Source organism: Bacteroides sp. AN502(2024), from assembly GCF_041227145.1.
Taxonomy (GTDB): Bacteria; Bacteroidota; Bacteroidia; order Bacteroidales; family Bacteroidaceae; genus Bacteroides.
In genome coordinates, this window is the sequence record NZ_JBGFSP010000003.1 from 288356 (window position 1) to 749728 (window position 461373).

The 461373-nt window shown below is 44.2% G+C and carries 333 protein-coding genes, 5 tRNA genes, 3 rRNA genes, 14 pseudogenes and 4 riboswitches (2 of these 359 only partly in view); of the genes and pseudogenes, 147 read left to right on the top strand and 208 right to left on the bottom strand.

The window, feature by feature from the left end:
- From AB9N12_RS01205 to AB9N12_RS01230, 6 genes and pseudogenes are all read right to left on the bottom strand, one after another.
- Positions 1–830 carry the 5' portion of a RagB/SusD family nutrient uptake outer membrane protein gene (locus AB9N12_RS01205; protein WP_369889115.1) on the bottom strand. It extends 562 nt beyond the left edge of the window, so the window shows 830 of its 1392 coding nt (coding positions 1–830); its start codon is at positions 828–830; its stop codon lies off the left edge, out of view.
- 22 nt (positions 831–852) lie between these two features.
- A pseudogene (locus AB9N12_RS01210) lies at positions 853–4297 on the bottom strand (TonB-dependent receptor).
- A gap of 209 nt (positions 4298–4506) precedes the next feature.
- Positions 4507–5496 carry a FecR family protein gene (locus tag AB9N12_RS01215; protein WP_369889116.1) on the bottom strand — a complete coding sequence of 330 codons (990 nt, stop codon included), beginning with the start codon at positions 5494–5496 and terminating at the stop codon, positions 4507–4509.
- 86 nt (positions 5497–5582) lie between these two features.
- A complete protein-coding gene (locus AB9N12_RS01220) occupies positions 5583–6185 on the bottom strand; it encodes an RNA polymerase sigma-70 factor (protein ID WP_369889117.1) in 603 nt (200 codons plus the stop codon).
- A 151-nt stretch (positions 6186–6336) separates the two neighbouring features.
- Positions 6337–8394 carry a cytochrome c biogenesis protein CcdA gene (locus tag AB9N12_RS01225; RefSeq protein ID WP_369889118.1) on the bottom strand — a complete coding sequence of 686 codons (2058 nt, stop codon included), beginning with the start codon at positions 8392–8394 and terminating at the stop codon, positions 6337–6339.
- A 15-nt stretch (positions 8395–8409) separates the two neighbouring features.
- On the bottom strand, positions 8410–8709 hold the full coding sequence (locus AB9N12_RS01230) for a Dabb family protein (protein ID WP_369889119.1): 300 nt from the start codon (positions 8707–8709) through the stop codon (positions 8410–8412).
- A gap of 113 nt (positions 8710–8822) precedes the next feature.
- Here AB9N12_RS01230 and udk point away from each other — a divergent pair, with 113 nt between their 5' ends.
- The 3 genes from udk to AB9N12_RS01245 all read left to right on the top strand — a co-directional run bounded on the left by udk (position 8823) and on the right by AB9N12_RS01245 (position 12395).
- A complete protein-coding gene (udk, locus tag AB9N12_RS01235) occupies positions 8823–9434 on the top strand; it encodes a uridine kinase (RefSeq protein ID WP_369889120.1) in 612 nt (203 codons plus the stop codon).
- 23 nt (positions 9435–9457) lie between these two features.
- On the top strand, positions 9458–10849 hold the full coding sequence (locus AB9N12_RS01240) for a transporter substrate-binding domain-containing protein (RefSeq protein ID WP_369889121.1): 1392 nt from the start codon (positions 9458–9460) through the stop codon (positions 10847–10849).
- A 187-nt stretch (positions 10850–11036) separates the two neighbouring features.
- Positions 11037–12395: a transposase gene (locus AB9N12_RS01245; protein WP_369889122.1), complete on the top strand. Its 1359-nt coding sequence runs from the start codon at positions 11037–11039 to the stop codon at positions 12393–12395.
- Between the two features lie 117 nt (positions 12396–12512).
- Here AB9N12_RS01245 and AB9N12_RS01250 read toward each other — a convergent pair whose 3' ends face one another.
- Positions 12513–13496 carry a transposase gene (locus AB9N12_RS01250; RefSeq protein WP_369889123.1) on the bottom strand — a complete coding sequence of 328 codons (984 nt, stop codon included), beginning with the start codon at positions 13494–13496 and terminating at the stop codon, positions 12513–12515.
- Complete coding sequence (locus AB9N12_RS01255; RefSeq protein WP_369888972.1) at positions 13462–13848, bottom strand: hypothetical protein; 387 nt, start codon at positions 13846–13848, stop codon at positions 13462–13464. Before AB9N12_RS01255 ends, AB9N12_RS01250 begins: the two co-directional genes overlap by 35 nt.
- 645 nt (positions 13849–14493) lie before the next feature.
- On the opposite strand from AB9N12_RS01255, the gene AB9N12_RS01260 reads away from it, so the two are divergent.
- The 10 genes and pseudogenes from AB9N12_RS01260 to AB9N12_RS01305 all read left to right on the top strand — a co-directional run bounded on the left by AB9N12_RS01260 (position 14494) and on the right by AB9N12_RS01305 (position 32376).
- Complete coding sequence (locus tag AB9N12_RS01260; RefSeq protein WP_369888970.1) at positions 14494–15645, top strand: IS4 family transposase; 1152 nt, start codon at positions 14494–14496, stop codon at positions 15643–15645.
- 544 nt (positions 15646–16189) lie between these two features.
- Positions 16190–17231, top strand: a pseudogene (locus tag AB9N12_RS01265) (ISAs1 family transposase).
- Positions 17232–17834: 603 nt separating this feature from the next.
- Positions 17835–19322, top strand: a complete 1488-nt coding sequence (locus AB9N12_RS01270; protein ID WP_369889124.1) for a hypothetical protein — start codon at positions 17835–17837, stop codon at positions 19320–19322.
- 19 nt (positions 19323–19341) lie between these two features.
- A complete protein-coding gene (locus AB9N12_RS01275) occupies positions 19342–22431 on the top strand; it encodes a SusC/RagA family TonB-linked outer membrane protein (RefSeq protein ID WP_369889125.1) in 3090 nt (1029 codons plus the stop codon).
- 18 nt (positions 22432–22449) lie between these two features.
- Positions 22450–24501, top strand: coding sequence for a RagB/SusD family nutrient uptake outer membrane protein (locus AB9N12_RS01280; RefSeq protein ID WP_369889126.1), 2052 nt, complete (start codon positions 22450–22452; stop codon positions 24499–24501).
- Between the two features lie 27 nt (positions 24502–24528).
- A complete protein-coding gene (locus AB9N12_RS01285; RefSeq protein WP_369889127.1) occupies positions 24529–25548 on the top strand; it encodes a BT_3044 domain-containing protein in 1020 nt (339 codons plus the stop codon).
- Between the two features lie 9 nt (positions 25549–25557).
- Positions 25558–27402, top strand: coding sequence for a BACON domain-containing protein (locus AB9N12_RS01290; protein WP_369889128.1), 1845 nt, complete (start codon positions 25558–25560; stop codon positions 27400–27402).
- Positions 27403–27512: 110 nt separating this feature from the next.
- Entirely contained in the window at positions 27513–28211 is a 699-nt protein-coding gene (locus AB9N12_RS01295; protein ID WP_369889129.1) for a tetratricopeptide repeat protein, read from the top strand.
- Positions 28208–31222 (top strand): M60 family metallopeptidase, encoded by a 3015-nt coding sequence (locus tag AB9N12_RS01300; RefSeq protein WP_369889130.1) that lies wholly within the window; start codon positions 28208–28210, stop codon positions 31220–31222. The genes AB9N12_RS01295 and AB9N12_RS01300 overlap by 4 nt, the downstream gene beginning before the upstream one ends.
- A gap of 596 nt (positions 31223–31818) precedes the next feature.
- Complete coding sequence (locus tag AB9N12_RS01305) at positions 31819–32376, top strand: ATP-binding cassette domain-containing protein (RefSeq protein ID WP_369889131.1); 558 nt, start codon at positions 31819–31821, stop codon at positions 32374–32376.
- 424 nt (positions 32377–32800) lie between these two features.
- Here the strand turns inward: AB9N12_RS01305 and AB9N12_RS01310 are convergent, their stop codons facing one another.
- Entirely contained in the window at positions 32801–33100 is a 300-nt protein-coding gene (locus tag AB9N12_RS01310) for a DUF4858 domain-containing protein (RefSeq protein WP_369889132.1), read from the bottom strand.
- Positions 33101–33528: 428 nt separating this feature from the next.
- Positions 33529–34521 carry a FecR family protein gene (locus AB9N12_RS01315; RefSeq protein ID WP_369889133.1) on the bottom strand — a complete coding sequence of 331 codons (993 nt, stop codon included), beginning with the start codon at positions 34519–34521 and terminating at the stop codon, positions 33529–33531.
- A 158-nt stretch (positions 34522–34679) separates the two neighbouring features.
- Between AB9N12_RS01315 and AB9N12_RS01320 the strand changes: the two genes are divergently transcribed.
- Genes AB9N12_RS01320 through AB9N12_RS01330 form a run of 3 tightly spaced genes read left to right on the top strand, consistent with a single transcriptional unit; the run spans position 34680 to position 41411 of the window.
- Positions 34680–35288 carry an RNA polymerase sigma-70 factor gene (locus AB9N12_RS01320; RefSeq protein WP_369889134.1) on the top strand — a complete coding sequence of 203 codons (609 nt, stop codon included), beginning with the start codon at positions 34680–34682 and terminating at the stop codon, positions 35286–35288.
- Positions 35289–35310: 22 nt separating this feature from the next.
- Positions 35311–38481: a UvrD-helicase domain-containing protein gene (locus tag AB9N12_RS01325; RefSeq protein ID WP_369889135.1), complete on the top strand. Its 3171-nt coding sequence runs from the start codon at positions 35311–35313 to the stop codon at positions 38479–38481.
- Between the two features lie 50 nt (positions 38482–38531).
- Positions 38532–41411 (top strand): PD-(D/E)XK nuclease family protein, encoded by a 2880-nt coding sequence (locus AB9N12_RS01330; RefSeq protein WP_369889136.1) that lies wholly within the window; start codon positions 38532–38534, stop codon positions 41409–41411.
- Between the two features lie 48 nt (positions 41412–41459).
- Here AB9N12_RS01330 and AB9N12_RS01335 read toward each other — a convergent pair whose 3' ends face one another.
- The 26 genes from AB9N12_RS01335 to AB9N12_RS01460 all read right to left on the bottom strand — a co-directional run bounded on the left by AB9N12_RS01335 (position 41460) and on the right by AB9N12_RS01460 (position 74457).
- Positions 41460–42002 (bottom strand): IbrB-like domain-containing protein, encoded by a 543-nt coding sequence (locus AB9N12_RS01335; protein ID WP_369889137.1) that lies wholly within the window; start codon positions 42000–42002, stop codon positions 41460–41462.
- The gene (locus AB9N12_RS01340; RefSeq protein WP_369889138.1) at positions 41999–43303 is read right to left on the bottom strand and encodes a DUF3440 domain-containing protein; all 1305 of its coding nucleotides are present in this window, start codon (positions 43301–43303) and stop codon (positions 41999–42001) included. The genes AB9N12_RS01335 and AB9N12_RS01340 overlap by 4 nt, the downstream gene beginning before the upstream one ends.
- Positions 43304–43306: 3 nt before the next feature.
- Positions 43307–43714, bottom strand: a complete 408-nt coding sequence (locus AB9N12_RS01345; protein WP_369889139.1) for a hypothetical protein — start codon at positions 43712–43714, stop codon at positions 43307–43309.
- Between the two features lie 714 nt (positions 43715–44428).
- The gene (locus AB9N12_RS01350) at positions 44429–44806 is read right to left on the bottom strand and encodes a hypothetical protein (RefSeq protein ID WP_369889140.1); all 378 of its coding nucleotides are present in this window, start codon (positions 44804–44806) and stop codon (positions 44429–44431) included.
- A gap of 4 nt (positions 44807–44810) precedes the next feature.
- Positions 44811–45305 carry a hypothetical protein gene (locus tag AB9N12_RS01355; RefSeq protein ID WP_369889141.1) on the bottom strand — a complete coding sequence of 165 codons (495 nt, stop codon included), beginning with the start codon at positions 45303–45305 and terminating at the stop codon, positions 44811–44813.
- Positions 45306–45310: 5 nt separating this feature from the next.
- Positions 45311–45757 carry a hypothetical protein gene (locus AB9N12_RS01360; RefSeq protein WP_369889142.1) on the bottom strand — a complete coding sequence of 149 codons (447 nt, stop codon included), beginning with the start codon at positions 45755–45757 and terminating at the stop codon, positions 45311–45313.
- Positions 45684–46112 (bottom strand): hypothetical protein, encoded by a 429-nt coding sequence (locus AB9N12_RS01365; protein ID WP_369889143.1) that lies wholly within the window; start codon positions 46110–46112, stop codon positions 45684–45686. The genes AB9N12_RS01360 and AB9N12_RS01365 overlap by 74 nt, the downstream gene beginning before the upstream one ends.
- Positions 46113–46120: 8 nt before the next feature.
- Positions 46121–46840 (bottom strand): hypothetical protein, encoded by a 720-nt coding sequence (locus tag AB9N12_RS01370; protein ID WP_369889144.1) that lies wholly within the window; start codon positions 46838–46840, stop codon positions 46121–46123.
- A 170-nt stretch (positions 46841–47010) separates the two neighbouring features.
- Positions 47011–48471, bottom strand: a complete 1461-nt coding sequence (locus AB9N12_RS01375) for a hypothetical protein (RefSeq protein ID WP_369889145.1) — start codon at positions 48469–48471, stop codon at positions 47011–47013.
- Positions 48468–49199 (bottom strand): abortive infection system antitoxin AbiGi family protein, encoded by a 732-nt coding sequence (locus AB9N12_RS01380; protein WP_369889147.1) that lies wholly within the window; start codon positions 49197–49199, stop codon positions 48468–48470. Before AB9N12_RS01380 ends, AB9N12_RS01375 begins: the two co-directional genes overlap by 4 nt.
- Before the next feature lie 6 nt (positions 49200–49205).
- The gene (locus AB9N12_RS01385) at positions 49206–51032 is read right to left on the bottom strand and encodes a caspase family protein (RefSeq protein ID WP_369889148.1); all 1827 of its coding nucleotides are present in this window, start codon (positions 51030–51032) and stop codon (positions 49206–49208) included.
- 13 nt (positions 51033–51045) lie between these two features.
- Positions 51046–52728: a caspase family protein gene (locus AB9N12_RS01390; protein WP_369889149.1), complete on the bottom strand. Its 1683-nt coding sequence runs from the start codon at positions 52726–52728 to the stop codon at positions 51046–51048.
- A 3-nt stretch (positions 52729–52731) separates the two neighbouring features.
- Positions 52732–53535 carry a tetratricopeptide repeat protein gene (locus tag AB9N12_RS01395; protein ID WP_369889150.1) on the bottom strand — a complete coding sequence of 268 codons (804 nt, stop codon included), beginning with the start codon at positions 53533–53535 and terminating at the stop codon, positions 52732–52734.
- Between the two features lie 327 nt (positions 53536–53862).
- A complete protein-coding gene (locus tag AB9N12_RS01400; RefSeq protein ID WP_369889151.1) occupies positions 53863–60792 on the bottom strand; it encodes a hypothetical protein in 6930 nt (2309 codons plus the stop codon).
- A 3-nt stretch (positions 60793–60795) separates the two neighbouring features.
- On the bottom strand, positions 60796–61086 hold the full coding sequence (locus AB9N12_RS01405; protein ID WP_369889152.1) for a hypothetical protein: 291 nt from the start codon (positions 61084–61086) through the stop codon (positions 60796–60798).
- Between the two features lie 11 nt (positions 61087–61097).
- Entirely contained in the window at positions 61098–65057 is a 3960-nt protein-coding gene (locus AB9N12_RS01410) for a hypothetical protein (protein ID WP_369889153.1), read from the bottom strand.
- A gap of 23 nt (positions 65058–65080) precedes the next feature.
- The gene (locus AB9N12_RS01415; protein ID WP_369889154.1) at positions 65081–65545 is read right to left on the bottom strand and encodes a hypothetical protein; all 465 of its coding nucleotides are present in this window, start codon (positions 65543–65545) and stop codon (positions 65081–65083) included.
- 1 nt (position 65546) lies between these two features.
- Positions 65547–69944, bottom strand: a complete 4398-nt coding sequence (locus AB9N12_RS01420; protein ID WP_369889155.1) for a tape measure protein — start codon at positions 69942–69944, stop codon at positions 65547–65549.
- 10 nt (positions 69945–69954) lie between these two features.
- The gene (locus AB9N12_RS01425; RefSeq protein WP_369889157.1) at positions 69955–70134 is read right to left on the bottom strand and encodes a hypothetical protein; all 180 of its coding nucleotides are present in this window, start codon (positions 70132–70134) and stop codon (positions 69955–69957) included.
- Positions 70135–70172: 38 nt separating this feature from the next.
- Positions 70173–70664: a hypothetical protein gene (locus tag AB9N12_RS01430; protein WP_369889158.1), complete on the bottom strand. Its 492-nt coding sequence runs from the start codon at positions 70662–70664 to the stop codon at positions 70173–70175.
- A gap of 3 nt (positions 70665–70667) precedes the next feature.
- Positions 70668–71168: a hypothetical protein gene (locus tag AB9N12_RS01435; protein WP_369889159.1), complete on the bottom strand. Its 501-nt coding sequence runs from the start codon at positions 71166–71168 to the stop codon at positions 70668–70670.
- A complete protein-coding gene (locus AB9N12_RS01440) occupies positions 71155–71499 on the bottom strand; it encodes a hypothetical protein (RefSeq protein ID WP_369892903.1) in 345 nt (114 codons plus the stop codon). The genes AB9N12_RS01435 and AB9N12_RS01440 overlap by 14 nt, the downstream gene beginning before the upstream one ends.
- Positions 71456–71941: a hypothetical protein gene (locus AB9N12_RS01445; RefSeq protein WP_369889160.1), complete on the bottom strand. Its 486-nt coding sequence runs from the start codon at positions 71939–71941 to the stop codon at positions 71456–71458. Before AB9N12_RS01445 ends, AB9N12_RS01440 begins: the two co-directional genes overlap by 44 nt.
- Before the next feature lie 13 nt (positions 71942–71954).
- The gene (locus AB9N12_RS01450; protein ID WP_369889161.1) at positions 71955–72425 is read right to left on the bottom strand and encodes an N-acetylmuramoyl-L-alanine amidase; all 471 of its coding nucleotides are present in this window, start codon (positions 72423–72425) and stop codon (positions 71955–71957) included.
- A 3-nt stretch (positions 72426–72428) separates the two neighbouring features.
- Positions 72429–73472, bottom strand: coding sequence for a hypothetical protein (locus tag AB9N12_RS01455; RefSeq protein WP_369892780.1), 1044 nt, complete (start codon positions 73470–73472; stop codon positions 72429–72431).
- A 40-nt stretch (positions 73473–73512) separates the two neighbouring features.
- Positions 73513–74457: an HK97 family phage prohead protease gene (locus AB9N12_RS01460; RefSeq protein ID WP_369889163.1), complete on the bottom strand. Its 945-nt coding sequence runs from the start codon at positions 74455–74457 to the stop codon at positions 73513–73515.
- Between the two features lie 204 nt (positions 74458–74661).
- Between AB9N12_RS01460 and AB9N12_RS01465 the strand changes: the two genes are divergently transcribed.
- The 12 genes from AB9N12_RS01465 (at position 74662) to AB9N12_RS01520 (ending at position 84515) form a co-directional block, all read left to right on the top strand.
- Entirely contained in the window at positions 74662–75126 is a 465-nt protein-coding gene (locus AB9N12_RS01465; RefSeq protein WP_369889164.1) for a terminase, read from the top strand.
- Between the two features lies 1 nt (position 75127).
- The gene (locus tag AB9N12_RS01470) at positions 75128–76687 is read left to right on the top strand and encodes a hypothetical protein (RefSeq protein ID WP_369889165.1); all 1560 of its coding nucleotides are present in this window, start codon (positions 75128–75130) and stop codon (positions 76685–76687) included.
- A 2-nt stretch (positions 76688–76689) separates the two neighbouring features.
- Positions 76690–76941, top strand: coding sequence for a hypothetical protein (locus AB9N12_RS01475; RefSeq protein ID WP_369889166.1), 252 nt, complete (start codon positions 76690–76692; stop codon positions 76939–76941).
- Entirely contained in the window at positions 76932–77351 is a 420-nt protein-coding gene (locus tag AB9N12_RS01480) for a phage protein Gp36 family protein (RefSeq protein WP_369889167.1), read from the top strand. The genes AB9N12_RS01475 and AB9N12_RS01480 overlap by 10 nt, the downstream gene beginning before the upstream one ends.
- A 4-nt stretch (positions 77352–77355) precedes the next feature.
- The gene (locus AB9N12_RS01485; protein ID WP_369889168.1) at positions 77356–78681 is read left to right on the top strand and encodes a DUF935 family protein; all 1326 of its coding nucleotides are present in this window, start codon (positions 77356–77358) and stop codon (positions 78679–78681) included.
- 128 nt (positions 78682–78809) lie between these two features.
- Positions 78810–79994 carry a phage minor head protein gene (locus AB9N12_RS01490; protein ID WP_369892781.1) on the top strand — a complete coding sequence of 395 codons (1185 nt, stop codon included), beginning with the start codon at positions 78810–78812 and terminating at the stop codon, positions 79992–79994.
- A gap of 105 nt (positions 79995–80099) precedes the next feature.
- The gene (locus AB9N12_RS01495) at positions 80100–80333 is read left to right on the top strand and encodes a hypothetical protein (protein WP_369889169.1); all 234 of its coding nucleotides are present in this window, start codon (positions 80100–80102) and stop codon (positions 80331–80333) included.
- A gap of 406 nt (positions 80334–80739) precedes the next feature.
- A complete protein-coding gene (locus tag AB9N12_RS01500) occupies positions 80740–82041 on the top strand; it encodes a reverse transcriptase domain-containing protein (protein WP_369889170.1) in 1302 nt (433 codons plus the stop codon).
- Positions 82038–82523 carry a hypothetical protein gene (locus tag AB9N12_RS01505; RefSeq protein ID WP_369889171.1) on the top strand — a complete coding sequence of 162 codons (486 nt, stop codon included), beginning with the start codon at positions 82038–82040 and terminating at the stop codon, positions 82521–82523. Before AB9N12_RS01500 ends, AB9N12_RS01505 begins: the two co-directional genes overlap by 4 nt.
- Before the next feature lie 201 nt (positions 82524–82724).
- Positions 82725–82967 (top strand): hypothetical protein, encoded by a 243-nt coding sequence (locus AB9N12_RS01510; RefSeq protein ID WP_369889172.1) that lies wholly within the window; start codon positions 82725–82727, stop codon positions 82965–82967.
- Between the two features lie 70 nt (positions 82968–83037).
- Positions 83038–83676 carry a thymidylate synthase gene (locus AB9N12_RS01515; RefSeq protein ID WP_369889173.1) on the top strand — a complete coding sequence of 213 codons (639 nt, stop codon included), beginning with the start codon at positions 83038–83040 and terminating at the stop codon, positions 83674–83676.
- Positions 83673–84515: a DNA adenine methylase gene (locus tag AB9N12_RS01520; protein ID WP_369889174.1), complete on the top strand. Its 843-nt coding sequence runs from the start codon at positions 83673–83675 to the stop codon at positions 84513–84515. The genes AB9N12_RS01515 and AB9N12_RS01520 overlap by 4 nt, the downstream gene beginning before the upstream one ends.
- Before the next feature lie 84 nt (positions 84516–84599).
- On the opposite strand, the gene AB9N12_RS01525 is transcribed toward AB9N12_RS01520, so the two are convergent.
- The 17 genes from AB9N12_RS01525 to AB9N12_RS01605 all read right to left on the bottom strand — a co-directional run bounded on the left by AB9N12_RS01525 (position 84600) and on the right by AB9N12_RS01605 (position 93102).
- Positions 84600–85040, bottom strand: coding sequence for a hypothetical protein (locus tag AB9N12_RS01525; RefSeq protein ID WP_369889175.1), 441 nt, complete (start codon positions 85038–85040; stop codon positions 84600–84602).
- The gene (locus AB9N12_RS01530) at positions 85037–85594 is read right to left on the bottom strand and encodes a phage virion morphogenesis protein (RefSeq protein WP_369889176.1); all 558 of its coding nucleotides are present in this window, start codon (positions 85592–85594) and stop codon (positions 85037–85039) included. The genes AB9N12_RS01525 and AB9N12_RS01530 overlap by 4 nt, the downstream gene beginning before the upstream one ends.
- Positions 85587–85832: a hypothetical protein gene (locus AB9N12_RS01535; RefSeq protein ID WP_369889177.1), complete on the bottom strand. Its 246-nt coding sequence runs from the start codon at positions 85830–85832 to the stop codon at positions 85587–85589. The genes AB9N12_RS01530 and AB9N12_RS01535 overlap by 8 nt, the downstream gene beginning before the upstream one ends.
- A 3-nt stretch (positions 85833–85835) precedes the next feature.
- The gene (locus tag AB9N12_RS01540) at positions 85836–86063 is read right to left on the bottom strand and encodes a molecular chaperone DnaJ (protein WP_369889178.1); all 228 of its coding nucleotides are present in this window, start codon (positions 86061–86063) and stop codon (positions 85836–85838) included.
- Positions 86060–86578, bottom strand: a complete 519-nt coding sequence (locus AB9N12_RS01545; RefSeq protein WP_369889179.1) for a host-nuclease inhibitor Gam family protein — start codon at positions 86576–86578, stop codon at positions 86060–86062. Before AB9N12_RS01545 ends, AB9N12_RS01540 begins: the two co-directional genes overlap by 4 nt.
- A gap of 35 nt (positions 86579–86613) precedes the next feature.
- Positions 86614–86748 (bottom strand): hypothetical protein, encoded by a 135-nt coding sequence (locus AB9N12_RS01550; protein WP_369889180.1) that lies wholly within the window; start codon positions 86746–86748, stop codon positions 86614–86616.
- A gap of 20 nt (positions 86749–86768) precedes the next feature.
- Positions 86769–87263 carry a hypothetical protein gene (locus AB9N12_RS01555; RefSeq protein WP_369889181.1) on the bottom strand — a complete coding sequence of 165 codons (495 nt, stop codon included), beginning with the start codon at positions 87261–87263 and terminating at the stop codon, positions 86769–86771.
- Between the two features lie 17 nt (positions 87264–87280).
- Positions 87281–87577, bottom strand: coding sequence for a DUF4406 domain-containing protein (locus tag AB9N12_RS01560; protein ID WP_369889182.1), 297 nt, complete (start codon positions 87575–87577; stop codon positions 87281–87283).
- Positions 87577–87750: a hypothetical protein gene (locus AB9N12_RS01565; RefSeq protein WP_369889183.1), complete on the bottom strand. Its 174-nt coding sequence runs from the start codon at positions 87748–87750 to the stop codon at positions 87577–87579. The genes AB9N12_RS01560 and AB9N12_RS01565 overlap by 1 nt, the downstream gene beginning before the upstream one ends.
- Positions 87751–87754: 4 nt before the next feature.
- Positions 87755–87934, bottom strand: a complete 180-nt coding sequence (locus AB9N12_RS01570; RefSeq protein ID WP_369889184.1) for a hypothetical protein — start codon at positions 87932–87934, stop codon at positions 87755–87757.
- Between the two features lies 1 nt (position 87935).
- Entirely contained in the window at positions 87936–88559 is a 624-nt protein-coding gene (locus tag AB9N12_RS01575; RefSeq protein WP_369889185.1) for an AAA family ATPase, read from the bottom strand.
- On the bottom strand, positions 88556–88804 hold the full coding sequence (locus AB9N12_RS01580; protein WP_369889186.1) for a hypothetical protein: 249 nt from the start codon (positions 88802–88804) through the stop codon (positions 88556–88558). The genes AB9N12_RS01575 and AB9N12_RS01580 overlap by 4 nt, the downstream gene beginning before the upstream one ends.
- The gene (locus tag AB9N12_RS01585; protein WP_369889187.1) at positions 88801–89679 is read right to left on the bottom strand and encodes an AAA family ATPase; all 879 of its coding nucleotides are present in this window, start codon (positions 89677–89679) and stop codon (positions 88801–88803) included. Before AB9N12_RS01585 ends, AB9N12_RS01580 begins: the two co-directional genes overlap by 4 nt.
- 38 nt (positions 89680–89717) lie before the next feature.
- Positions 89718–91733: a hypothetical protein gene (locus tag AB9N12_RS01590; RefSeq protein WP_369889188.1), complete on the bottom strand. Its 2016-nt coding sequence runs from the start codon at positions 91731–91733 to the stop codon at positions 89718–89720.
- Between the two features lie 8 nt (positions 91734–91741).
- Entirely contained in the window at positions 91742–92113 is a 372-nt protein-coding gene (locus tag AB9N12_RS01595) for a hypothetical protein (RefSeq protein ID WP_369889189.1), read from the bottom strand.
- A gap of 90 nt (positions 92114–92203) precedes the next feature.
- Positions 92204–92671, bottom strand: a complete 468-nt coding sequence (locus AB9N12_RS01600) for a hypothetical protein (RefSeq protein WP_369889190.1) — start codon at positions 92669–92671, stop codon at positions 92204–92206.
- 227 nt (positions 92672–92898) lie between these two features.
- The gene (locus AB9N12_RS01605) at positions 92899–93102 is read right to left on the bottom strand and encodes a hypothetical protein (protein ID WP_369889191.1); all 204 of its coding nucleotides are present in this window, start codon (positions 93100–93102) and stop codon (positions 92899–92901) included.
- A 133-nt stretch (positions 93103–93235) separates the two neighbouring features.
- Between AB9N12_RS01605 and AB9N12_RS01610 the strand changes: the two genes are divergently transcribed.
- A complete protein-coding gene (locus AB9N12_RS01610; RefSeq protein ID WP_369889192.1) occupies positions 93236–93925 on the top strand; it encodes a S24 family peptidase in 690 nt (229 codons plus the stop codon).
- A gap of 396 nt (positions 93926–94321) precedes the next feature.
- Here the strand turns inward: AB9N12_RS01610 and AB9N12_RS01615 are convergent, their stop codons facing one another.
- The 4 genes from AB9N12_RS01615 to AB9N12_RS01630 all read right to left on the bottom strand — a co-directional run bounded on the left by AB9N12_RS01615 (position 94322) and on the right by AB9N12_RS01630 (position 97592).
- The gene (locus AB9N12_RS01615) at positions 94322–94561 is read right to left on the bottom strand and encodes a hypothetical protein (protein ID WP_369889193.1); all 240 of its coding nucleotides are present in this window, start codon (positions 94559–94561) and stop codon (positions 94322–94324) included.
- Positions 94562–94929: 368 nt separating this feature from the next.
- The gene (locus tag AB9N12_RS01620; RefSeq protein WP_369889194.1) at positions 94930–96033 is read right to left on the bottom strand and encodes a hypothetical protein; all 1104 of its coding nucleotides are present in this window, start codon (positions 96031–96033) and stop codon (positions 94930–94932) included.
- Positions 96034–96041: 8 nt separating this feature from the next.
- Complete coding sequence (locus AB9N12_RS01625) at positions 96042–96917, bottom strand: DUF4384 domain-containing protein (protein WP_369889195.1); 876 nt, start codon at positions 96915–96917, stop codon at positions 96042–96044.
- A 3-nt stretch (positions 96918–96920) separates the two neighbouring features.
- The gene (locus tag AB9N12_RS01630) at positions 96921–97592 is read right to left on the bottom strand and encodes a hypothetical protein (protein ID WP_369889196.1); all 672 of its coding nucleotides are present in this window, start codon (positions 97590–97592) and stop codon (positions 96921–96923) included.
- A 719-nt stretch (positions 97593–98311) separates the two neighbouring features.
- On the opposite strand from AB9N12_RS01630, the gene AB9N12_RS01635 reads away from it, so the two are divergent.
- The 8 genes from AB9N12_RS01635 to AB9N12_RS01670 all read left to right on the top strand — a co-directional run bounded on the left by AB9N12_RS01635 (position 98312) and on the right by AB9N12_RS01670 (position 106943).
- Positions 98312–98689 carry a hypothetical protein gene (locus AB9N12_RS01635; RefSeq protein ID WP_369889012.1) on the top strand — a complete coding sequence of 126 codons (378 nt, stop codon included), beginning with the start codon at positions 98312–98314 and terminating at the stop codon, positions 98687–98689.
- A 35-nt stretch (positions 98690–98724) separates the two neighbouring features.
- A complete protein-coding gene (locus tag AB9N12_RS01640; RefSeq protein WP_369889013.1) occupies positions 98725–99567 on the top strand; it encodes an IS3 family transposase in 843 nt (280 codons plus the stop codon).
- Between the two features lie 396 nt (positions 99568–99963).
- Complete coding sequence (locus AB9N12_RS01645) at positions 99964–101511, top strand: hypothetical protein (RefSeq protein ID WP_369889197.1); 1548 nt, start codon at positions 99964–99966, stop codon at positions 101509–101511.
- Positions 101512–101532: 21 nt separating this feature from the next.
- Positions 101533–102042, top strand: a complete 510-nt coding sequence (locus AB9N12_RS01650; protein WP_369889199.1) for a calycin-like domain-containing protein — start codon at positions 101533–101535, stop codon at positions 102040–102042.
- Between the two features lie 76 nt (positions 102043–102118).
- A complete protein-coding gene (locus AB9N12_RS01655) occupies positions 102119–102754 on the top strand; it encodes a DUF4903 family protein (protein WP_369889200.1) in 636 nt (211 codons plus the stop codon).
- A 41-nt stretch (positions 102755–102795) separates the two neighbouring features.
- Positions 102796–105132 (top strand): TonB-dependent receptor domain-containing protein, encoded by a 2337-nt coding sequence (locus AB9N12_RS01660; RefSeq protein ID WP_369892782.1) that lies wholly within the window; start codon positions 102796–102798, stop codon positions 105130–105132.
- The gene (locus tag AB9N12_RS01665; protein WP_369889201.1) at positions 105129–105842 is read left to right on the top strand and encodes an HmuY family protein; all 714 of its coding nucleotides are present in this window, start codon (positions 105129–105131) and stop codon (positions 105840–105842) included. Before AB9N12_RS01660 ends, AB9N12_RS01665 begins: the two co-directional genes overlap by 4 nt.
- A 141-nt stretch (positions 105843–105983) precedes the next feature.
- Positions 105984–106943, top strand: a complete 960-nt coding sequence (locus AB9N12_RS01670) for a hypothetical protein (protein WP_369889202.1) — start codon at positions 105984–105986, stop codon at positions 106941–106943.
- 4 nt (positions 106944–106947) lie between these two features.
- On the opposite strand, the gene AB9N12_RS01675 is transcribed toward AB9N12_RS01670, so the two are convergent.
- The 4 genes and pseudogenes from AB9N12_RS01675 to AB9N12_RS01690 form a co-directional block, all read right to left on the bottom strand.
- Positions 106948–107796 (bottom strand): histidinol-phosphatase, encoded by an 849-nt coding sequence (locus tag AB9N12_RS01675; RefSeq protein WP_369889203.1) that lies wholly within the window; start codon positions 107794–107796, stop codon positions 106948–106950.
- 154 nt (positions 107797–107950) lie between these two features.
- Positions 107951–109819 (bottom strand): ABC-F family ATP-binding cassette domain-containing protein, encoded by a 1869-nt coding sequence (locus tag AB9N12_RS01680; protein WP_369889204.1) that lies wholly within the window; start codon positions 109817–109819, stop codon positions 107951–107953.
- 1 nt (position 109820) lies between these two features.
- Positions 109821–110620 (bottom strand): annotated as a pseudogene (locus AB9N12_RS01685) (DUF3805 domain-containing protein).
- Between the two features lie 50 nt (positions 110621–110670).
- A complete protein-coding gene (locus tag AB9N12_RS01690; protein WP_369889205.1) occupies positions 110671–111861 on the bottom strand; it encodes a hypothetical protein in 1191 nt (396 codons plus the stop codon).
- Positions 111862–112103: 242 nt separating this feature from the next.
- Between AB9N12_RS01690 and AB9N12_RS01695 the strand changes: the two genes are divergently transcribed.
- From AB9N12_RS01695 to AB9N12_RS01720, 6 genes are all read left to right on the top strand, one after another.
- The gene (locus AB9N12_RS01695; protein ID WP_369889206.1) at positions 112104–112793 is read left to right on the top strand and encodes a response regulator transcription factor; all 690 of its coding nucleotides are present in this window, start codon (positions 112104–112106) and stop codon (positions 112791–112793) included.
- Positions 112794–112820: 27 nt separating this feature from the next.
- Entirely contained in the window at positions 112821–114602 is a 1782-nt protein-coding gene (locus AB9N12_RS01700; RefSeq protein WP_369889207.1) for a sensor histidine kinase, read from the top strand.
- A 776-nt stretch (positions 114603–115378) separates the two neighbouring features.
- The gene (locus AB9N12_RS01705; protein ID WP_369889208.1) at positions 115379–116323 is read left to right on the top strand and encodes a DUF5106 domain-containing protein; all 945 of its coding nucleotides are present in this window, start codon (positions 115379–115381) and stop codon (positions 116321–116323) included.
- A gap of 82 nt (positions 116324–116405) precedes the next feature.
- Positions 116406–116606, top strand: a riboswitch (cobalamin riboswitch).
- 181 nt (positions 116607–116787) lie between these two features.
- Positions 116788–118830: a TonB-dependent receptor plug domain-containing protein gene (locus tag AB9N12_RS01710; RefSeq protein WP_369889209.1), complete on the top strand. Its 2043-nt coding sequence runs from the start codon at positions 116788–116790 to the stop codon at positions 118828–118830.
- A 17-nt stretch (positions 118831–118847) separates the two neighbouring features.
- Complete coding sequence (locus AB9N12_RS01715) at positions 118848–120827, top strand: YncE family protein (protein ID WP_369889210.1); 1980 nt, start codon at positions 118848–118850, stop codon at positions 120825–120827.
- Positions 120828–120861: 34 nt separating this feature from the next.
- Positions 120862–121647, top strand: a complete 786-nt coding sequence (locus AB9N12_RS01720; protein ID WP_369889211.1) for a DUF4465 domain-containing protein — start codon at positions 120862–120864, stop codon at positions 121645–121647.
- Between the two features lie 308 nt (positions 121648–121955).
- Here AB9N12_RS01720 and AB9N12_RS01725 read toward each other — a convergent pair whose 3' ends face one another.
- From AB9N12_RS01725 to mutY, 4 genes are all read right to left on the bottom strand, one after another.
- Positions 121956–122588, bottom strand: coding sequence for a 4'-phosphopantetheinyl transferase superfamily protein (locus AB9N12_RS01725; RefSeq protein ID WP_369889212.1), 633 nt, complete (start codon positions 122586–122588; stop codon positions 121956–121958).
- Positions 122566–123921, bottom strand: coding sequence for a gliding motility-associated protein GldE (locus tag AB9N12_RS01730; protein WP_369889213.1), 1356 nt, complete (start codon positions 123919–123921; stop codon positions 122566–122568). Before AB9N12_RS01730 ends, AB9N12_RS01725 begins: the two co-directional genes overlap by 23 nt.
- A gap of 75 nt (positions 123922–123996) precedes the next feature.
- Positions 123997–124473 (bottom strand): single-stranded DNA-binding protein, encoded by a 477-nt coding sequence (locus AB9N12_RS01735; protein ID WP_369889214.1) that lies wholly within the window; start codon positions 124471–124473, stop codon positions 123997–123999.
- Positions 124474–124565: 92 nt separating this feature from the next.
- Positions 124566–125615: an A/G-specific adenine glycosylase gene (gene mutY, locus AB9N12_RS01740; RefSeq protein ID WP_369889215.1), complete on the bottom strand. Its 1050-nt coding sequence runs from the start codon at positions 125613–125615 to the stop codon at positions 124566–124568.
- Positions 125616–125816: 201 nt separating this feature from the next.
- On the opposite strand from mutY, the gene AB9N12_RS01745 reads away from it, so the two are divergent.
- Together AB9N12_RS01745 and AB9N12_RS01750 are read left to right on the top strand one after the other, a co-directional pair.
- Complete coding sequence (locus AB9N12_RS01745; RefSeq protein WP_369889216.1) at positions 125817–126092, top strand: HU family DNA-binding protein; 276 nt, start codon at positions 125817–125819, stop codon at positions 126090–126092.
- Between the two features lie 284 nt (positions 126093–126376).
- Positions 126377–127951: a ribonuclease E/G gene (locus AB9N12_RS01750; protein ID WP_369889217.1), complete on the top strand. Its 1575-nt coding sequence runs from the start codon at positions 126377–126379 to the stop codon at positions 127949–127951.
- A 50-nt stretch (positions 127952–128001) separates the two neighbouring features.
- Here the strand turns inward: AB9N12_RS01750 and AB9N12_RS01755 are convergent, their stop codons facing one another.
- The 12 genes and pseudogenes from AB9N12_RS01755 to AB9N12_RS01810 form a co-directional block, all read right to left on the bottom strand.
- Complete coding sequence (locus tag AB9N12_RS01755; RefSeq protein ID WP_369889218.1) at positions 128002–128973, bottom strand: fimbrillin family protein; 972 nt, start codon at positions 128971–128973, stop codon at positions 128002–128004.
- Between the two features lie 52 nt (positions 128974–129025).
- The gene (locus AB9N12_RS01760; protein ID WP_369889219.1) at positions 129026–130666 is read right to left on the bottom strand and encodes a PKD-like family lipoprotein; all 1641 of its coding nucleotides are present in this window, start codon (positions 130664–130666) and stop codon (positions 129026–129028) included.
- 9 nt (positions 130667–130675) lie between these two features.
- Positions 130676–131401 carry a DUF4843 domain-containing protein gene (locus tag AB9N12_RS01765; RefSeq protein ID WP_369889220.1) on the bottom strand — a complete coding sequence of 242 codons (726 nt, stop codon included), beginning with the start codon at positions 131399–131401 and terminating at the stop codon, positions 130676–130678.
- A gap of 12 nt (positions 131402–131413) precedes the next feature.
- Positions 131414–132973 carry a RagB/SusD family nutrient uptake outer membrane protein gene (locus tag AB9N12_RS01770; protein ID WP_369889221.1) on the bottom strand — a complete coding sequence of 520 codons (1560 nt, stop codon included), beginning with the start codon at positions 132971–132973 and terminating at the stop codon, positions 131414–131416.
- An 8-nt stretch (positions 132974–132981) separates the two neighbouring features.
- Positions 132982–136119 (bottom strand): annotated as a pseudogene (locus tag AB9N12_RS01775) (SusC/RagA family TonB-linked outer membrane protein).
- A 280-nt stretch (positions 136120–136399) separates the two neighbouring features.
- On the bottom strand, positions 136400–137572 hold the full coding sequence (locus tag AB9N12_RS01780) for an iron-containing alcohol dehydrogenase (protein WP_369889222.1): 1173 nt from the start codon (positions 137570–137572) through the stop codon (positions 136400–136402).
- Positions 137573–138711: 1139 nt separating this feature from the next.
- The gene (locus tag AB9N12_RS01785; RefSeq protein ID WP_369889223.1) at positions 138712–139629 is read right to left on the bottom strand and encodes a phosphatase PAP2 family protein; all 918 of its coding nucleotides are present in this window, start codon (positions 139627–139629) and stop codon (positions 138712–138714) included.
- A gap of 55 nt (positions 139630–139684) precedes the next feature.
- Positions 139685–140335: a CDP-alcohol phosphatidyltransferase family protein gene (locus AB9N12_RS01790; protein ID WP_369889224.1), complete on the bottom strand. Its 651-nt coding sequence runs from the start codon at positions 140333–140335 to the stop codon at positions 139685–139687.
- Between the two features lie 212 nt (positions 140336–140547).
- Positions 140548–141015, bottom strand: coding sequence for a GtrA family protein (locus AB9N12_RS01795; RefSeq protein ID WP_369889225.1), 468 nt, complete (start codon positions 141013–141015; stop codon positions 140548–140550).
- A 14-nt stretch (positions 141016–141029) separates the two neighbouring features.
- Positions 141030–141509 (bottom strand): phosphatidylglycerophosphatase A, encoded by a 480-nt coding sequence (locus AB9N12_RS01800; RefSeq protein ID WP_369889227.1) that lies wholly within the window; start codon positions 141507–141509, stop codon positions 141030–141032.
- Positions 141510–141751: 242 nt separating this feature from the next.
- Positions 141752–143041, bottom strand: a complete 1290-nt coding sequence (locus tag AB9N12_RS01805) for an inositol-3-phosphate synthase (RefSeq protein ID WP_369889228.1) — start codon at positions 143039–143041, stop codon at positions 141752–141754.
- A gap of 258 nt (positions 143042–143299) precedes the next feature.
- Complete coding sequence (locus AB9N12_RS01810; protein WP_369889229.1) at positions 143300–144205, bottom strand: glucosaminidase domain-containing protein; 906 nt, start codon at positions 144203–144205, stop codon at positions 143300–143302.
- Between the two features lie 110 nt (positions 144206–144315).
- Between AB9N12_RS01810 and cdd the strand changes: the two genes are divergently transcribed.
- Positions 144316–144798 carry a cytidine deaminase gene (cdd, locus tag AB9N12_RS01815; protein ID WP_369889230.1) on the top strand — a complete coding sequence of 161 codons (483 nt, stop codon included), beginning with the start codon at positions 144316–144318 and terminating at the stop codon, positions 144796–144798.
- A 272-nt stretch (positions 144799–145070) separates the two neighbouring features.
- Here cdd and AB9N12_RS01820 read toward each other — a convergent pair whose 3' ends face one another.
- The 3 genes from AB9N12_RS01820 to AB9N12_RS01830 all read right to left on the bottom strand — a co-directional run bounded on the left by AB9N12_RS01820 (position 145071) and on the right by AB9N12_RS01830 (position 150229).
- Complete coding sequence (locus tag AB9N12_RS01820; RefSeq protein ID WP_369889231.1) at positions 145071–146816, bottom strand: phospho-sugar mutase; 1746 nt, start codon at positions 146814–146816, stop codon at positions 145071–145073.
- 97 nt (positions 146817–146913) lie between these two features.
- Complete coding sequence (locus tag AB9N12_RS01825) at positions 146914–148551, bottom strand: C69 family dipeptidase (protein ID WP_369889232.1); 1638 nt, start codon at positions 148549–148551, stop codon at positions 146914–146916.
- A 25-nt stretch (positions 148552–148576) separates the two neighbouring features.
- Positions 148577–150229, bottom strand: coding sequence for a M23 family metallopeptidase (locus AB9N12_RS01830; protein WP_369892783.1), 1653 nt, complete (start codon positions 150227–150229; stop codon positions 148577–148579).
- Between the two features lie 198 nt (positions 150230–150427).
- Between AB9N12_RS01830 and AB9N12_RS01835 the strand changes: the two genes are divergently transcribed.
- From AB9N12_RS01835 to AB9N12_RS01850, 4 genes are all read left to right on the top strand, one after another.
- Positions 150428–153061 carry a zinc-dependent metalloprotease gene (locus AB9N12_RS01835; protein WP_369889233.1) on the top strand — a complete coding sequence of 878 codons (2634 nt, stop codon included), beginning with the start codon at positions 150428–150430 and terminating at the stop codon, positions 153059–153061.
- A gap of 34 nt (positions 153062–153095) precedes the next feature.
- Entirely contained in the window at positions 153096–156449 is a 3354-nt protein-coding gene (locus AB9N12_RS01840; RefSeq protein WP_369889234.1) for a SusC/RagA family TonB-linked outer membrane protein, read from the top strand.
- A 14-nt stretch (positions 156450–156463) separates the two neighbouring features.
- Entirely contained in the window at positions 156464–157798 is a 1335-nt protein-coding gene (locus tag AB9N12_RS01845; RefSeq protein ID WP_369889235.1) for a RagB/SusD family nutrient uptake outer membrane protein, read from the top strand.
- Between the two features lie 191 nt (positions 157799–157989).
- Positions 157990–158616, top strand: a complete 627-nt coding sequence (locus tag AB9N12_RS01850; RefSeq protein WP_369889236.1) for an HAD family hydrolase — start codon at positions 157990–157992, stop codon at positions 158614–158616.
- A gap of 445 nt (positions 158617–159061) precedes the next feature.
- On the opposite strand, the gene AB9N12_RS01855 is transcribed toward AB9N12_RS01850, so the two are convergent.
- From AB9N12_RS01855 to AB9N12_RS01865, 3 genes are read right to left on the bottom strand one after another with little or no spacing between them, the layout of a single operon-like run.
- Complete coding sequence (locus tag AB9N12_RS01855) at positions 159062–159790, bottom strand: DUF6064 family protein (RefSeq protein WP_369889238.1); 729 nt, start codon at positions 159788–159790, stop codon at positions 159062–159064.
- A gap of 10 nt (positions 159791–159800) precedes the next feature.
- On the bottom strand, positions 159801–160286 hold the full coding sequence (locus AB9N12_RS01860) for a threonine/serine exporter family protein (protein WP_369889239.1): 486 nt from the start codon (positions 160284–160286) through the stop codon (positions 159801–159803).
- Between the two features lies 1 nt (position 160287).
- Entirely contained in the window at positions 160288–161055 is a 768-nt protein-coding gene (locus tag AB9N12_RS01865) for a threonine/serine exporter family protein (protein ID WP_369889240.1), read from the bottom strand.
- 107 nt (positions 161056–161162) lie between these two features.
- Positions 161163–161367, top strand: a riboswitch (cobalamin riboswitch).
- Positions 161368–161428: 61 nt separating this feature from the next.
- Here AB9N12_RS01865 and AB9N12_RS01870 point away from each other — a divergent pair.
- The 3 genes from AB9N12_RS01870 (at position 161429) to AB9N12_RS01880 (ending at position 166778) form a co-directional block, all read left to right on the top strand.
- Positions 161429–163948: a ribonucleoside-diphosphate reductase subunit alpha gene (locus tag AB9N12_RS01870; RefSeq protein WP_369889241.1), complete on the top strand. Its 2520-nt coding sequence runs from the start codon at positions 161429–161431 to the stop codon at positions 163946–163948.
- Positions 163949–163971: 23 nt separating this feature from the next.
- On the top strand, positions 163972–165021 hold the full coding sequence (locus AB9N12_RS01875; RefSeq protein ID WP_369889242.1) for a ribonucleotide-diphosphate reductase subunit beta: 1050 nt from the start codon (positions 163972–163974) through the stop codon (positions 165019–165021).
- A gap of 227 nt (positions 165022–165248) precedes the next feature.
- Positions 165249–166778 carry a redoxin domain-containing protein gene (locus AB9N12_RS01880; RefSeq protein WP_369889243.1) on the top strand — a complete coding sequence of 510 codons (1530 nt, stop codon included), beginning with the start codon at positions 165249–165251 and terminating at the stop codon, positions 166776–166778.
- Between the two features lie 164 nt (positions 166779–166942).
- Here AB9N12_RS01880 and AB9N12_RS01885 read toward each other — a convergent pair whose 3' ends face one another.
- From AB9N12_RS01885 to AB9N12_RS01915, 7 genes are all read right to left on the bottom strand, one after another.
- Positions 166943–167881 carry an NAD(P)H-dependent flavin oxidoreductase gene (locus AB9N12_RS01885; protein WP_369889244.1) on the bottom strand — a complete coding sequence of 313 codons (939 nt, stop codon included), beginning with the start codon at positions 167879–167881 and terminating at the stop codon, positions 166943–166945.
- 77 nt (positions 167882–167958) lie between these two features.
- Entirely contained in the window at positions 167959–168684 is a 726-nt protein-coding gene (locus AB9N12_RS01890) for a DUF4858 domain-containing protein (RefSeq protein ID WP_369889245.1), read from the bottom strand.
- 200 nt (positions 168685–168884) lie between these two features.
- Positions 168885–169409, bottom strand: a complete 525-nt coding sequence (locus tag AB9N12_RS01895) for a DUF4943 family protein (RefSeq protein WP_369889246.1) — start codon at positions 169407–169409, stop codon at positions 168885–168887.
- A gap of 11 nt (positions 169410–169420) precedes the next feature.
- Positions 169421–170470 carry a porin family protein gene (locus tag AB9N12_RS01900; protein ID WP_369889247.1) on the bottom strand — a complete coding sequence of 350 codons (1050 nt, stop codon included), beginning with the start codon at positions 170468–170470 and terminating at the stop codon, positions 169421–169423.
- Positions 170454–171005 carry an RNA polymerase sigma factor gene (locus AB9N12_RS01905; RefSeq protein ID WP_369889248.1) on the bottom strand — a complete coding sequence of 184 codons (552 nt, stop codon included), beginning with the start codon at positions 171003–171005 and terminating at the stop codon, positions 170454–170456. Before AB9N12_RS01905 ends, AB9N12_RS01900 begins: the two co-directional genes overlap by 17 nt.
- A gap of 215 nt (positions 171006–171220) precedes the next feature.
- Positions 171221–172069: a carboxylating nicotinate-nucleotide diphosphorylase gene (gene nadC / locus AB9N12_RS01910; protein WP_369889249.1), complete on the bottom strand. Its 849-nt coding sequence runs from the start codon at positions 172067–172069 to the stop codon at positions 171221–171223.
- Positions 172062–172454, bottom strand: a complete 393-nt coding sequence (locus AB9N12_RS01915) for a DUF4783 domain-containing protein (RefSeq protein ID WP_369889250.1) — start codon at positions 172452–172454, stop codon at positions 172062–172064. The genes nadC and AB9N12_RS01915 overlap by 8 nt, the downstream gene beginning before the upstream one ends.
- A gap of 127 nt (positions 172455–172581) precedes the next feature.
- On the opposite strand from AB9N12_RS01915, the gene rlmH reads away from it, so the two are divergent.
- A complete protein-coding gene (gene rlmH / locus AB9N12_RS01920) occupies positions 172582–173055 on the top strand; it encodes a 23S rRNA (pseudouridine(1915)-N(3))-methyltransferase RlmH (RefSeq protein WP_004314516.1) in 474 nt (157 codons plus the stop codon).
- A 398-nt stretch (positions 173056–173453) separates the two neighbouring features.
- Here the strand turns inward: rlmH and AB9N12_RS01925 are convergent.
- From AB9N12_RS01925 to feoB, 6 genes and pseudogenes are all read right to left on the bottom strand, one after another.
- A pseudogene (locus AB9N12_RS01925) lies at positions 173454–173615 on the bottom strand (IS982 family transposase); the annotation flags it as partial.
- 43 nt (positions 173616–173658) lie between these two features.
- A complete protein-coding gene (locus AB9N12_RS01930) occupies positions 173659–173874 on the bottom strand; it encodes a hypothetical protein (RefSeq protein ID WP_369889251.1) in 216 nt (71 codons plus the stop codon).
- Positions 173875–173982: 108 nt separating this feature from the next.
- Positions 173983–174507: pseudogene (locus AB9N12_RS01935) on the bottom strand (transposase); the annotation flags it as partial.
- A 123-nt stretch (positions 174508–174630) separates the two neighbouring features.
- Positions 174631–174705: transfer RNA gene (locus AB9N12_RS01940), tRNA-Cys, on the bottom strand.
- A 51-nt stretch (positions 174706–174756) separates the two neighbouring features.
- Positions 174757–174972 (bottom strand): hypothetical protein, encoded by a 216-nt coding sequence (locus AB9N12_RS01945; RefSeq protein ID WP_369889252.1) that lies wholly within the window; start codon positions 174970–174972, stop codon positions 174757–174759.
- Positions 174969–177455, bottom strand: coding sequence for a ferrous iron transport protein B (feoB, locus tag AB9N12_RS01950; protein ID WP_369889253.1), 2487 nt, complete (start codon positions 177453–177455; stop codon positions 174969–174971). Before feoB ends, AB9N12_RS01945 begins: the two co-directional genes overlap by 4 nt.
- A gap of 144 nt (positions 177456–177599) precedes the next feature.
- On the opposite strand from feoB, the gene tilS reads away from it, so the two are divergent.
- The gene (gene tilS / locus AB9N12_RS01955; protein WP_369889254.1) at positions 177600–178880 is read left to right on the top strand and encodes a tRNA lysidine(34) synthetase TilS; all 1281 of its coding nucleotides are present in this window, start codon (positions 177600–177602) and stop codon (positions 178878–178880) included.
- Here tilS and AB9N12_RS01960 read toward each other — a convergent pair.
- On the bottom strand, positions 178865–179701 hold the full coding sequence (locus tag AB9N12_RS01960; RefSeq protein WP_369889255.1) for a 4Fe-4S binding protein: 837 nt from the start codon (positions 179699–179701) through the stop codon (positions 178865–178867). The genes tilS and AB9N12_RS01960 overlap by 16 nt on opposite strands.
- A gap of 235 nt (positions 179702–179936) precedes the next feature.
- Between AB9N12_RS01960 and rho the strand changes: the two genes are divergently transcribed.
- The 7 genes from rho to AB9N12_RS01995 all read left to right on the top strand — a co-directional run bounded on the left by rho (position 179937) and on the right by AB9N12_RS01995 (position 188777).
- Complete coding sequence (gene rho, locus AB9N12_RS01965) at positions 179937–182141, top strand: transcription termination factor Rho (RefSeq protein ID WP_369889256.1); 2205 nt, start codon at positions 179937–179939, stop codon at positions 182139–182141.
- 336 nt (positions 182142–182477) lie between these two features.
- The gene (locus AB9N12_RS01970; RefSeq protein WP_369889257.1) at positions 182478–183800 is read left to right on the top strand and encodes an MATE family efflux transporter; all 1323 of its coding nucleotides are present in this window, start codon (positions 182478–182480) and stop codon (positions 183798–183800) included.
- Between the two features lie 104 nt (positions 183801–183904).
- Entirely contained in the window at positions 183905–185227 is a 1323-nt protein-coding gene (gene ffh / locus AB9N12_RS01975) for a signal recognition particle protein (protein WP_369889258.1), read from the top strand.
- A 32-nt stretch (positions 185228–185259) separates the two neighbouring features.
- Positions 185260–186141 carry a bifunctional methylenetetrahydrofolate dehydrogenase/methenyltetrahydrofolate cyclohydrolase FolD gene (folD, locus tag AB9N12_RS01980; protein ID WP_369889259.1) on the top strand — a complete coding sequence of 294 codons (882 nt, stop codon included), beginning with the start codon at positions 185260–185262 and terminating at the stop codon, positions 186139–186141.
- Positions 186138–187298 carry a CapA family protein gene (locus tag AB9N12_RS01985; RefSeq protein WP_369889260.1) on the top strand — a complete coding sequence of 387 codons (1161 nt, stop codon included), beginning with the start codon at positions 186138–186140 and terminating at the stop codon, positions 187296–187298. The genes folD and AB9N12_RS01985 overlap by 4 nt, the downstream gene beginning before the upstream one ends.
- Before the next feature lie 81 nt (positions 187299–187379).
- Positions 187380–188531, top strand: coding sequence for an IS4 family transposase (locus tag AB9N12_RS01990; RefSeq protein WP_369888970.1), 1152 nt, complete (start codon positions 187380–187382; stop codon positions 188529–188531).
- A 170-nt stretch (positions 188532–188701) separates the two neighbouring features.
- Positions 188702–188777 (top strand) — tRNA-His (locus AB9N12_RS01995).
- 109 nt (positions 188778–188886) lie between these two features.
- On the opposite strand, the gene AB9N12_RS02000 is transcribed toward AB9N12_RS01995, so the two are convergent.
- Positions 188887–190752: a DNA polymerase III subunit gamma/tau gene (locus tag AB9N12_RS02000; RefSeq protein ID WP_369889261.1), complete on the bottom strand. Its 1866-nt coding sequence runs from the start codon at positions 190750–190752 to the stop codon at positions 188887–188889.
- A gap of 231 nt (positions 190753–190983) precedes the next feature.
- Between AB9N12_RS02000 and AB9N12_RS02005 the strand changes: the two genes are divergently transcribed.
- Both AB9N12_RS02005 and AB9N12_RS02010 read left to right on the top strand, forming a co-directional pair.
- On the top strand, positions 190984–191280 hold the full coding sequence (locus tag AB9N12_RS02005; RefSeq protein ID WP_369889262.1) for a septum formation initiator family protein: 297 nt from the start codon (positions 190984–190986) through the stop codon (positions 191278–191280).
- 3 nt (positions 191281–191283) lie between these two features.
- A complete protein-coding gene (locus AB9N12_RS02010; protein WP_369889263.1) occupies positions 191284–191625 on the top strand; it encodes a hypothetical protein in 342 nt (113 codons plus the stop codon).
- Between the two features lie 239 nt (positions 191626–191864).
- On the opposite strand, the gene AB9N12_RS02015 is transcribed toward AB9N12_RS02010, so the two are convergent.
- Positions 191865–192467: an OmpH family outer membrane protein gene (locus tag AB9N12_RS02015; protein ID WP_369889264.1), complete on the bottom strand. Its 603-nt coding sequence runs from the start codon at positions 192465–192467 to the stop codon at positions 191865–191867.
- A 27-nt stretch (positions 192468–192494) separates the two neighbouring features.
- Positions 192495–192728 carry a hypothetical protein gene (locus AB9N12_RS02020; RefSeq protein WP_369889265.1) on the bottom strand — a complete coding sequence of 78 codons (234 nt, stop codon included), beginning with the start codon at positions 192726–192728 and terminating at the stop codon, positions 192495–192497.
- 133 nt (positions 192729–192861) lie between these two features.
- On the opposite strand from AB9N12_RS02020, the gene AB9N12_RS02025 reads away from it, so the two are divergent.
- Positions 192862–194322, top strand: a complete 1461-nt coding sequence (locus AB9N12_RS02025; RefSeq protein WP_369889266.1) for an aminoacyl-histidine dipeptidase — start codon at positions 192862–192864, stop codon at positions 194320–194322.
- The gene (locus tag AB9N12_RS02030) at positions 194303–195508 is read left to right on the top strand and encodes an endonuclease/exonuclease/phosphatase family protein (protein WP_369889268.1); all 1206 of its coding nucleotides are present in this window, start codon (positions 194303–194305) and stop codon (positions 195506–195508) included. Before AB9N12_RS02025 ends, AB9N12_RS02030 begins: the two co-directional genes overlap by 20 nt.
- 20 nt (positions 195509–195528) lie before the next feature.
- On the opposite strand, the gene AB9N12_RS02035 is transcribed toward AB9N12_RS02030, so the two are convergent.
- The 10 genes from AB9N12_RS02035 to AB9N12_RS02080 all read right to left on the bottom strand — a co-directional run bounded on the left by AB9N12_RS02035 (position 195529) and on the right by AB9N12_RS02080 (position 216635).
- The gene (locus tag AB9N12_RS02035) at positions 195529–197346 is read right to left on the bottom strand and encodes an alpha-L-fucosidase (protein ID WP_369889270.1); all 1818 of its coding nucleotides are present in this window, start codon (positions 197344–197346) and stop codon (positions 195529–195531) included.
- Between the two features lie 404 nt (positions 197347–197750).
- Positions 197751–200825 (bottom strand): glycoside hydrolase family 2 TIM barrel-domain containing protein, encoded by a 3075-nt coding sequence (locus AB9N12_RS02040; protein WP_369889271.1) that lies wholly within the window; start codon positions 200823–200825, stop codon positions 197751–197753.
- 81 nt (positions 200826–200906) lie between these two features.
- Complete coding sequence (locus tag AB9N12_RS02045) at positions 200907–203231, bottom strand: family 20 glycosylhydrolase (RefSeq protein ID WP_369889272.1); 2325 nt, start codon at positions 203229–203231, stop codon at positions 200907–200909.
- 15 nt (positions 203232–203246) lie between these two features.
- Positions 203247–204830, bottom strand: coding sequence for a sulfatase (locus AB9N12_RS02050; protein WP_369889273.1), 1584 nt, complete (start codon positions 204828–204830; stop codon positions 203247–203249).
- 242 nt (positions 204831–205072) lie between these two features.
- Positions 205073–206425, bottom strand: coding sequence for a PL29 family lyase N-terminal domain-containing protein (locus AB9N12_RS02055; RefSeq protein ID WP_369889274.1), 1353 nt, complete (start codon positions 206423–206425; stop codon positions 205073–205075).
- A 38-nt stretch (positions 206426–206463) separates the two neighbouring features.
- On the bottom strand, positions 206464–208392 hold the full coding sequence (locus AB9N12_RS02060) for a DUF5006 domain-containing protein (RefSeq protein WP_369889275.1): 1929 nt from the start codon (positions 208390–208392) through the stop codon (positions 206464–206466).
- A gap of 33 nt (positions 208393–208425) precedes the next feature.
- On the bottom strand, positions 208426–210231 hold the full coding sequence (locus tag AB9N12_RS02065) for a RagB/SusD family nutrient uptake outer membrane protein (protein ID WP_369889276.1): 1806 nt from the start codon (positions 210229–210231) through the stop codon (positions 208426–208428).
- A 17-nt stretch (positions 210232–210248) separates the two neighbouring features.
- Positions 210249–213581, bottom strand: coding sequence for a SusC/RagA family TonB-linked outer membrane protein (locus AB9N12_RS02070; protein WP_369889277.1), 3333 nt, complete (start codon positions 213579–213581; stop codon positions 210249–210251).
- A gap of 832 nt (positions 213582–214413) precedes the next feature.
- Entirely contained in the window at positions 214414–215163 is a 750-nt protein-coding gene (locus tag AB9N12_RS02075; protein WP_369889278.1) for a nucleotidyltransferase family protein, read from the bottom strand.
- A gap of 41 nt (positions 215164–215204) precedes the next feature.
- Positions 215205–216635: an RNase adapter RapZ gene (locus tag AB9N12_RS02080; protein WP_369889279.1), complete on the bottom strand. Its 1431-nt coding sequence runs from the start codon at positions 216633–216635 to the stop codon at positions 215205–215207.
- A gap of 160 nt (positions 216636–216795) precedes the next feature.
- On the opposite strand from AB9N12_RS02080, the gene AB9N12_RS02085 reads away from it, so the two are divergent.
- The gene (locus tag AB9N12_RS02085) at positions 216796–220746 is read left to right on the top strand and encodes a two-component regulator propeller domain-containing protein (protein WP_369889280.1); all 3951 of its coding nucleotides are present in this window, start codon (positions 216796–216798) and stop codon (positions 220744–220746) included.
- A 107-nt stretch (positions 220747–220853) separates the two neighbouring features.
- Here AB9N12_RS02085 and fsa read toward each other — a convergent pair whose 3' ends face one another.
- The 10 genes from fsa to AB9N12_RS02135 form a co-directional block, all read right to left on the bottom strand.
- Positions 220854–221510, bottom strand: a complete 657-nt coding sequence (gene fsa, locus AB9N12_RS02090; protein ID WP_369889281.1) for a fructose-6-phosphate aldolase — start codon at positions 221508–221510, stop codon at positions 220854–220856.
- Positions 221511–222052: 542 nt separating this feature from the next.
- On the bottom strand, positions 222053–224542 hold the full coding sequence (locus tag AB9N12_RS02095) for a zinc-dependent metalloprotease (protein ID WP_369889282.1): 2490 nt from the start codon (positions 224540–224542) through the stop codon (positions 222053–222055).
- A gap of 39 nt (positions 224543–224581) precedes the next feature.
- Positions 224582–226009, bottom strand: a complete 1428-nt coding sequence (locus tag AB9N12_RS02100) for a RagB/SusD family nutrient uptake outer membrane protein (RefSeq protein WP_369889283.1) — start codon at positions 226007–226009, stop codon at positions 224582–224584.
- 21 nt (positions 226010–226030) lie between these two features.
- The gene (locus AB9N12_RS02105) at positions 226031–229627 is read right to left on the bottom strand and encodes a SusC/RagA family TonB-linked outer membrane protein (protein ID WP_369889284.1); all 3597 of its coding nucleotides are present in this window, start codon (positions 229625–229627) and stop codon (positions 226031–226033) included.
- A 19-nt stretch (positions 229628–229646) separates the two neighbouring features.
- Entirely contained in the window at positions 229647–230714 is a 1068-nt protein-coding gene (locus tag AB9N12_RS02110; RefSeq protein ID WP_369889285.1) for a FecR family protein, read from the bottom strand.
- 67 nt (positions 230715–230781) lie between these two features.
- Positions 230782–231285, bottom strand: a complete 504-nt coding sequence (locus AB9N12_RS02115; RefSeq protein WP_369889286.1) for an RNA polymerase sigma factor — start codon at positions 231283–231285, stop codon at positions 230782–230784.
- A 99-nt stretch (positions 231286–231384) separates the two neighbouring features.
- The gene (locus AB9N12_RS02120) at positions 231385–232851 is read right to left on the bottom strand and encodes an ATP-binding cassette domain-containing protein (protein ID WP_369889288.1); all 1467 of its coding nucleotides are present in this window, start codon (positions 232849–232851) and stop codon (positions 231385–231387) included.
- Between the two features lie 248 nt (positions 232852–233099).
- Entirely contained in the window at positions 233100–235106 is a 2007-nt protein-coding gene (gene pulA, locus AB9N12_RS02125) for a type I pullulanase (protein ID WP_369889292.1), read from the bottom strand.
- A gap of 47 nt (positions 235107–235153) precedes the next feature.
- Positions 235154–235720, bottom strand: coding sequence for a crossover junction endodeoxyribonuclease RuvC (gene ruvC, locus AB9N12_RS02130; protein WP_369889294.1), 567 nt, complete (start codon positions 235718–235720; stop codon positions 235154–235156).
- On the bottom strand, positions 235717–236019 hold the full coding sequence (locus AB9N12_RS02135; protein WP_369889296.1) for a DUF4286 family protein: 303 nt from the start codon (positions 236017–236019) through the stop codon (positions 235717–235719). The genes ruvC and AB9N12_RS02135 overlap by 4 nt, the downstream gene beginning before the upstream one ends.
- Before the next feature lie 117 nt (positions 236020–236136).
- Between AB9N12_RS02135 and AB9N12_RS02140 the strand changes: the two genes are divergently transcribed.
- The 8 genes and pseudogenes from AB9N12_RS02140 (at position 236137) to AB9N12_RS02175 (ending at position 244196) form a co-directional block, all read left to right on the top strand.
- A tRNA-Ala gene (locus AB9N12_RS02140) sits at positions 236137–236210 on the top strand.
- Positions 236211–236561: 351 nt separating this feature from the next.
- Positions 236562–236906 (top strand): hypothetical protein, encoded by a 345-nt coding sequence (locus AB9N12_RS02145; protein ID WP_369889297.1) that lies wholly within the window; start codon positions 236562–236564, stop codon positions 236904–236906.
- Between the two features lie 392 nt (positions 236907–237298).
- Positions 237299–238318, top strand: coding sequence for a phenylalanine--tRNA ligase subunit alpha (pheS, locus tag AB9N12_RS02150; protein WP_369889299.1), 1020 nt, complete (start codon positions 237299–237301; stop codon positions 238316–238318).
- A gap of 148 nt (positions 238319–238466) precedes the next feature.
- On the top strand, positions 238467–239666 hold the full coding sequence (locus tag AB9N12_RS02155; protein ID WP_369889301.1) for an MFS transporter: 1200 nt from the start codon (positions 238467–238469) through the stop codon (positions 239664–239666).
- A complete protein-coding gene (gene nth / locus AB9N12_RS02160; protein WP_369889303.1) occupies positions 239663–240331 on the top strand; it encodes an endonuclease III in 669 nt (222 codons plus the stop codon). Before AB9N12_RS02155 ends, nth begins: the two co-directional genes overlap by 4 nt.
- A gap of 101 nt (positions 240332–240432) precedes the next feature.
- A complete protein-coding gene (gene pgk, locus AB9N12_RS02165; RefSeq protein WP_369889305.1) occupies positions 240433–241692 on the top strand; it encodes a phosphoglycerate kinase in 1260 nt (419 codons plus the stop codon).
- A gap of 158 nt (positions 241693–241850) precedes the next feature.
- A pseudogene (locus AB9N12_RS02170) lies at positions 241851–241989 on the top strand (DUF418 domain-containing protein); the annotation flags it as partial.
- On the top strand, positions 241989–244196 hold the full coding sequence (locus AB9N12_RS02175; protein WP_369889307.1) for a tetratricopeptide repeat protein: 2208 nt from the start codon (positions 241989–241991) through the stop codon (positions 244194–244196). The pseudogene AB9N12_RS02170 and the gene AB9N12_RS02175, both read left to right, overlap by 1 nt.
- Positions 244197–244296: 100 nt before the next feature.
- Here AB9N12_RS02175 and AB9N12_RS02180 read toward each other — a convergent pair whose 3' ends face one another.
- The 6 genes from AB9N12_RS02180 to AB9N12_RS02205 all read right to left on the bottom strand — a co-directional run bounded on the left by AB9N12_RS02180 (position 244297) and on the right by AB9N12_RS02205 (position 248631).
- Positions 244297–244881, bottom strand: a complete 585-nt coding sequence (locus AB9N12_RS02180) for a Maf-like protein (RefSeq protein ID WP_369889308.1) — start codon at positions 244879–244881, stop codon at positions 244297–244299.
- A 40-nt stretch (positions 244882–244921) separates the two neighbouring features.
- Positions 244922–245443 carry a KdsC family phosphatase gene (locus AB9N12_RS02185; protein WP_369889310.1) on the bottom strand — a complete coding sequence of 174 codons (522 nt, stop codon included), beginning with the start codon at positions 245441–245443 and terminating at the stop codon, positions 244922–244924.
- A complete protein-coding gene (locus tag AB9N12_RS02190) occupies positions 245424–246218 on the bottom strand; it encodes a Rossmann-like and DUF2520 domain-containing protein (protein WP_369889312.1) in 795 nt (264 codons plus the stop codon). The genes AB9N12_RS02185 and AB9N12_RS02190 overlap by 20 nt, the downstream gene beginning before the upstream one ends.
- A 7-nt stretch (positions 246219–246225) precedes the next feature.
- Entirely contained in the window at positions 246226–246561 is a 336-nt protein-coding gene (locus tag AB9N12_RS02195) for a hypothetical protein (protein ID WP_369889314.1), read from the bottom strand.
- A gap of 2 nt (positions 246562–246563) precedes the next feature.
- The gene (locus AB9N12_RS02200; RefSeq protein WP_369889315.1) at positions 246564–247100 is read right to left on the bottom strand and encodes a nitroreductase family protein; all 537 of its coding nucleotides are present in this window, start codon (positions 247098–247100) and stop codon (positions 246564–246566) included.
- Between the two features lie 379 nt (positions 247101–247479).
- Positions 247480–248631: an IS4 family transposase gene (locus AB9N12_RS02205; protein ID WP_369888970.1), complete on the bottom strand. Its 1152-nt coding sequence runs from the start codon at positions 248629–248631 to the stop codon at positions 247480–247482.
- 235 nt (positions 248632–248866) lie between these two features.
- On the opposite strand from AB9N12_RS02205, the gene AB9N12_RS02210 reads away from it, so the two are divergent.
- From AB9N12_RS02210 to AB9N12_RS02260, 11 genes and pseudogenes are all read left to right on the top strand, one after another.
- On the top strand, positions 248867–252052 hold the full coding sequence (locus tag AB9N12_RS02210) for a SusC/RagA family TonB-linked outer membrane protein (protein WP_369889317.1): 3186 nt from the start codon (positions 248867–248869) through the stop codon (positions 252050–252052).
- A 12-nt stretch (positions 252053–252064) separates the two neighbouring features.
- Complete coding sequence (locus AB9N12_RS02215) at positions 252065–253513, top strand: RagB/SusD family nutrient uptake outer membrane protein (RefSeq protein WP_369889319.1); 1449 nt, start codon at positions 252065–252067, stop codon at positions 253511–253513.
- 17 nt (positions 253514–253530) lie between these two features.
- Positions 253531–254343: a hypothetical protein gene (locus AB9N12_RS02220; RefSeq protein ID WP_369889322.1), complete on the top strand. Its 813-nt coding sequence runs from the start codon at positions 253531–253533 to the stop codon at positions 254341–254343.
- Positions 254344–254363: 20 nt separating this feature from the next.
- Positions 254364–256019, top strand: coding sequence for a PKD-like family lipoprotein (locus tag AB9N12_RS02225; RefSeq protein ID WP_369889324.1), 1656 nt, complete (start codon positions 254364–254366; stop codon positions 256017–256019).
- Positions 256020–256085: 66 nt separating this feature from the next.
- A complete protein-coding gene (locus AB9N12_RS02230) occupies positions 256086–257450 on the top strand; it encodes a TlpA family protein disulfide reductase (RefSeq protein ID WP_369889326.1) in 1365 nt (454 codons plus the stop codon).
- A 765-nt stretch (positions 257451–258215) separates the two neighbouring features.
- A pseudogene (locus AB9N12_RS02235) lies at positions 258216–259215 on the top strand (GNAT family N-acetyltransferase).
- A gap of 173 nt (positions 259216–259388) precedes the next feature.
- Positions 259389–259793, top strand: coding sequence for a methylmalonyl-CoA epimerase (mce, locus tag AB9N12_RS02240; RefSeq protein ID WP_369889327.1), 405 nt, complete (start codon positions 259389–259391; stop codon positions 259791–259793).
- Between the two features lie 28 nt (positions 259794–259821).
- Positions 259822–261375 carry an acyl-CoA carboxylase subunit beta gene (locus AB9N12_RS02245; protein ID WP_369889329.1) on the top strand — a complete coding sequence of 518 codons (1554 nt, stop codon included), beginning with the start codon at positions 259822–259824 and terminating at the stop codon, positions 261373–261375.
- A 31-nt stretch (positions 261376–261406) separates the two neighbouring features.
- Positions 261407–262324 carry an OadG family transporter subunit gene (locus AB9N12_RS02250; RefSeq protein ID WP_369889331.1) on the top strand — a complete coding sequence of 306 codons (918 nt, stop codon included), beginning with the start codon at positions 261407–261409 and terminating at the stop codon, positions 262322–262324.
- 23 nt (positions 262325–262347) lie between these two features.
- Positions 262348–262779 carry an acetyl-CoA carboxylase biotin carboxyl carrier protein subunit gene (locus AB9N12_RS02255; RefSeq protein WP_369889333.1) on the top strand — a complete coding sequence of 144 codons (432 nt, stop codon included), beginning with the start codon at positions 262348–262350 and terminating at the stop codon, positions 262777–262779.
- A 1-nt stretch (position 262780) separates the two neighbouring features.
- A complete protein-coding gene (locus AB9N12_RS02260; RefSeq protein ID WP_369889335.1) occupies positions 262781–263941 on the top strand; it encodes a sodium ion-translocating decarboxylase subunit beta in 1161 nt (386 codons plus the stop codon).
- Positions 263942–264353: 412 nt separating this feature from the next.
- Here AB9N12_RS02260 and AB9N12_RS02265 read toward each other — a convergent pair whose 3' ends face one another.
- Together AB9N12_RS02265 and AB9N12_RS02270 are read right to left on the bottom strand one after the other, a co-directional pair.
- Positions 264354–265358 carry a class II fructose-bisphosphate aldolase gene (locus tag AB9N12_RS02265; RefSeq protein ID WP_369889336.1) on the bottom strand — a complete coding sequence of 335 codons (1005 nt, stop codon included), beginning with the start codon at positions 265356–265358 and terminating at the stop codon, positions 264354–264356.
- 804 nt (positions 265359–266162) lie between these two features.
- Complete coding sequence (locus AB9N12_RS02270) at positions 266163–267314, bottom strand: IS4 family transposase (protein WP_369889338.1); 1152 nt, start codon at positions 267312–267314, stop codon at positions 266163–266165.
- Positions 267315–267545: 231 nt separating this feature from the next.
- Here AB9N12_RS02270 and AB9N12_RS02275 point away from each other — a divergent pair, with 231 nt between their 5' ends.
- The gene (locus tag AB9N12_RS02275) at positions 267546–267800 is read left to right on the top strand and encodes a type B 50S ribosomal protein L31 (protein ID WP_005678397.1); all 255 of its coding nucleotides are present in this window, start codon (positions 267546–267548) and stop codon (positions 267798–267800) included.
- 97 nt (positions 267801–267897) lie between these two features.
- Here the strand turns inward: AB9N12_RS02275 and AB9N12_RS02280 are convergent, their stop codons facing one another.
- The 8 genes from AB9N12_RS02280 to AB9N12_RS02315 form a co-directional block, all read right to left on the bottom strand.
- Complete coding sequence (locus tag AB9N12_RS02280; protein ID WP_369889341.1) at positions 267898–269553, bottom strand: IS1182 family transposase; 1656 nt, start codon at positions 269551–269553, stop codon at positions 267898–267900.
- Between the two features lie 346 nt (positions 269554–269899).
- Complete coding sequence (locus AB9N12_RS02285) at positions 269900–271135, bottom strand: sodium ion-translocating decarboxylase subunit beta (protein ID WP_369889343.1); 1236 nt, start codon at positions 271133–271135, stop codon at positions 269900–269902.
- On the bottom strand, positions 271135–272964 hold the full coding sequence (locus tag AB9N12_RS02290; protein WP_369889344.1) for a biotin/lipoyl-containing protein: 1830 nt from the start codon (positions 272962–272964) through the stop codon (positions 271135–271137). The genes AB9N12_RS02285 and AB9N12_RS02290 overlap by 1 nt, the downstream gene beginning before the upstream one ends.
- A gap of 25 nt (positions 272965–272989) precedes the next feature.
- Entirely contained in the window at positions 272990–273250 is a 261-nt protein-coding gene (locus AB9N12_RS02295) for an OadG family protein (RefSeq protein WP_369889346.1), read from the bottom strand.
- Between the two features lie 258 nt (positions 273251–273508).
- Positions 273509–275083 carry a peptide chain release factor 3 gene (locus tag AB9N12_RS02300; RefSeq protein ID WP_369889347.1) on the bottom strand — a complete coding sequence of 525 codons (1575 nt, stop codon included), beginning with the start codon at positions 275081–275083 and terminating at the stop codon, positions 273509–273511.
- A 5-nt stretch (positions 275084–275088) separates the two neighbouring features.
- A complete protein-coding gene (gene rfbD, locus AB9N12_RS02305; protein ID WP_369889348.1) occupies positions 275089–275937 on the bottom strand; it encodes a dTDP-4-dehydrorhamnose reductase in 849 nt (282 codons plus the stop codon).
- Positions 275938–276483, bottom strand: coding sequence for a DUF4924 family protein (locus tag AB9N12_RS02310; protein ID WP_369889349.1), 546 nt, complete (start codon positions 276481–276483; stop codon positions 275938–275940).
- A gap of 11 nt (positions 276484–276494) precedes the next feature.
- A complete protein-coding gene (locus AB9N12_RS02315) occupies positions 276495–277148 on the bottom strand; it encodes a LysE family translocator (RefSeq protein ID WP_369889350.1) in 654 nt (217 codons plus the stop codon).
- A 258-nt stretch (positions 277149–277406) separates the two neighbouring features.
- Here AB9N12_RS02315 and purL point away from each other — a divergent pair, with 258 nt between their 5' ends.
- The 4 genes from purL (at position 277407) to AB9N12_RS02335 (ending at position 286496) form a co-directional block, all read left to right on the top strand.
- Entirely contained in the window at positions 277407–281111 is a 3705-nt protein-coding gene (gene purL, locus AB9N12_RS02320) for a phosphoribosylformylglycinamidine synthase (RefSeq protein WP_369889352.1), read from the top strand.
- Between the two features lie 267 nt (positions 281112–281378).
- Complete coding sequence (locus AB9N12_RS02325) at positions 281379–285383, top strand: two-component regulator propeller domain-containing protein (protein WP_369889354.1); 4005 nt, start codon at positions 281379–281381, stop codon at positions 285381–285383.
- Entirely contained in the window at positions 285380–285925 is a 546-nt protein-coding gene (locus AB9N12_RS02330) for a chromate transporter (RefSeq protein ID WP_369889356.1), read from the top strand. The genes AB9N12_RS02325 and AB9N12_RS02330 overlap by 4 nt, the downstream gene beginning before the upstream one ends.
- Before the next feature lie 22 nt (positions 285926–285947).
- Positions 285948–286496, top strand: coding sequence for a chromate transporter (locus AB9N12_RS02335; protein ID WP_369889358.1), 549 nt, complete (start codon positions 285948–285950; stop codon positions 286494–286496).
- Positions 286497–286596: 100 nt separating this feature from the next.
- On the opposite strand, the gene AB9N12_RS02340 is transcribed toward AB9N12_RS02335, so the two are convergent.
- Positions 286597–288183, bottom strand: a complete 1587-nt coding sequence (locus AB9N12_RS02340; RefSeq protein ID WP_369889360.1) for a glycoside hydrolase family 10 protein — start codon at positions 288181–288183, stop codon at positions 286597–286599.
- A 17-nt stretch (positions 288184–288200) separates the two neighbouring features.
- On the opposite strand from AB9N12_RS02340, the gene uvrA reads away from it, so the two are divergent.
- The 4 genes and pseudogenes from uvrA (at position 288201) to AB9N12_RS02360 (ending at position 293890) form a co-directional block, all read left to right on the top strand.
- Positions 288201–290972 (top strand): excinuclease ABC subunit UvrA, encoded by a 2772-nt coding sequence (uvrA, locus tag AB9N12_RS02345; RefSeq protein ID WP_369889362.1) that lies wholly within the window; start codon positions 288201–288203, stop codon positions 290970–290972.
- A 249-nt stretch (positions 290973–291221) separates the two neighbouring features.
- Positions 291222–291362, top strand: a pseudogene (locus tag AB9N12_RS02350) (transposase); the annotation flags it as partial.
- A 148-nt stretch (positions 291363–291510) separates the two neighbouring features.
- A complete protein-coding gene (locus AB9N12_RS02355; protein WP_369889364.1) occupies positions 291511–293022 on the top strand; it encodes a sigma-70 family RNA polymerase sigma factor in 1512 nt (503 codons plus the stop codon).
- A gap of 85 nt (positions 293023–293107) precedes the next feature.
- Complete coding sequence (locus AB9N12_RS02360; RefSeq protein WP_369889366.1) at positions 293108–293890, top strand: class I SAM-dependent methyltransferase; 783 nt, start codon at positions 293108–293110, stop codon at positions 293888–293890.
- Positions 293891–293968: 78 nt separating this feature from the next.
- On the opposite strand, the gene AB9N12_RS02365 is transcribed toward AB9N12_RS02360, so the two are convergent.
- From AB9N12_RS02365 to AB9N12_RS02375, 3 genes are read right to left on the bottom strand one after another with little or no spacing between them, the layout of a single operon-like run.
- Positions 293969–294454: an outer membrane beta-barrel protein gene (locus AB9N12_RS02365; protein ID WP_369889368.1), complete on the bottom strand. Its 486-nt coding sequence runs from the start codon at positions 294452–294454 to the stop codon at positions 293969–293971.
- 12 nt (positions 294455–294466) lie between these two features.
- Complete coding sequence (locus AB9N12_RS02370) at positions 294467–294688, bottom strand: hypothetical protein (RefSeq protein WP_369889370.1); 222 nt, start codon at positions 294686–294688, stop codon at positions 294467–294469.
- Positions 294685–296115: a carbon starvation protein A gene (locus tag AB9N12_RS02375; RefSeq protein WP_369889372.1), complete on the bottom strand. Its 1431-nt coding sequence runs from the start codon at positions 296113–296115 to the stop codon at positions 294685–294687. Before AB9N12_RS02375 ends, AB9N12_RS02370 begins: the two co-directional genes overlap by 4 nt.
- 108 nt (positions 296116–296223) lie before the next feature.
- Between AB9N12_RS02375 and AB9N12_RS02380 the strand changes: the two genes are divergently transcribed.
- On the top strand, positions 296224–297690 hold the full coding sequence (locus tag AB9N12_RS02380) for a glycoside hydrolase family 10 protein (protein WP_369889374.1): 1467 nt from the start codon (positions 296224–296226) through the stop codon (positions 297688–297690).
- Between the two features lie 91 nt (positions 297691–297781).
- On the opposite strand, the gene AB9N12_RS02385 is transcribed toward AB9N12_RS02380, so the two are convergent.
- A complete protein-coding gene (locus tag AB9N12_RS02385) occupies positions 297782–297985 on the bottom strand; it encodes a hypothetical protein (RefSeq protein WP_369889376.1) in 204 nt (67 codons plus the stop codon).
- Between the two features lie 250 nt (positions 297986–298235).
- Positions 298236–299438, bottom strand: coding sequence for a hypothetical protein (locus AB9N12_RS02390; RefSeq protein WP_369889378.1), 1203 nt, complete (start codon positions 299436–299438; stop codon positions 298236–298238).
- A gap of 162 nt (positions 299439–299600) precedes the next feature.
- Between AB9N12_RS02390 and AB9N12_RS02395 the strand changes: the two genes are divergently transcribed.
- Both AB9N12_RS02395 and nifJ read left to right on the top strand, forming a co-directional pair.
- Positions 299601–300779, top strand: a complete 1179-nt coding sequence (locus AB9N12_RS02395) for an ATP-binding protein (protein WP_369889379.1) — start codon at positions 299601–299603, stop codon at positions 300777–300779.
- A gap of 32 nt (positions 300780–300811) precedes the next feature.
- Positions 300812–304360, top strand: coding sequence for a pyruvate:ferredoxin (flavodoxin) oxidoreductase (gene nifJ, locus AB9N12_RS02400; protein WP_369889381.1), 3549 nt, complete (start codon positions 300812–300814; stop codon positions 304358–304360).
- A 136-nt stretch (positions 304361–304496) separates the two neighbouring features.
- Here the strand turns inward: nifJ and AB9N12_RS02405 are convergent, their stop codons facing one another.
- The 7 genes from AB9N12_RS02405 to AB9N12_RS02435 form a co-directional block, all read right to left on the bottom strand.
- Entirely contained in the window at positions 304497–305372 is an 876-nt protein-coding gene (locus AB9N12_RS02405; protein WP_369889383.1) for a glycine betaine ABC transporter substrate-binding protein, read from the bottom strand.
- An 18-nt stretch (positions 305373–305390) separates the two neighbouring features.
- The gene (locus tag AB9N12_RS02410) at positions 305391–306218 is read right to left on the bottom strand and encodes an ABC transporter permease (protein ID WP_369889384.1); all 828 of its coding nucleotides are present in this window, start codon (positions 306216–306218) and stop codon (positions 305391–305393) included.
- Positions 306215–307441 (bottom strand): glycine betaine/L-proline ABC transporter ATP-binding protein, encoded by a 1227-nt coding sequence (locus AB9N12_RS02415; protein ID WP_369889386.1) that lies wholly within the window; start codon positions 307439–307441, stop codon positions 306215–306217. Before AB9N12_RS02415 ends, AB9N12_RS02410 begins: the two co-directional genes overlap by 4 nt.
- Positions 307442–307737: 296 nt before the next feature.
- Positions 307738–308076, bottom strand: a complete 339-nt coding sequence (locus tag AB9N12_RS02420) for an MGMT family protein (RefSeq protein ID WP_369889388.1) — start codon at positions 308074–308076, stop codon at positions 307738–307740.
- A gap of 79 nt (positions 308077–308155) precedes the next feature.
- Complete coding sequence (locus AB9N12_RS02425) at positions 308156–310984, bottom strand: substrate-binding domain-containing protein (protein WP_369892784.1); 2829 nt, start codon at positions 310982–310984, stop codon at positions 308156–308158.
- A 203-nt stretch (positions 310985–311187) separates the two neighbouring features.
- On the bottom strand, positions 311188–311748 hold the full coding sequence (locus tag AB9N12_RS02430) for a hypothetical protein (RefSeq protein WP_369889390.1): 561 nt from the start codon (positions 311746–311748) through the stop codon (positions 311188–311190).
- A gap of 100 nt (positions 311749–311848) precedes the next feature.
- Positions 311849–312172, bottom strand: a complete 324-nt coding sequence (locus tag AB9N12_RS02435) for a hypothetical protein (protein ID WP_369889392.1) — start codon at positions 312170–312172, stop codon at positions 311849–311851.
- Positions 312173–312910: 738 nt separating this feature from the next.
- Between AB9N12_RS02435 and AB9N12_RS02440 the strand changes: the two are divergent.
- Positions 312911–313070, top strand: a pseudogene (locus AB9N12_RS02440) (IS982 family transposase); the annotation flags it as partial.
- A 441-nt stretch (positions 313071–313511) separates the two neighbouring features.
- Here the strand turns inward: AB9N12_RS02440 and AB9N12_RS02445 are convergent.
- From AB9N12_RS02445 to AB9N12_RS02475, 7 genes and pseudogenes are all read right to left on the bottom strand, one after another.
- Entirely contained in the window at positions 313512–314399 is an 888-nt protein-coding gene (locus tag AB9N12_RS02445) for a carbohydrate kinase (RefSeq protein ID WP_369889393.1), read from the bottom strand.
- Between the two features lie 35 nt (positions 314400–314434).
- Positions 314435–315604 (bottom strand): MFS transporter, encoded by a 1170-nt coding sequence (locus AB9N12_RS02450; protein WP_369889394.1) that lies wholly within the window; start codon positions 315602–315604, stop codon positions 314435–314437.
- Positions 315605–315665: 61 nt separating this feature from the next.
- On the bottom strand, positions 315666–317501 hold the full coding sequence (locus AB9N12_RS02455) for a DUF4980 domain-containing protein (protein WP_369889395.1): 1836 nt from the start codon (positions 317499–317501) through the stop codon (positions 315666–315668).
- A 33-nt stretch (positions 317502–317534) separates the two neighbouring features.
- Positions 317535–319106: a glycoside hydrolase domain-containing protein gene (locus AB9N12_RS02460; RefSeq protein ID WP_369889396.1), complete on the bottom strand. Its 1572-nt coding sequence runs from the start codon at positions 319104–319106 to the stop codon at positions 317535–317537.
- A 17-nt stretch (positions 319107–319123) separates the two neighbouring features.
- The gene (locus AB9N12_RS02465; protein WP_369889398.1) at positions 319124–320509 is read right to left on the bottom strand and encodes a DUF4960 domain-containing protein; all 1386 of its coding nucleotides are present in this window, start codon (positions 320507–320509) and stop codon (positions 319124–319126) included.
- Between the two features lie 26 nt (positions 320510–320535).
- Positions 320536–322248: a RagB/SusD family nutrient uptake outer membrane protein gene (locus tag AB9N12_RS02470; protein WP_369889400.1), complete on the bottom strand. Its 1713-nt coding sequence runs from the start codon at positions 322246–322248 to the stop codon at positions 320536–320538.
- Between the two features lie 27 nt (positions 322249–322275).
- Positions 322276–325390: pseudogene (locus AB9N12_RS02475) on the bottom strand (SusC/RagA family TonB-linked outer membrane protein).
- Positions 325391–325651: 261 nt separating this feature from the next.
- Here AB9N12_RS02475 and AB9N12_RS02480 point away from each other — a divergent pair.
- A pseudogene (locus tag AB9N12_RS02480) lies at positions 325652–325882 on the top strand (hypothetical protein); the annotation flags it as partial.
- 115 nt (positions 325883–325997) lie between these two features.
- Here the strand turns inward: AB9N12_RS02480 and AB9N12_RS02485 are convergent.
- Positions 325998–327203, bottom strand: a complete 1206-nt coding sequence (locus AB9N12_RS02485; protein ID WP_369889401.1) for a hypothetical protein — start codon at positions 327201–327203, stop codon at positions 325998–326000.
- Positions 327200–328534, bottom strand: coding sequence for a DUF4270 family protein (locus AB9N12_RS02490; protein ID WP_369889403.1), 1335 nt, complete (start codon positions 328532–328534; stop codon positions 327200–327202). Before AB9N12_RS02490 ends, AB9N12_RS02485 begins: the two co-directional genes overlap by 4 nt.
- A 197-nt stretch (positions 328535–328731) precedes the next feature.
- Between AB9N12_RS02490 and AB9N12_RS02495 the strand changes: the two genes are divergently transcribed.
- The 3 genes from AB9N12_RS02495 to AB9N12_RS02505 all read left to right on the top strand — a co-directional run bounded on the left by AB9N12_RS02495 (position 328732) and on the right by AB9N12_RS02505 (position 331445).
- A complete protein-coding gene (locus tag AB9N12_RS02495) occupies positions 328732–329820 on the top strand; it encodes a Kelch repeat-containing protein (protein ID WP_369889405.1) in 1089 nt (362 codons plus the stop codon).
- A complete protein-coding gene (locus AB9N12_RS02500; RefSeq protein ID WP_369889407.1) occupies positions 329813–330139 on the top strand; it encodes a DUF4907 domain-containing protein in 327 nt (108 codons plus the stop codon). The genes AB9N12_RS02495 and AB9N12_RS02500 overlap by 8 nt, the downstream gene beginning before the upstream one ends.
- 121 nt (positions 330140–330260) lie before the next feature.
- Positions 330261–331445 carry an aminopeptidase C gene (locus AB9N12_RS02505; RefSeq protein ID WP_369889409.1) on the top strand — a complete coding sequence of 395 codons (1185 nt, stop codon included), beginning with the start codon at positions 330261–330263 and terminating at the stop codon, positions 331443–331445.
- A 31-nt stretch (positions 331446–331476) separates the two neighbouring features.
- Here the strand turns inward: AB9N12_RS02505 and AB9N12_RS02510 are convergent, their stop codons facing one another.
- From AB9N12_RS02510 to AB9N12_RS02520, 3 genes are all read right to left on the bottom strand, one after another.
- Positions 331477–332208 carry a LytR/AlgR family response regulator transcription factor gene (locus AB9N12_RS02510; RefSeq protein ID WP_369889411.1) on the bottom strand — a complete coding sequence of 244 codons (732 nt, stop codon included), beginning with the start codon at positions 332206–332208 and terminating at the stop codon, positions 331477–331479.
- Entirely contained in the window at positions 332208–333422 is a 1215-nt protein-coding gene (locus AB9N12_RS02515; RefSeq protein ID WP_369889413.1) for a sensor histidine kinase, read from the bottom strand. The genes AB9N12_RS02510 and AB9N12_RS02515 overlap by 1 nt, the downstream gene beginning before the upstream one ends.
- 303 nt (positions 333423–333725) lie before the next feature.
- Complete coding sequence (locus AB9N12_RS02520; protein WP_369889415.1) at positions 333726–333884, bottom strand: hypothetical protein; 159 nt, start codon at positions 333882–333884, stop codon at positions 333726–333728.
- 587 nt (positions 333885–334471) lie between these two features.
- On the opposite strand from AB9N12_RS02520, the pseudogene AB9N12_RS02525 reads away from it, so the two are divergent.
- Positions 334472–334768, top strand: a pseudogene (locus AB9N12_RS02525) (hypothetical protein); the annotation flags it as partial.
- Positions 334769–334889: 121 nt separating this feature from the next.
- Complete coding sequence (locus AB9N12_RS02530) at positions 334890–336764, top strand: alpha-L-fucosidase (protein ID WP_369889417.1); 1875 nt, start codon at positions 334890–334892, stop codon at positions 336762–336764.
- Between the two features lie 16 nt (positions 336765–336780).
- Here the strand turns inward: AB9N12_RS02530 and AB9N12_RS02535 are convergent.
- Positions 336781–337064: pseudogene (locus AB9N12_RS02535) on the bottom strand (transposase); the annotation flags it as partial.
- Between the two features lie 769 nt (positions 337065–337833).
- On the opposite strand from AB9N12_RS02535, the gene AB9N12_RS02540 reads away from it, so the two are divergent.
- From AB9N12_RS02540 to AB9N12_RS02625, 18 genes are all read left to right on the top strand, one after another.
- The gene (locus AB9N12_RS02540) at positions 337834–337956 is read left to right on the top strand and encodes a hypothetical protein (protein ID WP_369889419.1); all 123 of its coding nucleotides are present in this window, start codon (positions 337834–337836) and stop codon (positions 337954–337956) included.
- 23 nt (positions 337957–337979) lie between these two features.
- Complete coding sequence (locus tag AB9N12_RS02545; protein WP_369889421.1) at positions 337980–339104, top strand: glycoside hydrolase family 105 protein; 1125 nt, start codon at positions 337980–337982, stop codon at positions 339102–339104.
- 18 nt (positions 339105–339122) lie between these two features.
- Positions 339123–341066, top strand: a complete 1944-nt coding sequence (locus AB9N12_RS02550; protein WP_369889423.1) for a glycoside hydrolase family 97 protein — start codon at positions 339123–339125, stop codon at positions 341064–341066.
- A 17-nt stretch (positions 341067–341083) separates the two neighbouring features.
- On the top strand, positions 341084–341236 hold the full coding sequence (locus tag AB9N12_RS02555) for a hypothetical protein (RefSeq protein WP_369889425.1): 153 nt from the start codon (positions 341084–341086) through the stop codon (positions 341234–341236).
- 306 nt (positions 341237–341542) lie between these two features.
- A complete protein-coding gene (locus AB9N12_RS02560; protein WP_369889427.1) occupies positions 341543–343486 on the top strand; it encodes a hypothetical protein in 1944 nt (647 codons plus the stop codon).
- 116 nt (positions 343487–343602) lie between these two features.
- Entirely contained in the window at positions 343603–343815 is a 213-nt protein-coding gene (locus AB9N12_RS02565) for a hypothetical protein (protein ID WP_369889428.1), read from the top strand.
- 292 nt (positions 343816–344107) lie between these two features.
- The gene (locus AB9N12_RS02570; RefSeq protein WP_369889430.1) at positions 344108–348076 is read left to right on the top strand and encodes a response regulator; all 3969 of its coding nucleotides are present in this window, start codon (positions 344108–344110) and stop codon (positions 348074–348076) included.
- 400 nt (positions 348077–348476) lie between these two features.
- Positions 348477–351551 carry a SusC/RagA family TonB-linked outer membrane protein gene (locus AB9N12_RS02575; protein ID WP_369889431.1) on the top strand — a complete coding sequence of 1025 codons (3075 nt, stop codon included), beginning with the start codon at positions 348477–348479 and terminating at the stop codon, positions 351549–351551.
- 32 nt (positions 351552–351583) lie between these two features.
- Complete coding sequence (locus AB9N12_RS02580) at positions 351584–353446, top strand: RagB/SusD family nutrient uptake outer membrane protein (protein ID WP_369889433.1); 1863 nt, start codon at positions 351584–351586, stop codon at positions 353444–353446.
- A gap of 792 nt (positions 353447–354238) precedes the next feature.
- Positions 354239–355111 carry an electron transfer flavoprotein beta subunit/FixA family protein gene (locus AB9N12_RS02585; protein WP_369889434.1) on the top strand — a complete coding sequence of 291 codons (873 nt, stop codon included), beginning with the start codon at positions 354239–354241 and terminating at the stop codon, positions 355109–355111.
- Positions 355112–355113: 2 nt separating this feature from the next.
- Entirely contained in the window at positions 355114–356133 is a 1020-nt protein-coding gene (locus AB9N12_RS02590; RefSeq protein WP_369889436.1) for an electron transfer flavoprotein subunit alpha/FixB family protein, read from the top strand.
- 6 nt (positions 356134–356139) lie between these two features.
- Complete coding sequence (locus tag AB9N12_RS02595; RefSeq protein ID WP_369889438.1) at positions 356140–357846, top strand: acyl-CoA dehydrogenase family protein; 1707 nt, start codon at positions 356140–356142, stop codon at positions 357844–357846.
- Between the two features lie 186 nt (positions 357847–358032).
- On the top strand, positions 358033–358452 hold the full coding sequence (locus AB9N12_RS02600; protein WP_369889440.1) for a hypothetical protein: 420 nt from the start codon (positions 358033–358035) through the stop codon (positions 358450–358452).
- Between the two features lie 38 nt (positions 358453–358490).
- Complete coding sequence (locus AB9N12_RS02605; protein ID WP_369889442.1) at positions 358491–363551, top strand: DUF4132 domain-containing protein; 5061 nt, start codon at positions 358491–358493, stop codon at positions 363549–363551.
- Positions 363552–363558: 7 nt separating this feature from the next.
- Positions 363559–364029 carry a GAF domain-containing protein gene (locus tag AB9N12_RS02610; RefSeq protein WP_369889444.1) on the top strand — a complete coding sequence of 157 codons (471 nt, stop codon included), beginning with the start codon at positions 363559–363561 and terminating at the stop codon, positions 364027–364029.
- 576 nt (positions 364030–364605) lie between these two features.
- Entirely contained in the window at positions 364606–365517 is a 912-nt protein-coding gene (locus AB9N12_RS02615; protein ID WP_369889446.1) for a DUF2157 domain-containing protein, read from the top strand.
- The gene (locus AB9N12_RS02620; RefSeq protein ID WP_369889448.1) at positions 365501–366475 is read left to right on the top strand and encodes a DUF4401 domain-containing protein; all 975 of its coding nucleotides are present in this window, start codon (positions 365501–365503) and stop codon (positions 366473–366475) included. Before AB9N12_RS02615 ends, AB9N12_RS02620 begins: the two co-directional genes overlap by 17 nt.
- Positions 366462–366959: a GDYXXLXY domain-containing protein gene (locus AB9N12_RS02625; protein ID WP_369889450.1), complete on the top strand. Its 498-nt coding sequence runs from the start codon at positions 366462–366464 to the stop codon at positions 366957–366959. The genes AB9N12_RS02620 and AB9N12_RS02625 overlap by 14 nt, the downstream gene beginning before the upstream one ends.
- A 356-nt stretch (positions 366960–367315) precedes the next feature.
- Here the strand turns inward: AB9N12_RS02625 and AB9N12_RS02630 are convergent, their stop codons facing one another.
- Together AB9N12_RS02630 and AB9N12_RS02635 are read right to left on the bottom strand one after the other, a co-directional pair.
- Complete coding sequence (locus AB9N12_RS02630; protein WP_369889452.1) at positions 367316–370216, bottom strand: MepB protein; 2901 nt, start codon at positions 370214–370216, stop codon at positions 367316–367318.
- Positions 370217–370590: 374 nt separating this feature from the next.
- Positions 370591–371529 carry a tyrosine-type recombinase/integrase gene (locus tag AB9N12_RS02635; RefSeq protein WP_369889454.1) on the bottom strand — a complete coding sequence of 313 codons (939 nt, stop codon included), beginning with the start codon at positions 371527–371529 and terminating at the stop codon, positions 370591–370593.
- Between the two features lie 781 nt (positions 371530–372310).
- On the opposite strand from AB9N12_RS02635, the gene AB9N12_RS02640 reads away from it, so the two are divergent.
- Positions 372311–373249 (top strand): hypothetical protein, encoded by a 939-nt coding sequence (locus AB9N12_RS02640; protein ID WP_369889455.1) that lies wholly within the window; start codon positions 372311–372313, stop codon positions 373247–373249.
- Positions 373250–373773: 524 nt separating this feature from the next.
- Here the strand turns inward: AB9N12_RS02640 and AB9N12_RS02645 are convergent.
- The 4 genes from AB9N12_RS02645 to AB9N12_RS02660 all read right to left on the bottom strand — a co-directional run bounded on the left by AB9N12_RS02645 (position 373774) and on the right by AB9N12_RS02660 (position 379870).
- Positions 373774–376446: a collagen-like protein gene (locus AB9N12_RS02645; protein ID WP_369889457.1), complete on the bottom strand. Its 2673-nt coding sequence runs from the start codon at positions 376444–376446 to the stop codon at positions 373774–373776.
- Positions 376447–376819: 373 nt separating this feature from the next.
- Positions 376820–377758 (bottom strand): tyrosine-type recombinase/integrase, encoded by a 939-nt coding sequence (locus AB9N12_RS02650; RefSeq protein WP_369889459.1) that lies wholly within the window; start codon positions 377756–377758, stop codon positions 376820–376822.
- A gap of 161 nt (positions 377759–377919) precedes the next feature.
- Positions 377920–379557 (bottom strand): chaperonin GroEL, encoded by a 1638-nt coding sequence (gene groL, locus AB9N12_RS02655; protein ID WP_369889461.1) that lies wholly within the window; start codon positions 379555–379557, stop codon positions 377920–377922.
- Positions 379558–379597: 40 nt separating this feature from the next.
- On the bottom strand, positions 379598–379870 hold the full coding sequence (locus AB9N12_RS02660) for a co-chaperone GroES (RefSeq protein ID WP_004314007.1): 273 nt from the start codon (positions 379868–379870) through the stop codon (positions 379598–379600).
- Positions 379871–380179: 309 nt separating this feature from the next.
- On the opposite strand from AB9N12_RS02660, the gene AB9N12_RS02665 reads away from it, so the two are divergent.
- Complete coding sequence (locus AB9N12_RS02665) at positions 380180–382708, top strand: prolyl oligopeptidase family serine peptidase (protein WP_369892785.1); 2529 nt, start codon at positions 380180–380182, stop codon at positions 382706–382708.
- Positions 382709–382852: 144 nt separating this feature from the next.
- Here the strand turns inward: AB9N12_RS02665 and hisS are convergent, their stop codons facing one another.
- The 8 genes from hisS to AB9N12_RS02705 all read right to left on the bottom strand — a co-directional run bounded on the left by hisS (position 382853) and on the right by AB9N12_RS02705 (position 391622).
- Positions 382853–384217: a histidine--tRNA ligase gene (gene hisS, locus AB9N12_RS02670; protein ID WP_369892786.1), complete on the bottom strand. Its 1365-nt coding sequence runs from the start codon at positions 384215–384217 to the stop codon at positions 382853–382855.
- A gap of 75 nt (positions 384218–384292) precedes the next feature.
- Entirely contained in the window at positions 384293–384973 is a 681-nt protein-coding gene (locus tag AB9N12_RS02675; protein WP_369889463.1) for a zinc metallopeptidase, read from the bottom strand.
- Positions 384974–385092: 119 nt separating this feature from the next.
- Positions 385093–386400 (bottom strand): alpha-L-fucosidase, encoded by a 1308-nt coding sequence (locus AB9N12_RS02680; protein ID WP_369889465.1) that lies wholly within the window; start codon positions 386398–386400, stop codon positions 385093–385095.
- 109 nt (positions 386401–386509) lie between these two features.
- Positions 386510–387778, bottom strand: a complete 1269-nt coding sequence (locus AB9N12_RS02685) for an adenylosuccinate synthase (RefSeq protein WP_369889467.1) — start codon at positions 387776–387778, stop codon at positions 386510–386512.
- Positions 387775–388263, bottom strand: coding sequence for a Fur family transcriptional regulator (locus AB9N12_RS02690; RefSeq protein WP_369892787.1), 489 nt, complete (start codon positions 388261–388263; stop codon positions 387775–387777). Before AB9N12_RS02690 ends, AB9N12_RS02685 begins: the two co-directional genes overlap by 4 nt.
- 81 nt (positions 388264–388344) lie before the next feature.
- On the bottom strand, positions 388345–389007 hold the full coding sequence (locus AB9N12_RS02695) for a DNA alkylation repair protein (RefSeq protein WP_369889470.1): 663 nt from the start codon (positions 389005–389007) through the stop codon (positions 388345–388347).
- A 6-nt stretch (positions 389008–389013) separates the two neighbouring features.
- The gene (locus AB9N12_RS02700; protein WP_369889472.1) at positions 389014–391062 is read right to left on the bottom strand and encodes a dihydrofolate reductase; all 2049 of its coding nucleotides are present in this window, start codon (positions 391060–391062) and stop codon (positions 389014–389016) included.
- 95 nt (positions 391063–391157) lie between these two features.
- The gene (locus AB9N12_RS02705) at positions 391158–391622 is read right to left on the bottom strand and encodes a helix-turn-helix domain-containing protein (RefSeq protein WP_369889474.1); all 465 of its coding nucleotides are present in this window, start codon (positions 391620–391622) and stop codon (positions 391158–391160) included.
- A gap of 251 nt (positions 391623–391873) precedes the next feature.
- On the opposite strand from AB9N12_RS02705, the gene recQ reads away from it, so the two are divergent.
- Positions 391874–393700, top strand: a complete 1827-nt coding sequence (recQ, locus tag AB9N12_RS02710) for a DNA helicase RecQ (protein WP_369889476.1) — start codon at positions 391874–391876, stop codon at positions 393698–393700.
- Between the two features lie 206 nt (positions 393701–393906).
- Here recQ and AB9N12_RS02715 read toward each other — a convergent pair whose 3' ends face one another.
- Positions 393907–394725, bottom strand: a complete 819-nt coding sequence (locus tag AB9N12_RS02715; RefSeq protein WP_369889478.1) for a tetratricopeptide repeat protein — start codon at positions 394723–394725, stop codon at positions 393907–393909.
- 148 nt (positions 394726–394873) lie between these two features.
- Between AB9N12_RS02715 and AB9N12_RS02720 the strand changes: the two genes are divergently transcribed.
- Together AB9N12_RS02720 and AB9N12_RS02725 are read left to right on the top strand one after the other, a co-directional pair.
- Positions 394874–396709, top strand: a complete 1836-nt coding sequence (locus tag AB9N12_RS02720; RefSeq protein ID WP_369889480.1) for an LTA synthase family protein — start codon at positions 394874–394876, stop codon at positions 396707–396709.
- Between the two features lie 51 nt (positions 396710–396760).
- Entirely contained in the window at positions 396761–397450 is a 690-nt protein-coding gene (locus AB9N12_RS02725; RefSeq protein ID WP_369889482.1) for a phosphatase PAP2 family protein, read from the top strand.
- Positions 397451–397531: 81 nt separating this feature from the next.
- Here AB9N12_RS02725 and leuB read toward each other — a convergent pair whose 3' ends face one another.
- The 18 genes from leuB to AB9N12_RS02815 all read right to left on the bottom strand — a co-directional run bounded on the left by leuB (position 397532) and on the right by AB9N12_RS02815 (position 421254).
- On the bottom strand, positions 397532–398593 hold the full coding sequence (gene leuB, locus AB9N12_RS02730; protein WP_369889484.1) for a 3-isopropylmalate dehydrogenase: 1062 nt from the start codon (positions 398591–398593) through the stop codon (positions 397532–397534).
- Positions 398594–398652: 59 nt separating this feature from the next.
- The gene (locus AB9N12_RS02735) at positions 398653–400200 is read right to left on the bottom strand and encodes an alpha-isopropylmalate synthase regulatory domain-containing protein (protein ID WP_369889486.1); all 1548 of its coding nucleotides are present in this window, start codon (positions 400198–400200) and stop codon (positions 398653–398655) included.
- Complete coding sequence (gene leuD / locus AB9N12_RS02740; RefSeq protein ID WP_369889488.1) at positions 400182–400778, bottom strand: 3-isopropylmalate dehydratase small subunit; 597 nt, start codon at positions 400776–400778, stop codon at positions 400182–400184. Before leuD ends, AB9N12_RS02735 begins: the two co-directional genes overlap by 19 nt.
- Positions 400779–400818: 40 nt before the next feature.
- Positions 400819–402213, bottom strand: coding sequence for a 3-isopropylmalate dehydratase large subunit (gene leuC / locus AB9N12_RS02745; RefSeq protein WP_369889490.1), 1395 nt, complete (start codon positions 402211–402213; stop codon positions 400819–400821).
- Positions 402214–402295: 82 nt separating this feature from the next.
- Entirely contained in the window at positions 402296–403792 is a 1497-nt protein-coding gene (locus AB9N12_RS02750; protein WP_369889492.1) for a 2-isopropylmalate synthase, read from the bottom strand.
- A 403-nt stretch (positions 403793–404195) separates the two neighbouring features.
- Positions 404196–404429 (bottom strand): hypothetical protein, encoded by a 234-nt coding sequence (locus AB9N12_RS02755; protein WP_369889494.1) that lies wholly within the window; start codon positions 404427–404429, stop codon positions 404196–404198.
- Between the two features lie 124 nt (positions 404430–404553).
- Positions 404554–404664, bottom strand: a 5S ribosomal RNA gene (rrf, locus tag AB9N12_RS02760).
- Between the two features lie 76 nt (positions 404665–404740).
- Positions 404741–407631: ribosomal RNA gene (locus AB9N12_RS02765) — 23S ribosomal RNA — on the bottom strand.
- Between the two features lie 159 nt (positions 407632–407790).
- Positions 407791–407864 (bottom strand) — tRNA-Ala (locus AB9N12_RS02770).
- Between the two features lie 56 nt (positions 407865–407920).
- Positions 407921–407997 (bottom strand) — tRNA-Ile (locus tag AB9N12_RS02775).
- A 221-nt stretch (positions 407998–408218) separates the two neighbouring features.
- Positions 408219–409747: ribosomal RNA gene (locus tag AB9N12_RS02780) — 16S ribosomal RNA — on the bottom strand.
- Together the 16S, 23S and 5S rRNA genes with 2 tRNA genes alongside form the textbook arrangement of a ribosomal RNA operon.
- 1110 nt (positions 409748–410857) lie before the next feature.
- Positions 410858–414451, bottom strand: coding sequence for an InlB B-repeat-containing protein (locus tag AB9N12_RS02785; protein ID WP_369892788.1), 3594 nt, complete (start codon positions 414449–414451; stop codon positions 410858–410860).
- A gap of 13 nt (positions 414452–414464) precedes the next feature.
- On the bottom strand, positions 414465–415439 hold the full coding sequence (locus AB9N12_RS02790; RefSeq protein ID WP_369889496.1) for a hypothetical protein: 975 nt from the start codon (positions 415437–415439) through the stop codon (positions 414465–414467).
- 11 nt (positions 415440–415450) lie between these two features.
- On the bottom strand, positions 415451–416569 hold the full coding sequence (locus tag AB9N12_RS02795) for a fimbrillin family protein (RefSeq protein WP_369889498.1): 1119 nt from the start codon (positions 416567–416569) through the stop codon (positions 415451–415453).
- Between the two features lies 1 nt (position 416570).
- The gene (locus AB9N12_RS02800) at positions 416571–417683 is read right to left on the bottom strand and encodes a fimbrillin family protein (protein WP_369889500.1); all 1113 of its coding nucleotides are present in this window, start codon (positions 417681–417683) and stop codon (positions 416571–416573) included.
- Between the two features lie 26 nt (positions 417684–417709).
- Entirely contained in the window at positions 417710–418924 is a 1215-nt protein-coding gene (locus AB9N12_RS02805) for a fimbrillin family protein (protein ID WP_369889501.1), read from the bottom strand.
- Positions 418925–418978: 54 nt separating this feature from the next.
- The gene (locus tag AB9N12_RS02810) at positions 418979–419980 is read right to left on the bottom strand and encodes a DUF5119 domain-containing protein (RefSeq protein WP_369889503.1); all 1002 of its coding nucleotides are present in this window, start codon (positions 419978–419980) and stop codon (positions 418979–418981) included.
- Positions 419977–421254: a DUF3575 domain-containing protein gene (locus tag AB9N12_RS02815; protein ID WP_369889504.1), complete on the bottom strand. Its 1278-nt coding sequence runs from the start codon at positions 421252–421254 to the stop codon at positions 419977–419979. Before AB9N12_RS02815 ends, AB9N12_RS02810 begins: the two co-directional genes overlap by 4 nt.
- 514 nt (positions 421255–421768) lie before the next feature.
- Positions 421769–421973, top strand: a riboswitch (cobalamin riboswitch).
- A gap of 130 nt (positions 421974–422103) precedes the next feature.
- Between AB9N12_RS02815 and accC the strand changes: the two genes are divergently transcribed.
- From accC to AB9N12_RS02830, 3 genes are read left to right on the top strand one after another with little or no spacing between them, the layout of a single operon-like run.
- Positions 422104–423618, top strand: a complete 1515-nt coding sequence (gene accC / locus AB9N12_RS02820) for an acetyl-CoA carboxylase biotin carboxylase subunit (RefSeq protein WP_369889505.1) — start codon at positions 422104–422106, stop codon at positions 423616–423618.
- 22 nt (positions 423619–423640) lie between these two features.
- Complete coding sequence (locus AB9N12_RS02825) at positions 423641–424153, top strand: acetyl-CoA carboxylase biotin carboxyl carrier protein subunit (protein WP_369889507.1); 513 nt, start codon at positions 423641–423643, stop codon at positions 424151–424153.
- Between the two features lie 17 nt (positions 424154–424170).
- Positions 424171–425706, top strand: coding sequence for an acyl-CoA carboxylase subunit beta (locus AB9N12_RS02830; RefSeq protein ID WP_369889509.1), 1536 nt, complete (start codon positions 424171–424173; stop codon positions 425704–425706).
- Between the two features lie 331 nt (positions 425707–426037).
- On the opposite strand, the gene AB9N12_RS02835 is transcribed toward AB9N12_RS02830, so the two are convergent.
- Complete coding sequence (locus AB9N12_RS02835) at positions 426038–427033, bottom strand: N-acetylmuramoyl-L-alanine amidase (protein WP_369889511.1); 996 nt, start codon at positions 427031–427033, stop codon at positions 426038–426040.
- A gap of 129 nt (positions 427034–427162) precedes the next feature.
- Between AB9N12_RS02835 and AB9N12_RS02840 the strand changes: the two genes are divergently transcribed.
- Positions 427163–428443 (top strand): O-acetylhomoserine aminocarboxypropyltransferase/cysteine synthase family protein, encoded by a 1281-nt coding sequence (locus AB9N12_RS02840; RefSeq protein WP_369889513.1) that lies wholly within the window; start codon positions 427163–427165, stop codon positions 428441–428443.
- A 48-nt stretch (positions 428444–428491) separates the two neighbouring features.
- Here the strand turns inward: AB9N12_RS02840 and AB9N12_RS02845 are convergent, their stop codons facing one another.
- Both AB9N12_RS02845 and AB9N12_RS02850 read right to left on the bottom strand, forming a co-directional pair.
- The gene (locus tag AB9N12_RS02845; RefSeq protein WP_369889515.1) at positions 428492–430741 is read right to left on the bottom strand and encodes an anion permease; all 2250 of its coding nucleotides are present in this window, start codon (positions 430739–430741) and stop codon (positions 428492–428494) included.
- Between the two features lie 99 nt (positions 430742–430840).
- On the bottom strand, positions 430841–432919 hold the full coding sequence (locus tag AB9N12_RS02850) for an RNA degradosome polyphosphate kinase (RefSeq protein ID WP_369889517.1): 2079 nt from the start codon (positions 432917–432919) through the stop codon (positions 430841–430843).
- Between the two features lie 55 nt (positions 432920–432974).
- Here AB9N12_RS02850 and AB9N12_RS02855 point away from each other — a divergent pair, with 55 nt between their 5' ends.
- From AB9N12_RS02855 to rfbB, 3 genes are all read left to right on the top strand, one after another.
- Positions 432975–433469 carry a metallophosphoesterase gene (locus tag AB9N12_RS02855; RefSeq protein ID WP_369889519.1) on the top strand — a complete coding sequence of 165 codons (495 nt, stop codon included), beginning with the start codon at positions 432975–432977 and terminating at the stop codon, positions 433467–433469.
- 99 nt (positions 433470–433568) lie between these two features.
- Positions 433569–434438, top strand: coding sequence for a glucose-1-phosphate thymidylyltransferase RfbA (gene rfbA / locus AB9N12_RS02860; RefSeq protein WP_369889521.1), 870 nt, complete (start codon positions 433569–433571; stop codon positions 434436–434438).
- Positions 434439–434459: 21 nt separating this feature from the next.
- Positions 434460–435596 (top strand): dTDP-glucose 4,6-dehydratase, encoded by a 1137-nt coding sequence (gene rfbB, locus AB9N12_RS02865; RefSeq protein WP_369889523.1) that lies wholly within the window; start codon positions 434460–434462, stop codon positions 435594–435596.
- Between the two features lie 3 nt (positions 435597–435599).
- Here rfbB and AB9N12_RS02870 read toward each other — a convergent pair whose 3' ends face one another.
- On the bottom strand, positions 435600–436493 hold the full coding sequence (locus tag AB9N12_RS02870; protein WP_369889525.1) for a 1,4-dihydroxy-2-naphthoate polyprenyltransferase: 894 nt from the start codon (positions 436491–436493) through the stop codon (positions 435600–435602).
- A gap of 88 nt (positions 436494–436581) precedes the next feature.
- Here AB9N12_RS02870 and AB9N12_RS02875 point away from each other — a divergent pair, with 88 nt between their 5' ends.
- Complete coding sequence (locus tag AB9N12_RS02875) at positions 436582–437673, top strand: metallophosphoesterase (protein WP_369889526.1); 1092 nt, start codon at positions 436582–436584, stop codon at positions 437671–437673.
- A 43-nt stretch (positions 437674–437716) separates the two neighbouring features.
- Here AB9N12_RS02875 and nadD read toward each other — a convergent pair whose 3' ends face one another.
- From nadD to AB9N12_RS02910, 7 genes are all read right to left on the bottom strand, one after another.
- Positions 437717–438307 carry a nicotinate (nicotinamide) nucleotide adenylyltransferase gene (gene nadD / locus AB9N12_RS02880; RefSeq protein ID WP_369889527.1) on the bottom strand — a complete coding sequence of 197 codons (591 nt, stop codon included), beginning with the start codon at positions 438305–438307 and terminating at the stop codon, positions 437717–437719.
- A 12-nt stretch (positions 438308–438319) separates the two neighbouring features.
- Positions 438320–438886: a guanylate kinase gene (gmk, locus tag AB9N12_RS02885; RefSeq protein ID WP_369889528.1), complete on the bottom strand. Its 567-nt coding sequence runs from the start codon at positions 438884–438886 to the stop codon at positions 438320–438322.
- Positions 438887–438937: 51 nt separating this feature from the next.
- On the bottom strand, positions 438938–439816 hold the full coding sequence (locus AB9N12_RS02890) for a YicC/YloC family endoribonuclease (protein ID WP_369889530.1): 879 nt from the start codon (positions 439814–439816) through the stop codon (positions 438938–438940).
- A gap of 448 nt (positions 439817–440264) precedes the next feature.
- On the bottom strand, positions 440265–441371 hold the full coding sequence (locus tag AB9N12_RS02895) for an OmpA family protein (protein ID WP_369889532.1): 1107 nt from the start codon (positions 441369–441371) through the stop codon (positions 440265–440267).
- Positions 441372–441570: 199 nt separating this feature from the next.
- Positions 441571–444624 carry a hypothetical protein gene (locus AB9N12_RS02900; RefSeq protein WP_369889533.1) on the bottom strand — a complete coding sequence of 1018 codons (3054 nt, stop codon included), beginning with the start codon at positions 444622–444624 and terminating at the stop codon, positions 441571–441573.
- A 503-nt stretch (positions 444625–445127) separates the two neighbouring features.
- A complete protein-coding gene (locus AB9N12_RS02905) occupies positions 445128–446063 on the bottom strand; it encodes a tyrosine-type recombinase/integrase (RefSeq protein ID WP_369889535.1) in 936 nt (311 codons plus the stop codon).
- Between the two features lie 350 nt (positions 446064–446413).
- Positions 446414–448069, bottom strand: a complete 1656-nt coding sequence (locus AB9N12_RS02910) for an IS1182 family transposase (RefSeq protein ID WP_369889019.1) — start codon at positions 448067–448069, stop codon at positions 446414–446416.
- A gap of 225 nt (positions 448070–448294) precedes the next feature.
- Between AB9N12_RS02910 and AB9N12_RS02915 the strand changes: the two genes are divergently transcribed.
- The 9 genes from AB9N12_RS02915 (at position 448295) to rseP (ending at position 457068) form a co-directional block, all read left to right on the top strand.
- On the top strand, positions 448295–448672 hold the full coding sequence (locus tag AB9N12_RS02915; RefSeq protein ID WP_369889012.1) for a hypothetical protein: 378 nt from the start codon (positions 448295–448297) through the stop codon (positions 448670–448672).
- Positions 448673–448707: 35 nt separating this feature from the next.
- Positions 448708–449550, top strand: coding sequence for an IS3 family transposase (locus AB9N12_RS02920; protein WP_369889013.1), 843 nt, complete (start codon positions 448708–448710; stop codon positions 449548–449550).
- Between the two features lie 764 nt (positions 449551–450314).
- On the top strand, positions 450315–451004 hold the full coding sequence (tsaB, locus tag AB9N12_RS02925; RefSeq protein WP_369889537.1) for a tRNA (adenosine(37)-N6)-threonylcarbamoyltransferase complex dimerization subunit type 1 TsaB: 690 nt from the start codon (positions 450315–450317) through the stop codon (positions 451002–451004).
- Positions 451005–451029: 25 nt separating this feature from the next.
- Entirely contained in the window at positions 451030–451641 is a 612-nt protein-coding gene (locus tag AB9N12_RS02930; RefSeq protein WP_369889539.1) for a DUF4290 domain-containing protein, read from the top strand.
- A 28-nt stretch (positions 451642–451669) separates the two neighbouring features.
- On the top strand, positions 451670–452974 hold the full coding sequence (murA, locus tag AB9N12_RS02935; RefSeq protein ID WP_369889541.1) for a UDP-N-acetylglucosamine 1-carboxyvinyltransferase: 1305 nt from the start codon (positions 451670–451672) through the stop codon (positions 452972–452974).
- Positions 452971–453513 carry a ribosome maturation factor RimM gene (gene rimM, locus AB9N12_RS02940; RefSeq protein WP_369889543.1) on the top strand — a complete coding sequence of 181 codons (543 nt, stop codon included), beginning with the start codon at positions 452971–452973 and terminating at the stop codon, positions 453511–453513. The genes murA and rimM overlap by 4 nt, the downstream gene beginning before the upstream one ends.
- A 36-nt stretch (positions 453514–453549) precedes the next feature.
- Positions 453550–454410 (top strand): M23 family metallopeptidase, encoded by an 861-nt coding sequence (locus AB9N12_RS02945; protein ID WP_369889544.1) that lies wholly within the window; start codon positions 453550–453552, stop codon positions 454408–454410.
- Between the two features lie 14 nt (positions 454411–454424).
- Positions 454425–455615, top strand: coding sequence for a 1-deoxy-D-xylulose-5-phosphate reductoisomerase (locus AB9N12_RS02950; RefSeq protein WP_369889546.1), 1191 nt, complete (start codon positions 454425–454427; stop codon positions 455613–455615).
- A 97-nt stretch (positions 455616–455712) separates the two neighbouring features.
- Complete coding sequence (gene rseP / locus AB9N12_RS02955; protein WP_369889547.1) at positions 455713–457068, top strand: RIP metalloprotease RseP; 1356 nt, start codon at positions 455713–455715, stop codon at positions 457066–457068.
- A gap of 213 nt (positions 457069–457281) precedes the next feature.
- Here the strand turns inward: rseP and nrdG are convergent, their stop codons facing one another.
- Both nrdG and AB9N12_RS02965 read right to left on the bottom strand, forming a co-directional pair.
- On the bottom strand, positions 457282–457740 hold the full coding sequence (gene nrdG / locus AB9N12_RS02960; protein WP_369889548.1) for an anaerobic ribonucleoside-triphosphate reductase activating protein: 459 nt from the start codon (positions 457738–457740) through the stop codon (positions 457282–457284).
- A gap of 2 nt (positions 457741–457742) precedes the next feature.
- Positions 457743–460136, bottom strand: a complete 2394-nt coding sequence (locus AB9N12_RS02965; protein ID WP_369889549.1) for an anaerobic ribonucleoside triphosphate reductase — start codon at positions 460134–460136, stop codon at positions 457743–457745.
- Between the two features lie 39 nt (positions 460137–460175).
- A riboswitch (cobalamin riboswitch) is annotated at positions 460176–460364 on the bottom strand.
- A gap of 85 nt (positions 460365–460449) precedes the next feature.
- Between AB9N12_RS02965 and AB9N12_RS02970 the strand changes: the two genes are divergently transcribed.
- On the top strand, positions 460450–460641 hold the full coding sequence (locus AB9N12_RS02970) for a hypothetical protein (RefSeq protein WP_369889551.1): 192 nt from the start codon (positions 460450–460452) through the stop codon (positions 460639–460641).
- 255 nt (positions 460642–460896) lie between these two features.
- On the top strand, positions 460897–461373 hold the 5' end (the start) of the coding sequence (locus AB9N12_RS02975; protein WP_369889552.1) for a TolC family protein. 843 nt of this gene lie beyond the right edge of the window; 477 of the gene's 1320 nt are visible here — the first part of the coding sequence; it begins with the start codon at positions 460897–460899; its stop codon lies off the right edge, out of view.

Below are 461373 nucleotides of genomic sequence, written 5' to 3' on the forward strand. Positions count from 1 at the left end.
CCATGTCCTTCCCCTTCGACATCTTTATTAAAACGAACGGCAAAAATAATCTCGTCATTCATTTTATTGTTCACATCGAAAACCTGTTCGGGAGTAGTCATCAAAGAATATCGACCCACTAGTTGGGATAGCACATTACGGGCTTCCGTCCATTTGTGGAAAGTCAGGTAAATCTTGCCGAGCAATGCCATTGCAGCACCGGAAGTCACACGTCTCATATCGGCACTTGCATAAGAAGACGGCAACATATTTTCATTAATAATCCGATTCAAATCACCGACAAGAAAATCATAAACCTGTTGATCTGAACTACGCCCGATATTAAGAGCTTCAGCCACTGTCACTACCTTATAAGTCATCGGTATTCCTCCCCACAAACGATACATATTAAAATAGGTAAGGGCACGGATAAAAAGAGCTTCGCCTTTATATTGTTTTTTAAGGGTCGCGTCGAAGTTGGCTTCATCAATCCTATCTAATACAAGATTACAACGATAGACTCCATTATTAAAGTTTGCCCAAGCACTTTCGAGAATTCCATTAGAGGCTTTATCTGCAAACTGATCGATATCATAACGATCTTGTGTTCCGGCGGTCGGCGCGCTCAATGTCAGATTATCACTCCGATATTCACAACACTCTATAAAATAGGATACCTGTGTCTGCAATTTGGAATAACATCCCATCACGGCTACATTAAAATCTTCCGCTGTCTTATATACTTTGTCGGTAGGCACACTGCTACTCGGCTCCAAATCAAAGAAACTATCTGTACAGGCAACTGATAAAAAAGCTGTTGACAAGAATAGTATTAGTTTATATTTTTTCATATAACATGTATTTAAAAGATGATTAAAGTGTTATATTCAGCCCAAACAAAAATGTTTTAGCCAATGGATACGTTCCATAGTCCTCACCCGGTGAAAGAGAATTACTCGGACGTGCATTTACTTCCGGATTATATCCGCTATAGTCAGTCGAAGTCCACAAGTTTTGCCCAGAAACGTAAACTCTCAGTTTTTCCACGAAAAAGCGTTGAGTCAGATTCTTCGGCAAGGTATATCCTAACGTTACATTTTGCAATCGCAGATAAGAACCATCTTCCAGATGCCAGGTTGAAGTGCGTCCATTATACCCCTTAGATTTACGATTGGCGCGGTTCACCTGCCCGTTTCCCGTATCTTCCGGACTTCTCCAACGGTTCAAGGCTATAGTGGTGCCGTTGACATTACCTTCCAAGCTATCAATGTAACGACGATTCAGATTCAGAATCTCATTACCACATACTCCTTGAAAATTAAAATCAAGGTCTAATCCCTTAAACCAGACTTTACCACCAAACCCATAGGTAAAATCGGGCATATAGTTACCTACGATCGTACGGTCTTTATCCAAGTCCATCATTCCATCCCCGTCTACATCCACAAAGCGGAAATCTCCCGGATGAGTATTGCTAAAATGAGGATACTTCTTTAATTCCTCTTTATTGGAGAAAATTCCATCCTGCACCAACAGATAATAACATCCGATAGGTTCACCGACTTTTGTTATGTAATAAGCATGAGCTACGCTACCGGTAGATATGATAGGAGCATTACCCGGACCGAGTGCTTTCACTTCGTTCGTATTAGTGGCATAATTGGCATTGAACGAATAACCGAAATCTTTAGTAATATTCTTCTGTGAGGTCAATGCAACTTCCCATCCTCTATTATTTACCTTACCGATATTCATCAATGCGGTGCTATATCCGGTCAAGTGGGGAACCGGTACATTCAACAACATATTAGAAGTGTTGGTATTATAATAATCCACAGTCACTCCCAGCAATCCTTTGAACATCTGCAAATCAACACCCACATTCACCATTGCATTCTTTTCCCAACTCAAATCTGCATTCTTTATGGTACTTGGCTTGTAACCATTCACCAGTTGTCCGTTTCCTGTACCAAGCACATAATTATCCAAAGCCATCAGAGACAAATGATCATAATTGCCAATCTGAAAGTTACCGGTCACTCCATAACTCGCTCTCAACTTCAAATCATCAACAAACGACAGGCTCTTGGTCTTCATAAAGAAGTCTTCTCCGCTTATTCTCCAAGCCAAAGAAGCTGAAGGGAAATATCCCCACCGATTGTTCTTTCCAAAACGGGAAGAACCGTCTGCACGAATCGCTGCCGAAGCCATATATTTACCTTTATAGCTGTACTGCATACGTGCCAGATAAGAAGCAATCGTCCATTGGGTTTTATCAGATGCACCTTTCGTCACCGTACCTCCGGAAATTGTTTGTATATAGTCGTTCGGGAAATCGGTCGCCATCACATTATTCTCCTTTATATGTCTCCTTTTGAGCAGATTGCACTAAGACCACATTGATAGAATGAGCATCTTTAATCGTTGTGTTATAATTGATTTTATTCTCCACCAGCCAATTGAAATAAAAACCTGATGAACTGTAGGCTGTCGGATTTGACTTTACATCATAATACTTCTGCCCCAATAAAGGAAGTTCCGAAGAACGATATTGGTCATTATGAGCACCGTAATAATCGCCACCAAAAGAAATGTTATAGGTAAGCCCTTTATACAATTCCAATTCAGCAAAGACTTTTCCAACAATCGCCATACGGTCTACGACATCCGATTGTAAGTTTGCCATCGCTACCGGATTCAATATGGCATTATGCTGATAGTCATTTCCAATTCTCCAATATCCGTTTCCCTGATAATTATAGCTACCATCTGCATTATACACCGGCCATACCGGAGGCATCATCAATGCCGATTGCACAATACCATTAGCTCCGGAAGCATCTACCCGATTGGAAGTAGAATAGGAAGGCGAGAAATTCAGACCGAATTTCAGTCTTTTATATTTCCCGTCCAAATTCATACGCATACTATATTTCTTAAAGTCGGAATTAATAATAATACCTTCTTTATCATAATAGTTGGCTGAAATGAAATAACCGACTGTTTTTCCTCTGCCGGAAATAGAAACATTGTGACTGGTAGTAGAAGCTGTACGAAAAATAGCATCTTGCCAGTCCGTATCAGTCAATCCCTTATCACCATTCAAATAAGGAAATAGTTCAGTAGGAATGCGCTCCCATGAGTTCGGGCGCATTCCGTTCGGGTCATCCGGTGACCCTCCGGGATTAGCATCCAGATAAGCATTGTCATGACCATCCTTTGCAAATTCTGCAAACTGATATGCATTCATCATTGAAAGTTTCTTCGAAAGACTTTGGATACCATAATATCCATCATACTGCACTTTCATCTTCTCTGATTGTCCCTGCTTGGTCGTAATAATAATGACACCGTTGGAACCGCGACTGCCATAAATAGCTGCCGACGAAGCATCTTTCAAAACTTCCACAGATTCGACATCATTATTATTCAAATTGGCAAATCCACGTTCTACCGGCACACCATCAATAATATAAAGAGGATCACTACCGGCATTAACCGTACTAATACCACGAACACGGATACTTACACTTCCCTCCGGATCACCACTTGGCTGTGTAACCTGTACCCCCGGCATCTTACCCGCCAACGCCTGACGAAAGTCTGAAGCAGAAACGTCCGCAATTTGTTCAGCTTTCACGGAGGAAATAGAAGTAGAAACGTCTCTTTTTCTCTGAACTCCATATCCCACCACTACTACCTCGTCAATCATCTTACTATCTTCTACCAATGTGATTTTCGCTGTATTTTTATCCTTTGCAGAGATATTTACCGTTTTATATCCAATATAAGAGATGGTCAATGTAGCAGACTCCGGTACATTCATGATTGAATAACGTCCGTCAATATCGGTAATCGTACCATTACCTTCTCCCTTAATCTGCACACTGGCACCAATCAACGGTTCTCCTTTATCATCTGCAACAATACCTTGTATAGTACGTGTACGTTGAGCTGTTTCCTCTTTTTTAAGAGGCTGTTTGCTGACAGCAATTGTATGATCGGTCCTATTGAAATAAAGCTGGGTCTGAACCGTAATTTCTTCCAGGATCTGTTTTAATGAAGCATTTTTAATGTCGAAAGAAACTCTCGGAGCCTTGTCCACCGTCTCCTGATCATAGAGAAACTTAAAATTAGTCTGTTTGCTGATTTGATTGAAAACTCTTTCTACCGGCTCGTTTTGCACACGAAGCGTAATATCATGCTCTTTCAATGTCTGAGCAGTAGTCGGAGATATTAAAATGAAGGTGAATAGTAAAAAAGCTAAAAACGGATAGCTATTTTTACTTATCCCTTTACAAATAAGAAGATTATTCATAAATTTGTGCGTTTTAGTAATTGACTAAAGTTATTAAAAACAAGCAATGCGCGATACGTTATTCATTTGGGTCGAAGCTTATGAATATCCGTCCGGATTGCGGATAGAGGCATTCCTTTGGAGTGCTTCTATCATTTTGGGGAGGTTCATGAAGGAGCAAATTTCATCTATTATTTTTTTTAAAGGTTAAACATTATCTATTATCCATCTCATTCTTTATAAAGAAGCACATTGATGCCTTCTTTCCTGTATTTGATATCACCACTGATAAATTCAATGGATTTTAGTACCGCTTCCAAACTCTTGTTATCATGTTCACCGGTAATCAAGTTGTTGAAATCCTGACCGGGAGCAAAAGTAATCCGACAATTATATATCCGTTCGAGTTCTTTTGCCACATCGCGGATAGGTGTGCTGTAAAAACGTAACCCGCCTTTCATCCAGGCAGCTACTTCTCTATCCTCAGTTTTCTTACTATATTCTCCGGAAACGGTATTGATACGTACCTGTTCTTTAGCAGTCAACCTCATCATCGCTTCCGGCAAATCAACCTGTACCTTACCACTTTCCACACTCACAGACACAATTTCATCTGTTGAATAGGATTTTACATCAAACCGGGTACCTAACACCTGAACATCCAGACGCTTCGTCCTTACAACAAATGGCATCTTCTCATTGCGGGCAACACGGAAATATCCCTCACCTTCAAGTTCCACTTCACGGAGATCTCCAACAAAACGATCCGGATAACGCACTTGCGAACAAGAATTCAGAACCAGAAGAGTCCCATCCGGCAAAATCACTTGCCTTTTCTCACCAAAGGAAGTGGTGATTTCAGCCAGTGTAACCTCTTGTCGATTCATATACCGGAAAAAGTTGGCACTCCCTATGATAATGGCTATTACAGCTGCTATACTGACGGCTGCCGCAGATGCCCGGTGGAGCCATGTACGTTTTTTGTGTTCAATACGCTTCAGCAATTGGCGTGCCTCTCTCTTATATTTCTCTCGCTCCAAATCATTACCAAGTTTCAGATTCCCGGATTCTTCCCAAATCTCTGCTGCCAGTTCATCCAAGATATCTTGGTATTCTGAATCCTTAATACTTTGCAGCAACTGCGAAGCATCTTCTCGGGTATAAAAATCATCCAAGTAGCGATGCAATTTATCTTTTTCTGTCTTAGTATCTTTCATCATCTATTCAAAATAGGGATATTAATTTCCTTCCCTTTGTATAAGTAATACACAAAAGTAAAAAAGATCTAGGGTGTAGTTAACATTTATTATAAATTCAAGCACACTAGAATCAAAAGTACATCGGCTGATGTACTTGAATATTTAGTCAAGTAGGAACGAATCACTTTTAGAGAAAGAGAAATATGTTCTTGCACAGTATGAACAGAAACACCCAATGCTTCGGCTATTTCTTTATGCGACATCTGAAGCTCACGGCTCATTTTGAATACCTCACGCTGGCGGGGCGTTAATTGCTCCAATGCACGGGCAATAATCTCTTTCAAATCATTGAGCAGAACATAATTATTCGTTTCGTTTGTTGAATCAATCGCTTGAGAAAGAATCTGTTCTTTCAGATGATCTTCATTGGCCATGTCCCGCAATTGATTCAAAATACGATTGCGCACAATAGTATAAAGATAGGAAGAAAAAGAGACTTCGGGATTGATGAAACGCCGAGTTTGCCAGACTACTGTAAATGCATCCTGGAAAATGTCTTCCGCAAATTCACGGGACTTGACGAATTTCAGGGCGAAGTAAAGCAAACGATTTTTATAAGCGGCATAAAGTTCGCAAAAGGCCTCTTCATCTCCGTCTATCAGGCGAAGAACTAATTCCCGATCATTTATAAGAGTGTCTGTTGCGTACATATTTTCTTTATTTTGGGTACAAAGGTATTGTTATGATGTTACAAACGTATGTATTTTTTCTGAAATAAAAAAATAAAAGCGATCTCACACTTTCGATGAGACCGCTTTTATTTTATCCATTATTCAAAACCGGACATTATCAGAGCAATCGTTATTTCCCTTTTTTATAATTCTCCAACCCCGTCTGTAAGAAATCGATATACTTGGAGATGTCCTCGTCATAAGCGTATGACTTGTTCAGCGGTTTGGCTTCATTGTCCAACAATACGTAGAAGGGTTGGGCATTGGCACCAAACTTCACACGTTGCAAATAACTCCACTTATCACCAATGGTACGCAGTTTGCGTTCGGTACCGTTTTCAACGACCGTGATAGGCTCAGGCAATGCTGTTTTCTCGTCTACATAAAGTGTAATCAATACGTAATCGTTATTAATCAAATCACTCACTTTCGGGTCTGTCCATACCGCTGCTTCCATCTTACGGCAGTTTACGCAACCATATCCGGTAAAATCGAGCATAACCGGTTTTCCATTCAGACGGGCATATTCCATTCCTAAATCATAGTCATCGAATTTCGCGTGTACATCATTCTTATACAAATTGAAGTCTTGTGTCTGCATAGGCGGAGCAAATGCAGATACGGCTTTCAATGGTGCTCCCCACAAACCGGGAACCATATATACGGCAAATGCTAAAGAGATTAATGCCATAAAGAAGCGGGTTACTCCCACCTTATTATCATCGTCATCGTGCGGGAACTTGATCTTGCCCAACAAGTAGAATCCAAGCATGGCAAAGATGACAATCCATAAAGCCAAGAATGTTTCGCGGTCAAGCAATCTCCAACCATAAGCCAAATCAGCCACTGACAAGAATTTAAGCGCAAATGCCAATTCAAGGAAACCTAATGTAACCTTAATAACATTCATCCATCCACCAGACTTCGGCATCGATTTAAGCCAAGACGGGAACAAGGCGAAAAGCGTGAATGGCAACGCCAAAGCAATGGCAAATCCCAACATACCAATTGCCGGGGCAACTACACTTCCTGTTGTAGACACTTGTACCAGCAGGAACCCGATAATCGGACCCGTACAAGAGAAAGATACCAATGAAAGTGTGAAAGCCATCAGGAAGATACTTAACAGTCCAGTCGTAGACTCAGCTTTGCTATCTACTGCATTCCCCCACTTCGACGGCAATCTGATTTCAAACGCTCCAAAGAATGAAGCAGCAAAGATCACCAGCATCAGGAAGAAGAGAATGTTGAAAATAGCATTAGTAGATAAAGCGTTTAATGCACTGGCACCGAAAATCAAGGTAATAGCCAAGCCCAATGCTACATAAATCACTACGATAGATGCACCGTATGTCCATGCATCACGAATTCCTTTCTTTTTATCTTTGCTCCGTTTCAAGAAGAAACTGACTGTCATCGGAATAATCGGCCAAACACAAGGAGTAAACAAAGCCAACAATCCGCCTAGGAAACCTGTAATGAATATATATATCCAAGACATATCTTTCTGACCATGATCTTCTCCCAAGGCTTGTAAATCGCTGATCACCGGTTTCCAAAGATCACCGGATGCAACAGTCGGCTGAATGTCCGTAGCAGTTTCCGTTGTAGTTGCAGGAACCTGTTCCACCAACACAGAAGAATCTTTCGCAGCAACAGGAACAGGCTCTTCTTTTGGCTTATCCACTACCTTCTGCTCCGGTTGCCCAGTTTTCGTTGCAGTAGCATTGCCGGCTTTCACCTCTCCTGAAAACTTGAAAGGCACTTGGGTAGGAGGCAGACAACTCTCGTCATTACAAGCTCCATATTCCAGATAACCCTCAATTAGGTAAGCTCCACCCGTGAATTTTACTTTCTGCACAAACTTCGCCGTGTTCTCGAAATAACGTACCTTCATTTCAAATAATTTATCGAAAGTAGATACTTCGTTGCCTACAGGCTTCAGTTTTCCAACAAGCTCGACACCGGATTTATTATCAACATTAAATGTTGCGGAAATAGGACCTCCATCTCCCAAATCGGTAGAATAAACATGCCAACCCTTATCAATGGTAGCTGTAAACACCACCTCTGCCTCCGTATCGGAGAGAGGCGTCAACTCTGTTTTAAACTTTACAGGATCTTTGATCTGCGCTTGCAAAGCATATACAACAAAGCTTAAAAGCAGGAATAAAATTGTCTTTCTCATCTTTATTATCGGATTTTATAATTCATAGTCTACACATGCACGTTTTTCTTTCGTTTCAGCTAAAATCTTGCCGGCAGCGACATGGTCAGGATGTGTTGCGTAAAATTTCACATCTTCCAATGTATCAAATTCACTGTAAAGAGCAATATTCCATGCTTCGCCGGGATTGATATTCAATCCGACTTCTACCTTGCGAATGACAGGAATTTTGGCAGGAAGAGCTTCGATCGCTTCCTTGAATTTAGTCATGACTATCCGTTTCTCTTCAGCAGGAACTTCGTCTTTTAACTTAAATAATACAATGTGTTTTACCATTACGTTGTTATTTTAATGAATTGTTTCTATATTTGTCTGGCTAAAGACTTTAGCACATTAGATTAATAATTATGCAAAATTACTTCATTTAATTCAAATATACATTTAAAGAAATGTTAATTATAGGAATAGCAGGTGGAACGGGATCCGGAAAAACCACCGTTGTACGGAAAATTATAGAAAGCCTCCCAGCAGGGGAAGTTGTACTCTTGCCACAAGATTCATACTACAAGGACAGTAGCCATGTGCCGGTTGAAGAACGCCAGAATATCAATTTTGACCATCCGGACGCTTTTGAATGGAGTCTGCTTTCCAAGCATATTATGACGCTAAAAGAAGGAAAGAGCATCGAACAGCCTACCTATTCTTATCTCACATGTACCCGTCAGCCCGAAACGATTCACATCGAACCTCGTGAAGTGGTTATCATTGAAGGGATCCTTGCCTTATGTGACAAAAAGTTACGCAATATGATGGACCTCAAAATATTTGTTGATGCCGATCCTGACGAACGTCTGATACGTGTTATCCAAAGAGATGTTATCGAACGGGGACGTACTGCCGAAGCTGTCATGGAACGCTATACGCGGATTTTAAAGCCTATGCACCTGCAATTTATCGAACCTTGCAAACGATATGCCGACCTTATTATACCGGAAGGAGGCAATAATAAGATAGCTATTGACATACTGACCATGTACATCAAGAAGCACCTTAAACATTAAAATTATAAATTAAAAATCAAAGAATGAGTGTCAAAACACTGAGTATTCCTTTATTCTTTATTTTATTTTGTTGTATGCTCGGATGCCGGAATAAGTATCACAACAAGATGAACGAAACTGCGTATGATCTTCCACAAATAAAAGATAGTGGTGAACTCGTTGTATTGACATTATATAGCTCCACTTCCTATTTCATTTATCGGGGACAAGAAATGGGATTCCAGTATGAACTTAGTGAACAGTTCGCCAAAAGTTTAGGACTGAAGCTTAGATTTGAAGTAGCCAATAACGTTGATGAACTGATCCAAAAATTACTGGCAGGCGAAGGGGACATGATTGCCTACAATCTGCCCGTCACTAAAAAATGGAAAGACAGTCTTCTTTATTGTGGTGAAGATATCATCACTCATCAGGTAATCGTTCAACAAGGAAGAGGGAAACAGAAGCCTTTAAAAGATGTAACCGAACTGATCGGAAAAGATATATACGTAAAACCTGGAAAATATTACGACCGCCTTGTCAATCTGAACAGCGAATTAGGAGAAGGTATCCGGATTCATGAAGTCACCAACGACAGTATCACCATTGAGGACTTGATTACACAAGTGGCGCAAGGAAAAATTTCATATACGGTGGCCGACAATAATTTGGCAAAACTGAATAAGACTTATTATCCCAGTTTAAATATCGACCTGTCCATCAGCTTCGACCAACGATCTTCGTGGGCGGTACGAAAAAGTAGTCCCGAACTGGCAGCCGCAGCTACTAAATGGCATCAAGAAAACATGACTTCTCCTGCCTATACAGCCAGTATGAAACGCTATTTCGAAAATAGTAAAATGATGCACCACTCTCCTATTCTTTCATTGAAAGAGGGAAAAATATCTCATTATGATGATTTATTCAGAAAGTATGCCGAAAATATCGGATGGGATTGGCGTATGCTAGCATCACTGGCTTATACTGAATCTAATTTCGACACCACAGCTGTATCTTGGGCAGGTGCCAAAGGGCTCATGCAGTTAATGCCTGCCACCGCCCGGGCAATGGGAGTACCACCCGGCAAGGAACAGAATCCGGAGGAAAGTGTGAAAGCGGCTATTAAATATATCGCTGCCACCGACCGCAGTTTCAGCATGATTCCTGACAAACAGGAACGACTAAACTTCATTTTGGCATCTTATAATGCCGGTTTAGGGCATATATATGATGCAATGGCTCTAGCTGAAAAATATGGGAAAAACAAACTGGTTTGGAAAGATAATGTAGAAAACTTCATCTTGCTCAAAAGTAATGAAGAATACTTCACCGATCCCGTCTGTAAAAACGGATATTTCCGTGGTATCGAGACTTGCAAATTCGTTCGTGATATTATGTCTCGCTACGAATCCTACAAAAGGAAAATCAAAGCATGAGATAAATCAGACTGTTTCTATTCCTTTATCAAATAAGCACACACAGGGACATTCATTAAATATTATAAAATGAGCCAACTAATTCATACACAAATTATTGCGAATTAGTTGGCTTTTTAGTATCTTTAGGTATTCCCCCGAAAACAAGGTTTGACGGCCCAAACGGGGGAAATTCCCCAACTAAGATATGGCTAAGATACAAAAAATTTCAGAAATCCACCCAACTTTGGGCTTTACAGAATTTGATATTCTGGAAAAATACCGCAAGAGTTTTCATGAGAGTGAGCTTGGCAGGCTTCATTCGGTCTTTCCATTTGATCGTATGGCAAAAGCCGCAGGCCTGTCTGAACAACGTTTGGGCCGCAGGAACATATTCAGTCCTTCCGCAAAGATCGCCCTTATGGTCCTGAAGGCATACACCGGATTCTCCGACAGGAAACTGGTGGAACATCTGAACGGGAACATACACTACCAGATGTTCTGTGGCATCATGATCCCCCCGTCCCTTCCCATAACCAACTTCAAGATAGTCAGTGCCATCCGTAATGAGATAGCATCCCGCCTTGACATTGATTCCTTCCAGGAGATCCTGGCTTCACACTGGAAACCTTATCTTGATAACCTTCACGTCTGCATGACCGATGCCACATGCTATGAGAGCCACATGCGTTTTCCTACGGACATGAAACTCCTTTGGGAAAGCATCGAATGGCTCTACAGTCATATATGCCGGCATTGCAGGGATCTGGGCATAAGGCGTCCGCGCAACAAATACAGGAATGTGGCGGAATCCTATCTGTCCTACTGCAAGAAAAGAAAGAGGAGAGCTTCAAGGACAAGAATGCTTAAGCGCCGTATGATCAAGCTTCTTGAAAAGCTCCTCAGTCAAAGGGATGGGCTCCATAGCGAGTACGGTGCTTTACTCCGATATACACAGGATTACCATAAGCGTCTTTCCATCATCAGAAAGGTGCTTGTACAGGAAAAGGAAATGTTTGAAGGGCGAAAAGTCAGTGACCGCATCATCAGCATCGACCGTCATTATGTACGTCCCATCGTCAGAGGCAAGGAAACCAAGTCCGTCGAGTTCGGTGCAAAGGTCAATAATATACAGATAGACGGCATATCGTTCATCGAACACCTCTCGTTCAAGGCTTTCAATGAGGGGATACGCTTGAAGGACTGTATCCGTATGCAGCAGAAGCTGATGAATGTAAGGGTAAGATGTGTGGCTGCCGATTCCATATATGCCAATAATGCCAACAGAAAGTTCTGTACTAAATATGGGATATCCACATCCTTTGTGCGCAAGGGAAGGGAGGGCAAAGATGAGCCTTTGAGGAAGCTGCTTAGAAGCGAACTCTCAAAAGAAAGGGCCACACGGCTTGAAGGAAGCTTCGGCACTCAAAAGCAACATTACTCGCTCGCAAGGATAAAGGCAAGGAACAAGAAGACGGAAATCCTGTGGATTTTCTTCGGAATACATACAGCAAATGCCATACTGGTGATTGACAAGATCAGGAACAGAACGGGGAAAGCTGCATGATATGAGTTTACTGAAAGAATCAGAAGAGGTCAGAAGACTTCTTCCGGAACTTCATGTATTGTCAGATAAGGGGTCACCGGTAAAGTCTTGTGGGGTCATCGATAAAATCCTGTGGTTTTATGCATAAATTTTAGTTAGTCTATACAAGAAAAAGGGTATGTCTATAACCCCTCTAAGTTGTGCTCTGAACTGTTTAACTTTCGCATTAAATGATTCTGCAGCAGCATTTGATGCCCTATTAATATAGAAGTTTAGTATCTGCTCACTTCTGTCATATAATGTAGCAGCTATTGTGTTAAACGAGTCAAATCCAGATTGTTCTACTTCTTGATACCACTTCGCTAAATTGGTTCTTGCTCCTGCCTTTATCGATCGTTTATTAAAAATCATTCTTAAAGAATGACTAAGTGAATATGCCCGTTTAATATCCGGATATTCTCTGAATAAGACTGTAGCTCTGAGCTTCTGTGCTTCAGTCCATTTTTCAGCAGATTTGAAAAGCAGATACCGGCTCCTTGCCAATAATTCCTTGCGTGTATCACCATTCTCAAAGGTAAAAGGGGTATATTTCTTTTTCAGACCTTTAGCTTCCTGCCTGACATCAGTCTCTTCTTGTATAGCTTCCCAACGGTGTCCGATTCTAATTTCCTGTACAGCATCACACGCCAGCTTTTGAATATGGAAGCGATCTATCACACGGATAGCCGAGGTGAAACATCTGCGAACGATCTTGCGCATACTTTCTGACAAATCAAGAGTGACCTCCCGCACCATCCGAAGTGCTTCTTCAGGGATTTGTTCTAGCACAGCTATGACATCGTCAGCCTTGGTACCCTTGACAATAGCCACGATAGCACCTTTACCACCGTGTGCCTCTCTGTTGATGATTATAGTATATAACTCACCATTAGAAAGGGAAGTTTCATCAATACTCAAGTACGGTCCCAGGTTCTCGGAAAACAGCAGCCAGTTTGCGGCATGGGACAGTTGATCCCACATGCGGTAGTCACTTAGATACTCTTTATATTGCCGCTCAAACTGATCACCGTCAATATGATAATAACGTTCAAGAGAGCGGGCCGTAATCGGGTATTTCTCCAAGCAATCCTTTTAAAAAAGACGCGAATTCTTTTGAATGTCGCGTTCCCTGAGCGGTAAGCTCAAAAGTGTTACAGATGATAGAACCAGTTTCCTTGTCGAGCCATTTACGACGCCGTACACATAAGCTTACCTTACGGTCACGGATAGGAAAATCACGAATATAAACCGGAGGAAGAAAACCTTTGGACTCTAAAGAGTGAACCCTAGAGGACAAGGGAGGAAGATTTTGCTCATCTAAATGAATGGTTAACATTTCAGCGGTGTTCTCTATTTTAACAATATCAAAACACTCCAACAGGTCAGCTGGGAGTATGAAGCGAGCAAGAACTAAAAGAGTATCGTAACTAGTCATAAGAGTTTTTTGAAGGCAAAGATAAGAATTGGAGAGAAGAAGACCACATGATTTTACCGGTGAACCCCAATAGGTCTCAAATTCATAAAATCACCCTCATTACAATAAACTGCATTCCAAAAGATTGAACACAAAACTTAAGGAGTGCAGTTCATTCATGTAGTGAGGATGATCTCCCGTTTTAAAGAATTCCTGAAAATATTTATTTTCTCAGTATTAGATAGACTATTTGGGTAGAACAATCTAATATATATAAGCCAGAAAAAACTCAAAAGAAAAATCCTCTAATTAGTTTCAAAGGAAAAATCGACCTAATTATTTAAATTATTAGCATTACTTTTCCATCCTGAAGAGTAATAGAACCCTTATGCCTAATTGAATAATTTTGAAGAAGTCGTAATAGGACTTGGTATTTTTATACCCAAAAGTATATTTTCTACTGTTCCCATAGGTTATTCAAAGGCTATTAAGTATATATTTTATTGCATGTGCGATGCAAAGTTATGAATAAAATTGAAATATACAAGATCTTTTTTATTTTAATTCAATATTGTCCTAAATAAATTGGGGGGAACAAATAAAAAGGAAGTAGAACTAAGGTAAAATGACTACCTTAGTAGCGAGCTACCAACTCATCTACTTCCTATGGCAAATATAACACTTTTCGCACAGGTAATATCACATCTCCCGAAAGAAAATATCAGGAAAATCATAAAATCTTCGGGGTCAGACAAGCATTGCAAGGGCTACAATACATGGAGTCAGTTTGTTAGCATGATTTTCAGCCAATTCTCAGGATGTGATTCAGTCAGAGATATCTCAAACGGGCTGAAATCAGCCACCGGCAACCTCAATCATTTGGGAATCAACCGTGCACCATCCAAGTCAACGGTAGCATATCAGAACGCCAACCGAGACAGTTCGGTTTTTCGCGGCATATTCTACTCGTTGTTTCAGTATTTCGGACAGCAAGCCCTATGGCAACGAAGAAAGTTCCGTTTCAAGATGCCGATAAAACTGCTCGACTCCACATTGGTGTCATTGACTCTGTCAATATATGACTGGGCACATTACACTACCACCAAGGGGGCGGTCAAGATGCACACGCTATTGGACTATGACAGTCTTTTGCCGGAGTTCGTGAATATCACCGATGGCAAAACCACCGACAACAAAGCTGCTTTTGATATTGAGTTACATCCGTATAGTATTGTAGTAGCCGACCGAGGCTACTGTGACTACTCATTGCTGAATAATTGGGACAGCAGCAACGTGTTCTTTGTAGTGCGTCATAAAGACAATATCCGGTACAAAGCCATAGAGGAGTTGCCTTTGCCTGAAAAACACGCTCAGAATGTACTTATTGACGAAATAATCGAGTTCGAACTCTCGGCGGCCAAATCCAAATATCCCAAACGTTTACGTCGCATCGCAGTATGGAACGATGAACACGGTTTTGAAATTGAGTTACTCACAAACAACTTCACATTGGCAGCATCAAGCATAGCGGCTCTGTACAAGGCTCGGTGGAACATAGAAATCTTCTTTCGCAACCTCAAGCAACTGCTACGCATCAAGAGCTTTATCGGCACATCCCGCAATGCCGTAGAGACCCAAATATGGACTGCTATGACTACAATGCTGATTCTGACATGGCTAAAGCACATCGCAAGATACAAATGGGCATTGGCTAACCTTGTGGTCACGCTCCGGCTGAACACATTTACCAAAATCGACCTCCAAAAATGGCTTGATCAACCATTTACACCACCTCCCGAAACCATCGAAAACGATTAGGGGGGATTGATTTTGAACTCTCGAGGCTATACTTAACAGTATAGTCAGTTAGCTCATGCTCAAAATTTATTTAGGACAATATTGATTTTAATTATCAACAAATACACGACTCTTTCCATTTAAAACTGTTTTGTTCTCTCAAAAATGGTCTTATTTTTTATAGGCCGAGCATCTAAGGATATCGGTTGACACTGATTTACCATAATCTGTTGGTGAAATCCGTATTTTATGGTAAAAAATGCCTAAATTTGCGTACAGCGATGCCGAAGCACCACTTTCGATGTTTCTTTTTCATCGAATATTATTTTTAAGAGGCGTAAAAGGGTTGTTTTTTTTGCTTTCTGCCTCGATTTTTGCTACGCAAAATAATCATTATTCTCCTGATTTACAAATAGTTCAACTTAATGACAATAAAAAGAAACACCGTTTTTGCCCTCAGGGCAGCATCATGGAGAGACTGATGGATTTTGCCTCGTCAGTCCCGAATTTCCGCAGGTTAGGCAAGGGAAATATACGCCATAAGCTCAATGACTTCCTCATCCTGATGATTCTCGCCCGGACCTCGAAATGCATCGGACGAGCTGAGATAATAGAATTCGGTGGGCGTAATCTCAAAAGGTTCCGTTCAATGGGAATGCTTAAGAACGGCGTGTCCTCAGAACCGACGCTATGCCGGATTGAAAAAGGCATTGATGACCTCAGTCCGGCTGATAAAATGCAGAAACTTGCTGAGGCATTCCATGGGGAGTTGCTAAAATCCGAATGCAGCAGGGAGATAATCTGTATGGACGGCAAGGCAGAGCGCGGCACCATACAGGAGAACGGCCGCAACCCGGACATCGTGTCGGCATATTCGTACGACACTGGCATCACATTGGCCACCGAGGCCTGTCAGGAAAAGAGCAATGAGATAAAGGCCGTCCCCCTGTTGATTGGCAAAATCGACATATCCGGCAAGACAGTCACAGCCAATGCCATGTTGATGGAGAAAGACATCATAGACCTGATCAGAAGGAAGGGAGGCGATTTCCTTATCAAACTCAAGGCAAACCAGCGGACCCTGCGCTACGGTATCGAGGACAAACTTAAAAGAGTGTCAACCGCAGCACGCATACACCGAGGGACCTGAATTGGAGCACGGCAGGATTGAGACGCGGACATACCGTATATATGACGGTCTTGATATCATCGCTGACAAGCAGAAATGGGGAGAAAGTCTTACGATTATTGAAATTGAAGCTGACACGGTCAAGAAATCAACCGGAGCACATACTTCAGAAAGACGGATCTATGTATCCGGCCTGCCCATGGACACGCCCCGGTTAGGTTCCCTCATACGCAAACATTGGTCAATAGAGAGCATGCATTGGAGTTTGGATTTCAACCTACTGCAAGACTGGGTAAAGCGAAAGTCCACGAAAGCAGCCTGGAATCTCGACACTATCCAAAGGATTGTTCACTCACTGTTCTCTATTTGGAAAGGACGCTGCAAAAAACGGTCTGATAAAAGAAAAGGAATGACTGAGTTCATGAGGGGATTCTCCATGAGTTTTACCAAGCTGCTGAGATTCTCAGCCCCAAAATAAAAAAAACGATTTTCGATAAAAAGATAATTGACTGAAATACAAACTTCAACAATTTACCCGGATCGTATTGAACCGAGTAAGGGGGAGTATGGCCATATTTTTATCTTAAATGGAAAGAGCCGTGTCAACAAACACTATTTTTATAATCTCAATTATTATAATTTGTCATCTTAAACATGTATCCTCCCAATAATCCATTTTACATAAGGTATTTATATAAAATTATACCAAGTCCTATTACAACTTAGCCTAATTAATCAATATGATCATAATCTTAAATTAACATTTATGAAAACTCCTACTAACAGACCTCCACCTTTCAAAAACAGAGAAATTACTCTCATTTTCTATTTTTCTTTCAGCACAGATCAGAATAGTTTTGAAATGTATTCTGAATCCATTATCAACTTCAATACCAACAATCTAAGAAGATGAATAATAGCAGTTAAACACACCTATATATTATCAAACTTACTCATAACAAAACAAACGTATACCTCTTGTATGTATACCCTAGTTGTACCTACATTGTAGATACACAAGAGTAGTTCTCCCTTTCTCTTTTTTACCAATCTAATTATTAACCTCTTATCACAGAAAACAATGCGAAAAAGAAGAGTTTATTGGATGCTGTTCATTACAGCTTTCGCATGGTTAGCTTCCTGTTCAGATGACGACATCAATGGAAGCAGCGGGTTCAACCCAAACCAGCCTATTGAAATTACAGAATTTTATCCTGATTCCGGAGGTATAGCCACTCCGATGATCATTGAAGGCCACAACTTCGGCACAGATACCACTGGCATGAAAGTCTATTTTGAAGATATAGACGAGATCAGGCATCCTGCCGGATTAGTCAGCAGTAACGGTAACAGAATCTATGTATTTGTTCCCAAAGGACTCACCTTCAAAAGAGAGATGAATATTCTTGTAGAAAGAAAAACACCCGACGGTCAGGAATACATAGGCAAAGCACCAGACCAATTCCTATACAAGACACAAACCAGTGTTAGTACGGTAGCAGGACTTGCGTCTCCCAATAGTAACACCAATACCGTTGGTGGTGACCTTGCCACATGTACTTTCTCTTGTCCGACCTATCTCTGTATAGACAGTGAAGATAATATATTCGTATCAGAGCGTTCACTGCATAGTGGAAAAGCCAAGCAACCAAACATAAGCTGCCGTAATGAAAAAGGTGGGGTTGTAAACGGAAACATTATGATGATTTCCATCGCCAACAATTCTTCCATTGCATTAAAATATGGAGTGGGATTAATTAATGCACCGGCTTATTCTGATGAAAAAGATGCTGAAGCAGTTTATATCCCGGATGATGCCGGCATGAAGTATTATGATATGCAAAAACTTCTAAACTATATTCCCAGATATAGAACAGTGTTGAAATCAGAGGAACTCAGGACCGTAGACGAAAACAACTGGAAACATTGCTTTGTAGTCAACAAGCTGGATCACATGATTTATACGGTCATGTGGAAAGGGCAATTGGTTCGAATCAATCCTAAAAACCGTACAGCAGAAATTCTGTTAAAGAAAATATCTAACGTGGCAATAGGCGATGGCGGCGGAGCAGGAAGTGACTCCTATATCGCATTCAGCCCTATTAAAGGAGAGGAAAACGTACTCTATGTATCTCTTGCTGACTTTCACCAGATTTGGAGAGTGGACGTATCCAAGATCACTCCAGAAGATAAAGACACGTACAACGGAGAGTCATACGCAGGAAAAGCAATCTACGAAGGAGTTATGAACGGAAAAGGTTGGGAAGACGGATTGCTGAAGAATGCTAAATTCAGGCATCCGCGCCAGATCTGTTTCACCGATGACGGAAAAATGTACATCGCTGATAGTGGCAACTCCTGTATCCGTTTGATAGATACTACTATACCGAAAGAAAGAGCAGTCGTAACCACCCCCATCGGTCTGCCGGGAGCGGAGGGTTATAAGGATGGAGGTCCGGAAATTGCCAAATTCCACTTCCCTTGCGGAGTAGCAGTCAATAGTGATGGAACTATTGTATATGTAGCCGACACACAGAACAAAGTGATTCGTAAATTATCCATTGAATAATCTTATACAAAATACAATAATGAGAAATAATTTTCTACTGATTGTACTAATCATGGCGCTTATACCGCTGACGAGTTACAGTCAAGACAATAAGAAAAAACAGTTTACTGTAGCGGGGATCGTAATAGACAAAACCGGTGAACCGCTACCGGGTACCACTATCTATGTCAAGAATGCACCGGGAGTAGGAACCTCAACAGATATGGATGGTAAGTTCAGTATCAAAGTAGGTGTCAACCAAATATTAGTCATTCAGGCTGTCGGAATGAAATCTATCGAGAAACTGGTGACTAAAGATGAAATAAAACTCAAAGTTACATTGGAAGAAGATAACACCAAGCTTGACGAAGTTGTAGTCACTGGTATGACTTCACAAAAAAAGATATCAGTAGTAGGTGCAATCAGCACTATTGATGTAGCCCAGCTCAGTACTCCCGGTACTTCCCTCAATAACATGATCGGCGGACGATTGGCTGGTGTTATCACCATGCAGAGTTCGGGCGAACCGGGAAAAAACATATCTAATTTCTGGATTCGTGGCATCAGTACTTTCGGAGCCAGCTCCGGCGCATTAGTGCTGATTGACGGTATCGAAGGGCGCCTTCAAGACATTGATCCTGATGATGTAAAATCGTTCAGTATCCTGAAAGACGCCTCCGCCTCCGCAGTGTATGGTACCCGAGGTGCCAATGGTGTGGTCCTAGTTACCACTAAACGTGGAGAAACAGGTAAACTTACCATCACAGGACGAGCAACATTAAAGGTGTCTCACATCAAACGTCTGCCCGAATACCTGGGAGCTTATGAGTACGCTCTCCTTGCCAATGAAGCACGTGCCATGTCGGGTGAAGACGACCTGTACTCCCGTCTGGAACTGGATCTAATAAAATACAATTTAGATAAAGATCTCTACCCGAATGTTAACTGGATAGATGAAATAATGAAACGCACATCTATACAGCAGAACTATTACATCAATGCACAAGGAGGAGGCGACATAGCCAGATATTATCTTTCAGTAGGATATCAGGATGAAGGAGCAGCCTACCAGCAGGAAGACAACCTGTTCAAAAAGCCCTTGTCATATAAAAAAATAACATACCGTGCCAATATTGACATGAATCTGACCACAACAACTAAAGTTTATTTTGGTCTGGACGGATATATTTCCAACTATACCAGTCCGGGTGGACAAAACACGAATACGGTATGGTCAGCAGTCCGTCAGCTAACTCCATTAATGTTTCCTAAGACCTATTCAGACGACACTTTCCCTTCTTATGGAAAACATGACCTTGCTTCTCCGTATGTCATGCTAAATAACACCGGATACACTCAAGACGAAACTCAGCGTAATATGCTTACACTCAAACTTGAACAAAAATTCGGAGGATTCCTGAAAGGAATGACAGCGTCGGTGCAAGCAATGAGCGAAAATATCAATTATTTCAATGAAGGACGTTATATATGGCCTGACCTCTATCGCGCTACAGGAAGAAGTTCACAAGGCATACTCATCAAAACACTGCGTACTGCCAAAGAGAACATGAAATATACACAAAAAAACAACAGATACAGAAAATACTACATGGAAGCCAAAGCCAACTGGGACCGTACATTTGGTTTGCATTCACTAGGAGCATTGGCTTTATATTACATGGAAGATGTTCATAATACCCGATGGAACTATGACGCAATGGGTATTAACGCCATTCCTCAACGCCGCCAAAACTTATCAGGACGGGTTTCCTATGGCTATAACAATAGCTATTTCATTGATGCAAACTTCGGTTACACAGGTTCTGCGCAATTCGAAAAAGGAAAAAGATTCGGTTTCTTCCCGTCCATTGCTATAGGCTGGGTACCGACATCCTATAACTGGGTCAATGAGTCCATTCCCTGGTTAAGCTTCCTCAAATTCCGAGGCTCCTACGGTCAGGTCGGTAATGATCAGATCAGCAATGATCGGTTCCCTTATCTGACATTAATCAATGACAATGCCGCTTCTTACTGGGGATATCGTGAACGGGGTATTACAGAAACTGTGAAAGGAGCCGACAACCTTCAATGGGAAGTAGCAAAGAAGCTCAACTTTGGTATCGATGCCAAGTTCTTCCACGATAAGTTCTCTGTCACTGTTGACTTTTTTCGCGACATACGTGATCATATCTTCCAGGATCGTGTGACGCTACCTAAATTTGTAGGTATGGTTACCGTCCCGAAATCAAATGTAGGAAAAATGCATAGCTATGGTTCGGACGGAAATTTCGAATTCTTCCACCAGATCAATAAAGATATGAGCTTCACTGTACGCGGCAATTACACTTTCTCTCAGAATATTATTGATTACTATGAAGAAAACAAGTTACCTTATGATTATCTGAGTGTAACCGGAAAGCCCTTTAACATCCTTCGCGGATATATTGCAGAAGGACTCTTCTCCAGTAAAGAAGAAATTAACACAAGTGCTGACCAAAGCGGATTCGGCCGCATTCGTCCGGGAGATATCAAATATCGTGACGTAAACGGAGACGGTATTATCAATGCCGATGACAAAGTACCTTTGTCCTATTCCAACCAACTCCCTCGGGTGATGTATGGATTCGGAGCCGATTTTCATTGGAAAGACTTAACCCTCAGCTTTCTTTTCAAAGGTTCGGCAAAAGTAGACTACTATCGTTCGGGACTCGGTAATGACGCAGGATGGATTCCCTTCTATAACGGAGAACTCGGCAACATTATCAAGCTGGCCAACAATCCTAAGAACAGATGGACGCCCGCATGGTATTCAGGCACTACCGATACGGAAAATCCACATGCGGAATTTCCACGTCTCTCCTACGGAGGCAATACGAACAACTCCCAGCTTTCATCTTTCTGGAAACGGAACGGTTCTTTCCTGCGCTTTCAAGAACTCAGTCTGAAGTACAACCTGAAGACCTCATGGATAAAAAAGACAGGACTATCTTCTATAGATCTGGAGTTTGTTGCCAACAACCTCTTTACTATCGACAAAGTGAAGTATTTTGATCCGGAACAGGCATCTGCAAACGGAGCCGCTTATCCGATACCGGCAACTTATACGTTCCAGATTTATCTTAAATTCTAAAAATAATACAGAACACTCATGAAAAAATTATTCAAAATAATATTAGGAGCAACAGTAGGAAGTACACTACTACTCAGTTCCTGCAATTTTCTGGATGTAGACCCATACTTCGAAGCGACTTTCAAAAAAGACTCCATCTTTCACAGCAAGAAAAATGCTGAAGGTTATCTCTGGAACACTCCGAAAGGTTTTCCCGACGCAGGAGCCATCTGGGGAAATTCCTGGAATCCGGGGGAATCTGCTTCGGACGAAATAACACTTAAATATCAGACAAATGAATTTTGGGGACTGCAATTCTCCGTAGGTACCATCAACAGCAGAAATCTGCCTATCCAAAACCAATGGTACAACATGTATGTTATTGTAGCAAGATGTAACAAAATGCTTAAAGAAGTCTACAATGTGCCTGATATGAACGAAATGGACAAAAGACGCTATATCGGATATGTTCACTTCATGCGTGGGTACGCTTATTATCATCTTTTGATGAACTGGGGACCGTTGATTATCGTGGGCGATGAAGAACTGAGCACCTCCGAACCTGCCGAATATTATAATCGCGAACGGGCTACCTATGATGAGTCTGTAGATTATATATGCAATGAATTCCGCCTGGCAACTCGAGGTATCTATTCGGCGGATGAACAAAGCGTCAACTATTATCAACGTCCGACCAAAGGAGCAGCCATGGCACTCATCGCCCGTTTGCGTCTCTTTCAGGCTTCACCGCTTTTCAATGGCGGAGCTGCAGCCCGTAAATGTTTCGGGACCTGGAAACGTAAAAGCGACGGAGCCTACTATGTCAATCAAGAGTACGATCCTATACGCTGGGCCGTTGCAGCAGCTGCCGCCAAACAGCTTACCCAAATGGGATATGAGCTACATACAGTGGAAGCTGATGCCCAGAATCCATATCCTTTAGCCTCCAATGTTCCTACTGCGAACTTCCCTGACGGAGCAGGCAATATCGATCCTTATCACTCCTACTCCGATATGTTCACAGGAGAAGGTATCATACAGACTAATAAAGAATTCATTTGGGCGATGGAATCCGGTAACGTCACTAATTATACTCAGCACTCATTCCCTGTTAAGTTTGGCGGATGGGGTTCAATGTCTGTGCCGCAGAGGGTAATCGATTGCTATCTGATGGCAGATGGGCGGACTATTCATAATTCATCGACAGAATATCCATATGAGCCGGACTTTAGCAAACTCACCGGTGTATCCAAAAAACTGGGAACATACCTACTGAGGGAAAACGTACCTATGATGTACGCCAATCGTTCGGCACGTTTCTACGCCTCGATAGGTTTTCCGGGACGCTATTGGACGATGAGTTCAGCTTCTACCGACGCCTCCTACGTCAATCAGCAATTCTGGTATTCTCACGATGATACCAATGCCGGAATTGCCGGTGCCGGAAATAACGTAAACGACTACTGTATCAGCGGTTATATTCCCGTCAAATACATTCATCCGGACGACTCATGGGCTAACGGCAAAGGGAATGTAAAAGGCGCATTCGTCACCAATCCTAAACCGTTCCCTATCATTCGTTATGGTGAAGTGCTACTGGAATATGTAGAAGCATTGAATCGTGTAGAAGGTACAGTGACCGTAGAAGTATCCGACAATACAGGTACGCTTATTGAGGAAACCGTTAGCCGTGATCCAGCAGAAATGGCTAAATATTTCAACATGATACGTTATCGAGTCGGCTTGCCGGGAGTAGATATTAACGACATGACAGAAGCTGACAATTTTGAGAAAATCATCCGCAATGAACGTCAGGTAGAGCTCTTTAATGAAGGATACCGATACTTCGATACGCGCAGATGGGGAACCTATCTGGACGAAGATGCCAACAGCTCCAACTGGAGAGGACTGGATGTTACAAAAGACCGTACAAATGCCAACGGTAATGAAGGATTCTGGAATATCGTGACGATCAATACACAAAACGTGCGAGACCGCATTGCACTGCCTAAAATGGTATTCTTACCGCTCCGCCATGATGAATTGCTGAAGGTTCCCAATGCCGACCAAAATTTCGGATGGGACAGATAATATCAAAACATGAATAACAGACTGAATATGAAAAAGAAATTTAATATAATGTTCTGCGCCCTTATAAGCGCATTGAGTGCTTGCAATGAATACGATTTCAACCAAGAACAATACCGGAACGAAGTAGGCTTACTCAGTAATTCGAGTCTGATCTACGACCGGCAGGTAGCTAATATAGGACAAGAAAAAGATACGGTCTATCTGGTTGCCACGGTTAGCGGCTCACAAATAAGCCCTAACACACACCATGTAGCTCTTCTGGAATCGGACTCTTTGCTGAAAGCATACAACAAATCCAACTTTGATATAGAAAAAGAAAAATTTGCCAAACTGCTTCCCGATGAATGCTATGATTTTCCCAATAAGGAACTGGATATTCAGGCAGGCACTTCCAAAGTAATGTTTCCGATCTATCTGAAAAATCTGGAAAGGATTTCACCGGATTCCATTTATTTTCTGGATTACAAGATAGATCCGGACAAAACACCTAATTATAATCCGGATAAAAGTCATGTATTATTGCGTATCTATAAAGAAAACTATTATGCAACGACAAAGACTTCTACCTACTACAATTATACAAGCAGTACGATTGTAATTCCTAACCCTAGTGGTAGTCCCGAAGTCCGTAGACCGACAAATGCCAATCAAGTATTCCCGATCGGTGCCAATTCGGTACGCATGATGGCAGGTGATGAAGATCTTGGCGATTATAAGACAGCAAGAAGCAGAATTGTATCTAAGAGTATCATTCTGGAAATTGGCGAGCAGCAACCGGAGAATCCTCAGGCCAGAGAACTTACCATCAGAGCGCATGACAGAGTTAATGATGTGGAAGTGGACCCGGTCGATGTAGTACAACTTACTCCAATCGATGATTACGACAACACATTCCTGTTAAACGCTATCCGTACTCCCGACGGACGTGCCACTTATTACAAAGAGTTCCGTCTGCATTATAAATATCGCCTGGAATCCACCGCCCCTTACCGGGAAGTGAAAGCCAAACTGCGATATGAATTTAACCCAAGAGTAGATAACTTGTAATCAAATCAAATGAGTATGAAAAAAAATATATTAATCATCGGGCTCGCAAGCATATTCGGAATTGCTTCCGGACTTATCTCTTGTTCGCCCGATTACGAAACCGAGTTTAAAGTAGAAACGCTGGTAGTTCCTGATAAAAGTCAGGCACCTATCACTTTCCCACTTCTGGGAGGAGAACATGAAATTGAAGTGCAGACCAATGTACCACTCAACAGGTGGAATACCCGGTCCAATGCAGAATGGTGCAAGGTAGTACAACACGAGGGCAAAGTAGTCGTATCTGCCAGTGCAAACAATATATACAAACAACGCCGGGCGGAAATCACTGTAGCCTATGGCCATCAAAGCTATTCCATCACTGTCTCGCAGTTTGGTAAAGAACCGGCCATCCTGATAGGTGACAAGCTACAACAGGAAGGATATGTAAAAATAATAGATGCAGAAAGAGAAACATTGACAATTCCTGTAGCGACCAACCTGAATCTGGATAATATCATTATACCAGACACTTGCAACTGGATACGTCTGGCAGAGCAACCTGCCACATTTGATGCAAAGACGCGTGCAGCGGAAGACGTAAACAAACAGGAACTGAAATTTACGCTGGATAAAAGCACCGAGACTGACGTACGTTATTGTACGATTATCCTCCAGTCTTCCCAGAATTACAGCTATACAGCTTCTTTCCTGATAAAACAACAACCCAGAGGTTATATAGTCGAAATCGATAAAGACAAGAAGATCTATGAAGTGAAAGCAATGGGAGAAACAATCACTATTCCTTTCAAAGTAAATTCTCCTGCCGGTGAAGTGTCATATACCTATGAAGTCGAAGAATCCGCCCAATCCTGGATCACTCCAGTATCATTACCCGCTTCAAGAGCACTGCGTGATGTCTCCGAAAGCTTTATCATTAAAGCCAACACTGAAGTTGAGAATCAACCTCGTGAAGGAAAGATAACCTTCAAGAGTACCAATAGCACCGACAAAGTACCAAGTCAGTTCGTAGTCACAGTAAAACAGGCCGGATTTATCGCGACCCCTCCTTTAAATGTGATCAATGCTGCTGCTACTCCGGGAACCGGAAGTATTCAGCTGCAATGGGCGATACCTGAAGATGTAGACTTCAACAAGATAAAGATTACCTATTACGATAAAGTCACGAAAGAAAATAAAGAGATCTTGATAAATGACTATAAGACAACATCCTATATCATAGATGATACTTACCAATGTGCAGGTGAATACTCATTTACTATCAACACCTATGGTCCGACTGGTATGGAGACAGATAGTCCGGTAACAATAACAGGCATTTCCAGCGAAGCTTCCGAAATGGAACGTGTTACTCTTACTATCGATATGCTTTCCGACAATGCTAATCATGTCGGAGACGGAGGCGGTTTACCGGCATTGATTGACGGCAAAGTCAGTACTTATTATCATACCAAGTGGAATGCTCCTGTTACAACAGAAGCACATTATGTCCAGATCAAACTGAACAAACCATTAAAAGACCTTTGTTTTGAATATGATGCACGTCAGAGCGGAGTAAATAATGGAGGTGACGTAAAAACCGCAACGATATATGGAAGCATGAACGGTGAGTTCTTTGAAAGTATGGGTAATGAAGAATTCAATCTGCCGACAACAAACGGTGGCCATGCCACAGCTAAAAACAATGTGAGTGGAAAGCAAGCTTACAACTATATCCGATTTACTCCTACGGCTCGACGTGACAAAGATCCATTGAATTATACTGTTGCAGGCAGCGCATGGTGGAATATGTCTGAAATCCACCTTTACAGAATAAGGTATGATGAAGCCTGGGCAAGAAAACAACTAGGCATTTAAGTAAAACAAAGACTGACGAAGAGCCAACAAGAGCAAATTAGGCACATTTTCTTATCAAGCTCTTTGCCAGTCTTACTCTTTATCAGATTGGATTATAAAGAATTATAAATATGAGACCCAAGAAATTAAGCCTTTTATTAACTATCTTGCCAATGATTATTACAGCCGCAGGTTGTCATACCCGGCAAGAGTCTGAAGTAAACATCACTCCTCATCGTATCAATCTTCAGGCAGACAGCCTCTACCAGCAAGCAATAGCCTTGATGGAATCTTCCTATGATGTGGACTCCGCTCAAAAATGCATCCGTTTTTTGGATAGTGCGCTAGTCATTGATAGTTTAAATCCTGACTATTACGGTGTGAAAGCCAAACTTTTATCTGAAATGGGAGAACTAGACTCCGCCCTATACATACAAACACTTGCTGTGGAGAAAAAAGCGATTACCGGTGAGTATCTGTTCCAACTGGGACTACTTCAAGCTGCCAAAGATATGCACACTGAAGCACACGAAAGTTTTGGAAAAAGCAAGTTACTCCTTCAAGCAGTATTAAAACAATATCCTGACAGCTTGGGAGCTTTTATTCTGGCAGAAGCCGCCAATTCTCTCTACCAAGATAAAGATTCACTTTTCATGAGAAATATAGATGAAATTCGTAGACGCTTTCCCGAAAGGTTGCTGGAAATTGAGATAATCCGAAGGGTGAAACCGCATTCGTTAGTGAAGCAAATCAAAAAGATTCATATTGAGAACAAATATAATATTGACTTCGATTTAGACAGTCTGGTTAACGAAACGGGAAAACAATGAAAAATAAAAATATAAATACTATGTTACTGGATAAAATGAAACACATACGATGTATTTCTCTTATTTTGCTGGTGGGAGTCACTGCTCTATATGCCTGCAAGAGTGATGACAAGGAGTTGCAGGGAGAACCAGTGCTGCAAGTACAAAAATCCATTGGATTCAAGAATGGAGGTGGGAAAGTGACAGTACCTGTCAAATCGAATCGGGAGTGGAATGCATTGGTAACCGAAGGAAAAGAATGGCTGACGGCAAAGAAGGCATCGGACACAGAACTGACGATTTCGGCAATCTCCAGTCCGGAAAAAGGAGTCAGAGAAGGAAATATTACTATCACCAATAATGCATTGACTGCTAAACTCAGAGTTGTGCAGACAGGCGGCGACCTAATCATTAAAGTGGCTGAAGAGAACCGTGTCATTCAGGTGGCGGGAACAGGAAACAATCATATACAAATTAATTTGCTTTCCAATACAGATTATGAAGTAGTTATTCCGGAGGAAGCCAAAGACTGGATTACCGAGAAAGAAGTACCTGATACAAGAGCCGATCTGGTATCCAGTACACGAATATTCTCCATTGCTTCCAATCCTCTGAGTGCAGAAAGGAATACCACGATCAAGTTTGTATCCAAAGAAAATACCAACATTTATAACCAGTCGAAAATCAAACAACAAAAGAAGTCGAGTGATATTACGGGGGTGAATCCGGAGAAGGATGTAAAGCTGAAAGTTACCGGCGGATACGACACCGACCATCAGCCGGGGCAGGATATATCAAAGTCTTATGACGGTCAGTTCGGCGGAATCTGTTATCATTCCACGTGGAGTCAACCAGCTAAATTCCCCGTTACTCTTGAATATCAATTCGATCAGAATCAGCTTACACTGGACTATATCCTGTATCACACCCGAAATGGTAACGGCAATTTTGGAGTATTCGAACTTTACATCAAGCCCCAAGGAAGTGCAGATTTTGTTCATATACAAGATTATGATTTTAAAGGAGCAGGAGGAAGTCACAGGATAGTGCTGAAAGATCCGGTTGTACCTGCGGCTGTTCAATTCAAAGTTAAAAGCGGATTAAATGATTTCGTCAGTTGTAACGAGATGGAATTTTTCCATGCTACGGAAAATCCGTTTGACGAACAACTGGCAACTGTATTCACCGACCGTTCATGCTGTGAACTCCTCCCGAACGTTTCCGACGAAGCTATTAACCAGCTTCCAGCATTCTTTAATGTGCTGGCAAAGTCTTTGCAGAGCAACACTTATCCCGAAGCGGAAAAGAGATTCAGGATACAGTCTTATCAGGCATACAGCATGCCCGAATATTGGGGAGATAAATTGAGAACCAATTACTACTCGCCTCTCTGCAACCCTACCGGTATCATAACGAATGTGGGGGAAGAGATGATTGTGTTAGTGGACGGCATACCGAAAGGTGAATCCGTTTCACTAAGGTGTTGTTCGGATCTGGGACCCTACGGTGAGGAACGATTCCTGAAAAACGGAATCAACAAGTTTTCTTTCTCACGTGCGGGGAATCTATTTGTCATCTATCAGAAACTTGATCCCCGTGGCATGCCGGCTGTGAAAATACATTTTCCTCCCCAATATGTGGAGACAACGGAACATGCGCGTGTAGGCTTCAATGTATGGGATCTGACTGTGGATAAAACCGATGATCTGTTCCGTGAATATATCCGGAAGGCAAAATCCATCACTCTGGACGGATCTGATAAATGTGTATTTGTACTGAAAGGCAGGAAGATTCTGTTTACAGCATTGAAAGATTTGCTGCAAAATCAGGACAACTTCAAACAATATGGGGTAGTAAGGGGAATAGAACGATGGGATAACCTGATGGATTGGGAGCAGGAACTGGCTGCCATCGATACCTATTCGAATACGGGAGAATTCAATTCACTGATGCATGTCACGACTTTCACCGACGGACTTTATGCAACCAATTATTACATTAACATGGCAGCTGGTGATGTAAGTAGAAAAGACGGATGGGGGTTCAAAAACAACTTCGATCCGCGCGATATGGACAAGAATCAGGACAATGAATGGGGACCAGGACATGAACTCGGACATATGCATCAGGGAGCCATCAACTGGCCCAGCACTACGGAATCGAGCAATAATCTCTTTTCTAATTATGTGGTATACAAGATAAACCAGTGGGGATCACGTGGTAGTTCCGTCGGGACATTAGCTGCTTACCGATATGCACCTCCGACCCCTTGGAGCAGATTCATGCATCCGCGTGATCTGAACACGTTGGCATTTACCCCTCAGGACATGACATCTGATGATGCCAACAAATACGGATTATATCAAGGAGAAGCCTCCGAGATGCATATGCGCCTCAACCAGCAATTGTGGACATATTTCGAACGTATCGGCAAGAAACCGAATACCATTCGTAAGATATTCGAGCAAGGACGTACCCCTGAATTTTGGTTACCTTTCAATGACCCGGGAGCAGCACAACTGATGTATGCACGCAATGTAGCAAAAGCCGCGAACATGGATATGACCGAATTTTTCGATGCCTGGGGGTTCTTTATTCCGGTCAGTTTCAAGTTGTATGCTTACGGAAGCTTTTCATATATCGTGACACAGGATATGATTAATCAGACGCTGGCTTATATGAAAACATTCCCTACTAAATGTCCGCCTATTGAATACATTGAAGATCGAAGATATCAGGTAGGAGCCAAAGGCAACCAAAAGGGTATATCCGAAAATGGAGGAGATGTAGGGTACTTCGAAACATTTCAGAACAATGTAAAAATCACCAAGACTGTAAGTTATACCGTTGCCGGAAGAACATACACTGTAACTAATGGCGAACAGGCGGTTGCTTTCGAATTAATCAAGGGTGGCAAAAAAGTATGGTTTGCCAATCGATTTGTATTTACCGTACCTGCCGAAGCAGACATTGAAGGAGCAGAACTGTACGCTGTTCAGGCTGACGGGCAACGTATTAAGGCTAAGAAATAAGGCACTATTTACACAATAGTTAGGAGCATAAATAAACTTTGTTCTCTTCCAAGCTCATTGGTCGGGGATCGACCAACACTAATGTTTACGAGCCCCAAAGTAAGTATTTATGAATAGACAACTATAAAATAGAAGCTATCAAACAGGCCTTAAATTCATAAAATTTGGCACTATAAAATATTTTGTGTAAATGGGAAATGAGGCTGTGTCGTAATTAAGGTTTTACGGCATAGCCTCATTGCTTTTATAAGAATACCCCAGAAGGTAGGCACCTAAAGGTGGACAATGCTAATTCTGAATTGTATATCAGTACATTGAGTAGTATATTTTCAATCATGGCAATCTTGTTGAGCTCGTACTATGCAACCATAGACCGAATTCAACTGGGAGCCTTATTTGCTATAGTAACAATATCAACCATGATCATTCAAGCATCAATCAAAATATCTTTCTACATAGTAGATATACAGGAAACCAGGGTTACGTTTGAATGTTCTGCCTTTATTTTACTTATGAAAGAAGGAAATACCGTCCCACATCCATGTTCTCAATTAGGGCTTGAATGTCGCAATGTATCATTCAGATATCCCTGACAAATGGCACTATTAGAATATCTGAATATAAAGGTAGGAATTGAGAACTTCATTTCTATTTTTGGTAGTGTCGGTTCAGGAAAGACGACTCTTACCGACTTATTGCAAAGAAATTATGTACCCTCTTCGGGAGAGATCTTATTTAAGGGAACAGACATTAAAAACTACCAGTTGTCACAATGGCGTTCATACCTTGGAATCGTGCCACAATACACTAAAATATTTATAGGAACTGTGACGGATAATATAACAATGTTTCAGTCGATTCTTGTTGAGGATGTTTTGATCTTTTGTAAGAAATTAGGGCTAGAACAATTTTTGCAAGATGATAATTTAAGCCTGTATCACATATTGGATGAAAACGGGAATAATCTCTCAAGAGGGCAAAGACAGCTAATTGGTATTGCCAGAGCATTATATAAATCACCGGAAATTCTGATAATAGACGAATCGACAGCATCTATGGATAAGGTAAATGAAATGCAAGTTTTAAACCTCTTGCAAAGACTAAAGAATAGAATGGCTATATTAATGATTACCCATAAACCGGAAATTGCTTGAATGACGGATTGCATATACGTTCTGGACCAAAACACTTTCTTGCATCATGGAGATCATTATAACTTAATGAAATCTACGAATTTGTATAGTAGAGCATATGAGTCATTGTTTATGTAACAGAACAATCAGAGGAAATTTAAAAGCTAAAACGGATGCATGAATTCCAAACCCACTCCCAACGTTTATAAATATTGTTATACTGATATTCAATTCCAGTTTTCAACTGCAGTTTTTTATTGATATTATAAGAAAAGCCCGTGCCAATATAATATTGAGTAGGCGTAGTTGGCAAATATTACAGTCCGGTTTTTATCAATGCTATAACCGCCATAAACATGATAATTTAAACGGTTAGTAAGTCCAAAGTGAGTGTCGGTATGTCGTTTTATTAATACCCTGGAATTTCCTGTATCCAACAAGAAGTTTATAAATAACCGCTTATGAACAGAGGAATTTGCATAGAGAGTGGATCTTGCCATATAATTAATTCATTGACTTTAAAGGTTGATATGGAATATTTTTTTGCGAAAAAGGTAGGTTGGGGCAATTGTAAATCTTCAATAAATAAAATCGCGGAGTGAGAGTCTTGCAGACGTTTTTGGGGAAAGAACGCTTTGTTAAGATCCCTTAACGCCTCTTTGTTCATCTGAATTTCAGTTTCTCCCTCCAATAGTTTCTTTAATTTTAAAGAGCCATTTGATGTCCACACATCTTGTCCTTGCATAACCAAAGGTAGAAACAAAAGAGATATGATAATCAATATGAATTTCATTTTATCCTATCAAAAGCTGAAAACTATTAATAATCCGTTATATTTCTTATCCTTTATGCCATGAGTGGATAAGTTGCTTTAAAGTACTATAATCATAACGTGAATATGTAATATTTTCCCTATGTACCTCCTTGATATTTAACATCAATAAACACATGTTTACAAGAGTTCTCTATCAAGGGATATTCAAAAACTTATTAATTCTATAGACGTCTACTCATAATGTTTTTCTTGGACTGTAAAAGGTCTTTGTCTTTTGGTAGGATAGCTTCAATGCTTTTGCATACCGACACCTCCTGTTTACATCCTGATTAATAAGAAGCAATTATGAGGCATGAAAACATTTTATATCCCGTAATCGATAATCACTAATCTATCTCTTATTTCTTTACCAGCCGGATAATCCGTCCGTCTTTCTCATAAGAGAAATGATTAGTATGCGTTAGTACATTCAATATCTCGTCCGGCATACTATCGGTAGAGAATTCACCGGTAAACCGTTCTGATTTCAATGCTTCATCCTTATAAACAAATTTGATATCGTATAACTTCTCCATAATATTGGTTATTTCCAATAAAGAATGTTGCTTAAATTCCAACTTGCCATTAATCCAAAGAAGCACATCTGTAGGCTGGTTATATTCTATCAACTCTGCCTGATAAGTATCTGTATTCACATTCAATGTCTGTCCAGGTTTCAGCAAATAACCGTTTTCCTTAGTTCGCGGAGAATCTACCCGAACCAACCCTTGAAGTAAAGTAGTCACTACCCTATTCTCTTCTTCACGTGCACGCACATTAAACTTAGTACCCAACACACAGGTCTTGATCTGCTTACTATTTACTATGAACGGAGCATGCTTGTCATGAGCCACTTCAAAATAAGCCTCACCTGATAAGTCGATCTCACGATCCGAAGTCCAAAAAGAAGTATGATAAACCAGTTTCGAAGACGCATTCAGCCATACCCTACTACCATCCGGTAACACAGTCTGCGCTCTTTGTCCGGCAGCAGTTATCACCTCATAATCCGAAAGCTTATTAGAAAGTAATCCCCAGCCAATTCCACCGGCAAAAACGAGTCCGACAAGAAAAGCAGCCGCCACAGTAGCATAACTTCCCCAACGGATCGAGAGACTTTTCCGCTTAGCCTTTTTCTTCTTTTCTCTGATAGCTGATTTAAATTGCTCCAACGACACCTCTGTATCTACAGCATTCATTACCACCATACGCTCACCCACAAAAAGAGTGTAATAAAGTTGCTCCAAAATTTTCCGGTTTTCTGGTACTTCTTCGCACCAAGCCTCCACCCGAGCAGCTTCTTCATCGTTACATTCACCCTGCAGATAATTCACCAAAATAGTTTCATCCATGTCTTTTATCTTTTTACAAAAAAACTATAATATCTTTATAATAATACAGTTGTAAGTACAAATATACTAAAGAGAAAAAGAAAAAAATATTTTTCTCGCATTTTTATTTTATTTATCTACTTCTTTCCCTATTTTTGTCTTACATAAATAAAAAAAGAATGTCACAATCTCCGATATATTTGGATATTAATAATAACAAGTCCGTTATCACTGCCCTAAAAGCAGGAGAAGAAAAAGTTTTTGACTTCGTCTACAGACATTATTTCCGTAGACTATGTGCTTTTTGTTCCCAATATGTAAGTGAGCAGGAAGAAGTAGAGGAGATTGTACAAGAAACAATGATGTGGCTATGGGAAAATCGATGCACTCTTTTAGAAGATCTTACACTCAAAACACTTCTTTTTACGATTGTCAAGAACAAAGCCCTCAACCGTCTTTCCCATTTTGAAATCAAACGAAAAGTACATCAGGAAATCGTTGATAAATATGATAGTGAGTTCAATAACCCGGACTTCTATTTGAGTGATGAACTTTTCCGTTTATATGAAGAAGCACTAAAAAAACTTCCGAAAGAATATCTCGAAGCATACGAGATGAACCGCAATCAACATCTGACGCATAAAGAAATTGCTGAGAAGCTAAATGTATCTCCACAAACAGTTAATTACAGGATTGGACAAGCCTTAAAGTTATTACGAGTAGCTTTAAAAGACTATCTCCCTTTATTCATACTTATTTTCGGACCCAACTTTTTTAAACAATCATGAAATCAAACTCTTAAACAGAAACATGAGCGAACTTTTAGTCTATAAAGCCTCCGCAGGTTCAGGTAAAACATTTACCTTGGCAGTAGAATATATCAAACTGTTAATTCTCAATCCCCGCGCCTACCGGAGAATTCTCGCTGTCACCTTTACCAATAAGGCTACAGCAGAAATGAAAGAACGTATTCTTAGTCAGCTTTACGGCATACAGATAGGCGATAAAGATTCCGAAGCCTATCTCAACCGAATTAAAGAAGAGACAGGAAAATCCGAACGGGAGATACAGGAAACGGCAGGTGTTGCCCTTAGTTATATGCTGCATGATTACAGCCGATTCAGGGTAGAGACTATCGACTCATTTTTTCAATCTGTCATGCGCAATCTCGCGCGGGAACTGGAACTTAGCCCGAATCTGAATATCGAGTTAAATAATACCGAAGTTCTTAGTGACGCTGTAGATAGTATGATCGAGAAACTGGACTCCACTTCTCCCGTCCTCGCATGGTTGCTAGATTATATCAACGAGCGAGTTGCCGATGATAAACGTTGGAACGTATCGGACGAAGTGAAAAGTTTCGGACGCAATATTTTCGATGAAGGTTATATTGAAAAGGGAGAAGGACTCCGGCAACGGTTACGAAATCCGGATACCATCAAAGAGTATCGCAAACAACTGAAAGCTTTGGAAACGGAAATACTGGAACAGATGAAAGGATTCTACGACCAATTCGAAGGAGAACTGGATGGCCACGCGCTAACTGCCGATGACCTGAAAAACGGTTCACGCGGAATCGGAAGTTATTTCCGTAAACTTAATAATGGTGTTTTAGGCAATGATATCCGTAATGCCACTGTAAAAAAATGTCTGGAAGACGCAAAAAACTGGGCAACTAAGACTTCTCCCCGCTACGCGGATATCATTCGTTTAGCCAACTCCAGCCTCATGCAAATTCTGAAAGATGCCGAAAAGTTGCGTTCCAAGAATAATTTGTTACTGAATAGTTGCCGATTATCCCTGCAACACCTCAACAAAGTACAACTTCTCGCCAATATCGATGAAGAAGTACGTCAGTTGAATCATGACAACAATCGTTTTCTATTATCAGATACAAATGCCCTGCTCCATCAACTGGTGAAAGACGGTGACTCCTCTTTTGTATTCGAAAAGATAGGAACCAATATTCATAACGTCATGATAGATGAGTTTCAGGATACCAGCCGGATGCAATGGGGAAATTTCAAATTGCTCTTACTTGAAGGATTATCTCAAGGAGCAGACAGTTTGATTGTAGGAGACGTTAAACAATCCATTTATCGTTGGCGAAATGGCGATTGGGGAATTCTCAACAGCCTGAATGATCACATCGAACATTTCCCAATCCGCGTCAAGACCTTGGCTACCAACCGGAGAAGTGAAACCAATGTGATCCGGTTTAATAACCAAATCTTCAAAGCTGCTGCCAACTATCTGAACGGAGTATATAAACAACAGTTGGGCAAGGATTGTGAAGATCTGCAAAAAGCCTATGCCGACGTTGTACAGGAGTCTCCCCGAAATACAGAAAAAGGATATATAAAAGTCTCTTTTCTCGAACCCGATGAAGAACATGATTATACCGAACAAACATTAATCAGTCTGGGAGAAGAAGTAAAACATCTCCTCACTTCCGGAGTACGACTCAACGACATAGCCATCTTAGTACGAAAAAATAAGAGTATTCCCCGAATCGCCGATTACTTCGATAAGGAGCTACACTATAAAGTGGTATCAGACGAAGCCTTCCGTCTGGACGCCTCTCTTGCCGTTTGTATGATGCTGGATGCGCTGCGATTTCTTTCCGATGAAAACAATAAAATAGCACGTGCCCAACTGGCCGTAGCCTATCAAAACGAGGTTTTACAGAAAGGACTGGATTGGAATACTCTCCTACTACTCCCTGCCGAGAATTATCTTCCCGCAGCTTTTCTTGAAAAGATAAAGGAACTAAGGCTAATGCCTCTCTATGAGCTTTTAGAAGAACTTTTCAGCATATTCGGGATGAATCTTATCAAAGATCAGGATGCTTATTTATTTGCCTTCTTTGATGCTGTAACCGATTATCTGCAAAGCAATTCTTCCGAGCTGGACGGATTCATCCGGTATTGGGACGAAACATTATGCAGTAAAACAATTCCAAGTGGAGAAGTAGAAGGCATCCGGATTTTCTCCATACACAAATCCAAAGGACTGGAATTCCATACCGTGCTCCTTCCTTTCTGTGACTGGAAGCTGGAAAATGAAACCAATAATCAGCTTGTATGGTGTGCCCCACAAACAGCGCCGTTCAATGCATTGGATATTCTGCCTATTAACTATTCTACCCAAATGGCTGAATCGATTTATGGTAACGACTACCTGCAAGAACGCCTTCAACTTTGGGTAGATAACCTCAATCTACTATACGTTGCTTTTACCCGTGCTGGGAAAAACCTTATGATCTGGAGTAGAAAAAGCCAAAAAGGCACCATGTCCGAACTATTGGCAAACACGCTCCCGATAGTAGCGCAAGAAGAAGGGATTGAGTGGGAAGAAGACTGTTACGAGCAAGGGCAACTGTGCCCTTCCGAAGAAGAAAGAATCAAGACATCCATAAACAAGCTCACTCAGAAACCAGAGAAACTCCCTATCCGGATGGAATCCATACGACATGATATTGAATTTCGTCAGTCCAATCGTTCGGCGGACTTCATTCAGGGCATTGAAGAAGAAGATTCGGACGACCGCTTTATCAACCGCGGGCGTATGTTACACACCCTATTTTCTGTTATCGAAACAGCAGACGATATAGATCCGGCCATTGAACGGCTTATTTTTGAAGGAGTTATCAGAAATGATGAGAAAGAGAAGGTGGCTCGTGAGGTTACAAAGAAAGCTTTTTCTTCTCCTGAAATTCAGGATTGGTATTCCGGAAAATGGACGCTGTTTAATGAATGTGCTATTATCTATAAAGAAAAAGGAATTTTGCAAACCCGTCGTCCGGACCGTGTAATGATGAAAGATGATCAGGTTGTTGTAGTCGATTTTAAGTTTGGTAAGGAAAATCCTAAATATAACAAACAAGTGAAAGGATATATGCAACTTCTTACCAAGATGGGATATAAAAATATCACCGGCTACTTGTGGTATGTGGATGAAGAAAAAATAGAAAAAGTATGAATTATGTTCCGGGCACAATAAATATATGAATTAGAAAAAACTGAATCAATATGCAATCATTTCTCCAACTAGTCGCTCATGATTTATATACCAAGATAGGAAACGACCTGTCACGTACAGCACTCATTTTCCCTAATAAACGTGCTAACTTGTTCTTCAATGAATATTTAGCAGGAGAATCCGATCAACCGATCTGGTCACCGGCTGCCATGAGCATCAGCGACCTGTTTCAGAAACTATCCATACAGAAAAGCGGTGACCCTATTCGATTGGTCTGCGAACTTTATAAAGTATTCAAAGAGGAAACACAGAGTCAGGAAACATTGGACGATTTCTACTTCTGGGGAGAGTTGTTGATTAGTGATTTTGACGATGTGGATAAGAATATGGTCGATGCCGACAAACTATTCAGTAATCTACAAGATTTGAAAAATCTGATGGATAACTATGAATTCCTCAATAAAGAGCAGGAAGAAGCCATACAACAGTTTTTTCAGAATTTCTCCATTGAAAAACGGACCGAACTAAAAGAAAAATTTATTTCCCTTTGGGACAAGCTAGGTACTATCTACCATCGTTACCGGACCAACCTGACAGAGTTAGGCATTGCTTACGAAGGCATGCTCTACCGGAACGTGATCGAACAACTCGATACTGACCGACTCCAATACGACAAATACATATTTATCGGTTTCAATGTATTGAACAAAGTAGAAAATGATTTTTTCAGAAAACTGAAAGATGCGGGCAAAGCACTCTTCTATTGGGACTATGATATTTTCTACACCCAACAAATTAAAAAACATGAAGCCGGAGAATTCCTGAGACGTAATCTTGAGGAATTTCCAAACGAACTCCCGGAGAACTTTTTCAACACCTTTAAAGAACCGAAGAAAATACGTTGTATTTCCGCTTCTACCGAGAATGCCCAGGCACGTTTCCTTCCCGAATGGATTAAGGAGATAACAAACGTTCATTCACAAATTGCCGTAGAAAAGGAAAAAGAGAATGCCGTAGTGCTTTGCAATGAAGCTCTGCTTCTCCCCATGCTTCACTCCATTCCGCAGGAAGTGAAAAATGTCAATATCACCATGGGATTCCCATTGGCCCAAACTCCTGTTTATAGCTTTATCAATGCCGCAATGGAACTACAAACCAATGGTTACCGCTCCGACACCGGCCGATTCACTTACGAGACAGTATCTGCGATATTGAAACATCCCTATACTCGGCAACTATCATCCCATGCCGGTCCCCTGGAACATGAACTGACCCAAACCAACCGTTTTTATCCACTTCCATCGGAACTTAAACAGGATGATTTTTTAGCTACCCTCTTCACTCCCCGTAATGGTGTAAGAGAGCTATGCGATTATCTGATTGAATTAATCAAAAATATTTCAACCATTTATCGCAAAGAAGGAGAATACAATGATATTTTCAATCAACTATATAGAGAATCTCTCTTTCAAAGCCATACCAAAATCAACCGTCTCTACAGTTTGATTGAAAGCGGAGAACTAAATATACGCACCGATACTCTGAAACGACTGATTACCAAAGTACTGACATCTTCCAATATTCCTTTCCACGGAGAACCGGCTATCGGGATGCAAGTCATGGGAGTATTGGAAACACGGAATCTGGACTTCCGGAATCTTATTATATTATCTCTCAATGAAGGACAACTTCCGAAATCCGGAGGAGAATCCTCTTTCATTCCCTATAATCTCCGGAAAGCATTCGGCATGACCACTATCGAACATAAAAATGCAGTATATGCCTACTACTTCTATCGACTGATACAACGGGCAGAGAATATCACGCTACTTTACAATACCTCCTCGGATGGTCTCAATCGTGGAGAAGAATCCCGCTTCATGCTGCAATTACTCGTGGAAGGTCCGCATGATATCACTCGCGAGTACCTGGAAGCCGGACAATCTCCACAAAGTACCCAAGAAATACGGATAGAAAAGACACCTGAAGTACTAAGACGAATCTATCGTGCTTATGATAGCACTCATCCTAATTCAGTGATTCTCTCTCCTTCTGCCCTTAATGCTTATCTGGATTGTCGGTTGAAGTTCTACTACCGGTATGTGGTGGGCTTGAAAACACCGGACGAAGTTAGTGCAGAAATTGATTCTGCATTATTCGGAACCATTTTTCACCTCTCCGCCCAATTAGCATACACCGATCTGACTGCAACCGGAAAAACGATACAGAAAGAAGATATCGAACGCTTATTACGCAATGAAGCAAAGCTGCAAAGCTACGTTGACCAAGCCTTCAAAAAAGAATTATTCAAGGTCTCTCCCGAAGAAAAACCGGAATATAACGGCATACAACTTATCAACTCCAAAGTAATTGTTTCCTATCTGAAACAATTACTACGCAACGACCTTTCATATACTCCTTTCGAAATGGTCGCTATGGAAGAAAAAGTTTCAGAAGAGATAACCATACAAACAGGACAAGGACCGTTCACTCTCCGTCTGGGTGGCACAATCGACCGCATGGATGCTAAAGAAAGTACTCTGCGGATTGTCGATTACAAGACAGGAGGAAGTCCTAAAACACCTGCTAATATCGAACAACTGTTCACCCCATCGGAAACACGACCGAACTATATCTTCCAAACTTTTTTGTATGCTGCTATCATGAGCCGGAAACAACCGTTAATGGTAGCTCCTGCCCTACTTTACATCCACCGGGCAGCATCGGAAAGCTATTCGCCTGTTATCGAAATGGGAGAACCCCGTAAATCCAAAATACCTGTAAATAACTTCGCCTTCTTTGAAGATGAATTCCGTAAACGCCTGCAAGCATTATTAGAAGAAATATTCAGCGAAGAAGAGCCTTTCACGCAGACAGAAGACACTAAAAAATGTTTGTATTGCGATTTTAAGGCTCTCTGCAAACGATAGGTTGAAAACACCTCTTAAAATGCTATTTACAATCGAGGAAGTTACAGATTATAAGGTCTTGCGTTCTGTTTCCGTAGGGGGCACCTCATCCGGAATACTGAATTCGCGATTGGCAAACAGATCGGCAAGTCCTGAGATTTGTTTCAGGCGCAGCAATTCATCACGATCCATTCCGATATTTTTCATAATCCATTGATCGGACATACCCGCCCTGTCAAGCTCTGCAACAATGTTACACATCAATTCAATGTTATGCATTCCACGGGCACGGTTGTGGCGGATTGTCGAACTCATGCGATGAGACAAATCCTTGTCAATCACCACAACCGGCAATAAGCCGTTTTCACGCTTATAGATTCGTTGGGAGGTTTTCAATACAGTATAACGATGATAGCCATCCACCAAGATATAGCGATCTTCATCTTTATCATAATAACAGACACATGGCATTGTAAAGCCATCTTCCCAAATAGAAAGTTCTAACAACTTCATCTCAGGCGGTGCAACGACATTCGGATTATAATCGTTTGCATATACTTTTTCTACGGGTACCGCTTTTACCTCGTAAACAGGGCTTTTATATACACTCATGATACTATGATTCTATATTGCTCCATAATTTGACTTCTTTTACTCATCTCCTCCTTCGTTGGTGAAAAACCCATATATTTACAAGCATGGTCATTCTTGAGAATACAGATACACATCCGCTTATACGTGGGTATTTCCTTGAACTCAGGAATATCAATATCATCCAGATATTCCATACGCACCGGTTTCTTCAACGTTTTGTAGTTACTGTTGTCCATAACAATAATCGGCACTTTCGCATCAATCAGCTTTTGGATGGTGGCGTCACTCAGACACCCTCCCCTTGTCCGCCAGAAATTCACACTCACAGAGAGTTTTCGGAGATAATTTTTCCTCGCCCGTTCCGGCAAAGTAGACAATAGGAAATACATAAACTCGCGCCATGTATATCCTTCCGGAAGTTTCACCGACTGCCATCCCATTGCATGAGTCCCCCCATACATACCGGTAAAGTTCACTCCGTTCACCCTTCCCACCATTTTCCCCCAAGTATTCGGATCCAGTACCCGGTAAAGTTGCAGACTCTCTTGTGCCTCATTAATAAAAGGACTCGCTACACGCTGACGCTCCAGATTGACTCCGGCACGATAATAAAGATCGTACAAAGTATTATAATCCCATTGGAATTTTCCATTAGCCGTCCATACATCCGTCGTCTTCCAGTCATAAATAGGATAAGCATTATAAATGTCATTCCCCACTTTCGAAGTCCATTTATATGTATGATACATCTGAAATTTGCGGCTCATATAGATACATCTCCACCGATTAAAACTCTCCTGTGTACGAATCCCGATCAGGCAACAAGTGCGCACTGCATCCTTCTTAGAATGTATCCATTGCGCAAAACGCATCTGGAATTCGTAATCCCACATGGTTGTATTATAAAAAGGAAAATCCTCCTTGGTCATTGCCTTTTTAGGCATGGAACGAACCCATATATTTTTCTTGCTATCTTCCCACGGACGCCAGAAAGATTGATACATCGAAGTGCAAGTAGCCACACGGAAAGGGATGCATACCCGGTATACGTCCAGAATATCCTTATTAGCCTCCAGCATCCGGTCCACATAGTCAATAGTCATCTTATACTGGATTTCATAATCCATATGAAAAACACCCAGGCGTATCTTCAGATTATTCTTCCGGATATAATCGATACACATATTCAGCAATACCCCACTGTCCTTGCCTCCGGAGAATGACACATATATATTATCAAATTCATTAAATATAACCTTTAATCGTTCTTGTGCCAATTCATATACATTCTTTGTGCCTGCTATTTTCTTTTTCGCCATAATTTATCTATACATTTTAACATATCGTGTCCACTTCTTGTCCATGGATACAAATTCAAATCTTTCAAAGATTTCTTTATCCTGCATCAGCGTGATCGAATTGAGTAACCAACTTTCAGGTCCGAATTCCTCAATGACGGCTGGTAATAAACGCGACAAGATTTCCTCCCGTCCGGCACCTTCCGCCTTCACATAATAATTATTGATGATAGCTCTCTTCTGGCTTTTCTGTTCTACCGGAACAAAGCCCACCACTTCTTTATCTTCAATCGCTATGAACCACACATATTCCTCACCCGTTTTGAAGGGGTAATTATTGTTTGCTCGTATCACTTCAGGATCCATTACCATCGGTGCTAAAAGCTGATATAAGTGTTTGTCTTTTCCTTTTAATTGTATTATCTGTATCATATCATTCAAAAATGGACACACAAAAATAAAGAAAAAATATCAAACTCGTCATTTCTGCACCTAAAACATTTGTTTTTCACACTATTATCTCTATATTTCGATATTTTTGATATTCTTGAAATCACCCATACGCCATCCCTTTTCACGTTTAAAGTAAGGCATTAAAGCTTCACAAGTTTATTTGAAAAGCACAAAACATCTGCCATCTGCAACAAAATCATGCTACATCACTGAATACAAGAAACTTATATTGTTGCAGATACCTATTGCAAATAGTTGCAGATAGCTTTATCTGCAACATACTATTCAAATACCGGATTAGTACAGTTTTTACCTATATTCACACAATGTTTCAAGCAATTGAAACATCTTGAAACAAATCGCTGATAAAGAAAAAACACCCGGAAAAGTGGATAACGGGATACTTTTCCGGGTGCTTTTTACGAAACTTCCTTATTATAAATGTTATATGCGGTGCGTACGGGACTCAAACATGATCTCTAATTCCCTTTGCATCAAAATTTTCAAAGTCCAACGTTTAATCCAACGTACATAGTTCGCTGTTCTGCTTCGCTTTTGATAGCTGATTGAAACGGTACAAAGATACTGTTTCTCTTTTGAATAGAAAAACGGTATTGCATTTAATTGCACAATACAAATATAGAACGACTTTTTTCCCATATAAGACTTTCCACTATCGAAATACTAGTAACCCTATACATTACAGAAAGGACAATATATTTCCAAACCATTAGGAACATCTGGGTGGCTGGTATTTAATAAATTGCCTCTATCACCACCAAAATCATGATAATTTTTGCATTCTTTAATGTATGCTTCTGTCGAAGTATCTGCATAACTGAATTTAAAGTATTCATACTGCCACATTTTTGGATTTGTTCTTCTATCTGCTAGCCCATGCTTTATTCGGGTGCGCAAATCCGTATCAGAACGCCCGACATATCTTACAACAAACGCACCTTTGTCATTCAAGTATCCAAATGCGTAATTACCAATTTTATCAGATTCTATATTAGCATTTATTTCGTCATCAGTCAATCTGTAAGGTCCGACCATATTCAGTGATGCCATAGTATTACCATTTTAATTTTTCTTTCAATTTATCCTTCATTTGATTTGGTGTGATTTTATGTTCCTCTTTGTATTTTTCGAGTAACTTTTTCACCTCACTGGCAGAACAGTTTTTTCGATTATTTTCATCTTTAGCAAGTTTGGTCAAGTGTTCCGCAAGATATCCAAGTCGCCAATAATCCAAATCTATTAAATCACGATGTTTAATCAAAATTTGACTATCCAATCCGGCAGCAACACCAACCTGCTTATCAGAAATTTTGATTTCTATCTTATACAAGTCCTCTTCTTTCAGAAAAAAGTAACTTAATTTACTCACAGAATCCCTACTAAGAGCCAATGCAACAATGGCATCGTTTATATCTTCTTGAGTATCTGCTTTCCAGACACTCAATTTATTATCAGTGGTACGCAAATCACTAATGGCATCGCCGCAAATATAAGCATCCTTTCGATTAACAACCTTTGAGCCATCCCATTTGCTTATCCCGGAAATCATTCTTATTAACATGACAGTATTTCTTTCTTTAATTCTGATTTAATTTGTTCTGCATAGTCACGAATCCAAGAAGAAGTAAAAGTTGGAGCTGTTTCTATGATTGCCAAACAGTTCAGTGTCCTCCATTGCTCTATCACCATCAAGGCTGCTTCTTGCGTTTGGGAATGAGGATCGGACAAACCGGCTTTTACCATTGTCAGCAACATATCCGTATCATCATTTTCCACTGTCATTCCTATAATACGTAATAATCCCGCCAGAACATCAACATCTTTCTGATTATTTGAATAGATAGTATGCAACCATAGATAAGTTACAAATTTATTCGTCCTAATATAACTTTCTACTTCCTTAATTATGTCATTTTCTACACCATCTTCAAAATCCGTATGTTTCAATGTCCATACAAATGTTCTGAGTTCGCTTTGATAATGATGAATAAAATTCTTCATTCATTCGATTCATATCTGCACTATTTGTAGAATCTTTAGAAGTCCTTTGTACAATTCGACCGCTTGAAACATCACCACTATTGTCAATAGGGACACATTCTTCATTAATTCCATCCTCAGAATCAAGAGTCACATATTGGGAGGATTGAGAAGTTCCTGTTGAAAATGGGTATATGTTTATCCACGACAAATCAGGCATTGCAACCTGCTGAATTTCGGTCAATTTTAATAGCTGACTTGACATATTCTCCAAATAGTCCTTCAAAAAGACTGCTGGATATTCAGGAGTAAGCTGAAACCGTGATTGCAGTTCTGCAAATTGCTTAGTAAAGTCATATAGTGAAGTTACTCCCATAACACTCATTATTCTTCAAAATACCACGACAGAAATTCCGAACAGAAACCTGCAGACTTTTCAAAAAAATCATTGACTGCATTGATATCAAAAGAATAAGTAGGATTGACAACCGTATTAATATCAAAATCCAGCATGTTGACCTCTTGAATGGTATTAATACCATTAGCAACCACCACAGGAGTCGTCACATAGAATTTGGATAAATAGTTTATAACAAAATGCCTATTGCTAATTTCTTCATCAACACGAAAGACTTGTGAGAAATCACAGTTATCCACAGTGGATTTTTTAAATGTATTCTTTGCGTAAATTATATTTGTAAAATTTTTAAACAATATTACATCACCAACATATCTAAGCGTAGGAGCAATAGCTAAACGGCTTGCTTTCATTTTTGTCTCCACCATTATTTTTTCAAACACTCGATTACATTCTTTCGTAAGTGTATGAACATTTTCTTGAGTGTATGCCATTTTAGTATTAACGATAATATAGTCTATCTTCTGTGCTTGAAACACTACCCTTACATCGTCATTAGGAGAAGCCAACATCCAATCTCCAGGAGAGAGCAGCATGCCTTTTATTACTTGTGGAGTATCAGACACAATGGAAGGAATATAATTAGGCAACACTTCTTGCATTACTGAAACAAAATTCCAATTAAACGCTATCTGTGGCATAAACACACTTCCGCGTAATCCATCTATGATAAAATCCATTTTCATAATGTTTCTTTTATTAGGTTTATATATTTTTTCAAATCTTATTTTTAAGCCATTATCTGCACACATTAATCACCGTATACAAAAATACTCCTTTTTGCGGATTTAGCGCAATATAATAATCATAATGTTCATTTTTTTATTTTTTAATCACTACTCAATATCTATTAAGGTTATAATATGATTACTTTGGCTGATTTATTATCCATATCCGGCATAGTCATGCCAATAGGCGCGCCAATATACGTGGGGTCACAAACAATATATTTCGTGTTGTTTATTAGGATGTGGTCTCCTTTCACCTCATCGCCAATCGCAATGGCCGTAGCTAGATGCCCGGGATAATAGACTAACGCACATTTCAGCCCCAATAAATCACGGACAATGCGGGTTAGCAAAATACTACGGTCCTCACAATCACAATAAGGGTAATACAGTGTTTCATCTGCAAAGAAAGCGCGGTCTGCACCCCACACCTTGTCATCATACTCATAAACAAAAGCCGTCTGCACCCAATGGCAAAGGATATCAACCGCCTCAGCTAACGGGCGGCCTTTGATAAATTGTTTCAAGGCCGGATAAAGTTCACTCTTTGCCCCGCTACTCATGGGAGTATTGGCATACATCGCCCAACGGGTCATAAAGTCCTCACCTATACAGGAAGTAGGATAATCCTTGCAGAACGCCATCAAGTTCTCATCTTCCGCAACCGTTGCTTTCAGCCACTCGACATCCGATGATTGCAGAACGCGCTTTGGCGCCACTTCTCTTGATAGAGATTGTTCTTGGGGAATATAAAGGGAAAGAGCCTGTTCATGAGGGAAAGCCGCCTCACAAAGTTGGATTTTATCAGCATTGCAATTATCCGCATAATAGAATATGCCATCTACTTGCCAACAAGCCTTGTCGAATATAAAATGTTGGCTGGCATAAAGCATATACAGGCGATTGTACGCCACCGCCAAACGCATCTGATAACCGGACTGGCAATAGATATACGCTTTGAGCAGTTCCGCCTCATTGCTGTTTTCTCCCAAGAAACCGCTGCACAAGGCATCAAGCATACGCAAATAGCTCCAGTCGCAAAGCTGCCTGCGAATACGTAATTGCAAACAATCGCGTATCACATTATTATATTTATCCCCTGACAACTGCTCCCATACTTTAGCGATGCTTTCCAGTTCCAGATTGGGCAACCGGAATTTGAGTGCATCATCCAATCGGACTCGCATTTCCGTGCCATAAAGTGAAAAGGCGAATGATTGTTCCACGGGATGAGGCTGTTCACGGATAGGCGCCACCGGAACCGGCTGCGGTTGAGGAGTAGGGATGTTTATCTCTTCCTCTATTACAACAAGCCTATCGTCAATAGGTTTCTTTTTATCCTCTTCCCTGATAATCACGGGAGGCACCTCTTTCTCCTTGGGCTTTGGAACGGCAGGAAGGGTTTTATAAGATAGCCATGCCTGCCGAATAAAATCGGCATATTCCCGATTGGCTTTGTCACGGAAGTCGTTGTAATCTTGTTTCGCTTGGTTCTTGAACGAATCGTAAGCGGAACGGAAGTCATTGTCCTGAGCGAAAGCCAGGATTGCATTAAATAATAGGATTGTCAGAATTAGCGGTTTACTCATTTCTTACGGTTATGGGATTGACCTATAATATCTTGTTCTATTTGACGATGAGATAAAAATGTGATATGGCTTACATCCCTATCGAATAAACCTTTAACATTTTTGAATTGATTACGCTCAGATATTAAGACATATTCAATATCGTTTACATCAAAGCCTAAATCAAAACCCTCAACAAAGGTGCTACCTTTAGATTTTTTCAGTCCTTGGTAATCCTCTTCTGAAATGAAAGGTTTCTCATTTTGTCCTACCAAGCTGTTAAAATCGGGAACATATCTTAACTCCCTTTCATCGTAAAAACGATAAGAACTGAATCCGTATTTTTTCAATTCTCCATCATAATTCTTCGTATATGCGATGGAATACCATAAAGATTTTTCCGATTCCGTCCATTCTTTACATTTACCACCAAGGTTCTTAAATGAATCCATTTGATTCCGTAAGGACAACGCTTCCACATACCGGTACCACACAAGTGATAATCCTTTAGATTTTGCCCACTTACTTTTGAATCCAATGGTATACGGTCCGTATTTGCCAAGGTATTCGCCAATATCTGATAATGGAATATCACAGAAACTAATCATAGGGAAAGCGATATTTTTCGTTGACCCCTTCCATTTGATGGTTTCAAGACTATATGAACACTTTAGTTTCTTAGATTGAATAATTGCTTCCAATCCCTTGAATGTAGTTTGATGCCAAACAACATTTGTACTTAATCCCATAGTTTTTTATTTTAGTTTCCACGATTTCCAATCATCTCCAATGGTAGGGGAAGATAAAACTGTAGGAGTTTGAACCTTCTTATTAACCACAACAGATTGCTTCTGTACTCGATCTTGCACATAGTTAAACAAATCTCCAAGTGTAGTTTCTCCTTTACTTTCTTGCAACTTTTGCATCATATAGTAAGAAAACATTCCATGTTGCTTGTCATCATAAGCTGCTGCCGTTTGGTCTCCTTGAGAAGCTGAAAATACTACCATATTATTAGCTGGGGTGGTCGCTTTTGTCTTTATGGCAATGCCACGAGCAGAAGCCATCATGCCCCCTTCTCGTTTAGTGCCACTGAAGCACGCATCCAAGAACACCATTACAGATTTTGAAGGCAATGTCCCTAAGGATTGATAAAGTTTACTCAAACTATAACCAGATGCAGGATCTGTTCCATTACCGTCAACAGGTAAAAGCAAAGCGGTCTTTTGTGATTCATCAGGTATCCCATGACCTGCATAATAGAAAATGACACGTGCATCCCCCTTGTAAGCCTCTATAATTTGTTCCAACCATTTTACAGAATATTTCAAATCATTGTATGTAGCATCCGTAATGTGCTGAATATTTGTATTGGGTACGTTAAGAACATTCCGACAAAACAGATTGAAGGACTCTCCATCATTTAACGCATAAGGCACTTTTGATTCATATTTGTAATTCTCATTCGAAATAATCACAACAAATAAGCTTTCAACGTGTTGCGACTTTTGGTTAGCACCGGTATTCACACTCAACTCATTCATGTATTGAGTAAAAACCGTATTCTCATTAGCCGCATAATCAGGGCTTAAACGTTTAAGAATATCCCACGTTTTTATGGCATTTTCCGTATCACCAACTTTCAGAAGCAATTCACCCTTTGTATCATAAAAGTTTGGTTCGTCCGGTTCTATTTGGATAGCCTTATCAACCAATTCAAAAGCCTTTTGAGTGTTTTTAGGAACTCCTTTACCTTCAAAATAAAGATATGCCATATTGTTGAATGCCCAAGAGTGATTATTTGCCATAGCCTTTTTATACCATTCTACCGCATTATAATAATTTTGAGCAACTCCCGTTCCTGATGAGTAACAGTAAGCCACTTTATACATGGCATCTACAAATCCCTTCTCTGCCGCTTTTTTGCACAAATCAAAGGCTTTTACAAAATTTTGTTTTGCATCGTAAACTAATGCCAATGCAAATTGAGCTTCCGGATAGCCGTTTTCCGCTGATTTTTCCATCCAATACATAAAATCCGCAAAATTACTTTCCAGTCCCCCGTAACCACTATCATAGCAATAAGACAATTCCATTTGTGCTTCCGCGTCACCATTGTTTGATAATTCAAACAATTCTTGCAGTCTTATTTCTGAAGAACTTTTTGCGTTGCTTTGATTGCCAGTCAAAGAGATGTCGTTAATATAGAAAGAGTCATTTGAGTAATATCTGATAGATTGTACGTGCTTTGAAATATATTCAAATTCTACAGTAAAGTCCAAACACTCATTTTCCGCCAAGGCCACCCTTTCCGGTTCCATAGGCAATGAACTATTTACAAAGCCATATTTATGACCTCCCTCTCCCTCCAAATATGCACCGCGAGTCATACATACCCACGTTTGAGGCATTCTTGACTTTACACTCCAACAACAAATTGTCTTCGTATCCTGCAGCTCTATTGTCTTTAGAAGAAAAGTATGCTCATGAGTAATAATAGATTTATTCACTTGAACAATTTTTGCATTGCCGAGCAATGCAAAAGATAATAGCACGATGACTAAGCACGATATTTTATTCATAACAATATATTTATCATTTCAAATTCCATTGTTTCCATTTGTCGCCAAGCAATGGAGAAGATGCAACAGCCGGTGTTTGAGACTTTTTGTTTTGAACCAATGATTGTTGAGAGACCTGCTCTCTCACATATTCATATAAATCTCCCAATGTTACATTGCCCTTTTCCATTCGTAGTTTCTTCAACAGAAAATAAGTAAACATGCCATGTTTCTGCTCCTCGTATGGATATGCGGTTTCATCTCCCTGCGCCGCAGAGAGTACAACCGTATTTCCTTTAGGTGAACCTTTTTCTACTTTGATAGCTACCCCTCGCGACATCGCCATCATACCCCCTTCTCGTTTTGTACCACTAAAACAAGCATCCAACAATACTAAAACCGATTTCGTGTTTAGTCCGCCTAACGTATCATACAATTTCGACAAGCTATATGCCGTTTCCACATCAGCCCCAAAGCCATCCACTGGAAGCAAATATGCAGATTTGTCCGTTTCATCAGGAATGCCATGCCCGGCATAATAGAAAATAATTTTAGCCTCTCCATTGTATGCTTTTACAATTTGGACTAACCAATTTATACTTTGCCGGATGTCATTCAGAGAAGCATCATTGAAAATTTGGATATTCTTCTCAGGAATACCAATCGTCTTTTTGCAATATTCGACAAAAACTGCACCATCGTTATGCGCATGAGGTACCCCGGCTTCACGCCTGTAGTTTTCATTGGCTATAACCACAACAAATGTCTTCTCGGAAATGGTCGTAGAAACAGGTATGTTTACATCTATGTTTCCTGCCATATATGTTCTCATTGTTTCACAAAATTCTCCATCCATGTTTTCCGTATAGCTCAAATCTATTTCTTGCATCTGTTGCCATATTTTTACCGCCATATCCATTTTACCTTCTTTGAGATAGATTAAACCGTCATTACCCAATAAGCCTACCAAAGGGGCAAACTTTTTAATCCCTTTCCCGCTTCTCATCATATCAATGGCTTCTTGTATGGTTCTATGGGCTTCTTCATATTTCCCTTGATTGGATAATATGAAAGCCAACATATCATATCCATCTATATAATTCCCCTCAATAGCTTTACGGGCATGCTCTTCTGCTTTTGGAATATCACCAATCAAGGCATACGAAACCGATAAACCAATATTAGCTCCAACGAAACCGTTGTCTACAGCAACTTGATAATACTTTCTTGCCTCAAATACATTTTGCTCAACTCCTTTACCAAATCTCAAGCAATCGCCCACATTATCAAGTGCCATCAAATAGCCTTGGTCTGCCGACATTTTATAATATTTATACGCCAGTTGAGGATTACCCCCTTTATAGCCATGGTCATAAAAATACCCCAAATACTGTTGCGCGGGAGCATAGCCATTATCAGCGGATTTCTCCAACCAAGAGATTGCAAAGTCCATGTCTTTTTGAGCCATATAAATTTTGAATATCAAGAACTGCGCTTCTCTATTATTACTCCCATCGGATGCCATCTTGAAATACTCCAAGGCTTTCTGATTATTTTGAGGAATACGATACGATTTATCGCCATTCAGGTATGCTTTTCCCAAATACATTTGAGCTGTTTCATCGCCTAATTCTGCTGAATGAATCAATGCATCAAATTGCGCATAAGAAACTTTACATGAGGCTATCAATAAAATTATCAATACTATACGTTTCATAATTTACCGTTTTGTCATTTCTGCAACTTTAATTTGTGCCTTCACATGTCCTTGAGCCGCAGCCGCTTTAAAATAATCTAACGCTTTCGTGGTGTCTTTAGAGAATGTGGGGCATTCGTCACAACCGCTGTTTTCTTTTAGCTTATCCGAACCATCCAAATACCAAAGTCCCAAAGTGTATTGAGCATTTCTATCTCCTAAATCCGCGGCTCTCCTAAACCACTGAAATGCTAAAATCAGATTTCTTTCAACACCAACACCACCTTTAGCGTATATCATGGCAATGTTATTAGCAGATGCACTTAGTTTTTCGCCATCTACAGCTTTTTCATACCAATAAATTGCTTTTTTATGGTCTTGTGCAACTCCTTCTCCCTTATGATAAGCCAGTCCTAAGCAATGTGCACCTAAAGCATCTCCTGCATTTGCCGCCTTTTCATACCATTTTACCGCATCCTGAAAATTCTGTGCAACGCCTATGCCTTCGTAATAGATATGCCCCATCTCAACATAAGCCCTAGAGAACTCATGCATAGCTGCTCGTTGCATCCATTTAGAATACTCCTGCATATTCGGTTGACACCCTTGTCCTTCATAATAACACATCGCTATTTCCCATTCTGCCATGGCAAATCCGTCCTTCGCAAGAATCATATATTCATCAAAAGCCTCTTTATACTTTTTATTATACTTGTATCGAGTACCGTTATTATAGTGTTCTGCTATTTGTTCCTTCGACAGCTTATTCTGAGAATAGACCGTGGCAAAAAACAATCCTGCCACAATAACAAAAATTATCCGTTTCATATATTTTCAATTTTCAATGTTTCTTCGTATTAACAAGCACTTCTACTAATTATTTTAATATCCATCTTTTCCATGTTTCTACTTTGTTTTTCGGAAAGTATATTGTAGGAGTCTGCTTCTTTCCCATATATAATCCGCAAAACGAAATGTTCGCACGATTTGGATCGAAGCGTTCTTCAGCGTAAAACGAAACGTTACTGAAAAACTCATTTTCAAAAAATATTTTCGACCGGCTTCGCCGGTATTTGAACTTTGCTAAAACGGGATTCGGACACCATCCGAATCCCGTTCGTTTTGTCGCTTCGCTCCCGCTTTGACGCTTTGCGCTCACGCGACCTCGACCATCGCTTTGAACGCCGCCACGCTTTGCGCCCGGACGATTTTGCCGCGGAAGGCCAGACGCGAGCCGACAACCGCACTCGTGACCGAAGCATCGACATACGCACTCGCATACGACACACCGCCATACGCATTCGCATAGCTGAACCCGCGAAAGACCACACGGCCTGCAGCGGTGTTTATCCAGTATTTATCACAGTAGTGGGTGCTTGACGAGCCGTTCACGCTGCCGACAGGTATTACATCCATGTACTTGCCATGGGCCACGGCGGTTGTCCACTGGTCACTCGCGGTCTTGCCTTTTACCCACCTTATGCTGCCGTCAGGCATCCAGATCCGCCATTTGCCTTGGTTACCTGACGTGTTGGGCAAATCCACACCGTCCATCATGTCGTATTTATTACCGAAAATATCCTCGTAGCCAAGGCAGCAGCTGTTGTTTACCTGTGTGACCGTGACACCGCCGTAATCGTCCTCGCCACGGTACCAGGCATACTGGTGGACAAGATTGTCGATTAGACTGTTCGTGATGTTGGCGTTCACCGTCTTTGCCTCCTCGTAGCCTATCGTATCCGTCATGCCGTGGCTTGCCGTGCCGCCCGTCACGCGGTTGTTCGTGTGCTGGCCGGCTCCGCACTGTTCCTGACTGTCCCTGCGCCCGTACCGTGCATAAAACAGGTTCGCTATCCGTGAATGCATCAGCGCATCTATCTGCTGCATTCCGCGTTGTACCGAGTAATAGTGTAAATCCGTCCAGCTCATGCTCGCGGTGGTACTGCCGCCGGTGGTACAGGCGCGCAGCTTGGAACCTACAACTGAACTGCCAACAACCGCGCACAGATGCTCGTCATTGGGCACCCAGTCGGGTTCCATGTCCTCTATTTTATCGCTGTTGGAAAGAACTACGACATCAAATTCCGCCGTGTTAAGCACGGAAAAGTGTAGGGCGGTAGCACCGGCCGGGACATCGGCAACAAGATACATGCCGGCCTCGAACTTGTTGCTGAGCGTGGGGACAACAATGGAACTGACAATGCCGCCGGATTCATCCGTGAACACGCTGCCGACAAGGTTCGTGCCGGGAACGCTCGGGAAGCGTACACGCTTGTAGCCGGATACGTTCACCTTACACACCGAATATGCGCCGTCCGTACTGTAGCTGTTCGGCAGCGTGTCCTTGCCGCTCATGATTTTCCGACCGCGGAGGTAGCCGCCACTCGTGCCTTTAATATCGTCCAGCGTCAGCACCGCGGCTTCGGGGGTGGCTGGCATATTATCTCTGCCGTTACTGCTGTAGCAGCTGTAATGTTTCCCATTCAGGTAGTCGTTGATGCCCTTGCTCCAGAAGAAAGGTTCGTACATCATCCAGTCGCCTTCCGTACCGTCTAACTTGGCAGCGCTGCCGTCCGCGTACTTGTTGCTGTCCGTATCGTCCAACGGGTAGCAGGTCATCTCGCCGTCAAGGTTGTTCATGACGGTATCGACGTTCGCGATGTTCACGTTGCGGGTCGTGGGTTTCTTTGTCATCTTGGCGAGCACGCGGTGCCGTTGTTTCAGGATAGCGGCGATATGGCCGCTCGCCACGTATGCGTTGCCGTATTTGTATCCGGTCCTGTTGTCGAGGTTGCTGACGTTGGCGTCATCCGCCACGTCATCGTCGAACTCAATCATCGTGTAATCCGGCTGGAGGATGTTCAGTTCCGGGAAGTGAGCTTTCAGAACCGTGTACTTTTCGTCATCCATATAGTGCGTCAGGCGCACTGTGCCGACCAGTCCGCAAGTGTCGGTGGCGTTGCCCTCGGCGTCCACGCCGCCCATGTTTATAAACTTGTTCAGCCACGTGCCGTCATCCTCCCGGTCGATGCCGGTTACCCGGATGCGATCAACGTTGGCGCAACGTGACAGCAGGGTTTCCCAATTCAGGCCGGGACAACCGTCCACGATCAGCGTCTTGACATTGCCGTAGCTTTCCAATGTCAGGCTGCTTGTGGTCAGCTTGCCCAAGTATTCTAACTTAAGCACGGTCAACGTGCCGGGGAGCAAGGCTCTCGTCAGCGGCGCACCCTTGGCGAAGGTCACGCTCTGAACCCGCGTGCCGCGGGCATCCAGTTCCTCCAGTTTCGTCTGGTTACTGAAGTCGAGTTCCGTACTGGTGTTGCTCCCGGTCTTAGCCTGTGCCTGGTTACGCACGTTCACCTTCCTTAGTTGGCGGCAGCTGCCGATGTTCAGCCACCAGCCCGTGCTGCCCGTACCAGAGGACTGCAGGTTTAATTCGCGCAGGACGGTACACTTGCCCAAATCTAGTCCGTTCTTCAGGTGGTCGGTGGCACCGGTCATGTCGAGCACACGCATGCGGCTCGCGCCGTAGATACGCAAGGGGTCATTCACCGTGTAAGCACCCGTGATTTGAAGGACGGCGACCTTTCCTCCTTCCACTATGCCGGTGTTCGCAATGTTGGGGCTGTTGTTCGTGCCGTAGCCGAAGGCGTACACCTCGCTCGACGTTATCTTCACCACGTCGGCACTGTCGGAGGCGGCACGCGCCATATAGAGGTCGATGTTGTCGCTCGTGAAGTTACTCGTGCCGTACTTGGCGTCCAGAAGGGCGAAGCGGTTGCGCACGAAATAGCTGCGGTGCGCCGCGTTGCTTCCCTGAAGGGCGTAGATGAACGGCCACTTCTTCCCGTAGACCTCCTCCATGTTCGGACGGATATACTTCAGGTAACCGCTCTTGTTATACGCCCGGTCGCTCCAGTTGCCGGCCTGTTCCCCGTCAAGCATCGACAACACCCTGTCCACGGTCATCTTGGAACGGTACTCCGCCGCACAGGTCTTCAGCTCATCCCGTAGGTTGGCCAGCACAAGGTTCCAAAGCCAGCTTTCCCTGCCCTCGAAAGCGTATTTGCCGGCCTCCGCGTCCCATGTGTCGCGGTCAAGCGTGTAGTCATAGGCGAGGAAGCAGTCGTTCCTCTTGCCCAGCTGCGTGTCGCCGTCATAGTAGGTCAGGTACCAGACAAGACCGTCCCATGTACGCAGAAGAATGTTCTTCGCGCGCTGGTCTACGCTCGCGAAGTAGTCCGTGTGGATGTAGTAGGTCAGCAGGTGCTTCACATCGAAGTACTGGCTGACCTCGCTCTTGAACTTTTCACTCGCGAAGGTGGAGAGATCGCCCGCCGTGGCGTTTGCCGGGACGCACGCCCTTATCCAGCCGTACAGGCGTTTAAGGGCTGTCTGCTGCGTAGCGCTCAATCCGGCCCATTTCACGTCATCAGGCCAGTTAGTCTCCAGTCCGGCATCGAAACTGGAGGCGAGGTCGGTATCGCTCGAACTTTGGAAAAGGCACACTTTCTCGCCGTTGTTCAGCGTCTCAAGCGTCATCGGACATTCCGGTGCGTAGCCGGACACTCCTTCCATGCCGAACAACTTCCCGCTTTTGCTCTTCTCGTTGTTGAAGTTGTACTGCCCGTAATAGGTACTCTCGCCGTCGGCGGTCTCCGCACTGAACACGTCGATGGGGAAGCCGTCAATGCTCTGACGGATTCTGACGGCGTTCAGGTCGCCACCCGCCTGCTCATACTGGTAGCGTTGCGGTGGAGTCAAGAGACCCAGTTCCAGCATCACGTCGTTGTACAGTTTAGCCACACCCGTGTTCAGGGACATGGACGAGTCGGAATAGTCTGACTTCATGCAAAACAGGTTCATCGGGATACTTCCGGGACGCATCGCGTAATTGCCGCCCACCTGCGCCACGCCGTTTATCTCGAAACTGAGGTTGGCACCGCCCTTGCTAAAGTAGACGCGGATGTTCTTGCTCGGGTATTTCGTGGAACTGGTGCCCTGAATGCGGATGTAGCAGTCACGCAGGACGAAGTCATATTCCTTGCCGAACGGGCTGTAAAAGTACACGTCGGACATGAAGTCGGTCTTCTTGTTGTTCGTCTCGTTCACCTCGTCAAGGCCGCCCACGCGCACGATGCGCATCACGCCCTTACCCTTGGAGCGCAGCCTGTCGATGTCCACGTCACCCGTGTCGCCTAAGATGTCGTTCTCCTCGTACAGGCGCATCATGTCATCCGTGCTGCCGGCGTCCACCATACGGTTCTCCAGTATCTCGTCATCCGTCAGGGCGCGGTCGTAGATACGGATGGTCTTCAGCTCCACGTCGGCCATGCCGCTGTCGATGGTGATGCCCGCCGGATGGTCCTGACGGAAATAGTAGCTGTTGTCATAGATGTCCGCACCAGCGCGGTTGCCGTTCACGTACAGTTCCATCAGGCGGCCTTCCGTGCGCCTGCCTATCACGAAGGCGACTTTCAGCCACTCTCCGGGAGCGAACTTGGTGCCTATCTTGATCTCGCGGCTCGCGTCCTCTCCGTCCTCGTTCGTGTAGTGCAGGAGCGTACCGGTCTTGATGCTCGCCTCCTCGGTTGTCACGCTCAGGCCCTTGCCGCCGTCCATGCAGCTGATGACTTCCGCTCCGCGCTCGACCACGTTGCCCACGCGAAACTCTATCTCGATGGTCGCGCCGGAAGCTCCGGCATCGTCTTTGAACAGCTGATACCCGATGACGGCCTTCGCGCCATTGGTGAGCCTCAGGCTGTCGCCCGTCCAGCCGTTGCTACTCCAATCGAAGCCCTCGAACACGGTATTCACCCCGTTATATTCCCATCGGGCGGGGTCGCTCTCGCCGTTGCTGCGCCCGGACGGGCTCAGCTTCACCTGTAGCCCGTAAGTGGCCTCGCTGATGTCGATGCCGCTCTCGGACACGTCGATGTAGAAGCTGTAGGTGGTGGGGCCGACTTTCAGCTGCATACGCTGCCGCCCCTGTTCCGTGAAACGGTTCCGGTAGGTCTGCGCCGTCCTCGGCACGCTCACCGTCTGGAGCAACGTGCCGTTCCGGTAAACACCCACGCTCGCGGGGGTGGTGCCTGGGTCATAGGCGGCGAACCTGAACTCGCAGCTCTCGTACTGTCCCACCTCAATGACAGGGATGAGATGGTCGGCACCGGTAAGGATACGCCCGTCCCGGTGGGTAATCATCAGCCCTACGTGGGGCGCACCGCTGCCGCTCTTCAGAATGTCGATGTAAACGCTCTCGCTTTTGAGCGTCAGGCCGTCTCCGGCCTCCATCTCGGCCACCATCTGCACCGTGTGGCGGCCCACCGACAGTCCGCTCATCGGTATGCTGAAGCTGCCGTTGGTCGTGCCGCTGCGGGTCACTGTGTGGGCTTCCTTCTGCCTGCCGTCCACGTACAATGTCACCACCTTCGTGCCTGTGCCGCTCACGGCGTAGGGGATGGCGGCGGTCTCCTGAGAGCCGTAACCGCCGGAGTTTAGTCCGGAGGCGATGTTGTAGCCGCTGGAAAGTGCAAGCGTCACGCTCCTCACGCTCACGTAAGCTTGTTTCTTCTGCGCCTTCCCCGTGGTCGGGTCGGAGGTCTCGGCTATCACGTAGATGTCGCTCGTGCCCGCAAGCAGATATTTCGTAAGGTCAAGCGTGTAGGTGCCCTTGCTCACGTCCTGCGTCGTCTCCGAGTAGGTGGTGGTGGCGCCACGCCTTACCTGGACGGTAATCCTCGCTTTCTGCCCGGTGCTCTCGCCCTTTCCATCGCCGCTGCCGTACTGGTGGTCGTAGGTATAGGTCAGGCGAACCGCGTCGCCCTCCTTGACAGTGGGCTTGTCAACGCTCGCACCGAGGACGATCTTCGTGGTGTTTCCGCCGTCTCCGCCACCGCCGCTGCCTGCCGGGAGGTCGACGGCCACCACCTCGACGCCGCTCTTGTTCGTAAGGGTAAGGCGCACGCTCGTCTCGTCGTCGCTCAACTCGGCGTTCGCGCCGAAGATGGTGTTGGCGTCCAGCTCACCCAGCTTCGCCGCCACGGCACGGTTCTCCACGGGGTTCGTGCTTTCGGCGTTCAGGCTCCCGTCAATCTCCAGTTTCTCGATGGTCAGGCTCACGTTGCCCTCCGCATCGGGTGTCTTTTTCTCACCGTTTACGGTCAGGCTCTTCATCGTGCCCGCACCACCGAAGTCCTCCCAACTCGCCGGCTGCTCCCATGACGTCAGGCTCGTCCCTGTAAACTGCTTGGTCTCCCACTTGCCCTGCGACACCTCGTAAGTGATACAGCGTCCCTTGCCGCGCAGTCTCTCGTCAACGGCGGCGACGGCGGTCGCAAGGGTATGATAACCGCTGGATAGGGGACTTGTCTCCGTCACGTTCAAAATGTTTCCTCCGCCGCTACCGCTGATTTCAACAAGATCGTTCTCTTCATCGCTCCACACGTACAGGCTGCCGCCCATCATGTAGACCTTGTCTTTCCGAAGGGAAAGATCATCGCCGTGGTAAAGCGTGGCAGGAGGAACTCCGTCCACGTTCCAGTTGTTATAACACATTCCGTTGAGCTCATACACGAAATCATGCACACTGCGCAGATACACGACACGGCCACCCGGCGCCACGGCTGACTGCCACTTCACTATACCGGTTTCCACGATGGCCTCAAAACGGGCCGTGGCACCTTGCAGGGCGGCTTTTGCCGTACTCTCGTAATTTGACTTCACGTCATTGGCATCCGTCACGGCTTTATTGGCATTGTTGGCGGCGGTCTGTGCCAGCCCGGCCTTCTCGTTTGCCGTGGCGGCCGCACTGTTGGCTACATTAGCGGCCTCTGAAGCCCTGCCTGTGGCCGTATCCGCTCTCGTGGCGGCAGCGTTGGCTATCGCGGCAGCGTCTGTGGCCGGTTTGCCCAGCAGGGACAAGGGGGCGCTCACCACCTCGTTCCCCCGCAGGGCGGGAAGGCTCTTGACGTTGTCCAGCGAGGTAACCTCGGCCAGTTCGTCAACGCCCTGGCTCTCGGCCTTGATGGCGTTCAGGATGTCTTTCTTCAATTCGGTTTTTTCCGCGTCTGTCAGTGCCATAGTCTATTCCTCCTTTTTAGTGTCATGTTTGATGTCCAATTGCTCATAGAGTCCGTCGATGAAGCCGGGAAGGCAGAAGCTCTCCGCCACGCGGCGGATGATGGCAACCTCCTCGTCGCTGTATTCCTCCTCGCCTGAGCTCCCGTAAATCCTGAACGCCAGAGCATGCGCCTTGATACCGCCTGCATAGCGGTATATCAGATCCGCAAACTCCTCGCGGGCGTCGCCCGTCTCCTTTTGTCGCCGGCGGATGCCGGTGTACTTGCTGAAATGCTTGAAATCCAACTTTGTCATATAGTATCGTTTTAACTTGAATGGTTCAATATCTGGTAGCGGAAACCGTCAACCTTGCTGATGAGCACCGTCACGGAATCCCCGGGGAACATCTCGTAGTTCGTCAGTCCCTCGTTATGGTTATAAATGCCTTTCAACGTGATTTTCTTTGAGCCGGATCTTACCCTGAAGGTCACTATCGCGGCAAAATCCTCCGGAAGGGTACTCAAACCGAACTGACTCGCCACGGAATGTTCACTCGGTAGCTCCACTTCCGTGCCGCCGTAATCCGGTTGGTTGTAATACATCAGTATGATATTGTGCTGTGAAAAATCGACTTTGTAGTTGCCGCCGCCGAAAGTCAGCAACTTGGCCTTCGTGTTAATGAAGGCGGGAGCCATCAGTGCGGCATTGCTGCTGATGCCGTAGTTCTTCGTGCCGCCGCTCACGTTGATAAACAGGCCGTAGTTCGCCTGATCGAATCCGTATGAGCCGAAAGTGTTGGGATGCTCGTTGACGATACGCCCCACAGCGGTAAAAGCCCCTCCGGCAGTAGACGGTATCACATCGTTGCCGAACATCACGTAACCCTCGTTTCCGCCCACGCGGAAAAAATCGTCATAAATGGCAAGCCCACCGCCAGAACCCTGAGCTGTGGCGATTGAGCCGATACGCCCGGAACCTATCTCGAAACCGCCGATTTTTCCCTTGTCGCTGTCTATCTCGCCCGTGAACTTGCCGTTCTTCGCCTCGATACTCCCGTCCTCCAGAATCTTGAAGTTCTCGTTGGCCGTCACGAGCCCCTCCAGCCTGATGTGGTCTCCGGTCAGCTTCACGACGCTGATGTGGTTGCCGTCCGCATCCGTCTCGTCAACGGAAACCCCGATAAGCGCCAAATTCCCGTCAGCGTCTTGAGCATAGATGCCGGCACCTTCAGGCTTCACCACAAGACCGGTCTCCTTTAGCATGTTCTCGTCCCTGTCAAAGACGGCCGCCGTTATCTTCACCAACCGTTCGCTTTGCTCAAACAAGGTCTTATAGCGGTGGGCGAGGCTCTCCACCTTATCAGTCGACAGGACAAGCATATACAGGTAGATGTCACCGGTAAAGGACAGCTTGAAGTCGCCTGTGCCGTTCCAGAGACCGCTGCAGCTATACTGCACGTAACCGCTGGTGGCTGCCAGTTCTTCCTCCACATCTATGCTGTTGAAGTTGGCGAAACCGGTCTTGTCCACGTTCTCGAAAACCACGTGCAGGGTGCCGGATTGAGCACAGCGGTAGAAAAAGGTAAGGAATACAGGAACCGCCTCCTTCTCCCCTTCAACATTCACAGGGAAAGAAGGCACGCTTTTCAGGTCCGCACGTTTCTGGAGAATGTACTTGTTACGGATGCGCACCACTGTCCGGCCATCATCAACCGTCACGCTCGCGCCGTCGCCCTTTTTAGTCAGTACGTTGTTGTTCGTCCAGATCCACCGGTTCCCCGCGAGGAAGAAGACGGTCTCGTTCTCCGTGTTCCACCTCTCCAAACCGTCATCAAAGGCGGGGTTGTTCAGGAAGCCTTTATCCGTGGCGAAATCATGGCGCAGGGCGGTCACCGCGCTGGTGATACGTCCCTCGACAATCTCGAACTTGGTCTTGATGTCCTCACCCGTTACTAAAAGGAACGTGCCACGCAGATAGGCGTTGTCGCTGTAAAGGCCGTTGCCGCGCGGCTGGTTATCGGCGGGGAACCAGTCGTCGCTGATGCCGTCTAAGTTACCCAAGCGCGCACGGAGACAGCCGGTGAGGTTCTTCGCCTTCACGCCGTCCATCACGTCCATACGGGGCTGCCCGTCCTCGGTGGCGGATATGAGTATCAGGTTCTGGCGCAGCGGATTCTCCGTGTTGCCCATCAGCACGCACTCGTCGCCCGTCTCCGGAAGGGAGGTTTCAAACTCATTCTCACCCACGAGGATTGAATTTTCCTCCACGCCGGCAACTTCCACCCAGTAGCTTTTCAGGCTGCCGCCGCTGAACGTGGCGCAACGCATCAGGTCATGCGCCACGAACGTGTTGTCCTGCTCGAACGTAATCTTGTAGAATCCGTCCTGTTTCTCGACCGCCTTTATCTTGCCGTTGGCGGCACTGACGCAGAGCTGACCGCCCACGCTGCGCACTTTCTCAATAAGCATTTCCAGCACCACCATGACCTGACGGACCGTCAGTTTGTCAATGGTAAGGTGGGACTGCGCATTCTCCATCCACAGCCTCCAGCCCTCGCCGAAAAGACCGTCCACAAATTTCGGGCTGCGCAGCAGGGTCTTCACGACCAGCGTCAACAGCTCGGCATTGCCCTTGTCATCGATATTGGCGTTCTCCTCCATGCCGAAGGACGCACCTTTCTCAAAGGCGATTTTACCCTTTGCACGGTCGTTCTTTTTCTTGCTCAGGTGCTCAGCCTGGCTCCGGCGGGCGGAAAAGAGGTTGTTGTCGGTCGGAAGCGTGTTGTCCCAGCTGCGGATGATGTCGGGAAGCCCGATTCCCTCGGTCTTCGCCTTGGTATAACTTTTCAGTTCTCCGATACTGTCGTTTACCTTGTCGAGTGCCCCTTGTTGTAAGGCGTCACTGATTTCGATGTCCATCCAGCTTGGGAGGTTCACTTTCCGGGTTATCTTCGTGATGCGGCTCTGCCGGAAGCCTGTTTCCGGAAAGTATTTCTCACTCTCCAGCTTTACCCGCCGCCCCACGTACAGGCTCACGTGGTTATCCTCTATCCAGACATGGTCGGTAGGAGCCTTATACACGCTGATGTCCTGCCAGTGTTCCCGATTGTACTGTTCCACCGCTGTCAGGAGCTCCTCCTCGGCTATCGGGTAGTACTCGTCCGGCATGCGCACGTTCCAAAGAATGTAATGGTCGCCTGGCTTCGGGACAAGGTTACCGCCCGGGAGCTGGGCATCATCGTCATACGGCCAGATGGTGATTATCTCGAATTCCCTCGTGTCGCTGTCGTAGCTCACCTCGAAATAGTGGTCGTCATCCATGCCTAATCCGGCCAACTCACCATTTTGGAACGACACGCGCTTGGTCTGCTCCGCCAGTTCATAGTCGTTAGGGTCGAACGTCAGCGTGTCATCACGGAAGTAATATATCGTGAAAGGATTTCCATCCTCGTCTTTTACCTCCTCACTCCGCACGCTGCTCACCAGTCCCGTTCGGCGCGGATAGATGCCGCTGAAGGCTTCTTTCTCGTAATGGTCGTGGATGCCGTACTCGTCTGTGTGCAACTCGACATATTTCTGTCCGCCGGGAAGCATGAGGCGGCTGTGGCCGTATTTCTCCGGGTCAAGGTTCCTCGTGCTGCCTATCGGGAAAAGGCGGGTATAGAATTTTGACGTGTTACTTGTGTCACGCTCTATCTCCGTCAGTCCCTTGCCATAACCCAGCGTGATTTCCTCCCCGTGTTCGCAGCGGCACACGTTCACCGTCTGTCCCTCAGTCCACCACTCGGCCTTGCCGCCGATCTTTCCGGCAATCTCTTTCAGGGCTTCGTCGCAGTACTTGCCCTCGTAGTCGATGACGATGAGTTCCATGCCGTCCACCTGCCCCACTTTCCAGTCGGTGGTGTGGCCCATGCCGTCGTTGATGCATTTCACGATCATGGCCACGTGCTCCCTTGGCGTGGCGGTCAGCGTGAACACGGGATCCGAATCCCCGTCCGTGGTCTCCAGCACGAGGAAACGCTTGATGAGGCTCTCGATACCGTACAATTTCAGGTCATATACCCATTCGCCCTCACTTTTCTGGGACGGAGCGTATTTCTCCGTCAGCCAGTAACGCTCACCCATGAAGTCCGTGTAGGCGTTCACGTCCAAGGCGATGTACTCGTAATGGGTGAAGGAAAGGGTCAGCACGTTGTCGCCCTGCACCTCCTTCTGCTGGGTACTACTGTCGTCAGCCGCTATCTCTGCCATAGCCTGGCCGTATCTGTCGTATATCGTTAGAAGCATATTATAACCGCATTAAAATGGCATTATATGATAGGGACAGGCTCACGGAATTTCACCTTGAACCGTCCGGCATGAACCCCCTCTTTCCAGATATAGGTCAGGGGCGTGAACTTCGTGCTGTCCGAGTATTTCACGTGCAGCGTCAGATCAAGCTGCGGGAAGCTGATGGCTATCCATCCCCCGTTGCCCTGTTTCAGGAAATTGATGAATGCAAAATAGTTCTTCAACCATCCTGCCTGCGTCTTGTTGTACAGGGCGAAGCAGAGCGTCACGTCCCGCGGCTCGTTCCTCGGGGTCAATGTGGAGGAGTATTTTTCGCCCTGTTCTTCCCTTATGTTGACAGCCGTGTCCTTCTTCGCCTTACTCGGCGTCAGTATCGCCGTCAGGTTATCCATACCGCCGCGCTTCTCCTCGGCAAGGAACGCTCCGTATTCCGTCCAGATGTCCGTACCGTTCATCAAAACAAGTCCGCTCAATATCTTGTCCATGTCACTTCACTTTTAATCCGTCACGTATGATTTTAACCATGTTTTCCGCTATCTTTTCCAGATGCCCCGCACTTTTTCCGGTGTTCTCCTCAATCTTCGCCAGATGGTTCTCGGCGGCGTTCATCTTCTCCGACACGTTCTCCATCTTCTCGTCCATGCTGCTCCAGTGCTGCAGCCCACTCGTGAACATGCCTTCCAGCTTGGTGCCCTGATCCTGCGTCATGGCGGAGAAACCGCCGGCTTTCGCGCTTTGGCTCGTTCCTCCGTCTCCGTCCGGGTCATAGCCTGTGGCGGCGGCCAAATTGTCGCGCAACTTGATAGCCTCGTCCACGTACTTCATGTATTCGTCCGCCAATGCCTTGCGCTCCGCTTCCGTCAGGTCGTTGTCCTCCATCGCCTTGCCGAACTTCTCCCACCATTCCTTCAGCTTGTCGCTGTACATCTCGCCTATCTTATTGGAAAGCATCGCCCGCATGAAGTATTCAGAGATGTCCTCGGCTGCTGCCTTGGCATCGTACTTCATATTCATCAGGTTGTCAATGAAGCTGCCGTACATGCCATCGAACGAGATACCGGTTAACCCCTCGTACAGCTGGTTGGTCAGTTCTTCAAGTTTCCCGGCCTGATCGATATAGTCATCCAGCTTTTCCGCAACACTGCCGCCATAACCGCCCTTACCGGTATTCTTTATCTTCTCCCACATATCGACATTTGAACGCAGCATTTTCATTTCCTCCGGGCTCAAGTCCCATAAGCTGCCGTTCCACTGACGACCTATTTGCTGGCTCAGACGGTTTTTCTGCTCATCTGAAAAGTCGCTCCAATAGTAATTGAAGGAGTGATGGGCGCTGTGATATCCGGCCTGCGCCTGCGCCATTTGCAGGTAGTTGGCGTTCGTCTCCTGCTGATATTTATAAGCGTCCCGGTAAGCCGCCACGCTCTTCGTGCCCTTGCTCGCCTTGATTTCGTCCGTAAGGTCTTCGATGGCGGTCTGCAGCGTCTCGTTGCGGTCGGTAAGCCGGTTGATGGTCTCCTGTACCTCTTTGGCGTTGCTGGAGTCGAACCACGAGGAAAAACCGCCGAAGGTAATGGCGTCAAATATCCCGCTGACACCGTTGACTATGGATTTGCCGATGGTCGCTAACAAGTCACCAGACAGGACATCGGAGAGGATGCCGCTCACGGCGTTGAATACGGCATCGAGTATTCCGCCGATAACGATGCTCAGTCCGTCCTTGAACAGGTCGATAATTTGCACGATCCAGCCGATAATAGGTACATCATCTAAGGCGTCAGCCACTTTACCGAAGGCTTTTCCGAGCTTGCCTCCCATCTTCTCTGCCGAATTGCCGAACTTGATGAGACCCTCGTAAGCCCCGCTCAGGCTCCCCGAAGCGATTTGCCGCAAGCCGTCCACCACACCGTCCATACTCGACTTGAGCGTGGCAGCCGTGTCGGTCATAGCACGCTGCGCCTCGGAGGCTACAGCCTGTATCGATGACACGTTCTCGGCGGCGGCATCGGCTTGTCGCTGTGCCGTGTCAAGGGCTGCTTTGGAGAGGTCCTGCTCCTCCTTCGTGCCGGACTGCACGGCTCGGATATAATTCTGTTGGGCTTTGGAGAGGTCCGTATAGGTACTTTCGTAATCGTCCTGCGCTTTTTTTAGGTCTGAAAGGCTTTTCTGGTAAGCGGTAATCTCTACGCCCAGTTTCTTAAAGCTGACTTTGTCCGTACCACCCAGAGTCTGTTCCATCTGCCGGATAGCACTTACCAGTGTCTCCTGACTCTCGTGGTCGGCGTTACGGAACTCGTCTGTCTGCATATAAGCCTTTGCCTTCTCCACTTCCGGGGCTATGAGGTCATGGAACATACCGCCGAACTCACCGAAGACCACGCTCCAATCGATATTCGCCTTCAGTTCCTGCGCTTCCACACCGGCAAGGAGACTGTCACGCTCCACACCCAGATAACGCTTTTCACTCTCGGAAGAGGCTTTCCGGATTTTCTCGGCATATTCTTCGGTTATGGCGAGCTTCTGCTGCTGGTACGTCCCGTAGGCACGGAGATGTTCCTGAATGACAACAAATTCCTCCCGGTACGCTTCCGCAACGGCTCTTTGCCGCTTGGCCTCGTTCAGTTCATTGGCGTTGTTGATGGCTGACTGCTGCTCATCCGACAGATCCCCGCCACGGCCTGATTCCTTATTTTTCCGTTTCCAATCGGATTTCTGCTTATCGATTTCATTCTTCCGGGCCTGATAGTCGTTGTCTATCTGACGCAATTTCTTCTGCAGGCCTTCATCCATAGCCTCTATCTCGGCGGCATCGTTCTCGCGTTGCAGTTCCGCAAGTTCCTGTCCCAGTTTCTCGGACACCTGCTTGCGCTTCTCTGCTTCACGGGCGGCCTTCTCCGATGTCTTACGGATTCTTTCCGCGCCGCTGTCCGTACCAGGCTTCACCTTGTCGTATTCCTTCTTGGCGGTGTCCACCGCGTCTTTCAGCTCTTTCGCCTTCTTCTCAAACTCCTCCCGTGTCAGGTCGTTGGAGGTATCCTTGATGAAATCATTGTAGGCTTTGAGAGCGGCTTGGTATCTTTTCCGGGTGGAAGCGACCCAGTCGGAACTGGAATCCGTCGGAAGGTTACGCCGGTTTCGTTCGGATTCCAGCTTGTTAAGCTGGTATTGCAGCTCATCACGGGAATAGGTGCCGGTCAGGTTCTTGTCCCCGTATGTTATCTTGCCGTACTTCTTCTCCTGCATCGTCATCCGCGCAAGCAGGGTCTCGCGATGCCTGATTTGTTGCGCAAGGGTCTCGTTACTTACACCGGTCAGGTTCTCGAAATAAGCGTTCACCTCGTTCTTGCGGATTTGATCTTTCAAACCTTTGCGCTTCCCGTACAGGTTCTTTAGTTCCGCCTCTTCATCCCTTGTACGTGCGGATTTCAGGACATTGCGCGCCCTGTGCCGCCCGTAACTGTCCTGATAGTATTCGGTCGCCCATCTTGTCTTGCCTTCAAGTTCCTTTATCCTGTCTTCCACGCCTTTCAGTTCATTGGCAGGATTCGTGATGGATTTTCGTCCGTCGAGCGCGGCTATCTCCTCCTTGATTTTCTTGATGTTTTTCAACTTCTCGTACTCGGTGTCGTATTTGGCGAATATATCCGGGTATTTCTGCTCCAGCCTGTTCAACGCCTCGCGGCGTGTGTCCGTACTGACCGCCTCGTCCCCGGCGATGGAGCACAGCTCCTCCATCTTACGCCGGTGTTCCTCCTCCGCCTCTATGACTTTCTGCTTCTGCGCCTCGTAGGCTTCCTCCGCCTCTTTCAGACGCTCAGTTTCTGTCTTCATGCTCACCATTGCGGCCACCACCCCGGCAATGGCGGTAGCTACCAATACATACGGGTTGGCAAGCATGGTGGCGTTGAGCATCTTCTGCGCCTTCTCCACCAACAACAGCCAGTTGTAATGGAGCATCTCGGCGGCGGTGGCCCAGCTCTTTGCGGCAGCCACGGTCATGACGGCAGTCCTGTAGACGCCGTAGGTGCCGACAAGACCAAGCAGGATACGCCCGAAACGCTCGTAATGCTCGATAACGTATGAAACACCGGAAAGGGTCGTGTTGATGACGCCTTCGCTCCGCTGTCCAAGTTCGTTGAACATCATTGAGATGGCGTCCTCAATATTACTGATCTGCCCGGTGATGGTCTTGCTCTGCGCTTCCATAAGGCCACCGAACTTGCCGCCCTCGTCAGTCAGGTTCTCTATCACTTTCTGCACCTCCGGGAAGCCGACCTTACCGGCTTCCACAAGTTCCTTCACCTTGCTTTCGGCCACACCGAACTGCTTGGCAAGCTCGCCTATCATCGGGATACCGCGCCCGGTAAACTGATTCAGGTCTTGTGTATAGAGCCGTCCTTGCGCCATCGTGGTGCCGTACAAATACACAAGGTCGTTCAACGGCATGGAAAGTCCGGCGGCAATGTCGCCCAGCCGGATAAGGGTTTCGTTCACTTTCTCCGCCTCGAAACCATAGGCGAGCAGTTGCTTGGCACCCTGTGCCACATCTTCCAGTCCGAACGGGGTCGTGGCCGCGGTACGTGTCAGCTGCTGCATCAGCGCGTCAGCCTGCTCTGCGCTGCCGAGCATGGTCTTGAACGCCACCTCCAACTGCTGGAACTCGCCGCGCACGGTGGCAATCTTCGACACGAGCTCTTTCATGGCGAAAGCGGAAGCCAAACGGCCTATGGTCTTCTGCAGGGACTGCCCGCTCTTATCAAGCTCCTGCACTTGCCGGTTGGCCTGCGCGGTCTTACCCGTCATCTGCTCCATCTTGTTCACGGCCTTGTCAAGCCTGGCGCTCAACTTGTCGACCATGAGGAATTCTATTCGTACCGGTTCCATTTACTTCAATTTACTTCAATTTACTTTGATAAAATCCTGCTATCTCCCGTGCCTCATCCTCTGCGCTTTTATCCGTTTTCTCCCTCACATAGCGGGGAGCATCGCTCAACATCATGATCAGCGTCTGGTAGTTCACACCGTTCAGGATGTAATCCACGCTCCAGCCCGTGGCGTCCGCTATCTGCCACACAAACCCGAAAGGGCTATGGGAGCCTTCGTAACGGCTCTTTAACTCCCCTTCCTTTTTTGGCTCAGTCTCAGCTTCATCGGATTCGTCATCTCGGCTGATCTGATAATAGGTATAAAAGGGTCCGTGCCCATCAAGCTCACAAATCGCTTGACGGCCCCCACGAGGTACTGCTGCTCCATGAAGTTGCGCACGAACCATGCTGTCGGCCAAAGAAGCAGGTGACGACTCCACCACCCGCGACATATCGTGTAGGCAATCATGCGGCCGAGTTCTTTGCCATGCCAGGCAATGAAATTCATCTCTTCCTCCTTTCCGAAGTTCCACATCTGCTCGCTCGTGACTCCAAGAGACAAATATGTCCGGGCAAAACGGATCTGCCCGGACAAATAAGGTCGTTTCATGGTCACGCGCAGCACCACGGGATTCTTCCTGAACGGGAGGCGAAACGCTTTCAAGGGAACGCTCACGCCCACGTCCAGCAGGGCATCCGCCCCTTCTCGCTGTATCTGCTTGATGACATTCTCATCCATAGGCTATGCTCCTGTCTCCTCCGGGGTATCAAACACTTCATAAGGAGCACCACCGTCCTCTGGCATGTTCGCCGTAAGCTGGCACTCTATCTTCGACACTTCCGTCAATGTCAGTTTCCCGCCGAGGTTTGCCATCATCGTGGCATTAGCCATACGCACGGTCTGCCCGCTGACCAAGTCTATCTCGCACTTATCACGCAGCTCCACAAGGTTCGTGGGGGCTTTCCATCCCGTGTACGCACCAGTAGTGCCCACGAGTGTGCCTCCCAAGGCGAGATGCAGGTTCTCGTAGTCCAGCTGGATAAGATTGAAGGTCGGCGATATGGTGCCGTTCTTCTGCATCAGTGTCAGCACGGGAGCCGTCGGCACCTGCTCCGCTTCCACGTTTGTCTTCTCCGGTTTCGTGCCACCCCAGTCCCAACTGCCTTTCTCGATGTAGCCGATTACCTTCTCGCCGAAGCGCACCTCGCCGATGCCGTACATGAATTTCTTATTCTTTGCCATTTTGTTTCTTGATTTTTATGGTTATTACTATGCCGGCAAAAAGTCCGGCCGTCAATGCTGTTAATATCTTCCACCACACGCACATGGGTTTCTTCTCCTCCTTCACTTCCTCTGTCCGGCTGTCAAGGGCCGCCTTGTACTCGCCGACCTGCCGTTCGTAGTATTCCAACAACCTCTGTAGGCTGTCGCACGAGGCGTACACCACGATGGTACCCGCTTCCGCGCCTTTACTTACGTCAAGGTTCGCCCGACCGCTTCTCACGTGGTACGACGCGCCAGCCGGAAGATCAAGGAGGCTGTCCGTCTTCAGGGTCAGGCTCACTTCCGACATCGGTACAGGCACCATCGCCACACGACGCACCTTGTTCACGGTGCTGTCCCTTGCCTCTGTCCGTACCACCTCTTTCGCAGCCACGGTCTTTCGGCTGCTCGCGCAACCGGTCAAGGACAGGGCAACCGTCACGATGCTCGCAACTATTAGCACCATCAAGTGCCTTCCTGAGACGGGCCATCTCGCGTGTGTTGCGGGCCAGTTCCTTCTTCGTTTCCACAAGTTCTTCCTTTGTCTCATTGAATTCATCTTTCAAAGGTTTCACGATATTGTCCACGAGGATGCGGGTGGCATGTTCGGCGTTGTCTATGCGCACCGTCTCGGCATCGGCCTCCGCCTTCACTGCTTCCGCTTTCGCTTTTCTGGCGGTCGAACGCAAAGTAACGATAGTCCCTATAAGCCCGCCGCCGAGAATGATGTTCAAGATTTCACTGAGTTCCATGCCACTCGCTTTTTTATTGGTTTATACCTATTGATTTCAACCACTTCTGCACATCGAAACTCGGACAGGCTTTTGCTGCCAGTTCGTTGTGCCCGATGATTCTCACTTTCGGAAATCGCTTGTGAAAATCCTTCACATAGCGTTCCAATGCCGTCCGTTGGGCGTTCGTGCGCGTGTCCTTGGCTGTTTTTCCGTCTTTGGAACATCCGCCACTGTAAACCACATGACGACTCACCGAATTATAACCGGCTGCACCGTTGGTTATCTCCCAGTCGTCCACCCAAGCGTCCTCGTTGTTGCCCGCAAGCCGCTCCACCGTCCCGTCCAGATGGAAAAGGTCGGTGTAGCCCACTTGCTTCCAGCCACGTCCGCCCTTGCTCACGGGAGAGGTGTGCCAGCGGCGGATGTCCGCAGCCGACACCTCACGTCCCTCCGGGGTGGCGGTGCAGTGGATGACCAGATATTTCAGTTCACGCCTTGCCATACGTTACGCCGACTGGTATCCGCTCATCATCACCACGCCTGCGTCCGCTTTTTTAAACATGCAGATGAAGTAGTGGCGGAAGTTAATCTTATTGCGCTGGTATTCCGGGTCCTTCTGGGCCTCGCTGAAATACATCTTCGTGCTTCCGGTGGCCTTGAACACACGGGGTGTGTAGAAAGCGAACGAGCACTGGAACTCCCCGGCCGCGGCTGCAGCTCCGACTGCCTTCTTCTTTCCCGCGGTGGTGTACACGGGGTTGTTGCCATACTCGTAAATCTGGAAGCCGTACAGGTTGCCCACCTTGCCGGTATTGCGGTCGATGTTGTACTGCTCGCGGAACCGCTGGTCCACAAGGAGCAGGTCGTTCACGTGATCCGGGCACAGCACCAACCTACGGTTCCCGGAAGGCACTTTCAGTTTGTCCAGAGCACGCTTCATCTCCACGAGGTCGTTCGGGGTAAGTCGCTTGCGTCCCGTCTCCGTATCGGCCTCGCCGCTCGTCTTCAGCACTGGGGTCTTGGCCGTGTTCTCGGTCGCGCACAACGCGTGTGCCGCCTTGGCGAATTTCGCATCGTTGATGGCGTTTCCGTGGGCCTCCTTCACACGCGCCATCTTGTCGTAGCTGATAGCGTACAGCTCATCGTCCGTGATGGGTGTTACTTTTGACTGGAACTTGTCAAGGGAGATGGCGATGTCCTTATCGTCCAACGCCTGCAAGGGTATCGGGTAGGTCGTGTTGTTGATAAGTACGTCAGGATCCACGCCCACCTCCACAAGGTGGATGACATCGTTGTTGACGATGCTCGACTGGTCGGGCACTCCGTCCAGCCACGAGCCCTCAAGTCCGCTCCGCAGGACTTTCACCAGTTCGCCCGTCCAGATTTCCGTGTAAACACCGGCACGCAGCACGGGTGCTTCCTGACACCCCATGCCCATGAGGACACCCACGGCATTCATACCTATTGCGCCGACTTCGGGCGAGAAACCGACCGCGGCGGCAATCGTGGCTCCTGTCACCGTGTTAAACAGGAGCGCGGTTAAAAGCATTACGATTTTGCTCATTTCTGTTTGGTTTTAAGGGTTGATACTAAATTTCGCATTCCATGCCGTACTCGGCCTTATACAGACGCTTGTACTCGTCCGGCTGTTGTTCACGCATTTCCGCGAGCTTGTCGCCGGGAACCTCGCTCAACTTGGAATAGGTGACTGTTATCTCCGGCTTCGCGGTTCCATGCTGTCCGAGGATGGTCGAGAGTTTCACCTGTGGTGACATGGCTGCGAATACTGATGAGAGCTTTTCCGCACCGATTTCCTTGCCGAGGCTGACGAACTCGTCTTTCTTGTCGGCCCCGATACGTTTCTCTCCGATGGCTTTCTCCACAAGCGATGTGATGCTTGCCAAGGTCAGCACAGCCTTTTCCTTTTGGAGTTTCGCATTCTCTTCCTTGGCCAGTTTGAATTCACCGAGCTTTTCTGCTATCTCGGCATCTGTCGCCGTCTCCGGCAAGCCCAGTTGAAGGGCAATGGCTTTACTTTCCATTTGATGTTCTTGTTTTAAGGGTTTATTATTTGTCAGTTCCGGCAAAGGACACTCGCCGTCCCTGCCTAATGTGATTCGTTTGCCGTCCTTTTTCAGCACGAGGGCGTCATCGTTGGCGCCGATGTCCACCACCGAGACCTCGAATAGTTTGCTTTTGGTGATGGTCGGACTGGTCTGCCCGGCCACGAGATACTTGCTGTCCTCACTCAACTCTATGATGTCAAGCCCGGCACTGACCATCTTCAGGCTGCCGAACTCGAACTGTCTCTTGCAGCGTTTGCTCAACTCCGTAGCCTCGTCGAACACCAGCTCGCCGGTCACCTCGTCGTTCTCCACTTTCACGTCCTTCACGTAACCTATCACGTTGCCGCGCTCGTGCATGTAGAGCAGCACCGGATTCCGGCAGTATTGCTCCACGTTCATGCCCGCCGTCAGGACGCGTGTCCCGTAACTGTTCAGGCTGTTGTTTGAAATGCGTACTCGTTTGCTCATTACTCTGTTTTTTTGCGTTTCGCACTGCAATATTACTGGCTAATCCACTCTCCGCCAAAAAAGTATGAAACCATTGCACACTTCTATGAAACCGCTGCACTGTTTTTTGGCAAACGCCGCGAAACACGGCAATTTTGCATCTGCGACACCGTGTATGCAGGCGTTTTCAACGCCTGCTATGTGTAACTATAAACTTTATCATATATGACAAAGGCAGAAACAGAGAAAAAGAAATCACTCGCCAAGTCACTGTACATGGCGGGCATGGAGCAGCAGGAGATCGCCGAGAAGGTGGAGGTCTCCCGCGTCACCGTTTCCAAGTGGTGTAACGCCGAAGGGTGGAAGGAGGCAAGGGCGGCGAAGAACGTAACACGCCCGGAACTGGTCAACAAGCTGCTGCTCACCATCGACACGCTCATCACGCAGGTCAATGAATCCAATGACCCGACGCTCATCGCCGGACTGGGCGACAAGCTGGCCAAGCTGTCGTCCGTCATCGAGAAGCTCGACAAGAAGGCAAACGTGGTCGACGCCATCGAGGTGTTCATGGCGTTCTCCAAATGGATAGAGTTCCGCTCGTCCATAGACCCGGAAGTGACACCAGAACTCATCAAGGCGATCAACAAGTACCAAGACCTCTATATCACTGAACAGATGGGAATAAAGTAGTATGGCAACGGCAGCAGAGAAAAAACAGGCTTACGAGCAATGGAAGGAACATTGCAAGCGAATTCAATCCATCACGAACACCGCATTGCTCGCAAACGAGCCCCCGGCTGAGCGCGACAGTCGCATCGCCCGGCTGCGGTCCAACTACGCCGCCTTTTGCGAGTATTACTTCCCGCATTTCCTCACGCTGCGCGACAAGACCACCGGCGAGGTAATACGGACTATCCACAATGCACCGTTCCACAACGAGGCGGCACGAAAGATACGTTCCACGCCCGACCTCAAAGCGGTGTTCATGTGGCCGCGCGGCCACGCCAAATCGACGCACATGGACATCTTCGTCCCCCTGTGGCTGATGTTCCAGACAAAACGGCTCATCAGCTTCATGGTCGTGGTCGGAAAGAGCGAGGACAGCGCCGTCCGCCTGCTCGGAGACATACAGGCGGAACTGGAACATAACCAGCGCATCATCGCCGATTTCGGGAAACAGCGGGCGTCGGCATCGTGGCAGGAGGGCGAGTTCAAGGCGGCAAACGGGGTAAAGTTCCTCGCTTGCGGGCGCGGGCAATCGCCCCGAGGGTTACGGGACCGAGAGGCACGACCGGATTACATCGTCATCGACGACCTCGATGATGACGAGCTATGCCGCAACGAGAAACGCGTGCATGACCTCACGGACTGGGTGAAGGAGGCACTCTTCGGTTCGCTCGACGTGGGACGGGGACGCTTCATCATGGTGGGCAACCTTATCAGCAAGACCTCCGTACTCTTCAATATCTCGCGCACGAAGGGCGTGTTCCTCTCCAAAATACAGGCGGTGGACAAAAACGGCGAACCGGTATGGAATGAGAAGTGGACGAAAGAAGAAGCGCAACTCTACCGGGACTTCGTGGGATACCGGGCATGGGAGAAGGAGATGATGCACAACCCCATTGTGGACGGAACCATCTTCCGCGCGGACTGGATACGCTACAAGAAAATATCCAAGCTCGCCAAATACGACATGCTGGTATGCTACACCGACCCGTCGTTCAAGTCAACCACCTCCAACGACTACAAGGCATGCCGCCTGTGGGGAAAGCTCGGGACGGAACTACATCTCATCGACTGTTTCGTGCGCCAGGCAACCGTAGGCGAGATGGTACGCTGGCTGTATGACCTCTACGAACGCACCCGTGATACTGCGGCCGTATCATTCTTCATGGAAGCGAACTTCATGCAGGACGTCATACTGGACGAGTTCGCCGTGGAGGGCAACCTGCGCGGCTACCAGCTGCCCATCATGCCGGACAAGCGAAAGAAGCCGGACAAGCTCCAGCGCATTGAGGCGGTCAGCCCGCTATGGGAGCGTGGGTTCGTATGGTACAACGAGAAGCTGAAGGATGCGCCGGACATGCAGGTGGGCATCGAGCAGACGCTGGCATTAGAGCGCGGAAGCCGGGTGCATGACGATGCGCCGGATGCGGACGAGGGAGCGATATGGATCCTGCAACGGAACACGAGACAGGAGAGTTTTCAACCGGTGTTCGGCAAAAGGCCGACCGCCAAAAATATATGGTAATCATGATTCAACTTATCAAACGTATCATCTTCGCTTGGCACTTCAAACGTGCCGTCAAGAGGGCGAACAAACTGTCCCGGCTGTTCGGGATGAAGTATTTTGTGATCAGCCTGAACGGGGGACTGAAGGTCGTACCGAAACAGACCATCCGGGAACTGGTGGCAAGACACCGTTTCCGTAAAGGCGTGACGGTCGCCGATATTGAAAAGAGGGCATTGTACATCGCGGACGGAAGGAGGATGCCATGTTCATAACGGAAGAGGATTACAGAGTGGTCATCGGGGATGCGGCACTGAAGGTCATATCGCAGGTCAGCGAGGAAAACCGGGCGAACGCCGAGGCGGAGGCAAGGGAGGAGATTTCCGGCTACCTCCGCCCAAAATACGACTGCGGGGCGGTGTTCGCCGCGGAAGGTAACGACAGGAACCGGCTTGTCGTCATGTACACCTGCGACATTGCGCTATACCACATGAGCGCGGCCATGCCGCAGAAAATGGGAAGCGAAATAAGGGAGGAACGCTACAAACGGGCCATCGAATGGCTGGAGAGTGTACAGGCGGGCAAAATAATCCCTGATCTCCCGCTTGCCGTGGACGGGAACGGGACACCGACCGGGGACACGTTCGTGTACAGCTCCCAGACGAAACTCAGGCATAACTGGTAATACTATGGATATAAGGAATTTTTTCAGCGGCATTTTTCCGCAGAAGACGGGGAACATGCTGCATACACCACACGGGGACTTCAATCTCGCGAAGGAGGAAGACCGCAAGCGGATGCGGAAGATGGTCATCGAGCTGCAGCGCACGACAGACGCGCTCACGCGCAAGGACATCAAGGACTGGCGCGATGCATGGCAGATGGCCATCAACGTGGACAGCCCCAACAGGCAACGCCTGTATGACATATACAGGGATGTGGAAATCGACCTGCACCTGTCCGGATGCGTCGAGCAGCGCAGGGGCTTCGTCATGGCAAAGTCATTCAAAATCGTAAACGAAAAAGGGGATGAGGACGAAGAGGCATTACATTACTTCGACCAGTCTTGGTTCAAGCAACTGCTGCGCTATGCGCTGGAGGCGAACTTCTGGGGACACTCGCTCATCGAATTGGGCGAACTCACCACGGACGGCGACGGCTGCCTGTGCTACTCCGATGTCACCCTGCTGCCGCGCAAGCACGTCATACCGGAATACGGGCGTGTCATCACCGACCTCGGACAGGACTGGACTACCGGAATCAATTACCGGGAAGCCCCGTTCTCATACTGGCTCATCGAAGCCGGACGCCCCGATGATCTCGGACTGTACCTCAAGGCCGCTACGCAGACCATACCCAAGAAAAACATGCTGGCGTTCTGGGACACCTTCGGGGAGATTTTCGGGATGCCCATGCGCATCGCACGGACGACCTCACGGGACAAGAAGGAGATAGACCGGCTCGACCGTATGTTACGGGAAGCCGGGGCAAGCCTCTCGATGGTTGCCGGACAGGACACGGAAATCGAGTTCGTGGAGAGCGGGAAAGGGGATGCATACAATGTCTATGACAAACGTATAGACCGGGCGAACTCGGAGCTGTCGAAGCTCGTCATCGGGCAGACCATGACCATAGAGGACGGCAGCAGCCTCTCACAGTCTGAAACGCACCTTGAGGTGTTCCAGAACCTCGTGGAAAGCGACTGCGACATACTGCGCGACATCGTGAACAACCAACTCATCCCGCGCATGGCACACCACGGTTTCCCGGTCAAGGGACTGCGATTCGAGTGGGACGACGCAGTGGACTACACACCGGAGCAGCAGAAGGCTTACGAGGAGATGGTCCTGCAACACTACAAGGTCCAGCCACGGTATTTTGAGGACAAGTATGGTATGCCGTGCGAGGAAAAGCCGGAACCGGCCATACCATCGGGAGGAAACGACGGCAACGGCGAAGAGAAACCAAAGGACAATAAAAAACAACGGAACGCCCTGTCCCGTTTTTTCGACTGAGCCCCTCCGACTACGAGGGGCTGCACCGACGTTATGCCGAATGGCTGGGAAATACGCCGCAGCCGATGCTGCTCTCCAAAGAGCGGGAGGATGAAGTCCGCAGGGAACTATCATCGCTTTTCGAAGGCATGATGAAGACACTGTACTCGCAGGGCGGCTCGGAATTCCGTATCGAGGTGATTGCCGAACCGAAGGTGCAGGAGTTTATAGAGGCGCACGCCTCGGTGTTGGATTCCGGGTTCCGACAGGTGGAGATGTCCGAGGCCATGCGGCACCGGCTGACACGCTCCGATTACATTTTCTCTGGCATGAAGACGTTTCATGAACTGAACGAGGCGTTCCCGTCCCTGCTGGACGAGAACGGGAAAAGAAAACCGTTCGAACGGTTTTTGAACGATGTCCGTAAGATAGACGAGACATATAATTCCAACTATCTCCGGGCGGAGTACAACTTCGTGCAGTCATCCGCTGAAATGGCGGCCAAGTGGGAACAGTTCGCGGAGGATGGCGACCGCTATTATCTCCAGTACCGAACGGCTCATGACGGCAAAGTGCGACCGGAACACGCCGCGCTGCACGGGGTAACACTCCCCATGAGCGACCCGTTCTGGGAGGAATTCTACCCGCCGAACGGGTGGAACTGCCGCTGCACGGTAGTACAGGTGCGCAAGTCAAAATATCCGGAAACGCCGCACGACGAGGCGATGGCACTCGGAGAGGAAGCCCTGCAACGGGATTCAAAAGGGATATTCCACTTCAACGCCGGGAAAGAGCAGAAGACCATGCCGGACTACAACCCGTACACCATACGCCACTGCCGGGACTGCGACATTGCCAAAGGAAAAATCGAACTGGCATTTGTTCCGGATAACGAACTTTGCGCAGCATGCAAGTTATTGAACAGGTGTGCCGGGGACAGGACAAAGACACAGCGGGCAATCGAGCGAATCCACTACCTCCACGAGATGGAGCCGCTGCTAAAGAAATCCGTGATGAAAACCGCCGGGGACAAGAACCTGAACGTCGGATTCACGAAATACGGGAACAGCCACTTGTTTTCCGACACGTTCGGACGCTCGCACGTACTATCAAAGGAGGATTTGAAAGATTTGGGCGATGTACTGAGTGCGGCTTCATTCATGGAGGACTCACCGCTGACACATCCGAGAACGGACGGCATCGAACATTTCTACTATTTCAAAGCACAGATACGGGAGCAATGGGTAAGGCTGAACGTGGCAAAACAGGTTTATCACAGGCCAAGCGGACAGATTGAGATACGCTATTTCATGTACTCAATCAACGACATATAAAAAACGGAGCATCAAGAGCGGCTATTAGGTCTCAATTGCCAGTACGCCATTCTCTCAAAACTCCGTATGCAAAGGTAACAACAAAATTTCAAAACACATCAAGTTATGAACAAATTTATCTCTTTTCTTAAACAAAGTAACCGCTACAAGCACCTTGTGGGTGGTTTTATCGTCGGAATCTGCGCTTTATCTCCTTGGTGCGCACTGTACTCAGCCGCCGTGGTTGCCTCATGCCTTGAACTCAAGGATGTGCTGCATGGTTGCCGATGGGACTGCCTCGACTGGCTCGCCATGGTCGCCGGAGGAGGATTTGCCGCACTCTTATGGCTGTTTATCTGACTGTCTTTCAAATAAACGGCTTTTTATGAGTACCTTTGTACCCGGAAAGGCGGAGCTTCCCAATAGGCCGTGTGGTCTATCGCGGGTACAACAATGCGAATGCGAATGGCGGTGTGTCGAATGCGAATGCGAATAACGATGCTTCGAACACGAATGCGAATGTCGGCTCGCGTCTGGAAATCAAACAATCGGCGTACAGCACAGGGGACGTGTCCCCGGAGCGGTGCCGAGGGAGGCAAGCCCCAGCAAAAGCAATTCATTCCAATGTTGCAAGAATTGGAAAGTTTTGGAAAGCTGAAAAATCACGCGTCGGGTGGAGTTTGGTAGGACGGCAACGTCTCGAAAAAGTCAGGCCCGGAGGAAGGAAGGCCTTTACCTTCCACTATTAAACCAATGACCGAAGCCTATGCGCAGAGAAGGACATATCATGGAGGAGGTCATCGAATACCACAACATGTCGGAGGCATTCGATACCGTGCTGCGCGGCTCCAAACGGAAAAAGTCACGGCAGGGACGTGAGCTGCTTGGAAACAGGGAAAAAGTCATTGCCGAACTTACAGCCGCCTTGGCAGACGGTTCTTTCCGGCTTGGGGGATACCACGAGAGGGACATCGAGGAATACGGCAAGAAACGCCGGCTCCAAATACTCTCCATGAAAGACCGTATCGCGGTGTTCGCCGTGATGAACGTCGTGGACAGACACCTGCAGAAACGGTATATCCGGACCACGGGGGCGAGCATCAAGGGACGCGGCACGCACGACCTGATGAAGTACATACGCACGGACATACAGGGCGATCCCGAAGGCACACGGTACGCCTACAAGTTCGACATCAGGCATTTCTATGACAACGCGCAGCAGGATTTCGTGATGTGGTGCTTCCGCAGGGTGTTCAAGGACGAAAAACTGCTGGCCATACTCGGCAGGTTCGTCACCATGCTGCCAAAGGGCATCAGCTTCGGGCTGAGAAGTTCTCAAGGAGCGGGCAACCTGCTCCTGTCTGTATTTTTAGACCATTACCTGAAAGACAGGTACGGGGTCTGTCATTTCTACCGTTATTGCGATGACGGCCTTGTACTCAGTAGAACGAAAGCGGAACTATGGGTGATTCGTGACATCATCCACGGGCAGATGGAAAAAATCGATCTGGAAGTCAAACCCAACGAAAGGGTGTTCCCCATAGAGGAGGGTATCGACTTTCTCGGATATGTCATCCATCCTGATTATGTAAGACTGCGCAAGCGCATCAAACAGAAATTCGCCCAGAAGATGCACGAGGTAAAATCGAGAAGAAGGAGGCGTGAACTGGTAGCGTCCTTTTACGGGATGGCAAAACACGCCGACTGCAATAAGTTGTTTAACAAATTAACAGGCAAAGAAATGAGATCATTTAAGGATTTGAATGTCGCTTACAAGCCGGAGGACGGCAAGAAGCGATTTCCCGGAACCGTGGTGAGCATCCGGGAACTGGTGAACCTGCCCATCGTGGTAAAGGACTTCGAGACGGGCATAAAGACGGATCAGGGCGATGACCGCTGCATCGTGTCCATCGAGCAGAACGGCGAGCCGAAAAAGTTTTTCACCAACAGCGAGGAGATGAAGAACATCCTCGCACAAGTGAGGGAGATGCCGGACGGGTTCCCGTTCGAGACCACCATCAAGACGGAGACTTTCGGCAAGGGACGCACAAAATACATATTCACATGAGAAGAGTGGAAGGAAACACAGGGGTAAGGCTGCTGGAATGCACAAGCCCCGTAAGGGACAAATGGCGCGTCCGCTGGGACGTGCAAGTGAGGGAGGACGGCTCCGCCTCCTACATGGAAGAAGAATTCGGGCACAAGCCGACTGGCGAGGAAATACGCTCCACGGTCATGGCGTGGTACAACGGAGAAACGGACACAGCCATTCTCTCTGGGTTCCGCTACAATGACGTGCCGGTATGGCTGTCCCAAGAAAACCAGTTCAACTACAAGTCGGCATACGACCTCGCCGTGCAAACCAACGGCGGCACGCTACCCGTAACGTTCAAGTTCGGGACGGACACGGAGCCGCACTACCGCACGTTCGAGACGCTGGAGGAACTGACGGACTTCTACACGAAAGCCATGAGCCACATCCGGACGGCACTCGCTGAAGGGTGGAAGAAGAAAGACGCTTTCGACTTGGAGGTATACCAAGTTGGATAGCTGAAAGAATCCCATTCGGGGGAGGGATAGAAAAAAGCCCCCGGCCTGTTAAATAGTCGTCTCACTTACTATTAAACACAAAATACCACTTACTGGCACGACCGGGGGCATATACCCTCGCCGCCAGTAAGCGGTATTTTTTGTGTGCGCACGTGGCGCATAAATAAGTGAGACGGTACAAAAGTACAAAAATTATTGGAAATGAAAGTGATTGAGATACTGAAATTGAACAGGGAACTGCTGAAAATCTGCATGGACGTGGGTATCCGTGTGGATGACGTGCAATATATCGAGCTGTACAACGACTATAACAGGCTGCTCGCCGATGGAGAAAAAGTGTCATACATTGTAGCCATACTCTCCGAGCGTTATGGGGTATGTGAGCGCAAAGTTTACGCACTCATCAAACGGCTGCAGACCGACTGCAACCTGTGTGCAGTGTAATTGACGTGCAACAACATTATGGAGGAAGTGTCGTGTGCTACCTTTGCACCGTATTCAAAAGTAGCACATTATGAATAAATACTATCAAATCTTAGGCAGGGTGCTCGCATCAGGAAAGACGCAAGCAAACAGGAAAGGGAACATCCGCTACCTCCTGAACGAACGACTCACGCTCACCCCTGCCGACCTCCTCGACATCTTCGAGGGACATCCCATAGCGCGAAAAAAACTCAAAGACGAGCTGCAGCTCTTCATGCAAGGCGAGCGCAACGTGGAGAGATACCGCGAGGCGGGCATCAACTGGTGGGACTACTGCGGTTCCATACTCGTGAACAGTTATCCGACATACCTTGAAAAACTCCCGCCGCTTATCGAACGGATCAACAGGGAAAAACGGAGCAGCAAGAACTACGTGCTGTTCCTTGGCTCGACAGATGCGGAGAGCAATCAGGCGCCGTGCCTGAGCCTCGTGCAGTTCCAGATCGAGCAAGGGGAACTGGTGATGACGGCTTACCAGCGGAGCAGCGATGCCAACCTCGGACTGCCTGCCGACATCTACCATCTCTACCTCATGGCCAGACAGATTGAGCTGCCACTGAAGTCCATCACGCTCAACCTCGGTAACGTGCATATCTACGAGAACAACATCAGCCGGACGGAGCAGCTGCTTGCCGGGAACGGGAACATCAAATTTGAACTGAACGTATGAGCAGAAAGATGTATATGTCCGCACCGCTTCCTTTCGTGGGGCAGAAACGAATGTTCGCCAAGGAGTTTATAAAGGTGTTGGAGCAGTTCCCGAAAAACACGGTGTTCGTGGACCTGTTCGGCGGTTCAGGCCTGCTATCGCACATTGCAAAATGCCAAAAGCCAGACGCTACCGTGGTGTACAACGATTTCGACAACTACCGCCGCAGGTTGGCACATATACCACAGACAAACGACCTTATCGCCGACATCCGCAACATGGTGGGAGATGCTGTACCGCGACACAAGCCAATTATCGGGGAACTTCGGGAGCGTATCTTCAGACGCATCGAACAGGAGGAACGGACGGTCGGATACGTTGATTTTATCACGCTCTCCTCATCGCTCATGTTCTCCATGAAGTACAAACTGTGCGTCACGGAGATGCGAAAGGAAGCCCTCTACAATAATATCAGGAAAGCGGACTACCCGGAATGCACAGATTATCTGGACGGGCTGGAAATCGTGTCGTGCGACTACAAGGAGATATTCGAGAAGTACAAGGATACGCCGGGCGTGGTATTCCTCGTCGACCCGCCATACCTGTCCACTGATGTAGGGACTTACAATATGTATTGGCGTATGTCGGATTATCTCGACGTGCTGAACGTGCTTGCCGGACACTCTTTCGTCTATTTCACCTCGAACAAGTCATCCATCCTCGAGCTGTGTGAATGGATAGGCAAAAACCGGAACATCGGAAACCCCTTCGAGAAATGCATACGTGTGGAATTCAACGCGCACATGAACTACAACGCGTCATACACAGACATGATGCTTTACAAGAAAGAGGCTGTCTGACGGCGTTTCTTTGCCCCCTGTTGGAACGGAAAGCCCCCGGCGGTAACTTGTCCGCCGGGGGCTTTCCGTTCCAACAGGGGGCTATTATTGAAGCCGCTTGATTGCCACGCACGAATAGACCTCGATGTTCTCCACGATGTCCTCATGGTTGTGGTTCGTCTGGCTCTCCACCAAGTCAAACACCTTGAAGGTGTCGCCCTCCATGCAGGACAGCCGTTCATGTATCAACTCCGGCAGGTCGAAGACTTCCAACGCCTCTTCTCGGAACGGGCTGCTCTCGCTTGCCGCGCCTTTCCAGTCCGTAACGATATGCAACTTCACTTCAGGCTCGGCACGGTATTCCACACCGTTCACTATCGCTTTCCAACGTATCGGACAGAACTCCACGAACACCGCCGGGCGTTCCCAGTTCTCCTCCTGCTCGATGAACTCCACGTTGTGGTTCCACAGGTCGATGTGCCTGATGATGCCACCGCCTACCTCCTTCAACTCCTTGCAGAGCAAATTGTACAGTTCCTTTCTCATTTTCGTTTGATGTCAAATTCCACATTAAAATATTCCGTTATGTTCTCCTCGATGATTTCCCTGACCGCCTGCTCCACTTCGGGAGATGTGCCAAGGAACTGCCGCCGGGGGATCTTTATCGTACTGCCTTCCTTCTTCAATGCCATGAACTTCCAAAACTCCGCCTCAGTGGTCAGCTGCACGGTGTGCTTGTCCTTGCGCAACGTCCCGTCCTTCCTGCGCCCGAAAGAGCCGGTAGCTTCGTAGTACTTGTGCCAGAAGTACCGCTTCATCTTCTTCGTCACCTTGATTTCACCGCCCTCGTTATGAATGGCGGCGTAGGGCAAGGTGGTGTAAAAGATGATGCTGTCCTCCGTTGTCCGGCTGCCGATGCTCTTGCGAAGGTTACCAGTATCTATCAGGATGGAACCACCCGGACGGGTCGGACTTTTATGCCGCGCCCACGCCTCGCTGAAAAACGCCTGCCGCTCGAAGTTCCGGTCGAACTCATCGCCCATCTCCACCCTGATGTCCTTCAGTATCCTCCGGATGATTTTCCGCACGTCGTCATTCATAATCCTCGTCATTAAAGAGTAAAAGCTGGCGGATGTCATCATCGTCAGCTATCTTGTTCTTCTCCTCGGCGCTCGCATTAAGGATGTTGTAGAAGGTACGCTCAGTAATGCCGTAAGCAGGATATATGAACCGGCGCCATATCTCGCGGTTGGGTATCCCGCGCCTGACTTCCCGGTCATATATCCTGTTTATCTCCTCCACACGTTTCTTGTAACTTACTCCGCGCCGTTTTGCCATCTGTTATTCCTCCTGTACCTTGGGGTTGTAGGGCCGGATGTCCAGCTCTATGTTCGCGCTCACCGTCACCCGTCCGCTGCCACCGCACTGCGGGCAGGTTTCCACCGCCGTTTCCGTCTTCCTCCTGCCGAAGAACCGGGAGATGGTCTCCACCTCCTTTTGCACGGAGCCTGTGCCGTGACAGGCACGGCACAGGGCTATCTTCGGGGACTTTGTCACGTTCCGCTTCATGCCGCATCCTCCTTTTTCGGTTCGACATAGAAGGTTTCGTCCTGCGATACTTGGATGCCGCACTTGGCCATCTGCGGAACCATATCTTCGGTGTCGCGGTCGGCAAGCAGCTTGTCCTTGGCTATCTCCTCCGTCTGGCGGATATAGCCGGGCAAGAATTCCTTCACCAACTGCAACGCACTTGCCCATGTGAAACCTTTCAGGGTTTTCAGCTTCGGAGTGCCGGTACGGAAACCTATGACACCATGCGCCATCTCAAGGCTCTTCTTCTTGGTGAACAGCTCCGTCTGGTTCTCTGTGGCGTATGCCTGCAGGGTATCAAAGGCTTTTTCCTTCTCGCCCTCTAATTCGGCCAGTTTGTTGGCATACTTCTCGCGAACCTTCGCGCACTGCAGCTCAATGTCCGCCGTGATTTTCGCACTCTGCGCGTCTGCTTTAGCGTAAACTGCAAACGCTTCATCGGCGGCCTCTCTGGTCACGCCGGTGATGATAACTTTCTTTTCTCTTTTTGCCATTGTGATAAATTTTTGATGGTTATTACTCGGGTTGATTATTCGTCTTCGTATTCTTCTGGCCAGCGGCCTTCTTCAATCTCATGCTCAATCTCGTATTCCAGTTCCTCAAGAAACTCTATACAATGACCGTCATGCAACTCGTTGTCCTGTATCTCATGGATTAAGTCCATTACTCTCTTGACTTTGCTTTTCATGCCTCGCCTCCCTGCCCAAAGTTCAACAACATGCAGCCGACCTCCGGACGCGGAGCGGGTTCTGATATTTTCTTCGGCTTCAAGCCACCCTTGCGCTGTATGCTCCGCAACTTCACGGCCAGCTGCTCCAGTTCCTCCGTGGTGATCCGAGCGAAAGGCTTGCCCGCTATCCGGGGATGGCGGCAGAAATCGTTGACGCGCGCCCAGTCGGAGGTGTCGACGCCGAGCTTCTGCATCAGCTTCAGGCAGACACTACGCTGCCGACGCAGTTCATCACGCAACTTCTGCCGCCATTCGTCTTGTCCGGACAGTTTCTCCAACATGGCGCAACACGTTTCATATTCTTTCCGTGTCATCTCCCGGAGGCTGTCGGTGCGGTTCCACGTGTACTGTAACACGATGGACTTCTTGAACTCTTCCCGGTCTCCCTCATAAGGCAACTTATTAAACGAGGTATAAAACCGACCGAAATTGGTTATTTCCTGTGCCATAATCGTTCGTTTTTATATTATTCGAACAACACTTTGATGCCGCATGAACTGGCCACGTCAAGCTCCAGCTTCGCACCCTTGCTCAATTCCCAGTCTCGCAGCATATAGATATACTGGCAATCCAGCAGCAAGGCGATATCCGCCCTCATGTGCTCTCTCCAGTGCGCGTCGTCCGGCAATCCGTTCTTGAACGGGTTGACCGGCTCGAACCCCTTTATGCTTAAGTATCGCTCCGCGTTCAGAAACGCATTCCTGCGCTCCTCCAAATCATAGTGGGCTATCGCCCCGCTGATGTAAACCTTGTCCTTTCCCATTATCCTTTCGTTTTTTGGTATTCTAAATGTCTCCTGTATCGTTCGGGCACCACCACCTCATAATTGCACCGGCGGCAGCATTGCCCATCTTCTTTCACGGGATACGGGTTATAACCGTAGCCTTTTATTTCATTGCCGCAGATGCAGCAGGTCTTTGTCTCACTGTTTTCCATATCGTCACACTATTTCAAATTGTACCTTGAAGCCATACTCCTCGCAAAGCCGCCGTATCTGCACCACGTTCAACGGAACGCCACCGTAAGGATAGAATATTATCCGCTCCTTGGTGGAGCACCGCACACCTTTCCGGCGTAGCTTGTACAGAATGTTCTTGCGTCTCATCTTCCATTTGTTCATATCACAGATTGTTGCTCGTTTGAATGATTCCTTCTTCCCATACCACATAATAGCTTCCTGCCTCACCGATGGCACGTCCTTGACAGTATGCCTTGTAACCCACCACACGTACCTTCATGTCCGCAAGATACTTTGTCTTCATCGCAGGCTTTCCCATCGGCTGGCTCTTATACTCCATACTCACGAAGATGAAGCACTTTTTCGGAAACAGAACCGTCACGAGATCCTCTATCTGTTTGTAGTCCCATTCAGCACGTTGGACAGAATCCACTACCACGAACTTGGGACTTTTCGGACGCTTCAACCGTGCTATCACCTCCTCGTAGGTTTCACCCGCCACCACGCGGAACCGGCCTTGTACCTCGTTCATCTTCAGGTAGCCCATACGACGCTGGAAACTCTGGCTCACGCCTTCCTCGTAGCTCAGGTATAGTACTGTCCCATAGTTACAGAGTTCTTTGCCTAACTGCATCACGAAGCTGCTCTTGCCACTGGCACTGGCCCCGCTGATGAACCACGAGGCGTTATCCGCTGGGAAGCCGAACGGCTTGCTCCATTTCTCACCCCAAGGCAGGGTTTTCCATTTCTTGGCCGCAATATCGCGTGGTGTTAATGCCCGTTTCATAGCTTTTCCTTTTGAAGTTCAGCAATAAGCATATCCGCAAGTTCTACCGCAGCCTCTGCAATGTCATTATAACCTACAGACCCTCCTCGGAGAAGAATATTTCGCGACTCTTTATATGCAACCGGCATCATTTCTTTTGCAATCTCATACCTCCGTTGTTTCCAATCTATCTCATTGGCCTTTTTCATTTCTCGGTGAATACCGATAACGGCATCCATCGCCTGCATTTCTATCTTTGTCATCATTGCGCTGTCATTTTTAGTTTCTCAATCTCGGTATATACTCTTCTCAGCCCGCCGCGTGTCTTGCGCACGATCTGTGCAATGTCCGTCCCTTCCGGGGCGTTGGCCTTGGCAACGATACGCGCCTGCGTGTTTTGAAAAGCCTCACGTTCCCTGCCGTCATCCGGAGTAACCTTGCTGTAGCGGTCACCGTAGCGGCTCAGCATCTCGGTGTAACCCACCTTCTTGCACTCGATGGAGCGGTTTATCTTCTCCTTCAGACCGTCCGCGCCCATCATGTACCATGCACAGCAACGCTCCGTGGCGTTCCACAAGGCTTTCAGCTCAAGGAACGCCTCGTACTGCAGGTCGCCGGCCTCATCGAGAATAATAAGCGGAGTATCCATCGAGCGAAGGTAATAAACAAGGTCATCGTACACATCGTTATACCGGCCACGGCTGTTCACGCCGAATTCGGCGGCGATTTTCCGTACCAGCTTCAACTTGGTCTTCACTTGCGAGCAGTCGATATACACGGCATTCCTGTGGTTCTGCACGTAGTACCGTGCCGTAAATGTCTTGCCGATGTTCGGGATGTCGCACAGGATAGCCGAGAGGCTCGACTGCTGCGAGAACTCCAACTGGGCGGTGATATACTCGAACGTGGCGGTCTTGGCGGCCTTCCACTCCATGTCGGCACGGAGGCTCACGCCCAATCTCCGCGCAATGCTTATCCACGCCCCCTCGCTCAGGGCCTTGTCCGTCTGCCCGTTCTTCACGGCACTGTACACCGAGGTGCTGATGCCAAGGGAGGCGGCGTGTTTCGCATCGCTCGGATAGTTCGCCCGGTTGGCTGCTACCGCCCCCAAAATCTTCTGTTTCTGCGCTTCTGTAATCATAATTCTAACGCTGTTTTAATGTTATTCTAATCGTGTCCTTACATATCCGCGATGCCCCGAAAAGCCTCGCTCACCATAGGTTTCCACTCGTAGGTCTCATCCAGATCATCCTGTTTCGCCACCGGGGGCAATACGAGGCTTTCTGCGGCCTCTTTCTCCGCCGGTTGTATGATTGCCGTACCGACCCTGTCGATGGCGTTGTCGCGGACATATTTGCCGAAACGGCTTATCTTTTTCTGTTGCTCAATATAGTTCACCAAGTCCTCCTCGGTCTGTTCGGCCAGCACCCTGTTATAGGTTTCCACCTTCTCCACCTTGTCGATGAAGCGGTCGCCTTGGAATATGTACACGTCCGTGGGCTTCCCTTCCTCGTCAGGCAAGTAATAGGCTGTCACCTTGTAGTCTCCCGGTTGCAAACGCTCCAGCACTGACGTGTCGCTCAGCCACCAATCCTCGTAATCCACGCGCACCGTCGAGTTGCGCCGTATGCTGGTTTCCACACGCTCGCCGATGAAGCGGCTAAGCGTGAGTTTGTCGTACTTGCGCAGGGTCGGGTTGATGTTTGCCATCAGCACCTGCCAGCGGGTCATGCCCGGATATTTCTTCTGGTTGGGATGCAGGGTGTTGTTCCATTCCGCGTTGTCCCGGCGGTCATCGGCCACCAACTGGTCGTAGCTGAAATACTCCCGGTCTTCGTATGTATCGTTGGACTCGTCGCTGACTTTCCGGTATTCCGTGCGCCACTTGCCCTTGCCGTAGAAACGTCCGATGCCGACATGGTTCTTGTGGATGACGCTTCGCTTCTTCGCGCCGTTCAAGGGCTCGGCATATTTCTCCTGTGAATTCTGAGGAGCGCAGAAGTGGACGAAGTTGAAAGCGACCCCGGCTTGCAGGAAGCCCTCCTTGTACTCGCTCATCAGGTGGTTTTCCACCTCTATGCCCGCAGGAATGCCCCAACCGTTTCGCTCGATGAGCCGGAACATGTCGCGGAAACAGTCCACGACAAGCATCTGGTCTTTCTTGCGCCCGTAGCTCGCGCCGACCACGCACTGGCTCACCACATCGTAGGCATAATAGGCGTGTACCCGCTGCTTGGTGTCCTTCAGCTTGCGTGTCAAGTCCACGTCGTCCATCGTGATCTGCGACAGGGAGAATTCCCCGTTATGGCGGTGGACGTGCGGCATCTGCTCGTGCATGAACGTGGTATAGCTCATCAGAGCGTGCTCGATAAGTAGCTTGTTGCTCGGTTTGTTCAGCACGTTGTTGATGGTGCTCTCGCTCAGTTCCTTCGGAACACCGTTCTTGTCGGTAAAGTCATCCGGATTGAAAATCTCGCCGGTGCTCAAGTCCCATGCCTCGCGTTCGCCGCAGACAAAGGCGATGTACATCTCATGCACGTTGCTGTTGTACGGCTTGTTTTCCTGCGCCGCGAGGCTCAGGATAAGCCGCTCGGTCTTGTAGTCCACCTTCCTCGCGCTTTGGTTGCCGAACTTTCCGCTGATAAGGCATTCATAGCCATACTGCTTGTACTCGTTCACCTTCTTGCGGAAGCGCAAGGTGCTCGCAGGCAGGTCGTGCCCGAACTCCTCGCGCAATGTCTCGATGGTCGTCGCCATCATGTCCCAGTTGTATTTCTCACCCATCAGCTTGCGGTAGTCGCGGCTGCGGCCGTACAGCCTGATGCAGGTGTTCAGCACGGAGGCGTTCACGGCATACTTCCTCGCGAGTTCGGAGGTGGCCTTGTCGCTGTGCTGACGGACAGCCCAGTCCATGAAATAAGCGACCGCAGACTGGTCAAGCTCGTAGTTCGACAATATCCAGCCGCGAAGGAGCACGGCGTTACCGCCGGGATAGGTCTCTTCAACTTTTTCCTTGTAAGCGGAAGGCAGGCTGTCAACAGCAACCAAGGCATATCGTCCAAGCCCTTTGCCTGAACGCACCACATCGATGCGCCCGCGGGCGGACAGCTGCTTGTAATTCGGCAGGGTCATAATGCCGCCGTCCACAAGCTCACGTGCTGATATGCAAAGTTTGTTGCCGTAATACTCCATCACACGCCTCCTTATCTCAATGCCGATGCCCAGTTTTGAATGCTTGGAATTTCTTTTACACAAACATTCTCATAACGACGAACTTTCTTTCCCTTGTGGTAAACATCGCAGCCGCCGTCCTCGCGTGAGAATTCCAGCAACGTGTCGTTGGGCAGATACTGCCGCATGTAACCGTCAGCGTCATGCAGCGTCTCTATTTCTGGTATCTCCACCATGACGATGCCGCCACGGTCCATCGCCAACTTACGGATTTTCTTTGCCAAGTCGGTACCGCCACGGCGGTCATCGAATCTGATGGCGTTGAACACACTCTTCTCGCTAATCCCGAAAGCTTTCATGATGAATTCCCGGTCTTCTTTCGTAATGTGGATGTACTTTTTCATTGCTCACTCATTTTAATGTTAATACTTGTGGAGTGCTGGGAGTCGAACCCAGATGGCCGCAGCCACGCAGTCCGTGCCGCCCCTGTCATATCACTTTGATGCCTCGACTGCTGATATGATGTATTTCTTGTCCTCTTCCCAAAGCGGCAGATCCATGCGCAGCTTCATCAGCGTCACCTCACGCTGCCCGATGAGTTTCACCGCTTCCCTATAAAAATCGGTATCCTCGTAAGCGCAAGCCTTACCGATAAGAAACTCGGCGAGTTCCCACTTTTCATCTTTCACTGTCTTCTTCAGTAAGCTAAGTTCGGCATCCTGTACGCCGACATGCCGCCCGATCTCCTTCAGGCATTGACGCAACTCTATATGGTCGTTGGCACCATCGTAGGCGCACATCGACCGCACTTCCTTGCAGAACTCAGCCTTGCCCATATTCCCGGCTGCCATGTAGAGGTTCTCCACAAACCTGTAATCTTCGTCTGTAATCAATCGCCGTGTAAGCTCTTCAAATTCTTTCTTTGTCATGATCTCACTTATTTTATGGCTATTACTCTGCATTTTCCACTCTGAAAGGAAAGTTCCTATCTGTAAGCACACGCTTTACAAACCCCAAATCGTATCTATCGGCCGGAAAAAACACCGCTTGACAGTCCACTCATGGATAAGCTGTGATGGCTGTTGTCTCTGTTATTTTTCTGACCAGCCCGTTAAGGGATTCCACGGTTCCAGTTGTAGCTTGCGCTATAATCACTTTTGCCTTCATTGTCTCACTTGTTTTATTGTTGTTAATACTCTTTGATTATCGGTTTCAGGCTGCAACCGTAGCAGGTCATCAGACGGTAGATCATGTTCTTCACGTAGGATTCAGGTGCGCTGAACACGATGCCGTCCTCCTCATTGTAGTGGAATGAAACACCGTCCGACATCAGCACGAACGCAACTTTGTGTTTCACGCTCTGGGTTTTCCACTCTTTAATCTCGTCGTTCATTTTCTTTAAGTGCTAAAATTCGTTATTCTCGCGGCTTTTTTGTATCTTTGGCCGCTTGTTCTTTATTGAACACGTTGCAAAGATAGTGATAATTTTCAACCGGTCAAAATATTCGGGGATTATTTTCAATTTTATGGGAACAATTTTATCAAGAATACAAGAAATAGCCACAGAAGAAGGGATAACTATCGGAGCCCTTGAACGCCAAATAGGGGCAAGCAAGGGAGTTTTGTCACGTGCCATAAACAATGGTACAGACATCCAGTCTAAATGGATACAAACAATAGTTGAAAATTATCCCCGTTATTCCCCAAGATGGTTAATGACGGGTAGGGGAGAGATGTTTGATAAAGAACCGACAGCACCCACTAAACAGCAACCGACTATCGCCGATGAACGACCGGTAGCTTCCCCCGCTACAAAGCCGGGCGATGGCATTCCTCTTATTCCCATAGAAGCTATGGCCGGAGCCCTTACAAGTGAGCAGACTGTCCTTGAATATGAATGTGAGCGTTATGTCGTTCCGATGTTTAAGGGCGCAGACTTTCTCATACCTGTAAAGGGATCCAGTATGTACCCCAAATACAGCTCCGGGGACATTGTAGCCTGCCAACGTGTACCAATGTCAGACTTGTTTTTCCAATGGAATAAAGTATATGTCATCGATACAAATCAAGGAGCACTCATTAAACGCATCAAACCGGGAAGCGACAAAGACCACGTTTTAATCGTCTCCGATAACGAGAAATATGACCCATTTGAATTGCCATACTCAGCCATCCATGCCGTCGCGTTAGTTATTGGTGTCATCAGATTAGAATAAAGGCTATCGATTCGTATCCCTTTTCCTCCCCCGAATTATCCCATTTATCGGGTGTTCCCTCCCTCTAAAGCCGAACAAGCCACAAAACCGCCCCATCTACAGGCATTCACAGTGGTTTTTCTCAAAAATATGGCAGTTTTAGAGGGGAGGGGTAAAGCAATGTTTTTTTAATCCATTCCTAAAAAACGGGTGTTATACCCCACAAGCTATTTGTATAGCTCAAAACCAACTCTTGTAACCCTAAACTAAAAAAGATGTATCCCTAAACTGTAACCCTTAATGTAACCCTAATCCCAAAATTGACCATTTTAGGCACAAAAAAAGGGAGGCACAACAACCTCCCGTAAAGACATCGGCAAAACGCCGTTTATATTGCGTTCTAAGCCCGTTGAAACATCAGCCTTCAGAATGGCCGCAGGAACCGCAGGAAATAAGCGTAGATTGCTTTATTATAGCCCTTTTCGTGCATACCGTACCATTGCCGGACAGCCCTGCGTGTAGCAGGTAATTCTTCGTTGCGCCAACCTGTTCAGCCGTCAAAACAGTATAAACCGCTGAAATACTACTGAAATACCAGTCTTTTCGCTTTGTCCCGTCTATTGCGTGCGTCAGATGCACATGTATAACCTTTGCCATATCTTTACCGTTTTATACCGCAAATATACTAAATAATCATTATATAGAATATATTTAGACTTTATTATTTTAAATCGAACAATAAAAAAAGCGGCTCAAACCGCTCCCACTCCCCTACTCTGCCCCATCAGCAAACCACGTAAACCCGATGTAAGCCGAAATAAACAGATCTGCAAACTCTCACAGCCTCAACAAGCCTCACACGTAAACCAAAATTAAACCCACGTAAACATTTCGTTTTGCGCCGCCACTTTTCCAAAATGCGCACAACCATTTGAACATCAAAGGTTTTCGCCACATTACACCCCACCCTACTTTATACGCTTCGTTCTGTGCCCCATACATAATATTAATCATTATGAATATTCTTAATATTTTATTCGTGGATTTACTTTACATAATGACAACTTATCGAGTTCAAGCTCCAATTGCCGGAAATAGTCATCTGTAACAGAAGAAAGATTCATTGGAGAGTGATTTGACGATTTTATAGAGTCTGTTATCTTAAATTCCTTGCATAATGTATCACAATAACCGTGTTCCTTACTTCTTTTAATCGGCATAATTATATTTTCACTCATTGATATTTTACCTTGATATAACGACTTGTGAAAACGCGTAGAATTATATACTATACCTTCATATCGCCCCTCGTATAATCTATTATCTTTTTCCTTAATGATTGAGTGTAACATCATTTGAGGTATTATATACTCTGGCTTAAAAGTATCCAGATTGTCTTTTTTACGAATATAACATGCTATAATGATAGGAAGCAACCTCAGATATTCTTTCGCACTTGTTTCATCTTTACAGTTTCTCCATAATCGTAAATCCATAAGATTGATCGATTGTTCAGCTTCAATTTTGGAAACGCAAAAATCATCAAACGATGGCCTGTCCAACTCTTCCCAACAAGTATATATTGAACGGCACATATATAATGCTGGGAATCCCGGTAAACTGAATCTTCCAGTATTTGCTTTATTTCTTGACTGAAAAGGGACGTGGAACATTTCAAAAGCGAGGAAAGGATTTTTACCATTTACACCAGTTCTCATTCTGTAGTATTTATAGCCTTTCCGAATTTGATAACAACCAAAAATGCAAGTTCGCGCACCGAGTTTTCTTCTTTCTCCGTTCCACCATTTACTAATGGAATAATAGCTGGTAGCCATTGCCCCATTCAGATAATGATTGAGTGCTCTTTTAATGCAGTCGATACAGTTTTTAGTATCTTCAAGAATATCCCTGCTCCATATTGAATAGCCACCTTCTCGAGAGTAGATTGCTTGATTATTTTCTAATAACGCGACATAACAATCAAACAGAGAATAGAGTTCTTTTTGATAATCATCCTCTTTCCTATCCCTTAGCCATCCATCAATCTTTTCCGGTAAAGATTCAATATAAAGTTTGTATGCTTCATCTTGTGGCAATTCATCAAGATTTATTTTACCAATTATTTCCATATTACTCTTTACTCTTTTATCATTATCGTTTTAGCAACAACCCTCATCTCCTTATCCCTACCCCTTCCTTTAGCCAGCCATTTCTGGAAATCAGTCCATTCAAGTTGTCGTGGACGAAGTTCTTCGACAGACTCACTATTTGCTTTCACAAATGTGTTGGGCGAAAAAATGATATAAAGGTCATTACGCTCCTGTCCGACGGAACAAGTCATCACATATTCGTCCACATCGTTGCGCTCTTTGGCAGGAGCATTGCTCTTCGAGAAAAACACATAAGGCGTATCTCGCCGAATACGACATGCAACTTCATCACTCGCCCGATAAGGGAGCAGGCAATAAGCTGTTTGGGCAACGGCATCTACAAGATATACAGTGAGATAACCATCAACAGGGGATTGGAACCGAAGATACAGGTCGTCACCGTCCTTAAATTCGCTGCGCTCACATTGTTCTGTAGTGCCATTGCATAGCACCTGGGCGATTAAGTCTATTTGTGAAGCTGTGATTTCCCGGATTTTACCGTTCACTGTCACCGTCACAACAAGATGATTCTCCTCATAATCTATCTGATACTTTGGCTCGCCGATGGTCTCAATCCACTCACCTTTCACATCAGAGCCTCCAATGGATTGAAAATCCACAACCGAATTTCCATTCTCAGTCCTGATAAAAGTAGTGTTGCTTTGTGAAACGAGCGTGCCAAACTCATCGGCAATGGCTTGTATCTTCGCCCGGTCTAATGCAACCAATTTGGCTTGTTCGACAGTGATATTCTCAGGCGCATGGTAGATGTATTCAGCACACACCCTGACTGTCCGTTGGGCAAGACATCCCACAGACAGCCCTATAAACAGAGCGATAGACAAAAGGCGTCTGGTTCCCATGACCTACCATCCTAAAAGTTCATCCAGCTTATTGTGTAAATCATCTCCTCTTTTCTCCAAATCCTCTTTTACTGCTTTTTTGGCAGCCTTCATTGCCATATCGCTATTATAGGCAATGCGGATTAAGACCTCCTTGTTTTTATTGGAGAGGGTTCGATAGACCTCCATTACGGTAATGGTCCGCCCGATGCTTTGGGAGATAAAGTTTTTCGATGCCATGATGCTACGGGTGACAGACTCCGCTTGTTCCTGCGAAAGCTGTTCATTGGCTACCGTGTTTTCAATCAATGCGGTGACTTCTGTCTGGATTTGCCCGGCAAGATTCTGTTTTGCCAACTCCAAAGCCTGCATTTTGGCCGCATCGTAATTGCTACCTATGCTCATCGCCTCACCCATGATGTATTTGGGCAACATATTTTCATCATACTCATATTGCATCAGATAAGACTTATCAAGTTGTTTCTCTATAGGGAGTGCCCCCGGAACTGTGGTCCATCCTGACTTCTTTAACTGTTTAGCTTCTTTACGGGCGGCTTTTGTCGCCTTGTCGTTTAAAGCGGATTTAGACATTTTTGCTATAGCCTCACGTTCTTTCTTCAAATCTTTGACTGATTGAGAATAAGTAATTCCGCTTGCGAATAAGAAAGCGGTCAATAAGAGTATAAAATTCTTCATAATGTTATATATTTATGTTTATTCTTACCAAGTTGATTTCGACATTTATTATTCACTCTCAATCCATCTCTTAACAGGAGAGGGATTGAATTTGGAATATGTTTAAAATCAGGGTGTGAATTTTCATACAGCAAGTGTTTTCGCTAAACATTTTGTGCTTTTAGACATAATCCGTAAATTTCCTCGTAAAGATTTACTTCTATTTGCAACATTTTACTTATCTTTGTACCATAAATATCTCTCCTGTTAAGAGATACCGTATTTTGCTAAACATATTTCTTACAGATTTTTCAATATCATCTCGTTCTTTGAAGATTTATCTAAATCGTTGGACTTTTCCGTGGCTTCCAAAAGTCCAACGGATAAACTGGTGGCAACTACCATATTTCGCAGCATTTTGCTACGCCCACCGGATACAAACAAAGAGGGCTCACCGGTAAAATCATGTGGTCTTCTTCTCTCCTATTCTTATCTTTGCCTTCAAAAAACTCTTATAACTAGTTACGATACTCTTTTAGTTCTTGCTCGCTTCATACTCCCAGCTGACCTATTGGAGTGTTTTGATATTGTTAAAATAGAGAACACAGCTGAAATGATAACCATTCATTTAGATGAGCTGTGCCTTGAAACACAGCGTTTACGCCTTAAAAGTGTTTTTACGCCTTGTCTTATACGGATTTAGGTTGACACCTTTTTAGAGACATAAAAAAAGAAAAATTATGTCTAAATTATCTCGTAAGATTTATTCTGAGACTTTCAAATTGGAAGTTCTCCGTGATTACTTCAGTAGCGGTTTGTCAATGTTTGCTACTGCCAAGAAATGGGGTTTACCCAACCATACTTATATTCTGCGTTGGCAAAAGTGTTATGCAATTGATTCGGATTCCTTATCTTTGTCCCCCGAACTTCTGTCAGATCTTCAAATGAAAAAGAATCCAAAATCAAAATCTAAAGAAGAACTTCTTGAAGCGGAAAATTTGCGTCTGAGAAAGGCTTTGGAACTTGAAAAACTTCGTTCCCATGCCTTTGAAAGACTGATTGAACTCACAGAAAGAGAAGAAGGGATTTCCATCTTAAAAAAAGATGGTGCCAAATAGTCACCGGCCTTCGTGAAGAGTTTCCTCACATCAGTGTGAAAACCCTTTGCGGACTGTTTGGCATGTCTTCCCAGGCCTATTACAAAAAGAAAAAAAATCTTTTGTCGCGTCATCAGATCAGAACAGCCATCTTGGATGCCGTCTTCTTCTACCGCTCAAAGGCTCCGGGCATCGGTGGTTTGAAATTATACCATGAGCTCCGCTCCCTTTATGGAAGCGAGATAACCGGAGGGCGGGATGCCTTCCTTCATCTGCTGCGTTCGGAACGCCTTATGCTGCCCCCGAAGAAACCCAGGCATACGACGGACTCCCACCATCTTTACAAGAAGTATCCGAATCTGATCAAGGGGGTAACGGCACAATACCCGAACCATATCTGGGTATGTGACATCACTTACATCTGGATTGAAGGTGGCGTATGCTACCTCCATCTTGTAACGGACATGTACTCACATGCCGTTTTAGGATGGGTGCTCTCTCCCAGTTTGCATGCCGAATATACGCTACAGGCACTGGAACAGGCCATCAATGAGGCTGGAGGTGGCAATCTTTGCGGCACAATCCACCATTCCGACCGGGGGGTACAGTATGCCTGCGATGCCTATATCGACACACTGGTCACTCATCATATACGTGTGAGCATGACTGAAGATTACAACCCGACGGACAATGCGGTAGCAGAAAGGATGAATGGCATCCTGAAAACGGAATGGATATACGGCATGTCGCTGTTCAGGGATAAAGAGATGGCACGGGAGCAGATTACGCGAATGATTGACTTCTATAATAATGGACGACCGCATATGAGCATAGGTATGAAAAAACCCATGGACGTATATCATGGAGAGGTGCCGGGAAAATCATTGTGGAAAAAATAAGGTTCCATATGATAAATAAATACTATATTTGCGATACCGAGAACCCGGGACATGACGGTTTAAGCCATTGTCTCACAAAAGCCAATAGGGTGTCGAACCCTATTGACTTTTACCGAGAGCCCGAGCACACTCAGATTTGTCCATTGTTTTTACGTATGACAACTATCTTAGGAGCAAAGGGAAGAAACTAACAACTGTTTTAGTTATGAATAACAGAATGTGACAACTTATTTAGTAACTAGCCTCTAAAAGTGACAACCATTTCTAGTATAAGTCATTTCAAGATGTTTCAATTGCTTGAAACACTTTGTTTCAAGGCGCTGAACACTTTGTTTCAAGGCGCTGAACACTTTGTTCCAAGGCACGAAAACACTTTGTTCCAAGCCGCAAAACACTTTGTTTCAAGCCGCAAAACACTTTGTTTCAAGGCATGTACTGATAAATATACCCATTTTTAGGTATTGTTCTAAGAAAACACCTGTTGTACCTTTACACCTGAAAATAATAAAATTCTTAAAGAAAATGAAAAGAAACAATTTACATGTCGGTTTGATGGTATTCGCAATACTGCTGGCAGGGGTATCGTGCAGCGATGAAGACAACACCCCTTCATACAGCACGGGTGCCGTGCAGAATACAGAATTGAAAACCATTCTTATTCAAAGAGGTTACACATTTAATGAGAACGGCAATCTGTTGCTTGATGATTTGGCTAACAATACAACAACGCTTGACCTCTCCGGAACGCAGATTTCCACAGATGCACTGGCAGCACTTTCCATGTTCCCCAACCTGACTGATGTGGATTTGTCGGATAACGGATATGGACCAATAATAGACCTGTCCCTCCTGCCCAAACAGATTACAGGTATTGACCTGCGAGGTAACAAGATATACGATTTTGACGGTTTGGTGAACGCTTCCGTTGTAAACGATGAAGTGCAAACTACTATACTGCATAACTTCACCAAACTCTACTTGCCGGAAACAGCCAAATGGAATGTGGAAGACCTAATGCCTTTTTATACCAAAAATCAAGCGAACGGTACGAACGTAGATATGCAAATGGTAGATAAAGACGGAAACTTGCAGGTATATAATACTTTGAGAGAAATCCCTGACAAAGCTTTCCGTGACTATTTGAAGTCACTGTACAGTAGCTTATTCCCGAATGATGGTACTCAAATAGATATTAGCAGACCAATGCAAATTAGCGAGGGAGGAAGTCCTATAGATCTTTATTGGGGTAATGCTAATATTGTGTCAGCAGAAGGTATTGAATATTTTATTAATAATCCTTATTATAAAGATTTTGCGGTATCCATAACGATGATGACGGAAACTCCATATAGTGTGGGGTATTTAATGCCTGGTGCTAATATTAAAGGATTGGTTTTAGTCAATATAAATACGCCGGAGGGGATAAACTTATCAAAAGCTTCAAAATTGGCCTATATAGGGTTCGTCGGAAATCAAAGTTTGACTTCATTAGACCTGTCTAACACACTGTTCATGCAGCAAAATATAGAAGATTTTGACCAAACATATATGAATGCTTTCATGTGTATAAGTTGTAAATCGCTAACACAAGTCAAATTACCTTCTAATAATAAGGGGCTTACTGTGCTATTGCAACTTACAGACCTCCCTGCATTAGAAAGTGTAGATTTAAGCAGTTTAGTAGGAGTTCAAAATTTGGCTTTACTGAATCTTCCTAAGTGTTCCATTATTTATCCTAAAAATTTGCAGTATGCAGTTAATGCAGCGTATAAAAAATCGGATGCTTTTACTGAAGGCGGTCAAGTAGAATTAGCTGTATCACAGGATATCCTTGATATGGATGAAACGGTATCGTTTATCAAAAAATATAGAGATTATTTGACAGACGGCTTTATTTCATACTCAGATTATGGTGCCATACGTTGGAGCAAAAAGATTAAATAAATATTCATTTGATTTAAAAGTATGAGAAAACAAATTATTCTTGGAATCGCATTGCTGGGAATGGGAGCCTTTTCAAACAGTGTAAGTGCTAATAGCTTTGTTGAAAACAACATATTTAAAACATCTCTCTATGCAGAAAATTTGGCGGGATATTATGAGGGTTCGTTAACTTATGTCTATATGAACGGTGAGAAAGACCCTGTTTCAAACATTACATCTAATGTAACGGACAACGGTAACGGCACAGTGAACATTCATATTGATGGATTTAAAATAGGTTCGATGCCGGGCAGTATTACTGTAGATGCAATGGACATAACTGTTCCTGCGAATGGTAATTTCAATGAAACTTGCAGAAAAGCAGTAAAATTGAAAATTGGTTTTATTCCTTTGACATATAATGCCTTAGTCAGTGGTAGTTTCTCTGGTGACCATTTGAACTATACCATAACGGTTAATGCAAAATATTCAAGTGCACCGTTCACCGCTATTGTGACATTTGATGGAGACAAAGTTTCAACTGGTCTCTAAATATTAATTAAAGAACTCTCTCATATCCATCTTCGGTTGAAGATGTGAGAGGGTTCTTTGTCTATTATCAATTAAAATGAAAAAGAGTTTAGGAAAATATATAACAGCTATTTGTTTTCTTATTTTGATAGGTGTAATCTCTTGTACGAGTGATGAGGAAATCACCAAAGACCCCGCATCCGAGGAATTGGTAACTGAAGCGAAGAAATTTTTAAACGGAAATATAGTTCTAAATACTCATGCCACTTTGAATGGTGTAAACAAAACGCTATTGAAAAGCGGTTGTCCTACCAAATTTAACTTTGAGTGGAGTGAAACAGATGATAACACATTTACCGTATCACTGCTCAATTTCACGGTGGGTAAAATGGGAATGATTATAAGTTTTAAATGCGATGTGCAGACCATGCAGTTGAATACTTGGGAGAAAGACGAATATAAAGGTTCGGGCTGGTTTAAATTCTATGGAGAGAATGGTTCCACATGGAGTGAAGATGAAGGAAAGAGTTCAAGCTCCAAAGGGAGTAACGTGAAAGGCTATTATAACGTGTACACGCACGAGATAAACTTCATTGTGGACTACAACATGATGAATGTCCGTTCCGAATGCTTCCTGCAGACCATCGACAAAGGACGTATAAACAATTATGAGGAAGAATTTGCTCAATTCGAGAAAGATTTGGCCAAATACAAAGAAGACCACGGTCTGTAGTTCATAGTGGAGAGGAGCGAATGAGACATAATGCAATAAAAATGTTGACGATCGGCTTGTTCCTGCTTCTATGCCTGCCCGTTACAGCACAGAAAATCAAGCTGACCATACAGGAAAAAGGGACGGAACAGTCAATGATTGCTGCGAACGTGGCAGTTGCGGACAACGAGAAGATGGAAAATCCGACTTATGCCATCACCGACATAGACGGTGTGGTGCTGATAAACCGCCCCAAGACGAGTAAATGCTACTACTGCATCACATCGACAGGATTCAAAACACTGACGGGCATACTGCCACCGGGAGAAAATGACGTGAAACTGTATATGGAGGAAGATGCGCTCGGTCTGGATGAGGTGGTAGTCACCGGGTCGAGGACCACCAGACCGGTCAAACTCTCGCCCGTAACCACGCAGGTATTGGGTGGAAAGGCACTGGTGGAAGCCGGTTACACCAACCTGCAACAGGCACTCCAGCAGGAAACTCCCGGTTTGAACATTCAAAAAGTGGGATTTGGCAACGAGATTTCCATGCAGGGTTTGGATGCCCGGCATGTGCTGTTTCTGATGGACGGCGAGCGTATGACAGGTGACATGGCGGGTAACTTGGACTACGAACGCTTTAACCTGCACGCCATCGACCGCATCGAAATCGTAAAAGGTGCAAGTTCCACCCTCTACGGAAGCCGTGCGGCGGGGGCGGTAATCAACCTGATAACCAAGAAGACGACCCAACCTCTTTCGATTGATGTGGGTGTACGTTACGGACAGATGAACGAGCGCAACTACAAGAACCCGCAGCCGAGCGACTTCCTGTACATGTTCGAGCAGAACGCTGACCGACCCAACTTGCAAAGCTGGGGGTCGGCAGGCTTCAAGAAGGGCAAAGTGACGTCACAAACAGACGTGTGGTACAGTGAGAGTGATGGTTTTTACATGTACCAAGCAGAAAACGACAAGAAGGTGTACACGCAGGAGGCCAATCCCTTCCTTCCCCATGACATTGCCATAGTGAACAGTGCGAAACGCCCTCCCATGGGCATTGAAGGAGCGGAACACGTATCAATCTCACAGAAAGTGTACTACGACCCGTTCAAGAACCTCTCCATACTGGTTTACGGTAGTGCGTTTTTCATGAACACCTACGACCTGATACAGGATATGACTTTCAGCCAATCACGCGACTGGACAGCGGGAGCCAAACTGACCTACCGAATGAAGGACTGGTTCAGTGTAACGGCGAGCATACACAACGACTTTTACGACCGTTTCAAAAGGCATGAGCGTATCGATACCCGCGATAAGGTATATGAGAGCCGTATCTTACAGCCACGGTTGACCATTACCAGCGATTATTTCGATGGACACAACCTGATATTCGGTGTGGAGCATATTACCGATGACCTGACCTCTGACCGTTTCGTAAACCGCCAAATGACCACCCGTTCATTGAAAGAAACGGAGTATTTCCTACAGGACGAGTGGACGCTCAACCCGCAGTGGATGGTGTCCGCCGGGCTACGCACCAATTTTTCCAAGGTGTTCGGCCTTATGGCGATGCCCAAGGTAGCGGCCAAATATTCGCCCAATGAACGGTGGGCTATCCGTGCCAACTACTCGATGGGCTACCGTTCACCCAGTATCAAGGAGCTGTTTTTCAATTGGGACCATTTGGGAATGTTCAAGATTATAGGAAATGAGAACTTGCAGCCGGAGAAAAACGACTATTTCTCGTTAGGTGCGGAATATAGTGATGACCGCCTTTTTATCTCCGGCACAGCTTACGGGAACTACTTCCGCGATAAGATAGAGGGTGTGTGGCGCATCTACGACATGCAATACAACTTTGAGTATGAGAATCTAAGCAAACAACGCCTATTGGGTGTGGAAATGATAGCCAAGTGGCGCATGTTTGATTTCTTGACATTGAACGGTACGTACAGTTACGTGGACGTGAGTAAGAACGAGGGCGTGCAGGTGAACACAACCTCGCCTCATGCAGCTACAGCCAGTCTGGACTATCGTTATAACCGCAAGAACTACCGCCTTGGCGTAGTGTTCAGCGCATCATACATGGGACGAAAGAGGTTCGACGTACAAGACCGTGTGTTCGTGGAAGAAGACAACAAGAGCTACGATGCCTACTTCCGTTGCGACCTGCCACAGTATGTGCTGTGCAACTTCTCGGTTTCTCAAACATTCTGGAACAAGGTGAAGCTTACCCTCGGCGTGGATAACATGTTCAACTACGTGCCGAAAACGCTGGGTTCGGGAATTACCATGTTTAATGTGCCCGCCACACCGGGATCGCGCGGTTGGGTGCAGTTAGAGTTCATACTGGACAATGTAATCAACTCATTAAAGAAGAAGAAACGATGAAGAAAGGAATATTACTCAATGCAACCATTCTGGTATTTGGGCTGTTGGCCTTTTCTTCCTGTGTGAAATATGACGCTTTGCCTTTTACTGGCAAAACGTTGCCCCGCAAGTCCGGTTATAGCACACGTGTAACAAATGACTGGTTGTACTTTAATTTGCGGACAGGGGAGATTTTCAATCTGGAAGGCCCGAACAAGGATATCACTGAAGGCGAGCAATACAACCGGACGGATTGGGATTTGGCTTTCTGTGGCTATGTGCTACGCACCAATAGCGGTACGAGCGGTATCGGGCAAAGCGGTGTCATCGATTTGGGCGATGGAGGCTATGAAAGCTGGACGAGCGTAGCTCAGCTTCCGTCCGATGTGGAATGGGTGGTGGACGATGACCAGAGTGTTTACGTCACTATGTCGAAGGATGATTGGAACAAATATCTGATAGAAAATAATTTGGATTTCGATTCTAATCCTTGGTTTGACCCCAACAACGGTCCTGCAAAGACCCTGACAAGCGCGAACCCACTTTTGGCTGAAGCAATAACTTTTGCCGGACCTCCGCCCGTGTATACCCCTTCATTTCATACTTACGTGATACGTACGGCTGACGGACAACGATACTTTAAGTTTCAGATAATAAGCTGGTACGATGCCAACATAAAGATAGGCGATGAAGGTGGAAGAATCAGTTACTATTGTGACGAACTGAAATGACAGGAAGAATGATGAAACTGCTTGTACGCTTGCTCCCACGTGTGAATCTACGGTCACGCTACACGCTGCCATGCTGGTTGTCTCGCTACTGACGGTGGTATTTTAGAAGAAATGTATCAAACGTTACATAAAAATGGAATAATGGAAAAAATGACTGACACAACGACAATAGGCAAGCAACGCCACTGGTGGAGGGCCATCGCTGCCTTCCTGATGGTGCTGTTCACCATGCCGCTGGGCCATGCCCTAATGATAATCATGGAGCACACCATGAGCGAGACCGCGCTGCACTACTCCGCTTTCGCGATGGGAGCCGTGGGCATGATAATGGTAATTATAGGCGTATTCGCCAAAGGTGACACGCAGCAAACGCTGTGGGGTTTCTTCGGTGGCCTGCTGTTCTGGACGGGCTGGGTGGAATTCCTCTTCATGTACTTCGCTAACCGCTTCGGCACGCAACCGGAACTCGATCCCGTGACGGACGAGATTGTTACTCGCCCCGAATATCTCATTCTGCCCGCCTCGTTCGGATTCTGGATGATGATAATGGTAATGTACCTCTTTAGCACGAAGAACGGCTGCAATTTCATCAACTGGTGGCAACAGCTACTGTTCCGTAGTAAGAAGAACGAGATAGCCGCCCGACCCATGACGCGCCACACCAGTATCGTTACCTTTATGGAACTGATGATGCTTCTGTGGAGTAGCTACCTACTCTTGATGTTCTGCTACGACGACGTATTCCTGGGTGAACACCATCCCGTGACGCTATTAGTAGGTGTAGGATGCTTTATCGGCTCATTTTTTATTTTTGCCAAACAGTTGCGCCTCTCCGCTTGGGGAGCCAACATCCGCATGGCGATTGCTACCGTTATTGTGTTCTGGACACCCATCGAGATTATGGGGCGCATGAACTTATTCAGCGAGATATGGGTGGACCCCATGGGGCACAAAACAGAGATGATTATCATTCTCGCGGCCTTTATCGCTTTGGCTGTCTATCTCTGGAACATGAGCTCCAAGAAAATCGAGAGACGGATGCAAAAGATGAGCATACCTCGTACCCACATAAGAAAAATCCACAATGACAAAAATAAATAGCCGGTCACTGAGGTAGTGATATTTCCGTGTCTTCCCATTTTCCACCATGCCACTCTACTACCGAAGTGAAGCCTGCTTTCTTCAAAGCAGCCAGAGCTTCGGGACGGGCATTATTAATCCTTTCCGGATAGTGAGCGTCACTATTAACCTGCACCCGGACACCTAATTCTTTCAAGAAAGTGAAATATCGTTCATTGGGATAGAATGTTCCCAGCTCATGATAAGCCTTGGTATTGATTTCTACGATATAGCCACGTTTGGCAATGGCCGTGAAGTATCCGCGAACCAATGTATCATACCACGGTTCGTCCAGTAGTCCCGGACGATAGCAAGAAGCATTATAATGCATCTTGTCCGCATGACCGACAATATCAAATCCTCCCAGTTCTACCATGCGAAGCAGATTCTTATAATAAAGGCGGACTACATAATCCAGGTCACCGTCAAAATGCTTGTCCACCAATTGACAAAAAGTATCTGCCGGAGTATCAATATCCACAATTTTCCCTTCCGGGGAATAGAGCATATGCACAGAACCTATCCGATAATCAAGCGGCAATTCCTGAAATCGGAAGAAAGCGGGATTGCTATCTTCGTTCAAGAAATCAATCTCAAGACCGACAGCAAGTTCTATTTTATCTGCAAACTTTTCTTTGAGACGGGCAAATTCGGAAAGATAATCTTCCATTCTGTCCCACTCCATCGTCCATGCAGTAGGGAATGGCAACGGGGCATGGGAAGAGATACCATAGGAAGTGAATCCTTTGCTGATAGCAAAACGGATAAAATCTTCCATATTGGCACGCCCGTCACAATACAGGCAGTGGCTATGATAATTGGTAAGGTTTGTCATACTGGGTTATGTTGTCCGGAATATATGATCATTATATGGTTAGTCAAGTAATATAATAGCTATATTTGTGCCACTTCGATGGCACAACTGTGCCAGTACGTTGGCACCACGATGCCACCGAAGTGGCACAACTGTGCCAACGTACTGGCACGACTCAGTCTTCTATTTCGCTAAGTTCCAACCAACGCATTGTTTTTTCGTCAATCAAGTCATTGACTTCAGGCAATCGTTTCGATTTCTCGGTCAGTTCATCAACGGAAAGCGTACCGCTGCAAAGAAGTTCTTCAATCTGTGCCTTTTCAGTTTCCAGGTCGGCAATATCCTTTTCCAGTTGTTCGAACTCACGTTTTTCCTTGAAACTCATTTTCCGCTTATCGTTCAGGCGGACGCGGGCGGTCTTTTCCTCCTGCAGCTTCTCTGCCTCTTTCTCCTTTTGCGCTTTCGCCTCCTTCCAGTCGCGGTAATCGCTATAATTGCCGGGGAAGTCGCGGATATCGCCCTGTCCGTTGAATACCATCAGGTGATCTACTACCTTATCCATAAAGTAACGGTCGTGCGAGACGACAATCACACAACCTTTGAAGCTCTGAAGATATTCCTCAAGCACATTCAATGTGATAATATCAAGGTCGTTGGTAGGCTCATCCAGCACGAGGAAGTTAGGGTTACGCATCAGGATAGTGCACAAGTAAAGACGCCGGCGCTCTCCCCCACTCAACTTATAGACATAACTATGCTGCGTTTCGGGAGTAAACAAGAAATGCTGCAAAAATTGCGAAGCAGTCAGTTTCTTTCCATTCCCCAGTTCGATGACTTCAGCAATATCCTGCACTACATCGATGACCTTCATTTGTTCATCAAACTGAAGACCCTCCTGCGAATAATAACCGAAACGAACCGTCTCGCCGATATCCACCGTACCGCTATCCGGTTGCACTTCCCCCATAAGTATCTTGATAAATGTAGACTTCCCCGTTCCGTTGTTACCTACGATCCCCATCTTCTCGTAGCGGGCAAAGACATAAGAGAAATCATCCAAAATCTTCAAGTCACCGAAACTCTTATAAAGATGATCGGCTTCAAATATCTTACTGCCAATATAGGAGGCTTTTACTTCCAGCTTTACATGATCATTGCGGATATGTTGCTTCGCCACCTTTTCAAGCTCATAAAAAGCATTTTCCCGGTAACGGGCTTTATGTCCGCGTGCCTGCGGCATCCGGCGCATCCAATCAAGTTCGGTACGATAGAGGTTATTGGCACGTTCTATCTCCACACTTTTTGCGTCGATGCGTTCCTGACGTTTTTCGAGGTAATAACTATAATTCCCTTTATATTGATAAAGTTGGCGGTTGTCTATTTCGATAATCTCCGAGCAAACGCGATCGAGGAAATAACGGTCGTGCGTCACCATAAGCAGGCTGAGATTGGTACGGCGGAGATAGTCTTCGAGCCATTCGGTCATATCCAGATCGAGGTGGTTGGTAGGCTCATCAAGGATGAGCAGATCCGGTTCGGTAATCAAGGCGTTTGCCAAAGCGACACGTTTCAGCTGCCCGCCGGAAAGTTGTTTCACCTGCTGGTCGAAGTTACGGATTTTGAGTTGTGAAAGAATTTGTTTGGCTTTTTGTTCATATTCCCATGCCTTTTCCTGATCCATACGTACCAAGAGATCTGCCAGTCCCGGATGCCCTTCCGTCTCCATGCAACGTTCGTACTCTTTTATGAGTTCTACAGTGCTGTTGCCGTGATGGAAACAGGCTTCGAGTACGGTCAGCTCTTCGGGATATTGCGGGTCCTGCTCCAGATAATCGACACGGAGGTCGCGACGAAAAACAATATTGCCGCTATCATACCCTTCCTTTCCGGCAATGATATTCAGTAAGGTCGTTTTTCCGCTACCGTTCTTTGCTATCAGTCCCACACGCTGGCTTTCGGCAATGCCAAAAGATATATTCTCAAAAAGAACCAAGTCGCCGAAGGACTTGGTCAGGTTATCTATCTGTAAATAAGGTACTGCCATTTTAATCCAAACACTTCTTGTATTCTTCTATTACATTACAAGGCTCTCCGGCCTTTATTTTGCTCCATGAGAGTTTCATCGGGTCCATGATCCGGTTGCAATATTGAATGACAGGCGCTTCACGGTTGCCGTCAATCAATGTCTTCCACTCCATGCCGTCCACTTCGTTAGCAAGAATCGAACAGACCGTGATACCGACAGCCAGCCATTCCTCTTCTTCTTCGCACCTATCTTGCCGCTGTCAATCACTTGCTGGAGTTTCTCCAAATCTTCCTCTATGCCCTGAAAATCTTTTTTCAGTTCCTGCTTCACGGTAGACACTACCCATTCGTACCCTTCATTAATCAAATAGATTTCAGAAAGACGGATCGGAATCAGTTCAGCAGGATACTTCTTTCCTTCTTTGCGTATCTCCAAAGTAGCGATTACCTCTTCCGCCTCCTTCACAGCTCCACCTTTAGGCACGGTAAAGGAACATTCGAAAGCCATATCATCAGCACCTGTAATCCACAAATGGGAAGTATAATAAGTCCCCTCCTCCTGAAACATTTCTTTGCTATACGCACATTCCCACGCTCCGACTTGCACCAATGAAGCCGAATCGTTCTCTTTCAGTTCCTGCCGGATAGCGTCTTTACCATAACCGGCTTTCCCTTTAAATGCAGATATACGAAAATTCCCCGTCCATACATCGGGATTATAGAAAAGAAAAGAGCCTTCGCCATCTTCAAACTCGTTCCAGTCCGACGGATAACTCATAGAAAACCATGCTCCGGGAGAGATAAATTTCTTGCCTTTCATTCTTTTTCATTCAATGATTACTTGGCAAAAGTACGAATTAAATACGAATTTCATTTACCTATCGGCTGTATTTTCCTGCGCACCTCTTTAGAAATCTCCAGAAACATATAGTTCAACTTTCCGGAATGGATACCTTCTTCATTCTCCTTATACTTTTTATTGGCATACTGCTTTGATTTCTCGAAAGTCAGCAATGACATTTCATTCTGCGATTTGCCTACCATCGTAGAGTCCAGCTGTTCATCCGGAAAAAAATCATCCAGATCGATGTCACCAATCATGGTTGTTTCCAGAAAATTCTTGTCCGTGTGCGAATTGTCCGTATAATACCCCACAAACATATGCCCCGGTGTACGTACCAAGATCGGATCGATATTGATGGCACGGAGCAAGGAAGCGAACAGTACGCTACCATCCACACAATTAATCTGTGAAGATTCCAGCGCATCATCAAACGTACGGACACGCTGGGAGAAAACGACATTGCTCGAAAGGCTCGTATTGGAAACGGAGCTATAACGAAATTTACGTTTCTGCAAGATATTCCATAGGGCATACACCTGCTTGTCCACCGCACCTTTCGCCTTACTTTGATAACCGAGGAAGCGGTTGACGATGCGAGTATTCAGCGCCTCGCGAAGCAACCGGTCGATCATCGGATTCTCTTCATTGACATAAGCCGCAAAGAAAATGCTGGTATCATGGAATTGGGTCCCGTCAGCCACATACCCCAACAAACATTCATTGATGCTACGCACGGAAAAAGTACGTACCCGCTGTCCCCAATCTTTTCCGTTCATTTCCACCGTGACGACTACACTTACCGGTTCCGCCTGCGCCTCATTCTTCAAGGCTTCATAATTCCAGATGATATCAGGATAAATCGTATACTCCGTCCGGGGCTTGTTTAGCACAAATTCCGATACCGACCGGGAGAAAAAAGGCGTTTCGGCCACTTCAATCCGCACACGGCTATAGGCCGTCTTCGATTTCACCCGAATGGCAATGCACGACTTCGGATTTCCCAAATAAGTCGAATCCGACGGAACAATCACTTGTGCATCAGTAGTGGCAACAGACAGAATCGCCGAAGGGAATATATTCCCTCCCAAGTCGTCTACAATCTCAAAGCCGGAATTAAACGAAGTATATTTAAATACAGATATGCCGCCAAAAAGGAGGAGTACTACCACAGAGCCTATTATTTCGCGCCGATGTCTTTTCAAATCTAATTTTATCATTATTTGCAATTACTATAATCAAACATTTCCATTGTTTCTCGCTAACAAAGATAACAAATAGCAAACGTTTTTTCCTTTTACAATCAGCAAAAACTTTCATATTCCACATCCTCCTCCTCTATTTCCGGAATGTAACATGATTGTAACATCTGTTTCATCTGCCCGTAACAAAGTCTCCTCATCTTTGCCAAGGATAAAATAAAAAACGTAACTTTGTCATATCATCTTAATACATATATCTTATGAACGATTACCGTATTCTAGTTGTCGACGATGAAGAAGATCTCTGCGAGATTCTGAAATTCAATCTTGAGAACGAAGGTTATGAGGTGGATACTGCAAACTCTGCCGAAGAAGCAATGAAGATGGAGATCAGCAGCTACCATTTAATTCTCCTCGATGTGATGATGGGAGAAATCTCCGGATTCAGAATGGCGAACATGCTGAAAAAAGATAAAAAGACAGCCCAAGTGCCTATTATCTTCATTACAGCAAAAGATACCGAAAATGATACCGTGACCGGATTCAACCTCGGTGCGGACGATTACATCTCGAAACCGTTCTCCCTGCGTGAAGTCATTGCTCGTGTGAAAGCGGTGTTGAGACGAACGGCGACAACGGAAACGGGAAAAGCCCTCGAACGCCTTACTTACCAGTCGCTCGTCATTGACATCACCAAGAAGAAGGTCAGTATCGACGGTGAAGAGGTGTCATTGACCAAAAAAGAATTTGAGATACTGCTTCTGCTGGTACAGAATAAGGGACGCGTGTTCTCACGTGAAGATATTCTATCCCACATCTGGAGTGATGAGGTGTACGTGCTCGACCGTACCATCGACGTAAACATCACCCGTCTGCGTAAAAAGATGGGGGTATACGGCAAATGCATCGTCACCCGTCTCGGATACGGATACTGTTTTGAAGCTGAATAAATAATGATGCCGAATTAAATAGTTAGTATGAACCTGCCTGTAACTCAAAAGCATTTTCTTTCTTTCAGCCGGAAGCTTTTCCTTTCGGTTATCTCACTGTTTCTGGTATTTGCCATTTGTTTCATAGCCTACCAGTATCAACGCGAACGGGAATATAAGATAGAACTGCTGAATACAAAACTGCAAGATTACAACAGCAGGTTCTACGAACAGCTGGATGAACAACCCATTGACCGTGAAAAGATCAACGGATATGTCAACAACCATATCCTGAAGGATTTACGCGTAACCCTTATCGACCTGGAAGGGAATGTCGTTTACGACAGTTACCCGAAGCATAACAGACAGATAGAAAACCATCAGAACCGACCGGAAGTACAAAAAGCAATAAAGCAGGGCAACGGATATGACGTACGCCGTACTTCCGAAACAACCGGACTCCCCTATTTCTATTCGGCCACCCGTTATAAAGATTATATCGTGCGCTCGGCTTTGCCCTACAACGTCAGCCTCATCCACAACCTGCAAGCAGATCCTCATTATCTATGGTTTACCATCATCGTGACATCACTGCTAATGATTATCTTCTACAAATTCACCAACAAACTGGGGACTTCCATCAACCAGCTCCGTGAATTTGCCATGCGTGCCGACCGGAACAAACCCATCGAAATGGCCATGCAATCGGCTTTCCCGCACAATGAACTGGGGGAAATCTCCCAACATATCATTCAAATCTACAAACGGCTGCACGAAACCAAAGAGGCACTCTATATCGAACGTGAAAAACTGATTACCCACCTTCAGATCTCGCACGAAGGACTGGGAATATTCACAAAAGACAAGAAAGAAATTCTTGTCAACAACCTCTTTACCCAATACAGCAACCTGATCTCGGATTCGAATCTGGAAACGACAGAAGAAGTCTTTGCCATCAGTGAACTGAAAGAGATTATTCATTTCATCAATGAGAACCAGCAAAAACGTTCGAGAGGAAAAGGCGAGAAACGTATGTCGGTCACCATCAACAAAAACGGACGGACATTCATCGTAGAATGTATCATCTTCCAGGATGCCAGTTTTGAAATCTCCATCAATGACGTCACTCAGGAAGAAGAACAAGTAAGGCTCAAACGCCAACTGACCCAGAATATCGCCCATGAACTGAAAACTCCAGTCAGCAGCATTCAGGGGTATCTGGAAACCATTGTCAGCAATGAAAACATCCCACGTGAGAAGATCAACGTATTCCTCGAACGTTGTTACGCACAAAGCAACCGCCTGAGCCGGCTGCTACGCGACATCTCCGTACTCACCCGCATGGACGAAGCCGCCAACATGATCGACATGGAACAAGTGGACATCAGCGTACTGGTGGAAAACATGATCAACGAAGTGTCACTGGAGCTGGACGAAAAGCATATAACAGTAGTCAACTCCCTGAAAAAGAGCATACCGATCAAAGGCAATTACTCACTGCTCTATTCCATCTTCCGCAACCTGACGGACAATGCCATTGCATACGCCGGAACCCATATTCAAATAAAGATCAACTGCTTCCGCGAAGATGAGAATTTCTACTACTTCAGCTTTGCCGACACAGGTGTAGGCGTATCTCCCGAACATCTGAACCGCCTCTTCGAACGCTTCTACCGAGTAGACAAAGGCCGTTCACGCAAACTGGGCGGAACTGGGTTGGGACTGGCTATCGTGAAGAACGCCGTCATCATTCACGGCGGCAACATCTCCGCCAAAAACAATCAGAATGGCGGATTGGAATTTGTATTTACGTTGGCAAAGGAGAAATAAGGAGTAATCCTCCCCTGACGAATTCGCATCAGTTGTCCAAGCTCTCACTAACACACCTCGGCTTCCGAAACCGAAAATGAAAGAAAGACCACTCTGCCTACTTCCTTCAAAAAGGAATATTAAAACACACGAGGATACAATAGATCGGGTCACCGTTCGGAAGATTCACTAAATGCGCACCATTTTCCTTCAGCGGAATCCTATATTTTACATTTTAGAACGTTTTTCTTTCAGCATAGAAGTAAATCGTCACCATACGGTTCTTTTTGGAAGACAAACCATCGGTATACACTCTTTTTGCCATTTTCCTTTTATCATCCGGCGAAGACCAACCAGCTCCCCAAAGTCCCTTTTTATGCCTTTACAGCTTTCTCATCGGGAAACCAACGCTCTATCGGTGAGAAACAGAGGCTTTATGATGGATAAACCAACGCTCTATCTGCAAGAAATAGAGGCTTTATTTACTCTCTAAAATGCATATTTCCTGCTAAAACATACAGAACAAACCGGTATTTCTGCATATTCTTGCATTTACCGATGCGATTTGCTTCCGGTTTAATCATATTGAAGTATTCTTTTCCGACGGGAATCTTAAAAACAGAACATACTCCTCTTTCCCAATCATCCTTTATCAGACTTCCCCTATTCACCATTTGAAACTCAGGCAACTGAAATCAAGATGTTTTTTTGGATAAATATAAAAAGAAAGTTATCTTTGTCTTCCATACATGTATACTTCCATGCACATACATAAGTTAAACGAAATACAGCAAGTCATGAAAACAAATATGAATATCCTAGTTATTGGGTGCATCCTTCTTCTTTGTGCCTGTAAAAGTGGAAACGCTTCCAATCACTGTAAAAATGAAGTTCCCCGAGATACCATTACCACCTTCGCCCTGCCCGCCATCCCCGCCATGATGACAGCTCCGGAGCAACGTGCAGAGTTTCTCGTAAAACACTATTGGGATCATGTAAACTTCGCCGACACCAATTACATCCACCATCCCGAAATAACCGAACAAGCCTGGGTGGACTATTGTGACATACTGAATCACGTCCCGTTGAAAACCGCACAAGAAGCCATGCGGAAAACAATCGAGCAGACAAACGCAGACAAAAAGGTATTCACCTACATCACCGATCTGGCCGATAAATATCTCTACGATCCCAACTCGCCCATGCGTAACGAAGAATTCTACATCCCCGTATTAGACGCCATGTTAGCTTCTCCCCTACTGGAGGAAATAGAAAAAGTACGCCCCAAAGCCCGCCGGGAGTTAGCTCAGAAAAACCGCATCGGCACCAAAGCCCTGAACTTCAACTACACACTTGCCTCCGGTGCCCAAGGCTCTCTCTACCAACAGCAAACGGACTACATCCTACTATTCATCAATAACCCCGGTTGCCATGCTTGTACAGAAACGATAGACGCCCTGAAAAACGCCCCTATCATCCACCGACTCGTGGAACAAAAGAGACTAACCGTCCTCTCCATCTACCCCGACGAAGAGCTTGACGAATGGCGCAAACATCTGAACGAATTTCCTAAAGAATGGATCAACGGATACGATAAGAGATTCGCCATCAAGGAACAACAATTATACGACTTGAAAGCCATCCCTACCCTCTACCTTTTAAATAAGGAAAAAACCGTACTCCTAAAAGACGCTCCGGCACGAGCCATCGAAGAATACCTACTGATGAGAAGCGAACTATAAATAAGAAAACAAGTTCTTTTCCTTTCGTCTTGATACGAAAGAAAAAGAACACTCTCCCCCTTGCAAAAGCGAAATAAACTCCCTATCTTTGCAGCGCATTGGTTTGCTCCTCCCGTGCGGATGGAGCAATTAAAAGGGAATCAGGTGCAAGTCCTGAACAGTCCCGCTGCTGTAAGTTCCATCTATGTTACAAGCAACTCACTCATTGCCACTGGGTACAAATCCGGGAAGGCGTTTGTAACAGGAACAAGTCAGAAGACCTACCATGCAACTATGTTTCACTGCTTTCGAGGAAAAAGCGTTGAGTCTAATGAACCGGACAATCCGTCTATCATTTCATTCATCACTCTGCTTCAGAGAAAGTGTGTTAAAAGAATAAACTCTGCCAAGTTTATTTATGCGTGTCCGGCCGAAGGGATTTCGCCCGGACACTTTTCAATAGCAACAGACCGAGAAAGAAATCGATGAAAAAGAGAACATTCAATAAAGTGATCTTTGCAGCATTCGGCTGCCAGCTCCTGTCCGTACCACTTTTCGCACAACAGCAGAAAGTAGATACGGCACACACATATTCCATTCCCGAAATAACCGTATCAGACATCTACCAGACCCGTGAGACACGATCAACCGCCCCCTTACAAACCTTCTCCCGAGAAGCCCTGAAAAACCTGCATGCCCTGCAAGTCTCCGATGCAGTGAAACACTTTGCAGGAGTGACCGTAAAAGACTACGGAGGTATCGGCGGACTGAAAACCGTATCCATACGTAGCCTGGGCGCACAGCATACCGCCGTAGGTTATGACGGCATTACCGTAACCGACTGCCAAACCGGACAAATCGACATCGGACGTTTCTCGCTCGACAACGTAGACCGTCTTTCTCTGAACAACGGACAAAGCGATAACATCTTCCAACCTGCCCGCTTCTTCGCGTCAGCAGGCATATTGAACATACAGACACTCACGCCACGGTTCACTAAAGGGGAAAAGACCCATATATCCGGAGCTTTCAAGTCCGGCTCCTGGGGATTAATCAACCCCTCCGTTCTACTGGAACAACAGTTCAATAAGAGATGGAGCATGTCAGCCAATGGCGAATGGATGTCATCAGACGGACAGTATCCATACACCCTGCACTACGGAAACAGGGAAGGCGACCTGACATCACGGGAGAAGCGGAAGAACACCGATGTGCAAACCCTTCGTGCCGAAGCAGGACTCTACGGCAACTTCTCCGACAAAGAGCAATGGCGGTTGAAAGCTTATTACTTTCAATCCTCCCGGGGACTGCCCAAAGCCACCACTTTCTACAACGACCATTCTACCCAACACCTATGGGATAAAAACGCATTCGTACAAAGCCAATACAAGAAAGAATTCAGCCGGCAATGGGTATTCCAGACTTCCGCCAAGTGGAACTGGAGCTATCAGCGTTACCTGGACCCCGACACCCAAAACTCTTTAGGGAAAACGGAGAACAGTTATTACCAACAGGAATATTATCTTTCCGCATCGGTATTATACAGATTATTGAACAATCTTTCATTTTCCCTTTCAACGGATGGGAGTATCAACACAATGGATACTAATCTTACCCATTTTGCGCAACCCACCCGCTATTCATGGCTGACGGCTCTTGCCGGGAAATACGTGAATGACTGGCTGACAATCTCCGCATCCGCATTGGCAACCGTTATCAACGAAGATGTCAAAGAAGGTGGCAGCGCGGGCAGTCACCGCAAATTGACCCCTTATGTAAGCGCCACATTCAAGCTGTTCCGTAACGAAGAGTTTCGCATCCGTATCTTCTATAAAGACATCTTCCGCCTACCCAGCTTCAATGACTTGTATTATCAGGAAGTGGGAAACACCAAACTCAAACCTGAAAATGCAAAGCAATATAATATCGGTCTGACATATAGCAAGAATGTATGTACATTCATTCCTTATCTTTCGGCAACCGTTGATGCATACTATAACAAAGTGACGGATAAAATCATCGCTTATCCTACCAAGAACCTTGCGATATGGAGCATGAGAAATTTGGGAAGTGTAGACATTAAAGGTATCGACGTCACCGGAAACTTATCTCTTCAGCCTTGGGAGAAAATCCGTATCAACCTCTCCGGCAATTATACGTATCAACGGGCATTGGATGTCACCAGCCCTGATTTGAGTCAGGATAAATCGACTTACAAGCATCAGATAGCCTACACTCCCCGCGTCTCCGCTTCGGGACAGGCAGGTATCGAGACACCATGGTTCAATCTGTCTTACTCATTCCTATTTTCAGGAAAGCGCTACGCGTTGGGACAAAACATTGCCGAAAACAGGTTGGATAGTTATAGCGACCACAGTATTTCGGCCAGCCGCGACTTTCAGATAAAGAGAGTCACCACCTCTTTCAGCGTGGAAGTACTGAACCTGATGGACAAGAATTACGAAATCGTGAAATACTTTCCAATGCCGGGACGATCTGTAAGAGCGACACTAAAGATTAGGTATTAAATATTAAAAAGTAGGATATGGTCGTGAAAAGGAAATTAGTATATATATTCTGGTGCTGGCTGTCATTGATAACCTTATCCGTGGCTTGTGATGATATGGAGGATAAACCCTTCACGTCGGGTATTATAGGCGATCCGGAAGAGACGGGTACCGCCGAATTATATGTATTATGCGAAGGACTGTTCAATCAGAACAATAGTTCTTTGGCACGTTTCTCTTTCGGCAATCAGCAAATGGTTCGAGATTACTTCCAGACCGTCAACCACCGGGGATTAGGAGATACAGCCAACGACATGGCTATGTATGGAAGTAAGATATATGTTATAGTCAATATCTCCAGTACGGTAGAAGTGATAGACTTCCGCACGGGAACCTCATTGAAACAGATTCAGATGCAGGCAGAAAACGGAAGTTCCCGCCAACCGCGCTATATCGCTTTTCATAAAGAAAAGGCATACGTATGTTCCTATGACGGAACCGTTGCGCGTATAGACACTACTTCCCTTGCCATAGAAGCCATCACCTCAGTGGGACGCAACCCCGACGGCATTTGTGTACAAAACGAGAAATTATATATTTCCAATTCCGGCGGATTGGATCATTCATCAGGGCTGGGTGTAGATCATACAGTGTCTGTTGTCGACATTACCACATTCAAAGAAATCCATCAAATAACAGTCGGCCCGAATCCCGGTAAAATTGTTGCGGGTCCGGATGAAACTGTCTATGTAGTTACCCGAGGTGAAGATGTAGAAACCGGAGACTATGATTTTATCAAGATAGATTGCCGGACGAACAAGGTCACTCATTCTAACGAGAAAGCGCAAAACTTCGCCATCGACGGAGACATAGCCTATCTATACAATTACAACTATACCACACAGACTTCTTCTATCAAGATGTTCAATCTGAAAACAGAAGAGACAATCCGTGAGAATTTCATAACCGATGGAACTGTGATAAAGACACCTTACGGTATCAGCATCAACCCTTACAGCAACAATGTATATATCACCGAAGCACGCGATTACACCACTTACGGCGACTTACTTTGTTTCAACCAACAAGGACAACTCATATTCCGCCTGAACAATATCGGGCTGAACCCGAATACAATTGTATTCAGCGATAAGGCTTCACAAAGCAACATGGATGGTAACACCGAAGCGACTGAAAACTCATTGGCTTTCGCCAATAAGGTATGGGAATACCGCCCTGCTCCCGGACAGTTTATCAATACGAGTACGTCGGCTTATGAAAATGGATTTACTACCGCACAAGTTTTAGATCGTGCCACAGAAAAGCTAAAGAAAAAATCAGTTATCTCATTAGGCGGATTCGGTGGAACAATAACAGTAGGATTCCCTCAACCAATCCCTAATATCGAAGGGGAATATGATTTCAAGATATGGGGAAATGCCACTTACAACAAGAATACTGGAACGGGAGCACTCGGTGGAAGCGCTGAACCGGGAATAGTATTAGTCTCGAAAGATATAAACAATAATGGGATGCCTGACGATGAATGGTATGAGTTGGCTGGTAGTGAGTACGGAAAAGATACAGAAATACGTAATTACGAAATCACCTATTATCGCCCCCAACCGGTCAATGGTGATGTCCGCTGGAAAGATAATCTAGGAAAAGAGGGATTCGTCAAACGTAACACATTCCATCAACAAGATTCTTATTATCCGAACTGGATAGAAGAAAATGAAATAACTTTCCATGGGACACGTCTAAAAGACAATGCCGTAGAAGAAGATAATGTCTGGGTAGGCTATTGTTATCCTTGGGGATATGCAGATAATCATCCCAACAAAACCGGATACTGTCAATTTAAAATAGACTGGGCAGTAGACCCAAACGGACAACCTGTGTTATTAGACAAAATAGACTTCGTTAGAATCTATACTGCCGTCAACCAAGATACAGGTTGGACAGGAGAAATATCTACCGAAGTTGTCACTGTAGAGAACTTACATTACGAAAAATAATCAAACAATTAATAATTAAAATTAGAGCAAAAACATGAAAAAGTTATCTTTATTCTTATTAGTGTCTGTGTTCGCTTTTTGCGGATGTAGTGATGATGACGAAACAAAAGGAGGTGATGAAAAAAAAGAGATTGTCGTTAGCCTCGAGAATCTATTAACTGAAGCAGAAACACTTTATTTAGGGGATATAGAGAACCCTGCAGAAAGTTGGGAACTGGGAAATACTCCTTATTATTTAACTTATTTACAGGATAATACAAAGGTATTTGAGTTTGACTGTGTATCATCTTCATATGGATTTGGCATGGATGCTTTCGGTTTTACTAATCTCACATCCGGAAACTACAGTGCTGTCCCTAAAAAAGGCGTAAAGAACAATACGTATATTATTGTAGGATCTTCTGGCTATAAAATTGGCGCTAATAACGACAAAGAAGCTGCCATACGCTTCAAAGACAACAATCATTCCAATAATCTAAAAGCGTATCAAGTAAAAGGCTTATTTATAACTAATTGTATATATGCCTATAATAGTATGAAAGAAGGAACTGACTATTTTCATGAACATGGTGAAGAAGATAAATTCGATAGCAATGATTCATTCAAGGTAATTATTTACAATATAGATAAAACAAAAAAAGTAGAATACTACTTAGCACAAGGAACTAATCTAGTAGATGAATGGAAGTGGGTAAATCTCACCTCTTTAGGAAAAACTGAAGGATTAAAATTTGAATTACAGACAACTAAGAATAACGATTGGGGTGCAATGACTCCGACCTATTTCTGTCTTGACGGGATTACTCTGATCGAAGAATAAAGACTCGTAAACATCGCAGATACACATATATAAGTTTTTATTCTTTTTCCTTGAGAATCATAATTAGAACAATGAGTGGTTTTATTGTTCTGATATACAGATTTTCAGCAGGATTAGAAAACTAATAGGGATATTCTCAAAATAGAAGACAGCTACTTCATTGCGAAGGGTATTCAGTAAATGTCCCTAAAGAGACGGTGAATAATAGAGGAGACTTGCCACTGATTATTCATCGTTTCTTAGTTTACATACCCGCAGGCTCTTCGGATTGCACTGTCATTTTAGATTCAATTTTATTCTAATTCAGTTCAGTTGAGCGTCCACGTCAATACAAAGTCCGGATGGATACGATAACCGACTACATAGAGCTTTTGCTGTCCCGTCACAAACTCCTGAACTTGGAACATTCCTTCTTCCTGAGGTACAAAATACGTCAGACGAAGCTTGCGGAGATCAGCGTCGGCATCTTCCATACGTTTAAAAACCGCCTCCTTGGCAGACCAATGCAATAACAGCCCCCAAGTCACGTCACCCAGATAAGCCTCCGCTTGTTCGTCAGGGCGGACATAACGGCCGGACACCCGATGAACCCGTTGACCATATTGCTCGATATCAATACCCACAGAAGTCTGAGAGCTAAGTATCACAGCCACATATCCTTTGGTATGAGAAATACTGATAAAGAAAGAATGATCGGTGAGATAAGGTTTTCCCTCGGAAGAATAACCGATTTCCTTATCCTCCCGCAACATGGAATATAACAGAACACGAACAGACAACCATTCCATCTTACGACGTTCGGAGACAAAGCTGTTCAGCTCCTGTTTGCAGGATATTCTTCGCGCATCGGGCAGAAGAGCCAATAATACCTCCAACGGCTCTTCTATCTTCCAAACAGCCCATTGTATATTATTCGTCTTATGTTGTAGGAATAATGCCATCTTCCACATCCTTCGGCAGAATCGTAAACTTAACTTTCAATATACGGCGGCTATCCATCTCCAATACTTCAAACTCGTAATTGTGATAAGTCACTTTCTCGTGCAATGCCGGAAATTCACCTTTAATCTCAAGCAACATACCCGCCAATGTATCCGCATCTCCCACCATCTTTTCAAATTCATCTTCGTCTACTTTCGCTATTTTATAGAAATCCGTCAACTGCGTCTTTGCTTCAAATATCCAGGTATGGTCATTCAACACAACGTATGTACGTTCTTCATCATCGTATTCATCGTGAATCTCACCTACAATCTCTTCGATAATATCCTCCATCGTTACCAGTCCGGAAGTTCCTCCAAACTCATCTACAACGATGGCTATATGAATCTTATTCGCCTGAAAGTCACGCAGCAAATCATCAATCATCTTCGTTTCCGGCACAAAATAAGCCGGACGGATCAATGACTGCCAACGGAAATTATCCCCCTTGCTGACATGAGGCAGAAGATCTTTAATATACAGCACTCCCTTGATATTATCCCGCGAACCGGAATAGATAGGAATACGCGAATAAGCATTTTCAATGATACATTGCATCACCTCCTTGAAAGAGGTACGGATATCCAAATCGACCATATCCAAGCGTGATGTCATCACCTCCTTCACGGTTTCCCCACCGAAACGGATAATTCCCTCCAAAATATTGTTCTCTTCAGAAAGCTCCGCCTTATCCGTCAGTTCCAGTGCATGAGACAGTTCATCAACGGAAATATTATGGTTCTTCTTAGCAAAATGCTTGTTTAGGAAAGTTGTCGAACGCACAAGCACAGTAGCTATCGGACGGAATACCTTCTCCAGGAAATAAATTCCCGGTGCCGAAAAACGGCAAAAGGCTAATGTTTTCTGTGCCGAATAGATCTTTGGCATAATTTCACCGAACAACAACAGCAGGAAAGTCAGGATGACAGTCAGTATCAGGAACTCTGCCAACGGAGAATGAAAGACAAACACATTCATAAAGAAGAAGTTGCAGAGCATGATAATGGTCACATTCACAAAATTGTTCGTAATCAGTATTGTTGCCAGCAAACGTTCTGAATCCTGCAACAAGGCACTTATTTTTTCATCGGAAGGATGATTGTGTTCATCAATATCATTCCGGTCGGAAGGAGTAAGTGAGAAAAAAGCTATTTCAGAGGCCGAAGCAAAGCCGGAAGCAAGCAGGAGTACACCTGCCAGTACTATGGCAATAATAGCAGAAATAGAAGGAGTGTTTACGGTAATACCGTTGAAAATGTCAGCCAATTGGCTTAAATAACCATCTGAGTCCAAAGAGTCTATATTTTAGTTAAACAAAAGATAACGTGCCAATGAGCTAGAAAAACGATTGGCACACTATCACATTATTTAGAACGGCAAATCATCTGCCGGATTATCTTGTACGAGTTGTGCCTGCGACTGCTGTGTTTGTTGTGACTGACCGGCAACCGGTTGTTGTTGCTGTCCCGCAGGCTGTCCGGAAACAGAAGCTCCCGCACCCGGATTAGCTCCTTTCGGAGACAGCATTTCCATATTATCCACATAAATTTCAGTGATATAACGCATAGCACCCGATTGGTCACTGTAAGAACGCGTCCTTATCTTCCCTTCCAGATACAATTTGTCACCTTTGTGCACATATTTATCTACAATCTCCGCCAAACGGTTAGATGTAACGATATTATGCCACTCTGTTCTTTCAGGAATCTGGGTTCCATTAGCCAACGTATATCCACGATCCGTCGTAGCCAATGGGAAAGTTGCCACTGCGGAACCTGTATCGAAGTATTTCACCCGAGGATCTTGTCCTACGTTTCCTATCAATATCACTCTATTTACTGACATACCTGTATCAAGTTTATGATTCTTAAAATTAAATCTGCTGCCAAAATTAAACAGAATAACAATAGGATGCAAGAATTTTTAAGTATTAAAACTTAATACTTGACATTTAGTGCTTGCAACAGAGTTTGCACCAGCCTTGAAGTAGCGTACTGTTCCAGTTCCTCTACTTTTATTTTCTGGAAATCACCGAAAGAAGTCAAATGATCAGAGATTGTTACTTCATACAGATTAGCATAAATCACCCGGTGAGACAACACATGCTTCACGTCCCTGCAAACAGAACGCACCACCGGTACTTCCCCCGATGCAAAGAATGCACGGAATTCCGGCAAAGCAAGAAACTCTTCCTCCGAAAGAGCCGTCGGAGTTTCTATCAATGGCAATTCGAACAAATTCTTCCAAATATCATTTCCTGTCCGTTTATTAATAAAGGTATACGCGCCCGCACGTACATAAATATAATTGAAGTAGCGGTTAGTGGTTTTTGTTTTGTGCTGTTTCACCGGAAGCTTTGTCACCAACCCCTTCGAAAGTGCCGAGCAACCGCCTGCCAACGGACAGAACAAACAGTTGGGCGACTGCGGAGTACACTGAATTGCTCCGAAATCCATTATCCCCTGATTATAAACAGCCGGATGCTTCTTATCCAACATCTCATCTGCCAATGCTGCAAAAAGTTTCTTTCCCTCCGTCGAATCAATCGGAGTATCTATACCGAAATAACGCGAAAGCACCCGATACACATTACCGTCTACCACCGCATAAGGCATGCCGTAAGCAAACGAACAGATAGCCGCCGCCGTGTATTCCCCCACTCCTTTCAGAGCCAGCACTTCCGGATATGTTTTCGGAAAAACACCATTCATGCTTTTGGCAGCGGCATGAAGATTACGGGCACGCGAATAATACCCCAATCCCTGCCAATATTTCATCACCTCATCCTCATCCGCTGAAGCTAAAGTCTGCACATCGGGAAAACGTTTGATAAAGCGAAGAAAATAATCATACCCCTGCGCCACCCGCGTCTGTTGAAGAATAATCTCCGAAATCCAGATCAAATACGGATCAGCTGACTCTCTCCATGGCAATTCACGTTTATTCTCTCCATACCATTCTACAATCTTTTTCGTAAACTCATTCATACAATGCATTATCTAACATTTATTCTGTATATCCTACTCAAAAGGCACACAAAAATAACACTTTTAGCTCTAAGAAACCCCTATGCCACTATTTTTTTAGAAAAATGTGTAGAATATATTTTTTTGGGAGCTTAAAAAGCTATATATTTGCAATCCAAAAAATTAGCAATAACATAGTAATAATATTTTTTTTAAGGAAAAATGACTAAAGCAGATATTGTAAACGAAATTACAAAGAAAACTGGTATTGACAAGCAGACAGTTCTTACAACAGTTGAAGCATTTATGAATGCAGTAAAAGATTCGCTGTCTAACGATGAGAATGTATACCTGCGTGGGTTTGGAAGTTTCGTAGTAAAGAAAAGAGCACAGAAGACTGCTCGTAACATTTCTAAAAACACTACGATCATTATTCCGGAACACAACATTCCGGCTTTCAAACCGGCTAAGACATTTACAATTTCAGTAAAGAAATAATAAACAAGAGTATTAACCCATAAAATGTGAAGCTATGCCAAGCGGAAAAAAGAAAAAAAGACATAAAATGTCTACGCACAAGCGTAAAAAAAGACTAAGAAAGAACAGACATAAAAGCAAAAAATAATTTTTAAGTCTGGATCACACAGAAATTAAAGAACAAACTTGTGAAGCCAATGTCTTTCAAGTTTGTTCTTTGTTTAAGTAGCTAACCCCAGAATGAACATTTTGTAAAAAAAGTTGTTCATATAAATGAGATTCAATCAATAATAAGGAAACAAACAGTGACAAGTGAACTAGTAGTTGACGTACAGCCCAAAGAGGTCTCCATCGCCCTTCTCGAAGATAAGAGTCTGGTGGAACTTCAAAGCGAAGGAAGAAATATTTCTTTTTCTGTGGGCAACATGTATTTGGGACGTATCAAGAAATTGATGCCGGGACTAAATGCATGCTTTGTAGACGTTGGTTACGAGAAAGACGCTTTCCTTCATTATCTAGACTTGGGTCCTCAATTTAACTCACTCGAAAAGTTTGTAAAGCAGACTTTAAGCGACAAAAAAAAGCTGACCTCCATCAGCAAAGCAACCCTACTTCCCGACCTTGACAAGGATGGAACTGTATCCAACACACTCAAAGTAGGACAAGAAGTAGTGGTGCAAATCGTTAAGGAACCTATCTCCACTAAGGGACCACGACTGACGTCCGAAATTTCGTTTGCCGGACGCTATCTCGTACTGATTCCTTTCAATGATAAGGTTTCTGTTTCACAAAAAATTAAATCGAGCGAAGAACGCGCCCGCCTAAAACAACTGCTGATGAGTATCAAGCCGAAGAACTTCGGTGTCATTGTCCGCACAGTAGCCGAAGGCAAACGTGTAGCCGAACTCGACGGAGAGCTTAAAGTCCTGATTAAGCATTGGGAAGATGCGATGGTAAAAGTACAGAAAGCCACCAAGTACCCGACGTTGATTTATGAAGAAACCAGCCGCGCCGTGGGTTTGTTGCGCGACCTCTTCAACCCATCTTTTGAGAACATTCACGTCAACGATGAGGCTGTGTACAATGAAATTAAAGACTATGTATCGCTGATTGCGCCCGACCGGGCCAATATCGTGAAACTGTACAAAGGCCAACTTCCCATTTACGACAATTTCAGTATCACCAAGCAGATTAAATCTTCGTTTGGTAAAACAGTCTCTTACAAGAGTGGTGCCTATCTGATTATTGAGCACACTGAGGCGCTTCACGTAGTAGACGTGAACAGCGGTAACCGCACCAAGAATGCCAACGGGCAGGAAGGTAACGCACTCGAAGTAAATCTGGGAGCCGCCGACGAGCTGGCTCGCCAACTGCGATTAAGAGATATGGGTGGTATCATTGTCGTCGATTTCATCGATATGAATGAAGCCGAAAACCGTCAGAAGCTTTATGAACGAATGTGTGCCAATATGCAGAAAGACAGGGCACGGCATAATATTCTGCCGCTTAGCAAATTCGGCCTAATGCAGATTACACGCCAACGTGTACGTCCGGCAATGGACATCAACACGACCGAAATCTGTCCTACTTGCTTCGGCAAAGGCACCATCAAATCGTCCATTCTTTTTACGGACACATTGGAGAGTAAAATTGATTACCTGGTCAACAAACTGAAGGTTAAGAAATTCTCGTTACACGTCCATCCGTATGTTGCCGCCTACATTAATCAGGGGATCGTTTCCCTGAAACGGAAGTGGCAAATGAAATATGGATTCGGTATTAAAATTATTCCAAGTCAGAAACTCGCATTCCTGCAATATGTGTTCTATGATACACATGGAGAAGAAATCGATATGAAGGAAGAAATAGAAATCAAATAGACAGAAAAGGCGGCTCGTTAGGTACGGGTCGCCTTTTGTTTAATTATATATTATTCGATACCGGCAATATCTTTCATATTCAGGTTATTATCTGTTGACCAGAAACCTGTTTTAGGTTTACCTAAAGTCGTATATTCCTGTCCGCCGATTGTCAGCGCAAATTTATAGGTATAATTCATTCCCTCTTTAAAAGGAACGGCAACCATCATGTAAGCAGTTCCAAGTGAGGCTGGACGTCCGTAAGCCGGAACTCCTGCATTTACCACCAGCCCGTCGGGAATGTTATAAGTGATGCTATTCAAAGGAGTGCCACTGATTTCACCGGTAGCCAGATTAACGGTAGCTCCATCTGCATAAGACAGGGGATGTTCATCGCAGGTTACCACAATTTTAGTACAGGTTTTGCCAGCCAAGGCATCGGGACATTTCAGTGCAGGCAAAGTGAGCTGTGAAAACAGAGATTTGAATTCTCCCAAAGCAACCGTCGCTGCCGAATAACTGGAAGTGGTGGCCGAAGCATACGCAAAACCATATTTACGATTAGGCATAAATTCAGATGCATAGTATTCCTGCACTGAAATGTTTGGCAAGGCTACCGTTTTGTAATCTTTCGAAGCTGCACTATAAGGGGTATACGCATAAATCGTATGATCGCCACTTTTAAATCCCGCAGACAGTTCGGAAGAGGGATTCAAAGTCACCTCATCGGTCACATAATTCTCTTTGTTATAAGTGATGTAAGTCTTGCCCTTATATTCCTTTGCTGTAGCTTTGGCTACTTCCGATGGAGCATACGGCAAGTTTTCCTGCGGTTTGCCGTCAGACAATACGTATATTCCTATCTTATCCGCTTCAATCCATCCCTGTCCTCCATGAGAGTACACATTATAAGCACCGGAAACAGCTATTTTTCCTACTACAGGAAAGTCCACATCTTCTTCACCACCATCATCACTACTGCAACTTACTGAAGACAACGTCAAAGCCACACAAGCGGCAAAATAAAACAGTCTATTTTTCATACTTTTCTCGTTTTAAATGGTTAATTATTTACTGATGAATTATTTTCTTTTTCTAATATTCTCCTTTATAATTCGTGCACCACACCATCCCCTTCACATTGCCAAAACCTGTGAAAGTCTGTAACTTCAGATCGGGTGAAAAACCTTCAAAAAGGCGTACCATCTGGCTCATGTTTACGTCAATGACAGTGATATTTCCATTCTCCTGCGAAAGAGCCAGTCGAAAGTTAGGCTCAGTGCTATTCCCTCCATAACCATAAAACACACAAACGACAGGGCTTCCGCTGATACCGGTGATACGGCTGTCCGCTGTGTAAGCCAATACATGATTGCGCATCTGCATACTGTACACATAGAGATTCTTATCTCCATCGGTAAAGTAGAAATAGGGATTCTTCTCAAAGTTGGAAGACATCTTGATAATGCTTTGTGGAGTCAATAAAGAGCCGCCACTGAATCTGTATTGGTCTGTATCGGTAATGAGGTGAGAGTTATTATCCATTCCTCTCACAGCAAACTCATGCAGATTATAATTCCCGGTTCCCTGCACGTCAATCAATGAAACATAGTTTGCCCAGTAAGTCAATCCGCCATTGGAGTCAACATCTATTTTTTCATAAGCACCTATGGCAAGGCAGCGGGTTCCCGCCCCCATATTGTCCACCCGTAACACTCCAGAGGGGACTTCCAAATCCTGATCATACGTTTTGAAATAGACAATGGCGGGAGTATAAACTGCTCCCCATTGTGGATAATGTGCAATACCGATGAAACGGGCATTCTGTTCATCATACAAGATGCAACGTTCTTCATCGGCACATCTATAAGTGACATTGTGGAAGGGTGCGAAGCAAGTGATGCGACTGCCTCCCTCAAACTCATACGGCATGGCACCATATTTCCCGTAATATGGAATCGCTTTATTGTCACTTCCTACGGTACGGACATATACCTCTCCCTGTTCGGAACAAATCACGTAATATTCTTCCTTGAAAGCAAAGCCCATTAACTTCAAGTCTTCCGGTTCTTTACGGTTCTCAAATTCGTCGGCAAGCCACACATCCTTTTGCAATGAATTACCATCGAGCGTAACACTTCCACTGCCCTGATTAATCAGAATTTTCGGTAAGCCCGAAACATAGGAACCGGAAATAGAACCTAATACATAATAGTAGTAAATTCCGTGCGGATCTGTACCTAAGCCTCCTTCGATGATACGTTCCACATTTTGCGTCACCCGAAAGGCTGGATTAATGAAAGACAAGGCAGATTTTCCGTCTCCCTTATCGGAAAGAACCATCCACCCCCAGTCGAAACTATTCTTTCCCGTCAGGGTGTATTTATTGCTGATATACGTCTCGTTCGTTTCATTATTAATGACTTTCAGTATCAATTCGTATGTCCCACCCTTCTCAAACTGATATTTCAGATGATAGCCAGTGTAGATCAGTTCACGGTTCAAGAACCATTGGACGGTGAAAAGTTCGTCAACATTTCCGATATCCGTCGAGAAGTTGATGGGAGCATCCATCTCGAAAAGGTCGCCTACCATAAACGTGTAGTCTGACGAAGCGGAGTTCACAAAAGAGACTTTGATAGAGTTTGTATAGTCATAGTTTCCCAAATTGTCATAACAGCCGGTTATCACGAGAAACTGCAGAATTGAAATGAATAGTACCTTTTTTCGCTTCATAGTTTATTGTCAGTTATCGAGAATGGTTTCATACAGTGGTGTCACTCCGTCTGTATCATAATATCGGTAATTGCCTTGCTGCCACTGGTCCTTCCACCAAGCCTTGAAGTCGGCTATCAGATTGACAAGCTCAATTCCGGTGTATTTATCCAATGATTCGAGTATCTCACCATCCATGAAAATGATAAAAACGCGGTATTTCATATCCGAGTATACCCCCAGATTGGCTGCAAAACTCTGGCTCCACCACACAGGGCAAGAAATCCGGTCGATCACTTGAATCGTGACGTATTGATATCTTGCCGGACCTATCAGACAGCCTTCCACTGCATCCAATGAAAGGGTAAGTGTATATTCTGTGTTGAGCAGTGCTTCATTGCGATAAACGGTGACTCCGTAGGTATCTTCCGCCAGTCCGCTATGGAAGACGCCGGAAGTCAAAGGGGCATAGTCGATACCGGAACGAGCGGTGCTCTTCTCTCCCACTGCGGAAATATTACAGGCGACATTCTTTTCGAGCGGGTAGCCAAGAAGTGTCATCTTCACTTTCACGGTTCCTTCCCGGAGCAAGGGTGCATCCGTAGCAAAGTTGAATGTTATTTTCTGGGGAGACTTATCATCCATATAAGTAAAATAGACGTAGTTGTCTCCATGATAAACGTCCAGTTGCTCTTCACTGCAAGAGGCGAAAACGAGCAGCAGGCAGAAGGTGGTACATGTCAATATTCGTTTCATCTTATACCGGCATTAGTTGGTTGTTTCACTGGTAGGCAATGGAAGTACATAAGAACCTGTCATATTGATTTCTCCTTCCTCGTCTGAGTCGGGCACAGCAGAGAGGTTCATCCTTTTGTAGGTGTAGAAGGTTCCGCCTTCGCCTATCATTTCTTTCCGTATATCAAGCAATATTTCGGCATCCAGTTGTTCACGGGTACTGACCGTCAGACTAAGGGTACGTTCAGCTCCACGAGCTTTTCGAACAGTTTCGAGGTAGTTGATTCCTTCGGTTATCTTACCATTATAGCTGCTGATCTCCGCCAGGATATGACAGATTTCACTGAAGCGGATCACCGGTATCATCGGATTCTCCATTGCCTCTACTACTGACTCTACGGAAGGGTTATACTTCAGCGTGTAATACCTCGACTGGGTTTCATTGGTAGTCCCGATCAGGTAGGTCAGCCGATAGTCGGTATATACGCCCGTGTTGTCTGAAGCAAACAGAGAAGGGATGTTTGCCAACGGCAAACGGACGGTTGCCGAAGATGACGAAGAGCCCCACACAGCCATTTCATAATCCGTTGCCAACTGTTTTTTATGCAAGCCGAACAAGATGTCGTGAGAGACTTTTGTATACCTGGATTTGAGATTACCGGTGATTTTTTCTCCTCCTGTAAAACCTATCCATCGTTTCTGCCGATAATAAATGTTGTAAAGTTCTTTGGCGGCTGTCTCGGCATTCTTGTAGTAGGCAGGGCCGGCATAGATACAGACACGGGCTTTCAACCCCAGCAATGCCAGATAGTTAAATCTAATGCCACGATACCAGAAGAATGCTCCCATATCATCTATATGGGAAGTGGAGTTGAAACGATAGCGGGCATTCCATTCGGGAGTAGGCTCATACATTTGTGAAGCATACATCGCTTCGGGATGATACTCGGTATCAAACTTACGCAGCAGATCTTCTGCTTCAAGCAGATCTTTCAAGACTTTCTCGATAAAATCGGTAACGGTGCATTTTTCTACCACCGCGGCTTCGTACTTATCACGGTAAGGAAGATAGGTACCCGAAGGATGGGTCGACGTTGCAGGGGCAAACAAGCGGAGCAGGTCAAAATGCATCATCGCTCTTAATGACAAGGCTTCAGCATAAATGAGGTTTTTCTCTTCTTCCCCGTATTCGAACAAAGAGATGTCCGTAGCTCGGATGTTCTCGATAAGCTTGTTCAGGTTGGCTATCACTTTATAGCCTTTTTCCCAGATAGCTGTCACAACGGGTTCAGTGTCGACCGTGTTATAGATAAGTTCGGAAGCATCGGCATACATCGGAGAGAGAGTTCCCGCCTTTTGATTGTATTGCTGGGAGATCGCACTAAGAAATCCCCAGCTCAGTTGCTTACCATACAGTTCGTCGGACGCCAGACTGGTGTAGATACCATTCAAGGCATTCCGGTAGCCGAAACCGGTAGAAAACAACTCGTCGTCGGCAATCGCATTTTCAGGTGTTACGTCCAGCCAAGCATTGCAGGAAACAGCTAACATTCCTGTCAGGACTATTCGTATATAGCTGATTAGTTTCTTCATTGGCATGATTAGAATATGATGTTAGTAGTCAGATTGAATGAACGCGAATAAGGATAATCCAGTCCCCGCTCCTGACGAATGGTAGACCCATAAAAGAGGTCGTTCATCGTGAACGAAAGACGCAGGCCGGACAGATGGAGTTTCTTTAATTGTTCGGGACGAAAATTATAGCTCATCGTCAATGAACTCCATTGCAAGGTATTGTTTTTCTGTACAAAACGCGAAGATGCGCCAGTGGTGACATTCCGGTCACGAATATCTTTCATGGTGGTTACATCTCCCGGTTTCTGCCAACGGTCGAGCAATACCCGCTTGTCTACATTGCCATTCTTAATATCGGCATTCTCTACATAAGAAACGAGGGTATTGTTGTAGGCATCTCCACCAAAGGTATAGAGGAAAGAAGTAAACATGGATAACTGTTTATAGGACAAGGTATAACCGAACGTGCCTTGTCCCTTGGGAGCTGTATCGCCAATGATGTTCCATTCGTCCGCAGACCATACATCGGTAACGTCACCATCCCGGCGAAGGTAGATTTCTTTACCGTTTGTAGGGCTGATTCCCAATGACTTCATTCCGTAGATGGAGGTTAGAGAGGCTCCTTCGTAATATTTCAGGTATGTTTTGGCATATTTCGAGTCGGAGCTGCTTTCGGGGTTATATGCTCTGAACAGTTCTTCCACTCTTTTATTATAGTCGCGCATTGCCTGGGAGATTTCAACAATCGTGTTTTTGTTTCTTGCAAAGCTGCCATAGAGCTGAAAGAGCCAGTTCCTGTCGCTGTAAAGTCGCGCCCGCAGTTCCAGTTCGACACCGGTGTTTTTCACCTTCCCCATGTTTTCTTTGTAGGAGGTGAATCCGGTAGAAGAAGGAATGGTATAATCGGTTATCAGGTCGATGGTACGCTCGTCGTAGGCAGAGGCTTTCAGATAGATTTTATCGTGCCACAGTCCGATTTCAACTCCATAGTCGAGAGTGTACTTGCGTTCCCACTTCAAGTCCGGGTTTCCCATCTGATAGAGGAATACTCCGTAGCCTGTGGGATACCAGCTGTCTGTATGCAGCTGATACATATCTTTGGCCGAATAGAGAGGGAAGTTGGTCTTTCCGGTCAGTCCGTAAGAAGCACGGAACTTCAGCATGGAAAAGAGCTCGTCCGACTTCATAAAATCATAATGATGAAGGTTGATTCCCGCACCTGTTGACCAAAACATGGACCATCTCTTATCGGAACCGAATTCGGAAGAACCGTCGATACGCCCTGTAAGGTCGACAAGATAGATATTGCGATAGGTATAGTTGGAAGTGAGCAAGAATCCTACCAAGCGGGTGGTATTGTCGGAGCTGCCGGGCTTTCCGTATACTTCTGCCGCATAGTTTGAAGAGACAAGGTCACCACCCGGGAATCCCCGGTAACGTGTTTCGGAAGCAGTGCTCTGCATTTGTCTCATGTTGGAGGAGAAGCAGACATTGAGGTGGTGTCCCTTGAAGGTATTGTTGTATATGAGCGACAGGCTTCCGTCTATCACTTTTCTCTTCTGTGTGGATTCCGTTTTTTCACCATTGATGTTGCCTGTACCGGCTGAATAACTGGCCGATGCTGGATCTTTGTACAAATCATCGGCAGAATTTCTCATCAGAACGGAGAACAGACCCCGCAGACGCAGACCGTCGGTGATGCGCCAATTCAGACTAAGATCATCGGTCACTTCATCATAACCGGAACGGTCGAAGCTGTTGTAGAAGTTGATTTCGTACAGTGGATTTACCGGTGTGCCACTCCCCCCGTCGAACTTTTCGAGACGACGGACATAATCGCCATTCTCATCGTACAGACGCATATAAGGAAGCAAATGGGAGTAATCACTGAATGAATTGAAGGGAACATCCGTACTTTTGTTATAAGTGTAGGTCACTTTGTTCTTTATTTATAACCCGCCAATACGGTAGTCGACATAAAACACGGCATCGGCATTCTTACGGGAAGAGTGTTTCATCACTCCTTCTGTTCCTCTGAATCCCAGTTCCACTCCCCAGCGCACGTCATTTTCTCCCCCATCGATGAAGACGGAGTGTTTATGATTCAAAGCTGTGCGCAGTCCTTGAGAAAGCCAATAGGTATCGACACCTGTCAGTACATTATTGAGTCGTTGGTAATATCCGTTGGTATAGGGATCTACTTCCGGTGTGTGGCTATCATATAGTCCTGCCAGACGTTCGGTCTCCAACTTCTCACGGGCGTTCATCAGATGATAGGAGGATAAATCCGGCAATTCGGCAGAAAGTACTCCGGAATACTGTACACGAAACCTTCCGGCTTCGGGTGCACGCCGTTCAATGACAATTACTCCGTTGGCCGCACGCGAACCATACATGGAAGTAGCCGCAGCATCTTTCAGGATATTGATGCTATGGATGCTATTCATATCGAGGTCGTATATTTTCTTCACATCGACTTCAAAACCATCCAAGATAAAGATAGGCAGGTTGGAATGACCGCTGAGCACTTCCCGCGAAATAGAGGAGACAGAGGTCTGCCCGAGTGTCGTTTCTCCGATACCGGTCTGCCCACGCAAGACGAATCGGGGCAGGCTATTAGGGTCAGAACCCGCTGCCAGATTCTCTTGTATCCTGAAAGAGGGATCGAAAGTCTGAATGGCTGAAATCAGGTTGTTCGGGTTGACTTTTAACAGCTCTTCTCTCTCTATCTTGGTGGTATTTCCCGTAAAACTCTCTTTCTGTATGGAGTTATAGCCGGTCACAATCACTTCCTGAAGACTTTCGGTAGCTTCTACCATCTGCACATCGACTTTCTGACGGGAAGTGACTTTGATTTTACGGGTTTCGAAACCGATGTAGGAATAGATAACCCAACCGCCCTTTTCGGGTAGGGTCAATACATAGCAACCGTTTATATCGGTAATTACACCGGTAGAATGACCCTCCAAACGAATCGTCACTCCTACCATCGGTTCTTTAGAAAGTTTCTCCATCACCCGGCCATACACATAATTTCCGTATGGAGAAAGAAGAGCTGTCTCTTTCGAATTATTTTTGTTTTGGGCTATGGCATTAGCAGATAGTGATAAAATGTATACCAACAGTAAGATTCTATTCAAAGCCCCGGAGTTTAGCTTTTGCATAACGAATATATATAGTTGTTACGTCTGCAAAATTATCCTTGTGGAACAGATGGGGCAATCACAAAATTTAGGTATTTTACGCAACTATTATACCCATACATGATGAAAATGGAGGAAAAACACTTCCGTTCAGGTATTAATCAGGGGCAAGAACCAGAGAGGCTGTCTAACAGGTCTCAGTAATTAGAAGTCGAGGGTATGTCAAAATTCCCTTTTTGACACACCCTCGAAATCGTTCAAGCAGGACTTGTCAGACAGCCTCTCCGGTTATCTGTTTTTCTTATAATGCCAGACGGTAAATCTCTTTGCTGTCCTGTTTCGCTAATTTGACATAGTTGCCTACCCATTCGCCTTTATTCCGGTGCAGACTATCTGCCAGTCGGTCGATGTCGGGATTCTCAATACCCAGTTCTTTGAAGGTTACAGGCAGACCGATGGAAGTAAAGAAGGATTTCAGACGGGAGATTCCTTCCAGGGCTACCGCCTTTTTATCGGCCGACTCTGCTACTCCCCACACACGGACAGCGTATTGGGCTATCTTATCCACATTGTGCTCTGTCATCCATGTCATCCAGGCAGGGAAGATTACGGAAAGGCCGGCACCATGAGTCACGTTATAAATGGCACTGATTTCATGTTCGAGGAAGTGAGAAGCCCAGTCCTCTTCACAACCTACGCCACAGGTTCCGTTGTGGGCAATGGTTCCACACCACATCAGATTGGCACGGGCTCCATAGTTTTCAGGTTCTTTGATGACGGTGGTTGCCTCTTTGATGATGGCAAGCAATGCACCTTCGCACAGGCGGTCGCTTATTTCTACCTCTTTCGTATTGGTAAAATAACGTTCCATGATGTGTGCCATCATATCAGCAATGCCGCAGGCTGTCTGGAAAGGAGGAAGTGTGTAGGTCAGTTCCGGATTCATCACGGCGAAAACCGGACGCAGCAGGCCGGGAGTGCGGAGGCTTAATTTCTGCAAGCCATCGACTTTCGTGATGACCGTGTTACCGGAACCTTCGCTTCCGGCAGCGGGAATCGTCAACACAACGGCCACCTTCAATGCTTTCGTCACAATGGTTTTTCCGATATAAAAATCCCAGAAATCTCCGTCGTAAGGAACTCCGGCTGCAATGGCTTTCGCCGTGTCAATCACGGAGCCTCCACCCACGGCGAGCATCATGTCCACCTTTTCTTTCCGGCAGAGATCGATTCCTTCATATACCTTCGTGTCAATCGGGTTAGGTTGTACACCGCCCAGCATACAATAAGGTATGCCTGCTTCCTGCAATGATTTCTCAATACGAGCCAATAATCCGCTGCGTATCACAGAACCACCGCCATAAACAATCATTACTTTGCGTGCACCGTATTTCTGCACCAATGCTCCGGTCCGCATTTCCGTATCCCGTCCGAATACAAATTCGGTAGGGCTGTAAAAGATAAAATCATTCATTGTCGCTTTCTTGATAAGTCTATTATAAATCCTTTTATATGCCTTTATAGGGCGTTTTATAGGTCCTTTATAGGTCCGGACAAAGTTATAAAATTAAGCAGAATATTTTTCTTCCGACTGTTTAAAATTTCCGACTTTCATCAGTGCAATTCCGATAACAATCCAAACTATTTCACGCGCCTGTCTAACGTGAATTCTAAGATTTCACGCTATTTAAGAAGCCGACGAAGAAAAACAAGCTAATGTTAGTGTTTCTAAGAAGCCGATGAAGAAAAACAAACTAGTGGCAACGTTTCTAAGAAGCCGACGAAGAAAAACAAGCTAGTTACAGCGTTTCTAAGAAACCGATGAAGAAAAACAAGCTAGTGGCAGCGTTTCTAAGAAGCCGACGAAGAAAAACAAGCTAATGTTAGTGTTTCTAAGAAGCCGATGAAGAAAAACAAACTAGTGGCAACGTTTCTAAGAAGCCGACGAAGAAAAACAAGCTAGTTACAGCGTTTCCAAGAAGCCGATGAAGAAAAACAAACTAGTGGCAACGTTTCTAAGAAGCCGATGAAGAAAAACAAGCTAATGTTAGTGTTTCTAAGAAGCCGACGAAGAAAAACAAGCTAGTGGCAACGTTTCTAAGAAGCCGATGAAGAAAAACAAGCTAGTGGCAGCGTTTCTAAGAAGCCGACGAAGAAAAACAAGCTAGTGGAAGCGTTTCTAAGAAACCGATGAAGAAAAACAAGCTAGTGGCAGCGTTTCTAAGAAGCCGACGAAGAAAAACAAGCCGGTGGAAGCGTTTCTAAGAAGCCGACGAAGAAAAACAAGCTAGTGGAAGCGTTTCTAAGAAGCCGACGAAGAAAAACAAGCCGGTGGAAGCGTTTCTAAGAAGCCGATGAAGAAAAACAAGCTAGTGGAAGCGTTTCTAAGAAGCCGATGAAGAAAAACAAGCCGGTGGCAGCGTTTCTAATGTAAATTCAATAATTCTTTTCGAGAGGCTGTCTAACAAGTCCTATCTTAACGATTTCACCCCTGCCAGAATATGCTTTGGCAGGGGTGAAATCTAATTACCGGGACCTGTTAGACAGCCTCATAGCTGCAACCTTTCCTTTGTATATACGCTTAGTAAGATTTATTCCAGTACGGGAATAGCCCTACTGTATATATGCATAATATCTTTCGAAGAATCTTTTGAATACCGGAATTCTCATCCATACATATTCGAACACCAGCCAGCCGATCAACGCACAAGAGATACCAAGTAATACATCGATCATATAATGATGGCATGAATAAATGGCCGTGCCCCAAATGCCTACCATAATAATAGAGAAAAGGGCTATCACATACCATCTGCATTTCCCGATAATGGCATACACCAATGCAACCACCATATAAGCAGCGTGCAATGAAGGTACTGCTGCAAAAACATTTGCATTGCGCCCATAGATCGAATCGAAGACGGTCACTCCGAAGAAAGCATCAAAGCGACCCAATCCTGCCACATTGCCGGGCGTGTTCAGTATCGGTTCAAAACCGTAATTGATGGCATACCAAGGCGGAGCAGCCGGATGGATATAATAACCGGCAAAGCCGATCAGGTTGACGAATAAAAATACCAGTGCAAAGCGAAGGTAGGTCTTTCTTTCCTTCTTGAAATACAGGCAAAGCCCGAACAGGATAGGAACAGGAACCCAGCAAAGGTAGAAGATTCCGGCAAAGACGTCCGCTATCGGCCAGTTGTGTGCCGCGAAGTATTCGCAAGGGGTAACCAGAAGACCATTATCCATCACTCCGAAGAGAGACTTCTCCAGATTATACAGTCCGGCTACATCAATCGGGTTCACTTCGTAGTTGGGGCAAATGCGCATCCAATCATACGAGATTCCAAAAAGGGCGAAAGGCAACAGAGCGACTGCCAACTTACGAGTAGGCAATCCGGCAAAAAATAAAACCCCATAGAGTACCACCATTAACAGGTGCTCGGAACGAAGTCCGATGAAGATACCCGTCAGCAACAGGAAAAGAGCCATCATGACCGTCACAGTCAAGGCCTCTCTCTTCGATGGCATTTGAATATTCTTTATCATATCAGTAGTTGATCGGCGATGGTTGATAAATGGCAGATTATTCTTTCATCGCTTTATAGCAATGTCTCACACGTGCAAAAGCCGTGATATTGGCAAACACGGCAACAAAGGCGAGAGGAACAATCATAATCAGAATCGGTTCGAAAGCGGTGATGTCTTTGAAAACGCCACAGAACAAAGCGCCGAGACTGGTCAGCACGACACGCTCCGGACGTTGCATGAATCCCACTTTACATTCGATACCCAACCCTTCGGCACGGGCACGCACGTAGCTTACCATCAGTGAGCCGATTAATGCTACGAAGGCAATCAGTGCATAAAGGAAATAATCCTTCATCGACAAGTAGTAACAGATGCCGAAGAAGGTCATCAATTCACTGTAACGATCAAGTACAGAATCGTAAAGTGCACCGAACTTGGAACTCATATTACCCAGACGGGCTACACGTCCGTCCATCATATCAAACAATCCGGCAAACAAAATCACACCGCCTGCCCAGCCGATAATGCCCAGCTCGTTTTGACCACCATAAATGCCGGCATATACAAACATTCCTGCCGCAACGACATTCAGGATAAATCCGGTAGTGGTGATAAAGTTAGGGGTAATCCCTATTTTAATCATTCCACGTATCAAGGGATTGATAATCTTATAAATCAACTGTTGTAAATAATCTCTGTAATTCATCTGTTTATTTATATCTAATTTTTCTGTTTTATCAATCGATTTTTCAATCGGTCTTTCCATTCAGCCTTTTCAATTGACCTTTTCAATCGGTCTTTCCATTCGATCTTTTCAACCGGCCTTTCCAATCGATCTTTTCAACCGGTCTTTCCATTCGATCTTTCCAATCGGCCTTTTCAACCAGTCTTTCCAATTGTTCTTTTCAATCTGTTTTTTCAGTTTCTTTTTCCAAATAAACTTCTTATATTAATACTTCGGTAGACAAAAAAGCGTTGCATATTATAATTCCAGAACAATGCGACGACAATTGCCACCACCACTTTAGGAATAATGAAGAAATCTCCGAAATACAGGCTAAGCGTATCACGTACCCAGGGAATCTTCGCTAACGATTCTGTCAGTGCATACGTACCCCATGTGTTTAATCCAACGCTGCAAATCCATACAAAGACAAATTTTACGGCCACATTCGTTTTCTTTCCTTTCGATTTAAACGTCCATTTGTAGTTGATCACACAATTGATGATTCCTCCATAGATAGCCCCCGCCAAGGTGGCATATACATAATAGACATCAAACAGCCTGACTAGAAGAATCGTAAGGAGAAAGTCTGCAATAGTTGCCATTTGAGCAGAAAGTTGCGCCCTCAAGAACATGAAGAAACCACCCTTCTGGGAAATCATCCGTGCAACTCTTTTCAGCCAATCGCCCATCTCGCTCCCACTAACAAAACAAAGCTATACACTCCCGCCAGAACATCGTCCATCATCACACCTACTCCACCCTTCAGGTTTTCCATACAGCGTATGCCCAACGGCTTGGCTATATCAAAGATACGGAAGAGGGCAAAAGCCGCAATCACGTACCCAAACCAATGGTCGTCATTGGGGACGGCCAATAACGGTATCCACACTCCTACCATCTCGTCCACCACCACGCGCGAAGGATCTTCGCCCCAATATGTTTCCAGCTTATCGGCAGCCCAAATGCCGGCGAATGTAAAAACAACCACCAAAACGGCGGTCAGCCATAATACAACAGGGAAAGGAAGGAGAAAATAAAATGCAATCCAAATGATAGAAGCCAGTAACGCCCCAGCCGTACCGGGAGCAAAAGGAGAAAAACCGGAGCCAAAGCCCGTGCCTATAAAAACAGGTAGAAAGGGAGGACGCTTCATTTATTACTAAATTACTAATTACAAACTACAAGTCAGTTGTGCTACGAGAAGGATGTGTCAAAATTCCCCCTTTTGAGGAAATCACCCCTGCTATAGCTATCTGCGGCAGGGGTAAATCTTTATATTTAGGCATTATGACACACTCTCTTTGTACAATAAAAAAGTAAAAGTTGAGATTGAGCATCCACCACTCTTTATAGGATGGTACATCTCAATCTCAACTTATGATTCGAGGTCACTGATTAAGCTAAATAATCAGGTTCTTTTTCACCAACCATGTTACGCAATGTCTGCTTTACCATTCTCCATTGTGTAAACAAATCGTGTTCGGGCTGATGTTCGAAATCGTGCATCGGGCTCTTGCAGAAGAATGACAACCAGGTCTGGATGCCGCACATGCCTGCACGCATAGCCAAATCACTGAACAACACGAGGTCAAGAGCGATAGGAGCTGCAAGAATAGAGTCGCGGCAAAGGAAGTTCACCTTGATTTCCATCGGGTATCCCATCCATCCGAAGATGTCTATGTTGTCCCACGCTTCTTTGTTGTCCTTGCGGGGAGGATAGTAGTTGATACGTACTTTATGATAAACGTCTCCGTAGAGATCCGGGAATTTTTCGGGTTCAAAGATCGTATCGATTACAGACAGCTTGCTGACTTCTTTCGTCTTGAAGTTATCCGGATCATCGAGTACTTCACCGTCACGGTTACCGAGAATATTGGTAGAGAACCAACCGTTCACACCCAGCATACGGGTTTTGAACATCGGAGCCAATACGGTTTTCATCAGTGTCTGACCACTCTTGAAGTCTTTACCGGCAATAGGCACATTCTTTTGTTTAGAGAATTCCCACATAGCAGGAGTATCTACACATAAGTTAGGAGCACCCATTACGAATGGAGCGCCTTCTGCAATCGCAGCATACGCATAACACATACTCGGAGAAACCACCTTGGTGTTGTTTTCCTTCATTGCTTTCTCTAAAGCAGCGAGTGACATGTGTTCATCAGACAACGGAATGTAGATTTCAGTACTTGCAGCCCAAAGCACAACGATACGTTCGCAGTTGTTAGCAGCCTTGAAGTCGCGGATATCCTGACGAAGTTGTTCTACCATTTCCCAACGGGTAGCAGCCTTCTTAACATGCGTACCGTTCAGGCGTTTTGCCCAGTTATGATCGAAAGCAGCCGGCATCGGCTTGATAGCTTCCAACTCATCTTTCACTCCGTTCAAGTCTTTTTCTTTCAAAACCTCGGCATACATAGCAGCTTCGTATGCGTTGTCAGGGAAAATATCCCATCCTCCGAAAACAATGTCTTCCAAATTCGTCAAAGGTACAACGTCCTTGATGAGTTTTTCGTCGTTGTTCTCCATGCGCATTGTGGCTAACTGTGTAATAGATCCTATCGGTTTGGCCAGTCCCTTGCGAGAGGCTAGTGTACCTACAATCATCGTGGTAGCTACTGCACCACCCACTCCGACTACCAATACGCCAAGACGCCCGGTAGCAGGTTTAATTTCTTGTTTCATTTCTATTCTATTAAAATTAAACTAAAATTGATGCAAAAATAAAATTAATTAATCACTAATGCTGTCTTTATTTGTTATATAAACATTGCAATTAGCAGGATTTAACTTTTAAAAAGTCATGTGAAGACTTATTCTCAAACAGGATTTGTCAATTCCGAGAAGAATCACGATGAGTGAGCCTCCAGACATAGTCAAAACGTAACACCTTGAAACGGATTTATTCATCAGTGACGAACCAAAGGCCACTCTATATAGCCTCTACCGCAGGCGCAATCGATCTCCGATTTCCGGAACATACTCACCGTCCTTACGATTCATCTTATAAAGATTTTTGAGGCGGATACCATATTTTTGAGAGATACCATGCATAGAATCTCCATCCTTCACAGTGTATACGGTATAAGATTTGGAGGCTTTTTTCTTCTTGCTCTTCAAATAGATGATATCTCCCTCTACCAACGTATAATCGCGCTGCAAGTCATTGTATTTTACAAGTTTCTTCCAACTAATGTCAAATTCCTTACCTAAGTTTTTAAAGGTATCACCGTTGCGGGCTACCACATAGGCTATACCATTGGCAATATACACCTGATGCGGATTCATCAGCCAAGGATTCTTTTTCAGTTTCCGTTCCGAGTATACACCTTTACGGTCGTATTTGTACAGATCATAATCTTCGATAATCGTAATCAAACGGTTGGCATAGGAAGGGTCGGTAGCATAGCCTGCTTTTTTCAATCCACGCGCCCAAGCTTTATAATCGGTAATCTCCAACTTGAAAAGGAAAGCATAACGGGCGCCTCTTCTAAGGAAGTCGGAATGGTCTTCGTAAGAGTCGCGGGGATGCTTATAAGCACGAAAACATTCATTGCGAGCATCGTCGTCATGACGAACACTACGTCCCCGCCAACTGCCACCACACTTAATACCGAAATGATTGTTGCTCTTTCGTGCCAACTGACTGTATCCGGCACCGCTTTCCAGCAATCCTTGCGCCAACGTGATACTGGCCGGAATCTTATGAAGTTTCATCTGTTCAACAGCCAAATCACTATACTTATTGATATATTCGATGTAACGGACATTCCGCCTCTGCGCCTGCATTCCTACGGCAAAGAAGAAAACGACGATTAAAAAGATAAGTTTATGCAGTTTATTTTCCATTTTTAGTCAGATATAGATTAAGTAGCACAAAAATCCGAAAAATAATTGGGATTATCAATCTCTTTCCTAACTTTGTAACATTAATTGTAGAAACTAATACCTTGACGTATATGAAAGACCTCACAATTACCGCTATTATTAAAGTATATCAATATGATGAGTTGAATGAGGCCGATCGGGCACTTATAAAGACTGCCATGGAGGCAACAGCTCGTAGTTATTCTCCGTATTCCCATTTCTCCGTAGGCGCCGCTGCGCTATTAGGCAACGGAACGGTGGTGACAGGAACCAATCAGGAGAATGCCGCCTATCCGTCGGGACTTTGTGCGGAACGCACGACCTTATTCTATGCCAATTCCCAATATCCCGACCAGCCGGTCATCACTCTTGCCATTGCGGCACGAACGGAAAAAGATTTCATCGACCGTCCGATTCCTCCCTGCGGTGCTTGCCGACAAGTGATTCTGGAAACGGAAAAGCGTTACAAACAACCCATCCGCATCCTATTATACGGCAAAGAATGTATCTACGAAGTAAAAAGTATAGGCGATCTACTGCCGCTATCATTTGACGCATCAGCCATGGAGGATTAGTGATGTTGCAACACTATCACACATTTGAACGCGTGTGCACAATCTATTCATGCCACCAATGATGAGATGTAAAAGATGGAGCACGCATGAGTCGGGGATTAAATCAATTGTTTGACGTATCAGATAAATAGACTGGGGTGTGTCATAAGCCTGAATATAAAGATTTAGAGGCTGTCTAACAAGTCCTATTTTAACGATTTTACCCCTGCCAGTATGCTTTGGCAGGGGTATTGATACCTGTTAGACAGTCTGCAATTTCAGAAAAGACAAAATCAGATACCCAATGATTTCTTCACCGCTTCAATCTTTTCCGTGGCGGCAGACTCGGCAGAAGCATAACAGTGGCGGCATCCCATTGTACCCTGAACTTCCATATAGAACTTAATCTTCGGTTCTGTACCTGAAGGACGAACGGAAACTTTGCTACCGTCTTCTGTGAAATATTGAAGAACGTTAGAGGGTTCCGGCATATCAATTACAGTTACGTTCCCCTTATCATCTGTCTGTTTCAAAGTCTTATAATCTTTGCTCAAGACAACTCTGGATCCACCCAATTCTTTCGGAGGATTAGAGCGGAAGTTTTCCATCATTGCTTTGATCTCTTCAGCACCGCTCTTACCCGGCTTCACTACGTTCACAGTAAACTCTTTAGAGAATCCGTATTCTACATAGATATCGAGCAACAGCTGATACAAAGATTTGCCATTATCTTTTGCCCATGCAGCAACCTCAGCAATCAAACAGCAAGCGGATACAGCATCTTTATCACGAACGAAGTCTTCGGCAAGGAATCCGTAGCTTTCTTCCCCCCCACCGATATATTTCTGTTTGCCTTCACGCAGACGGATCTCACGGGCAATCCATTTAAATCCGGTGTAGCAGTCAAGCATTTCGATATTGTTCTTATCAGCGATTTTCTTGATAAGTTCGGTAGTAACGATTGTCTTCACACAGAACTCGCCACCTTTAATCTTACCCAGTTGTTTGTACTGTGTCAGAATATAATACAGGTACATCATACAAGTCTGATTACCGTTAATCAATACCCATTCGCCTTTATCATCCTTACAAGCGATCCCCACACGGTCGGCATCCGGATCGGAAGCCATAACGAGTTCAGCATCAATTTCTTTGGCAAGGTTTACAGCCATGGAAAGAGCTTCCGCATTTTCCGGGTTCGGAGATACGACAGTCGGGAAGTTACCGTCCTTAATCATCTGTTCGGGCACCGTAAATATGTTTTCGAATCCCCACATCTTCAATGCACGCGGAATCAACATCATACCTGTACCGTGAATCGGAGTATAGACAATTTTCATATCTTTGTGACGGGCAATGGCTGCCGGATCGATAGAAACAGTTTTCACCTTATCCAGATAAACCTTATCAATGTCTTCACCGATAATCTGAATCAAATCAGGATTTCCCTGGAATTTAATGTCTGCAGCAGAAGCAATGGCGTTCACTTCGTCAATGATACCTTTATCATGCGGAGCCAACACCTGTGCACCATCATCCCAATATGCCTTGTAACCGTTGTATTCTTTCGGATTGTGAGAAGCAGTCAGAATGATACCGCTCTGGCAACCGAGGTGACGGATCGCAAAAGACATTTCCGGAGTCGGACGCATATCATCAAACAGATATACCTTAATGCCATTGGCAGAGAAGATATTAGCGGAAGTCTCTGCAAACAAACGGCTGTTGTTACGACAGTCGTGACCTACTACTACAGAAATCTGCGGCAGATCTTTGAAGTTCTTCTTCAGATAGTTGGAAAGTCCTTGAGTGGCAGCACCTACCGTATAGATATTCATACGATTGCTACCTACTCCCATGATACCACGCAGACCACCGGTACCAAACTCAAGGTCTTTATAGAAAGCTTCAATAAGCTCCGTTTTATCATTGTTTTCCAACATACGTCTCACTTCAGCCTGGGTTTCTGTATCATAAGCCGGGGTTAGCCACTTTTCGGCTTTTTCAGTGACCTGTTTAATAAGTTCCTGATTTTCCATTTCGATTGTTATTTATTGGTTAATGAATTATTTATTATCAATTTCTTGAGCATACAAATATAAAATAATAAGTTTACAAATCCTATTTATTTAATTCTTATTTCACCAAATATCGATCACCGGTCTGTTTGACATATTCCTGCAAGAATTCTTTCGGATATCCGGGACGGATCACACCGGCAGGCTGTCCGATAGAATTACGCTCAAACTTACCATCTTTAACACGCTTCACTACTCCATCATTGTACTTCACAATCAAGAATGTACCTAATCGTTTCCAAGTATCGAAGGTGCTCTGTGCAGTCATATTTGTATAATTAGTCAAGAAATCAACTGCCGCATTCTTATCTTTATCCAACAGTTTGGCTGCCATCTCTTCAATGCCTTCCTGTGCATTGTTGAAAGTCGTTTCCATTTCTTTCTGCGCTTCCCGTACATCACCGATCATCAAATCATAACGTGGATAGACCATATTAGACACCCAGTTGAAAATCCAGAAAGCTGAATTCCAAGAGAATGTTATATAATCGGCTCCATCCACACGGGTATAGCATACCGGAGCTTTCGTTGCACAACAATACACCGGGGTAAATACCGTCATGTTGGCATCATCCACCCCAAACCAAAGTACACCACCTATCGGGTCCGGCTTATGAGCACGCATCTGTGCAACAAATACAAATCCGCTTTGTTGAGTGGAAATGGGACGTTCGTTGAAATACTCCTTGTCGTCTACCTTGAAGTTCAGAGGAGAGAGGCGATAAGGTGTTTTATAAGGACCTGCTCCGAAATCATTGGAAATATCGAGAGGAGTACCTTCATAATGGTCGCGCATCATATCTTTCACATCCTGTACAGAGAGCTTTCGTTTCGGTTTCACAAAAAGAGGCATCGGAGTATCGGTCTTTCCCTCAATATAAGGAAGATACTCTTTTCCATGATCCGTGAACTTATTAAAATAGCTCCACACACGTGCCTCACAGAAACGGCGGGCGCCAAAATCAAGAGGTGCATAAGCTTGCGAAAAGCTAAAATCTTTGTTTACTCCATTAAAGTATCCCTTCTCTCGAGCAAAAGAAACCACATCCGGAGAGTATATACAGTTCTCTTTATCATTCATATCAAACTGGTGGATACGTGACTGATTGGCATGGGCCGAGATACAGTCGTCGGGTACACGTACAGCTACCCAAACAGCTCCACGGATTCCGGGACCTTTACCAATCATTTCCATGATCCAGATTTCGTTCGGATCGGCAATAGTAAAAGACTCTCCTCCGCTATAATAACCGTATTGCTGCACTAAATCGGTCATGATTTTAATTGCTTCACGGGCAGTGCGCGAACGTTGCAAACCAATATAAATCAGACTTCCGTAATCAATAATCCCTGTAGAATCCGCCAGTTCCGGACGTCCGCCGAAAGTCGTCTCACCAATCGTAACCTGATATTCATTCATATTACCGACCACATTGTAAGTCTGGCGTGCCTGCTCTATTTCTCCCAGATACTTGCCGGTATCCCATTCATACACTTTCAGCATTGTTCCCTTCGGGTAGGTAGCAGCCGGATAATGATAAAGTTCTCCGAACAGGCCATACGAGTCAGCAGAATAGGAAACGATTGTCGAACCATCGGCAGACGCATTCTTTCCGACAATCAGATTAGTGCAGGCGAGAGAGTTCGCCACAGCCGCCATAAATACGGCAGCACAAAGAATCATTCTTTTTTTCATAAATATATGTTTCACTTTAAATAATTTACCAAACAAAACTTTCACGGGCCACTGTTTCATTTCCACATCCATCTGTCACTGTGAACTCGACAGTATGCTTTCCGCCCTTCTTCACATGTTTAGGATCAAGTATACATTCCCAGTACGGTTTCACCATATTAGGGCGTCCGAAAAGTGCATACTTACCGTCAATCGTCCCGCCATAGGAAGCAATTCCCGCCCCCTGATCTTTCAACCGATAAACAATCTTTCCATTTCTCCCCCACCGGTTCTTATTGACAGGAATAATCTCCGGCGAAATGGTGTCGATGGCAACAGTATAAGTCCCCAACTCCCAGATAGCCGCTTTCATATATCCGTCTTCATACTTTCCGCCTACGCTGCACCTCTCCCCCTTCGAAGTGATACGGGTCACATAATATTTGGTCGTATCGGCAACCGGCTTTCTGCGCATTCCGATACGAAGTTCGCAAGCTCCATGCAACGGAATCTTCTCGTCATTTAGTTGATAAGTAAAAGCAATAGCGCCACTATCCACCTTCATCCGATAATTGAGGGGAACATCATCATACAACATTCCTTTCGGAATAACCAGGCTCAATCCCGGTTCTTGCAAATAATTCGTCCTATTCCAGGCAAAATAATATTTTTCCCGATGATTCAACGGTTCGATCGGCTGCTTCCGGCCCCGTACAGTAAAACGATAGTTGGAGGTATTTCCGAAAGCATCTTTCAATGTATATAAAAACTGATAATCCCGTTCCTCGTCAATCGTTACCAGACCACGATTATCATTCGATGCTTTCAGCAGGCGCAACGTATTCCCCGGATCAATAAAAGATTTCATATATTGTCCATGCGTCCAAGAGTTAATCATCCTGTTTTCTTCCTGCGAAAAACGATCTACGGTGCTGCGAAATATTTCATTCCCATCCACCATGAGCACCACAGAATGAACTCCGTAATGATTACTTACACCATCCATGTAATCGTATGCCTTGATGCCCAGTCCTATCACTCCCCATGCTTCCACGAGACGATCGCTATTAGGAAGAATCGTTTTATTCTCCTGTTTTCCATCCACCACACCTTTACCCCGTTGCGGAAAAAACATAATGCCATCAGCTTTCGGAGCACGTGTATCTTTTATTCTCGACTGGAAAAAAGGCATAGGGTCAATATAATCTCCCGATTCCGTTTCAAACACATCCAGATGAAGATGTGGTCCGAACGAATATCCGGTATTGCCACTCCAAGCAATCCGCTGCCCTCCTTTAACCGGATATTCTCCCGGTTCGGGAACAATCTCCACTTCCCAGTTCTCTTCTTCATATTGAAGTTTCTCCACCCTTTCGGCAATGGGAGAAACAAAACCGCTCAAATGACGGTTGATGGTTGAATAACCATTATGATAGCAGACCTCGAGCACATATCCCGATCCATTCGTGACACGAATGCGTGAAATATAGCCATCCGCAAGAGCGTGAACGGGTTTACCGATCACTCCGTCTGTTTTAAAATCCAGCCCGCCATGGAAGTGATTGGAGCGGATTTCGCCAAAGTTTCCACTCAATGTAAGAGGAAAGTCAAAAGGAGGGACAAAGGTAGCTTGTTTTTTCTCTTGTCCATACCCTCCGATGCAGCAAGCCAGCATCAAAGCAGTGATATATCGTCTCATCATTCCATTCGCTTTTTTACTCCCGCAAATGTACACTATTTCCACTAAACTATGAAATATCCGGAAGGAATGATAGCCTTAGATTCTTGTTAATATTTCTTTTTAATGCTACATTCATTGCCAATCAATACTCATTATGTTATTAATATTAGTACTTTTGTGGCCGTTTTTTAGTTATAATTAAAAGTTAGAGACTCAATGAGAATGTATGTAAAAGTAATGGCAGCGGTCATTGCATGTATATTGCTGAATGGAGAAGCGATCTCGGCATTTGCAACTACCCCCGCTACAGAAAATCTGAGTTGGTTTAAAAAGAAAAAGAAGAAACCAGAAAAGAAAGAAGAGAAGAGTAAAAGCGACTACGAAAAATTAGTGGAAGACAGTAAAACAACCCAAGGTATGTTTGCTGTACACCAAAAGAAAAATGACTATTATTTTGAAATTCCGACCTCACTTTTGGGACGTGATTTATTAATTGTCAACAAACTGCAACGAGTTCCCGCCGAGCTTAATGATGCAGGTGTAAACCGTGGAGTAAACTACGAAAATCAGATGGTTTGCATGGAATGGGATAAAGCGACGGGCAAACTAATGCTACGACAACAACGCCCATTACCTCTGACCCCCCAAACGGATGCTATCTACCGTTCGGTAAAGGATAATTTTATCTCTCCGTTGATTGCCGCATTCAAAATCGAAGCGATTAATGCAGATTCTACTGCATTAGTAATCAAGGTGAATGATATTTATGACGGTACTGAAACCAGTATTAATAATGTATTTACTAATATCAATCTGGGTACTTCGGCTATCAAGAACTTATCGCGCATATTATCCATCAAATCATTTTCAAACAATGTCGTGGCAACTTCCGAGTTGACCAGTAAAGTTACAGAAGGAACGACCACTGTTTATGTGACGGTGGAAGTTAGTTCTTCCATTCTCTTGTTGCCCGAAAAGCCGATGATGGGACGATTCGACAATCAGAAAGTCGGTTATTTCACTAATCCGTTATTAAGTTTTAGTGATGCGCAACAAGGTACGGATAAAACACAATATATCACTCGCTGGCGTATGGAACCCAAACCGGAAGATCGGGAGGCTTATCTGAAAGGAGAGCTTGTGGAGCCTGCCAAGCCAATCGTATTCTACATAGACCATTCAACACCATACCAATGGCGTACGTATATCAAAAAAGGTATTGAAGAGTGGCAGATCGCTTTCGAAAAAGCCGGTTTCAAAAACGCAATTATCGCCAAGGAGATCACAAACAGTATGCATGTAGACATGGATGATGTCAATTACTCCGTACTTACTTACGCTGCTTCAGAAAAGAAAAATGCAATGGGACCTTCCCTGTTAGATCCACGTTCCGGAGAAATTCTGGAAGCTGACATTATGTGGTGGCACAATGTGCTTTCTATGGTACGCGAATGGATCACTGTGCAGACCGGAACTGTGTGTCCGGAGGCACGCAATGTGCAATTACCTGATGCCTTGATGGGAGATGCCATCCGGTTCGTTGCCTGCCATGAGGTAGGCCATTCATTGGGACTCCGTCACAATATGATGGGATCATGGGCTTTCCCGACGGATTCATTACGTTCCGAAGCATTCACTTCCAGAATGAACTCTACCGCTTCATCTATCATGGATTATGCACGATTCAATTATATCGCACAACCCGGAGATGGTGTGAAAGTTCTTTCTCCGCACATCGGTCCTTATGATATGTTTGCCATCGAATATGGTTATCGTTGGTATGGAAAGGATACTCCGGAAGAAGAAAAGGATCTTTTATTCGACTTCTTGAGTAAACATACCGATCGTCTTTATAAGTATAGTGAAGCACAGGATGTACGTGACGCGGTAGATCCACGCGCACAGAACGAAGACTTAGGTGATGATCCGGTTCGTTCTTCTTTACTCGGCATCGAAAACCTGAAACGTATCGTTCCACAAATTCTTCAATGGACTACTACCGGAGAAAAGGGACAAACTTACGAAGAAGCGTCGCGTCTCTACTACGCGGTTATCAACCAATGGAACAACTACCTGTATCATGTACTTGCCAACATCGGCGGTATCTATATTGAGAATACAATGGTAGGAGACGGTGTCAAGACTTATACATTCGTTGAGAAAGAAAAACAAAAAGCTTCCTTAAAATTCTTGATGGATGAAGTATTGACATATCCTAAATGGCTGTTTGACACGGAAGTAGGACAATACACCTATCTGCTCCGCAACACTCCAACCGGAAAACAGGAGAATGCTCCTACGCAAATTTTAAAGAACGCCCAAGCCTATATCCTTTGGGATTTATTAAGCAACACCCGTTTGATGCGTATGATAGAGAATGAATCCGTCAACGGAAAGAAAGCTTTTACAGTGGTGGAACTTATGGACGGACTTCATAAAAACATTTTCGGTATTACCGAACGCGGCGGCATCCCTAATGTAATGGAACGTTCTTTGCAGAAAAACTTCCTCGATGCATTACTTACGGCAGCTGCAGAACCCGAAGCTGTAAAAATCAACAAGAAGATTACAAACGAGCATTTCCTGCTCGACCATGCTGCTCCTTTCTGCAGCTGTTATGCAGCCGAACAACGGGCGCTTCGTCAGGAAGACCGAATGGGGGCTCCACGTGTGCTCAACTTCTACGGCAGTCAGCTCAACCGTATATCTGATGCCATCTCGGTGAAACGCGGAGAGTTATTACGTATCAAGAAGTTGTTGCAGAATCGTCTCGGCACTTCTGATACCGCTGCCCGTTATCATTATGAAGATATGATTCTACGTATTAATACCGCTTTGGGAATCAAATAAAACAAAATCAATCACTCTAATTATCTATATTAAAATGAGAAAGAAATACTTATACGTTCTTATATGTTTTCTTGTTAGTACGTTGGCTACAGCCAACGCTGCTAGCCGAACAATCACGGGAGTCATTATATCCGGTGAAGACAATGAACCTCTGATTGGTGCTTCCGTTTATGTTCATGCAGACGATTTGAAGAAAGCCGGATCATCGCAGACTTCTCTGGGTACTATCACTGATATGAATGGTAAATTCTCTCTTTCCGTTCCGGAAAAAGTGACCCGTATCCATTGCAGTTATATTGGTTTTGAAGAACAGGTTATCGTATTGCAAGGAGATAAGAGAAGTTATCGCATCGTACTGCAACCCTCGGCTCATGCTTTGACAGATGTGGTAGTAACGGGCTATCAGACATTGGAACGCAGAAAACTGACTGCTGCCATTTCAAAAGTTGAATTATCGGATGCGATGGTAGGTGCCACCAAAAGTATCGACCAGGCATTGACAGGACAAATTGCAGGTGTGGCAGTAACAAATACGTCCGGTGCTCCGGGAGCTCCGGCTAAAATCCGTATCCGCGGTACTGCTTCCTTGAATGGAACACAAGACCCGCTATGGGTATTGGACGGCATACCTTTGGAAGGAACAGATATTCCCAAGATGGATTCAAACTCTTCCGATAATGACATCGTGAATATCGGGCAATCATCCATTGCGGGAATCAGTCCTAATGATATTGAAAGCATAACAATCCTAAAAGACGCTGCCGCAACAGCGATTTATGGTGCTCGTGCTGCAAACGGTGTAATCGTCGTGACTACCAAACGTGGAAGAACAGGAAAGCCTGTTGTCAACTTCAACACGAAATTAACCTATTCTCCTAATCTGGATACATCACGACTCAACTTACTAAATTCGGAAGAGAAAGTAAATCTGGAGCTTCAAATGATGAAAGAACAACCATTTGATTATGGAGGATGGGGATTCATGTTCTATCCTGTATATCCGGAAAAGGGTGGAGTAGCAAACATTCTAAGAAAATACAAACTGCTGGATACTTATAGACAAGATGGCTGGGATGGCCTCACTCCTGAAGCTCAAAATGCAATCAATCAATTAAAAAGTATTCATACAGACTGGAACGATATATTATTCAGAGATGCATTTACCCAGGAATATAACTTAAGCATTTCCGGTGGTAACGAAAAAGTTACTTACTACCATTCTCTTGGCTATACCAAAGAGAATGGTAATGTACCCGGCGTGAGTCTAAGCCGTTTTAATTTAACAAGCAAGACCAACTATCAACTTAACAAACTGCTAAAAATAGGTATTTCTATTTTTGCCAACAGGCGTAAGAACAAGACCTTCATGACAGACTCTTACGGACTGACCAACCCTGTGTATTACTCACGCATAGCCAATCCCTATTTCGAACCTTTCGACAACGCCCACAACTACTTGTATGATTATGATGTAACAGGCAGTGTGACAGATGAAAAGAGAGGATTCAATATATTCGAAGAGCGTGACAATACCGGTAAAGAGTCAATTAATACCGCTATCAATTCCATCTTCGATGCTGAACTGCGTTTCAATGACCAATGGAAATTGACCTCGCAAATCGGTGTACAATGGGAACAGTTATCTCAGGAAGAATATGTTGGCTTAAACAGCTTCAATATGCGCAATATGCGTGAAGACAATACTTACTACAAAGAAGGGGTACGTACATATATTATACCTGAAGGCGGAATGCTCAAGACAACCGGTGCCACGACCTCTCAAATCACGTGGAAGACGCAAGGGGAGTATAAGAATACATTTAATAACATCCATGATATACAAATAATGGCAGGATCGGAAATCCGTAAGAACTGGTATGAGAGCCATGTATCTACAGGATATGGCTACGACCCCAAAACGCTCAACTTCAGAAATCTGAATTTCAAAGATGAAACACAAGCCAATGAGAACAGGTGGAAACTTAAAAATGAAATAAGGCGAGAAAATGCTTATGCCTCTTTCTTTGCAAACGGCTCATATTCATTGATGAATCGTTACACCTTGGGAGGAAGTATCCGTATGGATGGTTCCGATCTCTTCGGAGTAGACAAGAAATATCGCTTCCTGCCAATATATTCGGTCAGTGGTTTATGGCGCTTATCCAATGAACCATTTATGAATCAAAAGTGGATTGATAATTTAGCTCTTCGCCTATCGTATGGTATACAAGGCAATATAGACAAGAATACTTCACCATTTCTAGTAGGAAGTTATAAGAATACAAGTATTCTGCCAGGAGGAACATACGAAGATTATATTACTATCGACAGTGCGCCAAACAGCAAACTGCGTTGGGAAAAAACCACGTCCTACAATATCGGAGTAGATTTCGCTGTCCTGAACCAGGCTATCAATCTCAGTGTGGATTACTATTATAGAAAAGGGACAGACCTTATCGGTTACAAATTGTTACCATTGGAAAACGGTTTTGAAAGTATGGCTATTAACTGGGCCAGTATGTCCAATAAAGGGATAGAGATTAATCTGCAGACTCGTAACATCACGACCCAGAATTTCTCTTGGTATACGTCATTCAACTTTGCTTACAATCAGAACAAGGTACTTAAAGTCATGACCCAAAAGAACCAAGTAACACCCAGCTTGGAAGGATACCCGGTGGGTGCAATCTTTGTTTTAAAAACCAAAGGAATAAATCCTGATACAGGACAAGTCATGCTTGAAAACAAGCATGGCGAAGCCGTCACAATAGAAGAACTTTTCAAGATGACACCTAGCGGTAATAATGACGGTCTATATAGCATAGGCGTAGATACGGAAGAAATACGAGGATTCTACAGTTATGCCGGAACAGCTGATGCACCCTACACCGGTGGTCTTATGAATACATTCAGTTACCGTAACTGGGAATTAAATCTAAATGTATCTTATAATATAGGAGCACACGTGCAAACCACTCCCTCCTATTATATAGCCGATTTAGATCCGGGAATAAATATGAATAGAGATATTCTGGACAGATGGACCCCTGAAAACGTGAACGGAACTTTCCCGGCATTAGCAACCTATCACACCAATCCGGCAGACTATTATTTATTCAGCAGCCGGAGAGATCTCTACAAATCATTGGATATTTGGACGAAAAAATTAAGCTATGTACGTCTGCAAAACATACGTCTTGCCTATCGTCTACCGTCGGAATGGCTGCAAAGAGTAAGGATTAGCGGAGCAACCGTCGGTCTGGAAGCCCGCAACTTATTTGTCTTCGGTTCAAGTTACAAAAACTATATGGATCCGGAGTCTATGAGCAATCACTACTCTACCCCTGTTCCCAAATCAGTGACTTTCAATCTTAGTCTTAACTTCTAAAATAGGAAATGAATATGATGAAAAATATATATTTTGCTTTTACTTTACTAGGAAGTATGTTGTTAACCTCCTGTGACAACTATCTGGATATTCAGCCTGTCGGTAAAGTAATACCCAATACTTTAGCAGAGTACAGGGCCTTACTCACTACCGTCTATAATACCAGACTCAATGACAAGGCTGTCACCGAACTACGCACTGATATCGTACAAGTCACAGACGTCAGTAGCTCGCAAAACACATACGGAGATATCCAAATCTGGAATGACCTCAATCCGAAAGCCGGAACAAGAGATTTCACATGGGATCACTATTATACTAATATTTATTACGCCAATGCCATAATTGACAAGAAAGATGCTATCACAGAAGGAAGCCAAGAGGGAATAAACCAATTGGTAGGAGAAGCATATTTATTCAGAGCATACATGCACTTTACACTTGTGAACCTCTATGGACAACCCTATACCAAAGAAGGGGCACCAGATACGAAAGCAGTGCCTATAAAATTGGATCTTGACCTGGAAGGAGTCCCCACCCGGAATACAGTAAAAGAAGTATATGCAGCCATCCTATCTGATATTGAGTCTGCACGAAAGCTTATAAATCAGCAAGAGTGGGAAAGCCAATACTCTTATCGTTTTTCCACTCTTTCGGTCGATGCAATGGAAAGCCGTGTACGTCTTTATATGGGAGACTGGCAAAATGCATACGAAGCTGCAGAACGAGTATTGGCAGCTAAATCTTCATTGGAAGATCTAAATGCCCCGGATGCCAAACTACCTAATGATTACCAATCGGTGGAAATGATCACTGCGTATGAATTCTATAGTGATGACGTAACTACCGCTTTCATAATTACCCCCTCATTCATACAAAATTATAAGGCAGATAAAGATTTACGTTTGAATAAATATTATAGCCTGAATAAAGATAATAAATATATATCCGTCAAAAGTGGGAAATCGCAATATAATTGTACCTTCCGTAATGGGGAAATGTATTTAACCGCTGCCGAATCTGCCGCTCATTTGAATAAGCTGCCGGAAGCACGCAACCGATTGCTGCAATTAATGGAAAAGCGCTATACACAAGCAGGCTATACAGAAAAGAAAGCTGCAGTAGAAACCATGGATCAAACCCATCTGATCAAAGAGATTTTAAATGAAAGAGCTCTCGAACTTGCTATTGAAGGACACCGCTGGTTTGATTTACGTCGCACAACTCGCCCTAGAATCCAAAAAGTCATAAGTGGTCAAAACTACCTATTAGAAGAAAATGACTCGCGCTACACATTACGGATTCCACAAGCGGCAATTGATGCTAATCCAGGACTTTTAAAGGAATGACAGGCATCCTTCATAAAAACTGCCTGACAATAGACTAAAAGAGGCTCTCCTCCCTCAGTCATACAAAAAGTATAGTGACGCTATTCGGCAAGGATAGCGTTATTATGCTTTTTTGACAAATATCCATTCGTTGTACCCTGTTGATTAAGAAGATAAGCTGTATCTTTGTAACAAACAAAAAAATATATATCATGATTAAAAACATTGTATTCGATTTTGGAGGGGTGATTGTAGATATTGATCGCGACAAAGCGGTTCAGGCATTTAGCAAACTGGGGCTGGCAGATGCCGACACTCGTCTGGATAAATATCATCAAACCGGTATCTTTCAAGAACTGGAAGAAGGAAAGCTAAGTGCGGATGAGTTTCGGAAACAACTGGGGGATTTATGTAACCGTCCGTTGACAATGGAGGAAACGAAACAGGCATGGCTGGGCTTTTTCAATGAAGTGAATCAGAATAAACTCGATTATATATTGGAATTGAGAAAGTCATACCACGTGTATATCCTAAGTAACACCAACCCTTTTGTGATGTCATGGGCGTGTAGTACTGATTTCTCATCAAGGAAAAAGCCGTTGAATGATTATTGTGACAAACTATATCTGTCTTATCAGATCAGTCACACAAAACCTGAACCGGAAATATTCGATTACATGGTGAACGATTGCAATATCATTCCTTCTGAAACTTTATTTGTGGATGACAGTGCCTCGAATATCCAAATCGGCAAAGCACTGGGATTTGAAACTTTACAGCCGGAAAATGGGGAAGATTGGCGGGAAAAAATAACTGCTATCTTGAAAAATGAGAATTGAGCAGTGAGTGCCATACCGACCCTATACGCATAAACCGGTACTCGGGAGTGCACTTCTTCTCGAAATAGAACCGCCATTTCATCCAAACAGAGCCGCTGTTTTATCCAAACAGAGCCGCTGTTTCACCCAAATAGAGCCTCTGTTTCACCCAAATAGAGCCTCTGTTTATCCAACTTACGTGCTGATGTATTCCAACCTACAAATCAATAACCTTATATTCTACGTGTCACCCGCTTTTGCCTACCCGGTAAACCTGAAAGCGCTGAAAGCACTACCCCTTGCTTACAGCATATTCCTGAAGGGGGTGACATTTTCCGCTTTCAGCCGCTATCCCCTTCTATCAAGGCGTTTGCTGATAAAACTGAAACCACTGAAACCGGATAACAGACATTTCATGGGGAAGCCCCAAATTGAAGGCTGACAGATATCTTCTATGTGTTCCGGATCACTTCTTCGGAACTAATTCTAAAAACATGGTAGTAGTCAGCAACACAGCCAGTCCGACGCAAACACTTATCAATAACCAGTTGATATATTTCGCTTTCGGCTTGGTGTCGGCGTGCAGATTGTTCAGGAAGTATTCTCTGAAAAAAAGATACAGACCGGGGATGGTGGCACTGGCCAACAGGAAATCCTCCGGAATCTGAAAGAAATAAGTTTTGGATAATCCGATCAATGCCCAATGGCAAAGGAATAATACCAGAAACATATTGACCTTCTGTGCAAACAGCAGTAATAATCCAATGGTAAACACAACTACCGAGCAAGGCATTACCGGAGAAGTCATTTCCGGGAACGAGAGTCCGCGTGCCAATGAAACCAAAGGATATATAAAAGGCATGGCCAGCAGGACATAAGATAGTAAATCATATTTGTGGGTACGCTCGAAGGTTATATATCCCGTGATTGTATCCCATATCCAAATGACAGCCATAACACCCCAGAACAGTGCCATCACCCCATTATAACTGCGTTCTTCACAATAGATATAATAGTAGACCACGGAAATCCATGTATAAAGACCTATCATATAGAACTTCATCGCCATTTTCACCCACGGGCGTGGTCGGCCGATAAGCAATCCGGTCAATGTAATACCTATCAGGATAATAGCTATCTGTAAAAGCCAGGTGGCTGAATTATAATATGCAATTGTTCTCCAAAAAATCTCCATAAAAAAGTTTTTAATGTCTTGTTAATGAAAAGGCCCTACGTGGGAACAGGAACATCGGGAAAGTAGCTCCTACCGCCAACATGAAAATCACTGTACTTGCTATCAGAGTGTTAGAGAAGAACATTGACATAAACTTGTCCAGCTTATCCGGATCATTTACATTCTGCAGACACATGATGAGTGAAAATACCATGTTGTAGGCAAACTTACCCGGAATCATGGGAAGCAATGCCGGAATGTAGAGTACCGTCATCGGACAATATACTTTTTTCCCCAGCCACAAACTGCCGAAGCCAATAATTAATGCGGCAAACAAAGAAGCTGTGGCAATATCCACACCTAAATACGTCATTAAGCAAAAACGACAGGCATGTCCCAACGCTGCCAGTATGGCAATCACCTTGAATGCACGTAAAGGAGGATCGGAAATCGCACCAAATCCGATACCTGCCACTGCTGCAAAAAATCCGTCAGTAAGAATGTCAAGTGCTATCATATCAAATTAAACTGTTTTTTACCATTAGTAATGTGAAGGAAAGTCCGATAGCGATACTAATAATCAGCAAAGAGGCTTCTGTCAGACGGGCAAATCCTGTCAACACATATCCTTCAACCACATCAATCACGCCATTTATCAAGGGAACGCCGGGCACAAGATAAAGTACGCTGGTTGCCATTGCTATCTCGGAGGTTGTATCAAAAATCAAGGTGGTAGATGCACATAGGGAAGCAACAAAGGCCGAGACAATAAATACGATATAATGGTTTATCTTCTTCATCTGCATTTGCTGCTTCAGGTAGAATCCTGTAATTGTAGCCGAGAACACAATGCCCATGGAAATTAAATCACCACCAAACAATTTACAGAAAGATGCATTGGCAAATCCTACTAATAATAGAACGAACAGCGAGTGTATCCGTGGAGCAGAAATAATCTTCTTATATCTATCTTTCAGCTCCTCCAACGACAAATGATTGTCTACTGCTTCCCAGCTCAAGGCACTCAACTCTGAATTATGTTCAAAACTGATCGGGTGTGCAGGAATGTCTATGACTTCGTTACAAGCCTCGTTTGTTTCTTTGTCTATAATAGTCAGAATGATATTTCTATGAAATACGCTTAACTTTACATCTAATCCAAAAGCCTCCCCAATACGCTTTGTATTGCGTATTACCCGCGAGGTGTGTACTCCGGCTCCCATCAAATGCGCTGAATATTCTGCAATAAATTTACCTACGGATAATAAAGAGTCTCCTGTCCTCATAAATATGATATTTTTTAATTGGGCGCAAAAGTACAAAAAAAACAATAGCGTATGACATCATGAAGATTCTTTTCTTGAAACAATATTGTATTAATTACAAATTTCTCTATCTTTGTTTCCGAATCGGTTCCGGATAACCATTCGGTTGTCCTGGATTAAAAGGGAACCGGGTGCAAATCCCGGACAGTCCCGCTGCTGTGATTCTCCATAACTTTCTGATAAAGACTTTTGCCACTGGCTGTGAATGGTAGGCCGGGAAGGAATCAGGGAAGGGAGTTAGTCAGAAGACCTGCCATTCATTAAAGACTGTTTCTACTCGTGGGATTAGGGATACAGTTCGAAACGATACAACAACATTTTTTATAAGGTTCTCATGCAAATAACCAAAAGAAATGGGACAACGGAGTCCTATGACAGGAAGAAAATTGCCGTTGCAATTAAAAAAAGCTTCGCCAGTACAGGCCAGGAAATAGTGGAAGAAACCATTCAGGAAATGGTGAATGAAGTAGAACAGTTTGTACATAGTAATAGTGCAAACTGCCATGTAGAACGGATACAGGATGAAGTAGAACGCTGCCTGATGGAGCACGGCTTTTATGCAGAAGCCAAAAATTATATTCTCTATCGCTGGCAACGTACGGAACGCAGAAAAGCGCTCAACGATATCACCACGGAGACGGGCAATCCGCAAATGATGGATGTGTTAAAGGAAATACAGAAAGACTTTGCCGGTAATGAATATAGTCTGACTGTGTTGGCGGAAAAGTTTTCCAGTTTCTGCAAGCCGGAAATGTCATCAGACGAACGCTTGTCGGCACTTATCAAAGCGGCAGTAGAACTGACCACACAGGAAGCACCAGACTGGGAGTTTATAGCCGCACGGTTACTCAATCTTCAACTGACAGAAAAGCTGGAAAAACAGGCAAGGATTTCAGGTATACATTCATTCTATGAGAAATTACGTTATCTGACGAATGAAGGATTATACGGCAGCTATATCCTGGATTCCTATTCACAACAGGAAATAGAAGAAGCTGCAGGATTCATTTGTCCGGAAAGGGATAAACTGTTTAATTATTCAGGGCTCGACCTGCTCTCCAAACGTTACCTGATCCGTACTCACTCACATGAACCTATAGAGTCTGTGCAGGAAATGTATTTAGGAATAGCTTTACATCTTGCCATGCCGGAGAAACGCGACCGGTTGCAATGGGTCAGGAAGTTCTACGACTTATTGAGCAAGCTGGAAGTAACGATGGCCACTCCTACCCTTTCCAATGCCCGTAAACCTTATCATCAACTTTCCAGTTGTTTTATTGATACGGTGCCTGACAGTTTGGAAGGCATTTATCGCAGTATAGACAACTTTGCCATGGTCAGTAAGTTTGGCGGAGGTATGGGAATGTATTTCGGAAAGGTACGTGCTGCGGGTGGAAACATACGAGGTTTCAAAGGTGTGGCAGGTGGAGTAATCCGATGGATGAAACTCGTGAATGATACTGCCGTAGCTGTCGATCAGTTAGGAATGCGTCAGGGGGCTGTGGCGGTATACCTGGACGTATGGCATAAAGACTTGCCTGAATTTCTTCAGCTCCGCACGAATAATGGGGACGACCGTATGAAAGCTCATGATATATTTCCTGCCGTATGCTATCCGGACTTGTTCTGGCAAATGGCAAAAGAAGATTTACATAAGCAGTGGTATCTGTTCTGTCCGAATGAGATTATGACTATCAAAGGATATTGTCTGGAAGATTATTACGGGGAAGAATGGGAAAAGAGGTATTGGGATTGTGTGAATGACCCACGTCTTTCCAGACGAACGATTAGCATCAAAGATATAGTCAGACTGGTATTAAGGTCGGCTGTAGAAACAGGTACTCCTTTTACATTCAACCGGGATATAGTGAATCGTGCCAATCCGAATGCTCATCAGGGTATTATCTATTGCTCAAACCTATGCACGGAAATCGCACAGAACATGTCGGCTATTGAATCGGTTTCTACTGAAGTTCGTACCGAAGATGGTGATACGGTAGTAGTAAAGACGGTTCGCCCCGGAAATTTCGTGGTGTGCAATCTCGCCAGTCTTTCTCTCGGACATCTACCGTTGGAGGATGAAGAATTAATGAAAGAAAAGGTGGCGACAGTGGTTCGTGCGCTTGACAATGTGATCGACCTGAACTTCTACCCTATTCCTTATGCTCAAATAACCAATCATCGTTATCGTAGTATCGGCCTTGGAGTCAGCGGTTATCACCATGCGCTTGCCATCCGGGGAATCCGTTGGGAAAGTGAAGAACATCTTAACTTTATGGATAAAGTGTTTGAACGTATCAACTATGCCGCGATAGAGGCCAGTGCAGAACTGGCAAAAGAAAAAGGAAGATATACTTATTTCGAGGGAAGCGATTGGCAGACCGGAGATTATTTCATCAAACGCGGCTATACTTCATCTGATTGGAAGAGACTATCGGAAAAAGTGGCAACTTACGGTATGCGTAATGCTTATCTATTAGCCATTGCCCCAACCAGCAGTACCAGTATTATTGCAGGAACCACTGCCGGAACCGATCCGGTGATGAAACGTTTCTTTCTCGAAGAGAAGAAAGGTGCCATGCTCCCACGAGTAGCTCCCTCCTTGTCGGACAAGACATTCTGGATATATAAAGGTGCATATCTGATTGACCAGACATGGAGCATCCGTGCTGCCGGTATTCGTCAGCTTCACATTGACCAGTCACAAAGTCTGAATCTTTATATTACCAATGAATTTACGATGAAACAGGTACTTAATCTCTACCTGTTAGCTTGGGAGTGTGGAGTAAAAACGGTCTATTATGTCCGCAGTAAATCCCTGGAAGTGGAAGAATGTGAAAGTTGTGCATCATAAGATATCAAAATAAATAGAAACAAATGGAAACTATAAAACTGAAAAAGAACGCCTTATTCAATCCGTCAGGCGATACGGAAATCCGTCTTAGAAAAATGATTGGCGGAAATACCACCAATCTAAATGATTTCAATAACATGCGGTATAAATGGGTAAGCGACTGGTATCGCCAGGCCATGAATAACTTCTGGATACCGGAAGAAATCAACCTGACGCAGGATATTAAAGATTATCCGCGTCTGGACCACGCAGAACGGACTGCCTATGATAAGATTTTGAGCTTTCTTGTATTCCTGGACTCCTTACAGAGCAATAACCTGCCAACTATCAGTGAATATATCACGGCCAATGAGGTGAATCTTTGTCTGCATATACAAGCTTTTCAGGAGTGTGTGCACAGTCAGAGTTACAGCTATATGCTTGATTCGATATGCAGTCCTGAAAAGCGAAATGAAATTCTCTATCAGTGGAAAACCGACGAGCATCTATTGAAAAGGAATACTTTCATAGGAAACTGCTATAATGAATTTCAGGAAAGCCAGGATGGATATACACTTATGAAAACGTTGATTGCCAACTATATTTTGGAGGGTATCTATTTCTACAGTGGATTCATGTTCTTTTATAATTTAAGTCGTAACGGAAAGATGTCCGGTTCGGCACAGGAAATCCGTTACATCAACCGAGATGAAAATACTCATCTTTGGCTTTTCCGTAATATAATCCTGGAACTGAAAAAAGAAGAACCCGAATTGTTCACTCCGGACAGAGTAAGGGTGTATGAAGCGATGATGCGTGAGGGAGTGGAACAGGAAATTGCCTGGGGACAATATGTGATAGGTAATCATATTCAAGGACTCAATGAGCAAATGATTGCTGATTATATCCATTATTTGGGTAATCTTCGCTGGAGCAGTCTGGGATATGACACTTTGTATGAAGACAATCAAAAGGAACCTGAAAGTATGCGTTGGGTATCTCAATATTCAAATGCCAATATGGTGAAAACAGATTTCTTTGAAGCTAAAAGTACAGCTTATGCCAAGAGTACTGCTCTTGAAGATGATTTGTAATTCTCTGTTCTTTTTCTTCATATCAAGTAGACAAACGAAAGAGGCTGTCTAACAAGTCCTATTTTAACGATTTTACCCCTGCCAGAATATGCTTTAGCAGGGGTGACTTCTAATTACTGATACCTGTTAGACTGTCTCATTCTTTTACAGAAATATTAAAAAACAATAAACGGAGTGATACTCTATGAAGAAAAGCTTTATCTTGTGACGTATAATTACTTCTAAATATGATGATGAAAAAAATACTATTTAGCAGCCTCTTTTTACTAAGCAGTCTTGTTTTACAAGCACAACACGAGTATACGATTGAAGGTAAAGTGGAAGGTGTAAAGGAGGGGACTCTTGTTTCTCTTTTTCTACTTGACGGAAATGTAGGAAGTACAGTTGCTATAGACAGCGTACAAAACGGAACTTTCTTCTTCAAACGAAGTACCGGAGAAAGTGGTTTAGACAAATTATCTCTAATGTGTACCCGTAATGATGATTTTCCTCCCATGTCGCTGGAGATTTATGCGACTCCTAATGCTAGAATCAAAGTTACAGGAACAAATACCTTGATACATACATGGAAAGTAGACAGTCCTGTAAAAGAACAAATAGAGTATAATAGGTTTATTGAAGCCTCACGTGATCTATGGGATGACTTCCAACGATTGTCTATTCAAGCAAGAAGCCTGCGTTCCGCCCCGGAAGCCGAACGGAAGGCTCTACGTGTAAAAGAAGACAGTATATTAGCCTTAATCAACAAACGTGAAATGAAACTGATGCAGGAACTTCCCGTATCAAGCATTTGGATGGACAGGTTATATAGACTGAGTATGTCGGTGAAACACAATCCAAATTTCTCTTATAAAGACGAGACACTGGCTTTGTATAATAGAATGAATGAAGCGCAAAAGGCATCTATAACGGGACAGGAGATTACAGTTAATCTTTTCCCACCTACAGTTGTGAAAGAGGGAGATAAAATGGCAGATACCGAACTTTTCGATTTGGATGGGAAGATTCATCATCTGAACGATTTCAAAGGGAAATACATATTGCTTGATTTTTGGAGTAGTGGTTGCGGTCCTTGCATAATGGCTCTACCAGAGATGAAAGAGATTCAGGAACAATACAAAGAGCGTCTTACCATCATCAGCCTAAGCTCCGATTCGAAAAGCAGTTGGAAGGCAGCTTCGGCAAAACATGAAATGACTTGGCAGAATTTAAGCGACTTGAAACAAACAGCGGGATTATACGCTACATATGGAGTTCGAGGTATCCCCAACTATGTCCTTATCTCTCCCGAAGGCACAATCATGAAAATGTGGTCGGGCTATGGCAAAGGTAATTTGAAACTGAAAATGCGCAGATATCTGGATACTGTCAAACATGAGATGAGTATGATCCGAAAAGGAAACACAAAAATGGTGAACTATCCGGTGTCGGAATCAACCAATACCGATATTCTGGAAGTCAAGCAAGTGGAGCTGACAGACACTGCTACCATCGTACATTTCAAAGCTTATTATATTCCCAAATACTGGATACAAATCAGTCCGAATTGCAGATTAGTAGATGAGAAAGGCGGAACATATACCTTAAAGAAAGCAGACGGAATTAAACCCGGCAAGCACTTTTATTTGCCTGAAAACGGAGAAGCAGAATTTTCACTTACATTCGAACCGTTGTCTTCTTCTGTGCAATCGTTCAATTTCATTGAAGGAACAGAAAAAAACGATTGGCAAATAAACGGAGTGAAACTGAATAAATGAGTATCGGATCTTAAAAAAGAACATCTATATTCCATTCATAAACAAGGAGTACAGATTATAACAAAAAACGGGATATGGGAAGTCTATTGAAACTTCTTAATGTCCCGCTTCTCTTTTCTGCTTATATGTGTAATGTTTTTGGGGTCCTAATCATATCCGATTTCTCAAAATAAATAATCCTTCCTTGCCGCCTGTTGATAAGCCGCTACCAATTCGCCCATCACTTCTGCCACAGACTGCCGACGGGATATGATTGCCGAAACTTGTCCGATCTCCAATTCCCCTTCTTCCAGATCACCTTCGAAGATTCCTTTTTTAGCACGTCCTCGCCCTAATAAAGCTTTCAAGTCTTCCACATTAGCACCACTATCTTCAGCCTTTTCCACCGCTTCGCGGAAAGCATTCTTGACCAAACGTGTCGGAGCGAGTTTTTTCAATAACAACTTAGTATCTCCTTCACCCAGACTCAAACAATAATCTTTAAATACCGGACTGGCAGAACTCTCTTCGGTCAAAGCAAAACGTGTTCCTATTTGCACGCCTTCGGCTCCCAACACCATAGCAGCCAGTATCCCTTCTCCCGTACCGACACCTCCCGCCGCTATCAAAGGTAATGTCGTAGCCTCACGCACAGCAGGTATTAAACAGAAAGTCGTTGTCTCTTCCCGTCCATTATGCCCTCCGGCTTCAAAACCCTCGGCTACTACCGCGTCTACCCCGGCTTCCTCACACTTCACGGCAAAACGAGAAGAAGAAACGACATGAACAACTTTTACTCCACGTTCTTTCAGCCATCCGGTCCACGTTTTCGGATTTCCGGCAGAAGTAAAAACAATCTTCACTCCCTCTTCCACTACAATATTCATAATCTCTTCTACCTGGGGATACATTAAAGGAATGTTTACACCAAAAGGCAATTTCGTGGCCACATTGCATTTACGGATATGCTCACGCAAAGTGTCCGGATACATAGAACCGGCGCCAATCAATCCTAATCCGCCAGCATTACTCACAGCAGAAGCAAGGCGCCAACCACTGCACCACACCATTCCACCTTGAATAATAGGATATTGAATACCCAAAAGAGAAGTAATTCTATTCATAACTAATCATTTATCTATGTGTTAATATGCCAGATTCAATTAGTGCATTGCTACACCAACATACCCTTATAACATCTTCAGTGGGCAATCTGTTCAATAGGTTTATGTATCAATACAGTCGTAGAATCTCCATAAGTCCTCAAAACTTCCAGCGTGCGGGCACGGTTATTCCGACCTTTCCTATTCCAGAATTCTTTTGTAAAGACAGCCATCAGATCAAGTCCGCCAACCGTTCCTCCATTGATATATACCCCACTCCCGCTAAACAAGGGAATAGGACTATCCATCACTACCGAATTCACCATCATCCCATTGACACGTTCGCTCAACTGCCGGAAACGTACTCCGCTCGCCTGTATCTCATCCAAAGATTTACGCATTCCTTTCGCCATTGGATTACGTGCCCAGTTTGAATAGACTCTTTGATGGCGTATCTCATAGAAAGGATCTCCCCGCCAAGTGTTTTTATCAATCTTTATCTTCTTCTGATAGATAGGATCCCAGTTATAACGGGTATTCGCCTTATATGGCATCAAGCTCAACACTACTTTCGGTTTAGGCAATGCTTCAGGAAGCGATTCGTCAGGCATCATCCAACTTTTCTCCTCCGACATCCGGGGAGCACAAACTGCACTTCCGAAATCAATCGACTTCACAGCATCCATATTCAAATGCAACTCCTGATCACTCTCCAGCAACTTCTTCAAATGCAAAGAATCTTGTGCCGTCCATACTTGCGAATATGCAGATAAAGCCGTTGGGCACAATGCCACCATTGTTATAAACCGTTTCAATCTATCCATCCTCTTTCATTTTATTCCGGAGCACCAAATATGCATTTGCACGCATTCGTTTCTCCCTTCGTTACCACCCGTATCCTTCAATGAGAAGCGATTCTTTGAGCGTAGCAATCCCCTGTCAGCAGTAAAAGACTACTGATGCAAACCAATGTTCTCACATGAATGTTTCCTATTTTTTACTTTCCGAAGGTTCCTCCTCCTTCTTACCACCAACGATAACCTGACCCACAAAGTGGCTCATCATAACACGGGTCAATCGTCCATCTCGTTCTCGGATATTGGTGTTCTTCCCACCAGCTGCGATAACAAGCGGCGGCATCGAGCACTTCCTCATCGGTCAGGAAATAGATTGCTTCATAATTTTCAGCATTCGCCAATACCATTTTACAACCTAATGACGGAGGTGTGCCCTGACGGACAAACTCAATCATCCAAAGCATACACTCACCCAATCGGATCTTACCGTTGTTCATATTGTAAACCGACGGAAAAGAAGGAATAATAGTCAAATCTTCCGCATATTTTAAAAGTTCGGGAATGTCCTTTTCCGTAAAATGAGGGACCTCCACTACTCCTTTATCATTCTTCATCTTATACGTACCCGCCTTCAATTGTTTCACAAAAAGGGCAACGTCCGGATTGTTATAATCCATTTCTTCGCTGGCGCATCCTGTAAAGGATACAATCAGGCAAACAGCCATCCACAGCATTAGTAGTGTTTTTTTCATTTTCATAAGAATTAATACGTCATGCGAAGTCCGCAAAGTAAATTAAAATTAGTCGGCCGTTTCGTTCGTACCGTAGCCAATTTCGAATCAGTCTTGAAATGATACGAAACTCCGGGTTCGGCAAAAACAGCAAGTCGGTCATTAATCTTATAATTGATTCCAATACCGGCAGTCACTGCCAGCTGGATAGGTTCTTCTTTAAAACTGTTGTCCGGTGCACCGGCAATACATTTGTCAGCTATTCCCCCCACAGCGGCGTAAAGGTCTATTTTTTTCGTATCCACCAATGTTACGTTCACTTTAACGGGGATCCCCCAGTAGTGCAAGTGCTGTCCTGCGGACCGGAGGTTGGAATAGAGCAGTCCGGTTTCTATGCCGAGAAAATCGTTCAACCTACGCTCTACCGTCACCCCTGCGGAAACCGGCATCTTATAAGTGCCGTTATCTGCCGGAAGTGCTGTACCCACTTGAACTTTCATCGCCCAACGATTCTTTTTCACAGCTTTGGGCTGAGACACATTAGCATTCGATTCCTCTTCCGAAGCAACAGATGATTCCAGATTACCATTTGTTGCCTGCCAATAGCCATGATGTCCCTGATTAGCATATCGATTGCCATTTCCCGAAGAAGTAGTGGAAGAAAAAGATAACGACATAGAGAAAGTGATAGAAAGAGAATCTTCTTCCTCTGCATATTGCGACAGCATACCATAAGATTTCGGAACCGGTTTCGGTAACACCGGTTCTACCGGCAAAGGTAACTGATTGACACGTATTCCATCTCCATCCATCCTTCCTCCATTCACTACTGCTATCTTTGTAAACGCTTCTTCCATTTCTTCCTTTGGAGAGAAATACAAGAAAGTAGCCGACGAGGCTGCCAAAACAAGCAATACAGATGCCGCAGCCGCGACACGGAAGAACAAAATCCGACGACGATGCTGGCAAGCCACAGGAATTTCCTGCGAGAGCTCTTCCCAAAAACCATCCCGTACACTCATCTTGGCATCAGCGAGACGCGTGTGAAACAGATCGGTTATTTCATCATTTTCTTTCTTCATGATTCCTATACTCTTTAATTCTTTTTGCTAACAAATATTTGGCACGATGCAACTGTGAGGTAGATGAATGCTCTTTAATGTGAAGCATCTTGGCTATCTCCTTGTGCGATTTCTCTTCAAACACATAAAGGTTGAAAACGGTTCGGCAACCATCCGGCAATTCGGCAATAAAAACCATCAACTGCTCCTCGGAGATTCCAGCCCCTCCTCCCGAATCCGATATATCCGGTATATCGGGAAGCTGCTCTTCATGCACCACCAACTGACTGACCCGTTTCTCCCGTCGCAGGAAATCGAGTGATTGCGTAACCATCACTCGGGTAATCCATGTACAAAGTGAAGACTCACCCCGGAACGAGAAATTGGTGAAAATCTTGATGAAACCGTCATGCAGTACATCGTGCGCCGCATCCATATCGCCCGTATAACGGAAACATACCGCCAGCATCTGTTTGGAATAGAGAGTATAAAGTTCCTTTCGGGCTGAATCCTTTCCTGCCCGACAGCCCTTTATCAGTTCTATCTCGTTTTCCAAAGTCAATTATTTTTAATTAGAACGTATGTCTGCGTCGTTTGCTTATTAGACGCGAGGGTTTGGGGAATGCTGCAAGGAATATCGCTAAAAGAAGTTAAAGAATGCGATTCACCACAGAGGACGCAGCGTACGAAGAGGAATAATGATAGAAAGTTCTTCCTATAAAATAAGTTTAAATCCTCTGTGTAGGCTGCGTCCTCTGTGGTGAAAAAAAGTCAGCACGCTTTGAAACTCATGTCCAGTCCTTTCACTGAATGAGTCAAAGCTCCTACAGAGATAAAGTCTACACCACATTCGGCATAGTCACGGAGCGTATCAAACGTGATGCCGCCCGAAGATTCGGTTTCGTATTTACCTGCCACCATCTCTACAGCTTTCTTTGTCATTTCAGGAGTGAAGTTATCAAACATGATACGGTCTACCCCACCAAGATCAAGAACTTGCTGCAGTTCATCGAAGCTGCGGACTTCTATTTCTATTTTCAGGTCTTTGCCTTTTTCCTTGCAATATTCCTTAGCACGAGTGATAGCTTTGTCGATACCTCCGGCGAAATCCACATGATTGTCTTTCAGAAGAATCATGTCGAACAGACCAATACGATGATTTACTCCGCCACCGATTTTCACTGCCATTTTTTCGAGGATACGCATACCAGGAGTTGTCTTGCGGGTGTCAAGCACACGAGTATTTGTACCTTCCAACGCCTTTGCATATTTACGGGTCATGGTTGCAATACCGCTCATTCGCTGCATCACGTTCAACATCAGACGTTCGGTTTGAAGCAAAGATTGCACTTTTCCTTCCACTACCATTGCTACGTCACCCGGCTTCACCTCTGTTCCGTCATTGATAAACACTTCCACTTTCATGGTAGGATCGAAACGGTTGAAGATTTCTTTAGCAACTTCGATGCCCGCCAGCACACCGGCTTCTTTGATAAGCAGTTTCGATTTTCCCATTGCCGTAGCAGGAATACATGAAAGGGTGGTATGATCGCCATCACCTATATCTTCTGCAAAAGCAAGATCGATCAATTTGTCGATCAGTTCTTTTTCCTTATTCATTGATCTTGTCAATTCTTATTTGATGTATTAAATATTGATTCTGCACTTTCTTCAGGAAACAGTTCACACGAAAGTTCCCGTTAGTAGTAACCAACGTACCGATAACGAAACTTGATTCGTCCCGTTTTCCCTGATGGTTCACGTTAAATCCGTTGACTTTATTCTCCGTAAAGAATTCCTGCATGGTAGCTGTTGCTTTCTGTTTGTCAACGTTTGTCGAGCGACCTTGGAGCACCAAGTTTACCTTGTTCTCCATATACTTATTCAGCTCTTGCGAGCTTCCTCTTTTAAATGCCGTAATCACTCCTGCCGGTATCTCCTGCGCCATCAGCAACGAGAGAGAAAGAAGCAAAGCGGTCATTCCTGCAAGCACTCGTTTTTTCATAAATACAAGCTTTTAAGTGGAAGTTTAAAGCCTTAAACTTTCAACTAATGATAGGCAAAGGTAAGCATTAATTGCAGAATAACATAAAAAATGCCTATTTTTGTGCACTAATCAGAATGGTAAACGTATGAAAACAACTTTGCTCGTCGTAGGACGAACCGTAGAACAACACTATATAACTGCAATCAACGACTATATCCAGCGCACTAAACGCTATATCACTTTCGATATGGAAGTGATCCCCGAACTGAAAAACACCAAGAGTCTTTCAATGGAAGTGCAAAAAGAAAAGGAAGGAGAACTGATACTGAAAGCTCTCCAACCGGGTGACGTGGTGGTATTGCTCGATGAGCACGGAAAAGAGATGCGTTCTCTGGAGTTTGCCGAATACATGAAGCGGAAAATGAACACGGTCAACAAACGACTGGTATTCATTATCGGAGGCCCTTATGGCTTCTCCGAAAAAGTGTATCAGGCAGCCCATGAGAAGATTTCAATGTCCAAGATGACTTTCTCGCATCAGATGATCAGGCTGATATTTGTGGAGCAAATTTATCGGGCGATGACGATATTGAATGGAGGACCGTATCATCATGAATAAAGAACAGTCAATATGGTGTTAAAAGGAGTTGTCAATCTGGCTAATCTGAAATAAAATATTTCCTTTGTGAAAAAGATAAAGCCTTATAATAACAGACCATGAAACAAAAAGAATACATATCGAAGTTGTCTCCTCATCTGTTTGAGATATAAATATATCAATGGCGGGTTGCATCACACATTACCACATACTCATAAGTAAATCGGTTCTCCGGATTTATTCAATCCGGTTTCCTTTGATTGCCTAACGGACAGCATCCTGGCAGGCAATTGTCCCAATTAGAAATGCATGTGGGAATCATCTTCTATAGAACCGTCTCAACGGACTCTCATCATGCAATTCTCAATCAGAGAGGCTCCATTGCCATGGCTCATAATATAATGTGAGTTCGAAATCACTCAAAACAAATTCAGTTGCCTGTCCTTGATGAAATCCAATTCAATGGCGGGCTTCTTCTCAAAGAAGCAATACGCTACGATGGCAGAAAGTGCATTCGCTATAAAGTTGTTGAAAAACCGATGCCTGGAATGCTCTATTTGTGCGATATTCTTCAATTCGTCATTTAGGAGACAAGTTTAGGGAACAGGTGGGTCAGATGTTTACTCACCTACTCCTTGTAATAATGCTTGAGTATCTGAAACCGCCGGAATGAAACGAGATAAGAATAACCATGATTTCCGTATCAATCAACCGGTTAGCCTTATTACGATGCTTATGATTCTTCTCAGCAACCATATATTTTACCTGCTGCAACGCAAATTCTTTGCAGAAATCATCTGCCATACAATAAATATCTGTAACTTTATCCTCTGAGAACATAGTGGTAGTCGTTTAAATGTTATTTTTGGACACTATAAATTGAATACTTTTATTGCTATGTTCTTATTATTCAAGGATATATTTTAATCTGTTATATCGAACTCACGTTAATAGTACATGTATTTTCTTCATCAGGCGTTCATGATTCCGTTCGACCGTTTTTCTCCAAACGAAAGTGTACTTGTTTGCCTTGGATTCGATTTTTGTACCGTCAATGTATTCCACATTCAGGCTGATGAAACCTTTGGAAGAGAGCAGAAGTACGGTTTGGGTAAACACTTCGTTGATTTCCTTCTTCACCCGGTTGCGGAATCGGTTGATGGTAATGAAATCCGGTTTCTCGTGTCCGGCCAGCCATATATAATGGATATCACGATGGAGTAGCTTTTCTATTTTCCGGCAGGAGTAGATGTTGTTCATGTAGGCATACAGAATTACCTTGAGCATCATTTTGGGATGGTAAGCCCTACGACCGCATTCCTTGTATAACTTCCTGAAGCCTTCAAGATTCAGGCTTTCAACCGGAGCGTCAACCATGCGAACCGGAGCGTTTTCTGCAATATCCTCATCGATTCCCCCAGAAAAAAGCACTGTTTGGTTGGGAATGTAAGGACGAAAATGTATCTTTGTCATAGTGTAAATTTTATGCTTAAAGATACAAAATCTTTAGGTAATAACAAAGCCCCTGCTTGTGAAAGTCGGGGCTTTGGGCAAAAAAAGAAGGTGCGCATTTTGACACACCTTCTTTCTTGCTTCTGGAGGTTCCTGGCGGATTCGAACCGCCGTACACGGTTTTGCAGACCGCTGACTAAGCCACTCATCCAAGGAACCATTATCTCTTGTTTGCGGTTGCAAAGGTAGTACAAATTTTGAAACTACCAACTATCCGCAGCAATTTTTCTTTGTACTTTTTTTCTTGACACCACATTCCCTGCGTTTCTTATCCATCAGAATCTTTAATTCACAGACACTTCCACAACTGTCACACGGATTCTGATTTTCTCGCGTACGACGAGAAAAAAGAAAGATTCCATATATGACACGGGCCATGCAGAGTACAACCAATACTCCAACTACCCAATCTTGCCAATTATTCATACCCATAATCCTCCAATCTGATAAACAGCAAATGATACAAGCCAAGCCAAACCCGTTGTGTAACAAGCAGCGAAGAGCGCCCATTTCCAACTACCCGATTCCTGTTTGATAGCCGCTATCGTCGCAATGCACGGGAAGTAAATCAACACAAACAACATATAACAGAAAGCAACCAATGGAGTAATCGGAATACGCTCTGCCAAACTGACCGAATCAGCATCCGGATCATCTGCATATAAAACACCTAATGAACTTACGACCAGTTCTTTTGCTCCTACACCAGAAAGCAAGCCGATCCCTAGTTTCCAATCAAATCCCAGTGGCTTTATAATCGGTTCGATGCCACGCCCCAACTGACCGATATAAGAATTTTCCTGCTGCTCAGCAACCGTTTCATAAGCATCATGATTCGGGTAATATCCCAAGAACCAGATGATAATGGAAGCAATCATAATAATTCCTCCCATCTTTTTCAAATACTGCGCTCCCTTCTCCCACGTGTGACGAAAGATAGATTTCGCTGTCGGCATCCGGTAAGGTGGAAGTTCCATCACAAATGGAGTATCATCCCCCTTCACCAGAAACTTGCTAAACAAGCGAGCCATTACCACAGCCAGTACAATACCGACCACATAAATACTTAACAACACCAAACTTGCATTGTTCGGGAAGAAAGCGCCCACCAACAATAAATAAATCGGCAAACGCGCACTACAAGACATCAAAGGATTCACCAACATTGTAATAAGGCGGCTCTTCCGGTTCTCAATAGTACGGGAAGCTATAATAGCAGGCACATTACATCCAAATCCCATAATCAAAGGAATGAATGACTTTCCGTGCAGTCCCATTTTATGCATGATTTTATCCATGATAAAAGCTGCACGAGCCATATAACCCGAATCTTCCATAAGAGAAATACAGAAATACAGAATCAGGATATTCGGCAAAAAGACAATGACCGCTCCTACCCCACCGATAATTCCATCAACCAGCAGATCCTTCAACGGACCTTCTCCCATATTATTGCGCAACAAGTCACTTATCTGTTCAACAAGCCATTCAATCCCCATCATCGGATATTTTCCAATGACAAACGTACCTTCAAACATCAGATACATAAAAAGGAAGAAAATAGGAAATCCCCAGACACGGTGAGTTGCAATCGAATCCAGCACTTTGGTTGTCTGCGCCTGTTCCAAATGATTATCCGTGAATGTCTCTTTGAGTGCACCGCTGATAAATCCATATTTAGCATCTGTAATGGCCGATTCACACTCCTCATTCATGGTCTCCTGCACACGCTTCGACATCTTGTCGCGGACATGGAAAATTTCATCAGCATTTGGCAATGTGCGCACCATACGTTCAATGTCAGAATCATTCTCCAACAATTTAATGGAAAGGAAACGGGTAGAATATTTATGCCGGATAAATTCGTTCTTGGACACTTCACCTTTGACGGCCTCAATCGCCTTTTCGATATCAGGCCCATGATTGATATGAATATGCCGGAAAACACGTCCCGTCTTTCTGTGTTCACACACATAATCTTCCAAATGCTCTTCCTCATGTCTCTTGCGATCCTCCAAGGAGTCGTGCCATTCAGTCAAATCCTTAAGAACTTCCGGATTCATATTTCCCTGTTTGTCGAAAAAGTCTACTCCTTCATATAGATTAATGACAACATGAAACAAGGTGTCCAATCCACGGTTTTTCTTACTGACAGTAGGCAACATCGGCACCCCGAACAACTTACTCAACAAATAATAATCCAATGTATTGCCACTGGCTTCCAACTCGTCATAAATATTCAGAGCCACTACCATGCGGACATTCATATCTATCAATTGAGTAGTCAGATATAAGTTTCGCTCCAGATTGGAGGAATCGACCACATTAATAATCACGTCCGGAGTTTCATCGATAATATGACGACGGACATAGATTTCTTCGGGCGTATAAGCAGATAAAGAATAAGTACCCGGCAAATCGACAATACGGAAATGATAGCCTTCGAAATCAAAATAACCCTCTTTGGCATCCACGGTTACACCGCTGTAATTTCCTACATGCTCATGAGCACCGGATGCAAGATTAAACAAAGAAGTCTTACCACTGTTCGGGTTTCCGACCAAGGCCACATTGATGGTACGGCGTTTACCTAATGCCAACCGTTTCATATCTTCTTCTTTTACAGAAGATTCCTCGGGCAATCCTTCATGATAGACAGTCTTTTCGGCCAGTTTCTTCGCTTCCTCCTCGCTGATTACTTCGATCATTTCAGCTTCCTGACAACGAAGAGAAATTTCATATCCTAAAACTTTATATTTTATAGGATCTTTTAACGGAGCATTCAACAGCACTTCAACCGTTTTACCTTTAATGAAGCCCATCTCCACAATACGCTTACGAAAACCGCCGTGCCCCAATACCTTGACAATAACGCCTTTTTCTCCTGTTTTTAATTCGGACAAACGCATAACTCTCTAAATTTTCAGCAAAGATAATTCATAACTTCGGAGCATACAAGTTATTTAGAATGTTTTTAAATAGTAACTTTTCCTTCTTTTAAAGATTCAGAAAAAAATAAAGAAACTTATTGATAAACTCGTATCTTTGCAGGTATGATACAACAACGCGTTACAAAATATATAGAAAAGGAACATCTGTTCTCTCCGAATCACAAAATTCTGATCGCATTGAGTGGTGGTGCCGACTCGGTAGCATTACTATATATACTGCATACAGCAGGTTATCACTGTGAAGCAGCACATTGTAATTTCCACCTGCGGGGCGAAGAGTCAGACCGCGATGAATGGTTTGTCCGCCAACTTTGCGAGAAAATGAAAATCAGCCTGCATACCATTGATTTTAATACGACCCAATATGCAACGGAGAAGCATATTTCGATTGAAATGGCTGCTCGGGAACTCCGCTACCGTTGGTTCGAGAAAAAAAGAAAAGAATGCCAGGCAGATGTTATCGCTGTGGCCCATCATCAGGATGATAGTATAGAAACCATATTGCTCAACCTGATTCGGGGAACAGGAATCACCGGTTTATTAGGAATCCGCCCCCGTAATGGAAACATCGTACGCCCTCTGCTTTGTATCAACCGGGAAGAAATAATTCACTACCTGCAAAACATTGGACAAGATTACGTAACGGACAGCACTAATTTGGAAGACGAATATACCCGTAATAAAATCCGGCTCAATCTCCTTCCTCTCATGCAGGAAATCAATCCGTCAGTCAAGAACAACCTGATAGATACAAGTAATTATTTGAATGATGTGGCCACCATATATAATAAATGTATAGAGGAAACTAAAAAGAAAGTCGTTACGGAAGAAGGTATCCGAATCAGTGATTTGGCAAAAGAGCCGGCACCTGAATCTATCTTATTTGAGATCCTACATCCTCTAGGTTTCAATTCCGCACAAATCAAAGATATCACCCATTCGCTTCACGGCCAATCAGGCAAACAGTTCTGCAGCAAAGAGTGGAGAGTAATAAAAGATAGAGAATTTTTATTAATAGAAACCATTGAACCTGAAAATGAAACTCTTCCTCCCTTCCAAATCATCAAAGAAGAAAGAGTATACACTCCGGATTTTCTCATTCCACGTGAAAAAGAGATTGCCTGTTTTGATGCCGACAAACTAAATGAAGAAATTTATTACCGGAAATGGAAACCGGGAGATACTTTTATCCCTTTTGGAATGAAAGGAAAGAAAAGAATAAGCGATTATCTGACTGACCATAAATTTTCTATCAGCCAAAAAAAACGACAATGGGTACTCTGCTGCGGAGAACGCATTGCATGGCTAATAGGCGAACGAACAGACAACCGCTTTCGTATCGATGAAACGACCCAGCGCATCGTGATCTACAAAATAGTCTGAGGCAACTTCTGTTTCTTGAAGCAATCTGACAACAAAGCTGCGAAAGGGGTGTCATATACCCTTGCCTTGTTAACACAAGCTTTCACACAAGCACAACATTTGATACATTTAGCTTCATCCGTATGCAACTCGTCCCCTTGCATGATAGCCCCTGCCGGACAACGAACCACACACAACCCGCAATGGGTACACAAATTCTCATATTCCACCCAAGGAGTACGGGGAAGCGATGTCCCACTTTTACGCAATTTAATAACTTTCCTCAAAAAACGGAATAAAGGAAAGAATGGTTGACTCGGACGTTTGATGGCACGTACATCCACCGGATAAAGAGCATCCAGATCACCAGCTGTCTGTAGCTTTTCCATAATTTTCTTCCCAAACTCCACTGCAAAGGCTACATCCGATTCATCAGGACGTCCCGCTGCAATCGGGTGTTTATCGGTGCTATATGAATGTTCTCCGATAAAAGTGCCCCCGGCAATCACTTTAAATCCGTGAGGAATAGCAAAAGCATCCAGTTCCATTAAAGCTTTCTCATAAGCGCGATTTCCGTAAACCACCACCAAAACGGCAGGGGTATCCACTCCCCGTATGTGCTGTAAACGTTCCATTGCCAGCGGAGCAACATGTCCTCCATACACAGGCACTACAATAATAGCCAGAGAAGATGTAGGAATCACAATCTCATCCGCAATCTGCTGCGTTACATTGATAGGAAAAACTTTTTTTATACCTGTTCCGTGAACAATCGCCTCCGCAACTTGTTTAGATGTATGTGTAGGCGAAAAATAAATTAAATGAGCTTCATTTACTGTCATACCATTTTCTTTTATGTAACAAAGATACACTTTTACATGGAAAAAAACGTTTGATTATTCATGAAACCAAAAAAAATTATTATCTTTGCCCCGTTGAAACATTCTACGATTCAACATATACATCCCTAATTCAGAGTAAAAGAAAAAATGTATGTCCGCATATCTATAGTCATAAACTGTAGTATTGCTGTCCATAATTCAGCAAAAAATAAATATTAATAACTTACCATACTATATGTATAACATTATCCAATTAAACGACAAAAATCTGTCGGAACTTCAAGTTATTGCCAAAGAGTTAGGCATAAAAAAAGCAGACTCATACAAAAAAGAAGACCTTGTTTACAAAATACTCGATGAACAAGCCATTGTAGGAGCCACAAAGAAAGTTGCCGCAGATAAACTCAAAGAAGAACGCAAAAATGAAGAACAAAAGAAAAAGCGTTCACGGGTAGCTTCTACTCCCAAAGAGGACAAGATGGTTTCCGCAACAAAGAATGGAGAGACCGGCAAGACAAAAGAGGCCGCTCCTGCAAAAGCACAACAGCCCCCCAAAAAAGAAGAAAGTACAAACAAAGAAAAAGAAACTGTTGTTGCAGAAGCTAAAGTTGAAAACACTCCTGCTCCTAAGCGTAAAGTAGGTCGCCCGCGTAAGAACCCTGAAGCAGAAGAGAAAAAGGAAGTGGAAAATACCAAACCGGCAGTACCCAAGGCAGTGGAAGCCAAACCTGTTATTGCAAAGAAAGCTACCGAAACTACGAAAGAAGCTGCTCCGACTCAACAGCAAACAGTCGAAAAGAAAGCAAAAAACAAACCGGCTGAAGAAACGAATAAACCGACTGCAGAATCCGGCAAACCTGTTGTAGAGAAAAAAACAATAGATAAACCACAAAAGAAAGCTGCACCCGTTATCGACGAAGAAAGCAATATCTTATCCAACATTGACGACGACGATTTCATTCCAATCGAAGATCTGCCTTCTGAAAAAATAGAACTTCCTACCGAGCTATTCGGAAAATTCGAAGCAACCAAAGCAGAACCCGTACAGACAGCACCCGAACAATCATCTCATCCGCAACAACAGCCCCAACAGCAGCAGTCGCTGCAGCAACGTCCGCGTATTGTTCGCCCACGCGACAATAACAATAACAACAATTTCCAGCGTAACAACAATAACCAGAACCAGGCTCAAAACCAAAATCAGAACCAACAACGTTTATCGATGCCACGTGCTACTCAGCAAAACAACACGGGTGAGAATTTTCCGGTACAACAACCGCAGGAACGCAAAGTTATTGAGCGCGAAAAGCCTTATGAATTCGATGATATCCTCAACGGAGTAGGAGTTTTGGAAATTATGCAGGATGGATATGGATTCCTCCGTTCTTCCGACTATAATTACCTTTCTTCTCCAGATGATATTTATGTATCACAGTCTCAAATCAAACTATTCGGCCTGAAAACCGGTGACGTAGTAGAAGGAGTTATCCGTCCGCCCAAAGAAGGAGAAAAATATTTCCCACTGGTCAAAGTTTCAAAGATCAACGGACGCGACGCTGCTTTCGTTCGCGACCGTGTTCCTTTCGAACATCTGACACCACTCTTCCCGGATGAAAAGTTCAAACTTTGCAAAGGCGGTTATTCAGACTCCATGTCTGCCCGTGTTGTCGATCTTTTCGCCCCTATCGGCAAAGGCCAACGTGCTTTGATCGTTGCCCAGCCCAAAACAGGTAAAACGATCTTGATGAAAGATATTGCTAACGCTATTGCAGCCAATCACCCGGAAGTTTATATGATTATGTTGTTGATTGACGAACGTCCGGAAGAGGTAACCGATATGGCGCGCAGCGTTAATGCAGAAGTAATCGCTTCTACTTTCGACGAACCGGCAGAACGCCACGTAAAAATTGCAGGAATCGTATTAGAAAAGGCAAAACGTCTGGTAGAATGTGGACACGACGTAGTCATCTTCCTTGATTCTATCACTCGTCTGGCTCGTGCTTACAATACGGTATCTCCCGCATCCGGTAAGGTTCTTTCCGGTGGTGTGGATGCAAATGCGCTTCATAAACCGAAACGTTTCTTCGGTGCTGCCCGTAATATTGAAAACGGTGGTTCACTGACCATTATTGCTACCGCATTGATTGATACCGGTTCTAAAATGGACGAAGTTATCTTCGAAGAATTCAAGGGAACAGGTAATATGGAATTACAGCTCGACCGCAACCTGTCCAACAAACGTATCTTCCCGGCAGTCAACATTACCGCATCCAGCACTCGTCGCGATGATCTGCTGCTTGATAGAACAACTCTTGACCGTATGTGGATATTACGCAAATATCTTGCAGACATGAATCCGATCGAAGCAATGGACTTCGTTAAAGACCGTTTGGAAAAAACCAAAGACAACGACGAATTCCTGATGAGCATGAACAGCTAATCACAGTAAACCGTAAAAGAAAACGGTGGATGAAGTGCACTTGGTCTACTTTGTCCACCGTTTTCTTTTACGGTTTTTGCTTTCAAATCAAATTACTTAATTCCAACCAGTAATGAGGACTCTTTATCCATTCATGGGATTAGAGGGGGTGTCAAAATCCCTTTTGAAGAAATTACCCCTGCTATAGCTATCTGTGGCAGGGGTAAATCTTTAATTTAGGCATTATGCCACACCCTCTCAAGAAAAGCAAAATTCCCTGATTATCCAGTGCAACCATTTGATGCGACGAAGAAAATAAATACTATCTTTGCAAAGTGTAAACTTAAACACTTGATTATGTACACCAACAAACAAATTTGGAGTGTCAGTTATCCGATACTACTAAGCTTGCTGGCACAAAATGTCATCAATGTCACCGACACAGCATTCCTCGGACACGTAAGCGAGGTAGCCCTTGGAGCATCGGCTATGGGCGGGTTATTCTATATATGCGTATTCACTATCGCATTCGGATTCAGTACCGGTTCGCAGATAGTCATAGCACGACGTAACGGTGAAGGACGCTATTCGGATGTTGGTCCTGTCATGATTCAAGGAGTCATGTTCTTATTCGTAATGGCACTGCTGCTATTCGGGTTCACCAAAGCATTCGGTGAGAACATCATGCGTTCGCTGGTCTCCTCTGAATCCATTTATAAAGAAACGATGGAGTTTCTGGACTGGCGTATTTACGGATTCTTTTTCTCTTTCGTCAATGTCATGTTCCGAGCATTGTATATCGGCATTACACGTACTAAAGTATTAACCGTCAATGCCATTGTCATGGCATTAACCAATGTCATACTGGACTATGCATTAATTTTCGGAGAGTTCGGTTTACCGGAAATGGGTATCAAAGGAGCGGCTATTGCCTCCGTACTGGCAGAAGCCTCCTCCATCCTCTTTTTCATCATTTACACATACCTCACCGTCGATTTAAAGAAATACGGTCTGAACCGCCTGCGCACATTCAACCCGGCATTGCTGATGCGGATACTTAGCATCTCCTGTTTCACGATGATGCAATATTTCCTGTCAATGGCTACCTGGTTCGTATTCTTCGTAGCCGTAGAACGGTTGGGACAACGAGAATTGGCAATTGCCAATATCGTCCGGAGTATTTACGTCGTACTATTGATTCCGGTCAACTCACTAGCCACCACCACCAACAGCCTGGTCAGCAATGCCATAGGCTCAGGAGGCATCCAGCACGTGATACCACTCATCAACAAAATCGCCCGGTTCTCCTTTTTCATTATGCTGGGATTAGTAGTGATATCAGCACTGTTTCCGCAGTACCTGCTCTCCGTCTACACCAGTGAAGCAGCACTCATTACAGAGTCTGTACCCTCGGTGTACGTTATTTGTTGCGCCATGCTCATCGCATCCGTAGCCAACGTGGTATTCAACGGCATCTCCGGAACAGGAAATACGCAAGCAGCCCTGTTACTCGAAACAATTACAATCATCATTTACGGATCCTACATTGTTTTCATCGGAATGTGGCTGAAAGCACCAATCGAGTTCTGTTTTACAATTGAGATTGTGTATTACAGCTTACTGTTGATCACAAGTTATATTTATCTCAAAAAAGCAAAATGGCAGAATAAAAAAGTATAAATACAAGAGATTTTTGTACATTTGCAACCTCAGATAAAGAGCAGACGGAAAAGTCACTCTTTCACCCAAGTAAATTGTAATTAGTAATTCGTAATTAAATAACTATGTTCGATAATTTAAGTGAAAGACTAGAACGGTCATTCAAAATTCTGAAAGGTGAAGGCAAAATCACCGAAATCAACGTGGCAGAGACGCTGAAAGATGTACGTAAAGCACTTCTCGATGCCGATGTAAACTACAAAGTTGCAAAGAATTTCACAGATACGGTAAAAGAAAAAGCGATTGGTCAGAACGTTCTTACAGCAGTGAAGCCAAGCCAGTTGATGGTGAAGATCGTGCATGATGAGCTTACGCAGTTGATGGGTGGAGAGACAGCCGAAATCAACATCGATGCCCGTCCGGCAGTTATCCTGATGTCAGGTTTGCAAGGTTCGGGTAAGACCACCTTCTCCGGTAAACTGGCACGGATGCTGAAAACCAAGAAGAACCGTAAACCATTATTGGTGGCTTGTGATGTTTACCGTCCGGCAGCTATCGAACAGTTGCGTGTATTGGCAGAACAGATTGAAGTACCGATGTACTGCGAGCTGGACAGCAAGAACCCGGTAGAAATTGCACAACACGCCATTCAGGAAGCCAAAGCCAAAGGATACGACCTCGTTATCGTCGATACAGCAGGACGTCTGGCAGTAGATGAGCAGATGATGAACGAAATCGCTGCGATCAAAAAAGCAATCAATCCGGACGAAATCTTGTTCGTAGTAGATTCCATGACTGGTCAGGACGCTGTAAACACAGCAAAAGAATTCAACGAACGTCTGGACTTCAACGGTGTGGTATTGACCAAACTCGATGGTGATACCCGCGGTGGTGCGGCTCTTTCTATCCGTTCGGTAGTAAACAAACCGATTAAGTTCGTAGGTACAGGCGAAAAGCTGGAAGCAATCGACCAGTTCCACCCTGCTCGTATGGCCGACCGTATCCTCGGTATGGGCGACATCGTTTCATTGGTGGAGCGTGCTCAGGAACAGTACGACGAAGAAGAAGCCAAACGCTTACAGAAGAAAATAGCCAAGAACCAATTCGACTTCAACGACTTCCTTAGCCAAATTGCACAAATCAAGAAGATGGGTAATTTGAAAGACCTCGCTTCCATGATTCCGGGAGTAGGAAAAGCAATCAAAGATATTGATATTGACGACAATGCTTTCAAAAGTATCGAAGCCATCATCTATTCCATGACTCCGGCAGAACGTTCCAACCCGGAGATTCTGAATGGCTCACGCCGTACGCGTATCGCCAAAGGTAGCGGAACGACTATTCAGGAAGTAAACCGCCTATTGAAACAGTTCGACCAAACACGCAAAATGATGAAAATGGTGACTAGCGGTAAGATGGGTAAGATGATGCCCAAGATGAAAAGATAAGAAGAAAGATCACCCATAAATACTCTAAAGATATGACTCTGATAGATGGAAAAGCCATTTCCGAACAAGTAAAACAAGAGATTGCAGCTGAAGTAGCCGAAATGGTGGCTCGTGGCGGTAAACGCCCCCACTTGGCTGCTATTCTGGTAGGACACGATGGTGGTAGCGAAACATATGTAGCAGCCAAAGTAAAAGCCTGTGAAGTATGTGGATTCAAGTCTTCCCTGATCCGTTATGAAAGTGATGTAACCGAAGAAGAACTGCTTGCCAAAGTACGTGAACTGAATGAAGACGCTGACGTGGACGGCTTTATCGTACAGCTTCCCTTACCTAAACATATATCCGAGCAAAAAGTAATCGAAACAATTGATTACCGTAAAGACGTAGACGGTTTCCACCCGATTAACGTAGGCCGTATGTCCATCGGACTTCCGTGTTACGTATCTGCTACCCCCAACGGTATCCTCGAATTATTGAAACGTTACCATATAGAAACTTCCGGAAAAAAATGCGTTGTACTCGGCCGTAGCAATATCGTCGGCAAACCGATGGCTGCCCTGATGATGCAGAAAGCCTATCCGGGCGATGCCACAGTAACCGTATGCCACAGCCGTAGCAGAGATCTGGTAAAAGAATGTCAGGAAGCTGATATTATTATTGCTGCTTTGGGACAACCAAACTTTGTAAAAGCTGAGATGGTGAAGGAAGGTGCGGTAATTATTGACGTAGGTACTACCCGTGTGCCGGATGCAACCAAGAAATCAGGCTTTAAACTGACCGGTGACGTGAAGTTTGACGAAGTTGCCCCCAAATGCTCATTCATCACTCCCGTACCGGGCGGTGTTGGACCAATGACGATTGTATCGTTAATGAAAAATACACTCTTAGCCGGTAAGAAAGCCATTTACCAATGAGGTATCCCCTATTTCTGATGATTTTACTTCTCTCTTTGTCCTGTATCTCCCGGTCGCAGGCAAAGAGAGATTCCATCACCGATACCTTATCGGACAGCCTTTCCGCAACCAACAGTATCCTCCCTTCCGACACTCTGCGACTTCTTTTCGTAGGTGACCTCATGCAACATCAAGGACAAATCAACGCTGCACGAACCGCAACCGGTTATGATTATTCCACCTATTTTACATACGTCAAAGAAGAAATAAGAAGAGCCGATCTCGCTATCGCCAATCTGGAAGTGACATTAGGGGGCAAACCTTACAAAGGTTATCCGGCTTTCAGTGCACCGGACGAGTTTCTAACCGCAATTCACGATGCAGGTTTCAATGTTTTAGTAACTGCCAATAACCATAGCCTCGACCGCGGCAAACGCGGTTTGGAACGTACCATTCAACAAATCGACTCTTTGAACATTCCACACGCAGGCACGTATATCAATGCCGAAGCACGCGAAAAGAAATATCCTCTTTTATTAGAAAAGAATGGATTCCGCATCGTCCTGCTCAACTATACGTATGGAACAAACGGCATCCCTGTTACTCCTCCCAATATCGTGAACTATATCGATACAGCCCTTATCATCAAAGACATTGAAGAGAGTAAAGCAATGAAGCCGGATGCCATCATATCTTATATGCATTGGGGACTCGAATACCAGTCTCTTCCGGACAAAGAACAAAAATTCCTCGCTGACTGGCTGATTAAAAAAGGAGTAAACCATGTCATCGGATCCCATCCTCACGTAATTCAACCCATTGAAGTTCGCACAGACAGCCTGACGAATGATAAACATCTCGTAGTATATTCGCTGGGAAATTATATTTCCAACATGTCCGCCCGCCGCACTGACGGAGGACTGATGGTAAGAATGGAATTAGTAAAAGACAGCACCGTCCGCCTCAATCATTGTGAGTATAGCTTAGTATGGACCGCTCGCCCCATTCAATCAAGAAAGAAAAATCATCAATTACTCCCTGTCAATTTCCCGATTGATTCCATTCCTTTACAAGCACGTAACTCTCTGAAAATCTTTGCAAATGATGCACGAACCTTTTTCAGCAAGCACAATCGGGGAATCAAAGAATATACTTTTTTCCAATATTGTCCTAAATAAATTGGGAGAACAAATAAAAAGGAAGTAGAACTAAGGTAAAATGACTACCTTAGTAGCGAGCCACCAACTCATCTACTTCCTATGGCAAATATAACACTTTTCGCACAGGTAATATCACATCTCCCGAAAGAAAATATCAGGAAAATCATAAAATCTTCGGGGTCAGACAAGCATTGTAAGGGCTACAATACATGGAGTCAGTTTGTTAGCATGATTTTCAGCCAATTCTCAGGATGTGATTCAGTCAGAGATATCTCAAACGGGCTGAAATCAGCCACCGGCAACCTCAATCATTTGGGAATCAACCGTGCACCATCCAAGTCAACGGTAGCATATCAGAACGCCAACCGAGACAGTTCGGTTTTTCGCGGCATATTCTACTCGTTGTTTCAGTATTTCGGACAGCAAGCCCTATGGCAACGAAGAAAGTTCCGTTTCAAGATGCCGATAAAACTGCTCGACTCCACATTGGTGTCATTGACTCTGTCAATATATGACTGGGCACATTACACTACCACCAAGGGGGCGGTCAAGATGCACACGCTATTGGACTATGACAGTCTTTTGCCGGAGTTCGTGAATATCACCGATGGCAAAACCACCGACAACAAAGCTGCTTTTGATATTGAGTTACATCCGTATAGTATTGTAGTAGCCGACCGAGGCTACTGTGACTACTCATTGCTGAATAATTGGGACAGCAGCAACGTGTTCTTTGTAGTGCGTCATAAAGACAATATCCGGTACAAAGCCATAGAGGAGTTGCCTTTGCCTGAAAAACACGCTCAGAATGTACTTATTGACGAAATAATCGAGTTCGAACTCTCGGCGGCCAAATCCAAATATCCCAAACGTTTACGTCGCATCGCAGTATGGAACGATGAACACGGTTTTGAAATTGAGTTACTCACAAACAACTTCACATTGGCAGCATCAAGCATAGCGGCTCTGTACAAGGCTCGGTGGAACATAGAAATCTTCTTTCGCAACCTCAAGCAACTGCTACGCATCAAGAGCTTTATCGGCACATCCCGCAATGCCGTAGAGACCCAAATATGGACTGCTATGACTACAATGCTGATTCTGACATGGCTAAAGCACATCGCAAGATACAAATGGGCATTGGCTAACCTTGTGGTCACCCTCCGGCTGAACACATTTACCAAAATCGACCTCCAAAAATGGCTTGATCAACCATTTACACCACCTCCCGAAACCATCGAAAACGATTAGGGGGGATTGATTTTGAACTCTCGAGGCTATACTTAACAGTATAGTCAGTTAGCTCATGCTCAAAATTTATTTAGGACAATATTGACTTTTTTCAAAAAAAAGATAGCAGAATCTTTTGGAGATTAGAAGATAATATCTATCTTTGCACCGCGTTAGAGAAACGCAGACATGGTGGATGTAGTTCAGTTGGTTAGAGCGTCAGATTGTGGTTCTGAATGTCGTGGGTTCGAGTCCCATCTTCCACCCCTCAAAAAGAAACCCTTGTAAGTCAACACTTATGAGGGTTTCCTGTTTATAAGAAGTATAGGCTCAGTTGAGATTCGGGTTCAATTTGAAGTATCTCTCTGGAAAGTAATTAGTATAATTCCAGCCCGAACTCATCTCTCAGCTGCATCAATGCCTGATTCTTTTGAGCCATCATCTGGAATTTCTCGACACGCCCCACAGGACGTACTGTTTCTGTCGCCTCACTTACCCGCACTGTCATCACCACTTTGCTGTTCTTCAGTCTACCGCGAAGGTAATCCTGCAATTCGGGAATCAAAGCCGTAAAATCCTTTGCAGCAAACTCATTATCAACCCGCACTTCAAAAGTCGTCGAGTTGTTAAGCAACGTCGGATGGATCATCTGCATACGTTTTGCAAGAGCATCCCGTTCTTTCGGCAACCGACCGGCATACTCCTGCCAATAATAGTTCAAATCCCGGTCATTGAACATAAAATCCTCTTCCAGTTGTTCTACCTTAGGAACATTCGTTATAGCTGTATTCTGCGTTACCGGATCATGTTGCGGATGCTTGATAGATACCCCCAAGCTCGACATCTTCACCACGGGAATTTTCCGTTCCTCCCTGACAGCCTGAACAACTTCCGCTCCTTTTGGCGGAACAGCTGAAGCCACACCGGGAGAAGCCGATGCTCCCGGTTGCACAGCCGCAGCAGCCTGCGGATACCGGGCAGTAGTGCCATTAGCAGCCTGTGTTGTAACAGAAGACGGAGACGAATGAACCGGAGCCTGCTGAGCCTGTGGTGCAGAAGATACCTGCGGCTGCTGTGCTGCGGCAGGGTGAGTGAATATAGGTTTTATAGTCTTCTTAGGGCTACGCCCACCACTCACGTCATCCCCCTCGGTGGTAAGCTGTGCAACCTGTATCAAGGTCAGTTCTACCAGCAAACGCTTATTTTTGCTGATGCGGTAATTCAAATCACACTCATTACAAAGCTTCATAGCCCGGTACAAGAAAGGCAGCGGACATTTCTGTGCCTGCTCCTGATAGCGTTGGCGTATGCTCGCTCCCACTTCCAACAAAGGCAATGTCACCGGATCTTTCCCGACCAACAGATCACGGAAATGAGACGATAATCCGGTAATAAAATGATTTCCGTCAAAGCCCTTATTCAATACATCATTGAAAAGCAATAATGCATCACTCACCTTATTTTCGAGGAAACAATCCGTCAGACGGAAATAATACTCATAATCAAGCACATTCAGATTATCAATCACACTCTTATAGGTGATCTTTCCTCCGGTGAAACTAACCACCTGATCGAAGATAGACAAAGCATCACGCATACCACCGTCCGCCTTCATGGCTATCACGTTCAGCGCTTCCGGTTCTGCAGTGATTCCTTCTTTCGAAGCGACATACGATAGATGATTCACCGTATCTTCCACACTTATCCGGTTAAAGTCGTAAATCTGGCAACGGGAAAGAATCGTAGGAAGAATCTTATGCTTCTCCGTTGTAGCCAGAATAAAGATTGCATGTCGGGGAGGCTCCTCCAGCGTTTTCAGGAACGCATTGAAAGCAGATGCCGAGAGCATGTGCACCTCATCGATGATATATACCTTATACTTACCAACCTGTGGCGGAATACGCACTTGTTCCACCAACTGACGAATGTCATCCACCGAGTTATTGGAAGCAGCATCGAGCTCATGAATATTGTATGAGCGCTGTTCGTTAAAAGCTACACATGACTCACACTGATTGCAAGCCTCTCCGTCAGCGGTTGGTGTCATACAATTAATGGTTTTGGCAAAGATACGCGCGCAAGTCGTCTTCCCTACCCCGCGCGGTCCGCAAAACAAATAAGCATGAGCCAGTTTCTGGGTAGCAATTGCATTTTTCAGCGTGGTAGTCAATGCCCGCTGTCCTACCACCGATTCGAACGTGGACGGACGATATTTACGGGCTGAAACAATATAGTTTTCCATATCCGGGATTCTCTCTGTTTTTTGAAATTTCACTTACTTTGCAAAAACAGTGCCAATGAGCGCAGCGTCAAGCTCGCTTGAGCCATGCCGAATGAAGCCTGTTTTCGCTTGTTCTGCAAATGTACACAAAAAAGTGATAAGTAATAAGGGAACAAGAAAGAAGTTTTGAAGCCAAAGCGATAAGTTTTTAAGTTATTAGTTTTATCTTTGCGGATATTAAAAAGAGAATTTATGGGTAAACTAATCACTATCTGGAGTTTTATATGCAGACGCAAGTATCTCATTACAGTCGTCACATTTGCTGTTATCATAGGCTTTCTGGACGAGAACAGCCTGATTCGCCGTTTCGGATACGAGCGGGAAATCAGCCAGTTAAAAGAAGAGATAGAAAAGTACCGGGCAGATTATGAAGAGAACACCCAACGTCTCAACGAAATAAGTACGAATCCGGACGCTATCGAACAGATTGCCCGTGAAAAGTATCTGATGAAGAAACCCAACGAAGATATTTACGTTTTTGAAGATTAAAGAATGAAACAATTAGTACCTGCCCTTTTTGTTGTAGGCGCCATAATGACTCTCACCGGAGCAGCAGTATTTATCACCGGATGGATATACGCTCCTTACATATACACTACCGGAGCCGGCTTTATTGCATTGGCACAAGTGAATACGCCCCTCAGAGGAAAAAGCAAAACATTGAAACGTCTGCGTATTCAGCAGATATTCGGTGCAGTGGCACTGATCCTGACGGGTGCCTTTATGTTTACCACCCGAGGTAATGAATGGATTGCCTGTCTCACGATTGCTGCCATCCTCGAACTTTACACAGCTTTCCGTATTCCACAGGAAGAAGCAAAAGAAAGGTCATAAGAAAGCCCCTTCAAAGCTTCCCGGTCTTGAACGGGCAGAGTTTTTCGATTCAACGGAGGATGTATCATAATGCCTAAATTAAAGAATTACCGTGCCCATACCTCGCTTAGACTAAAAGAATACATTTAAGGATATACATAATGCCTAAATATAAAAATTTACCCCTGCCACAGATAGCCATCTATAGCAGGGGTAATTTCCTTCCAAAGGGAATCTTAACATCCCCTCTTTACTATCATTTATTTCTTCACAGGTGAATACCTTGCATTCAACCCATCGACAATCTCTTCTGTAATATTGAAAGCACTGTCAGCATAAAGCAGGTTATCGAGACCTGTGTTGCTGAAGATCAGGCTATATCCGTGAGTCTTATTATATTCTTTCAGGAAAGCATTGATAGAATCGCGGAACTGCAAGCTATTCTTGTTGTTCTCTTCCAGCAAACCATTCTGGAGTTTAGTGTTCAACTCTTGCAAATCTTGTTCCAGCTTCAACAGACGGTTATATTCTTGCTGCGCTCTATCTTGTGACAGGAAAGCATTGTTTTCAACTTTCTTCTGGAACTCCTGTCTTTCTTTGTCCAAAGCGGCAGCCTTCTGATTCAATGTCAGACGAACATTTTCGCTCTTCTTTACCATCGCCTCATTCAAGTCTATACAGAAATTGTATTTGGCAAGCAACGTATCTATTTCAACATAGGCAATTTTCATTCCTGACAGTCCGACATTAGCCTGAATCGGAGTACTTGTGGTTTGATTGTCAGTTTTGCCGGCACATTGTGAAAATAAAACGATAAACGCAAGAGCAGCCAAACCGTTCATGAGGTAGTTCATTCTATTCATAATTAATAAGTATTGTTTTTAATAAATTTAGTTCATACTATCGTTCAAGGCTTTTTCCAACTCATCAATAGAAAAATGCGGTTTCCTTTGAGCTTCGCGATCCTGCGACTGTACGCATCCGATTCCTTTCTGACGCAACGCCCTATTCCCGCTTACATGACCATTGGGGAATTTCCCACCCTTCGTAAAGAATACCTTCACCCCTAATAATATCAGGGAAATAGCAACTATTAACAAAGTTATCAGTATAGTCTCAACCATTTCTATTAATTTTGTGAGTGCAAAGATAGGCTTTAATGAGATATGAGTTCAGATAAGTCAATCAAATTAACCATATTTAGCAATAGAAGAAGCGAAAACAGCCCTTCTATTCCTATTTTAAAATAAAAACAGCATGGAAAAAAAAGATTTAAAGCCGGCTGGCGTATTCAAGTATTTCGAGGAAATCTGCCAAGTGCCGCGCCCTTCGAAGAAGGAAGAGAAAATGATTGCCTACCTGAAGGCATTCGGAGCAGAGCATCATCTGGAGACCAAGGTGGACGAAGCGGGCAACGTATTGATTAAAAAGCCAGCTACTCCGGGAAAAGAGCATCTTCAAACCGTTGTTCTGCAATCGCATATAGACATGGTGTGCGAGAAGAATAACGACGTTCAACACAACTTCCTCACCGATCCCATAGAAACAGAAATTGACGGTGAATGGCTGAAAGCCAAAGGCACTACCCTCGGAGCCGACAACGGTATCGGCGTAGCTACCGAGCTGGCCATTCTGGCAGACGACAGTATCGAGCATGGTCCGCTGGAATGTCTGTTTACCGTAGATGAAGAGACCGGACTTACCGGAGCTTTCGCCTTGCAAAAAGGCTTTATGAGCGGTGATATCCTCCTGAACCTCGATTCGGAAGATGAAGGAGAAATATTTATCGGATGTGCCGGAGGTATCGACTCCGTTGCAGAATTTAGTTATAAAGAAGTGGAAGTTCCCGCCGGATATTTCTTCTTCAAGTTAGAAGTGAAAGGTCTGAAAGGCGGTCACTCCGGTGGTGACATTCATTTGGGACGCGGCAATGCCAACAAAATACTGAACCGCTTCCTTTCCCGCATGGCTGCCAAACACGATCTGTACCTTTGTGAAATCAACGGAGGTAACCTGCGCAACGCTATTCCCCGCGAGGCATACGCCATCTGTGCAGTTCCCGAAGATGCCAAACACGATGTCCGCACAGAGCTGAATATCTTCACCAGCGAAGTGGAAAATGAATTATCCGTTATAGAGCCCGATTTAAAACTGGTTCTCGAATCGGAGACCCCGCGCAAAGCAGCCATCGATCAGGATACGACCGCCCGTTTGCTAAAAGCGCTGTACGCAGTTCCCCACGGTGTATATGCCATGAGCCAGGATATTCCCGGACTGGTAGAGACTTCCACCAATCTGGCATCCGTCAAGATGAAACCCGGGCATATCATCCGCATTGAAACCAGCCAGCGGAGTTCCATACTATCCGCACGCAACGATATGGCGAACACCGTTCGTTCCGCATTCCAACTGGCAGGAGCCCATGTTACCTTCGGAGAAGGCTATCCCGGCTGGAAGCCGAATCCTCATTCGGCGATCCTCCAAGTGGCTGTCGAATCTTACAAACGCTTATTCGGTGTAGATGCCAAAGTAAAAGCCATCCATGCAGGACTGGAGTGCGGTCTGTTCCTTGACAAGTACCCGACGCTGGATATGATCTCTTTCGGACCGACACTTACCGGTGTTCATTCTCCCGACGAACGGATGCATATACCTACCGTAGAGAAGTTCTGGAAACATCTGTTGGATATCTTGGCACATGTACCAGCCAAGAAATAACAGACAGATCAAATATCACAAAGAAGAGTATGGCGACAGTCGGAAAAGCATCACTGCTGCCATGCTCTTTTTTACGATGATTTTAGTGGCTGTAAGTCTCTTCATTCCCTGCTGTGCCATTGCACAAGAGTGCCACGACCAACAAGCCCCCTATCAGGAAGAAAGCCTTCCTTTCCGCGTTGTCAGCTGGAACCTGGAAAACCTGTTTGATACGCACCATGACAGTTTGAAGAACGACCATGAGTTTCTTCCCGATGCGCTGCGTCATTGGAATTATAGCAGATATAAGAAAAAGCTGGCTGATGTGGCACGTGTAATCGCAGCCGTTGGCGAATGGACCCCTCCGGCACTTGTCGGATTGTGTGAAGTGGAAAATGATACGGTGCTCCGTGATCTTACCCTTCGTTCTCCTTTAAAAGAGCTTAAGTATCGTTATGTAATGACCGATTCCCCTGATTGGAGAGGAATCGATGTAGCCCTGCTTTACCAACGGGATTTATTCAAACTGTTATCCTCCCGTTCTATCTCCATTCCTCCGTTGGGAGCATACCGCCCGACCAGAGATTTGCTGCACGTCAGCGGGCTTCTGTTGACGGGAGACACACTGGATGTATTTGTCTGCCATCTCCCAAGCCGTTCGGGTGGAGTCAAAGAATCGGAACCCTATCGTTTATACGTGGCTCAGATCTTACGTACGGAAGTCGATCAGATTCTGCATACTCGTTCTCATCCGCAAGTGATCATGATGGGAGATTTCAACGATTACCCCACGAATCGGTCCATCCTGAAAATACTGGAAGCCGAAGCACCTCCCGTTATCACCCAAGAGCCAGCCTCCGCAACCGGCCCCACCGGCGCTTCCACAGTTGCCCCTTCCCCACTAAAACTATATCATCTGCTCGCCAGAAGAGCGAAGTCAACAAACTTCGGTTCTTACAAATATCGCGGTGAATGGGGATTGCTTGACCACCTGATCGTATCGGGCACTCTATTAAATCAATCGAGCCATTTCTTCACCAGTGAAGAGAGAGCGAATGTCTGCCTTCTCCCCTTTTTACTGAAAGACGATGAGAAATATGGGGATAAAGAACCTTTCCGCACTTACAAAGGAGGGAAATATCAGGGAGGGATCAGCGATCATCTCCCCGTTTATGCAGACTTCGAACTAACGTATCCCACGAATTGAAAAAACAATGAACGGCTCCATCAGGGAGCCACCCCCACTCCTACCTCATTCATTTCTATCTTTGCGGTAGTTGCAGTTGGCGTAGTAGCTTCTAATTTAATAAAACGTGCCTGCACTTTCCGGTCGAAAGCAACCGTCTGCGGCAACGGATTATGCATGATATTACTGAACTCCCCATGGGTAGGAACCTCTTTCCACCTCTTACCATCCTCACTCACAAAGAATTTGTAACGGAATGCCATCGTCGGTTTTGCCTCTGCCTTTGCAGGAGCATACGTGAAACTGCTCAAGGTGACCGTTTTCCCCAAATCAATCGTTAAGGGAGAGGCAGCAACCTGTTTCCATCCGGAGCGCGGCAAATGATTCCACTCTTCTTTCGTTGCCTCTTCCTGCAAAGGTTCCGCATAATAAGCTGCCACCCGGCTCACATAAGCAGTCGACCGGCACCCGTCTATTTTCACACGAAGCTTGCGGGCCTTCACTGCCGGGAAACGCACCATGCGCTTATACCCTATCGTCGTACCTTTTCCAACTACCTTCCAGCCATGACCAGTCAGGGCTTCCAACGTAAAGGCCTCTACCCGTTGCCCTTTCGTTATATCCTCCTGAAGCATCACTACGTTTATCTCTGCATCCGGCTTCAATGAATAAACCTTTTCACCACCGGAAGTCACATCCCAACATTTTCGGCCCTTCACCACCTTGTCGGCGGAGAACACCCGCTCACGATAAGCTGCAAATTCATTCAATCGCCGCACATCGGCTTCATGAATCACTCCCCTACGATCCGGAGGAATATTCAACAACAGAACGGAATTATAACCCACCGATTGGAAATAGATATCCGCCAGATGTTTCAACGACTTCACTTTGCCGTCTTCTTCCGCATGATAGAACCATCCCGGACGAATGGATACGTCCACTTCCGAAGGATACCAGAATAACTCCGTAGCCTTCTCCAACATCTTACGGCTTCCCAAATCCTCCGCTTTACTAAAAACTCCCAGACGATCATTATTCTCCTGCGAACGGGCATATATACCGGGAGCCAGCACAGTCGCACTCCATTCCGTTTCACGTCCCAATCCTTTTTCGTTGCCTACCCAGCGGACATCATCCCCCATAATTGCCATCACCGCTTTGGGCTGAAGGCGTTGGATGGTTTGATAGAAAGCATCCCAATCATACACCTGTTTCTTTCCGTTCGGCCCTTCCCCATTCGCTCCATCGAACCAAACTTCATGCACTTCGCCATAATTGGTCAGCAGTTCGGTCAGTTGCCGGATAAAAAATTCATTGTAACGGGGAGAGTCTCCATAACATTCCGCATTCCGGTCCCAGGGAGAAAGATATACTCCAAACTTCATATCGTATTTGTCACAGGCAGCCCGAAGTTCCTTCACCACATCGCCTTGTCCATTTTTCCAGGGAGAAGAGGCTACCGAATGTCCGGTAGTCGCCGTAGGCCACAAACAGAACCCATCGTGATGTTTGGCAGTCAGAATCACCATTTTAAAGCCGGCTTCCTTGAGCGTACGCACCCACTGTTCAGCATCCAGTTCCACCGGGTTAAAGAGTGCGGGATCCTCTTTTCCATCGCCCCACTCACGTCCGGTAAAAGTGTTGATTCCGAAATGGAGGAAGGCGGTCAGCTCCAATTGTTGCCAGGCATATTGCTGCGGAGTGGGTACCAGCCGTGCCGCCATATCGACTTTCTGCTCGAGAGTGGCCCCTTGAGGAAATTCAACATGCTTCACATAATGGTTTTCTTTTTTCTGCGCCTGCACTCCGCTCATGAGAGCCACAGACAAAAAAAGAGAGATCAGGAGTTTATTCATTGCCAATTGATTATTGATATTCTACAAAGATACAACAAAATAACCGGATTCGGAAAAAAAGAAGGCACTATTTTACAAAATAATGCCTCCGTGAAATAGAGCCTCTGTTCGAGTCGAGCAGAGCCTCTGTTCAGGTGAAATAAAGGCTCTGTTTAGGGCAAACAGCGGCTCTGTTTGAATGTAAAATCCTTACAAAAAAGCGAGCCACCAAACGAGCCACCCCAAAAGTCGGTTCAACTACTTGTCCGTCAATCGTTTGCAGCGATCGAAAAAAAACAGAAAAGCCACCAAACGAGCATATATAAATACTAAAATATAATAATTATATAAATATAGTTCGCTCGACACACTTTTTCTGTGTTTTGTGAACGGAAAAAGAAAGACACATCCGATTGGTTCCGTATTTATTTCACCGGATAAAGGGTAAACTCAAAACTCTGTTTCTTTAACGGAACCAGGTATTGCGGTAATACTCCGGGACCACAAGTGGCCGTTCCCACACCTGCCTGTTCGGCATCCAGATGTACAGTCAGCAATCCGTCACGTTCCAGCTCATTGATATGGCGGGCTTTCTCCAATAATACATCCGAGAAAGGAATAACACTAAACTGGAAAGCACGATTTGATTCCACAAAGAGACCTTCGCCGGAAGCATTTGCCAACTTCGCCCAGCGTACATCGGTGCGGTTACCTGTAGACTGCGGGGCAACATAGTAATGGAACATCCGTTCCGATGTGGTTTGATAGACACCGATTTTGCCCGACTGATTGCGGTCGATGTATGTTTCATTCTCTCCACGTCCGAGATAAGAAATCCGATCGTAGGCATTCGCCACCCGGAATGTCACTCCCAAGCGTGCCATTGACTTCACGATGGTCGTGTCGGGTTCGAAGGTAGTAGATACTTTCAATGCACCATTTTTATCCAACAAATAAACAAAATCGGCAGTTCCAATCTTTTGTGCTTTCGCATTTAGAATCTCCACACGGGCAGTGGTCGAACGCTTGTCCTCTTTCAGTGAAACGACCTTTTGGGTCAGATGATCCAATCCTGCACTACGCCACAGACGTGCGCCATTCCTATCCCGGTTGTCATTATCCGTTACCGGTCGGAAAAGGCTCAATGTCAGCGGAGAAGCCAATAAATCTTTACCGTCTAAGTTCAATGAAGTCAGCGCTCCCGTTTGCTTGTCAACGGTGAAAGTCGTCTCACCCGCTTTTTGCGGACGGTAGCCTGTATACCTCTTATTACCGGCAAGCACAAACTGGTCGTATGCCACTTCCCACTCCTTATCTATCAGTAAAGAAGCTTCCCGACGGGTCCAGCTGATATTCAGATAAGCCTCACGGAGTGTATCCGGAAGTTTGACAGCACCCAGAGTCACATCAACGGTGGCGTGCGGCTCGCAGTCAACCGTTTTCGTACCTTCCGCCAATACCTTGCCATTATCTGCCGTCACATTCCAGTTCAGTATATACTCGTTCAAGTTAGAGAAGTCGTACCAGTTCTTAACACGGATAGTCAGATTCTTCCGATGGGTCAGCGTTGCTTTGATGTTCTGATAAACTTTCTTTACTTCGAGCAAATGCGGGTGCGGTTCGCGGTTGGCGCCCACCAGACCGTTACAACAGAAGTTGCCGAAACTCGGAACTCCTTCCGGTCCGTAATCACCGCCATACGTCCAGTACCATTTACCGTTCTTGTCTATTTCACGGAACGACTGATCCACCCAGTCCCAAACACAGCCGCCTTGTGCCATCGGATTGTTTTCAAACACCTCCCAGTATTCCTTCAGTCCACCACAACTGTTACCCATTGCGTGGAGGTATTCGCAAAGAATGAAAGGACGATAGATGTCTTTCTTGTTTACATACGCTTGGATGTCGTCCACACTGCGGTACATGCGGCAGTAAATGTCTGTGTTATAGTTCAATTCGGCACGTTCATACTGCACGGGACGCGTCTTCTCTACCGATTTCAGCCAGTCGTAGGTGCGTTCGAAGTTGATTCCGTTCCCCGCTTCATTTCCCAACGACCAGATAACGATGGCCGGGTGATTTTTGGAACGTTCATACATACGTTGGGTGCGGTCCATGTGTGCGGTCAGCCAGGTACTATCCTTGGCAAGAGAAGCAGGGCCATATCCCATTCCGTGAGATTCGATGTTTGCCTCATCAATCATGTACAATCCGTAACGGTCGCAAAGTTGATACCAGTATGGATGCGTGGGATAATGCGAGTTACGTACGGTGTTGATATTGTGCCGCTTCATCAATTGGATGTCCTGTTCCATCAGCTCCTTGCTCACGGTACGTCCCTGTTGGGAGTGTTCGTGGCGGTTGGTTCCCTTCACCAGTACCGGAACGCCATTGATACAGAAGCGCCCTTCTTTGATCTCCGAGGTACGGAAGCCTACTTCACAGCCGGTCAGTTCGGTGACCTTGCCTTGTGCATCTTTCAGCTCGAGCACTAATGTGTAAAGATAAGGATGCTCCGCGCTCCAAGCCTTTACAGCGGGCAATTTCTTTTCGTCAAATGCGATAAAACTGCTCAATCCGCGGGATTTTATCCGGACAGCATCCTGCAAAACAGCTTTGCCTTCAGCATCTTTCAGCGTATAAGCTATGGAAGAAGCAGTAGCGGAAGGTCCTTCTACGGTCACTTCAAGGCCGAAAATACCATCTTTGTATGTCTCTTTTTCCAAAGAAGCATTCAGTTGATAGTCTGCAATGTACTGCTTGGGGGTACTGTAAAGATACACATCACGTTCAATGCCACTCAACCTCCACATATCCTGACACTCCAGATAGGCACCCGCACTCCAGCGGTACACCTCCAAAGCAACCACATTTTCGCCTTCATTCAGTACGTCTGTGATATCCCATTCGGCAGCTGTCTTCGATCCCTGATTATATCCCAGAAACTTTCCATTCACCCATACATAATAGAAAGAGACAACCCCTTCACAACAAAGTACCACCCTGCGTCCTTGCCAGTCGGCAGGCACTTTGAAAGTACGGCGGTAGGAGCCGACTTCATTCTCTGCATAAGGTACCAACGGGGGATTCTTTCGGAAGTTGAACATTTTATCATCAAACTCGTAGGTCTCGTTGACATAGATCGCCGTACCATACCCCTGCGGTTCCCAGTTACCGGGCACGTGAATGTCCGCCCATCCTCCTGTATAATAAGACGGTTGGTAAAACTCTTTCGGACGGTTATCGGGATTCTTCACCCAATGAAACTTCCACTTCCCATTCAGGCTCATATAGAAAGGAGAGTGTTCATAGCCTCCCGGCTTTTCAATGTCTGCCACATTGGCGTAAGGCCATACATAGGTGTGAGGAGCAAGCTTGTTCAGTCCCACGGCATACTGACTTTGCCATTCGGGCAACGGCTGTTGCTGCGCTAAAGTGAAAGTAGTAGCAGCCAGTACGGCCGATAAGATTAAAAAAGTTCGTTTCTTTAAGTTGTTCATGATCAAGTATTCATTATTAATTTAGTTCATACTGTTGCTTTGTCAATCCGTCTCATCCGTGCCTCCGATAACCGGTATTGATTATTCAATCATTAGTTCATCCCAGTAAACTCTCGCCTCTTGTCCCGGGCGTACATGATCGGCAGGACATGCTCCCGCCCCTTCAGCCGTTACACGGACATATCTTGCTTCCGTTCCTTTCATATCCGCGGAGACATCTTCGATAAAGGTTCCTTCACGGAAAATCTCTTCAGCAGTAAAGTGCAGACCGGCTATCTCACGGTAGGTCTCGTTATCATCCGAAACTGCTATGCGGATCGATTTCGGTTGATGCACCGCCATGCCGTAGTTGGTGATACAACCCATGGTGAACGTATTCAATTTCTCTTTTTGCAGCAAATCTATCGTGAAAGAAATAGAATCGCTCTTCTCCCAACAACACCATTCAAAGTCTGTATACTTCAAGCTGCCACGTACCCCGTTTGTCAAAAGTTTCTCATTCGGTTTATTTCCGAGAATCGGTTTGCCGGTCGCTTTGTTCCAAACAATAGGCAATACAAGTGTCTGCCCCATCTGCTCCCCTTGTACAAAGGTAGCACTTCGAATGGTTTGAGTCGTCGTTACCGTGAATGAACCGGTATACAAGGGTGAAGTTGCCGTCGGCTCACTGCCATCTACCGTATAACGGATTTCCACATCGGGACGGATACATTCCAGCTTCACTTGCAACACCCCGTTTTCGGGAGTCACTTTGTGTTGGATATTATACATGGAACGGGCATAAACAATTCCTTTCCCGGCAAGATGCTCATTATACCTGTCCATTCCTTTCAGGAACAAAGCCCAGTCTTTCTGATCCGGTTGTGTCCAGGCAACTTCCGCCACTGCCGCCAGGCGGGGGAATAGAAGATACTCCACATCTTCCGGTTTGTTACAGAACTCTGTCCACATCGAACCTTGCACCCCCATCAATAAGGAAGCATATTCCGGTTTCCAATCTTTTTGCACCGGCTCGTAGTCATACACATCTTTCAGTGTGTTATTTCCAAAGTAGGTCAATGGCTCGAACCACTGTGGTCCCTGGTAACGAATCAAATACATGATGCGTGCCGGAGTCATGATAAACCGATGTCCTTTTTCGGCCGCTTTCAATGCAGCCTGTCCGAATCCCTGCCAACCTAGAATGATTGAGTTGTCAGGCAGAAAACTGCTATTGGTCAGTTCATCCCAGCCGATCACCTCCCTGCCTTTACTACGTACATAATCACTGATCCGCTTCATGAAGTATCCCTGTAAATCTTCTTCGTTAGCCAGCCGTTCCTTTTTCATCCGTGCCTGACACAACGGACACTGTTTCCAATGTCTCTTTTGGGCCTCGTCACCCCCTATATGAATATAACGTGAAGGGAATAATTCCATGATTTCATCCATCACATTTTGTAAAAAGGTGAAGACACGATCATTTCCCGCACAATAAATGATTTCGGCATTTCGTCCTCCCAGACCGGGCAGTACACCGATATACTCTTTCACTACCGGACAAGCCAGTTGGGGATAAGCCGCCAACGCAGCATTGCTATGGGCAGGCATATCTATTTCGGGCACAATCTCCACCTGACGCTCGGCAGCATAAGCCACCATCTCCCGAATCTCCTCTTGGGTATAGAAACCTCCTACCGGAGTCGGTTCTCCCTTTTTCGGATTACGCCGGGCGGGAAAAGGTAAATCCTGACGATCCACCCGCCATGCACCGACCTCTGTCAACCGGGGATATTTCTTTATTTCCACCCGCCAGCCGTTGTCGTCTGTCAAATGGAAATGAAGGGTATTCAGTTTAAGCATTGACATACAATCAATGATACGCAATACATTTTCTTTGGGAATAAAGAAACGGGAGGCGTCCAACAGTAATGCCCGGTATCCGAAACGGGGCTCATCCCGGATGGTCACCACCGGAATGCTCCACTCCTGATGCTTGTCCGACAAGCTTTCTCTCTCAATGGCGGGAGGAAGGAGTTGGCGAATTGTCTGCAAGGCATAGAAAAAGCCTTTGTTATCCGAAGCTTTAATAACGATCTCTTGGGGAGAAACTTCCAAAGAATAGGCTTCACTCTTCAAAGAAGGATCCGTCAGCAAACGGACATTCCCCTCTCCTCCTACATTCAGTTTGGGAGTAAAACCGGCCGTACGGGTAAATAACGCAATCAAACTCCCGGCAACTTTCGCCTGCTCCTCATTCTCCACTGCAAAAACTGTCTGATCGGAGAATAAATGGTTGCCACTGCCCGGTATCATCTGTACCGGGCGTGGGACCATCGAAATACTGTTTGTTACGTTTGTATGATCACATCCGGTCAACATGGATGCCAGAAGTCCGGTCAACAGTATGAAGGTATATCTTATCATGATAGTATTTCAGGGTTATCCCTTGTCTCTCTCAGGGGAGAATCGGACAGGGTCGTTATATTGTTCTTGTAGTTTCAACATCTCTTCTTTCAGCTCTTTCACTACCGGTTCGTATTCAGGCTGTTCGTAGAGGTTATGCATCTCTGTCGGGTCTGCCTGCATGTCATAGAGCTCCCACCAATTGATATCATTATAGAAATGAATCAATTTATAGCGCTCTGTACGTATTCCATAGTGGCGTTTCACCATGTGTTCGGCGGGATATTCATAGAAATGATAATAAAGTGCCTTGCGCCAGTTCTTCGGATGCTCTCCTTTCAACAGAGGAACAAGAGAGACTCCCTGGATGTCCGATGGCACCTCCGCTCCTGCCAGTTCGAGGAAAGTAGGCGCATAGTCGATGTTCTGCACCATTTCGGTGATATCCCCTCTACGATCGAAGCCCTTCGGCAAGCGCATGACAAGCGGTGTGCGCATGGACTCTTCGTACATAAAACGTTTGTCGAACCAACCATGTTCGCCCATATAGAAGCCCTGGTCGGAAGTATAGACTACGAGTGTGTTATCCAGCCATCCTTTTTCTTTCAGGTAATCGAGCACACGGCCGACATTATCATCCAGCGACTTTACCGTCTTCATATAGTCACGCATATAACGTTGGAACTTCCAATTGACGAGGTCTTTGCCTTGCGGATTCCGTTGGTAGAAGTCATCGATAATCGGACCATAGAATTTGTCCCATGCAGCACGCTGTCCTTCGTCCATTCTGCCCAAGAATCTTTCATACAGTGACTTTAACCGTGAGCTTTTGTCGGGACGCAGCATTTTGAGGTCATAGATCATATCCATATCTTTCACGATGCTCATTTCTTGTGCGGCAGCAGCCGGACGACCTTCATACTCATCAAAGAAGTTATCCGGCAATGGGAAAGTCTTGTCCTCATACAAAGCCAGATTGCAGGTATCCGCCATCCAGTTACGATGGATAGCCTTGTGATGAATCAAAAGGCAGAAAGGCTTTTGCTGATCACGTTTATTCTCCATCCAGTCAATGGCATCATCCGTGATAAGATTAGTGATATAGCCGTGTTTCTGAATAGTATCATTGTTCTGCGTGATGAAGTGCGGATTATAGTAGTCTCCTTGTCCGGGGACGATTTGCCAGTAATCAAATCCTGACGGCAAGCTCTCGAGATGCCATTTACCAACCAATGCGGTCTGGTAACCGACTTTCCTCAATAGTTTAGGGAAAGTCTGTTGAGAACTGTCGAAAACGCAAGTGGTATTGTCATAGAATTTGTTTGCACAGCTATGTTTGCCCGTGATCATACAGGCGCGGCTGGGACCACTTAAAGAATTAGCTACAAAACTTTGTGTAAAACGTACTCCATCGGCAGCAATACGATCGAGGTTCGGTGTTTCCATGTAGCGTGTGTCATAACAGCTCATCATCTGAGCCGTATGGTCATCTGTCATGATATAGACAATGTTCAAAGGTTTCTGTTCCGCAGTTTTTTGCTTGCCGGCACAAGAAACAAGGGAAGCTGCAGTAGCTACTCCCGCTAAAGGAAAGAATAAGTTGGATTGCAGTTTTTTCATAAATACTATTTTATATTAAGATTACAGCAGCAAAGATAGAGAAAGTTATCCATTCGGACTTCCACCCATCAGCAATTAATATCCCATATTCTATCAATCTTTTTATTATTGCATCAACAAATACGGGAAATCACTAATTACTTGCGCTATACTTAATAAGTGATACAAAGGGGGATTCTCCCCCTTTTGATTGATTGAAGGATATTTATGCCATTAAAAAATCCAATGGCAAAGCAGACCTTTTACTCTCCTGCTTCGGGAATCGGTTTGATCTTATCCGCCAGTGCACTCCAGCTCGTTTTGTATGCTTCCACTTTATCCGTTGCCACAAAGATGGATTCCAAAGCATCGCATCCCTCGAAAGCCGAAGCATTATATCCTAAGGTGGTTGCCGATAAAATAGTCAGGCTTTTTAAAGCAACACAGTTCTTGAATGCCGAATTGAAAATATTAATGGTCCCCCTTGGAAGAATAATTGTTTCAATGGATGTGTTCTTGTCCTGTTCCGGAATAGCAGGAAGATTTATATAAAATGCGTTAGCTGGAATAGCAGCACTATATGTCAATTCCGAAAAATCAATATTTACGATGTCACTCGATCTCTTCAGAGGTGCAGCGATGTGATCTCTAAAACTTGGAGCTCCTCCGGAACACGTTCCTGTCACCTTAACACTCGATACCCCCTCCGGTATGGTGATTTCCGCACCTGTATATTCGATAGTAGTCCACTGGATCCCCGGATCTGTAGCAGCCTTAAACGTCACAGTCTTAATTACTGTCTGAGTTTCTCCATCCGAAAGCAAGAAGGCGACTGTAGCTTCTCCGGTTGCCGGATAAACCACTTTCAATTTTGTGTCATTTCCCGAACCGGTCACCTGGATTGTCCAGTTTGAAGGATTGGTATCCAACATTCTCATGATACAGCCTTCCGGAAGCACTATCGGATAAATCTCTTCTCCTGCGGTCTCTTTACTATATTCCGCTGCTAAATAGCCATTCCAGTTGATATATTTAGGAAGCTCTACCGTTATACCTCCGTTCAATGTAATCGTAACAACATTTCCCGATTGAGTAACGCCTGTCACAGGATGGGCAACCGGATATGACGGTATCGTCACTGAGTTATCACCAATGATTAATTTAGTAGAACCATCCTGATTGGTTTCCATCTTGATAGCATCCCCATTATTTACGTAAATAGTTTTACCATCTATCTGCAAGGGTTCACCGCCCAATGTCCAATACCATTTACCATCATCGCTTTTATCCACACCGATACTTTCTTCATTTGTTCCACTCACCTCACCGTCTTTGTTGTAAAACAACGTAATGGGAGCTGCATGAAGGAATGAGATTTTATACCCTTCCGTTCCATCCTCTTTTGTCACCTTCTCTACATCGGTAATATAATCCGTAGCAGTAAGAATTCCCTGCAAGGAATTCAGTTGCTCAACCACTGTCTTCTGCCATTTCTCCAAAGCGGAAATTCTCTCTTCCTGTCCGTTGACTGCATCCCACAACTCTCCGTCATCATAGCTACAACTGCCTAATAAAGTTGCCGCAAACACTACACATAAAATTGATTTCAGTTTCATATTATTATCTTATTAAAAAGGTTTATTTATTCAGTTCATTAATAAAGGATCAGATCTTTCCGATATGGCATATCATGATCGGTATAGGTATCGTCGATATAGAAACGAACCCAGTCTATCTCCATGCGGGGAATCAGCGCATTCGGATTATTTTTCAACATATTCCTTGCTGTCAGGTAACTCATCTCCATGGATGGATAATTCGGAGCCTGTTTACCTAGGAACATCATCGTCAGAATGTAATAAAGCCCCTCACTGTTTACTTTATCTGTAAACGGCCATCTGGCACCATTAGCCAACGCTTGTGCTTCAGTTATAGTGATTGTAGTCTTACCATTGACTCCCATACGCACGGTCTGATTATCCACCCATTCCATCCAATAGATCTGGAACTGATCTATTGTTCCCGCAATGTCGGTTACGGCAACAGTCGGATTATAATGCCGGCTTCCCCCTGTTCCGGGAGCTGTGTTTCCGATATGGAAAGTTTGTTCCACCGATCTTCTATAACTTAAGTTCCCATGTTTGGTATTATTCTCCATCACATCTATCTCTCCGAAATCAGGCCAGTTATTCCACTGCGAGTCCCCTCCTACCTGCTCATTACCCTGGAGCCAGATGCCTGGTAACATTCCGCTATTTTCTGCGCCACGAATACGTGCGCGCGTCTCGATGCGCATGCCGGGATAAATACGGATGTTAGAGGATGCCCAGGTAGGACTATTTACATTTCCCCGCATGAACTTACAGGAATAAAAAGCAGAAGTTCCAAAATCTTTAGTACCATTATTCCCCGGAGTACGCTCTTTCAGTGAAATCATTCTCAAATAACCTTCGTCTGTAACCCATGCATATTTAGCATTATCCACAGAGCCTGCAGTTTCTACCGCGGCTGTATTCTGGTCAGCAAAACCTAAAGGATATTCATTACTTACATACGTCTTATCATTGCTTTCTTTCCTCGTTAAACAGGAAGATATTTTATGAAACTCGTATGCACGGAAGAATTTCCACTTTCCTTCCGGAAGCACTTTTCCACTATTCGGATGAGGATCGCCCTCATTCATCACCTGATAATTAGTCTGTCCCCAAGCTTTCACAGCAGCTTCATTTTTGGGTGAAACAAATAACTGGTCTGCATCTTCATATAGCCAGCGTTCATCTCTCACCTCACTGCCCATATTTTTATGAATATCAATCTTCTTTATTGTCAACTTCGTAGCCTGCAAAGGATAACGGCTAAGAGCAGGCACTGTAGCAAGCTCAAGCGTCAATTCTTCATCTTCGGTAGTATTCACTTCTTTTATCATAGTAACCGGCGCACTTTCTACCGAGTTGGATCCGGCAGGAATAGTCAATTCCGAAGGAAGATTTCCATACCGTTCTCCTTCTCCGGCTTTAGGAGTAACAGTAATGGTAAGTTTGTCTTTCAATGTAGTGTTGACAGAAGCTACCAATACAAAAGTCTGTCCCTCCTTCACCGTATTATCCACATTATTCTTCAACGCAACTTTCGAGTAGTGGTAATCGCTGACAGTGACAATCTGCAGAGCACCTGCCATTCTATATCCACGTGCAAATGCTGATATTTCAACAGAACGTTCTCTATTCAGTCCCTCTTTCTTTACAGGAATCCGGACGGTTTTAGTCGCCTCTCCCTGCTTCATGGTAACCACCGGTGGAAAATCATCAAATACCAACCGATCAACAGCTTTCTTATCAGTGGTGGCACTCAATCTGATATTCAGATCTTCATTCATCACCTTTTTTCCTTCCTTCGTACCTGTCACGTCAAAAGTGATTTCCAGCACCTCTCCCATTACCAAATCTGTACTGTTCAATGTCATCTTTAAAGGTACAGGTTCTGCCAACGGGCTTACATTATCATCGTCAGAACATCCCGACATACTCACTGCCACTACTATAAGCAACATCCACAAATATGTCCATTCTAAAATCTTTTTCATACAGTATATCTTTAATTATAAAGTCTATGATTATTACTTCCACCCCGGATTCTGCTTCATCTGCTTATTCAGTTCCAGTTCACTTGGAGGAATAGGTAACAGATAGTCTCTCTTAGGATTGAATTGATAACCACCCGGTATCAACTCCTGCAAAGGATCCATCCATCCGTCACCATCGACCAATACTTTGGCTAATGCTTCATGCTTATCTTCCGCAAATGATTTGTATAAAACACCATCATGTCCTAAATATGCCCCTTTGCCACGTTTGCCAACAATTACCTTATCAGCAGCCCAACGCATCAGATCATCCAGACGATATCCCTGTAATGCCAGTTCCACACGACGCTCACGACGAATCTCTTGCATAACGGGAGTCAACGTATAACCATAATCCGTAAAGTTAGGATCTATGACAGGCTTCACATAAGCCACTCCGGCACGTGCACGCAGAGGCTTCAATGTTTTATTCAACACTTCCTCATCACATTTGCCCAGTTCCTCGGCAGCTTCGGCATAGCTCAATAACGCATCCGCATAACGCATAAGTACCAATCCGGTTTCACAACTCCCCGAAACGTATGTCGTATCTACTCCGAGACGGATGTGATACCCCGTTACATTTTTAGCATTACCATCACCTGCCAGAAAAGGAGGATTGATTGTTGGATCACCGATAGCAGCGTCCGCCACTTTCATCGGACGAGAACCTTTCGCAGTAGATTTAAACTTATAGCCACTGCTCATGATGGTTTCCGTGAGACGCAAATCCCGGCTTTTAAAGGTTTCATTAAAATCCTTAAACTTGCTGTCATTCGGATCAACGGGCGTTCCATCGGCATTCAAATAGGTATTCACCAAGTCTCCGGCTATACCGGCAGGTCCATCCTGATCGACAATTCCTCCACCCACTAAACCGGTCAAAGCATGAAATACACCGTCAGCAATCGAATACTTTCTCCAGAACAACACTTCTGAAATGTTGGAATAATCTTTTTGATTAAACAAGCGCCCGTAAGCATCTCCCGGATTGACTACACCCCCATCGGTTTCTTTCGTATTCAGCTTTATACCTTGTTCGAAAAGCATATCTCCCCATCTCAACACTTCCCCAAAGAAATAAGCCGATTGGTCAGTGGCAGCCGCAAATTCATCGTTCTTATGGTACTTCTCCCAAGAACCTTCGTATAGCGCAACCTGCATGGCAAGCAACATAGCCGCCTCCTTACAAATACGCAAACCGCTGTATTTGCTTCTATCGAACAATAGCTTCTCTGCTTTGTCCAGATCTTCCAAGATAAATTTAGCAACCTCACCACGATCTTTCTGTGGGATCTGCAAGCCGGCTATGGTGGCATGTTCATCCCAGAAAGCATCCATAATAGGAATATTACCGAACTTCTTCAACTGAACAAAATGCCAGTAAGCCCGCAAAAAGTAAGCTTCGCCTTTCAATGACTTCACCTCTTCTGTTTCCATGTTTTCCGGCACCAAGTAATAGTGAAAGAAATAGTTCACATTACGCAAATTCTTATAACCGTTTTCCCAGTCTTCACTACTGGAAAACAAAGTTTCCTCACCATTGAGACGCTTATTGTAGATTTCAGAAAGAATATTATCACTGTTCTTTTCTTCTCCACGCACTCCCATACCGAATTTAGCCAATGAGGGAAGCGCTGTATAAAGCCCGTTGATATATCCACGCACTTGGGCTTCACCGGACAAGAACGATTCGTTGTTCGGCACGGTAAGCGGCTCACGATCCAGGAAGTCGGCACAAGAAGATACACATGTTCCAAGACCTGCCGTCAACACTATATATAAATAAAATCGTTTCATACTTCTCTGTTATTTATTTAAAAAGTAAAATCAAGACCAAATACAAAGTTTCTGTTCATCGGATATACTTTACCGTTACCGTTCTCATTGGCAGCGGAGGTAAGTCCCGGTGCCGTGGCATTGCTACCACCCGCCCAAGTATTTACCTGATTTAAGGTTTCAGGATCAAAAGCCTTAGGCAACTTAGTAATAGTGAACAGGTTGTCACATGTAAAATAGACTCTCAAATTTTCCAGTCTCATAGCTTTCAGAAGCTTCTTGTCGAATGTATAAGAGACGGTCAGGTTCTTCATACGCATATAGGCGGCATTGACCATATAACGTGTTGTATTGTAACCGATATTTGTATTATAATCTACAGTTTTGGGATCTGTCAGACGAGGTAGATACCCACGGGGATTCGACGGGCTAAAATAGTCGAGATGCTCTTTAAAGAAGTTCTTTCCACCAAAAAGATACGTACTTCCCGCCAATGCAAAATCACGTTTCGCCACTCCCTGGAACAGAGTAGAGACAGCGAATCCCTTATATCCCAAGTTCAAATTGATACCAAATGAATACTTAGGCGTAGCATTTCCGATTACCTTCAGATCGCCATGATCCTCCAATGTTCCTTTTCCCGGATCTACCTTACCATCACGGTTAGTATCCAGATATTTCAAATCACCCACTTGCCAAAGGTTGTCATTCTTAAAGAAAGAAAGGTCTTTGCTATTCAGATATGAATCGATCTCCTGATTGGTCATAAACAGGTCATCTGCTACGAATCCCCAGATTTCACCTATATCCATTCCTTCATAATAACCTTTGTTGCGATCCAAGCCGGTATGGTTGTTATAAATGATACCTTCGGGATTGTTATACTTCGTAATAACAGCCTTATAATTGAATAAATTGAATCCTATTCCATAACTAAAACCACATTTCAACCTATCCTGCCAGTTGACGGAGAGTTCCCAACCACGGTTACGAAGAGTAGCATTATTTATTTTGGCACGATCACCGGGCATGATACCGCTGACAGCCGGAATAGCTTCAGCAGGGCCAATCATGTCTTTGGTTGTCCGTTGATAAACATCAAACGTTACAGACAAACGATCTTTCAATAACATAAGATCCAAACCGAAGTTGGCGGTGTCCACCTTCTCCCATGTAATGTACGGGCTGATCATTTTCGGGGTTAATGAAATGGTTCCTTTACCTATCACATCCCCTCCTCCCGGAAGTAACCAGGCATTCACATTATTCGGGTCAAGACTCATCACTCCCAGATAATCATATAATCCGGCCCCATTCTGATTTCCCAGACGTCCATAAGAGACACGTACTTTGAATTGTGATACCGGCATATTCAAATCGGTAAAGTATTTAGTACGGGCAATGTCATAGCCGGCAGAAAAAGAGGGGAAGAATCCCCAACGATGTCCCGGAGCAAAGCGGGAAGAGCCGTCGTAACGTCCGCTAAGTTCCAAGAAATAAATATTCTGATAGTTCCAGTTGATTCGGGTATAAAATCCCATCGTAGCCCAGTGAGTACGAGCCTCTCCGGCATATACGGTTCCATCGGCATTGTCAAACGAATAAGTATCTTCGCTCAACATTCCATCTTTATACATATATTCACTGGAATTTTCTTGCAGTTCCATTTGATAACCCGCCATGACTTTAAAGTCATGATCCCCCCATTGATTCATATAGGTACTTGACAAACTGGGAGACAGGTAGTAATTGAAAGCACTACCGCGTGTCAGTGAGCCGAAACGTGTATTTTGCCACCTCATACCCGGATATTGATATCCCTGACGGTTGCCGGAAGTCTCTATAACCTGCCCGTTAGGCAATGCATGATTGCTTTTTTTCAGTTTGAAACTATTATTTTCCACATCCAGACGGGCTTTCATCTCTCCCATGATGTCCCATCCTTGCAACGGGGTAATAATAGCCGAGAAAGACAATGCATCCGAAACACGGTTCTGATTATAATTGGACTTCTTCAAATATAATAATTCATTCCAGGTCGGAGTGGAATACTCCGTCTGTTCAACGGGTAACTGAGTCACACGGGTCGGAGCCGTATTGGCTATCGTACCATAAAAGATAGTCTGATTAGCCATCGGGCGATTGAGGATGTTGATCGTTGCATTATTATTAAAGTGAAATTTCAACCAATCGGTTGCCGTAACCGAAAACTTAGTATTGATATTATATTTTTTCAGATCATCCTGAACCTGATCCATCAAACCCTCCTGATAAGTATATCCCAAACCGATGTAATAAGTGGATTTTTCTCCACCACCCTGCACACTCAAATTATGGGAATGACGTATCGCACGGTCTTTGAAATAATAATCAAACCAATCGGTATTGCCATACTGCACATTATCGGATGCAGCCCAACCGTCACCCGCTTGATTAGGACCGATACCGGGAAACTCTACAGAATAAGGACTATCCATAAATCCTTTCATCTTTTCGATGGTTGCATTTGAGATCTGTGCCGTACGCCCCATATTCACATCCCGCTGATTGCAATAGTTGGCATACTCTAATGAGTTCATCATTTGCGGCATATTAATAGGCGAACTGAACCCAACCGTTCCGCGATAGGTAACGCGTGTCTTCTCCTTCCTTCCGCTTTTGGTGGTAACCAATACGACTCCGTAAGCAGCACGGGCACCGTACACAGCCGATGCGGAAGCATCTTTCAGCACACTGATACTTTCGATATCGGCAGGATTGACATTCTGCATACTTTGTTCCACACCGTCTACCAATACATAAGGTTCGCCACCGTTGATAGAACCGACTCCACGAATATTAAATTTAATTTCAGCACCGGTCTCACCACCTACACCGTCCGCTGCAGCATCCGATGCAAAGTTCAAACCAGCGACATTGCCTTGCAGCGCGCTAGTCACATCGGTTACCGGACGATTGACAATCGCATCGGACTTAACAGTAGCCACGGCAGCCGTAATTGTATTACGTTTCTGCTTACCCATACCTACCACCACCACTTCATCAAGGACTTTCGTATCTTCTTTCATCACGAAACGATTACCTTCGAGCCGGGTCACTGTCACCGTCAAAGGAGTAAAACCTACATAAGAAATAGTCAACACATCACCCACCTTCCCTTTGATAGAAAAATTTCCATCCATATCAGTTAAGGTACCTTCCTGAGTTCCTTTAATCATGACCGTGCCACCGATAATGGTTTCACCCTTATCGTCCACCACTTGTCCTTTAATCATCCGTTGCTGTGCAAATGCTCCTGAAGGGAATAATAAGAGGAGCATCAGAAGAACAACAAAGCAGCCTTGTTTTTTCATAAGCTTCTTTCTTTTCATAATATTACTTGAATAATAAAGATTTTATTTATTAGCTAACAAAAATAAATCTCAGCGATTATTAATTTGAAAGAGTTCCTAGAAACTAGAAACCATGATTCGAGTTCCTGAAAAACCATGATTCGGCAACTCTTATCGGCTGCAAAAATAAAATGGCTATCAAAATAAGATGTTCCAAAATCGCTATTTTATATCCAATTTTATCTAAAATCATCCATTCCATCGATAAATGATAGCGATATAGACATCATTGAACACTTTTCAAGTCAAACAAGGAAATTTATAATTATAACAAGGACCGACTTCTCTTTTGAGCTGAATAGATGTTCCATTTTTTCATTTCCCGGAAGATAAAACGGCTATATACAAAAAGTAATCCGGCATAAAAAAGCATTGAGACCTATCCGACACTTTTGCCCGAAGCACGGTTGTTCGTAACCCCTCAAATCAGGTCCCCGTAGATTCACCACGCAGGCAAAAGCGGGTGGCACATAGACTTTGGGGTATTTACTTGTAGGTTGAAACACACCAGCATGCAAGCTGAACCAAACAGAGACTCTATTGAGGTAAAACAGAGGCTCTATTGAGGTAAAACAAAGGCTCTATTAGGGTGAAACAAAGGCTCTATTAAGGTAAAACAGAGGTTCTATTAAGGTAAAACAGAGGCTCCGTTTGGGTGAAATGCAAGCTCCGTTTCACTAAAGCAGAGGCTGAAATCATACACTTCTCATTCCGGTGTGCTTTCAGGCAAAACCTTCGGTGAAAAGGGGCTTTTTTCGTGTTCACTCCCGAGTATCGGTTTATGCGTATAGGGAGGGATAACTCCCTCTCTTTATTGGATGCTTTGGTATAGAAATCTCTCAGCTTTAGCCAATGTCTCCGGTTTACCGATGTCCATCAGTTGTAGATTCTCTGCAAGATAACCGGAATAGTTTATTTGCCGGCAAGTGGCCAGATAGAAATCCATAATAGAAAACTTCCCTTCCCAACGAAGCGTATCCATTAATTGGAAGATAGCAGGTGAAAGCACGTGGATACCGCTGAACGCATATTCCTGATAAAGTGAATGATCATAATGAAAACCTTCCGGTTTCACTTGTCCGGTATCTTTGTTGACCCACCCGCAAAGTCTCTGATCGGAATCAAAAAGAAGATAACGGGAAGTGTTACGCCGGCTTGCCAGCAAAGTAGCAACAGCACCACCTCGTAAATGAGATTCATATAATTCCTTCAGATTCACGTCTGAAAGAATATCTACATTATGTACCAGAAAAGGTTCATTGGAGTTTTCAAAAAAGGAACGGGCCTTCCTGACTCCTCCGCCTGTGTCAAGCAACAGGCTACGTTCGTCGGAGATATGTATGCTCAGTCCAAAATTTCCATTGGCCTTCAAGAAATCAAGTATCTGTTCACCCAAATGATGGATATTAATCACTATTTCCATGAATCCGGCAGCCTTCAGTTTTAAAATAACATACTCCAACATCGGACGCCCGGCTATCGGAACCAAAGCCTTGGGCATGGTATCGGTCAACGGTTTCAGCCGGCTGCCCAGACCAGCTGCAAATATCATAGCTTTCATTTGATCAGTTGCTTTCTTCTTTTTTCGGAATCACTATCTTCTTATACGGTTGCCTCAAACGTGCGTTCCATGTTCTGTTCCCGGTGCACCAGTTCGACTTTCACGCCAAATTTGCGGTTCAGATGCTCTGCCAGATGTTGTGCCGAGTAAACAGACCGATGCTGTCCTCCGGTACAACCGAAGCAGACAGATAAGTTGCTGAATCCACGTTCCATATATCGTTTCACGGAAGCATCCACCAACGCATACACATGTTCGAGAAACCGGAGAATCTCACCATCCTCTTCCAGGAAAGTAATCACGGGTTCATCCAACCCGGTAAAAGGCTTATAACGCTCATATTTTCCGGGATTATTCACGGCACGACAATCAAAGACATAGCCGCCTCCATTACCTGTCGGATCGTCAGGAATCCCTTTTTTATATGCAAAACTCATGACCTTGACAGTAAGCTGACGCTTTTTCAGCTCTTCTGTAAATTGTTTCAGTCCGGTGAGTTCCCGCAAAACCTTGCAAAGATACGGATATTCGGGATACTCTTCTTTTAGCAGTTCACGCAGGTTCTCAATCGCATAGGGAATACTTTGAATAAAATGCGGCTTCTTCTCGAAATAACCACGGAAGCCATAGGCCCCCAAGACTTGCAGTGTACGGAAAAGGACAAAGTGGCGCAGCTGACTATAAAAATAGGATTCGTCTATCGGCTGATATTTGCGGAGAGCCTCCATGTACTCTTGCAACAACTCCTTACGGAGACTATCGGGATATTTTGCTTTTGCCTGCCACAGAAAAGAAGCAATGTCATAATAAAACGGTCCCTTGCGACCACCTTGAAAATCAATAAGCCAAGGTTCCCCGTCCCTGATCATCACATTACGACTTTGAAAATCACGGTACATAAAAGTAGCGGAAGAACTACGTAACAACACATCGCCCATCTTCTGAAAATCATTCTCCAGTTTGTCTTCCTGAAACTCCATTCCGGTAGCTTTCAGAAAACAATATTTGAAATAATTCAAATCCCAAAGAATAGAACGCTGATTGAACTCCGGTTGGGGATAGCAACGGGAAAAGTCGAACCCGTCGGCACCGGCAAACTGAACAACGGGCAGTAAACGGATCGTCTTGCGAAGCAGTTCTTTTTCTTCCTCGGAGAATACACTGGTGGCACGGCCTTTCTCTATGGCATGAAACAATAAAGTATCACCTAAATCTTCTTGCAGGTAACAGTTTTTATCTTCCGATGCGATGTAAACTTCAGGAACCGGCAGACCGTTTTTACGAAAATGTCCTGCCATATAAAGAAAAGCTTCATTTTCCTCCACAGAGGTTCCATATACTCCAACCAGTGTTTGCACGCCCGTCAGACGGAAATAACGGCGGTTCGAACCGGAAGACGGTAATTCTGCAATGTTTTCAGCGGGAACACCTGTATATGACTGATAAAGTTTCTGTAGTTCTTCGGTAATCATAGTCGTATATTTTCAGGCAAAGATAAAGAATCCGGCTAAATAAAGAAAAGAATTCTCATTCAAAGATCCATCTCTCACCCAAAAGAATAATAAAATAAGTGCTTTATAACAAACATCCATTTGAATATATTATCTTTGTTTCAGTTTAACTGACCTAACCATGAAAACAAAAACCTTTATTCTACTATATACGGTATTTATTATACAGTTTGCAGGGCTCCTTCCCCTTCAAGCCGGGCATTATTATTACAAGCAAATCTCCCTGAAAGACGGATTACCCTCTACCGTACGATGCATCCTGACCGATGAACAAGGGTTTGTATGGATTGGAACCCGTTCCGGACTGGGACGGTACGACGGTAACGAACTTAAAAAGTATATTCATCAGGCAGACAATCCTCATTCCATCCCTCACAACCAAGTCAATCAGATAACAGAAGATAAACAGAATAACATCTGGATTCTGACAGAAAAAGGAGTGGCATGTTATCAGCGACAAAGCGATGACTTCTTCATACCTACGGACGAGAAAGGGAATAACATCGTAGCCTACTCGACTTGTTTAATGAAAGACGGAGTTTTATTCGGCTCACAAAACAAAGTCTATTTCTACAGTTACCAACATTCTTCTCTTCACCTTTTACAGACGTTTAATCAAGAGCCCAATTTCAATATCACGCTACTGAGTTTATGGAATGAGCACACACTTCTTTGCTGCAGCCGATGGCAGGGACTACTCCTTCTGAATTTAAATACGGGTAAACACACCCCTCCTCCTTTTGACTGCGGAAAGGAAATCATGAATATGCTGATCGATTCACAAAACCGAATATGGATAGCCCCCTATAACGAAGGTATCAGCTGTTTTTCCCACGATGGAAAGCTATTGGCTTCGTATAACACACACAACTCGGATTTAAGCAATAACGTCGTCTTAAGTCTTGCGGAACGGGAAGAAAAGATATGGATCGGAACGGACGGAGGAGGCATCAACATTCTTGAACCTGAAACGGGACATTTCTCTTTACTGGAACACATACCGGGAAGAGAAAACTACTCACTGCCCGCCAACTCCATTCTCTGTCTTTATAATGACCGGAATAATAATATATGGGCAGGAAGTATTCGCAACGGTCTTATCAGTATCCGGGAGGTTTCGATGAAAACTTATACGGATGTACTGCCGGGCAATGACCACGGATTAAGTAACAATACCGTACTAAGTCTCTATCAGGAATCAGATAATCGCATTTGGATAGGCACGGACGGTGGAGGTATCAATCTTTTCAATCCCCTTACGGAGAAGTTCACCCACTTTCCCTCCACATGGGAAGATAAAGTAGCCTCTATCTGCCCTTTTACCTCCGGTAATCTATTGCTTTCTATTTTCTCGCAGGGCGTATTTGTTTTCAATCCGTCAACGGGAAAGAAAACTCCTTTCATTATCATTGATCCCGAAACCTCCAAACGTCTCGGAAGCCGGGGAAAAACAGTAAACCTATTCCAGAACACCCCCTCCAGCGTACTGCTATTGGGAGACCACATCTACCAGTACAACCTGAAAGAACAAACATTCACTATGGCTACCGAACAACCAGGAGCAGACATTATCGGTACCGTTTTGCCCATAGCCAATAGCCAGAATGGCACCTATCTGAACGACACCAAACATATCTTCAGGCTGGACAACCGTACCAACCGCCTCGAAATAATATTTCAATGCAGTAAAGACACATTGATTCATTCTGTCTCACAAGATGAATACGGAAACTTCTGGATCGGAAACAATTACGGACTGATGCATTATAACCCTGTCACTCAAGCACAAACTCCGATACCAACTTCCCTCTTTGAGGAGGCTACTCTGATCGTATGCGACCAGCAAGGGAAAGTATGGATAGGAACAGACAACATGCTTTTCGCCTGGTTAATCAAAGAAAGAAAATTTGTTCTGTTCGGTGAATCCGACGGTGTCATTCAGAATGAATACCTATCCAAACCCCGTTTATTAAGTTCGCAGGGGAATATCTATATGGGAGGTGTAAAAGGGTTATTGCATATCGACAGCAACTTGCCCTTAATCACCTCCGAATTCCCGCAATTACAACTTTCGGATGTGGTCATCAACGGAGAATCCGTCAATGACAAGCTAAGCAGTAACCCTGTAGGAATCGCCGCTCCCTGGAACAGTAATATAACCATTCGGGTCATGTCGAAAGAAAAAGACATCTTCCGACAGAAAGTATACAGATATCAGATAGAAGGACTGAACGATCAGCAAATCGAATCATATAATCCCGAATTGGTCATACGTTCACTTCCTCCGGGGAGTTATAAAATCATGGCATCCTGCACGGCGAAAGATGGGAGTTGGATTCCCAGTCAGAAGGTACTGGAACTGACGATTCTCCCTCCTTGGTATCAGACATGGTGGTTCATCATCAGTTGTGCAGTGTTCATTGCTGCTGCTGTCATCGAAACGTTCCGAAGAGCGTTAAAGCGCAAAGAGGAAAAGCTGAAATGGGCAATGAAGGAACATCAGCAACAGGTGTACGAAGAAAAAGTGCGCTTCCTTATTAATATCAGTCACGAACTGCGTACCCCATTGACTCTCATACATGCGCCACTTAGCCGGATATTGAAATCTCTTTCTGCCGAAGATGCACAATATCTACCAATAAAAGCGATCTATCGCCAATCGCAGCGAATGAAGAATCTGATCAATATGGTACTTGATGTGCGTAAGATGGAGGTCGGAGAAAGCAAATTGCAGATACAGCCATACGCTCTCAACCAATGGATTGAACATGTATCACAAGATTTCACCAGCGAAGGCGAAGCAAAGAACGTATCTATCCGTTATCAGCTTGACCCACAGATCGACACTGTCAGTTTCGATAAAGACAAGTGTGAAATTATTCTAAGCAATCTGCTTATCAATGCCTTAAAACACAGTCCGCAAGATGCAGAAATCATCATCACCTCGAAGCTGCTTCCCGAGAAAAACAGCGTCCGTATCTCCATCATAGATCAGGGAGACGGTCTCAAACAAGTAAATACACAGAAACTCTTCACCCGTTTCTATCAAGGTACGGGAGAACAGAGCGGAACAGGAATCGGATTATCCTATTCCAGGATTCTGGTCGAACTGCACGGAGGTTCCATCGGTGCCCTAGACAATCAGGAAGCCGGTGCAACCTTCTTCTTTGAACTCCCGCTCCGTCAACAATCAGAAGAGATTATCTGCCAACCGAAAGCCTATCTGAACGAATTGATGAGCGATGACAGCAAAGAACAACTACCGGAGGAGAGTCATTTCGATACGAGTTCTTACAGTATATTAGTGGTGGATGATAATCCGGACCTGACGGATTTCCTGAAAAAGTCACTGGGAGAATATTTCAAACGGGTAATCATTGCTTCGGATGGTGTGGAAGCTCTCCAACTGGTCAAAAGCCATATCCCGGATATGATCGTCTGTGACGTGATGATGCCGAGAATGAACGGATATGAGCTTTGTAAAAACATCAAGGAAGACATTACCATCAGTCACATTCCTATTGTCCTGCTGACGGCAAGAGATGATAAACAAAGCCAGTTAAGCGGTTACAAGAATGGAGCAGACGCCTACCTTACAAAGCCTTTTGAGATAGAAATGCTGATGGAAATCATTCGTAACCGGTTAAGAAACCGCGAATCTATCAAGAAGAGGTATTTACATGCAGGATGGGTCCCCGCACCGGAAGAAAGCACATTCAGCCAGGCAGATGAAACCTTCCTGTTGAAACTAAATAAAATTATTCAAGAAAATCTGGATAACAATCGGCTGGATGTCACCTTTGTCTGCAAAGAAATAGGTATGAGCCGTGCTTCCCTTTACAATAAACTGAAAGCCCTGACCGATATGGGAGTCAACGATTACATTACCAAATTCCGGATGGAAAAAGCGATCATGCTAATCACCAGTACAGATCTGTCGTTCACAGAAGTTGCCGAGAAGGTCGGATTTACGACTTCACGCTATTTCAGTACAGCTTTCAAACAATATACAGGAGAAACGCCCACTCAATATAAGGGAAAGAAGAGCCATCAGCAACGACCCGAAAAATAACTACTTTTCAGGCGCGGATTACACGATTTTCAGAATGATGGTTACCATCCAGCAACGATGCAATCCGTGCCTGAGAATTTTAATCTATTGCAAGTTTCATTGAATACTCACCCATTGACTTTTTTATAGTCTTCCAAGAACTTCTTCAATCCCGAATCGGTTAGCGGATGATTGAGCAATCCTTTGATCGCACTTAACGGGCAAGTAGCCACATCGGCACCCACTTCCACACATTCGACAATGTGTTTCGTAGTACGGATAGAGGCAGCCAACACCTGTGTCTTGTAATCATAGGTACGGTACATGCGTACAATATCCCCCACAAGTTTTACTCCATCCTCACAAATATCGTCCAGACGACCGACAAACGGTGAGACATAGGTGGCTCCGGCTTTAGCCGCCAGCAACGCCTGCCCAACCGAAAACACCAATGTACAGTTGGTACGGATTCCCTTTCCGGTGAAATATTTGATCGCTTTGATTCCATCGCCAATGCAAGGCACTTTTACGACAATATGCGGATTGAGCGCAGCAAGTTCCTCGCCCTCACGGATCATGCCTTCATAATCGGTTGCAATCACTTCAGCACTCACATCTCCATTGACGATCTCGCATATCTTAATATAATGTTCACGCTGGTTCTGCGTTCCCTTGATACCTTCTTTCGCCATCAGCGAAGGATTAGTGGTCACTCCGTCAAGTACTCCCAGGTCATAGGCCTCCCGGATTTGCTCCAGATTAGCTGTGTCAATAAAAAACTTCATACGCTTAATTTTTAATGGTTAACGATTGAATAATCAAAGATACGGAATTATTTTCATTTATCCTCAATTAAACGATCGTAATTGATGTATCGAGGTATATGTTTTGAACGCTTGATGGAAGGAGATAACAGCGACACGCAGACTTAGGGGCATTTACTTGTAGGTTGAAATTCATCCATACGTAGGCGACATCAAACAGAGGCTCTATTTCAGTAAAACAGAGGCTCTATCTGAGTGAAACAGCGGCTCTATTTGGATGAAACAGAGGCTCTATCTAAACGAAACAGCGGCTCTATTGGGGAATACAAAGCCGCATAAAAAGAAGAGGCTATCCAACAAATCCTATGTTAACGATTCCGAGAGGCTGTCTAACAAGCTATATCTTAACAAATTCACCCCTGCCAAAGCATATTCCGGCAGGGGTGACTTCCAATTACTGATACCTGTTAGACAGTCTCTCGACTTCTAATTACCGAGACCTGTCAGGCAGCCTCCCTTATCATTAGAGAAGAGTAAGCCTGTTAAGGTAAATTCACCGCAGCTTATGCATCGGCATTTTTCCCATAATATTTTTCTTTTACTTTCTTTATATTCCGTAGCAAAGCGGTATAGTGCCTGCTATTAAGATCTCCTCCTTTACAAATGGCAAGTTGCTCTTTCACATATCCTTCCATCTTATCCAGGTGCATTTCTACAAAGAGCAGAATATCGGAACGGCTAACCGTTGTATTCACATTTCCGGCATCTTTGCTATCAGGATTCATCATACGTTCGATAAATCCCAGATAAACCCGTTGCTGCTGACGACGGAAATTATTTTCCAGTTCATTGGAATCATTCAAAGGTTTCCACACCGTAGCAAACACATCGTCCAAATATTCTTCGATCGGATAAGGGTCTGAAGCACACATGGAAGCCGAATACAGATTCTGTAACATTCCCGGGGCAAGCAATAAAGCCAAAGTAGAACTTTGACGGTCGCGAATCTCATCCACCACTTTCACTCCGGTACAACTTACCACCTTATCCGGATAGAGCCAAAGCGGAGCGACAAGCAGATTCCGTCCCAGCCACTCTACTGCTTCTTTCTGCACACTACGCGGCAGATAATCGTAAGGCTTCTGTCCCGGCAGATTATTGGCATAGCGTCCTCCCAGGTTTTTCTGCACATGCAGAGTATATTTCATATATTGGGCACGGACAGATTTATAGATCGTATTCAGATCATCATACTGGTCGTCAGGCTGTGCTGTCCAAGCCAGTATATGTTCCATCACCCTTTTCAGGTTCTTTATACCGTATTCATTGGCTTTCATATTATTGTCTCCCAAGTCCTCACTCTGGCTGCGCGGGTCAGTACCTTTCCCCTCATCACCGATATACAACAAACGATGGTCGCCCTGAAGTTTCTTAGTGACTTCAGCACGCAATGCCTTTTTTTCCTGAAAGGGGTCTTTAAATTCCGGACGATATTGGTACCCCCATCTTATCGCCCATTTATCATAGTCGCCAATGCGGGGGAAAAGCCCCTTCTCTGAAACCCGGTCCTCGGGCTGTGCGACATAATTAAACCGTGCATAATCCATGATAGATACCGTATGCCCATGGGCTTCCACCCAAGCTTTATCACGCAACTTCTCTACCGGAGTAGCCGAACTGGCGGCCATATTGTGACGTAACCCCAGCGTATGCCCTACCTCGTGCGAGGAAACAAATTGAATCAAAGTCCCCATTAATTTATCATCAAAGGTCATTGACTGTGCACGTTTATCCAAAGGTCCGCACTGCACCATATACCACTTTTTAAGCAAGTTCATCACATTGTGATACCAGCAAATATGACTTTCCATGATTTCTCCACTACGCGGATCGACAATGCGCGGTCCATAAGCATTCTCCGTTTCAGAAGGCAGATAGCGTATCACACTATAACGTGCATCGTCCAAGCTCATTGCAGGATCATCCGGCCATTCTTTAGCTATGATGGCATTTTTGAATCCGGCTGCTTCAAAGGCAACATTCCAGTCGTTTACACCGGCTTTCAGATAAGGTATCCATTTCTTGGGTGTTGCCGGATCGATGTAGTACACAATAGGACGCTTCGGTTCGGTAAGTAGTCCTTTACGATAACGTTCCGGGTCTTTCGGCTCCAACCGGTAACGCTGAATGATGGCATCATGTGTTGTAACCTGCTGATCATCTGAAAATTCGGTCAACGGATTCTGGAAAAATCCGACCCGTTCGTCCGCCAGCCTCGGTTGCATCGGTTCCTCAGGTAACATTACGATACTGGTATTCAGTTTCACTGTCACCGAACCCGTTGCCGCAGCCGGCAATTTACCGGAAGTAATATTGTAAGTACGCAACGTGACCACTTCCACATTAATAGGATAGGTCTTTATCGTATCCATATAGGTACGGTCCTGCGCTAAAGAACCAATGCTAAGAATGGAACGGTCACGCGATGTAAAACCGCATGTCTTGTTATCGCTCAAAAGAAACTTGGATACATGGATGAGCTGCGCCTGTGTTTTCGGATTTCTGCCGATAACATCAAACTTACAGATCACCGGATCTACAGTCGACTGCTTTAACGCCTCTGCTATTTTATCACCCGGACGGGCAAACTGCGACTGTACATATTCACGCAAGAATAGAGTCTTGCTGTCATGCTGTTCCCAATAAACCACACTCCGGTTCACCTCTTCCCCACTGAGCATTTTGAACCCCTGCGGTACGGCTTTGAAGCGAGTAACAACCAATAACAATCGCCCCAATAAAGAATCCGGTACTTCAAAATACCAACCATCCTTGATATGACGCACTGTAAACATGCCCTCACATTCACTCCCTCCCTCTTTCAGAAGTTTCTCGTAAGCGGTCGGTTTCCTGACAGTGTCTTTCTTGACTGTATCCTCACGGAGCACCAGACTTTTCGTTCCATATTCAAGCGAACTTATCACATCGGTCCGGGCTTCTGCTCCTTGCAGTCCCCATAGTACCGATACAATTATCATTAAAATCTTTTGCATTGCTTTTTCTTTCTAATTTATTCGTTAGTATTAGGGTCTTTATTCGTTAGTATTCAGTGTCAGGTTCGGATTTTTCTCACGGGCAGCTACCGGGAACGGAATGACATACAAACGTGAATCCGGTTTCAATGTATACGTTTTCTGTTCAACATCCGTAGTTACCACCGGGAAAGTACGGGTAATCGTCTTCGCATAGTCAGCTTCCGTATTTAACCGCTTCAAATCCCAGAAACGGCTGAACCCGAAGAGTAACTCTTTACGACGCTCATTGATGATTGCCTGCATCATCTCACGCTGTGTAGCCGGTTCCGGCAATACCGCTTCACTCCCCTTGATACGTTTCTCACGCAACAGGTTTAACACTTTGACAGCTCCGGATACATCATTCAATCGCGCATTGGCTTCTGCCAAAATCAGATAAACTTCGGCGGTACGCATACCTACAGCCATATACTGGAACTTAGAATAGGTAATTCCCGCATTCCATAAAGCAGTTCCAGAGCCCTCATCAAAGAAAAACTTCGAATTTCCGGTCGTCTTGAAAAACAGATTAAACCGCTCGTCATTATCTCCGAAGAGCTGTACCAGTTCCGGACTAATCATACCATAGGTATAAGCCGGATTGTCGCTGGGACTACCCATATAGGCATAATTCAACACTTCCGGGTTGCCACCTTTGGCATAAGTAAGCACTTTGGTCGGACCTCCATCCGCCTCCAAAGCGATATAATCTATCAAAGCATTGTTCAGTTTCAAAGATTCCTCCGCTGCCTCCTTAGCCTTTTTCCAGTCACGATGGAACAGATAAACGCGTGCCGCCAATGCATAGCCGAATGCTTTCGACGGATGATACACATTCACCGGTTTCTCCTGTAAATAAGGTAACGCATCTTCGATATCCTTGATGATAAAGTCATAGACTTGGGCAACAGTCGCTTTGGTAGGAGTCGCTTCCAAGTTATATTCGTCGACAATGGCGATACCACCGTCAGTGGCTGCTGTCTCCGGATTATAGGCTTTAGCGAATGTATTCACCAAGATAAAGTGATCCCACGCACGCATGAGCTTTGCTTCCGCTTTAGCCAGCTCCTTCACATTCTTGTCACCCATACTATGATCAATCAACGAAATCACGATGTTAGAGCGTAAAATGTATTGGTAGCAGTTTGCATACAGATTGTTATCACTTAGCTCTTTACGATCGGCAGCCTCATTAAAAGTCATATTGATTCCATCAAAGGAAAGATATTCCTTGCCGATAATATTCGATTCTTTTGACCAGACATTATCACTCAACAAAGCAAAAGACGACGGATAATAACTTCGGTTCGGCAAAGCCACCAATTCATAATAAGTCTCGGTAGAGTCCACAGTCTTCTTTCCTGTGGGAGTAATATCCACGTAATTCTCGCAAGCTGCAAGTCCCCATATAAGCAGAACCGGCAAGATATAAAGTAGTCTACGCATATCCTATATTCTTTTAAATAATTAGAAACTTGTTGATAATCCGATAGAGTAAGTCTTGGGCGAAGCGATGCTGCGTGTGGCATTATTCAGGCTATAACTTTCCGGGTCAATGCCATTTCCTGCCTTACACCAGGTAAACAGATTGTTCACCTGCAACTTCAACTTCAATGAATGAAGCCTGAGTTGACGACAGATATCAGACGGCAAATTATAGCCAAGACTCAGACTACGCAATTTCACATAACCGGCATCCTTCACATTGATATCGCCATACTGCCACCAATACTGGAAAGTACTTGCATAAGTTTTATCCTTTGCCGGCATATCGATATACATACGTACATTTGCATCCGGTGCATCCGCACTCCAGCGGTTGGCAATATCTTTCAAAGTTTGGCTTCCTGTCTGGTCACTCATACTTACCACACTGTTACGTAACTTGTTGCCCCCTGCATATACAAAGGAAGCATTCAAGTCGATCCCTTTGTAACTAAGTCTCAACATCAGTGCTCCATTAAAACTCGGAGTCAACGAACCAAGGTTTACCAAATCATCGGTACCTTTCAGTGACGAACTGGTGGTAATATCAGCTACCGTACCATCTTCATTAAATTTCACGAGGTCGTTCCCGTCCTTATCCACTGCTATCGGATATCCGTTTTCAATACGGTCGATACGGTAAGCCCAAAGTGTGTTATAGCTGGTTCCTTCCATAAAGAACTTCAGCGGGCTCGTAATAAAACTGGCCGAAGTGTCCGCGTCATTATGGTCCACCTTTAACATCTTGTTTTTATTATGAGCAAAGTTGAAATCAATGGCAAAGTTCCAGTCTTTCTTTCTGATGATATTGGCAGTAAGGGAGAATTCAATGCCCCGGTTACGCATTTTCCCATTGTTCACCACACGTGATTTAGCTCCCAAAGTAGGATCCATATAACGGCGTACAAGCAAATCGGATGCGGAACGATTATAATATTCCAAGCTACCGATCATCCAATTATTGAAAAGACGGAAATCCAATCCCACATTATAAGTAGCTGTTTTCTCCCAACGGAGTTTCGGATTCGGAAGATCATCGTCGTCATAAGTCAAGTAAGTCGTCTTGATCGGATTGCTCTGTGTTTTTTGCTTTACCACAAAATAAGTGGTCGAACCTTGATCCACATTACCGTTGATTCCATAAGTCATACGAGCTTTCAGGAAATTGATCCAAAAAATATCTTTAAAGAACGACTCTTCCGAAATGATCCAGGACGCACCGACAGACCACAGGGGATGACGCTGATTACGGATATCCAGTCCGAACAAGTCTGCCTGATCCCAACGGATACTTCCGGACACATTATAACGGGATAAGTAAGAATAGCCCGCATTGGCATAGAAGGATGCATAACGATGGCGCGTTTCCTGCAATGTAGGCGACAAGCCACCCAACGTAATCGTACTTCCGCTAAGAGCACTGATTCCTACACCGTCACGGTATGCCTGCCAATCCATTATATCAGAGGTCAGTGTCTGAGGATCATAGCCAAACATTAATTGCTGGGTAGCTTTCGGTATTTTATTCTCCCTGAATTCGAGTCCGGCAATGGCGGTTATTGCATGGTTCTTCCAGCTTTTATCAAAGTCTATCTGGTTACGTACCGTATAACGATTACTGCTCAGCTCACTTTGAAAGAACCGCCCGCCTTCCGGCATGTGTGATTTTCCTTTTTCATCAATCATCGAATTGTACGTCATACGCATCATAAAGGAGTCTTCCGCATCAAAAACTTCACTTTTGCTATGATTCCATTCGTATTGATACATGAATTTGTATTTAAACATCTTCAGAAAACGAGCCTGCAGGCTGACAAACGGACGGATACTGACATCACGTGATTTAGTACCGCCTTCCCCCAATGCGTCAAGCACATTGAAACCAAACGTTTTATAAGGTGAAACACCTTCTGCCTTGCTCACAACACTGCCGTTGTAAGTCCCACCCGAATATCCCTTCAGATTTACATAAGGAGACATATAGCGGTTGCCATCGTCATCCATTATTCTTTCATAACGTTGTTGCATAGTGTAACTGGTAAACAGGGTATTCGGTGTATCACTACTTCCCAGACGGGCGTCCACCCCGGCATTCACATTCAACCAACTGGTGATGGCATAGTTCGACTTATAATACAAGGAGAATTTATTCCTTTTATCATTTATCGTACGCCCCTTGTCATTTTCATAATTGAACGAAAGGAAGTGATTGTTTTTTCCGACTTTCTGTGATACACTCACATTATAGCGCTGGGTCACAGCCGTACGCCAGGCATTATCACGGTATTCTTTATAATAATCATTATTACGCCATTGATTCAACGTGGCTTCGACTTCACGATTACTTAGCGCACCATTTTCCCGGTCTAAATAGAGTTGGAATAACGGATTATAATAGTTTGACCTATAAGTAGACAAGAAACCGGACGCACTACCCGATTCGGCTACATTTGCATCAAACACTGCAGTCTGATAATCAATGATATCACTTGTAGACGCCAGGTTCAAGCTGTTAAAATTCGGTTTGCCTGTGATGAACCAGTCCGCATTGATATTCACATGCGCACCCTCTTCTTTGCCCTGTTTAGTCGTTACCACAATAACGCCGTTTGCAGCCAAAGCGCCATAAATACTGGCTGCCGCCGCATCTTTCAAGACCGTCACACTCTCCACATTATAAGGATTTATCTCGTTCAAAGTCAGGTTGGTAGGCATATCATCCACCACAATCAGCGGATTTGTACCTACCTCCTCCGAAAACGTACCTACACCACGAAGAATGGGGCTCATATCTCCGTTATTCGGATTAATGTCCATACGCAAACCGGCTATCTGCCCTTCCAAAGACGAAGTCAAGTCAGTGTGCATCTGTCTTGTCAGTTGTTCGGAATCTATGAAACCGAAAGAAGCAGTAGAACGTTCACGGCTGATACGCTGATACCCCGTTACTACCACATCTCCCAATTGCAATTTATCTTCATGCATAATCACATTGACATGAGTACGCCCTTTGATAGCAACCTTCTCTGTCTGCATACCGACAAAAGATACTTCCAATGTGTGGGTTTCCTCCATCACCTTACAAATGAAATTTCCTTTAATATCGGAAATAGCTCCAAACGGACTGTCGATTCCCCGAATATTCGCACCCGGCAACGGATCCCCTTTTTCATCCACGACACATCCTTCGATGTTCCTGACTTTACGTGCAGCAGCCGATGCTGGCTTCACTTTACGGACAGTGATAAAATGTTGTTTCACCTCATATTCAAAAGGCTTCCCTGCCAATATTTTCTGAAGTGCCGCCAAAGGCGCCAACCGGCGTATACTTACGCTTACCCGGTACGCTCCGACATCTTCACTGGAGAAATTCACCTTATAACCGGACATATTGCTGAACTGCTTCAAAGCTTCTCCCAGCGGTGCTTCTTTTAGTTCCAAAGAAATCAATTTACCGTCCGTATCCTGTGCCCGTCCATAGAGGGCAGTTACAAACATCAGCAATAGGAAAGCGGCTTTCATCCATACGCCCTTTCTCATTACCTTTTCGCAAGACAATGTAATTTGTAGCCTTTTCATAAGAGTTGTATCTGTAAAGTTATATATGTTTAATCGTAATAGTTCCGTCCTGATAATCTACGCGTACTTTCTCCAGTTTATTCAACAGTTCCACCGCCTCTTCCAAGGGGGCGTTGCGGTTCGCCCAGAAGTTCAGGCGGATATGGCATAGTTCCACCCGTTCAAAGTCGATATTCACGTTGTACCATCTGCCCAGAGAAGTCATAATTTCTTCCAACGCTGCATCTTCAAAATAGAACATTCCTTCTGTCCAAGCCGTATAGGTAGCTATGTTGACATGCGATATCTTCTCTTCTCCGGTTTCCGTATAGGTCAAGTCCTGTCCGGGTTGAAGCACTACGGAAGTAAGACTGCTTTTGTTGGTCACTTGCACTTTTCCCTGCACCAATGTCACGTGGCGGTCTTCTGTTGTGTATGAACGTACATTAAATTTAGTACCCAGCACATGAGTATCCATACCATCGGCACTTACGATAAAGGGACATTTTTCATCCTTTGCCACTTCAAAACAGGCTTCACCTGTCAGCTCTACCCGGCGTTCTTTTCCGTTGAATGCAACAGGATAACGCAGGCTACTTTCAGCATTTATCCACACCTTAGTCCCGTCGGACAATACCAGCAGGAAACTTTTTCCACGGGGTGTAGTCAACGTTTGGCAGCAGGAGGTATCCTTCACCAATGTTTTCCATTCTTTGATATCCATCACACTGTCTTCCAATAGTTGTTGTTCACTACGACCATCCATTTGAAGCATCACCTGTTCTGCACTGACAGTTGAGGCAAAGACTCGCACCGGTTCCTCTTTTTTTATAAAGAAAGAAGGAAGTAAAGAAGGCATCAGGAAAACCGAAACCACAACGGCTGCCACGGCAGAAGCCGCTATCCAAATACGCATTCTCGTTTTTGCTTTACGCCTCCTATCCAGGTTTTCACGCATCACGGCTTCCTTGCAAGCCATCAAATCAAGAAATAGTTCCTTGTTTTCAGGTACACGGATCCATTGGGTGAACTCTTCTGTCTCCCTTATTCGCGGTTCCTGTATTGCACGCAATGCATAGTCTGAATTTTGGTCTGTTTTTTCCATCATAGCAATCAACTGTTTATCTTAATACGTAGAACTAATTAAAACCGATGACACCTAAAATAGATTTTTTTCAAAAAAAGACGTTTAATCGTTTACGAAGTATCTTTAAAGCTCTAGCTATGTGGGTTCTAACTGTATTATCGCTGATATTTAAAGTCTCACTGATTTCCGCACATTTCTTTTCTTTCAGAAAAAACTCTTCCACTACCGTGCGCATTTGCGGAGCCATTTGACGGATACTCTCCTGCATCCGATTTATTTTATCTTCATACTCCTGATACTCTTTCGCAGTCCAGCCACCATAAAGCTCCTCCAAGTATCTTTCCGAATTCTTATGAACGACACTCTGATGACGTATATGGTCAATGCAACGGTTTTTCACCATCACATAAAACAAGGGAAGTAAATCTGCCTCCTCAGTCAACAGCCTGCCATTTTCAAGCACAGAGCAAAAGACATCATTCACGATATCCTTTGCACATTCTCCGTCATTCAACAGATTATATGCATGAATATAGAGTTTCTGCCAATGTTTCCTGTATATTACAGCTATAGCATTTTGGCTATCATTCATGTCTTTTTGATTACTTTTTGCATTTAATCGAGTACAAAGTTAGCCAAATAACACCAAAGAATCAATCAATTCATAAAAAAAACAGTAAGCGTCTACATCCTACGATATGGACACTTCATTTCTTTTCAGAAAGATGCGGTTTGTAATAGTATCCGGAAGTTCCGATTCATAATGCGTCACCATAATCATGGTTTTATTTTTACGTTGGCAAAAGGCTTCAATAATCTTCTTTACCCGGCGACGATTATAAGTATCCAATCCATGGAGTGGCTCATCCAGAATCAGCAGTTCCGGATCTTTGACGAAAGCTCTTGCCAGCAAGGCCAGGCGTTGTTCTCCACTGGATAGTTGCAGGAATGGTTTATCTTTCAAATCTGCAATGCCGAATATATCCATCCACCACTCACAGATAGCCATCTGTTCCGGTCGAGGACGTTTATACAGACCGATACTGTCATGCAAACCACTGGCTACAATCTCGATAGCAGGCAGATTTTTAAGATAAGCACGGTGCATCTCGGGGCTTACGTAACCGATATGTTTCTTGATTTCCCAAATACTTTCTCCCGTCCCTCTTTTCCGTCCGAAGAGACTGATGTCACAAGCATACGATTGCGGATTGTCTGCACAGACAAGGCTCAACAGCGTCGATTTCCCGGCACCGTTCTCACCACTCAACGCCCACTTCTCACCACGACGGACTGTCCAGTCCAGTTCTTTCAGAATAGTTCGGTCGCCATAACGGATACTGACCTTATTCAGTTTCACTACTTCCTCCGAATCGTAATTGTTACCATCAGATGGCAAATCTATAATCCGTTGCTGCAAATCATCCAAAGAGGTAACCGCATCTCTACTACGGAAAGCTTCGAGATAGGCTTCACGTTCCATTTTAGGAAAGACCTCCATCTGGTCCACAGGAATGACATGAGTAATGAATGACGGTATATCATCGAGCATGGAAAGTACCAGAATGATTTGTACGGATGACATTTTCGTCAGACGTTCGAGCAAAGAGAATAACAGTTCGCGCGTAGGAGCATCCAGTCCGATAAACGGATTATCCATAATCAACACGCGAGGAGCAGTCAGCAAGGTTTTGGCTAGCTGGAATTTACGTAATTCACCGCTGGAAAGGAGAATGATCTTCTTGTCGAGCAACGGTTCGATACGGAAGAGTTCAAACAATTCACGTTGCAGTTGCTCGTCCTTGATTTCTCCCAACATCTCACGCACATCGGGAGCCTCATCCTGATCGTGAGCATTCCAACGCTGCTGATAGTAGTAATTGGCATCGGCAGATCCGTAAGTATCGCGGAAAGCAATGTATTTCACATTATCATAAAGAGTCCGGGTGGCAGAGGGGAAAAAATTATATTGAACGGTTCCTTCACGCAATGGATATTTTCCGATCAGGGTATCTACAAAAAGACTTTTACCACCACCATTGGGACCTACAATGGCTATATGCTCATTCGCTCCGATAGTTGCCGTGATGGGTTTGGCTAAACGCACAAGCGGGTTGCGTGCTACGCCCCCCGCCATGCAGAATGTATTTTGGTTCATATTCTTTTATTCTGTTTAATTATTGCCCGCAAAGGTAACAATTTTATCATAACAATAAAGTTGAAAAGTGTGCAAGTATCTGCAACAGACATCATGCAGTTGAGGAAAGCTATCTCCTTAGAGAAAGAGCTGTATCTCTACGCTTATGTCAGTGTCCATACAGAGAAACGGGAGTATCCCTATATAGAAACTGTAGTTCCCATACGGGAAACTGGAATTTCCTGCCTGGAAACTGGAGTTTCAACGGGTTACTTATACATAATCAATGCAGACTGTCCGGGAATAATCACTTCCGGCCCGGTTTGCGTACCTAATCCACGCACATCTATCACACCGTCTTTGCATACCACTGTATATTTACCAACAGGCACTTCCAAACGGGCAGGAGTCATGCGGGAATTAAAAGCTACGATCATATCTTCCCAACTATCTCCGTTCGCATGATCCTTCAGGCGGAACGCAATCAGGTTTTGTCCTTCCACCGGAAGAAACTCCAGATGCTTCCGGACCTTCTCCGCATCTCCCATACGGAAGGCGGGATGAGACTTACGCAAATCTATGAGTCGTTTATAATACATGAAAACATCTCCGTTCATCGTTTTACGTCGCCAATCGATGGCATTGACTGCATCCGGACTCTTATAACTATTATCTACCCCTTGTTTATCGCGCATCACCTCTTCTCCTGCATAGATAAAAGGAATACCTTGCGAAGTGAAGACTACCGTTTGCGCAAGCTTATCAAGCCGGACCAGTTGCTCGGGAGTAGCTCCCGGCATACTTGCTTTCAAGCGATCAACAAGGCACAAACCGTCGTGACAGGAAACATAGCTAATCATCTGGGTAGGCTGTGCCGCCCACGGTTTCTGACTGTAATTGACGGAATCACACCGTACTTGCGGATGCTCAATAGCACCCACAATACCGAATTTAACACTCATTTCTGCTCCGGGAACTCCGGCAAGGAAAGCACCTTTCTCTTTTTTCCATGCAGGTCCGCAGAGCCCGTCACGCAATTCATCCGAGAATACGGCAATTCCGGGCATGTGGGAAACATTCCCTTTCATAGCCAACGAATCTGCCGGATATTGGGGAATGTCGGCTGCCCAACCTTCTCCATAAAGACAAATGGTAGGATCAACCTTGTTCACAGCTTTCCGGATCTCATTCATAGTTTCAATATCATGCACTCCCATCAAGTCAAAACGGAAGCCGTCAATGTGGTATTCATTTATCCAGTAAAGAACGGACTCTACCATGAACTTGCGCATCATAGGGCGTTCACTTGCCGTCTCATTACCACATCCGGAACCATTAGCCAATGTTCCGTTTTCTTTCTGACGATAAAAATAACCGGGAACAGTACGTTCAAAGTTACTTTCAACAGTATTAAAAGTATGATTGTAAACCATATCCATTACCACACGGATACCAGCTCTATGCAGTGCTTGTACCATCTGTTTAAACTCCTTCACACGAGTGGTAGGTTCATAAGGATCAGTTGAATAAGAACCATCCGGCACATTATAATTCACCGGATCATATCCCCAGTTATAGTGGTTTTCTTCCAGTTTTGTTTCGTCGATAGAAGCATAATCAGAAGAAGGAAGAAGATGTACATGTGTCACTCCCAGTTCTATCAAGTGATCGATACCAGTCAGTAACTGATCCGAATTCATGGTACCGTGTTCAGTCAATGCGAGGTATTTACCTCTATTCTTAATTCCCGACGCAGAATCAACCGAGAAGTCCCGATGATGCATTTCATAGATAATCATATCAGCAGGAGATTTCAGAGAAGGACGCCTGTCACTCTCCCATCCCTCGGGATTTGTAGTCTTCCAGTCAATAATGGCGGCACGTTTCCCATTCACACCGACAGCGTGGGCATTGATTCCCGGAGTGTCTCCCTGCCATTTATCGTTGATTTTTACATTAAAGGCGTAGAATTTACCGAGCAGGTCCTTATCTACCGTAGTTGTCCAGGTTCCATCTTCTGCGGGTTCCATCTTTACCGTTTCATAAGCATGACCGCCTTCACCGGCATCATATAGCATCAGGCGCACTTCTTCTGCTGTTGGTGACCAAAGATAAAATCTGGTTGCCAACGGCGTATATTCCATTTCCGTAAGACTTCCCGTACGAACCGGATACAGCTCAAAAGAAGCATATTCCTTTTTCGCAGGGGAGCAGCTCATTACTGTTGTCACTGTAGTCACCCCTAATATTGCTAAATAATTACTTTCCATCTTCATTTAAACCTCCCCTAGATATTTCCTGTCTATCCCTATAATCAGTCGCTTTACTTCACCCTATCCGGATTCTTCGCTATAAAATCCTTCCAGCTATTATAACCTTTTTCCATTGCCGGGCGTCCCATTTGCAGAAAATGACAATAGGCTGCTGCCAGTCCGTCCGTTGCATCCATAAAAGTAGGCATATCTTCTTTCGAAAACCGCAGCATCCGCTGTAACATATCCGCCACCTGTTCCTTGGATGCCTGCCCGTTTCCGGTGATAGCCATCTTTATCTTCAAAGGAGCATATTCCGTAATCGGAATATCCCGGCTCAATGCTACTGCCATCGCTACCCCCTGTGCACGGCCCAACTTCAACATCGACTGTACATTCTTACCGAAGAAAGGCGCTTCAATAGCCAGCTCATCAGGCAGATAACTTTCAATAATACTCAATACCCGTTCATGGATATAACGAAGTTTCAGATAGTGGTTGGCAAATTTACGCAAGTCGATAATCCCCATCGCAATCATTTCGGGCTTGGTTCCTTTCACTCTTAGAACACCATATCCCATGATTGTCGTACCTGGGTCAATCCCCAGGATTATCTTTTCCTTTACCGGTTGAATCACTCTATCACCTCCATCAAGGTCGGAAACCCGATCACTTTATCTTTAAATATCTTTGCCAGTTCGTCATTCAAGCGCATTCCCTGTTCCAGATGCCAACGATGCAGCAATCCGCTACTTTCCACCTCCCATTGCAGAGAGTACGCACTTCCTTCTTCCCGATGACTCAATATCCGGCAAATGCGCGGTGCCTTTAAAGTACCGTGTTTCTGTACTTCAGGGATATAGCTTTCTTTTATCCAAATCATGAAATTGTCGTGAACATCATCGTCCACTTGAAAAGTTGTATTATAAATCAGCATATCTTAAATTTCAAACTAATTATTTACCGCAAACATAGCAATAATTTCAGAATAATGCATTATATTTGCACCAACAAAAAGGATTCGTTTACAAACGTTATCATATAAAGTACAAAAGGGGCGTTAGCTCATCTGGCTAGAGCGTAACACTGGCAGTGTTAAGGTGATCGGTTCGAGTCCGATACGCTCCACAACCATTCAATCAGGGTTCTGTTTTCAGAACCCTTTTCTTCTTCTAAAAGCTATTTCATATTTTATAGGGTCACGGATCAGTAGAAAAATAGTGGAGATAAATTTTGTCTTAATCTGAAAAATCGGAGAAGAGTTTGAAAATTTGAGTAATGTGCTTCAAGGTAGCCTATCCCCCAAATAGTTCGTTTCCATACGGTAAGGCACCCAATAATATGTATATGAATTGTTCGATCCGGTACTGAAGCAATCCGAATCCTCCTACTAATTACAGTCAAATCTCCCACTAACTATTAAAAAGAAAAACCGCCTTCAGCCTTCAGTTCTTCACCAAAGTCCCTGCTCATCGGCGTTTGAGCCTGAAAGCACTCCTGAAAGCGAATGTATATAACTCCGGCTCCTTCTATACTTATTTCCAACAGAGGCTCTATTATAGCAAAACAGAGCCTGCATTTCATGGTAACAGAGCCTCTGTTATAACCAAACAGAGCCTGCATTTCACCTCACAACAGATAGTTCTACCGGCAAGTCTGAAAAAGCTGAAAGCGCTGAAAGCACTATCCCTTGCCTACAATACCTTCCTGCAAGGGTCAATATGTTCCGCCTTCAGCCGCTATCTCCTTCTGGCAAAGCGTTTGCGGAAAAAACTGAAACCGCTGAAAGCAGATTATAGTATGAAAATTCAAGATGATATATGAGTAGGGCTATATTAATGCCGGAATTAAATTGTTTAGGACTATACATGGAATGGCGGACAGAAAATTCCTTCTTTGCTGAATTGCGAAGAGTCGGCTCTATCCCCACTAAATTTCTACTGTGCCCGAAAATCCTCTTTCATCCTATCACCGTCTTCCCGGAACTCCCTATTCATCGTATTTACAGAGCGATGATAGGTTGCTGTTAATCTGTCACCTATCACCGCCTATTTTTTGAAAGCCCGATTTGTTTCAAGATGTTTCAATTGCTTGAAACAAAGGGTCATTTTCGGTACATATCAGCAACAAAGATATAAATTATTTCGATGGTTCGTAATAAAATTATATCTTTGCACGGTTTTTACCAAGAAACTGAATAACAATACATCAAAAATATGATAGCTAAGATTGAACAACTTCTGAAAGAGGTGGAAGCCTTACACGCCTCCAATGCCGAAGAACTCGAAGCTCTCCGCATCAAGTACTTAAGTAAGAAGGGAGCCATTAACGACTTAATGGCAGATTTCCGTAATGTAGCTGCCGAACAGAAAAAAGAAGTCGGCATGAGACTGAATGAACTGAAAACCAAAGCTCAGGACAAAATCAACGCGCTGAAAGAAATGTTTGAAAGTCAAGACAATGATTGTGACGGACTGGATTTGACGCGTTCGGCTTATCCCGTGAAGCTCGGTACACGCCATCCGCTCACCATTGTAAAGAACGAAATCATCGATATCTTTGCCCGTTTAGGATTCAGCATTGCCGAAGGTCCGGAAATTGAAGATGACTGGCATGTATTCTCGGCACTGAACTTTGCCGAAGACCATCCTGCACGCGACATGCAGGACACGTTCTTTATCGAAGCTCACCCCGACGTAGTATTGCGTACACATACTTCTTCCGTACAGACCCGTGTAATGGAAACCTCACAACCTCCTATCCGCATCATCTGTCCGGGACGTGTATATCGTAACGAGGCAATCAGCTATCGCGCACACTGTTTCTTCCATCAGGTGGAAGCGCTGTATGTGGACAAAAACGTATCGTTCACCGACTTAAAACAAGTATTGTTGCTTTTCGCTAAAGAGATGTTCGGTGCTGACACAAAGATTCGCCTACGCCCGTCTTACTTCCCGTTCACCGAACCCAGTGCGGAAATGGACATCAGCTGTAATATCTGCGGCGGTAAAGGTTGTCCGTTCTGTAAACACACCGGCTGGGTAGAAATCCTCGGTTGCGGTATGGTAGACCCGAACGTACTTGAATCGAACGGTATAGACAGCAAAGTATACAGCGGTTACGCTCTCGGTATGGGTATCGAACGTATCACAAACCTGAAATACCAGGTGAAAGATCTCCGTATGTTCTCAGAAAACGATACGCGCTTCTTAAAAGAATTCGAAGCAGCATATTAATAATGTGCTAAATTTACCAGTATGCCAATGTTCCCCATACAACCGTCGGACGGTGATCGGGACATTGGCATATTCATCGACAGACCAATCAGACCAAACGCCCCGGTTTCCAGCTAACGCGAATCAGCCGATTAAACGATTATTCATTATGGCAAAGGATAGACTCATTACTCCCGGTTATTGTTTCATCTTGGCAGCCAACTTCCTGCTCTACTTCGGCTTTTGGTTGTTGATTCCTGTTTTGCCGTTCTATTTATCCGAGTTCTTCCAAACTGGAAATTCCACGATTGGCATTGTCCTCTCCTGCTACACGGTAGCCGCTCTCTGCATCCGTCCGTTTTCCGGTTATCTGCTCGACACATTTGCCCGCAAACCTCTTTATTTATTTGCTTACTTCATCTTTATGATGATGTTCGGCGGATATCTAATAGCCGGCTCCCTAACTTTATTTATTATATTCCGAATCATCCATGGCGTCTCTTTCGGAGTGGTTACTGTAGGTGGAAACACAGTAGTAATAGATATCATGCCATCTTCCCGCCGGGGAGAAGGGTTAGGCTATTACGGGCTTACCAACAATACAGCGATGTCCATCGGGCCCATGTTCGGACTGTTCCTGCACGATGCGGGAATCTCTTTTGCTACGATCTTCTGTTATGCATTCGGTTCCTGCATTTTAGGTTTTCTATGTGCAAGTCTGGTAAAAACGCCCTATAAGCCTCCTGTGAAACGGGAACCGATTTCACTCGACCGCTTTATTTTACTGAAAGGATTACCAGCCGGATTTAGCCTGTTGTTACTTTCCATCCCTTACGGAATGACAACCAACTATGTAGCTATGTATGCCCGCCAAATCGGACTGAACACGCAAACCGGATTCTTCTTTACTTTTATGGCTGTCGGCATGGCAATCTCCCGCATCTTTTCGGGGAAACTGGTGGACCGCGGAAAAATAACGCAAGTAATAATAGCCGGATTATACCTGGTTGTTTGCAGTTTCTTCCTGCTTTCAACCTGCGTTTATCTGATTCAATGGAATAATACCGCCTGTACCCTGCTGTTTTTTGGCATCGCATTATTAATGGGCGTCGGGTTTGGCATCATGTTTCCAGCATTTAATACGTTGTTTGTCAATCTCGCCCCTAACAGCCAGCGGGGAACGGCTACTTCCACCTATCTCACCTCCTGGGATGTAGGAATCGGCATCGGTATGCTGACCGGAGGATATATCGCAGAAATAAGTACATTTGACAAGGCCTATCTTTTCGGAGCCTGCCTGACGGTAGTTTCCGCCCTCTATTTCAAACTAAAAGTAACGCCTCATTACCATAAAAACAAGCTACGATGAGAAAGAAAGAACGTTATGAGAAAGTAATCGCCTGGTTTCAGGACAATGTACCTGTAGCCGAAACCGAACTGCATTACAACAATCCGTATGAATTATTGATTGCTGTCATTCTTTCCGCCCAATGTACGGACAAACGGGTTAATATGATTACTCCTCCTTTATATAAAGATTTTCCGACTCCGGAAGCATTGGCAGCCACTACCCCGGAGGTGATTTTCGAATATATACGGAGCGTATCCTACCCGAATAACAAAGCCAAACATCTGGTTGGTATGGCAAAGATGCTGGTGAACGACTTCAACAGCCAGGTACCGGACAATCTGGAAGATCTGGTGAAATTGCCCGGTGTAGGAAGAAAGACTGCCAATGTAATCCAGTCGGTCGTGTTCAACAAGGCAGCAATGGCGGTAGATACCCATGTGTTCCGTGTCAGTCACCGCATCGGACTGGTACCGGATAGTTGTACCACCCCATTCAGCGTAGAAAAAGAACTGGTGAAGAATATTCCGGAAAAGCTGATACCGATTGCTCACCATTGGCTCATCCTGCACGGCCGTTATGTTTGTCAGGCACGCACTCCCAAATGTGACACCTGTGGTTTGCAAATGATGTGCAAATATTTCTGTAACACCTATAAAGTAACAAAAGAGGAATCAAAAGCCTAGAATAAATAACGATTTAATAGCAGGGAACCGAAATAAATAGTAACTTTGCAGTCGTTCTAAACGAAGAATTTTAAAACACTTTTAAATAAAAATAGAGTATTATGCAGACAATTGACAAATTCAATTTTGCCGGTAAAAAGGCATTTGTTCGCGTGGACTTCAATGTACCTCTGGACGAAAACTTCAACATCACAGATGACACTCGTATGCGTGCAGCTCTTCCTACCTTGAAGAAGATCCTGTCAGACGGCGGAAGCATCATCATTGGTTCTCACCTGGGCCGTCCGAAAGGCGTTGCCGATAAATTCTCTTTGAAACATATCATCAAACATCTGTCTGAATTGCTGGGCGTTGAAGTTCAGTTCGCTAACGACTGCATGGGCGAAGAAGCTGCCGTAAAAGCTGCTGCTCTGCAACCGGGAGAAGTGCTGTTGCTCGAAAATCTTCGCTTCTACGCTGAAGAAGAAGGCAAACCTAGGGGTTTGGCTGAAGATGCAACTGACGAAGAAAAAGCTACTGCTAAGAAAGCTGTAAAAGAAAGCCAGAAAGAATTTACCAAGAAATTGGCTTCTTACGCTGACTGCTACATAAACGACGCTTTCGGTACTGCTCACCGTGCACATGCTTCTACAGCATTGATCGCTAAATATTTCGACGTAAACAACAAGATGTTCGGTTACTTGATGGAAAAAGAAGTGAAAGCTGTAGATAAAGTATTAAACGACATCAAACGTCCGTTCACTGCCATCATGGGTGGTTCCAAAGTTTCCTCTAAAATCGAAATCATCGAAAACCTGTTGAACAAGGTAGATAACCTGATCATCGCCGGTGGTATGACTTACACATTCACTAAAGCAATGGGTGGTAAAATCGGTATCTCTATCTGTGAGGACGACAAACTTGACCTGGCTTTGGACTTGATGAAGAAAGCTAAAGAAAAAGGTGTAAATTTGGTATTGGCTGTTGACGCTAAGATTGCTGACGCATTCTCTAACGACGCAAATACTAAATTCTGTGCTGTTGGCGAAATTCCTGACGGATGGGAAGGTCTTGACATCGGTCCTAAAACGGAAGAAATCTTCGCTAACGTAATCAAAGAATCCAAGACTATTCTTTGGAACGGTCCTACAGGGGTATTCGAATTTGACAACTTCACTCACGGCTCACGTGCAGTAGGTGAAGCAATTGTTGAAGCAACCAAGAAAGGTGCCTTCTCACTCGTAGGTGGCGGCGACTCTGTAGCTTGTGTTAACAAGTTCGGTTTGGCTAACGGTGTGTCTTATGTTTCAACCGGTGGTGGCGCATTGCTCGAAGCAATTGAAGGAAAAGTTCTTCCAGGTATTGCAGCTATTCAAGAGTAATTTTTTTGATAAAATAATATGGGGAGGGCAGTTCTTTGTGAAAAGAATTGCCCCTCATTCATCCAAACGAGATATGAAAACCAGCGGATACCCGAAACCTACTCTGGAAAAATCAGATTTACACAACGTATATCCCACAGTATCAACTGCAATCAAAGCACAGTTTCTTCTATGGCATCCTTTTTGTTCTATTACAAATGACATTCTGTTCATGGTGGCTCCAACACCATAAATACACTCCTTTCGAGGGCTTGGAGACGTTTGATCTGGATTGAAAGAAAACAAATAATTAAATAATGATGAACGAAAAAACGATTAATGAACAATACGCATATATACGTACTTTACTTGAAGAAAAAAGACTCAAGGAAGCCTTAATGCAGCTGGAATCTTTGCTATGGCAGTGTCCCGACTGGGAACTGCGAACCCGCCTGGAACAATTGCAGACTTCCTACAAATATATGCTGGAATACATGAAACAGGGAGCTGATGACCCTGAACGGTGGAATTTGTATCAAAAGATGGTAACAGATACTTGGGGAATTGCCGACCAATCACGTCTCCTCATGCTGGATAACGGTTCATCAAGATACTATCATGAGGTACGCCGTACTCCCGAATCGCCAGACTTGTCGAATTACAGCATCAAAACAATATTACACATACTGGAGTCTTTTAATGACGACTTGGCAGTCAGCGGATTATTGTCTGACGAGAAGATGAATGAAGTGCTAAAAAGGCATGAAGACACACTCAAATTCATGTTTATAAGAACATGGACAAACAGTGCGTGGACCCCTCAAGACGAAGAGGATGCAAGTTCCATGCTTGCTTCGGAATTACTTCCGGGAGATGATTTATGCTTGTTTGTCAGTGCCCTCACATTAAGCTTGATGGAATGTTTCGACTTGCGAAAAATAATGTGGTTGCTCAATGCGTACGAACACCCTAACGTCAACGTCAGTCAACGGGCACTGGTAGGTGTAATGATTATCTTCCATATCTACAGAAGCCGCCTTTCTTTCTATCCGGAGCTTATCAAAAGGGTCGGTCTTATGGAGGAAATACCTTCATTTAAAAAAGATGGCGCACGTATTTACCGACAAATGCTATTATGTCAGGAAACAGAAAAGATTGATAAAAAGATGAGGGAAGAGATTATTCCTGAAATGCTGAAGAATGTTTCCTCCATGAAAAATACACGGTTCGGTTTTGAAGAAAATGATGAAGAGAACAATGATATGAATCCGGATTGGGAAGATGCGTTCGAGAAATCCGGCCTGGGGAACAAATTGCGTGAAATGAACGAGTTGCAATTAGAGGGTGCGGATGTATATATGAGCACTTTTGCCGCATTGAAAAATTATCCGTTCTTCCGCGAAGTGCACAACTGGTTTTATCCATTCAGCAAACAGCAGTCCAACGTACTCAAAGCAATGAAGCAGACAGGAGAGCAAGGAGGAAGCCTGTTGGATTTAATCCTTCAATCAGGATTTTTCAGCAATAGCGATAAGTACTCACTCTTTTTCACAATCCATCAATTGCCTAAGTTACAACAGGATATAATGTTAAGTCAGCTGAGCGAACAGCAAGTTTCTGAATTGGCAGAGAAAGCGAATGTTGAGACAATGAAGAAATTCAATGAACGTCCGGGAACGGTCAGCAATCAATACCTGCACGATTTGTACCGTTTCTTCAAACTGAGTGTGCGCAAGAGTGAGTTCAGAGATATTTTTAAAGAGAAGCTCGATCTTCACCATATTCCTGCACTCGACAATATATTGTATGGGGAAGACGTATTGTTCCCCATTGCCGATTTTTATCTATCGAAAGAACGTTGGGACGAGGCTATAGAAATTTATGAAGAACTGGAAAGTATTGGCGGATTCAAAGAGGACGGTGCGGAATATTACCAAAAGTTTGGTTATGCATTACAAAAAAGAAAGAAATATACAGAAGCCATTCAGGCTTATCTGAAGGCAGATACGCTGAAACCGGATAATATCTGGAATAATCGGCATTTGGCTATTTGTTACCGGCTGGACAGAAACTATCAGACAGCACTCACCTATTATAAAAAGGTGGAAGAAGCTGCTCCGGAAGATCCCAACGCGACTTTCTATATCGGCAGTTGCCTGACTGAATTAGGACAATATGAGGAAGCACTGAATTATTTCTTCAAGTTGGATTTCATCGAGAACAATTGCATAAAGGCATGGCGAGGCATCGGTTGGTGTTCATTCATCAGTCAGAAATATGAACAAGCGATGAAGTATTATGAAAAGATTATCGGACAAAAACCGCTTGCCGGTGATTATATGAATGCAGGACATGTTGCCTGGGTAATGGGAGACATTCAGAAGGCTGCTACTTTCTACGGAAAAGCCATTACGGCTAATGGAAACCGGGAAAGATTTCTGGAGATGTTTCATAAAGATAAAGAAGCTCTTCTCGCACAAGGAATTCGAGAAGAGGATATTCCTCTAATGCTGGATTTATTATAGTTTTGCGCTTGTCTTAAGTGAAGAAATGAAATGCTAGACATAGAAAAGAGGATTGTGTCAAAACCGGCACACCCTCTTTTTTATTTTCTATGGCGAATACTTACTCTATTTTTTTCAACTCGTTGTACAGTTTCTGTATGGGAAGTCCCATTATGTTATAGAAGCTACCTGATATTGATTTTACCCCGATGTATCCGATCCACTCCTGAACACCATAAGCTCCAGCCTTATCCATTGGTTGATAGCGGTCGACGTAATAAAGGATTTCGTCTTCCGACAAAACATCAAACAGCACTTCGGAAGAAGCGGTAAAGCTTTTTTGCCATTCAGTAGTAGTTAAACAAACTCCGGTAAAAACCTGATGAGACTTTCCTGAAAGAGCACGAAGCATCTCAATGGCTCCTTCCCTCCCCTCCGGTTTCCCCAAAACTTTTCCATCCAGCCAGACGATGGTATCTGCTGTAACTAACAATTCTCCCGGCTTCATTATAGTACGGTAAGCATCCGCCTTTTCACGAGCAATGTATTCCGGTATTTCAGCACCAACCAATGTATCCGGATATGACTCGTCCACATCCGGTAATGTTCTGACTATATAGTTTACTCCCAGTCCTGACATCAGCTCTTTCCGACGGGGGGAATTGGAAGCTAATATAATCTGATATTTATTTAAGTTGTCAAGCATTGTTTTATTCGCTATTTAACAACGATTATTTGTGATTAAGTTACCAACCGAATGCATCTTCCGCCATCCACAGGCCATGCGCTTTCAGTACTTGCTCCACTACATCACGCCCGCAACCATGTCCTCCGTCTGCATAAGAGACATACTTTGCTACGGATTTCACTTCCGGCACAGCATCTTTCGGACAACACGGAAGTCCGCACTCACGCATCACTTCAACATCAGGAACATCATCCCCCATATAGAGAATTTCATCATCGGTCAATCCATATTTATCACGAAAAACACGGTAATCGTGTATCTTCACGGCAGAGCCCATATACAAGTCCTTCACTCCCAATCCTTCAAAACGGATGCGCACAGCTTCTGTACGACCGCCGGTGATAATAGCTATATGAAGTCCTTTTTTCACAGCCAACTGGATGGCATATCCATCTTTGATATTCACGGTACGCATCGGTTCTCCGGAAGGATGCAAGGGTACAGTTGTCGAACTCAATACTCCGTCCACATCAAAAGCCAAAGCCTTGATACGGGATAAATCATAGTTGATGGTGCTCATGGATACTTTTGCTCATTAATTTATATATTTCCTGCAATGCCGGAGAGTCTACCAACATGGCAAGATGATTACTTATCACATTTTCATCGTAACGAACAGCAGGGCCGGTCTGTGCATCGCATGGCGCCAGTTCGTGTACTTTACGTGCCGTTTCGTCTATCAATGGAAGCATGACATCAAAAGGCAAATTATATTTCTCAAGCAAATCAGCCGCTAACGCATACATGTGATTGGTGAAGTTACAGATAAAAACAGCAGCCAAATGAAGGCTTTTACGTTGCTCGGAAGAAGCTTCATAGACTTTTTCCGAAAGAGTGGAAGCAACAGCCTTCAGCAATTCCACATCTTCCGGCCTCTTCGCTTCAACAAAGAGAGGCACTTCCTGAAAATTGACCTCACGCTGTTTGCTGAATGTCTGCATCGGATAAAAGACTCCGTAACGTTCCGCATACCCTTCCCAAATACTCATCGGAATACTTCCTGCTGTATGCACCCACAAAGACTTTTGTTTTCCTTCTGTTATCTGCGGCAACAAATCTACTAAAGCAGAGTCTTTCAAAGATACGATATATAATCGGGCATCTTTTGAAACCGCCTGTAAATTGGTTGTATATTCAGCTTCTATCTTCTCGGCCAAGGAACGGGCAGATTCTATAGTCCGGCTATATACCTGTACAATACGGAAGCCTTTACGATAGAGAGCTTTCGCCAGATTAGTGGCCAAATTGCCGGCACCGATAAACACAATCGGTGTATCTTCTATACTTCTCTTCATGATTCTCCTACCGTTTTGCAAACCAGAATAAAATGATTCCGATAACAAGAAGTGTCAATGGTAACAGGTATCCGGACAACGAACCCAGCAATGATATTACCAAACCGATATTCATCACCAGCCAAAGCCCAAGCAACACAAGACCCACTGATTTATCACGTTTGAAAATAAGAAAACAAATGGAAGCATACAATAACATATTGTCCTTATTCATCACCCAAGGTAACCCCACGGAAGAGAAATGAATCAGTTTATCAATCAGATAAAGTGCTCCGATAACGATAAAGGTAACAGCAGTAGCCAAATAGGTACCTTTACTGTTATTTGCTTTGGCAGCTCCCATGCTTATTTTCCTCCAAATTTATTAATATGAATTTTCTCCCATTGAAGATTTTCTTCATTGAAAGGTTTACGTTCCATCCCCTTATGTCCGATAGCAATGACAGAAAGAATCTGAAGTTGCAAAGGAATATCCAAAATTCCATGGACAAATTCATCGGAAGGCATTCCGGTAGCAGTGAAACGTTCCCGAACCTGCACCCAGCAACTTCCCAATCCCAAATCTTCAGCCTGCAACTGTATCATGATGGAAGCAATGGCAGCATCTTCAATCCAAACATCACTGGCCAACGGATCGGCCATTACCACAATCGCCAAAGCCGCATCGGCAATAAACGAAGAGGCCTGTTCTTTGCAATGAGACAATTCTTTCAACACCTTTTTATCATCAATTACGATAAACTGCCAACTATTACTGCGTTTGGAAGAAGGGGACATCAAAGCAGCTTTCATCAAGGTAACGACTTGATCTTGTGTCAATTCCTCATCGGTAAACTTCCGCATACTACGACGATTCTTTATCAATTCACTGAAATTCTCCATATTTATTTTCCGGTTTCATTTGATTCATGTATGCAAAGATAATGCAAACCGATCGTAATAGGAAATAAAAGTTTATGCAAAAAAAGAATGATTTCATTCCTATCATACCGGTCATACAATCGTCATTCAAAAAATTTGCTTTTCAATTGAAATACTGTCCTTTCTTCATCTCCAATCATAAAGCAATCTGTTATTCAACACTAAAATCTCCGGTGACAAAAGTGCGAAATAAATTGGGTTAATACACTTTTACCCCTATTCATGCTACAAATTCCACGTTTTTTCTACTTACAGCCAATATTGTCCTAAATAAATTTTGAGCATGAGCTAACTGACTATACTGTTAAGTATAGCCTCGAGAGTTCAAAATCAATCCCCCCTAATCGTTTTCGATGGTTTCGGGAGGTGGTGTAAATGGTTGATCAAGCCATTTTTGGAGGTCGATTTTGGTAAATGTGTTCAGCCGGAGCGTGACCACAAGGTTAGCCAATGCCCATTTGTATCTTGCGATGTGCTTTAGCCATGTCAGAATCAGCATTGTAGTCATAGCAGTCCATATTTGGGTCTCTACGGCATTGCGGGATGTGCCGATAAAGCTCTTGATGCGTAGCAGTTGCTTGAGGTTGCGAAAGAAGATTTCTATGTTCCACCGAGCCTTGTACAGAGCCGCTATGCTTGATGCTGCCAATGTGAAGTTGTTTGTGAGTAACTCAATTTCAAAACCGTGTTCATCGTTCCATACTGCGATGCGACGTAAACGTTTGGGATATTTGGATTTGGCCGCCGAGAGTTCGAACTCGATTATTTCGTCAATAAGTACATTCTGAGCGTGTTTTTCAGGCAAAGGCAACTCCTCTATGGCTTTGTACCGGATATTGTCTTTATGACGCACTACAAAGAACACGTTGCTGCTGTCCCAATTATTCAGCAATGAGTAGTCACAGTAGCCTCGGTCGGCTACTACAATACTATACGGATGTAACTCAATATCAAAAGCAGCTTTGTTGTCGGTGGTTTTGCCATCGGTGATATTCACGAACTCCGGCAAAAGACTGTCATAGTCCAATAGCGTGTGCATCTTGACCGCCCCCTTGGTGGTAGTGTAATGTGCCCAGTCATATATTGACAGAGTCAATGACACCAATGTGGAGTCGAGCAGTTTTATCGGCATCTTGAAACGGAACTTTCTTCGTTGCCATAGGGCTTGCTGTCCGAAATACTGAAACAACGAGTAGAATATGCCGCGAAAAACCGAACTGTCTCGGTTGGCGTTCTGATATGCTACCGTTGACTTGGATGGTGCACGGTTGATTCCCAAATGATTGAGGTTGCCGGTGGCTGATTTCAGCCCGTTTGAGATATCTCTGACTGAATCACATCCTGAGAATTGGCTGAAAATCATGCTAACAAACTGACTCCATGTATTGTAGCCCTTACAATGCTTGTCTGACCCCGAAGATTTTATGATTTTCCTGATATTTTCTTTCGGGAGATGTGATATTACCTGTGCGAAAAGTGTTATATTTGCCATAGGAAGTAGATGAGTTGGTGGCTCGCTACTAAGGTAGTCATTTTACCTTAGTTCTACTTCCTTTTTATTTGTTCCCCCAATTTATTTAGGACAATATTGACTTACAGCAATAAATTATCCTAGAAATATTTGTTTAATTAAATATTTCTTATACATTTGCAACGTTAATAAGCTTGGACTTATGACAATTTAACGCTTAATGTAATAATATTTATTAGGACCTAAAATAAAACGAATGGAGAGAAAAAGTGTATATCCCAGTCAACCGAAGCGTAAAGTTTGCCCAAGGAGCTATTTAGCCCAGCGAACAGGCTTCACACTTATCTTAATCTTCCTATCTGTCGGGATAGTCTTTGCCCAAAAGACACAGATAACAGGAACTGTAACTGACGAATCAGGATTCCCTCTTCCGGGTGTGTCCATCACCACCAATGACAAAAGTGTCAACGGTACCACTACCGATGGAGAGGGACGCTTCACCCTGAGTGTCCCTTCCGGCAAACAAGTAAAGACTTTAACTTTCTCTTTTGTAGGAATGCAAACACTAGTCATTCCTTATAAAGGAGGAAAAATAAAAGTTACCTTGAAAGAGGATACCCAACAGATAGAAGAAGTGGTAGTAACCGGAATGTACGAACGTAAGAAAGAAGGGTTCACAGGTTCGGCCAACACGATGTCAGGAGAAGAAATCCGGAAGATGACCTCCGGAAACGTGTTGAAAGCCATCGAACTGCTCGACCCGGGGTTTCGCATGGACAGCAGAATGATGTCCGGCTCCAACCCGAGTGCCGTAGCAGGATTTTCCATGCGAGGTCAGTCGAGCATGGGGGATTACAGCACGGATGAAACCATCTTCATGCGCGGTGACATCGACACACGTCCCAATCAACCATTGTTCGTATTAGACGGCATCATCGGAGTGAGTGTAACCAAAATCACGGATATGGATCCGGAACAAATCAAGAGCATCACCTTACTGAAAGACGCTGCTGCCATGGTACTTTACGGTTCGCAAGCTTCCAATGGCGTAGTGGTGGTAGAGAGCAAGGCACCGGAAGCCGGCAAACTGCGTGTGACCTACAACGGTAACTACAAACTGGAATACCCCGACCTGACAGACTATGATCTGTTGGAAGCCGCCAACAAGTTGGAACTGGAAAGACGAGCCGGCTTCTATGATGAAGACAGCTACTCATTAGAGGATATAACCAACCGAAACAATACATACCGGAAAAAATTACTAGAAGTATTGCGAGGTGTGAACACTTACTGGCTCTCCCAGCCCTTGCAGACGGCTTTCGCACATCGGCACGGCATCAACTTGGAGGGCGGAGACGAAAGCTTGCGCTATAAACTATATGCAGGCATCAATCAGGCTCCCGGCATCATGAAAAAAACAGGCGTATACGGAAAAAGCGCCAGCTTAGATATCCGCTACCGATACAAAGGATTACTAATCAGCAATATACTCTATGTGGATTATTCCAAATCTGACAGAACCTCTCCGTATGGCTCATTCAAAGAGTATGCCCAACTGAATCCCTATTACCGCATTCATGACGAAAACGGACAAATTGCCCAATATCTGGAAAGAGCTATCCACACCAATGACAATACCGGAAGATCCTCCGGTGCGAATGTCGGTAACCCAATGTATAATACCTTATACAACACGTTCGACCGCAACGTCGCATTCGAAGTACGAGATGCATTCCGCGCGGAATATACACCTATCCCGAACCTACGTCTGGCGATGGATTTGACCCTATCCAAAACCACTTCCGATACGGATGTGTTCAAATCAGCCAATCATAATGATTTCATTTCGGTCTACAATATCTCTGAAAAAGGTTCATACGTATGGAACAACAGTAGTAATTTAGATTACGATTTGAGTTTTACGGCCAGTTATAACAAAGTATTCAACAACAAGCAGCTGCTCTCCGCCTATTTACGCTACAACGTAAACGAAAAGAAATTCCACAACGCGGGAGCGTATGCCACAGGATTTCCCAACGACAATATGGACGAGATATTCTTAGGAGCCAAAGCCAAGAAAAACAGTGGCAGCGAGAGTACATCCCGTGCATTTGGCGGAGTGGCAACCATCAGCTACACATACGACCAACGCTACGCAGCCGATTTGAACGGTCGTTTAGACGCATCATCCGAATTTGGTAAAAACAACCGATACGCACCATTCTGGTCTGCCGGAGTTCGATGGAACGCTGACAAAGAGAAGTTTATCCGGAAATTGGGATTGTTCGACGAATTGGTATTCCGTGCCACATACGGCATCACCGGTACGCAAGGTATCTCCACCTACGAAGCCCTTCAGATGTATACTTACGCCAACTCCATGCGCATATACGACAGTTCGGACGTAGTAGGTACCATGCTTCTCGGCATGGGAAACCCCGACTTGAAATGGCAAACTACGGACGCTTACAATATCGGAGTCGACTTCAATATGTTCAATCGTATATTGAGCGGTCGCTTCGAATACTATTACAAGCTTACCAAGAACACGATTCTTGACTATTCATTGGCACCTTCTACAGGCTTCAGTACCATCAAAGACAACCTCGGCAACATCACCAATTCGGGATATGAATTTTCCCTACGTATTATGCCTTACAACAATCTACAGCGTCAGCTGAATTTCAACGTTGTGATAAACGGTAGCCACAATGTCAACAAAATCAAGAAAATATCGAATGCTCTGCGTATCCGGAATCAAGAACTGCTGAAACCGGACTCCAACAATCCCAACAAGCTATCACGCCCAATGCCTCGTTACGAAGAAGGCTATTCACAATCCATAATTTGGGCCATCCGTTCATTGGGAATCGACCCGATTACCGGACGTGAAATATACCTTACCCGCAACGGAGAACGCACCAGTGAATGGAATGCCGTAGATGTAGTACCAGTAGGCGATATGGAACCCAAACTAGCCGGTACCCTCAGTGCCAACCTCAACTGGAAAGGACTCAGTATCAGTCTGGCGGCTCGTTACCAATTCGGCGGACAGGTTTATAACAAGACATTGGTGGACAAAATAGAGAATGCCAATCTACATTACAATGTAGACAAACGGGCTTTTACCGACCGCTGGAATGAAAATGAAATAGGCAAGCCCGTCAAGTTCAAATCGGTTTCGTCCAAAAACAACGGCTCACAGACTTTCGCGAGCACACGCTTCCTGATGAAAGACAACCAGCTGATAATGAATACCGTCAACATACAGTATCGCTTCGAACGCCGCTATTGCCCATTCATCAAACGGCTCGGCCTGAGTAACGCATCGGTAGGATTGTATTTAGAGGACTTGTTCCACTTCACCACAGTCAAAGTAGAACGGGGTATCGAGTATCCCATGTCTCGTCAGGCTTCTTTATCACTTAACTTAACATTTTAATGCAGCATGAATATGAACAAAATACTATCTATACTGATACTTGGTTCCGCCACACTTACCTCGTGCAGCGACTGGCTGGATGTAAAGCCCAAAACCAATGTAGAAGAGGAAGAGCTTTTTAAAAACGAACAGGGATTCAAGGAAGCTCTTACCGGAATATACATCGACATGAGCAAGAACACCACATACGGTCAGAACCTGACTTTTGGATTTATCGATTTCTTGGCGCAACGATATAATGTCAACTACAGCGGACAAGGCAACGAAGATTTCACGGACCCCAAGTGGTACGAGTTCGAGCAGAATTCAGGCAATACGACCAAATACACTAATTATATATGGTCTTCATGCTACAACCTGATAGCCAATCTGAACAATCTGATTGCCAACATTGAAAAAAAAGGAGAGGTTATCACCACAGAGGGATTCCGGGATTTGATTCACGGTGAAGCCTTGGGCTTACGCTCATTTATCTATTTCGATTTATTGCGTATGTGGGGGCCTATCTACAAAGACAATCCGACAGCACCTTCTATTCCTTACCGCACAGCTTTCGACCGATCCGCAGCCAAACTGCTTCCGGCCAAGGATGTGGCGGACAGTATCATTGTCAGCCTGAAAGCCGCCGAGAAATTATTGGAGAAGGATGCTATGGACATCAGCTTCCCCATATACAGTGAAACGAGCAATGCACATCCATTCTTAATACACCGGTACAAGCGCATGAACAAATATGCCGTAAAAGCGGAACTGGCACGTGTGTACATGTACATAGGAGACAAGACCAACGCCGCCCGATACGCCAACGAGGTAATCAATGCCAAAAGAGCAAACGGCAGTAAAATGTTTGCTCTGATTACAGACAACTCCAATGACCACTTAGGCTCTACCGAATTGATTTTCTCACTCAGCATGGACAGCGAGACTTTCGGAAGTTATATCAGAGACAACTTCATGATAAGTAACTGGAGCAACTTCTATATCAATGACCGCGATCGGATTGACAAGCTGTTCGATGTAAGCATCGACGGAAGCAATGACATGCGCATGAAAGAAGGTAGCGGCTTCGAGCTCACCGTACACGGAGGGTTCACAAAGAAATACACACAAGACAACTTCTCATACGCATTGAACAACACCGTGCCACTCATCCGCCTGCCGGAGATGTATTACATCCTGTCCGAATGCGCCGGTTCCCTCAATGAGGCGGCCAAGCAACTTTCCATCGTACGCGGAACCCGCGGATTGGATGACGTGGAGCTTACCAATGAAGAGGAACGGCTTTACAACATCGAGAAAGAATACCGCAAAGAGTTTTACGCGGAAGGACAGCTGTGGTACTTCTACAAGCGTCATGGGTACAAGACATTCCAGTTCTGCCCTGTAAAAGGAGATTTAACAGAAGTCAATTATCGCTTCAGCATCCCTGATGATGAAATAACCTTGGGAAACATTAACTAACCAAACAGAAGTAAATTATGAAACAGAAATATAGTTACGCAATAGCCCTCTGGCTCGCTGCATGTTTCACCGCATGTAACGAAGAGGAGGTACAAACATTCTCAGATAAGCCCGGCATCAATTTCTTGGAAAGATACGAGTCTTCCAACAATGTATCTTGGGGCAATGGCTATACACATCTTTACAGCACAATCAATTATTACGATATATATGCCTCCGGGAAATACGAGATGACGGAAGGCGAAGTGCCCATCCGAGTACAATTAGAAGGCAGACTCAGCGAAATACCCCTGAAAGTGAAGTTCAAAGCACAGCCTGTAGATGGTTTTGGAGAATTAGAAGTCACAGTTCCGGAAGAAGCTGTGGAAATCAAAGCGGGTGAATATACAGCCAACACTGTTATCAAGTATAAAAAGCCAAGCAGCTACGACAAAGAATTCAGGGCACAAATCGTAATCGACTATGCCAACAGCGATGTCGTAGCCGGCACAAAAGAACGCCAATCTTATCTCATCAAAGTCATTGACGAATTCAAACCGGAAAAGATGTACTTGAATTCATTCGACGATTGGAATGACTATTATCAATCCTGCTTAGGCGCCTATGGCCCTGAGAAAATTCGATTCGTACTTTCCGTCATAAAAGACTGGTTCGATTTCGCTTGCTACTATTCGGTATATTACCGTGATTATCCGGACTATGTGAGCTACTATGGAATACAAAAATACATGCCGGAAGTAATCGCGGCCTTGGAAACCTATAATAAGGAGCACCCCGGAGCCGAATTGAAAGAACAGGACGGTACCCCGGTTACATTTCCACAACCCTAAACAAATGAAGACTTCAAATTATGAACAAATTGAAATATATATTCGCATTTTCGGCAGGATTACTTCTGAGCTCCTGCTATGAAGATAAAGGTGACTATGATTATGACAACACGATTATCGAAGTTCCGGTTACCTTGCAACAGTCATACGGTGTAAAAAAAGCAAAAGAAAAATTTAGTTATACCATCACCCCCGACATCCACGTCCCCAAAGAATATGAAAAGAACCTGAGCTACGAATGGTATGTGAAGACGGAAAGCGACGCTTATATAAAAGGGGAATTAAAAGGAACGGACAAGAATTTCACTTTAGAAATAGACCCTACCGACCCTAAGATGGCCTATAACTACTACATCCGCTTATATGTGACCGATGCTACCACAGGAGCTGTCACCATGCGCCCCACTACCTTGGAAGTCATAAAGCCCTATACCTATGCATGGATGGTACTACACGAGACCGACGGTCATGCCGAACTTGGAGCAGTAGAATACATGGGAGGCGAAATAGCAGTGACCCCGGATGCATACACCCGTGACAAGGGAGAGTCTCTCTCCGGCAAACCCTTGAACCTGTCGTGTACGCAGTTCAAGTTTTATGACTATTACTACCGACTTGAAGCACAAAGTCCGCTGTTCCTGACTACTACCGATGAAACAGAATCCGGTTTAATCGACCAGACCGATAATTTCAGATTACGGAACAGTTGGGACATGCTCCTTAACGCAGCACAGAAAGAGGAAGCTTTCGACCCGACAAATATAATCTATTCCGGGGGCAATCAGGGGGCAATCATGACCTGTAAAGGAAAAGTGTTCTCACATTCTCAATATACACCGGTCATGTACCTAATGTCGCAAGGAAACAATTTAATAGGCGATTATTATATTTCCAAATTAGTTTGCGGGCCACAGGCAGGCGTAGGATTCGATGAAATCGGCAAACGTTTTGTAGACATCTCCTGCCAAAACTACGACTCGAAATCCTACTCTCATGTTGTTCCTTCCACCCCATGCGACATGGGACCTATCATCCCGATTCCAAACAACGAAGGGAACGCACTGAATGTCGATCCGAACAACTTGCCCAAAGATCAGAAAATAGTAGCCCTCGTAAACGGATATCATTACGGAAAGAGTGGCATCGCCCCATGGCAGCGATACACCATCTACGCATACACCCTCAACGGGAGTTCGCAATCATTCGTATATGTATTCCAATGCCGCGGGTTGACTGGAAACGACCCGGCCCTTCCCTATTACTACACATTCGTCACTCCAGACGGTATCGATGAGAATACGCCAATGACCTCAGGCAACAGTTTCAACAATATACTGTTTTATGCCGCAGGAAACAAAATCTATAAGTTAGACGTACCTACCGGAAAAACGACCTTAATTTACCAGCACGAAGACCCGGCCGCTACGGTAGCCGACCTGAGAATGGCATGCGAAGGATATTCTTTCAGCGATCAATCTGATGAAATCGGTATCAAAGACTATGGAGTTCCTTACAACCGTTGTTTGGGCGCTGCATTCAATCTATCCGATGGTACCGGTGAGTTGGTAGTGTTGCAACTTAACACTAACGGGCGTCTCTTGGAAGAGCAAACCAAATACCCGTCTACCCAGGTACACCGCGGATTTGGGAAGATCAAGAATATCGTATTTATCTAAATAGTTAAAAGTGATCATAAAAGATACAGCATATAGAGTAAAATAACACCTAATTTTTTATCCATAATGAAAAAACAAACATTTGTCACTCTTACAGCAGCTTTCGCCCTGTGTACCGCCTGCCAGTCGCCGAAACCGACAGAAACCGTACATCTGAAAGGACAACTTGTCGAAATGGGTACCAACCCCGTCATCATGGCGTACAATGGAGCGGCTTCCATGCTGGGCGACAGCCGGGACATCCCCATCCATACCGATGAGAACGGGTACTTCGACACAATTATTACCCTGAAAGAGCCTGCCTATTTCAACATCAGGCGCAACACGCTCTATCTGACACCGGGTGATGACATGACCGTGTGTATCACTTCCCATAACAAGGAAGCGACTTTCCAAGGTATTGGTGCCCAAGCTAACAACTATATGAAATATCGTCTGTTTCCGAAAGGAGGTTCGTATATCGAGGGCGGAAGCAACCTGCGAGGCAGCTTCGAAGCGACCCGGGTTTTGGTGGACAGTCTGGCTGAAATCAGAAAAAAAGAATTGGCACAGTTAGACAGTGTTTCCGAGGAGTTCAAACTGTTAGAAAGAGCACGTATTCAGGCCGATGTGCTAAACAGCTACCTTTCGTATTACAACTACGCAAGCATTTACTCACAATTCACTGACCGGGAAGCCATGCACCGGCAATACAAGGAGTTTTTACAGGAAGTAACGCCCTATGCCAAATCCATGTATCCGTCTCTCATAGACGAGAAATTCCTGAATGTAGCGGTCGTAAGAGATGTACTACACAATCTGTTCGATGAAGAAAGTACCTCATGGGCGGAAGGCCTGAACATTCCTGCAAGAACCCGAGAACTGTATGAAGCCTACAAATATATATCTTTGCTGCGCAGACAAGCCAACAAGGCAAGCGTTGACAGCGTGGGAACTTTTGTTGCTTCCATGCAATATTCCGATTTAGCCCACGAACTGAATCTGAAAGTGGAACAAGCGTCACAACTGCTTCCGGGAAAACCAGCGTTCGACATGATACTGACCGACTTGGAAGGACACACACACCATTTGTCGGAATTCAAGGGGAAAGTGCTGTATCTCGATTTCTGGGCAACCTGGTGCGGCCCATGCATGCAGGAATCTCCTCACTTCGAGGCATTAAGCAAAGAATATGTCGGAAAAGACATCCTGTTTATTCCCATTTCACAAGACACCAACCACAAAGCATGGACAGGTTATCTGGAAGGGCACAAGAAAAATCTGCCGCAATATAACTCGGTGGACAACACAGCCCGTACCAACTGGCAGATTTTCTACCTTCCCCGCTTTATGGTAATCGACCAACATTTCAACATTGTCGATGCATATGCCCCCGCCCCATCAGACAAGGAGAGCATCAAGGCGATTCTCAATACCTTATTGAATCCATAAATATTTTGCGACCGAGAAAACGGACATTAGAAGTACACCGGTAAAACGGAATGTACTTCTAATGTCCGTTTAAAGGCTCACTATTGATTATGAGTTTTGTTTTCTGCGTCAGGAGGTAGGCCAATCTTCTTCCAGAAATCTGTACTCCGCTCGTCCGGTTGTTGTACTTCATTGGGTCGATTCCCTCTTCTACGGCTTTGGTCCGCTTCTCCGCTTTATTCCGGCTAGGTTCGGTTTCATTTTGTCAACGATTTCATTCTATTCTGCAGACTGATTCCACTGCCATTACTGCCAACTCCCACTTTATGTCTGTCTGACTGTGCTTTTTTATCCTTGACATACTTATCAACGTGTTTATCAATAATTATATCCATACTAATTCTTTCATGCATCTATCAATACTGCTTTCACCGATATCTGTTGACAGTAGTTTTTGCACCACTCTTCGTAACAAAATATCTTCGTCAGACATTCTAAAATCGGACGGATACGTAAAAATTGAGTAGAGGTATCCTTGTTCCTATAGGGTGATTGGGACGTCCTTCTCCAAATCCTACAAGACATATCTGCTTCCTACAACTTCTACTGTCATAACAGATGTTATTTTTTCAACCCTTTATTTTAAAATCCATTACATATTACATTTCTGCCGAGAGCTGGAATAGATGTTTGACGACAGGTTAAATGAAAGATTCGTGAAGTAACGCCAACAAATTCTTCGTTTTATTGTTGAATAAAAAATAAAAAGTGTAAATTTGTACCTAGATGCCACTTAAACTAACAACATATTATCATGGGAAAGATATTCCTGAATTACCTGGGAAAAACACCTTCCATTCCAAAGAGTTATTTCAGATTTACGAAGCAACTCCTGGGTATACTCCTTTATTAATAGTAGCAACGGAGAACGGCAAACCTGTGGCACGCCTGCTTGCCGCCATTCGCAAAGCAAAAAAGTGGCTCCCTTCCTCTTTGGTGAAACATTGTGTAGTATATAGCGAAGGGGAATTTCTGGACGAGGCTTTTTCTGCCAATAAAGAGAAGGCAGAAGAAGTCTTTGGCGATATGCTCGAACATCTCACGCAAGAAGCATCGCGCAGCTGTGTCCTGATTGAATTCCGGAACCTGAACAATTCGATGTTCGGTTATCGCGTTTTCCGTGCCAACGATTATTTCCCTGTCAACTGGTTACGGGTGCGCAACTCACTGCACAGCATGGAAAAGGTGGAAGGCAGATTCAGCCCGTCACGCACCCGACAAATAAAAAAAGGACTCAAAAACGGAGGCAAAGTAGAAGAAGCTCATACAGTAGAAGAGATCCGTGATTTCACACGGATGCTACACAAAGTTTATTCCTCCCGCATACGTAGATATTTTCCTGCCAATGATTTCTTCCACCACATGAACAGCATGTTAATCAAAGGAAAACAAGCAAAAATTTTTGTTGTAAAATACAAAGAGAAAATCATCGGCGGCTCTGTCTGTATCTATTCGGAAGACAATGCATACCTTCTGGTTCTCAGGAGGAATGAGAAAAACCTATGCACTTCAATATCCGGGCGTACTAGCCGTTTGGAAAGCATTGGAAGATGCACATCAGCGGGGATTCCACCACATGGAATTTATGGATGTGGGGCTTCCGTTCCGCAAACATGGTTATCGTGATTTCGTTCTCCGCTTCGGAGGAAAACAAAGCAGTACCCGTCGTTGGTTCCGCATCAATTGGAACTGGCTGAACAAACTCTTAGTCAAATTTTACGTCTAAATGTAATCTCAAGATTGCAAAACACCTCTTCATATTCCTTTCATACCATTTATTCTGCTTAATAATCCAATAATTAAATGCAGAAATATTTCTTTATTAGGTAAGAAATGTCTTTCTTTGTGCTGTTTTATGCCTTATGCGCACAGATTTAAAACCAATAAAAAAGTATAGTTATGAAGATTTCACACATTGAGCATCTGGGCATTGCTGTAAAAAGCATTGAAGAAGCCCTTCCTTACTACGAAAATGTATTAGGTCTGAAGTGTTACAACATTGAAACAGTGGAAGATCAGAAAGTAAGAACTGCTTTTTTAAAAGTAGGTGAAACAAAAATCGAACTGTTGGAGCCGACTTGCCCTGAAAGTACCATTGCCAAATTTATAGAAAACAAAGGTGCAGGTGTCCATCACGTTGCATTTGCTGTAGAAGATGGAGTAGCTAACGCTTTGGCAGAAGCAGAGAACCAAGAAATCCGCCTTATCGACAAAGCTCCCCGCAAGGGTGCTGAAGGTTTGAATATTGCTTTCCTTCACCCGAAATCAACTCTGGGCGTGCTCACAGAACTCTGCGAACATTAATCATAAACTCTAAAACCAACAAGAACTTATGAGTAATCAACTTGAAAAAATTAAAGAGCTTATTGAACACCGTACCGTGGCACGTATCGGAGGCGGTGAAAAAGCAATTGCGAAGCAACATGAAAAAGGGAAATACACAGCACGCGAGCGTCTGGCTATGTTGCTTGACGAGGGTAGCTTCGAAGAAATGGACATGTTCGTTGAGCACAGATGCACGAACTTCGGTATGGAGAAAAAACATTATCCGGGCGATGGAGTAGTGACCGGCTGCGGTACAATCGAAGGACGTTTGGTATATGTATTCGCACAGGACTTCACCGTTTCTGCCGGTTCGCTGTCAGAAACAATGTCACTGAAAATCTGTAAAATCATGGATCAGGCAATGAAAATGGGTGCTCCCTGCATTGGCATCAACGACTCAGGTGGTGCACGTATTCAGGAAGGTATCAATGCTTTGGCTGGTTATGCAGAAATCTTCCAACGCAATATCCTTGCTTCCGGTGTTATCCCACAGATTTCCGGTATCTTTGGCCCTTGTGCCGGTGGTGCCGTTTATTCTCCGGCACTGACCGACTTCACGCTAATGATGGAAGGTACTTCTTATATGTTCCTCACCGGACCGAAAGTTGTGAAGACTGTAACAGGTGAAGACGTTAGCCAAGAAAACCTCGGTGGCGCGAGCGTTCACTCAACCAAATCGGGCGTGACTCATTTCACCGCTAAAACAGAAGAAGAAGGTTTCAAACTGATTCGCAAACTGTTGAGCTATATTCCTCAAAACAACCTTGAAGAACCTCCTTATGTAGATTGTACAGACCCAATCGATCGTTTGGAAGACTCTTTGAACGATATCATCCCCGACAGCCCCACTAAACCGTATGATATGTACGAAGTGATCGGTGCTATTGTGGACAACGGTGAATTCCTTGAAATCCAAAAAGATTATGCGAAGAATATCATCATCGGTTTTGCTCGTTTCAACGGACAATCGGTAGGTATCGTTGCTAATCAGCCTAAATATCTGGCTGGTGTGCTCGATAGCAATGCTTCTCGCAAGGGTGCCCGTTTCGTTCGTTTCTGCGATGCATTCAATATCCCCATCGTATCGTTAGTCGATGTACCGGGATTCCTTCCGGGAACAGGTCAGGAGTACAACGGTGTCATCCTTCATGGTGCTAAGCTGTTGTACGCTTACGGTGAAGCTACTGTGCCCAAGGTTACTATCACATTACGTAAATCCTACGGAGGTTCTCATATCGTGATGAGCTGTAAGCAACTCCGCGGTGACATGAACTATGCATGGCCGACAGCGGAAATCGCCGTAATGGGTGGTGCAGGAGCAGTAGAAGTATTGTACGCACGCGAAGCCAAAGATCATGAGAATCCTGCTCAATTCCTTGCAGAAAAAGAAGCAGAATACACCAAACTGTTTGCTAATCCTTACAATGCAGCTAAATATGGTTACATTGACGATGTGATTGAACCACGCAACACACGTTTCCGTATTATCCGTGCTTTGCAGCAATTGCAGACTAAGAAATTGAGCAATCCAGCCAAGAAGCATGGTAATATTCCGTTGTAATCCTACTTTTCACATTAAAACAAGAACGATTATGAACAAAACCAAAATCGGAATATTCCTTTCTTTGCTGTTGCTTATTGGGCTGACTTCTTGTGGAGAGCAAAAGTCGAACAACAAGCTAGTGCTGAACGAAGTCCTGATAGACAATCAAAGCAACTTTCAGGACGATTACGGATTGCACAGTGCATGGATTGAAATATTCAATAAATCATTCGGTAGCGCCGACCTGGCAGCCTGCTTGCTGAAAGTAAGCAACCAACCCGGTGATACAATTACTTACTTTATCCCGAAAGGTGATATACTGACATTAGTGAAGCCGCGCCAACATGCACTATTTTGGGCAGACGGTGAGCCTAACCGCGGAACTTTCCACACCAGCTTCAAGCTGAATCCGAAAACAGCCAACTGGATTGGCTTATTCGACTCCGGTAGAAAACTGCTTGACCAGATTGTAATACCTGCAGGCGTTCTTGGTCCCGATCAATCGTATGCCCGTGTAAGTGACGGAGCAGCAGACTGGGAAGTAAAAGGTGGAAGTGGTGACAAATACGTGACTCCGAGTACGAACAACAAGACTCTTGACAGTAATACCAAGATGGAAAAGTTTGAAGAACATGACGCTAATGGTATTGGAATGTCCATTTCTGCCATGAGTGTAGTATTCTGTGGATTGATTCTTCTCTTTATTGCTTTCAAGATTGTAGGAAAAGTTGCCGTAAATTTGAGCAAACGCAATACGATGAAATCCAAAGGCATCGACAAGCATGAAGCAAAAGAGCTCTCACAAGCTCCCGGAGAAGTGTACGCTGCCATATCTATGGCATTGCACGAGATGCAAGATGAGGTACACGACGTAGAAGAGACGGTACTTACCATCACTCGCGTAAAACGCAGCTATTCACCATGGAATTCGAAGATTTACACCTTGCGTGAAACTCCCAAAAAGTAAATCACCCCATAAAAAATAAAACGATGAAAGAATACAAATATAAAATCAATGGTAACTCTTATAAAGTGACCATCGGAAATATTGAAGATAATATCGCTCATGTAGAAGTGAACGGTACACACTATAAAGTAGAAATGGAGAAACAACCGAAACCTGCTGTGAAACCAGTAACAGTTCGTCCTATGCCTAATGCTCCTACTGCTCCTACTCAAGTAGTGAGACCAGCTGCTCCGTCTACCGGAAAATCGGGAGTGAAATCTCCGCTGCCGGGTGTTATCCTCGACATCAAAGTAAACGTAGGCGATACTGTAAAGAAAGGGCAGACTATCATTATATTGGAAGCCATGAAGATGGAAAACAATATCAATGCGGATAAAGACGGTAAAATTACTGCCATCAATGTAAACAAAGGTGACTCTGTTCTTGAAGGTAATGACCTCGTAATTATTGAATAATATGGGAGATTTTATAAACTTTTTAGGAAATAACCTCGCCGACTTCTGGACATACACAGGCTTTGCCAATGCTACGGTAGGGCATGTAGCCATGATTCTCGTGGGCCTGGTATTCATCTATTTGGCAATAGCCAAAGAGTTCGAACCGATGTTGCTGATTCCAATCGGTTTCGGTATATTAATCGGTAATATACCTTTTAACATGGATGCCGGACTAAAAGTCGGTATTTATGAAGAAGGATCAGTTTTGAACATATTGTATCAGGGAGTAACTTCCGGCTGGTATCCGCCGCTCATCTTCTTAGGTATTGGTGCCATGACGGATTTCTCAGCACTTATTTCCAATCCGAAATTGATGTTGATCGGTGCAGCTGCACAGTTCGGGATCTTCGGTGCTTACATGATTGCATTGGCAATGGGGTTCGACCCCATGCAAGCCGGTGCCATCGGTATCATTGGTGGAGCAGATGGTCCGACGGCTATCTTCCTTTCTTCCAAGCTAGCACCTAACCTGATGGGAGCCATTGCAGTGTCTGCCTACTCCTATATGGCATTGGTTCCGGTAATACAGCCGCCTATCATGCGCCTACTCACCACTAAAAGCGAACGCGTCATCCGCATGAAACCGCCACGTGCCGTTTCTCACACGGAGAAAGTGATCTTCCCGATCATCGGTTTGTTGCTAACTTGTTTTCTGGTTCCTTCCGGTCTGCCTTTGTTGGGTATGCTATTCTTTGGTAACCTGTTGAAAGAAAGTGGTGTAACCCGTCGTCTTGCCAACACAGCCAGTGGTCCATTGATTGACACAATCACGATCCTGTTAGGACTGACAGTAGGTGCTTCTACGCAAGCTTCCGAATTCCTGACATTTGATTCTATCAAGATCTTTGCCCTCGGTGCATTGTCATTCGTTATTGCAACTACATCCGGTGTAATCTTCGTTAAGATATTCAACATCTTCCTGAAGAAGGATAACAAGATTAATCCGTTGATTGGTAATGCAGGCGTTTCTGCTGTTCCCGATTCTGCACGTATTTCGCAGGTAATTGGCTTGGAATATGATTCGACTAATTATTTGTTGATGCATGCTATGGGTCCGAACGTTGCCGGAGTGATCGGTTCAGCTGTCGCTGCCGGTATCCTGCTTGGATTCTTGATGTAGAGATAAGATACCTCTGCCGGATTCCCATTCGGTATGTCTTAAACGATCAAAGTAGAATTCTTCTCTACGAAAATGTCTCTTTCTACGGAAAGGGGCATTTTTTATTGTCCTTCTTTTCTTTATACCATCTCTGCCCCACCACCCTATTAACGGCGCAACATAGACCCTATCCACAGAACAGGAAAAACTGAATAAAAAGGGAGAACTCGTTTTAGAAGTAACCCATTAGTATAATGCTGCTGACAATTGGCTGAAAGAGCTGAAAAGTAAACAAAAAATAGAAGATTTCTTTCAGAATGAGAATCCCGAGACTACAAAGAAAGAATAAAACCTGCGTTTTACCGCTAACTAAAAAGGCTGCCACCGTCAACCGGAAGCAGCCTTTCTTTTTATTTATGAAATAATCCGAAAATTACTGTGCCAATTTATTGTCAGAACCGAGCACGTTAAGGATTTTGTGCTTATACAGTTTCTCCATGTTGTCACGAGCCGGACCAAGATACTTACGTGGATCGAATTCAGCCGGTTTTTCAACAAAAGTCTTACGGATAGCAGCAGTCATAGCCAAACGAGAGTCTGAGTCAATGTTGATTTTGCAAACAGCTGACTTAGCTGCTTTACGCAACCATTCTTCCGGAATACCGATAGCAGCTTTCAGTGCGCCGCCGTATTGGTTGATAGTTTCCACTTCTTCTTGAGGAACTGAAGAAGATCCGTGAAGAACGATAGGGAATCCCGGAAGTTTTTCCATAACAGCATCCAACACCTCGAAAGCCAAAGGAGGAGGAACCATACGACCAGTTTTCGGATCGATGTGACATTGTTCCGGAGTAAATTTGTAAGCACCGTGAGAAGTACCGATTGAGATCGCCAAAGAGTCGCAACCCGTGCGAGTAGCGAAGTCGATCACTTCTTCAGGGTCAGTATATGTGTGGTGTTCAGCAGAAACTTCATCTTCTACACCAGCCAATACACCAAGTTCACCTTCTACAGTTACATCAAACTGGTGAGCGTAATCCACTACCTTCTTAGTCAATGCAACATTTTCTTCATAAGGAAGGTGTGAACCATCGATCATCACTGAAGAGAAACCTGAATCGATACAAGATTTACAAGTTTCGAATGTATCTCCGTGGTCAAGATGAAGAACGATTTCCGGATGTGCGCAGCCTAATTCTTTAGCATATTCTACAGCACCCTGTGCCATGTAACGCAACAAAGTAGCGTTAGCATACTGACGAGCACCCTTAGAAACCTGAAGAATCACAGGAGATTTAGTTTCAACAGCAGCCTTGATGATAGCCTGCATCTGTTCCATATTGTTGAAGTTGAATGCTGGGATAGCATATCCACCTTTGATAGCCTTAGCAAACATTTCTCTTGTGTTTACCAATCCTAAATCTTTGTAATTTACCATTTTGTTTAAAGTTTATTGTTAGTGAATAAAAATTCTACGCAAAAGTAAGCATTATCCATCGAATAACGAACACCGAAAAGAAAAATATAGTAGAAAAAGGCTTAAATCAGATGCCAAATTTTTGCAAGAATTCGAGTGCGGCATCAGATTGTAATGTCTACCTTGCAAATAACCGACTAAAAGACAGATATATGCAGCTGCACTCACGCTGCCATCCATAAAGATTTCAGCCACGACCTATAGACGTTCAACCTGCCATTCAACGTAAGTTCGATATAAAATCAAAAAATGAAAAATTGCCCGTCATTGATAAAATCCATATCAATGGCGGGTTGCATCACACATGACCATATACGCATAAGCAAATCAGTTCTCCGGATTTATTCAATCCGGTTTCTTTTGATTGCCTAACGGACAGCATCCTGGCAGGCAATTGTCCCAATTAGAAATGCATGTGGGAATCATCTTCTATAGAACTGTCTCAACGGACTCTCATCATGCAATTCTCAATCAGAGAGGCTCCATTGCCATGGTTCATAATATAAGCAAATTCATTTTTTTATCACTCTTCAAGATAAAGCCCAAATCTTTGATGCCAATTGATATGGTACTATTACAAGCAATATATGCAGGACAGATGCATAATCCGTGCATTAAATGACTACATAAACCAATGATGATAACATACCTATTTAGAATACAGAACATCTTTATCGAAGCAATATTGTCCTAAATAAATTTTGAGCATGAGCTAACTGACTATACTGTTAAGTATAGCCTCGAGAGTTCAAAATCAATCCCCCCCTAATCGTTTTCGATGGTTTCGGGAGGTGGTGTAAATGGTTGATCAAGCCATTTTTGGAGGTCGATTTTGGTAAATGTGTTCAGCCGGAGGGTGACCACAAGGTTAGCCAATGCCCATTTGTATCTTGCGATGTGCTTTAGCCATGTCAGAATCAGCATTGTAGTCATAGCAGTCCATATTTGGGTCTCTACGGCATTGCGGGATGTGCCGATAAAGCTCTTGATGCGTAGCAGTTGCTTGAGGTTGCGAAAGAAGATTTCTATGTTCCACCGAGCCTTGTACAGAGCCGCTATGCTTGATGCTGCCAATGTGAAGTTGTTTGTGAGTAGCTCAACCTCAAAACCGTGTTCATCGTTCCATACTGCGATGCGACGTAAACGTTTGGGATATTTGGATTTGGCCGCCGAGAGTTCGAACTCGATTATTTCGTCAATAAGTACATTCTGAGCGTGTTTTTCAGGCAAAGGCAACTCCTCTATGGCTTTGTACCGGATATTGTCTTTATGACGCACTACAAAGAACACGTTGCTGCTGTCCCAATTATTCAGCAATGAGTAGTCACAGTAGCCTCGGTCGGCTACTACAATACTATACGGATGTAACTCAATATCAAAAGCAGCTTTGTTGTCGGTGGTTTTGCCATCGGTGATATTCACGAACTCCGGCAAAAGACTGTCATAGTCCAATAGCGTGTGCATCTTGACCGCCCCCTTGGTGGTAGTGTAATGTGCCCAGTCATATATTGACAGAGTCAATGACACCAATGTGGAGTCGAGCAGTTTTATCGGCATCTTGAAACGGAACTTTCTTCGTTGCCATAGGGCTTGCTGTCCGAAATACTGAAACAACGAGTAGAATATGCCGCGAAAAACCGAACTGTCTCGGTTGGCGTTCTGATATGCTACCGTTGACTTGGATGGTGCACGGTTGATTCCCAAATGATTGAGGTTGCCGGTGGCTGATTTCAGCCCGTTTGAGATATCTCTGACTGAATCACATCCTGAGAATTGGCTGAAAATCATGCTAACAAACTGACTCCATGTATTGTAGCCCTTACAATGCTTGTCTGACCCCGAAGATTTTATGATTTTCCTGATATTTTCTTTCGGGAGATGTGATATTACCTGTGCGAAAAGTGTTATATTTGCCATAGGAAGTAGATGAGTTGGTAGCTCGCTACTAAGGTAGTCATTTTACCTTAGTTCTACTTCCTTTTTATTTGTTCCCCCAATTTATTTAGGACAATATTGTTATCGAAGATTTTTTCCATAAAACCTTTTTCTATTTCACAGAAAAACATTACCTTTGCGCACTGAAAATGACCATTACACTATTTCTTACCAAAATAGTAACAGAATATAAATTAAAAAACAGATACTGAAATGAAAAAAGGCCTTCATCCAGAATCATACCGTCCGGTAGTATTTAAAGATATGTCAAATGGTGACATGTTTTTATCTAAGTCAACTGTAGCAACCAAAGAAACCATCGAATTCGAAGGTGAAACTTATCCGTTGCTGAAGATTGAAATCTCAAACACTTCTCACCCGTTCTATACAGGTAAATCTACATTGGTGGATACTGCTGGTCGTGTTGATAAGTTCATGAGCCGTTACGGTGACCGCAAGAAGAAATAATTCGATTTTTCGCGAAAGATGAAAAAAGAGAAGGTGTGTCGTAATGAACGATACGCCTTCTTTTTTTCATCACCTATAAAGAATCAGTAAACCTTCTTCAAGCTGCGCTCTTTTGAAGATTTGTTTGATAAATGTGTTCCCCCCATCTGAAAAGAGCGGGTACAAGTTTATAAAACAGTTTAATCATCCAGTCTATACCTTCTTTTCTCATTTTTGCACACATCTTTTTTATATTGAAGGCAATGGCCAAGAATGCGAAGTCCATAAAGACCTTCTCCTTTCCAAAATGGCGGAAACGTTTGTAGTTCATATTATATTTTATTTGCCCGAACACAGCTTCCGGTTCTATACATCTTTGCCCTCTGTGTTTCAGTCCTTCTTCGGAACATAGTAATTCTTTGGCTTTCTGCCTGTATTTCCTGAGTCTGTGATTCAGTTCTATTGTCCTGTTTCCCTTTGCCTTAAAACATAGACATCTCAACGGACACCCTTCACATCTGACGGCTCTGTACCTGGCATTTTCGCTTACATATCCGGATGCAGTTTTCACATGCCCGGTTCCTGTCCTCCGCATCTTTTGTCCCATGGGGCAGATGCAATAGTCATGTTCTTCATTGTAATAGAAGTTTTCGGCCTTGAACGGATTCGGTTTGAATCCGGGTCGCTGTTCCATGTGGAAGTAGTTGTATTTGACGTAGGCTTCCATATCGTTTTCAGACATGAAACGGTAATTTTCCTCAGAACCATATCCGGAGTCGGCAACCACCATATGGGCCAATCTGTCGTATCTGCCTGAAAAGGATTGCAGGAAAGGTATCATGGTCAGTGTATCCGTAGGATTGGAGAAAAGAGCGAAGTCGGTAATGAATTGGTTCTCGGTACCGATCTGAAGGTTGTAGCCGGGTTTTGTCTGCCCGTTACGCATGGCGTCCTCCTTCATCCTCATAAAAGTGGCATCCTTGTCTGTCTTGGAATAGGAGTTGCGAGCTTGCAGATTTTCCAGATGACCGTCGTATTCCTGCAGTTTATCTCTGTGTTCTTCCAGCTCCTTGAGCTGTTTGCGTTTCTTTTTCAGTGCAGTCTTTTCCTCTTTCGTGCAAGGATCGGGAGCCTGTGCAAGTGCATTACGTAATTCTCCCGCCATTTCGGTCAGCATAGTCGGAGTAAACTCTATCCCCTCATTGGTCTCTGATGATTTCTCCTGAGCGATGAACTCGTCTATCTGACCTAATAGTACATGTATTTTCTTCATCAGGCGTTCACGGTTCCGTTCGACCGTTTTTCTCCAGACGAAAGTGTACTTGTTTGCCTTGGATTCGATTTTTGTACCGTCAATGTATTCCACATTCAGGCTGATGAAACCTTTGGAAGAAAGCAGAAGTACGGTTTGGGTAAACACCTCGTTGATTTCCTTCTTCACCCGGTTGCGGAATCGGTTGATGGTAATGAAATCCGGTTTCTCGTATCCGGCCAGCCATATATAATGGATATCACGATGGAGTAGCTTTTCTATTTTCCGGCAGGAGTAGATGTTGTTCATGTAGGCATACAGAATAACCTTGAGCATCATTCGGGGATGGTAAGCACTACGGCCGCATTCCTTGTATAACTTTCTGAAACCTTCAAGATTCAGGCTTTCAACCAGAACGTCAACCATGCGAACCGGATCGTTTTCTGCAATATCCTCATCGATTCTCCCAGGAAAAAGCACTGTTTGGTTGGGAATGTAAGGACGAAAATGTATCTTTGTCATAGTGTAAATTTTATGCTTAAAGATACAAAATCTTTAGGTAATAACAAAGCCCCTGCTTGTGAAAGTCGGGGCTTTGGGCAAAAAAAGAAGGTGCGCATTTTGACACACCTTCTCTTTTTTCTTTTTTTATCATAGGACATGAGAAAAAACTTCTCGCCAACCTTATATAAAAAAAACAAAAGAAGAGGGTGTGTCAAAATTCCCTTTTTGAAGAAATGACCCCTGCTATAGCTATCTGTAGCAGGGGTAAATCTTTATATTCAGGCATTATGACACACCCTCTTTTATTCATTTAAGGCTTTTCAAATATTCAGCCTCTTTACTACTCATATCAGTTGCTTCAGCATTACGCAAGGAAAGAAATCAACACACCCGCAGCTACGGCAGAACCGATTACTCCGGAGATGTTGCTTGCCATACAATATTGCAATACGTGATTCTTCGGATCGTATTTCAAAGCTATCTCATTGGCAACACGGCTCGCCATCGGAACGGCACTCAAACCGGTTGCACCGATAAGCGGATTGATTTTCTTCTTCGAGAAAAGATTTACGAGTTTTACAAAGAAGATGCCACCGGTAATGGAAAGAGCGAATGCAAGGAACCCACCGATCACGATACCGATTGTTGTCCAGTTAAGAAATGCTTCAGCCGTCATCGTTGCCCCAACAGACAATCCGAGGAAAATGGTTGCAGCATTCATGATACTGTTGGAAGCTGCATCGAACAAGCGGAATGTGTTGGTACCGATTTCTTTCACCAAGTTACCAAACATCAGCATACCAATCAAAGGCACTGCACTTGGCACGAAGAGAGCAACAACGGTAGTTACCACAATCGGGAAGATAATCTTCAACACACGCAGGTTCTTGATTTCAGTCTTTGAAGGATACATTTTTTCCTGTTCTTTCATGTTAATGCTCAACTCCTTCTTAGTGCAGAACAGTTTCACTACCAACGGAATAATCACAGGGACAAGCGCCATGTACGAATAAGCTGCAATGGCAATCGGGCCCAGCAGATGTGGTGCCAGCTTGATGGTTGTAAAGATGGCTGTCGGACCATCCGCACCACCGATAATACCCAAAGAAGCAGCTTCTTTCGGAGTGAATCCCATCAGAATAGCTACCAGCAATACGGTAAAGATACCCAACTGTGCGGCTGCACCGAAAATAGAAAGACGCAGGTTGCGTAACATCGGTCCGAAATCTGTCAACGCACCGACCCCCATAAAAATAACCGGAGGCAGGAAACCTGTTTTAATCAGCATATAGTAAATAAAGTTCATCAGACCCAATTCATGGGCAATGTCATGCAAAGGCATTTCCCAGATGTTCTTCAACACTCCGTTTACCATCACCATACCATTCTCATCGGCCTGAATCACGCCCATATCTCCTCCGGGAAAGTTGGCTAACAACACACCGAAAGCAATAGGAACAAGCAACAACGGCTCGTACTGTTTCTTAATACCCAGATAGAGCAAAACGAACGCAATAGCATACATTATCAGAAACTGCGGATCGGCAATGATATTGCTGAACGCAGTCATGTCATACAAATTCTCAAATATTTCGTTCATTATCCTATCTTCATTAATACATCATCTTCTGAAACAGCATCTCCCGGGTTGGCACAGATAGCAGTCACCGTACCACCAAACTCTGCACGAATAGCATTGTAGGTCTTCATCGCTTCCACATAGCAGATTACATCCCCTTCTTTCACGGTGTCACCCACTTTCAAAGCGGTTTCCTGCGCATTCTTCACCAAGAAGAACTTGCCTTCCAACGGAGAAAGCACTTCTTTGCCCTCTCCTGCCGGAGCAGCACCCGCAGGAGCAACGGGAAGTTCGGTATCGCCGTAAGCCACCGTCACACGATAAGCCTGTCCGTCTACCTGCACGGTCAGTGTTTTCGGTTTGGCATCCTCTGTCGGTGATTTATCTTTTTCGACACGGCGTTTAGCCACATCTTCCAAGAAGTCTTTTTTGGCTTTACCACTCTTATAAGCCTCATATTGGGCTGGATGCATGGCATATTCAAAGAGTTCTTCATCATCCTGTCCCACTTCCCATTTATTCTCTTTCATCATCTTGCGATATTTATCGAGAGCATCGGGATAGTTATCCTGTGGATTGCCTTCGAAGAACTTACGGCCTTCACGCTCTGCCTTTTCTATGATTTCAGGAGCAAGTTTGCCCGGTAAACGTCCGGCTTTACCCAAAATCATATCCCAAATATCATCGGCAATCATTCCCCAGCGCTCTTTTCCCTTTTCCATTGCCATCACGTTCATCATTGCAAGATTCTTGACATATTGGCTAAACGGAGTCACCAATGGAGGATAACCCACACGAGGCCATACATAAGCTACTTCATCAAACAGTTTGATGAGAAGCTGATCTTGTGTCATAAACGGCAAATTGCGTTTTGCCTTATACTTATTGATAGATTCCAGATTGGATTCGAGATCGGCCATCAAACTACCCATCATGCCGCCGGGAAGTCCGGGAGCAATCAGCAAGGAGTTCATCAGGCGATTTTTCGGACTGATATACAAGCCAAGAAAGTCGTCCATAAATTCCTGAATCATGCCGCGCACCTTCATGTAGGCTTCCATATTGATTTCAGGCACTTGATATCCGGCATCTTTCAACATCGCCTGCACGCTAAGCAAGTCTGCATGACCTGTTCCCCATGAAAGCGGTTCCATACCCACATCGATATAGTCGCAACCGGCTTCACATACTTCGAGGATGCTTGCCATATTGAATCCGGGACCTGCATGGCTATGATACTGAACGGGGATTTCGGGATGTGTAGCCTTGATATTTGCCACGATTTTGCCTAATGATACGGGGCGACCGATGCCTGCCATGTCTTTGATACAGATTTCGTCTGCTCCCAGTTTGATAAGTTCCAATGCCATATTAGTGTAGTACTCTACGGTATGGATAGGCGAATGAGTGATACAAAGAGAACATTGTGAAATCATGCCTGCTTCCTTTGCATATTTGATGGAGGGAGCAATATTACGTACATCGTTCAATCCGCAGAACGTACGGGTGATATCTGTTCCTTGTGCTTTCTTTACTTTATAGAATAATTTGCGGACGTCTGCCGGAACAGGGCTCATACGGAGTCCGTTCAGTGCGCGGTCGAGCATATGAGTTTGAATACCGGCTTCATGGAACGGTTTTGTCCATTCGCGCACAGCTTTATTCGGGTTTTCACCAAACAATAAATTTACCTGTTCAAAACCTCCGCCATTTGTTTCTACACGGGCAAAACAGCCCATTTCAATAATGGCAGGAGCTACCTTTACGAGTTGATCTACACGAGGTACGTATTTTCCGGCAGATTGCCACATATCTCGGAAAACCAGACTAAACTTAACTTCTCTTTTCATGTCTTTTTGTGATATTCTTTATAAATTATAACTTTTCTACTTTAGTGATTTTTCCTTTACCATGTGTCACCACGTTCACAGCAGCTGTAATGGCGGCCAAGATGTTTCCCGGAATAGGGGCAGAACCCTGTGATGCTTCCCGCTTCACAGGAGCTATTTCTTCAGGGGCGTACTTATTGACCAATGCAATCAATAACTTACCTAAATAAATCACAATCAGCAGAATAACAAACACGGTAGCCATTCCGACCACCATCAGCAGGATCGCTGTTTCGATATTTTCCATATAATAAACTATTAATATTTTAAATTGTTCGTCTAAAAAAACGTCCGAAAATACCAAATTCTTACTATAAAATAAATTAAGAAAGGATTATAAAGTATAAAAACGTCATTTCTCTGATTGGCAACCAGATGATCTGCGATTGGACGACTCATGGCAGTTCCCTAATTATCGTCTCTTCAAAAAATATAAGAGAAAGCCCCTCAACTTTCTCTCACACTCTGACAACACAATCATTAAATAAAATCAACGGAATATACCCTAAAATTCACTTGTAAAGTGGAATTTGATGTGTTTAAAATCCATCTGAGCCATCTGAAGCACATAACCGGAGTCTGCCAGAAACACATCGCGCCCTTCTCTATCCTTTGCCATATACTGGTATTTACGTTTCTTGAAGGCTTCCAGTTCTGCGGGATCATCGCTTTCTATCCAGCAGGCCTTGTAAAGACTTACCGGTTCCCAGCGACAGGACGCATTGTACTCATTCAACAAACGATACTGAATCACCTCAAACTGTAACTGCCCCACCGTACCGATAATCTTACGACCATTGAACTGATTGACAAACAACTGTGCAACACCTTCATCCATCAACTGGTCAACCCCTTTTGCCAACTGTTTCTGTTTCATAGGATCCGCATTTTCGATATATTTGAACATCTCCGGTGAGAAACTTGGCAACCCGCGAAAATGAAGCATTTCACCTTCTGTCAGCGTATCGCCAATCTTAAAGGTTCCATTATCAGGCAAACCGATAATATCTCCTGCATAGGCTTCGTCAATCGTTGTTTTACGCTGTGCCATAAATTGGGTGGGCGATGAAAAACGCATAGTCTTTCCATGACGGACATGCATATAAGGAGCATTGCGCACAAACTTACCGGAACAAATCTTACAAAATGCCACACAAGAGCGATGGTTGGGATCGATATTGGCGGTTATCTTAAAGATGAAGCCGGTAAATTTCGGTTCGTCGGGGTTCACTTCGCGCTCTTCCGCCTGTACAGGGCGAGGGCTGGGAGCTATCTCTACGAAACAGTTCAGCAACTCTTGTACACCGAAATTGTTCAACGCTGAACCAAAGAATACAGGTGCACAGTCTCCTGCCAAGTAGGATTCCGAATCAAATTCGGGATAAACGCCTTCGATCAGTTCCAGATCGCCACGCAGCTTATCTGCCAATGGCTTGCCGATTTGCCGGTCCAGTTCTTCTGTATGAATATCAACCGCAACTTTTTCCGTTACCATTTGTTTGGAAGGCTGATACAGGTCCAGTTTCTGTTCATAGATATTGTATACTCCTTTGAAACGCGCTCCCTGCTCGATGGGCCAGGACAAGGGACGAACCTGAATCATCAGTTCTTCTTCAAGTTCATCAAGCAAGTCGAACGGGTCTTTTCCTTCACGGTCCATTTTGTTAACAAAGATAATTACCGGAGTTTTTCTCATACGGCATACCTCCATCAGTTTACGCGTCTGCGTTTCCACACCTTTCGCACCGTCCACAACAATGATTACGCTGTCCACAGCAGTCAGTGTGCGGTATGTATCTTCGGCAAAGTCCTGGTGTCCCGGAGTATCGAGGATATTGATTTTATAACCCCGATAATCGAACTCCATCACGGAAGTCGTTACCGAAATTCCACGCTGTTTCTCGATTTCCATCCAGTCGGACGTAGCCGTCTTTTTTATTTTATTACTTTTTACAGCACCTGCAACCTGTATCTGACCACCGAAAAGTAATAGCTTTTCCGTCAATGATGTCTTACCGGCATCCGGATGCGCAATAATGGCGAACGTCCGCCTTCTCAAAATTTCTGTATTATCTGCCATATATATCATAAGGTGTCAATGCATCGTTTAAGACTCTCCTCCCAATGAGGAATCTCGATGCCGAACATTGTTTTTATCTTTGTCTTATCAAGTACGGAATAGGCGGGACGGTTGGCCTTGGCCGGATATTCCGCCGTATGCAAAGGTCTTACCTTGCACGAAGTGATTCCTGCCAGACGATGGATAGCTATCGTAAAGTCATACCACGAACAGACTCCCTCGTTAGTGAAATGATAGATGCCACGAACTATACCTTTATTGATAATAGTATAGATGGCCCGCGCCAGATCATTAGCATACGTCGGGGTTCCAATCTGGTCGAAAACAACTCCCAAGCTATCACGCTCCTTTCCGAGACGGATCATCGTCTTCACGAAATTATTGCCAAAAGTAGAATAGAGCCATGCAGTACGGATAACGACCGCTTTCTCGCAGTTATTCATCACAGCATACTCACCTTCCAGCTTGGTGGCACCGTATACGGAGTCCGGACAAGGGGCACAGTCTTCGGTGTATGGAATGTGTGCAGCACCATCGAACACATAGTCAGTAGACACTTGTATCATGGCAGCCCCATTGGCTTGCGCAGCACTTGCTAACTGCTTCGGTGCTTCACAATTCAATTTGTATGCTAATTCCTGATTATCTTCCGCCTTGTCTACTGCTGTATAAGCGGCACAATTCACGACAAGTTCAATCCGTTTCTCTGCTATATAAGTCCAAACAGCTTGCGCATCACAGATATCGAGCTCCTGCACATCTGTGAAGTAATACGTATGTTGCGGATTCTCTTTTGCAAGCACCTGCATCTCATTGCCAAGCTGACCGTTGGCACCTGTTACCAAAATTCTCATTTATTCATCCAGTTTTAATTCACCTTTACGGTCTTTATCATAATAGTTTGCCAACATTGAAAGGAAACTGGTAATAGCCTCCACCGCCTTAGCAGTCCCTTCGCTGATAGATTTCTTTTGAAGACGAAGCAGGAGCACTCCGTACAACGCTTCAAAGCAAGTTTCTAATTCTGGTTCGTCTTTCTTGCCGTTTTTATTTCGCAATTCTACGATAAATGGCAATGCTTTGAAATAGGCGGCACTGTAAAACGGGAATTTAGGGGAAGAAGCCAATACATTGTGTAAATCAGTCAGATTGATAATCACATTCTTATTGATCTGCAGATGACCTTTTTCCCGTACTCCTTCCTCGCTCATCATCGTTATCAGATTAGTATACCATTCTCTCATAGCAGGCTGCCGATCTTGCGGATATCGGGCTATCACATTTGCCTCCATCTCTTCCAGTTCACAATGATTGGCACGGATCAAATCTTCCTCTTGCCACATATATATAAGGTATTCGGCAATATTCTTTTCCTTCAAATGTTGTGCTATCTGATTCATTATGTTATCTCTTAATAAAGTGACTCTCCCAACAAAGTATAAATCAATCCGGCAACAGATACCAGCATTACGATACTTCCTACAACGCGATTCAGTATCCAGATACCACGCAAGTTGAATTTTGTACGCACTTTGTTCACAAAGTAGGTAATGCCAAACCACCAGGTCAATGCTCCTATAGCAATTGCAAGATACCCTGTGATCTCTTCAAATACCAGAACTCCCGGCTGCACAAAGGCAAAGCGGGCAAAAAGTCCGATAAACAGAAAGATTATCAAGGGATTGGATAGAGTAACGAAAAAGGCGGTAATAAAATTATGGAAATAAGAGCCTTTGCTGGACGAAGCCGGACGAATGGATTGCACCGGATTACTACGAAAGGTATATATACCAAAAAGGAGTAGCATGACACTCCCCAATAACTGCAGATAGAAAATATTCTTATTGATATAATCGAACACAAAACTCATCCCGTAACCGGTAAGCAAAGCGTATGCTATATCGCTTAACGAGGCTCCCAGCCCCGTTACAAATCCGTACCAACGCCCTTTATTCAGAGTCCTCTGGATACATAATACGCCCACCGGACCGAGAGGTGCGGACACAACAACGCCAATAATAAAGCCTTTCACTAATATATCGAATATGGTCTCTATCTGAATCATGTCGCAAATATCGCACTTTTTTGTGATATGGGGATAGTATATTAACGTTTTTTCCACACAAGAATCACTATATATAGCGCCAATAAGTAAAATGTACATCGAAAATAAACATATTAAATAAGGTATAGGAATTTATTCTCATTTTTTTTCCTACCACCAACGAAATTGATTATCTTTGCGCCACAGAAAAAGAGAAGAGTTTCTCCTACAGGAACTTCAATCGTAAAATCGTAAATCGTAAAATTGTAAATATACAACATGATTCTTTTTTTCAGAACCCCTTCCAGGAGCGTGATTGCCGTAGAGAGCAACCATCAGCTCATCCCTGACGAAAGTAATAAACTCTGCTGGCTTTTTGGCGAAGCCGTGATGGAAAGTGAAGAAAACCTGAAAGGCTGTTTCGTTGGCCCGCGCCGCGAAATGATCACTCCTTGGAGTACAAACGCAGTAGAAATCACCCAGAACATGGGGCTCGAAGGCATCAGCCGCATCGAGGAATACTTCCCTGTTAAGGACGAAAACGCAGACTACGACCCAATGCTCCAACGCATGTATAAAGGACTCGACCCAAATGTATTCACGACAAACCGTCAGCCGGAACCGCTCATCTACATCGAAGATCTCGAAGTGTACAACGAACAAGAAGGCCTGGCTCTTTCTAAGGAAGAAATGGACTATCTGAAGAAGGTAGAAAAGGATCTCGGACGAAAACTGACTGACTCCGAAGTATTCGGTTTCGCCCAAATCAACTCCGAACACTGCCGCCACAAAATCTTCGGCGGAACGTTTATCATCGACGGTGTAGAACAGGAGTCTTCCCTGTTCCAGATGATTAAAAAGACGACGCAGGAAAATCCGAATAAAATCATCTCTGCTTATAAAGACAATGTAGCTTTTGCCGAAGGTCCGGTTGTTGAACAGTTTGCTCCGGCAGATCATTCAAAACCTGATTTTTTCCAGATAAAGGACATCAAGAGTGTAATCTCGCTGAAAGCGGAAACACATAACTTCCCGACTACCGTAGAACCATTCAACGGTGCTTCAACCGGTACCGGTGGTGAAATCCGCGACCGTATGGGGGGTGGTAAAGGTTCATGGCCGATTGCAGGTACTGCTGTCTACATGACTTCTTACCCGCGCACCGATGAAGGACGCGAATGGGAAGAAATTCTTCCGGTACGCAAATGGTTGTACCAGACTCCGGAACAGATTCTTATCAAAGCATCAAACGGTGCTTCCGACTTCGGTAACAAGTTCGGGCAGCCGCTGATCTGCGGTTCGGTACTGACTTTCGAACATGCGGAAAACAAGGAAGTTTATGGTTACGACAAAGTAATCATGCTTGCCGGCGGTGTAGGTTACGGCACACAACGTGACTGTCTGAAAGGCACACCGGAAGCAGGAAACAAAGTGGTAGTAATCGGTGGTGACAACTATCGTATTGGACTGGGTGGCGGTTCCGTATCTTCTGTTGATACCGGTCGTTACAGCAGCGGTATTGAGTTGAATGCCGTACAACGCGCTAACGCTGAAATGCAGAAACGTGCCAACAACGTGGTACGCGCTCTTTGTGAAGAAGAGGTGAATCCGGTGGTTTCCATCCATGACCACGGTTCTGCCGGACACGTAAACTGTCTGTCCGAACTCGTGGAAGAATGTGGTGGCTTGATCGACATGAGCAAATTGCCTATCGGTGACAAAACTTTGTCTGCCAAAGAAATCATCGCTAACGAGAGCCAGGAACGTATGGGTCTGTTGATTAAGGAAGAAGCCATCGAACATGTACGCAAGATTGCCGAACGCGAACGCGCTCCGATGTACGTAGTCGGTGAAACCACCGGCGATCATCGTTTCGCTTTCCAACAGGCTGACGGTGTACGTCCGTTTGATCTTGCCGTAGAACAGATGTTCGGCTCTTCTCCCAAGACATATATGGTAGACAAAACAGTGGAACGTCATTACGAAATGCCGAAATACGAATTGTCTAAGCTACACGAATATCTGACGAATGTATTACAGCTTGAAGCTGTTGCCTGCAAAGACTGGTTGACGAATAAGGTAGACCGTTCCGTAACAGGTAAAGTGGCTCGTCAGCAATGCCAGGGAGAACTTCAGTTGCCGTTGAGTGACTGTGGTGTCGTAGCACTTGACTACCGTGGCGAAAAAGGCATCGCTACTTCTATCGGACATGCTCCACAAGCAGCATTGGCTGATCCGGCCGCCGGTTCTATTCTTTCTGTATCCGAAGCACTGACTAATCTTGTCTGGGCTCCGATGGCGGAAGGCATGGACAGCATTTCTCTGTCTGCCAACTGGATGTGGCCTTGCCGTTCTCAAGAAGGTGAAAATGCGCGTCTATACACAGCAGTGAAAGCATTGAGCGATTTTTGTTGTGCACTGCAAATCAATGTTCCTACCGGAAAAGACTCTCTGTCTATGACACAGAAATATCCGAACGGTGAAAAAGTGATTTCTCCGGGAACTGTGATTGTTTCAGCCGGCGGTGAAGTTTCCGATGTGAAGAAAGTGGTATCCCCGGTATTGGTTAACAATGAAAAGACTACGCTTTATCATATTGACTTCAGTTTCGACGAACTGAAGTTAGGAGGTTCGGCTTTCGCACAATCTTTGGGTAAAGTGGGTGATGAAGTACCTTGCGTACAGGATGCCGAATATTTCCGTGACGCTTTCCTTGCTGTACAGGAACTTGTGAACAAAGGGTTGATTCTTGCAGGACATGATATTTCTGCCGGTGGTTTGATTACGACATTACTCGAAATGTGCTTCTCTAATGTAGAAGGCGGTATGGAAATCAGCCTCGACAAAATGAAGGAAGAAGATATCGTTAAGATTCTGTTTGCAGAAAATCCGGGTATCGTTATCCAGATCAGCGATAAACATAAAGATGAAGTGAAGAAGATTCTGGAAGAAGCGGGTGTAGGCTATATAAAGTTAGGTAAACCGACTGACGAACGCCACATTTTGGTATCTAAAGGCGGTGCTACTTATCAGTTTGGTATCGATTACATGCGTGATGTTTGGTACTCTTCTTCTTACCTGCTCGATCGCAAACAATCAATGAACGGTTGTGCTAAAGCACGTTTCGAAAATTATAAGATGCAACCTGTTGAATTCGCTTTCATGCCGGAATTCAAAGGTAAGCTTTCTCAATATGGTATCACTCCGGACCGTCGTACACCAAGCGGTATCTGTGCGGCTATCATCCGTGAGAAGGGTACAAACGGTGAGCGCGAAATGGCTTACTCGCTCTATTTGGCCGGTTTCGATGTAAAAGATGTTACGATGACCGACCTCATCAGCGGACGCGAAACATTGGAAGACGTAAACATGATCGTTTACTGTGGTGGTTTCTCTAACTCCGATGTACTGGGCTCTGCCAAAGGATGGGCAGGCGCCTTCTTGTTCAACCCGAAAGCTAAAGAGGCATTGGATAAATACTATGCACGCGAAGATACATTGTCATTAGGTGTCTGCAACGGTTGCCAGCTGATGATGGAACTCAACCTTATCAACCCGGAATTGAAGAAGAAAGGCAAGATGCTGCATAACAATTCGCACAAATTCGAATCACGCTTCCTCGGCCTTACTATCCCGACCAACCGCAGTGTGATGTTCGGCTCTTTGAGTGGAAACAAACTGGGCATCTGGGTAGCTCACGGAGAAGGAAAATTCTCTTTGCCGTATGATGAAGACAAATACAATGTAGTGGCGAAGTATAGCTATGACGAATATCCGGGCAACCCGAACGGTTCCGATTATTCTATCGCAGCACTGGCTAGCGCAGACGGACGTCACCTGGCTATCATGCCTCATCTGGAACGTTCGATCTTCCCATGGCAAAACGGTTATTATCCGGCTGACCGCAAGAATAGCGATCAGGTTACTCCATGGATAGAAGCGTTTGTTAATGCCCGCAAGTGGGTGGAAGCAAAAATGAAATAAATCATTTCTACATTTATAGAGGCTGGTACTTTCAATAGTACCTGCCTTTTGTTTTATTGAGTTTCTACTCTACCCAAAGGCGTCTGACAAATACCAAAACACTGAAAACAAACAGTATATACAAATAGCTATAAAATAGTCTGTTTTCTTAATTTTGGGGGGCGATGTTATCTTCCACCAAAATTTTGTAATATAGGATTTTTTTCTTAATTTTGTCAAACTTTCCCTCTCATTAAAGATTCAGTAACCCTTAAAGGTCCTATTTATATGAAAAAATGGCTTTTTCTAATCTTATTGTTTCCTCTAACTTGTGTCGCACAGACATATCGATATCTCGGAGTGGAGGATGGGTTAAGTAACCGGCGGGTCTACTGCATTCAAAAAGATAAAACCGGATATATGTGGTTCCTCACACACGAAGGTATTGATCGATACAATGGAAAAGAATTTAAACGATATAAGCTAATGGATGGTGACACGGAAGTGAACTCTCTATTAAATCTAAACTGGCTTTATATCGATCAGAAAGGAGTCTTATGGGAAATCGGGAAAAAAGGAAAAGTATTCCAATATGACCCAATTCACGACTGCTTCAATCTGGTATACAAATTACCCATGGAAAGCTTTAGTGAACAACCAGATCCAGTAACTTATGCTTGGTGCGATGAGAGCAAGCATATCTGGCTGTGCAATGAAGATACCATCTTTCTCTATAACACAGAAACCCAACAAGTCACCCATATAAAAAATGAAATAAGTGAAGATATCACTAATATTGAGCAAATAGACAGATCACATTTCTTCATCGGTACGGAATTGGGCATTCATTATGCCAAACTGGAAAATAACACACTGGAACTTATCAATTGCGATAAGCTGGATAATGTGAAAGTTCAAGTTATCGATCTACATTTCGACAAAAAGATTCGTAAACTATTCATCGGAACTTTCCTGCAGGGAATTATCGTTTACGATATGAATACCCAATCTGTCATACGACCGGAAAATAATCTAAAAGACATCAGCATCAAACGATTCAAACCGCTAAATGATAAAGAGTTATTGATAGCGACCGATGGCGGAGGAGTACACAAGATAAATATGGATACTTATCAAATAGTACCCGAAATTGTGGCTGATTATAACAGTAATTGTGGCATGAACGGTAACAGTATCAATGACATTTTCGTGGATGATGAAGAACGGATATGGCTGGCTAATTATCCCATCGGAATCACGATACAAAACAATCGTTATACGAGCTACAAATGGATTAAGCACTCCATCGGTAATAAGCAGTCTTTAATCAACGATCAGGTGAACGCCATTATTGAAGACAGAGACGGAGATTTATGGTTTGCAACGAACAATGGCATCAGTTTTCTTAACTCAAAAACCGGACAATGGAGATCGGTACTTAGTGCTTTTGAAGAGTCACAAGATAACAAAAGTCACATTTTTCTCACGATATGTGAAGTGGCTCCCGGAACTATCTGGGCAGGCGGATACTCTTCCGGTATTTACCAGATAGATAAGAAAACGTTCAGTGTTGGTTATTTCATGCCCCCTTTGTACACTCATACAAACAAGCGACCAGACAAATATATACGTGATATCCATACAGATATGCAGGGTTATATATGGTCGGGAGGATTCTACAACCTCAAACGTATAAATCTGAGAACTCAGGAAGTACGATTTTATGATGGATTAAATTCCATAACCGCCATCATTGAGAAGAATGAAAAAAGTATGTGGATTGGTAGCGCTACCGGCTTATGTCTGTTAGATAAAGAGTCCGGTAAATTTGAACGAATAAAACTTCCAGTAGAGTCAAGTTATATCTACTCCTTGTATCAGGCAAAAAACGGTTTATTGTATATAGGTACCAGTGGGTCAGGACTATTGATTTATGATATTAACAAGAAATTGTTCACTCATTACTACTCTGAAAACTGTGCTTTAATATCCAATAATATCTATACCATCCTATCGGATGAGGACAAAAACATGATAATGAGTACAGAAAGCGGACTGACAAGTTTCTATCCCGAAGAAAAAAAATTCCATAACTGGACCAAAGATATGGGATTGATGACCACCCATTTCAATGCGTTGTCAGGCACATTGCGAAAAAACAATAAATTCATTTTAGGCAGCTTGGACGGAGCAGTTGAATTTGATAAGGACATGAAATTTCCAAGGAGTTATTCCTCCAAAATGATTTTCAGCGATTTCAAACTTTTCTATCAGACAATCTATCTGGGTGATGAAGATTCTCCGTTAAAAGCAAGCATCAATGAAACAAAGGAACTGAAGTTAAAATACAATCAGAACATCTTCTCTTTACAGGTTTCCTCCATCAATTACGATTATCCCGCCAACATCCTTTATTCCTGGAGATTAGAAGGCTTTTATGATGAATGGAGCAAACCTGGAACCGAGAATACGATTCGTTACACCAATCTTGCACCGGGCAAATATACACTAAGAGTACGTACTATCTCCAATGAAGACAAACGCATCGTACTTGAAGAAAGAAGTATGGACATTATTATCTCCCGACCTTTCTGGCTGACAATTTGGGCTATGCTACTTTATGCAGCCTTTCTTTGTCTCATCGCTATCATTCTATTACGTATCCTGATTTTGAGAAAGCAGCGTAAAGTCTCTGACGAGAAAATACATTTCTTTATCAATACGGCACATGATATCCGTACCCCATTGACGCTTATCAAAGCACCTTTGGAAGAACTACGTGAAAAAGAAGAGTTGAGCAAAGAAGGGATTTCAAACATGAATACGGCATTACGAAACGTCAATGCTCTGCTGCGCCTGACGACCAATCTTATCAACTTTGAAAGAGCAGACGTATATTCTTCCGAACTATATATTTCAGAACATGAACTAAACGCGTTTACGAATGAAATATTCAATGCATTTCAACAATACGCCAACATCAAACACATCAACTTCACTTATAAAAGTAATTTCAAATATATGAATGTATGGTTTGATAAAGAGAAGATGGAGTCTATTTTTAAGAACATCATTACGAATGCATTGAAATATACTCCCGAAAATGGAGATGTACAGGTTTTCGTTTCTGAATCAACGGATTCATGGAGTATGGAAGTCAGAGACACAGGAATCGGAATTCCGGCTAACGAACAAAAGAAGTTGTTCAAACTACATTTCCGTGGCAGCAATGCTATTAATTCCAAAATAACGGGAAGTGGTATCGGACTGATGCTTGTATGGAAGTTAGTCCGATTACACAAAGGAAAGATCAACCTGTCAAGTATCGAAAACCAAGGTTCTGTTATCAAAATAACGTTCCCCAAAGATAGCAAGCGTTTCCGAAAAGCACATTTGGCAACTCCAAGCAAACAGCGCATAGCAATCGACAACGTTCCGTCCTCATCACCTGAGATTCACGAAACCACACAGAAGAAAGAGAACAGAAATCATCACCGTATCTTGATTGTGGAAGATAATGATGAGTTGCGCAGCTATCTGTCGCAAACATTATCCAAAGAGTATGTCGTACAGGTTTGTTCCAATGGAAAAGAAGCACTGACGATTATTCCCGAGTACAAACCTGAATTGGTTATTTCAGACATTATGATGCCGGAAATGCGGGGTGATGAATTATGTCAGGCTATCAAGAATAACATCGAGACTTCCCACATCCCTGTTATCCTGCTGACTGCTTTAAATAATGAAAAAGATATCCTCTCGGGACTTCAAATCGGTGCGGATGAATACATTGTGAAGCCATTCAACATCGGTATATTGAAAGCAAATGTGGCCAATCTGCTGGCTAATCGTGCACTCCTGCGCAGTAAATACGCAAATCCAGATCTGGATGATGAGGAAAATGATGAAGACTGCATCAACTATTCACAGAATATCGACTGGAAGTTTATCGCAAACGTCAAAAAGAATGTGAAAGACAACATCGGCAATCCCGATCTCACGGTAGATGTGTTATGTAACCTGATGGGAATGAGTCGCACAAGTTTTTACAATAAATTAAGGGCATTGACCGATCAGGCACCGGGAGATTATATCCGGCTGATTCGTCTGAAACGTGCCGTACAATTATTAAAAGAGGGCACACATAGCATAACAGAGATTGCAGAGATGACGGGATTCAGTGACGTCAAGTACTTCCGCGAAGTATTTAAGAAGCATTTTAATGTAAGCCCCAGTCAATATGGCAAAGAGAAAAAAACAGTTAGTAAGGAAGGAGGAGAAAAGAAAGAATGAACATTTATCTCAAAGCATTTGGAATCTTTTTTAAAATAGGAGCCTTTACTATTGGAGGAGGATATGCAATGGTGCCGCTGATTGAAAATGAAATTGTCACCAAGCGAAAATGGATTGCACAGGAAGATTTTATAGATCTGTTGGCTATCGCCCAATCCGCTCCGGGAATTCTGGCAGTCAATATTTCTATCTTCATAGGATATAAACTGCGTGGTATTCGGGGAAGTATTATCACAGCGTTGGGGACTATTTTACCGTCTTTCGTTATCATATTGGCTATCGCCTTGTTTTTCCATAGTTTTCAGGACAATCCGATAGTGGAACGTATTTTTAAAGGAATCCGGCCGGCAGTAGTAGCACTCATCGCGGCACCGACCTTTACCATGGGACGATCTGCTAAAATCAACCGCTACAATCTATGGATTCCTGTTGTTTCGGCCTTATTAATCTGGCTGTTAGGGTTCTCCCCTATCTGGATTATTATTGCTGCCGGTGTAGGAGGTTTCCTATGGGGAAAATTCAAGAAAGTTAAGAACAAATGAGCATGATATCATTATTAATTATATGATTTACTTAGAGTTATTCTATACATTTTTCAAAATCGGCCTCTTTGGGTTCGGTGGTGGGTACGCCATGCTTTCCATGATCCAAGGTGAAGTGGTTACCCGCCACGAATGGGTGAGTTCACAGGAGTTTACTGATATTGTAGCAATCAGTCAGATGACCCCGGGACCTATCGGCATTAATGCAGCGACCTATGTAGGATTTACTTCTACCGGAAGTGTTTTAGGGTCCATCATTGCAACTTTTGCAGTGGTTCTCCCCTCTTTTATCTTGATACTAACCATTAGTAAATTCTTTTTAAGGTACCAGAAGCACCCTGTGGTGGAATCTATCTTCGACGGACTGCGCCCGGCAGTAGTGGGACTGCTCGCTTCCGCTGCGCTGCTATTAATGAATGTGGAAAATTTCGGTTCTCCTACGGAAGATACTTATTCATTCGTTATCAGTGTCATTATATTCCTGATTGTTTTCATCGGAACAAGGAGATACAAAGCCAACCCGATAGCAATGATTATCGCCTGTGGCATTGCAGGACTACTACTTTACTAACTGGTAACGATTGCACGATATACCATGAACTGTAAAAAAACAGTGAACAAACTGCACAATCTTGGCAGAGTATTCACCGTTTATCGTTCATTCTATGTCTTTACAGCTTCATCTTCTTACTTACAGATTTGGATTCATTATGCAAGCGGTCTAAAGCTGTCACTACATAACGGCATTTCGTTTTTCCTGTTTCATAAGGAAGTTTGTAAAACGGATTGCGTGTGATAGCTACAATATGAGAAGGGTCGTCCAGATTCACCTTTTCTTTACTGCCAAAACGATAGACTACATATTGAACAGCCTTATCCATCTCCGTATCAGCTTTTGGAGCTGTCCAGAAAAGGATATAACCATCTTCTGTCCATACTTTTTTCATTTTGCGCACCTTGCCCGGAGCTTTATCATCCATAAAATCAAAGACTGGAATCAAGGCAGGATATTTATGATATTCACTGATTAAAGCATCGCGATATCTACCCTGATTCTCAACAACGGCTGTCGCATACCATTGACAGCTGCCTCCGATTGTCTGGTAGGCACGTTGCAAAGCCATCTTTCGAGGAAGCTGATTGATAGAAGGATTCTTCGGATCGGCAAACTGAACAGTCTTCGGTACGGACTGACCGATAAACAACGGCCGGTTTTCCGAATGAGTAGCCCACCATTTCACCAATGTCTCATAGTCGGCAGCTTTATGGCCGATCTCCCAATAAATTTGCGGAATATTATAATCAATCCATCCTTCACGTGCCCAAAGAAGTACATCAGCATAAAGATCATCATAGTTCTGCAAGCCATTGGTGTTACTTCCCAACGGATCGCTCTTCTGATTCCGATAGATGCCAAACGGACTAACACCGAACTTCACCCATGGTTTGATGCCACGAATCGTTTCGTGAAGCTTCTTTATCAACACATTCACATTACTACGACGCCAATCCGCCTTATTGGTGAAACCTCCACCGTAGCGGGCGAAACTTGCATCATCCGGAAAATCCAATCCATTAACCGGATAAGGATAGAAATAATCATCCATGTGAATAGCATCTACATCATAACGAGACACAATATCGGTCACAATCTTACAGATATGCTCCCGGCTTTCAGGAAGTGCCGGATCGAAATACAGTTGATCACCATAAGTAACAAACCATTCCGGATGCTGGTGATAAATATGTTCCGGTGCTAACTTATTCTTTAACGAGGTCTTCACTCGGTAAGGATTGATCCAGGCATGAAATTCCAGATTCCGCTTCTGACATTCTTCAATCATAAACTGCATCGGATCCCACATAGGAGAAGGCATCTGCCCTTGTGTCCCTGTCAGGAAACGGCTCCACGGCTCATGCTGGGAAGCGTATAATGCATCCGCCTCAGGACGTACTTGAAAGATGATTGCGTTAATGCCGGCTTCCTGAAGAGAGTTCAGCTGACTAATCAACATTTGTTTCAGCCTCTCTGTGGGAATGCCATGAAACTGACCGTTAACAGCTTGTATCCACGCTCCACGGAATTCACGTTTAGGATATTGATTGCCTGATGGCACCTGTGCCCTCACTCCTACTACCAGAAGAAGAGCTAAAAGTAAAAGATAGTTTTTCAGCTTCATCATATTCTTAAATCGTAATAATGTGACGCAAAGATAATACAAACTCCCGATAAATTCGCTAACTTTGCCGACTACCATAAAACAAGAAGTATTTTATGTCAGAGAATAACTATATTTCGATCAAAGGTGCACGCGTAAATAACCTAAAAAACATTGATGTAGATATACCACGCAATAAACTTGTTGTCATCACCGGATTATCAGGTTCGGGAAAATCATCCCTTGCTTTTGATACGCTCTATGCAGAAGGACAACGCCGCTACGTGGAAAGTTTAAGCAGCTATGCGCGTCAGTTCCTAGGGCGAATGAGTAAACCGGAGTGTGACTTTATCAAAGGAATTCCTCCCGCCATTGCTATCGAACAAAAAGTGAACAGCCGCAACCCCCGTTCCACCGTGGGCACCTCGACTGAAATTTACGAATATCTACGCCTGTTATATTCACGGGTAGGGAAAACATATAGTCCCATCAGTGGACAAGAAGTGAAGAAACACTCTACAGAAGATATTGTCAACTGTATGCTCTCATACCCGGAAGGTACAAGATATACTGTACTGACGCTTATCCGCCTACGCGAAGACCGCACCTTACAACAGCAACTGGAGATAGACCTGAAACAAGGATTCAACCGCATCGAGGTGAACGGTGAAATGAAACGTATTGATGAATATACACCTATGGCAGGTGATGAAGTATATCTGCTGGTGGACCGTATGGCGGTTGCCAAAAGCAAGGATGCCATCAGCCGACTCACCGATTCTGCCGAAACAGCCATGTATGAAGGTGACGGAACCTGTATGCTACGTTTTTATCTATCGGGCGGAACCACGAAACTACATACTTTCAGCACTAAATTCGAAGCAGACGGTATCATCTTTGAAGAGCCGAATGACCAGATGTTTTCATTCAACTCTCCTATCGGTGCTTGTCCCGTATGTGAAGGGTTCGGTAAAGTGATCGGTATTGATGAGCACTTAGTTGTTCCGGATCGTTCCTTATCCGTATATGAAGGTGCTATCGTATGCTGGCGCGGTGAAAAGATGGGTGAATGGAAAGAAGAACTGATTCACAATGCGGCTAAATTCGACTTCCCGATTTTCACTCCTTATTATGAGTTGACAGATGCACAACGCCGGTTACTTTGGGAAGGCAACCAATATTTCCATGGCATCAATGCTTTCTTCAAGATGCTGGAAGAAAATCAATATAAGATACAGTATCGGGTCATGTTGGCACGTTACCGCGGAAAGACACTTTGCCCGAAATGCCATGGCACCCGCCTGAAACCGGAGGCCTGCTATGTTCGGGTAGGTGGAAAAAATATTTCCGAACTGGTGGATTTGCCAATCACTGAGCTGAAGCAATTCTTCGATCATCTGGAGTTAGACGAGCATGACGCCAATGTATCCCAACGTATCCTGATTGAAATAAATAACCGAATTCGCTTCCTGATCGATGTTGGTTTGGGTTATCTGACGTTGAACAGGCTCAGTAATTCTCTATCGGGTGGAGAAAGCCAGCGTATCAATCTGGCAACCTCACTGGGAAGTAGCCTGGTAGGTAGCCTTTATATTCTCGACGAACCAAGTATCGGACTGCATAGTCGCGATACAGACCGTCTGCTCTACGTCTTGCGCCAACTGCAACAATTAGGCAATACAGTAGTAGTGGTAGAGCACGATGAAGAAATTATCCGTGCCGCAGATTACATTATTGATATAGGTCCTAATGCCGGACGCCTGGGTGGAGAGATTGTCTATCAAGGCGATATGAAGGATTTGAAAAAGGGAAGTAACAGCTATACGGTACGTTATCTTTTGGGAGAAGATGAAATTCCCGTTCCGGAACATCGCCGGCCATGGAATAATTATATAGAATTAAAAGGTGCACGTGAGAATAACCTGAAAGGAGTAAACGTACGTATTCCACTTAATGTGATGACAGTCGTTACCGGTGTTTCCGGTTCCGGAAAGAGTACATTGGTGAGAGATATTTTCTTCCGGGCATTGAAACGTGAGTTGGATGAATGCAGCGACCGACCGGGAGAATTCTCCTCCATCGGAGGAAGTTTGCGCGACTTGCGGAATGTGGAATTCGTAGACCAGAACCCTATTGGTAAATCGTCACGTTCTAATCCGGTGACTTACATCAGGGCTTACGACGAAATCCGCAAATTATGGTCCGAACAACCGCTAGCCAAACAAATGGGATATGCCCCCGGATTCTTCAGTTTCAATAGTGAAGGCGGACGCTGCGAAGAGTGTAAAGGAGAAGGAACCATCACTGTCGAAATGCAATTCATGGCAGACTTAGTACTGAAGTGTGAATCTTGTCACGGAAAACGTTTCAAGTCTGATACGCTGGAAGTGAAATTCCACGATAAAAGCATCTACGATATATTGGAGATGACCGTCAACCAAGCGATTGAGTTCTTCAGTGAACATGGACAAAAGAAAATTGTAAAGAAGTTGCTTCCTTTACAGGACGTAGGACTGGGATATATTAAATTGGGACAGTCGTCTTCTACTCTCTCCGGTGGTGAAAACCAACGTGTCAAACTGGCATTCTATTTAAGTCAGGAGAAAGCCGACCCGACCATGTTTATCTTTGACGAGCCGACTACCGGACTTCATTTCCATGATATTCGCAAACTTCTGGATGCTTTCGACGCACTGATTCGCCGGGGACACAGCATCGTTATCATCGAGCATAACATGGACGTCATCAAGTGCGCCGATTATGTAATCGATCTCGGACCGGAAGGTGGAGATAAAGGTGGAAACATTGTAGCAGTGGGCACACCGGAAGAGATTGCCGCTTGTGGAGCAAGCTATACAGGACAGTTCCTGAAAGAGAAACTGGGATAAAATAATAAACCTCCCAAGATTTGTTATATCTTCCACATACGTAAGGCCTTTGTACTTCCTGCTTTTTGCAAGGATGCTCAAAGCCTTACGCCTATTGACTTGTATTCGAATTCATTCTTAACGAGACTGATTCTTTTCAATGTTTCCATATTCCTCAATACATAAATCCAACGTTCAAAATCTTCGAGACAATGTGCAAAGTCAAAACAAAGTGTTCACCATATTGAAACAGAGCATTTCGCTGCAGGATCTACTCCGTCGCGCGTATGCCGTAACCAACGCATACTCATTCACAAGAATTTCGAGGGACTTGCCGAGAGGGGCAAATGCTCCATGGGTTGGTTCTTCGGATTCAAGCTGCACCTGATAATCAATGACAAGGGGTATATCGGACAAGCATTGTTTGAAAACCTATTCCTTAACGGCATACAACTGACCACACAAAGAATACGAATGTTAAAATATCGAATAGTATGCAGTCTTTTGGACTTATATCTATCATATTTAAAACGGAGTGTCGTATAGAACTTAAAAACACATGAAACAAAAAAAACTTATAGAATTATGCAAAAAAGGAGATAAGCAAGCTTTAAGCTGGCTCTACCAAACCTATGCCGATAAGATGATAAAAATATGTTTTCATTACGTTACTGACAGGCAAATTGCACAAGACCTTCTACACGACGGTTTTATCATCATCTTCACCTCTATAAATTCACTGCGTTCTCCTGAAAAATTAGAATACTGGATGGGAACGATTATGAAAAATATATCTTTAAGATATTTGAAACAATGCAGTTCGATATCCACAACCCCTTTAGAAGAAATGAGCGAAGATGAAGAGCCTATTGATACATTTCCCTCTAATGATTTCCCAGCTTACAAAATAATGCTCAAAATGATAGAGTCACTTCCGGAAGGCTATAACAAAGTTTTCAAATTAGCTGTACTAGAAGGATTATCTCACAAGGAAATCGGTTTATTGTTAAATATAGCTCCTCATTCTTCCTCATCGCAATTATCAAGAGCAAAAGATTTATTGCGCAAACTCATCTCCCAATACTATACTATGATTGGATTAGTCATATTGTCATCTATTATTTTTATACAAATATGGCTATACACATATAAAAAAAACATTACTGCAGAACATTGTATTACAACTACACAGAACGAAAAAAAACAAAAAAACGAAGACTTATTGCCAAAAGATTCTATAAAAACTATTTCGAATCATGCAATTACTATCCCCCAGTATGCAGATTCTAAATCTATAAGAAAGATACCCAAACAAATGATTATTTTACAAGACAGTGTCGCAGAAGGACAAGATAGCATTAAACTCTTTAATCAGCAGATAATAGAAAATCAAGAAACCAAAGAACGGAAAGAGTCTTATAGCACCTATACCCCCCAACAACCATCCAACGATAAAAGAAATTGGTCGTTGGCTTTATCTTATTCAGGTGGAGAAAAACGAATCAACTCTCACCAATCAAGAATTCCCAGTGATATTTCATCCGGACATTCCAAGGAGGTACTGGAAGAATCACACCATCATTCCCCTATCACATTATCGCTTTCGCTACGTAAGAATATAAATGAGTATTGGGGTATAGAAACCGGGATACAATACACATACCTGCGTTCCGACTTCACTGTCATTAGCGATTCTTATTTAGAGAAAACATGCAAAATTAATTACATAGGAATCCCGATCAAAGGTTCTTTCAATATATGGAAGAAACAAAAATTCTCTCTATATACTTCTGCAGGAACGACTTTGGATATACCTATAAGGGCTACTTCAGAAGAGCTCACATCTAAAAATGGGCAAATTATATTTCAAAAGAAGAGTAGCCTATATCCACATTTACAGTGGTCAGCCGATTTTGGTATAGGCATCCAGTATCACATAACTCCTTCTATCGGAATTTATGCAGAACCTAATTTACGATATTATTTTCATAATGGAGATAGACTGAATACAATCCGGAGCGCAAAGCCATTCAATGTAACATTGCCTATAGGTATTCGACTATCTTGGTAAAAAAACAACAATTATCATGCAGTCTTTCGAAGAATAATTTATCATAATTATAGAGAGTAAATTATATCAATTTAAAACTATTATTATGCAAGATCGACATGAGAACCGAAATATCTATTTCAAAGAGTTGTCTATAACAAGCAGAAACTATTTTATCCCCTATATCCAATGCTGGCATCCGGTAGAGGCTACAATGAATGTGTTGGAAATCGGTTGTGGTGAGGGAGGGAATTTACTTCCTTTCTCTGAAATAGGATGTAATACCACCGGGGTTGATTTGGCAGAAAGTCGTATTAAAGATGCAAGAACTTTTTTTAACGAATCCCATACAAAGGGCGAATTTATAGCATCAGACATATTCAAACTAAAGAAGTTGAATCGGAGTTTTGATATTATCATCTGCCATGATGTACTTGAGCATATTACCCGGAAAGAACTGTTCTTATCTGATTTGAGCAAATATCTGAAACCACAAGGCATTGTTTTTATCTCCTTCCCGGCATGGCAAATGCCATTTGGAGGTCACCAACAAATATGCAGGAATCGGATCTTATCCCATCTGCCTTTTATTCATTTACTCCCCGTTTCTATATACCGATTACTTTTAAAAGTTTTCAAAGTAGATGCAGATTGTATCAAAGAATTGCTGTCCATCAAAAAGACCAGTGTATCAATAGAATCATTTGAAAGATTAATAAGAAAAACAAATCTAAGCATACTAAATAGGCAACTATGGTTCATTAATCCTCACTATGAAATAAAATTCGGGCTACCTCCCTATAAATTGAATCATACGATTTCCCAAATACCTTATCTGAGGGATTTTGCAAGTACTAGTTGTTTCTATCTCTTAAAAGAAAAAGAATAAACCGATAAGAAAAAAAATCCCTCCTAATAAACTTCTACTTACTAAGAGGGACAATTATATATCAAATTCTCAACTTATTTAAAAATAGAATCCGAATCCTATCTTCACACCGAAACGTGAGTTATCGGAGTCATCAAAACGCCATTTGTAATAAACAGCCGGTTCGATCGTTACTGTTTTGGAGAGGAAGTACGCATATCCGGCTTCAATGCCCAATCCCCAATCGCTGTTATGGCTACCACCCTTATAGCGGACACGTTCCCAGTCAAAACCACCCCCGAGATAAATCCCCGTAGTATTGAAATAACAACGCATTCCTGTACCTAGTGTATATCTATCCTTCGGCTGCGACCAGTCTGCTTCAAGATTCACCATTAATGCAAAACCATCTGCCAAAAATGTACCGGCTTGCGCACCAATAGCCAATTTGGCATCCTCATTTTTACTGTAGGAAAAATCCAGTCCTGTCACGGAAGGATTGAGAATCATCGTTCCTTTCTCAAATTGTGCCTGTGCAGTGAAAGAGACTGCCAATAAGCAAAGTGCCAAAGCTAATTTCTTCATAAACTTACTTTTTTAATGAATAGATTGTTCGTCTTTTTTGCGGCGTTCGCGCATTTGTTCCTTCTTACGAAGTACCAGCCAAAGAAGGAAAACAATAACATAAGAAACTGCCACCGTTATTATTTTTTCTTTCAGGCTAACCTCAGTGTTACGTGGCAACAGATAAGCCGCCGTTACTGATACATAAATAAGGAATGCAAGCGCAACTCCCGTTGATTTCTTTATTTTCTTCATGCTGATAATTTTCTTGTTTTCTGCTTGCCCAGCCAAACATAGAACCAAGCTGTCGCTATCACCACACACACTATTCCGATGCCATAGGAAACTGCATGCGAAAGTCCCAGTCCTTCGGGAGCGATACATATATAAGTAGAACATACACATGTCATAAACAGTGCCGGTATCAAAGTGATGATATATGGTTTCCGGGATACCGCTAAAAATGCCGTTATAGCCCATAGGGTAAACACAGCCAATGTCTGGTTAGCCCAAGCAAAATACCGCCATATCATATTAAATCCGTTTGCGTCACGCAAGCTATATAACAGCAGACCGATAGCAACTACGAACATCGGAATGCAAATATATAAACGGTGGCGCATACTTTTTTGTTCCATCCCCAGAAAATCCGCCACAATCAAACGCGCTGAACGAAAAGCTGTATCTCCCGAAGTTATGGGAGCTGCAATCACTCCCAAAATAGCAAGAACCCCGCCGATTGCCCCCAACCATTCTTTGGTTATGGCATCAACAATAACGGAAGCATTGCTTTCTCCCATTCCGTTTTCATGGAAAAAATAAGTAGCGGCAGCAGCCCAGATAAGAGCAACGATACCTTCGGTAATCATTGCACCATAAAATACCGGACGACCGTGCCGTTCGGAAGTCATACAACGAGCCATCAAAGGACTTTGTGTAGCATGAAAACCGGAAATGGCCCCACATGCGATACTCACAAACATGATCGGAAAAATAGGGAGTTCACCGGCATCGGGATTTGTATTTTGCAATCCGTCCCAAAGTTCAGGCAAAGCCGGATGATTGACATAAAGCATCACCAAAATACCTACTGCCATAAACAACAAGGCGACCGCAAACAACGGATAGACTTTACCTATTATCTTATCAACAGGTAACAACGTTGCCAAAATATAATAGGCAAACACAACGATAATCCAAAACGTAGCATCCATACTTTCCGGAGTGAGTTTTGCCAACAATCCAGCAGGTCCTGCAACGAAAACCGACCCTACCAGAATCATTAGAATGACAGTGAATCCTCTCATCACCTGCTTGGTAGTCAGTCCCAAATAACGGCCTATTATTTCCGGCAAGCTTTCACCCCCATTACGCAAAGAAAGCATTCCGGCAAAATAATCATGCACGGCCCCCGCAAAAATACTTCCCAGCACGATCCACAAGTATGAAGAGCTACCAAATTTTGCCCCCATGATTGCTCCGAAAATAGGACCTAATCCCGCGATATTAAGAAATTGAATCATGAAAATCTTCCAAGTGGGCAATGGAATATAGTCCACTCCATCCGCCTTGGTAAGAGCCGGTGTTTTACGGCCATCGGGACCAAAGACGCATTCCATCAGGCGTCCGTACGTAAAATAGCCTGCTATCAGTGCCAGCAGGCATAGAGTAAATGTAATCATAGCGTGTCGTTTTTTAACTTGGCAAATGTAACATAATCTCACGAAACAGCCCAACAATACCGACACTTTTACTAACTTTGCAGGGATTTAAAACAAAAAATAAAGAATATGCGCTATACTATTTTCATTCTTTCACTTTTGTTTCCTTTCCTCTCTGTAGCTGCGCAGCCCAAACACGAAGTTCGTGCCGCATGGGTGACAGCGGTGTATGGACTGGACTGGCCTCGCACACGTGCGACAACTCCTCAAACAATCCGCAAGCAGAAAGAAGAATTAACAGATATTCTTGATAAGTTGAAGGCTGCCAACTTCAACACGGTCCTATTCCAAACCCGTACTCGTGGAGATGTTTTATATCCTTCAGCAATCGAACCTTTCAACTCGATCCTGACCGGAAAGATAGGAGGAAACCCGGGATATGATCCGCTGGCCTTTGCCGTTGAAGAATGCCATAAACGGGGAATGGAATGTCATGCCTGGATGGTAACGATCCCATTGGGGAATAAGAAGCATGTTGCTTCTCTCGGCAGTCGGTCTGTCACCAAGCGGATGAAAGATATCTGCGTTCCTTACAAAAGCGAATATTTCCTCAATCCGGGACATCCGGCAACGAAGGAGTATTTGATGAAACTGGTGCGGGAAGTCGTAAGCGGTTATGATGTGGACGGAGTGCATTTTGACTATCTGCGTTATCCGGAGAATGCTCCTTTTTTCCCTGATAAATATGATTTCCACCGATATAATAAAGGACGCACACTGGAGCAGTGGCGCCGGGATAATATCTCCGAGATTGTACGTTATATATATAAAGGTGTAAAGGCCATGAAGCCTTGGGTCAAAGTAAGTACCTGTCCGGTAGGCAAATACCGGGATACTTCGCGTTATCCTTCCCGTGGATGGAATGCTTTCTTTACCGTTTATCAGGACCCGCAAGGTTGGATGGGAGAAGGAATTATGGACCAGATTTATCCGATGATGTATTTCCGGGGAAACAATTTCTATCCTTTTGCCCTCGACTGGCAGGAACAGAGTAACGGACGACAGGTCATTCCGGGACTTGGCATTTATTTTCTTCATCCCGATGAAGGCAAATGGACACGTGATGAAATAGATCGTCAGATGAACTTCATCCGCAATCAGAAAATGGCAGGTGAAGGGCATTACCGGGTGAAATACCTGACGGAAAACACGCAGGGTATTTATGACGAATTAGCCGAGAATTTTTATGCATATCCTGCCCTACAACCTCCTATGCCATGGCTGGATGATATTGCACCTACAGCTCCTTCTGCGCTGAAAATTACTCATACCGATCATGGATATACCGAATTAACCTGGCAAGCGGCTACTGACAATGACCGGCGCAACCAACCCATGTATGTTATTTATGCTTCTAACGATTATCCGGTAGATACCAACCGACCGGAAAATATCGTCGCACAAAATATCCGGGAGCCCGGTTATGTGTATGCCCCTATCCTGCCTTGGAATGCAAAAAAGCACTTCGCAGTGACGGCTGTTGACCGCTATGGAAATGAAAGTATAGCGACGCAGGAACAAACGGATCAGCCGTAAACCAGGTGTTTAGAATCGACTTATTTGTTTCAGAGCAGTATAAATATGAATTAAATTTCCAATATCTGCATCTAAACCTGTCCAAACCCTCCTATTGAATTTTCATACTATAATCCGCCTTCAGCGCTTTCAGTTTTATCCGCAAACGCCTTGCCAGAAGGAGATAGCGGCTGAAACCGGAAAATATTGACCCTTGCAGGAAGGTACTGTAGGCAGGGGGTAGTGCTTTCAGCGCTTTCAGCTTTTTCAAACTTGCCGGTTCGGTATGTCCGCCACACCGGATAGATAGATTCATCCCGCAGGCAAAAGTGAGGTAAAATGCAGGCTCTGTTTGGCTATAACAGAGCCTCTGTTACAATGAAATACAGGCTCTGTTTGGCCATCATAGAGCCTCTGTTAAGAAGGAGCTGGAGCTATACACTTTCACTTTCAAGAGTGCCTTCAGGAGTGGTTTCAGAAAAAAACACCGATGAAAAGGGACTTTTTTGAAGAACTGAAGGCTGAAGGCGGTTTTTCTATCTGTTGAGTAACTCAAGCAGATGAAATCAGAAACCATCAGGAGTTACCCATATCCACGCACGATAACAACTTCTCCTATGAACAGGAACCAAAGGTAAATAACCGGAGTACACTCTACCTTCCCTGATTTCCAACGGATAAGTTGCAGACATCCGTTCATGTTCCTGCAAAGTCTCACCTTCCGAAGGATGATAATCAATCCCGAAACGCCCCGTTGAATCCGGATGTACATAGCGGTCATATAGAAAACGCGCAACAACTCCCATATTCATGCGCAGATTGATTTCCACACAGGGATGAATCCGAAAAACCGGATCTTCACTTTCCGGAAACCGGCAAATCATCATATCAACTCCCAAATAACCTTTATAAACAGCTCCTATCAAGATAGAAAGTTTGCATTTCAAACGGCTCTCCAAGTCCGTCAAAGCTCCTAAAGGAACATATTTCGAAAGTTGTTTCCGGATAGCCTCATCAGAAAGCAGACAGTTCCCTTCATACATTCCACTCTTTCCGGTACGGAAGAGGGAATATCCCGCCAATCTCACCCCACCCGCTCCATCAGAATAAAACTCCATGGCAAAATCTTCCACCTTATTATATACGGGTTCTGCAACGACTCCGCCCTGCGAAGCCGCCACACGGACACACCAACCGGAGATAAAAGGAGTCAACAGACCTTTGCACCAGTTCAACCCCTTACCACTTCCCGAAAGCGGAGCTTTCAACAGACAGCTTTCCCGCTCTTCTACAAAAGTCTTCCATTCTTCCGGTGTTTTCAAGTAATAAGATGCTCCGCAGAAATGTTCATCCAACCGCAATTCCGGAAGCAATGAAACGGCTTTGGAACGATGGGAATATTCCCTCAAACCGTTTAGTTGCTCCATAGAAGGGAGCAAGGCTTCATCCACGCCCAGCAGCGAAAGCCGTTTACGCAAAGCCACGTCCCAGCCCCAAGGGTAAATATCCAAATCCGGTTCAGAAGCCAGTTCCGGTTCCGTCATCAAATGAACCGGAATATCCAGCAATTCCCGCATTTGTCTCAAATAATTAAAATTATAGGCAGAAGAAGCCAATACCGCACTCCCCTCTTCCGCATACCACATCGGTAGCAAAGACAGCTCGGAAGCCATACGCCTGGCGGAAGCCGGAGCCATATAGTTCGCTTCCCCGCTGGCAAGTGCCAAATCATGTTCCGGATTGAATATATAAAGAGCCCTTTTTGTCATTTCAAACGTATTCAAAACATTATTCTGCAAATATATACAGGAAATAGTCAGGAATAACCACAATAAACAGAAAGTTGAAATAAAAAACACAATTTTGCCATCTCTACTTTGCAATTCATAAAAAAAGCACTATATTTGCCATCCGAAAAATAAAGAACTGAAATGGAATCATTCTATCGCACACACGCTTACCTCGTTGAGCATACCAATGCTCCCGTTCGCCGCGATCTTATGGACGAGATCGACTGGAGCGACCGCCTGATTGGTATCAAAGGGACACGTGGCGTAGGAAAAACCACTTTCCTTCTTCAATACGCCAAAGAGAAATTCGGGAACGACCGTTCCTGTCTGTTCATCAACATGAACAATTTCTACTTCTCCGGTCACAGCATTGTAGACTTTGCCAACGAATTCCAGAAACGTGGCGGAAAGGTACTGTTGATTGACCAGATGTTCAAACATCCGGAGTGGAGCAAAGAGCTGCGCATGTGTTACGATCGTTTTCCTAATCTGAAGATTATCTTTACCGGCTCATCCGTGATGCGACTGAAAGAAGAGAATCTGGAATTACGCGATATTGTAAAAAGCTATAACCTGCGCGGATTCTCGTTCCGTGAATTCCTGAACTTGCAAACAGGCATGAAATTCAGGGCATACAGTCTCGAAGAGATTCTTAGCGCTCACGAACAGATTGCCAAAGGGGTACTCTCCAAAGTTCGTCCGCTCGATTATTTTCAGGATTACCTGCATCACGGATTCTATCCGTTCTTCCTCGAGAAACGTAATTTCTCGGAGAATTTGCTAAAAACGATGAACATGATGGTGGAAGTAGATATCCTGCTCATCAAACAAATCGAACTGAAATATCTTTCAAAGATAAAAAAATTACTATATTTGCTCGCTGTCGACGGGCCGAAAGCTCCGAATGTGAGCCAACTGGCAAGTGACATACAGACATCTCGCGCTACGGTAATGAATTATATCAAGTATCTGGCAGATGCGCGACTCATTAACCTGGTTTATCCGAAAGGGGAAGAATTCCCTAAAAAACCTTCGAAGATAATGATGCACAACTCTAATCTGATGTATTCCATCTATCCGGTGAAAGTGGACGAGCAAGATGTGCTCGACACATTCTTTGTAAATTCTTTATGGAAAGACCATAAGGTACATAAAGGCGATAAGAATGTCTCTTTTATGGTGGACGAAGTAATGCCGTTCAAAATTTGCCCGGAAGGAGCAAAAATAAAGAACAATCCGAATGTAACGTACGCGTTGCATAAGGCTGAAATAGGTCGAGGCAACCAAATACCTCTCTGGATGTTCGGCTTTTTATATTAAAAGATTTATTTACTTAAATATTTAATTTAGTTATGACTAAACAGAAGAAATTCATCACTTGTGATGGTAATCAAGCTGCAGCACATATCTCGTATATGTTCTCTGAAGTAGCAGCGATCTACCCCATCACTCCTTCTTCGACTATGGCTGAGTACGTAGACGAATGGGCTGCCGCAGGACGTAAGAACATCTTCGGCGAAACAGTATTGGTGCAAGAAATGCAATCTGAAGGTGGTGCTGCCGGTGCAGTTCACGGTTCTCTTCAGGCTGGTGCATTGACTACTACTTACACTGCTTCTCAGGGGCTTCTCCTGATGATCCCTAATATGTACAAAATTGCGGGTGAGTTCTTGCCTTGCGTATTCCATGTATCTGCCCGTACATTGGCTTCTCATGCCTTGTGTATCTTCGGTGACCACCAAGACGTAATGTCGGCTCGTCAGACAGGCTTTGCCATGTTGGCTGAAGGCTCTGTACAGGAAGTTATGGATTTGGCTGGTGTTGCTCACTTGGCTACCATCAAATCTCGTGTTCCGTTCATTAACTTCTTCGATGGTTTCCGTACATCTCACGAAATCCAGAAGATTGAAATGTTGGAAAACGATGACCTTGCTCCGCTGATCGATCAGGAAGCTTTGGCTGAATTCCGTGCCCGCGCACTGAACCCGATGAAACCGGTGGCTCGTGGTATGGCTGAAAACCCTGATCACTTCTTCCAGCATCGTGAATCATGCAACAACTACTATGAAGCAGTTCCTGCTATCGTAGAAGAATACATGAATGAAATTTCTAAGATTACAGGTCGTAAATACGGTTTGTTCGATTACTATGGTGCAGAAGATGCAGAACGTGTAATCATCGCTATGGGTTCGGTAACGGAAGCTGCCCGCGAAGCTATCGACTACCTGGTAGCAAACGGTGAAAAAGTGGGTATGGTTGCTGTACACCTGTATCGTCCGTTCTCGGCTAAACACTTCCTGGCTGCAGTACCTAAGACTGCCAAGAGTGTCGCAGTTCTCGACCGTACTAAAGAACCGGGTGCTAACGGTGAGCCGCTTTATCTTGACGTTAAAAACTGCTTCTACGGTACAGAAAATGCTCCGATTGTCGTTGGTGGTCGCTACGGTTTGGGTTCTAAAGATACGACTCCTGCTCAAATCCTTTCAGTATTCGAAAACTTGGCGATGCCAATGCCGAAGAACCACTTTACTATCGGTATCGTAGACGACGTTACCTTCACTTCTCTTCCTCAAAAAGAAGAAATCGCTTTGGGTGGAGAAGGTATGTTCGAAGCTAAATTCTACGGTTTGGGCGCTGACGGTACTGTAGGTGCTAACAAGAACTCTGTAAAGATTATCGGTGACAATACCGACAAACACTGTCAGGCTTACTTCTCTTACGACTCTAAGAAGTCAGGTGGTTTCACCTGTTCTCACTTGCGTTTCGGTGATAAACCGATCCGTTCCACTTATCTGGTAAATACTCCGAACTTCGTTGCTTGTCACGTTCAGGCTTACCTGCACATGTACGATGTAACTCGCGGTTTGCGTAAGAACGGTTCTTTCTTGCTGAACACGATCTGGGAAGGTGAAGAACTGGCTAAGAATCTGCCAAATAAAGTGAAGAAATATTTCGCACAGAACAATATTTCTGTATACTATATCAACGCAACACAGATTGCACAGGAAATTGGTTTGGGTAACCGTACCAACACGATCCTTCAATCTGCATTCTTCCGTATCACAGGCGTTATTCCTGTAGAACAGGCTGTTGAACAGATGAAGAAGTTCATCGTTAAGTCTTACGGTAAGAAGGGTGAAGATGTTGTTAACAAGAACTATGCTGCCGTTGACCGTGGTAGTGAATACAAGACGTTGGTCGTTGATCCTGCTTGGGCTAATCTGCCGGATGACGCAAAAGCCGAAAACAACGATCCTGCATTCATCAACGAAGTGGTTCGCCCGATCAATGCACAAGACGGTGACTTGTTGCCTGTATCTACATTCAAAGGCATCGAAGACGGTACTTGGCATCAAGGTACTGCCAAATACGAAAAACGTGGTGTGGCAGCATTCGTTCCTGAATGGAATCCGGAAAACTGTATCCAGTGTAACAAGTGTGCATACGTTTGTCCTCACGCTTCTATCCGTCCGTTCGTACTCGATGCCGAGGAGCAGAAGGGTGCTAAGTTCGAGCAACTGAAAGCAGTAGGTAAAGTATTCGACGGTATGACATTCCGTGTCCAAGTGGACGTTCTCGACTGTCTGGGTTGCGGCAACTGTGCCGACATCTGTCCGGGCAATCCGAAGAAAGGTGGCAAAGCGTTGACAATGAAACACCTCGAAAGCCAATTGGCTGAAGCTGACAACTGGACTTACTGTGTAGACAACGTGAAGACTAAACAACATCTTGTTGACATCAAGTCTAACGTGAAAAACTCACAGTTCGCTACTCCGTTGTTTGAGTTCTCTGGTGCCTGCGCCGGTTGTGGTGAAACTCCGTATGTGAAATTGATTTCTCAATTGTTCGGTGACCGTGAAATGGTTGCTAACGCTACCGGATGTTCTTCTATCTACTCGGGTTCTGTTCCTTCTACTCCGTATACGACAAACGAAAACGGACACGGTCCTGCTTGGGCTAACTCACTGTTTGAAGACTTCTGTGAATTCGGTTTGGGTATGGAATTGGCCAACGAAAAGATGCGTGCCCGTATCGTGAAAGTGATGAACGAAGCTATTGCTGCCGACTGCACTCCTGCAGAAGTAAAAGAACTGTTCTCAGAATGGATCAACAATATGCTGGATGCAGACAAGACGAAGGAATTAGCTGCTAAGATCATTCCGGTTGTTGAAGCCAATAAGGATAAATGCAACTACTGCAAACAAATCGCCGAACTGCAGCAATATCTTGTAAAACGCAGCCAGTGGATCATTGGTGGTGACGGTGCTTCTTATGATATCGGCTACGGTGGTCTTGACCATGTAATCGCTTCCGGTAAGGATGTTAACATCCTCGTTCTGGATACTGAGGTTTACTCTAACACAGGTGGTCAGTCTTCTAAGGCTACTCCGGTAGGTGCTATCGCCAAGTTCGCTGCTGCCGGTAAGCGTGTACGTAAGAAAGACCTCGGTCTGATGGCTACTACTTACGGTTATGTATATGTTGCACAGATCGCTATGGGTGCCGACCAAGCGCAAACTCTGAAGGCTATCCGTGAAGCTGAAGCATATCCCGGACCCTCTTTGATTATCGCTTACGCTCCGTGTATCAACCACGGTCTGAAAGCAGGTATGGGTAAGAGCCAGGAAGAAGAAGAAAAGGCTGTTAAGTGCGGTTACTGGCACTTGTGGCGTTACAACCCGGCTTTGGAAGAAGAAGGCAAGAACCCATTCCAATTGGATAGCAAAGAACCGAACTGGGAAGATTTCCAAAACTTCTTGAAGGGTGAAGTTCGTTACGCTTCTGTAATGAAACAATATCCTGCTGAAGCTGAAGAACTGTTCAAAGCTGCTGAAGAAAACGCTAAATGGCGTTACAACAGCTACAAACGTTTGGCTAGAGAAAACTGGGGTGCTGAATAATTAATTACACTCTAATACATATAAAATGGGAGTCTGCTCAATGCACGACTCCCATTTTTTGTTTGAACCGGAGGGGGAATAGAAGTTAACACCGAATCAATTTTCTGGTTTCTGTTTATCCTTCGATTCAGTTTATCTAGTTATTCTGTACATTCTTTGATTTCGGTATCCACCTATCGACTAACTCACGATGTTCATCCCTCCATTTTCGGGCTATTTCTTCTTCATCCATCCGGGCATCCTTCATTGCAGTCATAAAAGAGCTAAGTTCTTCTGTTGTCAGTTTGAAGTTGCCCAAAAATTCAGCGGCAAACGGGTCTTTTTCACTGAAGCCTTTCCAGGCGATGGCATGTATTTCTTCCAAGTCTCCATACACCTTCTTCGGGTCATCCAGGAATTTCAAGTCATACTGATCAAACATCCAATGCGGTGTCCAGCCTGTGATCACAATCCATTCTCCTTTATCCATCGCCTTTTTCAAAGAGGCCACCATGGTGGAGCTACTCGAAGTCATGAGGTTATACCCGCCAAGTCCGTAAGCAGAGATAGCTTTATCCGTAGTTTTCATAATTCCCGCTCCGGCATCGATTCCGACTATTTCAGAAGAAAAACGGTCTTTATTGGCTGCCAGTTCGTCTATGGAATTAATGGTAACATATTGGGGCACGACCAGTCCGACACGTGCTTCTCCATACACTTCACCTAGAAATTCTACGTTATCTCCGTATTGGTTCATATATTCTTTCATTGTTATCGGCAACCAGGCATCCAAAAAGACATCCGATTTCTTTCCCGACATAGACACGAAAATCGGAGCAAGGTCCGCGTTTTGCAATTCAACTTCGTACCCTTGTTCTTCTAATACGACCTTAGCCAAGTGGCTCATAGCAATACCCTCCAGCCAGTTAGCATAGGCTATTTTCACTTTCTTTTTGCCCATGTTCGGATTCATACAGGAAGCCAGCAAAAGCAGAGCGGAAAGTATTATTCCCGCTAAGTTATATATTCTCATTTTCGTTCCTTTCTTTTTTTAGTTTTTCTTATTCTTTCGTCCTGTTATACCTTGCGTGATACGGTCTAAGATAATGGCTAAGATTACCACTGCTATACCACCCTCAAAGCCGAGTCCGATTTTCATTTGAGTAATACCTTTCAATACAATTTCCCCCAAACCACCGGCAGCAATCATTGCAGCGATGACAACCATGGAGAGCGACATCATGATGGTTTGGTTTACTCCGGTCAGGATGGTAGGTAATGCCAAAGGAATCTGCACTTTATACAGCAACTGCCAACGGGTAGCTCCAAATGAACGGGAAGCTTCCACTACATTTTTAGGAACCTGTCGGATTCCCAATCCGGTAAGACGGACTACGGGCGGCATAGCGAAAATGATAGTTGCAAAAACCCCGGGAACCGCTCCCAAGCCGAAGAAAAGAACGGCAGGAATCAGGTAAACAAAAGCAGGCATCGTCTGCATCAAGTCGAGAACAGGACGGAGTATTTTCTCTGCACGCGGACTGTTTGCCGTCCACACTCCTAAAGGTACACCAACAATCAGAGCCAGACAGGTAGATGAAAAAACAAGAGCCAGAGTTTGCATAGTAGCCTCCCAAAATCCCATTCCATAGATTAGTAATAATCCCAATACGGTAAAAATTGCCGTACCACGTCCTGCTTTCATCCATGCGAATGAAGCAAGTACCAGGATGGTGATATAAAAAGGTATTCCGAAAAGTATGTGTTGGAATCCTATGATAAAACTACCGATGCTCGCATTCACGGCATCAAAGAAAGTGGAAAAATGTACCATTAGCCAATTGATGGCCATCTCTATATATTGTCCCATATTTATCATAAATCTATTGCGTTTTGAATTATTTCGTTTATTTCTTCTTTATCTTTCCCGGTCACTTCAATGATTAAAGAGGAAAGCGGGATGGTTCCTAAAAACTCGCGCGTCTCATCAATCACCCACACCGGCGAATTGCTCTTTGTCATTAAAGGAAGGATATCCTCCAACACTGTATCTTCCAACACTGAGTGTACTTCTGTACGCACAATCGTTTCAATGGATTTTTCTTGTCTGCTACGTAACTTGAGCAAATCGTTTAGACCTACTTCTCCAACCAGCTTATCATCGGCATCTATTACAGGTAATACGGTAATATTTTTAGCACGCATCTTACGAATCAACACTTCGGGGCCTTCTTTCTTCAGACGGGCAACCAATGGCTTGTCAATCATCAAGGATGAAGCAGTGATAATTTTACTCCTGTCCACATTTTCAACAAAACGGGCCACATACTCGTTAGCCGGCTCAGTCAGTATTTCTTCTGACGTACCTACCTGCACCACCTCTCCATCTTTCATAATGGCAATACGGTCGCCCAGTTTAATCGCTTCACTCAAGTCATGGGTAATAAAGACAATCGTCTTTTTCATCTTTGACTGCAAGGCCAGTAGTTCGTCCTGCATCTGCACCCGAATCAGAGGATCGAGAGCAGAGAAAGCCTCATCCATTAAAAGTACTTCGGGATTATTGGCTAGGGCACGTGCCAGTCCGACACGCTGTTGCATTCCACCGGAAAGTTCACCCACCATCTGATTCTCATACCCTTTCAGCCCGACTAGCTTCATACTTTCCATGGCTTTCTTTTCACGCTCCTCTTTCTTCACCCCCTGAAGTTCAAGGCCGAATGCAATATTGCTCAATACAGAACGGTGAGGCAACAAACCGAAATTCTGGAAAACCATCGCCAGCTCTTTCCGGCGAACCTGCAACAACTCTTTTTCGGATATTTTAGATATATCTACTCCATTCACAAGTACTTGTCCGGCTGTGGGACGTATCAGACGATTGATACAACGCAGTAATGTCGATTTTCCACTTCCCGAGAGCCCCATTATCACAAAAAACTCTCCTTCATTTATTGAAAGATTGGCATCTTTCACTCCTACCGTGCAACCGGTATCTTTCAGTATTTCCGCTTTACTCTTATCCTTTTTCAGCATCTCGAGTGCTTTCTGCTTCTCGTGACCAAAGATAAGATACAAATCCTTTATTTCTATTTTACTCATATAATATATTGGTTTAGATTATAATATTTGTTTTATTTTCAACTGCTGCGTCCCTTATTCTCACTTACGATAAACAAGTTGAATATCCGCATGGCTCAATCCTGTCAGATGGCAAACATGACAATCCGATGAGTTTTTTAATGATAAAAACAGACTGAGTAGTTTAAAAGGAATAGAATTTGATAAGATTATCCTCTCAATGAACAGTAAAAAACAGTATTTTCATGAATAAATAACAGTCTGTTCTTGCATATTGTTGACACAAAGATACGAAAAATAGATTAAACATGCAAATTTTAGTCAGAAGTAGAGTAATTCCAAAGATGCCTTTTCAGGTCTACACATCCATTTTGTTTGAAAGAAATCCCCTCTTCCAACAAGAGCTGCTTTTGCTCTGCCCAACCAGGTACAAGGCGTCCCGACGCATTGACAACCCGGTGACAGGGTGCAAATAAATCATCCGGAATCTGCTTCAAAGCACGTCCCACCATACGGGAGCATTGAGGCATTCCCAATAATGCTGCGATTCCTCCATAGGTAGAAACCTTACCTATCGGAATTTCCCGGACAACCTGATACACCTCTTGGCAAAAGGAGGCGGAAAGGCTTGCCTTGTCTACTTTATAATCTTTCATCACCTAAACTTTACTTATTCACTCCCCAAACATAGTATATACACTTAATTCACTATACCTCAATCAAAGAAAAAAAGTGCTATCCCTTCCGTTTCAGCAAATCCGTAGGACTCTCGCCAAACTGTTCCTTATAGCATTTGGTAAAATAAGAGGGAGAACTAAAGCCGACTTCATAGCCAACCTCAGCCACAGTCATATCCGATGAAGCAAGCAGAGAGGCGGCTTTCTTCAAACGAGCCATGCGAAGCAATTCATTGGGAGAATAGTTAGTCAGGGATTTGATTTTGCGATAGAGTTGCACACGGCTCAGTCCCATATCTTTGCCCAAATCTTCCACATTCAGACCGGAATCTCCCATCTTCGCGTCAATCAAGGCTTTAAACTTTTCTACAAAGTCCTTGTCCATATCGCAGACATCCTCTTTAGCCAATGTCTGCCCGTCACCGAAGAATTGTTTCAGCCGACGATGCGAGTCTATCAGGTTGCGGACACGTGCCAGTAGTAATTGTGCACTGAAAGGTTTGGCTATATAGGAATCCGCTCCACCGTCATATCCCTGAATCCGTTGCTCGTCCAGAGAACAGGCTGTCAGCAGAATGACAGGGATATGACACGTTTGCAATTCGCTTTTCAAGCGGCGACAACATTCTATTCCATCCATTCCGGGCATCATCACGTCAGAGATAATCAAGTCCGGAACATATTTCATGGCTTTACGAATCCCCTCCGAACCATCTGCAGCTTCTATGACAGTATAATCGGTATGAAGCAGTCCGTGCACATATAAGCGGATATCAGCGTTATCATCAATAATCAGGACACAAGGTTTGGAAGAGTCGTAATTTTTTTCCAATTCCTCTTCTCCGTAAATTAAAGCATCACCCAGGCTCGAAAAACCGGAATAACCGGAAGTTGCAGGAGTTGCGGGAGCCCCGGCAACGGCAGGGGTTACAACATCGGTAGAACTTACAGAAGCAACAGGCACAGAGAATACCGGAGAGTTTTCTGACGCAACAGTCCCGCAAGTCTGTACAGGCAAATCAACAGTAAAGACAGTTCCTTGCTTTTCATCACTTTCCACCGTGATGGAACCTTTATGCAATTCCACAAAAGCCTTTACCAATGCCAGTCCAATCCCCGAACCGGCATGGTGCATATCTATCTTATAGAAACGGTCAAAAATATTCCGGATATGCTCGGCGGAAATCATCGAACCGGAATTGGCAACGGTAAAGCGAATCCAACGATGCTCGTCTTTAGTCAAGGCCGATAAGCGTACAGTTACCTTTCCGTTTTCCGGAGTAAATTTAAAAGCGTTGGAAAGAAGATTGAAATAGATACGTTCCAACTTTTCCACATCTGCCCATGTGCGGTAGTCCGTATCGGGCATATAATCGAATGAGAAATGAATATGTTTCTTCCGGGCTGCTGCCATGAAAGATTCGTTCCATCCTTCAAAAAAAGAAAGGATGTCTGCCTGCACAGGCGTATATTCCATTTTCCCATTCTCGTATTTACGGAAGTCCAGAATCTGATTGACAAGACGCAAGAGGATATTCACGTTTCGCCGGACTAACGACAACATTCGGTGTTGGTCTGCACTCAAAGACGGATCAGCCAGTAAATGCTCAACCGGATCGGCAACCAATGTCAGTGGAGTACGGAAATCATGCGATATATTTGTAAAGAAAACCAGCTTGGCATGAGTCGCTTCTTCCAGTTGATGAGAAAGCCGGATCAGCTGATCCCGCTGCTCTTCGAGTTTGTCGCGTTGCTGTTCTACTTGTCTCTTCTGTTCGGACAACTCTTTATTCAGGCGATTCTTGGAACGGAGGGACTTATAAACGACCAATAACAATCCTGCCACCAATAAAAGAATGACCAGACCGCCATACATCACGACCTGTTGTGTAGCTACACGCGACAGATACCCATCGATACGTCCGTTCAATGTTTCAATCTTCTGATCCAGTTCCGAGATATGGGTAGTCTGAAGCTGCATCACATGCGCGTTCGTGCTATCCACAACGGCAGTATTCATAACCGTTTCGCGAGGATAAGGCTTCTTCTCCAGAATATTCATGGCCAGTTGCATCACTTTGTCTCCATTGGTCGGATAAATAAAAGTAGCATCCAGCACATTGTCAAGCACCAGTTCCAATCCATTTCCTTTGCCGGGCAGAGCGTCAATGCCCACAAAAATCATTTCCTTTTCGCGTCCTGCTTTCTTCGCAGCCCGATAAGCTCCCGGAGCGATACGGTCATTATGCGCATACACCGCATCAATCTTCGGATGTCGGCGAAGCATACTATCCATTTCCACTTCTGCCGGTTCGCTTTCCCAAGCAGCATCCGCTTGATCAATCAGCCTGATATCCGGATAGTTGCCGATAGCAGCCATAAATCCCTGATGGCGTTCCATGGCAGGAGTAGAGCCACCCAGTCCGGTAAGCTCCACCACATTCCCTTTCCCTTTCAGACTTGATGCGATATAATTTCCTACCGAACGGCCTATTTCATAATTATCGGCACCGATATAGGCGGTATATTTATCGGAAAGTGTCTTTCGGTCTACCAGAATGACGGGTATTCCTTTCTGATAGGCTTCCTCCACGATTGGAGTCATAGGAGCCGCTTCATTGGCGGAAATTATCAATAAATCGACTCCTTTATCCATAAAATAATGAACATCTTCCGCCTGCTTACGGTTATCATCGCCTGCCGAACGTATCTCTACCGACACTCCGTCATAAAACATGGCTTCGCGGAGAATCTCATCATTCATCTTGTGCCGCCAAGAATCATCACTACACTGAGCCACCCCAATACGGAAACGAGGCGCATCCTGCCGGCAAGCCGCCAAGCTCCAGAGACAACACAAGACAGTTATCCACTTCGTATATTTCATCGCTTCAATCATTCTCTGTCCTTCGTATATCAACAGACTTTTTATCCTGCATAGCATTTTGTTCATGGTATTCGACAAATTGATTGAGAACAAAAATAGAAATAAAACTGTGAATATGCTATCAATCACCCGATTATTCTCATTCTTATCTCCTGAAAAAGTGAGAGCTGCGGACGTTTTGCAAGCGTGCAAAATCGATTTTTTTAAAGCTGCGGGCATTCCGAAGAGTTCAAAAATACACTTTCCTGCATTTCTATCAAGCTACAGGGTAACATCATGGAAATATAATATATTCCATCCACAGGTTGACGAGGAATAGAAGTCACTTCTTTCATATTCCCATATTCTTTCAGATAATTATCTATTTGTTCGAATACCTCAATGGGGATATGATCCAGTTTAATTGTACAAACATACATAATATGCAAAAACCTTCCATCCAATCCATGCCTAATCAAAATCGTGAAATCATCATCTTCCTTTGTTAACTGCAGATCCTTCAAATAAGGTCCGACATAACGTTTCACTACATCACAAGGCTCCACATCACACAAGACAACCTTGTAATAGTCTTTCCAACACTCTTTGTTTTCTTTATCTACATCTTCAATAGTTCCCAATGCGATAGTCGTATAAGTTCCATAATTAAAATAGATCTTTTCATATACATTATGGTCCTTGGTCTTTAGATAAACAACGCTGTCCTTTATTGCAAACAGTTCCATATTTACAACTAAAAGACTGAATAATAATATCGTTCTCATAAGCATTTTATATTTCATTATTCACAATCTTCCTTTATCAATCCCAATATTTTATTGAAAGCTATAGGAGTATAAAATTCGTTATATTTATATCCATTAGTCATTGAATAAAAACGGTCGTAAATATAAAATAAAGAAGACCATTATGAGTCCAGCTACTCAAATCCGTACACATATAATCCACCTCCACTCCCATGCATTGTATATGGTACGGAATAATACATTCCATAATCACCGGAAGCCCCCCAACGGTATATTCATATAATGCAGCCTTATCAAACAGTAATTTTTCAAATCGTTCATAACTTCCTTTTTGTTCCTGCATCAATCGAATAAACTGCAACGCATCCGCTTTTTTACGTCTTCTGCCAAAGAAGAACATACGTCCATAAAGGATCAAACAAAGATTTATATTATTTTGCAAAGATATATCTTTTCCATTCTGAACCAAATGGAAGACAGGTTTTAACAAAGGAACGGACAAATCACTCTATTAATACAACAAAATCCCACGGTACAAATGTCATGCTAATTACCACCCGATTTTTCTACGAATGACTCTCTCCTAAAAGAAGATAAGCGTACAAATATTCATCGGTGAATTATTAAGAAAAGTGTAAAAGGCAGACAAAACGCTTAATCAATGTTATAAAACATCTCTTTTTAATTGGATTATTTGCAGATATCACAGAATTCCGTACATTTGCAATGTGTTTTTCATAGTATTAGATTTAAGGTTAACAAAGGTTGGAGCAAGGCGTTGCTCCTTTTTTTATGCCTATGCATCTCCTTACTAACCGTAATCCGGGTCACCCGTAAAATATATCCTTGAATAATAAGAACATAGCAATAAAAGTATTCAATTTATAGTGTCCCCAAATAACATTTAAACGATCACCACTATGTTCTCAGAGGATAAAGCTACAGATATTTATTTTATGGCAGATGATTTCTGCTAAGAATCTGCATTGCAACAGGCAAAATATATGGTTGCGGAGAAGAACCATAAGCATCGTAATAAGGCTAACCGGTTGAGTGATACGGAAATCAGGGTTATTCTTATCTTGTTTCATTCCGGCGGTTTCAGATGCTTCAAGCATTATTACAAGGAGTAGGTGAGTAAACATCTGACCCACCTGTTCCCTAAACTTGTCTCCTAAATGACGAATTGAAGAATATCGCACAAATAGAGCATTCCAGGCATCGGTTTTTCAACAACTTTATCGCGAATGCACTCTGCCATCGCAGCGTATTGCTTCTTTGAGAAGAAGCCCGCCATTGAATTGAATTTCATCAAGGACAGGCAACTGAATTTGTTTTGAGTAATTTCGAACTTACATTATATTATGAGCCATGGCAATGGAGCCTCTCTGATTGAGAATTGCATGATGAGGGCCCGTTGAGACGGTTCTATAGATGATGATTCCCACATGCATCTCTAATTGGGACAATTGCCAGCCAGGATGCTGTCCGTTAGGCAATTTTATTTCGTATAACTATAGTGTACTTTGCGTATGACTATAGTTATACGCAAGGGAGACTATAGTCATGCGCAAGGGAAACTATAGTTATACGAAGTCGGAATAGGCAAAGCGATGAATCCGATTAGGCAATCAAAGGAAACCGGATTGAATAAATCCGGAGAACTGATTTACTTATGAGTATCTGGTAATGTGTGATGCAACCCGCCATTGATATGAATTTTATCAATGACGGGTAACTTTTCATTTCCTGATTTTATATCGAACTTACGTTAAATAGAATTACAATAACCTGTCTTTCAACCCCTGCGGAAGTTCGGGCATCGCCCCACTCTGCGTGCAGACAAAAGCAGAGACTTCCACAGCCAACTTATGAGCTTCGGGCACCGGCTTGCCATTCAATATGGAAGCACAGAAAGCAGCCGTGAAGGAATCGCCCGCTCCCACCGTATCCGCTACGGGCACTCTCGGTGTTTCCTGGAAAGAGACAACGCCCGGAGTAAATACATAACTGCCATTGATGCCGCAAGTCAGAATCAAGATTTTCAGATTGTACTTAGCCAACAGAATCCAGCACTTATCCTGCAAGTCAATGCCCGGATAACCGAACATCCGACTGATGGTCACCAGTTCTTCATCGTTTATCTTCAAGACATTACAACGTTGGAAAGAGTCGCGTAACACCTCTTTGGTATAGAAGTCCTGACGGAGATTGATATCGAATATCTTTAATTGTCCGTCTATATCGGGCATTGTATCCAGAAAGCGGTTGATAGTGGTACGACTTACTTCATTGCGCTGCGCCAATGAACCGAAACAAACGGCACGCGTGTTCAGAGCCAGCCGTTTCAATTCATCCGTAAAGGGAATGTTATCCCACGCTACGCCCTCTTTGATTTCATAACAAGGCACGCCTTGGTCATCGAGCGTTACCTGCACCGTACCGGTAGGATAATCGACCTGCTCAATCTGCATTTTCAACTTCTTCTCGTTGAATACTTTCAGGATTTCTTCCCCCAGTTCATCCCTGCCTACGGCACTCACTACACGACTGTCAAAACCAAACTGCGATACATGATAGGCAAAGTTTGCCGGAGCACCACCGATTTTCTTCCCTTCGGGCAGCACGTCCCAAAGTGCTTCGCCCATTCCTACTATTATATTATTCATGATAAACAGATTTTAATTGATTCCCAAATATAAAATTATTTTCTGATACGAAGCGTATAGAACAGCAGATAAAGCACACCGATTGTCATTACTGCAATCGCACCGTTCTGTCCCAGTGAGGTGTCCGAAGCTACTCCCATCGCCAACGGGAATACCGTGCCACCGAAAAGGCCCATAATCATCAAGCCGGAAACTTCGTTTTTCTTACCCGGCAGATAAAGCAATGCCTGCGAGAAGATAACGGAAAATACATTGGAGTTACCGAAACCAATCAAAGCAATACAAGCATAGATAACCGCTTTCTCATGGAAAATGAACAAACCGATCATGGCAACCAGCATCATCCCTACGCTGATGGCGAAGAAAGACTTCGGAGACATCTTGCGCAGAATGAAAGAACCTAGAAAACAACCTGCCGTACGGAAGATAAAATAGAGGCTTGTCGCAAAAGCGGCATCATCCAGTCCCATGCCGATGCGTTCCATCAGAATCTTCGGGGCGGTAGTGTTCGTACCTACATCGATACCGACATGACACATGATACCGATAAAGCAAAGCAGGATAAACGGTTTGCCGAGCAGGGCGATACACTGACCGAAAGTAGACGGTTTGCCTTCTTCTTTTTCTTCTTCAATCTGTGTGACGTTGAGCAGGAGAATGGCAACAACGGCAACTATCATATAAACAGGGAAGAGAATACGCCAGCCCAGGTCGAAAGACGGAATGGCTTGCGTCGCTCCCCACATGGCAATGTATGGTGCCAGAAAAGAAGCGATGGCTTTCACAAACTGCCCGAAAGTCAGGCTGCTAGCCAGACGGTCACCCCGAACGATGTTAGAAAGCAACGGATTCAAGGAGGTCTGCATCAGTGCATTTCCGATACCCAAAAGAGAAAAAGAAATCAACATCAGCATATAACTGTCTCCGAAAACCGGCAATAGCAAGGAAACGAAAGTCACAACCAAGCTAAGCAATACGGTTCTCTTCTGACCGATACGGCTCATCAGCATCCCCGTCGGTACGGAGAAAATCAAAAACCAGAAGAAGACAAGCGATGGGAAAATGTTTGCTTGTGAATCCGACAGGCCAAGGTCTGCCTTTACATAATTGGAGGCAATGCCTACCAAATCAACGAATCCCATGGCGAAGAAGCAAAGCATCACCGGGATAAGTTTGGAGAGAGAAGAGTTTTTACTGTTTTCCATTGTTTTATCTTTTATATAATTAAATACAGAGAAAGTACGCATGAAGCGGAATAAAGCGGACTTATGGCTTCAACTTGTAAACCACCAATGAGTCTACCTTATAAGCTCCTCCTTTACTATAAAAGTCGATATGATTGTAAGGTTCCGAAGGGAATATCTGATTGGTCATTGCAAAGCGCCCACCGTCTCCAAAGGCCTCAACGCTTGATTTGTCAACAAACAGACGAAGTTTTAACACTCCTTTTCCGCTTTCAATAGTCGTCCAGGTCAGCATCGGGAAATTTTCATTGAAACTGACTTCTCCGCTCTTGCGCCGATCCATCGAGAATTTCTTTTCTTTCATGTCATACTGCATATCCACTTCTTCGCCTTTGTCATTGTAGAGACGGAAGCCAATTAGATCCGCATGTTGATTTTCGATTGTCAGTTCTATTTCGTATGCACCGTCATTGCCGGCAATCATCTCTTTGATTGTGCGTGTTCCGTTCACTTTGAACGAGCGTTTCTGGGAAACATCGCGCAAAGCCAGCAGCTCGGGAGAGGGAGCCGATTGAAGGTAAGTCTCACCGTCTATGGTAAACAGGCTCAAGTCGCGGGGAACGGAGTTTGAGCTACGGTATTGAGAAGTAGGAACATCATTTGCATATTGCCAGTTGCTCATCCATGCGATAGCGATACGACGGTTGCTGGGGGCATCACTCCAAGTCACAGTGGCGTAATGGTCTTTTCCCCAGTCCATCCATTTGGTTTTGGAAGGCGATTCGTTTACAAATTCTTTTCCGTTAAATGTTCCGACAAAGTATTGAGTAGCCGAATCACCGAAAGGACCGTCGCCTAGGCTGCAAAGCAGTACCCATTTCTTTTCATTCGTTCCTTCTACCGGAAGTTCGAATAAGTCGGGACATTCCCAAACGTTTCCGTGTGCGCCATGTCCTTTGCCAAAGCTACTTTCAAATGTCCAGTCTTTCAGGTTGGGAGAAGAGAAGAATTGCATTTCCTGTCCTACTGCCAATACCATGATCCAGCGTTGGGTGCCTTCATGCCAGAATACTTTCGGGTCGCGGAAGTCACGTGCTTCGGATACCAATACGGGATTGTTTTCGTATTTGGTGAAAGTACGTCCATTGTCTGTACTGTACGCAATGCTTTGTACCTGACGGTCGCTGTTTTGTGTATAGATGGCGACAATGGCACCTGCACCGAAACCAGCGGTATTGTGATGGTCTATCACAGCGGATCCGCTGAAGATAGTGCCGAGTGCATCCGGGGCGATTGCTACGGGGAGATGTCCCCAGTTTACGAGATCTTTGCTGACGGCATGTCCCCAGTTCATATTTCCCCATTTGGAACCGTAAGGGTTGTATTGATAGAAAAGGTGATATTCACCATCTTTATATACCATTCCATTTGGGTCGTTCATCCATCCATAAAGGGGAGAGAAGTGATAAATGGGACGGAACTTTTCACGGTTACTTGTATCAAACGTATCGGACAATTTCATCTCCTTGCAGCAAGCAGTATTGTCCGGTGAAAGGTTGACACGCACGGGGTCGTTGGAATTCATTTTAAATTTGAAAGAGATTCGTTTGCCGGAATAATCGGAAAGGTCTACCGGAACAAAGTAATCGACTTTATGGATGGCCAGACGGACATCGAAGTTCTTTACCTCTTTATTATTGACAATCATGCTGATACGTACATCGGGCGATGCATCTTCTACGGGCAATAACAGATACTTTTGGTTGGTATTGACGCGTACAAGACAATATCCTTCTCCTAAATCTTTAATGAATAGAGGAGAGTTGTCCGCACGGGCGGATAGAGAGATATTCATCACAATCATACAAAACAAAACTGCGAAGGTTTGAATTTGCTTGGAAGAGAGTCTTAAGTTCATGCTTTATGGTATTAAGATTGTTATGTTACTTTTCTATTCATACGTGCTCACTTGAATGTCTGATACAGTGATTTCACCTTTATAACAGCTGAGTGACCACGGATTCTTCTGCATTTGATAGATGCGGTTCGTAAAAGATAACTGCTCATTGATGTAGGTCACACAAACCGACTGGTCACTGTAAATCGTCACACGGAATTCATTATCCGCCGGGATATTGAATTTGTTATCAAACAAGTATTTGGCATTCTCACCGTCTTTCTCGAAATTGGCTTTACCTTCGTCAGCGTTGACGTGGATGCTATACCATGATTGGGAGTCCGTTCCACGAACAAAAGAGATTCCAAAACGATCTGTATTCGAGGATGCTTTTACAGTAAAGGAAATCTTGTTGTGCACTTTCAATCGGTTGAAGATGACGGAAGCCCCTTCGGCCAACGTATAGGTTTTACCACTTTCTGTTACGTTTCCAGCTTTAGCCATTACTTTTACTTCTTGTGCAGAAGTGTATTTACAGTCGATTGCCTCCGGAACTCCAAGGGTCAACACACCGTCTTCATGCTGAATGAGGCGTTGTGCCACCAAGTTGCCGGCCCATTCGGGTTCTGCATCTCCTACATTTCCATTATCATTGCCGGCACGGGTAGGACACCATCCCCAGATGTAACGGTGGGTTCCATCAGAAGCAGTCTTACCCGCATAGAATGCACGGCTGTCCAGCATACCCTCCCGATTGTCCGGCCATATTCCGGCATCATTGGCGGTGGTTGCTTTCAGTTCTTCGAGTGTTCTGCCTTTGAAGTATTGTACCTTGCGCATGAAGGAAGCCTGTTCCGAATAGACCAGATACCACCAGTCTCCCATCTTAAATACATCCGGACATTCATAGAAACGGTCCCACATCATGGTCATAAACGTTCCGGCAGACTCCCACTCTTTCAGGTCACCGGAAGTAAATTCGGCAATGTGTCCTTTCCCGTTTTTACGAGTGGCAACCAACATGTGATAGACACCGTCTTCGGTCTGGAACAGGAACGGGTCACGGAAGTCATTCTTGTCATAGCCGTACGTATCTCCTTTCAGATAGAAAGTGCGGTTCTTGGTCCACGTTTTAAAGTCGGGAGAGGTGGCCAACATGACTACTTGCGCATTCTGGTCGGAAGAAGGTTTAAATTTATTGCCGGTGTAGAAGGTGTAGTAGAGTTTATCAGCCGGATTATAGATGGTACTACCTGTACCGATGGCGGCATCCTGCTCGTCACGACCTCCGCATGGAATCAGTTCGCCGAGAGATTCATAAGTAGCACCGTCTTTGGTGACCACCCCGAAAATGGGGTGGTAAGTAGCTTCAGGGTTCGGGCGATAATCTTGCAGATACATCACTTTAAAATCTTTGGCAACCGGATCATAGAATGGCATCGGGTCACCGATAAAGCCTACCTGCGGTTTATAATACATCGAGAAGCCATGCTCATCGGTCGATTGGAAGTAAGTGGCGGTACCGTCCCAGTCTTTTTGAGTCAATACGGGATCTATCTCATCACTACAAGCGGTCATTGAAACCAACAGCGTGGTTAATACTATGTGTAAGATCATATTTTTCATAATCATTGTTTATTCTTTTATTTACATAAGTAATTGATTGCATTCAGAGTCATTTGCTCTACGTTGTAGTGGTAGTAGTCGGCAGAAGCATCTACACCTTTACTATACCAGTCGTAACAACCGGAGCCGATACAAATCGTGCGTCCGCTATTGGCGCGCGGCTCGAATTCGGCAATAACTACCGCACCGTCACCTCCACGTGCCACATCAATTCCTCCTGTCAGGTTACGCCATTCGTTCAAGTCGGCATAACCTCCCCAGTCCGTTCCGATATGCCATTGTGCTGTACTATTGGTTATCGCATAACCGGCATCACAAGTATATACTGTCGATTTGTCGCCATCTTTCCATCTTAAATGTTGGAACAATGGATGCGATTCGTTACCGAAAATCGGGAAGCTCCACGGAGAAGAGGTAATTTCGGGTGAGTCCTCGTTTCCTCCCCAACTGTTGTTCGGCACACGCTCGTCTTTTGCAATGCTAAGGTCCCTAATATAGAAAGTTGCATAGCGGGTCAACAGAAGATTACCACCGTTTTGATAGTAGACTTTAAACTTCTCTACGGCAGCTTTTGCATCGTCCGGCAAAGGAGGATTATCACCATTGTCTGCATGGAAATGCCACCAGATTGCAGTATATTTACCTAAATCCACTTTTCCGTCTACCACATCTTTAAATGAAATGTATTCAGACATTGATACATTATCCATCATCCACTGGGCAGCGGTTTTTTCTTCCAGACTTGTAAGTTGGCTCACCGAAGAAGCTGTGCCGATAAAAGCAGTCGGAATCACATTCCCTTGAGTAACTGTTACTACATAAGGAGTCACTGCCGAACGGTAACTTGCCGTATAGGTAACAGGGTTGGTAAAGTCCTGAATACTGCCGGATGACGGAGTCACGGTGGTTCCCTCCGTTACGGTGAACGTACCTTTCAACTGGGTGATATCCACTGTCAGCGGAACAACTACGGAGATTGTTTTAGATAACTGGTCTACTTTTCCTACATAAGTATCATTCAACTTAAAGGTCAGTATCTTCGCCTCATCCCTCTTTACGGTAATCGTATAGCTCATTTGCACGTCACCATTCTTCACGATCAAAGATACGGGAAGAGAAAAGTCGATTGTTTGACCGACAGCGATGCTCGTTGTAGCACCTTCGGAAAGGTTGATTTCGCTGACGACCATCCGGGTAATATCATAATCGTAAGGCACTCCTACTACGATTGTCTTATTCCGGTAATCGATCGTTCCTGCATATTCATCCAATTTGATCGAATTCACCCATACATCTCCGTCCAGACGAAGATTGGATTTAAAGTCATCACTACATCCCGCAACTATCAGGCATGCTACAGCTACCGACAGGATGATATAGAGTTGTTTTATGATAGATTTCATTTTATTCTTTGTTTTAAGATTGATGATTACCACCCGAAATTCTGCGTATAATTCCCGTTACTGGCACTGATCTGTTCGAATGGAATAGGGAGATATTCGTTCTTATTGTCTGTGAAACCTGCATTCTTGTAAATAGAACAACGGGCTGCTTCGGTCACATAATAAGCATTGATGACCTCTTTGGCTTCTCCCCATCTTACGAGGTCAAAGAAGCGTGAGCTTTCCATTCCGAACTCCATACGGCGTTCCCATTTCAGCATTTTCATGGCTTCGTTCTGTGGATAAGTTTTCTGTTCATAAGGAGTTACTTTGAAGTTTACTCCGTACTCTTCTTTATAATTGAAGATCAGCATTGTACTTCCGGCTGCACGAATGCGCACATCATTGATGAGTGAGATGGCATCGGCAATACGTCCGTCGTTCAACTGTATCAGGGCCTCGGCACGCATCAGCAATACATCTGCATAACGGATAACGATATGATTCAGAGAACTTGCCCAATAAGAACCTTTCTTCAAACAGTCACAGTCCGGATCTACATTCTCTTTAAGCGAAACATAATACCCGTAAAGTCCCTTGCTACGGCTCCAGTCATCATTCTTCTGAATCATGTAGCCTTCGTTGTATTTATAAGGGAAGCCCGGCATGCCTACCGTGTGAAATAAACGAGGATCTACATTGTCTGTGGTAACTTCGTAGTTTTCATTATCGTATGTGCTGAACAACGGTTTCCCTTGCGAGTCGGTTTTGAAAGCATTTACCAGATTCTGACTTGGTTTGTGGAAGTCACAGCAACCGAGTATCTGCGGAGTTGTCAGTCCCATTCCCCAGTTCAGGTTACCGTTATATGTTCCATCGTTGATAGAATATTGAATCGCCCATACAGACTCTACGCCATTTTCGTATTGAGGCAGGAAGTTCATGCTATAATCATTTTCCAATCCGTAACCGGCTTTAGCCATGATGAGAGGATCGGTATATTTCACTACCTGTTTCAGGTCTTCTTCGTTGATGCTGGTAAGATTATTGTTCACTCCATCCTGGCGATAAGCCTTATATAAGTAAGTCTTTGCCAGATAAGCGGCAGCGGCAGCTTGTGTGGGACGCCCTTTCTCCATTTGCACTTCCGGCAGATTATCATAGGCAAACTGGAAGTCATCTGCTATCTTTTGCCATTGTTCGTTATTGGTATAAGTAGTATTCGAAAGTTCGTTGTAAGCATCCGGTTCCATGTTTTCATCGTCTACTATAACGATCTTTTTAAACAGTTGCTTCAACATGAAGTGAGCATGTCCGCGCAGGAATCTCATTTCAGCAATACGCTGGTTCTTCAGCGGATAAATCTTTTCATCCACCTGATCGAGTGACTGCAAAGCTGTATTGGCACGGGTGATGCATTGATACAGTCTTTTCCATATATCGTTGATGTTCCAGTCGGTAGTGTTGATACCTTTAGAAATTTCCAGTGCGTTGAATACACCACCGTCTTCCGTACCGGAACCACCTTTATAACAATCGTCAGAACGTACGTCATAATTCCAAAGCGAGAAAGAAGAGTTGATGTCATCACCTGTTGCCCAAATGGCATAGGCTGAAATCACGAGATTGTCCACGTATTCGGGAGAAGCGATCTGATCACCGGTCACAATACCCTGCGGAACCTGACGATCCAGGAAATCGTTGCAACTGCTCGTCAGCAAGATAAATCCGATGGCTGCTATGTATAATCTATTTTTCATGATAGTTCGTTTTATAAATAAAGTGAATTAAAATCCGATGTTAAGTCCGAAAGTGATATTCACAGGAATCGGATAAGAGAAGTTCGGGTTCTCCGGATCTTCTCCCGTAAAGTTTTTACTCTTTATCGTCAACAGGTTTTGTGCACTGCAATAGAAGCGTAAACGTTCCATTCTCAACTTCTTGGAAATTACTGCCGGAACCGTATAGCCTAATTGGATATTACGCAGTTTCAGGAAAGAGCCGTTTTCAACAAAGTAAGTAGAGACACGCTGTTCATTGTTTGTATCGCTACGGGTCAATGCCGGAATAGTAGAGTTAGGATTAGTAGGCGACCAGGCATTGAGCAGGCGGGTTCCTTTGTTCAGGAAGCCGACGTTGGATGCACTCCAGAAGTCACTTTTCTTCTTCACGTCGCTGATGATATCTACTCCTTGAACGCCTTGCCAGAACATAGTCAGATCCAAATTCTTATATTCCAAATAGATATTCAATCCATAGCTGAAAGCAGGAGTCGGATCGTAAATCCATTCCTGATCTTTTTCATCAATCACTCCGTTATGATCAATGTCACGGTAGCGGATACGACCCATAGCCGCACCTTCTTGCGTAGCGTGATTGTCAACTTCCTCTTGTGACTTAAAAATACCGTCGGCAATGTAGCCTACTTGCGCACCATACGTATGGCCCACTACACTCTTTACTCCATTACCTCCAAACTTCCCATTAGCAGCCACTGTCTCCGGTAATTCAAGAATCTCATTCCGGTAAGTGGAAATGTTTCCATTCAAATCGTAAATCAGTCCGAAGGCCGTTTTATTGCGGTAGCCTAAGTTGAATTCAAAACCCTGGTTTTTCATTGCACCTGAATTAATCCAACGACTACCCCCTTCCCCCAAGACTCCCACACCTGCCATTTCAGTCAGGATATCGGTTGTTTTCTTGTAGTAGTATTCCAATGAGCCATACAAAGATTGCTTAAACAGACTGAAGTCAATACCGACATTGGTCTGTGTAGTTGTCTCCCACTTGATATTATCATTGCCGATCTGGTTGCGTTTGAATCCGGAAGGCAGAGTAGCACCTCCGTTAGAACCTGTAATATCATATGCCGTACCATAACTTTGACCACCAAATGAATCCGTTGTTCCATAATTGGGAGCGTAGATAGTGTAACGGGCAAGATTGGAGATCTCCTGATTACCGGTCTGTCCCCATGAAGCACGCAGTTTCAGATCATCAAGCCAAGTCAGTCCCTTCATAAAACTTTCCTGTGTAATGCGCCACCCCAAAGAAACGGAAGGGAAAGTGGCATAACGATGTTTTTTACCGAAGCGAGAAGAGCCGTCACGACGGAGAGTCAATGAAAGCAGATATTTGTCAGCATAAGAATAGTTCATTTTACCGAAGAAAGAGACAAGCGAGTAACCTTCACCTGCACCGTAAGCCTGTGCCGTGCCGCTACCTGCATCGGGCCACATATAGTCGGGAGTAAGAATAGAGAAGTCCTCTTTATATCCGGAGAAATGACTGTCGTCTTCCCGATTCAGTTCCATACCTACCATAATATCTCCACGATGTTTACCTATTTCCAACTGGTAGGTAGCAATGGCATTCCACATCCATTTGGTCCAGTGCTCCTGTTTGGCTTCTACGGCGCTCTTGCCGTTGTTAGTCTGTGTTCCTTCCCTGATAAGGATAGGTAAAATAACGGGCTTGCTTGTTAGCATAGTCCAAACCAAAAGTAGAGCGGACATTGAATCCTTTGAAGAGGCTTAGATTCACATAAGCATCACCGAACATACGCCAATAAGTATATCGGTTATCTTTGTTGTATTCGAGTACCGCGCGAGGGTTACGACGGTCCGGCCATCCACCTACCGGTCCTCCCCATGAACCATCCGAAGCATAAACAGGGATAGCGGAAGGAATGTCTAAAGCTGTTTCGATAATTCCACCGGGAGCTTGTACTTCCGAAGTACGGTTTAAAGTGAAATGCTGGCCGATGGTCAATATATCATCTATTAATTTGTAATCGCTGTTCATACGGGCGGAGAAACGGTCGAAATCCGTATCTTTGATTACACCCAAGTTTTTGTAATATCCCAAAGAAAAGAAGGAAGAGCCTTTCTCCGAACCGTTGCTGACAGAAAGATTATATTGTTGGATGACACCTGTACGGGTGATTTCATCAAACCAGTCGGTATCTGCCACAGGCATTGTGTTCTTTGAATCCAGGTATTTGGAAAGAGTCATACCGTACAGTACAGGATTTCCATTGCCATCGTAGCCCCAATTATAGTTATATCCCAAAGCATTACCATTCGGATTCTCACCATCGTTTACATAAGCTTGCCACATGGCACGTCCGTACTGTTCCGTATTCAACACATCCATTTTACTTTGATACATGGAAGCTGAAACCGAAGCATCAAAGTTGATTTTGATCTGACCCTTCTTACCTTGTTTGGTAGTTATGATGATAACACCATTTGCGGCACGCGAACCGTAGATAGATGCCGAAGCTGCATCTTTCAGTACTTGAATAGATTCTATGTCGTTCCCGTTCAATTCGTGCATGCCGGCTTTGGTTGGAACTCCATCGATGATATAAAGAGGATCATTGTTGTTCAGTGTACCTATACCGCGAATACGCACGGTAGCCGATCCGCTCGGATTTCCATCCGCTATAATGTTCATACCGGGCACACGACCTTGGAGCGCTTTCACCGGGTTGTTTTCCCCCTGCTTTTGAATTTCGTCAACTTTCACTACAGAAACAGCACCGGTCAAGTCGGCTTTACGCTGAGTGGTATAACCTGTTACGACCACTTCATCTACCATTTGAGTATCTTCTTCCAATAATACATTAACGATAGCAGCCGATTTTACGGTCACCGGTTTATAACCAATATACGTAATCTTTAAATAAGAATGAACCGGAACCGAAAGGGTGAAGTTACCGTCTAAATCGGTAATAGTTCCAATTGACTTAGAATCGTTTTGCACGACAGAAGCACCAATAATCGGTTGCCCATCAGTCTTTGAAGTAACGTTTCCTTTCACCGTAATGTTTTGTCCCCAAAGGGTTGACATGAAAGCAAACAGGAAACAAACGCTGCAAAGAAGTTTTTTGTTCTCCATAATACTAAGCATTAGTTTGATGTTATTAAATTAAAAGTACGAATTTTATCTTTATCGATGATGCAAATTACGGTTGATTTATGTCAATCGACTAAAACAAATGTTTCAAAGCTTATAACATTTGTTACATAGAACGCTATTTTATAGGGTTTTATACATTATTTTTCTCATCGCAAGAATAATGACTTTCTTATGTATCGAACCTTGGTACGAACGTTGCGACCATACGGACTATACAGGTGAATATAAAGATGAAGACCGATTACTCCTAAAGAAGGCTTGCTCAATTCTGACGTAACTGAAAGTTCACTCTATGGAAATGAGCATAAGAAATTGAAAGAATATGCAGAAGATAACCTGAAACTGAAACAATTCCGCCGAAAAAACTTTAATGAACAAAAGAATGGAACCGCACCATTCGATCACACGAAACGTGTGTATGATGAGTTTATCAAAGAAGATTATGTAGTAGCATCTAAAGGCAATAAATGATAAAGAAGAAGGGTGTGTCAAAATTCCCTTTTTGAGGAAATCACCCCTGCTATAGCTATCTGTGGCAGGGGTAAATCTTTATATTTAGGCATATAACACACTCTTATACTATTATCTATTTTAATTTAGCTCTGTAAGTCTTTTCCGAGAAAGTGATATTCAGAAAGAAAGCCAGTTTCTGTCCTTGAAACCTCCCCGGACTTACCTTAATTTGATCTGTATATTTTACCCCTAACGAAAGCGTACTGCGGTTACGGTATTCAAAATTAATTCCGGTACTGAGATAATAATTAGTGGTCGTCTTTTTCTGAATAGAAATATACGAATTCCCTATTCCTGCCCCGAGCAACAGACGTACAGGTTTCCGATAGGGATTCCCTAATGTATAACTTCCCCCCAACATCAAACGGTGCTGGTTACGAAAACTAACACTAGAACGAGAAGACTCCAACCGACTCCAGTCAACAAACTTATAATCGGCGGAAGCCATCCAACGCAACGTATTATAAGATACCCCTACTCCGAAAAACTGCGGTAAGCAGGTATGATACTTCTTACCTTTTTCTGTAATACTCCCACTACTACTGCTACTACTTACCGAATGATCGTTGTCTTGAAGCAAATCCTGGGAATATCCATATACAGCACCCGCTACCAACGAACGGTCACGCTCTATCTCATAAATATACTGTAATCCGAAATCAGCATACACCGTATGTTTATACGAACTGTTTGTTTCCGTAGCACTTCCCTGACTCTCCGATTGCGTAACAGTACCGCCCACATAAGAAAAGTTAGCTCCCAGCGAAAGTCCTTTCCACAACTGATGAGCAACGCTGATTCCAACTTTGGATAATCCGCCTTCCCCTTGAAAAAGTGAAGTCACAGTCTCGCCATTCGTACCCGCCACATCCTGATCGAGCGATATGGCATACCCCACACTACAGACAGGAGCCATAAAAATAGCCCCATACCACCGGGGAACAATACGAAACCCGATACCCCAATTATTAAGATTGCCATTAAAAGAATGATTGTTTGCACCGGACTGTGAATACCTTTCATATGATCCGCTAACTCCCAAATCGAAGAAAAAATACTGCGGCATCAATCCTGTCAGAGAAGCCGGGTTCGCACTATTATAAACATTTTCTCCCCGCAATGCGATACCCACTCCCCCCATACCGGAATAAACTCCTCCTTCTCCGGTAGACAATTCACCCAGTCCGAACATAGAAGCCGGAGAGTTCGTCATGTTTTGAGCAGTAAGATTCAATAAGTTTACACCTAATATGAAGATAGATAAAACTTTTCTTTTCATTTCGTATATGTCTTGTAATAAATGGTGAGAGATACATTATTATGGTCATTCACGAGGTGTTTACTATCTCCGAAAACGACTCCCTGAACAGTGTTATAAAAATCATTGTCGGAGAGAAACAACTGTAATTTTTCGCGGCTCTGTCCTGCTGTCCCCAGGTTATTCCGAATGAACGAGGTAATATCAAATGAATAATGAGTATCCTCATAATAGACATTGTCTTCTACCAGATTTCCTGTTTGTACGGAATTTCCGGAAAGGTCCGTTATGACACTTTGGGTTGAATTGTTCTGGTCTGCCGTATAGAGAGTCAACGATTTCGGCAACGGATATTTCCCGTTATAAGTACCTTTTATAGGATAGAGTTTAAGTAACGCACTTTCAATGGAAACAAGTCTCCCTTTCTGGTTCAAATTATTCAGATATGGAAATTCGAAATTGATATACATGCCGGTCAATCCTTGCAGATATACCTGGTGCTCACTTTCGGAGGAAAAAAGATTATAATCAGTACCGGCTCTGAGAGATTCTATGGGAGTCCCGGTACGGTCGTGTTCCACCTTTGTATAATTCAATGAGCTGCTGGCCTTAAACACCAAAGTCTGTTCCGTAGGCTTCTCCTTGAGTTCGTGGTAATAAAGAGTCAGGCAAAGACTGGAATCATTTACCTGAAATCCGTTAATGCACGTCCCATTTTCATCGGGTATAAAAGCTATTCCTTTAAAAAAAGCGCGGAAACGCTCCTGCGATTCCATGCATGCTTCATCTTCCAACATCAGGTTAAACCATTTTCTCCCCCATTCGTCAGGCAGGCGTAATTCATGCATCTCGTTACGATGTCCGGGAGTAGGACGTATAGAAAGAACAGCAAGAAGATTATCCCGGTTATAATTAACATTGGTCTTATTAAAAAGGTAACCGTTATCTTCCAAAGAGATTCCTTGTGACAAACTAAACAACTCAATACGATGATAAACCAGTGTATCACCCAGATAATTCCCTGAAGAATACCATTTGAAAGTAATAGAGTCAAACTGATATTCAGTTGTTTCATTAAGAGAATGAGAAGGTACTTCATATTCCGCATAAAACGAAGTCTTAATTTCTCCATATAGATTGTCTTTATACCGCCCGATCTGGCAAACCGTATCTCCCGAGGTTGCCAGAGAGTCACTTAGCAAAGTACTTAACGTTACTGTACACGTATCTGTCACAGCATTCATAAAAGAACTATCCACCCATTTAGTCCCAATGGAAGAGGATTCATCCCTGCAAGAGAATAGGATACAAGACAACAGTAAAGAATAAAAAAGTGTAATAAATAGTCTCATAACGAATCTTATTTTTGAGTAACAAAGGAACCTCTTTAGGAAAATATCCCCAAAATTTATCGACTATTACCCGCTATTTATAGACTCACATTTTTTAGATAGAGGAAATAAAGCTGTTTGTCGATAACTTTTTTCTCCAAATGCATTGATAGCTACATTTGCGCCAAGTTTAAAATATAATAAAACGAATGGAAATAATGAAAAAACTACAACTATTATTAGTATCGGTAGCTATGCTATCAATTTTCTCATGTTCGGATGATGATGATGACACATTAGGAGTGTGGTATCGCCGTTCCGATTTCGACGGAAGGGCAAGAGAGGATGCTGCCGGATTTGTGATAGGTAACCGGGGATACTTATGCGGAGGATATCGGGGAAAAGAGCAACGGGAAAAAGACTGTTGGGAATATAATATTGACAATGACTGGTGGACACAATGTAGAGATATGCCCGACGATGCAGCAGCCCGGAATGGCGCTGCCGGATTCGCAGTAGGCTCGAAAGGATATGTGACCACCGGATACACCGTATATAAAGATAATGATCCGATGCATACCGGAGGATACGCATATCTAAAAGACACATGGGAATATGACCCGGCAACAAATGAATGGAGACAAATGGATGATTATCCCGGAGATGCACGAATGAATGCAATAGCCTTCACTATCGGCAACTATGGTTATGTGGGAACCGGACAATCCAAAGACGATAAACAGACAAAGGATTTTTATCGTTTCGACCCGACAGCCCCTTCCGGCAGCCAGTGGAGCATAGTAAACGGATTCGGCGGTCAGAAAAGAACCGGCGGCTTGTCCTTTATCATCGACAATGTAGCATACATCGTAGGAGGAACCAACAATGGTCAGAATGTTACCGACTTCTGGAAATTCGATCCCAGCAAGAGTGAAGAAAACAAATGGACCCGTCTCCGCGAAATCAAAGATGACAGCAGTGATGATTATGATGATGATTATAATTCAATCACCCGAACATACGGCTGCGCTTTTGTCATAGACGGCCAAGCTTATATCACTTTAGGGCAGACATCCGGTTCAAGCCTACGAAATAACTACTGGATATATGATCCCGACACAGATTTATGGCGTAGTAGTGACACGGAAGATGATTTTAACTATACCCCTTTCGAAGGAAGTGCACGTACAAAAGCGATTTGTTTCTCTACCGGCAAACGGGGTATTATAACTACCGGAGGAAGCAGTGGATACTATTATGACGACACTTGGGAATTACATCCGTATGAATGGGAAGAAGATGACTAAGAAAAACAGCATCCGACTCTTTATTGCAGGAATATTAACAGCTGCCATTTGCCTGGCGTTTTCCATAGCAGCCACCTCCGACACGCATTATTCGATCGAAATAATCAAAGTAAACGGAGGATACGGTTATCAAATATCCCACAACAACCATATCACTATATTCCAGCCTTTTATTCCCGCCATTTCGGGGAAAAAGCCTTTCATGGAAAAAGAGGATGCCCAAAAGGTAGGGCAATTAGTCATGAGACGCATGAAAACCGGAGAAAACTATACTGTTACCTGTCATGATTTAAAGAATCTCGGAATTAAAATAAAATAAATAATAGAATATACACTATTTTTTATTCTTTTTTTATGCAAATTGTATACAGGAATATGGAATTACCCCAAGGATTCTCTATCTTTGTAACCAAAACAAATTTAATATTAATGTCATAAGAATGAAAAAGAGTATCCTTATCGCTGTTCTAGGCTTATTCAGCCTAAGTACAATGGCACAAGACGCAAAACCCGAAAAGGGCTTCGTTTTCACGACAGTGAAAGAAAACCCTATTACTTCTATCAAGAACCAGAACCGTTCGAGTACGTGTTGGAGTTTCTCCACTCTCGGATTCGTAGAGTCGGAATTACTCCGTATGGGCAAAGGCGAATATGACCTGGCCGAAATGTTTGTAGTACACAAAACAATGCAGGATCGCGGAGTGAACTATGTACGCTACCACGGTGACAGCTCTTTCTCTCCGGGCGGAAGTTTCTATGATGTAATGTACTGTATCAAGAATTACGGTATCGTTCCGCAGGAAGTAATGCCGGGAATCATGTACGGCGATACTCTGCCGGTACACAACGAATTGGACGCTGTTGCTTCCGGCTACATTAATGCTATCGCCAAAGGTAAACTAAGTAAACTGACTCCGGTATGGAAGAATGGTCTGGCAGCCATTTACGACACATATCTAGGAAAATGTCCCGAAAACTTCACTTACAAAGGTAAGGAATATACTCCGAAGTCCTTTGCTGAATCATTGGAATTGAATCCTGACGATTACGTATCACTGACCTCTTATACGCATCATCCGTTCTATTCCCAATTCGCTATCGAAATTCAAGATAACTGGCGCAACGGTTTGTCTTACAACCTGCCAATCGATGAACTGATGGCTGTAATGGACAATGCAGTAAAGAAAGGTTATACTTTCGCATGGGGTAGCGACGTCAGCGAACAAGGATTTTCACGCGATGGTATCGCCGTTATGCCGGACGCTGCAAAAGAATCGGAACTGTCTGGTTCGGACATGGCTCGATGGACTGGTCTGACTGCCGCCGACAAGCGCAGAGAATTGTTCACCAAACCTTTCCCGGAAAAGGATATTACCCAGGAAATGCGTCAGGTTGCTTTCGACAATTGGGAAACAACAGATGACCACGGAATGATTATCTACGGTATCGCTAAAGACCAGAACGGAAAAGAATACTTCATGGTGAAGAACTCTTGGGGCAAATCCGGCAAATACAACGGTATCTGGTATGCTTCCAAAGCATTCGTAGCCTACAAGACTATGAATATTCTGGTACACAAAGATGCGCTTCCAAAGGAAATCGCCAAGAAGTTGGGTATCAAATAAATAATATCCTTATCAAGAAAGATACTGTTTCTTAAGAAAGGCGGCTCAGTTTTCCGATATATTCGGTGAATTTATCCTTATAATTATCACTGACAGGAATATAAGTATTCTTATCGAAGATAATACGGAGACGGGAAATTTCGGTAATCTTTCGAAGATTGACAATATAAGAACGGTGAACCCGCATGAAATGCGTGGGAAGCCGTTCTTCCATTTTCTGGAGGCTGGCAAGCGTGATAACCGCTCTCTCCTCTCCTTCTACAAAGATACGCACGTATTCACTCATACCTTCTATATAGCGGATATTGTTCACATCGATGCGGATTACCTTATAATCGCTCTTCACAAACAGCGAGTCCCCTTTTATCTGCGAAACGTTCCCCAATTCTCCCTGCTGTTCCAGTAACCGGTATTCAAACTGTTTGCGGGCTTTGTCCGCCGCCTTCAGCAAATCCTGAAACTCGAACGGTTTCAACAGATAATCCACGGCATCCAGTTTAAAGCCGTCTACCGCATATTCCGAATAGGCAGTAGTGAAAATAACCAATGGCGGACTAATCAGCGACCGTACAAAGTCCAGTCCGTTCAAATCGGGCATATGGATATCCACGAATATCAGGTCTACTTCTTCTTCCGCCAATACCTTCATTGCTTCGAAAGCATCCTGGCAGGATTTCACTAAAGACAAAAAGGGGACACGGGATATATAATCCGAGATTTGTGCCAATGCCAATGGTTCGTCATCTATTGCTAAACATTTCATTATAATAAAGGTATAATAAGTAACACATCAAAAGTTTGCTTTTCGTCCGTAATGGAAAGTGTATAATCATTGCCGAACAGTAGCCGCAGACGCTTCCGGATGTTCTCGAGCCCGATACCGTGATGCTGTTCATCCGACGAGCCGTTGTTACTGTTCGTGCAACGGAAAGACAGCCGGTTTTCTTCTTCCCACTGTACAAGGACACGAATGAAAGACTCATTCCGGTAACTGACACCATGCTTGAAGGCATTCTCTACAAAAGAGATAAAGAGCAAAGGGGGAATCTCTACTTCGGGCACTTCGGCAGGGAAGTTCATCTTGATAAAAACGTTGTTGGTATAGCGCAGACTCATCAAGCCGACATAGTTTTCGAGAAACTGCACCTCACGTGAAAGCAGGGTGGTTTTATTGCTCGCTTCATACAGCACATAGCGCATCAATTTAGAGAGTTCGACAATCGTGTTTTTCGCTTTCCCCGTATCAATGTCCACCAATGCATGAATATTATTGAGCGTATTCATGAAAAAATGAGGGTTGATTTGATATTTGAGGTACTGCAATTCGGACTGCAAACGCTGATGTTCGAGCTCTTTCAGCATCTCTTCATCGCGGAAAGACTTAAAGAAAAGTTTGATGGCAATATTGAAACCTACCATCAGAAAAGCAATGGCGAAATGAATGAGGTGATGAATACCCAAGGGGGGATAAAGAAGAGGTTCCCGTTTGAGAAAAACGTTGTAACTGCCTTTAGAGCTTTCCATTTCCATAGGTAGCTTTTCACGCTCAGCCTCGTTCCAAGATGTCTCTCCCTCCTCCCTACTCTGCTCCCTCATCTTAATAATCCGATCCCTTAAGATTTCTTTCACGTCATGATGCAAGCTCTCATGCTTGAAGTCTTTCGTAAAGCGTTCCATAGAAGGGGGCGGAACGCACCAGCAGGCAACAATTATCAACAAAAACAATGCAACAAAATACTGCCCGTATTTTTTCTTAAAAAGGAAATAAGGAACCAGTCCGTAATTGTTCAACAAAAAGAGCATGAAGAAAGGAAAGATCCCCAACCATGAGTCGCGAATAATCATGCGGATTTCTTCTCTTTCAAGTCCGCCACTCACAGCAAAGTATCCACCTACCAAAGGAAGAAGGTATATTACAACCCAAATGGCTCCATAAATGCCCTGCTCCAGCAATTGTTGTTTATGCAGTCTCCTCATGCTTCATTGATTCAAATTAGCAGGACAAAGGTAGGACTGGCACTCCTTTATCCCAAATAGAATCGACCAAAGGACAGATTTCAACGGTAAACTGCCTTTTATACTCCCATCCGCCGGGGATGCCGCCATACTGACTTACAGATGTTTTTATCCATATTCTCACATGGAAACCAGAACAGTCACACCAAAGTTAATTTCAATGCCGGGTGGATTTAGCTTATTTCTGCACGGTTTCATTCAAAATATTGTGCGGAAATGAATTAAAGATTCAACAATCTGCATCCAAAAACGGCCAAAACCCTCTTATTGAATTTTCATGCTATAATCCGCTTTCAGCCGTTTCAGTTTTATCCGCAAACGCTTTGCCAGAAGGAGATAGCGGCTGAACCCGGAAAATATCATACCTTGCAGGAAGGTACTGTAGGCAAGGGGGAGTGCTTTCAGCGCTTTCAGCTTTTTCAAGTTTGTCGGTAGAGCTATATATAGATTTACCACGTGGGCTGAACAAAACAGAGCCTGTATTAGGATAAAATAGAGCCTGTATTTAGGTAAAACAGAGGCTCTGTTACAATAAAATGCAGGCTTCGTTTGGTTAACAACAGAACCTTTATTGAAAGTAAATATGGCAAAAAGGAGCTGGAGTTATACACTTTCGCTTTCAGGAGTGCCTTCAGGCCCAAACGCCGATGAACAGGGACTTTGGTGAAGAACTGAAGGCTGAAGGCGGTTTTTCTATTTGAATAGTTAGTAGGAGATTTGAGCAAATCCGGTACATCATTCTACTTACTTTACTACCGGTTTGAACAAGTGCACCCACACATAGTTGCATTCCTACTGCACGGCATTGAAAATTGTACAGGAACCTAAGTTTACGTCAGTTCGATTTCAGTTACTCAAAGTTATATCGAACTGACGTTAAATAACTTTTAAGATTTAGACTTGATTATGGAACGACTGCGTTATGCAGCCGTTTTCTTTTTTTTACCCTACCTGCCATCATTTATCTATATATTACGTATCTTTACCCTCGAAAAGAAACGGCCGATAAAATGAAAAAACATATCGTACTTATTGCAATCCTATTTTATACAGCCTTTGCACAGGCACAAGAAGTTTTCATAAATGCAGATTTTATCAGCAGTTATATCTGGCGTGGCATAGACAGCGGCAATACAAGCGTGCAATCCTCACTCGAACTTAACCGGAAAGGACTGACCGTCTATGCATGGGGTTCTACCGAATTTCGTAAAAAGAACAATGAGATAGACCTTTCATTGGAGTATGAATATAAAAATCAGACTCTTTATGCCAATAACTATTTTACGCAGACTGAAGATGAGCCTTTCTCTTTGCCCGTATTCGGAAAGCAGACAGCCAATCCTTACGAGGAACAGGTTTATTCTGTATCTGGAATTACACTCTAGCAAATTAATTTATCTGTTTAATAATTTATTAATTATCACCCCCATGAAAAAACACTCTCTTATTTTCTGTACAGGAGTTCTTCTACTAAGCGCCTGCCAACCGGTAAAAGCACCGGAAGCTATCTTGCCCATCCCCGAAGCTAAACAGGTAGAGTGGCAAAAGATGGAAACCTACGCTTTTGTACACTTCGGACTTAACACATTCAACGACCGCGAATGGGGATACGGAGATTCCGACCCCAAGACATTCAACCCCGTCAAACTGGATTGCGAGCAATGGGTACAAACCTTTGTGAAATCCGGAATGAAAGGAGTCATCCTGACAGCCAAACATCACGATGGCTTCTGCCTCTGGCCTACCCGACTGACAGAGTATTGCATTCGCAACACTCCGTATAAAGACGGAAAAGGGGACATCGTCCGTGAGTTGTCGGATGCCTGCAAAAAGTACGGCATTAAATTCGCTGTTTACCTGTCTCCGTGGGACAGGCATCAGGCCAATTATGGTTCTCCCGAATACGTAGACTACTTCTACAAACAACTCAATGAACTACTGACCAACTACGGTGACGTTTTTGAAATCTGGTTCGATGGTGCTAATGGCGGTGACGGCTGGTATGGAGGTGCAAAAGACAGTCGTACTATCGACCGTAAAACTTATTATAACTATCCGCGAGCTTACCAGATGATCGATGAGTTACAACCGCAAGCTGTCATCTTCTCCGATGGTGGTCCGGGCTGTCGCTGGGTAGGCAATGAGAAAGGATTTGCCGGAGCGACCAACTGGTCTTTCCTTCGTACCGGAGAGGTGTATCCGGGTTATCCCAACTATCGTGAATTGCAATACGGTCATGCCGACGGCAACCAGTGGGTAGCTGCCGAATGTGACGTCTCTATCCGCCCGGGATGGTTCTATCACCCCGAAGAAGACGAACGTGTGAAAACGGTGGACGAACTGACCGACTTGTATTACCGGAGCGTAGGACACAACGCAACATTATTACTGAACTTCCCTGTGAACCGTGACGGATTGATTCATCCGACAGACTCTGCCAATGCCGTTAATTTCTACAAGAACGTACAGCAACAACTATCACACAACTTACTGTCCGGACTTTCTCCTAAAGCATCGGACGAACGCGGCGGTGCTTTCTCCGCAAAAGCTGTTACAGATAATGATTACGACACCTATTGGTCTACTAACGACGGAGTAACATCCGCCACTATCGAATTCGACTTGCCCCAACCGGAGAAAATCAACCGTATGATGCTACAGGAATACATACCTCTCGGACAGCGTGTCAAATCATTCGTAGTAGAATACAACCAAGAAGGTGAATGGCTGCCCGTGAAACTCAATGAAGAAACAACGACTGTTGGTTATAAACGCCTTCTCCGTTTCAAAACCATCACGGCCGATAAGATTCGTGTCCGTTTCACGGATTCACGTGCTTGTCTCTGCATCAATAACATGGAAGCATTTTATGCTGGGGAAACTTCCGAGATATACACCGCCAAAGCGGAAGAGCTGAAGAGTTTCCCATTCACCCTTAGCGGAGTGGGTACGGAAGAAGCACAGAAATGCATGGATAAGAATGACCAAACGACCTGTTTCATCAATGGAAATACAGTATTGATTGACCTGGGGGAAGAACGTACGATTACTTCATTCCATTACCTTCCCGACCAAAGCGAATATAATAAAGGTGTCATCGCTGCCTATGAAATATCTGTTGGAACGGATAGCAATGCAGTCAATCAGGTAGTGGCGAAAGACGAATTTTCGAACATCCGAAACAATCCAATACTACAATCCGTTTACTTCACTCCCATTAAGACACGGTACATACAGCTGAAAGCTACACGGATGTTGAAGGACGGAGAGTCAATGGGATTTGCCGAAATAGGTATTCAATAAAGAAAAAGAATCCGATTTTTGAGTGTTCTATCTGTGCGATGTTCTTCAATTCATCATTGACAGTCTCGATTAGTACTCTTTTTCTTAACAGGATCCTGTCGGCTATGCTCATCAGCGAGTTCCTCATGTTGTTCTTTACCTTGGCGACAAGCTGTATACCATTAAGCAAAAGGTTCTCAAACAAGGTCTGCCCGATAGATCCTTGCCGGCACATAATTATCCTTTTATGTCGTCTAAAAAACGACCTTGTTTCAATGGTTCACGGTCATCTACATTCCCCGAAGTGAACATGAGATTTAGAGTCACAGTAGATTTTTAGTGAGGATTATTTGGTTCAGTAGAAAATCAGTGGTGATAAAGGTGATAAATTTTATATCAATCAGAAAAATCGGAGGAGAGTTTGAAAGTTTGAGTCATCTGTTTCAAGAGAGCTTGCATCCCTGAAGTTCGTCTCCATACGGTAAGGCACAAAATAATATGTATATGAACTTGTTCGACCCTCTACTGAAGCAGTCCGAATCATGTACTTGAGTTGCCTAAGTCTCCTACATCATTTCATTGAGTGTAGTACTTGTTGCAGGTAACTCTCCTACTTGTTACAGAAGGATTGCCTGCCAACTATAAAAATGGAAAAACTGCTTTCAGCCGCTATCACCTTCCAGCAAAGAGTTTGCAGACAATACTGAAACGGCTGAAACCGGATTATGCAATGAAAGTTCAATAAGATGTATTATCGGGTCTATATGAAATGTTATAATTAGACACTATAAGTTTAATACTTTTATCGCTATGTCCCTAATTTTCAGAAATATATTTATCCACTTATATTCACGTCAACATAACAACATACAGAAATAGCAAGAATAGAGCTAAGAACCGATACTGCCAATTTATATTCATTCTTGCCAAACTTGTTTTCCAACAGATTATTGGTACATTAAAATAGAAGAAAATACAGAGCATTACTTACTTTTGTGGAACAAACCACCGAAGATAAACAAAAAAATCGACACGGAATTAAGTATAAAGAAAGAATTAATTAGTCCCAATATCAATAAGAAAACAAGTAATGAATAAGAAATTATTAGTCAGTACAGTCTTACTGCTTGCTTTGGTCGACAAGCAATTAAACGCTATTAATCCGATAAAAGCAGACGAAGGAAAAGTAGATTTACTCAACAAAATTAAATAAAGAAAAGAAAGGAGAAAAGCATTATGTATAAATGGCTTATTATACTACTGACAACCATTGGCTTGCCTTTGACAGCATCTGTTGGTCGAGGCTTTGACAAATGGCCGAAAGGTGCCTCCCCCCGAGAGGTAGGATCACAAGTGAGCAAACGTTTTGTTGAAGTTCCTCATCCGAACTTCAACGGAAATCCGGCACCTCCGGGAGAAATCACCTATCCGGAAACCTGTGCTTGGCTGGGTGCGCTACGCTATGCAGGTGTAACCGCCGACACCCTTTTATTACGTCAACTCGAAGAGCGATTCCTACCCATATTCGGTCCCGAGCGTCGTTTACAACCTCTGCCTGACCATGTAGACCATACAGTGTTTGGAACCATTCCTTTGCAACTTTATGCACAGACACATAAAGAAATCTATCGTTGGATGGGATTATGGTATGCCGATGAACAATGGACCATGCCCCATAACACCCGCCACCGCAACGAATACCAGGCATTGCTCGATCAAGGACTCTCGTGGCAGACCCGTTTTTGGATTGACGATATGTTCATGATTTCAGCTATTCAATCGCAAGCATACCTTATCACCCACGATCGCAAATACATTGACCGAGCAGCAACAGAGATGGTGGTTTATCTCGACAAGATACAACGTCCGAACGGGCTCTTTCATCACGCAGAAGATGTCCCCTTCTTTTGGGGACGTGGAAATGGATGGATGGCTGCCGGCATGACTGAGCTATTGAGTTTACTTCCGGTCGACAATCCCAACCGTCCACGCATTCTCGATTCTTATCGTTTAATGATGAGCACATTACTGCAATACCAAAAGGCAGACGGTTTGTGGGGACAACTGATTGACGATCCGACAACATGGACCGAGACTTCTGGTTCCGCCATGTTCACATACGCCATGATTAAAGGGGTGAAACAAGGTTGGCTCGATGCTAAAACCTATACACCAGTGGTACGTAAAGCATGGATTGCACTAGTGAAGCACATAGATGCAAACGGTGATTTAGACGGAGTGTGCGAAGGAACCAACAAGACCAATGACCGCCAATTCTATCTGAACCGAAAGACATTGTTGGGAAATATGCATGGACAAGCCCCTGTCCTCTGGTGTGTCACAGCATTTTTAGAACCATAACGAAATACTCAATTATACATGAACAGATTGACTATCATTTTGCTGGCTGTGTATGCATTGGCATACAACCACACGGCTTATGCCAAAAACATTCGTGTTTCCTCACCCGATGGGACACTAAAAGTAAACATTGAACTAACCGACCACATTGCTTACTCGGTATCGGCCGATGAACAAGTACTACTAGAACGTTGCTCACTCTCACTCTCGCTGGGCAATGAAGTGCTTGGCGTAAATCCTCGCCTGCGTAGTACCAAACGTGGCACGATTGATGAAACTGTGAACCGTGAAATTCCTTTAAAGAACGCTCAAGTACGCAACCATTGTAATACATTATTGCTGACAATGGCTGGTGACTATGCCGTAGAGTTTCGTGTGTTCAATAACGGAATGGCTTACCGTTTCATCACTTCCCGCAAAGGAGAAATAGATGTAACAGACGAGGCATTTGCCATCCATTTTCCCAACAGTTACACTGCACACGTTTCACAATCGAATGGTTTCAAGACTTCATATGAGTATCCCTACACCCATTTGAAGACCGACAGATACCGTCCTGAAGACCGTATGACTTACCTGCCCGTGTTGTTAGAGACTGACAAAAAATACAAAATCTTAATTTCTGAAGCCGATTTGTACGACTATCCCTGTATGTTCTTACGTGGAACGGGAGACAACGGCATGAAATCTCTTTTCCCCCGTTGTCCATTGGAGTTTGGCGATGATGGCGACCGTAGCGTCAAGATCCTGAAAGAGGCCGACTACATTGCTCATACTGCCGGACAACGCTCTTTTCCTTGGCGTTTCTTTGTCATTTCGCGCGAGGACAAAGAACTTGTAGAAAATGAAATGGTCTACAACTTATCCGCTCCTTGCGAGATCGAAGACTGTAGTTGGATAAAGCCTGGACAAGTAAGCTGGGAATGGTGGCACGACGCCCGTCTTTATGGAGTAGACTTCCGGTCGGGTTACAATATGGATTCTTATAAATACTATATAGACTTCGCCTCTACTTTTGGCATTCCTTACATTATCATGGATGAAGGTTGGGCAAAAAGCACTCGCGATCCCTTTACTCCCAATCCCACCATTGATCTCAAGAAACTCATTCAATATGGACAGGAACGCAACGTTAAAGTAATACTATGGCTCACCTGGCTCACAGTAGAAAATAACTTCAGTCTTTTCCGCACCTTTGCCGAATGGGGAGTGGCTGGTGTGAAGATCGACTTCATGGACCGCAGCGACCAATGGATGGTCAACTACTACGAACGCGTAGCACGCGAAGCTGCCAAGTACCATTTATTTGTTGATTTTCACGGAGCCTTTAAACCTGCCGGGCTGGAACGCCGCTTCCCCAATGTATTATCATATGAAGGAGTGCTGGGAATGGAACAAGGAGGCAACTGCAAACCTGCCAATAGCATCTACCTGCCCTTTATACGCAATGCTGTAGGTCCGATGGATTTCACTCCCGGTTCTATGCTCTCTGCACAACCTGAAGACAATCGTTCAACCCGTGCCAATGCAATGGGGTCCGGAACTCGTGCCTATCAAATGGCATTGTTCGTGATGTTCGAAAGTGGATTGCAGATGTTGGCCGACAATCCTGTATATTACTATCGTGAACGTCCTTGCACAGAATTCATCTCCAGTGTACCTGTCGTTTGGGACGAGACACGGGTGCTTGATGCAAAAGTCGGAGAATACGTAGTAACAGCACGCCGCAGTGGTAATCGTTGGTTTATCGGTGCCATTACCAACAACAACGGACGTGAATTGGAAATCGATCTCAGCTTTTTGCCCGACGGACAGACACGGCACCTCATTTACTTCGAGGACGGCATCAATGCCGACCGACAGGCAATGGACTACAAAAAACGTGAAAAAGACGTCCGCAGCAGCGACAAGCTGAAACTAAAGCTAGTACGCAACGGAGGATGGGCAGGTATCATTCAATAAAAACAGGTACGAGAGATATGAGACTGATTAACGGCATGATGATGTCACGCAAAACATACGTGAACGACTCCATGCTATTGGGACTCAATTATATCATAAATCGGCATACAATGGTCTCGAGTCTTGGCACGACGACCCTATTTGGACAGTCTTCGACTATCACCGAGTAACGACCGACAGCATCAGAGGGCGTACGCCGCATGACACTCGCGCCACCGAACTGTATCACACACCCGTAAGCGGACATTTTGCAATTTTGACACTTGTCCGCTTCCTTACCTGCTGTGATTCCATCGTCTGCCTTAGACCTACCGAATGCCTTCAGGCAAGATACTTTGGACAGAATTAGCAGAACAATACCACTGCCTGAAGATTTCGAACGCCCTGCACATTGGCTACACTACTACAAATGTATTCCATTTCCTTACGATTGGAACAGATATTACGATTAATCCTATAAATTCTTTAGAACAACAATGAAACAACTAATTTGTATACTCCTGTTAGTGTGTGGATGGAGAATCGCTTTGCCCCTTCAAGCCCAAAAACACGATGAGTATTGGAGCACTCCGCGCGGTACTTACGAAGAACGCCGAGCACAATTCCTGAACTATTATTCGGAAAATGGAAACGGACATCCGCTTTACAGTGTTTTCCGACAAGCAGCCCGGGCTGCTTCGGGTCGTCCATTAGAAATGAACAAGATGGAAGAAGTCTTTTCAGTCATCAAGTCCAACCGTGATTGCAATGACTTCACACTGAACTGTCTGATTCGCATGGTCTACCTGGATAAAAAACAACCTTTCTTTCCGGAAGAAATGAAAAGGAAAATAGAAGACTGCATCCTCGACTTTAAGTATTGGTGGGACGATGCACGCCGTGATACGACTTACCGTTGCTACCACACCGAAAATCATCAAGCACTCTATCATACGGCAGAGCTGCTGGCGGGACAGCTCTATAAAAAGACCCGGTTTGCCGATGGCAACAACGGCCGATGGCACATTGCTCATGCAAAAAAACGCCTCGAACGCTGGCTCGACTTCCGTTTCCGTTTTGGTTTTAGCGAATGGATGTCCACTTACTACGAAGTGGAAGTCCTTCTACTGACCAACCTGTATGACTATGCCGAAGACGCTACGTTGCGTGAAAAGGCACGTATAGTGCTCGACCTGTTGATGTTCGATGTAGCACTCAATAATTACAAAGGTTTTATGGGATCATCAAGCGGACGTGCTTACGCTCATTCACTTATCATGGGAGCTCACCATACGTCACCGCTCACCAAACTCGTCTTCGGAGTAGGAACATACGAAAGGGATGAAGTGATTGCCCCTGTAGCACTTGCCACCAGTGCCTATCGTTGTCCTGAACTAATTACCCGCATTGCTGTAGATTATCGCACTCCTTATGTCAACCGACAACGCATCAGCATCAATGCCGAAGACGCTGCCGACTATGGTCTTGATTTAACTGACGAAATAGATTGTCACCTTTTTTGGGGAATGCAGGAATTTATTCATCCCACAACCATCCGTATGTCGAAACAACTTTCCGAGAAATACGATGTATGGCCTTACCGCAACTACGACAATTATATCCGCCGCTACGATGACGAAACAGCCCGTTACGGTCATCCCGTCAGTCTACGCCTTGACCGTTTTGCCCTTTCTGAAGCCAACGTGATGACCCTTCGCACACCTCACTACATGCTAAGCAGTGTCATGGACTACCGCAAAGGTGCCCCCGGCTACCAGCAACATGTTTGGCAGGCCACTCTAGGCAACCGAGCATTGGTTTATACCAATCATCCGGGAGGTAAGAACTTACGTTGGTCACCTAACTATTGGAGCGGCAATGAGATTTTACCTCGTGCCGCACAGAGTGGTTCGGTGGTCGTATGCATCTATAACATTCCCGAATCTCAACGTAACGACTACACACATGCCTATTTCCCCCTCAACGAATTCGATGAGACCCACCGTTCCGGTCACTGGATATTTGCCCGTAAAGGAGATGGTTACATAGCCCTCTATTCAGCCAACGACACCCGCCTGAAGGCCGACGATCGTGGTGAAGTGTGCGACCTCTTTGCTCCAGGCAGACAAAACATTTGGATTTGCGAAATGGGAGAAAAAAGCACTTATGGCAGCTTTGCCCGTTTTGTGGAAAAGATATCGGTAGCTTCAGTCCGCACCGATGGTACGGAAGTAACCTACAACTCCCCTTCCGAAGGCACCATCTCCTACGGATGGAATGTCCCTTGGATGGTAACTGGAAAAGAAATGCCCCTACGCTGGAATTACCGCTACGACAATCCTTACTGTCACGCCCCGTTCGACTGTACTCGCATCGAAATCACGCATGACAATGAACAGTTAATACTCGATTGGAAGAAATTCAAACCCTGTAAACGATGAAAAAAGACTCTTGACAACCGTCGTAAGGGAAGTTATCCTGTAGACAGCCACACTTGCCCAATAAAAAGACTGGGTCAGTCTGCAACACTATGCATTTGAGTAAGCGGGTTGTACTTATGAGCAATTCCATAACTGAAGGATGGGGCAACCCCCATCCGGATTTCTTCACAGACAAAGGATACATACGATTAGGTATCAGCAAACAAACCTCTTCACAATTCTTAGTTCGTTTCCGCTCAGGCGGCATCAAAGTAATTCTGACTACCACGTTACCAACCGCTTCTTTCGGCAGAAGAGTTTACATTCTGCTCTATTTCCTTGATTATTGATTGCGGAACAAAGGATGAGAGACTAATGCAGATGCACGTTCCACACGAATTTATCCTGCGCCCAAGCAAACACATGTAAGCAATTGTCCTTTGTCTATTTCTCGTCTATTCATATAGAATTTTTTTCTATCTTACCCTTCCTTTTCTAGATTATAAACTTACCTTTGCAGCACTATAATAATTAAACTTTCTTATTGATGCTATGGATATCTTAAAACGAGTATTAGGAATCTGCAACATGTTGCTTTATACAGTAACTATTTACAGTTACAATCTCAAACAAATCTCGAATTTGGATGGATTATCCAATAGTGCTATCCTCTCCCTTTACCAAGATCGCACAGGCATCATGTGGTTTGGAACTTACGATGGGCTTAACCTTTATGACGGAGTGAGTGTCACACCATTCTCAATACCCAATCAGCAATATCTTTCGGGCAACATTATCAAATATATGCTTGAAACAGATGACGATATGTGGGTGCTGACAAACTACGGAGTTAACAGAGTTGACAAACAAAGCCGTAGTATTGTAAGCTATCCACTTTCGAAAGGAGGGCTCAAAATCAGACAAAGTAAACAAGGAGATGTATTTGTACTCTTCAACAACTATAAGCTCCATTATCAACGCCACAAATCAGATAGTTTGGTGGAACTCACAGGATATACACCCGATTGGATGTACGTGCAAGACATATATATAGATAATAACCACCTACTGACCTTCTCACGAGATGGAATAATTAGTTATCCGCTCCAAACCCATGACGACAAGCACTACTCGCTCGGTGCACCGCAAACAATTGATTCGTTGTATATTCAATATACACACAAAGACTGGGAAGATACGTATGTAATCAGTTTTGCAGGTGATTTGTACCGTTACGACATAGACTCCAATCATAAAATTCCGATTGCTAATATCAAAGAAGAAATAACACAACGAGGTGCTATTTCCAGCATCGTACAACTTGGAGGCTGTTACTTTATTTCATTTCTTAACAATGGGGTAATCAAACTCTCACCACAGAATAACGGGAAAGAATATCATAAAGAAGACCTCGGCATCCGTTCGGGCATCTTTTGCCTACTCAAAGACCGCTTTCAAGATATATTATGGATAGGTACAGACGGACAAGGAGTGTATCTTTATTCCGAAGAGCCTTACTCTGTGCGGTCAGTCACCTACCAAGATTTGAACATGAAGATAGGCAAACCAGTACGTTCTCTCTTCCTCGACCATGACCAAACGCTTTGGCTGGGTATCAAAGGGGAAGGTCTCTTAAAAATTCCCCATTACGATGTGAACCGGAACACAACCGACTATCACACAGAACTGCTTACTACGGCCAACACGCCATTACTCAACAGTTCTGTGTTTGCATTTGCAAAGAGCCGGCGCCCTATTTTCTGGATAGGTACAGACGGAGGAATCAATTACTATTCGTATGCCGACAATCGCATACAATCTTTACAGGTCCCCCGCAAACTGTCTTACGTGCACGACCTATATGAAGAAAACGATTCTACCCTATGGATTGCTACAGCCGGTCCCGGTATTATCAAAGCATATATAGAAGGAACGAACGATGCGCCCCGAATAACCCATTTCACATCTTACACCATTGATGAAGGGCATCTTTCGTCCAACTATTTTTTTACTATCGGAACCGACCGTGACGGACATCCACTATTTGGTAACCGAGGGAATGGAGTATTCCGCATCGAAGGCAACCAATTGGTATCTGTGCCTTTGCGTAGTAGTTACGACAATCCCACAGTCAACGATATTTTTTCCATCGTGTCATCCGATAGCACGATCTGGCTGGGAAGCAGTTACGGATTAATAAAACAGACCACAGAATACGAAACCTGTTTCAATCGCGAAAACGGATTTGTCAATAGTGCCATCCATTCCATTGAGCCAGATACCCAGCAAAACCTTTGGATCGCAACAAACCGAGGACTGGTTTGTTTTCATACACCAACTAACAATTATCAAACTTACGATCTTAATAAAGGATTGAGAATCATTGAATTTAGTGATGGAGCATCGTTACGCACAGACCATGCACTATTCTTTGGAGGCATCAATGGATTTGCCATAGTGCAAGCCGATACAACTCGACTGGCACAAACAGAATACATGCCACCTATACGCTTTACCCGTCTTCAAATTTTAGGAAAGGAAGCCAACTTCCATGACCATACGAAACAAGAAAACGGGCAAACATTACTAACCCTCTCACATGATCAAGACTATTTTAACCTAGGATATGTAGTAGCCGACTACATCAATGCAAGTAACTACACGTATCTTTACAAACTTGAGAAAGAGTCACCATGGGTAGACAACGGGAAAAACCATTCAATCCAGTTTACTCGCCTTACACCAGGACAATACACCTTATACATAAAATATCGAAATCAAGTAACAGGTCGCGAAAGTGACACTTACACAATTCATATACACATCACTCCACCTTGGTACTGGAGTCTTCCGGCATTAGTAGCCTATTGGCTACTAACAATTGTTCTGATAATAGCAGCCGTATGGATATGGATTTGCAAGCGACAACATAAACAACAGGAAGCTATGAAAAAATTGGAACAGGAACATCGCGAAGAAGTGTACGAAGAGAAGCTACGTTTCTTTACCAACATCACTCACGAATTTTGTACACCGATAACTCTTATTTATGGTCCGTGCGAACGAATTTTAGGATATAAACACACCGATGACTTTATCCGTAAGTACATCCAGCTCATTAAATGGAACGCTGAACGAATCAATGCCCTTATTCAGGAAATGATAGACTTCCGACGGATTGAAACCGGTCATAAAGAACGAAAAGTACGTCCCGTACAAGTCAGTCAAGTATGTAGCGACATCACTGCATCATTCTTCCCCATCGCCGAACAAAACCGTATTCGTTTTACGAATGATATACAGCCCAATGTGGAGTGGAACACCGATAAAAGTTGTTTCACAAAAATACTCAGTAATCTGGTATCGAATGCTTTCAAATATACACCCATAGATGGTGAAATACGCATCACGCTCAAACTAAAAGATAACAACTTGTATCTTTCAGTCTATAACACAGGAAAAGGTATTCGCGAAGAAGATAAACAGCACATATTCAACCGCTACACGGTACTCGACAATGTAGAAGAGAATTTTGTAGGTGGACTTTCTTCACGCAACGGACTGGGAATGGCCATTTGTCACAGCATGACCAAGTTGCTTGAAGGTGATATCCGCATTGAAAGCGAGGCTGAAAAATATGCCCGCTTCATAGTGATCCTGCCTTCACTCACCGCCACCGTTCCAACAGTGTCTGAGGAGGAAACCGGATTTCGTTCCGATTCATTTTCTCCGATGAAGATAACCGATACACCGGTCGTTTCAGCTAAATCTGAAATAAATACAGAATCATCGAATGATAGTGCCAAATCCCGTGTACTGGTCATCGATGATAACGCTGACATATTGGAACTACTAAGCGACTCGCTTTCTGCACATTATCTGGTATTGACAGCCACCGATGCAGAAAAAGGGTTAGCGTTACTCAAACGAGAAACACCCGACCTTATTGTCACTGATATTATGATGCCTGGTATCGATGGCATTCAACTGACACGCCTCATCAAAGGGAATAAACATACAATGCACATTCCGCTCATTATTCTCTCAGCACGCAATACCAGTGACGAGCAGGTGAAAGGATTGGATTCGGGAGCCGATGCTTACATTGGTAAACCATTCAACATCGACTATCTGCGAGCCACTGTTGACCGACTGATAGAAAACAAAAACAGAATGCGAGAATATTATAACTCTTCGGCTTGCGCCTTCGACTACTCTAACGGTCAGTTGATGGAAAAGGAAGACAAGGATTTCCTAAACTCCGTAACTGAATTTATCGACAAAAACATCGAAAACGCAGAACTCTCGCCCGAAGACTTAGCCACCTATTTGCAGATGAGTGTGCGTGCACTCTACCGTAAATTGAAAGACCTTAACCAACTTCCACCCAAAGATTTCATCAAAAGACACAAGATTATTTTTTCCGCTAAACTACTACGCACTACCACGTTAACCATTCAGGAAGTCATCTATAGTAGCGGATTCAATAACCGTGCACATTTCTATAAAGAATTTGCCAAATACTACCAAACAACTCCCAAAGAATATCGCAATAACAATAAACAGAAAGATGAGTTGGATACAACAAAAATGAGAAAAAGGAGTAAGTAACATTTATCGAACAAACAGTAAAGACAATAACCTACTGTAAAGGCTCACACTGCACAGTAAAATACTTAAATTTACAAGAATCAACGTTCCATAATGTGATTCAGATCAATTCATGTTATGGGATGTTGCTTTTAACCCAAATTCATCTATTATTTGTACATCTGCAACCTAAACATTATACTTCCATCTACTTATACCATCTAATCTTTTATATTCCAGAACGTTAGTACTTTTATCCAACTATTCTTTAGGATTCAAAATCTGTATACACTCCTGCAAAATCTGTATACAAACGGGAATACATACACTTTTGACAAGAATAGCTACACGGTTACATATTAGAGTTCATACTTTTACCTCCACAAAAATTCAAAAATTGAATCAACAAAAAAAAGAACAAATGAACTTAAATGTAAGACTAAGAATCTTATTTCTGCTGAGTTGTTTCATCAGCATCGGAATGAGTGCACAGAAAAACATGAATGTGCAGGGTAAAGTAGTGGATGCGACCACTGGTGAATCTATCATCGGTGCCAACATCGTTATCAAAGGCACTACCATCGGTACAATTACCGATTTTGATGGTAACTTTACATTGGAAGCCAACGTGGGTTCCACACTTACTGCAACCTTTATAGGTTATGTCCCACAGGAAATAAAACTAAAAGACACACAACCTCTCAGAATCAAACTGGTGGAAAATGCCAAAGAACTGGGTGAAGTCGTAGTAGTGGGTTACGGCACACAGAAGAAAATTTCCTCCATCGGCGCACAATCGAGCGTAAAGATGGTGAGCGACTTGAAACAACCCGTGGCACACATGTCGAGCTCCTTGAGCGGACGTATCAGCGGTCTTATCGGACAGCAGTCATCGGGTGCACCGGGAGACAACACCTCCAACATTTGGATTCGCGGTATCGCCACATTAGGAGGCACTTCTCCGCTAATCATGGTAGACGGTGTTGAACGCAGCATGGATGAGCTCAATCCGGAAGATATCGAATCTGTAAGCATCATGAAAGACGCATCAGCTACAGCCGTATTCGGTGTGCGTGGTGCAAACGGTGTTATCATCATCAATACTAAACAAGGACGTATCGGCAAGCCACAAATCCGTGCTGAATATAATTTTGGTGTGACAGACTTTACCAAAGTGCCTCGTTTGGCCGATGGAGTAACCTACATGAATGCCGCCAACGAAGCCTTTACGACCCGTGGGAAAGACGCTTTCTTCTCGGAAGAGAAAATACAGAACACCATTGACGGAATAGACCCCTACCTGAATCCGACTGTGGACTGGTTCGATGAACTTTTCACCAAAATGGGAACCACTCAGAATGCTTCGCTCAGCGTGAACGGAGGTACGGAGAACGTGCAGTATTATGTATCCGCGTCCATGTATAGTGAAACCGGACAGCTCACTCGCGACAAAGCACAGACCTTCGACTCCGGACTGAGATACAAACGTTTCAATGTCAATTCGAACATCAACATGAAGATAACGAAAACCACCGACTTAAAAGTGAACGTCAAAGTGATGGTAGAAGACGCCAACAAACCCAAAGACGGTGCTTCCCGTGCATTCTCCGATGCCATGAACATGCCTCCAGTAACGATGCCGGTACGCTATCCTAACGGAGAGATTCCCTTCATAAGCACAGGTGGCGGACTGATGAACCCATGGGCCGAACTGACACAGACAGGGTACGAAAGCAACGTAAAAAGCAAGATGATGGCCGACATCACTATGAAACAAGATTTGAGTTTTCTGCTCAAAGGCCTGAACTTCCGCGCCATGTTTGCGTATGACACTTACAACCGTTCTTATATAAAACGTACAAAGAACTACGATACTTATTGGGCCGACAGCCGCGATGAGAACGGCGAACTGATTTTAAATCAGACCAACCAACAAGGTTCGGCAAGTCCATACCTAACCACCTCAGGCGGAACAACAGACAATACCCGCAAATACTACTTTGAAGCTTCGCTCAACTATGCACATACGTTCAACAAACTGCATAATGTGACCGGTATGTTGATGGTCAACCTGAGCGACAGGCTCAATCTGAGAGCAGACAATCTGGTGGCTTCGCTTCCTTACCGTTCTACCGGTCTGGCCGGACGTTTCACTTACGGATTCAATGAACGCTACATGGTCGAATTCAACTTCGGTTACAACGGTTCCGAAAACTTCAACCCCGACAAACGGTTCGGTTTCTTCCCATCTGTAGGTGCAGCCTGGGTGATTTCGAACGAACGTTGGTTCGAACCAATCTCCAAGACCATCTCTCTATTGAAATTCCGTACTTCTTACGGTTTGGTAGGTAACGACCAGATTAAAATCAACGGAAACGACTACCGGTTCGGATTCCTTTCCGAAATGGACGGCAATGCCAGCGGTTACCAATTTGGTACAGGCGGCTCGACCTACAATGTGACCAACGGTTATCAAATTTCGAAATATGGAGCCAATGTGACATGGGAAACAGCCAAAAAGTTCAACTTCGGGTTCGACTTAAATCTGTTCAACGATATGCTTGCTTTCAATGTGGACTTCTTCAAAGAACGCCGCGAAAACATCTTCTTAATGCGTAGCTCCATTCCGCAAACCATGGGTCTGACGGGTAACATTGTAGGTAACCTGGGTATCGTAGACAACAAAGGTTTCGAAATCAATGTCGACTTCAACAAGCGCATCAACAAATGGGATCTCGGAGTGAAAGGAACCATGAGTTACAATAAAAACAAAATTGTGGAAGACGACTCCCCCCAAAAGCCTTATGCTTGGATGGACCGTCGAGGCAGCATCATCGGTCAGCAGTACGGCTACATCTGTGACGGATTCTATACCCAAGAAGAGATTGATAATCCCGATGTAGCCAAAACAGCTGAAACAGTATTGGCCGGTGACTTGAAATACCGCGACTTGAATGATGACAAGATCATCGACGAATATGACAAGACTTACATCGGACGCGGAACAGTGCCCCGTATCACTTATGGTTTCGGTACAACGATCGGATACAAAGGATTCACATTGGGAGCTTTCTTTCAGGGAGTGGGCCAGAACGACATCTATGTCAATGGCAGCTTTGTTCCTTTCCAGAACGGTACTGCCAAAGGCAACATCCTGGCCAACATCACCGACCGTTGGACCGAAAGCAACCCACGTCAGGATGCGTTCTATCCGCGCCTGAACTATGCTTCGGACAATAACCAGAATTATGCTTCAAGCACACACTGGATTGTGAATGGTGCCTACCTACGCCTCAAGACACTGGATTTCGGCTACACCTTCCCAGCATCGATGACGCACAAGCTAAGAATCTCGACCCTCAGACTCTACACCTTGTTGTCAAACGTACTGACCTTCTCATCTTTTGCCCTTTGGGACCCTGAACTGGGTAATGGATCCGGTAGCAAATACCCGAACATCGCTACATACAGCGTAGGACTTTCATTTCAATTTTAATAACCATTCATACATAAATTAAGAGACACATCATGAAACTAAATAAGTTATTTATCACTGCCGCAATGAGCAGTTGCCTTCTGCTTTCCTCGTGCAGTTCGTTCCTCGACCAAGTACCCGACGATGTAGTCAGTCTGGAGGCTGTCTTCTCGACAAAAAAAGACGTAGAACGCTACCTAAACACCGTCTACAGCTATATTCCTCAAGAACAAAACCCGAAAAACGGAGGTGGACCCGTGTGCGATGAAATGGACTTCCCTTGGCCCGAATACGAAGAGAACTACATCAACAATGATGCGATGACTCCTGCCAAAAGCTGGCGTCAGTCGTGGGGAAAGTACTATCGCGCCATCCGCCAAGCGTCCACTTTCATCTCACACGTAGATGCCTGCAACGACTTCAATCTGACAGCCGACCTGAAGCGTCAGTATAAAGCCGAAGCCCGTTTCTTACGTGCGTATTACTACTTCAACCTGATGCGTTGGTACGGACCTTTGGTTATCATGCCCGAAACGGAAATCAACATGGATGCTCCACTCAAAGAGACCAGCATTCCGCGCAGCACTGTCGACGAAACCGTGCAATATATCTATGACCAACTGGAGCAGGCATGCGAAGAAAGGCTGATGGACTGGTATTATTCAAACCTCGACTACGGACATGCCACCCAAGCAGCTGCCCGTGCATTGCAGGCACGCGTGCTACTCTATGCTGCCAGTCCGCTCTACAACGGCAATGCCGATTACGCCAAGTATAGCTACTTCCAAACTCCCAACGGCACACCACTGATTAACCCAACTTATTCAGCAGAGAAATGGACCAAAGCCCGCAATGCCACCAAGCGTTTTGTAGAAGAATATGGCAGCCGCTTCGGACTCTACAAGAGCGATGACAATCTGAACAATGACCCAATGATAGACTACCAGTATCAGTTTCTCGAAACAGATTGGAGCAAAAACAAAGAAATCATCTTTGCCCGCACCAATTGCGGCTTTTGGGACTTCGAGGCTAACGGACCGCGTTTTGTGAATGGCTGGGCAGGATATGCTCCCACACAGAATGTAGTTGACGACTTTTACACAGAAAACGGACTCCCCATCCGCAATACAGCATGGGCAGACAAGGATGCCGCTTATCCCGAAAATGACGAAACCGGAGAAGCCTGCGCCACACCGACCCGCTATGCACTGGCCGGCACCAGCCTGATGTATGCCAACCGCGAGCCTCGTTTCTATGCTTCTATCTGCTACGACAACAGCCGCTGGCTGGCTCCCAACTCCACGCCCGAAGATAAACGTACCATCTGCCAGTTCTATAAAGGAGGAAATACAGGTCTGAGCACCTCGCGCAACAAATCAACAACGGGCTACATCATGCGTAAGTTCTCCAACCCGACCGTCAACTGGAAAAACAGTCAAAGTGTAGGTAATCGCCACATGGCTATTATCCGCATGGCAGAAATCTACCTGAACTATGCCGAAGCAGAGAATGAATGCGATGACCGCAACATCGAAACCGTGCTTCATTATGTGAACCTCGTGCGCGAACGTGCCGGACTACCCGGATGGTCAGTCAGCCAGAAGAACGGATACAATATGCTGAAGTCTTCTTCGAAAGAGGCTGTACGTCTTATGATTCAGCGCGAACGCCGTATCGAGCTGGCTTTCGAGAACCATCGCTTCTTTGACGAACGTCGTTGGAAGATTTTCCAGGAAGTAGAGAAAGACGGTATCTGGGGTATGGACATCAATCAGGTACGTCCCTCTTTCTACACCCGCGTGCAGACCGAGCCTCGTCCGAGTGCTTTCAAATACTACTTGTGGCCCATCCCACAAGACGAGTTCTATAAGAACAAGAACATCATACAAAACCCCGAATGGGAATCAGAAAAATAATCCGATAATCGGAAAAGAGGCTTAAAAAAGGAAAAGGGGATTTCCGGAAAATCGTATACAAATCGGTTCCGGCACTCCCTTTTCTCTTTCTAATCATTTTCTAACCCGTTGGCGGAATTAAATTAGCGTATATTTAACTCAGCCAATTCTTTTTCTCATCTTGGCAAAGTCGGAAATGCCGGTTTCAAATCCGATATTGGCCGTTTCAAACAGATTCTATAGGTTGTGCATACGATATTTGTCAATTAGAAGTTTATCTTCTATGAATGAATTAAGTTTTTTACAGACAAGACACACTGTGTAAGACAAATGTATCTTCCACAATATCTTACACCGTATTAGGCCACTGCATACCAATCGAATAAATCGATTTGGTGTAAAGTGCAAGATAAAATGTATTTTTAAATACTATGAAGCTAATCTTAAATTATCGTTCCAACGCATAGTCCATATATACCCAAAGTACAGCGTACATAGATTCAATATACAAGGTATATATAACCTGCACATTGGATGTTAATAGCTGATGTATCAGGTATTAACACCTGACGTGTCAACTATTAATACTTGACATCTCAACTATTAACAGTTGACGGTCAGCTTATTTTTTATCGTGTTTATTTGCTCAAAATCCTTAAACTTGTGCATTTTTTGCCTGGTTTTCTTGTCAGAACCAAGTGTTTGAGTAAATTTGCACACTGATAGTTAACCGGATAGTTTGGATAGCAAGAGATTACTACTATTAACTACTGGCTGCTAACTTGTAGAAATACTAATACTAAAATTTATAACATGAGTTTGAAAATTGTTGTATTGGCAAAACAGGTTCCCGACACACGTAATGTCGGGAAGGATGCCATGAAAGCCGACGGAACGATTAACCGTGCGGCACTTCCCGCCATCTTCAACCCCGAAGACCTGAATGCACTTGAGCAAGCGCTTCGATTGAAAGATGCTCATCCAGGCTCTACCGTAACCATCCTGACAATGGGACCGGGACGTGCAGCCGATATTATTCGTGAAGGACTTTTCCGTGGGGCAGATAACGGTTACTTGCTGACCGACCGTGCTTTCGCCGGTGCAGATACACTGGCTACTTCTTACGCACTGGCTACCGCCATCCGCAAAATTGGTGACTGTGACATTATTATCGGTGGTCGTCAGGCTATCGATGGTGATACAGCCCAAGTAGGTCCTCAGGTAGCAGAAAAACTAGGACTGACGCAAATCACATACGCAGAAGAAATCCTGGAAGTGGGTGATGGTAAAATCAAAGTGAAACGCCACATCGACGGTGGAGTTGAAACAGTGGAAGGTCCGTTGCCTATCGTGATTACCGTAAACGGCTCGGCTGCTCCCTGTCGCCCGCGCAACGCGAAACTGGTTCAGAAATACAAACATGCCAAGACTATCACGGAAAAACAGCAAGGCAACCTTGATTATACGGACCTGTATGACAAGCGCGATTATCTGAATCTGACAGAATGGAGCGTAGCTGACGTAAACGGTGACCTTGCACAATGCGGTCTGTCCGGTTCGCCGACCAAAGTGAAAGCCATCCAGAACATTGTGTTCCATACGAAAGAGAGTAAAACCATCAGCGGCAGCGACCGTGACGTGGAAGACCTGATTGTTGAACTATTAGCTAACCACACCATCGGATAATCATGAATAACTTATTTGTATATTGCGAAATAGAAGAAGGTAACGTTGCAGACGTCAGCCTCGAACTTCTGACCAAAGGTCGTTCGTTAGCCAACCAGTTGAACTGTCAGCTCGAAGCTGTGGTTGCCGGAAGCGGCCTCAAAGATATTGAAAAACAAATCCTTCCTTACGGAGTAGACAAACTTCACGTTTTCGACGGTGAAGGACTTTATCCTTATACTTCACTTCCTCACACCTCGATTTTGGTGAACCTTTTCAAAGAAGAGAAACCGCAAATCTGCCTGATGGGCGCTACCGTCATCGGTCGTGACCTCGGTCCGCGTGTCTCTTCTGCTTTGACCAGCGGGCTGACTGCCGACTGTACTTCACTCGAAATCGGTGACCACGAAGATAAAAAAGAAGGTAAGACTTATAAGAACCTGTTGTATCAGATCCGTCCGGCATTCGGCGGTAACATCGTTGCTACGATTGTAAACCCCGAACACCGCCCGCAAATGGCAACTGTCCGCGAAGGTGTGATGAAGAAAGAAATCCTCTCTCCGACTTATCAGGGAGAGGTCATTCGTCACGATGTGAAGAAATATGTGGCCGATACGGACTATGTGGTGAAAGTAATCGAACGCCACGTAGAAAAGGCAAAGAATAACCTGAAAGGTTCTCCGATTATCGTAGCCGGTGGCTATGGTGTAGGTTCGAAAGAGAACTTCGACCTGTTGTTTGACCTCGCTAAAGAACTTCACGCAGAAGTAGGCGCCAGCCGTGCTGCCGTTGACGCAGGCTTCGCAGAGCACGACCGTCAAATCGGTCAGACGGGTGTAACGGTTCGTCCGAAACTCTATATCGCTTGCGGTATCTCCGGACAAATTCAGCATATCGCCGGTATGCAGGAAAGTGGTATCATCATCTCCATCAACAACGACCCGGATGCTCCTATCAACACGATTGCCGATTACGTAATCAACGGAACTATCGAAGAAGTTGTGCCGAAGATGATTAAGTATTATAAACAAAATAGCAAGTAAGGAAAGATGGCTAATTATTATACAGACATACCGGAACTCAAGTATCACTTGAACAATCCGATGATGAAACGTATTTGCGAGCTCAAAGAACGCAATTACAGAGATAAAGATGAATTCGACTATGCTCCGCTGGATTTCGAAGATGCTATAGACTCTTACGACAAAGTATTGGAGATTACCGGAGAAATCACCGGAGAAATCATCGCCGCTAACGCAGAAGGTGTAGACGAAGAAGGTCCCCACTGTGCCAATGGTCGCGTAGAATATGCTTCCGGAACCAAACAGAATCTGGACGCGATGGTGAAAGCCGGTCTGAACGGTATGACCATGCCACGCAAATTCGGTGGTTTGAATTTCCCGATCACTCCGTACACCATGTGCGCGGAAATCGTGGCTGCCGCCGATGCAGGTTTCGGAAATATCTGGTCTTTGCAGGACTGCATCGAAACGCTGTATGAATTCGGTAATGCCGACCAACACAGCCGCTTCATTCCTCGTGTATGCCAAGGCGAAACAATGTCTATGGACTTGACTGAACCGGATGCAGGTTCCGACCTTCAATCCGTTATGCTGAAAGCTACTTACAGCGAAAAAGACGGATGCTGGTTGCTGAACGGTGTGAAACGTTTCATTACGAACGGTGACGCTGATATTCACCTCGTACTGGCACGGTCGGAAGAAGGTACAAGAGACGGTCGTGGTTTGTCTATGTTCATCTATGACAAACGCCAGGGGGGGGTGAACGTACGTCGTATCGAGAACAAACTTGGTATCCATGGTTCACCTACGTGCGAATTGGTGTATAAGAATGCAAAAGCCGAACTTTGCGGTGATCGCAAACTCGGTTTGATTAAATACGTAATGGCTTTGATGAACGGTGCCCGCCTGGGTATTGCCGCACAATCCGTAGGTTTGAGCCAGGCTGCATACAATGAAGGATTGGCTTACGCCAAAGACCGCAAGCAGTTCGGTAAAGCGATCATCGAATTCCCGGCAGTATACGATATGCTGGCTATCATGAAAGGCAAGTTGGATGCCGGACGTGCATTGCTGTATCAGACAGCACGCTACGTAGACATCTACAAAGCATTGGACGACATCGCCCGCGAACGTAAACTGACTCCGGAAGAACGTCAGGAACAGAAAAAATACGCTAAACTGGCGGACAGCTTTACTCCGCTGGCCAAAGGCATGAACTCTGAATATGCCAACCAGAACGCTTATGACTGTATCCAGATTCACGGTGGTTCAGGATTCATGATGGAATATGCTTGCCAACGTATCTACCGTGACGCACGTATCACCAGCATCTACGAAGGAACCACCCAGTTGCAGACGGTAGCCGCCATCCGTTACGTGACAAACGGTTCTTACCTCGCCACTATCCGCGAGTTTGAAGCTATTCCCTGCTCACCGGAAATGGAACCGCTGATGTCTCGCCTGAAGAAGATGGCTGATAAATTCGAAGCAAGCACCAACGCTGTGAAAGAAGCGCAAGATCAGGAATTACTAGACTTCACTGCCCGCAAACTGGTGGAAATGGCTGCTGATATTATCATGTGCCATCTGCTGATTCAAGATGCCAGCAAATCTCCCGAACTGTTCTCCAAATCTGCACATATATATTTGAATTATGCGGAAGCAGAAGTAGAAAAGCATACAAGCTTCATCGAAAACTTCGACAAAGAAGATTTGGCTTTCTACAAAAAGTAATAAATAATCTATCAAATTTTATAAAAGCATCCCTTCTTACGAAGTGGATGCTTTTTTATTTGTCACGCTCTATTATTTTCTCATTATTATTCTATACATTTGTCAGTGAGATAAGTAATTTCTCTTTTGATGACTTCAGAAAAATGTCATTACATCAAATATTCAAATTACCCAATAAAAGAGAATATGAGAGTATATATCCAAGTCAAACAGCTAGGAAGACGGAAGTGCAGCATTGAAAAGATCCCTGTCGACTTTCCTGTCCCGCCTGCCAATGTACAAGAGATGATTGAAGCCATCGTCAGTTGGCAAGTCCGCGAATATAATGAACGCTTGCAACAAAGCGAAGTACTAAAATATCTCACACAAGAAGAGGTGGAAAATAAAGCAGCCTCCGGCAAAGTAGGATTTACAGTCAATTATAACGGCAAACCTGCCGCGGAAGTTGAAGCAATCACCAATGCTTTGCAATCCTATGAGGACGGAATTTTCCGCATCTTCATGGATGATACGGAAGTTGGAGCCCTATCCTCTCCCATCCAACTTAAAGAAGAATCTACCTTAACCTTCGTCCGGCTCACTATGTTGTCGGGAAGATTATGGTAACCATTATCCTATAAGACACTTTTAAAACGAAAAGAATCATGAGACTGATTTATAATGACGCATTAAATAAGCGGATTGCTCCGTACCTGGAAAGGTTAACGAAAAAGAGAACCGGTTTGGACAAAGAGACAATGGCATTGTTGGATATATTTATGCAATACTTCAACATGGATACCCGGTATGATACATACAGCGATAAATTAGAGCCTTGCATCATCTATATTATTCAAGAAGAGAAGATTAAAAGCGTTGCCAATCTTTTCGATGGTAAGTTGAACAAGATACTCCGCTATCTATTGGGAGACGAGTACGCCCACCTGTTCCACACTTATTTGAAGCTCAAAGCACGATGCCCGTACACTCACGGATACTCGCGCCGGTCACAACGGTCGGCAAATCCTCTTCTACATATCGGCCACGTCATAGATGCACTGACCCAGTTTCTGAAACTACGCGCCACCGGATTTACGGTTCAAGCCATACTGAACGGAGGAAACACTCCGAAAGAAATAGAAGCATACAAAGATTCGATGGACTGCCAAAACTGGATGTCCGCTCAAATAGCAGAAGGTAACCAGACTGTTATTAAACACCTCAGCAACGTACTGACCAGTGAGAATAACGCCAACCGCCTCAACCAGAGACATCTCCAAGCTATCGCAGTAAGCGGATACCTCCCCTTGCTGGAACTGGAAGGGAAGTTACTTCTGGCAGCCAAACTACAGGAAGGCCTTCGTCAAGCTATCATGGAAACGATGGACGAAGGTTGTCCCGAAAGTTATCTCCATCTTTTCTCGGTCATCTACGACAACGGCCTGCAGCGATTCGCCTCCGTGAAACGCGGTATTGCAGTTAGCACGGGGATCGGAGAACAAGACAGCAACGAACGTATCACCCATAAATATATAGAACTGATCCATCGTTTTCTGAACGACCGGCAACAAGCATACCATGCTCTTCAAAGCAAAGATACAGTCGAACTCTATCTGGCTTTATGGAGCATCGGATTCTATCATACGGAAGAGATTCAAACGCTTGTGCCGGAAATTATCAAGAAAGGCGCCCAATATCAGGTACAGACGTTACTTTATTTCTTGCGTTGTACACAATACTCAGGCATGAACCATCACATCAGTAAAGATGCCTTCGAAAAATGGCATACGGAACCGTCGGTGGTAGCGGCTATCTTACCGCTGTATCTGTCCGATCTCTATCTCAGCCGATACGGAGGGGACAAAGAGTCCCCGTCGCTCCACGATTATTTTGATAGCAAAGAAGAGGCGATCCGCCATTATCAATATCTGAAGCAAATCTATCAGTCCATCTCCACCAAAGAGATTTATTCTCCTTATGTGTTCCCTTGGGAAAACGCAGAGCTCACCCGCTCGGAAGTCGTTCTCAAGATGGCATACATCACCTGGATAACCGAGAACTCTGCATTGAAAGACGATCTTTGCAGCTATCTCCCCTCCCTGGATAGTTATATGCGGGCAGGTTATATTGGTGTCGTATTGGCTCCACCGACCAGTCCGCTACAAGCAGAATATGTACTGCAATCACTGAGCGACCGTTCGCAGGATGTGCGTGAAGAAGCATATAAAGTATTATCCGAGATGACCTTGTCGCCCGAACAAAACCGGAAAATAGAAGAGTTGCTGCGCTTCAAATACAGTGAGATGCGTATCCATGCTATCAATCTGCTGATGAAGCAGCCCCAAGAACAGCTGGGCGGCAGCATCCGCCGCTTGCTAACGGACAAGGTTGCCGAACGCCGCCTGGCAGGATTGGACATGATGAAGACCATACACAATGTAAAAATCCTACAAGATATCTATCGGGAACTGCTCCCGACAGTCAAAGAGATTCAAAAGCCGAACCCCAAAGAAAAAGTATTGATAGAATCTCTGATTGGCGATGGAACAGAAGAGAACATCACACAACAGTATACCCGAGAAAACGGTTTCGGCCTGTACGATCCGTCTCTTGAAGTCAATCTGCCGGAAATTACTCAGGACAAAGGATTCAACGTTAAAAAAACATTCGAATTCATTTGCTTCGGAAGGGCCAAACTCGTTTTCAAGAGACTAAGCAAATACATCGAAACCTACAGGAATAAAGAATTCAAAAACAGCTATGGAGAAACATGCCTGATAGGTAACAGTGTCCTGATGAACTGGGGCAACTACGGAGGATTGAGCGGACTCGGATTCCCTGAATTATGGAAAGTCTTCTACGAAGAAGAAATAGGAAGCTATGACAAATTGCTGATGATGAGTTTCATGCTTGCATCGACAGGTACCCCTAAAGATAAAGACGACTCCAACGAGGAAGATGAAGAAGACATCAAGGCAGACCAGGAATCAAGTAATACTTTTGAGCCACTTGTCAACCGGATGTATGCCGGCATCACTTACCGCGGACTGCAGAAAGAGCTCCGAAAGATGCCGTATTATGAACAGATGAACGACATCATCGAAGCACTGGCATACGAGTACAAAGAGGAAGCCGTCTATCAACGACTGTCTGTCAATATGCTACTCCAACTGTTGCCTTTGCTAAACACCCGGAACATTTTCCGCCAGTACACCAGTAAGCATGCATGGCTCCGGGACAAACAGGAATATGGAGAAAGACAAATCGTTTACCCGATACATAATAACAAATTCGTGAACTTCTGGCTCAAAATGCCTCAAAAGCCCATGAGTGATGATCTATTTATCCGTTATTTCACAGTGCGCTATCAGCTTTATAAGCTCACCAACTACATGGAGCACACCCCCGAACTGGAGGAAACAGACTCTTATCTTCATGCCACGGACTTCGCCCGTGCCTGGATGCTGGGAATCATCCCGACAGAGGAAGTGTACCGTGAAATGATGGGGCGCATCAGCTCCCCCGGGCAGATCAAGGAAATTACGATGGTATTGAACGACCACATTCGTTTCAACAAGGAAAAAGAAAGATACGCCGATATCAAATATATCGACCTCTCCCTCTTCCGTTCCCTCACCCAAAAAGTGGTAGACCGGATTCTTGAAATCGAATTAAAACGCGGAGACTCCAAGACACAAGTTACCTCCCTTGCAGAAGAATTAAAATATATCTATGGCGCCCCAACATTTATCCGTATTCTGCAAGCATTCGGCAAAGACACTTTCATACGTGACAGTTACAACTGGGGTAACACCAAACGGGGTGTATTAAGCAGCTTGCTCCATGCTTGCCATCCCCTGCCGACAGACACCAGCGAGAATGTGAAAAGACTGGCGAAGCAAGCCGAAATCAGCGACGAGCGACTGGTAGAAGCCGCCATGTTCGCTCCGCAATGGATTGAACTGACTGAAAAGGCAATAGGCTGGAAAGGGCTGACAAGTGCTGCCTATTATTTCCACGCCCATACCAATGAGACATGTGACGAGAAGAAGAAAGCAATCATCGCCCGCTACACTCCTATCGACGTGGAAGACTTGCGGGAAGGTGCTTTTGATATCGACTGGTTCAAGGATGCGTTTAAGACGATTGGCAAACGACGCTTCGAAGTGGTCTACAATGCCGCCAAATATATCTCATGCAGCAATAGCCATACCCGTGCCCGTAAGTTTGCCGATGCCATCAACGGTGCGGTGAAGGCGGCAGATGTAAAGAAAGAAATAGTTGCCAAACGCAACAAAGACTTATTGATGAGCTACGGCCTCATCCCATTGGGACGGAAACCGGACAAAGAATTGTTGGATCGTTATCAATACCTGCAAAAGTTCCTGAAAGAGAGTAAGGAATTCGGTAGTCAAAGACAGGAAAGCGAAAAGAAAGCGGTAAACATCGCCCTGCAAAACCTGGCACGTAACTCCGGTTACGGAGACGTTACGCGCCTGACCTGGAGCATGGAAACGGAACTAATCAAGGACCTCCTCCCCTACCTGTCTCCCAAAGAAATAGACGGTGTAGAAGTGTATATACAAATCAACGAGGAAGGCAAATCGGAGATAAAGCAAATCAAAAACGGCAAAGAGCTCAACAGTATGCCTGCCAAACTGAAAAAGCATCCGTATGTAGAAGAACTGAAAGCGGTACATAAAAAGCTGAAAGACCAGTATACCCGCTCCCGCGTGATGTTGGAACAGGCGATGGAAGACTGTATCCGTTTTGAAGAAAACGAATTGCGCAAGTTAATGCAAAACCCTGTTATCTGGCCATTGTTGAGGCATCTTGTCTTTATCTGTAACGGACAGACAGGCTTCTACACCGATGGATTGCTGGTGACTGTGAATGCCGTTTGCCTCTCGCTAAAACCGAAAGACGAGTTACGCATCGCCCATCCCACAGACCTGTACGCAAGCGGAGACTGGCACGCTTATCAGAAATTCTTGTTCGATAAGGCTATCCGCCAACCTTTCAAGCAGGTATTCCGTGAGCTCTATGTTCCGACTCCGGAAGAAACAGAAGCCACTCAATCCCGCCGTTACGCAGGCAATCAGATTCAGTCACAGAAAACGGTTGCCATACTGAAAGGACGCCGCTGGGTAGCCGACTATGAAGACGGTCTCCAAAAGATCTATTACAAAGAGAACATCATCGCCATCATCTATGCCATGGCAGACTGGTTCTCTCCTGCCGACATCGAAGCTCCGACATTGGAATATGTCTGCTTCTACAACCGCAAAGACTACAAACTGATGAAAATCTCGGAGATTCCTCCTGTCATTTTCTCGGAAGTGATGAGGGACGTAGACCTGGCAGTAAGTGTAGCCCATGCCGGAAGCGTTGATCCGGAAACCAGCCACTCTACCATCGAGATGCGCAGCGTACTGGTGGAACTGACAATGTCGTTGTTCCATTTCAAGAACGTGACGGTACAAGGAAGCTTTGCCCACATTGAAGGCAAACTCGGCAAATACAAGATCCATCTGGGCAGCGGTGTGATCCATCAGGAAGGCGGCGCACAAATTGCCGTTCTTCCGGTACATTCGCAAAGTCGCGGACGCCTGTTCCTACCTTTTGTAGATGAAGATCCGAAGACAGCCGAGATATTGACTAAGATCATCTTCTTTGCAGAAGACGATAAAATAAAAGACCCAAGTATCCTGAACCAAATTAAATAGAAAAGATATGGCAGAAAATTTAATCATCAGCACGGGAAGCAAGGAAGAGAAGTACCGGGAGTTACTTCCGCAACTACATGCTTTGGTAAGTACGGAGACGGATCTCATAGCCAATCTTGCCAACATGGCAGCAGCCTTAAAACAAACTTTCGGTTTCTTCTGGGTAGGCTTTTATCTTGTGAAGAAAGAAGAACTCGTATTAGGTCCGTTCCAAGGTCCCATTGCCTGTACCCGCATCCGCTTCGGTAGAGGAGTTTGCGGCACAGCCTGGAAAGAAGCCCGTACACTGATTGTTCCCGATGTAGAGCAGTTTCCCGGACACATAGCTTGTAGCTCGGACTCGAAATCGGAAATAGTAGTACCGATCCTAAAGCAGGGCAAAGTTGTCGGAGTGCTGGATATCGACAGTGATACATTGGATAGTTTTGACACTATCGATGCACGCTATCTGGAGGAGATTTGTACGTATATTGGATAAGTTAATGGACGAGGCTACGATAGATAGAATGAAGAAGACACATACATTGTAAATCAAATAAAAACCAATATAAACAAATAAATATGGACAAGCTTTTAATAAAAAGAATTCTTTCTACAAATCCTCTCCCTATTGATTTCGTCAATTCCTCTTTCAACCTATCACCATCGTCCTGAAACTCTTTATTCATCGTATTTACAGGGCGGTGATAGGTTGTTGCTAACCTATCACCTGTATCTGTCACCTATCACCTGGTCCTCCGTAAGGAAACACTAGTTCCACCGTAAGGAAACTCTAGTTCCACCATAAGGAAACTCTAGTTCCACCGTAAGGAAACACTAGTTCCATCATAAGGAAACACTAGTTCCCCCGTAAGGAAACAAGAATTACTCCTTATTAAAATGATTGTTTACTAGACGCTTTTTCAAAAAAATAGGTGGTGATAGGTGATAGATTGAAAGAGGATTTTCATTTTTATGTATGAGAGAGCCATGTCTCATTGACTAAATTATCTGACGATTTACTTGCAGATGTCAGATAATTTTGCAAATATTGCATATAAAAAGTAAAAAACACATGGAAAAGACCGTTTTTTCGCCTTTATCCCGACAAGCGCTGTATGCAGACAACAAACAATGGAAGCAATTCCTTTCTATTTTTTTATTGGCAGTGGGCGTTGGTTTTACAGTAGTAGGCACTATCTTCTTTTTTGCCTACAACTGGGATGAATTACCTAACTTTGTAAAATTAGGAATAGTGGAGGTGTTACTAGCAGTTTCTGTCCTGCTCGCCACATTCACCCGTTGGAATAAACTTGTCAAACAGATTCTCCTGACCGGAGCCACGTTCTTGATAGGTACGCTTTTCGCCGTCTTCGGGCAAATCTACCAAACGGGAGCCGATGCCTACGATCTTTTTCTGGGATGGACCCTTTTCACCATTCTCTGGGCGGTTGCTATCCGTTTCGCTCCGTTATGGCTGACGTTCATCGGATTACTTTGTACCACGATATGGTTATACAATATACAGATTGCTAACGCCAACTCTTGGGAAATGACTTTACTAGCCAATGCAGTAACCTGGATATGTGCCATGGCAACGATAATCACGGAATGGATGAGCGCAAAAGGTCATTTGAACAGGAATAATCGTTGGCTTGTCAGTCTTCTTTCACTGGCTACTATCATACACACCAGTTTCCTGTTAATGATGGCAATCTGCAAAGAGAACACCATATTGTCTGTTCCTCTCATAAGCACCGTCCTTCTATTCTCTGTAGGCCTTTGGTATGGATGGAAAATAAAAAAACTGTTCTATCTGGCTATTATTCCGTTTGCTTCATTAATGATTCTATTGACTACATTCATATCACAAAGTGATCTTGGAGATATTCTCTTCTACGGAGGAATTATTGTTATCACCGGAACAACTTTGCTTATTTACATCATTCTTCATTTAAAAAAGCAATGGTATGGTACAGAAGCATAACCTCACTATTCAAGTCGTATCCATTATCGGAGGAGTCCTGACGGCTATTTTCTTTTTGGGATTTTTGGCACTTGCCGAGATTTTCCGCTCCGATATTTCTTGCCTGATTGTAGGAAGTATATTACTTCTCACGACTCTGACAATCAGCCGCATGGTGGTCCGGCCTTTTCTGGATGCAATCAACATCACTTTATACATAGCCGGATGTGTATCGATTAGTCTGGGTATAAATACCAGCATTAATCTCCTCTTCATTACACTTATGGGAATCAGTACTCTCACATTCTTGCTATCAAGAGGTTTTATCCTCCCCTTTCTTTCAGTCATTCTGTTTAATATCTCTTTCTTCGGAGAAGCAGCCCATGTCTTTTCTTCGTTTTATCCCTTGCAAATAGCTGCAATTCCTATCCTTACACTGTTTCTACTTACCAACATCTTTGAAAACAAGTTGTTTGAATGTATAGGAACAAAGAATCACTTTTCCAAATACAGACCATTTCATTTCGGATTATTCGTATCCGGTATCGTCTCACTGGGAGGATTATCAATCAATTATCTGATATCAGAAACAAATAGTTGGCTTGTGTCTTGCATACTGTCTATTTGTATATGGTTCGGAATTCTTATCATGGTTCAACGAATCATGCAGGTCATGAAAGTGGATAATGTAGTAAATCAGGTTGGCATCTACATTCTTTGTATTGTTATCTGCCTGCCTACCGTGTTTGCTCCTTATTTATCCGGTAGCTTGTTACTGATTTTAATATGCTTCCATTATGGTTACAGAGCGGAGTGTGCTGCCTCGCTCCTTCTCTTTATCTATGCTGTTTCCAAGTATTATTATGATTTGAATTTGAGTCTGCTCAACAAATCCATAACGCTTTTCTGCATCGGAATTGCATGTATTACAGCCTGGTATTTCTTCACTCAAAAAAGGACAAGACATGAAAAAGTATAGTCGAATATTGATTATCGCAAACCTGATATTGTTACTGGGATATTTCAACTGGTCGGTTTACAAGAAAGAGCAGACCTTGAAAAACGGACGTTTGGTTTTGTTGCAGCTGGTCCCCGTCGATCCCCGGTCTCTCATACAAGGAGACTATATGAGGCTTAACTACAAGGAAGCCTCATCTGATCTGCTAGATGATCAAACCGACACACGCGGTTATGCCATATTACATACTGACAGTAATCAGGTAGGAGAAATTGTACGGCTACAAAACACTTTGGAGCCTGTAAACGACAATGAGCTAGTTATCAAATATAAAATAATAAACAGACGCCTCTTCCTCGGTGCCGAATCTTTCTTCTTTGAAGAAGGACAGGATACTCTTTATCAAAAAGCCATGTATGGCGGACTGAAAGTGGATGATAAAGGACAAAGCCTACTCGTGGGACTGTATGATGAGGACTTTCAGCAAATTCAACCTGATAAATAGCAGTAAAAGCCCGGACTTTCTCAAGCTCGGGCTTTTATTCTCAAAACATCTCCTTAATCAATAGGGAAATAAGAGACTAGCAATTTGATTTCTAGTACAAATAAGAAGACGTTATGAAATAAAAAAAGGGATACCTGTGGGAAATAAGGGGGAGGTATCCCTTTCTATAAGAAGAGCAGAATTAGAAGGATTGACTTTCACAAGCCAAATCCTTCACTCTGTTTCTTCTCGGTGGCTTCTTCACATAAGGTGAAGAAGAGTTTGATCTTTCTGCATCTGGAGTAGTTTCAACTGTAAAACATCCTTTGCTTATATGAAATATTAGGAAGTTTGAAACGACTCTCCAATTTTTCTTCTTATTCTTCTGCCGGAATAGTTACAGTAATTGTATTCTTTCCTTCATAATTCTTAATTGTCCCCCATTTAGATACAGCTTTTACTTCTATAGTATAAGTTACAGCCTGGTAGAAATGGTGAGATTTACCTTCCGCTGTAAAGGTCACCTTTCCAGTAGAAGGATCAAGAGACAGATAAGTTGACGCAGCAGCTTCTTTAAATGCAAAAGTAGGAGCTACCAGACCATAGATAACAAGAGGATCAGTTACCGAAGTTGCAAATCCATTGCTTCCTGTTCCTGCTACTACGGCACCATTCTTCCACATAGTTTTACCTGCTAAATCATTCCAAGCAAAGCCTGTTGAAACATTATATTCTCCTGATTTATCAGATAAAGAAAGCGTCTTTTCAGTCGGAGCAACCCAAGTTCCACTAATATCTTTCACTTCAACAATACCTTCAATCGTATCCTCTACTTTACCATTATAGCTAGCCTTAATTGCAAACTTAACTACAGCCGGTACTGATTCACCATCAACAGTCATTTTACCGGTGTAAGTGTCTTTGTTAAACGTAAACTTAGCATCGTTTTCAGCATAGCTAACACCAGTAATACTGTTTTCAGTAATGTTAGTAGTGATTTTGAAAGTACCCCCCTTAGCCAAAACAGCAGCCTTAACAGCATCAAAGTTGGAGAATATAGTAGCAAGCTTAAATTCGGAAGTAATAGCAGTAGCTGCTGTCTCAGAGTCTCTGGTCGGAGTAAAGCCTGTATGAGTTTGATCTGAAGACCACATTTCCGATACTCTAGCCAATTTAGCCAAAGTGATAGGCTTAATCTTGACCGGAACATTTACAACAAGTGTATAACCGTCTCCTTCAAACTTAGCTGTTGCGGTATAATCACCAGCAGCTGTATTTTTAGGAATGATTAAAGTCAAAGCATTACTATTACCCTTTTCTAAGCGTATACCTGTTGTTGGTAAAGTTCCAACCAAGTTCAAACCTTCATAAGCTGATGGACGGATATTCACAGCTGGATTATTATAAATCTTAGCAACATCTAAAACTACTCTCTCCTCTGCAGCAGCTGCAGCTTCATTAGTCCAGTCACGTTCTTCCATATCATACGTGTGTGTAAGTTCATCAATAGTACGTGTTACTGTTACAGTTCCTAACTTCTTAGGATTCTCTGAACTAGTTTCCAAATAGAAACCTGGAGCTGTTACTTTAGTTATGACATCAGCAGTTTTATCCAAAGAAGCAATGAGGCCGGATGTTTTTAGACTAACACTACCCTTAGAAGAAATTTCAAATAGCTCTGAATCTGTTCCATCCAAGCTATAAGTCGTCTCAAAGATATTCTTTACATTCAGTTCTTCCAATGTTTTGGTAAATGCTGTGCCTCCACTTGCAGTTGTTGTATATGCAACTGTCAAAGTTCCAACTCCCGAATAATCAACCGGTTGGGGAACATCATAAATAATCTCGCCTGCTTTCTCTGTTGCTACCATATAATATGCAGTCTTCAGATAATAACTAGACTGAATCACCGCGATATAATCAGAATTAACATTTGTCGGAACCAATCCTTCTTTACCTTCCGCATCCTTCTTACTTGCAATATTCAAAGATATCGCATGGCTCTTTTCACTTGAAGTAGTTAATGATACCGTAAGAACACCGGCTTCACAGTTCTTCACTTCTACGGCAAACGGTTCAGCGGCACGAGTCCAGTTACGTTCTTCAGCATTTAACTTAATTTCGTAATTTTTATTGAAATCCTCCAAAGTCATAGCAGCAGACGCCGGAGAAATACGGAATTGCAATTCTTTTGCATCCGCACTCTTCGCTGCAACAACATAAGAAGATGAGGTTGAAGTTTTCTTAGCATACAATGTATAGAAATCTACGCTATGATCTATTGTTGTAGGAATATATACTACGCTCTGAATCATACTATTAATAGCAACACCCAGCTTTTCAAGATCCCCTTTCAACGTTTCTATATCTGTCTTTACAATCCCCAATTCTGTCTTAACAATTTCCTTGACTGCGTCTCCGAATTCAGTACTTGAATAAAGGCCGGAAAGAGTACCTTTCAGAGATTTTACCTCTGCAACTACATCTTTTACACCACCTTCAAATCCATTATTACTTGCTGTTTGTTCCAACTCCTTTTTATAGTCTTCCAATTCCACAAGTCTAGCAAGAATACCATTTTCATCATCATTGATAGCAGTATACAAACCTTGAATAACTTTTGCAACTGTTCCATCCTCTCCGGCAAGAGCTGCAACTTCCTTCATACCACCAAACTCTACAAGAACTTGCGTTTGAATAGCCCCATTAATTGCAGCAGCAATCTTTCCATCTTCACCTAAAGCAGCAGCAATCTCATTACTGATATATCCAGGCAGATTTGCTGTTTGAACGTAGTTTTTCAATTCTTCTTTCGTAGCAAAAGTGTCTTTTAAACCATTCAATTCATTAACCAAGCCATCCAAACCGTCAATTCTCCTTTTCAAATCGTCAATATCAGACTGATGAAGATTTTCCAGTGCTTTCAGATCATTCTTAGCCGCCGTCAAATCTGTTGTCAACTGAGCGACCGTTGATTTATCTGCAGCGTTTTTCAATTTGTCCTCCAAATCAGCAACTTTCTGATTCAAAGTTGTGATTTGAGAATCTTTATTCTCCAAATTTGTCTTTAATGTAGCTAACTGACCTTCCAAAGCACTTTTAGCTGCATTAATAGCTGATTGCATGTCTCCCACGCTCACAGGATTATTTGACTTGATCTGGTCAATTTGTTCCTGCACACTTTTTACATCATCATCGTAGTCCTTGCAGCCTACATAGGTGACAGTAGAAAGCGCCAACGCCCCGAAGAACATCACTTTTACAAAATTTTTCTTCATAACTACTTAAAAATTACATTAATAATATATTATTAAACACTAAGTTTCAATAATAACATATCCGTTACTCTGTAGGTAACGGAGAAACCTTTGTAACTGCTCTTCGGGAGTAGTCTATACTGAAAAATGATACCAAATGTGATGAAACTTTTTACCCCTGCTTCTGAAAGGCAGTAGAGGGGAAGGAAATCTTTTGCAAAATTTAGAGGTTAACAAAACCCTAATACAAAGAATCCATGTGTTTTATTTGCTACAGTTCTACTTTTGAATAATTTATTAGAAAAAATGTATGAATTCATTTGGTTGTTTTAAGAAATATGCTCATATTTGCACCGATATTTATTCACGTTACCTACAGAGTAACAGTATAATTTTCAAGCACTTGCACCTGTTACTGAACGCTTTACAAAATCAAGAACTCGCTCATTTGCTTCATCAATTTTCTTATTCCTGAAAGGCTTCAGATAGGTTTCAGTGACGGTAATAGACGAATGTCCCATCGCTTCAGAAATAATACCCGGATGGATTTCACAATAATACGCCGTCGTAGCCCAAGTATGGCGCGCGGTGTACGAACTAAGTTTATCCCCCAATCCGAGTAATTCACCCAATAACATCAGTTGTCGGTTGAAGTTACGCAATGCAAGCTGATATTCGCGATAAGCTTCTTTGGTTCCTTCACGACTTCTCAACAACGGAAATAAATAAGGAGAAGAAGAATCACGATTCATGTATTTCTTTACCAAAGCCATTGCTTCCGGAGTCAATGTCACCGACAATGGTCGCCCGGTTTTACGTCTGCGATACGTTATTACATTATCGCGCAAATCACTCTTACGCAAATAAGCAAGATCGACAAACGGCATACCACGAAGTGAAAACATCAGCATAAATAGCTCCTGCGCCTGATATACCGCTAATGGTACCCCCAACGCACGAGATAATTTAGTAAACACCTTCTTCATATCTTCATCATCCAGTGCACGCTTATGATCAGCTCGCGTTCCGGTATAAACAGAACGAAACAAATGAGGAACATAAGGAGCTTTCTGAAGATCGACAGCACGATTGTAAACCGCACGAAAGGTCCGTAAATAGGTAGAAACGGTGTTCCAACTGCATCCACGACTACGAAGATATACCTCGAACCCTTTCAACCACTCCGAAGTCACTTCACTAAAAACAAAATCTTTTTTCCCACGATAAGCAATGATGGCATTCAGACTACTACGATAAACATGTGCAGTTCCAAAGTTTCCCTCCATCTGTAACCCAGCGGCTACCTGCTTCATAAATGCTAGTACTTTCAACATCTCATAATTTATTAATAATTTAGACAATAAATATAAGGGGATTCCTACAATCGAACAAATGGATGACAGAGATAGTTGATTTCTTAACACGGATCTTTCATTCAAAAAATGATGGATTTTACCAATGTACTAAATTACAGGCTATTCATTTAGACTCTGATCAGGCTTCTGTGTTTTGAGGCAGTACGAATTCGGCATGACAAGAGAAGCAACATTGAAAATCAATTTGTTTGGAAATCGGTTTAGTTGCACTTTTTAAATGGAAAGAGCCGTGCTAAAGATTAATAATGTGCTGAAACATGGAGGAAAAGACAAGCTCTCTCATAGATAATTCTCTTTAACTTATCACCGTCGTCCAGAAACTCTTTATTCATCGTATTTATTTATCTATCACCTCCTGTTTTGTAACAAAATCTATACCTATATTGTCACACATATCTCATTGATAATAAACCGGTTAGTTCAAAAAAGTGACAAGTGACATTATAAAGCACCCATTAAACTTCAGTGTGTGATGCCCTTTTGAGCAAATGCATCAAACAAGCTGAAAGGATTGCAAGATTCAATCATTCTTCCCAATCAACCATAGCTGTGTACTTTGTCATACCAGAACCAAGATGCAACACCGAATAGACCTCCCGCTCTTTCTCCAAACATTTTATATCGAATTCTTTTAACTTAGAATACCGTAATTCCTTTCCGATAGAAAAATTAACCTTTTCATCCTCTCATTAATCAAATAAAAGAAGTATATTTGCTTCATTATTAAACTGTAAGCAATATGACCATCATCGCCAATCCCATTTACGACGCCGTCTTCAAATTCTTGATGGAAGATAAGAAAGTCGCCAAGATATTACTTTCCGCATTGCTCAAAAAGGATATCATAGACCTTGAAATGCGTCGGCACGAGTATACTTCCATGGAACATACGCGCATCTCACTCTTTCGTATAGACTTTTCTGCAAAGATTCGTGAGAATGACGGTTCGGAACACCTTGTCCTCATCGAACTGCAAAAGACCTGGCTCATCACTGAAACCTTGCGCTTCCGCCAGTATCTGGGCACTCAGTATCTCAACAAGGAGAATATCATCGAAGAAAAGAACGAGCATGGGCAAAGGCGTACGTATGGGTTGCCCATCATCTCTATCTACATCCTGGGGCATCCCTTGGGTGACCTTACCGAACCGGTGGTTTACGTACGCCGCCGCTATCTGGATTATGATGACAATCCTCTTCCTTCTCCCGACCCCTTCATCGAGAGCCTGACCCATGACAGCATCATCGTACAGATTCCTTTCCTCACCGGACGAACCTGTAACCGCCTCGAACGTCTGCTGAGTGTATTCGATCAGGAATACCGTCAGGCTGATAGCGAACACTATCTGGAAATTAACGATGAGCATCTTGATGATGAGGTGAAGTGTGTTGTCCATCGACTGCTGAAGGCTGCTGCCGCACCCAACGTGCGTCGTGCCATGGATATAGAAGACGAGATTCTTTCTGAAATAGAGGACAGGGATACGACAATTATGATGAAGAATAAGGAAATTGAGCAGAAAGAGCAGGTGATTGAACAGAAAGAGCAGGTGATTGAACAGAAAGAGCAGGTGATTCGTTCAATGGTTAAGATGCTCTGTAACAATGGGACATCGGTTGAAGAGATATCCAAACAATTGTCAATACCAGTGGAGCAAATCAAAAAATACATCGATTAATATATTATTCTCCTTTGGTAAAGCAACAAACGCTATAAAAATAGCAGCGACACTTTTATGCTTTTCTCATTGTTTGAGTAGATAATCTACATGGCAGAATTTAGTTCAAGTCCGTGCGAAAAAAAATAGACTTTGGGTGCGATTACCCTAATTGATAGCTAATGCATTGAGAAATAAAAAAGCGAAGCTTCCAAAGAAACTTCGTTTTTTTGTTATTATAATATCCGAAAGCAATATATATACGCTTATGATCAGCCCGCATCCCGATATAAAGCGAATAAAAAGCCCGGACTTTCGCAAGCCCGGGCTCTCTGTATTCTCAAAACATCTCCTTAATTTATTGGGAAAATAAGGGACTAGCCAATTGATTCTAGTGCCAAGAAGAAGATGTTATGAGATTAAAGTAAAGGGATACCTGTGGGAAATAAGGGAGGTATCCCTTTCAGAAAGATAGGTATAAAAAGATATACTTTCACAAGCATAGTCTTTTGACCTATCTTTCAGCATATTTCTTTTAGTTTGAATTATTTCGCAACTTTAACATAAACAGTTTCAGTTGTCTTTTTACCCCACTTATCAGTAATGATAATATTTACCTTACAGGTCGGAGGAGTAACAATCGGTGTTTGAGAAGCTGATTTAGATATAACTATTTCATCATTGCTTACAAAACTATTCTTGTCTAATGACAGATAATCTTTAGCATTCTGGTCTTCCAATACAAGATCGACAGATTTAATTCTCTGATCATCAAATTTATAGTCAGCCCCATAAGCATCTTTCTTTATGAAATCTTTAGCCAAAAGCTTCTGTGAACTTCCACCGTCAACTACAAATGGATTATCTTTAGTGCCTGTTTCACCATTATATTTAAAGGTACCTTCGAAGATTTCAGACTTCACAGTCAAGTAGAACTTGTCAGTAATAACATTCAAGCGCTTATTTCCAAACGGAGCATAAGATACTGTGATATTGCGACCCTCATAAGCACCACCCCAAGCATCATAAGGTGCTACTGTAATCTTATCACTCGCCTTTTTGTCCTCATCTAACCATGGTTTGGCATATTCTTTCTTACCGTCCTTTTCCTTAAACGGTATTTCTTCGCCAAATGAAATAAGCAACTTGTCATCCTCTGTAATAGTACCTTCTTGATAGAGGTTATAAAGATTATATGTGATATTACCTTCAGCTTCAGTATCATTTACATTACCATAAGCCGTAGCATTATCACCGTCAAAATAAGCTTCTGCACGTTTAAAGTTAAACAAATCTTTATTAACCTGATTTACAGCTATTTTGAATTCTGTTTCATACAAAAATTCGTTATTCAAAGCTGCATCAGAAGTTTTATTCTTGAATTTAACAGTTGCGGTATGAGAAACTGCAGCAATCGTTTTATGATCAAATGTAGCTTTAATCACAAATTTAACGATCTTATCAAGATCTGCTTTTGCTATCTCATGACCTTCTATTACTTCTGCTATCTCATTTCCATCTTTATCCAAGCCTACCAAAGCTAACTTGATACCTTCTTCATATTCCAAATCTTTCTCACCATTGATTTCGACTTTACCGTCAGTATAGGCTATTGTCGTTTTAATACCAGCGATGTTTTTCTTTATGATATCTACTGAAGGATCTGCAATCGCTGAAGTTGCTGTAAGTTCATTTTCTTTACCACTTACAACCCAAGTCATATCTGCAATTTGAGCATCTTCTGCTTTATACGTAAAGGTTAAAGTCAAAGTCGCAGTCATCTCTTTACCTTGAATAGTAAGATACTTGATGGTAACAGGCAATGCTCCCTCCTTATTAGCGATAATTTCTTTCGTATCTTTATCGAAGTTAGCTTCGACTTTTCGAAGATCTTCATCTTTAATTTCATAGAAATAATCTACAACACCATTCAAACCATCACCTACCAGTTTATCCAAATTATGAGGAGTTCTGAATTCTACCTCTTCACTGGCATTCTGTAGAGTTTCTTCTTTATTAGATGCCGAAACTTTCACATCATATTGAGAAATGATTTCATTGCCCCATGCATCTTTGGTTATAAGCGCATAAGCGATATTACTATCCAAGTTTTTCGGATCTACTCCTTCTTTGAATTTTAAAGTCAAATCGTAAATACCCTTATTGACCGTACTTTCTTCAGCGCGAGTCAACGCCTTTTCACTGGTATTCGCATCAATAGCAGCTATAACAAAATTAGTATTACCTTTTGAGTCAATCAAACCAATTTCATAAGATCGTATATCATCAAGTTTCAAGTTAACCGGATTGATCAGAGCATGAATCACGCTACCTCTAGCCGATAAGAATGTTCCTTTCGGATAAGTTTTTCCATTGAACTTAACACCATCTTTTTGTCCTACTACCCCATAGTATAAAGAAGCTTCAGCTATAGAAGAACCTAAATCAACATTTCCATTCGTTTCGCCAAGTGCACGCATACTAGTGATACAGGCCACCTTCGGCATAGAAACCTTTTCCCATTCTTTAGTTTCATTATTGAGAACATTCAATACCCAAACTAATGGATTTTTAGGATCAGCCGTTACATAGATGTGAGAAGCTGCTTCAAATTCTGTCTTCTTATATTCTCCAGATTCAGCATTCCAAACCTCCCAGAAACCATCAGCAGATATACGTGGTGATTTTCCATCTTCGCCTTTATCGCCTTGTGGACCCTGGATACCTTGTTCACCTTGAGGACCCTGTTCACCCGGAGCACCCGGAACACCTTGTTCACCTTGTGGGCCCTGGATACCCTGTTCGCCTTGTGGCCCCTGGATACCTTGGTCACCTTTATCGCCCTTATCCCCCTTCTGTCCTTGAGAGCAAATTCCGGTGTCTTTTCCGTCGATAATCCAATTCTTTGTAGTAGGATTGATTTCAATTTTCGTACCAGCTGCACCTGCTGCACCGTCAGTACCATCCGTACCATTTACGATAGAATAATTCTTACCATCATTAAAAGTAATCTTAAATCCACCGGTAATTGGTTCTACAGCAGTAACCCATTTACCCTCTTTCACAAAATTCTGTAACTCGGCAATGCTAGCTTTGTTTGCGTCAATCTGTGTCTGCAGATTGTCAATGTCATCATCGTAGTCTTTACAGCCTACATAGGTGACAGTAGAAAGCACCAACGCCCCGAAGAACATCACTTTTACAAATTTCCTTTTCATAACTACTTAAAAATTACATTAATAATATATTATTAAACACTAAGTTTCAATAATAATATGCCCGTTACTTCGTAGGTAACGGGAAAACCTTTGTGCCTGCTCTTTGGGAGTAGTCTATACTGGAAAATACCACGATATATAACGAATCTTCTAACCCCTGCTTATCAGAAAAAGTAGAGGGGAGGGGAATCTATTGCAAAATTTAGACGTTGACACCGTTCTAAGACAAAGAATCCACGTGTTCTTCTATGCTTGTTCCTTTTTTAAGTAATTTATTGGAAAAAATGTACGATTTCGTTTGGATGTTTTAATAAATATACTCATCTTTGCACCGATATTTAATTCCGTTACCTACGAAGTAACGGGCTATTTATCAACAAATTGCAATGCTAACTGTACGATTTACAAAATCGATTACCCGCCTATTGGCCTCATCTATTTTCTTATCCCTGAAAGGCTTCAAATAGGTTTCGGTCACAGTAATGGAAGAGTGTCCCATCGCTTCGGAAATAATTCCCGGATGAATCTCACAATAATAGGCTGTCGTAGCCCAAGTATGCCGCGCGGTGTAGGAGCTTAATCTATCGCCCAGTCCCAACAATTCACCCAGCAACATCAGCTGGCGGTTGAAGGTGCGCAATGCCAGCTGGTATTCACGATAGGCCTCCGGACTCCCTTCACGGCTCTTCAACAAAGGAAACAGATAAGGAGAAGAACTGTCACGGTTCATATATCTCTCTACCAGAATCATCGCTTCCGCAGTCAGCGTCACAGAAAGGGTACGACCTGTTTTACGCCTGCGATACGTGATCACATTGTCACGCAAATCACTCTTACGCAGATAGGCGAGGTCGACAAATGGCAAACCGCGCAATAAAAACATCAGGGTAAACAGCTCCTGTGCCTGACGTAAGGACGGAGAGACGACAAAGGATTGCGAAAATCCGGCAAATACTTTCTTTAAATCCTCTTCATCCAACGCACGCTTATGGTCGGCACGAGTTCCGGTATAAACTGAACGGAACAGGTGGGGAACATAAGTTGCCTCACGAAGAACAACGGCACGATTGTAAACTGCACGAAACGTGCGCAAATAAGTGGAAACGGTATTCCAACTACAGCCACGACTGCGAAGGTGTACCTCGAATCCTTTTAACCACTCCGAACTCACCTCGTCAAAGGTAAAATCTTCTTTCCCACAATACGCAATGATGGCATTGAGACTGCTACGGTATACATGAGCAGTACCAAAGTTTCCCTCCATCTGTAGCCCACGGGCCACTTGCTTCATAAATGTTACTACTTTCAACATCTCTCGATTTATTAATAATTTAGACAATAAATATAGGAGTATTCTAACATTTGGACAAATGGAAGGGGGAAATGTTGAAGAAATACAAAAAAAGAACCACCTCCCCTGTCAGGGAAAGTGGTTCCTATCTTCTTATGTATTTTCTTAAGCGAAGGCCTGAATTACATCATTCCACCCATGCCTCCCATTCCGGGAGCACCCATCGGCATTTCCGGCTTCTCTTCCTTCTTTTCCACGATTACACATTCAGTAGTCAGGAACATACCAGCGATAGAAGCTGCATTTTCCAAAGCTACACGAGCAACCTTAGCAGGGTCTACTACACCGGCAGCGTGCAAGTTTTCGTAAATGTCCAAACGAGCGTTGTAACCAAAGTCACCTTTTCCTTCACGTACTTTCTGAACAACTACCGCACCTTCTTTACCAGCATTGGCAACGATCTGGCGAAGTGGCTCTTCGATGGCACGTTTAATGATTTCAACACCGGTTGTTTCGTCAGCATTGTCACCCTTCAGACCTTCGATAGCATCGATGGCACGGATGTAAGCCACACCACCACCCGGGATGATACCTTCTTCGATAGCTGCACGAGTTGCACGTAAAGCATCGTCTACACGGTCTTTCTTTTCTTTCATTTCCACTTCAGAAGCAGCACCTACATAGAGAACAGCCACCCCACCTGACAATTTAGCCAGACGTTCCTGCAATTTCTCACGGTCATAGTCAGACTTAGTTGTTCCGATTTGTGCTTTGATCTGTTCGCAACGTTCTTTGATATTGCCTTTGTCACCCGCACCGTTCACAATAGTTGTGTAGTCTTTAGTAACTGTAACTTTGTCAGCAGTACCCAACATTTCGATGGTAGCCTGTTCCAGTTTCAGACCTTTTTCTTCACTGATAACAACACCACCTGTCAGGATAGCGATATCTTCCAACATTTCTTTACGACGATCACCGAAGCCCGGAGCTTTCACTGCACAAATCTTCAGTTGAGAACGCAGACGGTTTACTACCAATGTCGTCAACGCTTCACTATCTACATCTTCTGCAATTACCAGCAGAGGACGACCCGTCTGTACAGCCGGTTCGAGGATAGGCAAGAAATCTTTCAGGTTAGAGATCTTCTTGTCATAAATCAGGATGTAAGGTTTCTCCATCTCACATTCCATCTTTTCCGTATTTGTCACGAAGTAAGCTGACAAATAACCACGGTCGAACTGCATACCTTCTACAACACCGATAGTAGTGTCTGTCCCTTTTGCTTCCTCGATAGTGATCACACCGTCTTTAGAAACTTTACGCATAGCGTCAGCAATCAATTTTCCGATTACCGGGTCATTGTTTGCGGATACAGTGGCAACTTGTTCAATCTTATCGTAATTGTCACCTACCGTTTCAGCCTGATTCTTGATTGATTCTACCACTTTGGCAACAGCCTTGTCGATACCACGTTTGATATCCATCGGACTGGCACCGGCAGTTACGTTCTTCAAACCTTCAGCTACGATAGCCTGTGCAAGAACGGTTGCAGTAGTTGTACCGTCACCGGCATCGTCACCTGTTTTAGAAGCCACTTCTTTTACCAACTGTGCACCGGTATTCTGGTAAGCATCTGACAATTCAATTTCTTTTGCTACTGTCACACCATCTTTTGTGATGTGTGGAGCACCGAATTTTTTCTCGATGATAACATTACGTCCTTTCGGACCCAGAGTTACTTTTACTGCATTTGCCAAAGCATCGACCCCTTTTTTCAATTGGTCACGGGCATCGATATTGAATAATATTTCTTTTGCCATCTCTTTATTTACTGTTTAAAATTTGATTTACTATTATTAATTAACCCAAAACTGCGAGAACATCGCTCTGACGCATGATCAGATATTTAGTACCTTCAACGTCAAGTTCCGTTCCGGCATATTTGCCATAAAGAACCGTATCGCCTACTTTCAATACCATTTCTTCGTCTTTCGTACCGTGACCTACTGCCACAACTTCACCCTTCAAAGGTTTTTCTTTTGCTGTATCAGGAATAATGATACCACCAATTGTTTTTTCTTCTGCAGGTGCAGGGAGGATAAGCACTCTGTCTGCTAATGGTTTAATGTTCATAGTTACTTTATTATATTTTAGTTATACATTATAATTGTTAGATGTTGCCCGTCTTTTCAGGCGGAACGCTAAAGTCACTGCGAAAAGCGTGCCAAAGCAAATAAATGATTCTTTGTCAGAAATTGGCTGACAAAATGACAGAGCAAGGGTTCGTTTCCACATACATTGCCTATCTCAGTGGGATACTGAATCAATCGAATAGTAAAAAAGGAAGTTATTTAGTTGTATGCTAAAAACATATTCCTTACATTTGCCCGAATTCATTATATTAATCCTTTTATTAACTTACAACACATGAAAAAGAGAGGAATGGTCTTTACCATTTTATTGGCAGCCGGGGTTGCTTTCCAAGCCCGGGCACAAGAGAAACTGACGCACTACAAAGTAAGAAATGCTATCGAAGTACGCACTCCCATTATGAACGACAGCATTAATCCCAAAGGAGAAAAACACTCGGTGAAAATGTTACTCAAAACACCGGTCGTACTGGATTTGCCGGATGCTCAAATGCAGTTATTGGCTGTCGATACGGCAGGTTATCTGAGCTTGGAAAAAGCGGAGAAAAACTATAAACTCTACTTGCTGAAAACGCAAATACGTGCAGAACGCTTCCTGAAAGGGAAACTGAAAGTGACTTCTCCCGTTCGTTGGGAAATCTTTATCGACGGAGTTTCCAGACAGACAAAAGACACTGCCCAAGACAGTATCACCTCCGCCTCTTCCCGCGAAATAGCTATCAACATGGAGCCTGAACGCGATTATGAAATTACATTCAAATTACTTTCCGCTTCGACAGACAAAGCCACCCCAACCTTGAAATGTGAACTGATTAAAGACGAGAAATTCAAGGAGATTGCCTGCACACTTTCTCCCGATGCCAAACAACGTTTCTCGCTTGATAATACCGTATATGGCAACCGAACGATTTCTGTCGCCATCTCTCCCAGCGGAAAATATTTATTAACCCGTTATTGGAATAACCATTCCGCCAAACGGTCGCGCACTTATTGCGAACTCAGCGATCTGAAAACCGGAAAAGTTCTTTTGGACAACGCAAGGGACGGTATGCGCTGGATGCCGAAAAGTGACAAGCTGTATTATACCGTCACTGCCCTAAGTGGAAACGATGTAATCACACTCGACCCAGCGACACTCCACGAAGAGGTTATTTTAAAAGGAATCCCCGAACAGAGTTTCACCTGGTCGCCCAATGAGGACTTCCTTATTTATTATCCCAAAGAGGAAGGAGTAAAGGAAGAAGGTCCTCTCCACCGCATTGTAAGTCCGGCAGACCGTATTCCCAATACCCGAGGACGCAGCTTCTTGGCCAAATATGACCTAACCAACGGAGTTTCCGAACGGCTGACTTACGGTAATCACAGCACTTATCTGCAGGATATTTCTCCTGACGGGAAATACATGGTATACAGCACTTCCAAAGAAAATATCACCCAACGTCCTTTCTCTTTGTCTTCTCTCTATTTGGTAAACCTGGAGACTCTGAAAGTAGATACGCTTTTCCATGATGAAAGATTTCTCGGTGGTGCCAGCTATTCACCGGACGGAAAACAGTTGCTACTGACTGCAAGCCCCGAAGCCTTCGGCGGTATCGGCAAGAATTGCGGTCCCCACCCCATTGCCAATGATTTCGACACGCAAGCCTTTATCATGGATTTAGCTACACGCAAAATCCAACCGATAACCAAAGACTTCAACCCTACTGTCAGCCCCTTGCAATGGAACCGCGGCGACGGTTGCATCTACTTCAACACAGACGATGGTGATTGCAAAAATATCTACCGCTATTCTCCGAAAAACGGTAATTTCGAAAAGTTGAACCTTGAAACAGATGTCGTCAACGATTTCACCTTGTCTGAATATAATCCGGCTATTGCCGCCTATATCGGTCAATCGGATAGCACTTCAGGAGTCGCCTACCTCTACGATATGAAGAAAAAGACTTCCCGCCTGCTTGCCGACCCGATGAAACCGATTCTGGACAAAATAGAATTAGGAAAAACAGAACCTTGGAACTTTACGGCTTCGGACGGAACGGTTATCACAGGAAAGATGTGTCTCCCACCCGAGTTCGACCCCAACAAGAAGTATCCGCTAATCGTTTACTATTACGGCGGTACCACTCCTACGACACGCGGTATAGGCAATCCATACTGCGCCCAGCTGTTCACATCACGTGATTACGTAGTATATGTCATTCAGCCCAGCGGCACTATCGGCTTCGGTCAGGAGTTTTCCGCACGCCACGTCAATGCTTGGGGAAAGCGTACTGCAGATGATATTATCGAAGGAACGAAACAGTTCTGCAAGGAACATTCCTTCGTGGATACAAAAAAAATCGGATGCATCGGTGCTTCTTATGGTGGATTCATGACCCAATACCTGCAAACCCGGACCGATATTTTCGCCGCTGCCGTATCTCATGCAGGTATCAGTGACGTGACGAGCTATTGGGGAGAAGGTTATTGGGGATATTCATACAATGCGATTGCAGCTGCCGACAGCTATCCCTGGAAGAATCCGGAACTGTTCACCCAACAAGGTTCCCTGTTCAATGCCGACAAGATCAACACTCCGTTATTATTGCTGCATGGCACGGTGGATACGAATGTACCTATCGGAGAAAGTATCCAGCTTTTCAATGCGCTGAAGATATTAGGCAAGACCGTAGAGTTTATTACCGTGGATGGCGAAAACCATTTCATTTCAAATTACGACAAACGTATCAAATGGCACAACTCTATCATGGCTTGGTTTGCACGCTGGCTGCAAGACCGTCCCGAATGGTGGAATGAGTTATACCCGGAACGTCATTTGTAATCCTGATTGTAGCTCTGGTATCATATCCCACTTACAAATTCTGAACCGTACAATCTATTAAATAATAAAGGTGTCGCTGATTCTACATTCAACGACACCTTTATTTATTATTATGCAATCAATTTATCCTATCACCGTCTCTGCTTATTTCTTCACAGCAGCAATCAACTCTTCTGCCGAAACAAGATTCTGTTCTCCTGTCTCCATATTCTTCAACATCACCTTTCCTTCGTTCATCTCATTTTCACCGACGATGGCCACAAACGGAATATTCTTCGCATTGGCATAGCTCATCTGCTTCTTCATCTTGGCAGTATCCGGGAAAATTTCTGCACGGATGCCGGCAGCACGCACTTCAGCCAGAATTCCCATAGAGAAAGCGGCTTCCTTTTCACCGAAGTTGATAAACAGAAGCTCTGTTCCATTCACAGCTTCTTTCGGATAAAGTTCGAGCTGGTTCAGGACATCGAAGATACGGTCTGCACCGAAAGAGATACCTACTCCCGACACCCCTGCCATACCAAATACTCCGGTCAGGTTATCATAACGGCCACCACCTGTAATGCTGCCAATCTGCACATCCAATGCTTTCACTTCAAAGATAGCACCTGTATAATAATTCAGTCCGCGAGCCAAGGTAAGATCAAGTTCGATTTCATTCTTCAAGCCCATTGTTTCCAATGTATTCAAGATAAATTCGCTTTCTTCCACTCCCTTCAATCCTACTTCACTGGCTGACAATACGTTTTTCAATGTTGCCAGTTTCTCCGCATTCGTACCGCTAAGAAGAATAATCGGCTGCAACTTGGCAATAGCCTCACTACTGATCCCCTTCTCTTTCAGTTCGGCATTTACATGATCCAAACCGATTTTATCCAGTTTATCAATCGCTACGGTAATATCGACAATCTTATCCGATTCACCTATAATTTCAGCAATACCGGAAAGAATCTTACGGTTGTTAATCTTAATGCATACACGAATACCGAAACGGCTGAATACAGTATCGACAATCTGCATCAATTCCACTTCGTTCAGCAACGAATCACTTCCTACAACATCGGCATCACATTGATAAAATTCACGATAGCGTCCCTTCTGCGGACGGTCAGCACGCCATACAGGTTGAATCTGATAGCGTTTGAACGGGAAAGTGATTTCATCACGATGCATCACCACGTAACGGGCAAAAGGTACTGTCAAGTCATAACGCAAACCTTTCTCACAGAATTTGCTTGCTAGTTTGACAGCATTACGACTTAACAATTCTTCGTCAGTAATCCCGGAAAAGTAATCCCCTGAATTCTGAATCTTAAAGAGTAGTTTATCTCCTTCATCGCCATACTTTCCCATCAGTGTAGAAAGCATCTCTATGGAAGGAGTCTCTATCTGCTGGAATCCATACAAATGATATACGTCACGAATCGTATTGAATATATAATTACGCTTCGCCATTTCTACCGGCGAAAAGTCACGAGTTCCTTTAGGAATACTTGGTTTTGCTGCCATCATATTACTGTTTATAAATTTAACAGTGCAAATTTACGGCAAATTTTCGAGCAATGCTTACATATATAAAAAAAATTAATCTCTTCTACCCATGAAGATCATGATGTAGTAAACCAACGTAGCCAGTGAACTCAATGCAGCAACGACATACGTATAAGCGGCAGAACGAAGAGCATCTTCAGCCTGTGCATGATTGTACGAATTAGTAATGCCGGATGAGCTCAACCAAACCAATGCACGTCTACTTGCATTGATTTCCACCGGCAGCGTGATAAAGCTGAACAGGGTAGTCATAGCGAACAAGATAATACCCGCCAGCAATAACTGCGGAAAAGTATTCACCATCAAGATACCACCCAACAATACCCATGTCATAATGGAAGATGCAAAGTTCACAACTGGAACCAGTGCACTACGCATTTTCAACGGAGCATACATACGTGCATGCTGCACAGCGTGTCCACATTCGTGGGCTGCCACGGCAGCCGCCATTATGCTATTACTTTCATAGACCCCTTCACTCAAATTTACTGTTTTATTAGTAGGATTGTAGTGGTCGGTCAACTGTCCCGGCGTATGTGTAACCTGCACATCATAAATTCCATTGTCATGCAACATCTTCAAAGCTACATCACGCCCTGTCATGCCATTTCCGGTAGGAATCTTGGAGTACTTCTTGAACTTGTTCTGCAAATTCATCTGTACCACCCAACTTACTACGGCAATTCCAAAAAATAATACCCAATAAGCCATCATATACTTTTCATTTTAATTATTACTCTATATCTATATGGACAAATAGTTTGCCAAAAGTAAGGGGAAACTACCAATGTCAGAATAGTTTCCCCTTGCTTTTATGAAGAATTATCTAAAAATTAGTCAATTGTAAGTTCTACTACATAGTCAATATCTTTCGGCACATCGGCAAACTCCAGCAAAACACCTGCTTTCGTTTTGGTAAAGCGGACCGGAGACTGGTCTTTGAACAGCACCGCTTTCTTCACTTTCTTATCTGTCAAAGGCAGGAACAACGCTCTATCTTTCAGATTGAGGATATGCACATAAAGCTTATTGCCTTTCTGTGTCGTCACTCCCCAGTCGTGCGGGGCAACTGCGCCGCTACGTGTTCCGTAGATAGTTTCGCCATACTGCTCCATCCACTCTCCCATCTCTGCCAGACGCTGCACTGCTACCGCAGGGAGTTCCCCATCGGGTTGAGGACCGATATTCATCAACAGATTAGCATTCTTACCGGCTGCTTTCACCAAGTAATGAATCAATGTTTTCGTAGACTTATAATTTTGGTCGGTAATCTTATATCCCCACATACCATTCATCGTTTCGCAAGTCTCCAACGGCAGATGACTTATATCCTGTCCCGAAAGACCCGCTGAATTTTCACCGGGCAGGTCACGTTCAAAAATCTGAATATCTTCCCCCGCAAAAGGTGTCTGATGATGATTATTACCGATAAGGCATCCCGGTTGGAGTTTATGAATCAATGCGTATTGTTCAGGCAATTCCCAGTCGAAATCTTTATTCTGATCCTGATCCCACCATCCATCAAACCAAATAGCGCCTATCGGACCGTAGTTTGTCAACAGTTCTGTCAATTGGTTATTCATAAATTGATAATAGCTTTTCCAATCTCCTTTCGAATTCGGGCGTCCCGTTCCCCGTCCTGTACGTCCCCAAGGATAATCCTCACGTACCCAGTCGAGATGCGAATAATAGAAATGAAGCTTGATTCCATGCTTCGCACAAGCGGCTGCCAGTTCTTTCACGATATCACGCTTGAAAGGAGTCGCTTTCACTACATTATAATCCGAATACTGGGTATCAAACATGGAAAATCCCTCGTGGTGACGAGTGGTAAAACAGATATATTTCGCCCCCGAAGCCTTGATAGCCGACACCCATTTGTCCGCATCAAACTTGGAAGGATAGAAGCCGCCTGCCAGTTTGGCATATTCCTTATAATTCAGATTATTGTTTGTCATAGTCCACTCACCGGTAGCAAGCATGGCATACAATCCCCAATGAAGGAAAATACCAAACTTATTGTCCTGAAATTCCTGACGTGCTTTCAGATTCTCTTCGGTAGGTTGGTAAGAAGAAGACTGTGCAAATGCACTAACGCCCATTGCGAGCAATAAAAGAAAAGTAATAAACCGTGTTTTCATAAGGCATTCTTTATTTTCTGTTCATTCATAATGATATACAAAAGCTTGAATAAGAAAGGCGGAGTTTTTTCTTCAATCCCCGCCTTTCCTCCATATAATAAGTCAATTATTATTCAGTGTAACGTTCGATGGTCTGTGCTCTGTCCGGTCCTACGGAAACAATCTTGATTGCTACCCCAAGCTGCTCTTCCAAGAAAGTCAGATAAGCATTGAACTCTTCCGGAAATTCGTCTTCACTCTGCATCTTAGTCATATCCGTCTGCCAGCCGGGAAGTTCCGCATACACAGGTTCCACCCCTTCTGTGATGTCATACGGGTAATAATCGATTTCTTCACCGTTCACTTTATAAGCGACACAAGCTTTGATGGTTTCGAAAGTGTCGAGTACATCGCTCTTCATCATAATCAATTTGGTAACCCCGTTGATCATAACGGAATACTTCAGCGCTACCAGGTCGATCCATCCGCAACGACGCTTACGTCCGGTAACCGATCCGAATTCATGTCCCAAAGTACATATCTTGTCACCTGTTTCATCAAACAGTTCTGTTGGGAACGGTCCTGATCCTACACGAGTACAATATGCCTTGAAGATACCATACACTTCACCGATACGGTTAGGCGCCACTCCCAGTCCGGTGCAGGCTCCCGCACATACGGTATTGGAAGAGGTCACAAACGGATACGAACCGAAATCAATATCAAGCATAGTACCCTGGGCTCCTTCACAAAGAACGCTCTTACCATCTTTCAACAGCTTATTCACTTCATGTTCGCTATCTACAAAATGGAATTGTTTCAGGTATTCGATACCTTCCAACCAGGCTTTTTCCAGTTCTGTCAGGTCATATTCATAATTCAGACTCTTCAGAATTTGCTCGTGACGAGCCTTCGCAGCAGCATACTTCTGGTCGAAATGATGAAGAATGTCACCAACACGAACACCGTTACGGCTAACTTTATCCGTATAAGTAGGGCCGATCCCTTTGCCGGTGGTTCCTACTTTGGCATCTCCTTTGGCTGCTTCATAAGCAGCATCCAGAATGCGGTGTGTCGGAAGGATCAGATGGGCCTTCTTTGAAATGTGCAAACGTTCTTTCAGCGGATGCCCTGATGCTTCAAGTGCTTCTGCTTCTGCCTTAAACAATGCCGGATCAAGTACCACACCATTACCGATGATGTTTACCTTATTTCCCTGAAAAATACCGGAAGGAATAGAGCGAAGCACATATTTCTGTCCTTCGAACTCAAGCGTATGACCGGCATTCGGACCGCCCTGAAAACGGGCAACCACATCATACTTAGGTGTTAAAACGTCGACTACTTTTCCTTTACCTTCGTCGCCCCATTGTAATCCTAATAGAACATCTACTTTCATTTTTCTTTTTTATTGTTGTTATTTATCTTTTTCCGTTTGTTAGCTCTGTCGCACTTACTACATACCCCATATATATATAAGGAGTAATGTGAAAGCTGGAAGCGGCTTAATTTCGTATTTTCAATGGCATGCTGCAATTCCTCGTTCTGAAACTCGGTCACTTTACCACATTGAGTACATATCTGATGATGATGTGTCTCGCGATTATATGATTTTTCGTATTGGGAAGAGGTGCCGAACTGATGCTTAATGACCAGCCGTGCGTTGATAAGCAGGATAATGGTGTTATAGATTGTTGCCCGGCTCACCCGGAAGTTCTCCTGAACCATCATCCGCAAATAAAGCATGTCAATGTCGAAATGACCGTCGATAGAATAAATAGTATTGAGTATGGCGTAGCGTTCAGGAGTCTTACGATGCCCGTTCGCTGTGAGATATTCCGTGAATATCTGCCTTACTATATCTTTCACGTTTTGAATTTCCATCATCAGCCAAAATTAGTGCGAACAAAGTTAAGCCTTTTTTGCGGAAAGCAAAAAAATTCTTCGAAATAAGTAATGGGTATATTATTCTTCGGTCTCTTCCTTCACCATGTTGTAGAGCATCTGTTCTCCTTCCAAGGTAGAATCAGCCATTCCTTCCACCAGACGACATACTTGAAAAGCATGTTCCTCACTATGCTGCATATATTTGCGGATAACCAGTAAAGCAGCGTTACGAACATGATAACTGTCGGAATGTACGGCACAGATTGCCTGATCGAGTAATTCACCGGAGGCACGTTCGGTCATATCGCCTTTCTTCATCAGAAGACGGGCGACAGTCAGAAAACCGCAAGTCTGTATATACTCTTGCTCGTTTGCAATCCAGTGAAAAGACTTGGCAGGAGCATACGGTAAATGCTGGAAGAGATTCATGCAAGTCAGTTCGGCTATTTCGATATTCCGGATATTTTCTACCCAGATGTCGGCTATCTCGGGATAGAATGTTTCAACCGGCTGAAGCATCCCTGCCAGAATTTTACATTCACGAATGTCCTCTTTCCACAAAGCCTGCGCCAACTCATGATTCTTCTCATAACTTCCGGCAATCATCTTGATGCGAGGCAATTCTACTCCGAAATTGAGTTTATAAACCAGCCCTTTTTCACGCATACTTTGGGACACAGCCCCGTTCATTGAGAGACGGAGCTGTGTCTTGATATCTTTTAATTGTTCTCTAATATCCATTTCAAATCAGTTGTTTATTGAAGGCAACGGAGAATAATCTGTGCTGTAACGCAGCATTTGTTCTGCATAACCTTCATCATAAGAGACTGTGACATCCGTGACATTTCCGTTTTCATCTGTCACCAACTCGTATTTCGGATTCACAAAGCCTTTGTAAGGAGCCAAATTCAGCTTTTTATAACGTTCCAGAACTTCTGCATGCAAAACCGGATCCACTTTTACTGCATAGTTTTCTACCAATGCACGGGCACCTTCAAAATCACCTGTCGACTTAATGCGCTGGATTTCAGCCAACAATTCACCGAAAAGTTGGCGTACCTTCTGATAGTCATTAATCACCACATAAGTCTTTCCGTCTTTTTTCACCAATTCCACCACTTTATCGGCAGTCCCCTTTTCAAATACCCAACGGGCTATCAGCTGGCGATTACGCATATGAGCTTCTTCAACACAATTTCCCGGTTCGATACGTACCAGTTGTGTCATCAATCCATTCATCAGATAAGTATAATATTGAGCCTTATAAGCATCGGGAGAAGAGAGCAGTCCCAATTCCACCAGCTTCGGATCGGCCACATAATACAATCCGAATAAATCGGCACGTGCCTCCTCGATGGTAGAGCCATAAGCCTTCAACGCATCAGGATCTACCCCCGGAAGCAACTTACCGGAACCGTGTCCCAGACATTCATGCAAGTCCGTATGAAGCTCATCCGTTACATCAGAATAGGCATCGATCAGCTGTAATTCCGCATCACTATAAACAAATTCTTCGTTGAATCCATTTCCATGGGCAGCTTTATTATAAGCATCCGTTATGTTTCCGATAGTCACCGATTTGGAACCATGGTGAGCACGAATCCAGTTGGCATTCGGCAGATTAATACCTATGGCAGTTGCCGGATAAAGATCACCCGCAAGAATAGCAGCAGTGATCACTTTTGCCGATACGCCTTTCACCTTTTCTTTCTTGAAAGACTTATCAACCGGAGAATGATCTTCAAACCATTGCGCGTTGCTGCTGATAATCTCCGTACGGTGTGTCGATTCCAGATCTTTGAAGTTCACCAAAGATTCCCAGCTCGCTTTCATTCCCAAAGGATCGCCGTAACTTTCGGTAAACCCATTCACAAAGTCGATGCGTGAGTCAAGGTCTTTCACCCAAAGAATCGCATATTCATCAAAATCTTTCAAATCACCGGTTTCATAGAATCGAATCAGTTGGGTGATAACAGCTTTCTGTGCCTCATTCTCTGCCACACCTTCCGCTTTCTTCAGCCAATAAACAATCTTCTCAATTGCCTGTGTATAGAGCCCGCCTACTTTCCAAACCTTCTCCGTCAACTTCCCGTTTTCTTTTACCAGCCGACTGTTCAGTCCATAAGAAACCGGCGTTTCATCTTTCGGATCTTTCAGCATGCCATAAAAATGTTCCGCCTCTTTCTGCGTCACTCCATCATAATAGTTGCAAGCAGAAGTCAACACCAGATCTTCACCGTCCGCCTGATTGACCCGTTTCGGCATAATCGCCGGATCGAAAATCACCGGGAACAGCTCAGCACAAAGTTGCTCGACAGTCTGCCCTTTCTCCAACGGAAGTAACTGGGCATCCAGACTGAGCACAGCCTGTTTCAGGAACTCCTGCGAGAAGTCAGGTACAAATTTTTCCGCACCATAGTGATGATGAATACCATTGGAGAACCATACCCTTTTCAAGTACACCTCCATATTCTTAAAATCAGGCGTTGTTTTATCTCCCTGATAGTTTGTATATACTGCTTCGAGCATCCTACGGATTCTCAAATTATATTTCCCATTCTGGTCAAACAATATATCCCTTCCTTCCAGAGCAGCCTCTGTCAGGTAATAAACCAGCTCCTTCTGTTTCAGCGTCAGTTCCTCAAATCCGGTAACCTTATAACGCAATATTTGTAAATCAGCAAATTGTTCCACTGTATAATCAAATTTTTCTGCTTTAGCAGTTGTTGTTTTACTTCCTCCGCACGATGTTAAAAGCGTGGCGGCCACTGTCATAAAAATCAGATGTTTTCTCATAATGTTAGTATTGATTAATAAAAATGAGAAAAGGAATTATCTCCAAAATATGTCCTTCAGAGGTAATTCCTTTTGTTCGGTTTCAGAACGCACAATTATTTCTTATTCTCCATGTGTCTTTTGCGATATCCGTTAGGAGTCTCACCTATGTTCTTGTAAAATGCAGCGTAAAAAGATTGACGATTTGCAAAGCCAACCATGGCGCTAATTTCTTCTACATTCTTGTCGGCATAACGTTTATCAGTCAATAAATGCAAAGCATCTTTTACTCTGTATTCATTCAACAGGCAAGAATAGTTCATGCCAAAGCGTGAGTTTACTACAGCAGAAAGATAACGAGTGTTCGTCTTCAACTCTTTTGCCAAGTCCTTAGCCGAATAATCAGGATCCTTATACTTCTTCTGTACAACGATAATATTCAAAATCTTATCATACAACTCGTCTGCCAATTCCGGTCTGATCAAAGACCTATATGCAGCCTTCTTCTCTTTCTTCTCCCTCAAATTGTAGGGACGTTTTTTCGGAGTTTCTTCCGTTTTCTTGTTCTCTAAATCACTCATTGAATTAACGGGTTAGGGTTTGTTCATTGATTAATAATTGCTCATTTGCAACATAATATGTTACAAATGTCTTACTTTTTTTTTAAACAAACAATTATTCTGTGCAGTTTTTTCTAATAAAAAAATCAAAAACCTTGAAAAAGTCAGGAATAGACTCGAATAATAAGAAACTTTAACTTATTTGTCATTCATATCAGAAACAGCCATCTACCCATGATAAAAATTGCCGAAGAAAAATGTACCTTTGCGGCATGGATAAAGCAACATCACTGAGAGAAACTCTAAAGACATATTTCGGATACGATAGTTTCCGTCCACTGCAAGAAGAAATCATCTGCCACATCCTGAACAGACAGGATGCACTGGTGTTAATGCCTACCGGTGGGGGGAAATCGATCTGCTACCAACTTCCCGCACTGCTTTGCGAAGGTACCACCATCGTCGTTTCTCCACTCATCTCATTGATGAAAGATCAGGTAGAAGCATTGCTGGCAAATGGTATCGCTGCCGGCGCACTGAATAGCAGTAATGACGAAACGGAAAACATCCATCTGCGCCGTGCCTGCATCGAAGGTCGACTGAAGTTGCTTTACATTTCACCGGAGAAACTTTTGGCAGAAAAGGATTATTTGTTACGGGATATGAACATCTCTCTGTTTGCCATTGATGAAGCACATTGCATTTCGCAATGGGGACATGATTTCCGTCCGGAATATACACAGATGGGAGTGCTCCACCAACAATTTCCGCAAATACCGATTGTCGCACTAACTGCCACTGCGGATAAAATCACGCGCGAAGACATTGTACGGCAACTGCATCTTAACCATCCACGCATCTTCATTTCCTCGTTCGACCGTCCCAACATCAGCCTGACTGTGAAACGTGGGTTTCAAGCGAAGGAAAAGAACAAGGCTATCTTAAAATTTATCCACCGCCACGGGGGAGAAAGTGGGATTATTTACTGCATGAGCCGAAGTAAGACAGAAGCCGTCGCACAAATGTTACAGAAGCAGGGCATCCGTTGCGGTGTTTATCACGCCGGATTATCCACTCAACACCGGAATGAAACACAAAATGATTTTATTAACGACCGCATACAGGTGGTATGTGCCACCATTGCTTTTGGAATGGGGATTGATAAATCAAACGTCCGATGGGTCATACACTATAACCTGCCTAAAAGTATGGAAAGCTTTTATCAGGAGATAGGACGTGCCGGGCGAGACGGTCTGCCCAGTAGCACTGTCCTGTTTTATTCATTGGGAGACTTGCTATTACTGACGAAATTCGCATCGGAAAGCAATCAGCAGAATATCAATCTGGAAAAGCTTCAACGCATGCAGCAATACGCAGAAGCAGACATTTGTCGGCGCAGAATCTTATTAAGCTATTTCGGAGAAACGACAACTGAGGATTGCGGCAACTGTGATGTTTGTAAAAATCCCCCTCAACGATTTGACGGTACGGTCATTGTGCAAAAGGCATTAAGTGCCATCGCCCGCACAGAACAACAAATCAGCACAGGAGTGTTGATTGATATTCTCCGTGGAAATTATTCTGCGGAAGTAACCGGAAAAGGTTATCAGCAACTTAAAACATTCGGTGCCGGGCGCGACATTCCTCCTCGTGACTGGCAAGACTATCTACTTCAAATGCTGCAACTCGGCTACTTTGAAATAGCTTATAACGAGAACAATCATCTCAAGATAACGTCAAGTGGAAGCAATGTTCTCTTCGGAAGGACGCAAGCGGCATTGGTCGTTATCCAACATGAGGAAGCTGTTACCCGAAAAGGTAAAAAGTCCAAAGTGGTTGTCGCCAAAGAACTTCCTTTCGGTGCGACAGGCGGCGAAAGCCAAGATTTGTTCGAAGCACTGCGAGGATTACGAAAACAGCTTGCCGATCAGGAAGCATTGCCCGCCTATATCGTCTTGTCAGACAAAGTCTTGCATCTACTTTGCATCTCACGTCCCACCACGATCGAAGAGTTTGGAGAAATCAGCGGTATCGGAGAATATAAGAAAAAGAAATATGGAAAGGATTTCGTAAATCTGATTAGACAGTTCGTAGAATAAAAGCATTTCTTTAATCGTATAAATTGACGAATCAACTGACTAACTATTATTCGTTCCACCCGGGTTATCCTTTCGTTCCACCTATGTTTCCCTTTAGTTCCACCTAGGTAGAACGAAAGGGAAACATAGGTGGAACGAACCAATACCCATAACAAAAGCCTCTCACTTATATAAACCGGAGAGATATAATAGGCTTATTAATAACTTCACTTACATTGCTGCAATTGTTCGTGCAAATCGGCAGGCAGTACTCCCAAAGAGATTGCCTTTTCAAAATCCGCTTTAGCCAACACCTTCTTCTTTTGAGCCAGATAGATATTTCCGCGCAACAGATAAGCATCAGCCGAGGCGGCATCCAGCCGGATCGCCTCCTCCAAATCAACCAATGCCAAATCTTCATGCTTCATTTCACGTTCCACGTCGGCACGGGCAATATAAAGTATCGCATCGTCAGGAGTGGCCGTAATCATCTTATTCAGAATTTCAAGAGCTTCCCGGAATTTTCCTTCTTTCTGCTCCAGAGTAGCCAATCCCAGACGACCGCTATAACTCTGCGGATCCAATTCCAACAAACGGTTATAATCGATCCTCGCAGCCGGATAATCCCGGCGGAGCACATAAATATAGGCACGCATCAATAAGGCTTCCTTGTTCTGCTTATCCTCATCAAGGACCTGACAATAATCGGTGTAAGCACGGTCTGTTTTTCCCATTTCCATATAAATGGCGGCACGGTCGAGTAAAATAGGAACTGCCAAAGGAACAAAATTCAGTGCAAAAGAATAAGATTCCAGCGCTTTGTCAAACTTACCCAAACGACGCTGCACCAAACCCAAGTTGGAAAAAAGCAGCGCATTTTTGGCGTTCTTCGGTTCCAACTTCAAAGCTTGAAGCAAAAGTTCCTCCGCTTGAGAAAGACTGTCTTTCTCGATACATTCAATGGCCCTTTCGGACAATTGCTGATAAGTTTGTGCAAATGCAACAGCCGGAAAACATAAAAACAAAGCTATCAGTATTCTTACCATGATTCAAGTTTTTTCTGTTCTCAAATTCCCGCCAATACGGGAGACGACAAAGATATGGAAAAAAAGAGATGTTTTATGCCACTTCATAAGAAAGATAAGGAAAAGTATAGTAACTTTGTATCCGTTCAATCTTTTTAAGTTTACAGATATGAAAAAGAGAATCGTACAATTTCTCACGACCTATTTTTTATTTGTTCTTTTATTCGTTCTTCAGAAACCCATCTTCATGGTTTACTACCATGACTTGTATACCGACACATCTTTAAGTGATTACTTCCGTGTCATGTGGCACGGATTGCCTCTGGATTTATCTCTTGCAGGCTACCTGACCGCTATCCCCGGCTTACTGCTCATCGCCTCCGCCTGGACGAGTTCATCCGTACTCCGCCGCATCCGGCAGGGATACTTCGGAATAATAGCCTTTGTCATGGCCTGCATCTTTATCATCGATTTGGGATTATACGGCTTTTGGGGATTCCGTCTGGATGCTACTCCCATTTTCTATTTCTTCTCTTCCCCCAAAGATGCGATGGCAAGTGTCAGCTTCTGGTTTGTACTAGGGGGCATCTTATCTATACTGGTCTATGCAACCATTTTATACTTTATTTTCCATTACGTCCTTATCCGGGAGAAAAAGCCACAGAAAATACCTTATCGACGTCAGCAGGTCTCGCTTGCACTCCTTTTGCTGACAGCCGCACTCTTCATCCCCATCCGGGGCGGATTCAGCGTATCTACCATGAATTTGAGCAAGGTCTATTTCAGCCAGAACCAACGCATGAACCATGCAGCCATCAATCCGATATTCAGCTTCATGTATTCCGCCACACACCAGAATAATTTCGATAAGCAATATCGCTTCATGGACCCGAAAATAGCTGACGAATTATTTGCAGAGATGGTAGACAAGCCTGTATCGGCAACAGACAGCATCCCCTCATTATTGAATACACAACGTCCGAACATTATTTTTATTATCCTTGAGAGTTTCTCCACACACTTGATGGAAACTTTCGGAGGACCACCCAATGTAGCTGTCAATATGGATAAATTCGCTAAAGAAGGCATATTATTCAGCAACTTCTACGGCAGCAGTTTCCGCACAGACCGCGGACTGGCATCCATCATCAGCGGATATCCCGGACAGCCAAGCACCAGCATCATGAAATATCCCGAAAAGACGGACAAACTTCCTTCTATCTCGCGTAGTCTGAAAAATGCCGGATATCACCTGGAATATTACTATGGCGGAGATGCCGACTTCACCAATATGCGCTCTTATCTGGTATCTTCCGGCATCGAAAAGATTATCTCCGATAAAGATTTTCCTCTGTCCGAACGCACAGGAAAATGGGGAGCACAAGATCACATCTTATTCCAACGCCTGATGAAAGACCTGAAAGAAGAAAAACAAAAAGAGCCGTTCCTGAAACTTGTTCAGACATCAAGCAGCCACGAACCGTTCGAAGTCCCGTTCCACAGGCTGGATAATAAAATCCTCAACTCCTTTGCGTATGCCGATAGTTGTGTAGGAGACTTCGTGAAACAGTATCAAGAAACACCGCTATGGAGAAATACCCTGTTTGTACTCGTTCCCGATCATCAGGGTGCCTATCCGTATCCGATAGAAAATCCGCTGGACGGCCATACCATTCCACTGATTTTAATCGGAGGTGCAATCAAGCGACCTCTTGTGGTAGATACTTATGCTTCACAAATTGACATTGCCGCCACCTTGCTTGCCCAATTAGGATTGCCGCATGAGGAATTTACTTTCAGCAAGAATATCATGAATCCGGCCTCTCCTCATTTCGCATACTTTACCCGACCGAACTATTTCGGAATGATTACCGCCGACAACCAATTAGTGTACAATCTGGACGCAAATACTGTGCAACTGGATGAAGGTAGCGCCAAAGGAGCCAATCTGGAGAAAGGAAAAGCATTCTTGCAGAAGCTCTACGATGATCTGGCGAAACGCTAGGAAATAATCAATATTGAATATTTATCAAGTAATATAAAACAATAAAGCCCTATGATACACACCGGAATTATCCAATATCTTTCAGAGATAGATACAAATATCTTCTTGTTTTTCAATGGTATACATTCCCCTTTCTGGGATTATTTCATGAGTTCTTTCACGGGTAAATTCATCTGGATTCCCATGTATGCCACTATATTGTATATTTTATTAAAAAACTTCCATTGGAAAGTAGTACTGTGTTACGTGGCTGCCATCACACTGACTATCACCTTCGCCGACCAAATGTGTAGCAGCATCATTCGTCCGGTAGTAGCACGCCTGCGTCCTTCCAATCTGGAAAACCCGATTGTAGATATGGTACATATCGTAAATGGTTACCGCGGAGGAAGCTACAGTTTTCCATCGTGCCATGCAGCCAATTCATTAGGTCTTGCCATGTTTCTCATATTCCTGTTCCGTAAACGTTGGCTAAACATTTTCATCCTAGTCTGGGCAATCCTCAACTGCTACACACGTATATATCTGGGGGTACATTATCCCGGTGATTTACTCGTAGGAGGTATTATCGGAGGATTCGGAGGTTGGCTGTTCTGCACCATCGCCCACAAAGCAGCCATCTATCTGTCACCTTCCACCCGTACGGATAGAAAAGAAATCAAACAATGGTCAGTCACTATTTATGTAGGATTACTGACCATACTCGGTATCATTCTATATTCCACTATCAAAAGTTGGTAGAATGTAACCTATTTCAAACTAAAAAGTAAAAGCCTGACACCATTATCCGATGCCAGGCTTTTACTTTTTTATCCGGTTTTATCAAGCCTTCTTGATATAATCAACAATCCACTCTCCTACTTCTTTCGTTCCGTACTTAGCCCCCCCGGCCACTTGTATTTCCGGTGTACGTACCTTCTCATCCAAAGAAGCATCTACGGCTTTACGAATCAATGCGCCCTCCTCTTTGCAATCGAAATACTCGAACAACATAGCTACAGAAAGAATCTGTGCCAACGGATTAGCTATATTCAATCCCTTAGCCTGCGGCCATGAACCGTGAATAGGTTCAAATACCGGAGTGCTTTCACCTGTAGAAGCAGAAGGAAGCAAACCCATAGAGCCACTGATTACAGAACCTTCGTCAGTCAGGATGTCGCCGAATGTATTTTCCGTTACCATCACATCGAAGAAAGCAGGTTCCTGAATCATCTTCATGGCAGCATTGTCCACAAACATATAATCAGTTGTCACTTCCGGATAGTCCGGAGCCATTTCCTGTGCAATCTGACGCCACAGACGGGAAGAAGCCAACACATTTGCCTTATCTACCACTGTCAGATGTTTTCTGCGCTTCATCGCATATTCGAAAGCCACCTTTAAAATACGTTCGATTTCCGGACGAGTATAATAGTTCGTATCATACGCTTTATCATTATCCTGATACTTCTCCCCGAAATACATACCTCCGGTCAGCTCACGGATACAGATAAAATCAGCGTTCTCTACCAGCTCCGCACGTAATGGAGATTTGTGAATCAGACATTTGAATGTCTGTACCGGACGGATATTGGCGAAAAGACCCAGTTTCTTACGCATAGCCAGCAAGCCTTGCTCCGGACGCACCTTGGCAGTAGGATCATGATCAAATTTCGGATCACCTACAGCAGAGAATAAAACAGCATCCGCCTCTTTACAAACCTGATAAGTTGCTTCCGGAAACGGATCGCCTACTTTATCAATCGCATCAGCTCCACAGATTGCATATTCATAACTTACTTTGTGCCCAAACTTCTCACAAACAGCACTCATCACATCTACACCTTGCACAGAGATCTCCGGTCCGATACCGTCACCTGCCAATACAGCAATTTTAAAATCCATAATCGTTTATTCTTCTATTTATATATTCGTATAAAAACACTTCTCGCGCAACTTGTTTCTCACTTGCTCTTCTCGTATTCATCTTCGATGAGGTTCAGCATCTTCATAGTAGCCTTGATGGCAGCCTCTGTCTGGTCGGCATCAAGTCCGCGGGTGCGGAACATCTGTCCATCAAAACTCCACGTGATTACCGTCTGCACAAATGCATCCGTACGTCCACCGGGAGGAATAGTCACCGCATAATTGGTCAGCATCGGGAATTTACGTCCCAATGTCACCTTATATATCTTACGCAGCGCACGAACAAAAGCATCATACTGGCCATCCCCGCTTGAACTCTCTTCGTACTCCTTTCCGTTGACTTCTATCTTCAACGTTGCCATCGGTTTCAAGCCATGAGCCAGATTCACAAAATAGCTTTTCAGTTTGACTTTCTCAACCAATGCTCCGTGTTTCAATACATCCGAAACAATGTACGGCAAATCTTCCTGCGTAACCAGCTCTTTCTTGTCGCCCAACTCGATGATGCGTTCCGTCACCTTGCGCATGGCATCTTCGTCCAGCTCCAATCCCAGATCTTCGAGGTTCTTGCGGATATTTGCCTTACCGCTTGTCTTACCCAATGCATACTCACGCTTACGACCAAAACGTTCGGGAAGCAAATCATTACAATAGAGATTATTTTTATTATCCCCGTCGGCATGCACCCCGGCCACTTGCGTAAAGACATTCTCACCTACAATCGGCTTATTGGCAGGTATCACAATTCCCGAATAAGACTCCACTACCCGGCTGACATCGTTCAAACGGCTCTCGTCGATATTAGTCACCGCATTGAAATGGTCTTTCAGGATAGCCTGCACACTTGCGAGAGGAGCATTTCCCGCCCGTTCGCCCAGTCCGTTAATGGTTGTATGCAATCCTTTGACACCGCTTAATACAGCGGCAAGGACATTGCTCACAGCCAAATCATAATCATTGTGCGCATGGAAATCGAAATGAGTATTCGGGTAACGCTTCTTCATCTTCCGCATATACTCTATCACTTGCAAAGGATTCAAAATACCCAACGTATCAGGCAACATAAAACGCTTGACACTCGTTTTTTTCAATCCATCCATTAATTGAAATACATATTCGGGAGACTCCTTGATACCGTTGCTCCAATCTTCCAGATAAACATTGACGGTAATATCCTGTTCGTCGGCATAATGCACCACACTTATGATATCCGCCAGATGCTCTTCCGGTCTTTTTTTCAGCTGTTGCGTACAATGCTTCAGTGAACCTTTACAAAGAAGATTAATCACACGGCAACCGGTACCCTGAACCCAATCGACAGAAGTGTATCCGTCGACAAAGCCGAGCACTTCCACTTTATGGAGCAGATTACGACGGGCAGCCCAGTCGCAAATCATCTTCACGGCTTCAAACTCACCGTCCGACACACGTGCCGAAGCAACCTCCACCCGGTCTACCTTTAAGTCTTCTAACAGTAAACGGGCGATCATTAGTTTCTCATGAGGCACAAAAGACACTCCGCAGGTTTGCTCACCATCACGGAGCGTTGTGTCCATGATTTCTATTTTCACGCCTTCTTTTCCCATGCTTCTATTTTATCTTTATTGCTCAACAAGAAATCGATATCGTCCAATCCGTTCATCAAACAAAGTTTCTTGTAAGCATTGATTTCGAAATGTTCACTTTTACCTGTCGCCTTGTTGGTAATGGTCTGTTCAGGAAGGTTCACTTCCACTTCCATCTGGGGGTCCGCCTCTATCGAATCGAACAACTCCTGCAGGAACTCTTCGGTAACAACCACCGGAAGCACAAAATTGTTCAACTCATTATTCTTATGAATATCGGCAAAGAAACTGGATACCACCACACGGAAACCGTAACCTGCAATTGCCCAGGCAGCGTGTTCACGGCTGGAACCCGAACCGAAATTTTTTCCTGCCACCAATATCTGGCCACCGTAAATAGGATTGTTCAACACAAAATCCTTGTTCGGGGAACCGTCAGCATTATAACGCCAGTCACGGAAAAGATTATCACCGAAGAATTTTTCTTCACGAGTGGTTGCTTTCAGGAAACGTGCCGGAATAATCTGGTCTGTATCTACATTTTCTAAAGGAAGAGGTACACAAGTACTTGTTATTATATTAAATTTTGTCTTAGCCATCGTCTTATTTACAATTTATGATTTACGAATTACGGTTACATTACATCAGCTCTCTCGGATCGGTAATCACACCTGTCACCGCAGCAGCGGCAGCCACCAGCGGACTAGCCAGCAAAGTGCGTGCACCGGGTCCCTGACGTCCTTCAAAATTACGATTACTGGTAGATACCGAATACTTTCCAGCAGGGATCTTGTCATCGTTCATTGCCAGACAAGCAGAACATCCCGGCTGACGGATGGAAAATCCGGCTTCCGTCAATATCTTGTCTATTCCTTCCTTACGGATCTGCGCGTCTACCATCCATGAACCGGGAACCAACCATGCGATTACATTCTCGGCTTTCTTACGACCTTTCACGATGGAAGCAAATGCACGGAAATCCTCCATACGGCCGTTTGTACAAGCCCCAAGGAATACGTAATCAATCTTTTTACCCAACAAAGACTCACCCGGTCGGAATCCCATATATTCCATTGATTTCTTGAACGAAACCAGTGCAGCTTCACCCATTCCTTCCACGGTAGGAATGTGCTGTGTGATTCCTATGCCCATACCCGGATTCGTTCCATAGGTAATCATCGGTTCAATATCAGCTGCTTCGAAACGAACCTCTTTATCAAACACGGCATCATCATCACTCTTCAATGTCTTCCAATATGCCAAAGCCTTGTCCCATGCTTCGCCTTGCGGAGCACCTTCACGTCCCTTGACATATTCAAAAGTCACTTCATCCGGAGCAACCATCCCTCCACGTGCCCCCATTTCAATCGAAAGGTTACAAAGGGTAAGACGTCCCTCCATGGTCAGATGGCGGATAGCCGAACCTGCATACTCTACAAAGTAACCCGTAGCACCACTGGTAGTCATTTTAGACATCATATACAGAGCTACATCCTTTGCGGTCACCCCTTTACCCAGTTCTCCGTCTACAGTGATACGCATCGTTTTCGGTCTCGACTGGAGAATACATTGTGAAGCCAGCACCATTTCCACCTCGCTCGTTCCGATACCGAAAGCAATCGCCCCCATCGCACCGTGAGTAGAAGTGTGAGAGTCACCGCAAACAATCGTCATTCCCGGTAAGGTCAAACCACGTTCGGGACCTACCACATGGATAATACCATTCTTCGGATGCATCATGCCATAGTGTGTCAGACCGAAATCCTTCGCATTCTGCGCCAGTGTGTCCACCTGCATTTTAGAAACCGGATCTTCAATTTCCTTATCCTGATCGTGTGTCGGTGTATTGTGGTCGGGCATACAAAACACCTTTTCCGGACGTAATACTCCGATTCCACGTTCACGTAATCCTGAAAAAGCTTGCGGACTAGTCACTTCGTGGCAATATAACCGATCAATATAAAGCTGTGTAGGACCATCTTCCACAGTAGTCACCACATGGGCATCCCATATCTTATCAAATAATGTATTCATCTGTTTATGTACTATTTTACTAATTACTATTTACTCTTTCAATCAATCTCTGTAATACCTAACCGACTGCTAATCTCTTTTTTTACGATTTGAATTTGTTGATACAGTCGATGTAAGCTTCTACCGAAGCAGCGATAATATCTGTATTGGCACCAAAACCATAATAAATCTGGTTATCGTATTCTACCTGCATGTGCACTTTGCCTACATCATCACTACCCTTACTGATAGCCTGAATAGTAAACTCTTTCAGAGTCATGTGGCGATCTACAATCTTTTTCAATGCTTTGATAGCTGCATCTACCGGACCGTTACCACTGGCACAAGCTTCAAACTTCTCACCGGCAATATTCAGTCCCAAACTGGCTACCGAACGCACACCGACACCACTCGTCACCTGCAAGTAATCCAGTTTGATACGATGGTTCAGGCTACGGTCCGCACCTGCCAATACCAAAATATCATCATCATTAATATCTTTCTTCTTATCAGCCAACTTCAGGAACTCATCATATACCTTATCCAGTTTTTCCCGATCCAGATTCACTCCCAATATAGAAAGACGATTTTTCAATGCAGCACGTCCGCTACGGGCAGTCAATACGATAGAGTTATCATCAATACCCACATCATGCGGATCAATAATCTCATACGTCTGTACATTCTTCAATACACCATCCTGATGGATACCTGAAGAGTGTGCGAAAGCATTACGTCCAACGATTGCTTTATTAGGCTGTACCGGCATATTCATCAGACTGGATACCATACGGCTGGTCGGATAGATCTTCTGCGTATTGATATTGGTTTGAATATCTATTTCGTGATGACTCTTGATAATCATGGCGATTTCTTCGAGAGCAGTATTTCCTGCACGTTCGCCAATACCGTTGATAGTAACCTCCACCTGACGCGCACCGTTCAAAACACCTGCTATCGTATTGGCAGTAGCCATACCCAAGTCATTGTGACAGTGAGTAGAAAGTATGGCATTATCAATACCGTCTACATGGTCAACCAGATATTTTATCTTAGCGCCATATTCCGAAGGCAAGCAGTAACCTGTTGTATCAGGGATATTCACTACGGTAGCTCCTGCTTTGATGACAGCTTCCACCACACGTGCCAGATATTCGTTATCCGTACGGCCTGCATCTTCTGCATAAAATTCCACATCATCTACAAAACGGCGGGCGTATCTCACAGCAGCTACCGCGCGTTCGATAATCTCTTCACGATTCGAATTGAATTTATACTTAATGTGCGAATCCGAAGTACCGATACCGGTATGAATACGTTTATGTTTAGCAAATTTCAGTGCATCTACAGCTACATCAATATCTTTTTGAACTGCGCGGGTCAAAGCACAGATAGTAGGCCAAGTCACCGCTTTCGAAATCTCAATCACTGAATTAAAATCTCCCGGGCTCGAAATGGGGAATCCGGCTTCAATCACGTCTACTCCCAAGGCTTCCAATGCCTTTGCTACCTGGATCTTCTCCACTGTGTTCAACTGGCATCCGGGAACCTGTTCACCATCTCTAAGAGTAGTATCAAAAATAAATAACCTATTGTCCATATTCTTATGTATATTATATAATTATTAGCATTAAAAAAAGCCTTTCACACTTAGAAGTGAGAAAGGCTTTCGTATATTTTCATTTATACATATTTACGCGCAGCACTCACTTCCACCACCCTTTGATAGTAGAATAATAATACCGCATAGTAGAATATGTATAAACATCTGATTCATTTTTTGTCTCTTTTATTAGTTTGACGGTGCAAAGGTATAGATTATTTCTTTACCACCAAATAATACGTTACTTTTTTATCTAAAAAAATATCATTTCATAAGTTAAGACCGATTATTAACAAAAATATATCACAAATAAAGTAATATATCCACCAAACGAAAAAGAGGGAATAGAATGTTTGAACCATTCTCTCCCTCTTCTTCTTTATTGTCCTAAATCAATAGATTACTTCTTATCGCAACATTCTTTCTTTTCTGCGCAATCAGCTTTTTTATCGCAAGCAGTAGCACAAGAATCTTTAGCCTGGCAGCAAGAATCAGATTCAGCAACAGCTTCTACTGTTTCTACAGTTGTTTCTTCACCTTCAGAAGCAGCGTTAGTAGTTTTATTACCAGTACAAGACATCATTGCAAAAGAAAATGTTACTGCTACAGCAGCCAAAAATAATTTAGTTTTCATACCTTTCAAATTTGCTTTAAACGTTTAATAAAATAATTATCAGTTGCAAATATAACACTTTTTTCGCAAAGTACCAAACACAGCAAGCCCCTTGACTCACTTCAGAATCAAGGGGCTTCTTCAAAAACGGCGGCTACCTACTCTCCCACTGTTACGCAGTACCATCGGCGTGACGAGGCTTAACTTCTCTGTTCGGAATGGGAAGAGGTGGAACCCTCGTGCTATAACCACCTGAATAAAGTCATGACATGATGAAAAGTAAAAATTCAGTTATTACAAGCTAAATGTATACAACCAACCACTACATCTCCGAAAGAAAGTCGACGGGCAATTAGTAATGCTCGGCTTTGATGTTACCACCTTTACACCTGCATCCTATCAACGTCATCGTCTTTGACGACCCTGAGAAATCTAATCTTGTGGCTGGCTTCGTACTTAGATGCTTTCAGCACTTATCCAATCCCGACTTAGATACCCGGCAATGCACCTGGCGGCACAACCGGTAAACCAGAGGTCAGTCCAACACGGTCCTCTCGTACTAGTGTCAGAGCCACGCAAATTTCATACGCCCACGATAGATAGAGACCGAACTGTCTCACGACGTTCTGAACCCAGCTCGCGTGCCACTTTAATGGGCGAACAGCCCAACCCTTGGGACCTTCTCCAGCCCCAGGATGTGACGAGCCGACATCGAGGTGCCAAACCCCTCCGTCGATATGAGCTCTTGGGAGGGATCAGCCTGTTATCCCCGGAGTACCTTTTATCCTTTGAGCGATGTCCCTTCCATACGGAAACACCGGATCACTATGCTCTAGTTTCCTACCTGATCGACTTGTAAGTCTCCCAGTCAAGCGCCCTTATGCCATTACACTCTGCGGACGGTTACCAATCGTCCTGAGGGCACCTTTAGAAGCCTCCGTTACGCTTTTGGAGGCGACCACCCCAGTCAAACTACCCACCAAACAGTGTCCTCCAGTAAAGGAGTTAGAACTCAAATAATCAAAGGGCCGTATTTCAACAGCGACTCCACAGATACTGGCGTACCCACTTCATTGTCTCCGGCCTATCCTACACATCAATTACCCAAATTCAATGTTAAGCTATAGTAAAGGTTCACGGGGTCTTTTCGTCCCATCGCGGGTAATCGGCATCTTCACCGATACTACAATTTCACTGAGCTCACGGTTGAGACAGTGTCCAGATCATTACACCATTCGTGCAGGTCGGAACTTACCCGACAAGGAATTTCGCTACCTTAGGACCGTTATAGTTACGGCCGCCGTTTACTGGGGCTTCAATTCAACGCTTCTCTTGCGATGACGTCTCCTCTTAACCTTCCAGCACCGGGCAGGTGTCAGGCTGTATACATGATCTTTCAATTTTGCACAGCCCTGTGTTTTTGTTAAACAGTTGCCTGGACCTATTCTCTGCGCCCAACTCACGTTGGGACCCTTTATCCCGAAGTTACAGGGTCAGTTTGCCTAGTTCCTTAACCGTGATTCACTCAAGCGCCTGAGTATATTCAACCCGACTACGTGTGTCCGTTTGCGGTACGGGTACCTTAGGGATTAAGTTTAGCGGATTTTCTCGGGAGTATGGTTACACGCGCTATTGGATTGTTCCGAGGAACGCTCCATACTATCAGGTTCGACTCTCTTTGTGGATTTGCCTGCAAAGATCAACATCTACACCCTTCAACGGACTATTCCGTCAGTCCGCGGCGTTGTCACGACTCCGTCTCCACGTCACTCCATAAGGTAGTACAGGAATATTAACCTGTTCTGCCATCGGCATCACCATTCGGCTGAGCCTTAGGACCCGACTAACCCTGATCCGATTAGCGTTGATCAGGAAACCTTAGTCTTGCGGCGAGGGGGTTTCCCACCCCCTTTATCGTTACTTATACCTACATTTGCGTTTCCACACGCTCCAGCAAGGCTCACGCCCCACCTTCGACGCTGAGTGGAATGCTCCCCTACCGATGTCAATTCAATACTGACATCCCATAGCTTCGGTAAATTGCTTTATGCCCGATTATTATCCACGCCAAACTCCTCGACTAGTGAGCTGTTACGCACTCTTTAAATGAATGGCTGCTTCCAAGCCAACATCCTAGCTGTCTTAGCAATCTGACTTCGTTAGTTCAACTTAGCAATTATTTCGGGACCTTAGCTGATGGTCCGGATTCTTCTCCTTTAGGACATGGACCTTAGCACCCATGCCCTCACTCCTGTGATCAAACTAATGCGCATTCGGAGTTTATCAAGACTTGATAGGCGGTGAAGCCCTCGCATCTTATCAGTCGCTCTACCTCACATTAGTAACCCACAAGGCTGCACCTAAATGCATTTCGGGGAGTACGAGCTATCTCCAAGTTTGATTAGCCTTTCACCCCCACCCTCAGCTCATCCGGAAGCTTTTCAACGCTTATCGGTTCGGTCCTCCAGTTAGTGTTACCTAACCTTCAACCTGGCCAAGGGTAGATCACTTGGTTTCGCGTCTACTCCTTCCGACTAACCGCCCTGTTAAGACTCGCTTTCGCTTCGGCTGCATGTCTCAAGACACTTAACCTCGCCGGAAAAAGTAACTCGTAGGTTCATTATGCAAAAGGCACGCCGTCACTGCATCAAGCAGCTCCGACCGCTTGTAGGCGCACGGTTTCAGGGACTATTTCACTCTTCTGTTCGAAGTGCTTTTCACCTTTCCCTCACGGTACTGGTTCGCTATCGGTCTCTCGGGAGTATTTAGCCTTACCGGATGGTCCCGGCGGATTCACGCAAGATTTCCCGTGTCCCGCGCTACTCAGGATACCACTACGCTTCATTCGGCTTCGAATACCGGACTATCACCGTCTATGGTTTCATTTTCCAAAGAATTCTTCTCACCGAATTTCATGCGATATCGTGGTCCTACAACCCCGGTATTGCCGTAACAATACCGGTTTGGGCTAATCCCCGTTCGCTCGCCACTACTTGGGGAATCATTATTATTTTCTCTTCCTACAGGTACTAAGATGTTTCAGTTCCCTGCGTTTGCCTCCATCTGAAAATGGATGGTGTTCCTTCAGAACACCGGGTTGTCCCATTCGGAAATCTCCGGATCAAAGGTTATTTGCACCTTCCCGAAGCTTATCGCAGCTTATCACGTCCTTCATCGCCTCCGAGAGCCAAGGCATCCGCCATGCGCCCTTATTTACTTTCTTTCAAACGTCTTGTCCGTGTACCGGTATTGACATTGGAATTGCTTCCATTTATCAATATTGCATACGCGGACACGTACGGTTTGATATATACTTTTAGCTCTTACTAAAATTTTACTTTTTGTACATCATGTCAAAGATCGTTTCTCATTGCTGAGACTGTGGAGAATAACGGATTCGAACCGTTGACCCTCTGCGTGCAAAGCAGATGCTCTAGCCAGCTGAGCTAATCCCCCAAGAAGTGATTCAAGAATATCGGTCAAGGCTCGCGCACATGGACATATCTTGAGCTTGGTAGTCCCAGGCAGAGTTGAACTGCCGACCTCTACATTATCAGTGTAGCGCTCTAACCAACTGAGCTATAGGACTAGTTCAACCTTGTCTACCTGTATGTTAGACTCGGCTTCTGTTTTCTCTCGTGTTGATCTATATCTATACTTCTATAGATGGTTGATCTATATCATAAATAAACAAGTACCAGTAGTACAAAAAAAACAGAACCTTGAAAGGTATCCGGGTGGAGATGGACCTTACATACGATACATATTAAACATACGATAAGGACATCCACCACTACGGCATCACTCCAGAAAGGAGGTGTTCCAGCCGCACCTTCCGGTACGGCTACCTTGTTACGACTTAGCCCCAATTACCGGTTTTACCCTAGGACGCTCCTCGCGGTTACGTACTTCAGGTACCCCCGGCTTTCATGGCTTGACGGGCGGTGTGTACAAGGCCCGGGAACGTATTCACCGCGCCATGGCTGATGCGCGATTACTAGCGAATCCAGCTTCACGAAGTCGGGTTGCAGACTTCGATCCGAACTGAGAGAGGTTTTGAGGATTGGCATCCTGTCGCCAGGTAGCGGCCTTCTGTACCCCCCATTGTAACACGTGTGTAGCCCCGGACGTAAGGGCCGTGCTGATTTGACGTCATCCCCACCTTCCTCACATCTTACGACGGCAGTCTCTTCAGAGTCCTCAGCATCACCTGTTAGTAACTGAAGATAAGGGTTGCGCTCGTTATGGCACTTAAGCCGACACCTCACGGCACGAGCTGACGACAACCATGCAGCACCTTCACAAATGCCTTGCGGCGGACCAGTCTCCTGATCATTCATTTGCAATTTAAGCCCGGGTAAGGTTCCTCGCGTATCATCGAATTAAACCACATGTTCCTCCGCTTGTGCGGGCCCCCGTCAATTCCTTTGAGTTTCACCGTTGCCGGCGTACTCCCCAGGTGGAATACTTAATGCTTTCGCTTGGCCGCTTACTGTATATCGCAAACAGCGAGTATTCATCGTTTACTGTGTGGACTACCAGGGTATCTAATCCTGTTTGATACCCACACTTTCGAGCATCAGTGTCAGTGACAGTCCAGTGAGCTGCCTGCGCAATCGGAGTTCTTCGTGATATCTAAGCATTTCACCGCTACACCACGAATTCCGCCCACCTCTACTGTACTCAAGACTGCCAGTTTCAACTGCAATTTTACGGTTGAGCCGCAAACTTTCACAACTGACTTAACAGCCCACCTACGCTCCCTTTAAACCCAATAAATCCGGATAACGCTCGGATCCTCCGTATTACCGCGGCTGCTGGCACGGAGTTAGCCGATCCTTATTCATACGGTACATGCAGAGTCCCACACGTGGGACCGGTTATTCCCGTATAAAAGAAGTTTACAACCCATAGGGCAGTCATCCTTCACGCTACTTGGCTGGTTCAGACTTCCGTCCATTGACCAATATTCCTCACTGCTGCCTCCCGTAGGAGTTTGGACCGTGTCTCAGTTCCAATGTGGGGGACCTTCCTCTCAGAACCCCTATCCATCGTTGTCTTGGTGGGCCGTTACCCCGCCAACTAACTAATGGAACGCATCCCCATCGATAACCGGATTCCTTTCACAGCATCCCCATGCGGGGATGATATGGCATCGGGTATTAATCTTTCTTTCGAAAGGCTATCCCCGAGTTAACGGAAGGTTGGATACGTGTTACTCACCCGTGCGCCGGTCGCCATCAAAGGTTTGCAAGCAAACCTTCATGCTGCCCCTCGACTTGCATGTGTTAAGCCTGTAGCTAGCGTTCATCCTGAGCCAGGATCAAACTCTTCATTGTAAAAATATCATTCGAATATCCAATCAAGGATATCATATTGCTCTGTTCAGGACGCCGTAATTTCATTGACCTTTATTACAATACCTGTGCCTGTACATATATTTAATATATACCAGACAAGTATTGACGGTTCTATTTCTTTACTTGTACTACTTGTATTGTTTATCAATATTTCAAAGAACTGACGTGTCAGAAACACGCGCTTTCTTTTAGAAAGCGGATGCAAAGATAAGGACTTTTATTTATTAACTCCAAACTTTTTTGAAAGTTTTTTGTCTTTATTTTCAAGGTACCTTATGCGGCAAGCATCATGTCAAACCTGTCAGGCTGTCCTCCCTCGGAAAGCGGGTGCAAAAGTACAGACTTTTAATCTACAATCCAAATATATTCGACACTTTTTTCTGAACTTTTTTGCATATTTATACTAACACGCTGATTGACAACGATGTTGTAGAACATATTTTTTCTTCTTTGTGAAGCTGTCCGGTAAAGAATCGGAAGAAGAACGGAGCAATTTAGAAACAGGACAGGTAAAGTATAAAGCGGATTCACTCATGCTCAAGGGGAATTCACTCATACTCCGGCAAAGCGTAGCTTTAGAAATCGGAAAGCATAGCTTTAGCAACCGGAAAGCATAGCTTTAGCAACCGGAAAGCATAGCTTTAGCAACCGGAAAGCATAGCTTTAGCAACCGGAAAGCGTAGCTTTAGCAACCGGAAAGCATAGCTTTAGCAACCGGAAAGCATAGCTTTAGAAACCGGAAAGCGTAGCTTTAGAAATCGGACCGGATTCTTTGTTTATAAAGGGCGGGGACAGTGGGGACACTTGTCCCGATTCACTCACACACACGCGTGCGCGTATATTATTAGGTGTAGAAAATGATCACACATGGGGGATGCCGCAAACATCAGAAATGCAAACGGGACATGACTTATCTGCAAAACCGAACCGATGAAGTAACGAACGGAATACCATCCGGGGACAAGGAGCAAGGGGGAGATATCTAAATAAAAGGGATAAATCTTTGGCTACTCGCGCACGCGTGCGTGTGTGTGAGCGAATCGGAAAAAGTGTCCCCACTGTCCCCACCATCCGGTTATGATGTCACTGCTACCATCTTTCCCATTGTGCATAGAGAGTAATGTCTTCGTGAATATTCATAATCTCTTCATTCTTATAACTCCTTCCCGCTCCACTGGGCTTTGTATTCCATCCTACAAGATTGTAACCCATACGTTTAAACTCCGGTGTTACCAACTTACTGTTCGTCTCTGTCACAATATTCTGGAAACTTGTTTCAGGATTCTCACTACCATCATTGGCATTGAACGTGACAACGTTATGCTTCACATCTCCATGATTTAAAGTTACCGATCCCTCCTCATTCGTCACATCTTGATTGTGAACATATTGCGAAACGGTATTGCCCTTAATCGTACCGCTGTTAATGGTTATATCGGCATTGGTTCCCTTGGCATAAACTCCTCCACCTTGCAGCAAGGTATGATTCTTGGAGATCTGGAGAATGCTATCGTTACTCTCTTCTGTTCCGATAATAATTACAGCTTTCTTATTATCCTTATCACTGTTATCCTGAATCACACATAAGCCTCCGCCTCTGCGGTCCGCCGTATTCCCGATTATCTTGCCGGATTTAAGGTTGACATCCACATCAGCTACTTTGGAATAGACATATATTCCGCCGCCATTGCCGCCGCCATATATACCATCCTCGTCTGTTTCTCTTATTTCGGAAGCATTGTCTTTAATAACCGGACCGGCACTACCGCTTTCACCTACCCTCAGGGACCCGCGACGTATGAAAACACCGCCTCCGTTACCCCCGGCTGCCAGATTATCAGCTATAATTCCACCCTTCAACTCCACATCTCCGTCTATTATGTGAATAGCACCCCCACTTCCCACAAAATCCTTATCACTGATGCCGGTGTTTCTATAAGCTTCGTTGTCTTTAATCTCACCACCACTCATTGTAAAGGAAGCATTGGAAGTGCCATCCAATGAACCAATAATGTAAATTGCTCCACCCCTCTTTGCCTTACAATTCCGGATTGCTCCACCGTTTATGGTCACCGTACCATTCTCCAGATATACGGCACCACCGTCATCCTTCACATGCAAGTACTCCTCATCTGCCGTATCACTGTTACGGATTGTACCGCCGCTCATCGTAAAGGATGGCTTTTCTCCCGCACCCGTGCCGGCAGACAATAGGAACTGACCCTGAATGTCGCCTCCGCGTATGTGAATCGTCGCATTCCCTATATAGGCATCACCAGCTCCGGTTCCGCCTCCACCGATGGAGCCGGTTCGAATAATCGGATTGCCATCGATTGTAATATTCGCATTTCCTCCGTTATGGTTGTAAGGGTTGGTTGCCTCTTTAGGGTTCGAACATCCCGTACCGCCGCCGATACTTGCACTTAACTTTGAATCGGTTTTAGCGAAAACCTCACCGCCTGAAATTGTAATATGGGCATCACCTCCATATCGCGAATAGCTGCTGCCTCCACCGATGGCAGTACCCAAAGCTGATTTGGCGTACACATACCCACCGGAAATAGTTACAATGCCTTTCTCTCCGTAGTTGCTTTTTGACCCGGCACCTCCGATGGCAGAACTCGGAATATCCCATTTATTGGCATGATTATAGGCATAGACATTGCCACCTGTAATGGTAACTTCGCCCACTCCGCCCGCACTGCCAAATCCGATTCCCCCTCCGATGGCTGTACCCGTGGTGGTGGCGACTGCCGTTACCGTACCACCGTTAATGGTAACACCTCCGTATGCATTACCACCTCCTCCGATAGCAGTACAATTTTCCGCTTTGGTGGTACCGGCGAAAATTATACCGCTATTGATAACAATACCATAACTGGCATCATCACCGGGAGGACTATCATGGTTACCGATGGCAGAACTCCAGTGATTAGACCAGTAGCCTTTTTCGCCATTTTCAAGACCGGAGTTACCATCCCCACCCATAAATCCATCCACATCCGCCACAGTCAACGAACCGGTTCCTTCAAAGATTATTTCGTTGCCATTGTTACTTTGATTATTGTAATGCACGGCTCCTACCCGGTTATCACCTACACTATTGATCGTTACTTTTGCATTAGTTACTCCACTTCCTGGGATAAACGAAATTCCGGCCTTATTACGATAATCCGGAGTCATTTCTCCTACATGATTGTCTCTATTCTCTTGATATATAGAATAGATATTGTCGATAGTCAAATCACAAGTCACCTTGCCGGTTATTTCTATCCGGTGACTCGTATATTCGCGTCCGACAGCTGTAACAAGCGCATTATTATCTTTATCCCAAGATTTGATTACCAAATCCACATTGGTATTGTTGGTTATAAAATCACTCCACGAACGACCGTCGGTATATTTGACTTCTTCATACTCGGGAGGGGTACAGACATCGCCTGTCCAAATTCCTTCTCTATTCTTTTCAGTCGATTGATAGACATAATAATGATTCCCGTCTTTATGGTCGCCGGTTACGTCTTTTAAGCCTCCGTCTTTATAGACTTTACCGGAATATTTGCCACCTCCTTTGATCGTCACATCGCTTAGCGCCAAATCGAAATAAATCGTTTCCGGAGCTTGTCCCTTATAAAACGTATAGGTAATAAGCTTGCCCGGTTCCCATCTCCATTTCTTTTCTTCCTCCCTTTCTTCATCACTGACAGGAACAACCGTACGATATTCTTTATCTTCACATGTCAAAACAATTTCTGCTCCACCAGGCAAATTTTGAGGCATCAGAATCATATACTCAACCTGATCCTTCTTAAGGGTCAATATATCATTGCTATCAAACAATTTGCCTTCATCTCCGAAACTGATCTTGTATGATGACTTATAAGATGCTTCCGAACCTTCATTAACCATCCATTTGTCATCCAAAAAATTATATGTTCCACTATTATACACGTTCCTAATCTCCACGGACTTCACCTTACATTTAAATCCCACCCTGAAACGAATGGCGGTAAGGGCGTGATTGAAAGTGAGAGGAATGGTCTTGTATTTATAATTCGGATCTGCCAGAGCCTGACTTATCCACCTCGCCACCAGAATATCTTTCTGACGGGCTATCAACTCAGGCACTATGTAATCGATAGTAGGCGGCGCAGTCGCAAAATCGAGCTTTATGCTATCCGGCTTTGCAGGATCCGGGGTCGTATTTGTCGATACGTAGGGCGCATACGCATAAACATTCAGATGCGGCTGGGTTATCGTTTTCCATAGAATGGTAGCATCCTTGGAAACAAGCTTGTTGCCGTCAAATTCACATTCGAGATTATTATCATCACCGGCAATAGGAGTTTTATCGTTTTCATCATTACCATATTGAAAACCGAGGACACCGGCACTACCACTGAGATGGTTTGTAAGCGTTCCCCGGGTGGCACCACTCTCCTCCCGCGTCGTCTGCAAAGCCCACTGTTCCTCGACAATTTCCAGATTCGAGACCGAACTGCGAGTAGCCGAAGATGTATTCTCCGACGCAAGATAGGTGGTAAATGCCAGACAATCGGAGGGAAAAGTCACGTAGCCATTCCCGTTCATCCCCATGTCATCAGTACAACCGATACAAGTGAACAATGCAGCAGCAACCGCCCCCAGGCTCCATCGCTTTATATAGTCAGGATATAGTTTCATCACGATTACAATTTTAGTCTAAATAAATATCTTCGTTTTGATTGCTCCACGAATTCAGCGTACCCACGCCATCAATCACATTGTGAGGTGTAAAATAGAGGGAAAACACAAAGCATTTTCCTTTTGCTTGACTCTCCTGAGTAACATTTGTAATTTTATCATCATGTTCTACGTCTATTAAATTCAAAGTCAATGGGATCGTTCTCTTTTCTACAACACCGCTTTTATTTTTAGTTTCTACCGTCACCTTATACTCCTTCTCCGGGCTGCAAAACACCGATCCGACCTCTTGAATTGATGTAGAAAGAAGTTTACTACTGTTCATCGCAGGTATAAGTTGTGGGCTTACATATTGACACGATCCATTTTTCAAATCGATCTGCACTTCAGAGTCGCTTGTTACATAAATTTGCTCTATCATCCCCCAGGCATCCACAGCATCGTGCGATGAGGCACAGATGTTTATCTTTATCCAAGTCAGCAAATGTTCATACTGCTGTGGCGGGAAATGCCGGTTCCAACTTCCTTCAATTTCCGAGGCGAACATCAAATCCTCCGCCCCGTTGATAGAGTGAGAAACGACCTTATTATCCGTTGTTTCCCAATTCAACTTAGGATATAATCCGATACAACAGACATTCGTATTATCGGTGGGATATTTGAGATTCTTATTGTCGTAAAACACATATTTCAATTGCGAACCGTCAAATTCCACCGTAGTATGAACCGGCAGATTGATCGAAGCATCCGGCTTGTTTTCATAATCACCATCATACTTTCGAAACCATACTGCCGCCTCGAAAGTTTTTCCCTCTTGAGGAAGATAAGGGACGGCTGTTACACCTGCACGACTGTTGATTTGAAGATCTCCCACGGTAACTCCCAATTGTATATTGCCGCTCAGATCAGCTTCGTCCGAAGCACTCTCCGAACATGCAGCCATCGTCAGAAAAACGAATCCAATATATACAAGACTTAACTTCTTCATAATCGATAAAATTAAGATGCATCAGAGTTTCCATCAGAAGTATTATTAGGGCTTAACACCCCATTACTGATACCTCCTAATTCCCAATCGTCCACTGATACAGTTACTACAATGTTATTACCCATTTTGAAATTCAGATTCAAGATAAATTGATAGTTCATCGTACTTCCCTCAAAACAGGTCGATTCACCTTTCTTTAAATCAACCGGCACTTCAACAGTGCGGTGCTCGGTTTCCACCAGCAATGTATATTCATTGGTTTTTACAACGTCCAGCTCTTCATGCTCGGTAGCAATCACCGGTGCGCAAAGCACGTATGCCACCTCCTCGAATTTGTCTTTGTACGGCAAGGGATAGCTTTCATTTTGAAACGCATTGTTTGTCCCGGTTTTATAGAAATCCAGGGTCACACCATCACCGGAAGAAAATGTAACGCAATTTTCCAAAGCGCCCGGATTGTAAACCGAACTGTACTCTTTACTCAAATCAATCGTCACCGTATTTCCATTGCTACTCTTCACTTTAAGGCTTTTGAGCTTTCCCCAGGCTTCCGAGACTATTTCACTATCGGCTTTCACCTTCACCCTTAACCAAGTGAGTAAATGTTTAAATTTGAACGTAGGCCATTTTTCTTTATCCACATTTCCGCCATATACCCCCTCTTCCTGAGGTGCAAACATCACATCTTCGGAGCCATTAAAAGTCTTACTTGCCGTTTCGCCTGCCGTAGCATTGTCGGTCCATCCGCCTTGGGGGTGCATTCCCACGAAATATACTGTTTTTGTTCCGCCAGCGTTATCTTTGGGATAGACAGCGGCATCCAGCAACTGTTCCGAACCGGCGGTGAATCTTGCCGTGGTATGTAAGGCAACAGTCCCGTTAGTCCCGTTCGCTCCATCCACATGCTCAAACTTTTTGGAAGTTGTCGATGCCCATACGGCCACTTCCAGCGGATTATCTTCATTGGGCTCTAACAAGGAAAAAGGTGCGCGGCTCAACAGGATGGTATTTTCCACTGTCGCACGCAAATAGATTCGTTGAGCCGAATCCGTACAGATATCCGCCTCTTCTTCCCGACAAGAGAAGAGGAAAATACTTAACCCACAGATGGCATAAAACATCTTTCTCATCTTATTCCACATCTATATTATGTTCATACCCCAATTTCCAGTCCTCTTCCACTTCCACATTGAAGTAGATTTCTTCTTGATTATCACCGTAACTGATAACGTAGGTGTATTTCTTACCCGCTTCCCATTTCCATTCTTTTCCTTCACTATTACTGAAAGTAAATGTTTTCTCAATAGCGGTTTCCGTTAGATTCGTCTTATCAGCTGCACGGGTAGCAGACAAAGTAAGCCTTACTCCATTTAAATCCTGAGGCATCACGATGAACCAATCTGACAAATTCGTATTATAGTTTATATCATTGGGGATTCTTTTTTCGATTAGTGCCGTATATTCTCCGGCACCGCCCGTGTACTTCCACTTGCCGTTTGGCTCCGGCTTTGTAGAGAATGTGCCGTTCAAATGTATATCACTGAATTTAATATTATGAACCGTCATTCGGTAAGAGCCGCCCTTCAATTTAAAATTGATTAATGCAAAAGGGTGTTTAAACCGCAATGTCAGAGGATCATATTGTTTCGTTTCAGAGTTATACTGTCCCTGTTTCGTTTTTCCTGATTCGTATGCGTAAATAAATTCTTGAATTTCGGTGGCATCACTGGCAGAACCAGGCAAAGCACACTCAAACTGTCCCCCATTCTCTTTGGAGTAATCAAGCACCTTGACATGAGTCTTTTTTGACATATCATCATCGTTGTTATTATAAGGCATGAAAGCAAAGAAATTCAGTTTCTCTGAATTAGGCCAATAGTAAGTTATCGGTCTTTCATTACCATCCAACATCATCCACTCACTATTATCCGAATCGTCCGGGTCGTCAAAATACCACGTTCTCACACCATCTATATATTTGGTGGCAGTAGCGTCCACGTAGGCATAAAGCGTGAAGTTACCTCTTCCTTTTTCCACATTCTTCAAGTCACCTTTTTCCTCAAATAAGGTGGCACGAGACTGCACCATCGGCGTCCACTCCGGCAAGGATAAGGTTATCTCCGTGTCAGACAACAATGGGAAGACATCAGGTTCCTCCTGCTTGGAGCAGGAGGAAGCCGACACCCCAAGCAGGGCGGAGATGCAGAGCATGTCAATCAGCCATCTGTATCTATGTCTTATCATACATCAGTTTATGTTTCATACTGTCTCTACTTATTCATATCGATTGGGGTATCGTTGCCTTTTACAAACTCGTCAACCTTCACTTCATATTCAATCTTGACAAGTACAGGATCGGGATCAGGATCATCGGGATCGGGATCGAGACCGCCGTTGCCTTTGTCGAACGTAAGGGTATAGATGTATTTCTTACCCTGTTCCCAAGTGAAAGAAGCGGGAATGGCAGCCCAGCGAGTTGTGACAGTTCCGTCATCTGCCGTATTACCATAGAGTAGAACATCAGTGTTTTGCTTGCCAGTGGTCAGGTCAGCGACATTCCAAATTGCCATTTTCACGAGGATGAACGTACCATCATTGATCTTGGCTGCATATCTGTCACTTTGGATGCCTTCTAGCTTGGATGTACCTGACCAAGCTGTCGTTGTTGTTGTAGGAAGCATCAAGAGCGCTTTGCCGAAGTCGGAAGCTGCTGTATGGGCTTCTTGGTCCGTCAGATTGGTAACTGTACTTCCGTCTGAAGAATACGCAATCTCCTTTGTGTTAAAAGAAACCTTGAACACTTCAGCACCTTCAGCAGAGCCCCATGTGCCTTGAGATGCCAAGGTTCCCCCGGGATTCGGGATAGCATGTGCTATGTTGCCGGTTGTGCTGTTTTCAGGAAGCGCGAAAACTGCAGCATTATGCAGGTTGCCGACAGCCACTCCGTCAACCTCGATGTGCAGAGTTTGATTCTTGCTCTTGGCCTTGAACACGATTTGCGAAAGGGCATGACGGAAGTTGAGGTTAACAGGCGACGATGCGGTTGTTGCAGGCTTTGTCTGGCCGGTGGCCACTGCGTAAAGGAGGTCTTGCTGAGCACTTACTTCGGAAGCCACCGTAAATTTGGAAAGCGCACGGGTTTCGGCATTCAAAGTACCGCCATTAACTACAGCGTAGAAGTCAAGCGTCCCCGTGTTGGGCCAGTAGCGGGTGCCGGTCACGTCGCTCCAAGCGCCGTTTTCGTCCTTGATTCGGTCGCCTGCGATGTAGGGCTGAGTTGATCCGTTGTCCGTAAGATTTGCCCACACCATGAATTCACTAGGCTTGTTGTTGTTGCAGAACACATTCGCTGCGCGTGAAATCGCGCCGGTATTCACCTGATACTTGATGGCGTTGCCATCCGAGAGCTGTACCATCTCGTCGTTGGAGCATGACACCAACGCAACGAGTGCTGGGAAAGCCATAACGAAAAGCTTCTTTTTCATAACCTTAATAATTTAGTTTAAAATAATTTAATGATACTATTTGTCTTATTGATTTTACATCTTTATTTCTTCTTCCACCACAAGCCAGTCATCCACGTCGACATCGTACCCACTACCGTTGGTGATAGGCTGAGGAAGATCCATATTGTCGATGATTATATGCACGTTTCTTTGGTCGGGCGCTTTCTGCACCTGTTCGGTCACATTCCAAGTATAATAATACTTCTTGTCATCGTTCATCCACACGTACAACGTGAACGTCGTAGTCTTGTTATGCTTCCGACAGTGACCGTAGGTGTAAAAATCGCCTGTTATCATATCCCGTCCCGATGAAGAGGCACTGAACGGGACTGTCACCCCCTTGTGCTCGAAATCCTTCCGACCGGGATAAATACCATAGTTGAGACCGCTGAGCGAACCGCTCATCTGGTCGACATACTTAAGGTTCTTGACATTACGGATTTCAAAAGTATAATGGCAAGTCATCATGACCGGATAGAGCGTGACGATAGTCGGCGACCGGTGCTGCACCACATCGTCCTCGGGGGTCTCTTCCTCAAACGACACACCGTTTTCATCGACGACAAGTGACATGACACGCCCGCCAACCATCTCACCCGGGCTGATGCACACCAGCTCGTCCTCTACTGCGTTTGGTGCCGGCATAGCTGCATTGCCATATACGGGCTCGAATATATGCCCCTGACGGGTGTAGTGGAAATGGGTGTCAAATTCCTCCATTCCGTAGCAAAGATCCACGTCGGAATCATTATTGTGGAAGATGACACGGTACTCACCGACCGGAAGCTCTATCTTACCGCCATCAAGCCCTTGGAAATCGAAGCGCCTGTACGTGGATCCGTCCATCGGATAGAACATGACAGTCATGCCCTTAGGGGATGCATCGGGAGCATTCCGCCAGTCGAACGCCACTCGGATGGTCTTCATGTGTGGATGCTGGTAGCACAAGTCCTTATGCCCACAAGAAGAGAAAAGTACGCTCAGCGTCATCAGGTACAGTGCGGCTAAACCGGCATAAATCACTTTTGTGTTCATCGCCTGCCTCCTTCCTCCTTATTGTAGTTACCACGCCCAATGAGCCAGACGAGCGACACCTCAGCCTTTGTCGGGCCGAACCAATGGCGTTGCTTGGTGCACTGCCACACGTAGCAACCGTCCACGGGCTTATACTCGTGGTAGATTCCGCCCCAATAGCCCATGCCGATAGTGAAGTCGATGTTAAGTCTCCGGGTAATGGGGAGCGAGTATCCATATTCCACACCTGCGGCGTAGTTCATCTTATCCCAAAGTGTGCCACCAGGCTTACCTCCCATGTAGCCACGTCCTCCCGTTTCGAAGTCATAGGTGAATATCTGCCCGTAAACACCGAGGTGATGCCCGGTAAGCGGCTTCTCCTTGGCCGCTCTGCCGAACCATTTGCGCATGGCGATGTCACCTCCGTAAGCACGCCAGTACCAATGATGACGGTCTGTCTTCCACCAGCCGTACATCCAGTTAGCAACAACAGACCAGCTCTTACCGAGATAGAGCTCCACCCCAATGTTGGGCACGGTCAACAAATCATAGAGCATGTTCGTCCGCACATCCATGTAAAAAGGTTTTTCGGGACACGGCACGTTTATGTAAATCGTGTCATGGATGAATACGGTATCTATCGATGGAACGGGGATTTCCATCTTGGGCTTCGGCATCGGAGCCACCGGGTTCCATGTCTTCTTGTACCACAGGTATAACTGTGAGGCACGAAGTTCGGGAAAAAGGTTTTTGTACATATAATAATAAGGCACGCCACCGCGCAGCCGCTGGATGCGTCTCAAGTGGTCACCTTTTGTGGGAGCGTTTCCCTGCGCCTCGTCCGCAATCTCACGCAGCAGAGCCAATGTCTCCTTTCTGTAAGGAACATTCGGGTCATTCTTCACCAGACGGATAAGACCGTTCCAGTCACGCCCAAGAAAGTTGGTGGTCTTCAGTGAGTCGGGCAGCGATCCATAGCGTGAAAGGTAATCGAACAACACGCCCGCACGTTTCTCGGAAAGCCATTTGTTGAATTTGATACTCCCCTCGGGAGATGCACCGCCCACAATAAGAATCTTTTGCAACCGGTAAACGGAGTCGGCATAGGTTATGCGCAGGCTATCCGCTATTCTGTCTAATGCAGTTTGGTTGTTGTTCAGGGAAGGGACAAAGTCTATCTTCCCTTGCCGGAAATATATCTTCACAGAATCCCGCACTTCATGCACGGTCTGTGCCGACAGGTAGCCGCCATAGAATATCAATATTAGAAGAAGTAGTTTTCTTATCATGTTCATGTGCCATCTTTAAGTTCGTCTCCTTGCAAGAGATGAACCAACTCCTTGCAAGAGATGTAATTAGCATGTATTCTGCTGATTATTAGCGGAGTAATATGTCATTTAGATCGTTTTTCGCTAAACATTATAGCTTTCTTGTAGCAGAGATGTTAAAAAACACAATGAAAGCCCTTTATTTTTCCATAATTTATTATAACTTTGCACACGTTAATCCATCTCTTGCAAGGAGATAGAGCATTCTACTCAACAAACTACATCCCCATCAGTTCCCCATTATTCCTTACAATCCTTAAGGATCAGTCTGCTCGTCCCGGCTATCACGGAAGCGTTGAGGGGGATAAAGATCCAAGAAGAGTGCAATTGAAAAACGATCCGATACACTACTTACCGATTTCATTGATATTCTAAAAGAATAAATAATCATAGTGTATAAAAACAAAAAATGGTATCAATAAGCATTGCACAAAATTGTAACTTTCGTGCAAAAAAGAGACGTTTTATTTAATATTTCTTTATCTTTGCCCTCCGAAATGGTTCAGAATCCGTATCCAACGGACAACGATTAATAGGGAATCGGGTGTAAATCCCAGACAGTCCCGCTGCTGTGAAGCTCTGTTCAATGTCTTATTAATGAACCAATTTAACGCCACTGATGTTAATCGGGAAGGCAAATAAGACAAGAGTCAGTCAGAAGACCTGCCATTTTGCGTAAGACGCTCTCCTCCTCGTGGGTTAGGAGAAAGAGTATCACTTGTTAAGCCCCAAATCAAAAAATACTGTTTTTCGTCGGGTGGAGTATGTCCATTAGACGGGAAGACATGAATATGTATGTACTTAATTTAGAAAAGTATGATAAAAAAAATCTTAGTAGCCAATCGCGGTGAAATTGCCGTAAGGGTGATGCGCTCCTGCCGAGAGATGGAGATAACAAGTATCGCTATCTTTTCCGAAGCAGACCGGACCGCGAAGCACGTGCTTTACGCAGATGAAGCTTATTGCATAGGGCCGGCAGCATCCAAAGAGAGTTATCTGAATATAGAAAAAATCATCGAAGTGGCGAAAGCAGCTCATGCAGACGCCATCCATCCGGGTTACGGCTTCTTGTCGGAGAATGCTACCTTCGCCCGTCGATGTCAGGAGGAAGGAATCATCTTTATCGGACCCAATCCGGAAACAATGGAAGCCATGGGAGATAAAATTGCTGCTCGTATCAAAATGATTGAGGCGGGAGTACCGGTCGTTCCCGGCACGCAAGACAATTTGAAAAGTGTGGAAGAAGCCATAGAGCTTTGCAATAAAATCGGATATCCGGTGATGCTGAAAGCTTCTATGGGCGGTGGTGGAAAGGGAATGCGCCTCATCCACTGTGCCGAAGAAGTGGAAGAGGCTTATACCACTGCCAAGAGCGAATCATTGTCTTCTTTTGGCGATGACACGGTTTATCTGGAGAAATTCGTTGAAGAGCCTCATCACATCGAGTTCCAGATTCTTGGTGACAAACATGGAAACGTCATTCATCTGTGCGAACGCGAATGTTCCGTACAACGCCGTAACCAGAAAATCGTAGAGGAGACTCCTTCGGTTTTCGTCACTCCCGAACTGCGGAAAGACATGGGTGAAAAGGCGGTAGCTGCGGCTAAAGCGGTGAACTATATCGGTGCAGGTACCATCGAATTCCTTGTTGACAAACACCGCAACTATTATTTCCTTGAGATGAACACCCGTTTGCAGGTGGAGCATCCGATTACGGAAGAAGTGATTGGAGTAGATTTGGTGAAAGAGCAGATTAAAGTTGCCGACGGACAGGTGCTCCAACTCAAGCAAGAAAATATCCGGCAACGCGGACATGCCATTGAATGTCGTATTTGTGCCGAAGATACAGAAATGAATTTCATGCCGAGCCCCGGTATCATCAAACAGATTACAGAACCGAACAGTATCGGGGTACGTATCGACAGTTATGTGTACGAGGGATATGAAATTCCCATCTACTACGATCCGATGATCGGTAAACTGATTGTATGGGCTACCAACCGCGAATATGCTATCGAGCGGATGCGCCGTGTGCTCCACGAATATAAGTTGACCGGTGTGAAAAACAACATCAGCTATCTGCGTGCCATCATGGACACTCCCGATTTCGTGGAAGGCCATTATGACACAGGATTCATCGCCAAGAACAGCAAACTTCTGCAACAACGTATTACGCGCACCAGCGAACGTTCCGAAAATATTGCCCTGATCGCTGCTTATATAGACTATTTAATGAATCTCGAAGAAAATAACAGCGGTGTGGCTACCGACAATCGTCCTATCAGCAAATGGAAAGAGTTCGGATTGCACAAGGGAGTATTGAGAATCTAATTTTAACAAAAAGAATTCAATTATGGAAATTCATATAGGAAACCGTGTAGCCGAAGTAGAGTTAGTCAGCAAGGAAGATAACAAGGTGGTGCTTACCATTGACGGAAAAACATTTGAAGCAGACGTAGTGATGGCGGAAAACGGCACTTGTAATATCTTGATGGACGGACGTAGTTCGAACGCACAGCTGATTCGCCGTGATAACGGGAAAAGCTATAAAGTAAATACGCATTATAGCAGTTTCAATGTAGAAATTGTGGACAGCCAGGCGAAATATCTGCGGATGCGCAAGCAAGGGGAAGAGGAACAGAACGACTGCATCACTTCTCCGATGCCGGGCAAGGTAGTGAAAATACCTGTTGTAGCCGGTCAGGAAATGAAAGCGGGAGATACCGCCATCGTTATCGAAGCAATGAAGATGCAGAGCAACTACAAAGTGACTTCGGATTGCCGCATCAAAGAAATTCTGGTTCAAGAAGGTGATAACATAACCGGTGAACAGACATTAATAACATTAGAACCGATTGCACAATAATAAGAACGGATTGCATTATGGAAGAAATGAATAAAGCATACGCCACGTTCGAGGAACGTGACCGCATCGCTTCTCTTGGTGGAGGCGCTGATAAAATAGAGAAGCAACATGAAAACGGTAAAATGACTGCCCGCGAACGTATCGAGATGCTGCTCGACAAGGGTACTTTCGTTGAACTGGATAAGTTGATGGTTCACCGTTGTACAAACTATGGCATGGATAAGAACAAAATTCCGGGAGATGGTATCGTGTCCGGTTACGGAAAGATAGACGGTCGACAGGTGTTTGTTTACGCTTATGATTTTACAGTATATGGCGGCTCACTGTCAGCCTCCAATGCTAAAAAGATTGTGAAAGTACAACAACTTGCATTGAAGAACGGTGCCCCGATTATCGCTTTGAATGATTCGGGCGGTGCACGTATTCAGGAAGGAATCGAGAGCCTTTCCGGTTATGCTGATATTTTCTATCAGAACACAATGGCCAGTGGTGTGATTCCACAGATTTCAGCAATCTTGGGCCCTTGCGCCGGAGGTGCCTGCTACTCACCTGCCCTGACCGACTTCATCCTTATGGTGAAAGAAAAAAGTCATATGTTTGTGACGGGCCCGGATGTTGTAAAAGCGGTGATCCATGAGGAAGTAAGCAAAGAAGAACTTGGCGGAGCAATGACACATAGCAGCAAGAGCGGCGTGACTCACTTTATGTGCAACTCCGAAGAAGAATTGCTGATGAGTATCCGTGAACTGCTCTCTTTCCTGCCGCAGAATAATATGGATGAGACCAAGAAACTACCTTGTACCGACGAAACCAATCGCGAAGATGCTTCTCTGGATACGATTATTCCGGCAGACCCGAACGTACCGTATGACATGAAAGACATTATCGAACGCGTTATAGACAACGGTTATTTCTTCGAAGTGATGCCCCACTTTGCTAAAAATATCATCATCGGCTTTGCCCGCATGGCAGGTCGCTCGGTAGGTATTGTAGCCAATCAGCCGGCTTATCTTGCCGGTGTGCTCGATATTGATGCCAGCGACAAAGCAAGCCGTTTTATCCGTTTCTGCGATTGCTTCAATATCCCATTGATTACCTTTGAAGATGTTCCGGGATTCCTTCCGGGATACACGCAGGAAAACAATGGTATCATCCGTCACGGTGCAAAAATAGTTTATGCGTTTGCAGAAGCTACTGTTCCCAAACTGACTGTGATTACCCGCAAAGCTTACGGTGGTGCCTATATCGTAATGAACTCCAAGCAGACCGGAGCTGACGTGAACTTCGCTTACCCCAGTGCGGAAATTGCAGTAATGGGTGCAGACGGTGCCATCAATATCCTGTTCCGCAAAGCTGACGAAGCTACAAAGAGCAAGGAATTGGAAGCTTACAAAGCAAAGTTTGCGACTCCGTATCAGGCTGCCGAGCTGGGATATATTGACGAAATCATTTATCCGAGACAGACTCGCAAACGTCTCATCCAAGCACTGGAAATGACGGAAAACAAGATGCAGACAAACCCACCCAAGAAGCACGGTAATATGCCTTTATAACAACTAGATAAGGTGCCCAAAGCATCACTCACCAAACGAGCTTGCAGAGATTCTATGATACACTTTAGAAGATTTTGTAAGCTCGTTTTTTATCGGTAAGCCTGCCGTTTTATATGTAACAAAAAAACGGTACCCCGATTCACATCGCAGCACCGTCACAACACAAACACAAAATAAAACACGACAAAACTACTATGCAATCTTCCTGTCATGCCGGGGAAGCATCTTTACTGACTTACATATATTCGCATACCTATAAGCAGCTATCAGGAGATTCGCATATATAAAACATTCAGTTTCTGATTTTGTTCACGAAAAAGAAGCAAAAATATCATTTTTTCTCCTTATAATCTTTCAGGAAGCCTTCCATCATCCATTTGGCGAGTGCCTGACGATTGGATTTCATCACCAACCGGCGCTGATCGAACGTATTCTGGATATTCCCCAACTCCACAAAAACGGAAGCGGGAGTGGTATGAGAAAGTACGTATAAGTTACGCCCGCTCACTGTGCCGGAAAAACCCCGGTTAGGTTGATGCTTATCATACTTTGACTCAAACGTGTCTTTCATGTGATTCGCCAACCGTTTGCTGTCTCCCTTTTTATTCGAATAATAGAAAAAGACATCCGTTCGTTTTCCTTTACTACGGCTATCGATATGAATAAAAATCGCCCTGCAATAAGAGTAGTTCTTACGGTCTTTCCTGTAAAAGGCATTTATTTTATCGCAACGTTGCTGTAAACGTTGCACCTGTTTCAAAGGAATCGGGTCGCCCATACAAGTCTCCCGTTTACTGTTTGACAGGTATGAGTCATCACGGATACCATCTTTAGCATCTTGAATGATTATACGGACTTCGGCCCCTTCCTGCATCAGGTTACGTGCCAGACGGAGAGCAATATCATAAGCGTATTCATCTTCGTGTAATTCGTGTGTACCACTTTTCCCGATAGCACCCGGATCAGGACCTCCATGTCCGCTGACCACATAGAAGCAAGCACCGGCAAGACGGCTGGAAGTGACTTTCACATCAGCCAGTTGCTTTCCAAACAGAGGCTCATTGAGGGCAGTTCCCTTTTTCGTTGATTTAGCTTTCGGAGGAGGGATCACATACGTCACGCCCACTTTAAGCACATTGTTCTTTCCCAGTTTCTGTTTATTCAGCTCAATAAAATCATCGTAATACTTCCTCGGAGAACGGTTGTGCCTCCACAGAAAAGAAGAGATGCCTTCACCCGCCTTCGGAGTTGCCTTCTGCTGTGCCCAAAGAGTCGTGCCCGAAAAAAGAAAAGTTAAGAATAAAAGAATATAGAGTTTATTTTTCATAACTACATGTATCTATCTCCCCGCAAGAGTATCATTTCACTCATAAACAGGGCAAAAATACAATTATTTTCCCTACTTTTGCAGCATTAAAATATTTTTTGAAATAAAACATTAAAACCCGATAACATTATGGCAAAACAATTCAAACCGGAAACTCTGTGTGTACAGGCAGGATGGACGCCTAAAAAAGGCGAACCACGCGTATTACCCATCTATCAAAGTACAACTTTCAAATACGACACCAGCGAGCAGATGGCCCGGCTGTTCGACCTGGAAGACAGTGGTTACTTTTATACCCGCCTGCAAAATCCAACGAATGACGCTGTTGCCGCCAAAATTGCCGCTCTTGAAGGCGGTGTAGCCGCTATGTTGACTTCCAGCGGTCAGGCTGCCAACTTCTATGCCATTTTTAATATCTGTCAGGCAGGAGATCATTTTGTCTGCTCTTCCGCTATTTACGGAGGTACGTTCAACCTGTTTGGCGTGACCATGAAGAAGCTAGGTATCGATGTGACTTTCGTTCATCCGGATGCCAGCGAAGAAGAGATCTCTGCAGCTTTCAAACCGAATACAAAAGCTTTATTCGGTGAAACGATTTCCAACCCTTCTCTTGAAGTACTGGATATTGAGAAGTTCGCACGCATCGCACACAGTCACGGAGTTCCCTTGATTGTTGACAACACTTTCCCGACTCCGATCAACTGCCGCCCGTTTGAATGGGGAGCTGACATCGTGGTGCATTCCACCACCAAATATATGGATGGACATGCCACAAGTGTAGGTGGCTGTATCGTAGACAGCGGCAATTTTGACTGGGATGCTCATGCTGAAAAATTCCCGGGACTTTGTACTCCGGACGAGTCATACCACGGACTGGCTTATACGAAAGCATTCGGCAAAGGTGCTTATATCACCAAAGCAACCGCCCAACTGATGCGTGACCTCGGTAGCATCCCTAGTCCGCAAAATTCTTTCTTATTGAATCTGGGACTTGAAACGTTACACCTGCGTATGCCTCAACACTGCCGTAACGCACAGAAAGTAGCCGAATATCTTTCTAAAAATGAGAAAGTTGCCTGGATAAACTATTGCGGATTGCCGGATAACAAATATTACAGCCTCGCACAGAAATATATGCCGAACGGTTCCTGCGGAGTAATCTCCTTCGGACTGAAGGGCGGACGTGACGTATCTATCAAGTTTATGGATTCATTGGAGTTTATCGCTATCGTTACTCACGTGGCGGATGCACGCAGTTGCGTCCTCCATCCGGCAAGCCATACTCACCGCCAGTTGACAGATGAGCAACTGATAGAAGCAGGTGTACGCCCGGACTTGATCCGCCTATCGGTAGGCATCGAAAATGCAGATGATATTATTGCTGATATCGAACAAGCACTGAACGCATAAGGATACTGTAAAGGAAAATTAAAGGTAGGTGAACCTTGCTTTTCGTTCTTACGGCATTTCAGTTTCCATCTGGAATTTACGGCTTACTTTCATCAAATTGATGGTATAAGTGACTACGTTCTGTGCTTCCTGAATCATTGTGAGATACACCATGCTTACCCGGATGCTTCCTGACTGGCTTTGAATACGTTGCAGTTCCTTACGTTTCAATAGTGAAAGCTGTTCGTTGAGGTCATTGGCACGACGGATTTCTCCTTCTATGTCATTGTACTCATTGCTTTCCATTTTCTTACGACACTGATGAATCAGATAGGTGATATCTTCGGTCACATCGCTGAATTCGCCTTTCTGAATGGCATCCAATGGGTTGAAATTGTTGTCGGTATGTTCGAAGCAAGGTTCGCAGAGTCGGGAAATACTGTAGACCAATTCGCTGGCGAAGTCGTTGCCTTGATAGTAATAAAGTCCTTTTTCGAGTACGGTGTTATTGTCAAGACGACACATGGCGACAGTGCCCGAACGTTTCATCTGTTTAATGAGCTGTTTCTCAAATTTAGTAGCCCCCATGGCACGACGTAACCCTCTCAGATTTTCATGCAGAAATGAAGTGACAGTCAGTTCGAAATTTGTCTCTGCATATTCCAATACTTTAGAAAGTTCTTCGCGGGTGTGCTTACGCATCAGTTGGAGGGCTTCTGTGCTGTCTGTGGTTTGCATCAGTTGTTTCAGCGTTTCGTCACCTTGTTCTTTCGCTTTGCGTTTCTTGTACATCACCTGACTACGAATCAAGATGAATACAGCTATACCGATGAGGACGATGATTGAGATGCTGCCTCCATAATGGAGTACGAGAGCTACGAAAAAACAGATGGTGAAGGCGGCTCCAGCGGTGATGAACCAACCTCCAATGACGCTTAATACACCGGTAATGCGGTAAACGGCTGAGTCACGTCCCCAGGCGCGGTCGGCCAAGGAGGTACCCATAGCTACCATGAAAGTTACGTAGGTGGTGGAAAGAGGAAGTTTTAGGGAAGTTCCCAAGGCGATAAGCAGACCAGCCAACACGAGATTGACAGAAGCGCGAACAAGGTCAAAAGCAGCCCCGTCGGCAATGATTGCTTCGTCTTTGCGAAAGCGGGAGTCAAGCCATTTTTTGCTGCCATCCGTCATTATTCGGGAGATTCCGTTGGCAAGTGCCATACTGATTCGAACTACTGTGCGGGCGATCGGGGTACTTCCGAATGCCTCTTCTCCTTCATCCTGGCGGGAAAGGTCGACGGATGTTTTTATTACAGCGTGTGCTTTTTTAGAAGCGCAGAGGGCGTAAACCATGATGGCTCCGGCTCCGATAAGAAAATACCACGGGGTTTTGGCGGGTCCCAGCAAGGAAGTCATCAGGAATCCGTTCGGATTTCCTGCTCCGTTGGCGGTATAGTCCATGAAAGAGGAGAAACCTGCGAGGGGAACACCGATAAAGTTGACAAGGTCGTTACCGGCAAAAGCAAGGGCAAGGGCGAAGGTTCCCATCAGCACAACGACTTTGAAAACATTGATTTTCAGCCAGTGAAGGATTTGCATCAGTACGGTGAAGAATACAAAGGAAACGGTGATGAGCATCAGTGTGTTATCTTGTATCCAGTGTTTGTTTTCGAGAGTCATGAAGGAGCTGTCTTTCAGTCCTTTGATAAGCATAAAATAGATGATGGCAGTCGTAGCTATCCCTCCAAAGAGGGCGATGCTATATTTCATTTTTTTCGTATAGTTGAAGGTGAAGATCACACGGGCAAGCCATTGTACCAGTATTCCAAAGAAGAAGGCGATAGCGACGGAGACGAAAATCGCCATGATGACGGAGAGGGCTTTATCGGTGTTGACGAGGTCTCCCAAAGTTAGGGTGTCGCTATTGTGTACTTTGATGAGAGAGAGGGCGAATGTTCCTCCGAGTAGTTCAAAGACCAATGATACGGTGGTGGAGGTGGGCATCCCCATGGAATTAAAGACGTCCAGCAGTACTACGTCAGTCAGCATGACAGCCAGCAGAATACACATGATTTCGGCAAAGTAGAAGTGTTCAGGCTGATAGATGCCATGCCGGGCAATGTCCATCATACCGTTGGACAGGGAAGCACCCATGAATATTCCAATTCCGGCTATGAAAAGGATGGTTTTAAACGAAGCAGCCTTGGCACCTACCGCTGAGTTTAAAAAGTTAACTGCGTCGTTACTGACTCCCACTATCAGATCGAAGATAGCCAAGACGAAAAGGAAAATGATAATGCACAAGTAAATAGTCTCCATAATAAATATATGTGTACGTTGTTTCCGACTGCAAAGGACGGAATTTGATGTTGCAGGGAGGTGTCGTACATATTACATTTATATTACAATGGGATCTGTTTAACTACTTTTGTTCAACCAGTCGTAGAAGGTGTATTGGGCTCGGACAGCGAGGGTACCGGGCGTTCTTTTCTTGAATATGTTTCGCAGGTTACCGTCTACCCAACAGGCTTTCTGGTTGTCGGAGAGTTGGATATTGAGCATTTCGATAAGGCTGTCACGCAGATCTGAAGCAAGAACAGGAGTGACGGCCTCGATGCGACGGTAGAGGTTACGGCGCATCCAGTCGGGAGAACCCATGAAGACTTTGGGTTTGCCATCGTTGCCGAAGTACCAGATACGAGCGTGTTCGAGGAAGCTGTCTACAATACGGGTAACACGGATGTTACGGCTGTATGGCTGTCCGGGGATGAGGCAACAGATTCCACGGACGATAAGGTCGATTTGCACGCCATGTTCGGAGGCTTCGTAGAGACGGTCGATCATAGCGGAGTCTTGGAGAGCGTTCATTTTTAGGATGATGCGTCCTTGTTTGCCTGCGTCGGCGAGGGAGATTTCACGATCGATCAGGCGGTTCAGCTCGGGGATGAGGTTGAAACGGGCTACAAGAAGGGTGGTGAACTTCGAGTCTTCTTTGCCTTGCAGGGTGCGGAAAAGGTTATAGAGGTCGGTCACTATCTTCGGACGACAGGTGAAGAGCCCACAATCTGCATAGAGGGTAGCGGTCTTCTCATTAAAGTTGCCGGTACTAATATAGGCGTAGCTGGGTATTTTTTCACCGTTCAGTCCGCGGCGGCGAATAAGGGCTACTTTGGCGTGTACTTTCAGACCGGGTATGCTGTATATTATTTTAATGCCGGCGGCTTGCATCATTTCGGCCGTGGCAAGGTTGTTTTCTTCATCAAAACGGGCTTTCAGTTCCACGAATACGGTGACTTTCTTTCCGTTTTGGGCAGCGGCTATCAGAGTGTTGATGACGGCGGAGTTTTCGGCTACGCGGTATTGGGTCACCATAATTTCACGAGTTTCCGAATTGTGTACGGCTTCATATAGGAAATGGATGAAATGCTCGAAAGAGTGATAAGGGTAATACAATAACAGGTCCTTCTTGGCGACGTAGTTGAAGATGGACTCTTTTTCATCAAGAATGGTCAACTTCATGGGCTTCGGCTTTTCGATGCTGTAAAGAGATTTGTTCGGGTTGGGAAGATGACGCAGGTCTTCGAGATTCAAGTGCTTGTCACCGGGAACAAGCTCATCACGCTGAATATGGAAAGCATCTACCAGAAAATCCAGAAAGTCATGAGGCATACCACGGTCGTAGACGAAACGGCAGACATCACCGATCTTGCGTTTCTTCACTTTCTTCTTGAGTTGGGCTACCAAGTCGGCACTGCTGGTGGTGTCGTCAATCAGTATGTCAGCATCACGGGAGATTTTGATGCAATAGCTGGAATCAACGTCGTACCCGGGGAAAATCAGGTTGAGGTTTGCCTTGATAATATCTTCGGTAAACATCAGGTAATGGTTTTTCTCACGAGGGGGAAGTTCGATGAAGCGAGGTACTTTGGCGTATGGTTGCTTCATCACGAAGTAAAGGGGCTGCCGGGATTCTGTTAGATTTGTATCTGCTATTTCTCTCTTCGGATAGACTCGTATTGCTAAGTAAAGACGATTATCCCGCAGGAAGGAAACTATTTTATCTTTGAATACAGGCACGGGTTGCAGGTAGGGAAAAATCTCTTCTCGAAAAAAGTCTTTAATAAACTGCTGGTGGAAGGGTTCTACATGGCTGTCCTGATAAAAGATGATGTGATTCTTGCGCAGGGCAGGTAATAGCTTCTCTTCATAAATACGCACACGGTCATCCAGCTGGCGGGTAACTTCTTTATTGATTTCTTCTACTAGCTTGCGGGCGGATTGTACAGTCTCTTCATCACTTTCCGTAGCACCGGAGGCAACAGCTTTATGGTCGGCTACACGAATTTTATAGAACTCTTCGAGGTTGGAAGAGTAGATAGAGATGAAGTTAATACGTTCGTAGAGCGGCAAACGCTCATCCAGAGCCTCCAACAATACGCGATAATTGAATGAGAGCCAACTGATATCTCGCTTGAAATAATTATATTTGCTTTCCATGTACTCTAAGATTTTTCCAAATATAGTATCTTTGTGGGATTAAACAAAGAAATTTATGACAAGAATTGGATTATTATCTGATACTCACGCTTACTGGGACGAGAAATATCTGGAATATTTTGAACCGTGTGACGAAATCTGGCATGCCGGAGACATCGGTTCGCTGGAGGTAGCGGAAAAGTTTACCGCCTTCCGTCCATTCCGGGCGGTATATGGAAATATTGACGGACAGGAAATCAGAAAGCTGTATCCGCAAATAAACCGTTTCACGGTGGATGGTGCAGAAGTGCTGATTAAACATATCGGCGGTTATCCGGGAAAGTACGATCCTTCCATCATCGGCAGTCTGATGACACGTCCGCCCAAACTTTTTATCAGCGGACATTCTCATATACTAAAGGTGAAATATGATAAAACCCTGGATATGCTACATATTAATCCCGGAGCTGCCGGCATGTACGGGTTTCATAAGGTACGGACTTTGGTGCGTTTTGTTATCAATCAGGGAACCTTTCAGGACTTGGAAGTCATTGAACTGGCGGACAAATAAAATAAATGTTTCTGCCCAATTGAAAAATTATTTTAAAATTTTGCCACATCGGAATTCTTTCCGACCTTTGCACACAGTTAATGAATAACTCAGACGAACATGAAAGGAATTATTCTAGCCGGTGGTAGTGCCACCCGACTTTATCCGCTCTCCAAAGCGATTTCTAAACAAATCATGCCTGTGTATGACAAGCCGATGATTTATTATCCGCTGTCAACACTCATGTTGGCAGGAATACGCGAAGTGTTGATTATTTCAACGCCACGCGACTTGCCGATGTTCCGCGACTTGCTGGGCACAGGTGAAGAACTGGGTATGTCTTTCTCCTATAAAATACAGGAACAACCTAACGGACTGGCACAGGCTTTCGTATTGGGAGCCGATTTCCTGAACGGTGAACCAGGCTGTCTGATTCTTGGGGATAATATGTTTTACGGACAAGGCTTCTCCGCCATGCTCCGCCGGGCCGCCCACATAGAAAAAGGCGCCTGCATCTTCGGTTACTACGTAAAAAACCCACGCGCTTATGGTGTAGTGGAATTTGACAAACAGGGAAAGGTAATCTCACTGGAAGAAAAGCCGGAAGTGCCGAAAAGTAATTATGCCGTCCCCGGACTTTATTTCTACGATGCCAGTGTAACGAAAAAAGCAGCGACCCTTCGTCCTTCAGCACGTGGAGAATATGAGATAACAGACTTGAATCGTTTGTATCTGGAAGAAGGCACATTAAAAGTAGAACTTTTCGGACGCGGATTTGCATGGCTCGACACAGGCAACTGCAACAGTCTGCTGGAAGCTTCCAATTTCGTGGCTACTATTCAGAACCGGCAAGGTTTTTACGTCAGCTGTATTGAAGAGATCGCTTGGCGTCAGGGATGGATTCCGACGGAACAGTTACTTCTACTGGGTCAACAACTCGAAAAAACCGAGTATGGAAAGTACCTCATCGAATTGGCTAAACAATCCTAAAATCAACATAAAGAATAAAATATGAAAACTTATCTAGTGACCGGTGCCGCAGGATTTATCGGGGCAAATTACATCAAGTACATCTTGGCCAAACATAACGACATCAAAGTCGTGATATTGGACGCTTTGACGTATGCAGGTAACTTAGGAACGATTGCCAAAGACATCGACAACGAACGCTGTGTCTTTATCAAAGGAGACATTTGCAACCGCGATGTGGTAGACGGTCTTTTTGCTGAGTATCGTTTTGATTATGTAGTGAATTTCGCTGCCGAGAGCCACGTCGACCGCAGCATTGAAAACCCACAACTGTTTCTGATTACCAACATTCTCGGAACACAGAACTTACTGGATTGTGCACGCCGTGCATGGGTGATGGGGAAAGACGAACAAGGATATCCGACCTGGAGAAAAGGCGTACGTTACCATCAGGTATCTACCGATGAGGTGTATGGTTCACTAGGAGCCGAAGGGTATTTCACTGAAACAACCCCGCTTTGTCCACACAGCCCGTACAGCGCTTCTAAGACAAGTGCAGACATGGTGGTAATGGCTTACCACGACACTTATAAAATGCCGGTAACGATTACCCGTTGCTCCAACAACTACGGTCCGTACCATTTCCCGGAAAAATTAATTCCGTTGATTATCAAAAATATCCTCGAAGGAAAACATCTTCCCGTCTACGGTGACGGTAGCAATGTGCGCGACTGGCTGTATGTGGAAGACCACTGCAAAGCAATCGACCTCGTTGTGCGTAAAGGTCAAGACGGAGAAGTGTACAACGTTGGCGGACACAATGAGAAAACAAACCTCGAAATCGTGAAACTAACCATTTCGACTATCCACCGCCTGATGACAGAAAACCCTGCCTATCGTCAGGTTCTCAAAAAGAAAGTAAAAGACAAAAACGGAGATATTTCAATCGACTGGATCAACGAAGATCTGATTACTTTCGTTAAAGACCGTCTGGGACACGACCAACGTTATGCTATCGATCCTACCAAGATAACAAATGCTTTAGGATGGTATCCCGAAACAAAATTCGAAGTCGGTATCGTGAAAACAATCGAATGGTATTTAGCCAACCAAGCTTGGGTGGAAGAAGTTACCAGCGGAGATTATCAGGGTTATTACGAAAAGATGTACGGAAAATGATTTTCAATCTACTATCATTCCTATTGCAATAAGAACACCCATAAGCAGCATATTACGCGAAGTCTCGCCTAATATGCTGTTTAATTTTTTACCGTTGTGTATTTTCACCATCCGTTTCCAAGTAAGCAAGTGAGGGATCAGATAAAGCTGTGGAAGAAAAGCAGCGAAGAAATGACCTTCACGGAGGAAACACAGGCAGAGAAGAGAAGCGGTAACCCCCAGCATCAAATAAAAATAGCGACCGAATTTCTCACCGAAACGAACGATCACTGTCCTCTTTCCACTGCGTGCATCCGCTTCGCGATCACGATAATTATTGACTACCAGCAATGTATCGATAAGCAGTCCACAGACTAAAGAGGCGATAGTGACATCCGGTGTCCACGTCAACGCCTGTACGTAATATGTTCCGCCTACAGGTACAAAACCGAAGAAGACAATCACCAATACATCTCCCCAGCCGTTGTAAGAAAGAGGATAAGGACCAGTGGTATAAAGAAAGGCAAATAACACACAGAGCACTCCTACGATCATCAATTCCCATCCGGCAAAGAAGAGTAACGTGCAACCGATAAGACAAGCAAGAGCAACCGTAATCAGAATCCCGGTTTTCATCGCTTGCGCAGAGATCCATCCCTGCGCACAAGCTCGTTCGGGACCTAACCGGTCTTCCCGGTCTGTTCCTTTGAGGAAGTCGAAAAGGTCATTGATGAAATTAGCGGCAATCTGCATCAAACTTGCAAACAGGCAGCAGATCAGTGCAGGCAACCCATGAAAACATCCGTCCATTGCAGCAAGAGCAGTACCTATCAAGACCGGGGTGATAGCTCCTGTCAACGTTTTGGGACGCGCAGCTAATATCCATGCTTGTAGCGAGTTACGCTTTACTTCTTCCATGCTTTTATATATTATAAAGAGTTTTGACGGACAAAGATACATGATTTTTCGTATCTTTGCACCTCGAAAGACTTCAAACCAAGAGAAAATGAAGAAAACGATCTATCATCCGTTGACGAAGAAAACAATTTACCCTGTTATCCTGTTGACATTGCTTTTGCTGGTTTCTTGTAAATCGAAAAAGAATCTGGTAGCAACCTTGCCACGCCCGGTTTTGAATATCGATTCCGTCCCCAAGGAGATAACAGATACTACCGGCACCATTACCGGAAGGTTCACCCCTCACCATTCGCAACTCAAAGACCTGAACGTCTCGAAAAACAAGAAACATAAACCCAAGAAACAAGAAACCGTTGCCAACGACAAACACTCTGACCGGGTACTTCGTAGTACAAAGATAACCTCTTCGGTAGTCAAACTCTCTTCTGCCTATGCGGGCATAGACCGTATCGTAAACTACGACTTTACCCACCGTGACGTTCCCGAAGCATTTGAAGGTTTCCGCATCGCTTTCATATCCGATTTGCACTATAAGAGCTTATTCAAAGAACAAGGCTTGAACAGCCTCGTCAATCTTCTGACTACTCAAAAGGCAGATGTTCTCTTGATGGGTGGTGATTATCAGGAAGGATGCGAATACGTAGAACCTTTATTCGCCGCACTTTCACGCGTAAAAACACCGATGGGGACTTATGGAGTCATGGGCAATAACGACTACGAACGTTGCCATGACGATATTGTCAATACAATGAAACATTACGGAATGCGCCCGTTAGAACATGAAGTAGATACGCTTCGTAAAGACGGGCAGCAGATCATTATCGCCGGAGTGCGCAATCCTTTCGACCTTGCCCGCAACGGCGTATCACCATCTTTGGCACTTTCTCCCCAAGACTTCGTAATCCTGCTTGTGCATACCCCGGATTACATCGAAGATGTTTCAGTAGCCAACACCGACCTTGCCTTAGCGGGACATACACATGGCGGACAAGTCCGTATCTTTGGAGTTGCTCCGATACTTCCCTCACATTACGGCAATCGTTTCGTAACCGGACTGGCTTATAACTCGGCAAAGATTCCATTGATTGTCACCAATGGCATCGGCACCTCGCAAATGCCAATCCGTATCGGTGCTCCGGCAGAGATAGTAATGATTACTCTCCATAGGCTGACAGAGTAAATACACTTTCTTGCTACCCGTTATATTCCGTCGGATATGTACTTTAACTATTTCTCCAGTCTTTGATTACTTCCCAAACCTTCGGATGCAGAAAATATCGGATATCCTTTCCTGCATCCAAAGCCTCACGGATAAACGTAGAACTGATTTCGAATACAGGGGAGTGGACGAGACGTACCGTTTCCGGCAAATTCTCTTCATTCACGGGAAATCCCGGACGTGGATAAATGATGAGTTGATTCTCCTTGATGATACGTTCCGACTGATACCAACGGTCGAAGCGTGCCCAATTATCCGAACCGATAATAAAATAAAATACACGTTCGGGATACGCTTCGCGCAACTTCTCCAATGTATGTACGCTGTAAGAAGGGCGTGGCAGATGACACTCAAAATCCGAGACTTGGAAACGCGGGTAATCACTGATAGATAACCCGACTAATTGAAGACGAAGTTCGTCACTCCATAACTCAGCCTGCGTTTTTAAAGGATTCTGTGGGCTGACCATAAACCAAATTTCGTCCAATCCCTCGTACTCGCAAAGATAATTGGCTAAAGCGAGATGCCCGATATGAATCGGATTGAATGACCCGCTGAAAATTCCGGTTTTTAGCTTGCTGACTTTTTCCGTCATCCCTCTACTTTGTTATTTTTCCAAGAACTCTTTGATTACTTTCAAAGCTTCCGCTTTAGCAGCTTCCAAGTCGTCATTGACAATCACACAATCGAATTGCGGAGCAAAACCCAATTCGTATTCAGCCTTAGCGATGCGACTTTCAATCACTTCCGGAGCATCCGTTCCGCGTCCTTCCAACCGGCAGCGTAACTCTTCCACCGAAGGCGGCTGGATAAACACCGACAACGCACGGTCACCATAAAACTTCTTGATATTGCATCCCCCTACCACATCAACGTCAAACACGACATTCTGCCCCGCTTCCAATTGCTTTTTCACCTGCGATTTCAACGTTCCGTAATAACGGTCCTTATACACCTCCTCATATTCCAGAAATTCGTTATCCTCAATGCGCCGGCGAAATTCGTCCGGTGTAAGGAAGAAATATTCGACCCCGTGCTGCTCCGTTCCACGTGGAGGACGACTAGTAGCAGAGATAGAAAATGCTAGATTCAAGTGCTGAGTCAGCAGATAATTGATAATAGTAGATTTGCCCGAACCTGACGGAGCAGAGAAAATGATTAGCTTACCGGTCATAAGTTTAATGAAGAATTAAAAAATGAAGAATTAAAAATGACAGATACTGTTTTACATCACGTTCAGCACCTGTTCCTTAATCTGTTCCAATTCATCCTTCATCAGAACTACAATCTTCTGCATTTCAGCATGATTGGACTTACTGCCCAACGTATTGATTTCCCGGCCCATCTCCTGGGCGATAAAACCCAGCTTCTTACCTTGTCCGTTACCGCTTTCCATTGTGCTGATGAAATATTTCAGATGGTTGCTAAGACGCTGTTTTTCTTCGTTGACATCCAATTTTTCGATGTAGTAGATCAGTTCCTGTTCCAGACGATTCTTGTCGTAATCTACGCTTAGCGTCTTTTCGAGCGCATCAGTGATACGTTCTTTCACTTTCTCTACCCGTTCTTTCTCATAAGGAGCGATCTGTTCAAGCAGGTTATTGATGTTGGCAATCTTCTCACGGAACTTCTTCTCCAACGCAGCCCCCTCCTGTCTGCGGAAATCCACCAGATAATCGATAGCTTCAAGCACGGTGGTATGCACCGTTTTCCATTCCTCTTCGGTCAGTTCCTGAACTTCTGTTTTCGTCATCACGTCCGGCATACGAAGCAACGTCTGGAACCAGTCTGCAGGAACAGGAATACCCAGATTCTGTGAAATCTCTAAAATCTGTTTGTAGTAGCCTTCCACCAACGCCTGATTGATAGGAGTCGCATTTTCCACCGCTTCTTTCTTCTCTATCCACAGGCTGAAATCAACCTTTCCACGTTCCAGAACTTTAGAAATCTCATTACGGATTTCAATCTCTTTTTCACGATACACCGGAGCGATGCGAGTGGACAAATCCATAGCCTTGCTGTTAAGCGACTTGATTTCTACATTTATTTTTTTATCAGGAAGTTCGGCCGTAGCTTTGCCGTATCCTGTCATAGACTGTATCATAACCTTAAAGTTTTGTGCAAAAGTACACGAATATTTCAAGAATTGGAAATAATCATGCAAATTTGTATGCATATTTGATTATATACCAATTGCAAATATAATTATTTCAAATGATACATTTTAATAATGGCTGTGATAAAAGACTGATTGACAGTGAAGCAGTCCAGCATAAATAAAAAAGAGGATGCCTGTGGGAAAAGGACGGCATCCTCTAACCGGAAATAGCTTATGGAAAGGTGTACTTTCACAAGCACGACCTATCCCACTATTCCCTAATTAATCTTCATCTTTAAATGAAGAAAGGGTTGATCACAGAAGTACGGGCTTTCACAAGTGCGTACTCCTTAAAGTTTCTCAATGCGAGAGTACTTTATATAAAGATATATTATAAAGCAATGGGGAAAACTCTCACATGAGAAGGGGTATTATTGTTTATTCTTATTCCTGTCTACTCAGCAATACAAATACTTACCCGATTTTCTTCAGAAGTATGATACGGCTGAACTGTATCACCTTTATAATCAACAGTGATTCTATCAGCAGCAATGCCTTTTGCCTTCAAAGCTTCGGCTACATTATTTGCACGTTTTTCGGACAATTCATGATTGATTTTAGTATTGCCCGTTTCAACATCGGCATAGCCGGTCACGCTCACCTTAGCTGTAGGATGCTTCTCCAAGTACTCAACCAAAGAAAGAATCTTAGCTTGCTGATCCTCCTGAATCTTTGCAGAGTTGATGGCAAAGAAGATATTTTGTTTCATCGGTTCTACTACTATTGCCGGTTCCGGTTTCGGCTGTGGCTTTTCTACCACAGGTTGAGGTTTCGGTTGTTCCACTACCGGTTCCGGTTCGTAATAAACAGGGGCAGTTTTAGTGTAACTCTTACCCAGTTTGATGCTCACACCTACCAAAGCATTGAACTGCCAGTCACAGTTACCAGCCTTTTTGGAATTGAATTTGTCGGAAAGAACGTTTGCATTTCCTTCGATATTGATAGACAAACGGTCATTCAGACGAAGGTCACAACCCAGTCCGAAACGACCTGTGGGGAGAATTTTGCCTTCCTGCCATAGGTATTCAAGTTCATAAGTTTTTGTATCCAGTGTATTCGCCTCGTCATTATCAAAGCCACGATTCAATCCTACACCGCCAAAAATATATCCGTTGAATACACGTTTCGGATTAAAACCACAAAATAAAGTACTGAGATCTGCCATGATATCCAGATTACCTTGCAGATATTTATACTTGTATGTTTGTTCCGGAGTTACCCAGCCTCCTTTTGCCTGCCAACCGCTGACACCGATACGTGCACCGAATGCCGGAGCGAACTTATAACCCACATTCAGAGCAGCTGCCGGAGAAATCAGATCGGTAAATTTTGCTTCACCTACGGTATGGGCTGCTCCTACTTGTACTTGAATGAACCAATGTGGTTTGAAAGTGATCTTGCTTTCTTCCTTGATACGTAAAGATTGAGATTCGCCCTGTCCAAAAGTAGCCACCGTACTCAAACACAGAACAGTCAGGAGCAAATTTCTTTTTAGTTTCATCTCGTTCGTTATATTTATATTATATATTAACATTTGTTAAAAAAGGAGAACGTGTCCTTCTTGTCACACTCTCCTTTTCCACACTTATATTTTCTCACATTAATGAGAATGCCACCTCTTTTTTACAGTATTAGCTACATTAAAAATAGAGAGTAAGAGGTTATGCATAAATCACAACCTCATTACTTTTTAGACCAAATTATTTTGTAGCTTTAACCTGTACTTCAATTGTTTCCTCGATAGTACCCCATGTGTAGGTAATAGTCAAAGGAATGTAAAGCTTGTAGTCTTTAATCTCAACTCTGCTACTCTTGATATAAGATACAGTACCAAAGTCAGGAACAGCAGTTACCTCAGTAGTAGTATAAGTAACACCCTTAGGAATGATTGTTATAATCTGACTAGCCAATTCAGAGCCAAATGCTTCCTTCAGTGTTTTTCTTGTTCCAGTCCAGTCTGTTTCAACTACATCTGCTATATTCCCCTTACATTCAATCTTAGTTACACCATAATATCTATAGTAATCCAAATTAGCAGCGAAACTATTCAGCGGAGCATCTTTTCTCCAGTCTGTAAAGGTAACAAGTTCACCCAAATTCAAAGTGTTATCAGGATCACCTTCGTTCAAACCGTCAGTAAAGAACTTGCTCGCATCAGAAGATACATTAACCGGACGGATAAAGGCAAGGTTGAATTCACCGTTAGTAACAGGAACTGACATGTCACAACCATTTTCATAAACGATGTCCATAACTGCAGAGAAGCTATTATCACCGCGGGCTTCTTTATTCAACAGATTCTTAGCAACAGCGGTATTTGCAAATGTAACATCATTATTATTAGCATCAGACAAGCTTGCTACCAAATTATCCGCAGCTATTGCAGCAGTAACAGCAGTACCGGTCAAGTCTTTACCAACAGCATGCAATTCAGTCTTGTCAACGTTCAACGCCAATTGATATTGTGTACCATCAACACCTGTTACCAAACCACGTGTAGCTTTCAAGTTCTTTTCAGAGAATACGAATGTATACTCCATCTTATCAGCTGTGAAGCTCGGGAATTTTTCAGCATCAAATGAGCTGGAATAATCGAACTGAACTTCACCGCCTACGAAGAGTTCATTCAAATCACCGATAATCTGCGTTGTGTTAGTAGCACCAGGAGTCTGACAATAGATAGAAGCAGTATTACCATTCCAAGCATTTGGCGCTTTCTCTTTAGCAGTTGCAGTAAAGTTGATAGGATCTACTTTTACAACATGCTTGATAGCAACATATTTCGGATACATTCCACCATTTGCAATAGAAACGACAACATCAGCATCTGTTGTTTTCTCATATACAGCATAAGCCACATAAGTTTTAGCCTCCAACGGTGCAGTTGTCAATTCGAATTTAGCTCCGCGGTTAGCCTTATTATCACCAGCTGTCAGGATTTCTGTTACATTCCAAGTACCTACGTTATCAAATCCAACAACAGGAGCAGCAGCATATTCATAGAGTGTATGGAATTGTTCTTTACTCAATGCTGTCAATTTTTCATTTGTACTGAATGTATATACCTGAGTACTCATGAACTCATCATTAGTTGACCAAGTGTAAGCAGGATTGTTGCAATCAATGCCGATAGTAGCATTTTCAGTGATAGTGATATCCAGTTCCGGTTTAGCAGCGGCGTCACCCACAATCAGTAATTTGATATAGGCAGCAGCAACGATTGCATTTCCATTATGTGAATCTGTCAATTTAGCCAGTACCATCGGAGCTTTACCAATACAGCTTTCATTCACATTACCGTAATTTACAGCCTTGAATGTTACACCATCTAAGCTCATATAGCGCTCTTGCGGAGTTTCATTAACTTTATAAGCAACAGCTTCAAAAGACAATGTGAGATCAGGATACTTAGTATAGTCAAAGAACTTATGACCAGTAGCATCCTTTACATTACATGCAGAAACAAGTTCTGTCAAGTTGATACCAGCAATAGCCTCAGAATAAGTAACATTCTGAACTAAAGCAGCATTTCCTGTCATCGGCATATTCTTATCATCAATCTTAGCCACCTGAGCTTCAGCATCAGCCTTGGTAATAGCAAAGTGATTAACATCATCTCCCGGATTAGTGGCTGTTACAGCTTTATCAGTCAAGACAACATCAATCTCAGCATCTTTGTTGATAACACCTACATATTCAGTGGTAACTTTATTTTTTGCAGTTGTCTCAAACTGGAAAGCAATCATATCCAATTTATTTGCATCATCTTCAAATAAAGCTGGGTCAGCTTCCAAAGACACAGTCATTATACCATTTTCTATTGTAGTTTTCTTCCAGTCAATAAATACACCCGGAGTTCTTGTTACCTGTTCTGCAGTCTGTTTCAAAATCTGAGCTTTACCTTCTTCTGTCAATTGAGCAAGCGTAGCACTTGACGGATTAACTCGATATTGAGGAGTAGCTACATTTGACATATATAAAATAGCAGTTGCAGATGTTTTAACTTCGTTGTCTACAATCGTTTTCTGTTTGTATGAGTTTTCTTCAAACACAATTACTCTTTCACCCCATCCGGCCAAAATCTTCGTTGGAATATATTCAAAGCTTGTGATTGGCAGTACATCCTGAATAAGCAACTTAGTTGAGAGAGGTTGATTATCTACTAAGATTTCCCATCCTACTACAACACCAGTCTCATCTTTATACTGAACAACACTTACAGTCGTTTTATCATGTTGCGGTTGTTTTGGAACAGCTACTCCTGTTTTAGTAGAGTTTTCTTTATCATCCTTTGTTCCATACCACATCACACCTTCTGAGTCCATCCAGAACTTAGTAGGATCTAATTTAGTGTCTTGAGTTACTGTATCGTTATCAGTGATTGTAAATGTCTTAACGATCTTAGAATTGTCAGATCCTGTCAGAGTAACAGTAACAGTAGTCACATTTCCTTCTCTACTACTAGTTACATCCAAAGTGTATGTAGTATTCGTATCCTTATCAGGAACCGTATAAGTAGTAGGAGTCCCTGATTGATCTGTTACTGTCAATACACCATTAGCAAAGGATACCGATTTCACATAAGCCAACGCTCCGAACTTGGTGTTCAAGTCAGCTAATGTTTTTTCGACTGCATCCACACGTTCGCTTAGACCATTGATGTCGTCATCGTAGTCTTTACAAGATGTAAATGTGCCTGTCGAAGACGCTAATAAAGCTCCAAACAGGACTGCATTTAAAAACTTTTTGTTCATAATAAAAAAAACTTTTAATTTATAAATTAAATAATAGAAATATAGTCTCTCGATGTCGATTCAACAATCTCATGTAATTTCCCTTTCATTTATTATTTTCATTTACTATATAACCTCCTTTTCTTATTTATTTTACCTATGTTCATCCCCCGGCAGGAGACGAGCTGAAATAGACTCCCAATGCATTAAACCCGTTACTTTGTAGGTAACGGGAAAACCTTTGTGCCTGCTCTTTGGGAGTAGTCTATACTGGAAAATACCACGATATATAACGAATCTTCTAACCCCTGCTTATCAGAAAAAGTAGAGGGGAGGGGAATCTATTGCAAAATTTAGACGTTGACACCGTTCTAAGACAAAGAATCCACGTGTTCTTCTATGTTTGTTCCTTTTTTAAGTAATTTATTGGAAAAAATGTACGATTTCGTTTGGATGTTTTAATAAATATACTCATCTTTGCACCGATATTTAATTCCGTTACCTACAAAGTAACGGGCTATTTATCAACAAATTGCAATGCTAACTGTACGATTTATAAAATCGATTACCCGTCTATTGGCCTCATCTATTTTCTTATCCCTGAAAGGCTTCAAATAGGTTTCGGTCACACTAATGGAAGAGTGACCCATCGCTTCGGAAATAATTCCCGGATGAATCTCACAATAATAGGCTGTCGTAGCCCAAGTATGGCGGGCGGTATATGAACTTAATCTATCACTTAACCCTAGTATTTTCCCAAGTAACATCAGTTGTCTGTTAAAATTACGAAGCGCCAGTTGGTATTCCCGATAGGCTTCCTTTGTTCCTTCACGACTACTTAGTATGGGAAATAAATAGGGAGATGAGCTGTCGCGACTCATATACTTTTTTAATATCCCCATTGCTTCCGGTGTTACAGTTACTGCTAAAGGACGTCCTGTTTTGCGCCTGCGATAAGTGATTATATTATCATGCAAGTCGCTTTTACGTAGGTAAGCTAAATCGACAAACGGCAGTCCACGTAATAAAAACATTAGAACAAACAGTTCTCTGGCCCGCTGCATGTCAGGAGTTACGGCGGACATTTGCATTTTAGTGAACATTTTTTTCATGTCTTCCATTTCCAGTGAGCGTTTGCGATCAGCACGTGTACCCGTATAAACCGCACGGAACAAATGAGGTACATACGGTGCCATACGATTGTCGACTGCTCGATTATAAACGGCACGAAACGTTCTCAAATAAGTGGAAACTGTGTTCCAACTACAACCACGGCTACGAAGGTGAATCTCGAAGCCTTTTAACCACTTTGGAGTTACTTCATGAAATGCAAAGTCCTCTTTCCCACGATAAGCAACAATAGCATTGAGACTGCTACGATAAACGTGCGCAGTACCAAAGTTTCCCCCCATATGTAGCCCGTCGGCTACCTGTTTCATAAATGCTACTACTTTTAACATCTTACTTGTTATTAAAAAATTATGCTATAAATATAACAGGTTTTGAACTAAATACGATACTCTATCTAAATTATAAGCGCTCTAACACACGGCTCTTCCCATTTAAACCTGTTTTGTTCTCTCTTATAGGTCACAGCCGACGCCATGTCAATGCAGAAAGACATCATACCGGGAGTTCTTCTTTATGTTTGAAAAGCACAAAACATCTGCCATCTGCAACAAAGTCATGCTAAATCGATGAATATAAGAGACTTATGCTGTTGCAGATACCTGTTGCAGATAGAAGGTGTGTCGTAATGAACGATACGCCTTCTTTTTTTCATCACCTATAAAGAATCAGTAAACCTTCTTCAAGCTGCGCTCTTTTGAAGATTTGTTTGATAAATGTGTTCCCCCCATCTGAAAAGAGCGGGTACAAGTTTATAAAACAGTTTAATCATCCAGTCTATACCTTCTTTTCTCATTTTTGCACACATCTTTTTTATATTGAAGGCAATGGCCAAGAATGCGAAGTCCATAAAGACCTTCTCCTTTCCAAAATGGCGGAAGCGTTTGTAGTTCATATTATATTTTATTTGCCCGAACACAGCTTCCGGTTCTATACATCTTTGCCCTCTGTGTTTCAGTCCTTCTTCGGAACATAGTAATTCTTTGGCTTTCTGCCTGTATTTCCTGAGTCTGTGATTCAGTTCTATTGTCCTGTTTCCCTTTGCCTTAAAACATAGACATCTCAACGGACACCCTTCACATCTGACGGCTCTGTACCTGGCATTTTCGCTTACATATCCGGATGCAGTTTTCACATGCCCGGTTCCTGTCCTCCGCATCTTTTGTCCCATGGGGCAGATGCAATAGTCATGTTCTTCATTGTAATAGAAGTTTTCGGCCTTGAACGGATTCGGTTTGAATCCGGGTCGCTGTTCCATGTGGAAGTAGTTGTATTTGACGTAGGCTTCCATATCGTTTTCAGACATGAAACGGTAATTTTCCTCAGAACCATATCCGGAGTCGGCAACCACCATATGGGCCAATCTGTCGTATCTGCCTGAAAAGGATTGCAGGAAAGGTATCATGGTCAGTGTATCCGTAGGATTGGAGAAAAGAGCGAAGTCGGTAATGAATTGGTTCTCGGTACCGATCTGAAGGTTGTAGCCGGGTTTTGTCTGCCCGTTACGCATGGCGTCCTCCTTCATCCTCATAAAAGTGGCATCCTTGTCTGTCTTGGAATAGGAGTTGCGAGCTTGCAGATTTTCCAGATGACCGTCGTATTCCTGCAGTTTATCTCTGTGTTCTTCCAGCTCCTTGAGCTGTTTGCGTTTCTTTTTCAGTGCAGTCTTTTCCTCTTTCGTGCAAGGATCGGGAGCCTGTGCAAGTGCATTACGTAATTCTCCCGCCATTTCGGTCAGCATAGTCGGAGTAAACTCTATCCCCTCATTGGTCTCTGATGATTTCTCCTGAGCGATGAACTCGTCTATCTGACCTAATAGTACATGTATTTTCTTCATCAGGCGTTCACGGTTCCGTTCGACCGTTTTTCTCCAGACGAAAGTGTACTTGTTTGCCTTGGATTCGATTTTTGTACCGTCAATGTATTCCACATTCAGGCTGATGAAACCTTTGGAAGAAAGCAGAAGTACGGTTTGGGTAAACACCTCGTTGATTTCCTTCTTCACCCGGTTGCGGAATCGGTTGATGGTAATGAAATCCGGTTTCTCGTATCCGGCCAGCCATATATAATGGATATCACGATGGAGTAGCTTTTCTATTTTCCGGCAGGAGTAGATGTTGTTCATGTAGGCATACAGAATAACCTTGAGCATCATTCGGGGATGGTAAGCACTACGGCCGCATTCCTTGTATAACTTTCTGAAACCTTCAAGATTCAGGCTTTCAACCAGAACGTCAACCATGCGAACCGGATCGTTTTCTGCAATATCCTCATCGATTCTCTCAGGAAAAAGCACTGTTTGGTTGGGAATGTAAGGACGAAAATGTATCTTTGTCATAGTATGAAATATTATGCTTAAAGATACAAAATCTTTAGGTAATAACAAAGCCCCTGCTTGTGAAAGTCGGGGCTTTGGGCAAAAAAAAGAAGGTGCACATTTTGACACACCTTCATACCATTCAAATACCGGATTTGCACGGTTTGCCTACACCCGTACTATGTAGTGCATGTCTTATACGGATTTAGGTTGACACCTTTTTAGAGACATAAAAAAAGAAAAATTATGTCTAAATTATCTCGTAAGATTTATTCTGAGACTTTCAAATTGGAAGTTCTCCGTGATTACTTCAGTAGCGGTTTGTCAATGTTTGCTACTGCCAAGAAATGGGGTTTACCCAACCATACTTATATTCTGCGTTGGCAAAAGTGTTATGCAATTGATTCGGATTCCTTATCTTTGTCCCCCGAACTTCTGTCAGATCTTCAAATGAAAAAGAATCCAAAATCAAAATCTAAAGAAGAACTTCTTGAAGCGGAAAATTTGCGTCTGAGAAAGGCTTTGGAACTTGAAAAACTTCGTTCCCATGCCTTTGAAAGACTGATTGAACTCACAGAAAGAGAAGAAGGGATTTCCATCTTAAAAAAAGATGGTGCCAAATAGTCACCGGCCTTCGTGAAGAGTTTCCTCACATCAGTGTGAAAACCCTTTGCGGACTGTTTGGCATGTCTTCCCAGGCCTATTACAAAAAGAAAAAAAATCTTTTGTCGCGTCATCAGATCAGAACAGCCATCTTGGATGCCGTCTTCTTCTACCGCTCAAAGGCTCCGGGCATCGGTGGTTTGAAATTATACCATGAGCTCCGCTCCCTTTATGGAAGCGAGATAACCGGAGGGCGGGATGCCTTCCTTCATCTGCTGCGTTCGGAACGCCTTATGCTGCCCCCGAAGAAACCCAGGCATACGACGGACTCCCACCATCTTTACAAGAAGTATCCGAATCTGATCAAGGGGGTAACGGCACAATACCCGAACCATATCTGGGTATGTGACATCACTTACATCTGGATTGAAGGTGGCGTATGCTACCTCCATCTTGTAACGGACATGTACTCACATGCCGTTTTAGGATGGGTGCTCTCTCCCAGTTTGCATGCCGAATATACGCTACAGGCACTGGAACAGGCCATCAATGAGGCCGGAGGTGGCAATCTTTGCGGCACAATCCACCATTCCGACCGGGGGGTACAGTATGCCTGCGATGCCTATATCGACACACTGGTCACTCATCATATACGTGTGAGCATGACTGAAGATTACAACCCGACGGACAATGCGGTAGCAGAAAGGATGAATGGCATCCTGAAAACGGAATGGATATACGGCATGTCGCTGTTCAGGGATAAAGAGATGGCACGGGAGCAGATTACGCGAATGATTGACTTCTATAATAATGGACGACCACATATGAGCATAGGTATGAAAAAACCCATGGACGTATATCATGGAGAGGTGCCGGGAAAATCATTGTGGAAAAAATAAGGTTCCATATGATAAATAAATACTATATTTGCGATACCGAGAGCCCGAGCACACTCAGATTTGTCCATTGTTTTTACGTATGACAACTATCTTAGGAGCAAAGGGAAGAAACTAACAACTGTTTTAGTTATGAATAACAGAATGTGACAACTTATTTAGTAACTAGCCTCTAAAAGTGACAACCATTTCTAGTATAAGTCAGCAAACAAGTGTTCCACCGTGTTGAAACAAAGTGTTTAGCACCTTGAAACAAAGTGTTCCACCATATTGAAACAAAGTGTTCCACCATATTGAAACAAAGTGTTCACCGTGTTGAAACAAAGTGTTCCACCGTATTGAAACAAAGTGTTTACCGTGTTGAAACAAAGTGTTTACCGTGTTGAAACAGAGTGGTTCGCTGAAGTAACAAATACAATAGCAAAGCATACGAGTTTACTTGTGAGATTGAAAGAGTAGTTTATCATGTTGTCAGACCATCATGAGCTAAAACAGATATGTTGCAGATACTTGACCTGCAACATATCTGCAACAGGTATCTGCAACGACATAAGCCATTATATTTCAATTAGATACAACGAAATTGTTGCAGATGGCAGATAATTACCATAAATATATTCTTTTGTGTAGGAATCGAATGTAGGTTCCTCCATTATTCCTTTCTGAAGGAAAAATCTACGAACACCCCTTCTGAGAATATCTACGCAAATATTAGGTAGTTTCCGACAAATCATGTAAATTTGCGACAATTTAATAAGCTGATTTTTATGTCGTGTATACTGAATATCGAAACCTCTACCTCTGTTTGCTCGGTAGCGGCTAGTCAAGACGGACAGACGATTTTTGTGAAAGAAGACTTGAAAGGACCTTCACACGCCGTTTCTTTAGGAGTTTTTGTAGATGAGGCATTATCGTTCATAGACAGTCATGCCATCCCCTTGGACGCAGTTGCAGTGAGCTGCGGACCGGGCTCGTACACCGGACTCCGAATCGGGGTTTCTATGGCGAAAGGAGTTTGTTACGGGCGCAATATCCCCTTGATTGGCATCCCGACATTGGAAATATTAAGCGTTCCGGTGTTATTATATCATGACCTGCCCACAAACGCTTTGCTTTGTCCGATGATCGACGCCCGCCGTATGGAAGTATACGCAGCCATCTATGACCGACGACTACAGGTGAAACGTGCAGTTGCCGCCGACATCGTAGATGAAAACTCTTATCTGGAGTACCTGAACGAGCAGCCGGTTTATTTCTTTGGAAACGGGGCCGATAAATGCCGCGAACAGATCAGGCATCCGAACGCGCATTTTATCGACAATATCCACCCGTTGGCTAAAATGATGTTCCCGCTGGCAGAAAAAGCAATGGCCGAGGAAGACTATAAAGACGTGGCTTACTTCGAACCTTTCTACTTGAAAGAATTCGTAGCCTCCATGCCGAAGAAACTTCTTTAATTTTTAATTTTTTTATTGTCACAAGATGCAATACAATACTCAACAGAAAAGAATGCCGCTTCCCGAATACGGACGTAGCATCCAAAACATGGTAGATTATGCGTTGACCATTCAGGATCGTGCAGAACGTCAACGTTGTGCCAACACCATCATTAACATTATGGGAAATATGTTTCCTCATTTGCGTGATGTACCCGATTTCAAGCACAAGCTTTGGGACCACCTGGCTATCATGTCCGGTTTTAAGCTGGATATTGACTACCCGTATGAAATCATCCGCAAGGACAATCTGGTAACCCGTCCGGACCATATCCCCTACTCCAATACCCGTATGCGTTACCGTCACTACGGACATACACTGGAAGTACTGATAAAGAAAGCTATCGAATTTCCCGAAGGAAACGAAAAGAGAAATTTGATCGCCCTCATCTGCAATCACATGAAGAAGGATTACCTGGCATGGAACAAAGATACAGTGGACGAAAAGAAGATTGCCGAGGATCTGTACGAACTTTCCAACGGGAAACTCCAAATGACTGACGATATCGTCCGGCTGATGGCAGAACGCCTGAACCAGAACTACCGCCCGAAGATGAACTATACCAACAATCGTCAGAACAATAAGAGAAGATACTAAACACTTTATACTTAATACTCAAAAATCAATGGCTTCATTTGTAATCGAAGGAGGACATCGGCTCTGCGGAGAAATTCACCCGCAAGGAGCTAAAAACGAAGTTTTGCAGATAATCTGTGCCACATTGCTGACTGCGGAGGAAGTAACGGTGAACAATATACCTGACATTCTTGATGTCAACAACCTGATTCAGCTCTTGCGGGAGATGGGAGTGACGGTTGCAAAGAACGGCCTTGATTCTTATAGTTTTAAAGCAGAAAATATAAACCTGGCTTATCTGGAAAGCGATGATTTCTTGAAGAAATGTTCCAGTCTGCGAGGCTCTGTGATGCTTATAGGTCCCATGGTGGCACGTTTCGGCAAGGCATTGATTTCCAAGCCGGGAGGAGATAAAATCGGTCGACGCCGTCTGGACACTCACTTTGTAGGTATTCAGAATTTAGGGGCGGACTTCCGCTACGATGAAGAACGGGGTATTTACGAAATAACAGCCGACAGACTTCAAGGAAGCTATATGCTACTGGATGAAGCATCCGTCACCGGAACAGCCAACATCGTCATGGCTGCCGCGCTTGCTAAAGGTACGACCACTATTTATAACGCTGCCTGCGAGCCTTACGTGCAACAACTCTGCCGGTTACTCAACCGGATGGGAGCCAAAATCAGCGGCATCGCCTCCAATCTGCTCACCATCCAAGGTGTGGAAAAACTGCATGGCACACAACACACCGTACTGCCCGATATGATTGAGGTGGGCAGTTTCATCGGTATGGCGGCAATGACGAAAAGCGAAATTACCATCAAGAACGTTTCTTACGAGAATCTTGGCATCATCCCCGAGAGCTTCCGTCGTCTGGGCATCAAGCTCGAACAGAGAGGAGATGATATTTATGTTCCTGCACAGGAGACATACCAGATAGAATCATTTATTGACGGCTCCATCATGACGATAGCCGATGCCACCTGGCCGGGACTGACTCCCGACTTGCTAAGTGTGATGCTCGTGGTAGCCACACAAGCCAAAGGCAGCGTACTGATCCATCAGAAAATGTTCGAAAGCCGCCTGTTCTTTGTCGATAAACTGATCGACATGGGAGCACAGATCATTCTCTGTGACCCTCACCGTGCTGTAGTCATCGGACATAACCACGGCTTCAAGCTGCGCGGTACCCGTCTGACCTCACCGGATATACGTGCCGGTATCGCCCTTCTGATTGCTGCCATGAGCGCTGAAGGAACCAGTACCATTAGTAACATCGAACAGATAGACCGTGGCTATCAGAACATCGAAGGACGTCTGAACGCTATCGGAGCCAGAATCACCCGGATATGATAAAGAAAGAAGAAGTATATAAGATAGGATTATTCAACAAGCCGCACGGCATTCACGGCGAATTACAGTTTACCTTCACGGACGATATTTTCGATCGTGTCGACTGTGATTATCTGATATGCCTGCTCGATGGCATCTTCGTGCCTTTCTTCATCGAAGAATACCGCTTCCGTTCAGACTCCACCGCCTTGGTGAAGCTGGAAGGAATCGACAGTGCTGAACGTGCCCGAATATTCACCAACATTGAAGTCTACTTCCCCGTGAAATACGCGGAAGAAGCGGAAGACGGTGAGCTGTCTTGGAACTTCTTCATCGGTTTTCAGATGGAAGATATCCATCACGGATTTCTAGGAGAAGTAATAGATATAGATACTACTACGGTAAACACTCTTTTTGTGATTGAAGGAGCAGAAGAAGAGGAACTACTGGTTCCTGCACAAAAGGAACTTATCGTAGGTATAGACCCAAAAAAGAAACTCATCACCATGGAACTTCCCGAAGGGTTGCTCCATCTGAAGGAATTGGAACCCAAAAGATAACATGAGGCTTTAATTTTAATTTTTCAATTATCAAAGATGCCAAAGAGAAGACGAAGTAAAGCTTTCTGGAAAAATGTCAAGTTCAAGTATAAATTAACGGTCGTTAATGAAAACACACTTGAAGAAATTGTCGGACTTCGTGTATCCAAACTCAATGGACTTTCCGTTTTACTTTGCGTGCTGGCAGTGCTCTTCCTAATCGCCTCCTGCATCATCGCCTTCACCCCGCTACGTAACTATCTCCCCGGATACATGAACAGTGAAGTCCGTGCACAAATCGTGGACAATGCCCTGCGTGTAGACTCTTTGCAGCAAGTGCTCGACAAACAGAATCTTTACATCATGAATATTCAGGACATCTTTAGTGGAAAAGTAGCCATCGATAGCGTGCAGACACTCGATTCATTGACCGCTGCCCGCGAAGACACACTGATGGAGCGCACCAAGCGCGAAGAAGAATTCCGCCGTCAGTATGAAGAAAGCGAAAAATATAACCTAACCTCCATCACTTCCCAACCGGATGTGACCGGACTCATTTTATACCGCCCGACACGAGGCATGGTGTCCGACCACTTCAATGCCGAGAAGAAACATTACGGTACCGACATCGCCGCCAATCCCAACGAAAGCGTACTGGCAACCATGGACGGAACCGTCATTCTAAGTACATACACTGCTGAAACAGGTTACCTGATTGGCATACAACATAACCAGGATTTGATTTCGATTTACAAACACTGCGGTTCCCTCCTGAAAAAGGAAGGTGAACGTGTGAAAGGAGGCGAAGCCATCGCCCTGGTAGGAAACAGCGGGGCACTTAGCACAGGGCCGCACCTGCATTTCGAACTTTGGCGTAAAGGGCATCCGGTGAACCCTGAAAAATACATCGTATTTTAAGTGATAATAGAAAAATGAATATAGAGACTAACAAAAAGAAAAAGCAAATAGCCATCCTAGGCTCAACAGGCTCCATCGGGACACAAGCTCTGCAAGTCATCGAGGAACATCCCGACCTGTACGAAGCCTATGCGCTGACAGCCAACAACCGCGTGGAACGACTGATAGCCCAGGCAAGGAAGTTCCAGCCGGAAGTGGTAGTGATAGCCAACGAAGAAAAGTATTCCGAACTGAGAGATGCACTGAGTGACCTACCTATCAAAGTGTACGCAGGCGCAGACGCTATCTGTCAGATTGTAGAGGCGGGTCCCATCGACATGGTGCTGACAGCTATGGTCGGTTATGCCGGACTGAGACCAACCATCAACGCCATCCGCGCCAAGAAAGCGATTGCATTGGCAAATAAAGAAACATTGGTAGTAGCGGGTGAACTGATTAATCAGTTAGCACAACAATACCGCACCCCGATTTTACCGGTAGACTCTGAGCACTCTGCTGTTTTTCAGTGTTTAGCGGGAGAAGTGGGCAACCCGATTGAGAAAGTGATATTGACAGCTTCCGGAGGTCCGTTCCGCACGTGCACCTTGGAACAGTTGAAATCCGCCACTAAGACGCAAGCCTTGAAACACCCCAATTGGGAGATGGGAGCAAAAATCACGATTGATTCGGCTTCCATGATGAACAAAGGTTTTGAAGTGATAGAAGCCAAATGGTTATTCGGTGTTCAGCCCAGCCAGATCGAAGTGGTGGTGCATCCGCAATCAGTCATTCACTCGATGGTGCAGTTTGAAGACGGAGCTGTCAAGGCACAACTAGGCATGCCTGATATGCGCCTGCCTATCCAGTACGCATTCTCTTATCCCGACCGTATCCGTTCTTCTTTCGGCAGGCTCGATTTCTCCCAATGCACGAACCTGACGTTTGAGCAACCCGATACGAAACGGTTCCGCAATCTGGCACTCGCTTACGAAGCAATGTATCGCGGAGGGAATATGCCCTGTATCGTCAATGCAGCCAATGAAGTAGTGGTAGCCTCTTTCCTTAAAGACGACATCAGCTTCCTCGGCATGAGCGATGTGATAGAGAGAACAATGGAACGGGCTACCTTCATCACCAATCCGACATACGATGATTATGTAGCTACGGATGCGGAAGCTAGGGAAATAGCAGCCAGCCTGATACGATCCGCTTCCTCCCATTGTTAAACAAAGAAATTGATTAGTATTAACATAAATTGAAAATAGCCTTTATATCCCTTTCGGTAGAGAATGTGTTGAAGGTTTTAAACTGTAAATAGACTATATGGAAACATTTTTAATTCGTGCCCTGCAATTGATTATGAGCTTATCCTTGCTCGTTATCATTCATGAAAGCGGGCATTTTCTTTTTGCCCGTTTGTTTAAGGTGCGTGTAGAAAAATTCTGCTTATTTTTTAACCCTTGGTTCACCCTTTTTAAGTTCAAGCCTAAGAAAAGTGACACAGAGTATGCAGTAGGCTGGTTGCCATTGGGCGGTTATGTCAAAATAGCCGGTATGATTGACGAATCGATGGATACCGAACAGATGAAACAACCCGAACAACCGTGGGAGTTCCGCTCCAAGCCGGCGTGGCAACGTCTGCTGATCATGGTGGGTGGCGTACTGTTCAACTTCCTGTTGGCACTGTTCATCTACTCCATGATTCTTTTTGCATGGGGCGACCAATATATAAAGGTACAGGAAGCTCCTCTGGGTATGGAATTCAACGAGACTGCCAAAGCGGTAGGTTTCCGTGACGGTGACATCCTCCTTTCTGCCGACGGTGTCCCTTTCGAACGTTATGACGGCGACATGTTAAGCCAGATTGCCGATGCACGCGAAGTAAGCGTCCTCCGTAACGGGGCAGAAGCCTCCGTCTATATCCCGGAAGATCTGATGCAACGTCTCTTAGCAGACAGCGTCCGCTTCGCCTCCTACCGTTTCCCATACGTTATAGACAGCGTAATGGTAAACTCTCCTGCCGCACAAGCTGGACTCCAGGCAGGAGACAGTATCATCGCCCTGAACGGAACGCCGATCTCTTTCTCCGACTTTAAAGAAGCGATGGCAGAACGTAAGAAAAACGAAGCAACTCTGCTCAAAGACAGCATAGATCCGCGCCTAATCACGCTGATTTATGTGCGTAACGGGGCAACAGACACACTAAGCATGCGCGTAGACTCCGCCTACCTGATGGGCGTAACCGCCTGTCTCGCCACAGACCGTCTGCTCCCTATGGTGAAAAAAGAATATACCTTCTTTCAATCCTTCCCCGCAGGTATCTCTCTCGGTGTGAAAACCCTGAAAGGCTATGTAGGAAACATGAAATACCTCTTCTCGAAAGAAGGAGCCAAACAGCTGGGCGGCTTCGGAACGATCGGCAGCATCTTCCCTGCTACTTGGGACTGGCATCAGTTCTGGTATATGACAGCCTTCCTTTCCATCATCCTGGCTTTCATGAACATCCTCCCTATACCCGCATTGGACGGTGGCCACGTGCTCTTCCTCTGCTACGAAATGATAGCCCGACGCAAACCGAGCGACAAGTTTATGGAATACGCCCAGATGACCGGTATGGTCCTACTCTTCGGCCTATTGATATGGGCTAACTTTAATGATATTTTGAGATTTTTCTTCTAGGATTTCGAAGCATAGACTCAGACAGGACAAAATTGAGGAGACTGTCTAACAGGTATCAGTAATAGAAGTCACCCCTGCCAAAGCATATTCTGGCAGGGGTAAAATCGTTAAAATAGGACTTGTTAAATAGCCTCCTCAATTTTTAGTCTATGAGGATTATGATGGAACGCTAGGGTGACCTTGCCAGAGGTTTGATGCCGAGCAATAAGCAGTTTATTTCAGTTTCAAGATCCGTTGATTACTGCTTCCCCTGAACTCCAGATACGGAGAGAAAAGAGCCTGTTCGAAGCGTCCGTCCACCAATACGTTTATATAATCAAGGGCAGCGTTCAAGCGGGGCTTTGCCTTGATTTCTTCGTAACTATATCCTGTATAGCACCACACATTCATTCCCGTCTCCTCTTTCACCCGTTTCAGTAAAAGCAGAAACTCTTCCGGATGGAAAAACGGATCACCACCGGAAAAAGTAACGCCATCCAGTAAAGGATTTGCTTTGATTTCACGGATGATGGCCTGTATTCTTTCTTCCGTCAATTCTTTCCCCGCCTCCGGATTCCAGCTCTCCGGGTTGTGACAACCGGGACAGTGATGGGAACATCCGGCAAGATAAATAGAGTAGCGGATGCCCTCACCATCGACAATCGTTTCAGGATAAGTCCCTAATAAATTCATTTCTACAAGTGTTTTACACGGTCTCTCTCTTCTGCACGTTTAGCAGAGTTCCAAGAACTTAAGTCACCCGTCAGATAACCGGTGATACGGCGCATACGGAGGATGCTTTCACTCTGGCACACCGGACATTTATCGAAGATAACTCCTTTGTACCCACAGTCATGGCAAGTATCTACCGGATGGTTGATAGAGCCGTATCCGATTCCTTCATCGTGCATCACCTTCACAATCTTGGCGATGGCACGCACATTCTTCTGCGCTTCGCCATCCAGCTCCACATACGTGATGTGTCCTCCGCGCGTAATAGCATGGAACGGAGCTTCACACTTGATTTTCTCAACGATACTGATCGGTTCTTTCACGTCTACGTGGAAAGAGTTGACATAATAGTCGCGGTCTGTCACACCGGGGATTGTTCCATATTTCCGGCGGTCCATTTTGGTGAAACGTCCCGAAAGTCCTTCGGCAGGAGTAGCCAAAACAGAGTAGTTCAGGTTATATTTCTTTTTATATTCATCCACTACTTTATTCATTTCCATCACCGCTTCATACAGTGTATCCCATGCTTTCCGGTTGTGTCCGTGACCTTGTCCGTAGAGAGCCACCATCGCATTATGACCACCGATAAAACCGATACCCAGTGTACCGCTACGCAATACATCGCCCACCTGTTCGTTCGCCTTCAGTTCTCCGCCTCCTTTCCACACATTATTTCCCATCATAAACGGGAACTGACGTGCCAAGGCCGTACGTTGATACTGATAACGTTCATAAAGCTGGTCGGCTACGAGCACCGCCATATTATGTACGGATTCGATAAAAATTTCTTTAGCCTTCTGTTCGATGGCATCTTTGTTGCGTTCATCTTCTACCAGGCTTTCGGCTTTGATGCGGGCTTCGATAGCCAGTCTCGGCATGTTCAGCGTAGTGAATGAAAGATTACCACGGCCTAAAGAAGATTTTTCTCCTGCCACGTTCTCAAAGACGCGGGTACGGCATCCCATCGTCGCCAATTCGTAGACGTAACGTTTCGGATCGTCCGCTCTCCATTTCTCGTTTTGGTTGAAAGGTGTGTCGAGGAACATGAAGTTCGGGAACAACGCTTTCGCCGTGGTCTGGCAAGCCTTCAACAGCAAATCGAAATTAGGAGCTTCGTAACGGTCGGTTATTGCCTCTTCGATATTTTCCGCTTTCATCGCTTTCTCAAAGTCTTTCTCCGAGTAAGAAACTCCGTCTTTCACCTTGAAGATCTGAATCGGGAATACAGGTACCTCACCTCTTGTACCCAATCCTTCAATGGTGGCTTTCAGCAATTCTTCGATAACCATCCGACCTTCGGCAGAAGTGTCCGTACCGTAGTTGATGGAACTGAATACCACCTGATTACCCCCACGTGAATGCATCGTGTTGAGGTTGTGGATAAATCCTTCCATGGCCTGATGAGTATCTTTGCGGGTCTGCTGATAAGCTTTCTCGACAATACGGTCAAGGTGCTCCTTGTCTATAATGATTTGTAAAGCGACCAAAGCGATGCGCAATGTTTCGCGTTCAGCTTCAGTTGACTTGATAGACGGAAGATGTTCTTCAATCAATGTGCGGATGGATTTCTCATCGGCCTGATTTCCGTTTTCCATGGCGACATAGAAATTGATGAACGATGCCAGATGCTTCCGGAAAGATTTGGCCACCCCTTTTGCCATGAAGAAATCGAAAGCAGGAATGGCTTGTCCGCCGTGTTGCTCATTCTGGTTGGTCTGAAAGATAATGGTAGCCAGCGTAGCATAGCTTTGGATGCTTTGCGGGGTGCGGATGCTACCGTTCTTTGTGCGGAAACCCCGCTCAAAGAGGTCGTCCATATCATATTGGATACAGGTAGTCGTTTTTGTCGGATAATAGTCCAAGTCGTGGATGTGAATATCTCCCAACTGGTGTGCTTCGGCAAAACGTTTCGGCAACAGGTATTTATAAGTATAATCTTTGGTTACTTCGGAAGCGAACGTCATCATCTGTCCGGCAGGCGTATGACTGCTCATGTTGGCATTGCTCAAGTTGATATCATTCTTGTCGATAGCAACGATACCGTCCATCACTTGCTTCATGTGGGTTTTCTTATCACGCTCCGTATTCCGCCATTCGCGATAAATAATATATTTCTTCGCTACTTCCGGACGTACTTTCATCAACGACTTTTCTACTAAATCCTGAATCTCTTCTACAGTAATAGTAGGAGTAGTAAACTGACTGATTACATTCATCGTGATGTCAGCCACCAACTGCTGCTCATCCTGAATACCGGTTGCACTGAATGCCTTACTGATTGCATTCTTGATTTTACTGATAGAGAAATCTTCTCTTTTACCATCACGTTTGATGATACAAATTTCCGCGTAGTTCATAACTTTAACTCCCGAAAGTTTAAATTTAAAATGTTAATAACTAAAAGAAAAAGCTCCGGCAGGTCTTCTGACTTATCTCTCCCTCGCAACACCTTCCCACACCGCCATCGATGCAGTGGCTTATTGTGCGGATTCTTAGAGAATTACAGCAGCGGGTACTGTCGCCGATTTACACAGCGTTCCCTCATTGGCTAAACCTCTTTCAGCTCCGAAACCGGATACAAAGATAGAAGATTATCCAATATCCCGGTTCGCTTTTAACATTAAATTTGAGGAAACTTTTCTTTCATGCTGATACAGAAAGTTTTCCAAAATGGAAAACTTTCTTCTTATTTTAATGCAAAAAGTATTCGGTTTTCAAGCAATACTTCCAAAAGATTCGCTCGCGGATGATCGTTCTTATGTGGTACATCAGAACAAGCCTTATCCGAGTGGTTGGTTGCAAGAAAACCTGTACTTCTTTCTATTCTTTCCCCTATTTGACATTCCATCTATCATTCGTTAAAAAACATTATATTTGAGCCGGTATAAGGTTACAAGTTACTTGTTTTTTTTCATAATTTTGCAACCCGAAAACAGAAAACAAGTATCAATATGAAACTAAGATATAATCAAATCGCCATTCGCTACAAGAACAAAATGGAAGACTTTCACAGTTGGGGTGTAGCAGCACAGATTTGATAACCCTTCATTTTTCACTACAGAGGATTTACTAGAGAGAATTCTAACTTCTAACTATTCATTAAACTTATTTTCATTTATGAGCAAGAAAAGATGGCTCATAGTGCAGCTATATGCCGTGCTATGCAGTCAGGGAGTGTTTGCCCAAACGCTTGACAGGAGGGTATTGGGTATTGATGAAATGTTCCGCCTGGCAGACGAGAACAGTCAGAGTATTCAAACGTATAAAACCGGAAAAGAAGCAGCCGATGAAGCATTGAAAGCTGCAAAGTCACAACGTTTGCCGGATATAGATGCCTCGCTCTCATTTAGTTATCTGGGCGACGGATATATATGGGACCGTGACTTCAAAAACGGACAGAATATTCCTATGCCACATCTCGGCAATAACTTTGCCTTAGAAGCGCAACAAGTAATTTACGCAGGCGGAGCCATCAACAGTAGTATTGCCTTGGCGGAACTCGGTCAGCAGATGGCCGTATTGGACTGGCAGAAGAACCGTCAGGAAATCCGTTTTCTCCTGACCGGCTACTATCTGGATTTATACAAGCTGAAT

Coding starts and splice junctions, on each gene's coding strand:
- AB9N12_RS01650 (WP_369889199.1), top strand. CDS start 101,533: ATGAGAAAACAAATTATTCTTGGAATCGCATTGCTGGGAATGGGAGCC.
- AB9N12_RS01655 (WP_369889200.1), top strand. CDS start 102,119: ATGAAAAAGAGTTTAGGAAAATATATAACAGCTATTTGTTTTCTTATT.
- AB9N12_RS01570 (WP_369889184.1), bottom strand. CDS start 87,934: ATGAACAAATGGAAGATGAGACGCAAGAACATTCTGTACAAGCTACGC.
- AB9N12_RS01225 (WP_369889118.1), bottom strand. CDS start 8,394: ATGAGAAAGACAATTTTATTCCTGCTTTTAAGCTTTGTTGTATATGCT.
- nadD (WP_369889527.1), bottom strand. CDS start 438,307: ATGACGGAAAAAGTCAGCAAGCTAAAAACCGGAATTTTCAGCGGGTCA.
- AB9N12_RS01465 (WP_369889164.1), top strand. CDS start 74,662: ATGACAAAGGCAGAAACAGAGAAAAAGAAATCACTCGCCAAGTCACTG.
- AB9N12_RS02510 (WP_369889411.1), bottom strand. CDS start 332,208: ATGAAATGTTTAGCAATAGATGACGAACCATTGGCATTGGCACAAATC.
- AB9N12_RS02825 (WP_369889507.1), top strand. CDS start 423,641: ATGGAAATTCATATAGGAAACCGTGTAGCCGAAGTAGAGTTAGTCAGC.
- AB9N12_RS02280 (WP_369889341.1), bottom strand. CDS start 269,553: ATGACAAAGATACATTTTCGTCCTTACATTCCCAACCAAACAGTGCTT.
- AB9N12_RS02075 (WP_369889278.1), bottom strand. CDS start 215,163: ATGAAAGCTATGATATTTGCAGCTGGTCTGGGCAGCCGGCTGAAACCG.
- rseP (WP_369889547.1), top strand. CDS start 455,713: ATGGAAACATTTTTAATTCGTGCCCTGCAATTGATTATGAGCTTATCC.
- AB9N12_RS01390 (WP_369889149.1), bottom strand. CDS start 52,728: ATGAAACGTATAGTATTGATAATTTTATTGATAGCCTCATGTAAAGTT.
- AB9N12_RS01360 (WP_369889142.1), bottom strand. CDS start 45,757: ATGAAGAATTTTATTCATCATTATCAAAGCGAACTCAGAACATTTGTA.
- AB9N12_RS02025 (WP_369889266.1), top strand. CDS start 192,862: ATGGAAAAAAAAGATTTAAAGCCGGCTGGCGTATTCAAGTATTTCGAG.
- AB9N12_RS01990 (WP_369888970.1), top strand. CDS start 187,380: ATGGCAAATATAACACTTTTCGCACAGGTAATATCACATCTCCCGAAA.
- rfbD (WP_369889348.1), bottom strand. CDS start 275,937: ATGAGAATTTTGGTAACAGGTGCCAACGGTCAGCTTGGCAATGAGATG.
- AB9N12_RS01545 (WP_369889179.1), bottom strand. CDS start 86,578: ATGGCAAAAAGAGAAAAGAAAGTTATCATCACCGGCGTGACCAGAGAG.
- nifJ (WP_369889381.1), top strand. CDS start 300,812: ATGACTAAACAGAAGAAATTCATCACTTGTGATGGTAATCAAGCTGCA.
- AB9N12_RS01880 (WP_369889243.1), top strand. CDS start 165,249: ATGATGATGAAAAAAATACTATTTAGCAGCCTCTTTTTACTAAGCAGT.
- AB9N12_RS02910 (WP_369889019.1), bottom strand. CDS start 448,069: ATGACAAAGATACATTTTCGTCCTTACATTCCCAACCAAACAGTGCTT.
- rfbB (WP_369889523.1), top strand. CDS start 434,460: ATGAAAACTTATCTAGTGACCGGTGCCGCAGGATTTATCGGGGCAAAT.
- rlmH (WP_004314516.1), top strand. CDS start 172,582: ATGAAAACAACTTTGCTCGTCGTAGGACGAACCGTAGAACAACACTAT.
- AB9N12_RS01900 (WP_369889247.1), bottom strand. CDS start 170,470: ATGAAGAAAGAAAATGATGAAATAACCGATCTGTTTCACACGCGTCTC.
- AB9N12_RS01585 (WP_369889187.1), bottom strand. CDS start 89,679: ATGATTACAGAAGCGCAGAAACAGAAGATTTTGGGGGCGGTAGCAGCC.
- AB9N12_RS01915 (WP_369889250.1), bottom strand. CDS start 172,454: ATGAAAAAACGAGTGCTTGCAGGAATGACCGCTTTGCTTCTTTCTCTC.
- AB9N12_RS02560 (WP_369889427.1), top strand. CDS start 341,543: ATGAAACAACTAATTTGTATACTCCTGTTAGTGTGTGGATGGAGAATC.
- AB9N12_RS02840 (WP_369889513.1), top strand. CDS start 427,163: ATGGCAAAACAATTCAAACCGGAAACTCTGTGTGTACAGGCAGGATGG.
- AB9N12_RS02115 (WP_369889286.1), bottom strand. CDS start 231,285: ATGAATGATAGCCAAAATGCTATAGCTGTAATATACAGGAAACATTGG.
- AB9N12_RS01455 (WP_369892780.1), bottom strand. CDS start 73,472: ATGCTTTTAACCGCGCTCCTGTTTAACACGGTGACAGGAGCCACGATT.
- AB9N12_RS02275 (WP_005678397.1), top strand. CDS start 267,546: ATGAAAAAAGGCCTTCATCCAGAATCATACCGTCCGGTAGTATTTAAA.
- AB9N12_RS01710 (WP_369889209.1), top strand. CDS start 116,788: ATGAAAAAGAGAACATTCAATAAAGTGATCTTTGCAGCATTCGGCTGC.
- AB9N12_RS02110 (WP_369889285.1), bottom strand. CDS start 230,714: ATGATGGAAAAAACAGACCAAAATTCAGACTATGCATTGCGTGCAATA.
- AB9N12_RS02585 (WP_369889434.1), top strand. CDS start 354,239: ATGAGTTTGAAAATTGTTGTATTGGCAAAACAGGTTCCCGACACACGT.
- AB9N12_RS01320 (WP_369889134.1), top strand. CDS start 34,680: ATGTCACAATCTCCGATATATTTGGATATTAATAATAACAAGTCCGTT.
- AB9N12_RS01470 (WP_369889165.1), top strand. CDS start 75,128: ATGGCAACGGCAGCAGAGAAAAAACAGGCTTACGAGCAATGGAAGGAA.
- AB9N12_RS02315 (WP_369889350.1), bottom strand. CDS start 277,148: ATGATTCAGATAGAGACCATATTCGATATATTAGTGAAAGGCTTTATT.
- AB9N12_RS02680 (WP_369889465.1), bottom strand. CDS start 386,400: ATGAAAACACGGTTTATTACTTTTCTTTTATTGCTCGCAATGGGCGTT.
- AB9N12_RS02065 (WP_369889276.1), bottom strand. CDS start 210,231: ATGAAACGATTTTATTTATATATAGTGTTGACGGCAGGTCTTGGAACA.
- AB9N12_RS01875 (WP_369889242.1), top strand. CDS start 163,972: ATGGAAACTATAAAACTGAAAAAGAACGCCTTATTCAATCCGTCAGGC.
- AB9N12_RS01535 (WP_369889177.1), bottom strand. CDS start 85,832: ATGGCAAAACGGCGCGGAGTAAGTTACAAGAAACGTGTGGAGGAGATA.
- AB9N12_RS02915 (WP_369889012.1), top strand. CDS start 448,295: ATGTCTAAATTATCTCGTAAGATTTATTCTGAGACTTTCAAATTGGAA.
- AB9N12_RS01340 (WP_369889138.1), bottom strand. CDS start 43,303: ATGGCGAAAAAGAAAATAGCAGGCACAAAGAATGTATATGAATTGGCA.
- AB9N12_RS02245 (WP_369889329.1), top strand. CDS start 259,822: ATGAGTAATCAACTTGAAAAAATTAAAGAGCTTATTGAACACCGTACC.
- rho (WP_369889256.1), top strand. CDS start 179,937: ATGTATAACATTATCCAATTAAACGACAAAAATCTGTCGGAACTTCAA.
- AB9N12_RS02030 (WP_369889268.1), top strand. CDS start 194,303: ATGTACCAGCCAAGAAATAACAGACAGATCAAATATCACAAAGAAGAG.
- AB9N12_RS01595 (WP_369889189.1), bottom strand. CDS start 92,113: ATGAAAAAGTACATCCACATTACGAAAGAAGACCGGGAATTCATCATG.
- AB9N12_RS02830 (WP_369889509.1), top strand. CDS start 424,171: ATGGAAGAAATGAATAAAGCATACGCCACGTTCGAGGAACGTGACCGC.
- AB9N12_RS02290 (WP_369889344.1), bottom strand. CDS start 272,964: ATGAAAAGAGAAGTTAAGTTTAGTCTGGTTTTCCGAGATATGTGGCAA.
- AB9N12_RS01255 (WP_369888972.1), bottom strand. CDS start 13,848: ATGACTAGTTACGATACTCTTTTAGTTCTTGCTCGCTTCATACTCCCA.
- AB9N12_RS01830 (WP_369892783.1), bottom strand. CDS start 150,229: ATGAGACGATATATCACTGCTTTGATGCTGGCTTGCTGCATCGGAGGG.
- AB9N12_RS01675 (WP_369889203.1), bottom strand. CDS start 107,796: ATGACAAACCTTACCAATTATCATAGCCACTGCCTGTATTGTGACGGG.
- AB9N12_RS02000 (WP_369889261.1), bottom strand. CDS start 190,752: ATGGAAAACTATATTGTTTCAGCCCGTAAATATCGTCCGTCCACGTTC.
- AB9N12_RS01745 (WP_369889216.1), top strand. CDS start 125,817: ATGACTAAAGCAGATATTGTAAACGAAATTACAAAGAAAACTGGTATT.
- AB9N12_RS02210 (WP_369889317.1), top strand. CDS start 248,867: ATGGAGAGAAAAAGTGTATATCCCAGTCAACCGAAGCGTAAAGTTTGC.
- AB9N12_RS02665 (WP_369892785.1), top strand. CDS start 380,180: ATGGTCTTTACCATTTTATTGGCAGCCGGGGTTGCTTTCCAAGCCCGG.
- AB9N12_RS01785 (WP_369889223.1), bottom strand. CDS start 139,629: ATGCCATCGAAGAGAGAGGCCTTGACTGTGACGGTCATGATGGCTCTT.
- AB9N12_RS02325 (WP_369889354.1), top strand. CDS start 281,379: ATGAAAAAATGGCTTTTTCTAATCTTATTGTTTCCTCTAACTTGTGTC.
- leuD (WP_369889488.1), bottom strand. CDS start 400,778: ATGGCTAAGACAAAATTTAATATAATAACAAGTACTTGTGTACCTCTT.
- AB9N12_RS02755 (WP_369889494.1), bottom strand. CDS start 404,429: ATGAAAACTAAATTATTTTTGGCTGCTGTAGCAGTAACATTTTCTTTT.
- AB9N12_RS02490 (WP_369889403.1), bottom strand. CDS start 328,534: ATGAGACTATTTATTACACTTTTTTATTCTTTACTGTTGTCTTGTATC.
- AB9N12_RS01780 (WP_369889222.1), bottom strand. CDS start 137,572: ATGAATGATTTTATCTTTTACAGCCCTACCGAATTTGTATTCGGACGG.
- AB9N12_RS02970 (WP_369889551.1), top strand. CDS start 460,450: ATGGAAAACTTTCTTCTTATTTTAATGCAAAAAGTATTCGGTTTTCAA.
- AB9N12_RS02205 (WP_369888970.1), bottom strand. CDS start 248,631: ATGGCAAATATAACACTTTTCGCACAGGTAATATCACATCTCCCGAAA.
- rfbA (WP_369889521.1), top strand. CDS start 433,569: ATGAAAGGAATTATTCTAGCCGGTGGTAGTGCCACCCGACTTTATCCG.
- AB9N12_RS01420 (WP_369889155.1), bottom strand. CDS start 69,944: ATGGAACCGGTACGAATAGAATTCCTCATGGTCGACAAGTTGAGCGCC.
- AB9N12_RS01475 (WP_369889166.1), top strand. CDS start 76,690: ATGATTCAACTTATCAAACGTATCATCTTCGCTTGGCACTTCAAACGT.
- AB9N12_RS02015 (WP_369889264.1), bottom strand. CDS start 192,467: ATGAATAGAATGAACTACCTCATGAACGGTTTGGCTGCTCTTGCGTTT.
- AB9N12_RS02285 (WP_369889343.1), bottom strand. CDS start 271,135: ATGAACGAAATATTTGAGAATTTGTATGACATGACTGCGTTCAGCAAT.
- AB9N12_RS02250 (WP_369889331.1), top strand. CDS start 261,407: ATGAACAAAACCAAAATCGGAATATTCCTTTCTTTGCTGTTGCTTATT.
- AB9N12_RS01695 (WP_369889206.1), top strand. CDS start 112,104: ATGAACGATTACCGTATTCTAGTTGTCGACGATGAAGAAGATCTCTGC.
- AB9N12_RS02355 (WP_369889364.1), top strand. CDS start 291,511: ATGAAACAAAAAAAACTTATAGAATTATGCAAAAAAGGAGATAAGCAA.
- AB9N12_RS01325 (WP_369889135.1), top strand. CDS start 35,311: ATGAGCGAACTTTTAGTCTATAAAGCCTCCGCAGGTTCAGGTAAAACA.
- AB9N12_RS01505 (WP_369889171.1), top strand. CDS start 82,038: ATGAGAAGAGTGGAAGGAAACACAGGGGTAAGGCTGCTGGAATGCACA.
- AB9N12_RS02790 (WP_369889496.1), bottom strand. CDS start 415,439: ATGAAGAAGTTAAGTCTTGTATATATTGGATTCGTTTTTCTGACGATG.
- AB9N12_RS01855 (WP_369889238.1), bottom strand. CDS start 159,790: ATGGAGATTTTTTGGAGAACAATTGCATATTATAATTCAGCCACCTGG.
- AB9N12_RS02395 (WP_369889379.1), top strand. CDS start 299,601: ATGGAATCATTCTATCGCACACACGCTTACCTCGTTGAGCATACCAAT.
- AB9N12_RS01355 (WP_369889141.1), bottom strand. CDS start 45,305: ATGATTTCCGGGATAAGCAAATGGGATGGCTCAAAGGTTGTTAATCGA.
- AB9N12_RS01430 (WP_369889158.1), bottom strand. CDS start 70,664: ATGGATGAGAATGTCATCAAGCAGATACAGCGAGAAGGGGCGGATGCC.
- AB9N12_RS02035 (WP_369889270.1), bottom strand. CDS start 197,346: ATGAATAAACTCCTGATCTCTCTTTTTTTGTCTGTGGCTCTCATGAGC.
- AB9N12_RS01680 (WP_369889204.1), bottom strand. CDS start 109,819: ATGGCAGTACCTTATTTACAGATAGATAACCTGACCAAGTCCTTCGGC.
- nadC (WP_369889249.1), bottom strand. CDS start 172,069: ATGAATAAGGAAAAAGAACTGATCGACAAATTGATCGATCTTGCTTTT.
- AB9N12_RS01575 (WP_369889185.1), bottom strand. CDS start 88,559: ATGAAACGGGCATTAACACCACGCGATATTGCGGCCAAGAAATGGAAA.
- AB9N12_RS02750 (WP_369889492.1), bottom strand. CDS start 403,792: ATGGACAATAGGTTATTTATTTTTGATACTACTCTTAGAGATGGTGAA.
- AB9N12_RS02340 (WP_369889360.1), bottom strand. CDS start 288,183: ATGGTAGTCGGCAAAGTTAGCGAATTTATCGGGAGTTTGTATTATCTT.
- AB9N12_RS02810 (WP_369889503.1), bottom strand. CDS start 419,980: ATGAACACAAAAGTGATTTATGCCGGTTTAGCCGCACTGTACCTGATG.
- AB9N12_RS02705 (WP_369889474.1), bottom strand. CDS start 391,622: ATGAGTGATTTAGAGAACAAGAAAACGGAAGAAACTCCGAAAAAACGT.
- AB9N12_RS02265 (WP_369889336.1), bottom strand. CDS start 265,358: ATGGTAAATTACAAAGATTTAGGATTGGTAAACACAAGAGAAATGTTT.
- pulA (WP_369889292.1), bottom strand. CDS start 235,106: ATGAAGATGGAAAGTAATTATTTAGCAATATTAGGGGTGACTACAGTG.
- AB9N12_RS02875 (WP_369889526.1), top strand. CDS start 436,582: ATGAAGAAAACGATCTATCATCCGTTGACGAAGAAAACAATTTACCCT.
- AB9N12_RS01600 (WP_369889190.1), bottom strand. CDS start 92,671: ATGCAGAGTAATAGCCATAAAATAAGTGAGATCATGACAAAGAAAGAA.
- AB9N12_RS02135 (WP_369889296.1), bottom strand. CDS start 236,019: ATGCTGATTTATAATACAACTTTTCAAGTGGACGATGATGTTCACGAC.
- AB9N12_RS01890 (WP_369889245.1), bottom strand. CDS start 168,684: ATGGATAGATTGAAACGGTTTATAACAATGGTGGCATTGTGCCCAACG.
- AB9N12_RS02385 (WP_369889376.1), bottom strand. CDS start 297,985: ATGAATCTATCTATCCGGTGTGGCGGACATACCGAACCGGCAAGTTTG.
- AB9N12_RS01805 (WP_369889228.1), bottom strand. CDS start 143,041: ATGAAACAAGAAATTAAACCTGCTACCGGGCGTCTTGGCGTATTGGTA.
- AB9N12_RS02040 (WP_369889271.1), bottom strand. CDS start 200,825: ATGAACAACTTAAAGAAACGAACTTTTTTAATCTTATCGGCCGTACTG.
- AB9N12_RS02085 (WP_369889280.1), top strand. CDS start 216,796: ATGAAAACAAAAACCTTTATTCTACTATATACGGTATTTATTATACAG.
- AB9N12_RS02380 (WP_369889374.1), top strand. CDS start 296,224: ATGCGCTATACTATTTTCATTCTTTCACTTTTGTTTCCTTTCCTCTCT.
- AB9N12_RS02690 (WP_369892787.1), bottom strand. CDS start 388,263: ATGGAAATTCAAAACGTGAAAGATATAGTAAGGCAGATATTCACGGAA.
- AB9N12_RS02650 (WP_369889459.1), bottom strand. CDS start 377,758: ATGTTGAAAGTAGTAACATTTATGAAGCAAGTGGCCCGTGGGCTACAG.
- AB9N12_RS02890 (WP_369889530.1), bottom strand. CDS start 439,816: ATGATACAGTCTATGACAGGATACGGCAAAGCTACGGCCGAACTTCCT.
- AB9N12_RS01290 (WP_369889128.1), top strand. CDS start 25,558: ATGAGTATGAAAAAAAATATATTAATCATCGGGCTCGCAAGCATATTC.
- AB9N12_RS02715 (WP_369889478.1), bottom strand. CDS start 394,725: ATGGTAAGAATACTGATAGCTTTGTTTTTATGTTTTCCGGCTGTTGCA.
- tsaB (WP_369889537.1), top strand. CDS start 450,315: ATGTCGTGTATACTGAATATCGAAACCTCTACCTCTGTTTGCTCGGTA.
- AB9N12_RS01960 (WP_369889255.1), bottom strand. CDS start 179,701: ATGACAGTAAATGAAGCTCATTTAATTTATTTTTCGCCTACACATACA.
- AB9N12_RS02855 (WP_369889519.1), top strand. CDS start 432,975: ATGACAAGAATTGGATTATTATCTGATACTCACGCTTACTGGGACGAG.
- AB9N12_RS02295 (WP_369889346.1), bottom strand. CDS start 273,250: ATGGAAAATATCGAAACAGCGATCCTGCTGATGGTGGTCGGAATGGCT.
- AB9N12_RS02695 (WP_369889470.1), bottom strand. CDS start 389,007: ATGGATATTAGAGAACAATTAAAAGATATCAAGACACAGCTCCGTCTC.
- AB9N12_RS02190 (WP_369889312.1), bottom strand. CDS start 246,218: ATGAAGAGAAGTATAGAAGATACACCGATTGTGTTTATCGGTGCCGGC.
- AB9N12_RS01370 (WP_369889144.1), bottom strand. CDS start 46,840: ATGAAAATGGATTTTATCATAGATGGATTACGCGGAAGTGTGTTTATG.
- AB9N12_RS01275 (WP_369889125.1), top strand. CDS start 19,342: ATGAGAAATAATTTTCTACTGATTGTACTAATCATGGCGCTTATACCG.
- AB9N12_RS01295 (WP_369889129.1), top strand. CDS start 27,513: ATGAGACCCAAGAAATTAAGCCTTTTATTAACTATCTTGCCAATGATT.
- AB9N12_RS01380 (WP_369889147.1), bottom strand. CDS start 49,199: ATGGGATTAAGTACAAATGTTGTTTGGCATCAAACTACATTCAAGGGA.
- AB9N12_RS02815 (WP_369889504.1), bottom strand. CDS start 421,254: ATGAACATGATAAGAAAACTACTTCTTCTAATATTGATATTCTATGGC.
- AB9N12_RS01315 (WP_369889133.1), bottom strand. CDS start 34,521: ATGGATGAAACTATTTTGGTGAATTATCTGCAGGGTGAATGTAACGAT.
- AB9N12_RS01555 (WP_369889181.1), bottom strand. CDS start 87,263: ATGGCACAGGAAATAACCAATTTCGGTCGGTTTTATACCTCGTTTAAT.
- AB9N12_RS01800 (WP_369889227.1), bottom strand. CDS start 141,509: ATGAAGCGTCCTCCCTTTCTACCTGTTTTTATAGGCACGGGCTTTGGC.
- AB9N12_RS02620 (WP_369889448.1), top strand. CDS start 365,501: ATGGTACAGAAGCATAACCTCACTATTCAAGTCGTATCCATTATCGGA.
- AB9N12_RS01615 (WP_369889193.1), bottom strand. CDS start 94,561: ATGGCAAAGGTTATACATGTGCATCTGACGCACGCAATAGACGGGACA.
- AB9N12_RS01280 (WP_369889126.1), top strand. CDS start 22,450: ATGAAAAAATTATTCAAAATAATATTAGGAGCAACAGTAGGAAGTACA.
- AB9N12_RS01365 (WP_369889143.1), bottom strand. CDS start 46,112: ATGGGAGTAACTTCACTATATGACTTTACTAAGCAATTTGCAGAACTG.
- AB9N12_RS01345 (WP_369889139.1), bottom strand. CDS start 43,714: ATGATACAGATAATACAATTAAAAGGAAAAGACAAACACTTATATCAG.
- AB9N12_RS02610 (WP_369889444.1), top strand. CDS start 363,559: ATGGCAGAAAATTTAATCATCAGCACGGGAAGCAAGGAAGAGAAGTAC.
- AB9N12_RS02055 (WP_369889274.1), bottom strand. CDS start 206,425: ATGAAACTGAAATCAATTTTATGTGTAGTGTTTGCGGCAACTTTATTA.
- AB9N12_RS01285 (WP_369889127.1), top strand. CDS start 24,529: ATGAAAAAGAAATTTAATATAATGTTCTGCGCCCTTATAAGCGCATTG.
- AB9N12_RS02720 (WP_369889480.1), top strand. CDS start 394,874: ATGAAAAAGAGAATCGTACAATTTCTCACGACCTATTTTTTATTTGTT.
- AB9N12_RS02515 (WP_369889413.1), bottom strand. CDS start 333,422: ATGAGGAGACTGCATAAACAACAATTGCTGGAGCAGGGCATTTATGGA.
- AB9N12_RS02050 (WP_369889273.1), bottom strand. CDS start 204,830: ATGAAAAAACTGCAATCCAACTTATTCTTTCCTTTAGCGGGAGTAGCT.
- AB9N12_RS01620 (WP_369889194.1), bottom strand. CDS start 96,033: ATGGAAATAATTGGTAAAATAAATCTTGATGAATTGCCACAAGATGAA.
- AB9N12_RS02430 (WP_369889390.1), bottom strand. CDS start 311,748: ATGAGAACGATATTATTATTCAGTCTTTTAGTTGTAAATATGGAACTG.
- AB9N12_RS02850 (WP_369889517.1), bottom strand. CDS start 432,919: ATGGAAAGCAAATATAATTATTTCAAGCGAGATATCAGTTGGCTCTCA.
- AB9N12_RS02800 (WP_369889500.1), bottom strand. CDS start 417,683: ATGATAAGACATAGATACAGATGGCTGATTGACATGCTCTGCATCTCC.
- AB9N12_RS02220 (WP_369889322.1), top strand. CDS start 253,531: ATGAAACAGAAATATAGTTACGCAATAGCCCTCTGGCTCGCTGCATGT.
- AB9N12_RS02260 (WP_369889335.1), top strand. CDS start 262,781: ATGGGAGATTTTATAAACTTTTTAGGAAATAACCTCGCCGACTTCTGG.
- AB9N12_RS02640 (WP_369889455.1), top strand. CDS start 372,311: ATGACCATCATCGCCAATCCCATTTACGACGCCGTCTTCAAATTCTTG.
- leuB (WP_369889484.1), bottom strand. CDS start 398,593: ATGGATTTTAAAATTGCTGTATTGGCAGGTGACGGTATCGGACCGGAG.
- AB9N12_RS02785 (WP_369892788.1), bottom strand. CDS start 414,451: ATGAAACTATATCCTGACTATATAAAGCGATGGAGCCTGGGGGCGGTT.
- AB9N12_RS01520 (WP_369889174.1), top strand. CDS start 83,673: ATGAGCAGAAAGATGTATATGTCCGCACCGCTTCCTTTCGTGGGGCAG.
- AB9N12_RS02625 (WP_369889450.1), top strand. CDS start 366,462: ATGAAAAAGTATAGTCGAATATTGATTATCGCAAACCTGATATTGTTA.
- AB9N12_RS01400 (WP_369889151.1), bottom strand. CDS start 60,792: ATGGCACTGACAGACGCGGAAAAAACCGAATTGAAGAAAGACATCCTG.
- AB9N12_RS02835 (WP_369889511.1), bottom strand. CDS start 427,033: ATGAAAAATAAACTCTATATTCTTTTATTCTTAACTTTTCTTTTTTCG.
- AB9N12_RS01415 (WP_369889154.1), bottom strand. CDS start 65,545: ATGGACAAGATATTGAGCGGACTTGTTTTGATGAACGGTACGGACATC.
- AB9N12_RS01755 (WP_369889218.1), bottom strand. CDS start 128,973: ATGAAAAATAGACTGTTTTATTTTGCCGCTTGTGTGGCTTTGACGTTG.
- AB9N12_RS01310 (WP_369889132.1), bottom strand. CDS start 33,100: ATGCAAGGACAAGATGTGTGGACATCAAATGGCTCTTTAAAATTAAAG.
- AB9N12_RS01460 (WP_369889163.1), bottom strand. CDS start 74,457: ATGAGCAAACGAGTACGCATTTCAAACAACAGCCTGAACAGTTACGGG.
- AB9N12_RS02020 (WP_369889265.1), bottom strand. CDS start 192,728: ATGGTTGAGACTATACTGATAACTTTGTTAATAGTTGCTATTTCCCTG.
- AB9N12_RS01245 (WP_369889122.1), top strand. CDS start 11,037: ATGGCTAAGATACAAAAAATTTCAGAAATCCACCCAACTTTGGGCTTT.
- AB9N12_RS01335 (WP_369889137.1), bottom strand. CDS start 42,002: ATGAGTGTATATAAAAGCCCTGTTTACGAGGTAAAAGCGGTACCCGTA.
- AB9N12_RS02410 (WP_369889384.1), bottom strand. CDS start 306,218: ATGATAAATATGGGACAATATATAGAGATGGCCATCAATTGGCTAATG.
- AB9N12_RS02095 (WP_369889282.1), bottom strand. CDS start 224,542: ATGCAAAAGATTTTAATGATAATTGTATCGGTACTATGGGGACTGCAA.
- AB9N12_RS01510 (WP_369889172.1), top strand. CDS start 82,725: ATGAAAGTGATTGAGATACTGAAATTGAACAGGGAACTGCTGAAAATC.
- AB9N12_RS02545 (WP_369889421.1), top strand. CDS start 337,980: ATGTATAAATGGCTTATTATACTACTGACAACCATTGGCTTGCCTTTG.
- AB9N12_RS01705 (WP_369889208.1), top strand. CDS start 115,379: ATGAAAACAAATATGAATATCCTAGTTATTGGGTGCATCCTTCTTCTT.
- AB9N12_RS02895 (WP_369889532.1), bottom strand. CDS start 441,371: ATGAAACTAAAAAGAAATTTGCTCCTGACTGTTCTGTGTTTGAGTACG.
- AB9N12_RS01385 (WP_369889148.1), bottom strand. CDS start 51,032: ATGAATAAAATATCGTGCTTAGTCATCGTGCTATTATCTTTTGCATTG.
- AB9N12_RS02360 (WP_369889366.1), top strand. CDS start 293,108: ATGCAAGATCGACATGAGAACCGAAATATCTATTTCAAAGAGTTGTCT.
- AB9N12_RS01930 (WP_369889251.1), bottom strand. CDS start 173,874: ATGTTCTCAGAGGATAAAGTTACAGATATTTATTGTATGGCAGATGAT.
- AB9N12_RS02685 (WP_369889467.1), bottom strand. CDS start 387,778: ATGAAAGTAGATGTTCTATTAGGATTACAATGGGGCGACGAAGGTAAA.
- purL (WP_369889352.1), top strand. CDS start 277,407: ATGATTCTTTTTTTCAGAACCCCTTCCAGGAGCGTGATTGCCGTAGAG.
- AB9N12_RS02375 (WP_369889372.1), bottom strand. CDS start 296,115: ATGATTACATTTACTCTATGCCTGCTGGCACTGATAGCAGGCTATTTT.
- recQ (WP_369889476.1), top strand. CDS start 391,874: ATGGATAAAGCAACATCACTGAGAGAAACTCTAAAGACATATTTCGGA.
- AB9N12_RS02370 (WP_369889370.1), bottom strand. CDS start 294,688: ATGAAGAAAATAAAGAAATCAACGGGAGTTGCGCTTGCATTCCTTATT.
- AB9N12_RS01865 (WP_369889240.1), bottom strand. CDS start 161,055: ATGAGGACAGGAGACTCTTTATTATCCGTAGGTAAATTTATTGCAGAA.
- AB9N12_RS02455 (WP_369889395.1), bottom strand. CDS start 317,501: ATGAACTTAAGACTCTCTTCCAAGCAAATTCAAACCTTCGCAGTTTTG.
- AB9N12_RS02505 (WP_369889409.1), top strand. CDS start 330,261: ATGAAAAAGAGTATCCTTATCGCTGTTCTAGGCTTATTCAGCCTAAGT.
- feoB (WP_369889253.1), bottom strand. CDS start 177,455: ATGCGTTTGTCCGAATTAAAAACAGGAGAAAAAGGCGTTATTGTCAAG.
- AB9N12_RS02615 (WP_369889446.1), top strand. CDS start 364,606: ATGGAAAAGACCGTTTTTTCGCCTTTATCCCGACAAGCGCTGTATGCA.
- AB9N12_RS01860 (WP_369889239.1), bottom strand. CDS start 160,286: ATGATAGCACTTGACATTCTTACTGACGGATTTTTTGCAGCAGTGGCA.
- AB9N12_RS02595 (WP_369889438.1), top strand. CDS start 356,140: ATGGCTAATTATTATACAGACATACCGGAACTCAAGTATCACTTGAAC.
- AB9N12_RS02195 (WP_369889314.1), bottom strand. CDS start 246,561: ATGGGAGCTGCCAAAGCAAATAACAGTAAAGGTACCTATTTGGCTACT.
- AB9N12_RS02905 (WP_369889535.1), bottom strand. CDS start 446,063: ATGTTAAAAGTAGTAGCATTTATGAAACAGGTAGCCGACGGGCTACAT.
- leuC (WP_369889490.1), bottom strand. CDS start 402,213: ATGAATACATTATTTGATAAGATATGGGATGCCCATGTGGTGACTACT.
- AB9N12_RS01765 (WP_369889220.1), bottom strand. CDS start 131,401: ATGAAACGAATATTGACATGTACCACCTTCTGCCTGCTGCTCGTTTTC.
- AB9N12_RS02300 (WP_369889347.1), bottom strand. CDS start 275,083: ATGGCAGATAATACAGAAATTTTGAGAAGGCGGACGTTCGCCATTATT.
- AB9N12_RS01770 (WP_369889221.1), bottom strand. CDS start 132,973: ATGAAGAAACTAATCAGCTATATACGAATAGTCCTGACAGGAATGTTA.
- AB9N12_RS01670 (WP_369889202.1), top strand. CDS start 105,984: ATGGAAAAAATGACTGACACAACGACAATAGGCAAGCAACGCCACTGG.
- AB9N12_RS02330 (WP_369889356.1), top strand. CDS start 285,380: ATGAACATTTATCTCAAAGCATTTGGAATCTTTTTTAAAATAGGAGCC.
- AB9N12_RS02735 (WP_369889486.1), bottom strand. CDS start 400,200: ATGGGAAAAGAAGGCGTGAAAATAGAAATCATGGACACAACGCTCCGT.
- AB9N12_RS01690 (WP_369889205.1), bottom strand. CDS start 111,861: ATGATAAAATTAGATTTGAAAAGACATCGGCGCGAAATAATAGGCTCT.
- AB9N12_RS01540 (WP_369889178.1), bottom strand. CDS start 86,063: ATGAAGCGGAACGTGACAAAGTCCCCGAAGATAGCCCTGTGCCGTGCC.
- AB9N12_RS02120 (WP_369889288.1), bottom strand. CDS start 232,851: ATGAACCAAAATACATTCTGCATGGCGGGGGGCGTAGCACGCAACCCG.
- AB9N12_RS01440 (WP_369892903.1), bottom strand. CDS start 71,499: ATGTCGGAAGTGAGCCTGACCCTGAAGACGGACAGCCTCCTTGATCTT.
- AB9N12_RS02590 (WP_369889436.1), top strand. CDS start 355,114: ATGAATAACTTATTTGTATATTGCGAAATAGAAGAAGGTAACGTTGCA.
- AB9N12_RS02550 (WP_369889423.1), top strand. CDS start 339,123: ATGAACAGATTGACTATCATTTTGCTGGCTGTGTATGCATTGGCATAC.
- AB9N12_RS01945 (WP_369889252.1), bottom strand. CDS start 174,972: ATGAATAATTGGCAAGATTGGGTAGTTGGAGTATTGGTTGTACTCTGC.
- AB9N12_RS02675 (WP_369889463.1), bottom strand. CDS start 384,973: ATGATGGCTTATTGGGTATTATTTTTTGGAATTGCCGTAGTAAGTTGG.
- AB9N12_RS02945 (WP_369889544.1), top strand. CDS start 453,550: ATGCCAAAGAGAAGACGAAGTAAAGCTTTCTGGAAAAATGTCAAGTTC.
- AB9N12_RS02575 (WP_369889431.1), top strand. CDS start 348,477: ATGAACTTAAATGTAAGACTAAGAATCTTATTTCTGCTGAGTTGTTTC.
- AB9N12_RS01825 (WP_369889232.1), bottom strand. CDS start 148,551: ATGAAAAAAAGAATGATTCTTTGTGCTGCCGTATTTATGGCGGCTGTG.
- AB9N12_RS01485 (WP_369889168.1), top strand. CDS start 77,356: ATGGATATAAGGAATTTTTTCAGCGGCATTTTTCCGCAGAAGACGGGG.
- gmk (WP_369889528.1), bottom strand. CDS start 438,886: ATGACCGGTAAGCTAATCATTTTCTCTGCTCCGTCAGGTTCGGGCAAA.
- folD (WP_369889259.1), top strand. CDS start 185,260: ATGACTCTGATAGATGGAAAAGCCATTTCCGAACAAGTAAAACAAGAG.
- AB9N12_RS02450 (WP_369889394.1), bottom strand. CDS start 315,604: ATGGAAAACAGTAAAAACTCTTCTCTCTCCAAACTTATCCCGGTGATG.
- AB9N12_RS02180 (WP_369889308.1), bottom strand. CDS start 244,881: ATGCTTGACAACTTAAATAAATATCAGATTATATTAGCTTCCAATTCC.
- AB9N12_RS01220 (WP_369889117.1), bottom strand. CDS start 6,185: ATGTACGCAACAGACACTCTTATAAATGATCGGGAATTAGTTCTTCGC.
- AB9N12_RS02365 (WP_369889368.1), bottom strand. CDS start 294,454: ATGAAGAAATTAGCTTTGGCACTTTGCTTATTGGCAGTCTCTTTCACT.
- AB9N12_RS01565 (WP_369889183.1), bottom strand. CDS start 87,750: ATGGAAAACAGTGAGACAAAGACCTGCTGCATCTGCGGCAATGAAATA.
- AB9N12_RS01790 (WP_369889224.1), bottom strand. CDS start 140,335: ATGAATTACAGAGATTATTTACAACAGTTGATTTATAAGATTATCAAT.
- AB9N12_RS01260 (WP_369888970.1), top strand. CDS start 14,494: ATGGCAAATATAACACTTTTCGCACAGGTAATATCACATCTCCCGAAA.
- tilS (WP_369889254.1), top strand. CDS start 177,600: ATGATACAACAACGCGTTACAAAATATATAGAAAAGGAACATCTGTTC.
- AB9N12_RS01625 (WP_369889195.1), bottom strand. CDS start 96,917: ATGGGAACCAGACGCCTTTTGTCTATCGCTCTGTTTATAGGGCTGTCT.
- AB9N12_RS01560 (WP_369889182.1), bottom strand. CDS start 87,577: ATGGGAAAGGACAAGGTTTACATCAGCGGGGCGATAGCCCACTATGAT.
- AB9N12_RS01450 (WP_369889161.1), bottom strand. CDS start 72,425: ATGGCAAGGCGTGAACTGAAATATCTGGTCATCCACTGCACCGCCACC.
- AB9N12_RS02070 (WP_369889277.1), bottom strand. CDS start 213,581: ATGAAAAGAAAGAAGCTTATGAAAAAACAAGGCTGCTTTGTTGTTCTT.
- AB9N12_RS01985 (WP_369889260.1), top strand. CDS start 186,138: ATGAGGTATCCCCTATTTCTGATGATTTTACTTCTCTCTTTGTCCTGT.
- AB9N12_RS02605 (WP_369889442.1), top strand. CDS start 358,491: ATGAGACTGATTTATAATGACGCATTAAATAAGCGGATTGCTCCGTAC.
- AB9N12_RS01480 (WP_369889167.1), top strand. CDS start 76,932: ATGTTCATAACGGAAGAGGATTACAGAGTGGTCATCGGGGATGCGGCA.
- AB9N12_RS02470 (WP_369889400.1), bottom strand. CDS start 322,248: ATGAAAAATAGATTATACATAGCAGCCATCGGATTTATCTTGCTGACG.
- AB9N12_RS02255 (WP_369889333.1), top strand. CDS start 262,348: ATGAAAGAATACAAATATAAAATCAATGGTAACTCTTATAAAGTGACC.
- AB9N12_RS02105 (WP_369889284.1), bottom strand. CDS start 229,627: ATGAAAAGGCTACAAATTACATTGTCTTGCGAAAAGGTAATGAGAAAG.
- AB9N12_RS02225 (WP_369889324.1), top strand. CDS start 254,364: ATGAACAAATTGAAATATATATTCGCATTTTCGGCAGGATTACTTCTG.
- AB9N12_RS01605 (WP_369889191.1), bottom strand. CDS start 93,102: ATGAACGACGAGATTAAAGAGTGGAAAACCCAGAGCGTGAAACACAAA.
- accC (WP_369889505.1), top strand. CDS start 422,104: ATGATAAAAAAAATCTTAGTAGCCAATCGCGGTGAAATTGCCGTAAGG.
- AB9N12_RS01270 (WP_369889124.1), top strand. CDS start 17,835: ATGCGAAAAAGAAGAGTTTATTGGATGCTGTTCATTACAGCTTTCGCA.
- AB9N12_RS02310 (WP_369889349.1), bottom strand. CDS start 276,483: ATGAATCAGATAGCACAACATTTGAAGGAAAAGAATATTGCCGAATAC.
- AB9N12_RS02175 (WP_369889307.1), top strand. CDS start 241,989: ATGATGAACGAAAAAACGATTAATGAACAATACGCATATATACGTACT.
- murA (WP_369889541.1), top strand. CDS start 451,670: ATGGCTTCATTTGTAATCGAAGGAGGACATCGGCTCTGCGGAGAAATT.
- AB9N12_RS01215 (WP_369889116.1), bottom strand. CDS start 5,496: ATGATGAAAGATACTAAGACAGAAAAAGATAAATTGCATCGCTACTTG.
- AB9N12_RS02700 (WP_369889472.1), bottom strand. CDS start 391,062: ATGAGAAAACATCTGATTTTTATGACAGTGGCCGCCACGCTTTTAACA.
- AB9N12_RS01895 (WP_369889246.1), bottom strand. CDS start 169,409: ATGAAAAAAACACTACTAATGCTGTGGATGGCTGTTTGCCTGATTGTA.
- AB9N12_RS01760 (WP_369889219.1), bottom strand. CDS start 130,666: ATGAAGCGAAAAAAGGTACTATTCATTTCAATTCTGCAGTTTCTCGTG.
- AB9N12_RS01840 (WP_369889234.1), top strand. CDS start 153,096: ATGAGAAAGAAATACTTATACGTTCTTATATGTTTTCTTGTTAGTACG.
- AB9N12_RS01885 (WP_369889244.1), bottom strand. CDS start 167,881: ATGAATAGAATTACTTCTCTTTTGGGTATTCAATATCCTATTATTCAA.
- AB9N12_RS01305 (WP_369889131.1), top strand. CDS start 31,819: ATGGCACTATTAGAATATCTGAATATAAAGGTAGGAATTGAGAACTTC.
- AB9N12_RS02805 (WP_369889501.1), bottom strand. CDS start 418,924: ATGAAAAAGAAGCTTTTCGTTATGGCTTTCCCAGCACTCGTTGCGTTG.
- ffh (WP_369889258.1), top strand. CDS start 183,905: ATGTTCGATAATTTAAGTGAAAGACTAGAACGGTCATTCAAAATTCTG.
- AB9N12_RS01820 (WP_369889231.1), bottom strand. CDS start 146,816: ATGGAAAATCAGGAACTTATTAAACAGGTCACTGAAAAAGCCGAAAAG.
- AB9N12_RS02645 (WP_369889457.1), bottom strand. CDS start 376,446: ATGAAAAGGAAATTTGTAAAAGTGATGTTCTTCGGGGCGTTGGTGCTT.
- AB9N12_RS02420 (WP_369889388.1), bottom strand. CDS start 308,076: ATGAAAGATTATAAAGTAGACAAGGCAAGCCTTTCCGCCTCCTTTTGC.
- hisS (WP_369892786.1), bottom strand. CDS start 384,217: ATGGCAGCAAAACCAAGTATTCCTAAAGGAACTCGTGACTTTTCGCCG.
- AB9N12_RS02445 (WP_369889393.1), bottom strand. CDS start 314,399: ATGAATAATATAATAGTAGGAATGGGCGAAGCACTTTGGGACGTGCTG.
- AB9N12_RS01850 (WP_369889236.1), top strand. CDS start 157,990: ATGATTAAAAACATTGTATTCGATTTTGGAGGGGTGATTGTAGATATT.
- AB9N12_RS01435 (WP_369889159.1), bottom strand. CDS start 71,168: ATGGCAAAGAATAAGAAATTCATGTACGGCATCGGCGAGGTGCGCTTC.
- AB9N12_RS01735 (WP_369889214.1), bottom strand. CDS start 124,473: ATGTCAGTAAATAGAGTGATATTGATAGGAAACGTAGGACAAGATCCT.
- AB9N12_RS01835 (WP_369889233.1), top strand. CDS start 150,428: ATGAGAATGTATGTAAAAGTAATGGCAGCGGTCATTGCATGTATATTG.
- AB9N12_RS02080 (WP_369889279.1), bottom strand. CDS start 216,635: ATGATTACCGAAGAACTACAGAAACTTTATCAGTCATATACAGGTGTT.
- AB9N12_RS02415 (WP_369889386.1), bottom strand. CDS start 307,441: ATGAGTAAAATAGAAATAAAGGATTTGTATCTTATCTTTGGTCACGAG.
- nth (WP_369889303.1), top strand. CDS start 239,663: ATGAGAAAGAAAGAACGTTATGAGAAAGTAATCGCCTGGTTTCAGGAC.
- pheS (WP_369889299.1), top strand. CDS start 237,299: ATGATAGCTAAGATTGAACAACTTCTGAAAGAGGTGGAAGCCTTACAC.
- AB9N12_RS02270 (WP_369889338.1), bottom strand. CDS start 267,314: ATGGCAAATATAACACTTTTCGCACAGGTAATATCACATCTCCCGAAA.
- AB9N12_RS01630 (WP_369889196.1), bottom strand. CDS start 97,592: ATGAAGAATTTTATACTCTTATTGACCGCTTTCTTATTCGCAAGCGGA.
- AB9N12_RS01330 (WP_369889136.1), top strand. CDS start 38,532: ATGCAATCATTTCTCCAACTAGTCGCTCATGATTTATATACCAAGATA.
- AB9N12_RS02660 (WP_004314007.1), bottom strand. CDS start 379,870: ATGAACATTAAACCATTAGCAGACAGAGTGCTTATCCTCCCTGCACCT.
- AB9N12_RS01410 (WP_369889153.1), bottom strand. CDS start 65,057: ATGCTTCTAACGATATACGACAGATACGGCCAGGCTATGGCAGAGATA.
- AB9N12_RS01530 (WP_369889176.1), bottom strand. CDS start 85,594: ATGAATGACGACGTGCGGAAAATCATCCGGAGGATACTGAAGGACATC.
- AB9N12_RS01580 (WP_369889186.1), bottom strand. CDS start 88,804: ATGATGACAAAGATAGAAATGCAGGCGATGGATGCCGTTATCGGTATT.
- AB9N12_RS02870 (WP_369889525.1), bottom strand. CDS start 436,493: ATGGAAGAAGTAAAGCGTAACTCGCTACAAGCATGGATATTAGCTGCG.
- AB9N12_RS02405 (WP_369889383.1), bottom strand. CDS start 305,372: ATGAGAATATATAACTTAGCGGGAATAATACTTTCCGCTCTGCTTTTG.
- pgk (WP_369889305.1), top strand. CDS start 240,433: ATGCAGACAATTGACAAATTCAATTTTGCCGGTAAAAAGGCATTTGTT.
- cdd (WP_369889230.1), top strand. CDS start 144,316: ATGAAAGACCTCACAATTACCGCTATTATTAAAGTATATCAATATGAT.
- AB9N12_RS02005 (WP_369889262.1), top strand. CDS start 190,984: ATGGGTAAACTAATCACTATCTGGAGTTTTATATGCAGACGCAAGTAT.
- udk (WP_369889120.1), top strand. CDS start 8,823: ATGTTAATTATAGGAATAGCAGGTGGAACGGGATCCGGAAAAACCACC.
- AB9N12_RS02390 (WP_369889378.1), bottom strand. CDS start 299,438: ATGACAAAAAGGGCTCTTTATATATTCAATCCGGAACATGATTTGGCA.
- AB9N12_RS02725 (WP_369889482.1), top strand. CDS start 396,761: ATGATACACACCGGAATTATCCAATATCTTTCAGAGATAGATACAAAT.
- AB9N12_RS02600 (WP_369889440.1), top strand. CDS start 358,033: ATGAGAGTATATATCCAAGTCAAACAGCTAGGAAGACGGAAGTGCAGC.
- AB9N12_RS02155 (WP_369889301.1), top strand. CDS start 238,467: ATGGCAAAGGATAGACTCATTACTCCCGGTTATTGTTTCATCTTGGCA.
- AB9N12_RS02100 (WP_369889283.1), bottom strand. CDS start 226,009: ATGCGTAGACTACTTTATATCTTGCCGGTTCTGCTTATATGGGGACTT.
- AB9N12_RS01300 (WP_369889130.1), top strand. CDS start 28,208: ATGAAAAATAAAAATATAAATACTATGTTACTGGATAAAATGAAACAC.
- AB9N12_RS02230 (WP_369889326.1), top strand. CDS start 256,086: ATGAAAAAACAAACATTTGTCACTCTTACAGCAGCTTTCGCCCTGTGT.
- uvrA (WP_369889362.1), top strand. CDS start 288,201: ATGTCAGAGAATAACTATATTTCGATCAAAGGTGCACGCGTAAATAAC.
- rimM (WP_369889543.1), top strand. CDS start 452,971: ATGATAAAGAAAGAAGAAGTATATAAGATAGGATTATTCAACAAGCCG.
- AB9N12_RS01720 (WP_369889211.1), top strand. CDS start 120,862: ATGAAAAAGTTATCTTTATTCTTATTAGTGTCTGTGTTCGCTTTTTGC.
- AB9N12_RS02555 (WP_369889425.1), top strand. CDS start 341,084: ATGAGACTGATTAACGGCATGATGATGTCACGCAAAACATACGTGAAC.
- AB9N12_RS01715 (WP_369889210.1), top strand. CDS start 118,848: ATGGTCGTGAAAAGGAAATTAGTATATATATTCTGGTGCTGGCTGTCA.
- groL (WP_369889461.1), bottom strand. CDS start 379,557: ATGGCAAAAGAAATATTATTCAATATCGATGCCCGTGACCAATTGAAA.
- AB9N12_RS01490 (WP_369892781.1), top strand. CDS start 78,810: ATGATGAAGACACTGTACTCGCAGGGCGGCTCGGAATTCCGTATCGAG.
- AB9N12_RS02045 (WP_369889272.1), bottom strand. CDS start 203,231: ATGATAAGATATACCTTCATACTGTTGACCGGACTTCTGGCATCCATG.
- AB9N12_RS02495 (WP_369889405.1), top strand. CDS start 328,732: ATGAAAAAACTACAACTATTATTAGTATCGGTAGCTATGCTATCAATT.
- AB9N12_RS01445 (WP_369889160.1), bottom strand. CDS start 71,941: ATGGAACTCAGTGAAATCTTGAACATCATTCTCGGCGGCGGGCTTATA.
- AB9N12_RS01700 (WP_369889207.1), top strand. CDS start 112,821: ATGAACCTGCCTGTAACTCAAAAGCATTTTCTTTCTTTCAGCCGGAAG.
- AB9N12_RS01405 (WP_369889152.1), bottom strand. CDS start 61,086: ATGACAAAGTTGGATTTCAAGCATTTCAGCAAGTACACCGGCATCCGC.
- AB9N12_RS02530 (WP_369889417.1), top strand. CDS start 334,890: ATGAAAAAACACTCTCTTATTTTCTGTACAGGAGTTCTTCTACTAAGC.
- AB9N12_RS02215 (WP_369889319.1), top strand. CDS start 252,065: ATGAACAAAATACTATCTATACTGATACTTGGTTCCGCCACACTTACC.
- AB9N12_RS02900 (WP_369889533.1), bottom strand. CDS start 444,624: ATGAACAAAAAGTTTTTAAATGCAGTCCTGTTTGGAGCTTTATTAGCG.
- AB9N12_RS01550 (WP_369889180.1), bottom strand. CDS start 86,748: ATGGACTTAATCCATGAGATACAGGACAACGAGTTGCATGACGGTCAT.
- AB9N12_RS02845 (WP_369889515.1), bottom strand. CDS start 430,741: ATGGAGACTATTTACTTGTGCATTATCATTTTCCTTTTCGTCTTGGCT.
- AB9N12_RS02540 (WP_369889419.1), top strand. CDS start 337,834: ATGAATAAGAAATTATTAGTCAGTACAGTCTTACTGCTTGCTTTGGTC.
- mutY (WP_369889215.1), bottom strand. CDS start 125,615: ATGAATGAGTTTACGAAAAAGATTGTAGAATGGTATGGAGAGAATAAA.
- mce (WP_369889327.1), top strand. CDS start 259,389: ATGAAGATTTCACACATTGAGCATCTGGGCATTGCTGTAAAAAGCATT.
- AB9N12_RS01795 (WP_369889225.1), bottom strand. CDS start 141,015: ATGATTTCCCAGAAGGGTGGTTTCTTCATGTTCTTGAGGGCGCAACTT.
- AB9N12_RS02965 (WP_369889549.1), bottom strand. CDS start 460,136: ATGAACTACGCGGAAATTTGTATCATCAAACGTGATGGTAAAAGAGAA.
- AB9N12_RS02795 (WP_369889498.1), bottom strand. CDS start 416,569: ATGAGAAAGATGTTTTATGCCATCTGTGGGTTAAGTATTTTCCTCTTC.
- AB9N12_RS01845 (WP_369889235.1), top strand. CDS start 156,464: ATGATGAAAAATATATATTTTGCTTTTACTTTACTAGGAAGTATGTTG.
- AB9N12_RS01725 (WP_369889212.1), bottom strand. CDS start 122,588: ATGGCATTATTCCTACAACATAAGACGAATAATATACAATGGGCTGTT.
- AB9N12_RS01635 (WP_369889012.1), top strand. CDS start 98,312: ATGTCTAAATTATCTCGTAAGATTTATTCTGAGACTTTCAAATTGGAA.
- AB9N12_RS01375 (WP_369889145.1), bottom strand. CDS start 48,471: ATGAGTAAACCGCTAATTCTGACAATCCTATTATTTAATGCAATCCTG.
- AB9N12_RS01240 (WP_369889121.1), top strand. CDS start 9,458: ATGAGTGTCAAAACACTGAGTATTCCTTTATTCTTTATTTTATTTTGT.
- AB9N12_RS01515 (WP_369889173.1), top strand. CDS start 83,038: ATGAATAAATACTATCAAATCTTAGGCAGGGTGCTCGCATCAGGAAAG.
- AB9N12_RS02635 (WP_369889454.1), bottom strand. CDS start 371,529: ATGTTGAAAGTACTAGCATTTATGAAGCAGGTAGCCGCTGGGTTACAG.
- AB9N12_RS02630 (WP_369889452.1), bottom strand. CDS start 370,216: ATGAAGAAAAATTTTGTAAAAGTGATGTTCTTCGGGGCGTTGGCGCTT.
- AB9N12_RS02950 (WP_369889546.1), top strand. CDS start 454,425: ATGAATATAGAGACTAACAAAAAGAAAAAGCAAATAGCCATCCTAGGC.
- AB9N12_RS02565 (WP_369889428.1), top strand. CDS start 343,603: ATGAGCAATTCCATAACTGAAGGATGGGGCAACCCCCATCCGGATTTC.
- AB9N12_RS01525 (WP_369889175.1), bottom strand. CDS start 85,040: ATGAGAAAGGAACTGTACAATTTGCTCTGCAAGGAGTTGAAGGAGGTA.
- AB9N12_RS01495 (WP_369889169.1), top strand. CDS start 80,100: ATGAACAAATTTATCTCTTTTCTTAAACAAAGTAACCGCTACAAGCAC.
- AB9N12_RS02465 (WP_369889398.1), bottom strand. CDS start 320,509: ATGAAATCTATCATAAAACAACTCTATATCATCCTGTCGGTAGCTGTA.
- AB9N12_RS01970 (WP_369889257.1), top strand. CDS start 182,478: ATGTACACCAACAAACAAATTTGGAGTGTCAGTTATCCGATACTACTA.
- AB9N12_RS02460 (WP_369889396.1), bottom strand. CDS start 319,106: ATGAAAAATATGATCTTACACATAGTATTAACCACGCTGTTGGTTTCA.
- AB9N12_RS02425 (WP_369892784.1), bottom strand. CDS start 310,984: ATGAAATATACGAAGTGGATAACTGTCTTGTGTTGTCTCTGGAGCTTG.
- fsa (WP_369889281.1), bottom strand. CDS start 221,510: ATGAAGTTTTTTATTGACACAGCTAATCTGGAGCAAATCCGGGAGGCC.
- AB9N12_RS01230 (WP_369889119.1), bottom strand. CDS start 8,709: ATGGTAAAACACATTGTATTATTTAAGTTAAAAGACGAAGTTCCTGCT.
- AB9N12_RS02185 (WP_369889310.1), bottom strand. CDS start 245,443: ATGAGCACCATCAACTATGATTTATCCCGTATCAAGGCTTTGGCTTTT.
- AB9N12_RS02930 (WP_369889539.1), top strand. CDS start 451,030: ATGCAATACAATACTCAACAGAAAAGAATGCCGCTTCCCGAATACGGA.
- nrdG (WP_369889548.1), bottom strand. CDS start 457,740: ATGAATTTATTAGGGACTTATCCTGAAACGATTGTCGATGGTGAGGGC.
- AB9N12_RS02060 (WP_369889275.1), bottom strand. CDS start 208,392: ATGAAAAAGATTTTAGAATGGACATATTTGTGGATGTTGCTTATAGTA.
- AB9N12_RS02485 (WP_369889401.1), bottom strand. CDS start 327,203: ATGAAAAGAAAAGTTTTATCTATCTTCATATTAGGTGTAAACTTATTG.
- AB9N12_RS02010 (WP_369889263.1), top strand. CDS start 191,284: ATGAAACAATTAGTACCTGCCCTTTTTGTTGTAGGCGCCATAATGACT.
- AB9N12_RS01395 (WP_369889150.1), bottom strand. CDS start 53,535: ATGAAACGGATAATTTTTGTTATTGTGGCAGGATTGTTTTTTGCCACG.
- AB9N12_RS01660 (WP_369892782.1), top strand. CDS start 102,796: ATGTTGACGATCGGCTTGTTCCTGCTTCTATGCCTGCCCGTTACAGCA.
- AB9N12_RS02500 (WP_369889407.1), top strand. CDS start 329,813: ATGACTAAGAAAAACAGCATCCGACTCTTTATTGCAGGAATATTAACA.
- AB9N12_RS01500 (WP_369889170.1), top strand. CDS start 80,740: ATGCGCAGAGAAGGACATATCATGGAGGAGGTCATCGAATACCACAAC.
- AB9N12_RS02335 (WP_369889358.1), top strand. CDS start 285,948: ATGATTTACTTAGAGTTATTCTATACATTTTTCAAAATCGGCCTCTTT.
- AB9N12_RS01665 (WP_369889201.1), top strand. CDS start 105,129: ATGAAGAAAGGAATATTACTCAATGCAACCATTCTGGTATTTGGGCTG.
- AB9N12_RS01350 (WP_369889140.1), bottom strand. CDS start 44,806: ATGGCATCACTGAATATGGTCGGACCTTACAGATTGACTGATGACGAA.
- AB9N12_RS01870 (WP_369889241.1), top strand. CDS start 161,429: ATGCAAATAACCAAAAGAAATGGGACAACGGAGTCCTATGACAGGAAG.
- AB9N12_RS02200 (WP_369889315.1), bottom strand. CDS start 247,100: ATGGAGAATTTCAGTGAATTGATAAAGAATCGTCGTAGTATGCGGAAG.
- AB9N12_RS01610 (WP_369889192.1), top strand. CDS start 93,236: ATGGGAACAATTTTATCAAGAATACAAGAAATAGCCACAGAAGAAGGG.
- AB9N12_RS01810 (WP_369889229.1), bottom strand. CDS start 144,205: ATGGAAAATAAACTGCATAAACTTATCTTTTTAATCGTCGTTTTCTTC.
- AB9N12_RS02580 (WP_369889433.1), top strand. CDS start 351,584: ATGAAACTAAATAAGTTATTTATCACTGCCGCAATGAGCAGTTGCCTT.